The organism is Streptomyces sp. NBC_01267 (genome assembly GCF_036241575.1).
In the GTDB taxonomy this organism is placed as follows: domain Bacteria; phylum Actinomycetota; class Actinomycetes; order Streptomycetales; family Streptomycetaceae; genus Streptomyces.
Genome location: NZ_CP108455.1, coordinates 3,366,942 through 3,821,284, shown reverse-complemented (window position 1 = coordinate 3,821,284; position 454,343 = coordinate 3,366,942). Strand labels below are relative to the sequence as shown.

427 protein-coding genes, 2 tRNA genes, 6 pseudogenes, 1 CRISPR repeat array and 1 riboswitch (2 of these 437 cut by a window edge) are annotated in these 454,343 nt (G+C 70.5%); of the genes and pseudogenes, 230 read left to right on the top strand and 205 right to left on the bottom strand.

Translation table 11 applies throughout. The features are described from left to right. Positions 1-174, top strand: the 3' end of a protein-coding gene (locus OG709_RS17555; RefSeq protein ID WP_250302476.1) for a GNAT family N-acetyltransferase. The gene continues 387 nt to the left of window position 1, outside the view; only the last 174 of its 561 coding nucleotides appear in the window; the start codon falls outside the window, past its left edge; it ends in the stop codon at positions 172-174. 78 nt (positions 175-252) lie between these two features. Here OG709_RS17555 and OG709_RS17550 read toward each other — a convergent pair whose 3' ends face one another. Together OG709_RS17550 and OG709_RS17545 are read right to left on the bottom strand one after the other, a co-directional pair. Beyond that, positions 253-1,344 carry a magnesium and cobalt transport protein CorA gene (locus OG709_RS17550; RefSeq protein ID WP_266642015.1) on the bottom strand — a complete coding sequence of 364 codons (1,092 nt, stop codon included), beginning with the start codon at positions 1,342-1,344 and terminating at the stop codon, positions 253-255. Positions 1,345-1,493: 149 nt separating this feature from the next. Further along, entirely contained in the window at positions 1,494-2,270 is a 777-nt protein-coding gene (locus tag OG709_RS17545) for a uracil-DNA glycosylase (RefSeq protein ID WP_329166855.1), read from the bottom strand. 321 nt (positions 2,271-2,591) lie between these two features. On the opposite strand from OG709_RS17545, the gene OG709_RS17540 reads away from it, so the two are divergent. The 5 genes from OG709_RS17540 (at position 2,592) to OG709_RS17520 (ending at position 7,580) form a co-directional block, all read left to right on the top strand. Then, positions 2,592-4,592: an elongation factor G gene (locus tag OG709_RS17540; RefSeq protein WP_266644982.1), complete on the top strand. Its 2,001-nt coding sequence runs from the start codon at positions 2,592-2,594 to the stop codon at positions 4,590-4,592. 230 nt (positions 4,593-4,822) lie between these two features. Beyond that, on the top strand, positions 4,823-5,608 hold the full coding sequence (locus tag OG709_RS17535; protein ID WP_250302479.1) for a ferritin-like domain-containing protein: 786 nt from the start codon (positions 4,823-4,825) through the stop codon (positions 5,606-5,608). Beyond that, complete coding sequence (locus OG709_RS17530) at positions 5,605-6,501, top strand: ferritin-like domain-containing protein (RefSeq protein ID WP_329166854.1); 897 nt, start codon at positions 5,605-5,607, stop codon at positions 6,499-6,501. The genes OG709_RS17535 and OG709_RS17530 overlap by 4 nt, the downstream gene beginning before the upstream one ends. A gap of 73 nt (positions 6,502-6,574) precedes the next feature. Then, complete coding sequence (locus OG709_RS17525; protein WP_250302481.1) at positions 6,575-7,000, top strand: cupredoxin domain-containing protein; 426 nt, start codon at positions 6,575-6,577, stop codon at positions 6,998-7,000. Between the two features lie 85 nt (positions 7,001-7,085). After that, complete coding sequence (locus OG709_RS17520) at positions 7,086-7,580, top strand: hypothetical protein (RefSeq protein WP_250302482.1); 495 nt, start codon at positions 7,086-7,088, stop codon at positions 7,578-7,580. On the opposite strand, the gene OG709_RS17515 is transcribed toward OG709_RS17520, so the two are convergent. After that, the gene (locus OG709_RS17515; protein ID WP_329166853.1) at positions 7,543-8,889 is read right to left on the bottom strand and encodes an MFS transporter; all 1,347 of its coding nucleotides are present in this window, start codon (positions 8,887-8,889) and stop codon (positions 7,543-7,545) included. The genes OG709_RS17520 and OG709_RS17515 overlap by 38 nt on opposite strands. A 276-nt stretch (positions 8,890-9,165) precedes the next feature. Here OG709_RS17515 and OG709_RS17510 point away from each other — a divergent pair, with 276 nt between their 5' ends. Further along, complete coding sequence (locus OG709_RS17510) at positions 9,166-10,122, top strand: LysR family transcriptional regulator (RefSeq protein ID WP_250302484.1); 957 nt, start codon at positions 9,166-9,168, stop codon at positions 10,120-10,122. Between the two features lie 137 nt (positions 10,123-10,259). Then, positions 10,260-11,795 carry an alpha/beta hydrolase gene (locus OG709_RS17505; protein WP_329166852.1) on the top strand — a complete coding sequence of 512 codons (1,536 nt, stop codon included), beginning with the start codon at positions 10,260-10,262 and terminating at the stop codon, positions 11,793-11,795. Between the two features lie 354 nt (positions 11,796-12,149). Continuing rightward, positions 12,150-12,541: a CRISPR direct-repeat array (repeat unit 26 nt; unit sequence AACAACCCCGCACGCGCGGGGACCAG). A gap of 281 nt (positions 12,542-12,822) precedes the next feature. Here the strand turns inward: OG709_RS17505 and OG709_RS17500 are convergent. Further along, positions 12,823-14,175: a transcriptional regulator gene (locus tag OG709_RS17500; RefSeq protein WP_326694455.1), complete on the bottom strand. Its 1,353-nt coding sequence runs from the start codon at positions 14,173-14,175 to the stop codon at positions 12,823-12,825. Between the two features lie 366 nt (positions 14,176-14,541). On the opposite strand from OG709_RS17500, the gene OG709_RS17495 reads away from it, so the two are divergent. The 4 genes from OG709_RS17495 (at position 14,542) to OG709_RS17480 (ending at position 17,101) form a co-directional block, all read left to right on the top strand. After that, positions 14,542-15,591 (top strand): radical SAM protein, encoded by a 1,050-nt coding sequence (locus OG709_RS17495; protein ID WP_326694456.1) that lies wholly within the window; start codon positions 14,542-14,544, stop codon positions 15,589-15,591. Between the two features lie 8 nt (positions 15,592-15,599). Next, positions 15,600-15,731, top strand: coding sequence for a hypothetical protein (locus tag OG709_RS17490; protein WP_326694457.1), 132 nt, complete (start codon positions 15,600-15,602; stop codon positions 15,729-15,731). 96 nt (positions 15,732-15,827) lie between these two features. Next, a complete protein-coding gene (locus OG709_RS17485; protein WP_329166851.1) occupies positions 15,828-16,643 on the top strand; it encodes an aminoglycoside phosphotransferase in 816 nt (271 codons plus the stop codon). Further along, positions 16,643-17,101: a hypothetical protein gene (locus tag OG709_RS17480; protein ID WP_326694458.1), complete on the top strand. Its 459-nt coding sequence runs from the start codon at positions 16,643-16,645 to the stop codon at positions 17,099-17,101. Before OG709_RS17485 ends, OG709_RS17480 begins: the two co-directional genes overlap by 1 nt. A gap of 583 nt (positions 17,102-17,684) precedes the next feature. Here the strand turns inward: OG709_RS17480 and OG709_RS17475 are convergent. After that, positions 17,685-19,418 (bottom strand): peptide chain release factor 3, encoded by a 1,734-nt coding sequence (locus OG709_RS17475; protein WP_266644983.1) that lies wholly within the window; start codon positions 19,416-19,418, stop codon positions 17,685-17,687. A gap of 102 nt (positions 19,419-19,520) precedes the next feature. Next, positions 19,521-20,012, bottom strand: coding sequence for a MarR family winged helix-turn-helix transcriptional regulator (locus tag OG709_RS17470; RefSeq protein ID WP_250302487.1), 492 nt, complete (start codon positions 20,010-20,012; stop codon positions 19,521-19,523). Positions 20,013-20,193: 181 nt separating this feature from the next. On the opposite strand from OG709_RS17470, the gene lgt reads away from it, so the two are divergent. The 5 genes from lgt (at position 20,194) to OG709_RS17445 (ending at position 24,212) form a co-directional block, all read left to right on the top strand. Next, positions 20,194-21,255, top strand: coding sequence for a prolipoprotein diacylglyceryl transferase (lgt, locus tag OG709_RS17465; protein ID WP_329166850.1), 1,062 nt, complete (start codon positions 20,194-20,196; stop codon positions 21,253-21,255). Between the two features lie 2 nt (positions 21,256-21,257). Continuing rightward, positions 21,258-22,103, top strand: coding sequence for a phosphatase PAP2 family protein (locus OG709_RS17460; protein WP_406116437.1), 846 nt, complete (start codon positions 21,258-21,260; stop codon positions 22,101-22,103). Between the two features lie 342 nt (positions 22,104-22,445). After that, entirely contained in the window at positions 22,446-23,144 is a 699-nt protein-coding gene (locus OG709_RS17455; protein ID WP_266642025.1) for a hypothetical protein, read from the top strand. Beyond that, entirely contained in the window at positions 23,131-23,739 is a 609-nt protein-coding gene (locus OG709_RS17450) for a Fic family protein (RefSeq protein ID WP_266623762.1), read from the top strand. Before OG709_RS17455 ends, OG709_RS17450 begins: the two co-directional genes overlap by 14 nt. A gap of 173 nt (positions 23,740-23,912) precedes the next feature. Then, positions 23,913-24,212 (top strand): hypothetical protein, encoded by a 300-nt coding sequence (locus tag OG709_RS17445; RefSeq protein WP_329166849.1) that lies wholly within the window; start codon positions 23,913-23,915, stop codon positions 24,210-24,212. Positions 24,213-24,480: 268 nt separating this feature from the next. On the opposite strand, the gene OG709_RS17440 is transcribed toward OG709_RS17445, so the two are convergent. The 12 genes and pseudogenes from OG709_RS17440 to OG709_RS17385 all read right to left on the bottom strand — a co-directional run bounded on the left by OG709_RS17440 (position 24,481) and on the right by OG709_RS17385 (position 39,469). After that, positions 24,481-26,013, bottom strand: coding sequence for an MFS transporter (locus OG709_RS17440; RefSeq protein ID WP_329166848.1), 1,533 nt, complete (start codon positions 26,011-26,013; stop codon positions 24,481-24,483). A gap of 263 nt (positions 26,014-26,276) precedes the next feature. After that, positions 26,277-26,945, bottom strand: a complete 669-nt coding sequence (locus tag OG709_RS17435) for a response regulator (RefSeq protein ID WP_250302494.1) — start codon at positions 26,943-26,945, stop codon at positions 26,277-26,279. Continuing rightward, a complete protein-coding gene (locus tag OG709_RS17430) occupies positions 26,942-28,144 on the bottom strand; it encodes a sensor histidine kinase (protein WP_250302495.1) in 1,203 nt (400 codons plus the stop codon). Before OG709_RS17430 ends, OG709_RS17435 begins: the two co-directional genes overlap by 4 nt. A gap of 274 nt (positions 28,145-28,418) precedes the next feature. Continuing rightward, positions 28,419-29,495, bottom strand: coding sequence for a D-alanine--D-alanine ligase family protein (locus OG709_RS17425; RefSeq protein ID WP_329166847.1), 1,077 nt, complete (start codon positions 29,493-29,495; stop codon positions 28,419-28,421). A gap of 133 nt (positions 29,496-29,628) precedes the next feature. Beyond that, positions 29,629-30,780 carry an alanine racemase gene (gene alr / locus OG709_RS17420; RefSeq protein ID WP_329166846.1) on the bottom strand — a complete coding sequence of 384 codons (1,152 nt, stop codon included), beginning with the start codon at positions 30,778-30,780 and terminating at the stop codon, positions 29,629-29,631. After that, a complete protein-coding gene (locus OG709_RS17415; RefSeq protein ID WP_250302498.1) occupies positions 30,777-31,415 on the bottom strand; it encodes a M15 family metallopeptidase in 639 nt (212 codons plus the stop codon). The genes alr and OG709_RS17415 overlap by 4 nt, the downstream gene beginning before the upstream one ends. 137 nt (positions 31,416-31,552) lie before the next feature. Continuing rightward, a complete protein-coding gene (locus OG709_RS17410; RefSeq protein ID WP_250302499.1) occupies positions 31,553-32,176 on the bottom strand; it encodes a pyridoxamine 5'-phosphate oxidase family protein in 624 nt (207 codons plus the stop codon). Then, positions 32,173-33,411, bottom strand: a complete 1,239-nt coding sequence (locus OG709_RS17405) for a globin domain-containing protein (RefSeq protein WP_250302500.1) — start codon at positions 33,409-33,411, stop codon at positions 32,173-32,175. The genes OG709_RS17410 and OG709_RS17405 overlap by 4 nt, the downstream gene beginning before the upstream one ends. Positions 33,412-34,051: 640 nt before the next feature. After that, positions 34,052-35,422, bottom strand: a complete 1,371-nt coding sequence (locus OG709_RS17400; RefSeq protein WP_329166845.1) for a S53 family peptidase — start codon at positions 35,420-35,422, stop codon at positions 34,052-34,054. Between the two features lie 203 nt (positions 35,423-35,625). Further along, a complete protein-coding gene (locus OG709_RS17395; protein WP_250302502.1) occupies positions 35,626-37,572 on the bottom strand; it encodes a transglycosylase domain-containing protein in 1,947 nt (648 codons plus the stop codon). A gap of 172 nt (positions 37,573-37,744) precedes the next feature. Continuing rightward, positions 37,745-37,870: pseudogene (locus tag OG709_RS17390) on the bottom strand (PadR family transcriptional regulator); the annotation flags it as partial. Positions 37,871-38,026: 156 nt separating this feature from the next. Then, positions 38,027-39,469, bottom strand: coding sequence for a UbiD family decarboxylase (locus OG709_RS17385; RefSeq protein WP_266642039.1), 1,443 nt, complete (start codon positions 39,467-39,469; stop codon positions 38,027-38,029). Positions 39,470-39,687: 218 nt separating this feature from the next. On the opposite strand from OG709_RS17385, the gene OG709_RS17380 reads away from it, so the two are divergent. The 5 genes from OG709_RS17380 (at position 39,688) to OG709_RS17360 (ending at position 45,323) form a co-directional block, all read left to right on the top strand. Further along, positions 39,688-41,070 (top strand): dihydroorotase, encoded by a 1,383-nt coding sequence (locus tag OG709_RS17380; RefSeq protein ID WP_329166844.1) that lies wholly within the window; start codon positions 39,688-39,690, stop codon positions 41,068-41,070. A gap of 2 nt (positions 41,071-41,072) precedes the next feature. Then, positions 41,073-41,867 carry an IclR family transcriptional regulator gene (locus tag OG709_RS17375; RefSeq protein ID WP_250302505.1) on the top strand — a complete coding sequence of 265 codons (795 nt, stop codon included), beginning with the start codon at positions 41,073-41,075 and terminating at the stop codon, positions 41,865-41,867. A 137-nt stretch (positions 41,868-42,004) separates the two neighbouring features. Next, positions 42,005-43,276 (top strand): M20 family metallo-hydrolase, encoded by a 1,272-nt coding sequence (locus OG709_RS17370; protein WP_250302506.1) that lies wholly within the window; start codon positions 42,005-42,007, stop codon positions 43,274-43,276. Next, a complete protein-coding gene (locus OG709_RS17365; protein ID WP_266642042.1) occupies positions 43,269-44,633 on the top strand; it encodes an MFS transporter in 1,365 nt (454 codons plus the stop codon). Before OG709_RS17370 ends, OG709_RS17365 begins: the two co-directional genes overlap by 8 nt. Positions 44,634-44,792: 159 nt before the next feature. After that, entirely contained in the window at positions 44,793-45,323 is a 531-nt protein-coding gene (locus tag OG709_RS17360) for a MarR family winged helix-turn-helix transcriptional regulator (RefSeq protein WP_250302508.1), read from the top strand. A 40-nt stretch (positions 45,324-45,363) separates the two neighbouring features. On the opposite strand, the gene OG709_RS17355 is transcribed toward OG709_RS17360, so the two are convergent. After that, a complete protein-coding gene (locus OG709_RS17355; protein WP_329166843.1) occupies positions 45,364-46,830 on the bottom strand; it encodes a glycosyltransferase 87 family protein in 1,467 nt (488 codons plus the stop codon). 105 nt (positions 46,831-46,935) lie between these two features. Between OG709_RS17355 and OG709_RS17350 the strand changes: the two genes are divergently transcribed. Together OG709_RS17350 and OG709_RS17345 are read left to right on the top strand one after the other, a co-directional pair. Continuing rightward, positions 46,936-48,129 (top strand): molybdopterin-dependent oxidoreductase, encoded by a 1,194-nt coding sequence (locus tag OG709_RS17350; RefSeq protein WP_374211305.1) that lies wholly within the window; start codon positions 46,936-46,938, stop codon positions 48,127-48,129. Then, entirely contained in the window at positions 48,129-48,593 is a 465-nt protein-coding gene (locus OG709_RS17345) for a hypothetical protein (protein ID WP_329166842.1), read from the top strand. Before OG709_RS17350 ends, OG709_RS17345 begins: the two co-directional genes overlap by 1 nt. Here OG709_RS17345 and OG709_RS17340 read toward each other — a convergent pair. From OG709_RS17340 to OG709_RS17330, 3 genes are read right to left on the bottom strand one after another with little or no spacing between them, the layout of a single operon-like run. Continuing rightward, positions 48,575-49,216, bottom strand: a complete 642-nt coding sequence (locus OG709_RS17340) for a class I SAM-dependent methyltransferase (RefSeq protein WP_329166841.1) — start codon at positions 49,214-49,216, stop codon at positions 48,575-48,577. The genes OG709_RS17345 and OG709_RS17340 overlap by 19 nt on opposite strands. Continuing rightward, on the bottom strand, positions 49,213-49,851 hold the full coding sequence (locus OG709_RS17335) for a TIGR04282 family arsenosugar biosynthesis glycosyltransferase (protein WP_266642047.1): 639 nt from the start codon (positions 49,849-49,851) through the stop codon (positions 49,213-49,215). The genes OG709_RS17340 and OG709_RS17335 overlap by 4 nt, the downstream gene beginning before the upstream one ends. Then, on the bottom strand, positions 49,848-50,663 hold the full coding sequence (locus OG709_RS17330) for a glycosyltransferase family 2 protein (RefSeq protein WP_443068542.1): 816 nt from the start codon (positions 50,661-50,663) through the stop codon (positions 49,848-49,850). Before OG709_RS17330 ends, OG709_RS17335 begins: the two co-directional genes overlap by 4 nt. A 124-nt stretch (positions 50,664-50,787) precedes the next feature. Here OG709_RS17330 and OG709_RS17325 point away from each other — a divergent pair, with 124 nt between their 5' ends. Both OG709_RS17325 and OG709_RS17320 read left to right on the top strand, forming a co-directional pair. Continuing rightward, the gene (locus tag OG709_RS17325; RefSeq protein ID WP_250302514.1) at positions 50,788-51,516 is read left to right on the top strand and encodes a response regulator transcription factor; all 729 of its coding nucleotides are present in this window, start codon (positions 50,788-50,790) and stop codon (positions 51,514-51,516) included. Next, a complete protein-coding gene (locus OG709_RS17320; protein ID WP_329166840.1) occupies positions 51,509-52,621 on the top strand; it encodes a sensor histidine kinase in 1,113 nt (370 codons plus the stop codon). The genes OG709_RS17325 and OG709_RS17320 overlap by 8 nt, the downstream gene beginning before the upstream one ends. 143 nt (positions 52,622-52,764) lie before the next feature. On the opposite strand, the gene OG709_RS17315 is transcribed toward OG709_RS17320, so the two are convergent. Beyond that, a complete protein-coding gene (locus OG709_RS17315) occupies positions 52,765-53,817 on the bottom strand; it encodes an NAD-dependent epimerase/dehydratase family protein (RefSeq protein ID WP_329166838.1) in 1,053 nt (350 codons plus the stop codon). 584 nt (positions 53,818-54,401) lie between these two features. Then, positions 54,402-55,061, bottom strand: a complete 660-nt coding sequence (locus tag OG709_RS17310; protein WP_326694474.1) for an SMI1/KNR4 family protein — start codon at positions 55,059-55,061, stop codon at positions 54,402-54,404. Between the two features lie 524 nt (positions 55,062-55,585). Here OG709_RS17310 and OG709_RS17305 point away from each other — a divergent pair. After that, the gene (locus OG709_RS17305; protein ID WP_250302519.1) at positions 55,586-56,185 is read left to right on the top strand and encodes a hypothetical protein; all 600 of its coding nucleotides are present in this window, start codon (positions 55,586-55,588) and stop codon (positions 56,183-56,185) included. 352 nt (positions 56,186-56,537) lie between these two features. On the opposite strand, the gene OG709_RS17300 is transcribed toward OG709_RS17305, so the two are convergent. The 4 genes from OG709_RS17300 to OG709_RS17285 form a co-directional block, all read right to left on the bottom strand. Continuing rightward, positions 56,538-57,209: a nucleotidyl transferase AbiEii/AbiGii toxin family protein gene (locus OG709_RS17300; RefSeq protein WP_250302520.1), complete on the bottom strand. Its 672-nt coding sequence runs from the start codon at positions 57,207-57,209 to the stop codon at positions 56,538-56,540. Then, the gene (locus OG709_RS17295; RefSeq protein WP_250302521.1) at positions 57,206-57,553 is read right to left on the bottom strand and encodes a transcriptional regulator; all 348 of its coding nucleotides are present in this window, start codon (positions 57,551-57,553) and stop codon (positions 57,206-57,208) included. The genes OG709_RS17300 and OG709_RS17295 overlap by 4 nt, the downstream gene beginning before the upstream one ends. A 521-nt stretch (positions 57,554-58,074) precedes the next feature. After that, the gene (locus tag OG709_RS17290; RefSeq protein ID WP_329166836.1) at positions 58,075-58,578 is read right to left on the bottom strand and encodes a hypothetical protein; all 504 of its coding nucleotides are present in this window, start codon (positions 58,576-58,578) and stop codon (positions 58,075-58,077) included. Further along, a complete protein-coding gene (locus tag OG709_RS17285; RefSeq protein ID WP_443068578.1) occupies positions 58,575-59,144 on the bottom strand; it encodes a SigE family RNA polymerase sigma factor in 570 nt (189 codons plus the stop codon). The genes OG709_RS17290 and OG709_RS17285 overlap by 4 nt, the downstream gene beginning before the upstream one ends. A 150-nt stretch (positions 59,145-59,294) precedes the next feature. On the opposite strand from OG709_RS17285, the gene OG709_RS17280 reads away from it, so the two are divergent. Continuing rightward, positions 59,295-59,597, top strand: a complete 303-nt coding sequence (locus OG709_RS17280; protein ID WP_266642056.1) for a hypothetical protein — start codon at positions 59,295-59,297, stop codon at positions 59,595-59,597. 100 nt (positions 59,598-59,697) lie between these two features. On the opposite strand, the pseudogene OG709_RS17275 reads toward OG709_RS17280, so the two are convergent. Further along, positions 59,698-59,978: pseudogene (locus tag OG709_RS17275) on the bottom strand (Tn3 family transposase); the annotation flags it as partial. A gap of 269 nt (positions 59,979-60,247) precedes the next feature. Here OG709_RS17275 and OG709_RS17270 point away from each other — a divergent pair. Beyond that, a complete protein-coding gene (locus OG709_RS17270; protein WP_250302524.1) occupies positions 60,248-60,676 on the top strand; it encodes a hypothetical protein in 429 nt (142 codons plus the stop codon). 176 nt (positions 60,677-60,852) lie between these two features. On the opposite strand, the gene OG709_RS17265 is transcribed toward OG709_RS17270, so the two are convergent. Further along, entirely contained in the window at positions 60,853-61,062 is a 210-nt protein-coding gene (locus tag OG709_RS17265; RefSeq protein ID WP_250302525.1) for a hypothetical protein, read from the bottom strand. Positions 61,063-61,132: 70 nt separating this feature from the next. On the opposite strand from OG709_RS17265, the gene OG709_RS17260 reads away from it, so the two are divergent. After that, positions 61,133-61,330 carry a hypothetical protein gene (locus OG709_RS17260; protein ID WP_266642060.1) on the top strand — a complete coding sequence of 66 codons (198 nt, stop codon included), beginning with the start codon at positions 61,133-61,135 and terminating at the stop codon, positions 61,328-61,330. A gap of 71 nt (positions 61,331-61,401) precedes the next feature. Here the strand turns inward: OG709_RS17260 and OG709_RS36085 are convergent. Further along, positions 61,402-61,620: pseudogene (locus OG709_RS36085) on the bottom strand (ISAzo13 family transposase); the annotation flags it as partial. Positions 61,621-61,645: 25 nt separating this feature from the next. Between OG709_RS36085 and OG709_RS17250 the strand changes: the two are divergent. Then, positions 61,646-61,891, top strand: coding sequence for a hypothetical protein (locus OG709_RS17250; RefSeq protein WP_329166832.1), 246 nt, complete (start codon positions 61,646-61,648; stop codon positions 61,889-61,891). A 267-nt stretch (positions 61,892-62,158) separates the two neighbouring features. Here OG709_RS17250 and OG709_RS17245 read toward each other — a convergent pair whose 3' ends face one another. The 3 genes from OG709_RS17245 to OG709_RS17235 form a co-directional block, all read right to left on the bottom strand. Next, on the bottom strand, positions 62,159-62,680 hold the full coding sequence (locus OG709_RS17245) for a TerD family protein (protein WP_266642061.1): 522 nt from the start codon (positions 62,678-62,680) through the stop codon (positions 62,159-62,161). Positions 62,681-63,127: 447 nt separating this feature from the next. Further along, positions 63,128-63,283, bottom strand: coding sequence for a hypothetical protein (locus tag OG709_RS17240; protein ID WP_250302529.1), 156 nt, complete (start codon positions 63,281-63,283; stop codon positions 63,128-63,130). Positions 63,284-63,656: 373 nt separating this feature from the next. Further along, a tRNA-Gly gene (locus OG709_RS17235) sits at positions 63,657-63,730 on the bottom strand. Between the two features lie 542 nt (positions 63,731-64,272). Here OG709_RS17235 and dcd point away from each other — a divergent pair. Together dcd and OG709_RS17225 are read left to right on the top strand one after the other, a co-directional pair. Beyond that, positions 64,273-64,848 carry a dCTP deaminase gene (gene dcd, locus OG709_RS17230; protein WP_250302530.1) on the top strand — a complete coding sequence of 192 codons (576 nt, stop codon included), beginning with the start codon at positions 64,273-64,275 and terminating at the stop codon, positions 64,846-64,848. A gap of 7 nt (positions 64,849-64,855) precedes the next feature. Continuing rightward, the gene (locus OG709_RS17225) at positions 64,856-65,353 is read left to right on the top strand and encodes a phosphoribosyltransferase (RefSeq protein ID WP_250302531.1); all 498 of its coding nucleotides are present in this window, start codon (positions 64,856-64,858) and stop codon (positions 65,351-65,353) included. A gap of 80 nt (positions 65,354-65,433) precedes the next feature. Here OG709_RS17225 and OG709_RS17220 read toward each other — a convergent pair whose 3' ends face one another. From OG709_RS17220 to OG709_RS17205, 4 genes are all read right to left on the bottom strand, one after another. After that, positions 65,434-66,399 (bottom strand): Yip1 family protein, encoded by a 966-nt coding sequence (locus tag OG709_RS17220; RefSeq protein ID WP_266642063.1) that lies wholly within the window; start codon positions 66,397-66,399, stop codon positions 65,434-65,436. 124 nt (positions 66,400-66,523) lie between these two features. Further along, a complete protein-coding gene (locus OG709_RS17215) occupies positions 66,524-67,972 on the bottom strand; it encodes an FG-GAP and VCBS repeat-containing protein (protein WP_266642064.1) in 1,449 nt (482 codons plus the stop codon). A gap of 104 nt (positions 67,973-68,076) precedes the next feature. Further along, entirely contained in the window at positions 68,077-69,531 is a 1,455-nt protein-coding gene (locus tag OG709_RS17210) for an FG-GAP-like repeat-containing protein (RefSeq protein ID WP_250302533.1), read from the bottom strand. Positions 69,532-69,895: 364 nt separating this feature from the next. Further along, complete coding sequence (locus OG709_RS17205) at positions 69,896-72,163, bottom strand: (Fe-S)-binding protein (protein WP_266642066.1); 2,268 nt, start codon at positions 72,161-72,163, stop codon at positions 69,896-69,898. A 259-nt stretch (positions 72,164-72,422) separates the two neighbouring features. Between OG709_RS17205 and OG709_RS17200 the strand changes: the two genes are divergently transcribed. Further along, positions 72,423-73,673, top strand: coding sequence for a WecB/TagA/CpsF family glycosyltransferase (locus OG709_RS17200; protein ID WP_329166825.1), 1,251 nt, complete (start codon positions 72,423-72,425; stop codon positions 73,671-73,673). A gap of 110 nt (positions 73,674-73,783) precedes the next feature. Here OG709_RS17200 and OG709_RS17195 read toward each other — a convergent pair whose 3' ends face one another. Continuing rightward, positions 73,784-74,194 carry a rodlin gene (locus OG709_RS17195; RefSeq protein WP_250302536.1) on the bottom strand — a complete coding sequence of 137 codons (411 nt, stop codon included), beginning with the start codon at positions 74,192-74,194 and terminating at the stop codon, positions 73,784-73,786. Positions 74,195-74,464: 270 nt separating this feature from the next. Between OG709_RS17195 and OG709_RS17190 the strand changes: the two genes are divergently transcribed. After that, the gene (locus OG709_RS17190; RefSeq protein WP_326694479.1) at positions 74,465-74,704 is read left to right on the top strand and encodes a chaplin; all 240 of its coding nucleotides are present in this window, start codon (positions 74,465-74,467) and stop codon (positions 74,702-74,704) included. A gap of 167 nt (positions 74,705-74,871) precedes the next feature. On the opposite strand, the gene OG709_RS17185 is transcribed toward OG709_RS17190, so the two are convergent. From OG709_RS17185 to OG709_RS17175, 3 genes are all read right to left on the bottom strand, one after another. Then, on the bottom strand, positions 74,872-75,177 hold the full coding sequence (locus tag OG709_RS17185; RefSeq protein WP_266642070.1) for a hypothetical protein: 306 nt from the start codon (positions 75,175-75,177) through the stop codon (positions 74,872-74,874). A gap of 254 nt (positions 75,178-75,431) precedes the next feature. Beyond that, positions 75,432-75,665, bottom strand: coding sequence for a chaplin (locus OG709_RS17180; RefSeq protein WP_323136617.1), 234 nt, complete (start codon positions 75,663-75,665; stop codon positions 75,432-75,434). 351 nt (positions 75,666-76,016) lie between these two features. After that, complete coding sequence (locus OG709_RS17175; RefSeq protein ID WP_250302540.1) at positions 76,017-76,427, bottom strand: rodlin; 411 nt, start codon at positions 76,425-76,427, stop codon at positions 76,017-76,019. Positions 76,428-76,715: 288 nt separating this feature from the next. Here OG709_RS17175 and OG709_RS17170 point away from each other — a divergent pair, with 288 nt between their 5' ends. The 9 genes from OG709_RS17170 (at position 76,716) to OG709_RS17130 (ending at position 87,526) form a co-directional block, all read left to right on the top strand. After that, a complete protein-coding gene (locus tag OG709_RS17170) occupies positions 76,716-77,822 on the top strand; it encodes a DUF3344 domain-containing protein (protein ID WP_329166821.1) in 1,107 nt (368 codons plus the stop codon). 64 nt (positions 77,823-77,886) lie between these two features. Then, positions 77,887-79,080 carry a glycosyltransferase gene (locus OG709_RS17165; protein WP_250302542.1) on the top strand — a complete coding sequence of 398 codons (1,194 nt, stop codon included), beginning with the start codon at positions 77,887-77,889 and terminating at the stop codon, positions 79,078-79,080. Continuing rightward, entirely contained in the window at positions 79,077-80,552 is a 1,476-nt protein-coding gene (locus OG709_RS17160; RefSeq protein ID WP_329166818.1) for an exopolysaccharide biosynthesis polyprenyl glycosylphosphotransferase, read from the top strand. Before OG709_RS17165 ends, OG709_RS17160 begins: the two co-directional genes overlap by 4 nt. Position 80,553: 1 nt before the next feature. Beyond that, positions 80,554-81,960, top strand: a complete 1,407-nt coding sequence (locus tag OG709_RS17155; RefSeq protein WP_326694481.1) for an O-antigen ligase family protein — start codon at positions 80,554-80,556, stop codon at positions 81,958-81,960. Then, entirely contained in the window at positions 81,957-83,633 is a 1,677-nt protein-coding gene (murJ, locus tag OG709_RS17150; protein ID WP_326694482.1) for a murein biosynthesis integral membrane protein MurJ, read from the top strand. Before OG709_RS17155 ends, murJ begins: the two co-directional genes overlap by 4 nt. Beyond that, positions 83,623-84,387, top strand: a complete 765-nt coding sequence (locus OG709_RS17145; RefSeq protein ID WP_329166815.1) for a polysaccharide deacetylase family protein — start codon at positions 83,623-83,625, stop codon at positions 84,385-84,387. Before murJ ends, OG709_RS17145 begins: the two co-directional genes overlap by 11 nt. Continuing rightward, positions 84,384-85,613, top strand: coding sequence for a glycosyltransferase (locus tag OG709_RS17140; RefSeq protein WP_329166814.1), 1,230 nt, complete (start codon positions 84,384-84,386; stop codon positions 85,611-85,613). Before OG709_RS17145 ends, OG709_RS17140 begins: the two co-directional genes overlap by 4 nt. Before the next feature lie 81 nt (positions 85,614-85,694). Then, a complete protein-coding gene (locus OG709_RS17135) occupies positions 85,695-86,369 on the top strand; it encodes a lipopolysaccharide biosynthesis protein (RefSeq protein WP_266642081.1) in 675 nt (224 codons plus the stop codon). Then, positions 86,369-87,526, top strand: a complete 1,158-nt coding sequence (locus OG709_RS17130) for a GNAT family N-acetyltransferase (protein WP_329166812.1) — start codon at positions 86,369-86,371, stop codon at positions 87,524-87,526. The genes OG709_RS17135 and OG709_RS17130 overlap by 1 nt, the downstream gene beginning before the upstream one ends. 26 nt (positions 87,527-87,552) lie before the next feature. On the opposite strand, the gene OG709_RS17125 is transcribed toward OG709_RS17130, so the two are convergent. Further along, on the bottom strand, positions 87,553-88,839 hold the full coding sequence (locus OG709_RS17125; RefSeq protein WP_266642084.1) for a glycoside hydrolase family 26 protein: 1,287 nt from the start codon (positions 88,837-88,839) through the stop codon (positions 87,553-87,555). A gap of 166 nt (positions 88,840-89,005) precedes the next feature. Between OG709_RS17125 and OG709_RS17120 the strand changes: the two genes are divergently transcribed. From OG709_RS17120 to OG709_RS17105, 4 genes are all read left to right on the top strand, one after another. Then, on the top strand, positions 89,006-90,331 hold the full coding sequence (locus OG709_RS17120; RefSeq protein ID WP_250302622.1) for a carboxylate--amine ligase: 1,326 nt from the start codon (positions 89,006-89,008) through the stop codon (positions 90,329-90,331). 20 nt (positions 90,332-90,351) lie between these two features. After that, positions 90,352-91,608 carry an NAD(P)-binding domain-containing protein gene (locus OG709_RS17115; protein WP_266642086.1) on the top strand — a complete coding sequence of 419 codons (1,257 nt, stop codon included), beginning with the start codon at positions 90,352-90,354 and terminating at the stop codon, positions 91,606-91,608. 235 nt (positions 91,609-91,843) lie between these two features. After that, positions 91,844-92,410, top strand: coding sequence for a hypothetical protein (locus tag OG709_RS17110; RefSeq protein WP_266642087.1), 567 nt, complete (start codon positions 91,844-91,846; stop codon positions 92,408-92,410). 132 nt (positions 92,411-92,542) lie between these two features. Further along, complete coding sequence (locus tag OG709_RS17105) at positions 92,543-93,037, top strand: DUF5949 family protein (protein ID WP_250302553.1); 495 nt, start codon at positions 92,543-92,545, stop codon at positions 93,035-93,037. A gap of 61 nt (positions 93,038-93,098) precedes the next feature. On the opposite strand, the gene OG709_RS17100 is transcribed toward OG709_RS17105, so the two are convergent. After that, the gene (locus OG709_RS17100; RefSeq protein WP_374211307.1) at positions 93,099-94,394 is read right to left on the bottom strand and encodes a cytochrome P450; all 1,296 of its coding nucleotides are present in this window, start codon (positions 94,392-94,394) and stop codon (positions 93,099-93,101) included. 298 nt (positions 94,395-94,692) lie between these two features. On the opposite strand from OG709_RS17100, the gene OG709_RS17095 reads away from it, so the two are divergent. Both OG709_RS17095 and OG709_RS17090 read left to right on the top strand, forming a co-directional pair. Then, the gene (locus tag OG709_RS17095) at positions 94,693-95,118 is read left to right on the top strand and encodes a tyrosinase cofactor (protein ID WP_266642089.1); all 426 of its coding nucleotides are present in this window, start codon (positions 94,693-94,695) and stop codon (positions 95,116-95,118) included. A gap of 19 nt (positions 95,119-95,137) precedes the next feature. Continuing rightward, positions 95,138-95,998 (top strand): tyrosinase family protein, encoded by an 861-nt coding sequence (locus OG709_RS17090; RefSeq protein ID WP_250302555.1) that lies wholly within the window; start codon positions 95,138-95,140, stop codon positions 95,996-95,998. A gap of 206 nt (positions 95,999-96,204) precedes the next feature. Here the strand turns inward: OG709_RS17090 and OG709_RS17085 are convergent, their stop codons facing one another. Further along, positions 96,205-96,543 (bottom strand): chaplin, encoded by a 339-nt coding sequence (locus OG709_RS17085; RefSeq protein WP_250302556.1) that lies wholly within the window; start codon positions 96,541-96,543, stop codon positions 96,205-96,207. Between the two features lie 412 nt (positions 96,544-96,955). On the opposite strand from OG709_RS17085, the gene dnaK reads away from it, so the two are divergent. The 4 genes from dnaK (at position 96,956) to OG709_RS17065 (ending at position 101,219) form a co-directional block, all read left to right on the top strand. After that, the gene (gene dnaK, locus OG709_RS17080) at positions 96,956-98,821 is read left to right on the top strand and encodes a molecular chaperone DnaK (RefSeq protein WP_250302557.1); all 1,866 of its coding nucleotides are present in this window, start codon (positions 96,956-96,958) and stop codon (positions 98,819-98,821) included. Continuing rightward, positions 98,818-99,474: a nucleotide exchange factor GrpE gene (grpE, locus tag OG709_RS17075; RefSeq protein WP_250302558.1), complete on the top strand. Its 657-nt coding sequence runs from the start codon at positions 98,818-98,820 to the stop codon at positions 99,472-99,474. The genes dnaK and grpE overlap by 4 nt, the downstream gene beginning before the upstream one ends. A gap of 91 nt (positions 99,475-99,565) precedes the next feature. Then, positions 99,566-100,759: a molecular chaperone DnaJ gene (dnaJ, locus tag OG709_RS17070; RefSeq protein ID WP_250302559.1), complete on the top strand. Its 1,194-nt coding sequence runs from the start codon at positions 99,566-99,568 to the stop codon at positions 100,757-100,759. A gap of 1 nt (position 100,760) precedes the next feature. After that, on the top strand, positions 100,761-101,219 hold the full coding sequence (locus OG709_RS17065; RefSeq protein WP_250302560.1) for a heat shock protein transcriptional repressor HspR: 459 nt from the start codon (positions 100,761-100,763) through the stop codon (positions 101,217-101,219). Between the two features lie 96 nt (positions 101,220-101,315). On the opposite strand, the gene OG709_RS17060 is transcribed toward OG709_RS17065, so the two are convergent. Beyond that, the gene (locus tag OG709_RS17060) at positions 101,316-102,293 is read right to left on the bottom strand and encodes a helix-turn-helix transcriptional regulator (RefSeq protein ID WP_250302561.1); all 978 of its coding nucleotides are present in this window, start codon (positions 102,291-102,293) and stop codon (positions 101,316-101,318) included. A 189-nt stretch (positions 102,294-102,482) separates the two neighbouring features. Between OG709_RS17060 and OG709_RS17055 the strand changes: the two genes are divergently transcribed. From OG709_RS17055 to OG709_RS17020, 8 genes are all read left to right on the top strand, one after another. Further along, positions 102,483-102,698, top strand: a complete 216-nt coding sequence (locus tag OG709_RS17055; protein WP_250302563.1) for a hypothetical protein — start codon at positions 102,483-102,485, stop codon at positions 102,696-102,698. Then, a complete protein-coding gene (locus OG709_RS17050) occupies positions 102,695-103,015 on the top strand; it encodes a (2Fe-2S)-binding protein (RefSeq protein WP_250302565.1) in 321 nt (106 codons plus the stop codon). Before OG709_RS17055 ends, OG709_RS17050 begins: the two co-directional genes overlap by 4 nt. Positions 103,016-103,476: 461 nt before the next feature. Continuing rightward, entirely contained in the window at positions 103,477-106,062 is a 2,586-nt protein-coding gene (gene clpB / locus OG709_RS17045; protein WP_326694487.1) for an ATP-dependent chaperone ClpB, read from the top strand. A 145-nt stretch (positions 106,063-106,207) separates the two neighbouring features. Next, positions 106,208-107,503, top strand: a complete 1,296-nt coding sequence (locus OG709_RS17040; RefSeq protein WP_329166803.1) for an AAA family ATPase — start codon at positions 106,208-106,210, stop codon at positions 107,501-107,503. Next, complete coding sequence (locus tag OG709_RS17035) at positions 107,481-108,080, top strand: RloB family protein (RefSeq protein ID WP_266642097.1); 600 nt, start codon at positions 107,481-107,483, stop codon at positions 108,078-108,080. Before OG709_RS17040 ends, OG709_RS17035 begins: the two co-directional genes overlap by 23 nt. A gap of 106 nt (positions 108,081-108,186) precedes the next feature. After that, positions 108,187-108,723, top strand: coding sequence for a YbjN domain-containing protein (locus tag OG709_RS17030; RefSeq protein WP_250302569.1), 537 nt, complete (start codon positions 108,187-108,189; stop codon positions 108,721-108,723). Between the two features lie 225 nt (positions 108,724-108,948). Next, positions 108,949-110,961, top strand: a complete 2,013-nt coding sequence (locus OG709_RS17025; protein WP_329166801.1) for an ABC transporter ATP-binding protein — start codon at positions 108,949-108,951, stop codon at positions 110,959-110,961. A gap of 262 nt (positions 110,962-111,223) precedes the next feature. Then, positions 111,224-112,231, top strand: coding sequence for a hypothetical protein (locus OG709_RS17020; RefSeq protein ID WP_329166799.1), 1,008 nt, complete (start codon positions 111,224-111,226; stop codon positions 112,229-112,231). Between the two features lie 182 nt (positions 112,232-112,413). On the opposite strand, the gene OG709_RS17015 is transcribed toward OG709_RS17020, so the two are convergent. The 4 genes from OG709_RS17015 to OG709_RS17000 all read right to left on the bottom strand — a co-directional run bounded on the left by OG709_RS17015 (position 112,414) and on the right by OG709_RS17000 (position 118,182). Further along, positions 112,414-113,619 (bottom strand): vWA domain-containing protein, encoded by a 1,206-nt coding sequence (locus OG709_RS17015; protein WP_329166797.1) that lies wholly within the window; start codon positions 113,617-113,619, stop codon positions 112,414-112,416. A 143-nt stretch (positions 113,620-113,762) separates the two neighbouring features. After that, the gene (locus OG709_RS17010; protein ID WP_329166795.1) at positions 113,763-115,094 is read right to left on the bottom strand and encodes an AAA family ATPase; all 1,332 of its coding nucleotides are present in this window, start codon (positions 115,092-115,094) and stop codon (positions 113,763-113,765) included. Positions 115,095-115,227: 133 nt separating this feature from the next. Further along, positions 115,228-116,709 carry a hypothetical protein gene (locus OG709_RS17005; protein WP_329166793.1) on the bottom strand — a complete coding sequence of 494 codons (1,482 nt, stop codon included), beginning with the start codon at positions 116,707-116,709 and terminating at the stop codon, positions 115,228-115,230. Positions 116,710-116,973: 264 nt separating this feature from the next. After that, the gene (locus OG709_RS17000) at positions 116,974-118,182 is read right to left on the bottom strand and encodes a pyridoxal phosphate-dependent aminotransferase (protein WP_443068541.1); all 1,209 of its coding nucleotides are present in this window, start codon (positions 118,180-118,182) and stop codon (positions 116,974-116,976) included. A gap of 852 nt (positions 118,183-119,034) precedes the next feature. Here OG709_RS17000 and OG709_RS16995 point away from each other — a divergent pair. From OG709_RS16995 to OG709_RS16930, 14 genes are all read left to right on the top strand, one after another. Continuing rightward, positions 119,035-119,571, top strand: a complete 537-nt coding sequence (locus tag OG709_RS16995) for a DUF2617 family protein (RefSeq protein ID WP_250302581.1) — start codon at positions 119,035-119,037, stop codon at positions 119,569-119,571. 36 nt (positions 119,572-119,607) lie between these two features. Beyond that, positions 119,608-121,155: a polyamine aminopropyltransferase gene (locus tag OG709_RS16990; RefSeq protein WP_250302583.1), complete on the top strand. Its 1,548-nt coding sequence runs from the start codon at positions 119,608-119,610 to the stop codon at positions 121,153-121,155. Between the two features lie 91 nt (positions 121,156-121,246). Beyond that, positions 121,247-122,083: an SRPBCC family protein gene (locus OG709_RS16985; RefSeq protein WP_250302584.1), complete on the top strand. Its 837-nt coding sequence runs from the start codon at positions 121,247-121,249 to the stop codon at positions 122,081-122,083. Between the two features lie 74 nt (positions 122,084-122,157). After that, entirely contained in the window at positions 122,158-122,949 is a 792-nt protein-coding gene (locus OG709_RS16980; protein ID WP_250302586.1) for an aldose epimerase family protein, read from the top strand. A gap of 124 nt (positions 122,950-123,073) precedes the next feature. After that, positions 123,074-123,616: an orotate phosphoribosyltransferase gene (gene pyrE / locus OG709_RS16975; protein ID WP_250302588.1), complete on the top strand. Its 543-nt coding sequence runs from the start codon at positions 123,074-123,076 to the stop codon at positions 123,614-123,616. Between the two features lie 215 nt (positions 123,617-123,831). Then, entirely contained in the window at positions 123,832-124,854 is a 1,023-nt protein-coding gene (gene fbaA / locus OG709_RS16970) for a class II fructose-bisphosphate aldolase (RefSeq protein ID WP_250302591.1), read from the top strand. Between the two features lie 193 nt (positions 124,855-125,047). Continuing rightward, positions 125,048-126,238 carry a MalY/PatB family protein gene (locus OG709_RS16965; RefSeq protein WP_250302592.1) on the top strand — a complete coding sequence of 397 codons (1,191 nt, stop codon included), beginning with the start codon at positions 125,048-125,050 and terminating at the stop codon, positions 126,236-126,238. Positions 126,239-126,882: 644 nt separating this feature from the next. Beyond that, complete coding sequence (locus OG709_RS16960; protein ID WP_250302594.1) at positions 126,883-127,296, top strand: DUF3151 domain-containing protein; 414 nt, start codon at positions 126,883-126,885, stop codon at positions 127,294-127,296. Between the two features lie 174 nt (positions 127,297-127,470). Beyond that, positions 127,471-128,340, top strand: a complete 870-nt coding sequence (locus OG709_RS16955) for a tryptophan 2,3-dioxygenase family protein (protein ID WP_266642115.1) — start codon at positions 127,471-127,473, stop codon at positions 128,338-128,340. A gap of 148 nt (positions 128,341-128,488) precedes the next feature. After that, complete coding sequence (locus tag OG709_RS16950; RefSeq protein WP_374211309.1) at positions 128,489-129,664, top strand: kynureninase; 1,176 nt, start codon at positions 128,489-128,491, stop codon at positions 129,662-129,664. Positions 129,665-129,723: 59 nt separating this feature from the next. Then, a complete protein-coding gene (locus OG709_RS16945; protein WP_250302598.1) occupies positions 129,724-130,545 on the top strand; it encodes an alpha/beta hydrolase family protein in 822 nt (273 codons plus the stop codon). Positions 130,546-130,823: 278 nt separating this feature from the next. Continuing rightward, positions 130,824-132,179 carry a sensor histidine kinase gene (locus tag OG709_RS16940; RefSeq protein ID WP_443068540.1) on the top strand — a complete coding sequence of 452 codons (1,356 nt, stop codon included), beginning with the start codon at positions 130,824-130,826 and terminating at the stop codon, positions 132,177-132,179. Then, entirely contained in the window at positions 132,176-132,931 is a 756-nt protein-coding gene (locus OG709_RS16935) for a response regulator transcription factor (RefSeq protein WP_329166785.1), read from the top strand. The genes OG709_RS16940 and OG709_RS16935 overlap by 4 nt, the downstream gene beginning before the upstream one ends. A 91-nt stretch (positions 132,932-133,022) precedes the next feature. Continuing rightward, positions 133,023-133,631, top strand: a complete 609-nt coding sequence (locus OG709_RS16930) for a Uma2 family endonuclease (RefSeq protein WP_266642120.1) — start codon at positions 133,023-133,025, stop codon at positions 133,629-133,631. A gap of 67 nt (positions 133,632-133,698) precedes the next feature. Here the strand turns inward: OG709_RS16930 and OG709_RS16925 are convergent, their stop codons facing one another. Then, entirely contained in the window at positions 133,699-134,439 is a 741-nt protein-coding gene (locus tag OG709_RS16925; protein WP_250302603.1) for a TetR/AcrR family transcriptional regulator, read from the bottom strand. A gap of 105 nt (positions 134,440-134,544) precedes the next feature. Between OG709_RS16925 and OG709_RS16920 the strand changes: the two genes are divergently transcribed. Both OG709_RS16920 and OG709_RS16915 read left to right on the top strand, forming a co-directional pair. Then, on the top strand, positions 134,545-135,171 hold the full coding sequence (locus tag OG709_RS16920) for an NADPH-dependent FMN reductase (RefSeq protein WP_326694501.1): 627 nt from the start codon (positions 134,545-134,547) through the stop codon (positions 135,169-135,171). A gap of 5 nt (positions 135,172-135,176) precedes the next feature. Beyond that, positions 135,177-136,607, top strand: coding sequence for an MDR family MFS transporter (locus OG709_RS16915; RefSeq protein WP_250302606.1), 1,431 nt, complete (start codon positions 135,177-135,179; stop codon positions 136,605-136,607). A 78-nt stretch (positions 136,608-136,685) separates the two neighbouring features. Here OG709_RS16915 and OG709_RS16910 read toward each other — a convergent pair whose 3' ends face one another. Both OG709_RS16910 and OG709_RS16905 read right to left on the bottom strand, forming a co-directional pair. Beyond that, the gene (locus OG709_RS16910) at positions 136,686-138,308 is read right to left on the bottom strand and encodes an ABC transporter permease (protein WP_329166778.1); all 1,623 of its coding nucleotides are present in this window, start codon (positions 138,306-138,308) and stop codon (positions 136,686-136,688) included. After that, positions 138,305-139,390, bottom strand: coding sequence for an ABC transporter ATP-binding protein (locus OG709_RS16905; protein WP_329166776.1), 1,086 nt, complete (start codon positions 139,388-139,390; stop codon positions 138,305-138,307). Before OG709_RS16905 ends, OG709_RS16910 begins: the two co-directional genes overlap by 4 nt. Positions 139,391-139,555: 165 nt before the next feature. On the opposite strand from OG709_RS16905, the gene OG709_RS16900 reads away from it, so the two are divergent. Continuing rightward, positions 139,556-140,104, top strand: coding sequence for a GbsR/MarR family transcriptional regulator (locus OG709_RS16900; RefSeq protein WP_250302611.1), 549 nt, complete (start codon positions 139,556-139,558; stop codon positions 140,102-140,104). 41 nt (positions 140,105-140,145) lie between these two features. Here the strand turns inward: OG709_RS16900 and OG709_RS16895 are convergent, their stop codons facing one another. Further along, positions 140,146-141,912, bottom strand: a complete 1,767-nt coding sequence (locus OG709_RS16895; protein ID WP_250302612.1) for a hypothetical protein — start codon at positions 141,910-141,912, stop codon at positions 140,146-140,148. Between the two features lie 148 nt (positions 141,913-142,060). Then, positions 142,061-142,900: a diacylglycerol kinase gene (locus tag OG709_RS16890; protein WP_250302613.1), complete on the bottom strand. Its 840-nt coding sequence runs from the start codon at positions 142,898-142,900 to the stop codon at positions 142,061-142,063. A 165-nt stretch (positions 142,901-143,065) separates the two neighbouring features. Here OG709_RS16890 and OG709_RS16885 point away from each other — a divergent pair, with 165 nt between their 5' ends. Together OG709_RS16885 and OG709_RS16880 are read left to right on the top strand one after the other, a co-directional pair. Beyond that, complete coding sequence (locus OG709_RS16885) at positions 143,066-144,349, top strand: adenylosuccinate synthase (protein ID WP_250302614.1); 1,284 nt, start codon at positions 143,066-143,068, stop codon at positions 144,347-144,349. Positions 144,350-144,480: 131 nt separating this feature from the next. Next, positions 144,481-144,759 (top strand): hypothetical protein, encoded by a 279-nt coding sequence (locus OG709_RS16880; protein WP_329166769.1) that lies wholly within the window; start codon positions 144,481-144,483, stop codon positions 144,757-144,759. 196 nt (positions 144,760-144,955) lie between these two features. Here the strand turns inward: OG709_RS16880 and OG709_RS16875 are convergent, their stop codons facing one another. Next, the gene (locus tag OG709_RS16875; protein ID WP_329166767.1) at positions 144,956-145,684 is read right to left on the bottom strand and encodes an alpha/beta hydrolase; all 729 of its coding nucleotides are present in this window, start codon (positions 145,682-145,684) and stop codon (positions 144,956-144,958) included. Positions 145,685-145,754: 70 nt separating this feature from the next. Continuing rightward, the gene (locus tag OG709_RS16870) at positions 145,755-146,393 is read right to left on the bottom strand and encodes a TetR/AcrR family transcriptional regulator (protein ID WP_326694515.1); all 639 of its coding nucleotides are present in this window, start codon (positions 146,391-146,393) and stop codon (positions 145,755-145,757) included. Positions 146,394-146,459: 66 nt separating this feature from the next. Here OG709_RS16870 and OG709_RS36080 point away from each other — a divergent pair, with 66 nt between their 5' ends. Beyond that, complete coding sequence (locus OG709_RS36080) at positions 146,460-146,690, top strand: hypothetical protein (protein WP_250300910.1); 231 nt, start codon at positions 146,460-146,462, stop codon at positions 146,688-146,690. Positions 146,691-146,697: 7 nt separating this feature from the next. Here OG709_RS36080 and OG709_RS16860 read toward each other — a convergent pair whose 3' ends face one another. Both OG709_RS16860 and OG709_RS16855 read right to left on the bottom strand, forming a co-directional pair. Next, complete coding sequence (locus OG709_RS16860; protein ID WP_250300882.1) at positions 146,698-147,849, bottom strand: methyltransferase; 1,152 nt, start codon at positions 147,847-147,849, stop codon at positions 146,698-146,700. A 98-nt stretch (positions 147,850-147,947) separates the two neighbouring features. Next, positions 147,948-149,813, bottom strand: a complete 1,866-nt coding sequence (locus OG709_RS16855; protein WP_329166764.1) for a serine/threonine-protein kinase — start codon at positions 149,811-149,813, stop codon at positions 147,948-147,950. Positions 149,814-150,122: 309 nt separating this feature from the next. Between OG709_RS16855 and OG709_RS16850 the strand changes: the two genes are divergently transcribed. Next, positions 150,123-151,493: an aspartate aminotransferase family protein gene (locus OG709_RS16850; RefSeq protein WP_250300884.1), complete on the top strand. Its 1,371-nt coding sequence runs from the start codon at positions 150,123-150,125 to the stop codon at positions 151,491-151,493. A gap of 141 nt (positions 151,494-151,634) precedes the next feature. On the opposite strand, the gene OG709_RS16845 is transcribed toward OG709_RS16850, so the two are convergent. The 4 genes from OG709_RS16845 to OG709_RS16830 form a co-directional block, all read right to left on the bottom strand. Continuing rightward, complete coding sequence (locus OG709_RS16845; protein ID WP_250300885.1) at positions 151,635-152,285, bottom strand: hypothetical protein; 651 nt, start codon at positions 152,283-152,285, stop codon at positions 151,635-151,637. Positions 152,286-152,436: 151 nt separating this feature from the next. Next, positions 152,437-154,902: a dolichyl-phosphate beta-glucosyltransferase gene (locus OG709_RS16840; protein ID WP_329169138.1), complete on the bottom strand. Its 2,466-nt coding sequence runs from the start codon at positions 154,900-154,902 to the stop codon at positions 152,437-152,439. Positions 154,903-155,087: 185 nt separating this feature from the next. Then, positions 155,088-155,831, bottom strand: a complete 744-nt coding sequence (locus tag OG709_RS16835; protein ID WP_326694519.1) for a GntR family transcriptional regulator — start codon at positions 155,829-155,831, stop codon at positions 155,088-155,090. A 59-nt stretch (positions 155,832-155,890) separates the two neighbouring features. Continuing rightward, the gene (locus tag OG709_RS16830; RefSeq protein WP_329166759.1) at positions 155,891-157,480 is read right to left on the bottom strand and encodes a glycosyltransferase family 39 protein; all 1,590 of its coding nucleotides are present in this window, start codon (positions 157,478-157,480) and stop codon (positions 155,891-155,893) included. Between the two features lie 46 nt (positions 157,481-157,526). Here OG709_RS16830 and OG709_RS16825 point away from each other — a divergent pair, with 46 nt between their 5' ends. Beyond that, positions 157,527-161,267: an nSTAND1 domain-containing NTPase gene (locus tag OG709_RS16825; RefSeq protein WP_329166757.1), complete on the top strand. Its 3,741-nt coding sequence runs from the start codon at positions 157,527-157,529 to the stop codon at positions 161,265-161,267. A gap of 53 nt (positions 161,268-161,320) precedes the next feature. On the opposite strand, the gene OG709_RS16820 is transcribed toward OG709_RS16825, so the two are convergent. Next, positions 161,321-162,133 (bottom strand): SLATT domain-containing protein, encoded by an 813-nt coding sequence (locus tag OG709_RS16820; RefSeq protein ID WP_329166756.1) that lies wholly within the window; start codon positions 162,131-162,133, stop codon positions 161,321-161,323. A gap of 435 nt (positions 162,134-162,568) precedes the next feature. Here OG709_RS16820 and OG709_RS16815 point away from each other — a divergent pair, with 435 nt between their 5' ends. The 6 genes from OG709_RS16815 (at position 162,569) to OG709_RS16790 (ending at position 166,822) form a co-directional block, all read left to right on the top strand. Then, on the top strand, positions 162,569-162,904 hold the full coding sequence (locus OG709_RS16815) for a YbaB/EbfC family nucleoid-associated protein (RefSeq protein ID WP_250300890.1): 336 nt from the start codon (positions 162,569-162,571) through the stop codon (positions 162,902-162,904). Positions 162,905-163,025: 121 nt separating this feature from the next. After that, the gene (gene recR / locus OG709_RS16810; RefSeq protein ID WP_250300891.1) at positions 163,026-163,625 is read left to right on the top strand and encodes a recombination mediator RecR; all 600 of its coding nucleotides are present in this window, start codon (positions 163,026-163,028) and stop codon (positions 163,623-163,625) included. Beyond that, positions 163,618-164,274 carry a DUF5063 domain-containing protein gene (locus OG709_RS16805; RefSeq protein ID WP_250300892.1) on the top strand — a complete coding sequence of 219 codons (657 nt, stop codon included), beginning with the start codon at positions 163,618-163,620 and terminating at the stop codon, positions 164,272-164,274. Before recR ends, OG709_RS16805 begins: the two co-directional genes overlap by 8 nt. Before the next feature lie 60 nt (positions 164,275-164,334). Beyond that, positions 164,335-164,784 (top strand): SRPBCC family protein, encoded by a 450-nt coding sequence (locus OG709_RS16800; RefSeq protein ID WP_250300893.1) that lies wholly within the window; start codon positions 164,335-164,337, stop codon positions 164,782-164,784. 374 nt (positions 164,785-165,158) lie between these two features. Continuing rightward, positions 165,159-166,277: a hypothetical protein gene (locus OG709_RS16795; RefSeq protein WP_329166752.1), complete on the top strand. Its 1,119-nt coding sequence runs from the start codon at positions 165,159-165,161 to the stop codon at positions 166,275-166,277. Positions 166,278-166,372: 95 nt separating this feature from the next. After that, positions 166,373-166,822 carry a hypothetical protein gene (locus OG709_RS16790; protein ID WP_266642151.1) on the top strand — a complete coding sequence of 150 codons (450 nt, stop codon included), beginning with the start codon at positions 166,373-166,375 and terminating at the stop codon, positions 166,820-166,822. Positions 166,823-166,892: 70 nt separating this feature from the next. Here OG709_RS16790 and OG709_RS16785 read toward each other — a convergent pair whose 3' ends face one another. After that, a complete protein-coding gene (locus OG709_RS16785; protein ID WP_250300896.1) occupies positions 166,893-167,396 on the bottom strand; it encodes an RICIN domain-containing protein in 504 nt (167 codons plus the stop codon). 52 nt (positions 167,397-167,448) lie between these two features. Between OG709_RS16785 and OG709_RS16780 the strand changes: the two genes are divergently transcribed. Then, positions 167,449-167,904: a DUF3515 family protein gene (locus tag OG709_RS16780; RefSeq protein ID WP_266642153.1), complete on the top strand. Its 456-nt coding sequence runs from the start codon at positions 167,449-167,451 to the stop codon at positions 167,902-167,904. 119 nt (positions 167,905-168,023) lie between these two features. Here OG709_RS16780 and OG709_RS16775 read toward each other — a convergent pair whose 3' ends face one another. After that, complete coding sequence (locus OG709_RS16775) at positions 168,024-168,368, bottom strand: helix-turn-helix domain-containing protein (RefSeq protein WP_250300898.1); 345 nt, start codon at positions 168,366-168,368, stop codon at positions 168,024-168,026. Between the two features lie 585 nt (positions 168,369-168,953). On the opposite strand from OG709_RS16775, the gene OG709_RS16770 reads away from it, so the two are divergent. After that, positions 168,954-170,051, top strand: a complete 1,098-nt coding sequence (locus OG709_RS16770; protein ID WP_250300899.1) for a DUF1996 domain-containing protein — start codon at positions 168,954-168,956, stop codon at positions 170,049-170,051. Positions 170,052-170,225: 174 nt separating this feature from the next. Then, positions 170,226-171,983 carry a discoidin domain-containing protein gene (locus tag OG709_RS16765; protein ID WP_329166747.1) on the top strand — a complete coding sequence of 586 codons (1,758 nt, stop codon included), beginning with the start codon at positions 170,226-170,228 and terminating at the stop codon, positions 171,981-171,983. A 264-nt stretch (positions 171,984-172,247) separates the two neighbouring features. On the opposite strand, the gene OG709_RS16760 is transcribed toward OG709_RS16765, so the two are convergent. Together OG709_RS16760 and OG709_RS16755 are read right to left on the bottom strand one after the other, a co-directional pair. Further along, positions 172,248-173,306, bottom strand: a complete 1,059-nt coding sequence (locus OG709_RS16760; protein WP_250300901.1) for a LacI family DNA-binding transcriptional regulator — start codon at positions 173,304-173,306, stop codon at positions 172,248-172,250. A gap of 243 nt (positions 173,307-173,549) precedes the next feature. Next, positions 173,550-174,620, bottom strand: a complete 1,071-nt coding sequence (locus tag OG709_RS16755) for a hypothetical protein (protein WP_329166744.1) — start codon at positions 174,618-174,620, stop codon at positions 173,550-173,552. Between OG709_RS16755 and OG709_RS16750 the strand changes: the two genes are divergently transcribed. Both OG709_RS16750 and OG709_RS16745 read left to right on the top strand, forming a co-directional pair. Next, positions 174,615-174,920 (top strand): hypothetical protein, encoded by a 306-nt coding sequence (locus OG709_RS16750; protein WP_250300903.1) that lies wholly within the window; start codon positions 174,615-174,617, stop codon positions 174,918-174,920. The two genes, OG709_RS16755 and OG709_RS16750, sit on opposite strands and share 6 nt — an antisense overlap. 204 nt (positions 174,921-175,124) lie before the next feature. Then, complete coding sequence (locus OG709_RS16745) at positions 175,125-175,835, top strand: class F sortase (protein ID WP_266642158.1); 711 nt, start codon at positions 175,125-175,127, stop codon at positions 175,833-175,835. 198 nt (positions 175,836-176,033) lie between these two features. Here OG709_RS16745 and OG709_RS16740 read toward each other — a convergent pair whose 3' ends face one another. The 3 genes from OG709_RS16740 to OG709_RS16730 are packed head-to-tail and all read right to left on the bottom strand — an operon-like array spanning position 176,034 to position 178,050. Continuing rightward, positions 176,034-176,912, bottom strand: a complete 879-nt coding sequence (locus OG709_RS16740; RefSeq protein ID WP_250300905.1) for a transporter substrate-binding domain-containing protein — start codon at positions 176,910-176,912, stop codon at positions 176,034-176,036. Beyond that, on the bottom strand, positions 176,909-177,646 hold the full coding sequence (locus tag OG709_RS16735) for a hypothetical protein (protein WP_250300906.1): 738 nt from the start codon (positions 177,644-177,646) through the stop codon (positions 176,909-176,911). The genes OG709_RS16740 and OG709_RS16735 overlap by 4 nt, the downstream gene beginning before the upstream one ends. Beyond that, on the bottom strand, positions 177,646-178,050 hold the full coding sequence (locus tag OG709_RS16730) for a hypothetical protein (RefSeq protein WP_329166739.1): 405 nt from the start codon (positions 178,048-178,050) through the stop codon (positions 177,646-177,648). Before OG709_RS16730 ends, OG709_RS16735 begins: the two co-directional genes overlap by 1 nt. A 243-nt stretch (positions 178,051-178,293) precedes the next feature. Between OG709_RS16730 and OG709_RS16725 the strand changes: the two genes are divergently transcribed. Together OG709_RS16725 and OG709_RS16720 are read left to right on the top strand one after the other, a co-directional pair. Continuing rightward, positions 178,294-178,869, top strand: coding sequence for a YciI family protein (locus tag OG709_RS16725; protein ID WP_329166737.1), 576 nt, complete (start codon positions 178,294-178,296; stop codon positions 178,867-178,869). 426 nt (positions 178,870-179,295) lie between these two features. Further along, complete coding sequence (locus OG709_RS16720) at positions 179,296-180,291, top strand: MarR family transcriptional regulator (RefSeq protein WP_329166735.1); 996 nt, start codon at positions 179,296-179,298, stop codon at positions 180,289-180,291. Positions 180,292-180,331: 40 nt separating this feature from the next. On the opposite strand, the gene OG709_RS16715 is transcribed toward OG709_RS16720, so the two are convergent. Further along, on the bottom strand, positions 180,332-181,348 hold the full coding sequence (locus OG709_RS16715) for an amidohydrolase family protein (protein ID WP_329166734.1): 1,017 nt from the start codon (positions 181,346-181,348) through the stop codon (positions 180,332-180,334). A gap of 214 nt (positions 181,349-181,562) precedes the next feature. Between OG709_RS16715 and OG709_RS16710 the strand changes: the two genes are divergently transcribed. Next, the gene (locus tag OG709_RS16710) at positions 181,563-182,963 is read left to right on the top strand and encodes an erythromycin esterase family protein (protein ID WP_326694530.1); all 1,401 of its coding nucleotides are present in this window, start codon (positions 181,563-181,565) and stop codon (positions 182,961-182,963) included. Positions 182,964-183,039: 76 nt separating this feature from the next. Here OG709_RS16710 and OG709_RS16705 read toward each other — a convergent pair whose 3' ends face one another. After that, positions 183,040-184,707: a hypothetical protein gene (locus OG709_RS16705; RefSeq protein WP_329166731.1), complete on the bottom strand. Its 1,668-nt coding sequence runs from the start codon at positions 184,705-184,707 to the stop codon at positions 183,040-183,042. Between the two features lie 548 nt (positions 184,708-185,255). On the opposite strand from OG709_RS16705, the gene OG709_RS16700 reads away from it, so the two are divergent. Then, the gene (locus OG709_RS16700) at positions 185,256-185,918 is read left to right on the top strand and encodes a hypothetical protein (RefSeq protein ID WP_329169136.1); all 663 of its coding nucleotides are present in this window, start codon (positions 185,256-185,258) and stop codon (positions 185,916-185,918) included. Between the two features lie 113 nt (positions 185,919-186,031). Here OG709_RS16700 and OG709_RS16695 read toward each other — a convergent pair whose 3' ends face one another. Next, on the bottom strand, positions 186,032-186,586 hold the full coding sequence (locus tag OG709_RS16695) for a cysteine hydrolase family protein (protein ID WP_329166729.1): 555 nt from the start codon (positions 186,584-186,586) through the stop codon (positions 186,032-186,034). Positions 186,587-186,692: 106 nt separating this feature from the next. Here OG709_RS16695 and OG709_RS16690 point away from each other — a divergent pair, with 106 nt between their 5' ends. Next, on the top strand, positions 186,693-187,028 hold the full coding sequence (locus OG709_RS16690) for a cupin domain-containing protein (protein WP_250300917.1): 336 nt from the start codon (positions 186,693-186,695) through the stop codon (positions 187,026-187,028). 123 nt (positions 187,029-187,151) lie between these two features. Here OG709_RS16690 and OG709_RS16685 read toward each other — a convergent pair whose 3' ends face one another. Further along, complete coding sequence (locus OG709_RS16685) at positions 187,152-187,979, bottom strand: M55 family metallopeptidase (protein WP_329166726.1); 828 nt, start codon at positions 187,977-187,979, stop codon at positions 187,152-187,154. A 218-nt stretch (positions 187,980-188,197) separates the two neighbouring features. On the opposite strand from OG709_RS16685, the gene OG709_RS16680 reads away from it, so the two are divergent. Beyond that, positions 188,198-188,737: a class IV adenylate cyclase gene (locus OG709_RS16680; RefSeq protein ID WP_326694532.1), complete on the top strand. Its 540-nt coding sequence runs from the start codon at positions 188,198-188,200 to the stop codon at positions 188,735-188,737. A gap of 88 nt (positions 188,738-188,825) precedes the next feature. Here the strand turns inward: OG709_RS16680 and OG709_RS16675 are convergent, their stop codons facing one another. Continuing rightward, a complete protein-coding gene (locus tag OG709_RS16675; RefSeq protein ID WP_326694533.1) occupies positions 188,826-189,356 on the bottom strand; it encodes a hypothetical protein in 531 nt (176 codons plus the stop codon). A gap of 97 nt (positions 189,357-189,453) precedes the next feature. Here OG709_RS16675 and OG709_RS16670 point away from each other — a divergent pair, with 97 nt between their 5' ends. After that, entirely contained in the window at positions 189,454-189,702 is a 249-nt protein-coding gene (locus OG709_RS16670) for a hypothetical protein (protein ID WP_443068539.1), read from the top strand. Here OG709_RS16670 and OG709_RS16665 read toward each other — a convergent pair. Both OG709_RS16665 and OG709_RS16660 read right to left on the bottom strand, forming a co-directional pair. After that, positions 189,670-190,473 (bottom strand): NUDIX domain-containing protein, encoded by an 804-nt coding sequence (locus OG709_RS16665; protein WP_329166725.1) that lies wholly within the window; start codon positions 190,471-190,473, stop codon positions 189,670-189,672. The two genes, OG709_RS16670 and OG709_RS16665, sit on opposite strands and share 33 nt — an antisense overlap. Further along, positions 190,470-190,841, bottom strand: a complete 372-nt coding sequence (locus OG709_RS16660) for a hypothetical protein (protein WP_329166723.1) — start codon at positions 190,839-190,841, stop codon at positions 190,470-190,472. Before OG709_RS16660 ends, OG709_RS16665 begins: the two co-directional genes overlap by 4 nt. A 104-nt stretch (positions 190,842-190,945) precedes the next feature. Here OG709_RS16660 and OG709_RS16655 point away from each other — a divergent pair, with 104 nt between their 5' ends. Then, the gene (locus OG709_RS16655) at positions 190,946-191,776 is read left to right on the top strand and encodes a helix-turn-helix domain-containing protein (RefSeq protein WP_250301338.1); all 831 of its coding nucleotides are present in this window, start codon (positions 190,946-190,948) and stop codon (positions 191,774-191,776) included. Then, complete coding sequence (locus OG709_RS16650) at positions 191,773-191,982, top strand: DUF397 domain-containing protein (RefSeq protein ID WP_329166721.1); 210 nt, start codon at positions 191,773-191,775, stop codon at positions 191,980-191,982. Before OG709_RS16655 ends, OG709_RS16650 begins: the two co-directional genes overlap by 4 nt. A gap of 63 nt (positions 191,983-192,045) precedes the next feature. Here the strand turns inward: OG709_RS16650 and tgmC are convergent, their stop codons facing one another. Genes tgmC through OG709_RS16620 form a run of 6 tightly spaced genes read right to left on the bottom strand, consistent with a single transcriptional unit; the run spans position 192,046 to position 195,920 of the window. Then, complete coding sequence (gene tgmC, locus OG709_RS16645) at positions 192,046-193,191, bottom strand: ATP-grasp peptide maturase system methyltransferase (RefSeq protein ID WP_326694536.1); 1,146 nt, start codon at positions 193,189-193,191, stop codon at positions 192,046-192,048. 3 nt (positions 193,192-193,194) lie between these two features. Further along, a complete protein-coding gene (tgmB, locus tag OG709_RS16640) occupies positions 193,195-194,154 on the bottom strand; it encodes an ATP-grasp ribosomal peptide maturase (protein ID WP_329166718.1) in 960 nt (319 codons plus the stop codon). Then, entirely contained in the window at positions 194,154-194,333 is a 180-nt protein-coding gene (locus OG709_RS16635; protein ID WP_329166716.1) for a hypothetical protein, read from the bottom strand. Before OG709_RS16635 ends, tgmB begins: the two co-directional genes overlap by 1 nt. A gap of 54 nt (positions 194,334-194,387) precedes the next feature. After that, on the bottom strand, positions 194,388-195,221 hold the full coding sequence (locus OG709_RS16630; protein WP_266642179.1) for a helix-turn-helix domain-containing protein: 834 nt from the start codon (positions 195,219-195,221) through the stop codon (positions 194,388-194,390). Further along, entirely contained in the window at positions 195,218-195,745 is a 528-nt protein-coding gene (locus tag OG709_RS16625; RefSeq protein ID WP_250300929.1) for a DUF6879 family protein, read from the bottom strand. The genes OG709_RS16630 and OG709_RS16625 overlap by 4 nt, the downstream gene beginning before the upstream one ends. Continuing rightward, entirely contained in the window at positions 195,729-195,920 is a 192-nt protein-coding gene (locus OG709_RS16620; protein ID WP_250300930.1) for a hypothetical protein, read from the bottom strand. The genes OG709_RS16625 and OG709_RS16620 overlap by 17 nt, the downstream gene beginning before the upstream one ends. A 271-nt stretch (positions 195,921-196,191) precedes the next feature. On the opposite strand from OG709_RS16620, the gene OG709_RS16615 reads away from it, so the two are divergent. Further along, positions 196,192-197,331, top strand: coding sequence for a TDT family transporter (locus OG709_RS16615; protein WP_250300931.1), 1,140 nt, complete (start codon positions 196,192-196,194; stop codon positions 197,329-197,331). A gap of 75 nt (positions 197,332-197,406) precedes the next feature. Here the strand turns inward: OG709_RS16615 and OG709_RS16610 are convergent, their stop codons facing one another. Further along, positions 197,407-197,814 carry a hypothetical protein gene (locus OG709_RS16610; protein ID WP_250300932.1) on the bottom strand — a complete coding sequence of 136 codons (408 nt, stop codon included), beginning with the start codon at positions 197,812-197,814 and terminating at the stop codon, positions 197,407-197,409. Positions 197,815-198,127: 313 nt separating this feature from the next. Between OG709_RS16610 and OG709_RS16605 the strand changes: the two genes are divergently transcribed. The 5 genes from OG709_RS16605 to OG709_RS16585 all read left to right on the top strand — a co-directional run bounded on the left by OG709_RS16605 (position 198,128) and on the right by OG709_RS16585 (position 203,278). Then, positions 198,128-198,484 (top strand): GatB/YqeY domain-containing protein, encoded by a 357-nt coding sequence (locus OG709_RS16605; protein ID WP_250301340.1) that lies wholly within the window; start codon positions 198,128-198,130, stop codon positions 198,482-198,484. 294 nt (positions 198,485-198,778) lie between these two features. After that, positions 198,779-200,074 (top strand): aspartate kinase, encoded by a 1,296-nt coding sequence (locus tag OG709_RS16600; protein ID WP_250300933.1) that lies wholly within the window; start codon positions 198,779-198,781, stop codon positions 200,072-200,074. Next, positions 200,071-201,138, top strand: a complete 1,068-nt coding sequence (locus tag OG709_RS16595; RefSeq protein ID WP_250300934.1) for an aspartate-semialdehyde dehydrogenase — start codon at positions 200,071-200,073, stop codon at positions 201,136-201,138. The genes OG709_RS16600 and OG709_RS16595 overlap by 4 nt, the downstream gene beginning before the upstream one ends. Before the next feature lie 260 nt (positions 201,139-201,398). Continuing rightward, on the top strand, positions 201,399-202,079 hold the full coding sequence (locus tag OG709_RS16590; protein WP_374211265.1) for a SigE family RNA polymerase sigma factor: 681 nt from the start codon (positions 201,399-201,401) through the stop codon (positions 202,077-202,079). Continuing rightward, positions 202,076-203,278: a hypothetical protein gene (locus tag OG709_RS16585; protein ID WP_250300936.1), complete on the top strand. Its 1,203-nt coding sequence runs from the start codon at positions 202,076-202,078 to the stop codon at positions 203,276-203,278. The genes OG709_RS16590 and OG709_RS16585 overlap by 4 nt, the downstream gene beginning before the upstream one ends. Positions 203,279-203,290: 12 nt before the next feature. Here the strand turns inward: OG709_RS16585 and OG709_RS16580 are convergent, their stop codons facing one another. Next, positions 203,291-204,127, bottom strand: coding sequence for an SURF1 family protein (locus tag OG709_RS16580; protein WP_250300937.1), 837 nt, complete (start codon positions 204,125-204,127; stop codon positions 203,291-203,293). Positions 204,128-204,267: 140 nt separating this feature from the next. Further along, complete coding sequence (locus OG709_RS16575; protein WP_329166714.1) at positions 204,268-206,070, bottom strand: S9 family peptidase; 1,803 nt, start codon at positions 206,068-206,070, stop codon at positions 204,268-204,270. A 229-nt stretch (positions 206,071-206,299) separates the two neighbouring features. Between OG709_RS16575 and OG709_RS16570 the strand changes: the two genes are divergently transcribed. Beyond that, entirely contained in the window at positions 206,300-206,983 is a 684-nt protein-coding gene (locus tag OG709_RS16570) for a hypothetical protein (protein WP_329166712.1), read from the top strand. Between the two features lie 75 nt (positions 206,984-207,058). On the opposite strand, the gene OG709_RS16565 is transcribed toward OG709_RS16570, so the two are convergent. Together OG709_RS16565 and OG709_RS16560 are read right to left on the bottom strand one after the other, a co-directional pair. Next, positions 207,059-208,357: an SLC13 family permease gene (locus tag OG709_RS16565; protein ID WP_250300943.1), complete on the bottom strand. Its 1,299-nt coding sequence runs from the start codon at positions 208,355-208,357 to the stop codon at positions 207,059-207,061. A gap of 284 nt (positions 208,358-208,641) precedes the next feature. After that, positions 208,642-209,721 (bottom strand): PucR family transcriptional regulator, encoded by a 1,080-nt coding sequence (locus OG709_RS16560; RefSeq protein ID WP_250300944.1) that lies wholly within the window; start codon positions 209,719-209,721, stop codon positions 208,642-208,644. A 279-nt stretch (positions 209,722-210,000) separates the two neighbouring features. Here OG709_RS16560 and OG709_RS16555 point away from each other — a divergent pair, with 279 nt between their 5' ends. The 8 genes and pseudogenes from OG709_RS16555 (at position 210,001) to OG709_RS16520 (ending at position 224,555) form a co-directional block, all read left to right on the top strand. Continuing rightward, positions 210,001-210,648, top strand: a complete 648-nt coding sequence (locus OG709_RS16555) for a hypothetical protein (protein WP_329166709.1) — start codon at positions 210,001-210,003, stop codon at positions 210,646-210,648. A 113-nt stretch (positions 210,649-210,761) separates the two neighbouring features. After that, on the top strand, positions 210,762-212,846 hold the full coding sequence (locus OG709_RS16550; protein ID WP_329166707.1) for a flotillin family protein: 2,085 nt from the start codon (positions 210,762-210,764) through the stop codon (positions 212,844-212,846). 170 nt (positions 212,847-213,016) lie between these two features. Continuing rightward, on the top strand, positions 213,017-217,894 hold the full coding sequence (locus tag OG709_RS16545; RefSeq protein ID WP_329166704.1) for a DNA repair ATPase: 4,878 nt from the start codon (positions 213,017-213,019) through the stop codon (positions 217,892-217,894). 554 nt (positions 217,895-218,448) lie between these two features. Then, positions 218,449-219,774: pseudogene (locus OG709_RS16540) on the top strand (alkaline phosphatase family protein); the annotation flags it as partial. 120 nt (positions 219,775-219,894) lie between these two features. Further along, positions 219,895-220,680: pseudogene (locus OG709_RS16535) on the top strand (chitosanase); the annotation flags it as partial. A gap of 179 nt (positions 220,681-220,859) precedes the next feature. Beyond that, positions 220,860-222,176: an MFS transporter gene (locus OG709_RS16530; RefSeq protein ID WP_329166702.1), complete on the top strand. Its 1,317-nt coding sequence runs from the start codon at positions 220,860-220,862 to the stop codon at positions 222,174-222,176. Further along, positions 222,173-223,228: a TolB family protein gene (locus OG709_RS16525; RefSeq protein WP_329166700.1), complete on the top strand. Its 1,056-nt coding sequence runs from the start codon at positions 222,173-222,175 to the stop codon at positions 223,226-223,228. Before OG709_RS16530 ends, OG709_RS16525 begins: the two co-directional genes overlap by 4 nt. A gap of 79 nt (positions 223,229-223,307) precedes the next feature. Further along, on the top strand, positions 223,308-224,555 hold the full coding sequence (locus tag OG709_RS16520; RefSeq protein ID WP_405685799.1) for a benzoate/H(+) symporter BenE family transporter: 1,248 nt from the start codon (positions 223,308-223,310) through the stop codon (positions 224,553-224,555). On the opposite strand, the gene OG709_RS16515 is transcribed toward OG709_RS16520, so the two are convergent. The 7 genes from OG709_RS16515 to OG709_RS16485 form a co-directional block, all read right to left on the bottom strand. Continuing rightward, on the bottom strand, positions 224,531-225,418 hold the full coding sequence (locus OG709_RS16515) for an aminoglycoside N(3)-acetyltransferase (protein WP_329166694.1): 888 nt from the start codon (positions 225,416-225,418) through the stop codon (positions 224,531-224,533). The two genes, OG709_RS16520 and OG709_RS16515, sit on opposite strands and share 25 nt — an antisense overlap. A gap of 90 nt (positions 225,419-225,508) precedes the next feature. Beyond that, complete coding sequence (locus OG709_RS16510; protein WP_250301341.1) at positions 225,509-227,041, bottom strand: HAMP domain-containing sensor histidine kinase; 1,533 nt, start codon at positions 227,039-227,041, stop codon at positions 225,509-225,511. Between the two features lie 2 nt (positions 227,042-227,043). After that, positions 227,044-227,775 carry a response regulator transcription factor gene (locus tag OG709_RS16505; RefSeq protein ID WP_250300952.1) on the bottom strand — a complete coding sequence of 244 codons (732 nt, stop codon included), beginning with the start codon at positions 227,773-227,775 and terminating at the stop codon, positions 227,044-227,046. Positions 227,776-227,818: 43 nt separating this feature from the next. Further along, entirely contained in the window at positions 227,819-228,049 is a 231-nt protein-coding gene (locus OG709_RS16500) for a hypothetical protein (RefSeq protein WP_250300953.1), read from the bottom strand. Between the two features lie 51 nt (positions 228,050-228,100). Further along, a complete protein-coding gene (locus tag OG709_RS16495; protein WP_284347924.1) occupies positions 228,101-229,159 on the bottom strand; it encodes a S1C family serine protease in 1,059 nt (352 codons plus the stop codon). A 145-nt stretch (positions 229,160-229,304) separates the two neighbouring features. After that, on the bottom strand, positions 229,305-230,327 hold the full coding sequence (locus OG709_RS16490) for a LacI family DNA-binding transcriptional regulator (protein ID WP_250300954.1): 1,023 nt from the start codon (positions 230,325-230,327) through the stop codon (positions 229,305-229,307). A gap of 36 nt (positions 230,328-230,363) precedes the next feature. Continuing rightward, a complete protein-coding gene (locus OG709_RS16485) occupies positions 230,364-231,176 on the bottom strand; it encodes a response regulator transcription factor (RefSeq protein WP_329166690.1) in 813 nt (270 codons plus the stop codon). A gap of 199 nt (positions 231,177-231,375) precedes the next feature. Between OG709_RS16485 and OG709_RS16480 the strand changes: the two genes are divergently transcribed. The 8 genes from OG709_RS16480 (at position 231,376) to OG709_RS16450 (ending at position 236,841) form a co-directional block, all read left to right on the top strand. Next, entirely contained in the window at positions 231,376-232,218 is an 843-nt protein-coding gene (locus OG709_RS16480) for an alpha/beta hydrolase (RefSeq protein ID WP_250300956.1), read from the top strand. Between the two features lie 101 nt (positions 232,219-232,319). Then, positions 232,320-232,574, top strand: a complete 255-nt coding sequence (locus tag OG709_RS16475) for a MoaD/ThiS family protein (protein WP_250300957.1) — start codon at positions 232,320-232,322, stop codon at positions 232,572-232,574. A 9-nt stretch (positions 232,575-232,583) separates the two neighbouring features. Further along, the gene (locus OG709_RS16470) at positions 232,584-234,011 is read left to right on the top strand and encodes a hypothetical protein (protein WP_329166687.1); all 1,428 of its coding nucleotides are present in this window, start codon (positions 232,584-232,586) and stop codon (positions 234,009-234,011) included. A 77-nt stretch (positions 234,012-234,088) separates the two neighbouring features. Then, entirely contained in the window at positions 234,089-234,778 is a 690-nt protein-coding gene (locus OG709_RS16465; RefSeq protein WP_250301342.1) for an LmeA family phospholipid-binding protein, read from the top strand. A gap of 164 nt (positions 234,779-234,942) precedes the next feature. Beyond that, positions 234,943-235,023, top strand: a complete 81-nt coding sequence (locus OG709_RS36075; RefSeq protein WP_350797220.1) for a putative leader peptide — start codon at positions 234,943-234,945, stop codon at positions 235,021-235,023. Between the two features lie 186 nt (positions 235,024-235,209). After that, positions 235,210-236,049, top strand: a complete 840-nt coding sequence (locus OG709_RS16460) for a sulfurtransferase (RefSeq protein WP_250300959.1) — start codon at positions 235,210-235,212, stop codon at positions 236,047-236,049. A gap of 38 nt (positions 236,050-236,087) precedes the next feature. After that, positions 236,088-236,375, top strand: coding sequence for a DUF1416 domain-containing protein (locus OG709_RS16455; protein WP_215095097.1), 288 nt, complete (start codon positions 236,088-236,090; stop codon positions 236,373-236,375). Positions 236,376-236,565: 190 nt separating this feature from the next. Further along, positions 236,566-236,841, top strand: coding sequence for a DUF3099 domain-containing protein (locus OG709_RS16450; RefSeq protein WP_250300960.1), 276 nt, complete (start codon positions 236,566-236,568; stop codon positions 236,839-236,841). An 84-nt stretch (positions 236,842-236,925) separates the two neighbouring features. Here OG709_RS16450 and OG709_RS16445 read toward each other — a convergent pair whose 3' ends face one another. Continuing rightward, complete coding sequence (locus OG709_RS16445; protein WP_250300961.1) at positions 236,926-237,291, bottom strand: DsrE family protein; 366 nt, start codon at positions 237,289-237,291, stop codon at positions 236,926-236,928. Between the two features lie 104 nt (positions 237,292-237,395). Between OG709_RS16445 and OG709_RS16440 the strand changes: the two genes are divergently transcribed. The 6 genes from OG709_RS16440 to ygfZ all read left to right on the top strand — a co-directional run bounded on the left by OG709_RS16440 (position 237,396) and on the right by ygfZ (position 242,428). Further along, entirely contained in the window at positions 237,396-238,229 is an 834-nt protein-coding gene (locus OG709_RS16440; RefSeq protein WP_329166682.1) for a hypothetical protein, read from the top strand. After that, positions 238,226-239,083 carry a hypothetical protein gene (locus OG709_RS16435; protein ID WP_266642205.1) on the top strand — a complete coding sequence of 286 codons (858 nt, stop codon included), beginning with the start codon at positions 238,226-238,228 and terminating at the stop codon, positions 239,081-239,083. The genes OG709_RS16440 and OG709_RS16435 overlap by 4 nt, the downstream gene beginning before the upstream one ends. Further along, positions 239,080-240,009: a hypothetical protein gene (locus tag OG709_RS16430; protein WP_329166680.1), complete on the top strand. Its 930-nt coding sequence runs from the start codon at positions 239,080-239,082 to the stop codon at positions 240,007-240,009. The genes OG709_RS16435 and OG709_RS16430 overlap by 4 nt, the downstream gene beginning before the upstream one ends. Positions 240,010-240,338: 329 nt before the next feature. Beyond that, complete coding sequence (locus OG709_RS16425) at positions 240,339-240,926, top strand: FABP family protein (RefSeq protein WP_266642207.1); 588 nt, start codon at positions 240,339-240,341, stop codon at positions 240,924-240,926. Between the two features lie 88 nt (positions 240,927-241,014). After that, entirely contained in the window at positions 241,015-241,452 is a 438-nt protein-coding gene (locus OG709_RS16420; RefSeq protein ID WP_250300966.1) for a Fur family transcriptional regulator, read from the top strand. 10 nt (positions 241,453-241,462) lie between these two features. Continuing rightward, complete coding sequence (gene ygfZ, locus OG709_RS16415; RefSeq protein ID WP_329166678.1) at positions 241,463-242,428, top strand: CAF17-like 4Fe-4S cluster assembly/insertion protein YgfZ; 966 nt, start codon at positions 241,463-241,465, stop codon at positions 242,426-242,428. A gap of 75 nt (positions 242,429-242,503) precedes the next feature. Here the strand turns inward: ygfZ and dtd are convergent, their stop codons facing one another. Further along, positions 242,504-242,929 (bottom strand): D-aminoacyl-tRNA deacylase, encoded by a 426-nt coding sequence (gene dtd / locus OG709_RS16410; protein WP_329166677.1) that lies wholly within the window; start codon positions 242,927-242,929, stop codon positions 242,504-242,506. A gap of 149 nt (positions 242,930-243,078) precedes the next feature. Between dtd and OG709_RS16405 the strand changes: the two genes are divergently transcribed. The 5 genes from OG709_RS16405 to OG709_RS16385 all read left to right on the top strand — a co-directional run bounded on the left by OG709_RS16405 (position 243,079) and on the right by OG709_RS16385 (position 247,973). Beyond that, a complete protein-coding gene (locus tag OG709_RS16405) occupies positions 243,079-243,666 on the top strand; it encodes an RsiG family protein (protein WP_250300969.1) in 588 nt (195 codons plus the stop codon). A 47-nt stretch (positions 243,667-243,713) separates the two neighbouring features. After that, complete coding sequence (locus OG709_RS16400; RefSeq protein ID WP_250300970.1) at positions 243,714-244,676, top strand: asparaginase; 963 nt, start codon at positions 243,714-243,716, stop codon at positions 244,674-244,676. A gap of 25 nt (positions 244,677-244,701) precedes the next feature. Continuing rightward, on the top strand, positions 244,702-245,946 hold the full coding sequence (locus tag OG709_RS16395) for a GNAT family N-acetyltransferase (RefSeq protein WP_250300971.1): 1,245 nt from the start codon (positions 244,702-244,704) through the stop codon (positions 245,944-245,946). 313 nt (positions 245,947-246,259) lie between these two features. Beyond that, a complete protein-coding gene (locus tag OG709_RS16390; protein WP_326694550.1) occupies positions 246,260-246,955 on the top strand; it encodes an HAD family hydrolase in 696 nt (231 codons plus the stop codon). Positions 246,956-247,145: 190 nt separating this feature from the next. Then, positions 247,146-247,973 carry a hypothetical protein gene (locus OG709_RS16385; protein WP_326694551.1) on the top strand — a complete coding sequence of 276 codons (828 nt, stop codon included), beginning with the start codon at positions 247,146-247,148 and terminating at the stop codon, positions 247,971-247,973. A 109-nt stretch (positions 247,974-248,082) separates the two neighbouring features. On the opposite strand, the gene OG709_RS16380 is transcribed toward OG709_RS16385, so the two are convergent. Continuing rightward, positions 248,083-248,637 (bottom strand): sugar O-acetyltransferase, encoded by a 555-nt coding sequence (locus OG709_RS16380; protein ID WP_266642215.1) that lies wholly within the window; start codon positions 248,635-248,637, stop codon positions 248,083-248,085. Positions 248,638-248,977: 340 nt separating this feature from the next. Between OG709_RS16380 and OG709_RS16375 the strand changes: the two genes are divergently transcribed. Further along, positions 248,978-250,282, top strand: a complete 1,305-nt coding sequence (locus OG709_RS16375) for an MFS transporter (protein ID WP_329169135.1) — start codon at positions 248,978-248,980, stop codon at positions 250,280-250,282. A gap of 120 nt (positions 250,283-250,402) precedes the next feature. Here OG709_RS16375 and OG709_RS16370 read toward each other — a convergent pair whose 3' ends face one another. Continuing rightward, the gene (locus OG709_RS16370) at positions 250,403-250,999 is read right to left on the bottom strand and encodes a dihydrofolate reductase family protein (RefSeq protein ID WP_329166672.1); all 597 of its coding nucleotides are present in this window, start codon (positions 250,997-250,999) and stop codon (positions 250,403-250,405) included. Positions 251,000-251,556: 557 nt separating this feature from the next. Here OG709_RS16370 and OG709_RS16365 point away from each other — a divergent pair. From OG709_RS16365 to OG709_RS16355, 3 genes are all read left to right on the top strand, one after another. Further along, complete coding sequence (locus tag OG709_RS16365) at positions 251,557-251,745, top strand: hypothetical protein (RefSeq protein WP_250300975.1); 189 nt, start codon at positions 251,557-251,559, stop codon at positions 251,743-251,745. 93 nt (positions 251,746-251,838) lie between these two features. Further along, on the top strand, positions 251,839-252,417 hold the full coding sequence (locus tag OG709_RS16360; RefSeq protein WP_250300976.1) for a carboxymuconolactone decarboxylase family protein: 579 nt from the start codon (positions 251,839-251,841) through the stop codon (positions 252,415-252,417). Beyond that, entirely contained in the window at positions 252,414-253,280 is an 867-nt protein-coding gene (locus tag OG709_RS16355; RefSeq protein WP_326694554.1) for an RNA polymerase sigma-70 factor, read from the top strand. Before OG709_RS16360 ends, OG709_RS16355 begins: the two co-directional genes overlap by 4 nt. Before the next feature lie 91 nt (positions 253,281-253,371). On the opposite strand, the gene OG709_RS16350 is transcribed toward OG709_RS16355, so the two are convergent. Beyond that, a complete protein-coding gene (locus OG709_RS16350; protein ID WP_329166668.1) occupies positions 253,372-254,169 on the bottom strand; it encodes a hypothetical protein in 798 nt (265 codons plus the stop codon). Positions 254,170-254,343: 174 nt separating this feature from the next. After that, the gene (locus OG709_RS16345) at positions 254,344-255,231 is read right to left on the bottom strand and encodes an alpha/beta fold hydrolase (RefSeq protein ID WP_329166667.1); all 888 of its coding nucleotides are present in this window, start codon (positions 255,229-255,231) and stop codon (positions 254,344-254,346) included. A 1,071-nt stretch (positions 255,232-256,302) separates the two neighbouring features. Between OG709_RS16345 and OG709_RS16340 the strand changes: the two genes are divergently transcribed. Continuing rightward, complete coding sequence (locus OG709_RS16340; RefSeq protein WP_250300980.1) at positions 256,303-256,674, top strand: VOC family protein; 372 nt, start codon at positions 256,303-256,305, stop codon at positions 256,672-256,674. A gap of 572 nt (positions 256,675-257,246) precedes the next feature. Here OG709_RS16340 and OG709_RS16335 read toward each other — a convergent pair. Then, positions 257,247-258,143, bottom strand: coding sequence for an aminoglycoside phosphotransferase family protein (locus OG709_RS16335; RefSeq protein WP_329166665.1), 897 nt, complete (start codon positions 258,141-258,143; stop codon positions 257,247-257,249). A gap of 215 nt (positions 258,144-258,358) precedes the next feature. Continuing rightward, entirely contained in the window at positions 258,359-258,862 is a 504-nt protein-coding gene (locus tag OG709_RS16330; RefSeq protein WP_374211267.1) for an NUDIX hydrolase, read from the bottom strand. Positions 258,863-259,077: 215 nt separating this feature from the next. On the opposite strand from OG709_RS16330, the gene OG709_RS16325 reads away from it, so the two are divergent. The 3 genes from OG709_RS16325 to OG709_RS16315 all read left to right on the top strand — a co-directional run bounded on the left by OG709_RS16325 (position 259,078) and on the right by OG709_RS16315 (position 260,790). Continuing rightward, entirely contained in the window at positions 259,078-259,473 is a 396-nt protein-coding gene (locus OG709_RS16325; RefSeq protein ID WP_250300983.1) for a helix-turn-helix domain-containing protein, read from the top strand. Positions 259,474-259,595: 122 nt separating this feature from the next. Beyond that, a complete protein-coding gene (locus OG709_RS16320; protein ID WP_250300984.1) occupies positions 259,596-260,288 on the top strand; it encodes a hypothetical protein in 693 nt (230 codons plus the stop codon). A 160-nt stretch (positions 260,289-260,448) separates the two neighbouring features. Next, the gene (locus OG709_RS16315) at positions 260,449-260,790 is read left to right on the top strand and encodes a DUF2516 family protein (protein WP_250300985.1); all 342 of its coding nucleotides are present in this window, start codon (positions 260,449-260,451) and stop codon (positions 260,788-260,790) included. Between the two features lie 61 nt (positions 260,791-260,851). Here OG709_RS16315 and OG709_RS16310 read toward each other — a convergent pair whose 3' ends face one another. From OG709_RS16310 to OG709_RS16300, 3 genes are all read right to left on the bottom strand, one after another. Next, a complete protein-coding gene (locus tag OG709_RS16310; RefSeq protein WP_250300986.1) occupies positions 260,852-262,081 on the bottom strand; it encodes a PP2C family protein-serine/threonine phosphatase in 1,230 nt (409 codons plus the stop codon). A gap of 448 nt (positions 262,082-262,529) precedes the next feature. Continuing rightward, positions 262,530-263,633, bottom strand: a complete 1,104-nt coding sequence (locus OG709_RS16305; protein ID WP_250300987.1) for a C40 family peptidase — start codon at positions 263,631-263,633, stop codon at positions 262,530-262,532. Between the two features lie 263 nt (positions 263,634-263,896). After that, positions 263,897-264,709 carry a class I SAM-dependent methyltransferase gene (locus OG709_RS16300; RefSeq protein ID WP_329166659.1) on the bottom strand — a complete coding sequence of 271 codons (813 nt, stop codon included), beginning with the start codon at positions 264,707-264,709 and terminating at the stop codon, positions 263,897-263,899. A gap of 150 nt (positions 264,710-264,859) precedes the next feature. On the opposite strand from OG709_RS16300, the gene mshA reads away from it, so the two are divergent. The 4 genes from mshA to OG709_RS16280 all read left to right on the top strand — a co-directional run bounded on the left by mshA (position 264,860) and on the right by OG709_RS16280 (position 269,486). Continuing rightward, complete coding sequence (gene mshA, locus OG709_RS16295) at positions 264,860-266,209, top strand: D-inositol-3-phosphate glycosyltransferase (protein ID WP_250300989.1); 1,350 nt, start codon at positions 264,860-264,862, stop codon at positions 266,207-266,209. Next, complete coding sequence (locus OG709_RS16290) at positions 266,202-266,708, top strand: YbjN domain-containing protein (RefSeq protein ID WP_266642232.1); 507 nt, start codon at positions 266,202-266,204, stop codon at positions 266,706-266,708. The genes mshA and OG709_RS16290 overlap by 8 nt, the downstream gene beginning before the upstream one ends. A gap of 214 nt (positions 266,709-266,922) precedes the next feature. Further along, a complete protein-coding gene (locus OG709_RS16285; RefSeq protein WP_250301345.1) occupies positions 266,923-268,638 on the top strand; it encodes a glycoside hydrolase family 55 protein in 1,716 nt (571 codons plus the stop codon). A gap of 263 nt (positions 268,639-268,901) precedes the next feature. After that, on the top strand, positions 268,902-269,486 hold the full coding sequence (locus tag OG709_RS16280; RefSeq protein WP_266642233.1) for a GNAT family N-acetyltransferase: 585 nt from the start codon (positions 268,902-268,904) through the stop codon (positions 269,484-269,486). Positions 269,487-269,556: 70 nt separating this feature from the next. On the opposite strand, the gene OG709_RS16275 is transcribed toward OG709_RS16280, so the two are convergent. Beyond that, a complete protein-coding gene (locus OG709_RS16275) occupies positions 269,557-270,105 on the bottom strand; it encodes a GNAT family N-acetyltransferase (protein ID WP_329166654.1) in 549 nt (182 codons plus the stop codon). A gap of 94 nt (positions 270,106-270,199) precedes the next feature. Continuing rightward, entirely contained in the window at positions 270,200-271,564 is a 1,365-nt protein-coding gene (locus OG709_RS16270) for an MDR family MFS transporter (RefSeq protein WP_329166652.1), read from the bottom strand. Between the two features lie 183 nt (positions 271,565-271,747). Here OG709_RS16270 and OG709_RS16265 point away from each other — a divergent pair, with 183 nt between their 5' ends. Beyond that, the gene (locus tag OG709_RS16265) at positions 271,748-272,509 is read left to right on the top strand and encodes a phosphoglyceromutase (RefSeq protein ID WP_250300994.1); all 762 of its coding nucleotides are present in this window, start codon (positions 271,748-271,750) and stop codon (positions 272,507-272,509) included. A 324-nt stretch (positions 272,510-272,833) separates the two neighbouring features. Here the strand turns inward: OG709_RS16265 and OG709_RS16260 are convergent, their stop codons facing one another. Continuing rightward, the gene (locus OG709_RS16260) at positions 272,834-274,000 is read right to left on the bottom strand and encodes a hypothetical protein (protein ID WP_266642237.1); all 1,167 of its coding nucleotides are present in this window, start codon (positions 273,998-274,000) and stop codon (positions 272,834-272,836) included. Between the two features lie 374 nt (positions 274,001-274,374). On the opposite strand from OG709_RS16260, the gene OG709_RS16255 reads away from it, so the two are divergent. Then, the gene (locus OG709_RS16255; RefSeq protein WP_329166648.1) at positions 274,375-275,736 is read left to right on the top strand and encodes an LPXTG cell wall anchor domain-containing protein; all 1,362 of its coding nucleotides are present in this window, start codon (positions 274,375-274,377) and stop codon (positions 275,734-275,736) included. A gap of 104 nt (positions 275,737-275,840) precedes the next feature. Here OG709_RS16255 and OG709_RS16250 read toward each other — a convergent pair whose 3' ends face one another. Next, a complete protein-coding gene (locus OG709_RS16250) occupies positions 275,841-275,990 on the bottom strand; it encodes a hypothetical protein (RefSeq protein ID WP_326694562.1) in 150 nt (49 codons plus the stop codon). 99 nt (positions 275,991-276,089) lie between these two features. After that, complete coding sequence (gene phoU, locus OG709_RS16245; protein ID WP_250300998.1) at positions 276,090-276,770, bottom strand: phosphate signaling complex protein PhoU; 681 nt, start codon at positions 276,768-276,770, stop codon at positions 276,090-276,092. Positions 276,771-277,008: 238 nt separating this feature from the next. On the opposite strand from phoU, the gene OG709_RS16240 reads away from it, so the two are divergent. Continuing rightward, on the top strand, positions 277,009-278,277 hold the full coding sequence (locus OG709_RS16240) for a sensor histidine kinase (protein ID WP_250300999.1): 1,269 nt from the start codon (positions 277,009-277,011) through the stop codon (positions 278,275-278,277). After that, on the top strand, positions 278,274-278,954 hold the full coding sequence (locus OG709_RS16235) for a response regulator transcription factor (RefSeq protein WP_102918029.1): 681 nt from the start codon (positions 278,274-278,276) through the stop codon (positions 278,952-278,954). The genes OG709_RS16240 and OG709_RS16235 overlap by 4 nt, the downstream gene beginning before the upstream one ends. A 97-nt stretch (positions 278,955-279,051) precedes the next feature. Here the strand turns inward: OG709_RS16235 and OG709_RS16230 are convergent, their stop codons facing one another. After that, positions 279,052-279,714, bottom strand: a complete 663-nt coding sequence (locus tag OG709_RS16230) for a DUF461 domain-containing protein (protein ID WP_326694563.1) — start codon at positions 279,712-279,714, stop codon at positions 279,052-279,054. A gap of 606 nt (positions 279,715-280,320) precedes the next feature. Here OG709_RS16230 and OG709_RS16225 point away from each other — a divergent pair. The 9 genes from OG709_RS16225 (at position 280,321) to OG709_RS16185 (ending at position 289,211) form a co-directional block, all read left to right on the top strand. Continuing rightward, the gene (locus OG709_RS16225) at positions 280,321-280,803 is read left to right on the top strand and encodes a CarD family transcriptional regulator (RefSeq protein WP_006380568.1); all 483 of its coding nucleotides are present in this window, start codon (positions 280,321-280,323) and stop codon (positions 280,801-280,803) included. A gap of 327 nt (positions 280,804-281,130) precedes the next feature. After that, a complete protein-coding gene (ispD, locus tag OG709_RS16220) occupies positions 281,131-281,925 on the top strand; it encodes a 2-C-methyl-D-erythritol 4-phosphate cytidylyltransferase (protein ID WP_374211268.1) in 795 nt (264 codons plus the stop codon). Beyond that, positions 281,915-282,433 carry a 2-C-methyl-D-erythritol 2,4-cyclodiphosphate synthase gene (gene ispF, locus OG709_RS16215; protein WP_250301001.1) on the top strand — a complete coding sequence of 173 codons (519 nt, stop codon included), beginning with the start codon at positions 281,915-281,917 and terminating at the stop codon, positions 282,431-282,433. Before ispD ends, ispF begins: the two co-directional genes overlap by 11 nt. Before the next feature lie 116 nt (positions 282,434-282,549). Next, on the top strand, positions 282,550-282,954 hold the full coding sequence (locus tag OG709_RS16210) for a PPOX class F420-dependent oxidoreductase (protein WP_250301002.1): 405 nt from the start codon (positions 282,550-282,552) through the stop codon (positions 282,952-282,954). A gap of 147 nt (positions 282,955-283,101) precedes the next feature. Continuing rightward, complete coding sequence (gene cysS / locus OG709_RS16205; RefSeq protein WP_250301003.1) at positions 283,102-284,499, top strand: cysteine--tRNA ligase; 1,398 nt, start codon at positions 283,102-283,104, stop codon at positions 284,497-284,499. A gap of 69 nt (positions 284,500-284,568) precedes the next feature. After that, positions 284,569-285,525, top strand: a complete 957-nt coding sequence (gene rlmB / locus OG709_RS16200; RefSeq protein ID WP_250301004.1) for a 23S rRNA (guanosine(2251)-2'-O)-methyltransferase RlmB — start codon at positions 284,569-284,571, stop codon at positions 285,523-285,525. A gap of 330 nt (positions 285,526-285,855) precedes the next feature. Beyond that, entirely contained in the window at positions 285,856-286,845 is a 990-nt protein-coding gene (locus OG709_RS16195) for a dTDP-glucose 4,6-dehydratase (RefSeq protein WP_250301005.1), read from the top strand. 135 nt (positions 286,846-286,980) lie between these two features. Beyond that, a complete protein-coding gene (locus OG709_RS16190; protein ID WP_329166641.1) occupies positions 286,981-288,564 on the top strand; it encodes a DoxX family membrane protein in 1,584 nt (527 codons plus the stop codon). A 275-nt stretch (positions 288,565-288,839) separates the two neighbouring features. Then, positions 288,840-289,211: a pyridoxamine 5'-phosphate oxidase family protein gene (locus OG709_RS16185; RefSeq protein WP_329166640.1), complete on the top strand. Its 372-nt coding sequence runs from the start codon at positions 288,840-288,842 to the stop codon at positions 289,209-289,211. Positions 289,212-289,229: 18 nt separating this feature from the next. Here OG709_RS16185 and OG709_RS16180 read toward each other — a convergent pair whose 3' ends face one another. The 3 genes from OG709_RS16180 to OG709_RS16170 all read right to left on the bottom strand — a co-directional run bounded on the left by OG709_RS16180 (position 289,230) and on the right by OG709_RS16170 (position 291,833). Next, a complete protein-coding gene (locus tag OG709_RS16180) occupies positions 289,230-289,976 on the bottom strand; it encodes a nucleotidyltransferase family protein (RefSeq protein WP_266642251.1) in 747 nt (248 codons plus the stop codon). A gap of 114 nt (positions 289,977-290,090) precedes the next feature. Further along, positions 290,091-290,504, bottom strand: a complete 414-nt coding sequence (locus OG709_RS16175) for a hypothetical protein (RefSeq protein ID WP_266642252.1) — start codon at positions 290,502-290,504, stop codon at positions 290,091-290,093. Between the two features lie 195 nt (positions 290,505-290,699). Further along, the gene (locus tag OG709_RS16170; protein ID WP_250301010.1) at positions 290,700-291,833 is read right to left on the bottom strand and encodes an ABC transporter ATP-binding protein; all 1,134 of its coding nucleotides are present in this window, start codon (positions 291,831-291,833) and stop codon (positions 290,700-290,702) included. 181 nt (positions 291,834-292,014) lie between these two features. Here OG709_RS16170 and OG709_RS16165 point away from each other — a divergent pair. Continuing rightward, positions 292,015-292,088 (top strand) — tRNA-Thr (locus OG709_RS16165). Between the two features lie 487 nt (positions 292,089-292,575). Here OG709_RS16165 and OG709_RS16155 read toward each other — a convergent pair. Further along, positions 292,576-292,929 carry a hypothetical protein gene (locus tag OG709_RS16155; protein WP_329166637.1) on the bottom strand — a complete coding sequence of 118 codons (354 nt, stop codon included), beginning with the start codon at positions 292,927-292,929 and terminating at the stop codon, positions 292,576-292,578. A gap of 34 nt (positions 292,930-292,963) precedes the next feature. Beyond that, the gene (locus OG709_RS16150) at positions 292,964-293,611 is read right to left on the bottom strand and encodes an HD domain-containing protein (RefSeq protein ID WP_329166636.1); all 648 of its coding nucleotides are present in this window, start codon (positions 293,609-293,611) and stop codon (positions 292,964-292,966) included. Between the two features lie 965 nt (positions 293,612-294,576). On the opposite strand from OG709_RS16150, the gene OG709_RS16145 reads away from it, so the two are divergent. The 4 genes from OG709_RS16145 (at position 294,577) to OG709_RS16130 (ending at position 298,380) form a co-directional block, all read left to right on the top strand. Next, a complete protein-coding gene (locus OG709_RS16145; RefSeq protein WP_329166634.1) occupies positions 294,577-295,752 on the top strand; it encodes an ice-binding family protein in 1,176 nt (391 codons plus the stop codon). Between the two features lie 261 nt (positions 295,753-296,013). Beyond that, positions 296,014-296,610, top strand: coding sequence for a DUF5819 family protein (locus OG709_RS16140; protein WP_401279710.1), 597 nt, complete (start codon positions 296,014-296,016; stop codon positions 296,608-296,610). After that, positions 296,591-297,727, top strand: a complete 1,137-nt coding sequence (locus OG709_RS16135; protein WP_266642256.1) for an HTTM domain-containing protein — start codon at positions 296,591-296,593, stop codon at positions 297,725-297,727. The genes OG709_RS16140 and OG709_RS16135 overlap by 20 nt, the downstream gene beginning before the upstream one ends. Before the next feature lie 263 nt (positions 297,728-297,990). Next, the gene (locus OG709_RS16130; protein WP_266644996.1) at positions 297,991-298,380 is read left to right on the top strand and encodes a thiol-disulfide oxidoreductase DCC family protein; all 390 of its coding nucleotides are present in this window, start codon (positions 297,991-297,993) and stop codon (positions 298,378-298,380) included. 911 nt (positions 298,381-299,291) lie between these two features. Here the strand turns inward: OG709_RS16130 and OG709_RS16125 are convergent. The 3 genes from OG709_RS16125 to OG709_RS16115 all read right to left on the bottom strand — a co-directional run bounded on the left by OG709_RS16125 (position 299,292) and on the right by OG709_RS16115 (position 306,500). Then, entirely contained in the window at positions 299,292-300,149 is an 858-nt protein-coding gene (locus OG709_RS16125) for a hypothetical protein (protein ID WP_326694566.1), read from the bottom strand. Beyond that, positions 300,146-305,392, bottom strand: a complete 5,247-nt coding sequence (locus OG709_RS16120; protein ID WP_326694567.1) for a caspase family protein — start codon at positions 305,390-305,392, stop codon at positions 300,146-300,148. The genes OG709_RS16125 and OG709_RS16120 overlap by 4 nt, the downstream gene beginning before the upstream one ends. A gap of 472 nt (positions 305,393-305,864) precedes the next feature. After that, the gene (locus OG709_RS16115) at positions 305,865-306,500 is read right to left on the bottom strand and encodes a LysE family translocator (RefSeq protein WP_326694568.1); all 636 of its coding nucleotides are present in this window, start codon (positions 306,498-306,500) and stop codon (positions 305,865-305,867) included. Positions 306,501-306,671: 171 nt separating this feature from the next. Between OG709_RS16115 and OG709_RS16110 the strand changes: the two genes are divergently transcribed. Then, positions 306,672-307,655, top strand: a complete 984-nt coding sequence (locus OG709_RS16110) for an Lrp/AsnC family transcriptional regulator (protein ID WP_326695612.1) — start codon at positions 306,672-306,674, stop codon at positions 307,653-307,655. A 45-nt stretch (positions 307,656-307,700) separates the two neighbouring features. On the opposite strand, the gene OG709_RS16105 is transcribed toward OG709_RS16110, so the two are convergent. From OG709_RS16105 to OG709_RS16085, 5 genes are all read right to left on the bottom strand, one after another. Beyond that, positions 307,701-308,372: an HAD family hydrolase gene (locus OG709_RS16105; protein ID WP_329166632.1), complete on the bottom strand. Its 672-nt coding sequence runs from the start codon at positions 308,370-308,372 to the stop codon at positions 307,701-307,703. A 190-nt stretch (positions 308,373-308,562) separates the two neighbouring features. After that, positions 308,563-310,494, bottom strand: a complete 1,932-nt coding sequence (locus OG709_RS16100) for an alpha-L-fucosidase (RefSeq protein ID WP_266642261.1) — start codon at positions 310,492-310,494, stop codon at positions 308,563-308,565. Positions 310,495-310,833: 339 nt separating this feature from the next. Beyond that, the gene (locus tag OG709_RS16095) at positions 310,834-312,657 is read right to left on the bottom strand and encodes a hypothetical protein (RefSeq protein WP_329166629.1); all 1,824 of its coding nucleotides are present in this window, start codon (positions 312,655-312,657) and stop codon (positions 310,834-310,836) included. 377 nt (positions 312,658-313,034) lie between these two features. After that, a complete protein-coding gene (locus tag OG709_RS16090; RefSeq protein WP_250301027.1) occupies positions 313,035-314,432 on the bottom strand; it encodes an NAD(P)/FAD-dependent oxidoreductase in 1,398 nt (465 codons plus the stop codon). A 45-nt stretch (positions 314,433-314,477) separates the two neighbouring features. Then, positions 314,478-315,167: a rhomboid-like protein gene (locus OG709_RS16085; RefSeq protein WP_250301028.1), complete on the bottom strand. Its 690-nt coding sequence runs from the start codon at positions 315,165-315,167 to the stop codon at positions 314,478-314,480. A gap of 89 nt (positions 315,168-315,256) precedes the next feature. On the opposite strand from OG709_RS16085, the gene OG709_RS16080 reads away from it, so the two are divergent. Next, positions 315,257-316,141, top strand: a complete 885-nt coding sequence (locus tag OG709_RS16080) for an aminoglycoside phosphotransferase family protein (RefSeq protein ID WP_329166627.1) — start codon at positions 315,257-315,259, stop codon at positions 316,139-316,141. A gap of 44 nt (positions 316,142-316,185) precedes the next feature. Next, positions 316,186-316,656 carry a GNAT family N-acetyltransferase gene (locus OG709_RS16075; RefSeq protein ID WP_329166626.1) on the top strand — a complete coding sequence of 157 codons (471 nt, stop codon included), beginning with the start codon at positions 316,186-316,188 and terminating at the stop codon, positions 316,654-316,656. A 59-nt stretch (positions 316,657-316,715) separates the two neighbouring features. Here the strand turns inward: OG709_RS16075 and OG709_RS16070 are convergent, their stop codons facing one another. Both OG709_RS16070 and OG709_RS16065 read right to left on the bottom strand, forming a co-directional pair. Then, on the bottom strand, positions 316,716-318,236 hold the full coding sequence (locus tag OG709_RS16070; RefSeq protein ID WP_326694573.1) for an MFS transporter: 1,521 nt from the start codon (positions 318,234-318,236) through the stop codon (positions 316,716-316,718). A gap of 139 nt (positions 318,237-318,375) precedes the next feature. Next, a complete protein-coding gene (locus tag OG709_RS16065) occupies positions 318,376-319,536 on the bottom strand; it encodes a phytoene desaturase family protein (RefSeq protein WP_326694574.1) in 1,161 nt (386 codons plus the stop codon). Positions 319,537-319,659: 123 nt separating this feature from the next. Here OG709_RS16065 and OG709_RS16060 point away from each other — a divergent pair, with 123 nt between their 5' ends. After that, the gene (locus OG709_RS16060; protein ID WP_329166624.1) at positions 319,660-320,343 is read left to right on the top strand and encodes a pentapeptide repeat-containing protein; all 684 of its coding nucleotides are present in this window, start codon (positions 319,660-319,662) and stop codon (positions 320,341-320,343) included. Positions 320,344-320,471: 128 nt separating this feature from the next. Here the strand turns inward: OG709_RS16060 and OG709_RS16055 are convergent, their stop codons facing one another. Continuing rightward, positions 320,472-320,969, bottom strand: a complete 498-nt coding sequence (locus OG709_RS16055; RefSeq protein WP_250301034.1) for a hypothetical protein — start codon at positions 320,967-320,969, stop codon at positions 320,472-320,474. A 335-nt stretch (positions 320,970-321,304) separates the two neighbouring features. On the opposite strand from OG709_RS16055, the gene OG709_RS16050 reads away from it, so the two are divergent. Beyond that, positions 321,305-322,690 carry a M1 family metallopeptidase gene (locus OG709_RS16050; protein ID WP_250301035.1) on the top strand — a complete coding sequence of 462 codons (1,386 nt, stop codon included), beginning with the start codon at positions 321,305-321,307 and terminating at the stop codon, positions 322,688-322,690. Between the two features lie 696 nt (positions 322,691-323,386). Here the strand turns inward: OG709_RS16050 and OG709_RS16045 are convergent. From OG709_RS16045 to OG709_RS16030, 4 genes are all read right to left on the bottom strand, one after another. Beyond that, on the bottom strand, positions 323,387-324,643 hold the full coding sequence (locus OG709_RS16045) for a DUF7224 domain-containing protein (RefSeq protein ID WP_250301037.1): 1,257 nt from the start codon (positions 324,641-324,643) through the stop codon (positions 323,387-323,389). 3 nt (positions 324,644-324,646) lie between these two features. Further along, positions 324,647-325,390 carry an ATP-binding cassette domain-containing protein gene (locus OG709_RS16040; RefSeq protein ID WP_250301038.1) on the bottom strand — a complete coding sequence of 248 codons (744 nt, stop codon included), beginning with the start codon at positions 325,388-325,390 and terminating at the stop codon, positions 324,647-324,649. 95 nt (positions 325,391-325,485) lie between these two features. Further along, a complete protein-coding gene (locus OG709_RS16035) occupies positions 325,486-325,908 on the bottom strand; it encodes a hypothetical protein (RefSeq protein WP_329166618.1) in 423 nt (140 codons plus the stop codon). A 280-nt stretch (positions 325,909-326,188) separates the two neighbouring features. After that, positions 326,189-326,494, bottom strand: a complete 306-nt coding sequence (locus OG709_RS16030; protein WP_329166616.1) for a hypothetical protein — start codon at positions 326,492-326,494, stop codon at positions 326,189-326,191. A gap of 229 nt (positions 326,495-326,723) precedes the next feature. Here OG709_RS16030 and OG709_RS16025 point away from each other — a divergent pair, with 229 nt between their 5' ends. Together OG709_RS16025 and OG709_RS16020 are read left to right on the top strand one after the other, a co-directional pair. Further along, the gene (locus tag OG709_RS16025; protein ID WP_266642295.1) at positions 326,724-327,524 is read left to right on the top strand and encodes a helix-turn-helix domain-containing protein; all 801 of its coding nucleotides are present in this window, start codon (positions 326,724-326,726) and stop codon (positions 327,522-327,524) included. After that, positions 327,514-327,738 (top strand): DUF397 domain-containing protein, encoded by a 225-nt coding sequence (locus OG709_RS16020; RefSeq protein ID WP_266642297.1) that lies wholly within the window; start codon positions 327,514-327,516, stop codon positions 327,736-327,738. The genes OG709_RS16025 and OG709_RS16020 overlap by 11 nt, the downstream gene beginning before the upstream one ends. A gap of 97 nt (positions 327,739-327,835) precedes the next feature. Here the strand turns inward: OG709_RS16020 and OG709_RS16015 are convergent, their stop codons facing one another. Then, a complete protein-coding gene (locus OG709_RS16015; protein WP_250301043.1) occupies positions 327,836-328,411 on the bottom strand; it encodes a TerD family protein in 576 nt (191 codons plus the stop codon). A 180-nt stretch (positions 328,412-328,591) separates the two neighbouring features. On the opposite strand from OG709_RS16015, the gene arfB reads away from it, so the two are divergent. Next, a complete protein-coding gene (gene arfB / locus OG709_RS16010) occupies positions 328,592-329,020 on the top strand; it encodes an alternative ribosome rescue aminoacyl-tRNA hydrolase ArfB (RefSeq protein ID WP_250301044.1) in 429 nt (142 codons plus the stop codon). A gap of 61 nt (positions 329,021-329,081) precedes the next feature. Here the strand turns inward: arfB and OG709_RS16005 are convergent, their stop codons facing one another. The 3 genes from OG709_RS16005 to OG709_RS15995 all read right to left on the bottom strand — a co-directional run bounded on the left by OG709_RS16005 (position 329,082) and on the right by OG709_RS15995 (position 330,749). Then, complete coding sequence (locus tag OG709_RS16005) at positions 329,082-329,492, bottom strand: VOC family protein (RefSeq protein ID WP_250301045.1); 411 nt, start codon at positions 329,490-329,492, stop codon at positions 329,082-329,084. A 180-nt stretch (positions 329,493-329,672) separates the two neighbouring features. Beyond that, positions 329,673-330,065 (bottom strand): helix-turn-helix domain-containing protein, encoded by a 393-nt coding sequence (locus tag OG709_RS16000; protein ID WP_266642301.1) that lies wholly within the window; start codon positions 330,063-330,065, stop codon positions 329,673-329,675. 108 nt (positions 330,066-330,173) lie between these two features. Next, on the bottom strand, positions 330,174-330,749 hold the full coding sequence (locus OG709_RS15995; RefSeq protein WP_374211270.1) for a flavin reductase family protein: 576 nt from the start codon (positions 330,747-330,749) through the stop codon (positions 330,174-330,176). 321 nt (positions 330,750-331,070) lie between these two features. Here OG709_RS15995 and cdgB point away from each other — a divergent pair, with 321 nt between their 5' ends. Both cdgB and OG709_RS15985 read left to right on the top strand, forming a co-directional pair. Next, positions 331,071-332,777 carry a diguanylate cyclase CdgB gene (gene cdgB / locus OG709_RS15990; protein WP_250301047.1) on the top strand — a complete coding sequence of 569 codons (1,707 nt, stop codon included), beginning with the start codon at positions 331,071-331,073 and terminating at the stop codon, positions 332,775-332,777. A 111-nt stretch (positions 332,778-332,888) separates the two neighbouring features. Next, on the top strand, positions 332,889-333,893 hold the full coding sequence (locus tag OG709_RS15985; RefSeq protein WP_250301048.1) for a CBM35 domain-containing protein: 1,005 nt from the start codon (positions 332,889-332,891) through the stop codon (positions 333,891-333,893). A 130-nt stretch (positions 333,894-334,023) separates the two neighbouring features. On the opposite strand, the gene OG709_RS15980 is transcribed toward OG709_RS15985, so the two are convergent. The 3 genes from OG709_RS15980 to OG709_RS15970 all read right to left on the bottom strand — a co-directional run bounded on the left by OG709_RS15980 (position 334,024) and on the right by OG709_RS15970 (position 337,165). Next, positions 334,024-334,950, bottom strand: coding sequence for a 1-phosphofructokinase family hexose kinase (locus OG709_RS15980; RefSeq protein WP_266642307.1), 927 nt, complete (start codon positions 334,948-334,950; stop codon positions 334,024-334,026). 92 nt (positions 334,951-335,042) lie between these two features. Continuing rightward, positions 335,043-336,191 carry an N-acetylglucosamine-6-phosphate deacetylase gene (gene nagA, locus OG709_RS15975; RefSeq protein ID WP_250301050.1) on the bottom strand — a complete coding sequence of 383 codons (1,149 nt, stop codon included), beginning with the start codon at positions 336,189-336,191 and terminating at the stop codon, positions 335,043-335,045. Continuing rightward, positions 336,191-337,165 (bottom strand): ROK family protein, encoded by a 975-nt coding sequence (locus OG709_RS15970; RefSeq protein ID WP_266642308.1) that lies wholly within the window; start codon positions 337,163-337,165, stop codon positions 336,191-336,193. Before OG709_RS15970 ends, nagA begins: the two co-directional genes overlap by 1 nt. A 582-nt stretch (positions 337,166-337,747) precedes the next feature. Between OG709_RS15970 and OG709_RS15965 the strand changes: the two genes are divergently transcribed. The 5 genes from OG709_RS15965 (at position 337,748) to OG709_RS15945 (ending at position 342,276) form a co-directional block, all read left to right on the top strand. Then, positions 337,748-338,965 carry an ABC transporter substrate-binding protein gene (locus tag OG709_RS15965; protein ID WP_329166611.1) on the top strand — a complete coding sequence of 406 codons (1,218 nt, stop codon included), beginning with the start codon at positions 337,748-337,750 and terminating at the stop codon, positions 338,963-338,965. Between the two features lie 102 nt (positions 338,966-339,067). Further along, positions 339,068-339,316, top strand: coding sequence for a DUF3263 domain-containing protein (locus OG709_RS15960; RefSeq protein ID WP_250301052.1), 249 nt, complete (start codon positions 339,068-339,070; stop codon positions 339,314-339,316). A gap of 33 nt (positions 339,317-339,349) precedes the next feature. Further along, positions 339,350-340,204 (top strand): trehalose-phosphatase, encoded by an 855-nt coding sequence (otsB, locus tag OG709_RS15955; RefSeq protein WP_250301053.1) that lies wholly within the window; start codon positions 339,350-339,352, stop codon positions 340,202-340,204. Positions 340,205-340,276: 72 nt separating this feature from the next. Then, entirely contained in the window at positions 340,277-340,762 is a 486-nt protein-coding gene (locus OG709_RS15950; RefSeq protein WP_250301054.1) for a hypothetical protein, read from the top strand. A 2-nt stretch (positions 340,763-340,764) separates the two neighbouring features. Then, a complete protein-coding gene (locus OG709_RS15945) occupies positions 340,765-342,276 on the top strand; it encodes a WXG100-like domain-containing protein (protein ID WP_329166608.1) in 1,512 nt (503 codons plus the stop codon). A 66-nt stretch (positions 342,277-342,342) separates the two neighbouring features. Here OG709_RS15945 and OG709_RS15940 read toward each other — a convergent pair whose 3' ends face one another. From OG709_RS15940 to OG709_RS15930, 3 genes are all read right to left on the bottom strand, one after another. Continuing rightward, positions 342,343-342,720 carry a YbaB/EbfC family nucleoid-associated protein gene (locus OG709_RS15940; protein WP_250301056.1) on the bottom strand — a complete coding sequence of 126 codons (378 nt, stop codon included), beginning with the start codon at positions 342,718-342,720 and terminating at the stop codon, positions 342,343-342,345. 197 nt (positions 342,721-342,917) lie between these two features. Continuing rightward, the gene (locus OG709_RS15935; protein WP_329166607.1) at positions 342,918-344,357 is read right to left on the bottom strand and encodes an alpha,alpha-trehalose-phosphate synthase (UDP-forming); all 1,440 of its coding nucleotides are present in this window, start codon (positions 344,355-344,357) and stop codon (positions 342,918-342,920) included. 97 nt (positions 344,358-344,454) lie between these two features. Beyond that, the gene (locus OG709_RS15930; RefSeq protein ID WP_250301058.1) at positions 344,455-345,393 is read right to left on the bottom strand and encodes a glucosyl-3-phosphoglycerate synthase; all 939 of its coding nucleotides are present in this window, start codon (positions 345,391-345,393) and stop codon (positions 344,455-344,457) included. A gap of 155 nt (positions 345,394-345,548) precedes the next feature. Further along, positions 345,549-345,676, top strand: a riboswitch (SAM riboswitch). Positions 345,677-345,691: 15 nt separating this feature from the next. Between OG709_RS15930 and thrC the strand changes: the two genes are divergently transcribed. The 4 genes from thrC to groL all read left to right on the top strand — a co-directional run bounded on the left by thrC (position 345,692) and on the right by groL (position 349,880). Beyond that, a complete protein-coding gene (gene thrC / locus OG709_RS15925; RefSeq protein WP_250301059.1) occupies positions 345,692-347,005 on the top strand; it encodes a threonine synthase in 1,314 nt (437 codons plus the stop codon). A 98-nt stretch (positions 347,006-347,103) separates the two neighbouring features. Further along, a complete protein-coding gene (locus tag OG709_RS15920; protein ID WP_164262622.1) occupies positions 347,104-347,379 on the top strand; it encodes a MoaD/ThiS family protein in 276 nt (91 codons plus the stop codon). A 380-nt stretch (positions 347,380-347,759) separates the two neighbouring features. Continuing rightward, entirely contained in the window at positions 347,760-347,963 is a 204-nt protein-coding gene (locus tag OG709_RS15915) for a cold-shock protein (protein ID WP_005315736.1), read from the top strand. 291 nt (positions 347,964-348,254) lie between these two features. Continuing rightward, positions 348,255-349,880 carry a chaperonin GroEL gene (gene groL, locus OG709_RS15910; protein ID WP_250301060.1) on the top strand — a complete coding sequence of 542 codons (1,626 nt, stop codon included), beginning with the start codon at positions 348,255-348,257 and terminating at the stop codon, positions 349,878-349,880. A gap of 132 nt (positions 349,881-350,012) precedes the next feature. On the opposite strand, the gene OG709_RS15905 is transcribed toward groL, so the two are convergent. Beyond that, on the bottom strand, positions 350,013-352,079 hold the full coding sequence (locus tag OG709_RS15905; RefSeq protein WP_326694582.1) for a LamG-like jellyroll fold domain-containing protein: 2,067 nt from the start codon (positions 352,077-352,079) through the stop codon (positions 350,013-350,015). A 367-nt stretch (positions 352,080-352,446) separates the two neighbouring features. Between OG709_RS15905 and OG709_RS15900 the strand changes: the two genes are divergently transcribed. Together OG709_RS15900 and OG709_RS15895 are read left to right on the top strand one after the other, a co-directional pair. Continuing rightward, entirely contained in the window at positions 352,447-352,803 is a 357-nt protein-coding gene (locus OG709_RS15900; protein ID WP_250301062.1) for a VOC family protein, read from the top strand. Positions 352,804-352,987: 184 nt separating this feature from the next. Continuing rightward, on the top strand, positions 352,988-355,372 hold the full coding sequence (locus OG709_RS15895; RefSeq protein ID WP_266642319.1) for an excinuclease ABC subunit UvrA: 2,385 nt from the start codon (positions 352,988-352,990) through the stop codon (positions 355,370-355,372). A gap of 117 nt (positions 355,373-355,489) precedes the next feature. Here the strand turns inward: OG709_RS15895 and OG709_RS15890 are convergent, their stop codons facing one another. After that, positions 355,490-355,720 (bottom strand): DUF7848 domain-containing protein, encoded by a 231-nt coding sequence (locus OG709_RS15890; protein WP_266642320.1) that lies wholly within the window; start codon positions 355,718-355,720, stop codon positions 355,490-355,492. Then, complete coding sequence (locus OG709_RS15885) at positions 355,717-355,914, bottom strand: hypothetical protein (protein ID WP_250301064.1); 198 nt, start codon at positions 355,912-355,914, stop codon at positions 355,717-355,719. The genes OG709_RS15890 and OG709_RS15885 overlap by 4 nt, the downstream gene beginning before the upstream one ends. Before the next feature lie 141 nt (positions 355,915-356,055). Here OG709_RS15885 and OG709_RS15880 point away from each other — a divergent pair, with 141 nt between their 5' ends. Both OG709_RS15880 and OG709_RS15875 read left to right on the top strand, forming a co-directional pair. Beyond that, positions 356,056-356,790, top strand: coding sequence for a DUF6879 family protein (locus OG709_RS15880; protein WP_250301065.1), 735 nt, complete (start codon positions 356,056-356,058; stop codon positions 356,788-356,790). Between the two features lie 30 nt (positions 356,791-356,820). Further along, positions 356,821-357,666 (top strand): helix-turn-helix domain-containing protein, encoded by an 846-nt coding sequence (locus OG709_RS15875; protein WP_329166602.1) that lies wholly within the window; start codon positions 356,821-356,823, stop codon positions 357,664-357,666. A gap of 121 nt (positions 357,667-357,787) precedes the next feature. Here OG709_RS15875 and OG709_RS15870 read toward each other — a convergent pair whose 3' ends face one another. Further along, complete coding sequence (locus tag OG709_RS15870) at positions 357,788-358,561, bottom strand: alpha/beta hydrolase (protein ID WP_329169132.1); 774 nt, start codon at positions 358,559-358,561, stop codon at positions 357,788-357,790. Between the two features lie 360 nt (positions 358,562-358,921). Between OG709_RS15870 and OG709_RS15865 the strand changes: the two genes are divergently transcribed. Beyond that, entirely contained in the window at positions 358,922-359,143 is a 222-nt protein-coding gene (locus tag OG709_RS15865) for a hypothetical protein (RefSeq protein ID WP_250301067.1), read from the top strand. A 102-nt stretch (positions 359,144-359,245) separates the two neighbouring features. Here OG709_RS15865 and OG709_RS15860 read toward each other — a convergent pair whose 3' ends face one another. Together OG709_RS15860 and OG709_RS15855 are read right to left on the bottom strand one after the other, a co-directional pair. Further along, entirely contained in the window at positions 359,246-360,067 is an 822-nt protein-coding gene (locus tag OG709_RS15860) for a hypothetical protein (protein WP_329166600.1), read from the bottom strand. A gap of 360 nt (positions 360,068-360,427) precedes the next feature. Next, the gene (locus OG709_RS15855) at positions 360,428-361,069 is read right to left on the bottom strand and encodes a DUF1326 domain-containing protein (protein WP_329166598.1); all 642 of its coding nucleotides are present in this window, start codon (positions 361,067-361,069) and stop codon (positions 360,428-360,430) included. Positions 361,070-361,325: 256 nt separating this feature from the next. Here OG709_RS15855 and OG709_RS15850 point away from each other — a divergent pair, with 256 nt between their 5' ends. Then, on the top strand, positions 361,326-362,000 hold the full coding sequence (locus tag OG709_RS15850) for a hypothetical protein (protein WP_266642325.1): 675 nt from the start codon (positions 361,326-361,328) through the stop codon (positions 361,998-362,000). A 60-nt stretch (positions 362,001-362,060) separates the two neighbouring features. Here the strand turns inward: OG709_RS15850 and OG709_RS15845 are convergent, their stop codons facing one another. After that, on the bottom strand, positions 362,061-362,786 hold the full coding sequence (locus OG709_RS15845) for an alpha/beta fold hydrolase (RefSeq protein WP_250301071.1): 726 nt from the start codon (positions 362,784-362,786) through the stop codon (positions 362,061-362,063). 134 nt (positions 362,787-362,920) lie between these two features. Between OG709_RS15845 and OG709_RS15840 the strand changes: the two genes are divergently transcribed. After that, on the top strand, positions 362,921-363,781 hold the full coding sequence (locus OG709_RS15840) for a helix-turn-helix domain-containing protein (RefSeq protein WP_250301072.1): 861 nt from the start codon (positions 362,921-362,923) through the stop codon (positions 363,779-363,781). Here the strand turns inward: OG709_RS15840 and OG709_RS15835 are convergent. Next, complete coding sequence (locus OG709_RS15835; RefSeq protein WP_266642327.1) at positions 363,765-364,088, bottom strand: DUF397 domain-containing protein; 324 nt, start codon at positions 364,086-364,088, stop codon at positions 363,765-363,767. The two genes, OG709_RS15840 and OG709_RS15835, sit on opposite strands and share 17 nt — an antisense overlap. Further along, positions 364,072-364,909, bottom strand: a pseudogene (locus OG709_RS15830) (helix-turn-helix domain-containing protein). The gene OG709_RS15835 and the pseudogene OG709_RS15830 overlap by 17 nt, the downstream one beginning before the upstream one ends. 113 nt (positions 364,910-365,022) lie before the next feature. Here OG709_RS15830 and OG709_RS15825 point away from each other — a divergent pair. The 5 genes from OG709_RS15825 to OG709_RS15805 all read left to right on the top strand — a co-directional run bounded on the left by OG709_RS15825 (position 365,023) and on the right by OG709_RS15805 (position 366,723). Next, a complete protein-coding gene (locus OG709_RS15825; RefSeq protein ID WP_250301074.1) occupies positions 365,023-365,238 on the top strand; it encodes a hypothetical protein in 216 nt (71 codons plus the stop codon). Further along, complete coding sequence (locus tag OG709_RS15820; RefSeq protein ID WP_250301075.1) at positions 365,235-365,444, top strand: hypothetical protein; 210 nt, start codon at positions 365,235-365,237, stop codon at positions 365,442-365,444. The genes OG709_RS15825 and OG709_RS15820 overlap by 4 nt, the downstream gene beginning before the upstream one ends. A 216-nt stretch (positions 365,445-365,660) precedes the next feature. Continuing rightward, a complete protein-coding gene (locus tag OG709_RS15815) occupies positions 365,661-365,885 on the top strand; it encodes a type II toxin-antitoxin system VapB family antitoxin (protein ID WP_329166597.1) in 225 nt (74 codons plus the stop codon). Then, complete coding sequence (locus tag OG709_RS15810) at positions 365,882-366,298, top strand: PIN domain-containing protein (protein ID WP_250301077.1); 417 nt, start codon at positions 365,882-365,884, stop codon at positions 366,296-366,298. Before OG709_RS15815 ends, OG709_RS15810 begins: the two co-directional genes overlap by 4 nt. Positions 366,299-366,366: 68 nt before the next feature. Next, on the top strand, positions 366,367-366,723 hold the full coding sequence (locus tag OG709_RS15805; protein WP_250301078.1) for a hypothetical protein: 357 nt from the start codon (positions 366,367-366,369) through the stop codon (positions 366,721-366,723). Positions 366,724-366,837: 114 nt separating this feature from the next. On the opposite strand, the gene OG709_RS15800 is transcribed toward OG709_RS15805, so the two are convergent. The 3 genes from OG709_RS15800 to OG709_RS15790 all read right to left on the bottom strand — a co-directional run bounded on the left by OG709_RS15800 (position 366,838) and on the right by OG709_RS15790 (position 370,532). Beyond that, entirely contained in the window at positions 366,838-368,433 is a 1,596-nt protein-coding gene (locus OG709_RS15800; protein ID WP_250301079.1) for a PTS transporter subunit EIIC, read from the bottom strand. A 49-nt stretch (positions 368,434-368,482) separates the two neighbouring features. After that, on the bottom strand, positions 368,483-369,448 hold the full coding sequence (murQ, locus tag OG709_RS15795) for an N-acetylmuramic acid 6-phosphate etherase (RefSeq protein WP_250301080.1): 966 nt from the start codon (positions 369,446-369,448) through the stop codon (positions 368,483-368,485). A gap of 160 nt (positions 369,449-369,608) precedes the next feature. Then, positions 369,609-370,532, bottom strand: a complete 924-nt coding sequence (locus tag OG709_RS15790) for a MurR/RpiR family transcriptional regulator (protein ID WP_250301081.1) — start codon at positions 370,530-370,532, stop codon at positions 369,609-369,611. Positions 370,533-370,640: 108 nt separating this feature from the next. Here OG709_RS15790 and OG709_RS15785 point away from each other — a divergent pair, with 108 nt between their 5' ends. Together OG709_RS15785 and OG709_RS15780 are read left to right on the top strand one after the other, a co-directional pair. Then, positions 370,641-370,991 carry a hypothetical protein gene (locus tag OG709_RS15785; RefSeq protein WP_250301082.1) on the top strand — a complete coding sequence of 117 codons (351 nt, stop codon included), beginning with the start codon at positions 370,641-370,643 and terminating at the stop codon, positions 370,989-370,991. After that, a complete protein-coding gene (locus tag OG709_RS15780) occupies positions 370,988-371,257 on the top strand; it encodes a DUF4031 domain-containing protein (RefSeq protein WP_250301083.1) in 270 nt (89 codons plus the stop codon). The genes OG709_RS15785 and OG709_RS15780 overlap by 4 nt, the downstream gene beginning before the upstream one ends. A gap of 56 nt (positions 371,258-371,313) precedes the next feature. Here OG709_RS15780 and OG709_RS15775 read toward each other — a convergent pair whose 3' ends face one another. Together OG709_RS15775 and OG709_RS15770 are read right to left on the bottom strand one after the other, a co-directional pair. Next, positions 371,314-371,916: a Uma2 family endonuclease gene (locus tag OG709_RS15775; RefSeq protein ID WP_250301084.1), complete on the bottom strand. Its 603-nt coding sequence runs from the start codon at positions 371,914-371,916 to the stop codon at positions 371,314-371,316. A 123-nt stretch (positions 371,917-372,039) separates the two neighbouring features. After that, complete coding sequence (locus tag OG709_RS15770; protein WP_250301351.1) at positions 372,040-373,251, bottom strand: Cmx/CmrA family chloramphenicol efflux MFS transporter; 1,212 nt, start codon at positions 373,249-373,251, stop codon at positions 372,040-372,042. Between the two features lie 128 nt (positions 373,252-373,379). Between OG709_RS15770 and OG709_RS15765 the strand changes: the two genes are divergently transcribed. Then, positions 373,380-373,631 carry a hypothetical protein gene (locus tag OG709_RS15765; RefSeq protein WP_250301085.1) on the top strand — a complete coding sequence of 84 codons (252 nt, stop codon included), beginning with the start codon at positions 373,380-373,382 and terminating at the stop codon, positions 373,629-373,631. A 31-nt stretch (positions 373,632-373,662) separates the two neighbouring features. On the opposite strand, the gene OG709_RS15760 is transcribed toward OG709_RS15765, so the two are convergent. Next, the gene (locus OG709_RS15760) at positions 373,663-374,301 is read right to left on the bottom strand and encodes an HD domain-containing protein (protein ID WP_250301086.1); all 639 of its coding nucleotides are present in this window, start codon (positions 374,299-374,301) and stop codon (positions 373,663-373,665) included. A 195-nt stretch (positions 374,302-374,496) separates the two neighbouring features. Next, positions 374,497-376,728: a heavy metal translocating P-type ATPase gene (locus OG709_RS15755; protein ID WP_405688445.1), complete on the bottom strand. Its 2,232-nt coding sequence runs from the start codon at positions 376,726-376,728 to the stop codon at positions 374,497-374,499. A 223-nt stretch (positions 376,729-376,951) separates the two neighbouring features. Here OG709_RS15755 and OG709_RS15750 point away from each other — a divergent pair, with 223 nt between their 5' ends. Next, entirely contained in the window at positions 376,952-377,641 is a 690-nt protein-coding gene (locus OG709_RS15750) for a copper homeostasis protein CutC (protein ID WP_329166592.1), read from the top strand. Positions 377,642-377,825: 184 nt separating this feature from the next. Here the strand turns inward: OG709_RS15750 and OG709_RS15745 are convergent, their stop codons facing one another. Next, on the bottom strand, positions 377,826-379,949 hold the full coding sequence (locus tag OG709_RS15745; RefSeq protein ID WP_326694586.1) for a HelD family protein: 2,124 nt from the start codon (positions 379,947-379,949) through the stop codon (positions 377,826-377,828). A 203-nt stretch (positions 379,950-380,152) separates the two neighbouring features. Next, complete coding sequence (locus OG709_RS15740; RefSeq protein ID WP_266642337.1) at positions 380,153-381,064, bottom strand: SDR family oxidoreductase; 912 nt, start codon at positions 381,062-381,064, stop codon at positions 380,153-380,155. 218 nt (positions 381,065-381,282) lie between these two features. Between OG709_RS15740 and OG709_RS15735 the strand changes: the two genes are divergently transcribed. Further along, the gene (locus OG709_RS15735; protein WP_329166590.1) at positions 381,283-381,873 is read left to right on the top strand and encodes a TetR family transcriptional regulator; all 591 of its coding nucleotides are present in this window, start codon (positions 381,283-381,285) and stop codon (positions 381,871-381,873) included. Between the two features lie 50 nt (positions 381,874-381,923). Here the strand turns inward: OG709_RS15735 and OG709_RS15730 are convergent, their stop codons facing one another. Further along, positions 381,924-382,853 carry an NADP-dependent oxidoreductase gene (locus OG709_RS15730; RefSeq protein ID WP_250301091.1) on the bottom strand — a complete coding sequence of 310 codons (930 nt, stop codon included), beginning with the start codon at positions 382,851-382,853 and terminating at the stop codon, positions 381,924-381,926. A 93-nt stretch (positions 382,854-382,946) separates the two neighbouring features. Between OG709_RS15730 and OG709_RS15725 the strand changes: the two genes are divergently transcribed. Further along, on the top strand, positions 382,947-383,516 hold the full coding sequence (locus OG709_RS15725) for a TetR/AcrR family transcriptional regulator (RefSeq protein WP_250301092.1): 570 nt from the start codon (positions 382,947-382,949) through the stop codon (positions 383,514-383,516). Between the two features lie 57 nt (positions 383,517-383,573). On the opposite strand, the gene OG709_RS15720 is transcribed toward OG709_RS15725, so the two are convergent. Beyond that, positions 383,574-383,897: a hypothetical protein gene (locus OG709_RS15720; protein ID WP_250301093.1), complete on the bottom strand. Its 324-nt coding sequence runs from the start codon at positions 383,895-383,897 to the stop codon at positions 383,574-383,576. 287 nt (positions 383,898-384,184) lie between these two features. Between OG709_RS15720 and OG709_RS15715 the strand changes: the two genes are divergently transcribed. Next, the gene (locus tag OG709_RS15715; protein WP_250301094.1) at positions 384,185-384,340 is read left to right on the top strand and encodes a hypothetical protein; all 156 of its coding nucleotides are present in this window, start codon (positions 384,185-384,187) and stop codon (positions 384,338-384,340) included. A gap of 101 nt (positions 384,341-384,441) precedes the next feature. Here the strand turns inward: OG709_RS15715 and OG709_RS15710 are convergent, their stop codons facing one another. After that, the gene (locus OG709_RS15710; protein ID WP_250301095.1) at positions 384,442-386,100 is read right to left on the bottom strand and encodes a DNA repair helicase XPB; all 1,659 of its coding nucleotides are present in this window, start codon (positions 386,098-386,100) and stop codon (positions 384,442-384,444) included. A 140-nt stretch (positions 386,101-386,240) separates the two neighbouring features. On the opposite strand from OG709_RS15710, the gene OG709_RS36070 reads away from it, so the two are divergent. Then, the gene (locus OG709_RS36070) at positions 386,241-387,020 is read left to right on the top strand and encodes a VanZ family protein (protein WP_443068538.1); all 780 of its coding nucleotides are present in this window, start codon (positions 386,241-386,243) and stop codon (positions 387,018-387,020) included. Positions 387,021-387,097: 77 nt separating this feature from the next. Here OG709_RS36070 and OG709_RS15700 read toward each other — a convergent pair whose 3' ends face one another. Continuing rightward, a complete protein-coding gene (locus tag OG709_RS15700) occupies positions 387,098-387,487 on the bottom strand; it encodes a peptidase inhibitor family I36 protein (RefSeq protein ID WP_329166587.1) in 390 nt (129 codons plus the stop codon). A gap of 226 nt (positions 387,488-387,713) precedes the next feature. Beyond that, positions 387,714-390,311, bottom strand: a complete 2,598-nt coding sequence (locus tag OG709_RS15695; protein ID WP_329166585.1) for a helicase C-terminal domain-containing protein — start codon at positions 390,309-390,311, stop codon at positions 387,714-387,716. A 236-nt stretch (positions 390,312-390,547) separates the two neighbouring features. Between OG709_RS15695 and OG709_RS15690 the strand changes: the two genes are divergently transcribed. Next, the gene (locus OG709_RS15690; RefSeq protein ID WP_329166583.1) at positions 390,548-391,597 is read left to right on the top strand and encodes a hypothetical protein; all 1,050 of its coding nucleotides are present in this window, start codon (positions 390,548-390,550) and stop codon (positions 391,595-391,597) included. Positions 391,598-391,607: 10 nt separating this feature from the next. Here the strand turns inward: OG709_RS15690 and OG709_RS15685 are convergent, their stop codons facing one another. From OG709_RS15685 to OG709_RS15670, 4 genes are all read right to left on the bottom strand, one after another. Then, complete coding sequence (locus OG709_RS15685) at positions 391,608-392,600, bottom strand: ABC transporter substrate-binding protein (RefSeq protein ID WP_329166581.1); 993 nt, start codon at positions 392,598-392,600, stop codon at positions 391,608-391,610. A 117-nt stretch (positions 392,601-392,717) separates the two neighbouring features. Further along, positions 392,718-393,551 (bottom strand): ABC transporter ATP-binding protein, encoded by an 834-nt coding sequence (locus OG709_RS15680; protein WP_266642345.1) that lies wholly within the window; start codon positions 393,549-393,551, stop codon positions 392,718-392,720. Continuing rightward, positions 393,548-394,660, bottom strand: coding sequence for a FecCD family ABC transporter permease (locus OG709_RS15675; protein WP_250301103.1), 1,113 nt, complete (start codon positions 394,658-394,660; stop codon positions 393,548-393,550). The genes OG709_RS15680 and OG709_RS15675 overlap by 4 nt, the downstream gene beginning before the upstream one ends. Further along, positions 394,657-395,661 carry a FecCD family ABC transporter permease gene (locus tag OG709_RS15670; RefSeq protein WP_250301104.1) on the bottom strand — a complete coding sequence of 335 codons (1,005 nt, stop codon included), beginning with the start codon at positions 395,659-395,661 and terminating at the stop codon, positions 394,657-394,659. The genes OG709_RS15675 and OG709_RS15670 overlap by 4 nt, the downstream gene beginning before the upstream one ends. Before the next feature lie 92 nt (positions 395,662-395,753). On the opposite strand from OG709_RS15670, the gene OG709_RS15665 reads away from it, so the two are divergent. Beyond that, on the top strand, positions 395,754-396,395 hold the full coding sequence (locus OG709_RS15665) for an HAD family hydrolase (protein ID WP_250301105.1): 642 nt from the start codon (positions 395,754-395,756) through the stop codon (positions 396,393-396,395). A 19-nt stretch (positions 396,396-396,414) separates the two neighbouring features. On the opposite strand, the gene OG709_RS15660 is transcribed toward OG709_RS15665, so the two are convergent. Beyond that, positions 396,415-396,711 (bottom strand): hypothetical protein, encoded by a 297-nt coding sequence (locus OG709_RS15660; RefSeq protein ID WP_250301106.1) that lies wholly within the window; start codon positions 396,709-396,711, stop codon positions 396,415-396,417. Between the two features lie 150 nt (positions 396,712-396,861). Here OG709_RS15660 and OG709_RS15655 point away from each other — a divergent pair, with 150 nt between their 5' ends. Beyond that, entirely contained in the window at positions 396,862-397,245 is a 384-nt protein-coding gene (locus tag OG709_RS15655) for a cold-shock protein (protein WP_284348028.1), read from the top strand. A gap of 171 nt (positions 397,246-397,416) precedes the next feature. Here the strand turns inward: OG709_RS15655 and OG709_RS15650 are convergent, their stop codons facing one another. Next, positions 397,417-397,827 (bottom strand): MarR family winged helix-turn-helix transcriptional regulator, encoded by a 411-nt coding sequence (locus OG709_RS15650; protein ID WP_374211275.1) that lies wholly within the window; start codon positions 397,825-397,827, stop codon positions 397,417-397,419. Positions 397,828-398,039: 212 nt separating this feature from the next. Here OG709_RS15650 and OG709_RS15645 point away from each other — a divergent pair, with 212 nt between their 5' ends. After that, positions 398,040-399,488 (top strand): MFS transporter, encoded by a 1,449-nt coding sequence (locus OG709_RS15645; protein ID WP_250301108.1) that lies wholly within the window; start codon positions 398,040-398,042, stop codon positions 399,486-399,488. A 135-nt stretch (positions 399,489-399,623) separates the two neighbouring features. Here the strand turns inward: OG709_RS15645 and OG709_RS15640 are convergent, their stop codons facing one another. From OG709_RS15640 to OG709_RS15625, 4 genes are read right to left on the bottom strand one after another with little or no spacing between them, the layout of a single operon-like run. Next, complete coding sequence (locus OG709_RS15640; RefSeq protein ID WP_250301109.1) at positions 399,624-400,472, bottom strand: 1,4-dihydroxy-6-naphthoate synthase; 849 nt, start codon at positions 400,470-400,472, stop codon at positions 399,624-399,626. Next, positions 400,469-401,119 (bottom strand): futalosine hydrolase, encoded by a 651-nt coding sequence (locus OG709_RS15635; RefSeq protein WP_250301110.1) that lies wholly within the window; start codon positions 401,117-401,119, stop codon positions 400,469-400,471. The genes OG709_RS15640 and OG709_RS15635 overlap by 4 nt, the downstream gene beginning before the upstream one ends. Before the next feature lie 4 nt (positions 401,120-401,123). Next, positions 401,124-401,606 carry a DUF2771 domain-containing protein gene (locus OG709_RS15630; RefSeq protein WP_250301111.1) on the bottom strand — a complete coding sequence of 161 codons (483 nt, stop codon included), beginning with the start codon at positions 401,604-401,606 and terminating at the stop codon, positions 401,124-401,126. A 27-nt stretch (positions 401,607-401,633) separates the two neighbouring features. Next, positions 401,634-402,980 carry an MFS transporter gene (locus OG709_RS15625; protein WP_250301112.1) on the bottom strand — a complete coding sequence of 449 codons (1,347 nt, stop codon included), beginning with the start codon at positions 402,978-402,980 and terminating at the stop codon, positions 401,634-401,636. Positions 402,981-403,419: 439 nt separating this feature from the next. On the opposite strand from OG709_RS15625, the gene OG709_RS15620 reads away from it, so the two are divergent. The 3 genes from OG709_RS15620 (at position 403,420) to OG709_RS15610 (ending at position 408,941) form a co-directional block, all read left to right on the top strand. Then, a complete protein-coding gene (locus tag OG709_RS15620; RefSeq protein ID WP_250301113.1) occupies positions 403,420-404,328 on the top strand; it encodes a DUF3027 domain-containing protein in 909 nt (302 codons plus the stop codon). Between the two features lie 312 nt (positions 404,329-404,640). Then, complete coding sequence (locus OG709_RS15615) at positions 404,641-407,913, top strand: sacsin N-terminal ATP-binding-like domain-containing protein (RefSeq protein WP_329169127.1); 3,273 nt, start codon at positions 404,641-404,643, stop codon at positions 407,911-407,913. A gap of 176 nt (positions 407,914-408,089) precedes the next feature. Then, positions 408,090-408,941, top strand: a complete 852-nt coding sequence (locus OG709_RS15610) for a DUF5707 domain-containing protein (protein ID WP_250301114.1) — start codon at positions 408,090-408,092, stop codon at positions 408,939-408,941. An 86-nt stretch (positions 408,942-409,027) separates the two neighbouring features. Here OG709_RS15610 and OG709_RS15605 read toward each other — a convergent pair whose 3' ends face one another. After that, complete coding sequence (locus OG709_RS15605) at positions 409,028-411,442, bottom strand: HAD-IC family P-type ATPase (RefSeq protein WP_329166572.1); 2,415 nt, start codon at positions 411,440-411,442, stop codon at positions 409,028-409,030. A gap of 116 nt (positions 411,443-411,558) precedes the next feature. Beyond that, positions 411,559-411,918, bottom strand: coding sequence for a DUF2530 domain-containing protein (locus OG709_RS15600; RefSeq protein ID WP_250301116.1), 360 nt, complete (start codon positions 411,916-411,918; stop codon positions 411,559-411,561). Between the two features lie 199 nt (positions 411,919-412,117). On the opposite strand from OG709_RS15600, the gene OG709_RS15595 reads away from it, so the two are divergent. Beyond that, positions 412,118-413,569: an NCS2 family permease gene (locus OG709_RS15595; RefSeq protein WP_250301354.1), complete on the top strand. Its 1,452-nt coding sequence runs from the start codon at positions 412,118-412,120 to the stop codon at positions 413,567-413,569. A gap of 47 nt (positions 413,570-413,616) precedes the next feature. On the opposite strand, the gene OG709_RS15590 is transcribed toward OG709_RS15595, so the two are convergent. Then, the gene (locus OG709_RS15590) at positions 413,617-413,799 is read right to left on the bottom strand and encodes a BrnA antitoxin family protein (RefSeq protein WP_250301117.1); all 183 of its coding nucleotides are present in this window, start codon (positions 413,797-413,799) and stop codon (positions 413,617-413,619) included. Between the two features lie 134 nt (positions 413,800-413,933). On the opposite strand from OG709_RS15590, the gene OG709_RS15585 reads away from it, so the two are divergent. Both OG709_RS15585 and OG709_RS15580 read left to right on the top strand, forming a co-directional pair. Continuing rightward, positions 413,934-414,371, top strand: coding sequence for a MarR family winged helix-turn-helix transcriptional regulator (locus OG709_RS15585; RefSeq protein ID WP_250301118.1), 438 nt, complete (start codon positions 413,934-413,936; stop codon positions 414,369-414,371). A gap of 171 nt (positions 414,372-414,542) precedes the next feature. Continuing rightward, a complete protein-coding gene (locus tag OG709_RS15580; protein WP_250301119.1) occupies positions 414,543-415,871 on the top strand; it encodes an MFS transporter in 1,329 nt (442 codons plus the stop codon). Positions 415,872-415,917: 46 nt separating this feature from the next. Here the strand turns inward: OG709_RS15580 and OG709_RS15575 are convergent, their stop codons facing one another. From OG709_RS15575 to OG709_RS15560, 4 genes are all read right to left on the bottom strand, one after another. Then, a complete protein-coding gene (locus OG709_RS15575) occupies positions 415,918-416,379 on the bottom strand; it encodes a Uma2 family endonuclease (RefSeq protein WP_329169126.1) in 462 nt (153 codons plus the stop codon). Between the two features lie 28 nt (positions 416,380-416,407). Next, a protein-coding gene (locus OG709_RS15570; protein WP_266624355.1) for an IS3 family transposase occupies positions 416,408-417,618 on the bottom strand; the annotation gives its coding sequence in 2 pieces (ribosomal slippage) (positions 416,408-417,327 and positions 417,327-417,618; 1,212 coding nt in all). A gap of 60 nt (positions 417,619-417,678) precedes the next feature. After that, on the bottom strand, positions 417,679-417,813 hold the full coding sequence (locus OG709_RS15565) for a hypothetical protein (protein WP_443068537.1): 135 nt from the start codon (positions 417,811-417,813) through the stop codon (positions 417,679-417,681). 103 nt (positions 417,814-417,916) lie between these two features. Then, entirely contained in the window at positions 417,917-418,432 is a 516-nt protein-coding gene (locus tag OG709_RS15560; RefSeq protein ID WP_266642354.1) for a GNAT family N-acetyltransferase, read from the bottom strand. Positions 418,433-418,450: 18 nt separating this feature from the next. Between OG709_RS15560 and thpR the strand changes: the two genes are divergently transcribed. Then, positions 418,451-418,996: an RNA 2',3'-cyclic phosphodiesterase gene (thpR, locus tag OG709_RS15555; RefSeq protein WP_326694597.1), complete on the top strand. Its 546-nt coding sequence runs from the start codon at positions 418,451-418,453 to the stop codon at positions 418,994-418,996. A 237-nt stretch (positions 418,997-419,233) separates the two neighbouring features. Here thpR and OG709_RS15550 read toward each other — a convergent pair whose 3' ends face one another. From OG709_RS15550 to OG709_RS15535, 4 genes are all read right to left on the bottom strand, one after another. Then, the gene (locus OG709_RS15550) at positions 419,234-420,229 is read right to left on the bottom strand and encodes an aldo/keto reductase (RefSeq protein WP_250301122.1); all 996 of its coding nucleotides are present in this window, start codon (positions 420,227-420,229) and stop codon (positions 419,234-419,236) included. 142 nt (positions 420,230-420,371) lie between these two features. Further along, on the bottom strand, positions 420,372-420,941 hold the full coding sequence (locus tag OG709_RS15545) for a hypothetical protein (RefSeq protein ID WP_329166567.1): 570 nt from the start codon (positions 420,939-420,941) through the stop codon (positions 420,372-420,374). A gap of 719 nt (positions 420,942-421,660) precedes the next feature. After that, entirely contained in the window at positions 421,661-422,302 is a 642-nt protein-coding gene (locus OG709_RS15540; RefSeq protein ID WP_250301129.1) for a CatB-related O-acetyltransferase, read from the bottom strand. A 224-nt stretch (positions 422,303-422,526) separates the two neighbouring features. After that, on the bottom strand, positions 422,527-423,228 hold the full coding sequence (locus OG709_RS15535) for an SGNH/GDSL hydrolase family protein (RefSeq protein WP_266642364.1): 702 nt from the start codon (positions 423,226-423,228) through the stop codon (positions 422,527-422,529). A 44-nt stretch (positions 423,229-423,272) separates the two neighbouring features. Between OG709_RS15535 and OG709_RS15530 the strand changes: the two genes are divergently transcribed. Continuing rightward, entirely contained in the window at positions 423,273-424,286 is a 1,014-nt protein-coding gene (locus tag OG709_RS15530; protein WP_250301132.1) for a WD40 repeat domain-containing protein, read from the top strand. Positions 424,287-424,331: 45 nt separating this feature from the next. On the opposite strand, the gene OG709_RS15525 is transcribed toward OG709_RS15530, so the two are convergent. From OG709_RS15525 to OG709_RS15515, 3 genes are all read right to left on the bottom strand, one after another. Next, positions 424,332-425,168 carry a pentapeptide repeat-containing protein gene (locus OG709_RS15525; RefSeq protein WP_266642366.1) on the bottom strand — a complete coding sequence of 279 codons (837 nt, stop codon included), beginning with the start codon at positions 425,166-425,168 and terminating at the stop codon, positions 424,332-424,334. Between the two features lie 230 nt (positions 425,169-425,398). Continuing rightward, positions 425,399-425,590, bottom strand: a complete 192-nt coding sequence (locus OG709_RS15520) for a ferredoxin (RefSeq protein ID WP_250301134.1) — start codon at positions 425,588-425,590, stop codon at positions 425,399-425,401. Positions 425,591-425,726: 136 nt separating this feature from the next. Continuing rightward, the gene (locus OG709_RS15515; RefSeq protein WP_326694601.1) at positions 425,727-426,926 is read right to left on the bottom strand and encodes a cytochrome P450; all 1,200 of its coding nucleotides are present in this window, start codon (positions 426,924-426,926) and stop codon (positions 425,727-425,729) included. Positions 426,927-427,221: 295 nt separating this feature from the next. On the opposite strand from OG709_RS15515, the gene OG709_RS15510 reads away from it, so the two are divergent. Continuing rightward, positions 427,222-427,782: a GNAT family N-acetyltransferase gene (locus OG709_RS15510; RefSeq protein WP_266642368.1), complete on the top strand. Its 561-nt coding sequence runs from the start codon at positions 427,222-427,224 to the stop codon at positions 427,780-427,782. Between the two features lie 288 nt (positions 427,783-428,070). Here OG709_RS15510 and OG709_RS15505 read toward each other — a convergent pair whose 3' ends face one another. After that, positions 428,071-429,210 (bottom strand): Fic family protein, encoded by a 1,140-nt coding sequence (locus OG709_RS15505; RefSeq protein WP_329166562.1) that lies wholly within the window; start codon positions 429,208-429,210, stop codon positions 428,071-428,073. A 161-nt stretch (positions 429,211-429,371) separates the two neighbouring features. On the opposite strand from OG709_RS15505, the gene OG709_RS15500 reads away from it, so the two are divergent. Both OG709_RS15500 and OG709_RS15495 read left to right on the top strand, forming a co-directional pair. Beyond that, positions 429,372-430,868, top strand: a complete 1,497-nt coding sequence (locus OG709_RS15500) for an MFS transporter (protein ID WP_329166560.1) — start codon at positions 429,372-429,374, stop codon at positions 430,866-430,868. After that, a complete protein-coding gene (locus OG709_RS15495) occupies positions 430,865-431,518 on the top strand; it encodes a TetR/AcrR family transcriptional regulator (protein WP_326694603.1) in 654 nt (217 codons plus the stop codon). The genes OG709_RS15500 and OG709_RS15495 overlap by 4 nt, the downstream gene beginning before the upstream one ends. A 68-nt stretch (positions 431,519-431,586) precedes the next feature. Here OG709_RS15495 and OG709_RS15490 read toward each other — a convergent pair whose 3' ends face one another. The 4 genes from OG709_RS15490 to OG709_RS15475 all read right to left on the bottom strand — a co-directional run bounded on the left by OG709_RS15490 (position 431,587) and on the right by OG709_RS15475 (position 434,763). Then, positions 431,587-432,459, bottom strand: a complete 873-nt coding sequence (locus OG709_RS15490; protein ID WP_329166557.1) for a 50S ribosomal protein L11 methyltransferase — start codon at positions 432,457-432,459, stop codon at positions 431,587-431,589. Between the two features lie 248 nt (positions 432,460-432,707). Next, positions 432,708-433,598, bottom strand: coding sequence for a radical SAM protein (locus tag OG709_RS15485; RefSeq protein ID WP_326694605.1), 891 nt, complete (start codon positions 433,596-433,598; stop codon positions 432,708-432,710). A gap of 282 nt (positions 433,599-433,880) precedes the next feature. Next, positions 433,881-434,444 (bottom strand): hypothetical protein, encoded by a 564-nt coding sequence (locus tag OG709_RS15480; protein WP_250301147.1) that lies wholly within the window; start codon positions 434,442-434,444, stop codon positions 433,881-433,883. After that, positions 434,437-434,763, bottom strand: a complete 327-nt coding sequence (locus tag OG709_RS15475; RefSeq protein WP_329166553.1) for a DUF6415 family natural product biosynthesis protein — start codon at positions 434,761-434,763, stop codon at positions 434,437-434,439. Before OG709_RS15475 ends, OG709_RS15480 begins: the two co-directional genes overlap by 8 nt. Positions 434,764-435,006: 243 nt before the next feature. On the opposite strand from OG709_RS15475, the gene OG709_RS15470 reads away from it, so the two are divergent. Further along, positions 435,007-436,455: a hypothetical protein gene (locus OG709_RS15470; RefSeq protein WP_329166551.1), complete on the top strand. Its 1,449-nt coding sequence runs from the start codon at positions 435,007-435,009 to the stop codon at positions 436,453-436,455. Between the two features lie 43 nt (positions 436,456-436,498). Further along, positions 436,499-436,960 carry a hypothetical protein gene (locus OG709_RS15465; RefSeq protein ID WP_329166548.1) on the top strand — a complete coding sequence of 154 codons (462 nt, stop codon included), beginning with the start codon at positions 436,499-436,501 and terminating at the stop codon, positions 436,958-436,960. A gap of 89 nt (positions 436,961-437,049) precedes the next feature. Here the strand turns inward: OG709_RS15465 and serC are convergent, their stop codons facing one another. From serC to OG709_RS15430, 7 genes are all read right to left on the bottom strand, one after another. Beyond that, on the bottom strand, positions 437,050-438,168 hold the full coding sequence (gene serC, locus OG709_RS15460; RefSeq protein ID WP_266642377.1) for a phosphoserine transaminase: 1,119 nt from the start codon (positions 438,166-438,168) through the stop codon (positions 437,050-437,052). A 131-nt stretch (positions 438,169-438,299) separates the two neighbouring features. Continuing rightward, positions 438,300-439,541 carry a cytochrome P450 family protein gene (locus OG709_RS15455; protein ID WP_266642379.1) on the bottom strand — a complete coding sequence of 414 codons (1,242 nt, stop codon included), beginning with the start codon at positions 439,539-439,541 and terminating at the stop codon, positions 438,300-438,302. A 49-nt stretch (positions 439,542-439,590) separates the two neighbouring features. Continuing rightward, positions 439,591-440,805 carry a cytochrome P450 gene (locus tag OG709_RS15450; RefSeq protein ID WP_250301156.1) on the bottom strand — a complete coding sequence of 405 codons (1,215 nt, stop codon included), beginning with the start codon at positions 440,803-440,805 and terminating at the stop codon, positions 439,591-439,593. Next, positions 440,802-441,515: a GTP-binding protein gene (locus OG709_RS15445; RefSeq protein ID WP_250301157.1), complete on the bottom strand. Its 714-nt coding sequence runs from the start codon at positions 441,513-441,515 to the stop codon at positions 440,802-440,804. Before OG709_RS15445 ends, OG709_RS15450 begins: the two co-directional genes overlap by 4 nt. Further along, complete coding sequence (locus OG709_RS15440; RefSeq protein ID WP_250301158.1) at positions 441,496-441,870, bottom strand: DUF742 domain-containing protein; 375 nt, start codon at positions 441,868-441,870, stop codon at positions 441,496-441,498. The genes OG709_RS15445 and OG709_RS15440 overlap by 20 nt, the downstream gene beginning before the upstream one ends. Then, the gene (locus OG709_RS15435) at positions 441,867-442,268 is read right to left on the bottom strand and encodes a roadblock/LC7 domain-containing protein (protein ID WP_250301159.1); all 402 of its coding nucleotides are present in this window, start codon (positions 442,266-442,268) and stop codon (positions 441,867-441,869) included. The genes OG709_RS15440 and OG709_RS15435 overlap by 4 nt, the downstream gene beginning before the upstream one ends. Beyond that, entirely contained in the window at positions 442,265-443,842 is a 1,578-nt protein-coding gene (locus OG709_RS15430; RefSeq protein WP_329166544.1) for a sensor histidine kinase, read from the bottom strand. Before OG709_RS15430 ends, OG709_RS15435 begins: the two co-directional genes overlap by 4 nt. 218 nt (positions 443,843-444,060) lie before the next feature. Here OG709_RS15430 and OG709_RS15425 point away from each other — a divergent pair, with 218 nt between their 5' ends. Further along, complete coding sequence (locus OG709_RS15425; protein ID WP_329166542.1) at positions 444,061-446,913, top strand: FAD-binding and (Fe-S)-binding domain-containing protein; 2,853 nt, start codon at positions 444,061-444,063, stop codon at positions 446,911-446,913. Positions 446,914-447,277: 364 nt separating this feature from the next. After that, positions 447,278-448,213 carry an EamA family transporter gene (locus OG709_RS15420; RefSeq protein WP_266642386.1) on the top strand — a complete coding sequence of 312 codons (936 nt, stop codon included), beginning with the start codon at positions 447,278-447,280 and terminating at the stop codon, positions 448,211-448,213. Positions 448,214-448,299: 86 nt separating this feature from the next. Here the strand turns inward: OG709_RS15420 and OG709_RS15415 are convergent, their stop codons facing one another. The 3 genes from OG709_RS15415 to OG709_RS15405 form a co-directional block, all read right to left on the bottom strand. Continuing rightward, complete coding sequence (locus tag OG709_RS15415) at positions 448,300-448,551, bottom strand: hypothetical protein (protein WP_266642388.1); 252 nt, start codon at positions 448,549-448,551, stop codon at positions 448,300-448,302. Further along, positions 448,548-448,901: a DUF6247 family protein gene (locus OG709_RS15410; RefSeq protein WP_250301164.1), complete on the bottom strand. Its 354-nt coding sequence runs from the start codon at positions 448,899-448,901 to the stop codon at positions 448,548-448,550. The genes OG709_RS15415 and OG709_RS15410 overlap by 4 nt, the downstream gene beginning before the upstream one ends. A gap of 90 nt (positions 448,902-448,991) precedes the next feature. Then, positions 448,992-449,711 carry an SDR family NAD(P)-dependent oxidoreductase gene (locus OG709_RS15405; protein ID WP_266642389.1) on the bottom strand — a complete coding sequence of 240 codons (720 nt, stop codon included), beginning with the start codon at positions 449,709-449,711 and terminating at the stop codon, positions 448,992-448,994. A 63-nt stretch (positions 449,712-449,774) separates the two neighbouring features. Between OG709_RS15405 and OG709_RS15400 the strand changes: the two genes are divergently transcribed. The 4 genes from OG709_RS15400 to OG709_RS15385 form a co-directional block, all read left to right on the top strand. Beyond that, a complete protein-coding gene (locus tag OG709_RS15400; RefSeq protein ID WP_266642391.1) occupies positions 449,775-450,317 on the top strand; it encodes a MarR family winged helix-turn-helix transcriptional regulator in 543 nt (180 codons plus the stop codon). A 266-nt stretch (positions 450,318-450,583) separates the two neighbouring features. Then, positions 450,584-451,441, top strand: a complete 858-nt coding sequence (locus OG709_RS15395; RefSeq protein WP_329166538.1) for a TIGR03084 family metal-binding protein — start codon at positions 450,584-450,586, stop codon at positions 451,439-451,441. 53 nt (positions 451,442-451,494) lie between these two features. Further along, positions 451,495-453,297 carry an acyclic terpene utilization AtuA family protein gene (locus OG709_RS15390; RefSeq protein ID WP_442815371.1) on the top strand — a complete coding sequence of 601 codons (1,803 nt, stop codon included), beginning with the start codon at positions 451,495-451,497 and terminating at the stop codon, positions 453,295-453,297. Continuing rightward, on the top strand, positions 453,294-454,343 hold the 5' portion of the coding sequence (locus OG709_RS15385) for an acyl-CoA carboxylase subunit beta (protein ID WP_329166536.1). It continues 552 nt past the right edge of the window; the window shows 1,050 of its 1,602 coding nt (coding positions 1-1,050); the start codon lies at positions 453,294-453,296; the stop codon falls past the right edge of the window. Before OG709_RS15390 ends, OG709_RS15385 begins: the two co-directional genes overlap by 4 nt.

The following is a 454,343-nucleotide window of genomic DNA, read 5'->3' as shown; positions in this document are numbered from 1 at the left end:
CGCTCGCGGTCCGCGCTGATGACGGCCCTGGTGGAATCGGCGAACGATCCGGTCCGCGGGGTGCTGCGGAACTGGGGCTGGACCCGGTTCGGCGAACTGCGTCCGCCGGGGCCGGGGAACCCGCTGTACCAGGCGTGGAGCCACGAGATCCACCACGCGGGCAGCGCCGGGTAGCCGCCGGATCGGGGTACGGCGCTTCGGGCCCGGCACCGGATCGGGGTACGGCGCTTCGGGCCCGGCACCGGACCGGGCCTACAGCCAGCCGTTGCGCCGGAAGCCGCGCCGCATGAGCAGGCAGACGGCCACCATCCCGACGAGGGCCAGCGGATAGCCGTACCGCCAGTGCAGTCCCGGCATGTCCTCGAAGTTCATGCCGTAGAACCCGCACACCATGGTCGGTACGGCGGCTATCGAGGCCCACGCAGAGATCTTCCGCATGTCCTCGTTCTGGGCGACGCCCACCTGCGCCAGGTGTGCCTGGAATATCGAGTCGAGCAGCCCGTCGTAGGCGGTGATCTGCTCGGTGATCCTGGCGAGCCGGCCCGCCACATCGCGGAAGTACGTCCGGATGTCCTGGCTGATCAGCCCCTCGGGGCGGGCGATCAGCTGCTGGAGCGGCCGGTCCAGCGGTGCGACGGCCCGCCGGAACTCCAGGAGCTCCCGCTTGAGCTGGTAGATCCGGCCCGCGTCGCCGCGCGCCGCCTGCTGCGAGAAGACCGTGGACTCGACGGCGTCGATGTCGTCCCGCACGGCGTCGGCGACGTGGGCGTACTCCTCGACGACATGGTCGGCCATCGCGTGCAGGACGGCCGCCGGGCCCTTGGCCAGCTGCTCGGGGGACGCCTCCAGGTGCTCGCGCAGCGGGCCGAGCGAACCGCAGCCGCCGCGCCTGACGGTGAGGACGAAGTCGGTGCCGGTGAAGACGACCAGCTCACCGGTGTCGACGATCTCGCTGGTGGTGGTCAGCTCCTGGTGCTCGACGTAGCAGACGGTCTTGAACACGGCGGTGAGCGTGGAGCCGTACACGTCGAGCTTCGGCCGTGGGTGCGGGCGCAGCGCGTCTTCCACGGTGAGCGGATGCAGCCCGAGGAGATGGCCGAGTTCGGCCAGCTCCGACGGGAGCGGTTCGTGCAGCCCGATCCAGACGAAGCCGCTGCCCGCCTCGCGGACCTGGCGCACCGCTTCACCGGCGGGGCCGTCACCGGGCTGCCGTACGCCGTCCCGGTAGACCACGCAGTTGACGACGGCGCTGCCGAGCGGGGAACGGGCGGGGTGGCTGAGATCGACCGGGCGGGGATGCGGCCGTCGCACCGCGCGGCGCAGGGTGTGCAACGTCGTCGTCATGGGGCTGCTCCTTCGGCGGACCGCGCCAGTGTGCCACCGCCGGTGCGGGCGGCCCCAGCCGCGGTCGGGTCACGGCCGCCGGGGCCCGTCCACCGGGCCTGCGTCCACCGGATCCCCGCCCACCGGGCCCACGTTCACCGGGCCCCCCGTCACAGACCCGCGGCAGCCGCAGCCGTACGGAACACCTCTTCCAGCATCGGCATCGTCAGCCGTCCGGTGTGCACATTGCGCCGGCTGGGGTGGTAGCAGCCGAAGAGGCTCAGCTCCGCGCGGTCCCCCGTACCGGGGAGCACCACCCGGCTGCCGTGGCCGAACTTCGGCCGGGGCACGGGCAGTTGACGGCCCGCGTCGGCGAGTACGGGCAGCAGTGCCTGCCAGCCGAAGCCGCCCAGGACGACCACCGCGCGCAGCCCCGGACCCAGCAGCCCCAGTTCGGCAGCCAGCCACGGGCGGCAGGTGTCGCGTTCCGCCGGGGTGGGCCTGTTCCCCGGCGGCGCGCAGTGCACCGGGGAGGCCAGCCGGACACCGCGCAGGGTGAGCCCGTCGCCGACGGCGGTGGAGGTCGGCTGCGAGGCGAGGCCGACGGTGTGCAGCGCCTTGACGAGGAAGTCACCTGCGGGGTCCCCGGTGAACATCCGTCCGGTCCGGTTGCCGCCGTGCGCGGCGGGCGCCAGTCCGACGACGGCCAGTGCCGCGTCCCGGGGGCCGAAGCCGGGGACCGGCCGCCCCCAGTACGCCTGGTCCGCGTAGGCGGCCCGCTTCTCCACCGCCACCTGCTCCCGCCAGGCCACCAGCCGGGGACACGCCCGGCACCGGATCAACTGCGCGTCCAGTTCGCCGAGATCGGAGCAGCGGGGTGCCCGGTGGGTGGGGAACCCCGTGTCGTCGGCGGACGGCGGGCGATCCGCCGCGTCGGAGGTGGCCATCCCGCCACGCTAGCGCCGCGTTCGAGGCACCTCGGTACCCGGCGCGGGCGGGAAAAGCGGTCGCCGGGCCGGGGCGTGCCCTGTAACGTCGCCGGGCCGGTGGGGCTCAGGTCCCGCAGGAGTACGGATCCTCGGACAACGGGCCCCTCGGACAACGGGTCTTCGGACAACGGGGTCCTCGGACAGCAGGGTCTTCGGACAGCAGAGTCCTCGGACAACAGGTGAACGGGAGACACGGAATGCGCCAGTGCAACGAAGCCACCAGGTCGTGTCTCTCTTCTCCCACCACCGAGGACTTCTGTGCCCGAGGCAACACTGAACATGGGCGTGCTCGCCCACATCGACGCCGGTAAGACCAGCCTCACCGAGCGACTGTTGCTCGACAACGGAGCCATCTCCGAGCTGGGCAGCGTCGACGCGGGCAGTACGCAGACGGACACCGGCGACATCGAACGCGAACGGGGCATCACGATCCGTTCCGCGGTGGCGCCCTTCACCGTCGGAGATCTGCAGATCAACCTCGTCGACACCCCCGGCCACCCGGACTTCATCGCCGAGGTGGAGCGCGCGCTGTCGGTACTCGACGGCGCCGTTCTGGTGCTGTCCGCCGTGGAAGGCGTACAGGCCCAGACCCGGGTCCTGCTGAGGTCGCTGCAGAGGCTGCGGCTGCCGACGCTGATCTTCGTCAACAAGATCGACCGCAACGGCGCGCGCCACGACAGCCTGCTGGACGACATCCGGCGCCGGCTCGCGCCGCACATCGTCCCGATGAGCACGGTGCGCGACCTGGGGACCCCGGACGGGCGCAGCACCGTACGGTCGCTGGAGGAGCCGGAGTTCCGCGCCGCGACGGCCGGGACGCTCGCCGAGAACGACGACGCGCTGCTGGCCCGGCTGGTGGCGGGTGAGCTGCCGTCCGCGTACGAGGTCCACGCCCTGCTGGCCGGACAGTGCGCCGCGGGCCTGGTGCACCCGGTCTTCTTCGGGTCGGCGCTGACCGGCCAGGGCGTCGCCGCCCTCACCGACGGCATCAGGACGCTGCTGCCCGTGCCGCGCCCGGACGAGGGCGCTTCGGACCCGCGCGGCACGGTCTTCGCGGTCGAGCGGACCCCTGCCGGGGAGAAGGTCGCGTATCTGCGGCTGTTCTCCGGCGAGGTACGGGAGCGGCGGCGCGTCAGCTACCGGCAGCGTGAACCGGGCGGCGGGACAACCGAGTTCACCGGCCGGATCACCGGCCTGGAGGTCGTCGGCGTTCCCGGGGACGGGCCGGTGCGCCCCGCGGACCGGCGGCTGACCGCGGGCAGCATCGGCAGGATCCGCGGTCTGTCCGGCATCCGGGTCGGGGACCGGCTGGGCGCATCCGACGGAACGTCGGAGCCGTTCCACTTCGCCCCGCCGAGCCTGGAGACGGTGGTCCGCCCGTGCCACCCCGGGCAGCAGGCGCGGCTGCACGCGGCGCTCCTCGAACTCGCGGACGAGGACCCGCTGATCCGGACCCGCACGACGGCCGGCGGCGCGACCTCGGTGCTGCTCTACGGCGCGGTCCAGCAGGAGGTCATCGCGGCCCGGCTGGAGCGCGACCACGGGGTCCAGGTGGAGTTCGAGCCGATCCGCCCGGTGTACGTCGAGCGTCCCGTCGGTACGGGGGAGGCGCTCCTGGGGTACGACCGGGGCGGTCCCACCGGCTTCTGGGCGACGGTGGGCCTGCGGGTCGAGCCCGCCCCACCCGGTACGGGGATCACCTTCACCCGGGACGTCGAGTGGGGCGCGCTGCCCCGCGCCTACCACCGCGCCATCGAGGAATCCGTCCGGCGCACCCTGCAACAGGGCCTGTACGGCTGGGAGGTGACCGACTGCGTGGTCACCGTGACCCGTACCGGCTACAACTCCCCGCTCACGGTCGCCGCGCACTTCCGCGGCCTCACCCCGCTGGTCCTGATGCGGGCGCTCAAGAGCGCGGGCACCCGGGTCTTCGAGCCGTTCCAGACGCTGGAGGCCGAGGTCCCGGAGGACGCGCTCAACGCCGTGGTCGCGCGGCTCGTCTCGCTCGGGGCGGAGATCACCGGCTTCACGGAGGCGGCGGCTGCCGGGACCGGTGACGGGACGCCGTGGCTGGTCACGGCGGAGATCCCGGCGCGGCTGCGGCAGAAGTTCACCCGGTCGCTGCCCGGACTGACGCAGGGCGAAGGCGTGATGTGGTCCCGTCCGGGCACCGACCGGCCGGTGCGTGGCGTGGCCGAGACGCGTCCGCGCTCCGACGGCAATCCGCTGGACATCGACGAGTACCTGCGTTTCCTCGCCGACCGCAGCCTGTCCGGCTGAGCCGGGGCCTTCCCTTCGGATCGGGCCTTCCGCTCGAACCGCGCCGGACGCGCCGAACGGGCCGGACGTACTGAACGGGCCCGAGGGCACAGGCGCGGAGTAACCGACGCTCATTCGTTCGGGTACGGCTTGTGTCATTCGGGCCCACAGCGCGGGCGTCCGGCGCACCCCCTGCTGAAGGCTCGATCCGACACCCGTGCTGTCCGGCGCGGGGAAGGAGATGGGACGCGATGGGTACCGATCACATCGACACCGGGTTGTTGAAGGAGCTGACCGAGCAGTCGCAGGATTTGAACAGCGACGCGCTCCGGGTGACGAACGCCGCTCTGGCGGACTTCGCCGAATCCTCCGAGTCGACGACCCGCCACTGGTGGCAGCGCCGTGGCACTCTGCTGGGCGCCGTGGGTGCGGCGAGCCTGCTGGGCGCCGGACGGGCAGCCGCCGCCTCCAGCACCGACATCATGGCGCTGCAGACGGCCGCGTCGCTGGAGAACCTGGCGGTGAGCGTCTACCACACGGCCGCCGGGCTGCCGTTCATCAGGACCGGTAACAAGGCGGTGCTGGCCTTCATCACCAAGACCGCGGCGCAGCACACCGCGCACGCCCAGGCGTTCAACGCGGCGGCGACGAAGGCCGGTGGCAAGGAGCAGACGGGCACGGACCCGAAGTACGCCGCGGTCGTCAAGCAGACGCTTCCCACGCTCAAGACGTCGGCGGACGTGGTGAAGCTGGCCATCTCGCTGGAGGACGTGGCCGCGCAGACCTACACGAAGAACGTCGGGCAGGTCAACGAGACGAACCTGCGTCAGCTCTTCGCCTCGGTCGCCCCGGTGGAGGCCCAGCACCGGGCCACGCTGCTGGCCGTGCAGGCCCTGCTGGCCGACGGCGACACCAGCCTCATCGCGATTCCCACCGATGTCGCGAAGCTCCCCGCCTCCATCGGCAGCGTGGGCTTCCCCGACGCCTTCTACCCCACGAAGAACGCCTCGCCGGTCAGTGAAGGGGCCGTCAAATGAGCAGCAGCAAGGGCGGCTGGGAGCTGCCGATCAGCGAGGGCGAGCTGTCCCGTCTCACGCAGGGGATGGACGAGGCCCACCGGCAGACGCTCCCCGCGATGGCCGCTTCCGCCCGTGACCTCGCCGTCGAGATGCGCGATCTCAGGAGCGCGGAGCCGGGCCCCGAGCAGCAGGAGCAGGAGCAGGTGCAGGTGCAGCGCGTGCATGTGGCGCGCCGCCGCTTCCTGACGGGCGCCGGTGCGTCGGCGGCCATGCTGGCGCTGGCCGCGTGCGGGGGCAAGACCAATTCGGTGCCGACGGGTGGCAGCGCGTCCGGTTCGCCGTCGGCGGGGATGTCGCCGTCGATGTCCGCCTCGGCCTCGTCGTCCGCGTCGGGCGGGGCGAGCAAGTACACCGGTGACCTGAAGGTCGTCGCGCTGGCGGTGGCCCTGGAGAACCAGGCCGTGGCCGCGTACAAGGCGGCTCTCTCGGCCGCCAAGGCGGGCAAGCTCGGCACGGTGCCGCCGGCGATCTCGACGTTCATCACGACCGCGATGGCCCAGCACCAGGACCACGCCAACGCGTGGAACGGGGTGCTCTCCTCCGCGGGCAAGCCCAAGATCACCGGGGTGCCCCTGTCCAACCAGCCCGAGATCACCAAGGCGCTGGGCCAGGTCAAGAACGTCACGCAGGTGGCGCAACTGGCCCTCACGCTGGAGGACACGGCCACCGAGACGTACGTGTTCGCCACGTACAACGTCAAGAGCTCGGGCGGGATCAACACAGCCGCGACCATCGCCCCGGTCGAGGCCATGCACGCGGCGATCCTGCACTACGTGCTGGGCCAGTACCCGGTGCCCGACACCTTCATCAGCACCAACAAGGCTGCCAGTACCGCTCTGCTGACCGTCTGACGCGCTCGCCCCGGCCGGGTGTGCCCCACGCGCCCGGCCGGGGCCGGGCTGCCCCGAGACCACCGGAGACCCGATGCTCTTCCGTTCCCGCAGGACGCGCAGACCGCGTAGGCCCCGCGCCGCTGTCGCCGTCGTGACGCTGTGCATGCTGACCGCCGTCACCAGCTGTTCGAGCGGCAGCAGCTCGAATTCCTCCAGCAACTCGTCCACCGGACCGTCCTCGTCGTCCTCGGCGGCGAGCGGCTCGGGGACGACGATCACGATCCAGAACTTCGCGTTCCACCCCGCCGCCCTGACGGTCGCGCCGGGCGCGAAGATCACCGTGACCAACAAGGACTCGACCCCGCACACCGTGACCGCGACCGGCAAGAAGGTCTTCGACACCGGCACCATCGCGGCCGGGAAGACGGTCACCTTCACCGCGCCGTCGAAAGCGGGCAGTTACCCGTACATGTGCACCATCCACCAGTACATGAAGGGTTCCCTCACGGTCCGCTGATCAGCGGGGCCGTGTTCCTTCGTGCCGCGCTCCCTCGTGCCGTGTTCCGTCGTGCCGTGCTCACCCGTGCCGGGAATGGACAGCTATGCCCTCCGATCCCTACGTAACGACCCCCTCCCCAGCGGCGGACCCCGTCCGCCCCGTACACCGCTTCCTGCGGGCTCTGGCCCGGCTGCTGGCTGCCGCCGGGCTCGCCGTGGACGCCTATGTGCATGCCAAGCTCGCCGACCGCTACGACCCCATCTCGGCGAGCATCAGCCAGGGCGACCTCTTCCGCATCGAGGCCGGGCTGGCCGCGCTGGCGGCCCTGCTCGTCCTGGTCTGGCACCGCTGGATCTCCGATGCCTTCGCCTGGCTGGTGGCCGCCGGGGGGCTCGCGCTGCTGCTCGTCTACCGCTATGTGAACGTCGGCAAGCTCGGGCCCATCCCGAACATGTACGAGCCGGTCTGGTTCCACGACAAGTGGCTGGCCGTGATCGCGCAGGCGGTGACCATCGTCGCCGCCTCGTTCCTGCTGCTCACCGGCGGCTACCGGCGGCGCTTCACCGAACGGCGCCGGGCGCGTCGCCGGGTGGAGTGACCGCGGGGGCCGCGCCGCCCGCCGTACCGTCCGTGCCCGTGGCCGTGGCCGCGGTTGTACCCGCATCCGCATCCGCGGGTGCAGTCACGGGCGACGGGCGGGACGCGGCGCGTACCCGGCTCAGCGTCACCGCGCTGATCAGCGCGATCGCCAGCAGGCAGGCGCAGTACAGGGTGAGCCCGCCCCACGCCCCCGAGGAGTAGGCGATCCCGCCGACCGAGCCGCCGACGGCGCTGCCGATGTAGTAGAAGAACAGGTACACGGCGGCCCCCTGCACCCCCAGCACGGTGGACCGGCCGCCCACCCAGCCGCTGGCCACCGCGTGGGCCGCGAAGAAGCCCACCGTGAAGATCACCAGTCCGGGGATGACGGCGCCGAGGCTCGGTACGAGCATCACCGCCAGCCCCGCCAGGGCGACGAGCAGCGCGGGCACCAGCACCCGCGGGCGCCCGTACCGGTCCACCAGGCGGCCGGCCGCGGCGGAGGAGAACGATCCGGCGACGTACGCGACGAAGAGCAGCCCGGCCGTCGTCTGGGACAGGTCGAACGGCTCCGCGATCAGCCGGAAGCCCAGATAGTTGTAGACGGTGACGAAGCCCGCCATCGCCACGAAGCCGATCAGGTAGAGCCTGAGCAGTGCGGTGTCCGGCAGGGCCCGGCCGATGGCGGAGGCCAGGGCGCGCGGCCGGGCCTCCCGGCGGACGAAGCGCACGGAGGCCGGTATCGACAGGTGGAAGACGACGGCGCACACCGCGGCCACCACCCCGACCGCCCCGATCGCCCACCGCCAGCTGCCGGTCAGGTCGAGGACACCGTCGGCGACGAGCCTGCCCGCCATGCCGCCGATGCCGTTGCCCGCCACGTAGAGCCCCATGGCCTGGCCCAGCGACTCGCGGTGGACCTCCTCGGCGAGGTACGACATCGCCGTGGCCTGGAGCCCGGCGAGCGCGAGCCCCTGGAGGACCCGGAACACCAGCAGTACCGGGTAGTTGGGCGCGAACGCCGCCGCGATCCCCAGCAGTGCGGCGGCGCCGAGCGCCAGACTCATCATCCCCGTCCTGCTCCAGGCGTCGGAGAGCGCGGTGAGCGGCACCACGGCGACGGCCATGGCGGCCGTGGAGACCGAGATCGTCAGTGACGAGGCGGCGGGGGACAGATGGAAGCCGGAGGACAGGGCGGGCAGCAGCGCCTGGACGCAGTACAGCGTCATGAAGGTGGTCATGCCGGCGGCGAAGAGCGCTCCGGTGGCCCGGCGGAATCCGGGTGTCCCCCGCATGTGTGCGGCAGGCGATATGGCCGAGTCAGTCACCTGCCGACGGTAGGCCGGGCGTTGATGATGCGTCCAATGCATGGATCGACCGGATACATTCCATATATGGAACGACCGAACCCGGACCACTTGCGTGCGGGCGACTCGCACGTGGACGGCTCACGCGTGGACGGCTCACGCGTGGACGGCTCACGCGTGGACGGCTCACGCGTGGACGGCTCACGCGTGGACGGCTCACGCGTGGACGATTCGCACATGGATGCCTCGCTTGTGGACGGCTCGCGTGTAGCTGACTCACGCGTGGCTGACCCACGCGTGGCTGATTCGCGTGTGGACGACCGGCGTCCCGCGTCCCCGTCCCTGGAGCCGCTGCTGGGGATGAGTCCCGACCTGGTGCGCTTCGCCACGGTGGCCCGGCTGGAGCATCTCTCGGCGGCGGCGGCCGAACTGGGCACCCCGCAGTCGACCGTCAGCCGCAGCGTCGCCCGGCTGGAAGCGGCGGTCGGGACGCCCCTCTTCGACCGGGAGGGCCGTGGGCTGCGGCTGACCCGTCAGGGCCGGGCCTTCCTCACCCGGGTGCAGCGGGGCCTGGAGGAGATCGCCACGGGCTGCGAGGAACTGCGCCTGGCCACCGACATGCCGGGCACGGTCGCCCTCGGTTTCCTCCCCGCGCTGGGCTCCGCGCCGGTGCCCCTGCTGGTCAGCTGGTTCCGTACCCGCCACCCCCAGGTCCGCTTCCAGCTCGTCCAGGACAACGCCCAGGGCCTCCTGGACCGGCTGCGCAGCGGTGAGGTCGACTTCTGCCTGACCTCACCGCTGCCCGACGAACCCGGCATCACCACCCTGCCCGTCGCCCGCGAACCCCTGCGGTTGGTCGTCCCGGCGGACCACCGCCTCGCGGGTCGCGCACGGGTCCGGCTGGCGGAGGCGGAGCACGAGGACTTCGTGATGGCGACATCGGGATACGGTCTGCGCCGCCTGGTCAACGGCCTGTGCGCGGCGGCCGGGTTCCCGCCCCGGGTCGCGTTCGAGGGGGCCGAGATCGCGACGATCCGGGGCTTCGTCGCGGCGGGCCTCGGCGTCGCGGTCCTCCCCCCGTCCCCGGTACCGGTGCCCGGTCTGGTCGACCTCCCGCTCGACGATCCGGGCGCGAGCCGCACGGTGGGCCTGACCCGGGTGACGTCCCGCAGCCGCACGCCGGTCGTCACCGCCTTCATGGACCTGGTGACGAGCCGCGCCCAGGAGTGCTTCGGGGAGGGGGCAGGGGTGTGAGGGGAGCGCAGGTGTCGTGCGGCCCGCGTCGGCTGCCGTACGCGTGAACTCATCGCGTAAGTAAGGGGGTTAACCCGAACGTCGATCGTCCAGTCAGTCGGATGGGTACCGGCTCTCTCTCCAACCACCCTTGTCCCATGCCTACTTACACCCGCAAGGGACTCGTCCTGGCGCTCTCCGCCGTAGCCGTCACCACCACCCTGACCACGACAGCCACCGCGACCACCGGCGCCGCCGACGCCCTCCCGGTGGCCCGCGCAGGCACCGCCGCCCCGGTCCCCGCCCTCGCCTGGCACCCCTGCGCCCAGCCCGGCGGTCCCGCCGACCAGGAGTGCGCGCAATTGCCCGTACCCCTCGACTACCGCCACCCGGACGGCCCGCAGATCGACCTCGCCGTGTCCCGCCTGCGCAGCGACCACCCGGCAGCGCGCCGGGGCACCCTGCTGGTGATCCCCGGCGGCCCAGGCTCGTCCGGGGTGCAGCGGCTGACGCAGAAGGGGGCAGCGCTGCGGGGGCAGTTGGCGGGTGCGTACGACATCGTCAGCCTGGACCCACGCGGGGTGGGCGGCAGTACGAAGGCGAGCTGCGGCCTCGACGCGGGCGACCGGCTGCTGACCACCCTCCGCTCCTGGCCCGCGCCGAACGGCGACATCACGGAGAACGTCGCCCGCTCCCGGCGTACCGCCGAGGCCTGCGACCGCAACGGGGGCGCCGTACTCCGCAGCCTCACCACCGTGAACGAGGCCCGCGACATCGACCGCTTCCGCCAGGCGCTGGGCGAGCAGAAACTGTCGGCGTGGGGTGTGTCGTACGGGACGTACGTGGCGGCGGTGTACGCCCAGAAGTTCCCGGAGCACACGGACCGTTGGGTGCTGGACAGCAGCGGCGACCCCGACCCCTCGCGCGTGGAGCGGGGCTGGCTGGCGAACATGGCGGTCGGCGCGGAGGACCGTATGCCCGATTTCGCGGCCTGGGCGGCCGACCCGGCCAGGGACGAGGATCACCTCCGGCTGGCTCAACACGCCTCCGAGGTAAGGCCGTTGATCCTCTCCCTGGCCCGGACCCTGGACCGTGAACCGAAGCAGTCGAGCACGCCGGACGTCCGCCTGACCGGCAATATGCTGCGCCAGGCGCTCCAGAACGCGCTCTACGACGACAGTTCCTTTACTCGACTGGCCGGCCTCGTCCAGGCGGCCCAGGACCCGGCCCGCACCCCGGACCTGACCCCCGACCTCACCCAGCCGCTGTCGGACGAGGACGCGGCGGTGATGATCGGGGTGATCTGCAACGACGTGAGCTGGCCGGGGTCGGTCGCTTCGTACCAGAAGACGGTGGCCACGGACCGCGCCCAACACCCGCTCACGGCCGGGATGACGGCGAACATCACCCCGTGCGCCTTCTGGAAGGACGCCCCGACGGACGCGCCCACCAGGATCACGGACCACGGCCCCTCGAACGTCCTGATGATCCAGAACCTCCGCGACCCGGCGACCCCGTACACCGGCGCCCTGAAGATGCGCGAGGCCTTCGGCGCCAGGGCCCGCCTGGTCTCGGTCGACCACGGCGGCCACGGCTCGTACCTGGGCAACGGAAACGCCTGCGGGGACCGCGCGGTGACGGACTTCTTCACCACGGGGGTTCGGCCGGCGGGGGACGCGTACTGCGCGGACTGAGGAAGCAGAAGGCTGCGGAGTCCCGGGCAGGTTGGCCGGTGACGCGTGCGTTGGCCTGCGGGTACGGGGTGTTGTCCTCGCGTGAGGATGGCTTGCTGGGACTGCTGACGGTGGTGCTCCACCAGGACCTGGCGACGGGGGCGTCGTCGGTGTTCTGGCGGGGCATCGCTTTGGACTTTCTTGGTCAGCGACGGGGGCCGGAGATGTCCACAACAGGACTCGGCACTCGGTACTGGTGGCCGAGTATCGAGTAGCGGCTGACCTTTGCTTTGCAGGAGCAGCGCTGGATGGAGAGAACCCTGCGCGCGCAGGGACCAAGTCGCCGGTCAGGGCGCGCAGGAGATCGGTCGCAGGAACAACCCCGCACGCGCGGGGACCAGCCGCCGACAAGGTGGCCGCTGGGATCCGGGCCGGAAACAACCCCGCACGCGCGGGGACCAGGGCATGGCCGCGCTCATGGCGATGCTCGACGAGGGAACAACCCCGCACACGCGGGGACCAGGACGAAGCCGGACTCAACCTGCTTGACGAGGGGGGAACAACCCCGCACGCGCGGGGACCAGCGGTGTCCTCTCCGCGCGAGCGGAGGTGAGCCGGGAACAACCCCGCACGCGCGGGGACCAGTCCAGGACGTCCCCGCCCCCGCCCCCGCTCCCGGGAACAACCCCGCACGCGCGGGGACCAGAGCACTGGTAGCGATCGCGTTGTAGTGGTCGAGGGAACAACCCCGCACGCGCGGGGACCAGAGGGCGCGACCTGCATGTTTAGGGTCGGCCGCAGGCGATTTTACTTACTTCTTGAGAATCGACCATAACTGGCATACCTCGCAAATAGTCATTGCGGTGTTGGGTAGAGACAGGAGCGCCGCTGTTTATCCAGTATTCCGGACGTCACTTACGCCCCGCTCCCCCTTTGGTCGGGCCAGGCCAGCACCGACACGTAGTAGTTGTCGTAGCTGTTCATGCAACGCCCCGCGCCTCATCTCGGGTGCGCAGAGGTGAGGCGCCCTGGTCGTTCGGCGGCTTGGCTACGCTGCGGCGACCAGTTCGCGTGCCCGTTCGTTGAAGTCGGCGACCAGCCGATGTGTCCCGAACGGTTCCATACGGCGCTGCAAGTCCTGAATGGACTCCACGCACCGAGAACTCTTCACCCGTCGTGAGAGTGAGAGTGCCCGCAGGCCCGCCGAGTGCGCCGCCTCAAGGTCGCGCCGCTGCAAGTGCGAGACAGCGAGCGCGGCCTGCGACATCGCACCACGGCGGGCTCGACGCTGTTTACGGGCGTGGTCGATGGACTGGCGTGCGTGCTGCTCGGCGGTCTCGGCCTGTCCGAGATCCCGGAACGTGCTCGCATGCTCGCCATGCAGATAGGCGGGATCGATGAATGCCGCCCACTCCTGCTCGTCCTCAAGCCTCACACGGCCGTACGCCGCCTCTGACTGTGCCACGGCACGAGCAGCGTCGGACTTGTCACCGAGCTTCGCCAGCGCACGGGCTTCCAGGGCCCACAGGTCGGCGAGGCACGCGGGGGAGGTGTTCTTGCCCAGCCCGGCCCGACCCGCCTGCGCGAGCCGTCGTCCTTCCGCCGGGTCGCCCAGCAGCGTTGCCTGGTCTGCCATGCCCGCCAGGACGTGCGCGCCGAGCGCCGCGTTCTGCGACTCCTCCGCCAGGCGCAACGATTGGATCAAGTACCTCTGTGCTGTTCCGTGTTCACCCGAGTCGTACGCCATCCATCCGAGAAGGTAAGTCTGCTCGGCCGTTGCTTCGCACAGTGCCCGCCGTACCTCGTCAGAATGCGTTCGGCGCAGGAGCGGGTAGACGTGCTGATTCATGTACGCGGCGAGGATAAGACGGCCCGAGCCGCCGCCCTGGAGTACATCCATCTTCTGGAACTCGCCGAACATGTTCTTCACCGCGGTGACGTCTTCGAGGCGTACGTGCGGTCCAGGGTCCGGATGTTGATCAATGGTGTTGAGTAGCCAGTCGCGCGAGGGCCCGACAGCCGCTACCGCGGTGAAAGGCGCCGCTGCGAGGAATTTTCGACGGTCCACGTCTGCTCTCCCCAAGTCGGCAACGACTTCCACCGTAACGGCGAAAGATGAGTTGTAGGCGAGCGAACGATCCGCCGTGCCGCCCTCGGCGAATCCGAGGTCGTACGCGGTGACCCGAAATCCGACGCTCGCCGAGATCACGTCGGCGATGATCCCGGGCACCGGCTGGCGTGGCTTGAGGCCGTTCAGCCAGCGCCTGACCGCCGTGGCATCCGTCTGAATATGCGGCTGGTCCCACATCTGAGCTGCGACTTTGACCCGACGGGCCAATTCCTTGTTGCTCATGCCGGAGCGCTCCAGCCACCGGGCCAGATCTGTGTTCGGTGACGTCATGGTGAGTTCCTACCCCTTCGTCGTAGCCGGTAGTTCAAGTGCCACCCCTTGCCACCCTTTTCGGCGGTATCCGTGGATGGGAACTGGAGGTTGCCTGAATGACAGAACCAACCGCGCAGACAGGGGAGTTGTACTCATTCGCCAGGCTGCGTTCGCGTGCAGGACCTGGAGCGTCGGTCGGGCCGGGGCGCTCATGTTGGGGCCGCTGTGCCGAATCCCGATCCGCTTCGAGCACCCGGCCCTCGCGCTCGTATCCATGGGCATCGACCACGACGCCCCGAAGGCTAGGAGAATCCCGTGCATGACCTGATCGTTTCCCCGTTTCTGGGCGACCACCTCGTCTTGCGTCCAGGAAGCGCGAAGGGGATGAAGATCCCGGCGCACCGGTACCTCGAACTCCAGCAAGCCGCCATGAGCGATGCCGAGGTCCCGACGTGGTTACACCGTCCCGTACAGGACCGGTGGGGTCTGGACCTGGGCAGATCCGCTGCGGACACCGTGCTGTTGGTGCGTGATCCTTCTCCGTACGGTCACGGCCGGGCCTCCTACGAGCTGAATCTCGGATGCAACTGGGCCTGCAAGCACTGCTATCTGGGCCTGAAGGAGTTCGCTGGTCTTGACTGGCCCGAGCGGGAGAGGCTCCTGTACGCGCTCCGGGACGCGGGTGTCGTCTGGCTCCAGGTCACCGGCGGCGAACCCACCATCGACCCGCACTTCGCAGCGGTCTACTCGCTCGCCTACGACCTCGGCATGATGGTTGAGGTCCTCACCAACGGCTCCCGTCTCCACAACCCGCTGATCCTAGATCTCCTCACCGTCCGCCGTCCCTACCGGCTGACGCTCAGTGTCTATGGCGCCACCGAGCAGAGCTACGACGGTCTCACCCAGCGGCGCGGTGCCTGGAAGCAGTTCACGCGCGGGCTGGACGCGGCGTACGAGGCCGGGCTGCCGCTGGAGCTGACTGTCATCGTTACCGAGGACAGCGTGCACGAGGTCGAGGCGATGCATGCCCTCGGCGAGCGGTACGGCGCAGTAACGCGCGAGTACTCACACATGTCACCCACCATCTACGGCGGAGCGGAGTCCCTGCCCTCCCAGGCGACGGCCTACCTGGGCAAACGGAAGCCCTTCACCGGCTGCGACGCCGGCCATACCTCGCTGCATGTGGACCCCCACGGCATGGCCAGCGTCTGCAAGGTCTCCCGCGACCACTCGATCCCTCTGGTGACCGAAGGGGTCGCGGGGCTGTCCCGGCTCGGTCACGTCGCCGACCGGGCGCTGGGGCGCCAGGGCGGCTGCGCGGGCTGCACGCTCAGTGAGTCGTGCAGCACCTGCATGCCGCTGGCGGCCTTGTACCGCAAGGCCAATGCGCCCTTGAGTCGCTACTGCCAGCACAAGGACAAGGAAGGGAGGTGACACCCGCTATGTCACTCGTCGCAGTGGAGATTTCCCCTCGGCCCCAGGCCGATCAGGAGGAGATCGAGTTCGTCGACGACCTGGACGCCCTCTCCGGCACCGAGGTCATGCTCGGCTGCGGAAACGACAACCCGTACTAAACGACCCGTACCGAACCAAGTTCAGAGTGGGGCCGCTCGACACGTGCGGGCGGCCCCGCCACTCGCTCCCGCTCCTACACTCTCGGCGTGGTGACCATGAGACTGCACTGGAACGACCTCCCCGCAGGCACCCGCGACGCTGTCGCTGCCCGTACCGGCCCTGTCCATGCGGCGACGACCGTGGGCAGGGGCCTCAACAGCGAGATCGCCGCAACCCTGAGTACCGGCGGCGGACGCGTCTTCGTCAAGGGCCTGCGCTGCGACCATCCCCGTGTCTGGACCCAGCAGCGCGAAGCTGTCATCAACCCGTACGTTGCCCCGCTCGCTCCACGGCTCGTCTGGCGGATCGACGACGGTGAATGGAACCTACTCGGCTTCGAGTACCTCGACGGCCGCCCGGCCGACTACAAGCCGGGCTCCGCCGACCTTCCCCTCATCGCCGACGTGATCACTGCGCTTTCCGCCATCCGCGCTCCGGCGGATATCGAACTGAAGCAGATCGAAGATCGCTTCGCCGACTATCTCGACAACTCCGACGACGCCCGGCAGCTGAGCGGCAACACGTTGCTGCACACCGACTGGACGCCGGACAACGTTCTGATCGTCGACGGCGTTGCCCGCGTGGTCGACTGGGCCTGGCCGACTCGGGGAGCCGCCTGGATCGACGCCGCGTGCTGGGCGGTCTGGCTCATCGCCTCCGGCCACACTCCTCACGATGCAGAAGCGTGGGCTGCGAGGACTCCGGGCTGGGCCGGCGCGAACGCGCGCGCCCTCGATGTGTTCACCATCGCTCAACAACGGCTGTGGAGCAGCATCGCGGCGGACGCCCCCGACGTTTCCTGGAAGCGTGGCCTGGCCGACGCGGCTGCCTGCTGGGCCGCCTACCGGCGCGGCGGACGAAAGGAACTGTGATGGCCGACGACCCGCCCATCCACCCGTACGAGAAGCTCACCACTCCCGAGGGGGAACAGGTCGACATCGACAGGGAGTTGGTCTCTGTCGTCCGCGGACTCTGGCGCCTCGGCTTCGCAACCACCACCTGTTGCCAGGACGTCGGCGAGGCCACCGCCGGTGTTCGCGCCCAGCGCGCCACCCCGCTCGGCTACGACGGCGACGGGTTCATTGCGTACCACCTCGGCTACGCCTTGCTGAAGATGCCGGTCTTCGATGCCGGGCGACTGGTTGAAATGCTTGTCCGTAATGAAGTGTTCAGCGAACGGATCCGTTGCCCCTGGAGCCCCGGCTCTTGGCGGATGAATATCCCCCTCACCCCAGAGGGTCCTGCGATCGAGGCGTTTCTCCACTTTCCACGGGCCCAGATTGCGGTCTTGGCTGACGTGCTCCGGGAGGAAGCCTGCGCGTTGACGTGAAGTAGCGCAGATTCTGAATCGGAGTGGTCATGTGGCGCGCGATGCCGGGGTCTTCTTAGCGCGAGGCCGTGGAGTTGAACCTCTCGTTTCCAAGGCGGTTTGTGGGGCTATCTCCAGCGGGAAGTAGTTGACCTGAGTGATCTCGGTCAGGGGGCCAACCCCGCTTGCGCGGGGACCACTCCGTCGCCCATGCTGTCTCCACCTCGTCGCCGGGACCAACCCCGCACGTGCGGGGACCACGCGATCCCTACCGGTGTGAAGTTGTACATCCCGGGACCAACCCCGCACGTGCGGGGACCACGATGGCTTGCCTGTTATCGCGTGGTCACCAGTGGGACCAACCCCGCACGCGCGGGGACCACAGGGCGTGACCTGTGACGTTACTCAGCGGCGTGGGCCTTTTTGCTTACTTCCAAAGATTCGCCCACTTTTCGCATTACCGGCATAAGGTGCTGCCCTCCCGGTTGTCCCGCGCCTGCCGCCCATCCAACCAGTTCCGAAGCGCCGAGCAGAGCCGATCGCTTCAGGTCAGGGTCTCCACGGAGTCGCGGCCCCCGGCCGCGACTCCCAGGTCCCCGCTTCCTCAGTCGTGTGCCGCCAGCAGGTGTTCCAGCCGGGCGTTCGGGAAGGCCCGTACGAAGGAGTTCGCCTGCCAGCGGTCCGGGAACAGGGCCAGGACCTCCTTGTCGCGGACTCGGGTCAGGGCCTCGCCCTGGACCAGGCGGGCGCCGTTCAGGGCTTCGCCGCCGGCGGCGTCCGTGGAGCGGGCCAGGTGGTACGGGAGGAACTCCAGGCGCACCGGGGAGGAGAACTCGTTGGCCATGCGGTGGGTCACCACGTCGAACTGCATGGGGCCCACCGCGGCCAGTACCGGTGACTGCTCGCCGCGCATGTCCGAGGTCAGGACCTGGACCACGCCCTCCTCGTCCAGCTGCGCGATACCGCGCCGGAACTGCTTGGAGCGGCTGATGTCGACCGGGCGTACGACCGCGAAGTGCTCGGGGGCGAAGGTCGGCATCGGAGGGAACTGGGCGGACGGGCCGTCGTACAGGGTGTCGCCCACGCGGAGCGCCGCCGCGTTGCCCAGGCCGACCACGTCGCCGGGGTACGCGGTGTCGACCATGGAGCGGTCCTGGCCGAAGATGCTGTGCGCGTACTTGGTCGCGAACGGTTTGCCGGTGGCGGCGCGGGTGACGGTCTCGCCGCGTTCGAAGGTGCCCGAGCACACGCGCAGGAACGCGATCCGGTCGCGGTGGGAGGGGTCCATGTTCGCCTGGACCTTGAAGACGAGCCCGGAGAAGGGCGCGTCGACCGGGCGGGTGCCGCCGCCCTCCAGCTCGCGGGCGCCCGGGGCCGGGGCGAGGTCGACGAGGGCGTCGAGCAGCAGCCGTACGCCGATGTTGGAGACCGCGGCGCCGAAGAAGACCGGGGTGGACGTGCCGGCCAGGAACGAGTCCCGGTCGAACTCGGCACCTTCCAGCTGGAGGAGCTGCAGTTCCTCGGAGGCCTGCTCCCAGTACTCGCCCTCCTCGGCCGCGGCCCGCTCCGCCGGGATCATCTCCTCGACGGCCTGGTGGGCGCCGCCGGGGGTACGGGTGTAGCGCAGCATCCGGTCCGGCTCGCGGGCGTCGACCAGGCCGCGCATGTCACCGGCGGTGCCGACCGGCCAGATGACCGGCGTCGGACGCAGCCCGAACTCGCGCTGGATCTCGTCCAGCAGCTCCAGGGCCTCCCGGCCGGGGCGGTCCCACTTGTTGACGAAGGTGATCACCGGGATCCTGCGGTGGCGGCAGACGTCGAAGAGCTTGCGGGTCTGCTCCTCCAGGCCCTTGGCGGCGTCGATGAGCATGACCGCGCAGTCCACCGCCGCCAGTACCCGGTAGGTGTCCTCGGAGAAGTCCGCGTGGCCCGGGGTGTCGAGGAGATTGAGCACCCGGCCGCGGTGGTCGAACTGGAGCACCGCCGAGGTCACCGAGATACCTCGGGCCTTCTCCATCTCCATCCAGTCGGACGCGACGGCCCGCCGTCCCGATTTGCCGTGCACCGCGCCCGCCTCGGTGATGGCGTGCGCGTGCAGGGCCAGGGCCTCGGTGAGGGTCGACTTTCCCGCGTCGGGGTGGCTGATCACGGCGAAGGTACGCCGACGGGCGGCCTCCCCCGCAGGCGTACCCGGAGCGGCAGCGGCGGGGGCCCCTGCTGTTCCTGGAGCCGCCGTCGTCTCCGAAGCCGTCGCCTCCGAAGCCGTCGACCCCGGAGCCGCCGACTCCGCCCGAGCCGGGCCGCTCTCGTTGTCCGTAGCAGTCCCGTACGTCTGCACCCTCGCCACCAGTCCCTTGTCCGTCTGAACTATCAGTGTGCGGCAAAGGACCACCGGGCCGGTACCGGCGGTCGGTGCGAGGAGCGCGGGGACGGGCGGCGGTCAGGTGCCGCTGTCGTCCAGCTGCTCGGCGATGCGCAGCAGCGCGGGCAGTGCCGCCCCGACCGCCGCGCGGTCCGGGCCGTCCAGGGTCGCGAGGGCCGTTGCCAGGCGGCGCTCGTGGGCGTCGGTCCAGGCTTTCAGCTGGTCGCGGCCCGCGGTGGTCAGGGTGACGACGGAGGCGCGGCGGTCCTCGGGGTCCACCGCGCGGGCGACCAGCCCACTGGTGATCATCTGTCCGACGAGACCGCTGACCGTGCTGTTGGCCAGCCGCTGCCGGGCCGCGACGTCGCTGATCCGGGTCGGGGAGTGCTCGGCGAGGACCTGGAGAAGCTCGACCTGCGCCATGGGGAGGGTTTCCCAGGGGTAGTCGGTGCGGATCGAGGCCCGGAGCGCGCGTCGTAGCCGGGTGACGGCCTCGGTCAGGAGGCGGGCGTCCGGGACGTCGTCCCCGGGAGTGGGGCCGGAGGCTTGGCTGCGGGGCTGCGGCGGCATGGGGTCAGATTAGACGGGCCGGTGTGCGGGCGGGGGTGGCGTCGTGCCGGATACCGTTCTGCCTCGTAGGGGGGTGGCGTAGTTACCGGACACCGTCCCTAATGCTTCGGTGTCCGATGTAATGTCGGGCAGGTCCTTCCGGGAGCCGTCGCCGGAATCGCACCGTGTGAGTGGTGACCTCATGATGTTGGCGTACATTCCCAGTCCGTCCCAAGGGGTCTGGCACCTCGGGCCGGTGCCGATCCGCGCGTACGCGCTGTGCATCATCGCGGGCATCTTCGCCGCGGTGTGGCTGACCGGCCGGCGCTGGGAGGCGCGCGGCGGCAATCGCGACGACATCGCCGACATCGCGCTGTGGGCCGTGCCCTTCGGCCTGGTCGGCGGGCGGCTCTACCACGTGATCACCGACCCGGAGCTGTACTTCACCGCCGGGAAGCAGCCCATCAGGGCGCTGTACGTGTGGGACGGCGGGCTGGGCATCCCGGGCGCCGTCGCGCTGGGAGCGGTCGGCGCCTGGATCGGCTGCCGCAGACGCGGTGTGAGGCTGGCGGACTTCGCGGACGCCGCTGCCCCCGGTCTCGTACTGGCCCAGGCGATGGGCCGGTGGGGCAACTACTTCAACCAGGAGCTGTTCGGCAGCCCCACCAGCCTGCCGTGGAAGCTGCTCATCGACCCGGCCCACCGCCCGGCGGGCAGCCCCGACGTGGCGTTCTACCACCCGACGTTCCTGTACGAGTCGCTGTGGGACCTGGGCGTGATGGCGCTGCTGCTCTGGCTGGACCGGCGCTACCGGGTGCGCCGGGGGCGGCTGTTCGCCACGTACGTCCTCGCGTACACGGCGGGCCGTGCCTGGATCGAGGCGCTGCGCGTCGACCACGCCAACCACTTCCTGGGGCTGCGGCTCAACGACTGGGTGTCGGCCGGGCTGTTCGTCGGCGCGCTGATCTATCTGTACGCCACCAGGCGCGCGCAGCCGGACGGATCCCCGGACGGATCCCCGGACGGATCCCCGGACGGATCCCCGGACGGATCCCCGGACGGATCCCCGGACGGATCCCCGGACGGTTCGGACAGGCCGTCGGGTGGTTCGGACAGGCCGTCGGACGGCTCGGAGGGGCCTTCGGGGGAATCCCGGGAAGGGACCGACGGGTCTGCGGACGGGTCTGGGGGCGGACCCTCGGACGGATCCCCGGAGGGCAGCGATGCGGCCGGGGCCGGGGCCGAGGGGGCGGAGGAACGGTGACGATCAGCACGACAGCGGCGACCGCGGGCCGTGCGGGACGGCGGCTGGGACCGCTGCTGCCCGCCCGGCTGCGCCCGTCGGGTCGCCCCCTCCTCTGGCTGGAGCTGGCCTTCACCGCGATCGGCTACTGGGCGTACACCCTCTCCCGCAACGCGGTGCCCACGCACCGCGGGGCCGCGCTGCACCGGGCGCACGAGATCTTCGACACCGAGCGCCTGCTGCACATCGACATCGAACGCACGGTCAACCACGCGGCCGATCACGTCACGTGGCTGATCGTGGGGATGAACTACTACTACGCCACGCTGCACTTCATCGTGACCATCGGTGTCCTGGTCTGGCTCTACGTCCGCCACCCCGGCCACTACCGCTCCGCACGCACCGCGCTGTACGCGGCCACGCTGCTCGCCCTCGCCGGGTTCGTGTTCTTCGCGCTGGCACCGCCGCGCTTCCTCGCCGGGCAGGGGTTCATCGACACCGTGGTCAAGCACCACACCTGGGGGTCCTGGGCCTCCGGTGATGTGGCGTCGCTCTCCAACCAGTACGCCGCGATGCCCTCGGTGCACATCATCTGGTCCGCCTGGTCCGGTGTCGCGCTGGCCTTCCTGGCCCGCCGCGCGTGGGTCAGGGTCCTCGGTGTCGTGTATCCGCTGGCGACGTTCACCGTCATCCTCGCCACGGCCAACCACTTCGTCGCGGACGCCGTGGCCGGGGCGCTGACGCTCGCGGCCGGCTTCCTGGTCCAGCGGCTGCTCACCGGGCGGCCCGCCTACGCCCGGCGGGAAGTCGGTCCGGCAGCCGGTCCAGCAGCCGGTCCGGCAGTTCGTCCGGTCGTGCCGCCTGTCTGACGGCGTTGTCCCGTCTCATTCGATCTTGCTCATGAGCAAGGCCGTGACCTGCGCGGATGCAACGGCATGTGAGATGGGTTCAGGTGGAAGTCTCAGATGCCGTTGCCTCTCAGATGTACTTCGCGGCGTGTGTCTCAGTTGACGTTGTCGGTTGCTGCGACTCTCGGCGTGTTGTCGGGTACTGGGCTGGTTCCGGCTCGGAAAATCGTTCGCCAACTCGGGGTCTGTGAGCCGAGACTGATGAGCCCATCACAGCGGACGGAAGAGCGGCCAGCACTGACGTACAACCGAGACACCTTGCCCTTCCCCGAGAACCTCGTGCCCCGAGCCCCTGATCAGGGCATGCACCACTGGGAGGGTCTCGACCCGGACCGTCACCCGTTCACCTGGGACGACGACGAGGAAGCCCGTCTTCGCGCGCTGGTGCGCGAGTGGGTGCCACCCGTGCTCTCCGGCATGAGGGGCCACTGGGAGGGCGAGTACTGGTGTGCAAGCCAGGTGGACGCGATCATCAGGGAGCGGTACGGGAACTGGGCTCAGGGATGGAACTGGTGCTACCGGTACGGCGGGCCCATTGGCAGCTGGGTCACCGAGGCAAGCTCGGTGACGACCCCCGATGAGACCGCGGCAAGCGTCGTGGCCGCGCTGTTGGAGTGGCGGGAGTGGTTGGAGAGGATGGCTCAGCGCTTCGCGGAGCTGGCGCCGCCACCAGAAGCCTCTCCCGAGGATCGCAGCTGGCATCTGGAGCGGGCCTGCGTCCGGCTCGTGACACTCGCGCTGGACTCGGGAGCCGAAGGCGGTTGGCACGGGCAGGCCGCGCGGGTCCTGCGCTGGTTCCTCACCACCACCGGCATGGGGCAGGCCGAGGCTGAGCAGGCGGTGGAGAGTGCGATCGGCGGCCGGTTCAAGAGCTGGGTCGCCCCTGGACGGACGCTGATCGAATCTGTCGGCGAGGACCTCGCCGTCGGCCTGACCGGCCATGCCCCCTATCGGGACCAGCGTGAGCGGGCGGCCCTGGAGGATCTCCATGACCGCTACTGACAGCCTTTCGACCTGGCTGCGCGTGCGCCGCGAGACCGACTGGCAGCAAGCACCCGCCCTGCGGCGGGGGTTGACTGCGCGCGATGGGTTCCGGGCGTGGTGCGAAGGGCCAGTCCGCCAGCGCGACGCCGTCCGCGCCGAGCGCCTGCTCGCCGCCCACACTCTGGCCTGCGCCGATGCCGCACGCCGCGCCCCGCTGGATTTCGCCCTCCTGGCCAGCTGGCAGCGCGAGGTCCTCGGCGGGGTGGAGGCGCCATTTCGTGCGGCGGACGCCTATGCGAAGGCCGGCCGCGAGCGCTACGGCCTGACCTCACGGACCCAGGCTGACTTCGCCGCCTACCTGCGCGAGGCGACCGACCAGGGTCTCCCGCTGGCGGCCCGCGCGGCCCGCGTGTACCTCGACGTGGCGTTCTTCCATCCTTTCACCGACGGCAATGCCCGCTCGGCCCTGCTGACCTTGGTCCACGTCCTGGCCCGCGAGGACATAGTCCTTTCGGAGGTCGGCCCTCTCCAAACAATCCGCTACGCGGACGACCCGGCGGGCGCCGCTGACCTGGCCACTCTCATCGGCGTGCTCAACCGCCGCCGGTGCTGAAGTCTTCAGGGTGAGGATGCTGTAGGTGTCGGACCCCTCAGTAGTCGTCGTGGAGCGCCGTGCGCTGGCGGTAAGCGGCTTGCCGACAGCGGGCTGAGCAGTAGCGAGCGTCTTGACGTCGGTCGTTGCCGCTCGTCCAGGTGACGCCGCATGCCGGGCACTCCACCTTTTGCATGGAGGACGATGGATCGCTGAGTGCGCGCTGGTGCTGTTCGAGCCTCCAGTTGCGTGATCTGCATGCGGTTGAGCAGAACCGCGTCCTCGAATTTCGGGCCTTCAGTTCGTTGCCGCAGTTGGCGCAATGGCTCCGGCCGAACCGGCCGCAGCTTCTCGAAGCCCAATGTCCAGCACGCCGCGAGCGATTCGCGACGACGTACCAGGCCCTCATCGACGTACGCGACGTCGAACTCAGCCGGCTCGGCCACTACGACATCCATCAGCCCACCCACTGCAACGAGACGTATCCGTACTGATCCGAGGAAGCCACAGGCAAGCGGCTGTCAGAGCCCGAAGCGGGCTCAAACCGCTCTTGAGGGGGAACGGAACGTGAGACACCGCAAGATCAACGACAACATCCACAGAGACAAAGCTGCCTTAGCGGCAACGTCATCTGAGACGCCAGACTTCTCGTCGACTGGAGGCGGCAACGGAGCGTGAGACCAGCTGCGAATCCAACAAGGTCACCTGTAGACAACGACAACGCTGCGTGAGACGGGACAGGCGTCGGCCGTACGCGGTCCGTCACCGTGACGCGGAGGCGTCACCGTCCCCGCGGCCGTCCCCGGGGCCGTCCCCGGGGCCGTCCCCGCGGCCGTTCCCGGGGCCGTCCCCGCGGCCGTTCCCGGGGCCGGGGCCGAGCCGGGCGGCGAGCACCGCGGCTGCGGACGCGGCCAGCAGGACGAGTACGGCCCAGCGCGGCCCGCTCAGGTGACCGCCCGACGGGGCGAGATGCAGGGCGAGAGCGACCAGGGCGACACCCAGTGCGGTGCCCAGGCCGCGGGCCATGTTGACCAGACCGCCTCCGGTGCCGGAGGAACTGGCCGGTATCGCGCCCATGATCAGGGTGTTGTTGGCCGGGGTGAAGGTGCCGAGGCCCAGCCCGAGCAGGGCGAGCAGCGGCACCAGCACGCCCACGGTCAGCGGGAGTACGAGCATCGCGGCCAGCGCCGCCGTGCACACCAGGGCCCCCAGGGTGCAGCGGCCCCGGTTGGTGACGGCGCCGGGCAGGACCCGGTCGGCGCCGGTCGCCGCCAGGGCGAACCCGGCGGGCAGCGCCGTCAGTACGGCCCCGGCGGTCACCTCCGACGAGCCGGACGCGGTCAGCACGATCGGGACCAGCGCCAGCGGGCCGAACAGCACCAGGTACCCGCACAACGCGCCCAGCAGGCCGGACGAGACGGCCCGTACCCGGAGCAGCTCCAGATCCAGCAGGGGTGCCGCGGCCCGGCGCTGTCGCCGTACGAAACCCCAGCCCGTCGCCGCGGCCACCACGAACAGCGCCACCACCGCCCAGCCCGGAACCGGCAGGCCCGAAGCCGCGGAGACGCCCAGCAGCAGCGCGGTCGTGGAGGTGCCCAGCAGCGCGAGACCGGGCCAGTCGAACCCGGCGGTCCGTCGGCGGTTGCGGGTGCGCGGCAGCAGGTAGTGGCCCGCGACCAGGGCGATCACCCCGATGGGCACGTTGATGCCGAAGACCCAGCGCCAGCCCAGCGTCGAGACCAGCAGCCCGCCCACCGTCGGACCCAGCGCGAGGCCGAGCGCCTGCGCGGCGGCCTGCACGCCCAGCGCGGTCCGCATCTTCGCCCGCGGTGCGCTGCCCGCCACCAGGGCCACGCTGTTGGCCTGCATCATGGCCGCGCCCGCGGCCTGCACCACCCGGAACGCGACGAGTACACCCAGCGACGGCGCCAGCCCGCAGGCGGCCGACGCGGCGGTGAAGACCACGAAGCCGTAGAGGTAGAACAGCTTGCGGCCGTGGGCGTCGGAGAGCCGCCCGACCGGTACGAGCAGGGCGACGAGCGTCAGCAGATAGGCCAGCGAGACCCACTCGACGGCCGCCAGCGAGGCGTCGAACTGCCTGCTCAGGCTGGTGTAGGTGAGGGTGACGATGCTGGCGTCCAGCTGCCCCATGAACGCGCCGAAACAGACCGTGATCACCGCGAGCCACCAGGCACCCGGGCGGTTGCGGATCCGCTCGGGCCGCGCCCGTTCCCGTACCAGGACGGCGGGCCAGGCGGGGGCGTGCGCCGGGCGGAATCGCGTCCGGGAGCTCATGCCGTCGCCTGCGCGGGACAGTGGTTCATGTCTTCAGGTTACATCGGTAACCGAACTATTCGGTGTGCGACGATAAATCTCCCCGTGAGGCACTGAGGCACTGAGGCACTGAGGCACTGAGGCACTGAGGCAGTGACGCAGTGACGCAGCGAGGCAGTGACGCAGTGAGGCAGCCTGGCCGCAGGGTGGTGCGGGTGCGGGTGCGGGTGCGGGTGCGTCAGCGTCTGCGGGACGGGCGGTCAGCCGCGGCCGGCGCCGGCGGATCAGCTCCTGCGCAGCCCGTGGTCGTGCGCGAAGACCACGACCTGCACGCGGTCGCGCAGGCGCAGCTTGCGCAGGATGCCCCCGACATGGGTCTTCACCGTCGACTCGCTGAGGAAGACCTCCTCGGCGATCTCGGCGTTGCTCAGCCCCCGGGCGACCGCTTCGAGGATCTCGCGTTCCTTCTCGGTCAGCGTGCCGTACTCGGCGGGCAGCGGACGGCGGCGGCCGAGCCCGCCGTCCAGCAGGGTCTGGAGGTCGTCGGGGAGCAGGACCGCGTTCCCGGCGTGCACCGTACGGACGGCGGCCCGCAGGAAGTCGGGGGTGGCGTCCTTCAGCAGGAACCCGCTCGCGCCGTGGCGGATCGCGGTGGCGGCCCGGTCGTCCAGGTTGAAGGTGGTCAGCACGATGACCCGCACCGGCCGGGAGCGGCGGGCCGCGGCCTCGGGCGCGCAGATGAGCCGGGTCGCCTCGACGCCGTCCATCTCGGGCATCCGGATGTCCATGAGGACGACGTCGGGCCGGGTCTCCTCGACCATCCGTACGGCCTGGGCACCGTTCCCGGCCTCTCCGACGACCTCCAGGTCGGGCTGGGTGTCGATGCTGATGGCGACGCCGGACCTGAAGAGTTCCTGGTCGTCGACGAGCAGTACCCGGATGGGCTGCGTCATGTGCTTCCTCCCCGTTGCCCCACGGGCATCCGTGCGGTCACGGTGAACACCATTCCGCCGTTTCCGTCGTCCTTGCGCAGTGTCCGCAGCCGCCCGCCGACGGCTTCGAGGCGGCGCCGCATTCCCGTCAGGCCGATGCCCGCCATGGACCGGGCGGGGCGGCCGGCGACGGCGTTGCCGACCTCGATCCGCAGCTCGTCCGACCCCCAGGCGCGCAGCACGGTGATGGGCGCCGAACTGCTGCCGTGCTTGAGCGCGTTCGTGAGCATCTCCTGGAGCACCCGGCAGGCGACGGTGTCGAGTTCGGGGGGCAGCGGCCGGGACGCCCCCTGGACGTCGCTGCGTATGTCGTGGCCACCGCCCCTGACCCCTTCGATCAGGCTCTCCATGGTGCTGCTCGACTGCGAGGGCGCTCCCGGCTCCGCCGACAGCACGTGCCGTACGTCCCCCAGCGAGCGCCGCGCGGTCGCCGAGATCGTCGCCATGGCTTCCCGGATGCGGGCCACGTCCTCGTCGCCGAGGGACTGCGCGGAGTCGGCCTGCGCCAGGATGACGGTCAGCGAGTGCCCGACCACATCGTGCACGTCGTGGGCCAGGCGGGTCTGCTGGGCCCGCAGTTCCGCGATCTCCTCGGCCCGCAGCGCCTGGGCCTCGGCCTGCTCCCTGCTGGCCAGTGAGGTGCGGTAGCGGGCGTCGACCCGCAGCAGCAGGCCGATCATGTACGGAACGGTCAGCGGCGCCATCACCGACAGGTATCTGTCGATCGAGCCCAGCGAGGGCGCGTACCAGGTGAACGGCGACAGGTTGAACTCGACTCCGACCGGGCCGCTCACGTGGACGTAGACGACGGCGCAGACGGCGCCCACCGGGATGGAGATCCCGCCCGCCCACACCGTGCCGGTCCGTCCGTGCCGGGCGATGCCGTACGCCACCACCACGGCACCGAGCTGCACCAGTGCGACGTCCGAGCGGTTGGCCACCTGCACACCGGCGGTCAGCCAGACGAGCGCGAGCGCCCAGGCCGGTCCGATCCGGTAGAGGGCGACGGCGGCGCCCATGCCGAGCGCGACGACCGCCTTGCTGGGGAAACCGGCCGTGTCTCCGTGGGACGTGACGGTGGCGGCGAGCCCGAGCGCGGCCACGGCGGCTCCCGGCGCGAGATCGAGCCAGACGGGCCGGGCGGGACCGCGGAAATCCATCGCCCTCACGGTCGGACCGCCGCGTCGCCCGGCTCTGCCGGACAGGACCTGGCGGCGGTCGGCCGGGCGGAGACCGGTGCGTGCGTGGGTGTCGACGGCCGGGCGGAGACCGGTGCGTGCGTGGCCATGTCGGGGCCTCCGATGCGGTACGGGGGAGCGTGGCCCCGCCGGGTACGGACGGTGGCGGCGTCCGGGGCGTTTCGCCACGATACCGTCGTGCCTTCCGAGGCGCCCCGGACCCCGGTGAGGCCCCCGCGCACCGGATTTCGGACTCTCATCCCGCCCGGCGCTCGCGCCCGTGACGGTGCAGCGCGCCGTTGACCAGCACGTTCAGCAGCTCGGGGTAGGGCAGCCCGACGGAGGAGAACATCCGGGGCACCTGGGACTCCGCGGTCATGCCGGGCATGGTGTTCACCTCGTTGAGTACGAGTTCGCCGTCGCTGCCGAGGAAGAAGTCGAAGCGGGCGACCCCGGCGCAGCCGAGTGCGTCGAACAGGGCGAGCGACGCCGATTCGAGGCGCGCCCGCTCGGTCTCCGAGATCAGGGCGGGCAGCCGGAAGTCGGCCGTGCCGTCGTACTTGCTGTCGGTGTCGAAGAGCGCCCCGGACCCGACGACGATCTCCAGCGGCGGACCGACCGTCCGGCCGCCGTTCCCCGCGTCGAGCACCGCGATGTCGATCTCGCGGCCCTCGACGAACTCCTCCACCAGCACCCGGCTGTCCAGCCGGAGCGCCCGGGAGACCGCCTCCGCCAGCTGGGCGGGGTCGTCGACCCGGGTGACCCCGTGGCTCGATCCGGCGCTGACCGGTTTGACCACGACCGGCATGGCCGACGTGACCGGGTCGGCCGCAGCGGTGACCAGGACGGCCCGCGCGGTGCGCAGCCCCAGGGCCTCGGCGACGAGCTTGGTGGCCCACTTGTCCATGGCCAGCGCTCCGGCGCCGACCGGGGAGCCCACGTAGGGGACGCACGCCAGCTCGCACAGCGCGGCGAGCGTGCCGTCCTCGCCGAACGGGCCGTGCACGGCGGGGAACACGACGTCGCAGTCCGCGATCGTCGCCAGCGCCTCGCCGAGACCGGCGGGGAAGGCCTTGCCGTCGGGGCCCGACCAGCTGCCGTCCCGGCCGATGGTCAGCTGTACGGCGTCGAAGGTGTCCGGGTCGAGCGACGCGACGACCGAAGCGGCCGTGGCGAGCCCGACCTCGTGCTCGCAGTTGCGCCCGCCGCCGATGACGGCGACGCGGGTCCGCGGGGCGGGGGCGGTGCGCGCCCGTACGCCCGCATCCGCCGCTGCGGGTCCGTTCGCTGCGGACTGGTGGTTGGCCAGGGGGCCGTTCGCCGTCTCGGGCACGGTCGTGTTCCTCTGCTTCCTGCTCTGCGTGTTCTGAACGCTCTGTGTGTTCTGGGCGCTCTGCGTGTTCTGAACGCTCGGTGTGTTCTGCGTGCTCTGTTCGCTCCGGCTGGTCACGCGTCGCTCCGGCTGATCACGCGCAGACCGGCACGGCCTGCGGCCGGGTGCCGAGCGCGACGCGCCGCCCGACCCGGGAGCCGATGCCGGTGACGATCTCGTGCTCGATGGTCCCCGCCCACCGCGCCCAGTCGGCGGCCGTGGGCTCGCCGTCGAGGCCGGGGCCGAACAGGGTGACGACCTCGCCGGGCGCCACCGGATCCGCGCCGACGTCCACGACGGTCTGGTCCATCGACACCCGGCCCACGACCGGGCAGCGCCGGCCGCGCACCTGCACCCACGCGCGCCCGGCGACCGAGCGCGGGACGCCGTCGGCGTAACCGGCCGGGATCAGCGCGAGCCGGGTCCGGTACGCGGTGGTGTGGGTGTGCCCGTAACCCACCGGGGTGCCGGCCGGTACGTCGCGGACGCTCACGACCGGCGCGGTCAGCGTCAGCGCGGGGCGCAGCCTGGCGCTGCCCGACGGGTCGATCCCGATGAGCCCGGCGCCGATCCGGCACAGGTCGAAATGGCTCGACGGGTCGGTCAACGTGGCTGCCGTGGCGGCGAGATGGCGGTGCCGGGGGTGGAGCCCCTGCCGCCGGGCGGCGGACACCGCGTCGAGGAAGCGCAGGCGTCCCGCGCGGTTGTGCGTGTCCTCCGGGGAGTCGGCGCAGCCCAAGTGCCCCATGACGCCGACGACATCGACGACGCCCTGCCGCTCCGCCTCCCGGGCCGCGGCGCACAACGGCTCCCAGGCGGCCGGTTCGGCGCCGTCCCGTGCCATGCCGACATCGGCGTGCAGATGTACCGCGGCGCACCGCCCCGAGGCCCGCGCCGCGGCCGTGATCCGCGCCAGGTGTCCGGCGCCGGGCACGGCGAGTTCGACGTCGGCGCGCAGCGCGGCCTCCCAGTCGGCGTCCACCGGATTCAGCCAGCTCAGCACCGGCGCGGTGAGGCCCGCCGCCCGCAGTTCGAGGGCCTCGTCGATCGAGGTCACCCCGAGCCGGGAGGCGCCACCGGCCAGCGCGCTGTGCGCCACGTCGACAGCGCCGTGACCGAAGCCGTCCGCCTTGACCACGGCCATCAGCTCGGCCCGGGTACGGGCGCGGAACACGCCCGTGTTGGCGGTGACGGCGGTCAGGTCCACGGTGAGCAGGGCCCGCCGCTGCTCCTCGCGCAGCGTCACGACGTTCTCTCGACCGGGCCGTAGAGGGCGTACGGGGCGCCGGTCGTCAAGGCCCAGTAGCGGTCGCCGTAGCTCCAGTGCCACCACTCGGTGGGGTAGTTCACCAGGCCGGCCCCCGACAGCGCCGCTGCCATCACGTCGCGGCGGGCGCGCGCCTCGGCGTCGATGCCCTCCGACGCGAAGGCGCAGGCCCCGTCGCTCTGTTCCGGGGTGGCGTCGACCTCGGTGCCCATCCACAGCGGGCGCCCGACGGCATCGGCCAGGGTGAGGTCCACCGCGGCCCCGGCGACGTGCGGTGCGTACGCGACGGGTGCGACGTACCGGGTGCTGAGCCGCTGTATCTCCTCCTCGGCCTCCCCGGGGAAGTCGATGCGCAGCTGCCGGGTGTAGGCCGCGACGGTCTCCGCCTGGGCCTGCGCCGAACGCGCCCCCTCCACCACGAGCAGGCGCAGCCCGTCGGGCAGCGCGGCCTGTGCGGCCACCAGGCGGGCGGCGACACCGGAACGCACCTGTCGGCTCCGCCGGTCCCGCCCGGCCGTACAGGCGAGGCCGAGCCCGGCCAGGTCCACCAGCGCTTCGCCCTCGTCCACGACGGGCACGGCGACCACGTCGGGGTCGGCAATGAGAATGGTCATGCCACCGAAGTTATGAGCGGGGGCCGTGACGGCACCTCATCCTCCGGTACCGCGCACCGGTACCGGAGGACCGAGGTGATGCGCCACCGGTCGTACGGCCCGGTCGTGCGTGGTAGGTACGTCAGCGGGTCACCGCCTCACCGGCCTGCCGGGCCCACGGCCTGACGGGCGGTCTCCGTGAAGTACTCCGCGTCCTTGGGCCGGTTGCGGGCCGAGTTGCGGTCGCGGGGCGCCGGCACCAGGTGGGGGATGTGCTTGGAGCAGTGGATGTAGGCCTCGTGGACGGTGATGTGGATCCACATCTGCGGAGTGCGACCGGCCGCGGCGGGCGCGGACAGCAGGTCGAGGCCGGGCTGCTGGTCCTCGGCGGCGCGCAGCCGGGCGGCCCCGTTGACGTGGAGTCCGACGTGGTCGTCGCTGAAGTCCATGAACAGCAGGCCGATATGAGGGTTCTCGGAGATGTTGCCGGCGCTGGCCAGGACACCGTTCCCGCGGTATTCCGGGTAGATGAGGGTGCGTTCGTCCAGCGTCTGCACGAAACCGGGCGGTCCGGCGCGGAAACTGGTGTCGCAGTTGCCCCGGGCGTCGGCCGTGGAGAGGAAGACCATGGGCTGTCGGGCGATGAACTCGCGCATCTGCGGGGTGAGTTCGGCGCGTACCTGCCGGTCGTAGAAGTCGTCGGCGCGTGCGGTGGTGCCGAGTTGCTGCTGCAGACGACGCTCGCCGAACGAGTGGGAGCCGTCGTGGTGCGGGGTGTTCACGGTATCGGGCGCCTTTCGTCGGGTGGTACGGGGAGCGGGGTGGATTCCAGGGCCGGAACACCCTCCAGCGGGTCGTAGTGGATACGAGCCGCGGGCACCCCCTGGTCCAGCAGGACCTGGACGGCCGCCGTCACCATGGGGACCGGGCCGGAGAGGAACGCCTCGTGCTGGTACCAGGGGCCGAACTCCCGCAGCACGTCGGGGAGCATGCCCTCGCGTCCGGGGATGCGCTGGTGGGACACGGCCGCACGGACCGACAGCCAGTGGTGGCGCTGGGCCATCCTGAGCATGTCGTCGAGGCCGTACAGTTCCTCGCCGGTGCGGGCACCGACGAACACGGACACGTAGCGTTCGGTGCCGTTGATGGCGGCCTGTTCCACCAGGGCGCGGATGGGGGCCAGACCGGTTCCGCCGGCCACCAGCACCAGGTCGTGAGTGGCCCCAGGGTCCAGGATCATGTCGCCCTGCGGCGGCCCCAGGTGGACGATGTCGCCGGGCCGGGCGTGGTGGACCAGCGCGGGGCTGACGAGTCCGCCGTCCACGGCCCGGACGTGAAAGGTGAGGGAGGAGTCGGGCCGCGGGGCGTGACAGGGCGAGTAGTAGCGCCAGGACCTGGGCTGCCAGGGCGTCTCCATGCTCACGTACTGGCCGGCCGCGTACGGGTAGTGGCCGTGGGTGCGCACGGTGATCTCGGCGATGCCGTACCCCAGGGGCACATGGCGGACGATCTCGGCCGACCAGACGGCCGGGCGCAGTTGTGCGTCGTCCTCGGCGGCCTGGGCCATCACGTCGGCGACGGCGGTGTACGCGCGCGTCCAGGCGGCGGCTGTCGCGTCGCTCCAGGCGGCGCCCGCGTACCGGGCCAGGGAGTCGAGAAGGCAGGCGCCGACCGCGGGGTAGTGGTCGCGCAGGGCGCCGAACTTGCGGTGGTCACGGCCCAGCCGGGTGCAGAAGTGCACCAGGTTCCCGGGATCGTCGACCAGGTCCACGATCCGCAGCAGACCACGCAGCAGCCGGTCCCGCTGTACGTCCATATTGGCCGGGAAAAGGTCTCTGACCTGCGGGTAGCGGGTGAACAGGATGGTGTAGAAGTACACCGTCACGTCCCCCGCCAGCGGTGCGACGGCCGCGACACTGGCGCGGATCAGCTGGATCTCTTCGGGGGTCAGCAGCTCGGAAGGGGGCTCCACTTCGGCGGGTTCGTCGAACGCCGGTGGGGCCGGGGGCTCCTGCACCGGTGCGGTCCAGGCGGCGTGTTCTTCCGCTTCTTCCGCCGGGACCTGGGGGGAGGACGACGCGCGGAATCCAGGCCGGGGGATCTTCATAGGCCTGGCCGGAAGCCGTTGGGTCTTATCAAGAGCAGATCGCAATCGGACGGGTCGGACGCTCCCGGACCGTTCCCGCCCAGGTGAGGGGGGCGAAGTCGCGAGCGTCAGCGGGGGAAGCAGCGGTTCGCAGCCGCCCACCCTAGGCCACGGTGACGGGGCCGGCGCCCCGGGGAGACGCACCTCACCGACGCAGAGCGGACGGGGCTCATGTTTGGTGCGGAACGGTGCAAAGACCTACCGAAGGGCTGATCAGGGACCCGCGAACCGCTGTTCTCCGGCACATTTCTCCGGCATGTGCGTGCGATCCGGCATGTGCGTGCGATCCGGCATGGGCGTGCGATGCGGCCTTGCGCGTGGCCCGGCCATGCGCGTGGCCCGGCCTTGCGCGCGATCCGGCCTTGCGCGCGATCCGGCCTTGCGCGTGATCCGGCCTCTCGTGCGGCGCGGGTGCGAGCCGACGCCGCACAGCCGTACGGGCCCGGCTGTGCGGAGCCCGTACGGCTGTGGGGAGAGGTGCGCCGGGATCCGGCGCGGTGCGGTGCGGTGGTCAGCCGCGGTGGCTCGCGTGGGAGAGGGACCGGACGAAGCGGGCCGCGTCGATCGTGCCGACGCCGGTGGCCATGTCGTAGCCGTTGACGGCGGGGTAACCGGTCACCCCCGCATAGCTGTTGTCCGTGCCGTCGTTGACGTCCACGATGCCGGACGACTTGCGGTGGACCAGGGTGTACAGCGCCTTGTGGATGTCTCCCACCCGGTGGCCCGCGGCCTGGTCGGCGAGGGCGACGATGCCCGAGAACAGGGGGCTGGCCTCGCTCGTTCCGCCGTAGACGTCCCAGCCGACGGCCGTCGGGTCGTAGCTGGAGTACACCCAGGCACCGCCGTCGACCGCGGCGGCCATCGAGATGTCCGGGGTGCCGCGGCGGGCGCCGACGACGTTCTTCACGCCGTTCTGGTACGCGGGGCGGGTGAAGACGTGCGACTGGCCGCCGCCACCCGCGCCGTAGTCGTTGTACACACTGTCCGGCGAGGTGCGGTCGCCCTTGTCGTCCAGGTGCAGCTGGGTGCCGCCGATCGACGTCACCAACGGGTCGGACGAGGGCCAGGAGTTGACGCGCTCGGTGTAGTAGCCGTTGCCGTCCGCCGTGCTGTCGGTGGCGCCGCCGTCACCGGACGAGGCCAGGACGGTCACGCCGTGCGCGGCCGCGTCCTCGAACGCGTAACGCAGCTTGCCGATGCTGGAGAAGTCGCCCTTGTCGAAGCCGGGGAAGGTGTTCTCCGTGGCGCCGAAGCTCTGCGTGATCACATCGCCGACGCCGTGGTCGATGAGGTCCTTCTCGGCGGACATCATCTCCGGCAGACCGGTGACGCCCTCGGTCTCCGCGACCCCGGTCTCGACGAGCACGATCTTGGCGTCGGGGGCGACGGCGTGGGCCATCTCCACGTCGAGCGTCGTCTCGCCGGCCCAGCCGGTCATGTCGGCGTCGGTCGGGTCGAACGCGGGGACATGGCCCCACTTCTTGACCTGCACCTGGGTGCTCTTCATCCCGAACTGCCCGCTGTAGACGTCCAGGTCGTGCTGGATGGTCGGCGAGCCGAACGAGTCGACGATGACGATCGTGCGGCCCTTGCCGGTGACGCCGGACTTGTACAGCGCGTCGAGGTCGTACGCCTGGCGGTACTGGACCGGGCTGTAGCAGGCGATCTTCCACTGCGCCTGGCACTGCTCGATGGGCAGCGGGCTGCTCACCCCGCTGACCAGCCGGTGACCTGCTACCGCCGGGACCGCCCTGGTCTGCGGTGCCGCGTGCGCGGACACGGTGGTGCTGCTCAGGGGGGCGACTGTCATCGCGGCGGCAACGAGGGCGGTGGCCCCGGCCGTTCTGATTCCGGCGCGAGACCGGGGTCTGGCTATGCGCATGACTTCTCCTTGTATGGAGCGGAGCCGGGCGGAGCGGTTGCCGTGATCCCATCCGGGGGGCGTGCGCAGAGCAAGAGCGGGCGTTCATTGATATCGAACGCTTTGCCTGGGGATGAATCCTTGGGATGCTCATGGCAAACACCGGACCGAACCTTGATGCGGGGTACGGGTACGGGTACGGGTACGGGTGCGGCTGCGGGTGCCTATCCGGTGGGTCCGGGACGGCCGGGCCGTTCCCGCTCGCCGTGCCCGGTGCGGTTCAGGGTGAAGTGGGCGGAGCCGCCCATGAACCGGGCCCAGATCCGCGGCGGGAAGACGTTGCCCCGCTCGGAGTCGGCGCCGCCCACGCCCTGGAGGGGCAGGAGTTGAGGCCGGCCGGGCTTGTTGCGGAAGAGCGTGACGGCGGTGGACAGCTCCTTGGTGTAGCCGACGAACCAGGCCGACTTGGTGCGGTCGCTCGTGCCGGTGGCGATGGACGCCACGTCGGGGACGACGCTCTTGGCGCCGGTGGTGCGGGCCACGTCCTGGAGTGTCTGGTTGACGACGGCCACCGTCTTCGGCTGGAGGACGCGGCGGGAGCGGGGACGGTCGAGGCCGTCGAGGGTCTTCCGGCCCTTGAGGACCCGGGTCACCGAGTACGGGTCGCTCTGCGTCCCGTAGTTGGCGAAGGTCGCGTAGGCGTCGGCCATGCGGATGGCGCTGGGCGTCGAGGTGCCGGTGGGGAAGGTCTGTTCCAGCGGAGCCATGCTGCTCCGGAGCAACCCGGTCTGTACGGCCGTGTCCCTGACCTGCTTCCATCCTATGGACTTGCCGAGCTGGACGAACGGCGCGTGGGCCGAGGTCACCAGGGCGTGCTCCAGGGTCTTCGGGTCGGGAATCGCCGGGTAGACGCGGAGGGTGTGCGGCCCGCCGGCCAGCATGCCCTGGTAGTAGGCGGCGAGGGCGAAGGGCTTGAACGCCGAGCCGACCGGGACTCCGGTGGTGTCGGCGTTGTCGGTGAAGTGCTGGGTGGCGTCGGCGCCACCGTAGAGGGCGACGATGGCCCCGTCCTCGGGCCGGACGGAGGCCGCACCCACCTCTACGTAACGGTCGGCGGCACGTTTTTTGGGGGCCAGGCCGTGGCCGGTGACCTCCTCGACGGCCTGCCGCAACCGCTCCACCTTGTCCTTCTCGAACGTGGTGTGGATCTGGTAGCCGCCGAGTGCGAGGGCCTTGTCGTCGAGACCGATGCGTTTCTTGAGGTAGCCGTTGGCCACGCCGACGAGGTAGCCGGTCTGGCCGGACATGCTGGTCGACCGGGACTCCCGCTTGGGCTCCGGGAAGGTCCGGTACGTGGCGCGCTCGGCCGGGCTCATCATGCCCAACGTGACCTGCCGGTCCAGGATCCAGCCCCACCGCGCGACGGCGCGCTTGTGGTTCGCCGCGCTGAGCGTGGGGTCGAACTGTTCCGAGCCCTTCAGCAGCGCCGCCAGCATCGCGGCCTGGCTGGGGTCGAGATCCTTGGCGGGGACGCCGTAGTACGCGCCTGCGGCGGCCTGGATGCCGTACGCCCCGCGCCCGAACCAGCTGGTGTTGAGATACCCCTGCAGGATGTCGTCCTTGGATTTGTGGCGGCTCAGCTTCAGCGCGATGAAGAATTCCTTGAACTTGCGGGTGTAGGTCTGCTGCCGCGACAGGTAGGTGTTCTTCACGTACTGCTGGGTGATCGTCGAGCCGCCCTGGGTGTCCTGCCCCTTGACCATGTTGACGACCGCACGCGCCTGGCCGGTGACCGAGACCCCGGCATCGCTGTAGAAGCTCGCGTTCTCCGCCGCCACCACCGAGTGCTGTACGGACAGGGGTATTTTCGCCAGCGGCACGAGCTGCCGGTCCACCGCACCCGTGGCCACCATCTGGCTGCCGTCCGCCCAGTAGTAGACGTTGGCCTCCTGGCGGGCCGCCGCGTTCTCGTCCGGGATGTCGATGCGCGCGTACACGACGGCGAACAGCACGGCCAGGCTGCCCGCGCACAGCAGGAAGGTCCCCAACTGCAGCCGCCACGACGGCAGCCACCGCCGCAGGCCCGCTCTGCCCCGGCGCGGATAGTCGATGAGGCGCCGGCGGCCGTCGGCCTCGGCCTGGCGCTTCTTCGGCAACAGTGATCTGCGCATGGTGCGGGCTCCTTGTTCAGAATTCGTCCTGTGGGACGACTGTGTCCATGAACTGAGACGTGGAGCGCGCGGCGAGGATCCCGAATAATTGTTTAATTGTTGTCTTTGTTACCGGACCTGGGGCGATTCAGCCGCGGAACGCGCGATTCCGGCCAGATGCGGGTGGAGGGCGTCAGTGGGTGGGAGCCGCCGGGGCCGCGCTGGTCAGGTCCTTCAACGTCCGTTCGAGCCAGCTGAGTTCGGCCTTCGAGGTCGCTCGGGCGATGGTCAGGACTCCCTCGCGGAACGGGTCGTCCATCCTCGTGCGGTGCCGTATCGACCGTGTGGTCGCCCGGACCGGTATCGCCGACTGAGGTCCGGGGCGGCCGACGCCCGACCGGGGCCCGTTCCCGCGGGCCGCGGCGGCGCGCCGGCCCGGTCCTCGACGTTGCTGCCGCCCGCAGGGCGGGCCGGATCACGCGTCCTGACGGCGGCCGAGATCCGCCGGCGGTTCCTCCTCGGTGTCGAGCAGGCTCCACAGCACCGGAGTCGGGGCCATGCGGGCCTCCAGCCCGTCGCTCCTGAGCCAGCGGCGCACCCGGTCCACGGTCTCCCGCGGAGGCACGGCGAGTGTGTGTCCCGGCGTGCGGTCGCCGGGCTTGGCCGTGGCGTCCATGCCGACCTTCGTCACGGTGCCGCCCTGCTGCATCGGCACGTTCCGGTCGGCCGGGACGTCGGGGACGAGGACGAGGTCCCGCTCCCAGCGCATCCGGCTGGTCCGTGCCCAGTGGACGTGTTCGGCGTCCCAGATGTCGATGTCGGAGTCCACGACGGTCACCTGTTTCACCATGCTGACGGAGGCGAAACAGGCGAAGATCGCGCGCTTGGCCTGGCGGCCCTGGTGCGCGGCGAGCGCGACGACCACATCGACCCGGCCGCCCCCGGACAGCGTCACGGCGACATCCGTGTCACCGCAGCCGGCCACGCGCAGCGCATGCCGCAGTCCGGCGGCGATCGGCAGCGCGGCGAGGAAGGCGTGCTCGGCGGCGAGCCCCGGCAGGATCACCTGGACCGAAGGGTCGGCGCGTGTGGTGAGCGCGGTGACCTCCAGCGTCACCCCGTCGCCGTAGTCCTCGTACATGCCGTGGTACTCGCTGACCAGCCCTTCGTGCACCGGGCGGTCCGCGTGCAGCAGGCCCTCGATGACGACTTCGGCGTCGGCGGGCACGAGCACCTCGCTCGTCGTGGCGCGCACCACCTTGACCGGAGCGCCCAGCAGATGTGCCGCGTGCTCCAACTCGTCGTCGCCGAGGCCGAGATAGAAGCAGGCCGCCATCTGGATCGCGGGATGGGTGCCCAGGGTGACGGCCACGGGAAGGCCGTCACCCGCGGTGGAGCGGGCGAGCGCGGTCAGATGGTGGTTCGGGGCGATCCCGACGAACCCGGTCGTCGGGCCCAGCGGTTTGATCCGGGCGTAGGAGGCGTTGCGGTGGCCGGTGCGCGGGTCATGGGCGACGATCATTCCCGCTGTCAGGTACCCGCCGGAGTCCTCGGTGAAATAGGTCGGCGCGAGGACGCGCTCCCATACCTCGTCGGCGGCGAACCGCCGTTCCTGGCACCGGGCGGCATCCACCACCTCGGGCTTGCGCCGGGAGGCGACCGCGGCCGACAGCGTGTCGAGGACGTCCGCGACCCGCACGCCCAGCGCGGCGGCGATACGGGCGCGGCTCGACAGGACGTTGCCGACCACGGGAAGCGCCGAACCCACGACATCGTTCAGCCGCACGGCGGGCCCGCGATCGAACAGCGCGAGCACACTGGCGAGTTCGAAGCGAGGGTCGACGGGGCGGTCGATATCGACGAGTTCACCACGGCGTTCCAACTCGCCGAGGAATTCCCGCATTGACTGATCGCCCATGTTCATCTGTGCTCGCATTCCCGGGAAATGGCAATTCGTAAGGCGTACGGGAGCGATGTCCCACCGCTGGTGGCACGCCATACTGCATGAGTCATCGAGGTCACGCAAGGCAGGTCAGGGGGGTGCCACGGCGTTCGGAAAGGGCCGTCCCGCATACGATTCCCGATCCGCGGGAATGGTGTTCTGCTCCGGCCATCCGGATGTCTACCTTGCACCCCATGGAAAAGGCACAGGGTCACGAACGCGCCGACATCGTCCTTACCGGGGTCGTGCCGGTCGCGGACGGGAAATTCGAGCGTGGGTGGGTCGCCGTCGCGGGCGGAGTCATTGCCGGCGTCGGAACCGGGACGGCCGCGGAACCCCCCGCCGCACGGCGGATCGACGTCGGGGACGCCTTCGTGCTGCCGGGCGCGGTGGACGCCCACGTGCATTCCTACTCGCATGCGGGTGAGGGGCTGCGGGCCTCGACCTCGGCCGCCGCCGCCGGAGGTGTGACCACGATCGTGGAGATGCCCTTCGACGAGGCGGGCCCCGTCAACCGGGTCGACCGGCTCGGGGCCAAGCGGGAGAAGGTCGCCGACGAGGCCGTCGTCGACGTCGCGCTGCTCGGTACCCTCGCGCCCGGCGGAGGGTGGCGGGAGGCCGAGGCGCTGGCCGCCGCGGGAGTGGTGGGGTTCAAGGTGTCGCTCTTCGACACCGACCCGTTCCGGTTCCCGCGCATCGACGACGCCGAGCTGCTGGACGTGATGAAGGCCGTCGGCGCCGTGGGCTCGACCCTGTGCGTACACGCGGAGAACAACGAGATCATCAAGGCGCTGCTGGCCGACGAGCGGCACCGTACGTCGACCGATCCGGCCGTGCACGCCGCGACCCGTCCGCCCGTGTCGGAGACGCTCGGTGTGCTCACCGCGATGGAGGTCGCCGCCCACCAGGGCAACGCGCTGCACCTGTGCCATCTGTCCCTGGGCCGGTCCGCCGAGCTGGTGCGCTGGTACCAGCAGCAGGGGGTGGACATCACCTTCGAGACGTGCCCGCACTACCTGACCTTCACCGAGGACGACATGCGCGGCGCGCGCGGCCGGCTGAAGATCAACCCTCCGTTGCGCGACGGGGCGAACCGCGACGCCATGTGGCAGGCCGTCAGTACGGGTCTGGCCACGGCCGTCACCTCCGATCACGCCCCGTGGCCCACCGTGTTCAAGGACCACGAGCGGATCCTGGACAACCACTCGGGGGTGCCGGGCACCGAGACCCTCGTGGCGACGACCCTGGGCTCCTGCCTGCGCCGCTTCGGCGTCGGGCCGGAGTTCTCGCAGGCGGTGGCCGCGCTGACCAGCAACCCCGCCGACCGGTACGGCATCGGGCACCGCAAGGGCAGGCTGGCCCCGGGCCACGACGCGGACATCATGGTGCTCACCCCGGACGACACCTGGCGGATCGACGGCTCGGCCCTGCACTCCCGCGCAGGCTGGACCCCCTACGACGCGTACGCGCCCGGCGCCCGTGTCACGCTGACGCTCAGCCGTGGCACCGTCGTCTGGGACGCGGGCAAGGGACTGACCGGCGCCCCCGGCCGCGGCGAGCAGGTGCATCGGAGGTGAGCATGACCATCGAACGGCCCACCGTGGGCGAACTGTCCTCCCTGACCCGGGGGCTGCGGATCCTGGAGTTCGTCCAGGACCGGGGCCAGGCCGACGTGTCGGAGGTCATCGCGGCCGTCGGCATCCCGTCGTCGTCGGCCTACCGCTACGTACGGCTGCTCAAGGAGGCCGGGTACCTCGCCGAGGTCGACGGCGCGCTGCTGCCCACCGACCGCCTCGCCGACCGTTCGATCGACCGGACCGGGCACCTGGTGGACCTCGCGCGCCCGGTGCTCACCCGGCTGATGCGGCGCAGCGGTCTCGATGTGGCGCTGACCGTGCGGGCGCACACCGCCGCGCTCTGCCTGGACACCCGCCGCAGCGGATCAGGCACGGTGGCGCTGCGGCCGGGTCAGGTCCTGGCGCTGTACTCGGGGGCCAGCGCCACCCCGCTGCTGGCGACGGCGCCCGAGACGGTACGCCGTCAGGTCCTGCGGGGGCGGCTGCAACGGTTCACCGCGGCTACCCCGGACGCCGCGGCCCTGCGCCGCGAACTCGCCGGAGCGCGCAGGGACGGCCACCACGTGACGCACGGCTGGCTCACCCCGGGCGTCAGCGCCGTCGGCATGCCCGTTCTCGTCGCCGGCTCGTGCCTCTGCGCGGTGTCCCTGGTGGGGCGGCACGCCGAACTCGCCGATGTCACCCGGCCGTTGGGCCTGTTGCGGGACGCGGTCGAGGACATCACGCTCAGCATGCCCCGGGCGGCGTCCCAGGTGTGGCTGTCGCCCGACGAGGAGAGCACCCGAGAGGACCTCTGAGCACCACGGCACCGGACGCGGAGGATTCCGCGGTCCCCGTGCCGTCGCCGCCGGAGGCACCACCGACGTACGAAGTCCCCCTTCACCCTGGCCGGATCACGGCCAGGTCTGTCCGGTATCTGCCGGAAGGATAGGTAATGAGTATCGATCTGGACGCCCTGACGCCCCAAGCCGAACGGCTCTCCGAGCGCCTCGCCTCGCTCGCGGAGTTCCACGACTCCACGCGCCCCGGCTGGAGCCGTGAGGTGTTCTCCGAGCCGTACCGCGCCTCGCGCGAGTGGATACGCCGGCAGATGGCCGACGCGGGGCTCGACCCCGTCGTGGACCCGGCGGGCAACATCGTCGGGCGGCTGCCCGGCCGCCGGGGGCGCGGCCCCGCGCTGGTCACCGGATCGCACACCGACACGGTCGCCCAGGGCGGCAGGTTCGACGGCATCGTCGGCGTCCTGACCGGAATCGAGGTGGCCCAGCGGTTCCGTGAGACAGGCGTGACGCTGGAACACGACCTGCTGGTCGTGGACTTCCTCGGCGAGGAGGCCAACGACTTCGGCATCTCGTGCCTGGGCTCCCGCGCGGTCGCCGGAGTGCTGCGGCCCGAGCACCTGGACCGGGTGGACAGTACGGGGACCCGGCTCGGCGACGCGATCGAGAGGTTCGGACTCGACCCGCAGGCCGCGCTGCGCCAGGCCTGGAGCCCCGGCGACGTGCACGCCTACGTGGAGCTGCACGTCGAGCAGGGCGCACTCCTGGAAACGTCCGGCACGAGCATCGGCGTGGTCACCGCCATCGCCGGGATCGACCGTCTCCTGATGCGCTTCGCGGGCCGGGCCGGTCACGCGGGAACCACCAGGATGGCGGACCGGCACGACGCACTGGTCTCCGCTGCGGCGGCGGTCCTCGCGGTGGAACGCGCCGGATGCGGAGCGCCGGTGCACGGGGTGGCCACGCCCGGCTGCATCGAGTCGGGCCCCGAATCGATGGGCGTCATCACGGACCGGGCGCGGCTCTGGGCGGAGATCCGCAGCGTGGACGGCAGTTGGCTCCAGGGAGCGCGCCGGCAGATCGTCGACGAGGTCGCCGGGGAAGCCGCGAAGCGGGGCGTCGAGTTCGACGTCGAGTACCTCACCGACCAGGACCCGGTGCCCACGGACGCGTTGTTGCAGGACGTCATCGGGCAGTCGGCCGACCGGCTCGGCCTGTCCTGGCAGGCCGTCCCGTCCGGGGCGGGCCACGACGCCGCGCACCTGGCCCGGCTCGGCCCCATGGGCATGATCTTCGTGCCGTCCGAGGGCGGGCTCAGCCACTGCCCCGAGGAGTTCACCGCGCCCGCCGACATCGAGCAGGGCGCGCACGTCCTCGCCGCCACGCTGACCGCCTTGGACCAGCGCCCGGTCGTGCGCAGTGAGTAGCGGCGCGGCGGCACCGGCCACGAACGGGGTCGCCCGGCGCGCGGTCGTCGCGGCATCCTTCGGCAACGCGATGGAGTGGTACGACTTCACGGTCTTCGCGTTCTTCGCCGGCTACATCTCCGACAACTTCTTCCGGGACGACGACCCGGGGGCGGCGCTCATCAGCACGTTCGTCGTCTTCGGCACGGGATTCGTGGCCCGCCCGCTGGGGGCCGTCGTCATGGGACTGTACGGCGACCGCAAGGGCCGCAAGGCCGCGATGATGCTCTCCCTCAGCACCATGGCCGTGGGAACACTCCTGCTCGTCGTAGCACCGCCGGTGACCGTCATCGGTATCGGCGCACCGGTCCTGCTGCTCGCCGGCCGGCTGCTGCAGGGATTCTCGGCGGGCGGCGAGATCGGCGGCGCCACGGCCTTCCTGGTGGAACACGCGCCACCCGACAGAAGGGCCCGGTACGCAGCCTGGCTCCAGGCATCCATGGGGATCTGCAATCTCGCGGCTGCCGCCGTGGGTGTCACCCTCACGACCTTCGTCTCCGAATCAGCGATGAGCGCCTGGGCCTGGCGCATTCCCTTCGCCCTCGGCCTGCTCATCATTCCGGTCGGCGTGTACATCCGCCGGCATCTGCCGGAGACCGAGGAATTCGAGAAGGTCCAGCCCGCGAAGCCCGCGGAGAGCCCCGGGCGCGGTCCCCTCGTCCAGTTGCTCACCGTGTACCGGGGACGGGTCGTCACCGGATTCCTGTTCTCCGTGCTGTGGACCGTGTGCGTGTACACCCTGGTCATCTACGCGCCCACGTACTACGAGAGCGACGCGGCCGGACTCGGCTTCACCACGCAGCAGTCGTTCCTCGCCTCCCTGGTGGGCAATGCGGTCCTCGTCGTGGGGTGCCTGGTCGCGGGACGCGCCGCTGACAGGGCGGGTGCGCAACGAGTGATCGTGGCCGGCGCGCTGGCCCTGCTCGTGCTGCCGTTCCCGCTGCTGGCATGGCTGCACGCACAACCGGCTCTCCCCGTCCTGCTCCTCGTCCACTGCCTGCTGTGTGCGGGTGTCGCCGCGTTCGCCGGTGTCGCACCGTCCACGCTGACCCGGCTCTTCCCCGTCGCGGTGCGCTCCACCGGCGTGGCCCTGAGCTACAACCTCGCCGCGACGCTCTTCGCGGGCTTCACCCCGGCCCTGATGGCCTGGGCGGTCGCCTCACTGACCGTCTACGCCCCCGCCCTGTGGGTGGCCGGCGCCGCCGTGGCATGCCTCGCCGCCGCACCGGCACTGTTCCGGCAGATCCAGCCGGCGGCCGGACCGCGACCGCCGACGGGCGGACAGCGTTCGCCGGCAGCCGTGGTGGACCGGGGGTAGGGCCCGCGAAGGAGCGCGCAGATCGCCCGGCGCTCGGCTCGACGCCGGGCCGGCTGCCGGTGCATGACGGCGCTGCCGTACTGCCGCTCCGCTACCGTGCACAGCACAGCGGGCCCGCCCCGAACGGGGCCCGGACGCCGCGCGGTAGAAGAAGGAACCATGACCGAGGACGCTCAGCCCGCGCCAGGCACGCCCGGCGTCGACGTCGACGCCGTGGCACGCGCGGTACTGACCTCGTCCCGTCTGCTGGTAGCCGTCTCGGCCCGCTCCCTCGCCGCGGTCGAGGACCGCGTCACCCTTGCCCAATTCCGGTTGCTGGTCGCCCTTTCGACGCACGGGACCGCCAAACTCGTCGTCCTCGCCGAGTTGCTCGGGGTCAACCCCTCGACCGCGATGCGCATGCTGGACCGGCTCATCACGGCAGGGCTCGCGGACCGCCGGATCAACCCGGAGAACCGGCGCGAGACGCTCCTCGGCCTCACCGACGCGGGGCGGCAGTTGGTGGAGGACGTCACGGCCCGGCGCCGCGGTGAAATCACCACCATCGTCGAGCGGCTCGCACCGGAACAGCGAGCCGCCCTGATCGAAGCGCTGACCGCGTTCGCCGAGGCCGGGGGCGAACCGGCCGCCACGGACAGCGTTTCCCTGTACCCCCTGGGCTGGTCCGGAACCCAGCCGGACACCCTCTGATCCAGCCGGACACCCTCTGATCCAGGGAGACGCACAGGGGTCAGGCGGTCGCGCCCGCGTCCGGTCCACCGGCTCCGGCGTCGGGCGGGACGGCGGTGGCGAGTCGGGCTGCCCGGGTGGCCGTCCGCCGCCGCCACGCCCAGCCGATGAGCACGGCGCCCGCGGCGATCGCGTACGCGGTGGTCCCGACATCGTCCGGGGTGTCGAAAGCGCGGCCGGTGACGTACCTGGTCGCGCCCGCCACGGCGACGCCCAGCCATTCCCAGCGGCCGTCGAGGGCCACCAGGGCGATCAGGAGCAGTGCGTACCACGAGTAGCCCGGGGTGAGCAGGAGGAACGCGGTCCCGGTGACCAACAGGGCGCCGCTCCAAGGGCGTTCGGGATCGCCGCGCCGGAGCACGTACCCGGTCACGAGGGCCAGGACGACGACCAGGACCGGGACGATCCATGCCTCGGGCAGGAACAGCCGGAGCAGCGCGTAGCGGTTGCGCGCTGCCGCGTCCTCGTAGCCCTCCTCCTCGACGTAGCCGCTCAGATAGCCGAAGACGGAGGAGTGGGAGGCGAGGGCGTACGGGAGGTAGGAGAGCGCGGTGACGGCGGCGGCGGGCACCAGCACCGTGGCGGCGTCGCGCACGCGGCGGACCCCGGAGAGCGCGCCGGGCAGGACCACCGCGGGCATGAGCTTGGTGGCGATCGCCGCGCCCACCAGCGCGCTGCCGGAGAGCCGGCGCCCGGCCGCCAGGAGACCGAGTCCGGCGACGGTGAACAGCACGCCCAGTACGTCGACATGGGCGTTGTTCACCGCCTCGATGGGTACGGCCGGACACCAGGCCCAGTACGCGACCCATCGTGGATCGCCGCGCCGCAGCCGCGTCAGGACCAGCAGGAGAGCTCCGGTCACGGCGACGGAGAGTGCCGCTCCGGCGATCTGGAAGACCTTCAACCGGGCGCCGTCCGGCGACGCCTGCTCGACACCGTAGAAGTACGCCTCGGCGACCGGGGGGTAAATGGTGTGCACGCCGGGGCGGTTGAGGAGGGTGCAGTGCGGGACGGCGCCGGGTGAGGGGACAGGTGCGCGGTCGGGGCCCCCGCAGGCCGTGCCGGTGGGGAAGAGCCAGCTGTCCCGGAGACCCGCCAGCGCGGTGTCCTGCGGTGCGTGGTCGTACGGAGAGATCCCGGCGGCCTGCACCCGGCCGTCCCAGGCGTAGCGGTAGGCGTCGGTGCTGGTGCGCGGTGGGGAGACGAGGCCCGTCGCCGCCACTGCGGCCGAACCCACGAGGACGAGGACGGCGGCCCGGCGCACCGGTACGTTGCGCAGAGCCCCTACGGCGGCTGCGAAGAGCAGCCAGGATGCCGCGTACCACCAGGACAGGCCGGCCGGGTCGTCGTAGTAGCCGTCGTAGCCGATGGTGAGCACCAGGGTGGCGGTGAGGGCCGCCAGGAGGACTCCGGCCAGGACGATGCGGGAACGGGGCGTGCGGGGCCCGGCGGGGGGAGGGTTGATCACGCCACCCAGCGTCGCAGCGGTGAGCGGCCGACAGCCGTCCGGCGGCCCCGGCGTCCGTGTTTCGTAAGGAGTCGCAGGGCCCGCACCGGGTGTTCGCGGAGTGTCATGGAGGACATGAAACGTCCGCCCGAGCCGCCCTCTCCGCCGCCTCCGTCCGCGCTGCCTTCCTCCCCGCTGCCGTCCTTCTCGGGCCGCCTGCACGATCCTCGTACGGCGGTCTCGGCCGGCCGGCTGCTCGGCGCGGCGGTCGGGATCTGTTTCGCCACGGGGGTGATCAGCCACTTTCTGCAGCATCCCCCCGGCTGGGCGGTGGACGTGCTGCCCAGCCGGCCGGTGTGGGGATACCGGTTCAGTCAGGGGGTGCACGTGGCGAGCGGCATCGCGGCGATCCCGCTGCTGCTCGTCAAGTTGTGGACGGTCTATCCGAGGCTGTTCGTGTGGCCGCCGGTGCGGTCGGTGCGGCACGGGCTGGAGCGCCTCTCGGTGGCGGTTCTGGTGGGGGCCACGACGTTCGAGCTGTTCAGCGGGCTGCTCAACACGGTCCAGTGGTACCCCTGGCCGTTCTCCTTCGTACCGGTGCACTTCGCGGTGGCCTGGCTGCTGGTGGGGGCTCTGCTGCTGCACGTAGCGGTGAAGTGGCCCGACATCACCGCCCATTGGCGGCGCACGTCGCAGGCGAGTGCCGCGCTTTCGGCGCAGGGCGACGGAGCGGACCGGCGGTCGCTGCTGCTGGGGCTCACAGCGGCGGTCGGCGCGGTCACGCTGACGACCGTGGGGCAGTCCTTCACGCCGTTGAAACGCTTCGACCTGCTTGCGCCGCGCCACCCCGACCACGGTCCGCAGGGCCTCCCGGTCAACCGGACCGCCGCGGCGGCAGGGGTGCTGCCCGCGCTGAGCCGGGTGCGGGAGTGGCGCCTGGAGGTCACGGGGCCCCGTCCCTTCTCGCTGGACCTGGCGGCGCTCCGGGAGTTGGAGCAGCACGCGGTGGTGCTGCCCATCGCCTGTGTGGAGGGCTGGAGCAGGAGCGCGCACTGGAGCGGTGTGCGCATCAGGGATCTGCGGGAGCGTGCCGGGGCGCCCCCGGGTACGAGGCTGCGGGTCGTGTCGCTGGAACGGCACGGCGCGTACCGGGTCATGGAGATGGGCAGCGACTACGCCGACGATCCGCTGACGCTGCTCGCACTGCGCCTCGACGGACAGGTGCTCTCGCCTGATCACGGCTATCCGGCACGGATCATCGCGCCGAACCGGCCGGGCGTACTCCAGACCAAGTGGGTCTCCCGGCTGGAGGCGCTGTGATGTCCGGATACGCGCGGTGGGCGTCCGGGGTGCTCGGGGTGGCGCTGATGGGGGTCGGCGTGACGCTGGTCGTGGGGACCGGCGACATGGGGTCGGTGGCGGTGTGGCTGGCCGGGGCGATCGTGCTGCACGACGGGCTGATCGCTCCGCTGGTGCTGGGCGCGGGTCTGCTGTGGGGAGGCACCCGGGCGCGCGGGCCGGTGCGCGGGCCGGTACGCGGGCGGGTACGCGGGTCGGTACGGGGGCGGGTACGCGGACCGGTGCGCGGCGCATTCACCGTGGCGGGGTGCCTGACCATGGTCGCGTTGCCGGTCCTGCTGCGGCCGGGCACCCCCGCCAACTCCTCGGTGCTGCCGCTGGATTACGTCCGGGGATGGCTGCTGTCCCTGGGAGCGGTGGTGGTGGTCACGGGTGCGGTGATCGGCGTACGGGTGCTGCGGCGCGGTCAGCGCCTGCGCAGCTGAAGGAAGCTGCGCCCCGCCGTCTTCCACTGGTCCTCGGCCACCCAGCCGGTGGTCTCGGCATACCCGAGCAGGGCGCGGGTGCCGGCCCTCGCCCAGGGGAAGGCCGCGCCCCGGGCACCTCGGCCGTCGTCGACCCGGACGTCGACCCGTTCGTCGATGTCGTGGCCCGCGGCCTCGACGATCAACATCCCGTTGGGGCCGGTGAGTTCGGCGACGCGCACCAGCAGGGCGGCGGGGTCGCCACCGATGCCGACATTGCCGTCCATCAGCAGTGCCGTTCCCCAGCGGCCCTCACCCGGCAGCGGTGCGAAGACGGAGCGGCACAGTGCGGCCCCGCCCTCCTGGACCGTGCGGTCGACCGCTGCCTGGCTCACGTCGATGCCGAGCGTGGTGGTGCCCAGTGCCGCCAGTGCCGCGACGAGGCGCCCCGGTCCGCACCCGATGTCCAGCACCGAGCCCCGGCAGCGCGCCAGGACGGTGACGTCGGCGCTGTCGGGCGCCCCGCACCAGCGCTCCACGTCCAGCGGCAGCAGCCAGCCGTCGTCCCGCCGCAGGAAGAGCGGCCCCTGCCCCGCGCGCAGCGCGTCACGGTAGGGCTCGGCCCGCCAGGCCCGAACGCTCACCGTGCCACCACCCGGTCCGTCGCGAGCGCGGCATGAAGCGTGCCGAACCGGCTGTCCGGGACCTGTTCCGCTACCGCGACGGCATCGGCCGCGGTGTCCACGTCACGCAGCAGGGGCAGGTCACGCACCGTGAGCCCGGCGCCGACCAGCCGCTGCCGCTGGACCGTCCCGGTGTGCGCCGTCGACATCGGCACGCCGAGGAGGAGTTCCGGGTCGGGGGAGGCGAGCCCCAGCGCCCAGAAGCCGCCGTCGTCGGCCGGCCCGAACCAGGCGTCCGCCGTGGAGAAGTCCAGCCCCGTGGCGAGGAGTCGGGGGGTGACCTGAGGGGTGTCCATGCCGATCAGCAGGGCTGGTCCCGTCGTGAGGGAGAAGGCCGCGGCCAGCCGCTCGTCGAGGCCGCCCGCACTCTGCTCGACCACGTCGAAACCGGGTGGTACCCAGGGGCCCGGCGTTCCGGCCAGCACGAGGACCCGGCGGTGTGCCGGAGTGCCGAGCACCGCGTCGAGTGTGTCGGCGAGGGCCGCCCCGGCCAGCCGGGCCGCCTCCTGCGGGGTGAAGGGCGGGCAGAGCCGCGTTTTCACCCGGCCGGGCAGCGGCTCCTTGGCGATGACCAGGAGCGTGGTCCCGGACGTCATCCCGCCACCTCCCGCGGTGCTTCGGCGGGGACCTCGTGCTTGTCCTGCGGTGGTTCGGCGGGGACCTCGTACCTGTCCCGCGGTGCCTCGGCGAGGACGTCGTGCTTGTCCTGCGGTGCCTCGGCGAGGACCCCGCGCATGTCCCGTACCGCCTGCCACGTGCCCCGCCAGGTGCCGGTGACCTTGGACTTCCCGGTACGCGGCAGATACGGCACCTCTCGCTCGGCCACCCGCCAGCCCGCATCGGCGGCCCGGACCACCATCTGCAGCGGGTATCCGCTGCGCCGGTCCGTGAGGCCGAGGCTCAGCAGCGCCGCGCGCCGGGCCGCCCGCATGGGCCCCAGATCATGCAGCCGCAGCCCGGTACGGCGGTGCAGCATCCGGGCGAGCGCCAGATTCCCGGCGCGGGCATGCGCGGGCCAGGCGCCTCTGCCCCGGGGACGCCGTCGGCCCAGTACGAGATCGGCTTCGCCCCCGGCCACCTGGGCGACGAAGGGGACCAGCAGCCCGGGGTCGAGCGAGGCGTCGCAGTCGCAGAAGCAGACGATGTCCGCGTCCGAGGCCAGCAGCCCCGCGTGACAGGCGGCACCGAACCCCCGGCGGCTCTCGGCCACCACCGTCGCGCCCAGCGAGCGCGCCACGTCCGCCGAACCGTCGGCCGAACCGTTGTCGACCACGATCGCCCGCCAGCCGGGCGGGATCCGCTCCAGTACCCAGGGCAGAGCCGCCGCCTCGTCGAGGCAGGGCAGGACCACGTCCACGGACACCGCGGAAGGGGTCCGGTCCGTCGCGGAGATGCTCACATCGGTCACGGGATCACCGTACGAACCCGGCGCGGACAATCGGGGTCCCGAGTCCTTACGAAACGCGGACGTCGACGCCTGCGGTGCCGGTATACGGGCGGGCACGGCGCCGGACGGTGCGAGGCTGGGGGACATGGAGAAGCTGGGGGACATGGAGAAAGCGATGACCGTTCTGGTCGTGGACGACGACCCGACCGTCTCCGAGGTGGTCACCGGCTACCTGGAGCGCGCGGGCTTCACCGTGGACCGCGCCGCCGACGGTCGGGCGGCACTCGACGCCGCCGAGCGGCGCCGGCCCGACCTGGTCGTCCTCGATCTGATGCTGCCGGGGACCGACGGACTCCAGGTGTGCAGGCAACTGCGCGCCAGAGGCCCCGTACCGGTCATCATGCTCACCGCACGCAGTGACGAGGAGGAGCGCATCCTGGGCCTCGAAGTGGGCGCCGACGACTACGTCACCAAGCCCTTCAGCCCCCGGGAACTGGTGCTGCGCGTCGAATCCGTGCTGCGCCGCGCTCCCCGGACACCGCAGCCGGGACCGCTGCTGCACGCCGCGGACCTGGAGGTCGAGACGGCGGCCCGCCGGGCCACCAAGGCCGGCCGGGATCTCGCGCTCACCCTGCGGGAGTTCGACCTGCTCACCTATTTCCTCCAGCACCCCGGGCAGGTCTGCGGCCGGGAGCAGCTGATGCGCGACGTCTGGGGCTGGGACTTCGGAGATCTCTCTACGGTCACCGTCCATGTACGGAGGCTGCGCGGCAAGGTCGAGGACGATCCCGCCCGGCCACGGCTGATCCAGACCGTCTGGGGCGTCGGCTACCGCTTCGACCCCGTCCCCGGAGGCCCTGAGCCCCATGCGTGACATCTTCCTCATCGCCCTCTACGCCTTCCTCGGCGCGGCCGGCGCCGGCCTGCTCGGTGCGCTGGCCCTGCACCTGCTGCGGCGGCGCTCGATCGCCGGCTCCCTTGCCGTCGTCGCCGCGGTGGCGGTTGCCGCGATGCTGGCCGGGACCCTTGCCGTGGCACGGGCGATGTTCCTGTCCTCCCACGACCTCACCGTGGTGACCCTGGTCGTGGCCATGGCGGCGGTCGTCTCCCTGGCCACCGCGCTTCTCCTGGGCCGCCGGGTGGTGATCGGAGCTCGTGAACTCGTCGTCGCGGCAAGGGAGTTCGGGCAGGGCGGCAGGTTCACGGCGCCCGTCGGCCCGGCCCCCGCGGAACTGGCGGCGCTCAGCAGGGAACTGGCCGCCACCAGCGCACGCCTCGCCGCGTCCCGTGAGCGGGAGCGCGCTCTGGAGGCGTCCCGGCGCGAACTCGTCGCCTGGATCTCGCACGACCTGCGCACCCCCCTGGCCGGACTGCGTGCCATGTCCGAGGCGCTGGAGGACGGGGTGGTGGCGGACCCGATCCGCTACCACCGCCGGATGCGTACCGAGGTGGACCGCCTCAACGCCATGGTCGGTGACCTCTTCGAACTCTCCCGCATCCACGCCGGGGCCCTGACCCTGAATCCGGCCCGTGTCTCCGTGTACGACCTCGTCGGCGACGCGCTCGCGGGTGCCGACCCGCTGGCGAGGGAGCACGGGGTGGTACTGGTCGGAGACCGCGTGGACACGGTCCCGGTGGAGGTCGACGGCAAGGAGATGACCCGGGTGCTGGCCAACCTCCTGGTCAACGCGATCCGGCACACCCCGGCCGACGGCACCGTCGCCGTCTCCGCCGAGCACCGGTCCGGCTCCGTGGTCCTCTCCGTCACCGACGGCTGCGGCGGCATCGCCCCCGACGACCTGCCCAGGGTCTTCGACACCGGATGGCGCGGCACCGTGGCCCGTACGCCCCCGGCCGGGGCCGGTCTCGGGCTGGCGATCGTGCGGGGCATCGTCGAGGCGCACGCGGGCCGGGCCGATGTGCGCAATGTGCCGGGCGGCTGCTGCTTCGAGGTCACCCTCCCCGCTGCGACTGCGTAGACCGCCCTCGGGCGAGGCATCACCCTTCCCGCCCCGACGGCGCGGACCGCCCTCCGCGTCACACCGCCCCGCCGCGGCGGCATGGACCGCGCTCGGGCGAGGCATCACGCTCCCCGCCCCGACGGCGCGGACCGCCCTCCGCGTCACACGCCCCGCAACTCGCTCACCGCGAACTCGGCCATGCCTTCCGTGAAGCCCGTCGCCGGACGCCAGCCCAGCTCGGCGCGCAGCCGCGAGGAGTCGGCCGTGACATGCCGTACGTCCCCCAGCCTGAACTCCCCGGTCACGACGGGCGACTTGCCGCTGTGCACGGCCGCGAGCGCGGACGCCATCTCGCCCACCGTGTGCGGATCTCCGCTCCCCACGTTGTACGCGGTGAGCTCGCCGGCCTCACGGTCGCCGAGTGCCTCCAGGGCCACCACGTTGGCCGTGGCCACATCCCGTACGTGCACGAAGTCCCGGCGCTGGCCGCCGTCTTCGAAGACCCGGGGTGCTTCACCCCTGGCCAGCGCCGAGCGGAACAGCGAGGCGACTCCGGCATAGGGGGTGTCGCGCGGCATGCCGGGGCCGTAGACGTTGTGATAGCGCAGCGAGACCGCCCGGCCGCCCGTGGTGCGCGCCCAGGCCGCCGCCAGATGTTCCTGGGCCAGCTTGGTGGTGGCGTACACATTCCGGGGATCGGCCGGCGCTTCCTCCGCCACGAGCCCCGGCGCCAGTTCCACACCGCAGCGCGGGCACAGGGGCTCGAACCGCCCGGCCTCCAGGTCCCCTGCCCTGCGCGGCCCCGGCCGTACCGTGCCGTGGACCGTGCAGTCGTACCGCCCCTCGCCGTACACGACCATCGACCCGGCGAGGACCAGCCGCTCCACCCGCACGTCGGCCATCGCGGCGAGCAGCACGGCCGTACCGAGGTCGTTGCAGCCGACGTACGCGGGCGCGTCCGCGAAATCCTTGCCCAGCCCCACCATGGCCGCCTGATGACAGACCGCGTCCACCCCGCGCAGCGCCTGACGCACCAGCTCCGGATCCCGTACGTCGCCGTGGATCCACTCCACCCCCGCGGGCCGCGGCGGCGGGCTCCGGTGCGCGGCGGGAAGCAAGGCGTCCAGCACGATCGGCGTGTGGTTCCGGAGGGCCAACTGCTCGACGATGCGGGAGCCGATGAAGCCCGCGCCGCCGGTCACAAGTACGCGCATGACGCCCACGTTAGAGGGCACCTGCCGGTCCGGAGCCCGAGGAAAGGGGTGTGTCATACCTCCGTAAGAACTCCTCGGCGCCGTGTCGGCTCCGGCCGTCGACCGCCGTGAGGACGTGCCGCGGGAAGCGGTACGAGCCACAGCGGGAGGCGGAACGGTGCAGGGCACGGTGCCCCGTCCAACCCGGCGCGGCTCATCAACGAGCTCCGTGTCCTCGCTGATAACGGTGACGGCATCCCTATTGCGTCGCGTCGCAATTCGCGCAGCGGCTCACAGCAGCCCGTTCGAGGTTGCCCTGGGTGGCGCGGAGAGGGTGGGAGGGCGCAAGACGACGCCATGCCCCGGGTGAGGGAGTGACCACCCAGCCGTAGACGGGTGGCCGGATGTCGGCAGGCTCGATGTGCGTGCAGCCGGGAAGGTGGGCCTTGCCGCTGGCGTGGACGATGATCGCAGCCGCCGGCCAGCCGTCCCAGTCGCTGGTGGGTGTGCTGCCGCGGGGTGCGCTGCCGCTGGGTTCGCGCGGAGCGCAGTCTGCGCAGTTGTGCATTTCGTGGCGTTCGCAGTACTGCATGGCGTTCACCCTGTCAGGTTTCGAGCTGTCGCTCGGTGCGGTCGAGCCAACTCCGGTACCAGTGCGCGAAGTCGTGCCCGGTCGGCTCGATCCCTCGGTCCATCGGTCGCAGGTCCTCCCAGATGGCACCTCGGTGCGGTCCCGTCATGACTATGAGCGACGTATAGCCGCATCCCTGCTCGCTGAGGAACACCGCGCCCGCCTCCTGCGCGTCGTACAGCTCGTCGTAGCGTGTGTCCCAGGCCGTGTACGCGCGGCGGAACTCCTCGTCGGCCGCAAAGGCGTCCTTCTCGGGTTCCTGGGCCTCCAGCGCGGCAAGTTCACCCTGCAACGCCTCGGCCACGAAGGGCCGTCCGGCGAACGCGGCGGTGGTCGGCTGTGCGGAGAAGGTGAGCCCGATGCCGCGCCATTGCCAGCCGCCCTCGCTCAAGGCCGGTGTCATCAGGCCGTAGTCGGGACCGGCACCCCCTCCTGCGACATGGAGGAGAAAGCTTCGGTACTGCGCGGGCAGCCCCACGCCCAGGTCCGCCTCCAGCGCCCGGAGCTGCTCCTCGCTCATGACCGGACCGAGGCGAAAGCCATGCCCCTGTGCCCCGAAAACTCTTTCTGCTCCGGGGTGTTCGGCGAGCCGGAGCACCCGCTCCCGCACTCCCGTCCACGTGTCCTCACTCATGGGTACACGCTAGGACGACGTGCCCCGTACCGGCACGGAATTTACCGTGCAGCACGAGTGCCCGGAGCGTTCCCGAGGCGTTCCCGGAGCGTGATGGCGTCGACGGCCAGGCGGTTGTCGAGCGCATCCAGCCCGGTGGCGGCGCCGGGCTTCGCGAACACCTGGGTGGTTGCGGTAGCGCAGATGTGGTCCCCATGCCGTTGCCGGGGGCCGTGGCAAGGGTGAGAACTTACCGCCGAATCGCCGCAGTGGCGACGCAAGACCAGCATTTCGGGCAAATGCCAGGGCGATTCGGCCTCTCGAAGCCGGCCCTGGTACCCAGCCGCTTCGTTTCCGAAAGGATGACTGAAGCGAGTGGATAAGCTCTTGAATGCCGCAGTATTTCGCTGCGCTTGCGCGTTTCGCGGCTGACACAGAAGGGTCCTTCTGCCCTTCCTCCGGCGGGAATTGGGCGGGAGCTGATGATCGTTTTCGTGGTAGAGTTTCAGTGAATTCACAGGACGCCGCGAAAAAAGGGGAATGGCGTGAATACCGAGAAGGTTACGGCTCGACGTCTTACGGCCGAAGAGGTTTCGGAGTTGGGCCCCCAGGACGGAATCTTCGTCTCGGCGGAGATGAATGGCCTCCCTCTCGACTGCTACGCCCCGGCTTTCCTCACGGAGCCGGGTAAGAATTTTGAAGGAGGGTCCTTCACTGCAAGGACGATCTTTGGTGAGAAAATTCATGTTCTCCCGGAAAATGCTGAAGAGCGTGGGATCTGGATTTCCGACAAGGCGGGGGAGGAAATCGAGGTTCTCCAGAGTGCCGGTGTCCTCCTGAACCTCGCACTCTTCGTGCCCGACGGGAGCAAGGAATCTCTGGAGTCGCTCTACACCGCTGCCCGGGACGCCTTCGGCGCGGGGATCGTTCAGCGTTGGAGCGAGGAAGTCGTCGCGGTTCCGGATGTCAAGGTCGACCTGTTCGAGGAGCCGGCCCGGGGGCGGAAGAACACGAACGGCCAGAATCGTGACCGCCGCGCCTTGGACATCTACCCGACCCGCGTGCGATTCCTGGAGCCCAGCGACGGCTGGAAGTTCGTCGTCGAACCGCACAAGGAGGTCGTCGATGACACACCGACGATCTGACCTGATGGCAGGTTAGCCCCGATTTTTCGCGAGAGCCCGTCAGCATGCTGACGGGCTCCTGCGTTTGCCGAGGCCCGATCGAATTTTGTCCCGCGAACACGCGGAGGGCGCACCGACCTCGAAGTGATCTAGACACCAAGGAAGCCCCGGGCTACTGGCCTGGGGCTTTTGTATGGAGCAAGTGACGGGAATCGAACCCGCGCTCTGCCCTTGGGAATCACCGGTTCTCGTGCAGCCGAAGTGGCTCCGGCTGCATGTTTGTTGGAGTGAGAGAAGCTGGCATGGTCTCTGGGGCATGGCAACCGGGAGGGGAGAGCCCGCGACGCTTGTCGAGCGGGTGGCGGTCATGTACTCAGTCTTCCTGTGGAATCTCCAACTCCTGGAGCCGTTCCCCGATGTCGTCGGCCCATGTCTGTGCCCACTGTCGAAGCTCGGTGATTGCTTGTTCGTCGAGCCCGTACGCGGCGAATTCGGTGTCGTCGATCCAGTCGGCTCCGCCCAGTCGCGCTTGAAGCTCACTGAGATCGAACGAGTCGCGGGCATGGCGCCGACCGAGTTCTTCGAGTTCGACGGGGTTCCAGTGGTCCATAGCGGCCTTGACGTCGATCAGGTCTCTGGCGAGTCCGCGGTCGGCCAGTGCGCGAACCTTGGTGCCGACGACATCCTCAAGAGACAGCACCAAGCCGTGTTCGGTGTGTACAGGGGGTCGCCAGAGGGCTTCCTTGAGGATGTCGACCTCGCACTCTTCACGGCTGGCGGGATCGGTGACGACAAGACGCGCGGACAGTGGATCCGTCTCCAGCGCTTTGACGTGCCATCCGCGTTGCTCCAGGCCGGTGCGCACCACAGAAGCAATGTCCTCCATGCGATCCGGGTTCTCGGTTGCGACGTCGAGGTCCTGGCTGAGCCGGTTCACCAGCCCGTGCGCTTGGACCGCGTAGCCACCTGTAAGAGCCAAGGGGTAAGCACCGCCTACCGCCAGTACGTCAGCGAGCAGACGCCGGTGCAGATCTGTGAGGTTCACGCAGCGGTCCGGGTACCGGGAGCCAGCTCGTGGAAGGTGTGCTCCCAGACCTCGCGGATATCGCGACTGATCAGTGTGCGAAGAGCGGGCCACATGGTGGTGACAAGGTCGCGGTTGAGGTACTGGATCAGGTCGTCGTGCTGGCCTTCGGCCAGGACGATGCGGTAGTAGCTCATCCGGAGCCGGGGCTGGTCGAGGTCGAATGTGGTCAGTCCCGACCACGCCAGGTGGAGCGGAAGACTCACTGCGCCGTGGTCGGGGCCGGAAAGCTCGGACAGCGCTGCGGGCAGGCGCCGAGCGAATTTGGCCCGGCGGAGATCAGAAAGACTGGGCGGTGATGCCATGTGTCGATTATCCAGGAAGGGACCGCGACCAGGTGCCCGATTCCGGGAGAGTCAGGGCGCGCTGAGGGCACGGAGTCGCGTGAATGGTCTAGACAACAAAGAAGCCCCGGGCCACTGGACTGGGGCTTCTTCGTGGAGCGAGTTCCGGGAATTGAACCCGCGCTCTGCCCTTGGGAATCAAGGTGTGGTAGGAGCCCAAATACCTTCTGACCTGGGCGTATCTCTCGCAGATCAGTGATCGGCCGAGAGTTTCTGGCCCTGTGGCTACCGCTGTTTGCCGCTCCGAAGGGCACGCATGGGGCGCGCGAGAGCGATGTGAGGCGTGCCGACGACCGTAGGCCTGCCTGGCCGCGATCAGGCGTGCTGCGTGGGAGCCGTAGGCGTGTGCCGCCTGTTGTGCGTGCGCGATGCCCTGACGCACTCGATCCCAGGGTGGCCGCGTGGTGGAATGCAGGGGGGCGGTGGCCCCGGTTCCGACGGGGCCACCACTCTCTGTCCTACGTCTGTCGGTTTCGCCAGGATCAGCGGTAGCAGGTGGTCACGAGAACCGTGTCACCCGCGTGGACGGCCGTCGGGGCATGCGGCGAGAGCGAGACCACCGCGTCCTCCGGCTTCACGCAGTCGGCCTTCTGGACCCGGGTGAACGTGGGCGTGAGGCCGAAATGGACGAGCGTCGCCCTGGCCCTCGCCGCACTCACGCCGGCCAGCCGCTCCGTGGCCGTCCCGCCGTCGCTGGTGCGGACGAGCAAGGTGGTGCTGCCGGTGGCTGCGGCTGCGGCGGCCGGCCGCGAAGTGTCCGAATCGCTGCCGACGGCGCCGACCGCCAGGGCGGTGCCCGCGCCGGCCACGACTAGGGCGGTGGCGATGCCCGCGATGGCCGTGGCCCGCTTGCGACGAGCCCCGCGCGCGATGGTGGCCGTATCGAAGTGCGGCGTCCGGGTGGTGTTCACGAAGTCGTTCATGGCATTCACCAGTTCCTGCTCGAAGGATGTGCAGCCGGAAGGCGGCGAATCGTGTGGACTCATCGGATTCCCTCCGTGGGCTGCGGTGTTGAAGGGTTGGAGAGTGCGGGGAACTGGCCTCTGAGCTTGTCCATACCGCGAGCGAGCTGGGACCGCACGGTGCCTGGCGAGATCTTCAGGTCGACCGCTATCTCGTCATCCGACAGGTCATGGAAGTACCGAAGTACCACGACCGTCCGCATGCGCATCGGTAGACCCTGGAGGGCCCGGACCAACTGGTCCCTCGTGTCCACCCGCCCGTACTGGTCCCCGGGGGCGGCACGGTCGCCGCCGTCCTGATGCGGGACCATGCGGCGGAACCTCCGCCACCGGTCGTTGGCCAGGTTCACCATGATCCGCCGCACGTACGCCTCCGGAGAGTCCTTGGCGGCGATGGCGCGCCACTTGCGGCAGGCCCGCTCCAGGGTCTCCTGGACCAGGTCCTCCGCGGCCTCGTGGTTCCCCGTCAAGACGAGGGCACCTCGGAACAGCACGGCCGACCGGGCGACGACAAAGCCGTGGAAGTCGTTCTGCGACTCGGCCGTTCCGGGCGTGCTGATTCCGATACGGACATCGTGCTCGGTTGCCAGGTCCACATCCCCATCCCTTCCTGTCACCCCTCCTCGACGGGAAAGTGCTCCCGTTTGCTGCACGCCCATCGTGAGACCTGCGTCACACCGCGGGCAGTCGGAAGGAACGGCCCCGACGACGTCCCGAGCAAGGAAGACCTCGTCCTGCACATGGCCGACGCTGCGTTCGGCGAGGAGTCCTACCGCGCGGACGCCCCCGAGGACTGGCGTACACGCATCGAGCTGGGTGGCCGGACCCTGTGGAGCCTGTACCGGAAGCACCCGTGGCTGGCCCAGCTCGGCTCCCTCACACGCCCATTGCTCGTGCCCAATCTGATGGTCCACGGCGAGTGGATGCTGGGAGCCTTCGAGGACGGCTACGACCTGCGTCTCGACGCGCTCTTCGAATTCGGCCTCAAGGCACTCCTCGACGGCCTGACTTCCATCGTCGAAGGTCAGGAAGCTGTCGCGTAGACACATGAACGAGTTCATCGAGGACCGGACCCACATGCCCCTTCGCGTTATCGGGGCACCCGCCGGCGACGGGGCGGATACGACCGGAGATCACCCGCGTTCATGGTCCAGGCCAGAACAAGCGCTTCACTCCCCGTCGGCGGAATCCGGATTGCGCAGGGGCCGCAGGCCGCCAGGCAGGTTCGGGGAGCTGGAAGGAGTACCGGCCGAGCATGTTGATGTGATGGTTTGTACAAACGGCGAGAGGCGGGCCACGTCCTCGTCCCGGACCTCGAACCCGTCCGCGCGGAGCTGGGTGACAGCGGCATCCATGTAGCGGGTGTTGAACGGCACGAGGGCATTGAGGACCAGTCCGAGAGCGCCGATCTGGTCCTCCATGCCGCCCTGTTCCGACCCCCAGAACCCTGAAGAACCGAAGGTGAACGGTAAGAGCAGCAGCTCGGCCTCCCCCATCGCCGCAGTCGAGTGGGAGATCGACGACGTCGCCGGAACCTCGCTGGGGCACCACAGGCACCTCGCCCGAATCGGCAAAATCCTCTACTCGGAGATCGATTCGGGGGCTAGGGTCGCCGGATGCCAACTCGCCTCCATGGCAGTCCACTTGGGCGAATCGGCCGCCGGCGAGTGCAATCGACGTAAGGATCACCGCAATGAAGAAGCGCCATGTGCTTGCCAGCGCCGCCGGTGCGGCCGTTCTGGCAGTGCTCCCCCTGGCCAGCACCGCCTCCGCGGCCGACTACACCGTGACTTACACGTCCGGGCCGCACACCGGCGACACGTGCACCTGGAGCAACAGTTGTGCCGGTTCGGCATCGTTCGTCCATGCCGGCGACCACCTGCTGGTCTGGGACAACGCTGCCGACGGGCATTCCGTGGTGGTGGAGTACGAGCGCTCCGATGTGGGCGGCAGCGACTACATACGCGACTGGAACTCCTACGGCAAGTACGCCAAGCTCGACGTCAACATGAACCTCCCCGAGGACGGATGGATCACCTACCGCGTCTGCCTGGGCGAGTACGGCAGTCGCACCGTCCTTAGAGACACTTGCTCCTCCTTCCTCTGGGAATCCGCCAAGTGATCACCGCACCATGACCGCCACGCCCCCGGCGGCAGAGGCTGTACCAGCCTCTGCCGCCGGGGGGCGCCGCCGTTCGCCTGCACACGCCGGTTGGTCGCGCGGCGCCACCAGGTGGCCCGCCGGCCAGGACGTGGCCACGCCCGCCGACCTCTCGGCCGCCGACTTCGGTCAGGCCCCTACCACTGGGGGCGCAACTGGACACATTCCGCGTCGATCTGGGCGAGGAGATCGGTGTCGTTGTCGGCGGCAGGGCGCTGCAAGCGTTCCAGTAGGTCCCGGTGCAGGTGCAGCGCGTCATCGCTGCCGTGGCCACCGGCTCCGGTGCACTGGTGGCCGAGGTCGGCGGCAGCGTCTGGTGCCTGTTTCCGTGGGTCGCTGTCGGCCACGTCCGTGGTGTCGACCTCAGCTACTCCCAGGCCTCGGGTGTCGGCGTTCGTGCACGGCTATCGGTCCGTGGTGCCCATTGAGGCGCTCGCGCTGGTGGACGGTGTACGTCGCCTGTGGTGGAAGCGGATGACGGACTTCTGGCAGCTGGAGTTCCACTACGACCGCGGTGACTTCTCCTGCGACGAGCTGTTCAGCGCGGATGAGGCGCTGCTCCACTGGTGGACTGATCGACTCGGTCAGGTCGAGGACGCCTTCATCGCGGGGTAGATGCCCAGGGCTTGGAGGGCGGGCAGGCGCGGACGGGTGAAACCCGCGGAGTGCTGCCGGGCCTGCTCCCCGCCCAAGAGGTCCATGTTGGCGAGTTTGCGCAGGTGGAGCACGGTAGCGAGGACCCGGTCAGCTGAGGTGAGCTTGGCTTTTGCGCCCGTGTCCGGTGCGACCAGACGCTCGTGACCACGACGTGAGCGGGCCACTTCCTCGCGTTGCACCTCCAGCGCGGGGGGTGCCCCTATGTGTTCGGTCAAGGGGCGACGGTCAGTAAGTTCGTGTGGTCGAAGGTGAGTGCCGAGGGGTTGGGGGCGCATGAGCGAGAGCCAGATCACGATCAAGCTCACGAGCGATCAGGCATTGGTGTTGTCGCACTGGCTGGAGAAGCTCCAGATGACGGACCTCAGTCGTGTCATCGACGATCCGGCCGTGTGGTCGCCGATCCATCGAATCGCCGGGACGTTGGACACGACGCTTCCTGAGTTGTTCGCGGAGGACTATGGCCGGCGGCTTGAGGCTGCTCGTCAGCGGCTTCGGGCGGAGAACGACTGGGCGAGTTGAACTCCTCAGCTGATCACGGGGCCCTGCGACTTTGGTCAAGGGGTTGGGGTGGGTCGAGGTTCGTAGAAGGTGCCGTCGCGGAGCATTGCGAACAGGGCGTCGGTCCGGTGGCGGGCCGCCCTATCCCGCCGCACCCCGTCCGCAGTGCGTACTCGCAGATCCGGGCGGGGTGCGGTGGTGGCAGCGGGAGCTCTGCTCAACCCCACTGCGCCGGGGCGTCATCACCGCTTCGAGAACGCGGCGCATGCCCGTTCACGTCAGGCGCCGTCACTCGCCGACGGTGCCCATCTCCGCCATGAAGTCCACCGGATTGCTGTCGAAGCCGCGGAGTATCTCGCGCAGCTCCCAGCCCGCGGAGCCGTTCCGGGTGAACTCCGCGACAGTCGCGGCAGTGGACCCCGCAAGCTGCGCGAAGTCGTCCGCGAGGAGTTCCCGGTACCGCTCGACGACGACCACACCGGGGTTCGCGATCTCGCCGAAGGTGAGAGGCCCGGCGTTCTGGTGGATCGCCACCCCCACCACCACCCGGCCGTAGTCGGACGGTATCCGGTCGAACTCCAGGACCATCACTTCATCGAAGCCGAGGCCCTGGCCGGACTCGCTGTGCCGGCTCATGGTGATGGTGCCGTCCGGGGCGCGGCTCTCGGTGTGGACGACGTACACCGGCCGCCCACGGGGTTCGTCGGCGGAGTAGACCGCGCCGATGATGTCCAGATGGTGCGGTGCCTCCCCCAGCGGGCTCGGATCCCACCGGAGCCTTACCTCGACCTTGCCCAGTTCGCCGTTCACACCGTCTTCCCCCTTGTCGCGTCGCCGCGGGAGATCCCCGGCGTCATCAAGTATGGCCGCTCACGCTGCTCTTGGTGCAAGGCCGGCGCAGGATGGCCGAGGGCTCCGGCAGCCCCAGCTGTGCTCCCGGGGCTGCCGGAGCGGGCGTTCCGTTCCGCGTGGACGCTCACTTCGGCCACCTTCGTCGGCTTGATGCTCCGCGACGAAGTCCGTGCCCGGGAGCCTGAAGTCGTCCGGAACACGCAGACCGAACCGGCCCAGCATGTACTTCAGGAAGTCCACCACGCTGGGGATGGTCACCTCCCGGATTTCGTCCAAGCCTGGCACCGGGACCGCGGTGGGAGGCACGTCCACGGCCACCGATCGTGCGGACACGAGACTGTCCCGCATCAGAACGGCCTGGAGGACAGCGGCACGGTACTCATCCTCGAACCTGAAGGTGACCGGTCACGCCCTGTCGATCAGGAGCACATGCAGGAGGTCGTGCTTCAGCACCCTGTCCTTCACTCTCCCGCACGGCAGGAAATAGGTGATGCCGAAGGTAGGCGGTGCCTCCATCGACGACTCCAGCACGTCCAGAACGCTCGGATCCGCTTCCACCATGCAGACAGGGAAAGAGGGAACCCCGGAAGCGTCAAGCATCGCCCGACGAATCACGCCGCGCCTGGCTGCCCGCCCGCCCACCGCCTCGCCCTGGCCACCGAACCTCCGAGACATGACCGGCCGGACAAGTCGCCAGTCGGCCGACGCTGCGATTTGCAGATGGAACGGCACGACTACGTCGGCGCCGAGTGACGCAGGCCACAGAAAGTGCGTATCGATATATGAGACGTGACGCCGTCAAGTCGCCCGAGGGGTCCGATGGAACGCCATTGACCAGTGCATTTCCCGCAGTTGGGGCACGCGGAGGGCACAGCACCGCTTGAGTGGTCTAGACAACAAAGAAGCCCCAGGCTGCTGACCTGGGGCTAAATGTTGGAGCGAGTGACGGGAATCGAACCCGCGCTCTGAGCTTGGGAAGCTCATGTTCTACCATTAAACTACACTCGCGCAGCGATCTCCCCGAAGGGATCCGCACCGCAGTCACTCTACCCCATGCTCTCCCGCCTGCCCGGCCCCCCGGCGTCCGCGCCGTGGGGCCTCCGTGTTGTCCGGGCGCGCCGGTCGGACGTGGTCCCGGGCGCGCTTCCCGGGTGGGGGTCCGGAGGGGGATCCGGGTGCCGGGCGCGGAAGTTGGGGCGTAGCGTGGGCGACCGGAGTGCCGGTTGCGGCGGTGTCCTGTACATCCCCTAATGTGGTGTTTTCTCTCGTCCACGCTTGATGGGGAAGGGACTTGATGGGTCCGATGGAACGCACCGTCGTCCGCTGTGCCGAAGGGCATGTCTTCAGTACCGCCACGTTCCCGTTGCAGCAGCTCGGGGCCGACCGGATCGGGCCGGGCCGGCTCATCCGGTGTCCGCGCTGTGCGCGGTTGCGGCATGCCGTACCGGTGGGGGCGGAGCAGCAGTAGCAGGAGAGTGGCGCCGCCCGGGGGCGGGGCGCGCGGGCCGTCCGATTGGGGGTGGACCGCGCGGTCCCCGTATCCTCGGGGCGTGCTTCTCTCAGACAAGGACATCCGGGCCGAGATCGACGCCGGACGCGTGCGCATCGATCCGTACGACGAATACATGGTGCAGCCCTCCAGCATCGATGTGCGGCTCGACCGCTACTTCCGGGTGTTCGAGAACCACCGCTACCCCCACATCGACCCCGCCGTCGAGCAGGCGGATCTGACCCGCACGGTCGAGCCGGAGGGGGACGAGGCGTTCATCCTGCACCCCGGTGAGTTCGTGCTGGCCTCCACGTACGAGGTCGTCACCCTCCCCGACGACATCGCGTCCCGCCTCGAAGGCAAGTCCAGCCTCGGGCGGCTGGGGCTGGTGACGCACTCCACCGCCGGGTTCATCGACCCCGGTTTCTCCGGGCACGTCACACTCGAACTCTCGAACGTGGCGACGCTCCCGATGAAGCTCTGGCCGGGGATGAAGATCGGGCAGCTGTGCATGTTCCGGCTGTCCTCGCCCGCCGAGCACCCGTACGGCAGTGAGCGGTACGGCTCCCGCTACCAGGGGCAGCGCGGGCCGACGGCTTCGCGGTCCTTCCTCAACTTCCATCGGACCCAGGTGTGATTCAGGCATGAGTGACGTACGCGAGAACCTGACGTACGAGGGTTTCGGGCGCGCGGTGCGCGAGCTGGCGCAGACCGTTGCCGACGACGGGTACGAACCGGACATAATCCTCAGCATCGCGCGCGGCGGCGTGTTCGTCGCCGGTGGGCTCGCCTACGCCCTGGACTGCAAGAACATCCACCTGGTCAATGTCGAGTTCTACACCGGCATCGGGACCACGCTGGAGATGCCGGTCATGCTGGCGCCGGTGCCCAACGCCATCGACTTCTCGGAGAAGAAGGTGCTCATCACCGATGACGTCGCCGACACCGGGAAGACCCTGAAGCTGGTGCACGACTTCTGCGTCGGGGCGGTCGCCGAGGTGCGCAGTGCGGTGATCTACGAGAAGTCGCAGTCGCTGGTGAAGTGCGAGTACGTGTGGAAGCGCACCGACGAGTGGATCAACTTCCCGTGGAGCGTCGAGCCGCCCGTCGTGCGGCGTGAGGGACAGGTGCGGGACGCCTGATCCCACAGGCGGCAGAAGTACGGAGAAGGGCCCCTCACGGGGCCCTTCTCCGTTGCGATGCCGGGTCGGGCCGGCTCAGCTCAGAGCGTGCCCAGCTTCAGCAGGGACAGCAGCGCGATCAGCTGGATCGACGAGGCGGCCAGCGCCCGCGGCCACGCCAGGTCGTGCGACTTGCTCACCATCGAGGTGAACAGCGCGCCCGCGGCGACCCAGGTGATCCAGCCGAGGATCTGCACGAAGCTGTTCTCGCCGCCCAGGAAGAACGCGAAGAGCAGCCGCGGCGCGTCCGTGATCGACATGATCAGCATGGAGAGCCCGACGGTCGGCTGCCAGGTGCCGTCGCCGCCGAGCTGGCGGGCCAGGGTGTGCGTCACCGCGCCCAGGATCAGGCTGCCGATGACGAACGCGACGCCGGTCGTCAGGACGTACGGGACGGCGTTGGACAGGGTCGCGTGGAAGGCGTCCTCGCGGGCCTTGTCGAAGCCGAAGAGCACGAGCAGCCCGTAGATGAACGTGACGGTCAGCGCCGGGCCCCACATCTTGTGGTCGCGCATCTGCCAGAACGTCGGCCCCGGGCGCAGCACGATGCCGCGCAGCAGGTCCTTCCAGTGCAGCCGCGGTCCGGCGGGCGGGGCGGTGCCGGTCTGTCCCGCGCGGTAGGTGTTGCCGTCGCCGTACGGGTCCTCGCCGATGCTGAACGCCTGGGTGTGACCCGGGTTGTCCGAGCTGTCCTGGTACGGGTAGCCGTACGGTTCCGGCGGGCGGCTGCCGTACGGGGGCTGCCCCTGCTGTCCCTGTTGCCCCTGCTGTCCCTGCTGGTACGGGTCGCCGAAGTACTCCGGCTCCCCGTACGGCTGCTGGGGCTGCGGAGGCCACTGGTGCTGCGGTGCATGCTGCTGCGGCGCAGGGCCACTGCCGTACGGCGGAGGCGGTGTCTGCCTGCCGTACGGCTGTTGCTGCTGCGCTTGCTGCTGTGCTTGCTGCTGCGGGGGTCGCCGTTGCGACGTGCGGTTGTCCCGGCCGCGTCCGATCCTGAATCCAGCCACGCTTTCGAACGTACCCGTTCCTGGTGGGCGGGGTGCCGGGCCTGGTGGATCAGGCCCGGCTTTGCGGCCGAGCTGTGACATCCCCTAAGGGGTTTCCCGAAGGGAGTGCGACGACGCCTGGCGGTCAGCCCGTGAGGCCCGCACCGAGCATCGGGGTGCCCGCCGTGGAGATCTTGGTGGCGGTCAGGCCGTAGCCCTTGCCGGTCGGGGCGAGCTTTGAGCCGTTGGAGTTGAAGGTCACGACGTAACCGTCGCTGTTGTTCTCCCACGGGGAGCTGACGGTGAGGTCGGCCTTGCCGTCGTTGTCGGAGTCGGAGAGGAAGACGTCGCCGCCGAAGCCGTCGCCCTTCTCGTTGTCGCCGGGGACACCGGGGCTGTCCTGGGCGAAGGACTGGGCGCCGGTGGTGGCGAAGCCGGTCGTGGAGCCGTACAGGACGGTGACCATGCCGGCGTCGGCGATGCCGTTCAGGTCCTCGCCGGGGGCGCCGACGGCCAGGTCGTCCATGCCGTCGCCGTTGATGTCGCCGAGGGTGACCTCGTAACCGAAGATGTCGTCGGCCTCGCCCGAGCCGGGAACGCCGGGCGAGTCCTGGTTGATCGCGTCCTGGCCGCCGTCGGGGCCGTTCGCAGTGCCGTAGACGACCTTGACGACGCCTCCCTTGTGCGAACCGGGAATCTCCGCGTCCCACTGGGCTCCGATGACGATGTCGCCGTAGCCGTCGCCGTTGACATCGCCGATGTCGGAGATGACGCCCGCCGGGAGCTTCTGGATGCCGGTCGTCGTCACACCGGAAGGGCTGCCGGGGAGGTAGTAGTTGGCGTTCCACTCCTCGGCGCTCGTCGTCTCGTAACCGTCCACGAGCAGGTCGGCGCGGCCGTCGTGGTTGACGTCCCCCGCGGTGAGGTTGAAGAGATCCGGGCCGGGGACCTTCGCGACCGGGGCGGTGACGGAGTAGTGGCCGCCGGTGCCGCCCGTCTTGGTGAAGCCGCCGCGGTAGACGTCGACGACGTTCTGGTCGGAGGCGATGGCGAGGTCGGTCTTCCCGTCGCCGTTGTAGTCGCCGGAGGCCAGGAGGTCGCCGAAGTGGTCGTGGGCGGAGACCGACGGGTCCTTGACGGTGGTGCCGCCCGAGAGGCCGCCGCTCGCACCCCAGAGGATGGTGACCGAGCCGCCGTCGACGTCGGAGCCGACGTCCTCGCCGCTGGAGCCGACGGCGAGGTCCGCGTAGCCGTCGCCGTCGAAGTCACCGGCGATGCTCATCCCGCCGAAGTAGTCGTTCTTCTCGGCGGCGCCGGGGACCCCGGCGCTGTCCTGGGTCACCGTCTGGATCTTGGCGGCACCGGCACCGGACTTCGAGCCGTACAGGATCGAGACGGCGCCGGCGCCCGACTTGCCGCTGACGGTGGCGAGCGGGGAGACGACCGCGACGTCGCGGTAGCCGTCGCCGTTGAAGTCGCCCTGCGCGCCGGAGGGCGTGGCGGCGGTGGCGGTGCTCGCGGTGACGATCAGCAGGCCGCCGGTGAGGGCGGCCGCGGTGGCGGTGGCGAGGGCGGTACGGAGCTGTCTGTGCACGGGAGTTCTCCCTGGTTCGGTCGGTACGTGGTGGTGGTGCAGGCGCCGGAGGAAGGGCACTCGGGCGTGACGGGTGGCGGGCCGTGGTCGGTCGGGTGAGCCGGTCAGCCGGTGATTCGCTCGCCGAAGTCGCTGTACGCGGTCGGGCGGCCCAGCGAGCCGGGGCCGAAGCCGATCGATCCGGCTGCGGGGAATCCCGTACCGGCGGCGCCGCGCAGATACGTGACGGCGCCCGCGTCGTCGTTCTCCTGGGACGCGACGACGGACAGGTCCGGGTAACCGTCCCGGTCGTTGTCGGAGGCGAAGAGCCGTGAGCCGAAAGCATCCGCACTCTCCGCCGTGCCGGGCACGCCCGCAGTGTTCTGGCTGAGGACACGGGCGCCCGTGGTGGTGGCCCCCTTGGCCGAGCCGCGCAGCAGCATCACCGTGCCGGTCCGCATGAGGCCGTCGTAGTCGGAGCCGATGGTCTCGCCGGGGAGGCCCGCCGCCAGGTCGCCGTAACCGTCCCTGTCGAAGTCGCCGATGGCAACAGCGGCGCCGAAGCCGTCCCCGTACTCGCTGTCGCCCGGGACGCCCGCGCTGCTCTGGGTGAGAGTGGTCCGGCGGGTGGCGCTGGGGCCCGCGGACGCGCCGTAGACGAGGGCGACCTCGCCGCCCTTGGAACCACTGGGCTCGGTGTCGGGCTCGTCCGGGTTGCCGATGGCGATGTCGCCGTAACCGTCCTTGTCCAGGTCCCCGATGGCCGCGTTCGTGCCCGGCGGGAGGGTCGCGCCCTTGACGAGACCGGTGCTGCCGCCCTTGTAGAAGACGGACGAGCCACGGGTGTCGCCGTTGATCTTCTGGCCCTGTACGACCAGGTCGGCGGCGGCATCCTTGGTGACGAGGCCCGCGGTGAGCTCGGGCTTGTCGACCGGTGAGGCGTAGCTGCTGAGGCTGCCGTGACCGCCGGACGTGGTGAACGGGCCCCGGGCCAGCCGGATCTTCCAGGACGGGTCGGCGGAGCTCTGCGCTCCGACGGCGAGGTCCGGCTTCCCGTCGCCGGTGAAGTCGGCGGCTGCCAGACTCAGTCCGAAGTAACTGCCCGCCAGCGGCTCCGGATTCGCCACGGTCGCGCCGCCGCTGAGGCCCTTGGCGCCGCCCCAGATGATGACGACCGTGCCCGCGTCCTGGCCCGCGGCGGTTGCCTCGTGGGGTGCGGAGACCGCCAGATCGCTGTAGCCGTCCCGGTTGAGGTCGGCGGCGGCGACGGCCGTACCGAATGCGTCCCACCCCTCCGCGGCGCCGGGGACCCCCGGGCTGTCCTGGCTGATGAAGGTACGACGGCTGGGGTCGAGCCCCTTGGCGGTGCCGTACACGACGATGACGCCACCGGCGTCCTCCTTGCCGTTGACCTCGGCCAGGGGGGTGGCGATGGCGAGGTCGCGGTAGCCGTCGCCGTTGAAGTCGCCCTGCAGCCCGGAGGGCGCGGCGGTCGCGACGGCCGCGCCTGCGACGAGCAGACCGCCGGTCAGGGCGGCGGTGGCCGCGGTGGCGAGGGCGGTACGGAGGCGCTGATGCATACGGGTTTCTTCTCCTGCGCCGTGCGGGGTGCCGGTGGCACCCGGTCGGAAGGGGCGCGGAACTCTCTGCCCGGTTTGCGGCAATCACGCCTGGGGGCATGGGCGTTCGGCGAAAAAGAGACCTCTGGCGGGGTCGAATGGTTGTACGGGATGGGTGGGAAAAGTGTTGTTGGCGTGACCTGCTGGTGAACACGCTTGAGGGGGGTGCGCGGGGCGGGCCGCGCGCGCTGCCTGGTGCGTGAGACGCGAGGCACGGGATACGGGACGCGAGGTACGGGGACACGGCATACGACAGCGGCCGGACCCGCCCCCGAGGCGGATCCGGCCGCTGTCGCGTTGCCGTGCAAGTGAAGCCGCTGTACGGCTACTTCGCCGGTTCGGGCTCCGGCGCGTCCTCGGAAACGGCCTCGTCGGTCGGGTCCGCCGGGACCTTCACGGAGTCGAGCAGCAGCTGCGCGACGTCCACGACCTGGAGGGATTCCTTCGCCTTGCCGTCGTTCTTCTTGCCGTTGACGGAGTCGGTGAGCATGACGAGGCAGAAGGGGCAGGCGGTGGAGACGATGTCCGGGTTCAACGACAACGCCTCGTCGACGCGTTCGTTGTTGATCCGCTTGCCGATGCGCTCTTCCATCCACATCCGCGCACCGCCGGCGCCGCAGCAGAAGCCGCGTTCCTTGTGCCGGTGCATCTCCTCGCTGCGCAGGCCCGGCACCTTCGCGATGATCTCGCGCGGCGGCGTGTAGACCTTGTTGTGCCGGCCCAGGTAGCAGGGGTCGTGGTACGTGATGAGGCCCTCGACCGGGGTGACGGGGGTCAGTCTGCCCTCGTCGATGAGGTGCTGCAGCAGCTGCGTGTGGTGGATGACCTCGAACTCGCCGCCCAGCTGCGGGTACTCGTTCGCGATCGTGTTGAAGCAGTGCGGGCAGGTCGCGACGATCTTCTTCGACGCCTTCGGCTTCTTGGTGCTCTCGTCCTCGTCGTCCTCGCCGTATGCCATGTTGAGCATGGCCACGTTCTCCTGGCCGAGCTGCTGGAAGAGCGGCTCGTTGCCCAGGCGGCGGGCGGAGTCACCGGTGCACTTCTCGTCGCCGCCCATGATCGCGAACTTGACGCCCGCGATGTGCAGCAGCTCCGCGAAGGCCTTGGTGGTCTTCTTCGCCCGGTCCTCCAGGGCGCCCGCGCAGCCGACCCAGTAGAGGTACTCCACCTCGGTGAGGTCCTCGATGGTCTTGCCGACGATCGGGACCTCGAAGTCGACCTCCTTGGTCCACTCCACGCGCTGCTTCTTGGCGAGCCCCCAGGGGTTGCCCTTCTTCTCCAGGTTCTTGAGCATCGTGCCCGCCTCGGACGGGAACGCGGACTCGATCATCACCTGGTAGCGGCGCATGTCGACGATGTGGTCGATGTGCTCGATGTCGACCGGGCACTGCTCGACGCATGCCCCGCAGGTGGTGCAGGACCACAGCACGTCCGGGTCGATGACACCGTTCTCCTCGAGTGTCCCGATCAGCGGGCGCTCGGCCTCGGCGAGGGCGGACGCCGGTACGTCGGCCAGCTGCTCGGGGGTCGCCCGCTCGTTGCCCTCCATGTCCTTGCCGCCACCCGCGAGGAGGTACGGGGCCTTGGCGTGCGCGTGGTCGCGCAGCGACATGATCAGCAGCTTCGGGGAGAGCGGCTTGCCGGTGTTCCAGGCCGGGCACTGCGACTGGCAGCGCCCGCACTCCGTACACGTCGAGAAGTCCAGCAGCCCCTTCCACGAGAAGTGCTCGACCTGCGAGACGCCGAAGACGTCGTCGTCGCCCGGGTCCTCGAAGTCGATCTCCTTGCCGGCCGACGTCATCGGCTGGAGGGCGCCGAGCGCGACACCGCCGTCGGACTCGCGCTTGAACCAGATGTTGGGGAACGCGAGGAAGCGGTGCCAGGCGACGCCCATGTCCGTCTTGAGCGCGACCGTGATCATCCAGATGAAGGACGTCCCGATCTTGATCATGGCGGTCAGGTAGACCATGTTCTGCAGCGTGCCGATGTCGGCGCCGCGGAACGCCGCGACCAGCGGGTACGAGAGGAAGTAGGCCGCCTCGTAGCTGTGCACGCCCGTCAGCGCGCCCTCCAGGCCACGCAGCGAGTAGATCGCCAGCCCGATGATGAGGATGACGGCCTCGACGAAGTACGCCTGGCCGAGGTTCGAGCCCGCGAACCGGGACTTGCGGCCCGCCCGCGACGGCAGCGAGAGCTGGCGGATCACGATCAGCGTGAGGATGCCCAGGGTGGTCATCACGCCGATGAACTCGACGAACATCTCGTACGGCACCCAGTGCCCGATGACCGGCAGGACCCAGTCGGCCTTGAAGAGCTGGCCGAGGGCGTTCACCAGGGTCAGTACGAGCGAGCAGAAGCCGATCGCGACGAACCAGTGCGCGAACCCGACGATGCCCCAGCGGTTCATGCGGGTGTGGCCGAGGAACTCCTTGACCACCGTGATCGTGCGCTGGGCGGGTTCGTCGGTGCGCGTGCCCGCGGGTACATCCTGACCGAGCCGCACATAGCGGTAGATCTGGGCGATGGCTCGGGCGAACAGCGCGACACCGACCACGGTGAGTACCAGCGACACAATGATCGCGGCGAGTTGCATGGGGGCTCCTCGGGCCTGCGAGGTGGAGTTCTGAAATTACTAAGCAGTAACTTAATGCAGTCCGTGCTGAGAGTACCCACTTATTCCGCCGCGATATACCCGAGCAGGCGGTGATCTACGTCGCTCAGGGTTCTCGCCGGTCGCAGTCCGTCCCCTCGTGTTACTCACCGCATAGTGGTGCATAACGAACTAGCTTGTGGATCGTTCGAGCTCGATGCCCACGCGGCATCACCCCGATACCGCAACCGATGGGCGGCGCATGAACGAGGCGAACCCCCCACAGGACCGGCCGTACCCCACCGTCCGCTGCGCGGGAATCCCCCTGACCCCGCTCGCCCCGGCAGCGGCTGCGGCGGCCGTCGTCCGGCTCGCGGTGTCCGGGGCGGGGGCCGACGTCCACCTCTGCGGGACGCACACCCTCGCACGTGCCGACCGCGACCCCGAACTCCGCCGGACCCTGCGCTCGGCCGCCCTCAACCTCCCGGCCGGACCGGGGGCGGCCTGGGCGGGGCGGATCGCCGGGCGCGGGCCCTCGCTGCCGCCGGTGCGGGTGTACGGGCCCGACCTGCTGCTCGACACCGTCCGGGCAGGCCGGAGGGAGGGCCTGCGGCACTACGTGCTCGGCGGCGGGACGGACCCGGACGCGCTCCCGGGCACCGGCACCGGCCGGGAGGCGCTGGAGCAGCTGACCGCCGAGCTGCTGGTCCGCTACCCGGAGACCTGCGTCGCGGGCGCCGAGCCGGGGCCCGGCCGCGAACTCACCGCCGACGAACGGGCGGCGCTGGCCGCCCGGATCCGGGACAGCGGAGCCCAACTGGTCTGGATCGGCGGTCCCGACACCGCCGAACAGCACAGGACCGCCACCCGGCTCGCCGCAGCCCACCCCGCCGTGTACCTCGCCGTCGGCACGGCCTTCGACGTCCTCTGCGACCGTGTGCCGCGCCTCCCGGTGCGACAGCGGTGCCAGCGGGGCCTGTCGGCGCTGCGGGGAGGCTCCCGCCTTCTGCGGGCGGCGGCGAAGGAGGCGTACGGGAGCCGAGGGCCGTACCGCGAGCTCGCCCAGCTGCTGACCGACGCCGAGGTCGACCTGGTGCTCGACGCGGGCGCGGGCGACGGTGCGTACGCGGTGGGGCTGCGCCGTGCCGGGTACCGCGGGCGCATCGTCTCGCTCGAGGTGCTGCCCGGCCTGCGCGAGCAGTTGCTGCGGCGTGCGGCGGCGGATCCGGCGTGGGCCGTGCTGCCGTACGCGCTGGGCGACGGCGCGGGCCCGGACGGCGGCCACCGGCTCGACGAGCTGTGGGACACGGTGACCGCACCGGGCGAGCGGCTCTTCGTACGGCTGCGGACCCCCGGGCACGAGGAGCGGCTGCTGTACGGCGCCGGGCGGTACGCGACGGAGTGCGTCGGGCTCCAGACGCGCGGGGAGCGGGCGGAGCCGGTGCCGGGGTATGCGGCGGTTCCGGCGTGGGGCGGGGGCGACGCGGTGCTGTTCCGCCGCGGGGGCGTGTGACGGGCCCGGGACACGTGAAGGGGCCCCGACGAAGCAGCTTCCGCTGCTGTCGGGACCCCTTCAGTGCTCCACCAGGGACGCGAGCGCCCAGGCAGTCGGAGGAGCGGGCGTCAGTGGTTGGCCACGCCGTTGCCCGAGAGGACCGGGATGTTGTCCAGGAGGTGCGACAGCGGCTCGTCGCCCTTGGCCTGGGTGGAGTTCTCGGTGCACTGCTGGTTCTGCGGCGAGGAGAGGATCGGGATGTCCTGGACGGAGATCGGGACCACGCCGATCAGCGAGCCGAGGTTGGCCTTGGCCGGGAGGCCGATGCAGGGCTTGTTCAGCGAGCCCTGGATGAGCGCCATCTGCGGGCTCATGTTGCCGTGGGTCTCGGAGTTGCCGTAGGTCTGCGAGGAACCGTTCCCGCTGAGGGAGTTGGTGCCGCCGTCGTTCCCGATGGCCATGGCCTGCGGAGCCATCATCGCGCCTGCGCCCGCCACGGTAAGGGTGACCGCCGCAGCGGCCATAGCCTTCTTGATCATTTTGCGTCCTTATGTTGTCGCACGAGTGCCCGCTTCCGGAGCGCTCTGACCAACTGCCGGACCGGTGATTGGTTCTCCCCCTTCACTCGTATGGCTTGATGATCACGGGAATGTGTGAGGCGGGTTGACGGAGGCGCCGGTACGGGCGATCCGGCCGTGAGCTGAACAGGTCCGATGGGGCCGCAGGCCGTGTCGTGTGCCTCTGCCGCTCGTTGCGAAGCGAGTGGGTCCTGATTCAGGGCACAACATCGAACAGAAGGTGCAACTCCCATGAACACTGCCAAGAAGGCCGCTCTCGTCCTGGCCACCGCTGGTCTCGCTGCCGGTGCCGCCGCTGGTTCCGCGTTCGCCGACGCCGGGGCCCACGGTGCCGCTGTTGGCTCCCCCGGTGTCATCTCGGGCAACCTGGTGCAGGTTCCGGTCCACGTCCCGATCAACCTCTGCGGCAACACCGTGAACGTGATCGGCCTGCTGAACCCGGCGTTCGGCAACACCTGCGTCAACGCCTGACGCTTGGCGCGGTGAGCCGGTCCCGGGGACCGGACAGCAGAAGTGGCGGTACCCGCTGGTGCGGGTACCGCCACTTTCGCGGCACGGAGCCTGGTGCGACGTACCTGGCCTGCCCGGCGTACTTCCGTGAACCGGAACCGACGTACTTCCGTGGGCCGGAAGGTGAATCAGTTCGAGCCGTTCTGGCCCAGCTTCACGCCGCCCAGCATCGGGGCGACCTGACCGGCGGTCTTCAGGACCTTTCCGGGGGCGTCGCCCTTGCCCGACGTCAGACTGCTCGCGGCATCGGCGGCGGCGGACACCGGGGAGTTCTGCCCCTGGAGCGCCTGCGTGGTCTGTGCGAGGCCGCCGTTGAGGCTCATGGGCGGCAGGGCCGTGCCCTCCGCGGCGAACGCGGGGGCAGCAGCCGCCGCACCCGCGCCGATCGCCATCACGGAACCGGCAACGACCGCAGCAACCTTTGAGTACTTCATTTCGAATACCTTTCTCCAGCGGCGCTGTTCACAGCCACGACTCTCGGGCTGCGGCACCATCCTGGAGATGCTGATGCGCCGCCGTCGCACTGTCTAACGATCCCTTTCCACAGGGGAAACCCCGCGCGGCGAACGTTTCTGCACCACATTCTTCAAGTTCCTTACGGTGCACGGGTGCGGCGTGCGCAGGAAAGGGCCCCGAAGAGCATCGGGATGCTCTTCGGGGCCCTTTCACCCTCGCGGGAGAACGCGCATCAGCGGTTGATGCAGGTGTTCCCGAACGCCGGGTTCAGCAGCCCGATGACGTTGATGCTGTTGCCGCACACGTTGACCGGGACGTGGATCGGAATCTGGATGACATTGCCGGAGAGGACGCCGGGCGAGCCGACGGCCACACCCTCCGCACCCGAGTCGGCCATGGCGGGCGCAGCGGCACCCAGGGCGAACATGACGCCGGCAGCGAGAACCGCAGCCTTCTTGAGCTTCATTTCGTACCTTCCTGCAGCGGCGTCTTCCGCATTCACGACCATCGCGACGCGTGTCCAGTTGCCTGTTCATGAGCACCGCTGCAGGACTTGTAACGATCGGCGCACCTTTAGGAAACTCCGGGGTGAGTTCCTGATCGAATGTCACCCGTATGTCGCCCGTATGTCACTCGAATGCATTCGCCGGTATTCGCTGTCCAATTCACCGGTCGCCCCGCGCTGCCCTGGTGGGTGGAACCGGCGGCCGGGAAGCGCGGGGCGTACGGCGGAGGGGGCCGCGGCGGAAGGGTGCGGTCACACGCGTGGCCGCCGCAACGTCCTGTCTGCGGCGGCCACGTGGAGGAGCGGAGCTGATCAGCGGTTGCCCGCACCGTTGCCCGAGAGGACCGGGATCGAGTCGAGGATGTGCGACAGCGGCTCGTCACCCTTGGCCTGGGTGGAGTTCTCGGTGCACTGCTGGTTCTGCGGCGAGGAGAGGATCGGGATGTCCTGGACAGCGATCGGGATCAGGCCGATCAGCGAGCCGGCGTTGACCTTGGCCGGGAGGCCGATGCAGGGCTTGTTGAGCGAGCCCTGGACGAGGCTGAGCTGCGGGCTCATGTCACCGTGGGTGGCCGAGTTGCCGTAGGTCTGCGAGGAGCCGTTGCCGCTGGCGGAGTTCGTGCCGCCACCGTCGCCGATGGCCATGGCCTGCGGGGCCAGGGCCGCGCCGGCGCCCACGATGGAGGCGGTGACAGCGGCGGTAGCCAGAATCTTCTTGATCACTGTGGTCCCTTTTCTGCATCTTTGCCCGGAAGTGGAGCAGCCTGATCAACTCCGTGGGCGGAGTTTGGTTCCGCCCCTTCACCCGATTGCCGTAGCGCGCGGGTGTGAACGGGTGTGACGGGTTGCCCGCCAGTGAGCCCCGTGCGCGCGGGGCCCGCCGTCGGTTTTTCCGCCTTGTGGTGATTCCTCCGTACGGTGGTATGCGCGCGTCCAGTCAAGATTTCCAACTGGATTTCTGACAAAGTGCACTCCTGCTTGGTCGCTTTGATCGAAACGGGAGAGCCAGTCATGAGGAAAACGACGGGTCTCGCTGTGCCGTATGCCCTGGGCGTATTTTCATGTGTGGCGCTTTCCGCCACGTTTATCTCGGCGCCCGCCGCCTCCGCTGAGCGGGCATCGGTGGGCGAATCCTCTGTGATTCCCTTCGCGCAGCGCTATCACTCCGTGCAGCACGGCGGAATCGTCAGGGTGGCCAACTCCGCCATCACCTGTACGGCCCCGTTCGCTCCCGCGGCCCGCTCGTGCACGAAGGTCCGGGCGGGCGCGCAGGGTGCCAACAGTGATTTCGACATGCTGTACATCGATGTGGACAAGGACCCCGACACCTACAACTCCAGCCGCGCCGACCTGGAACTGCCGAATCGTTCGCGGGTCAGTTACGCCCGGCTCTACTGGGGCGGGAATCTGCGGGTCGGTGAGCAGAAGCCGCCGAAGGACAACGGGCGGGTGCTGATCGCCGAACCGGGCGGTGCGTACAAGGCGGTGCTCGCCGACACCCGGATCGCGCACCGCACCGCCGACGGCAGCGACGCCTTCCAGGCCTCGGCCGATGTCACCCCGCTGGTGCGCCGGAGCGGGTCCGGCACGTACACCGTGGCCCAGATCAACGTGGCCAGGGGCCACTCGGCGGTCGGTGCGTGGGGCGGCTGGACGCTGGTCGTCGCGTACGAGAACGACAGCGAGCCGCAACGGAACCTCTCCGTCCTGGAGGGCTTCGAACCGCTCGGCGCGGCCCGCAAGGACCTGTCCGTGGGCCTGACCGGGCTCGGGATCCCGGCCGGTGCCTCCGGCCGGGCGGGGGTGGTCGCGTACGACGCCGACCGCACCGGGCGGGGCAACGCGCTGCGTGTCGCCGCCGACCGGCGCGCGGCGGTCTCCCTCGGTGACGCGGCCGATCCCGAGGACCAGGTGATGAATTCCACCGTCACCGATTTCGGCCGTCCGGTGACGAAGCGGCAACCCGCTTATATGAACACCCTTGGCTACGATTCCGATGTATTCGATCTGAAGCCTGCCCTGTCCCAGGGCGGAGACCGTTTGGATTTCCATTTCTCCGCCGAAAAGCGCGGGTATTTTCTCGGTGCGCTCTTCGTGCAGGCGGATACGCAGCGCTGAGCTCAGTTCTTCCGCGCTTCCCCCGGTAGCCCGGTGTCCGGGCCAGGCACTAAGAGAGCCGTACGTGCTGCCAGAAAACAGTTCCGCGAATCACCGGCTGACGGTTTTTCACCTCGTCCAGCCGGTGGAGGGTGGTGTCGCCCGGGTGGTCACCGACCTGGTCCGGGCGCAAGTTCTCGAAGGGATCAGGGCCGTGGTGGCCTGCCCGCCGGGCGCCGGTCTGACGGCGGCGCTCACCGGGGCGGGTGCCGAGGTGCACAGCTGGCGGGCCGGGCGGGCGCCCGGGGCCGGGCTGGTGGCCGAGACCGCTTCGGCGGCCCGGCTGATCCGTGCGAGCCGCCCGGACGTGGTGCACGCGCACAGCTCCAAGGCCGGTCTCGCCGCGCGGCTCGCCGTGCGGGGGCGGATTCCGACGGTGTTCCAGCCGCACGCCTGGTCGTTCGAGGCGGTGGGCGGGGGGACCGCGCGGCTCGCGCTGGCCTGGGAGCGGTACGCGGCCCGGTGGGCCGCGCGCGTCCTCTGTGTCAGCGAGGCCGAGCGCCGGGCCGGTGAGGCGGCCGGGATCGCCGCCCGGTGGACCGTGATCCGCAACGGTGTCGATCTGCGGGAGTTCCGCGCCGACGGCACCCACGCCCCGCCCGTCGCCCCGGGGCCGGGCCCCCTCGTGGTCTGTGTCGGCCGGCTCTGCCGGCAGAAGGGCCAGGACGTACTCCTGCGGGCCTGGCCCGAGATCGTCCGGGCCCGGCCCGATGCCCGGCTGGTGTTCGTCGGGGACGGCCCCGACCGGGAGGCGCTCGCCCGGACCGCCCCGCCCGGGGTGCTGTTCGCGGGCGCCGTCGACGGGATGCGCGGCTGGCTGCGGGCCGCCGATGTCGTGGTGCTGCCGTCCCGTTGGGAGGGCATGGCGCTGGCCCCGCTCGAAGCGATGGCCTGCGGGCGGCCCGTCGTGCTCTCCGATGTGAACGGCGCGCGGGAGAGCCTGCCGCCGGGGCACGACCGGTACGGGCTCGTCCCGCCGGACGACCCGCGGGCGCTGGCCGGTGCCGTCACGAAGTTGCTGGCCGACCCGCGGCTGCGGGATGCGCTGGGCCGTCAGGCGGCGGCTCACGCGCGGGCGAACTTCGACGTGCGGGACACGGCCGCCGCCGTCTCGGAGCTGTACGGCCGGCTTCTGGGACCCGACCGGCCGGATGGGCAGGACCAGGGACCTGTCCGCGGGATGCACCGATCCACGACGAGGGAGCGCATCAGCCGATGACGACGGACAGTGCACACGCTCCCCATCCGGGGCAGGGCGGCGGCGGGGTGACCGCCGTGCAGCGGCTCGCCCCCGCGATCCATCCGCCGCGCAGCCCGGACGGGCCGCGGACCGGGCCGGTGGGCCAGGGACGGCTGCGGCGGCGGCGCGGCGCCGTGCCGCTGCTCGCGGGGGACGCCCTCGCGCTCGTCCTCACCAGCGTCGTCGTGCCGGGGCTGCGACTCCCGGCCCCGGTGCTCGTACCGCTGCTGGTCCTGCATCTGGTCCTGCACAGCCGCAGCGGTCTCTATCTGCGGCGGCTCTCGCCCTCGGCCCTCCTCGAACTGCCCGCGCTGCTCGGCCATGCGCTGATCCTGTGGTGCGCCACGGCGGCGTGCCTCGCTGCCGCCGGGCCCTGGCGGGCGCTGGACTGGCGGGTGCTGGCCGCCGCCGTGGTCGCGCAGACCGTCCTCGGTGTCGCGGTCCGGGGCGGCGTCCACCGGCTCCTGCGCCGGTCGGCCGCCCGCCGGACCCGGCCCACGCTGATCGTCGGCGGTGGGGCCACCGGTCAGCAGATCGGTGCGGCGCTGTACGCGCACCCGGCCTACGGGATGCGCCCGGTGGGCCTGGTGGAGACCGGGTCCACCGCCGGGTCCGACGCCGATTCCCCGGTGCTGCCCGTCCTGACCACGCACGAGGACATCGGCCGGGCCGTCGTCCAGACCACCGTCGGCCACGCGCTCTTCGTCGGACCGGCCAGGGGCGGTGCCGACGAGCCCGCGCTCGTCCAGCTGCTCGCCGGGCACGGGGTGCAGCTGTGGCAGGTCGACACCGGCCGTCCGGGCCGCCCGGACGTCGCGGCCGACCACCTCTGGGGGTTCGCCGTCCGGCCGCTGCCGGTCCCCGGCCGCCCCGCGAACCGCTGGGCCAAGCGGGCCCTCGACGCCTCGCTGGCCTGTCTCGCGCTGCTCGCCGCCGCGCCCGTGCTCGGGCTGTGCGCGCTGGCCGTACGGATCTCCGACGGGCCGGGGGTCCTCTTCCGGCAGGAGCGGATCGGGCTGGACGGCCGCGCCTTCACGCTGCTGAAGTTCCGCACGCTGCGCCCGGACGACGAGCACGAGGCCGCCACCCTCTGGAACATCGCCGCCGACGACCGGATGAGCCCGGTCGGCAACCTGCTGCGCCGGACCTCGCTCGACGAACTGCCGCAGCTGTGGAACGTCCTGCGCGGCGACATGAGCCTGGTCGGCCCTCGGCCCGAACGCCCTTACTACGTGGCGAAGTTCACCGGTCAGCACCCCGGCTACCTGGCCAGACACCGGATGCCCGTCGGGATCACCGGGCTGGCCCAGGTCAACGGGCTGCGCGGGGACACCTCCATCGAGGACCGGGCCCGGTTCGACAACCACTACATCGACAGCTGGTCGCTCTGGCAGGACGTCTGCATCATGATCCGCACCGCGGGCTCCCTCTTCCGTCTCGGGGGGAGCTGACATGACCGCCCTCGGTACCGAGACCGCCCTGCCCCGGCCGCGTAGGCACCGGCCCGCCCGGCGGTTGCTCCACCGGTGGCCGGTCGTACCCGTCGTCGCGCCGGTGCTGCTGCTGGCCGTCCCCGTCGAGTTCGGGAACGGCTCCAGCACCTCCACCAACGTCTCCGTCTCCGATGTGGCGTCGGCGTTCCTCGTGCTGTTCTGCGCGGTACGGCTGCTGCGCCACCGGTCGCGCCCGCTGACCCCGGCCGCCGCGCTGGTGCTGGGCGTCCCGGTGATCGGGCTGGCCGTCGCCACCCTGACGGCGGACGATCCGGTCGCCGCACTGCCCGGCTTCGTGCGGTACCTCCAGCTGTTCGTGCTGGTCCCGGCCGCCGTCGTGCTGCTGCTCAGGGACGCCGGTGACTTCCGGGTGGTGGCCGGGTCCTTCGTCGTGCTCGCGGTGGTCCAGGGGGCCGTCGGCGTCGACCAGTACGCCACCGGTACCGGCGCCTCCTACATGGGCTCCGACGTCCGGGCGGTCGGCACCTTCGGCCCCACCGACATCATGGGGATGGCCACCGTCGTGGCGTACGGCCTGGTCGTCGCCCTCGCGCCGGCGCTCCGTCCCGCGCCCGGCGCGCCCCGGTGGCTGCGCCCCGTCGCACTCCTCGTCGCCGTCGCGCTCCTGGTGCCCCTGGTGTTCTCCTTCAGCAGGGGGGCGTGGATCGCCACAGTCCTCGCGGGCCTCGTGGTCGTCCTGCTCGCCGGGCTGCGCACGGCGGTGCGGGTGCTGGCCGCGCTGATCGCGGCGGCGGTCGTCCTGGTCGGGGGGTTCGGGGTCGGTTCGCAGCTCATCGCGGAGCGGCTCAGCAGCATCACCCGGGTCACCGACGCCCCCGACCAGTCGGTCACCGACCGGTACACGATGTGGGCCGCCGCGGTGAGCATGTGGCAGCAGGAGCCCGTGACCGGTGTCGGCCTCAAGGGGTTCCCCGCCCATCGCGACGGGCACGCCTCGCTCGGGCTCTCCTCGGGCAGCGACACCGCGGGCGCGGGCCACGCCTACGAGCGTCAGCCGCTGCTCTCGCCGCACAACATGTATCTGCTGGTGCTCAGCGAGCAGGGCCTCATCGGCGTCACCGCGCTGGCCGGGAGCTGGGCCGCGCTGCTGGTGGGCGGGGTACGCAGAGTGCTCGGCGCCCGGAGAACCCGGGGGTTCGGCGGATCCGGTGGGTCCGCCGCCGACTGCGGACTCGTCGCGGTGGGGCTCGCGGTCTGGCAGGCCGTCGACTTCCTGTACGCCGACATCGGCGGCCCCTCCACCGCCCTCACCGGCATCGTCTTCGGCCTCATCGCCTGGTGGGCGCTGGCCGGGCCGGGTCCCGGTACGCGGTTCGCCGGGGCCCGGATTCCGGAGCAGGTGTGAACGAGACGACCACGGGCGCACAACCGCGCGCCGGAGCCCGGACGGCCGTGCCGCCCCCGGCCGTTCCCGCCGCGCTCGCGCCGCCCGCCGAGCAGGGGCCGCCACGGCTCGGCCGGGTACTGGCCAGGGCGGCGGCCGTCACCGCCGTGCTGACCATCGCCGGTTCGCTGCTCGGACTGGTCCGGGACCAGAGCATCGCGCACCTCTTCGGCGCGGGCCCGGACAGCGACGCGTTCCTGATCTCCTGGACCGTGCCCGAGATGGCGTCCACGCTGCTCATCGAGGACGCGATGGCGCTGGTGCTCGTCCCGGCCTTCAGCCACGCGCTCGCCCGGCGCGCGGCGGGGGACCACCCGGACCCCGTACGCACCCTGGTCTCCGGCACGCTGCCCCGGCTGTTCGTCCTGCTCGGGTGCGCCACCGGGGCGCTGGTGCTGGGTGCGCCGGTGGTCGTGGACGTACTGGCGCCCGGTCTCGCCGATCCCCGACTGGCCGTGGAATGCACCCGGCTGACGGCCGTCACGGTGCTCTCGTTCGGTATCACCGGCTACCTCAGCGCGGCGCTGCGCGCGCACCGCAGCTATCTGCCGCCCGCCTCCATCTACCTGGCGTACAACGTCGGCATCATCGTGACCATGCTGGTGCTGCACTCGCTGTGGGGGGTGCGGGCCGCGGCGGCCGGGGTCGCCGCGGGCAGTGTGCTGATGGTGCTGGCCCAACTGCCGTTCTTCGTACGGAAGATGTCCGCCGGGCCGGGTGCGGAGGGGCTGCTGGTCCGCGGTGGTACGGCGCCGGTCCGGCCCGCGCGGCCCGCGCTGCTCGGCCTCGGGGTGCTGGCGCCGGTCATCGTCTTCACCCTCTGCCGCCAGTCCCAGGTCCTCATCGAGCGGTTCCTCGCCGCGGCGCTGCCCGCCGGGGCCATCTCGCACCTCAACTACGCGCAGAAGGTCGCGCAGGTGCCGATGGTGCTGTCCCTGATGATCTGTACGGTCACCTTCCCGGTGGTCGCCCAGGCCGTGTCGGACGGCGACGAGGACCAGGCGCGCCGCCGGGTGGAGCGGGACCTCGCGCTGGCCGGGGTCGTGGTGCTGATGGGCACCGCGGTGGTCGTCGCCTGCGCGCCGCAGATCGTCGAAGTCCTTTTCCAGCGCGGCCTGTTCACCGCCCGGGACACCGCGACGACGGCCGCCGTGATGCGGGTGTACGCGCTCGGGCTGCTCGGCCAGTGCCTGGTCGGCGCGCTGGGCAGGCCGTTCTTCTCGACGACCCGGCCCACCTGGTTCCCGGCCGCCGCGATGGCCGCCGGGCTGCTCGTCAACACGGTCGCCGGGGCCCTCGCGGTCGGGCCGTGGGGGGTGTACGGCATCGCCGCGGCCAACGCCCTGGGCATCACCGTCACCGCGCTGCTGCTGCTCCGCGGGCTCGGCTCGCGGGTGGTCCCCATCCGGGTGCGCGCGGTCACCGCGACGCTCGGCAGGCTGACCGTCGCCGCCACCGCGGCCGGAGCGGCGGGCTGGCTGGTCACGCCGCTGGTGCCGGGCGCACCGCTGGGTCTCGCGCTCGGCTGCCTGCTGGTGCCCGGTGTCTTCACCGCCGCCGCGCTGGCACTCCGCTCGCCCGAGGTCGCCGGTCTGCTCGACCTCGCCGAACAAAGGATCCGTCATGTCCGCTGACACGGCGTCCCGTGACGCCGCCCCGCTCGCAGCCCGCCCGCGCACCCGGCCGTGGATCCTGATGTACCACTCGGTGGGTGACCCGTCCGACGACCCGTACGGCATCACCGTCGCCCCCGCGCGGCTGGACCTCCAACTGCGCTGGCTGCGCCGGAACGGGCTGACCGGTGTCGGCGTCGGCGCGCTGCTGCGGGCCCGCGCGGCCGGGCGCGACCGGGGGCTCGTCGGGCTGACCTTCGACGACGGGTACCGCGACTTCCTCGACCACGCGCTGCCGCTGCTGCAGCGCCACGGGTGCACCGCGACGGTGTTCGTCCTGCCCGGCAGGCTCGGCGGTGAGAACGCCTGGGACGTGCTCGGCCCGCGTAAACCGCTGCTCACCGCGGCGGGCATCAGGGCCGCGGCCGACGCGGGCATGGAGATCGGGTCGCACGGCCAGTGCCACCAGGACCTCACCGGGACCACGGAGGACGTCCTGCGCAAGGAGATCCTGGGCAGCCGCGAGCTGCTCGGCCGGATCACCGGAAGCGCGCCGGACGGCTTCTGCTATCCGTACGGCGCCATCGACCGGCGGACCGTCGACGCCGTACGGGACGCCGGTTACACCTACGGCTGCGCCATCGACCCCGGTCCGCTCGGCGGCGACCACGCGCTGGCGCGCGCCCACGTCAGCCACGCGGACCGCGGGCTGCGGCTGCGCACGAAGCAGTTGCTGCACCGGGCCGGGGGGCTGCGGCGCGGGGGTGGCCGGTGAAGGTCCTGCACGTCATCACCGGGCTCGGGGTCGGCGGAGCCGAGCAGCAACTGCGGCTGCTGCTGCGGCACCTGCCGGTCGAGTGCGAGGTGGTCACCCTCACCAACCCGGGTCCGGTCGCCGAGGGGCTGCGCGCCGACGGGGTGCCGGTCACGCACCTGGAGATGAAGGGCAACCGCGACCTCGCCGCGCTGCCCCGGCTGGCCAGGCTCGTCCGGCGGGGCGGGTACGACCTGGTCCACACCCATCTCTACCGCGCCTGTGTGTACGGCCGGATCGCCGCCCGGACGGCCGGGGTCCGGGCCGTCGTCGCCACCGAACACTCGCTGGGCGAGCGGTACATCGAGGGGCGCCCGCTCACCCGTTCCACCCGCGAGCTGTACCTGCGCACCGAGCGGCTCGGCTCGGCGACGGTGGCCGTCTCGGCGACCGTCGCGGACCGGTTGCGCGGCTGGGGGATTCCGGCGCGGCGCATCCACGTCGTACCGAACGGCATCGAGGTGGACACCTACCGGTACGACCCGCTGCGCCGGGCCGCGACGCGGGCCCAACTGGGGCTGCCCGAGGGTGCGTTCGTGGTGGGCGGGGTGGGCCGACTGGTGCCGGGCAAGCGGTTCGACCTGCTGGTACGGGCTGTCGCGGGGCTGCCCGGGGTGCGGCTGCTGCTGGCGGGGGACGGGCCCGAGCGGGCGTCGCTGGCCGCGCTGGCCGGGCAGTTGGGGGTGGCCGACCGGGTGCGGTTCCTCGGTGAGTGCGCGGCGGGGGACGGGACGCGGGGCGCGGAGAGTGCCGCGGCGAGGGGCGCGGCCGGGGGCGCGGCACGGGATGCCGGGGCGCCGGCCGATCCCGCCGCCCTCACCGTTCCCGCCGTACTGGCCGCCCTGGACGTCTTCGTCTCCGCCTCCGAGGAGGAGTCGTTCGGGCTGGCCGTGGTCGAGGCGCTGGCCGCCGGGCTGCCCGTCCTCCACGCCGCCTGCCCCGCCGTCGACGACCTGCCCGCGGCGCTGACGCCCGGCGCCGTCCGGGTCGAGAGCCGGGCCGACGCACTGGAGGCGGAGCTGCGACGGCAACTCGACGCCGGGCAGAGGCGGTTGGCGCCACCGCCGCTCGTCGGCCACTACGACATCGTGCGCAGCGCCGCCGGTCTGCTGGGCGTGTACACGCGCGCCGTCGCCCGCGCGCCGGCCCGCGACCGCGCCTTTCCGTCCCTGAACGCGATCCCCTGAACGCCGTCCTCTGATCGCCGCCCCCAGATCGCCATCCCCCTGAACACGGTTCCGTGCACCCGACGAAGAAGTGAGCGACCCATGACCGATGCACCCAAGGAAGAGCTCGACACCCGGCGGATCTTCCGGCGCCGTAGGTTCGCGACGCCGGTCTGGTGGCCGCTGCCGGTGTGCGCCCTCGTCGGCCTGGCGGGCGGGGCGGCGTACGGAGTGCTCGCGCCGCGTGCGTACGACGCCACCAGTTACGTCGTCGCGGTGCCCGAGACCGGCTCCGACGCGGCCACCGCCCTCGGCTTCGCCCAGGCGTACGGACGCATCTCCACCAGCACCGCCACCCTGGCCTACGCCCAGACCGCCGCGGGCGTCCCGGCCCGAACGCTGGGACGGCACGTCCGGACGGAGACCTCGCCGGAGTCCCCGATGATCGGGATCACCGGCACGGCGACCCGGCCGGGCAAGGCCGCCGACATCGCCAACGCGGTCGCCGACGCTCTCACGCTCAGCGGCAACGGCGCGGCGAGGAACACCGGCGTCCGGCTCGTCCTCTTCTCGCAGGCCGTCGCCCCCTCGACGGCCGCCTCGCCGTCGCGGCCCCTGGCGGCGGCCGTCGGCGGCTGCGCGGGCGGCCTCGTCGGCGCCCTCGCCCTGCTGGTGCGCCCGCGCCGTAAGCAGTGGAGCCCCGCCGGTAACGTCCCGGCCCCCGCCGGCAACGTCCCGGCCCCCGCTGAACTCGCCCAGGTGAAGGAACACGTCTGATGCCCGTGGCGACCGGGCCCCGGCCGGGCCTCGTGGTGACGCTGTGCCGGGAGGCCGGGCAGTTCGCCGCGCTGGAGCAGGAGTGGACGGCGCTGCACCGCGGTTGCGCCACCGCCACTCCGTTTCAGAGCCATTCCTGGCTGCACTCCTGGTGGCTGTCGTACGGCACGCCGGGTCGGCTGCGGGTGGTTCTGGTACGGCGCGACGGCCGGCTGGTGGGCGCCGCGCCGCTGATGCTGGTGCACCGGCCGCTGCCGCTGCTCGTGCCGCTCGGCGGTGGGATCTCCGACTTCTCGGACGTCCTGGTCGACGCCACGGACCCGCCCGGCACGCTGTCCGCCCTGGCCGAGGGGCTCCGGCGGGCCGCGCGGCACGCGGTGATCGACCTGCGCGAGGTGCGCCCCGGGGCCGCCGCCGAGCAGCTCTTCGACCGCTGGCCGGGGGTGCGGCGCAGGCTCGACGACTCCGTCTGTCTGGAGCTTCCCGCCGAGCCCATCGACGCGCTCATGAAGCGGCTCGCGGCCTCCAGGGCCCAGCGGGTCCGGGCGAAACTGCGCAAGCTGGACGCGCTCCGGATCGAGGAGCGCACCGTCACGGAGCATGAAGTGCCAGGCTCTGTGAGGGAGTTGCTGCGGCTCCATGAACTCCAGTGGCGCGGGCGCGGGGTCACCCCCGAGCACCTCAGGCCGCGCTTCGCCGAACATCTGACACGCGCCACCCAGCGCATGGTCAGGGACGGCGACGCGGCGCTCACCGAGTACCGGCTGGACGGCGCGGTGGTCGCCGCCAATGTCACGCTCCAGTCCGCGCGGCTCACCGGCGGCTATCTGTACGGGGCCGACCCGCAGCTCCGTACGAGGAAGGTCGACGTCGCGACGATGCTGCTGCGCCGCGACGCCCGGCACGCCGCCGAGACCGGCCGGAGCGTGATCAGCCTGCTGCGCGGCACCGAGCCGTACAAGTGCCACTGGCGCCCGGCCGTCGTCACCAACCAGCGGCTGCTGCTCGCGCCGTCCGCGCTCGCGCCGGTCCTGAGCCTGTACGCGGCCCAGTTGGCCGGCCGGGAGCGGGCGGCCGGGACGGCGCGTGCACTCGTGCCCGTGGTGCGCGAGTGGCGGGCCAGGATCGGCAACTGGCGGGCGGGCGCCGGGAGATGACGCCCTGCCCGCCGTACACGGCGCTGTCAGCGGCCCGGGAGACCGACGCAGATCTGCCGGGGATCCACCCACCGGCCGAGCCACTCGCCCAGACCGGCCGGGAGGCACCACTCCCTGGTGTTGGTCTGCGGTGGGGCCTCCGGTGCGACGGGGGGCATGCCGGTCCCGGGCGTGGGCTGCGTGCTGGGCCGGGCGCTCGGCGGGGTACCGGGCTGCGTACTCGGCTGCGGTCCCGTCTCCGCCGACCCCGTCTCCTCCGACCCCGTCTCCTCAGGCTTGGCCTCCTCGGACACCTTCGTCCGGAAGATCTCCGCCGCCCTCGGGTTCTGCCCGCACTGCCACACCCCGTGCGGGCAGTAGTCCGTGATGGTCTGGTAGAGCGGTCTGTGCACGTCGAACCAGTCGAGCATCCGGCGCATGTAGTCGGTGTTGTCGCCGTTCTTGAACAGTCCCCACTCCGGGTAGGAGATCTGCTTCCGGTGCGCGGCGGCGAAGTCGACCTGTGCCTGGAGCCCGTACGGCCCCTTCACCTGGTCGTCGAAGCTGTTGCCCGGCGGCTGGTCGTAGGAGTCCATCCCGATGACGTCGACCGAGTCGTCACCCGGGTAGCACGCGGTCCAGGGGACGTCGTCCGGGCCGCGGTTGGGCGCGAAGTCGAAGGTGAACTTCTGACCGGGCACGGAGCGCATCGCCGCGACGATCCGGTTCCAGTACGTCTTCCAGCCCTCGGGGTCCGGCCCGCAGCGGGACGTGAACGTCGTCCCGTTCATCTCCCAGCCCAGCACGACCACCGTGTCGGGCACCCCCAGGGACACCAGCCGCCGGGCGAGCTTGCGGTAGTGCTCGTCGAAGTCGCCGCGGGCGCCCTGCTGGATCAGGTCCCGGACCTCGTAGTCGGAGACCCGGTCCTCGTTGTGCTCCTGCATGGGCACGTTGAGCACGAACATCCGGTCGGCCTCGGCGCGCCGCCAGGCCGCCCAGGTCCCCAGGAACGCGGGCCGGCCCTCGATGTTGGACCAGTCGTCGCCGGGCAGGTAGGTGTGCCCGACCCGCAGGTCCGCGCCGCCCAGCCAGCGCGACAGGTCCGCCATGCGGCGCACACCGGCCGCCCCGTAGTCCAGGTACGCGCCCACCGCGGGCTCCGGGGCCGGGGACGCGGCGGGCGCCGGTCCGGGCGGTGCGGATCCGGCGGGCGCGGGTCCGGGGGGCAACGGGAGGGGCGCCCCCTGCGCGAGGCCCGCGCCGGTCATGAGAAGACCGGCGGCAACGGCTCCGATGCACGCGCCCGTCAGTCGGCGGTGGTGGTGAGGCATACGGCTCCTCCTCGTCGATCCCACTGGTTCCGAGTCACTGAATCGGCGGACTCATCGGCTCTGGTCACACCGTGCAACCCACGGGCCGCTCGGGCACCCGGCATTAGGCCATGTGCGGGCCCGGTGACTTCCAGTCAGCTCCATCCAGGTGAAAGACGTGACGTGCATGCCACCGTTCGGCGCCGGGGCTCCGGCCCTGCTCCTCCGGCTCGACCGCAATCCCCTGCACCACGGCACCCTCGGGGCCGTCAGGTCGCTGGGGCGGGCCGGGGTGGAGGTCCATGCCGTGGTCGAGTCGGCCGACAGCCCCGTCACCAGGTCGCGCCATCTGCACCACTCGCACCTCCGGCCGCAGGGCCGCATCACCCCTGACGTCTTCCGGAAGATGCTCCTGAGGATCTCCGACCGGATCGGCAGACCGGCCGTACTGATCGCGATGGACGACATCAGCGCCATCCACGTCGCCGCGCTCGCCCCGCGGCTGACCGGGCGCTACCTGCTGCCCGCGCAGCCGCTCGACCTGCCGGAGCGGCTCGCCGACAAGTCCGAACTCGCCGGGCTCTGTGCCGAGTCGGGGATCGCCCATCCGGCCACGGTGATCCCCGGCAGCGCCGCCGACGCGGCGTCGGCGGCCCGCGAACTGGGCCTGCCGATGGTCGCCAAGTGGAGCCGGCCCTGGCTGCTGCCCACCGGTTCGGGGCTGCGCAGTACGACGCTGGTGCGCTCGGCGGCCGACGCGGCACGGCTGTACGAGCAGCACACCACGGCGGGCAGCAGGCTGCTCCTCCAGCGCTGGCTGCCGTACGAGCCGGGCAACGACTGGTTCTTCCACGGCTACTTCGCCGACCGGGACCGCTGCCTGATGGGCGGCACCGGCCGCAAGGTGCTGTCCTGGCCGGTCCGCGCCGGGCTCACCGCGATGGGCAGCTGGCAGCCCAACCGGGAGGTGGAGCTGGCCGCCGGGCGGCTGGCCGCCCATGTCGGCTACCGCGGCATCCTCGACCTCGACTTCCGCCGCGACCCGTCGACCGGCCGGTTCCACCTGCTGGACTTCAACCCGCGCCCCGGCGCCCAGTTCCGCCTCTTCACCGACCGGTCGGGGCTCGATGTCGTACGGGCGCAGTACCTGGATCTGACCGGCCGCACCGTGCCCCCTCCGGCCGCCCGCCCCGGCCGGGTCTTCGTCGCGGAGAACTACGCGCTGCTCTCGCTGCTCGCCTCGGGGGGCCGCCCCTGGCCCTTCGCGGCGGGCGGTACGCGCGGGGGCGGGCGGGCCGGTACCGAAAAGGCCGGTACCGAGCGGGCCTGGTTCGCGGGCGACGACGTCTCCCCCTTCCTGGCCATGGGCGCGGTGTGGTGCGGCAAGGGGCTGCGCAAGGGCGCGCGGCGGCTGCGTCCGGGGCCGCGCCGAGGCGGCGGAGTGCCCGCCACCCGGGCCTCTCCCGGCGGGAGTTCCACCCACCCTCTCGACCCGGCGTCCGCGCCACGATGAGAAAGAGCGAGGACCGCATCATGTACGACCTGGCAGTCATCGGAGCCGGTCCCTACGGGCTGTCCGTAGCCGCCCATGCCGCGACCGCAGGGCTGCGGACCCGGGTGCTCGGCAGGCCGATGGCGTCCTGGCGCGACCACATGCCGCACGGCATGTTCCTGAAGTCGGAGCCCTGGGCGTCCAACCTGTCCGACCCGGCGGGCCGCCACACCCTCGACGCGTACTGCTCCGCCCGCGGCCTGCGCCCCACCCACGGCAACCCGCTCGCCATCAGCACCTTCACCGAGTACGGCCTGTGGTTCGCCCGGCGGGCCGCGCCGCGGCCCGAGGAACTGACCGTCACCCGGGTGGTGCCGGGCCCCGGCGGGTTCCTGGTCGAGACGGCCGAGGGCGAGTCGTTCCGTACGCGCACGGTGGCCCTCGCGATCGGCGTGCTGCCGTTCGTCAACATCCCCGCCCCGCTGCGGGCGCTGCCCGGCGACCGCTACTCGCACAGCAGCGGCCACCGGGACCTGAGCCGCTTCGCCGGCCAGGACGTGACGGTGGTGGGCGCGGGCCAGGCGGCGCTGGAGACCGCGGCCCTGCTCGCCGAACACGGCGCCCGGCCGAGGCTGCTGGCCCGCGCGGACCGACTGCACTGGAACACCCCGCCGCAGCCGCTGCGCCGGAGCCCGCTGCGCGCGCTCCGCGAACCGCACAGCGGCCTCGGCACGGGCTGGAGCAGCTGGGTCTGGTCGGAGATCCCCGGCTGCGTACGTCATCTGCCGGGCCGCACCCGGGCCCGGATCGCCGCCACCGCGCTGGGCCCTGCCGGTGCCTGGTGGCTGCGCGACCGCTTCGAGCAGCGGGTGCCGGTGGAGCTGGGGCACGAGATGCTGAGCGCCACCGAGGCGGACGGCCGGGTGCGGCTCGTGCTGGCCGCCGCCGGAACCCGTACGAGCACCCGGACCGTCGAGACCGACCATGTCGTCGCGGCCACCGGTTTCACCCCGGACCTCGGCCGTCTGGGCATGCTCGACGACCGGCTGCGGTGCTCGCTGGCGACCGTCGGTCCCAGCCGCTCGCCGGAGCTGAGCGCGGGGTTCGAGTCCTCGTACCCCGGACTGTTCTTCGCGGGGCTGCTGGCCGCGCCGTCGTTCGGCCCGTCGATGCGTTTCGTGCACGGGGCCACCTTCACCGCGGGACGGCTGGTGCGCGGGGTCCGGTACAGGCTGAGCCGGTCCGGGTCCGTACCCGGGCAGCCGGGGGAGGTCCGGTCGCGGGCAGGCGTGCGGTGAGTCCGGTCCCCCGGACGGCGTGCGGTACGGCATGCGGTACGGCATGCGGTACGGCGTCCCGGCAGTAACACATTCAACCGTCAATCGTTGACCACGGCGTCGCATGGGGAACTTCGTTTCCCTGCCGGGCTGTCCAGGCCCGCACGGTCCTGGGCAGCCCGTCCTCCCGCAGTCGCCTCTCCGGTCAACTCCCGCTCTGCCGAAGCAAGTTCGGCAGATGGCATATGGAGAGCACATGAACGTTCCGAGATCCGCACTGCTCGCGGTCCTGCTGCTGGGCCTCACGGCCTGTCAGGGTTCGCCCGGCACCGACGACGCCGGCCCGGCGGGGACCGCCACCGTCCGTCCGGCGGCCGGACCCCCGGGCAGCGCGTCGGCCCCCGCGCGGCTCGGCGACACGGCCGATCTGCGGGGGGCGGGGAGCGGGGCGGGGAAAGGCCGCCACCTCCAGGTCACCACGGGCGCCTTCGTCGACCCGGCGATCACCGTGATGGCCGGGCCCGCCGCGGGGCCGGGGCTGCGCCGGACGGGGATCGAGTTCGAGATCGTCAATGTGGGCGGTACCGCCTACCGTGCGGTCCCCGGTTCCGTCTGGATCGTCGACAGCGCGGGGCAGCGCCACCGGCCGGTCGCCACGGGTGACCTGACGACCGGCGCACCCTTCGTGTACCGGTCGCTCGCCGCGGGGGAACGGGACGAGGGCTGGTTCGTGTTCGAGGTGCCGGAGACCGCGTCCGTGGCCTCGGTGCACTTCGGCGACGGGAGCGGAGCGGACACCACCACGGCGGTCTGGAAGCTCTGAGGGCCTGTCGGGCGACCGGTGCACGGGGTCGCCGCACACACGCCCTGAAGTGATGGCTTTGGGCCGCCCGATTGCTCCATCCGGGTGAACGGCCGCCTTCGGCGGGGTGGCCCGCCACTAGGGTCCCGAGCCATGACCGCATCCCAGACCGCCACCAGCACCGCCCGACGCGCCCAGTTGGGCACGCTCTCCGTGCTCGCCTGGTCCGGCGACCCCGACACGCACAACAAGCCCTATCTGCTCGCGTACTCGCTCGGCGACGGGAAGGACGGGGCCGAGGCCGGTGAGGCCGCGGTCCGTGCGGTCTTCGCCGAGCTGGGCATCCCGATGGGCAGCGAGCTGGCCGACGGCTCGCGGCCCGGCTTCCCGGTACGGCTGCTCGTCGAGGGCGGTCAGGCGGTGCTCGACATGCCGTACCTGAAAGCCCAGTGCACCGTCCCGGCCGAGTGGCTCCGGGCCGTCGCCGACCAGGGCGAGGTGCACTTCATGTTCGCCGCGAAGCCGTGGCCGGAGGCGGCCCCGGGCCGGCAGGTGTCCGAGGAGACGCTCACCGCGTTCGTCGGCGACGAGACCATGCTCAGCACGTCCGCGCACTGCCTGCTGCCGGTCACCCAGCTGCGGAGGTGACCCGGCTCCGCGGCCGGGCGGACGGGGGACCGGGGCCCGTGCTCCGGCCCCGGCGGGGCCGTTACGGGGCCGGCGGGTCGAAGGCGAACCGCAGCGCGCGCACCCGGTTGTCGAAGTTCGACCCGGCCAGCTCGGGGACGCCCACCGCGCGCAGCGCCCGCGGGCGGCTCAGCAGCTCGCGGAAGAGGGCCTTGATCTCCTGGCGGGCCAGATGGGCGCCCAGGCAGAAGTGCGGTCCGCCGCCCCCGTACCCCAGGTGGGGGTTGGGGCTGCGGGTGATGTCGAAGGCGTCCGGGTCGGGGAAGACCGCCTCGTCGCGGTTGGCGGACGCGTAGTAGAGGACCACCTTGTCGCCGGGGCGGAAGGTGCGCCCGCCCAGCGAGTACTCCGCCCGTACCGTCCTGCGGAACTGGATGATCGGCGTCGAGTGCCGCAGGATCTCGTCGACCGCGCCGTCGGCGTACCGGTCGAAGTCCGAGGCGAGCAGGGCCCGTTGCTCCGGGTGGTCGGTCAGCAGGGCCAGCGCGTGAGTGATCGCGTTGCGGGTGGTCTCCACTCCGGCCACCATCAGCAGCGAGAAGAACGCCCCCAGCTGGCGGGCGTCGAGCGCCTGGCCGTCGACGTCCGCGCCGACCAGGGCCGAGATGAGGTCGCCGGTGGGCCGCCGGCGCCGCTCGCGGCCCAGCGTGGCCATCATCAGGTGCATCCGGGCCAGCGCCCGCAGCCCCCGGCCGGGGACGCGGAGGCGGGTGGCGATACCGCGCTCGACCCCCACGTTCTCCGAGGCGTGGTCGACCCGTCCGGCGATCTCGGGACGGTAGTGCTCCGGGATGCCCATGAGGTTGCAGATGACTTCGAACGGCATCCGGGAGGCCACCGATGCCACGAACTCGCCGGGCCGTTCGGCGATCATGTCGTCCACGATGCGCGCGGCGACCCGGCGGATGTCCTCGTCGGCGGCGGCGAGCAGCCGCGGCGTGAAGGCGCGCGAGACGACCCGGCGCAGCTGGGTGTGGTGCGGGGCGTCCAGGTTGACCATGGAATCGCCGAACAGGAACCTGACCCACCCGGCGGGCTCCGGCGTGGTGACCCCGGGAGCACTGGCGAACACCTGGGGCAGCCGGCTCGCCCGCACCACGTCGTCGTGGGTGACCAGCGCGTAGAACCCCTGCTCGGGCCGGAGCCAGGTGGCGGGGCGCTCCACGAAGTACGCGGGTCTGTCGAGCCGCCGGAGCGAGGCGAAGGCGTCGAGCCGTGCGGCGGGCGGCAGTTGCCAGAACGCCGGATCCGCCAGGCCGATCTCCTGCTGCGGCCGGGCCGTGTGCCGTACGGCCGACTGCGCCGGGACCTTCTCCACCTCAGCCTCCCCTCGGGCCGACCGGCCCTGATCCGGCGGTCATCGTGGCGTACGGCGCGGGCCGCCGTCCGTCCGTACGCGCAGGGCGGGCGAGGTTCCCCCGCACGGGGCGGCGGACTCCTCCGGACGGGCGAACCGTGACCGTAAGGGCTGATCAGAGCCCCTCCGACGGGTCTGGTGCGAAGAACTGTTCCGGTGCGCCCTCGTTGTCACCGATGTCATCGACGAGGCGCGGTCCGTCGTGCACCACTCACGGCGGGGCGCGCCGCTCAGCGGGCCGAAATCGGAGGGAGCCGGGATGAGTGTGCGGACGCACGGCAGGACGAGGACGGGGTGGCTGCGGCATCTGTCACGCCGCGGGGTGCTGAGGGCGGCGTTCGGGGCAGGTGTCGTGAGCGGGACCGCCGGGGCGCTGGCCCCGATCGTGAACGCGGAGGGCACCGCGGACGGCGACCGCACCGGGGCGGCGGGTCCGCTGCCGGAGCTGCGGGAGGTGTTCGACGAGATGTACCGGGGGCGCCGCATCCGGGGCGTCGAGTCCGCCGGGGGCGTCGAGATCACCGTCGACGGACGGCCGCTGCACGTCATGCGGCGGGCCGACGGGGGCTACCTCAGCATGGTGAACCACTACGAGTCGTTCCCGACACCGCTCGCCGTGGCGCGCGGCGCGGTCGACGAACTGGGCACCGCCCAGCTGTCGTTGACGTCCATGCAGCAGTTCTGACCGGGGAAGGTGCCGCACCGTGTACGTCCGCAAGAACCAGAAGAACCTCACCGGTGCCGAGAAGAAGCGGTTCGTCTCGGCGGTCCTGGAGGTCAAGCGCTCGGGGCAGTACGACGACTTCGTCAGGACGCACGGCGAGTACTACGTGCCCGACGGCTCCCAGGGTGAGCGGGTCGCCCACATGGCGCCCACGTTCTTCCCCTGGCACCGCCGCTTCGTGCTGGACTTCGAGCGTGCTCTCCAGGCGGTCGCGCCGGGGGTGACCGTTCCGTACTGGGACTGGACCGTCGACAACACCCCGGCCGCCGCGCTGTGGGGCGACGACTTCCTGGGCGGGGACGGGCGCCGGGGTGACCAGCAGGTCATGACCGGGCCGTTCGCGTACCGCAACGGCAACTGGGAGGTCCGGGTCGGGGTGACCGACAACCCGTTCCTCACCCGGAACTTCGGCCGCCCCGCCAACCCGGTCCCGCTGCCCACCAGGGCCGATCTGGCCCGTGCCATGAAGGAGCCGTTCTACGACGCGGCCCCGTGGGACTCCACCGTGCCGCACGGGTTCCGCAACACCTTCGAGGGCTGGGGGCTCCGCGGCGGTCCGCCCTGGCGCAACCACAATCTGGTGCACCGCTGGGTGGGCGGGATGATGAACAGCGCGACCTCGCCCAACGATCCGGTCTTCTGGCTGCACCACTCCTTCTGCGACCTGGTCTGGGACCGCTGGCAGAAGGCGCATCCGCGGGCCGGGTTCCTCCCCGCCGGGAAGCTCCCCGACGGGGATCCGCAGAGCGGCCGGGTCTTCGGCCTGGACGAGCCGATGCCGCCCTGGGGCGTCACCCCGTCGTCGCTGATGAGCCACCAGGGGATCTACCGCTACGCGTAGGACCTGTCCGGCCGAGATCGGCCGGACAGGTCCTGGCGGGCGGAGCCGCTGGTGCACGGGCGGGCATTCGGCGCACGCCTCCACGCACACGCCTCCACGCACTCGCCTCCATGCACACGTCTGCGGCCACCCCCCGGAGGGGATGGCCGCAGGGCGCGGGACGCGGGTCCCGCCGTTCTTGTGTCGTTGGGTGCCGCGTGGGGCACTCAGCCGCCGTAGCCGCCCTCGCCGTGACCGTGACCGTAGCCGCCCTCGTCGTGGCCGTGCTCGTGGCCGTGCTCGTGGCCGCGACCGTGGTCGTGGTTGTCGACGTTGATGCAGGTGTTGCCGAACGCCGGGTTCAGCAGGCCGATCACGTTCACGGTGTTGCCGCAGAGGTTGATCGGGACGTGGACCGGGACCTGGACCTGGTTGCCCGAGATGACACCGGGGGAGCCGACAGCGGCACCCTGGGCCCCGGCGTCGGCAGCGGCCAGACCGGCGGAGCCCGCCAGGACGGCGCCGGCGCTCGCGAGTACGGCGGCGGCCTTCACGATTCGAGACATTGCGTTCTCCTTGGAGCTCTGTAACTGGAACATCGGGGGTCAGCCGCAGGATTCACAGCCTGACGAGTCGTTCAACGCCGCAGCGCACAGGCGGTAACGGATGACGATCAAAGTCAGGGGCGTGCGGCGCGGACGAGCGCCCTCCTGCCTCAGGGGCATTCAAACGGAAATAAGCTAAGCCATCGGACATTTCGGACGGTAGGCTCTCCCGTGTCGCACCCGGCTCGCGCCCTCGTGTCGCGCGCCTCCGGTGCCCATCTCGTCGATCCCGACCCGTCTGACCTGCGGCAATGGCCCATTGCGCATAAGGTTGGGATAAAAGTTGAGTCTGTCCGACTCAGGGCAGTTGACTGCTCCGGATCTGTCGTGCACTCTTGAGCCAGTTCCACTCAAGTCAGCTGGAGGATTCACCATGGCACGTGCGGTCGGCATCGACCTGGGCACGACTAATTCCGTCGTCAGCGTTCTCGAAGGCGGCGAGCCCACCGTCATCACCAACGCCGAAGGCGCCAGGACCACGCCGTCCGTCGTCGCCTTCGCCAAGAACGGCGAGGTGCTCGTCGGCGAGGTCGCCAAGCGCCAGGCAGTCACGAACGTCGACAGGACCATCCGGTCGGTCAAGCGCCACATGGGCACCGACTGGAAGATCGACCTGGACGGCAAGAGCTTCAACCCGCAGCAGATGAGCGCCTTCATCCTGCAGAAGCTGAAGCGTGACGCCGAGTCGTACCTGGGAGAGAAGGTCACCGATGCGGTGATCACCGTCCCGGCGTACTTCAACGACTCCGAGCGCCAGGCGACGAAGGAGGCCGGCGAGATCGCGGGCCTGAACGTCCTGCGTATCGTCAACGAGCCGACCGCCGCCGCCCTGGCGTACGGGCTCGACAAGGACGACCAGACGATCCTCGTCTTCGACCTCGGTGGCGGCACCTTCGACGTGTCGCTCCTGGAGATCGGTGACGGCGTCGTCGAGGTCAAGGCCACCAACGGTGACAACCACCTCGGTGGTGACGACTGGGACCAGCGCGTCGTCGACTACCTGGTGAAGCAGTTCGCCAACGGTCACGGCGTGGACCTGGCCAAGGACAAGATGGCTCTCCAGCGTCTCCGCGAGGCCGCGGAGAAGGCGAAGATCGAGCTGTCGTCCTCCACCGAGACCACGATCAACCTGCCGTACATCACGGCGTCGGCCGAGGGCCCGCTGCACCTGGACGAGAAGCTCACCCGCGCCCAGTTCCAGCAGCTCACCGCCGACCTGCTGGACCGGTGCAAGAGCCCGTTCCACAACGTCATCAAGGACGCGGGCATCCAGCTCTCCGAGATCGACCACGTCGTTCTCGTCGGTGGCTCGACCCGTATGCCGGCCGTCGCCGAGCTCGTCAAGGAGCTCACCGGTGGCCAGGACGCCAACAAGGGTGTGAACCCGGACGAGGTCGTCGCGATCGGCGCCTCGCTCCAGGCCGGTGTCCTCAAGGGCGAGGTCAAGGACGTCCTGCTCCTCGACGTGACGCCGCTGTCCCTCGGCATCGAGACCAAGGGAGGGATCATGACCAAGCTCATCGAGCGCAACACCACGATCCCGACCAAGCGTTCCGAGATCTTCACGACGGCCGAGGACAACCAGCCGTCCGTGCAGATCCAGGTGTACCAGGGCGAGCGCGAGATCGCGGCGTACAACAAGAAGCTCGGGATGTTCGAGCTCACCGGTCTGCCGCCGGCCCCGCGTGGCGTGCCGCAGATCGAGGTCGCCTTCGACATCGACGCCAACGGCATCATGCACGTCGCTGCCAAGGACCTCGGCACCGGCAAGGAGCAGAAGATGACCGTCACCGGTGGCTCCTCGCTGCCGAAGGACGAGGTCAACCGGATGCGCGAAGAGGCCGAGCAGTACGCGGACGAGGACCACAAGCGCCGCGAGGCCGCCGAGTCGCGCAACCAGGGCGAGCAGCTCGTCTACCAGACCGAGAAGTTCCTCAAGGACAACGAGGACAAGGTCCCGGGCGACGTCAAGACGGAGGTCGAGGAGTCCCTCACCGAGCTGAAGGAGAAGCTCAAGGGCGAGGACACCGCCGAGATCCGTACGGCCACCGAGAAGGTCGCCGCCGTCTCGCAGAAGCTCGGCCAGGCGATGTACGCGAACGCCGAGGGTGCGGCCGCCGCGGGCGGTGCCCCCGGTGCCGAGGGCGCGCAGGAGCAGGCCACCGACGCTCCTGACGACGTCGTCGACGCCGAGATCGTGGACGACGAGAAGGACGGCCGTCAGGGAGGCGCCGCATGACGGAGGAGACTCCGGGCTTCGAGGAGAAGCCCGACGTCCCCTCCGGCGCGACCTCCGAAGACGCCGCGCCGAAGGCCGCCGGGTCCGACTCCGAGAAGGAGTCGGGCCCGGCGGCCCCGGCCGGGGACGCACAGCAGAACCAGGAAACCGCGCTTGTCGCCCAGCTGGACCAGGCCCGTACGGCGCTCACCGAGCGCACCGCGGACCTCCAGCGGCTGCAGGCCGAGTACCAGAACTACCGCCGCCGGGTGGAACGGGACAGGGTCCAGGTCAAGGAGGTCGCGATCGCGAACCTGCTGTCCGAGCTCCTCCCGACGCTCGACGACATCGGCCGCGCCCGGGAGCACGGCGAGCTGGTCGGCGGCTTCAAGTCGGTGGCCGACTCGCTGGAGACCGTCGTCGCCAAGATGGGCCTCCAGCAGTTCGGCAAGGAGGGCGAGCCCTTCGACCCGACGATCCACGAAGCGCTGATGCACTCGTACGCCCCGGACATCACCGAGGACACGTGCGTGGCGATCCTGCAGCCCGGGTATCGGTTCGGCGAGCGCACCATCCGTCCCGCGCGCGTCGCGGTGGCCGAGCCCCAGCCGGGTGCCCAGGCCAAGGACGATGCGTCGGACGAGGACAGCGGTGGCCCGGAGGAGAGCGCGTGACCCGGTTCCGCGTGGATCAGAGCCCGCGCGGAACCGGACCCCGCACCCTGCGGGCCGAGGAAGGCAGTAACCGGAAGGAGGGACGTCGGGGATGAGTACCAAGGACTTCGTCGAGAAGGACTACTACAAGGTTCTCGGCGTCCCGAAGGACGCCACCGAGGCCGAGATCAAGAAGGCGTACCGGAAGCTCGCCCGCGAGCTGCACCCGGACGCCAACAAGAGCGACGCCAAGGCCGAGGAGCGCTTCAAGGAGGTCTCCGAGGCGAACGACGTCCTCGGTGACCAGAAGAAGCGCAAGGAGTACGACGAAGCGCGTGCTCTCTTCGGTAACGGCGGCTACCGGCCGGGACCCGGGGCCGGCGGCGGCTCGTTCAACTTCGACCTGGGGGACCTCTTCGGGGGCACCCCGGGCGGCGGACAGCCGGGCGGCGCCGGAGCCGGTGGCTTCGGCGGCGGGCTCGGGGACGTGTTCGGCGGGCTGTTCAACCGGGGCGGCGGTCCCGGTACCACCCGTACCCAGCCCCGCCGCGGTCAGGACATCGAGACCGAGGTGACGCTCAGCTTCACCGAGGCGGTCGACGGGGCCACGGTCCCGTTGCGGATGTCCAGCCAGGCCCCCTGCAAGGCCTGTTCGGGCACCGGCGACAAGAACGGCACACCGCGGGTCTGCCCGACCTGTGTCGGCACCGGCCAGGTGTCGCGCGGCAGCGGCGGCGGTTTCTCGCTGACCGATCCGTGCGTGGACTGCAAGGGCCGCGGGCTCATCGCCGAGAACCCCTGCGACGTCTGCAAGGGCTCCGGCCGCGCCAAGTCGTCCCGGACCATGCAGGTCCGGATCCCGGCGGGCGTCTCCGACAACCAGCGGATCCGGCTGCGCGGCAAGGGCACCCCGGGCGAGCGGGGCGGTCCGGCCGGCGACCTCTACGTGATCGTCCATGTCGACGCCCACCCGGTCTTCGGCCGCAAGGGCGACAACCTCACGGTCACCGTGCCCGTCACCTTCGCGGAGGCGGCGCTCGGCGGCGAGGTCAGGGTCCCGACGCTCAGCGGGCCCCCGGTCACGCTGAAACTGCCCGCGGGCACGCCCAACGGCCGTACGATGCGCGCCCGTGGCAAGGGTGCGCTGCGCAAGGACGGCACCCGCGGTGACCTGCTGGTCACCGTCGAGGTGGCCGTGCCGCAAGACCTCAGCGACAAGGCACGCGAGTCGCTGGAGACCTACCGTGAGGCGACTGCGGGAGAGGATCCGCGGGCGGAGCTGTTCCAGGCTGCGAAGGGAGCTTGAGATGAACGGCCGACGGCGTCGTGACAATTCAATGGGGTACGAACTGACCGACGAGTCACCCGTGTACGTCATCTCGGTCGCCGCTCAGCTCTCGGGCCTGCACCCGCAGACCCTGCGTCAGTACGACCGTCTCGGCCTGGTCTCCCCGGACCGGACGGCCGGGCGGGGCCGGCGCTACTCGGCCCAGGACATCGAACTGCTCCGTACGGTGCAGCAGTTGTCCCAGGACGAGGGCATCAACCTGGCGGGCATCAAGCGCATCATCGAACTGGAACACCAGGTCGCCGCGTTGCAGGCCCGGGTCGCCGAACTGTCCGCCGCGGTGGACGGTGCGGCGACGGCGATGCAGCAGCGCGAGGCCCAGGTCCACGCCTCGTACCGGCGTGACCTGGTCCCGTACCAGGACGTGCAGCAGACCAGCGCGCTGGTGGTGTGGCGGCCCAAGAGGCCGTCGGACTGAGGGCGTTGGTCCGGATTTCCGGAAGGAAGGGGTGGTGGGCCGTGATGGCCCGCCACCCCTTCCCGCTGTCCGGCCGCAGCGGTCAGTGGTCAGTGGTCAGTGGTCCAGGATTCCGGACTGCGCGATGAGATAGCCCAGCTGGGCACGGCTGTTGCTGCCCAGGGACGCGGAGAGTTTGGCGACATGGGCCCGGCAGGTCCGTACGTTCATTCCGAGCCGGCGCGCGATCGCCTCGTCGACATGGCCCTCGACCAGCAGTTTCGCGATGGCCCGCTGCGCGCCGGAGACACCGTCGAGCTGGGGGGCGTACGCGACGGGCTCGGCCCAGGGGACGGCGTGCAGCCAGAACTGCTCGAAGACGCCCACCAGATACTGGACCAGACCTTCGTGGCGCAGCTCCAGGGCGACCTGGCGGTCGCTGCGGGCGGGTATGAAGGCGACCCGGCGGTCCACGATGATCAGCCGGTCGATGATCTCCTCAAGCGTCCGCACCTCCACGGCGTACGGCTCGACCCGCTCCATGTAGGCGAGTGTGGCCGGGTGGTGGCGCGCGGTGTGCTGGTACAGCGTGCGCATCCTGACGCCCAGGTCGAGCAGGGGGGCGACCCGCTGGAGCCCTTCCTGGAGGGTCTGCGGCTTACGGCCGCTGCCGGGCTGGATGGTGAGGATCTCCTCGCGGGCCTCGGCGGTCACCCGGTCCAGCGTGGCGTTGATGTTGTTGAGACCGTTGAGCACCGTGATGGCGTGCGTGGTCGGCGGATCCTGCGGGGTGATGGACATGAATGGCTCAAAGGTGTCGGCCAGCGAGATGGTGAGCCGTCTGCGCTCTTGGATCTCCCGCTCGATGGGGTGTATTAGCTGAGTCAGCGCTGCGGACGGGGCAACCGGCCGGTACCACTCTGCGTCCTCAGGGTCTGGATGCAGAAGTGCCAGCTCGAAGAGGCAGGCGGTGCCCTCCGTCTCGGAACGGGCTATGCGGCCGGTGCGCAGGGCGTTGGCATAAAGGCGTTTCCCCTCTTCGCACAACCCCCCTTGAGGGTGACGGTGTTCCGTATCGCCCGAATTTGACTGCATATACACCCCCCTCATGTTCCTGTATTACAGGAACATGATGCCCGCACTTGCTGGTGGAAGCGTGCGGAGTGAGCCATCGTCTTCAGTACGGGGGAGGGAGGTAGGGATCACATGAGGTGGAGATCGTCCATGTCCAGGATGGTTCGTTCGGTTTGTGCACTTGCCGTAGCAGCGGCGGCTTTTGGTTTCGTGGCCAGCTACGAGGTCACGTGGGAGGGATCCCCGGCTCACAGCACGGTGGCGAACCCCGGTGAGGTGACGTGGGAGAGCACGCCGGCCGATGTCGTGGCCGCGCCCCCCGGTGAGGTCACCTGGGAGAGCATCCCCGCGAACGCCAAGCTTTCGCAGCCCGGCGAGGTCACCTGGGAGATCGCTCCGGCCCACGTCGGATCCGCAGGCGCATGACAGTCCCACCGGACGACAGAGTCTTCCAGCGCGAGATGGCTGTGGCCTACCGCTCCGGGTGGCATTTCATCGACCTCGTCACGGCCATTCCGCACCGTGGTGATTCGTTGATGGTCACCCTGTTCGGCGAGCCGATCGTGGTCGTACGCGAGGAAGACGAAGACGTTCGCGCATACCGGTGCCTGCGCAAGCCCCGGGGTGCACCACAGCCTGTCCGCTGTGTCATTCGTTACGGCATGGTTTTCGTCAATCTCGACCGGCGCGACCACCAGTTGTTCGGTGTCGAGCCCAATGCAGCCATCCCCCGCAGTGCCTGAAGCGATTCCCCCGTCGTAACCAGATCGCTCAGGTACTTCCCCCACACAGCGGCGCCACCGTGACCTGAACACGGTGGCGCCGCTGTGCTGCGTGCGGAGGCCGGGCGTGGTCCGGGTGGAAGACCCGCACGCCCCTCCGGCGCCGCCCGGCGCCCACCCGTCACCCGGCAGGCCGCGACCCGTGTCCGTTCCGGGTCCGCGTGCGGTGAACCGCCCCCACGCGACGCCGTCGAGGTGCAGAGGCGGTACCCGCGCCAGAAGCTGGGGATAGGTCGTACGGGGATTGCGTGGGTCAATGGCCATAGCTGTGAAGCCAGGACCTGTCCGGCGGGACTTCGCCGATCACTGGTTGAGTGGAATAGACTCAACTTTGCGCATGCTGATGGAGTCATTGCTGCTACAGGTGCCGATTGCTGCCGCAGGTACGGATGGACCTGCCCCGCCAGGAGGAGAGCGCACACGTGGATGCCGAGCTGACGAACAAGAGCCGGGACGCGATCAACGCGGCGAGCAGCCGGGCCGTGTCCGACGGGCACCCCGATCTGACCCCCGCCCATCTGCTGCTCGCTCTCCTGGAGGGTCAGGACAACGAGAACGTGGTGGACCTGCTGGCGGCCGTCGAGGCCGATCAGGCGGCCGTACGGGCGGGGGCCGAGCGGCTGCTCGCCGGGCTGCCCAGCGTGACCGGGTCCACCGTCGCGCCCCCGCAGCCCAACCGTGAGGTGCTCGCCGTCATCGCCGACGCCGCGCAGCGGGCGAAGGAACTGGGCGACGAGTACATCTCGACGGAGCATCTGCTCATCGGGATCGCCGCGAAGGGCGGCCAGGCCGGTGAACTGCTGACGGGGCAGGGCGCGAGTGCCGAGAAGTTGCTGGAAGCGTTCGAGACGAGCAGGGGAGGGCGCCGGGTGACCACCCCCGACCCCGAAGGTCAGTACAAGGCGCTGGAGAAGTTCGGTACGGACTTCACGGCCGCCGCCCGCGAGGGCAAGCTCGACCCGGTCATCGGCCGGGACCAGGAGATCCGCCGGGTGGTGCAGGTGCTGTCCCGGCGCACCAAGAACAACCCGGTGCTCATCGGTGAGCCCGGCGTCGGCAAGACCGCCGTGGTCGAAGGGCTGGCCCAGCGCATCGTCAAGGGTGACGTGCCCGAGTCGCTGAAGAACAAGCAGCTGGTCTCGCTGGACCTCAGCGCGATGGTCGCCGGTGCGAAGTACCGCGGCGAGTTCGAGGAGCGGCTGAAGACCGTCCTGGCCGAGATCAAGGAGAGCGACGGCCGGGTCATCACGTTCATCGACGAGCTGCACACCGTCGTCGGCGCGGGCGCCGGCGGGGACTCGGCGATGGACGCGGGCAACATGCTCAAGCCCATGCTGGCCCGCGGTGAGCTGCGCATGGTCGGTGCGACGACCCTCGACGAGTACCGCGAGCGTATCGAGAAGGACCCCGCCCTGGAGCGGCGTTTCCAGCAGGTGCTGGTCGCCGAGCCGACGGTCGAGGACACCATCGCGATCCTGCGCGGTCTCAAGGGGCGGTACGAGGCGCACCACAAGGTGCAGATCGCGGATGCGGCCCTGGTCGCCGCCGCAACCCTCTCCGACCGGTACATCACCTCCCGCTTCCTGCCCGACAAGGCCATCGACCTGGTGGACGAGGCGGCCTCCCGGCTCCGGATGGAGATCGACTCCTCCCCCGTCGAGATCGACGAGCTCCAGCGCTCCGTCGACCGGCTGCGCATGGAGGAACTGGCGCTCAAGAACGAGTCCGACGCCGCGTCCAAGCAGCGCCTGGAGAAGCTGCGCCGCGACCTCGCGGACCGCGAGGAGGAGCTGCGCGGTCTCACCGCCCGCTGGGAGAAGGAGAAGCAGGGCCTGAACCGCGTCGGCGAGCTGAAGGAACGCCTGGACGGACTCCGCGGCCAGGCCGAGCGTGCCCAGCGCGACGGTGACTTCGACACCGCTTCCAAGCTGCTGTACGGGGAGATCCCCGGCCTGGAGCAGGAGCTGGAGGCAGCCGCCGAGGCCGAACAGGAGGCCGCCAAGGACACGATGGTCAAGGAGGAGGTCGGCTCCGACGACATCGCCGACGTGGTCGGCGCCTGGACCGGCATCCCCGCGGGCCGTCTCCTGGAGGGTGAGACGCAGAAGCTGCTGCGCATGGAGGAGGAGCTGGGCAGGCGCCTCATCGGCCAGGGCGAGGCCGTACGGGCCGTCTCCGACGCCGTACGCCGCACCCGCGCCGGGATCGCCGACCCGGACCGGCCCACCGGCTCGTTCCTCTTCCTCGGCCCGACCGGTGTCGGCAAGACCGAGCTGGCGAAGGCGCTGGCCGACTTCCTCTTCGACGACGAGCGGGCCATGGTCCGCATCGACATGAGTGAGTACGGCGAGAAGCACTCGGTGGCCCGGCTGGTCGGCGCGCCGCCCGGATACGTCGGCTACGAGGAGGGCGGCCAGCTCACCGAGGCGGTCCGCAGGCGCCCGTACAGCGTGGTGCTCCTCGACGAGGTCGAGAAGGCCCACCCCGAGGTCTTCGACGTGCTGCTCCAGGTCCTCGACGACGGACGGCTCACCGACGGCCAGGGGCGGACGGTGGACTTCCGCAACACCATCCTGATCCTCACGTCGAACCTCGGCAGTCAGTACCTGGTCGACCCCCTGACCAAGCCGGAGGAGAAGAAGAAGCAGGTCCTGGACGTCGTACGGGCCTCCTTCAAGCCGGAGTTCCTGAACCGGCTGGACGACCTGGTGGTCTTCTCGGCCCTGTCGCAGGACGAGCTGGCCCACATCGCGGGCCTCCAGATCGACCGCCTCGCCCAGCGCCTCGCCGACCGCAGGCTGACCCTGGACGTCACCCCGGACGCCCTGGCCTGGCTGGCCCAGGAGGGCAACGACCCGGCCTACGGCGCCCGGCCGCTGCGCCGCCTGATCCAGACCGCGATCGGCGACCAGCTCGCCAAGGAGATCCTCGCGGGCGAGGTCACGGACGGCGACACGGTGCGGGTGGACCGGGTGGGGGACGAGCTGATCGTGGGGCGGGGGGAGTAGGCGCGCGGAACGGCTGTACGACAGGCCCGTCACTCCTGTGGGTGGCGGGCCTGTTGGTGTGCCAAAAGGGGAACTAGAATTCGCTGAGGCGCGAAAATCGCGAATCACTTGTTCACAAGGGCATGTAACGGGGGTGTGGCAGGTCATGTTGCTCAGCTTTCGTGTTGCCAACCACCGGTCGCTGCGCGAGCCGCAGGAACTGAATCTCGTCCCGGCGTACGAGGGCGACCATGCTGCGGTGACGGTCGCGGCGATCTACGGTGCGAACGCGTCCGGGAAGTCGACAGTGGTGGACGCGTACCGGTTCTTCACCGAGGCGGTGCGTGACTCACAAGCGCGATGGCTGCCCGGTGCCCAGGTGCCCCGGCGTCCCTTCCTGCTCGACCACGGCAGCCGGGACGAGCCCTCGTCGTACGCCGTCGACGTCCTGGTGGACGGGGTGCGGTACGTGTACGGGTTCGGTATCACCGACGCCGAGGTCACCGAGGAGTGGCTGTACGCCTACCCCCGGGGTCGCAGGCGGGTGCTCTTCGAGCGCGAGCACATGACGATGACCTACGGTGCGACGCTGACCGGCGAGCGGGTGGCCGTCGAGCGGACGGTGCGGCCGAACAGCCTCTACCTCTCTGCCGCAGCGCAGGCCTCGCACAAGCGGTTGGGGCCGGTGTGGGCGGCGCTGGTGTCCCCCTGCGTGATCGAGGATTCGACCCGGCAGTCGATCACCCGGGCCGGGGCCCTCGCGGCCTGGATGTTCGAGTCGTTCGAGGAGATGGGGCTGTCGCTCGGGGCGGATCTGCTGGCCGTGGCCGACCTGGGAGTCCATGGCATCCGCCGTGGTCCGGCGGCGGCGGACGAGCTGGTGCGGGAAGTCTTGGCCCGGAACGCAGCCGACCCTGCGGGGCGTGCCCTCCCGGACGCCGTCAAAGCAGCCGCATCGGCATCACTCGAATTCGTCCACCGGGTCGGGGACGAGGAGTTCGTGCTGCCGGTGGACGCGGAATCGGCGGGTACGAAGACCTGGCTGAACATGGTGACCTCGGCTCTCCCCGCCATCGTGGACGGAACGCCCTTGTGGGTCGACGAGATCGACGTCAGCCTGCACCCCCTGCTCACCGCCAAGCTGGTCGCCATGTTCCAGGACCCGGAGCTGAATCCGCTCGGCGCCCAGCTGATCTTCACCACCCACGACGCCTCCCTCCTCGGCACGATGCTCGGCGAGCAGGTGCTCCGCCGCGACCAGGTGTGGTTCGTCGAGAAGGACGCCGCGAGCGGTGCGTCCGAGCTCTATCCGCTCAGCGACTTCAAGCCGCGCAAGGGCGAGAACTTCGAGCGGCGCTACCTCGCGGGCAGCTATGGCGCGGTGCCGCTCCTGCCGGAGACGGCCTTCGAGGACATGGTCAGGAAGTACTGGGGGGCACATGGCAAGGGCGTTTCCGCGTGAGGGGTCGGGCCGCCGCCGGGGGCCGGTCCGCAGGTCGTCGCGCACGCTTCTGATCGTCTGCGGCAGCAAGGAGACCGAGCGCCAGTACCTCCAGGGGCTCCGTGACCACCTGCGGAACCCGGCCGTGTCCGTGGTGGTGCGCGGCAAGGCGTGTTCCCCGACCCAGCTCGTCACGTACGCCCGGGGGCAGCGGGACCTCAACCGGGACGGCTACGACGAGGTGTGGTGCGTCTTCGACGTCGACGAGTTCCCGGATGTGGCCGATGCGGTCGCACTCGGCCGTCGGCACGGCATCCGGACCGCCGTTTCCCGCCCGTGCTTCGAGGTGTGGCTGCTGCTCCACTTCGCGGATCACCGCGCGCATGTCGACACGTACAAGAAGCTGCTGCCCCTGCTGCAGAGGCACGTACCCGGGTACGACAAGACCCGGGTGGACTTCCTTGCGTACCGCGACGGCCTCGCGAGCGCAGGGGAGCGGGCCCGGAAACTGGACCCCTCGGGGGCTGACCACACCCGTAACCCCTCGACCGGTGTCTGGCAGCTCACCGACCGCATGGCGAGGCCCGCCGACCCATGATCGGGCAAACCCTGTCCGCCTGTGGCGGATATGGCCCGGCGGGGCTTGCCATGCCCCGCCCGGCATGGGGGAGGATGGCGGTACTCGTACGAAGGGCAATTCAAAGATGACCATCGACCCGTCCTCCATTCCGAACTTCGGGGGCCAGCCCGATCCGCAGGGTTCAGGACCGGCGGGCCCCGTCGTCCCTGACCAGGATCTGGTCAAGCAGCTCCTTGAGCAGATGGAGCTGAAGTACGTCCTGGACGACGAGGGTGACCTCGCCGCGCCGTGGGAGGAATTCCGCACGTACTTCATGTTCCGTGGCGAGGACGACCAGCAGGTCTTCTCCGTGCGGACGTTCTACGACCGCCCGCACAACATCGAGGAGAAGCTCCAGCTCCTCGAACTGATCGACGACTGGAACCGCCGCACCCTGTGGCCCAAGGTCTACACCCACACCCACGACGACGGCAGCGTCCGGCTCATCGGTGAGGCGCAGATGCTCATCGGCACCGGTGTCGCACTGGAGCACTTCGTGTCCTCCACGGTCAGCTGGGTCCGTGCCTCGATCGAGTTCGACAAGTGGCTCGTCGACCAGCTCGGCCTGGAGCAGGACCTGGAGTCGGGCTCCGACGACGACAAGCCGGGCGACGACGCCTGAGCAGTCGTGACGGCATCTGGGTAGTCGTGACGGCGCGCTGAGCAGCCGTGACGGAGCCCGCAGTCGTGACGGAGCCCGCAGTCGTGACGGCGTGACGGAAAGCCCGGTCGGAAGGTGCTTCGGCACCGTGCCGGCCGGGCTTCCGTTTTCGCGCACTGCGGCTGCAACTGCGCACGAAAGTAACGCAGTTGACCTCAAGGCTGCTTGAGGTCCTACGGTCCTTCCATGAGTATGGAATCCACAGCCTGGACGCAGTTGCGGAACGTCATGGACGCCCGTCCCGAGCGTCGGCCGTTCGCCCGTGCCACCTTCCGAGGAATCGCCGGATTCGCCCGGCCGCACCGCCGCCGCATCATCCAGTTCGTGCTGCTCGGGGTCGTCACCGCGCTGATCGCGGTGGCGACACCCGTCCTCGCGGGCCGCGTCGTCAACGCGATCGTGTCCGGCGGCGACGAGCGGCTGGTGGTCCGGCTCTCGTTGCTCATCGCGCTCATCGCCCTCGCGGAAGCCGGCCTGGGCCTCCTCGGGCGCCGGCTCTCCTCCACCCTCGGCGAGGGGCTGATCCTGGACCTGCGGATCGCGGTCTTCGACCACGTGCAGCGCATGCCTGTCGCCTTCTTCACCCGGACCCGTACCGGCGCCCTGGTCAGCCGGCTCAACAACGACGTGATCGGTGCACAGCGCGCCTTCAGCAACACACTTTCCGGTGTCGTCAGCAATGTGGTGACGCTGCTGCTGACCCTTGCCGTGATGCTCACGATCTCCTGGCGGATCACGATCCTCGCGCTCGTGCTGCTGCCGGTGTTCGTGGTGCCCGCGCGCCGGATGGGCACCCGCATGGCGAGGCTCCAGCGGGAGGCGGCCGACCTCAACGCCGCGATGGGCAACCGGATGACCGAGCGGTTCTCGGCGCCGGGCGCCACCCTGATCAAGCTGTTCGGGCGGCCGGACGACGAGTCCGCCGAGTTCGCGGCGCGGGCCGGCCGGGTGCGGGACATCGGGGTACGTACGGCCGTGGCACAGTCCACGTTCGTCACCGCCCTGACCCTCGTGTCCGCCCTCGCCCTGGCGCTCGTCTACGGGCTCGGCGGCACCTACGCCCTGCGCGGCAGCCTCGACCCCGGCGCCGTGGTCGCGCTCTCCCTGCTCCTCGTCCGCCTGTACGCACCGCTGACCGCGCTGGCCGGTGCGCGTGTCGAGGTGATGAGTGCCCTCGTCAGCTTCGAGCGGGTCTTCGAGGTCCTCGGCCTCCAGCCCCTCGTCACGGAGCGACCCGACGCGCGGCCGGTGCCCGACGGGCCGGTCTCCGTCGAGTTCGACTCCGTACGCTTCGGCTACCCCTCCGCCGACAAGGTCTCCCTCGCCTCACTGGAAGAGGTCGCCTCCCTCGACACCCGGGGCGGCGACGAAGTACTGCACGGCATCACGTTCCGCGCGGAGCCCGGCCAGACGGTCGCCCTCGTGGGCTCGTCCGGCGCGGGCAAGTCGACCATCGCGCACCTCCTCCCGCGCCTCTACGACACCGACGCGGGCGCCGTCCGTATCGGCGGTGTCGACGTACGCGACCTGTCCGCCGAGTCCCTCCGCGCCACGCTCGGGATGGTCACCCAGGACGGACACCTCTTCCACGAGTCCGTCCGCGAGAACCTGCTGCTCGCCCGGCCCGGAGCCACCGACGAGGAGCTGTGGGACGTCCTGCGCCGGGCCCGCCTCGACGGTCTTGTCCGGTCACTGCCCGACGGGCTCGCCACCGTCGTCGGCGAGCGCGGGTACCGGCTCTCGGGCGGCGAGCGCCAGCGCATGACCATCGCGCGGCTGCTGCTCGCCGGTCAGCGTGTGGTGATCCTCGACGAGGCGACCGCCCATCTCGACAACACCTCCGAGGCGGCGGTCCAGGCGGCGCTCGCCGAAGCGCTGGAAGGCCGTACCGCCATCGTGATCGCGCACCGGCTCTCCACCGTGCGGGCCGCTGATCTGATCCTCGTGGTCGAGGAGGGCCGGATCGTGGAACGGGGCACACACGACGAACTCCTCGCTGTGGAGGGGCGGTACGCGGAGCTGTACCGGACGCAGTTCGAGGGCGGGGGAGAGCGGGAGTCCCTTGACCTTCCGGCCGGTGACCTCCCGTCCCGTGACCACTCGCCCCGTGACCTCCCGCCGCGTGCGGACCTCGGCGCGGGGGACGCCGCAGGGGAAGGCGCGGGGGACGCCGCAGACGTCGCGCCTGCGGTCGGATAGGCGGGCGGCGAGCCGGTGTCCGGCCCCGCCGGGACCTTGTCGACGGGAGCCCGGACGGCCACGGGCCTCCCCAAAGAACTGAAGAGAAAGAACTACCCTCCCACCCTGCCCTCCACCGCGTCACCCTCACGGGTGACTGGCTTGCAGGGGCGGGAGGTTGGCGGTTACGTTCACCGAAACAACCCCACAAACATGAGACGGCCTCGGCCGGGACTGCGAATCCCGGACGAGGCCTGACCTCTCAGGAAGACCGACCTTCCCAATGGCTGAACAGCAGTCTAGTGCGCGCCTGCGCGCCCACACCGGAGCATCGACATCCGGCGTGATCCACATCCGTACCCGCCTCACCGCCGACTTCACCGTGCTGGCCAACGCCCTTGTACAGCGCCCCGGAAGTGCCGTCACGATCGGCGTCGCCGCGTACATCCTGTCGCTGCCGGACGGCGCCCCCGTGAGCATCACCGCACTGTGCGCGCACTTCACCGAGGGCGAGATCCTCATCTCCCGGGCGCTTCGGGAGCTGGAGGAGATCGGGTACCTGGAACGGCGGCGCGAGCGGGGGCCCGGCGGCCTGATCCGCACGCGGACGTACTTCCACGATGTACCGGCTCGACTCGACGGCCCGGCCCGGCACACCCCCACACATCGGCCGCCTGTGCCGCCGCGTCCCCGAACACCCTTACACAAGCGGGTACTTGGGCCGCTGTCCCGGCCGGATGCCATCGCCGGAACCGACCCCGACCCCGCCGCCGACACGGTGACCGAGGCCGCGTCGCCCGACACGGTGACCGAGGCCGCGTCGCCCGAAACGCGGACCGAGGCGGTGGCACCCGCCACGTCCGGGCCGCCGCACCCGCTCACCCCTCTCGCCGAGTCCGACCCGCAGGCCGCCCTCGTCCTCGCCTCGCTGCGCCTCCGTGACCCCCGACTGATCCTGTCCCGGCGGGAAGCCGCGCAGCTCGCGCCCGCCGTCGCCCAGTGGCTCGCGCACGGGATCGGTCACGACGACCTCGTCACGCTGCTCACCACCGGACTCCCGAACCCCATCCGAGCCCGCCCGGCCCACCTCCTGGCCTACCGGCTCCGGGACCTGCCGCTCGCCGTACCTGACACGGGCATTGACACCGTCCCACCGGCGGTCCTGCCCTGGCAGACCTGCGACGGCGGCTGCGAACGCGCCTTCCGCGCCGCTGAACCCGGCCGCTGCCGGGACTGCCCGCCCGATGAGGACGGGGAGATTCGCAGGGCATCCTTGCGGGCGGCCTGCTGAATCTTCCTGCTGTCGGTGTACGAGCTGAAGTGCACTGCCGGCCGCCTCAAGGAGCGGGCAGACTCAACTCGGCATCCCGCCAATGGTGTTGGCGAGATCCTCGCCATCGACCACGCGGTGCACGACGCCTCCGTCGGTGCCCCGCAAAGCATCCCGGTGGTGGTTCCGCGCCGTTGTGCTGCTCAGCCGATGGTGACGACTCGGGCCCACGGCGGCGGGGCGTCCGGGGCGTACTCGGGGTTCTGCTCGTCCACTGCGCCTGCTGGACGGGGGAAGAGACCCACGACGGTGCGGCAGGACGGCTGCGCGGAGGGCCAAGGTGTCTGGCCGTCGGTCAAGGCTACGATCGCGTCCGGGCGTGGCCGGGAGCGGAGCGCGCGGGCGAAACCGGAGCGTAGATCCGTTCCCCCGCCGCCGACCAGTTCGATGTTCTCGGCACGGCAGAGCGGGACGGCGACCCCGGCCGCCGCGTCGCAGGAGATCACCGACACCAGATCACGCCGCCCGCCCACTGACCGCGAGATCGCCGACACCTCCAGCAGCGCACTTCCCAGCTCCGCGTCGCTCACCGAGCTCGAGGTGTCGATCACGACGCAGACCCGGGGCGGCATGCGACGCAGGCTCGGCAGCAACACCCCGGGAACAGCGGCCGATCGGCGGGACGGGCGTCGGTAACTGTGGTCCTCACCCGGTCCCGACGCGCTCACCGCGGAGCGGACTGCCGCCCCCAGCAACTGCCGCCACGGCTGGGGCTGATGGAATGCCTCGTCCGCCCACCGGCGCCAACCCTCCGGAGCGTCGCCCGGACGGCCCTTGATCCCCTCGGCGACCCGGAAGCGGACCGCGTCCCGCTGCTGCTTGCTCAGCCCGTGTGCCCCGTCGGGTCCGAGTTCCCACGACCGGTGCTGTCCGTCGGCCCCACTGCCGCAGTCCAGCCAGGCCAAGTCCGAGGCGAGCCCGGACATCGATGCCTGCCGAAGGTATTCCTCCATCAGCAGCCCGTCGGGCAGCCGCAGCAGCGACGGCAGTACCGCCCCGGCGGGCAGGGGCAGACCGTCGCCGTAGATGTCGTCGTTGATCTCGAAGTCGGCCGCGATGTTCCGCCGCAGCCGCTCGCCCGGCCCATGTTCCCCGTGCTCCCGCGCATACCGCTCGCCCCGCCCGTGGTGGTCCCGGAGCAGGTGGGAGACCTCGTGCACCCAGACGCCCGCCAGTTCCTCCACCGGAGTGCGAGCCACGAAACCGGGGGAGACGTAGCAGCGCCAGTGTGCGTCCACCGCCATCGTCGGCACCGACCGGTCCTCCACCACGTGCAGCGCGAAGAGTGCACCGGCCAGGTAGGGACGGACCTTCACCGCGTGCAGCCGGGCGGCCAGCAGCTTCTCCACGTCCAGCGGGAGACCGGGCCGTCCGTGCGGCCGGCCTGAGCCGGCCGGCGGTCTCGGCGCTGCGGTCCGCGCCGGACGAGGCGGCGAGGGCCGGGGCATCGGGTGCGGCACCGGGTGCGGACCCGGGCGCTTCGCGGTCTCCGTCATCGCGGTGCTCCCGTCGTACGTCCGGCGCCGGCCGCAGCCGCGACCCGCCCCACCGACTCATCCGCCAGCCGGACGAGACCGATCACCCCTGCCAGCCGCTCCAGCGCCTCCGGCACCTCCCAGTCGTCGCGCCGCAGCGCGGCCAGCGCAGTCGCCGGTGCGACCAGCAGGTCCGGGACGCCGGTCTCCAGCGCCCTCACCAGCACCGCCCAAGCCGCCTCCCACCGTGCCCGCTGCGGCCGTGCCCCTACGGCGGCCACCACCGCCTCCAGCGCGGCCTGCCGCAGATCACCCCGCTCCGGCAGCTCGGCCGAGGCCGGATCGGCCAGCAACGACTCCGGGTCCGGCAGTTCCATCCGGTCCAGATGGGCAAGGAGTTCGAGCCCTGGCCCGTCCCCCACCGTGCCTCGCACCAGCAGCGCCAGCACCTCCCGGGAAGCGGAGGCCGCCGTACCGAAGGCCAGCAAGATCAACGCGGCCTCCCAGCTCCGCGGCGACGGCCAAGCACCGCCGCGCCGCGTCTCGGTGCTCGGCAGCCGGTGGATGAGCGTCGGCCGGGCTTCCAGGAAACCGCAGACCGCGCGCCGGGCGTAGGCCACCGCCCCTGCCAGCCGCTCCGGCACCAGCCGGGGCAGCTCCGCCCGGGGCCAGATCCCGCCCAGCCCGCGCACCACCACGTCCCGGTCGTGCACCCAGTACAGGTGCACGAACCGGTTCGCCAGCGGAGGGCTCAGCTCCCAGCCGTCCGCCGCCGAGGCGCGCGGATTGGCGGCGGCCACGATCCGTACTCCCGGGGGCAGTTGCAGCGCACCGACCCTCCGCTCCAGGACGACTCGGAGTAGCGCGGCCTGAACGGCCGGGGTGGCGGTGGAGAGTTCGTCCAGGAAGAGCAACCCCCGTCCGGCCCGCACGAGTTCCACGGCCCACTGCGGCGGTGCCATCGGCACCCCCTGCACCGCCGGGTCGTCGCCGACGATGGGCAGTCCGGAGAAATCGGTCGGCTCATGGACGCTGGCGATCACGGTCGTCAGTGGCAGGTCGAGCGTGGCGGCGAGCTGCGTCAGGGCGGCGGTCTTGCCGATACCGGGCTCGCCCCACAGCAGCACGGGCAGATCAGCCGCGACAGCCAGGGTGAGCGCTTCGAGCTGCTCGTCGGGGCGCGGCTCGGTGGTGGTGGTCCGCAGCAGGGCCAAGAGGTCCTCGGCGACCACGAGTTGGGTGTCGGTTCCGGATGCGCCGGTGGAGACAGGGGCGGGTACAGCAGCAGGGGCAGGGGCGGGCGTACCGACGGTCTGGACCGAGGCGGGCAGAAGGGTACGGGAAGTCATGGGCATCACCTGGTGGGGTAGGGGAACGGGACGGGACGGCCCGTCCCGGGGGTGGTGAAGTCGTGCGGCACGGAACGCGCACGCGCGGAACGTGAGGCAGCGCGGTCGGCCGGGCGAGCGCCCGGCAGTCGGGTCAGATCAGGCCGGTACGGGGCCGTGCCCGGCTGATCCGCTTCCGGCGCAGCACGGCGGGTGTACAGCGGTCGAGCCGGGAACGATGGCCCGGCTTCGCGTGCTCCGGGCCGGAGGAGTTCCCGCCCCCGACCGCACCGGCAGCGGGGTGCACGGCGACCAGCCCCGAGCGGAAGAGCCCGTGGTCGATGCGGCCGGCTGCAGCCGACTCCAGTTCCTCGCGGAGTTGGCCTTGGCGCAGGACCGCACCGGGACCGAGCAATGCCTCGACCACGTTCAGTGCTCCAGCGACGTCACCGTGGCCGAGCCGCTCCCGGATCGCGGGCAGTGCCTCCGGGTCACGGTGAACCGCGTCGATCGCTCGCAGGCAGGGCAGCGCGGGCCCGCCGAGCGCCACCAGCAGGTCCTCACGGCGCAGTTGTGCCGGATCGTGATCGACCGCCGTCAGTGCGCCGTCCCGCAGAGCGATGCGGTGGACCTCGCCCCGGCACTCCACCCGGTGCGGATCGCTGGGCCGGGGGGCGGAGCGGGCCGCCGGCCCCGGGTCGGCCACCGCCAGCGCTGTGGCGACAAGCGGATGCAGCCGGTCGGACACGACCAGCCCGGCCCGTAGCAGCTCCAGATCGGGAAGGACCCGGGCCGCCGCTTCCGGCAGCATCGGAAGCGCCGCGACCTCCTGCGGCGGCAGGGCTTCCCGCAGCCGCCGCATTGTCGGGGCGTGGCTGTCGTCGGGGGCGACGAGTTCGAGCACGGTGCGGCTCCGCGCATCGAGCCGCACGGTGAAAGCCCCGTGAGGGCGGCTCTCGGCCCCCAGCAGCAACTCGGCCTCGGCGGCCCACCGTGCCGACGCCCACGAGCAGTCGTGGACAGCGGGCAGGTCTGGCACGTCCGTCGGGGCCGGCGTGCCGGGCCGATGGGGCGGCGCCAGGAACGGCGCCCCGCCCGCACCGCAGCGCACCGTCAGTTCGCCGCACCGTCCGGAGTCCCAGAGATGCCGGTGCAGGTCGAGCCGGAAACGCCGGTCGGGATGTGGGTGCGGATGGTGCCTCGGGGCGCCGATCCCGGACCCTTCCCACAGGGACAGGGACATCCGCTGTCCGGCGTCCGCCCAGGCCGGCGGTGTCCGCACCACCAACTGCAGTGGCGTTGCGCCGGAACTCCGGTAACAGGCCAAGGAGATGGTCAGGCCGGGCCGGAGCCGCCCGTCTGGGGCGATCCGGGGCATGTGCCAACGGAGCAGATCCGGGGCCAGCCGACGCAGATCCGCACGAAGGCGGGTGACGAGATCAGTTCCGTGGCGGTCGCGCACGGCGCGTAGATCGAGATCGAGGTCGACCCGGGCGGCGGCACAGGCCCCCGCCCAATCGCCGACCGCGCGCCGTGCGGTCGCAGTCTCGATCATGGACGGCGGCACGGCGTACTCACGCACGCGCTGCCACATCAACAGGTGGGCGGGAATCGTGTTCGCGAAGTCAAGTGCCATCAGCACTCACCGTTCGCGAATGATTCCCCCGATCCGTACGAGGAGTAGTTTTTCATCGCCGTGATCATAAGCACCACGATGAGGATCTGTCAGTCCCTTTCGACCGCTGCTGGAACCTGCCGCTCTTCCTCGCTTGTCCGAGGGGCCGTGCGCTCCTCCCCTTGTCACCCGTGCTGATCCGATCCACCGCTGTCCGCTTCCGTCGGGACCGAGGAGACGAGACCGTCAGGGCGCGTTGCCTTCCCGTGCCGCTCCCTCGACGGCTCAGTCGGCGAGGTGCGCCAGCCGGTCGGCTGCCTCACGCAGGACGTCCGTCTTCTTGCAGAAGGCGAAGCGGACCTGGGTGCGCCCGGCGGTGGGGTGGTCGTAGAAGACTGAGTTGGGGACGGCGACCACTCCGCAGCGTTCGGGGAGAGTGCGGCAGAAGTCCAACGCATGGGAATGCGGAGCGAGTTCGGCGATATCCGTGGTGATGAAGTAGGTGCCGTGAGGGAGGTAGACCTCGAAGCCCGCGTCCGTCAGCCCGGCCGCCAGGATGTCCCGCTTGGTGCGCAGACCCTCGCGCAGGTCGGTGAAGTAGCTGTCCGGCAGGCGGAGCGCGTCGGCGACCGCGTACTGGAACGGCCCGGCGCTGACGTAGGTCAGGTACTGCTTCGCGGTGCGTACGGCGGCGACCAGGTCGGGGGCCGCCGTCACCCAGCCGACCTTCCAGCCGGTGAAGGAGAAGGTCTTGCCGGCGGAGGAGAGCGAGACGGTGCGGTCGCGCATGCCGGGAAGGGCCGCGACGGGGTGGTGGCCGCCCTCGAAGACCAGGTGCTCGTAGACCTCGTCGGTGACGACCAACAGGTCGCGCTCGCAGGCCAGTTCGGCGATGGCCGTCAGTTCGTCCGGGGTGAGGACCATGCCGGTGGGGTTGTGCGGGGAGTTGAGCAGGAGCAGCCGGGTCCGGGGGGTGACGGCGGCGCGCAGCGCGTCCAGGTCCGGGCGGAAGTCGGGGGCGCGCAGGGTCAGGGGGACGCGGGTCGCTCCGGCCATGGCGATGGAGGCGGCGTACGAGTCGTAGAACGGCTCGAACGCGATGACCTCGTCGCCCGGCTCCAGGAGGGCGAGCATCGTCGCCGCGATGGCCTCCGTCGCCCCCGCGGTGACCAGGACCTCGGTGTCGGGGTCGTACGTGAGCCCGTAGAACCGCTGTTGGTGCTCGGCGATCGCCGTTCGCAGCTCGGGGACGCCGGGGCCCGGCGGGTACTGGTTGCCGCGGCCGTCGCGGATCGCGCGCACCGCCGATTCCGAGATCGCGGCCGGGCCGTCGGTGTCCGGGAAGCCCTGGCCCAGATTGATCGCTCCGGTCGCGGTGGCCAGGGCCGACATCTCCGCGAAGATCGTCGTTCCGAGCCCGTCGAGGCGTCGGTTGAGCAGCGGCCGTCCTGCGACGCGTCCCGTGGGGCTTCCCGTAGAGGTCATGGCGGTCATCCTGCGCCGAACCTCTGGACTTCCTCAACTTCTGCTTGGGCCGGGACGGGCGGGGGATCCCCTTGTCACGCGACAGTCCGGGACCGGGGCGGGGGCCGACGGGGGATCTCGTTCCCGGGGGACGGAGGAGAGGTGAGGGCCATGGGTCTGTTCATCCTGGTGATGGTGGCGACCGTCGTGGTCGTGGTGGTGATCGCCCGAGGGATACGCGGCCGGGACGGCAAGCGGCGTACGTACGCGGGAGGCGGCGCGGCCGGAGGCGCCGCGGGCCACAGCTGGTGGGCCGGGGACGGCGGAGGCGCGCCCAGCAGTGACCCGGGAGGCCACTCCGGCGGTCATTCGGGCGGCCACCACTCCTCCGGCGGGGGTCATTCGGGAGGCCACCATTCCTGCGGAGGTGGTCATTCCTGTGGCGGTGGTCACTCCTGCGGAGGGGGCTCGTCGTGCGGAGGCGGCGGAGGCTGTGGAGGTTCCAGCTGACGCTCGGAAAGGACCGGAGGAGGGGCTCCCCCCTCTCCTCCTGAAGGCGCTCGTCGGGTCGACCACCCGGCGGGCGCTTTCTGTTCGGCAGGGTGTGATTCCGGTGTGCCGGCTGTCCCAAGATCCGCTTAGGGCGCCCTTGTTGAACGTATGAACAGCCAAGCCCCCCAGGGGATGGAAACAACCCGGTATCCACTCCAAGTTGGGTAAAAACGCTGTGAGCGACATGTACTTCGTGATTCCCTCGCAGTGAGAAGAAGCAGCCCTCGGACCTGAGACCTGACCGTGGCCCATGCCGGCGTCTCTGTCCCTGGCACCTGCTCCGGGGATACCCCCGTCCACCTGTCGATTGTGTGTTTGTGGAGCCCACCCATGCTCACGACCCTCAGTACTGCCTACACCGATACCCGCGCGGCCGATCTGGCGTGGACGCTGGGGCGCGAGCCGCTGCCCGCGCTCGCGGTCCTCGATCTCGAACTCGACGGCGCCAAGCTCCAGATGAGGCTTCTCGGCGCCTCCCACCAGGTGATTCTGGAGGAGGACGGCGGGCTCTGTTCGGAGACCGTCGCCTGCCTTCCGGGAAGCAGCACCCCGTTACCCCTCGGCGTGGCCGAGCGCGTCGGCGACTGGGGGTACGAGTTCGCCGCCTGCGTGGAGACCCTCTCCGCGTGCTCGTTCGCGGGGCGCGCGCAGGAGTTGCTCGCGCTGGTGGCCGACCATCCGAACGGCCTCGCGGGGACGTTCCCCGGCTCGCCGCACGCCTTCACCGCGATGCTGGCGCGCCGCCACGAGGGCCAGGTGCACTGGCGTACCTGGCACGCCTACCCGCAGGAAGGACAGCTGGTGGTCACCCGTACCCGGGTCGGGGTCCGGGTCCCCGCCGAAGCCTCATTGAACCTCTGTGGGTGACGAGTTGGGCGCGTCTCATGGCGTGGCGTCCGCTGCATGATCGACCAGTCCGCACCCCCCGGGACCGAGGCCGCGCGACTCTCCGTACGGCCGCGGACCGGCCGGCTCCTCGTGCTCGGCACCGTCTTCGTCTGCGCGGCCTGCGGACTGGTGTACGAGCTCGAACTGGTCGCGCTCGCTTCGTACTTGATCGGCGACTCGGTCACCCAGGCCTCCGTCGTGCTGTCCGTCATGGTGTTCGCGATGGGCATCGGCTCGCTGCTCGCCAAACGGCTGCGGGTCCGCGCCGCCGTGGGCTTCGGGCTGGTCGAGGCGGCGCTGGCGCTGATCGGCGGTGGCTCGGCGCTGGTCCTGTACGCGTCGTTCGCCTGGGGCGGCGGCTCGCGGTACGCGCTCGTCGGCTTCTCGCTCGCGATCGGGGTGCTGATGGGCGCGGAGATCCCGCTGCTGATGACGCTGATCCAGCGGGTCTCGCAACAGGACGCGGGCGGCACGGTCGCCGACCTGTTCGCCGCGGACTACGTGGGCGCGCTGGTCGGCGGTCTGGCCTTCCCGTTCCTGCTGCTGCCGGTGCTGGGGCAGCTCACCGGGGCGCTGCTCACCGGGACGGTCAACGCGGTGGCGGGCGGGGCGCTGGTGCTGTGGCTGTTCCGGCGCGATCTGACCGTGCGGGCGCGGTGGTGCCTGATCGTCGTGAACGTGCTGGTGCTCGCCGTCCTGGCCACCGCGACGGCGCTGGTCGGTGACTTCGAACAGGCCGCACGGCGTGCGGTGTACGGGCCCCATGTGCGGGTCGCGCTGCAGACCGGTGTCCAGGAGATCGTCCTCACCCGCTCCCGGCACGGCACCCTGAACCTCTTCCTGGACGGCAGGCTCCGGGTCAACGGCCTGGACGAGCGCCGGTACCACCGCGCGCTGGTCGACCCGGCGATGCGCGGCCCGCACCGCGACGTACTGATCCTGGGCGGCGGGGACGGCCTCGCGGCCCGCGAGGTGCTGCGGCGGCGGGACGTGGCGTCGGTGACCGTGGTGGAGCTGGACCCCGGCGTCGTACGGCTGGCCCGTACGGACCCGGGGCTGGCGGCGCTGAACGGTCACGCGTACCGCGACCGGCGGCTGCACGTGGTCACCGCCGACGCGTTCACCTGGCTGCGCTCGCCCCGGCCCCGGTACGACGTGATCGTCTCGGATCTGCCGGATCCCGGGATCACCGCGAGTACCAAGCTGTACTCGCAGGAGTTCTACGGGCTGGTGGCGCGCGTGCTGGCACCCGGCGGCAGGCTGGCCGTCCACGCGGGGCCGGTCGACGCCCGGCCGCACAGCTTCTGGACGGTCGGCGCGACGGTGCGGTCGGCGGGGCTGCGGGCCGTCCCGTACCGGGCGTCGGGCCGCAGACCGGCCTTCGCGGCCGGACCGGACCGGTCGAGCGGGACGACCCGGGCGGCCGACGACTGGGGCTTCGTCCTGGCGGCCCGCGGGGACCCGGACACCGTGCCGCTCGGTACGGGGGCCTGGTCCCGGCCGGCGGTCCGGTGGGACGGGCTGCCGCCGTCCACGCTGGTGCACCCGCGGTACACGCGGTGACGGCCGGGTGAGGGGCGGGTGGGAGTGGCGGTGGTACCGGTGGGGACCGAAAGGCAGACGTGTCGGCTGTGTCTGAGTAGGCTCGACTCCTATGGAGCATGAGGTGTTCGTTCCGGTTCCGGCAGAGTCCGTCCGACGGGTCCTGACGGACCCAGCCCGTGTGGCCCGCTGTGTACCAGGGCTCCAGCTGGACGCGGACGATACGAAGGGCCCGCTCGCGGGTCGGCTGAAGGTTCGCGTCGACGGTCACACGATCACGTACCGCGGAGCGCTGCACCTCGCGGAACGGGACGGCGGCTTCACGATCACGGGCGAGGGCGCGGAGGCCCGCGGGCCGGGTTCGGTGACACTGGCCCTGGAACTCCGGCTGACCGGGACGGACGCGGGCACGACGCTGACGTTCACGGGGACAGCCGGTGGCGAGGGCGGACGCCTGACGGAACTGAGCCCGGAGGCGGCGCTGGCGGCGGCCGGGCGCCTGCTGGACCGGTTCGGGGACCGGGTGGGGGCGGAGGTCGGGGCCGACGCCCCTGCGGATTCGGGTGCGGATTCGGGTGCGGGTGCGGATGCGGATTCCGAGCCGGACTCCGAAGCGGATTCCGGGGCTGGTTCCCGGGCAGGTTCCGAGGGCGATGTCACGCCGTCCGTTTTCGACGCGGAGGTTCCGCCGCCGTCGCTGGACCCGGTGTCCGAGGCGGAGTTCATCCCCGCCGGCGAGCCCCCGCAGGAGGCCGCACACGCCCGGCGCACGATGATCGGCCGCAGCGCCGAGGAGGTCGACCACGCCCCGCCGCGCGGCCGGTACGCCCCTGTGCCCGCCCCGTCGTCCGTCAAGGCGGGGGCGACCCTGCGGTGGGCGGCCCCGGCGGCGGCGCTGGCGCTGGCGTCGGCCGTGGTCGTGGGCCGGGCGCTGCGGCGCCGCCGCTGATCCGGAGCGCCGGACGGGGTTCGGGCGAGGGGATCGGCCGGGTGGCCGGTCGGGACAGCCCTTAGGGTCAAGAGGTGAGTAGCGAAGAGGTCCGGCTCGTCGCCGGCGACGTCGAGTTGACCGTGAGCCCCGAGAACGGGTGCCGTATCCGAAGCCTCCGTATCGGCGGCACCGAACTGCTGCGCCAGGGAGCCAAGTTCGGCTGCTTCCCGATGGTGCCCTGGTGCGGGCGCACCAGGAACGGCCTGTTCAGCAACGGCGGTGAACCGCACCAGCTGCCGCTGAACTCCCCGCCGCACGCCATCCACGGCACCGGCCGCAACACGGCCTGGCGGACGGCCCGCACCAGCGAGGCAGCCGCCGTGTTCACCTACGACCTGGCCGACCCCTGGCCGTACACCGGCCGGGTCACCCAGACCTTCGAGCTGGCCGAGGACTCCCTGACCCTCGCCTTCGGTGTGGAGACGTACGACGACTCGTTCCCGGCGCAGGCGGGCTGGCACCCCTGGTTCAACCGGAACCTCGGTACCGGCGAGGACGTACGGATCGACTTCGAGCCCGCCTGGCAGGAGGAGCGTGGCGACGATCACCTCCCCACGGGCAAGCGGATCGACCCGCTCCCCGGCCCCTGGGACGACTGCTTCGGGATGCCGGACGGTGTCGATGTCACCCTCACCTGGCCGGGGCAGCTGGAGCTGAAGGTGCAGAGCCGCGACGAGTGGGTGGTGGTCTACGACGAGCAGCAGGAAGCGGTCTGTGTCGAGCCGCAGTCCGGCCCGCCGAACGGCCTCAACACCTTGCCCCGCCTGGTGACGCCGATCGATCCGCTGGAGATCGCGACGACCTGGAGCTGGCGCCGCCTCTGAGCCCGGACTGCCGCCGGGCCCGGCCGCTCCGGGCCCGGCGGCCTCTGACCCCGACTGCCCCCCAGCCCGGCGGGGGGTCGGTCCCGTCCGCCTCTGCGGCCGGGCCGCCTCTAAGCTCGGGGGTATGACTGACGTACGCGCTGACCTGCTGCAGCACATCAAGGACAAGGCCGTGGTCCACGGCAAAGTGACCCTCTCCTCGGGGATCGAAGCCGACTGGTACATCGACCTGCGCAGGATCACCCTGGACGGCGTGGCCGCGCCGCTGGTCGGACAGGTGATGCTGGACCTCACCGACGGCCTGGACTTCGACGCGGTCGGCGGCCTGACGCTGGGCGCCGACCCGATCGCGGACGCCATGCTGCACGCGTCCGCAGCCCGCGGAAAGACGCTGGACGCGTTCGTCGTGCGCAAGGCCGCCAAGACCCACGGGATGCAGCGCCGCATCGAGGGCCCGGACATCAAGGGACGCCGGGTCCTGGTCGTCGAGGACACCACCACGACCGGCGGCTCTCCGATGACCGCCGTCGAGGCCGTGCGCGAGGCCGGCGGCGAGGTGGTCGCGGTCGCCACGATCGTGGACCGCAACACCGGTGCGGCCGAGGTCATCGCCAAGGCCGGGGTGCCGTACGTCTTCGCGTACGGACAGGGCGATCTGGACCTCTGAGGCCGGCCGGCACATGAGGGCGGCGATGTCGGAGCGGTAGCAGCGCGTCGGCAGGGGCGGCGTGGTTTCACGTGAAACCACGCCCCTCTTGCACACGTCAAGGCACCACGCCAGGTGGAGCCGCGCCAAGAGTCTGGAAAGATGGGGGCGACGATGAAGTCGCCCCCAGGTCAGGGACCAGTTACGCACACCCGCACATCCCAAGGAGCGGACAGATGCCCATCGCAACCCCCGAGGTCTACAACGAGATGCTCGACCGGGCGAAGGCAGGCAAGTTCGCCTACCCGGCCATCAATGTGACCTCGACCCAGACCTTGCACGCGGCGCTGCGCGGCTTCGCGGAGGCCGAGAGCGACGGCATCATCCAGATCTCCACCGGTGGTGCGGAGTTCCTGGGCGGCCAGTACGCCAAGGAAATGGTCACCGGCTCGGTGGCGCTCGCCGAGTTCGCGCACATCGTCGCCGAGAAGTACCCGGTCACGGTCGCGCTGCACACGGACCACTGCCCCAAGGACAAGCTGGACGGTTACGTACGTCCGCTCCTGGAGGTCTCCCGCAAGCGCGTCGAGGCCGGTCGCAACCCGCTCTTCCAGTCGCACATGTGGGACGGCTCCGCCGAGACTCTCGCGGACAACCTCTCCATCGGCCAGGAACTGCTTGCGCTGGCCTCCGCCGCGAAGATCATCCTTGAGGTCGAGATCACCCCGACCGGTGGCGAGGAGGACGGCGTCAGCCACGAGATCAACGACTCGCTCTACACCACGGTCGACGACGCGCTGCGCACCGCTGAGGCCCTCGGCCTGGGCGAGAAGGGCCGCTACCTGCTGGCCGCCTCCTTCGGCAACGTGCACGGCGTCTACAAGCCGGGCAACGTCGTGCTCCGCCCCGAGCTGCTGAAGGACCTCCAGGAGGGCGTTGCCGCCAAGTACGGCAAGAACGCGCCGTTCGACTTCGTCTTCCACGGCGGCTCCGGTTCCTCCGAGGAGGAGATCGCCACCGCGCTGGAGAACGGCGTCGTGAAGATGAATCTGGACACCGACACCCAGTACGCCTTCACCCGCCCGGTCGTGGACCACATGTTCCGCAACTACGACGGTGTCCTGAAGGTCGACGGCGAGGTCGGCTCCAAGAAGACCTACGACCCGCGCACCTGGGGCAAGGCCGCCGAGGCCGGTATGGCGAAGCGCGTGACCGAGGCCTGCGCGAACCTGCGCTCCACGGGCACCCGCCTCAAGTAACGGGCACTCGCCCGATGCGTGGGACAGCCGCCTCACGCGACGGGCACCTGCCCGTGAGCAATTCCGTACGCCGGGCCCGGTATCCGACGAAGGATGCCGGGCCCGCGTCATGCCCGAGGCCCGAGGGCGTCCGTGCGTTTCGGGATTCTCAGGTCGGTTCGTGATTCTCAGATCAGTCAGAGGGGTGCCGCACATGGAGACGGAGAAGGAGACCGGTATGGAGTACGGGGAGCACCGGACGTACGACTTCGATACGCCCGTCGACCGGCGCGGCACCTGGAGCATCCAGTGGGACGGTGTCGCGGACCGGTTCGGGGTGGACGGGCTGCTGCCGTTCACCATCTCCGACATGGACTTCCGCTCCCCGCCCGAGGTGCTCGCCGCCCTCCAGGAGCGGATCGCCCACGGTGTCTTCGGCTACACGGACTGGCGGCTCGGGGACTTCCGGGCCGCGATACGCGACTGGTACGCGACCCGGTACGACACCGGGATCGACACCGACCGGATCGTGTACGGGCCGTCCGTGCTCAGCCAGCTCTCGCAGCTGTTGCAGATGTGGACGGACGAGGGCGACGGGGTCGTGGTCCACACCCCCACGTACGACGGTTTCACCAAGGCGGTGACCGGTCTCGGCCGGGAGCCGCGCGGCTGCCCGGTGGGTGACTTCGCCGAGCTGGAGCGGCAGCTCGCCCGCCCGGACAGCAAGGTCCTGCTGCTCTGCTCGCCGCACAATCCCACGGGCCGGGTGTGGACCCACGACGAGCTGACCCGCTTCGCGGCGCTCGCCGAGCGGTACGGCGTCGCGGTCATCAGCGACGAGATCCACGCCGATTTCGTGCACGAGGGCCACCGTCATCTGCCCTGGACCCGGTACGGCAGCGGGCGCTGGGCGCTCGTCACGTCCGGCAGCAAGGCGTTCAACTTCCCGGCCCTGACCGGTTCGTACGGCATCATCGGCGACCCGGACGACCGGGCGGAGTTCCTCACCCGCATGGAGAAGGGCGAGGGGCTCGCCTCGCCCGCGGTGCTCTCCCTGACGGCCCACATCACGGCGTACCGGCACGGTGCGGGGTGGCTGGACGCCGTGCGGGCCTACACGGCGGGGAATCTGTCGATGCTCGCGGACCGGCTGCGTTCCGCCTTTCCCGAGCTGGGGTGGGTGCCGCCGCAGGCCGGGTACCTCGCGTGGATCGATCTGCGTCCGCTGGGTGTCGACGAGGCGGCGCTCCAGCGGCAGCTGATCGAGGTCGAGAAGGTGGCGATCATGCCGGGGGCGGTGTACCGGGCCGAGGGGTTCGTGCGGTTGAACGTGGGGTGTGCGCGGTCGAAGGCGGAGGCGGGGGTGGACGCGCTCGTGCGGGCCGTTCGGGCGGTGGCGCCGTAGTCGGGGGCCGCTGCCCCCGGGCCCCTGGTCCTCAAGCGCCGGACGGGCCGGGAATGCCCTCAAGCGCCGGGCGGGCTGGGAATGCCCTCAAGCGCCGGGCGGGCTGAAGGATGCCCTCAATCGCCGGGCGGGCTGAGATTGTGCGGGCTGAAGGGTGCCCTCGAGCGCCGGGCTGGCTGAGGGGTGCGCTCAAGCGCCGCGCGGGCTGAAGGGTGCCCTCAATCGCCGGGCGGGCTGAGATTGTGCGGGCTGAAGGGTGCCCTCAATCGCCGGGCGGGCTGAGATTGTGCGGGCTGAAGGGTGCCCTCGAGCGCCGGGCTGGCTGAGGGGTGCGCTCAAGCGCCGCGCGGGCTGAAAGGTGTCCTCAATCGCCGGACGGGCTGGGATTGGCCGGGTCGGGCTGGGATTGGTCGACTGGGATTGGCCGGGTTGGGGTTGGTCGGGGCGGCTGGGATCGCGTGGGCGTGCGCTGAGATTGGGCGGGCGGGGATCGCGTGGGCCGGGATTGGGCGGGCGGGGATCGCGTGGGCCGGGATTGGGCGGGTTGGGATCGCGGGCTGAGATGGGGCGGGGCCGGGTGGCCGGGAGTGGCCTCCGGCGCCCCGTGGCGGGCGGGCCTTGGTGGGGCAGGCAGACTGTCACTCATGGCCATTCACGAGAATCTGCTCGGGGGACCTCCCCCGACCCGTCTCCCCGACGACCCCGAACCCCGCGAGCTCCTCGCGGGCGGTGCCGCGCCCTCCGACGTGGCGGCGAAGTACCCGACGTCCTCGCTCGCCTGGGCGCAGCTCGCTGACGACGCCTTCGAGCACGGCCGGGTCGTCGAGTCGTACGCCTACGCCCGTACCGGCTACCACCGCGGCCTCGACTCGCTGCGCCGGGCCGGATGGAAGGGCCACGGGCCCGTGCCGTGGGACCACGAGCCGAACCGGGGCTTCCTGCGCGCCCTGCACGCGCTGGCCCGTGCCGCGCAGTCGATCGGCGAGGAGGAGGAGTACGAGCGCTGCACGACGTTCCTGCGTGACTCCTCCCCGGCCGCGGCGGACACGCTGGGCTGAGCGGGGCCGCCGGGCACCGGCGGCACGGTGAAGGGCCGGACACGCTCCGTGTCCGGCCCTTTGCTTCTCTTGCCGCCGGGCGGGAACGGCGCTCATGATGAAGGCTGGGGACCGGGGCCCACCTGTCGACGGAAGGGGCGGACCGCTACCTGGAGCACCATCGAGGAGACAGCGATGTCTACGCCTTCGCACGACCCGGCCCCGAACTCGCACGATCTGGCCCCGAATGCGCACGACCCGGCCCCGAACCTCGATTTCGCGGGCACCACCCCGTACGAGGACTACGTCCAGGCGGATGTCCTCACCCACCTCCAGCATCTGCGCTCCGACGATCCGGGCGAGATGGTCTTCCTGGTCACCACCCAGGTGATGGAGCTGTGGTTCACGGTGATCGTCCACGAGTGGGAGACCGCATCGGCCGCGCTGCGCGGTGACGACCTGCCGGTCGCTCTCGCGGCGCTGAAGCGGTCCACGTACGAGCTGCAGTCCCTGAACGACTCGTGGCGCCCGCTCGCCCAGCTCACCCCGGCCCAGTTCAACGCGTACCGCGGCGCGCTCGGTGAGGGGTCCGGATTCCAGTCCGCGATGTACCGCCGCATGGAGTTCCTGCTCGGCGACAAGTCCGCGTCGATGCTGGTCCCGCACCGTGGTGCCCCGCGGGCGCACGCCGAGCTGGAGAAGGCCCTCCAGGAGCCGAGCCTGTACGACGAGGCGCTGCGGTTCCTCGCCCGGCGCGGCCAGGCGGTGCCCGCCGCGGTGCTCGACCGCGATCCCGCCGGGAAGTACGAGCCCTCGCCCGAGGTCGAGGCGGCCTGGACCGCCGTGTACGCGGGGGCGCAGGACTCCGAGCTGGTCCGTCTCGGTGAGGCGCTGACCGATGTCGGCGAGCTGGTGTGGCGATGGCGGAACGACCATCTGGTGGCCACCCGCCGGGCGATGGGCTCCAAGACCGGTACGGGCGGATCGGCCGGGGTCGCCTGGCTGGAGAAGCGCGCCGCGAAGAACGTCTTCCCCGAACTGTGGACCGCGCGCAGCCATGTCTGAGGCGGAGACGGGCGATACCTGGACCGCTGCCGCGTCGTTGCCGGACCAGTACCCCGTAGCCGCTCGACACCCGGTAGCCGCTCGGCACCCCGTAGCCGCTCGGCACCCGGTACCCACCCCCCGTCCCGCCCAGCCGAAGGACCAGCCGATGTCTCCCGAGCCGGACCTGTCCGCCCTGGCCCGCAAGGCCGAGGCGCTCGACGCCGCCGATGAACTCGCCCCGATCCGCGAGCTGTTCACCCTCGACCCCGACACCGTCTATCTGGACGGCAACTCCCTCGGCGCCCTGCCGCGCCACGTACCGGACCGGATGCGCGAGGTCATCACCCACGAGTGGGGCGCGCTGCGGATCCGGTCCTGGGAGGAGTCCGGCTGGTGGACCGCCCCGGAGCGGATCGGCGACCGGATCGCCCCGCTCGTCGGTGCCGCGCCCGGCACGGTCGTGGTCGGCGACTCGACGAGCGTCAATGTCTTCAAGGCGCTGGTCGCGGCGATCCGGCTGGCGGGCCCCGACCGCGACGAGGTCCTCGTCGACGCGACGACCTTCCCGACCGACGGCTACCTCGCGGAGTCCGCGGCCCGGATGACCTCCCGGCGGATCGTCCCGTACGTACCGGGCGATCCGGTCGGTCCCCGTACCGCCGCCGTCCTGGTCAACCACGCCGACTACCGCACGGGCCGGCTGCACGACCTGCCCGCCGTGACCGCCGCCGTGCACGCGGCGGGGGCGGCCGTCGTCTGGGACCTCTGCCACAGCGCGGGCGCGCTGCCGGTCGGACTCGAAGCGCACGGCGTCGACTTCGCCGTCGGCTGTACGTACAAGTACCTGAACGGCGGCCCGGGTTCGCCCGCCTTCCTCTATGTGCGCCCCGACCTCCAGGCGTCCTTCGACTCCCCGCTGCCCGGCTGGAACTCGCACGCCGACCCGTTCGGCATGACTGCCGGATACGCCCCGGCGGACGGTGTCGTGCGCGGCCGGGTCGGTACCCCCGACATCCTGTCGATGCTGGCGCTGGAGTCGGCGCTCGATGTCTGGGAGGGAGTGACGATCGAGGCGGTGCGGGCCAAATCACTCGTCCTGACGGACTTCTTCCTGGAATGTGTGCGCCTCGAATCTCTGACACCGGTGGTCCACGCGGAGCGCGGCAGCCAGGTGTCGTTGCGGTGCGAGAACGCCGGGGCGGTCATGAAGGAGCTGATCGCGCGCGGTGTCGTCGGCGACTTCCGGCCGCCGGACGTGCTGCGCTTCGGATTCACCCCGCTCTACGTCAGTTTCGGCGATGCACTGCGTGCCGCACGGGTTCTGGGGGAGGTGCTGGGCTGATAGCGTCCCCGCTGGTCAGGGCAGCAGTTCAGCCCGTTGCGAGGAGAGGTTGGAGCCGGATGTCGGACGACGCAGAGGCCGATGCGGTCTTCGCGCACCCTGCGGTGGCGCCCGATGCCACTGCGGCATACGGCGAACACCCGGACCAGGTCGTGGACTTCTACTCCCCGCACGGCGGCGAGGGGGCCGTTCCGCTCGTCGTCGTGCTGCACGGCGGTGTCTGGCGGCAGCGCGTCGACCGGCGGCACATCAGCCCGTTCGCCGGTTTCCTGGCGCGCCGGGGCTTCGCCGTCGCCAGTGTCGAGTACCGGCGCGGCGGCGCGGAGCCGGGCAGTGCGGGCCGCTGGCCGGACACCTTGGACGATGTGGCCGCGGCGCTGGACGCGCTGCCCGTACTCGTACCGGATCTGCTGCCCCGCGCCGACCTGCGGCGGACGGTCCTCGCCGGGCACTCGGCGGGCGGGCAGCTCGCACTGTGGGCCGCCGCCCGGCACGTCCTGCCGCCGGAGGCGCCCTGGCACCGGTCCACGCCGCCCTTCCGCGGGGTGGTCGCGCTGGCGCCGATCGCGCACTTCGGTGTCGCGCGGGAGCTGGACGTGTGCGGGGGCGGGGTGGACCAGTTCCTGTCCGGGGGCGGGAACGAGCTGTGGGCGGACCCGGCGGCGCTCCTGCCCACCGGCGTCGCGACGACGGTGGTGCACGGCCGGCTGGACGCCACGGTCCCGACGCGGGTGACCGACGCGTACGCCGACGCGGCGGCCGGGGAGGGCGAGTTGGTCGGGGTGACGCTGCTCGACGGGGTGGGACACTTCGCGCTGCTCGACCCGGCGGCGGACGCGTGCGCGGTGGTGGTCGCGGAGATCGAGCAACTCGCCTGGTAGGCGGAGCGGGTCGCTTGGCGGACCGAGCAGCTCGCCTGGTGGGCCGGGCAGCTCGTCCGGCGGACCGAGCGACCCGCGTGGTGGACCGGGCAGCACGCCTGGGGCGGACGGGGCGACCCGCCTGGTGGGCCGCGCGGCTCGCCACGGCGTAGCCCTGTGGGCCGCGCGGCTCGCCACGGCGTAGCCCTGTGGGCCGGGCGCCGGGCCCGGTAGTACCTGAGGATGACCCGGCAGGATCCGTACCAGTGCGGACGACCGGGAGCGCCCCGCCGCCTACCGTGATCCGTGTGACCGATACCAACGCCGGGAGCAAGACCCGGATCCCCGAGTCCCGGCTGGCAGCGGGTGCCCTGGCGGGCCTGCGCGAGGACCTGTTCCACGACGCCTTCGCCTACCGCCCGCTCGAACCGTCGGAGACGGAGCCCTGGGTCCGCCGGCTGCTGCCCCGGGGACTGCGGACGTACACGCGCCGGACCCGGCACGCCGTGGTGCTGTGCGCGGCGCTGATCACGGCGGTGCTGGGGTACGACGGCGGGAACGGCGGCCCGATACGGGTGCTGACGGCGCTCCTGCCCGCCGGTGTCGTGGCGATGACGCTGGTCAGGCCGGTCGGTGCCTGGTGGCTCTCGCTGCTGATCGCCCCCTTCGTCTCGGCGTTCGGCAATACCGGCGCCTGGCCCTGGACGGCCGGCCCCTTCCTCGCGCACTTCACGGTGGTGACGGTGGTCGCGGCCAGGTCCCGGCCGCGCACCGCGGGCTGGATGTGGGTGGGAACGGCGGTGTACGGGCTGTTCATCGGGTCGGTCGCCGGGATCGGCCGGTACTCCGACGCCCCGCTGATGCTGTTCCTCACCGGTGTCGCCCTGCTGATCACGACCACGGTGCAGATCCGTCGTGAGGCGCGGCGCGAGGTGACCGTCCAGCGGACCGTCACCGCCATCGAACGGGACAAGCGGACCCTCCTCGAAGAGCGCACCACCATCGCCCGCGAGCTGCACGACGTCGTCGCCCACCACATGTCGGTGGTCGCCATCCAGGCGGAGGCGGCCCCCTACCGGGTCACCGACCCGCCGCCGGAACTGACCAGGGCGTTCGAGGTGATCAGGGAGAACGCGGTCGCGGCCCTGACCGAACTGCGCCGGGTGCTCGGTGTCGTACGGGCGGAGGACTACGAGGCGCCCGACGCCCCGCAGCCCACCCTCGCCGAACTGGACGGGCTGCTCGCCAATGTGCGCGCCGCGGGCCTGACGACCGAGAAGACGGTGACCGGCGCGGTACGTGAACTCCCGCAGGGCGTCGAGCTGTCGGCGTACCGCATCCTCCAGGAGGCGCTGAGCAACGTCCTGCGGCACGCGCCGGGGGCGGCGGCCCGGGTGGAGATCAGTTACGTACTCGGCGGGCTGGGCCTGCGGGTGGTCAACGGCCCGCCGAGCGGCCCGGTCGAGCACGCGCCGGACAAGCCGCCCCCGGCGGGCAGGGAGCACCCCATACCGGGTGCGGGGCACGGCATCACCGGGATGCGGGAGCGGGTCAGCATGCTGAACGGCGAGATGACGGCCGAGGCCACGGAGGACGGTGGCTACGAGGTGGCGGCGTTCCTCCCGGTGCAGCGCTCCGTGGAGGAGTCCGCATGACCGCCGGAACGAATGCCGGAGCGACCGCCGGAACGAATGCCGGAACGAATGCCGGAGCGACCGCCGGAGCGACCGCCGGAGCCCAGGCGGCACCGACCATCAAGGTCCTGATCGTCGACGACCAGATCATGGTCCGCGAGGGTTTCTCGGTCCTGCTCAACGCGATGCCGGACATCGAGGTCGTCGGCGAGGCGGTCAACGGCCTCGAAGCGGTGGCGCAGGTCGCCGCGCTGCGCCCGGACGTCGTCCTGATGGACATCCGGATGCCCGAACTGAACGGCATCGAGGCGACCCGCGAGATCGTGGCGGCGGACGCGTCGGCGAAGGTGCTGGTCCTGACGACCTTCGACCTGGACGAGTACGTCTACCAGGCGCTGCGCGCGGGCGCCTCCGGCTTCCTGCTGAAGGACGCCTCAGCCCGTCAACTGGCGGAAGGCGTACGGGTGGTGGCCTCCGGCGAGGCGCTGCTCGCGCCGACGGTCACCAAGCGGCTGATCATCGAGTTCTCCCGGCTCTCCGACTCCCCCCGGCAGCCGACACTCGCCACGGTGGGGGACCTCACCGAGCGCGAGACGGAGGTGCTCGTCCTGATCGCGCAGGGTCTGTCGAACGGGGAGATCGCCTCCCGGCTGATCGTGGCCGAGTCGACGGTGAAGACCCATGTCAGCCGGATCCTGGTGAAACTGGGGCTGCGCGACCGGACCCAGGCGGCGGTGTTCGCGTACGAGGCGGGGCTGGTCAGGCCGGGGTGACGGTCACTCGGACGAGTGGGAAGGGGCTGGTGTCCGTCCGGTGGGGCTGTGGCCCGTTCACACTGGCTGCCCGCACGTAAGGGGGCGCCGCATGGCGGGCAGGACAGAGCACACGTCACAGATGACGGTCGACGAGTTCGAGCGGATCGCCGAACTCGTCGACCGGGAGTCCGACGCGGTCCGCTTGGAGTTCATCGACGGACGGATCGGCGTCAGAGGCATGACGGACGGGAATCACTCCGAGATCGTCAGGTGGCTGCAGAAGCGGTGCATGCAGCTCCGGCCCGAACTGGGGCTGTACGCAGGTGGCCTGGGTCTGAAGGTCGATTCGCACGGCAACGGCCGGGCGCGTCCGGCCGGTTCCCTCGCCCGGATCGGGAACTTCGCCGGACAGGGGGAGTGGGCCGAACCGGACGGCGTGCTGATGACCGTCGAGATCACCTCGTACGACTCCGACTCCGACTCCGACACCGACCGCCGCGACCGCAAGGAGAAGCCCGCCGCCTACGCGGGCGCCGGGATTCCGCTGTATCTGCTGATCGACCGTGACGCGTGCACGGTGACCGTGTTCAGCGACCCGGACCCGGCGAGCGGTCGCTACCGGGACAAGCACGGGGTGGACTTCGGCGCGAAGCTGAAGCTGCCCGACCCGGTGGGTATCGACCTGGACACCGAGGAGCTCAAGAGCTACATCCGCTGAGCGTCCGTCGGCCGGGTCGCGGCCGGGTGGATCGCCGCCGCCGGCCGGCTCCGGACGGGCCCGCCGCTCAGATCCCCGTCCGGGCCGCGATCCCGTCCAGCACGCAGTCGAGTCCGGTCTCGAACTGCCAGAGCGGGTCGTCCTTGCGCGCGCTCCCCTGGAGCACCTTGCGGTACGTCGGGTACTTGCCGGTGTTCATCAGGTACGTCATCTGCGGGGCCAGCGCTCCGCGTACGTCGTCGCCGCTGGCCCAGCCCTCGGCTGCCATCAGCTGTCGCATCGCGACCTCTGCGTACGCCTGGCCGAGGGTGAAGGAGCTGACGGTGACGAAGACCGCGTGCATCGTGTCCGGGTCGAGGCCGAGGCCGTCCAGCGAGGTCAGTGCCCGCTCCAGTACGGCGAACCGGCCGGGGGTCAGCGCGACCGATGCCCGCGGTGAGGCGAGCTGGCCCAGCCAGGGGTGGGCCAGGACGAGTTGCCGGGTGCCGAGCGCGAGGGCGCGCAGGGTCTCCCGCCAGCCGGTGGCGTCGCCGAAGAGGTCGGCGTCCACGTAGACCCGGTCGATCATCAGCTCCAGCAGTTCGTCCTTGCCGGAGACGTAGCGGTACGCGGCCATGGGGGCCACGCCCAGCTCCGTGGCCAGTCGGCGCATCGTCACGGCGGTGAGCCCCTCGGCGTCGGCGATCCGTACCGCGGCGTCGGCGATCTGCCGGGGGGAGAGCGAGGCGCGGGGCGCGGGGGCCGGGCGGTCGAGCCGTTCCCAGAGGGACTTCTGCCGCTGGGGCTGCGCGTGCTCTTCGGCCGTCATGTGTACAACGTATCAGCGGTGGACGGCGTACGCGCTGGTGTGTACGTTGTACGCATCCCGATACGGCGTACACGCTGCCGACGCGGGCCGAACCCTGGGGGACCCATGAGCGAGAACAGCCCGGCCGATACCCGTACCCGCCCCGGCGAGGACCGTCTGAGCGTCGCGATGATCGTGGCCAGCACCCGCGAGGGCCGGTTCGCCCCCGTCGTGGCCGACTGGATGCGCGGCCATCTCGACCGGCACACCGATCTGGCCGCCGAAACCGTCGACCTGGCCGAGATCCCGCTGCCCACGGTGCTCCCGGCGTTCGGGAGCCCCCCGCCCGCAGGGACCACCGAGGCGCTCGCCGCGATCTCGCCCCGGCTGGCGGCGGCCGACGCGTTCGTGATCGTCACGCCCGAGTACAACCACAGCTACCCGGCGCCGCTGAAGGCCGCCATCGACTGGCACCACACCGAATGGCACGCCAAGCCCGTCGCGTTCGTCTCGTACGGAGGGGTGTCCGGCGGGCTCCGCGCGGTGGAGCACCTGCGGGGGGTGCTGGCCGAGCTGCACGCGGTGACCGTGCGCAACACCGTGAGTTTCCACGGCGGTTGGAGCTGCTTCGACGAGGAGGGGCAGGTCAGGGACCCGGCGAGCGACGCGGCGGCCACCTCGATGCTCGACCAACTCACCTGGTGGGCACACGCGTTGCGTGACGCCAAGGCCGTCCGCCCCTACCAGGGCTGACCGCCATGGACGCACGACTGAGACTCGGTGTCCTCGGGCTGCTGCTCGGCATGTTCCTGGCCATGCTCGACGGCCTCGTCGTCGGGACCGCCCTGCCCACGATCGTGCGCGATCTCGGCGGACTCGACCATCTCTCCTGGGTGGTGACGGCGTATCTGCTCTGCACCGCGGTCGCCACCCCGGTCTGGGGCAAGGTCGGCGATCTGTACGGCCGCAAGGGCGCCTTCCTCGCCGCGGTCGCGCTCTTCCTGGCCGGTTCGATGCTCTGCGGACTCGCGCAGTCCATGGCGCAGCTCATCGCCTTCCGCGCGCTCCAGGGGCTGGGCGCGGGCGGCCTGATGGTCGGTGCGATGGCCGTCATCGGTGTGCTGATCGAGCCGCGCGAGAGCGGGCGCGTCCAGTCGATGATCGGCGTGATCATGCCGGTGGCGTTCATCGGCGGCCCGCTGATCGGCGGGTTCCTCACCGACCGGCTGAGCTGGCGCTGGACGTTCTACGTCAATGTGCCCGCGGGGGCGGCGGCCCTGCTGATCGTCGGCCTGTGCGTTCCGCTGCGCAGCGAGCGGATCAGGGCGCGGATCGACGTCGCGGGCGTCCTGCTGCTGACCACCGGCATCCTGGCGCTCACGCTGCTCGGTACCTGGGGCGGCTCCACGTACGCCTGGTCCTCGCCGCAGATCCTGGCGCTGGGGGCGGTCGGGGTGGCCGCACCGGTCTGGTTCGTACGGGTCGAACGCACCGCGGCCGAACCCGTCATCCCGCCACGCCTCTTCCGCGACCGCAACTTCACCCTCGCCCAGATCCTGAGCTTCCTCTCCGGCGCGGTCATGCTCGGCGTCATGACGTACCTGCCGCAGTACCTGCAACTGGTCGGCGGCGCGGAGGCGACGGAGACGGGGCTGCTGCTGCTCCCGCTGATGTTCGCCATGCTCGCCGTGCAGCTGACGGTCGGCCGGCTGATCAGCCGCACCGGCCGCTACCGCGTCTACCCCCTCCTGGGCGGGGCCGTCCTGACGCTGGGCGCGCTGCTCCTGCTGCTGCTCGGCGCGCACACCGGGACGGTGGTCGCCTCGGCGCTCACCGTCGTGGTGGGGTTCGGCATCGGGTTCCTGATGCAGAGCACGATGGTCATCACGATGAACAGCGCCGAACCGCGTGACATGGGGGCGGCCAGCGGCACCGTCATGCTGCTGCGGACGATCGGCGGCTCGCTCGGGGTTTCGCTGCTGGGCGCGGTGTTCACCTCCCGACTCGGTGGCCGTACGGCGGGCGCCGCGGGCTTCCCGGAGGCGGCGGCGAGCGGGCTGCACGGGGTGGCGGCCGGGTGCGCGGTGCTGGCCGCGGTGGGGTGCGCGGTCGCCTGGTACGTACGGGAGGTGCCGCTGCGCTCGGCCGCACCCCCGGAGGACGCGGCGGCCACGCCGGCCCCGGGCTGAGCGGGACCGGGCTGAGCGGGACCCCCGGCCGAGAGGGGCCGGGCTGAGACGGACCCCGGGCTGAGAGGGACCCCGGGCTCAGCAGCTCAGGTCGCGGCGGCGCAGCGCCGTCAGGCCCGCGGCCACCAGCGCCGCCGCGACCCCGGTCAGCACCAGCACCGGTGTCCAGTCCATCGCCGCGCCCGGCAGCTTCGGCAGTTGCCCGAACGGTGACAGGTCCAGGGCCCACTGCGGGAGGTTCAGCACCGGGCCGATCCACCCCAGGGCCAGGGCGAGCCCGGCCACCCCCCAGGCGGCCGGTGCGGCCTTCGGGGCGGCTCCGTACAGCAGGACGGTGAGGCCGCCCAGTGCCCAGACCGCGGGGAGCTGCACCAGGGCGGCGCCGACGACCGGGCCGGGGCGGTGCCCGTACCCCACGGCCATGCCCGCACCGCCCGCGAGCAGTACGGCCGCCGATCCCGCGAAGGCGACGACCAGATGGCCCGCGGCCCAGCGCAGCCGGCCGACCGCGTTGGCGAGCAGCGGTTCGGCGCGCTGGGAGGTCTCCTCGCCGTGCAGCCGCAGCACCGAGGCGACGACGAACAGCGTCGTGACCATGCCCAGCATCCCGGTGATCGCCGAGAGGAACGCATCGGTCAGGCCGGCGTGGCCGCCCATCCGCTGGAAGATCTCTCTGGCACCCGAGTTGCCGCTGACCAGATCCGCGGCGCCGTCTGCCATGCCGCCGAAGACCACCCCGGTCACCAGGAACCCGGCGAGCCACCCGAGGACGCTGCCCCGCTGAAGCCGCCGGGCCAGCGCACCCGCCGTGCCGAGTCCGCCCCGCGCGGGCCCCGGCCGGGCCGGCAGGAAACTCAGTCCGACGTCACGGCGGCCCGCGAGGGCGTACGCGAGGACGGCCTGGACACCGACGGCTGCCGCCAGGAGCCCCAGCACCCACCAGCGTTCGGACGCGTAGGGGCGTACGTTCTCGGCCCAGCCGATCGGCGACAGCCAGGTCGACACGGCCGAACCGTCGTCGGAGGTGGCGTCGCCCGCCGCCTTCAGTACGTACGCCGCGCCGATCACCGCAGCGGTGATCCCCTTCGCGGCCCGCGCGCTCTCGGTGAACTGCGCCGCGATGGCCGCCGTGCAGGCGAAGAGCGCCCCGACACCCGCCACGGAGAGGGCCAGCGCCACCGAACCGCGGCCCGGTACACCGGACGCGACCAGACCCGCGGCCGTCACCGCGGCCAGTGCGGCCTGCGCGGTGAGCGCGGTGAGCAGCGCGGCGGTGAGGGGTGCGCGCCGCCCCACCATGGCCGAGGAGAGCAGTTCCTGACGGCCGGTCTCCTCCTCCTCGCGGGTGTGCCGTACGACGACGACCAGGCTCAGTACGGCGGCGAGCGTGGCCCCGAAGGCGACCATCCGCCAGGCGGTGAGCCCGCCGGGCGAGTCGCTGAACGCGGGCCCGTACAGCGCGCGCAGCGAGCTGTTGGCGTTCATGGACCTGGCGAGATCGGCGCGCTCGGCAGCCGTGCCGTACAGCGAGGAGAGGGAGGAGACGACGGACGCGTAGGAGCCGCCGAGAGCCAGCGCCCAGACCGGCAGCATGATCCGGTCGCGGCGCAGGGCCAGCCTCCACAGGACCCCGGTGCCCGCGAACGGGCGCGAACCCCGGGAGGCCGTGCCGGCCCGCGGCGGCAGGGCGACGGCGGTCACCGGGACACCGTCCCTTCTTCGGCAGGGGTGTTGTCGTGCGGGGTGTCCGGGTGTGAGGGATTCGGCTGCGAGGCGTTCCCGCTCGGGGTGGTCGGCGGCTGGGCGTTCGGGGGCCGGGCGTTCCGGTGTGGTTCCGGCGGGTCGACCGGCCCGGCCGCGTAGTGCCGCAGGAACAGCTCCTCCAGCGTCGGCGGCGCGCTGGTCAGCGACCGCACCCCGGCGGCGCTGAGCGATCTGAGTACCGCGTCCAGCTGGTCCGTCTCGACCTGGAGCCGGACGTGAGTTCCCTGGACGTCGGCGCCCTGGAGGTGGGTGCTGCGGACGTCGAGGTCGTGCACCCCGGCCAGCTGCGCCAGCCCGTCGGGCACGCGCGCCAGTTCGGCGACGATGGCGGTCCGGGTCAGATGCCGCAGCTCGTCGAGCGAACCGGTCTCCACGGTCCGCCCCTTGCGGATGATGCTCACCCGGTCGCAGAGCGATTCGACCTCGCTCAGGATGTGGCTGGACAGCAGCACGGTCCGCCCCCGGTCGCGTTCCTCCCGTACGCACTGCTGGAAGACCTCCTCCATCAGCGGGTCGAGACCGGAGGTCGGCTCGTCGAGGATCAGCAGGTCCACGTCGGACGCGAACGCGGCGACCAGGGCGACCTTCTGCCGGTTGCCCTTGGAGTACGTACGGCCCTTCTTCGTCGGGTCCAGCTCGAACCGCTCGACGAGCGAGGCCCGCCGCACCGGATCGAGCCCGCCGCGCAGCCTGCCGAACAGGTCGATGATCTCGCCGCCGCTGAGGCTCCGCCACAGGGTGACGTCGCCCGGCACGTAGGCGATGCGCCGGTGCAGTTCCACCGCGTCGTGCCACGGGTCGCGCCCGAGCAGCCGGGTGGTGCCCGAGTCCGCGCGCAGCAGTCCGAGCAGGACGCGGACGGTGGTGGACTTCCCGGATCCGTTGGGGCCCAGGAAGCCGTGGACCTCGCCGGTCCGGACGGTGAGGTCGAGGCCGTCCAGGGCGGGGGTCCGCCCGAACGACTTGTGCAGTGCGGTTACTTCGACGGCTACGTCGTCGGCAGGATCGGCCAGGGTCATGCTTCTGAAAGTACCGGGATTTCACAAAGTTGTGAAGTTAAGGAAGCGTATGAAAAGGAGCCGTATAAACTCGGGACCGCGATGCGGGCAGGCTGTCGCGTGACGGACTGCCGCGATACGGCCGTCGCGAGCCGTCGCGATACGAGTTGGGGAGACGATCCAAGGATGACGACGAAGCACGCCGGACCGGACGGAGCCGACACGGCCGACGGTGCGGACGGTTCTCATGGCCCCGGCCGTGCACAGCCTGTGGACGACGCGGTCTCCCGGTTCGTCGAACGCTTCGCCGCCCAGCTCACCGAGGCGGGCATGCAGCGGATGCCGTCCCGCATCTTCGCCGCGGTGCTCGCCTCCGACTCGGGCGCGCTGACCACGGCCGAACTGGGCGAGCAGCTCAAGGTCAGCCCCGCCGCGATCTCCGGCGCCGTCCGCTACCTCGCGCAGGTGAACATGATCACCCGCGAACGGGAACCGGGATCACGCCGGGACCGCTTCCGGGTGCACAGCGACCAGTGGTACGAGTCGCTGACCAACCGCGACCTGGTGCTCAGGCGCTGGGAGAACACCCTGCGCGAGGGCGTCGAGAACCTCGGCCCGGACTCGCCCGCGGGGCGCAGGATGGGCGAGACGCTGGCCTTCTTCGAGTTCCTGGAGGGCGAGCTGGGGACGATGATGCAGCGGTGGCGGGCGTACCGGGAGGAACGCTTCGGCTAGGGCCTCTCGTTTGGATCACGCCGGGTCAGGACGCGGGGTGGTCAGAACCCCGACAGGTCCGGGCTGTTCGGGTTCAGTTCCTGGTACGGCTCCTGGGGCCAGTACGCCCGGCCGTCGATCCACCCCACGACCACCGGCGGGTTCACGTCGACCCAGCCGCGCAGCTCCACCGTGCCGACCGGCTCGCCGGGCAGCCCGCGCCAGGGCTTCTTCGCGTTTCCGGGCACCAGCTGGATCATCGCCTCGGGCTGGTCGTCGTCCCCGCCGTACGGGGGGAAGAGGACCAGGGCGTGCTTGCTGCCGTCGGGAGCGGACAGCAGCACGTACCGCTTCGGCACCGGTACGGGGGCGCGGGCCGCGCGGGCGATCAGGCGGGCGGCCGGGATCCCGTTGTTCCACGCCCGCCAGGAATTGAGCACGGCGAGGGCGGCCCACACCACCGCGAGCACCTTCATGTTGAACGGGATCCCGCCCCGGACGGCGTACACCACCCAGGGGAGGACGGCCACGCCCAGCGCACCTGCGACGGCCGTCAGCCCGCTGGTCCTGCGCAGCCCCCGCACCCGCCACCACGCCACTTCGCGGACATCGGCCTCGGGACGCGCGCGTTCATCCGCGACGTGCTGGAGTCGCGCCCGCTCTGCCAGCGCCGCGTAGGTCGTCCGGGCCGGGGGCCCGGCGCCGGGTTTCATCCGGGCCTGCACCTCCGCCGCCGTCCCCATCGCCTTCGCATGTGCGGCGCCTGCCGCGTGTGCTCCTGGACGCCGTCTGCGTACGGAGGCGACCGTGCCGCCCACGAGCCCCCCGCCGGAGATCAGCAGGCCGATGAGCTCGATCGGGACGACGGCGTCGTTGGCGGGGCTGCCGATCAGGTCGGAGTTGTAGAGGTCGCCCTTCCACGGTCCGTACGACACCAGCCAGCCGGTGTCCCAGTCGGCGAGCAGCGCGCCCCGGTCCGGGTCGCACCGGAACGGACCGGTGCGGGTGCGGTGTTCCCAGGGGTCGGTCCACCGGACCGTGCAGTGTCCGGCCGGGCTCTCGCTCACCACGTGCAGGTCGATCTGCGGATCGTGCTCCGACGCCACCTCGGCGTATATCCCGAACCCCAGAAGGACGGCCCCCAGCAGGGCGACCCACCGGAAGATCCCGAACCGCCGTCGCCGTCCGTGCCCGTCCTGGAACGGGCTACCGGCGGCCGGGGCCGAGGTCGGCGGGCCTGCGGCGACGGGGGGCTGCTGGGGCCATGGTTGTGGCTGGAGGTGGGGCTGGGGCTGTGAAGGCGGGGGCAGGGCCATGAGCCCCCGCGCCTGCGCCGCCCGCGCGAGCCGTTCTCTGATGTGCCGGCGCCGGATCGGGGTGCCGCGCACCAACTGCCAGGTGCCCGGTCGCATGAGCACGCCGCCCGACTTCGGGTCGCCGCACCACCACAGCACCCCGTCCGGTCCGGGCAGCGCCAGATGCAGGCGCTGTCGCTGAGCGGAAATGTTCAGCACCGTAAGCCCGCCGTCCTGCGGGTCGCACAGCACCACCGCGGTCGCGCTGCCCAGCCACTGGTACGGGGCCGCATCCGCGCGGCACGCCACCCAGGGCCGGGCCGCGAGTGTCCGCCGCATCGTCCGGGCCCGCAGCAGGGTGCCGAGCCCGGTCAGTACGAGGGTCAGGGCGGTGATCCCGAGGAGCGGAGTAAGACCTCCGAGAGTTCCCGGCCCGACCAGGACAGCGACGGCCCACAGAATCCAGGTGCCCGCGCCGGTCAGCGAGAGGGTGCGGCCCCGTGACCGGTAGCGGTCGAGGGCCTGCGCGGTCATGGGCAGGTCCAGTGCCGCAGGTACTGACCCGGGTCTGTCGCAGTCCGCCGGTTCGCTCATGAGATCCCCCACCCTGTTCGTGCTCTTTCCGCCCCTCCCGGCGAGGATATCCAGGACCGTTTCGGCAGGTCAGCGCCGCCCACCGGACTCATCCCACCGGCAACGTCAGCCCCCACGCCCCCGCCCGTACCGTCCAGGTCCGGGTCCGTACCGGGCCGCCCACCACCCCGTCCCGCCGGTACCGGAAGTCCGCGCCGGAGACGGTCACGGCCAGGGCCTCCGCCGTCATCAGGTCGCCCGACGGCAGCTCGACGACCACCTCCGCCTTCCCGGCGCCGCCGCGTGACGAGACGGAGACGCCCGTCACCGGCTGGTGCAGGTCGGTGAGCAGCACCCCGTCCGCCTCCACGCGCAGCCGCTGCGCCGGGGGCGCCGCACGGGCCGGGGCGGGGCCCACCAGCGTGCGTACCAGGGAGCGGCACGCATGCCACACCGAACCCGGTGGTGTCCGGCCCCACCCCGGCGGCGCGGGGTCCGCGGTGGGGAGGCGCAGACCGCCCAGGACCACCGCGTCGCTGTCGTCCACCAGCAGATCCAGCCAGCGCACGGCGCCGTCGAGGACCGACCGGGCGGCGGCCACCGCGCCGACCGGGACGCCCAGCGATCTGGCCAGCTCCAGTGCGGGCGGCGGGCCGACCGGGACCAGGGACAGGGCGCCGCGGGCCCTGTCCCGTTCCCGGTGCAACAGGGTCACCGATCTGACCAGGGCCCGGTCGTCTCCGATCACCACCAGCCGCCGGTTGCCCCGTCTGCCGAGCACCCGGGCGAACTCCTCGGGCCCCTCGGGCAGGCAGATCTTGGCGTGCGCCCCGGCGCACAACACGTCTTTCGCGATCCGTACGGACTCGCCGTCCGCACGGCGGGCGACCGGGTCGATGACCACCAGCAGCTGATGCTCGGTGCTCGCTGCGGGATCTGGAGCCGACACCTCGGTCCTTCCTCGGGTAGCATCCTTGTGCAAGAGCCCCTTGCGCTATTGCGCCAGGGGCTTCGTCTATTCCGGGGCAGCCGGTTCGACGGTTCGGGTATCGGCGTACGCCAGACGTGCGCCCCCTGACCTTGGACATGCCCCGCCCGGAAGGGGTGTACGCCTGTGCCCGCACTTGTGCTGCTCGGTGCTCAGTGGGGTGACGAGGGCAAGGGAAAGGCCACCGACCTCCTCGGTGGATCAGTGGATTACGTGGTGCGCTACCAGGGCGGCAACAACGCCGGCCACACGGTTGTCGTAGGCGACCAGAAGTATGCGCTCCACCTCCTCCCTTCCGGAATCCTCTCACCGGAGTGCACTCCGGTGATCGGTAACGGTGTCGTCGTCGACCCAGCGGTCCTGCTCTCCGAGCTGAGCGGACTCAACGAGCGGGGCGTGGACACGTCCAAGCTGCTGATCAGCGGTAACGCGCACCTGATCACGCCGTATCACACGACCGTCGACAAGGTGACGGAACGGTTCCTCGGCAAGCGGAAGATCGGCACCACCGGCCGCGGTATCGGCCCGGCCTACGCCGACAAGATCAACCGCGTCGGCATCCGCGTCCAGGACCTCTACGACGAGTCGATCCTGGAGCAGAAGGTCGAGGCCGCGCTCGACGGCAAGAACCAGATCCTCGCCAAGCTCTACAACCGGCGGGCCATAGAGGCCGGACAGATCGTCGAGGAGCTGCTCGGCTACGGCGAGCAGATCCGGCCGTACGTCGCCGACACCGCGCTGGTCCTCAACAAGGCGCTCGACGAGAACAAGGTCGTCCTCATGGAGGGCGGCCAGGGCACGCTCCTGGACGTCGACCACGGCACATACCCCTTCGTCACCTCGTCGAACCCGACCGCGGGCGGCGCCTGCACCGGTACCGGCGTCGGCCCGACGAAGATCACCCGGGTCATCGGCATCCTCAAGGCCTACACCACGCGGGTGGGCGCGGGACCGTTCCCGACGGAGCTGTTCGACGAGGACGGCGACAAGCTGCGCTCGATCGGCCACGAGTACGGCGTCACCACCGGCCGTGACCGCCGCTGCGGCTGGTTCGACGCGGTCATCGCGCGCTACGCGACCCGGGTCAACGGGCTCACCGACTTCTTCCTCACCAAGCTCGACATCCTGACGGGCTGGGAGCAGATCCCGGTGTGCGTGGCGTACGAGATCGACGGCAAGCGCGTCGACGAACTCCCGTTCAGCCAGACCGACTTCCACCACGCGAAGCCGATCTACGAGTACCTGCCGGGCTGGACCGAGGACATCACCAAGGCGAAGACCTTCTCCGACCTGCCGAAGAACGCGCAGGCGTACGTGAAGGCGCTGGAGGAGATGTCCGGCGCGCCGATCTCCGCGATCGGTGTGGGTCCGGGCCGTACCGAGACGATCGAGATCAACTCGTTCGTCTAGCAGGACCCTTCACCGGATGGCATCGCGCGGCGGCCGACCTGCTGGACAGGTCGGCCGCCGCCGCGTATCCGGCGGCATGGGCCGGTAGGACCGGGCGGGATGGTTGATCTGGGCGTCACGAAGGAGACCGGATGCTGCCGAGGTCCAGGGTGGCGAACGTCCGGCCCCTGCGCGACGAGCAGGAGCTTTCGTTCGTAGCGCCCGGTCAGCTCTGGCTCACCGAGAAGGACGAGCGGGGCGCGACGGAGCTGTCGTCGATCTCCGAGTGGGAACCGACGGATGAAGAGGACCTGATGGCGTCGTACCTCGCCGGTTCCTTCGGGGCCGTACCGAAGGTGTCGGAGGGGCAGATCGGGCGGCGGTTGCTGCGGACGGACGAGCTGGCACGAACGGAGGCGGACGACGTCTGATGGCGAGGCCAAGGGGAGGGGACAGCGTTTCCCGCAAGAAAGGCGCGCGAAGGGACGTGGGAGCCGCCCCCGTCAGGTGTACATCTTCACCGAAGGCGAAGTCACCGAGCCGAGTACATCGACATCATCGTCAAGAACGGCAGGGAGTCTGGGCGAAGCGGTTCGCGACATTCTCGGCTTCGTGTCCGGAACGCCCTCACCCCCGCCCGGCTGACCGCGCCACGTCCGCCACGATCCGTGCCGTCGCCCGCCCGAGGTCCCGTACCGGAGCGTCGGATGCCGGAACGCACCGGGCCGTCGCGCGATCGTAGGTGCAGCCGAGCACCCCGGCGTGGTCGGTGGCCGGTTCGCTGAGCTGTGAGTCCCAGCCGTGGGCGAGCAGTGCTTCGTGCAGTTCCCGTGAGGACTGCCAGGGGATGACGGTGTCCGCGGTGCCGTGCACCAGCCGTACCGGCACCGGCGCCACCGCACGGTCCAGCGCGTGGAGGGGCGGGACGCCCGTGGTGCGCGCCGGGCGCAGGTAGCCGCCCGCGATGCCGACCACCGCGGCGGGCCGCCAGCCGTCGAACAGCTCCGGGTGCAGGGCCACGCCCAGGGCGGCGCCCGCCCCCGCCGACCAGCCCGCGAGGACGATCCGTTCGGAGTCGTCGGTGAAGTCACGTGCCTGGTCACGGACGAACCGCAGGGTGTCGGTGAGATGGGCGCGGCCCTCGTCGGGCTGGTCCGCACGCCAGTCGGGGACCAGGACGGTGGGGCCCAGCCCGGCTATCTCCCGGGCCAGCGGGGCCAGTACGTCCCGCTCGTCGGGTCCCATGCCGTGCCACAGCAGCACGCACGGGCCGCCGGGTCGGGCGGGCGTGTAGACGTCGAGGGGCTTGCTCTCGCTGCCGGTGGGGTACCGCAGGGTGCGGGTCGTGATGCTCATGGCCGCTCCTTCGGGCTGTGTGCACGCTGATGCTGCTGGGGCCGTGGGCCATTCTTGCCTGAGACAGGTCCTAGCGACGGACCGCGTACTCGCCCAACCCGTTCTCCGCCAGTCCGAAGACCTCCTGCGCGAGCGTGACCACGACCGGGCAGATCTCGTCGACACTCTCGCCCCCGATCCGGCGCCGGTGGATCTCCTCCATGAGGGAGGCGCGGGCTGCGGCGATCTGCATGGCCACGCAGTGCGCGACCGCCTCGCCCGCGGCACCGCGCTCCCGGCCCGCCTCGGCGATGAGCTCGTCCGCGAGCAGTTGCGTGGATCGGGCACTCCAGGCGTACGTACGGGTCAGCAGCGCCGGTGTCGCGAGGATCAGTTCGCGTACGCGCAGGTTCATCGGATCGGCGTTCATCCCGACGGACGCGTCGTGGGCTGCCAGTTGGTCGAGGAACTGACGGTGCACGGCCGCCACGGCGGACTCACCTGGGGGGCGCTCGCGGACCGCGCGGGCCATGTCCTCGGTGTGCCCCTCCATGGGTTTCAGGACCATGTCTTCCTTGTTCCCGAAGTAGTTGAAGACCGTCATCTTCGAGACGTCCGCGGCCTCGGCGATCTCCGTCACCGAGACCTTGCCGAAGCCCCGCTCGACAAAGAGCTCGATGGCGATCCGCCAGATCCGCAGCGAGGTGTCCCGCTTCTGTGCACGATCCATGACAGATCGAGCGGCGCGAATCCCAGCGCGGTGCGGATTGCGGGCAGTGCGACATTGACCACCGACATGTCCAGGGCGAAGACGAGCTGGGCGACGGCCGCCGCTGGCCGGGATCGTGGGTACCGGCCATGCGACGACGGTGCCGCGGGCGTGTGGCCGGGCACGGTAGTGCTCCTGGTGTGCGCGGGCGCCATCGCCCTGACCACGGTGCTCAATCTGTGCGTGCGGGACGTCTACCGGATCAAGCGGCAGCCGGTACGCGAGGAGTCGCGTACCGGCCGGGTGCCCGTTCCCTGACGTGACTTCAGCGCTTGACGGCCCGCAGGATCACGAACTTCGGGTCGCTCGTCACGACCGAGCAGTTGCCGAAGATCCGCTTCAGCGTGACGTGGTAGCTCAGGTGCCGGTTGCCGACCACCCACAGTTCGCCGCCCTGGCGCAGCGCCGTGCGTGCGCCGGAGAACATCCGGCGGGACGTCTGGTCGCTGGTGGCCTGGTGGGTGTGGAACGGCGGGTTGTTCAGTACGAGGTCGACCGAGCCCGCGGGCACCCCGGCGAACGTGTCGCCGACCAGGAATTCCGCCTCGGCGTCCGGGCCCAGGTTCTCGCGGAACGTGGCCTCGGCCGAGGCCACCGCCTGGAACGACTCGTCCGTGAAGACCACTTCGGCCTGCGGGTTCGCCAGCGCGACGGCCGTGCCGACGACGCCGTTGCCGCAGCCCAGGTCCACCACCCGCTGCGGTCCCTCGCGCCGCGGCAGGTGCGGCAGGAAGAAGCGGGTGCCGATGTCCAGGCGTTCCGCGCAGAAGATCCCGGCGTGGTTGACGACCGTGCGTCCCGACGCGGCGCCGATGCCGGCGGGGAGCTCGTAGCTGCGCGGCCAGGGGCTGGGTCCGGCGGAGAGCGACGGGTCCGGGGTGGCGAAGATCAGCCGCGCCTTCTTCACCGCGAGGGACGTCTTCGTCCCGCCGATCAGCTGCTCGAAGAGCTTCAGGGTCGAGGTGTGGATCTCCTTGACCATCCCGGTGCCGATGACGACGGTCCCGGCGTGCACGGCGGGCGCGATCCGGTGCAGCTGGTCCTCCAGGAGCGCGAGGCTCTTGGGCACCCGGACGATCAGCAGGTCGACGCGGTCGGGCGGGGTGTCCCGGGTGGACAGCAGCCGTACGGCGTCCTCGGCGATCCCGTTGCGCGCCAGGTTGGCCCGGGTGGCCTCCTGGCCGAGGAAGGAGTCGGTGATCTGGGTGACCGGCCCGGTGGCGCGTCCGGCCAGCGCGGTGGTGAGCGCGCCCCAGCGGTCCCCGATCACGACGGCGCCCGTCGCCGCCACCGCTGTCTCTTCGAGATGCCGCAGCAGATATTCGTCGGCGGCGTCCCAGGCCCGCAGCTGGTCGCGGGGGTCCTCCGGGAAGCGGGTGAGGGCGAGCGCGCCTGATGACGTCGGCAAATGGTTCATTGTCGAGCAAGGCTAGTCGACGGGACGGAGGGGTCGGTCCGCCTCCGTGCCGCCTCCGGGCCGGCCCCGCCCTGACCCCCGGCCGCCCGCGTGCGGGCTCAGTCCGACTTCGTGTACGTGAGTTTGTCGCCGTTCGCGGTGTTGACCCGGCGCAGGGTGCCGTCGGGGAGCAGGGTCAGTTCGGTCGCATCGCCCGCTTTGCAGGAGGACATGGGCTGACCGACGGTGACCGTCGAGGGGCCGATCTCCAGCGGGGCGCCGGGGGATCCGGCCTCGGCCAGCCCGGCCTCGAAGACACAGTGATACCCGTCACCGTCGGCGGTGAGGGAGAGCACCGTGTCGCCCACATCGCCCTGCTGGATGACCAGCCGCCGGGGGTTGGCACCGGAGGCGCCGGTCACCGAGCCGTTCCAGGTGCCGAGAAACCCGTCGGGGATCGTGCCGGACGTCGGGCCGGGGTCCGGTGAGGTGCCGTCCGACGCGGAGCCGGACGGGGCCGGGGACGCCGAGGTGCCCTCCTCGGCCGCCGGCTGCGGGGATCCGGTCCGGGAGCGGCCCGTGGTGTCCGTCGGTCCGTCGTCCCTGTTCATGACCGCGTACACCGAACCGCCCGCGCCGATCGCGACGACCAGGGCCACCGCGACGAGCGCCACCGTCGACCGGCTGATGCGCCGCGGCGGCTCGGGCGCCGGTGGCGGGACGGGGTAGCTGTATCCGGGCTGCGGCGGCAGCCGGGGGTAGCCGTACGCCGGGGAAGCGGGCGGTACGGAAGAGGGCGACACGTGAGGGGGCGGGGCGGGCGCGGGTGCGGGCGCGGGTTGCGGGGAAGGGTGCGGCGGGGCCGCCTGGACGGGCTGCGCGGGCTGGATCGGAGGTCCGGGTTCGGGGGCGCCGGTGCTCCGGTCCGTTCCCGGTGCCGTTTCCGGTGCCGTTCCCGGTGACGATTCTTCGGCGGCTGCTATCGCCGTTGCTGCTTCCGCCGCTTCCGTTGCTTCCGCCGCTGCCGGGTCCGGCCCACCGTCCGGGTCCTCCGAATCCAGCAACTGCACGGCATGGCGCCCCAGTTGGGCGACCAGCGGGCCCGGCAGCCACGGTTCGCCCGCCACCGCCCCCGCCGTACGCTCCAGGAGCTGCGGCACCGTCGGGCGGGCCGCCGGGTCCTTGCGGAGGCAGTCGCCCACCAGGTCCTGAAGGCTCTCCGGCAGCCCTTCGAGGTCCGGCGGCTCCTGCACGATGCGGAACATCAGCGCGTGCACCCCGTTCTCCGCGGTGCCGAACGGGAGCTTCCCGCTCGCCGCGTACGCGAGCACCGAGCCCAGGCAGAACACGTCGCAGGCCGTCGTGACCCGGCCGCCGCGCACCTGCTCGGGGGCCATGAAGCCGGGGGAGCCGATCAGCGCGCCGGTGCGGGTCAGGCTGTCGTACGTGGTGGTCATCGTCTCCAGCGCGCGGGCGATCCCGAAGTCGATGACCCGCGGTCCGTCGATGGTGATCAGTACGTTCGACGGCTTGAGGTCGCGGTGGATCAGCCCGGCCCCGTGGATGTCCGCGAGGGCGTGTGCCAGGCCCGAGCCGAGGATGCGTACCGAGCGCTCGGGCAGCGGTCCGTGCGCGCCGGAGACCACGGACCGGAGGCTGGGGCCCGCGATGTAACCGGTGGCGACCCACGGGACCGGAGCCTCGGTGTCCGCGTCGAGGACGGGCGCGGTCCAGGTCTGTCCCGTGCCCTGACGGCCAGGAGGGGTTCCGTCGCCCGCGACCCGCCGGGCGGCCTGCACCTCCAGGCGGAAGCGGTCGCGGAACTCGTCGACCTCGGCCAGTTCCGGCCGTACGAGCTTGACCGCGACGGTCCGTCCGCGGTCCGAGCGCGCCAGATAGACCTGGCCCATTCCGCCCGCACCGAGCCGCGCCAACAGGCGGTACGTACCGATGCGTTGTGGATCGCCCGGCTGAAGTCTCTCCATGGTGGTGCCGTCTCCCCCGTACCCGCTCGGCCAACCGCGCGACCGTGCACGCGCGACCGCGTATGCCGGACGCAAGCGAGGATAGTGCGCCTGTGCGACCCGCTGGTGCGCCTGTGCGATCCACCGGTGCGCCCCTGCTCACGGTTCCGGTTCCGTGGCGGAAGCCGTTCTGGTGGGCGAGCCGGTCCGACGGCCCGGTGCGGGGTGGACATGCCGGGGAAAAAGGGCGACATCATGCCGACCAATCCCGCCGAGTCCATACACGATGGCCATGGGCGTCCCGACCTGCGTCTCTCTACGCTGGGCCGCATGACCCCTCAGATTCCGCAGCCCGATCCGCAGGCAGGAGCGGCCGTACGGGCCGCCGACCGTGCGCACGTCTTCCACTCCTGGTCAGCCCAGGACCTGATCTCCCCGCTCGCCGTCGCCGGTGCCGAAGGTTCGTACTTCTGGGATTACGAGGGCAACCGGTACCTCGACTTCACCAGCGGCCTCGTCTTCACCAACATCGGCTACCAGCACCCGAAGGTCGTCGCCGCGATCCAGGAGCAGGCGGCGAAGATGACCACCTTCGCGCCCGCGTTCGCCGTCGAGTCGCGCTCCGAGGCCGCACGCCTCATCGCCGAGCGCACCCCCGGCGACCTCGACAAGATCTTCTTCACCAACGGTGGCGCCGAGGCCGTCGAGAACGCCGTCCGGATGGCCCGGCTGCACACCGGCCGTACGAAGGTGCTGAGCGCCTACCGCTCGTACCACGGCGGCACCGCCACCGCGATCAACCTCACCGGTGACCCGCGCCGCTGGCCGTCCGACACGGCGTCGGCGGGTGTCATCCACTTCTGGGCGCCGTTCCTCTACCGCTCGCCGTTCTACTCGACCACCGAGGCCGAGGAGTGCGCCCGCGCGCTCCAGCACCTCGAGGACACCATCGCCTTCGAGGGCCCGCAGTCGGTGGCCGCGATCATCCTCGAAACCATTCCGGGCACCGCGGGCATCATGACGCCGCCGCCCGGCTATCTCGCGGGCGTCCGCGAGATCTGCGACCGGTTCGGCATCGTCTTCATCCTCGACGAGGTCATGGCGGGCTTCGGCCGTACCGGCAGCTGGTTCGCCGCCGAACTCTTCGACGTCACCCCGGACCTGATGACCTTCGCGAAGGGCGTCAACTCGGGTTACGTCCCGCTGGGCGGTGTCGCGATCTCCGCCGAGATCGCCGAGACGTTCGCCAAGCGCCCCTACCCGGGCGGGCTCACCTACTCCGGTCACCCGCTGGCCTGCGCGGCGGCCGTCGCGACGATCAAGGCCATGGACGAGGAGGACATCGTCGGCCAGGCGGCCCGGCTGGGTACCGATGTCCTGGCGCCGGCCCTCGCGGACATCGCCGCGCGGCACCCCTCGGTGGGCGAGGTGCGGGGCGTGGGCGCGTTCTGGGCGCTGGACCTCGTACGGAATCCGGAGACGCGCGAGCCGCTGGTCCCGTACAACGCGACGGGCGAGGCGAACGCGCCGATGGCGGCGTTCGGCGCCGCCGCGAAGAAGAACGGCCTGTGGCCGTTCATCAACATGAACCGGACGCACGTGGTGCCGCCGTGCAACATCACGGAGGCCGAGGCCAAGGAGGGCCTCGCCGCGCTGGACGCCGCGCTGTCGGTGGCGGACGAGCACGTGGTGGCCGGGTAACGAGCACGCGGTCGGGCAGACAGCGAAAGCTGCGGGAAGGGCGGGCGCGGGGTGGTTCCCGCGCCCGCCCTTCTCGTCTGCGCGCCTGCCCTTCCGGCGCCGCTCGGCTGAAGATGATCCGCTCGGCTGAAGGCGGTCCGCTCAGCTGAAGATGATCATCGAGCCCTGCGCCAGGCTCCGGGTGGCCGCCGCGTGCAGCCCCAGCCACACGTGCCGCTCCCGGGCGAACGGGCTGTTGTCGTAGGGGGCAGGTCCCGCCGGTTCCTCCAGGGAGGTCGGGCGGTCCGGCGGCTGCGGGGCCGCCGGAGGGTTCGACGCGTCGATGCCGATCGACTGCGCCACGAACTGCAGTTCACGGAGCAGCCCCTGCGCGGAGCCCAGCGGTCCGCCGCCCGCGAGGAGTTCGTCGTTGGCCAGCGGCAGCGCGAAGTCCACCGGGACGTACGCCCCGGCGTGGTCGTAGTGCCACACCAGGTGCGACTGCTGCGCCGTCGGCTCGAACATCTCCAGGAGCTGTTCGTAGTCGCTGCCCAGGTCGTCGACCGGGGCGACCTCCAGGCCGCAGATCCTCAGCAGGTACGCGCGCCGCAGGAAGTGCAGCGCGTCGTAGTCGAAGCCCGCCACCGGGGCCACGTCACCGGAGAGGCCCGGCATGTAGGCGTAGACGGGTACGGACGGCAGACCGGCTTCGCCGAGTGCCTTGTCGTAGACGGCTATCTCTTCCGCGAAGGGGTTGTCGGGGCTGTGGCACAGCACATCGACGAGGGGGACCAGCCACAGGTCACAGGCCAACGGGGCTCCTAGCGGGGGTTCGGGGGTCGCCCCCCGGCGGACTCGTCGGGCCAGCGTAATGCGCCGTGCGCCGTGCGCGAAGACCCCCGGTCAACTGCCCTTGCCCACGGGCCGGACTCCGGACGTCGTCGGATCCCAGCGGTCGCGCGCGTCAACTGCCCTTGCCCACGGGCCAGACCCACGCGCCGCCGATCCGCTCGCCGGGCCGCCCCAGCAGCTTCTCCACCACGACGTAGAGCGTGGCGTCGTTGTCCTCGGGCGGGATGACGACCACACCCGCCTTCCAGTACGCCAGGTCGTACCGCGCCTGCGCCTGCCAGTTGGGGCCGATGTCCGGGACCTTCCCGCCGTAGCGGACGTCCCGGAAGAGGTTGGAGGTGTAGCGGGGCGGCGCTCCGTAGATACCCGTACGGTCCGGTCCGTAGGGGCCGTTGAAGTAGCCGCCCGGGACCGAGAACCCGAGTCCGGTGGCCGACTGCCAGTGCAGGGCCTCCGCGCTACCCGGGTCGGGCAGCGGGACCGGGACCACGGACTCCCCGGGGCCGACGTACTTCTTCCACATGCCGTCGGCGATGAACGCCGGGATCTCCGGGCGTTGCTGGACCGGAAACGGGGTGGGCACGATCGGTACGAGGGCGGCTGCCACGGCGAGAGCTCCGACGACCTGGTACGGACGGACGGGGCCGCGGACTGGGCTGCTGGCTGGGCTGCTGACGGTGCTCGGGGCGGAAGTACGGGCGCGGGCGCGCGTCAGCCGGTCCACGGCCAGCGCGACCAGCATCCCGAGCGCCGGGGCGCAGACCATCGCGACCCGGCCCTCGATGACCGACTCGAAGAGCGGCAGATGGGCCATCGCCCGCCACGGCCCGGGGAACACCACGTCCGTGTAAGGGATCCGGATCTTCTGGCCGAGCGAGAGGACCGCGGCGGCCACCGCCGTGAACGCCAGTGCCTTCACCACCGGGCGCCGCCACAGCCGTACGGTCACCGCGAAGGCCAGCGCGACCAGCGGCCAGCCGTAGAAGGCGTTCTGCTCGGTGCGGTTCAGCGCCAGCTTGTCCGCCGTCGCGTCGTCGCCGAACAGCGCCCGCCCGGAGAACTCCAGGAGCGCGAGCGGGCTGTTGCCCGCGTTGTCGCCGTGCAGCACGCTGTGATAGCTCTGCGCGCCGAAGAACTGCCAGGCCAGCGGGTACCCGACCAGCGGCAGCGCCGTCCCGGCCGCGATCGCCAGGCCCTTGGCGAGCGGGCGCGCGGCCTGCCGCGCCGCCTCCCTGTGCACCACCGCGTACGCCGCCGCGAAGAGCAGCATGCCGACCGCGGCCAGCAGGAACGGCTCCTCGCCGAGGAAGACCTGATACGTCGCGAAGAGGCCGAGCAGCACCCCGTCGCGCACGGTGCGGTGCCCCTCGCACAGCCGCAGCGCCCGGTCGATGATCACCGGGATCATGAAGAGCACCATGAAGTTGGGGTGCGCGTTGGCGTGCGAGATCATCGGCGGCGCGAAGGCCGCGAGCGCGCCGCCGAGCGCCGCCGCCCACCGGTTGCGGACCAGCCGCCGGGCGATCAGCCAGTACCAGGAAGCCGCCGTCGCGGCCAGGCCGCCGGTCAGTACCAGCGCCCAGGTCACGCTCGGTCCGAACGCCAGCGTCACCGGGGTCAGCGGGACGGACAGCCCCAGCATCGGGGTGTTGCCCATCAGGTTCACGCCGTCCGGGAAGTTCTGGACGGTCGTGAAGAACGGGTTGTGCAGGTGGGCGACGTTGTCCGCGGTGACCGCGAAGAACCACTCCCACTGGTTCTGGTCCTGGCCGGAGTCGCGGAGGTAGGCGTGGTCGAGGTCGGTCCACAGCCCCTTGTAGAGCAGCACGGAGGCAAGGAGGAACAGACCGCAGACCGCCAGGTCCACCCGGCGCACGGCACGCGTCTTCAGCCGGATCAGTTCCGCGAGGACCCGCAGGTAGTCGAACGGGCCGACCTTGGAACCCTCCTGGTGCGACCAGCGCACCGGGACCTCGGCGACCGCCCAGCCCTGCCGCCGGAAGTACTGGAGGATCTCGACGTCGATGCCCCACCCGTCGAGCCGCGCGTCGGCGAACGCCTCGCGGGCCTTCTCGCCGTCCAGGAGCTTGAACCCGCACTGGGTGTCACGGATACCGGGGACGGCCACGGCCCGTATGAGCCGGTTCCCCATCCGCCCCATCCACTCGCGCAGCCGCCCCTGGTGCACCTCGACGCTGGAATCGGGGTGAGCACGGGATCCGACCGCCGCTCCGTACCCGGCCTCCATCTGTTCGGTGAGCCGGGCCAGTTCCTCGATGGGCGTGGCCAGATCGGCGTCGGTGACCAGTACCCGTACGCCCTTCGACGCGGCCACACCGAGCCGCAGCGCGTGTCCCTTGCCGCGGTTCTCCGTACTGCTGACGAGCCGGACGCGGGGGTCGGCGGCTGCGGTGTCCCGGGCGATGCGGGCGGTGCCGTCCGAGGAGCCGTCGTCGACGACGAGCAGTTCCCAGGTGCCGGGCCCCGCTTCGCTGTCCAGGTAGGCGCGGACGGCGTCCAGGGTGGGGCCGAGCCGGCCCTCCTCGTTGTACGCGGGCACGACGACCGAGAGGTCCACGACGGGGAGTCTTCCGGCGGGCGGCTGTACGGCGGGCCACTTTCCGGTGGCGGACCGCTGCTTCCCGACGGATCGCTTCCCGACGGACTGCTTTCCGGTCGACTGCTCCGCGGCCAGCTGTTCACCCGTCCGCGGCTCGCTCGTCGGTCGTTCGCTCGTCGGTTTCTCCCCGACCGGCTGTTCGCTCACCGGCCGGACCGGGCGGTCGCGTCAGGTCCGGTGGGGCCGGTGGGGCCGGCGGAACCGGCGGAACCGCCCGGTCCGGCGATGGTCCGCAGCTTCTCGGCCCAGCTGACGGACTGCGCGTTGTACTCCTCGATCACCGCGTGTGCCGCGAGGCCGTCCCCGCACGTCAGCGCGTCGACCAGCTCCTCGTGCCCCTGCCACAGCCACCCGGAGATGTCCTCGCTGCCCCGCAGGTACGGCACGGCGAACACCCAGCACTGCACCCGCAGCCGGTGCAGGAAGTCCGCGATGTAGCAGTTGCCGGTGAGGGCGGCGAGTTCGCGCCAGAACCGCAGGTCGTAGCCGATGAGGATGTCCAGGCTGCCGGTCCTGGCGGCCTGTGCGGCCTCCTCGGCCCGGCGGCGTACGGACAGCAGCGGCTCGCCGTACACGTGGTGCAGCGCGAGCCGCCGGAAGATCCCGTCGACGACCAGCGCGCGCGCCTCGACCATGGAGCAGTAGTCGTCGACCGAGAACTGATGGACCCGGAAGCCCTTGTGCTGGTCCGAGTCGAGGAGCCCCTGTGCGGACATCTCGACGAGCGCCTCACGGACCGGGGTCGCCGAGACGCCGTACCCGTCGGCGATCTGTTTGACGGTGAACACCTCGCCGGGCTGGAGACGGCCCGAGAGCACTTCGTCACGCAGCGCATCGGCGATCTGCTGCCGCAGAGTACTGCGGGTCACCGCTCCGCTAGCAGGCATCTCTCGTTTCCCCTCGTCCGGCTCCGGACACCCTAGACCGACCGGCACATCGGGGGCGGTCATGGCCTGGCGACGGGACAGCCTCCGGCGCGAGCGTAGACGGTGATCAGCGCCGAGGTGACCCGGCGGCTGCCGCACGCGGTGAAGTACCCGTGCAGCGTGCGGCGTTTGATCTCCTCCTGGGCGGTCGCGTCGAGCGGCTGGCCCGGCAGGTCACTGATGACGACGATGCGGGGATGCGCGAGCATGCGTCGGCGGATCTCGCCGGGTGCCTGCTCGGTGCCGTACAGCGAATGGGAGGCGCGCGGCGAACGCTTCAGGGCGAGGTCGTCGAGCGCGCGGTAGTCGCCGGGGTGCCAGAAGGTCCACGCCCGGCGCCGGGCCGGTGCGAAGAGCAGCCCGTCGCCGGGGCGGGCGGTGGCCGCGACGGCCGCGGACACCGCCGTCACGTCGTTCTGCCTGCTCTGCGGGGTCCGCAGCGGAAGCCCCACCGGGAACAGCGCGACGAGCGCCGCGGCTGCCGCGACGAGCGCCACGGCCCGCGACCAGAGGCGGTCCAGGGCCGAACCGAGCAGCAGGGCGAGGCCGACGGCCTGGAAGAGGACGTAGCGGCCGACGTAGAGGGGATGGAGGTACGACACGGCCATCAGGAGCCCGGCGGGCGCGAGCAGCAGCGGCAGCGCGACGGTACGGAGGTCCGGGGGCGTACGGGCCTCATGCGTACGGGTCTCATGCGTACGGGCTCGGTGCGCACACGTCTCACCCGTACGGGTCTCGCGCGTGCCGATCCGGGCGCAGGCGAGACCCGTCGCCGCGACGGCAGCGAAGGCGATGAGCTGGCCGGGGCGGGGCAGGCCGATCCACTCGACCTGGGAGGACTGGGTCATGGAGAAGACGGCGAGCGGCGCGAGACCCGCCGCCACGCACGCAGCGGCCACCAGCCAGGACCGCCGCAGGCCGGGCGAGGTACCGGGCCCGCCGCCCGGCAACCGGCCCGCCCGGTCCCACCGGAACACCGTGATGCCGTGCGCGAGCACCGCCAGCGCCGCGAACTCGTGCAGCAGACCGGCCGCCAGCATCACGGCCGTGTAGGCGGCCCAGCGCCTGCTGATCAGCAGCCAGGTGCCCCAGGTGACGAGGGCGCACACCAGCGCGTACGAACGCCCCTCCTGTGCGTACCGCTGCACCGCCGGGATCAGCGGCAGCACCAGCCCGGCGAGGAGCCCGGCACGCGGGCCGACGAGCCGGTGGCCCAGGAGTGCGACACCCGCGGCGGTGGCCGAGACGGCGAGGACCGAGGGCAGCCGCAGGGTGGCCGGGCCGCCGTCGTGGAGGGTGAAGACGGCATGCATGAAGAGGTAGTAGAGGCCGTGCACCGCGTCGACGTGACCGAGCGTCCGCCAGATTCCGGACAGGCTGCGGTGAGCGATCTCGTACGTGGCGGCCTCGTCGCCCCACAGGGTGCCCTCGCGGCGGATCCCCCACAGCCCGACGGCCAGGGCCACCGCCCAGGGGACGAGAGCGACGGTACGGCGGGACGGCTGCCGGGGGCGGGGCGCGGCGGGGGCGCTGTCGGCGGTACGCAGTGCGGTGGCGATGACGGGCTCCGTTCGGGAAGGACGTCGTGCCAGCCCAGCCTCCGCCCCCATGATGGGCAGCCCCCTTCCGCCGCACCAATCAATTAGCGTCAAGCGTATGGGGCGACTTGAGAAGCCGCTGGACCCGGCGGCGGGTCCGGTGCAGCAGTTCGCGTACGAGCTGCGCAAGCTGCGCCGGGAGGCGGGAACGCCGACCTACCGGCGGATGGCCGCCGACGCGCGGTACTCCGCCCCGACACTCTCCGCAGCCGCCTCCGGCGAACGGCTGCCCTCCCTGCCGGTCACGCTCGCCTACGTGGCGGCGTGCGGCGGCGAGCCGGCCCCCTGGGAGCGGCGCTGGCGCGAGGCCGCCGCGGCGGAGGAGCCCGCACCGGACGATCCGGACGCGGCCTCCCCGTACCCCGGACTCCGGCGCTTCGAGCCGGGTGACGCGTTCTTCGGGCGGGCCGATCTGGTCGCCGAGCTGGTGGAGTTGGCCGGCAGCCGCCGCTTCACCGCGGTCGTGGGCGCCTCGGGCAGCGGCAAGTCCTCGCTGCTGCGGGCCGGTCTGGTCCCGGGCCTGCGCGCGGCGCCCGGTGCCCGGCCCGCCACGATCCGCATCCTCACACCGGGCGCCCGCCCGGTCCGTACGCACGCGGCGCGCCTCGCGACCGTGGTCGCCGGGGACGGGGACGGCGGCGTCGGGCACGGCTGCGACGGGCTCGGCGGTGACACGGTGATCGTGGTCGACCAGTTCGAGGAGATCTTCACGCTCTGCCACGATCCGGCCGAACGGGCCGAGTTCATCCGCCTGTTGCTGACCGGCGGGGCGCGCGTGGTCGTCGCCGTACGCGCGGACCTCTACGGCCGGTGCGCCGAACACCGGGCGCTGGCCGACGCGCTCCGGAACGCGACCCTGCTGGTCGGACCGATGACGCGGGCCCAGCTGCGCGAGGCGATCGTCGGGCCCGCGGTGGCGGAGCGGCTGATCGTGGAGCGCGCGCTGACCGCCCGGATCGTCGCCGATGTGGCGGACGAGCCGGGCGGCCTGCCGCTGATGGCGCACGCGCTGCGGGAGGTATGGCGGCGACGGCGCGGAAGGGCGCTGACGGTCGCCGCGTACGAGACGGTCGGCGGGGTGCAGGGGGCGATAGCCCACACCGCCGAGGAGGTCTTCACCGGCTTCACCCCGGCCCAGGCCCGGACGGCCCGCGCGCTGCTGCTGCGGCTGATCTCCCCCGGGGACGGCACCCAGGACACCCGCCGTCCGGTCGCGCGCGAGGAGCTGGGGACGTCGGCGGAGACGGCCGACGTACTGGAACGGCTGGTCCGGGCACGGTTGTTGACCGCCGACACCAGCACCGTGGACCTGGCGCACGAGGCGCTCCTCACCGCCTGGCCCCGGCTGCGCGGCTGGATCGACGAGGACCGTGAACGGCTGCGGCTGCACCGTCGGCTGACGGAGGCGGCGTACGCATGGGAGGAGCTGGGGCGCGATCCGGGGGCGTTGTACCGGGGGACGCGGCTGGCGTCGGCGCGCGAGACGTTCGTGAACGAAGCCGAAGCGGTGGAAGCGGTGGAAACGGTGGAAACGGTGGAAACGGCCGGGCCGACCGAGTCGGCCGAACTGACCGCCCTGGAAAGGTCCTTCCTCACCGCGAGCCTCGCCGAACACGACCGGACCCGGCGCACGGCCGCCCGCACCACGCGCCGACTGCGCGGACTCACCGGCACACTCGCGGTCCTGCTCTGTCTGGCGGTCGTCGCGGGCCTCACGGTGCGGCAGCAGAGCCGGACCGCCTCGCGGCACGCGACGGAGGCGGAGGCGCGGCGGGTCGCCGCCGTCGCCGGGACGCTGCGTCGCACGGACCCGCGCACGGCGATGCGGCTGAGCCTCGCGGCCTGGCGGCTCGCCGACCTCCCGGAGACGCGGACGGCGCTGTACGGGGCCAACGCCCAGCAGGACCTGGACACCTTCGCCGCCCCGGCGGCCGAGTTCACTCCGCAGGACGACGACACCCACTGGCAGCGGTTCAGCGAGGACGGCCGCACCCTGACGGTGATCGGCCCGGAGCGTACGGACCGCTGGGACGTGCCGACACACCGGCGGCTGCCCCCGTACCCGGGCCTGGGGCGGTACGCCGGACGGATCGTGGACGTCAGCCCGGACACCCGCACGGCCGCTGTCCGTACCCCGGCGGGCCTGCGGATGTGGGACGTGGCGGCCGGACGGCTGACGGGTCCGGTGTTCGGACCCGAGGGCGCCGACGCCGAGGGCTGGTTCACCCAGGACGGGGGCGTGTTCGCCGCCCACCACCGTGGCGCCCCGCTCCAGCTGTGGGACCCGCACCACGGGCGGTTGCTGCTGTCGACCGGGCAGCGGTACCGGGAGATCCGCAAGATCGCTGTCGGCCCCGGCGGGCGGCTGCTGGCCTTCTGCGGGGACGACCGGCCGCTCCAGGTGTGGGACGTACGCACCCACCGCGAACTGCCGAGCCCCTGGGCCACGAAGGCCGGGGTCTGCGACCTGGACACCTTCCGGTTCACGCCCGACGGCGGGGGCCTGGCCGTCGCAACCGCGCATGCCCTGCGCACCTGGGACCTGCGGACCGGCCGGGAACGCTTCCACATCCCCACCTCGGCGACCCCGGACGCTGTGTTCAGCGCGGACGGGTCGCAGGTCGCCGTGCTCACCCCGGACGAGATCCGGCTCTGGGACCTCTCGGACCTCTCCGCCCCCGTACACAGCGTCCCCACCAACGGTGTGAACCTGCACGACCTACGGCTGGACCCGGCGAGCGGGACCCTTCGCTACCAGGACAGCGTCCCGTACACACCGGCGATACGGACCGTCGCGCCGACCGGTACGGCCCAGGACAGGTCACCGCGCACCTCCCCGCGCTCTCCTCCCGCCGCGGCCCGGTTCAGCCCCGACGGCCGGACGCTGGCCACCCTGACGAGCCGGGGCTTCGAGCTTCGGGACGGCCGCACGGGCCGCCTCCGCAGCACGTCTCCCGGCCGCCCGGACTGCGGGGGCTCCTGCTCCTCATCCATGTCATCCATGGCGTTCAGCCAGGACGGAAGTCTCTTCGCCCACCTCGATGCCGCGTCGTCCGTCGCTGTACGCCCGGTCGCCGGAAGCGCGGGGGAGACGAGGCTCCCGCCCCGCCCGGACGTCGTAGGTCTGGCGTTCACCGGCCGTACGGTCGTCACGTCCGGCACCACGACGGCCGTGAGCAGCCCGGCCCCGGGTGCCCGTCACTGGTCCACCCTCCGGAACGGACAGGACGGCCCCGTCCTCGCCACCGCACCTGACGGTGAACTCCTCACCGAGGAACGGCAGTTGATCAGCCCGAGGACCGGGCGGGCCCGGCGGGTGATGCACGGCGAGGGGGTTGCCGTGACGGCGGCGTTCAGCCCCGACGGGCGCTGTCTCGCGATGAGCGACCACGACGGCCGCACCACACTCTGGGACGGCACGGGCACGCACCGCCTGGCCGTACTCGCCGCAGCCGTACCGGCCGAAGGGGCGCGGAGCCGGGCGCGGGCCCTCGCGTTCTCGGCGGACAGCCGCACGGTCGCCGTGGGGGGCCCGGACGGGGCGCTGCACCTCTGGAACACCTCGTCCCCCGAATCCGCGGGGTCACCGCTCCCTCCGGCCGACGGCGCGGTGCTGGCCCTCTCCTTCGCCGCCGGGGACACCGCACTGCGGGTGACGACCCCGCGCACCGTGGTCCGGACGTACGGGCTGGCACCGGAGAAGACGGCCGGAACCGTCTGCGCGCGGGCCGGGGGCGGGCTGTCGCGGAAGGAGTGGGACGCCTACCTGACGGCGGTGGCGTACCGGCGTACGTGCTGAGGAGTGGTCCGGGGCGGGGGTCCGGGGGAGCCCCGCCACACCCCGCGGCGCTCTCACCGCGAAGGTGACTCCGGCGGGCGTTGCCGGGGCATGTTCGGGCGGGTTCCCACTGCGGGCAGTAACCGTCCGGGCACCGTCGCCGCGCCGTCGCCCCGCAGTCCGCCGACTCCCCGTACCCCGGACCAGGGCACCGCGCCGCCGACCCGGAACTCGACCATCCACTCCGCCGTCTCGCCGCGCACCAGCTCCGTCACGTCGTCCGAGAACCTGCGCAGCACGCCCAGACACCGCTCGGTCGCCTCGCTCGCGGTGCCCTCCGTGGGGCCGAGTACCTCGCGCACGCTCTCCGTCGCCCAGTCGAACTGGAGCACCTGGAGGCGCCGCTGCACCGCCTGGGCCGTCGCGACGTCCCGCATCCAGCCGGAGGTCAGCCCGAACCAGCGGTCGCCCGCCGCGCAGGCCGCCCCGGCGAGCAGTGCCGGGTACCCCCACTCCGCGGCCCCGTGCAGTCCTGCGGCCAGGTCGAGCAGGGGCAGTAACGCTCCCACGACGGCGCCCCCGGCGGTCCCGGCGCGGAGTGCGCGTGCGCTGCGGCGTTTTCCGGTGCGGTCGGCCAGGTACCAGTCGGCGGTCCGCAGCGCGTCCGACTCCACCCACCGGTACAGCTCGTCGAGGCGTTCGGCGGGTTCGCCCCAGTCGCCCGACGGGAACGGCCGCCCGGTCAGATCAGCCGCCGTACCGGTCTCCGCGCCGGTCTCCGCGCGGGTCCCCGGATCCGTCGCGGGACCCGCCTCGGGCCCGGCCGCCGGACCGCCCCCCGGCCGTACGGCGTCCTCCTCGGGCTGCGGCGTCTCCGGCTGGCCCACCAGGCCTCTCCCCTCCGTCACGTACGGTGCGCGGTCGCCCACCGGGCGGCCCCGAACCGTGCTGAACCGTGCTGAATCCTTCAGATGCGAGTGCATGCGAGTGCACGCGAGTGATGTGTGAGTGATGTGCGAGTGGTGCAAGGGCCCCTTCCTACCGCCGAATGGTGGGTGCTCACACCGATATGCAGGCGTTTACCACCGTAAGCGGGCTGTGGTCAGGTATAAGGGCCCGCGCGCTCTCACCCGAAAGAGTTGGTCCGTACGGTGGAGGGCGGTGCGCCCGGGGACCACGTAGGCTCGTTTTACGACCTGGTGCACGGGTCGCGTACCGAAGAAGGGGCCCTTGGCTCGGCCTCGTCGAGGTCGGTGTCAAGGACCACATCAAGGCCGTACCAAGGCCCGTAAGAACGTCGTCGAACAGTCTCGGAGTGACCCGTGATTCCCGGTGGTGGCCAGCCCAACATGCAGCAGCTCCTTCAGCAGGCCCAGAAGATGCAGCAGGATCTCGCGCAGGCTCAGGAAGAGCTGGCGCGGACCGAGGTCGACGGGCAGGCGGGAGGCGGTCTGGTCAAGGCGACCGTGACCGGCTCCGGAGAGTTGCGCAACTTGGTGATCGACCCGAAGGCGGTGGACCCGGAGGACACCGAGACCCTCGCGGACCTGATCGTCGCGGCGGTCCACGCGGCGAACGAGAACGCGTCCACGCTCCAGCAGCAGAAGCTCGGCCCGCTGGCCCAGGGGCTGGGCGGGATGCCGGGCCTCGGGATGTGAGGCGCGGCACCGGGCCGCAGCGCTCCGTATCCCGTACCGGAGCCTTCACCTGTCGGCAGTTTTAACGCAACCTCACACCAACTACCGTACGTTTCCCTAGCAGAACGAAAGAGGCGCTCCGTTGTACGAAGGCGTGGTCCAGGACCTTATCGACGAGTTGGGCAGGCTGCCCGGCGTCGGTCCCAAGAGCGCGCAACGGATCGCCTTCCACATCCTCCAGGCCGAGCCGACCGACGTCCGCCGCCTCGCGCATTCGCTGCTCGAAGTGAAGGACAAGGTCCGGTTCTGCGCGGTGTGCGGCAACGTCGCGCAGGCCGAGCTCTGCGGGATCTGCCGGGACACCCGGCGTGACCTGACGGTCATCTGTGTCGTCGAGGAGCCGAAGGACGTCGTGGCGGTCGAGCGGACGCGTGAGTTCCGCGGTCGCTACCACGTGCTCGGTGGCGCCATCAGCCCCATCGAGGGCGTCGGCCCCGACGACCTGCGGATCCGGGAGCTGCTGGCCAGGCTCGCGGACGGCACGGTCACCGAGCTGATCCTGGCGACCGACCCGAACCTGGAGGGCGAGGCCACGGCGACGTACCTCGCACGCATGATCAAGCCCATGGGTTTGAAGGTCACTCGCCTGGCGAGTGGTCTTCCTGTTGGTGGAGACCTGGAATACGCGGACGAGGTCACGCTCGGTCGTGCCTTTGAGGGGAGACGACTACTCGATGTCTGACGCAACGCTCAACAAGGTCAAAGAGGACCCGAACGACTTCGACGTCCAGATCGCCGACCAGGTCGAGTCCTTCATCGTGGCTGTCACCGAAGTGGCGAAGGGTGACGAGCCGGACAGCGCCGTGCCCTTCCTGCTGCTGGAGGTGTCCCAGCTCCTCCTCGCGGGCGGCCGTCTCGGCGCCCACGAGGACATCCTCCCGGCCGACCGGTACGAGCCCGACCTCGGCCCGGAACCGGACGTCGACGATCTGCGCGAGCGCTTCGCCCGCCTCCTCGAACCGATCGACGTGTACTCCGAGGTCTTCGACCCGTACGAACCGCGCAAGGCCCCCGTCGCCTGCCGCATCAGTGACGACCTCGCGGACATCGTCACCGACCTCCGCCACGGCATGGCCCACTACCGCGCGGGCCGCACCACCGAGGCGATGTGGTGGTGGCAGTTCTCGTACTTCTCCAACTGGGGCTCCACCGCGTCGGCAGCCCTCCGCGCCCTCCAGTCCCTGGTCGCCCACGTCCGCCTCGACCAGCCGCTCGCGGCCCTCGACGGCCTGGACACGGACCAGGACCTGAGCGAGGAAGCGCTGGCGGAGGAGGCGGGCCGGGTGATGGTGGAGGAGATCGCGGCCCCGCTGGGGCTGCGCACGGTCTGACCGGGGCGGTACGGGCTGACGCGGCTCAGCAGTGCAGCCCGGGGTGCCTAGGATGAGCTGGTGCCGAATTTCGAGGTTGTCACAGCCATTGCCGCACCTCCGGACCAGGTGTTCGCAGTGTGTCTGGATGTGGAGGCGCACACCCGCTCGATGGCCGCTTCGTCGGAGCGCGCAGTTGATGGCGGGCCCCGGGGTGAACTGTCGCTCGGTGACACGGTGACCTTCCAGGCTCGCCATTTCGGCCTGACCTGGCGGCTCAAGGCCCGCATCACCTCGTACGACCGGCCCCGACGTTTCGTGGACGAGCAGGAGTCCGGGCCCTTCAAGCGCTGGCGTCATGTCCACTACTTCGAGCCGGATGGTGCCGGTGGCACCGTGATGAGAGACGTCATCGAATTCGCCTCACCACTGGGGCCTGTCGGGTACATCGCCGACAGAATCCTCTTGAGCCGGTACATGCCCCACCTCATCAGAGGCCGCAACGCCTACCTGGCCAGCACTTTCGACTGAGTGGCCGGCCAGAGCCCATCGCGCACGGATACGAACACCGGTCGAGATCCGCAGGGCCGTCACACCTGTCGCGGGCGCGTCGTCCAGCTGTGTCCGATCCACGCGACGCTTTTCTCGCCACAGTGGCCGCCCGGTGCGACCGGGGCGGAAGCAGCGATCAGCGTCATCCCCAGCCTGCTGGTCCCCCTCACTGCGCCAGGCGCTTCCGTGGCATAAGGCTGCGCTGTATAGGGAGAGTTGACTGTTCGCGCAAGTGGTCCATTGGACACTGTTGTACTGGTGTTGCTCCTCGTTATGTTCATGGTCTCAGCCAAAGACCAAACGGGGGAGCAGTATTTTTCATGCGCCATGTACCACGTGCCCTTGCCGCGGCAGTGATCCCACTGGCCGTAATAGCGAGCAGCGCCGCCGACGCAAACGCTACTCCGAGCATCTCCAGTGCTCCCTCAGCTGCGTTCGTCCTGAACACCGAGACCGGGAAGTTCAACGGCGCCACCGAGACTGGACCGCAGGAACGCGACGGGTTGTCCGCCTCGGTGCCTTCCCTGCAGGTCCTTTCCCGGCCGGGGACGGGGGCGGTGCTGGCAGGTATGACGCTCGCTTCCTCTCCGACGAAGCAGGAGCGGGCCGCATGGGCCGCGAACTCGCACTTCGTGGATCTGTCCTGGCCTGACCTGGGCGGTGCTTACGAGGTGTACAAGAACGACAGGCTGGTCGCTGCCACAGCTGGGCACAGCATGAGGGATACGCATGTGAAGCCGGGCTCGGTCATCGATTACCAGATCACTGGGAAGACCGGCACTTGGGGTCTGACGGTCACGGTGCCGAAGGGTTCCGATACGGAGACACTCGAGGCCACCGCTGCCCAGGCCGAGACGCAAGCGAAGAAGTACACGAAGACGGCCGTCGTCTGGCGTTCCTTCATCCGGCAGAAGTGGGCGTACGTCCCTGCCAAGTACAAGAAACTGTCCGGCTGTACGTACGCAGGCGGATACAAGTACGCGGGCGATAACCGCGGTTTCAGCAGCAAGGTCGACGGCCCCTCATACCGCGCCAAATTGAAGGGCGTTGTGTACTGGACGAAGTCTTCGTACGACCTGTTCCCCAGTACGGGCAAGAGCCGCGTCTACTCCACCAAGACAGGCAAGCTCGTGGCGACCAAACATGCCAGCGCCAAGAAGATCGACTTCCGCACCAAAACGAGGTTCGACGGCAAGACCCGTGCGGTGCACGCCGACATCGAAGCCACCGACCCGTTCTGCAAGTACGGCGGCATCGGCGCCTTCTACGACGCCCGGCTTGCCCGCAACGGTGACTTCTACGTCTCGGGCAAGTACAAGCAGGCCCCCGACAACGAGATGTACATCTACGGCTACACCAGCGGCACGAAGCACAGCACCAAGACAGTGCACCGTTCGAAAATGGGCTCCATCAAGTGCCTGTACAAGGGTGCATGCGAGCTGGGTACGCTCAGCAACAATGGCGGCTACTGAGCCCCCACGAATACCGCACTGTGGTGCTGGTGGGACACTGACAGGGAGCGGGCGGTGAACCTGCCGACCCCTCCCGAAGCACAAGGGGGAAGCCCGTGATCACACCGTGGCGCCGAGCCGTGGCCTATGCGGCAACCGTCACTCTGGCCTCGCTGGCCGTTCAGGCGGTCGTGGGCTTTCTCATGCTCATCGCATCCGGGCACACCTTCGGCGACCTGGCTGATTTCTATGGCGCTGATGCGCTTCTCTTTGCGCTCTGTGCTGTCATCGTGCTGAGCGTCGCCCGCCTGTGGCTGCCGGCGCTCTCTCAGTGGCGTACCGCCGTCCTCGATGCCACCGTGTACACCGTGGTGCTGCTGGTGGTGTCCGTCGCCACCTCTCTTGGCGACGGCTTCGGTGAAGCAGTCGACTACGGCTTCATCACGCTGACCCTCGGCCTGTTCACCCTCCAGATCCCCGCTGCGCTCGCCGCCTGTGCACTCTCGTACGGGCGTCTTGTGCCAGTTGCCAAAATTGACAGGGCATCGATGAACGCGGCGAAGTAGGCCGGCCTCAACTGCAAGAGGTTCCACCGGGTAGCACCCGGTGGAACCTCCCGCTGCGGTTCTGCTGGGGCTACTTGGTTCCCCACTCCTGCTTGATGCGCTTGCTGTTGCTGCTACCACGCGTGGTGATGGTCAGCTTCCGGCCACTCTTGCTGGTCTCGGCAGTAAGGGCCTTCCCCGACGGCTTGCTGATGATCGTGCTACCGCTCAGAACCCACTTCTGGTTCTTGGAAGAGCCGTTGCAGCTGTACTGCTTGACGACCGTGCCGGACTTGGTGGAAGCAACCCCGGCACACTTGCCCGACTTCTTGTTCTTCATCGTGTACAGACCCTTGCTGCCCTTCAGAGTCCACCGCTGCTCCGACCCCTTGCCGCACCCCCGCAGCACCAGTACAGAGCCGCTCGTGGAAATGCACTGGTCCTTTCCCTTGGGAGTGCCCCATACCTTGGCGAGGCGGACGTTGGTGTAGCTTCCGGTAGTCCTGGCCTCTCCAGCGATGGCCGGTGCGGCACCGGCCGTCAGTACGGCGGTGGCTGCCCCGGCGAGAACGAGCATGCGGGCTGTCTTGTTCATGAAAGGTTCCCCCTCTGTGGTGCGTGTTTCTCGGACGCGAATGGTCATCTCTGTGACAGCGGTCAGCGCCCTGGTCATTGGTGCGCTGGCGGTGCGTGAGTGGAGCTTGCCCGAGTACGACGTCGCAGCCGCGCCCGGCGGGGGGTCACCCGCCTGTGAGCAGGCTTCTCACCGCTATCCGCACCGGCTTGCCGGGCAGGAGCTGACGTTCACCGGCCGCCCGGGGGTTGCCGTATGGGGAGACAGCGCAGTGGTGCTGCGCTGTGGCCTCAAACCGCCGGCCCCGACGGTTGACGCCTGTGTGAGCGTCAACGGCGTGGACTGGGTTTTCCGGGACGGGCAAAGCGTCGGCGGCAAGAAGGTGATCGTCACCTACGGGCGCAACCCCGCTGTGGAAGCAGTGATCTCCGATCACGTCGCCGCCATCGACGGCGTCCTGATCGACCTGAGCAAGATGGTCAAGCCGATCAAGAAGTATTCGAAGTGCCTCGGACCCGATGACGTCTGACTCCCGCCCCCTATGGTGAACGTCATCCCGGGCGCCCCGGAGCAACGAACATAGAGGTAGTGGCTACCCGTCCGCGACGTCCCAAAGGGCACTGCCCCAAAGGACAGCTCCCCTTCTGGTCAAGCGGTACTGGGCTCCCGTGCACTGGTGCGAAGCTTCTGGTGGCGCGTGCAATACGGGTCGGCGCACAGCAGATCATGGGCAACAACGGAGAGCACAGCGGCCTGCAAGCGCGACTGCTGCCCCAGCTTCTCCACGATCCGCGCGATGTGCGCCTTCACTGTGCGCTCCGCGATACCCAACTCCCTTGCCAGATCTCGGTTGCCCAGTCCTGACCCCAGTAGGAGGAGAACCTCCTTCTCCCTGCCTGTGAGTCTCTCCAGTCTCCAGCCCCCGCGCGCCGGGTCTTCCCCGATACGACGGTAAGGGCAGGTCATGTCCCCCGTAGCGGACCGTTCGGTCATGGCGGTCCTTCCTGACCGCTGCCTTTCCCGGCAGGGCCCCGTGCCCCGGGGTCGGCGACGATCAAGTCCCAACCTAACGTCCGGCACTGACAGTTGCTCTCCAATTGCGGGGTTGACCCCCTGGGTGAGGCGTGTCCAGGCAAGGCGGACAGAACATCCTCTCGGGAGCGGCGTACGAGAGCAGTCAACCGATAGCGCCGGCGGGAGGGTGCCGGGCGTCCTGGCTTGCCCGTCGCCGCACCGCCTGAGGGCGGCCCGGAGCTGCGGATGTGGCACGGCGGCGAAAAAATAGGTCTCACCGTCCGACCGGACCGGCGCCCGGGGTCGCCGCGTTCAGCCGACGGCCCCAATCGGCCCCTGACGTCGGACGCGCCGCCTTCACCCGCTGAACGCCCCAGTGTTGCCAGGGCAGTTCGGGCGGACGGGCCGTCCCTCCTGCCGTTAACGAGCTATTGACACGGTCTTGTCAGGAGCGGAACACTCCGAATCCGGGAGAGCGCTCTCCCGGCTCCAGTTCCGCTCTCTCGCCCCTCTCGTTCCGCGCCCTCACCCCCACATCCCGCTCTGACGCAGGAGGAGGTCTCCATGCCACGGAGATCGAGAACGCTCACCGGACTGCTTCTGTTCACCTCGCTGGCGCTGACCACGGTCGGCATCGGCGGTGTCGCCATGACGGCGAACGCTTCCACCGGGGCGCCCGCCCCGCACGCTGTGCACGCCGCGACCGGCATGGCTGGAATGCCTGGAATGGGGGTGTCCACCAAGGCGTCCGGCGACGACCCGGACGGGGACGGCTACATCATGGCCGACCCGCCGGTGACCGGCGTCGTGCCGTCGACGGACGATCCGCCGCACCGGTACTTCCACGAGTTCCAGGCGAAGTGCTCCCCGAACCACACCGCACCCGACGACCCGATCGTCTTCCCCGGTCAGCCCGGCAAGTCCCACGACCACACCTTCATGGGCAACACCGGCACGGACGCGAACACCACCACGGCCTCACTCGATCAGGGCGACACCACGTGTCTGGCGCCCGGTGACAAGTCGGCGTACTGGATGCCGAGCCTCTACAACGGGACCGAGAAGATCCTCCCCGTCGGCCCGCAGACGATCTACTACAAGTCGGGGGTCACCGACTACACCAGCGTCCGGCCGTTCCCCAAGGGGCTGCGGTTCCTCGTCGGCAACCCCATGCAGACCGAGGACGAGTTCAAGAACCTCAAGGGCACGGTCGAGGGCTGGGAGTGCGGGACGCAGTACCACAACTTCGACTTCCCGGTGAGCTGCCCGGACACCGAGGACACGCAGCTCAACATCCGGCTACAGGCGCCCAGTTGCTGGGACGGGATCCACCTGGACACCCCGGACCACAAGAGCCACATGGCGTACCCGGTGGCCTCGGGCAACAACTACAACGGCTGCCCGGCGGACCACCCGGTCGCGCTGCCGATGATCGAGTTCAAGATGGCCTGGCCCGTCAACGGGGACATGTCGCAGGTGAAGCTGGCCAGCGGAGCCGGTTTCTCGTTCCACTACGACTTCTTCGACGGGTGGGACGCGGCCACGCTCCAGGCCCTGGTCACGCACTGCGTCAACGGCGGTCTGCAGTGCGACGCGCGGGGCTACGACGAGACCAACCCGGACGCGGGCGCCGCACTCGACGAGAACTACGAACTCCCTTAGCCAGAACGGGTATTGGCCGCAGCGGCCAACCCGGCCGCCGCGGCCGACCCACCCCTTTTCCCCGAGCCTCCCCCCACTCCACGCACCGACCACCAGAGGCCATCGGACGGTCGTCCGACGGCCACCAGAGGGGGCCGTCGGACGGCCGTCGGACGGCCGCAGAAGGAGAGCACCATGCCCCATCCCCCCACCCGCACGGCGAGACGCGCCGTCGCACCGTTCGCCGCAGCGGCCCTGCTCACCGGCGCCCTGATCGCCCTCCAGGCACCCTCGGCGCACGCGGCCGGGAGCGTAGTGAAGGTGACCGGCTCGCAGGGCGACTGGTCGCTGACGGTGGACGGTGCGCCGTACACGGTCAAAGGCCTGACCTGGGGCCCGTCCGTCAACGACGCGGCCAAGGACATGCCCGACGTGGCGTCCATGGGCGTCAACACCGTCCGCACCTGGGGTACGGACGCGACGAGCAAGCCGCTGTTCGACGCGGCTGCGGCCAACGGCGTCAAGGTCATCGCCGGTTTCTGGCTCCAGCCGGGCGGCGGTCCGGGCAGCGGCGGCTGCGTCAACTACCTGACCGACACCACGTACAAGAACGACATGCTCGCCGAGTTCCCGAAGTGGGTCGACACCTACAAGGACAACCCGGGCGTACTGATGTGGAACGTCGGCAACGAGTCGACGCTCGGCCTCCAGAACTGTTACAGCGGCGACGAGTTGGAGGCCCAGCGCAACGCCTACACCAGCTTCGTCAACGACATCGCGAAGAGGATCCACCAGGTCGATCCCGACCACCCGGTCACCTCGACCGACGCGTGGACGGGCGCCTGGCCCTACTACAAGCGGAATGCCCCCGACCTCGACCTCTACGCGGTGAACGCGTACAACGCGGTCTGCAACGTCAAGTCGGACTGGGAGCAGGGCGGTTACGACAAGCCGTACATCGTGACCGAGACCGGCCCGGCGGGCGAGTGGGAGGTGCCCGACGACGCGAACGGTGTCCCCGACGAGCCCACCGATGTGCAGAAGGCCGCGGGCTACACCAAGGCGTGGGACTGCGTCACCGGTCACCGGGGGGTCGCGCTCGGCGCCACGATGTTCCACTACGGCACCGAGGACGACTTCGGCGGCGTCTGGTTCAACCTGGTGCCCGACGGCCAGAAGCGGCTGTCGTACTACGCGGTGAAGAAGGCGTACGGGGGCAACACCTCGGGCGACAACACCCCGCCGGTGATCACGGACATGACCGTCGCCGACGCCACCAGCGGTGTCGCCGCCGGCAGTGACGTACGGATCAGCACGAGGACCACCGATCCGGACGGTGACCGGATCACGTACCAGGTGCTCTTCAGCAGCAACTACATCGACCAGGACAAGGGGCTCGTCCCGGTCGGCAGCACGGACAACGGCGACGGCACGCTCACCGCGAAGGCGCCCGACAAGGTGGGGGTCTACAAGGTCTACGTGAAGGCCACGGACGGCCGGGGCAACGTCGGCATCGAGACCAGGTCGCTGCGGGTGGTGGCGCCGAAGCCGAACGGTACGAACGTGGCCCTGGGCAGGAGCGCCACCGCTTCGTCCTTCCAGACCGACCCGACGGGCGGCTGCCCGTGCGGTCCGGCCAACGCCGTGGACGGCAAGTTCGACACCCGGTGGGCCAGTGACTGGAGCGACCCGCAGTGGCTCCAGGTCGACCTGGGGACCCGCACCACCTTCACGCACGTGCAGTTGGCCTGGGAGCCGGCGTACGCCAAGGGGTACGAGATCCAGACCTCGGACGACGGCACGAACTGGACCACGGTCACGTCCGTGACGGACGGCAACGGCAACATCGACGACCTCGACGTGAACGGCACGGGCCGGTACGTCCGGATGCTGGGGACCGCGCGGGGCACCGGCTACGGGTACTCGCTGTACGAATTCGGCATCTACGGCTGAGCTGGACGCTTCCGCCGGACCGGCAGCCCCGCTCCGTATCGCCCGTCGCGGGCGGGGGAGTGGGCGGGCGGGCGGAAGCGTCCGAAGACCGTGCCCGTCAGAGGGGTACGGGCACGACGGCGCCGGCTCCCGGACCTGACTCCGGGGGCCGGCGCCTTGCCGTGCCCGTACGCGACTGGTCGTGCTGTCGTCCCCCTGCTTGCTCTCCTGCTTGCCCTCCGACTTGTTTCCCCGCTTGTTCTCCTGCGGCGGTACTCACGCCAGTCAGGCCGATTCCCGTACCACCAGCCGGGGTTGGAAGACCACCGACGTGACCTCCCGGCCCGGGTGCTCGATGCGTTCCTGGAGCAGCCGGGCCATCTCCGCCGCCATTTCCTCGACCGGCTGCCGCACGGTGGTCAGCGGGGGGCGGCAGGCCGCCGCCACCGAGCTGTCGTCGAAGCCGACCACGGCGACGTCGGCGGGGACCTGCCTGCCGTGCTCCCGCAGTACCTGGCACGCGCCCTGCGCCATCAGGTCGTTGGCCGCGAACACCCCGTCGAGGTCCGGGTGTTCGGCCAGCAGCCGGGCCATCGCCTCGGCCCCGCTGTGCAGCGTGAAGCCGCCCTCGGCGACCGGTACGGACGGGTGGCCCTGCCGGGACATGGACTCCTGGAACCCGGCCAGCCGCTGGCGTCCGGCGGGCACGTCCTGGGGACCCGCGATCGTCACCGGCCGCCGGCAGCCGCGGGCCAGCAGATGGTCGGCGGCCAGTGCGGCCCCGTCCTGGTGGGCGAGGTCCACGTAGCTGATCGGTACGGCCTCGGCGGGCCGTGCGAACAGGACGGCGGGCAGTCCGGCCGCCGCGATCATCCCGGGCAGCGGGTCCTCGGCATGGGTGGACACGATCAGCGCTCCGTCGGCGCTGCCCTGCCGCAGGTAGCTGACGACCTGGGCACGGGCGGCGGAGGTCTCGGCGAACATCAGCACGGGGTGCATGGAGCGCGGCCTCAGGTATCCGACCACCCCGGCGGCCACCCGCCCGAAGAACGGATCGGCGAACACGCCCGAGGCGAAGGCGTTCTGCTCCTCCTCCGAGGCGTCCCCGGCCCCCGACACCACGAGCGCGATGGTCTCGGCGCGCCGGGTCACCAGGGACCGGGCGGCTCTGTTCGGCGTGTACCCGGTCGCGGCCACGGCGTCGCGGACGGCCTGCTGGATCGCGGGGTCGACGTTGCGGATGCCGTTGACGACGCGGGAGACGGTCGCACGGGAGACCCCCGCCGCACGCGCCACGTCTTCCAGGGTCGGCATGGCGGACGGGGCCGCGGACTCTCTGCTCATGGACGCACACTGTAGTTGGGGCGGGGTGGAGAGCGCTCTCCGGTGGGCCCGTCGGTACGCCCCGACGCGGCCGGTTCCGTGCCTCTGCCCCCGGGGCGGCAGCGGGTCGGGTTCGGCGATCGGGTGCGGGTCGCGGGCGGTCCGACGGGCCGTCACTACCGCAAGGTGCCGCCATGAGTGGGGAGCGACGTGCCGTCCAACGAGTGAATATCCAGGGGTTCGACACCCGTTGAGCCCACGTCGTCACTCGGATGCCCAGGTCTCCGATGGTGGGGCGTCAGATTCCGGCTGATGGTGATGACGGCGCCACTGTGAATCGATGAGCCGACGAAGTGTCAGCCTTCGCAGTTGCGTCGGAAGGAACCATTTCTCATGCGCACTGCCCGTATTACCCGCACTTTCCTCGCCTCGGCCGCTGTCACCGCGGCCCTGGCCATCACCACCCCCGCCGCGTACGCCATGTCCTTGTCCGCAGTCCCGGCCATCGGCGCCGGCTCCTCCGTCAGCGGCGACCACCACGACAACAACGGTGACGACCACGGCCGGGGCGACGACCACGGGCGCGGCGACGACCACGGTCGTGGTGACGACGACCACGGCCGTCCGCACGGTGGGATGCACACGGGTGGTGGCGCTCTCGCCATGACCACGGGTGACAACCAGGGGCAGGACGGCGGTACGGACAAGGGTGACGAGGGCCAGGCGGACCGCGGTGACCACGGCCGCGGCGACGACCACGGCCGGGGTGACCACGGGCGTGGCGACCACGACCACGGTCGTCCGCACGGTGGGATGCACACGGGTGGTGGCGCTCTCGCCATGACGATGGGTGATGACGGTCGGGGTGACGACCACGGTCGCGGTGACGACCACGGTCGGGACGATGACCACGGGCGTCGTCCGCACGGTGGGATGCACACGGGTGGTGGCGCCCTCGCCATGACGATGGGTGACGACGGGCGTGGCGACGACCACGGCCGGGGTGACGACCACGGTCGGGACGATGACCACGGGCGTCGTCCGCACGGTGGCATGCACACCGGTGGTGGCGCTCTCGCCATGACCATGGGTGATGACGGTCGGGGTGACGACCACGGGCGTGGCGACGACCACGGTCGGGACGATGACCACGGTCGTGGTGACGACGACCACGGCCGTCCGCACGGTGGGATGCACACGGGTGGTGGCGCCCTCGCCATGACGATGGGTGACGACGGTCGGGGTGACGACCACGGCCGTGGCGACGACCACGGCCGTGGCGACGACCACGGTCGTGGTGACGACGACCACGGCCGTCCGCACGGTGGGATGCACACCGGCGGTGGCGCCCTCGCCATGAACACGGCGCTGACCACGGGCGACGACGGCGGTTCGGCCGCCGGCATGGACCGCGACGGCTCCTGGAAGGGTGACGACCACGGGCGTGACGACGACCACGGCCGGGATGACGACCACGGTCGCCGTCCGCACGGTGGCATGCACACCGGTGGCGGTGGCACCGCAGTGACCAACGGCAGCCTGGCCGCCGGTTCGGTGCTGCTGCTCGGCGGTCTCGGCGCGGGCGTGTACATGGTGCGCCGTCGCCGTAACGTCTCCGGCTTCTCGGCGGCCTGACCAGCGGCACCACCCGCAGCACCCCTAGCACCCCGTAGCACCCCGTAGTACCCCGTAGGACCTGGTGCGCGCGTGTGAGCGCACCAGGTCGGTAGACCCAGTGCCGACGAGGCCACCGCCCACCAGGGCGGTGGCCGCGGCGGTCACCAACACCCCGTATCTGTGCGCACGTTGCTGACCCACCGGTTTCGAAAGGCACCACCCATGGCCGCCGAGAAGACTCCCTCGCCCCACCCGGATCCCTCGCACCACCAGCCTCAGACGTCATCGAAGAAGCGAGCGCCGCTGCACCGCGCGCTGCTGTGGCCCGCCGTGGCCGTGGCGGCGGGTGGGCTGCTGCTCTTCAACTCCCTCGGTACCCCGGCCGACGACGCCAAGTCGCTGCCCCGGCCCGCGGCTGCCGTGTCGGCCGCGCCCCCGACGGCGACCCCCACCGCGGTGGCCCCGCTGCCACCCTCCGACCCGACGCGGCTCTCGATCCCGGCCATCGCCGTCAACGCGCCCTTCACGCCACTGGACATCGGCGAGTCCGGTGCGCTGAACCCGCCGCCCGTCGACAACACCAACATGGTCGGCTGGTACCGGGGCGGCGCCACCCCCGGCGAGCGCGGCGCGGCGATCGTCGCGGGCCACGTCGACACCAAGACCGGCCCGGCCGTGTTCCTGCTGCTCCGCGACCTGAAGCCGGGGAGCTACGTGAACGTCACCCGGCAGGACGGGACCGTCGCCAGCTTCAAGGTCGACTCGGTCGAGACCTTCAGCAAGGCGGACTTCCCGAACGACCGCGTCTACGGCGACACCCCCGACGCCCAGCTGCGGGTGATCACCTGCGGTGGCGCGTACGACAGAGGTGCCCAGGACTACGAGGACAACGTCGTGGTCTTCGCCCACCTCGACTCGGTGAAGCAGAAGTAGCCGCAAGTACCCGTAAGTACCCGTAAGTATCTGCTGTTCAGGGGGCCATGGACAGGCCGGGTGTCCGCTTGTAGTGCGCGTGGGCGGACACCCGGCCGCTGTATCGGGGCGGGCGCGGTGTTCAGCGCCCTGAGAGGCCGACTGCCGCCTGGTTGGTGGAGCGCAGCGGCAGGAAGACTGCCCCCGGCCTGGACCGGCCTACACCCCGTCCCGGCACGAGTACGTGTCGATCTGGGCGTCGGTGGGCTTGAAATCGACCTCCCAGTTCGGTTCGGCGGCGATGGCGGTGGCGTCCGGCAGCTCGGTCTTGAAGTCCTGTGACCAGCCGGTCGAGTTCACGTACTTCTTGAGGGCGTCCTTGATCTTGTTGCACGCTCCGCGATGCCCTCGGGGAATTCCGACGCCGTAGTACTGGGCGTCTCCGACCGTCACCGATTTGACGACCTCCAGGTCGCGGTGGACGTGGGTGAACCCGTAGAGCAGCAGCTGGTCGGTGGAGACGGCGTCGACGCGTCCGCTCTCCAGTTCCTCGATGCACTGCTTGGCCGTGGGTTTCGACATCGCGTTCACACCCGGCACACCCTGCTTCAGCGTCTCGTAGGAGGTGGTGCCCTGCCAGGCGCAGACCGGCCTGCCCTTGAAGTAGTCGGCCCGCTTGATCGGTGGGCCGCCCTTCTTCACGAGGAAGCCCTGGTAGGTAATGGCGTACGGTCCGGCGAAGTCGTGCGCGGGCAGACCGTTGCTGCCCTTCAGACGCTCGTTGTTGATCGAGTACGTGGCAACGACGAGGTCGACCGTGGGGTGCTTCTCGTCCAGATCCGTCTGACGGTCCTCCGACGGCACACTCTTGAAGTCGGGCTTCTTGCCGAGCGCGTCGGCCGCCACCTGGGCAACCTTGATGTCGAATCCGGAGCGGGGCGGATAGTCGCCCATGAAGCCCGTGCCCGGCTGGTCGCTCTTCACCCCGATCTCCACGGAGTCCCCCGTGGGCCATGAATCCGACCCGCATCCGGAGACGGCCGCCAGGGTGACCAGCGCGCTTCCCGTCAGGGCGGCAGCGAACAGTTTCCGTTTCACAGCAGCCACCAATCCTCGTCGTGCAGTACGGCTGACTCGATCTGGAGGTACGTCAGGCAGCCCTTCTTCGAATCGATCACCGCCTTCAACCCGATGTGGTCCCGGGCGCCGTGCAGGTCGATGTCGCCGGTCCCGCCGTTCTTCAGCGTGATCGCCTCCGCATCCAGCTGGGTGCCGTCCACGACGGGTGCCAGCGAGACGGTCGTCTCCGCGTGGCACATGGAGGTGCTGGACCGGTCGGGCAGCATGACGTGTATGCGTACGTGGGAACGCGGCGCGGCCGAGTCGATGTCCACCTCGGTGCGGCCCCCGTCGGCCAGTGGCCGCGTGTTCCGGACCTGCGCGGTCGAGGCGAGCTCGCCGTGGGCGGCCAGCAGCATGTACTGGCCCGCCGCGAGTGCGGCGCTGACGACGGTGATGGCGATCAGCCAGATGAATGAGGCGGGCCTCTTGCCCGCCCCGTTGCAGGCGGACCAGAGGCAGACCCCGCCGGCGATCGCGCACAGCACCAACATCACGATGTACAGGCCGTGTTGACTCGCCGACGCCTTGGGCATCATCACCGTACCGAGCACGACCCCGGCCACCACCGCTACCAGCGCGACGGCCTGTGCCCAGGGCCCGCCGAACCTGATGTACTGGCGGCCGGACCCGGTATGGATGGCGTTGTTCCCGCCTTCCGGATCGACGCTCGTACGGTGCTGAGCGCGGTGGTCCTCCCCGTCGTCCGCCATCAGTTGAACGTCACGTTCTGGTCGCCCGAACCGGTGTGTACGGCGTTCTTCCCGCCGTTCAGCGTGATCTCCGTACGGTGGCCCAGGGCCTCCAGCTCGCGGGTGACGACGGCCAGGTCCTCCGGCGGCAGCACCTGTGTCAGCGCGGCGGCCAGCCGCAACGAGCGCGCGCTCTCGCCGGGCTCTCCTCCGGGCTCTCCGTCTGGCTCGCCTGGCTCTCCGCCCGGCTCTGCGTCCGGTTCGCCGTCCAGGGCCCGTGCCAGGCGCGGATCGACAGCACGGCCGCGCCGGGTCAGTACCCCCACGACCCGCCCACCGATCTCCGACCAGGGCACCCGGCTGATGAGCCCGGCCAGCGCGTTGACTCCCGCCGTGACGGCGACGGCTCCGAGATCCTCACTCAATGTCAACTCCCCTCAAATCGCCGACAAGTGGCGTCATCGTAGATCTGAAGAGTCGCCCCACGTCCGAAGTACTTCTGATCGGTGCGGGGTTGGAACGCGGTCCGGACAGTTCGGTGTCCGAAGCATGCCCGTGTCGACCGCCGCACCTTTCGATATCGGCCCTGCTCACGGGCAGGGACGGGGATTCTCCAACGCTGGGCAGCCGCTCCCGCACCCCGGTGATCGGTGGTGGAAACTGTGGGCATGGAGTTCTTCTGCTACCACCGCGACCGCTCCGCCTCACTCGCGCTGCGTCATGAACTGCTGGAGGAGCACTGGTCGTACATGGACCAGTACGACGCGGAGATGATCGCCCGTGGTCCGACCCTCACCAGCGACCGCGAAGTGCCCACCGGCAGCCTGCACATCGTCGACCTGCCGGATGTCGCCGCCGCCCGTGCGTTCGCCTTCGACGAGCCCGGTTACCAGGCGGGCGTGTACCGCGATGTGATGCTGCGCCGGTGGCGCAATCTGCTCGGCCGAACCATGTGGGACTTCCCCGGCGGACACACCGAGGGCAACCGGTACCTGGTGATGGGACTCGGCGCGAGCGAGCCCGCCGATGTCGTCAGCCTCGCTGACCTCGCTGACCTCGATGTGCTGCCGGATCGGGACGAGTTGATCGCGTACGGGCCGCTGCTGTCCGACGACGGTGCCACCTGGCTCGGTACGGCGGTGCTGGTACGGGCCCCGGACCGGGACCGGGCGCGGGCCGTCCTGCCTGCGGACCGGTACGCCCACATCGAGGTGCACGACTGGCAGTTCGGCGGCCGTTCGTGACGGACTGAGGGGGTACGGGGGCAGGGGGGGACAGGGGCAGGGAGGGGGCCGCCGGGCCGCCGATGCTCGGAGCTTGAGCCTCGGGATCCGGGACCCGGGACGGTCCGGCCACTCCTTCGGGGGAAGTTCTCAGACACGTACGGGGTACGAGCGCCCGAAGCTCGGGTTCCGGGTTCCGGGCGTCGGGACGCGAGCCCCGGGATTCGAGCTTCTTCCCTTACCGGAGAAGGGTGGGTAGGGGTTGGGGGAAGTCCTTCCCACCCCTCCCGACCCCCGTAACGGCGGGTAAGTACGACTAATCCGGACCGGCTTGCGGCGCGCGGGCGCGGCTGCTTACGGTGCAGCGACGAACCAACTGAACGACCCCGACGCGGTGTTACAAGCACCGAGCCGGGGTCTCACCCCAAGATCGAACAGGACGATCCCGTGGCTACCGAGAATTTTAGCGCCGCCCTGCGCGCGCCCGCATCCGCATCATCCGTACCCTCCATCGTTCATCCGATGGCAGCTCCCGGCTACGGCAAGCGGTCCGCTCCGGACCAGGCTCCCCGGCGTACGGACGACTTCCTGCTTCTGCCCGAGCGTGAGCGGTACATCGCCGCGTTCATCGACCGGCTGCCCGAGGGCGCGGCGATGACGGTCAAGACCCTCGCCCGGCAACTCCCGCGCTACGGGCAGCAAGCTGTCAGCACGGCCCTCACGGCGCTGTCCGTCGCCGGATACCTGCGGCGCATCCGCCGCCTGGCCGGAGACGGCGACCAAGTCCGCTGGGTCTTCCGCACGTTCTGGTCGCGGACCGCACGCGACAACGAGTGGTGGACCACCTTCCTTGCCGCCGAGGACGGCCGATCCCCGTCCGAGACGCAGGTATCGGCGAGCCCCGCGCCCCCCGCGCCCGCGCCGCCCGCCGTACCGCAGCAGCCGGAACCAGACCCTGCATCAGACCCGGCACCGGACCCGGCACCACACCCCGGCCGCCCCTCGCCCGCGTACGACGCACTGTCCCAACTCGGCTGCACCGACCCCCGGTTAGCCCTCTCGGCTGCCGACTGCGCAACCCTGGAAGGTCTCGCACAGGAGTGGCTGGAGCGCGGCGCCACGCCCGCCCACCTCGTCCAGGCCCTCACCGCAGGACTCCCCACCGAACCGATCATCTCGCCCCGGGGCTTCGTCCGCCGCAGGCTCACGGACAAGAAGCCACCACACCGGCCCACCACCAACACCACCACAGTCACACCGCCGCGCCTGCTGGTGGAATGCACCAAGTGCGGCAACCCCGGCCGCCCCGAAGCACTCCCCGACGGTCTCTGCCGCACCTGCCGCCCCGGTACGCCGACCCCACCCGAACCGGCCGCATCGGCGGTAGCGCACCACGTACACCAACGGGTCGACGCCCTGCGCGCCCTGACCCGGACCCCGTAAGCGCGGCGGGAGAGAGAAAGCCCCTCCCGGGCCCGCGTCCTCACAGACCGAACAAGCGGGCCGCGTTGTCGTGGCAGACCGCGCGCAGCCAGTCGTCGCCCAGCCCGGTGCGTTCCAGCGCGTGCAGGGCATCGGCGTACGAGTAGGGGATGTTGGGGAAGTCCGTGCCGAGCAGCACGCGGTCCCGCAGGGCGGCCAGCCGGGGGAGCGCCGCCGGGGGGAACGGGTCCGATGCCTCGACGAACGGGGTGAACGCCATGGTGGTGTCCAGCATGACGTCCTCGTGGCGTTCGGCGAGGTCGAGGAAGCCCTCGTACTCGGGCATCCCGAGGTGGGCGACGACCAGCCGCAGCCGTGGGTGCCGCTTGAGCAGCTCGCCGATCGGCCCCGGGCCGGTGAAGGCGCCGGGCACCGGCCCGGAACCGCAGTGCGTCACCACCGGTGTCCCGCTGTCGGCCAGCTGTCCCCAGACGTCGTCGAGCAACGGGTCGTTGGGGTCGTAGCCGCCGACCTGGAGGTGGCACTTGAAGACCCGCGCGCCCTGGTCCAGTGCGTGCCGTACGTCGTCGGAGGCGCCCGGTTCGGCGAAGAACGTGGCCGTGTGCAGACAGTCCGGCACCCGCGCGGCGAAGTCGGCGGCCCAGTCGTTGAGCCACCGGGCCATGCCCGGCTTGTGCGGGTAGAGCATGGACGTGAACGCCCGGACCCCGAAGCCGCGCAGCAGCTCGATGCGGCGCTCCTCCTCTTCCCGGTACGTGATCGGCCAGGCCCGGCCCACGAGCGGCCCGGCCGCGTCGAAATACGCCCACACCTTCGCCAGTACCCGCTCGGGCATGAAGTGGGTGTGGACGTCGATGAGCGACTCCAGCCCCAGCGCGCTCCGGAACGCGGCCACCTGGGCCCGTTCGCTCTCACCGCCCGGCGTCCCGCTGTCCGGCGTCACGTCGCCCGGCGTCCCGCTGTCCGGCGTCACGTCGACCGGCGTTCCGGACGGCTCGCGGTGTGCTGCCGCGTGATCGGCGCTGTCCTTCTGACCCGACCTCGGCTCCTCGGACATGTGGGCCTCCCCTCTTCGTGTTCCGTCGAGTCTGCCTGGCGGGTCGGGTCCAGCAGAGCGGGGGTCCCGGATCAGCCCTGGTCCTGGGGCTGCCCCCGGGGGGAACCGTGGGGTCTGCACCAGTGTGTCCGGGCCGGTGCGCGCGTGAAGATCATTTCGACAGCACTCGCTGTTCCTTGCACTCGCTGTTCCATGCGATGAGGAGTGATCACACATGATCGGCAACAGGACGCGGCTCGTGGCAGCGGCTATCGCCCTGGCCGCGACGCTGGCCCCGGCGACGGCCGCGTACGCGTCGTCACCGGCGGCGCCCGTATCGGGCCCGACGCACACCCAGCCCCAGACCCAGACGCAGACCCCGGTCGGCGCGCTGGACCGGATCGCCCACCCGCTGCGGTCGGCCGAGCCGGGCACCGGCACGGCCGACCTGCGCGCCCTCGGGGTGACGGTCGGCGACGCCAAGGTGGTCGGTGTGGGGGAGGCCACGCACGGCTCGCACGAGTTCTTCGCGCTGAAGGACCGGCTGTTCCGCTACCTCGTCGAGAAGAAGGGATTCACCACCTTCGCCCTGGAGATCAGCTGGTCGGCGGGGCTACAGATCGACGACTACGTCCAGCACGGCAGTGCCGGCGGCGGCGCTGACACCGGAGGCGACGACGCCCGGCAGGTCGTGCACGAGGTGATGGCCGGGTCTCCCTGGGACCGCGAGGAGTTCGTGACCCTCGTGCGGTGGATGCGCGACCACAACCGCCAACACCCCGACCGTCCCGTCCACTTCATGGGTGACGACATCGGCGCCCCCAGGCTCGACGGGCGCGTCTTCGACGCGGTCACCGACTACGTCGGGCGGACCCACCCGGAGTCCCTGCCGCGCCTGAACGAACTCCTCACCGGCCTGCGCCCGCTCGACGACGCCATCGGCTACCTGAACCGTCCGCTCGCGGAACGCCAACAGAACGCGGCCAGGGCACAGCAGATGCTCGACCTGGTGGAACAGCAGGGGCGTCCCGGTGATGACAGCTTCGACTTCGCCCTGCAGAACGCCCGCAACATCGCCCAGACCTACACCTTCCTCGCCGTCGACCCGGGCAACCAGGAGTCGTTGACCGCCATGGAGCGCTACCGCGACCAGGTGATGGCCGAGACCACGGAATGGTGGCAGCGGCGCACCGGCGACAGGATCCTGCTGTCGGCCCACGACGACCACGTCGGCTATGTCAGCTCCGACCCGACGACGTACCCGAAGACCCAGGGCTCGTTCCTCCACGACAGCCTGGGTGCGGACTACCTCGCCCTCGGCACCACCTTCGACCAGGGCTCCTTCCTCTCCAAGGACCAGGCCCTCGGCGGCGACTGGAAGAAGTTCACCGTCGGTCCGGCCGGACCCGGCTCGAACGAGTACACGCTCGACCAGGTCCGGTACCGGGACTACTACGCGGACCTGCGCAAGCTCCCTGCTGCCAGCCGCAGTTGGCTGGACGTCGCGCGCCCGACCTGCCTCGTCGGTACGGAGTTCCCGAACGCGGAGACGCCCGAGCTGGCCATCGGCAAGGCGTACGACGTCCTGGTCCACCTCCACACCGTCCGGGAGGCGACCGAACTGCCGGCCGGGTAACCCGGGGCCGGTACCTCAGGGGCCGGTACCTCGGGCGCCGGAACCCCCCGGGGTCGGTACAGCAGCGGCGGTCCCGCTACTTCGAGACCATCTTGCGGGCGATCTCTTTGATGGCCGCCTGCGGTTCCGCGGGCAGCCTGTTCCAGTCGAGTCCCAGGGCCGCCAGCGTGTGACGCGCCTCGGTGACCCGCTCCGGGGCCGGTCCGTCCGCGGAGAACTCGTACAGGACCCGGGCGTACTCCTCCCGCCGGTTGGGTCCGGCATGACGCCAGAACGCCAGGGTTTCGCCCAGGTGTTCCAGGGTGTTGTCGTCCTGGCCGTCGGGGTGGTTCTCGGCCGTCTGCTCCCAGCGCTTGGCGAAGTAGTGCCAGGCGTCCTTCGAGGCGAGTCCGAGGCCCGTGGCCGCCGCCGTGCCGGCGAGCGCCCAGCCGACCGGGGTGGCGGCCAGGGCGGCGGCGCCCGCGGTGGCACCGGCCCCGACCGCAGCCGCGGACACCAGGGCGGCGACCGAACCGGACGCACCGGCCGCGCCGGACACCGCCTGCACCAGCTTGTTCCGCCGGCCCCGCCGGTTCTTGTACAGGGCGTACAACTGGATCGAGCGCAGCGAGACCGGGCGGGTCCTGCCCTTGTCGGAGAGCCGCACCTCTCCCGCCAACTCCTGAAGGGCGGCGTCCAGCGCGGTCTTGTACGCCTCCCGCTGGGCCTGGTCCGCCAGCGCCTGGTCGAGCCCCTGCTGGGCGCTCCTGATGTGGCCCTCGATCTCCGGCAGCCCGATGTACTGGATGTCGTACAGCTGTCTCGCCAACTCGCGCCGCTGAGGTGACCAGTTGGCGATGTCGTCCGTGTTGCCGAACGACGGGTCCTGCTCCGCCTGCGCGCGGAGCGCCGCGAGCTGGCCCTTCCAGTCGGAGAGGTCCTCGTTGAGCTTGGCGATCAACAGCTTCTGGACCACGACCTGCTCCCGGGCCGCCAGGAGCGCCCGGTGGGGCTCGATCTCCTCGCGGATGATCAGCTCCTTGAGTTCGCGTGCCCGGTGGTGCGCGTGGAGCCCCTTGCGTACGTACCGACCCGCCTGGATCGCACCCGCGGGCAGCGCCGCACCGGCCCCGGCCGCCAGCACGGTGTTGTAGAGGGCCAGGTTCTGACCGGCGAGGTTCATCGCGCCGCCCGCGCCGTTGAGTACCTGCCCGGCGAAGTTCGAGGTGGCCTGCGCGGTGTCCCCGGCCGCGTTCCGGTACTCGCTGTTCGCAGCGCGGTGCTCCCCGCTGCCGGGCTGTGCGGCGTTCCGCTCCCGGCGGGCCGTGAGCGCGGCGGACCCGCTGGTGACGGCGCCGTACCCGGCGACCACGGCGCCTGCGGCGGGCGCCCCCACGCCGAGGTCGTAGGAGGCGTTGGTGCTGACGGCGGGGTCGGTGTACTGCCCGGAGACGGTGGCCCCACCGGCCATGCCGGAAGAGTTGGCGGTCACGTCCAGGCCGGTGACCGGCCCGCTGACGCCACGCCCGCTCCGCTCCGGTCGGCGCTGCTCGCTCTCCTCCCCGGCGGGGGCCCGGCCGCCGGGCCCGGAGCGCGTACCGGCCCGCTGGATGCTGACGCCCGGCGCCGCTGCCGCCTTCCGCTGGACGCTGACCCCGTCCACCGCGGCCCGCTGGACGCTGACGCCCGCTTCCGCCCCCGCTGCCCGCTGCTGTCCGCCGTCGGGGCTGGGCCCGCTCCGCTGCTGCGCGAGCAGCCCGGCCACGACCGCGTTCCCCGCCGAACCCTGCAACTGACCTACGGAGTATTGCGATTGGGGGCTGGGCGGTGTGGCCACCGATGTGGCCACCGGTGCGGCAGGCGTCACCGTGCCGTGGGGCCGCCGGGACGCCCGCCCGGTACCCTGTCCCGCCGCCCCGGCCGACTCTGCAACCTGCTGCAAGTGCATAAGCCCCTCCTGCCTCCCCAACCTACGTTGCCTCTCATCCTCACCCGGTGGCGGCCAGGGTGGGTAGTGGCGAAGGAGCAGCGCAGGGGGCCGATGGGGCAGCCCGGACCATGTACGCGGAACACCGGGAACTGGCGGACATTCATGTCAGGTTCCGATCAGGTTGACGGGGTATCCCTTCCGGTGATTCGGCTCCCGCGGCTCCCGCTGGTGTCGTTTCAGCTCCACAGCCCCGCTCAGCTCCTCAGTCCCGCCCAGCTCCACGGCCCCGCGCCGCGCGGACCTCGTGCGGCGCCCCGTGGACCACTCGATTGGACCGGTGTGACGTGAACTTCAAGTATCGCCAACTGCACGGTCGTTCCTTGGTGGTAGCAGTACGGAGCAGACTCGCCGCAGCGATGGGGGTGGTCGCGCTGCTGGTGGCCGTCCTCACCGGCACGGCCGCCGGTGCGGCCAGCGCGGCACCTCAGACGCCCCAGGCACCTCAGACGTCCAAGGCACCTCAGACGTCCAAGGCACCCCAGGCTTCCCGGACACCCCAGGCATCCCGGGCGGCGCAGGGCACCGCCGTCGCGCAGGACGCCTCCGGGTGGATCTGCCCCGGCACGCCCATCCCGGACGGTTACGTGATCACCAGCCGCGGGGCGAACGGATGCAACGGCGCGGGCTCCTGGTACATACAGCCCGCGCAGAGCGGCCTCTGGATCTGCGCCACTTCGCCGATTCCCCCCGGCTACGTGCTCACCCTCCACACCGCTAACGGCTGCAACGCCAACATCGACACCTGGTTCATGGAGCTGGCCCGCGACGGCCAGTACGTCTGTGCGGGCTCGCCGATTCCCTCCGGTTACGTACTCACCGGCCACATCAGCACCGGCTGCGGCGGCATCGGCATCTGGTACCAGCAACTGGCCCGCGTCGGCGAGTACATCTGCCCCGGCGTACCGATTCCGGCCGGGTTCCGTGCCGACGCCTTCAACGCGAGCATGTGCAGCGGCCTCGGGGGCTGGCTCCTGCTCGCTGCCTGATCCAGGGCCTGATCCGGCTCCCGATCAGTGCCCGGTTCAGCGCCTGATCCGGTCCCGCGCCTGATCCGGTCCCGCGCCGCTCGCCGTCATCGGCGACCGGCGCGGGACCGAGTTCAGCCCTGGTCTCCGTACCAACCGGCGCAGGGCATGACCTCAAATCCCCGGCTGGGGAAGACGGCATCCATGAAGAAGTCGTGCATCGCCGCGTCACCGTCGGCGCACCCGTCACGCAGCACGGTCACCTGGTAGCCACGGTCCGCCGCGTCGTAGCACGTCGCAGCCACCATCGCGCTGGTCGCGACTCCGGCGATCACGAGAGAGGTGACGCCGCTCGCGCGGAGTACGAGGTCGAGATCCGTACCCGCGAACGCGCTGGCCCGGCGCTTCACCACGACGACGTCCTCGTCGGCGACCGGCAGAGCGATCTCGGTCCCGGCCGATCCCTCATGGAAGGTGTCCCCGGCTTCGTGGAACGTCCTGAAGAGTGCGTTGTCCGGCGGCAGGTCGGTGCCGTTGCTCCGCAAGGCGAAGTGCACGAACACCACGAGCGCACCGGCCGCGCGGGCACGCGGCAGCAGTTCGGTGAGCGGCGGCACGACGCGCCTGGCGAACGGGTAGTTGCTCGTGATGCCCTGCTGGATGTCGCCGATGATCAGTGCAGTGGTCACGACAGGCTCCCGTTCGGTCTCTCTGTCCAGTGCCCTGCAAGTCGGCAAGGCGGCTACTCCGTCGGTCATGGTAGTGACGGGCCGGACGCAGCACTACGCTCACCCCGTGGAGATCATCAAGGGTGCCGGGACGTGGGCGCATCCCGGCGCAGTGGGCAACGACTGGGTCGAGCAGTTGCGGACGTCGGATCTGTCCGTGGGCACGTACTGCATCCCGGTCGGAGGACGCGATACCCAGAGCCCTCATACCGAGGACGAGATCTACGTCGTCACCGCCGGGCGCGCCAAGATCACGACGCCCGACCGGACGGCCGAGGTGGGCCCCGGAGCGGTGATCTTTGTACCGGCCGGTGAGGAGCACCGATTCATCGACGTGACCGAAGACCTGGCGTTGCTCGTGGTGTTCGGTCCCGCCTTCGGATCGCGCACGTCCGAGTCGTAGGCAGCGCAGGGCTCCGGGTTACCGCGGGCGTCTGAATGGCATTCCGCCGATGGCCGGACGTCCGGGCCGCCCTCGCAGTCGTCCCGCCGCTGTGCTGGGTGACAAGGCGCACTGCGGCAGTCCTTAGCGGGGCTTGACCGAAGAGAGTTGTACGAGCAGCAGCACCAGCCGGTAGGCCTCGGCGAAGTCGGTCGTGGTGAAGGTGATCGTGCGGCTGCCCTCGACGCGGGAGACACCCGGCACGAGCGTCGCCAGATCGACCATGTGCGGGCTGGAGAGGTCGACCTCGACAGTCAGCGGTCCGGCCATGGTCAGGGGCGACACCATGGCCCGCCGGGCGATGGCCTCGGCCGCCGCCCGGCGTAGCTGCTCCCGGGCCTCCTCGGGATGCAGGACGACCGCGGCGGCCTGCGCGAGGGCTTCCTTGACCGCGACGGTGACCGCGGAGGGCACCAGCTCGCGCAGTTCGGCGCAGGCGGTGTCGTCGCCGCTGAGCATCACGACCGGCACGCCCAACTTCCCCGCCATGGCGGCGTTGAGCCCGATCTCGCCCAACGAACGCCCGGCCACCCGGACATCCAGGGTCGCGTCACTCATGGTGTGCGCGAGTACGCCGGGCCCCCGGCCGGCCCGTGCGTGGTAGCCGACGAAGAGGACGGCGTCGGTGTCCTCGTCGAGCCCACCGAGCATCCCCAGGGGTCGCGGCTTGCCCCGCACCAGACGGGCCCGGCGATCGAGCTCCTCCGGCAGCAGGTTCCGGAACGTCCCGTGCGCGTCGGCGACCCACACCACGGCATGGGGCTCGGCGTCCAGCACCCCGGCGATCACGGCGTTCGCCTCGGCCGTCATCAACGCCCGGCCCCGCTCGTAGTCGTAGCGCTCGGGGTTGGTCTCGGAGGGGTGCACGATCCCCGAGACGCCCTCCATGTCGACTGATATCAGTACCTTCATGGCTGCGGAGTGTACGGACGGGCGGACGCCGCATCGCACGGGTTCGCCGCGCTGGCATGTCGTGTACGCGCCGCCAGCACCCTCCAGCACGGGGGCATGACCTCTCCGGAGTGAACTTCCGCAATCTCGCGCAATCGCGCAACGAACCAACTCTCCTGCGCACTAGCGTCTTTGGATGACGCCCGTCCGACCGTCGCGGGCCGGACGAGGGAGAGTCAGTGCACGCCGTCGAGTACGAAGCCAAGTTCCTGGACGTCGATCCCTCGCTGATGGCGTCGCGCATCCAGCAGGCAGGTGGGGTCTTCCGGGGCGAGTGGTTGATGCGCCGGTACGTCTACGACACGGTTCCGCACGTACAGGGGCGCTGGGTGCGACTGCGTGACTCCGGAGACGCGGTCACGCTGTGCGTCAAGACGATCACATCCGACGCCATCGACGGCACCCAGGAGACGGAAACCACGGTCGGCTCCTTCGAGGAGACGCATGCCCTCCTCGGGCTCATGGGGCTGACGCACCGCTCGTATCAGGAGAACCGTCGTAGCTCGTGGCTGCTGCTCGACGGGGTCCGCTTGGAGATCGACTCCTGGCCCGGCATCCCGCCGTACCTGGAGATCGAGGGCGACGCCGAGAACGACGTGTGGCGCACGGCCGAGCAGCTGTCGATTCCCAGGGATGAGCTGACGAGCGAGAACACGACCAAGGTGTTCAGGCGGTACGGGATCGACCTCGAAGCCATCACTGACCTGCGATTCTCGTAACAGGTCCTGCAACCACGGCCGACGGCCGTACGCGCATCGGTCCCGTCACGGCGGCGATTTCTGCACAGCCAACGCGGCTTGAGGAGCGTCACGACGGGGACCGCGGCATGCCGATGACACAGCGAATCCTTGCCCAGAGAGACCTCTCTGGGACGTTGCCCGGGACATGAGCAGATTCGGTGCCCTCCCGGGCCGTTGAGGACTGCACCGACAGGCCCTCGTGAGCGCCGCCCCGGAAGGCGACGGCCTCCGCGCCGATACCGACCACTTCCAGAAGTACGTCCCATGCCTGGTCGGCATCCCCGTGCGGTTCGGTGAGCCAGACGTACGAGACGTCGGCGGGATTACCGTCGTGCTTGCTGAGGGCGAAGCTGTAGCCCCGCAGCCGGAACAGGACGACATCGAGCGCGTCCAGCCCGTCCCACGACCGTTCCACGTGCAGGCGCAACCGCCGGGCCACGGGGCGTACCGGCAGTCTCAGCACCCCGATCATCTGAAACGTCGGGGAGCAGTGCTCCCACACGCTCCACTGATGGGCTGGGTTCTTGCCCGTGCCGTAGGGCGGGGTGGTGGCTTCCTGCCAGTCGGGCTCGGGCTCGGGCACCTCGACTGCTGTCACAGCAGTTCCTCTCCGTTGGCCAATGTCGATGGGCTTTCGGCTCTCCCGTCCGGCAATGATCGGCGAGCTGGTCAAGGCTCGGGGCAGCCTGCATCGCATGACCGACCAGGTTGCCCGCAGGGACGCGGCTACCCGCTCCACCACCCAACTCGTCGCGTTCCTGGGGGACAACGCCGACCACTCGTGGACACCGCCGGTCGACGGGCTCGCGGCAGCACTCGGCCACGACGTGGTGCACGGACTGGACATCACGGTCGCCCTCGCCCTGGGCGCTTCACCCGGTCGTGAAGGCGGCGCAGTGGCGCAAGTGGCGCTACGTGCCGAGTACCAGCAGTGGCAGTCGTAGGCCCTTGTCGAGGGCGGACATTGCAGCGCGGATGCGTCGCTCCTGTGGGGGCGAGGTGTAGTCGCCGAGCCGGGCCAGGGGTACGCACTTGAGGGCGGCGATCCCGTCGGCCGCGTCCTCGGGGACGGCCAGTGCGGATTCCTCTTCGGGGGTGAGCCGTCCGCCGTCGCAGACGATGGTGAACCCCTCGGCCGAGCTCTTGCCTTCGGCGGATGTGGACGCGGGAACGTGATCGAGGGCGAGGAAGTGGGTGAGGCGGCGGTGGAGGCCGGTCTCCTCGGCGAGTTCACGGGATGCGGCGGTGGCGACGCGCTCCCCCTGGTGGGCTCCGCAGCCGGGTAGCTGCCATTCGTCCCGGTCCGCCGTCTTGACCAGGAGTACGGCGCCCCCGCCGTTACGCACCAGTGCGGTGGCTCCGATACTCCGGCGGGGCGGGTTCATCGCCCCAACACTCATGTGTGGGCGGCGTTTTGGGCCCCGCCCAGGGGCTGTGGGCGGCGCGGCGCCCTCGGTGAGTGCGTCGAGTTCGTCGAGCCGGCGGTTGATGCGAGAGGCGAACTGCTCAGCCTCCACCACGGAGATGGAACCCAGGGACACCTTGTGCAGAGGGTGGTTGCAGGCCACGCACGGCTCTTCGATGCCGATGTCGTCGAAGTCGACCTGGAGGCGCCGGAGAGCATTGACGAACGCGGTGGCGGCGTCCTCGGCGTTCTCCCGGTCGTTGTTCGTCCAGTACCCACGGTCGACAGGGCCGAGATCCTGATCCGTCATGCCCGGGTCTCCCTTCCCTCACGCAGCCGTACGCGAAGCCGGGCCATCGTGGGCGACTCCTCGGGGTTGGCGACGGTGACGGCGTCCGCATCCGCCTTCGGGGCGTCGGGACACACCGGCCGGCCACACCGGCAGGGCGGCCACTTCAGTACGGAGGATTCGAGTTCGGGCTGCTCGTCCATGCGGTCCAACTGCCTTTCCAGTCCGGTGACGACCTCGCGGAGAACGTCCTGGGTGAGCGGCGCGTACCCGGTACGCGGCAGCCACGCCGGGGCCAGCCGCCAGAACCCGCCGGCCCTTACCAGCGCCGCCAACTGGGCTGCGTCGGCGACCAATTGGCCGGTGGACGGAATGCGCTCCGAAGGCAACGTTCGCTCCTCTCTGTAGTCGTTCCACTACCGAGGGGCTTCATCGTGACCTAGGGTGGGAGTGCATTCAACTTGCGGTAATTGGTCGGGTAGTTAGGCGGTAGCTGGTGAATCGAAAAGAGCTGGATCCTGAGAAGTCGCCCGGCGCGGCGTTCGGGCAGCGTCTCCGCACGTTGCGGGATGAACGTGGATGGACGCAGGACGAGCTGGGGGAGCGCATGAGCTGCTCCGGTACGCACATTTCTGCCGTCGAAACTGGTCGGCGCCCTCCAACTACCCGTTTCGCAGCAAGTGCGGACAGGGTCTTCGGGACGGGAGACAGGTTCGAACGCCAGGGTCGGGCCGTACGGCGCACGACCCTGCTTGAGGGGTTCCCGGAGTACGTCGGGCACGAAGGCCGTGCGGCGGAAATCCGGGTGTACGAGGTGGGCGTCGTACCCGGTCTGCTCCAGACTCCGGAGTACGCGGCGGTACTGGCAGACAGCGCCGTCAAGCGTGGTGCGATCGCGGCCGATCAGGCAAGCGAGCGGGTCTCGCACATCGCAGCGCGGCAGTCCACACTTCTCCGGACGCCCTCGCCGCTGGTCCTGGTGGTGCTGGACGAGAGCTGCATCCGTCGGCCCGTCGGTGGTCCTGCGGTCATGGACGCGCAGTTGGCGCGGCTGGCCGAGTTCGCCGAGCTCCCGAACACCGTGCTCCAGATCGCTCCGTTCGACATGGGGGAGCGTCGACCCTTCAATCTGCCCGTGTACATACTGACGTTGTCGGACCGCCAGCTCATGTCGTACGCGGAGTCCGCCCACCGGGGCCATCTCGACCGGGAAAGCACTTCGGTAGTACCCCTGTTGACGGCCTACCATCAACTACAGGCCGAGGCGCTGTCCCAAGCGGCGTCCGTGGCCATGATCAACCGGTTACGAAAGGGCTCTCCGTGACGACCGAATCTCCCCGCTGGTTCAAGTCCTCGTACAGCGACAACGGTGGCGCCTGCATCGAGGTCGCCGTCAACCTCGTCGTCCCGCGCGGCGTGGTCCCCGTCCGTGACTCCAAGAACCCGGGCGGTCCGGTTCTGGCCGTCTCCGCCGGTGCGTTCGTCTCCTTCGTGGCGGGCGTCAAGGGCACGGAGTTCGGCGCCGTCTGACGGCCCGGCCCGGCGCGTACCGAATTCCGGGCTGCCCCATCGTGCGCCGCGCGGTGGGGCAGCTCAGATCGGCAGATCCCAGCCCGGACCGTCCTCGGCGCCGATCCACACGCGCTGCCGGGTGGCAGTGACCGTGATGCCGAAGTTCTCCTGGTGCGGTTCACCGGCTGCCTGCCAGCTCCGCACCGCGGTCTCGACCTGGTCCCACAGGCGGACCGGGCCACGCTGTACGACTGTCCAGCCACCGCCGGGCCCGGACGTGGTCCGTGACTGGGAACCGGTGGAGACGTCCCAGAGGATCTGCTCGGACCCTGCTCCCATCCGCTCGGCCGATGGCGCAGCGAGCTGGGCGACCCAGCTTCCGGTCCACGTGCCGATGATGCCGGGGTCGATCAGGCTCGGGCGTTCCGCACCGGGCAGCAGAGCCAGTGGTGGGCGGTGCGGCCGGTCGTGCGTGCGGGCCAGCAGGAAGCTGGTGCGCCCGGGGAGGAACCGTCCGGTGGCGGTGCCGGGGCCGGTCATGGTGAGCAGCGCCGGCCCGGATGCGTCACTCCATCCGGAGAGGGGCACCAGAATCTTGCCGCCCCTTTTCACCTGGTGCAGCCACGGCACCGGGATGTACCGGACCGAGCAGGTGGAAATCAGGCGGTCGTACGCTCCGCCGTCCGGATCTCCCCGCAGTCCGTCGCCGATGACCAGCCGGGGAGCGTACCCCGCTGCCCTGATGGCGGACTCTGCGGCGCTGCCGATCACCGGGTCGTACTCGATGCTGGTGAGATTGCCGTCCCCCAGTCGGTGCGCGCCGAGGGCGGCCGAGTATCCGGTTCCGGTACCGATCTCCAGGACGCGCTGACCCGGTCGGACGCCGAGTTGCTGCCACATGCGCAGCACCAGTGACGGCAGCGTGGAGGACGACGAGGGGGAGCCCTCGATATCCGTTCCGGCTTCGACGTCGTCGGGCCTGGTACGGCCGTCGAGCTGGGTGATGAGCGTCTGGTCCGTGTAGACGCCTCGCAGCCACCCGTCATCGTCCTGGCGGACGGGCCGGTAGCGGGCCGGGACGCTGCCCGGCACCCGCTCGAAGTAGGAGCCGGCGAACAACTCCCGGGGAACAGCTTCGGCTGCGCTGCGCCACCGGGGATCCGTGAGCGTGCCGTTTTCGGTGAGAGCGCCTGTCAGGGCGGCGCGCAGGGAAGTGGATGCGCTCATGTGTCAGATTCCCTTCTGTAGTTGGTCGGCGATGGCGCGGGCCACGAAGTCGGTGGTCCCGGTCGGCTGCCATGCCCACTGCCCGTTGGGATTGCACTCCAGGAAGTACCAGGTGTCATCGGCGGTCACCGCGAAGTCGAACGCGCCGAACGTCAGCCTGAATTCCGCGAGATAGGCGGCAACGGAGTGCTCGACGGCTTCGGGAATTCTGATCGGGGTGCATTGCGTGAAGTTCGGCCGGTAGCGCCGGTCGCGATCGGAGCTGTCGATCCGGGTCCCGGACAGCCGGTCGCCAACAGCCGTCACACGCACGTCGAACACCTTGTCCACCTTGGCTTGGAACATGTACGGGCATACGGCCACGGCATGGGTGATCTCGTGACTGCGCGCCTCCCGCACCCACACGCTGTGCGGCTGGCCGTCCACGCGGTAGGGCGTGTTCCACACGGGTTTGTAGACCACTCCGCCACGCTCACCCGCCGCGAACTCGCGGGCGTCGTCCTCGTTGTCGGTGATCAGCGTGTGGGGCACCAGGAACCCGCTCCGCTGGGCGGTCGCGAGTTGAGCGGGCTTGTACTCCGCCGCGCGGTTGCTCCACGGATGGTTGACGTAGAGGGCTCCCGGAAGGGACGCGAGGATCCCCCCGGTTCCCCAGTAGGACTGCTCTGCGGAGAACTTGCGGGCCTGCCCGGACAGTCCGGGAGCGCCCCCGTACGGCGAGGGTCTGCGGACCCAGACGGACCGCACCCGCGTGAGATCGAGTTCCCGCCTCGGGGTGCGCAGGGTGCTTCGCTGGTCGCCCGTGCGGTACGTGGCGGTCAGGGAGGAACCGTCGTGCAGGTCCACGCCGGGGTCGAGGCGGACCACGGGAACCCGGCGTTCGGCGAGCAGCCGCAGCACCAGGTCCGCCGTCGCGTCGGAGGGATTGGTCAGTACCAGCACCGATTCGCGTGAGCCGTCCATCAGCCGGAACTCTGATCCTGGTCGTGGCACATCACGGGGGTGACATGGGACGTCACGGGGGTGACATGGGACGTCACCGGGGTGACACGGGACATCACGGGGGTGAACCGAGAATCCGGGGCGGTGACCGCGTACGGCATCATTCTGCCGGTGCCCCAAGGCGTCTGCGTCTGCTTCATAGGTGCTGCACCTCCAATGCGGAGGTCCATCGTGGTGCTGTGGGAAAGCCGTTTCTAGGCTGTTTCCCGTTGCTGCAACAATTCGTTGCGGATGGTCTCCAGAAGGCTGCGCATGTCGTCACCGTGCAGTGCGTTGCGGGCGAATCCGTCGAACTTGGATACGTACAGGGCGACATCCCGGGGATCTGTCACGACGATTTCGGCGTGCACGGTTTCCACTGTCACGGTGCGGTCGTCGCGGATGACAAAGGCATGGTTCGGTATGTCGTGCTGACTGCCCGTCATGGGTACGACTCTTATGTCCAGATGGGGAAGCCGGGACATGCTGACGAGCTGATCGAGCTGGCCGGCCATGACCAGCGGGGGGACGATGAGCCAGCGGAGTACGGGTTCGGTGACCACGAAGCGGAGCGTCCTGCTCGCGTCGTACAGCAGGGCTTGGCGCTCAAGCCGCGCGGTGACGGTCTCACGGACCGCCGCTTCGGTCAGGTCCTCGTGCCGGGAGAGGACGGTCCGCATGTACGCGGGGGTCTGGAGCAGGCCGGGCACCAGGGCCGGCTGGAAGAGCCGCAGCAGGTTCATCCGGGTTTCCACGGACTTGAGTTGACGCTGGGCGCGGTGCAGACCGGCTCGTTGGATCAGCCGCCATGCGGTGGCTTCGGTCGCCACGGCCCGAGCGGCGTCCATGTACTCCGACTTCACATCCTCCGATACGCCAAGGGCGGTGAGGATGCGGTCCACGTCATCGGCGCTCGGGCCGAGTTTGCCCGTCTCGATCTTGCTGAGCTTGCTCGCGGACATGACGGCGCCCCGGGCGACTGTCTTGGCTTCCCTGCCGGAAGCGCTCCGCAGTGCCCGTAACGCTGAGCCCAATTCCGATCGGTTCACTTGCCGTGCTTCGTCCACCAGTCCGCGAACGGCACGGCGTGCGCGAGAGCCGTGTCACGGTAGGCCACGAACTCGGCAGCCCTTGCCCGGGGAAGTATCTCGGCCCCTGCGAACGTCCCACCCTCCGCGTAGCGCATGGGCGCGGGCACCACCGAATCGAAGAGCCAGAAGTCGTGGACGCCTTCGGGCAGCGGATTGGGCCGGTCGGTCACGTCGAGGATGTAGAACTCTTCACCGGCCATGGCGTTCGCGACGTACCCCCATCCCAGCTCGAACCGCAGATACGGAGTCAACGGCCGGGTCAGCAGGTGGACCCGGTAGAGGCGCTTTCCCGCGGCGACATGCGTCCGCACCTCGGCCAGCCACTCGGCGTTGTAGTTCTCCGGCTGAACTTGCCCGTCCATGAAGGCACGATAGGCGTCCGTGTTGCCCGAACCGCTGTAGTCGGACAAGGTCTCCAGCCGGAATGCTTCGCAGGTGAACTCGTCGAACAAGTCCCCGAGGGATCTAGCCAAGCTGATCACCGAACGCCTTCAGGATCAGCTCCAAGGGGACTTCCACCACGGTCTCGTGCGCGGGGATCTCCAGTCCGTGATCGGTCGGCGTCGAGCCCTGCACGAGAATCGTGCCCCGATCCGTCCGGTAGATGGTGGGGCAGTCCTTCTTGTCGCACGCTTTCGCCAACACGGTCGGCTTCACAGGCGTTCCCTCTCCGTGGCCGATGGGTCCGTTGTTGATCCTTGCGGGACCGGGGAGTGCAGGGCAAGGGGCCTGACTTTCCGGTACGGGAAATCGGGGGCCCGACCTGCTACTTCGAGCCCCGGTCCCGGGAATATCCGGACCGGGAGAGTGCTCTGTGATGCCCTGTAGTTGACAGCCCGCCACCAGTTCGCTCATCACTCCAGGCTCTCTGACCTCATAGGGCTGTCGCTCCCGGCAGGAGCCCTGACACCACGCAATGCTGGGTGCCATGGCCCTACCTGCCCACTCCTCCGCCCGCACTCCGTCCGTACGGCTGCCCGCGCTGCGCCACTTCGGCCCCAACTGGTACGCGCTCGTCATGGGCACCTCGATCGTGTCGAGCTCGGGGGCCGCCCTCCCCGTCCACGTGCCGGGCCTGTACACGGTCTGCACGGCTGTCTGGGCCCTCGCCGTGCTGGCGCTCATCGCGGTGGCGGTCGCCCGCGCGGGCCACTGGCTGTACCACAGCGACCAGGCCCGCGCCCATCTCCTCGACCCGGCCGTCGCCCCCTTCTACGGCTGTCTGGCGATGGGGCTGATGGCCGTCGGCAACTCCACCCTGACGGTCGGCCGCTCCGTGATCGGCCCGGGCGCGGCCCTCGCGGCGGACTCGGTGCTGTGGACCGCCGGCACGGTGATCGGTCTCGCCTGCACCGTGGTGGTCCCGTATCTGATGGTCGTGCGTCACCGCATCGGGCCGGACGGCGCCTCCGCGGTCTGGCTGCTGGCCGTGGTCCCGCCGATGGTGTCTGCGGCGCTGGGCGCCCCCCTGATCCCGCACCTGCCGGCCGGGGCCTGGCGCGAGACGCTCCTGCTGGGCTGTTACGGAATGTTCGGGATGAGTCTGCTCGCCACTCTGCTGATCCTCCCGCTGCTCGTCGGCAGGCTGGTCGTGTACGGCCCGCTGCCGCTCGCCCTCACGCCCTCGCTCTTTCTCGTACTGGGGCCGGTGGGACAGGCCACCACCGCCGTCAACCAGCTCGCCGACGCCGCGCAGGGCACGGTCCGCCCCGAGTACGCGGCCGGGTTCGGGGCGTTCGCCCTGGTCTTCGGTGTGCCGATGCTGGGCTTCGCGATGCTGTGGCTGGTGTTGGCCGGGGCGCTCGTGGTGCGCGCCCTCCGCCACGGCATGACGTTCTCGATGGGCTGGTGGGCCTTCACCTTCCCGGTCGGCACCTGTGTTACGGGCGCCGAAGGGCTGGCGCGCCACACCGGGCTCGCCGCGTACACGTGGCTGGCGGTGGCGCTGTACGTCCTGCTGGCGGTGGCCTGGCTGGTGGCCGCGGTGTGTTCGGTCAGGGGCCTGTTCAGCGGAGCGCTGCTCGCAGCACCACTGGCGGCTCAGCCAGAGACGGGCCGTACCACGTGAGGGCGCGGGCGGGACCATCCGGTCCTGTCCGCGCCCTCACCGGTTCGGCCCCCTGTCACGCACAGGGGCGCTGGGTTACTCCGGGTCGGGCATGGGGAACCAGCCGGTCCACACGCCTTCGTGGTTGCGGGCGTTGACCCAGCGTCCGCCGTCCGGGGTCGGGACGCTCAGGGCGAACTTCCAGGGGTCGCCGTTGCTCCAGCGGTCGATGACGACGATCCGGCCGGAGACGACCCCGCCCATGGACTGCCAGCCGGTCCACTTCCCGCTCGTGTTGTTCCAGCGGGTCCACACCGCCGAGTCGGTGCCGACCAGGAACTCCTGCTTCGTACCGTCGGGGAGCTTCTGGACGGTGACCCCGTACTCGCAGATGTAGACGGCGCCACTGTCCTTGCAGTGGCTCACCGCCTGGGCGGGCGCGGCCGTCACGGCGAGACCCGCCAGGACTGCGGCCGTGAGAACGGCGACCCTGATCTTCTTCATTTTCCTGTTGCTCCTTGCTGCGACGCGCAGGCGGACCCGCTGACGGCCGCCAGCCTGTCGTCCGTCGCTTACGTCCCGCTAACGATCTGCTGACGCCGGATGCCTCCCGGGTCCGGTCCAGTAGTCACGCGTTCAATTAGCGTTCCTGCCACAGGTGTTGGGCGTCGTGGTGGATGCCGAGGCGGGCGTCGAGGCCCGGGACTTGGCGGGAAGTCGGTGCTGCACGCCCATCGCTTTGTGGGCTCGGGGACGCCGCCATAGGGTCACCGGTATGTCTCTACGTCTTCGTATGCGTTCTGCACTGCCGGAAGCGATGCGCGCCCGTGACAAGGCCGCGGTGAGCGCCCTGCGCGCCACGCTCGGTGTGCTGGACAACGCCGAGGCGGTGCCGGTCGGCGAAGCCGAGTTGCGCGGCCTGGCGCTTGAGCAGTCGCCGGTCGGTGCCGGTACCACCGAAGCGGCGCGGCGTGAACTGAGCGAGCACGACGTGGTGGAGGTCGTGCGGGCCGAGGTCGCCGAACGGCTGGAGGCCGCAGAGCAGTTGACCGCGCCCGCGCACGCCGACCGGGCCGCGCGGCTCCGCGCCGAGGCCGCCGTACTGCTCCGCTTCCTCGACGGTCCCGGCGCTGAGCAGGACACGGCGCGTCGTGTCGCACCCGAAGCGACGTAGGAGCAGGGCCGGGAACACGTACGGTCCCCGATGTCCCCGCATGCGCCCCTGCAACCACCGACGTCATCGCGCACGCCCCTGCGGCGCCGCGTACGCCCGGCAACCGCGACTGTGAGCCGTCCCACGTTCCGAGTGGCCCGGGTGATCGCGGGAAGGCATTCTCACCGAGCAGCCGCCGCCACCATGGGTGATCATTAAGTGAGCGGGACATCTCATGATGTGGTACGTACCGGGTGACGAGCGGCTGCTCGGTAGACTGAGCCGACCGCAGTAATGACTGATCGAGGAGCGCACGTGGGCCTTGTCGTGCAGAAGTACGGAGGCTCCTCCGTAGCCGATGCCGAGGGCATCAAGCGAGTCGCCAAGCGGATCGTCGACGCCAAGAAGAGTGGCAACCAGGTGGTTGTCGTGGTGTCGGCGATGGGTGACACGACGGACGAGTTGATCGATCTTGCCGGGCAGGTGTCGCCGATTCCTGCCGGGCGGGAGTTCGACATGCTGCTGACCGCCGGAGAGCGGATCTCCATGGCGTTGCTGGCCATGGCGATCAAAAACCTGGGCCATGCGGCCCAGTCGTTCACGGGTAGCCAGGCCGGTGTCATCACCGACTCGGTCCACAACAAAGCGCGGATCATCGATGTCACGCCGGGGCGGATTCGTACCGCTCTCGACGAGGGCAACGTGGCCATCGTCGCCGGTTTCCAGGGTGTGTCCCAGGACAAGAAGGACATCACCACCCTCGGCCGTGGTGGCTCGGACACGACTGCGGTCGCCCTCGCGGCGGCGCTCGACGCCGAGGTCTGTGAGATCTACACCGATGTCGACGGTGTCTTCACCGCCGACCCGCGGGTCGTCAGGAAGGCCCGGAAGATCGACCGGATCTCCTTCGAGGACATGCTGGAGCTGGCCAGCTCCGGTTCCAAGGTGCTGCTGCACCGCTGCGTGGAGTACGCGCGCCGCTACAACATCCCGATCCATGTCCGGTCCTCGTTCTCGGGGCTCCAGGGGACATGGGTCAGCAACGAAGCACGAAACGAAGCACGAAGCGAAGCGCAAGGGGACCCGACAGTGGAGCAGGCCATCATCTCCGGTGTCGCCCATGACACCTCCGAGGCGAAGATCACGGTCGTCGGTGTGCCCGACAAGCCGGGCGAGGCCGCAGCGATCTTCCGTGCCATCGCGGACAGCCAGGTCAACATCGACATGGTGGTGCAGAACGTCTCCGCCGCGTCGACCGGTCTGACCGACATCTCCTTCACGCTCCCCAAGGACGAGGGCCGCAAGGCCGTCGACGCCCTGGAGAAGTCCAAGCCGGTGGTCGGCTTCCAGTCGCTGCGTTACGACGACCAGATCGCCAAGATCTCGCTGGTCGGCGCCGGGATGAAGACCAACCCGGGGGTCACCGCGACCTTCTTCGAGGCGCTCTCCGACGCGGGCGTGAACATCGAGCTGATCTCGACGTCCGAGATCCGCATCTCGGTGGTCACCCGTGCCGACGCGGTCAACGAGGCCGTGTGCGCCGTGCACACCGCGTTCGGGCTCGACAGCGACTCCGACGAGGCAGTCGTCTATGGGGGCACCGGGCGATGACCGGCAAGCCGACGCTCGCGGTCGTCGGAGCGACCGGGGCCGTCGGTGCGGTACTGCTCCAGATGCTGTCGCAGCACGCGGACGTCTGGGGTGACATCAAGCTGATCGCCTCCCCGCGCAGGACCGGCCGCAAGCTGGTCGTGCGCGGGGAGGAGGCCGAAGTCCTCCCGCTCGACGAGGAGGCGTTCGAGGGCGTCCATGTCGCGCTGTTCGTCGTTCCCGACGACGTCGCGGCGCAGTGGGCGCCCATTGCCGCGTCCAAGGGCGTGGTGGTCGTGGACAGTTCGGCCGCGTTCCGGATGGACCCGGACGTGCCGCTGGTGGTGCCCGAGGTCAACCCCCATGCCGTACGGCTCAGACCGCGTGGCATCATCGCCTCCCCGCACTGCACGACGCTCGCGATGATCGTGGCGGTCGCCGCACTGCACGCCGAGTTCGGCCTGCGTGAGCTGGTGGTGTCGACGTACCAGGCGGTGAGCGGCGAGGGAATCCCCGGGATCGAGGCGCTGCGCCGCCAGACCGCGCTGGTCGCCGGTACGGAACTGGGCACGCGGCCCGGCGACGTACGCCGCGCGGTGGGCGACGACACCGGCCCCTTCCCGGCCCCGGTCGCGCTGAACGTGGTCCCGTGGGCCGGTTCGGCCGGGGCGGACGGCTGGTCGTCGGAGGAGCTGATGCTCCGGGCCGAGACGCGGAAGATCCTGGACCGGCCCGCGCTGCCGGTGGTGGCCACCTGCGTCCGGGTGCCCGTCGTCACCACGCACTCCCTTTCCGTGCACGCGCGCTTCGAGAACGAACTGACGATCGCGCGGGCGCACGAGATCCTGGCGACCGCTCCCGGAGTGGTGCTCTTCGACGACCCGGAGGCCGGGGACTTCCCCACGCCGGCCGACGCGGTGGGTACGGATCCGGCCTGGGTGGGGCGCGTACGGCGGTCGTTGGACGATCCGCAGGCGCTGGAACTCTTCATCTGCGCGGACAACCTCCGCAAGGGTGCGGCGCTCAACGCGGCGCAGATCGCGGAGGCCGTGGCGGCGGAATTTCCCGCCGATCAACCTTTGTAGAATTTGTGTGCGAGCTGTGAGCAACTCGGTGGTCTGGGCCACTTGAACTGGGGCTCGTGCCTGTTACACGATTCACTTCCGTGCCTGTCTGCAACCGCAGTCGTGCCGGGAGCGTCTTTGGGGTGGCCCCTTCCTGCACGAGATGCCGTGGAAACAGGGGGCATTGGGGGAGATCAGGTACGCATGGGGACATTCGTCGCATCGTCAAGAGCGATGTCAAACGCGTACAACCCTGGCGGGGGGAAGCGTGTCCAACTGGCGTGGCAGAGGTTCTCGAATTCAGAGCGGTGTCCGGACGGGGCGGAGCGGTTCTCCCGCTCCGGCGACCAGGTGTGGCCGGTGTGCCAGGTGTGCCCGGTGGTATGCCGGTGATCGCCCCCGTGCCTGCCACCCGTCCCAGCAGGGTTCCGTCCCAGAGCGGCGAGGGCGCTGACGACGCCATGGCCGCCGGCACCACCGTCGATCACCTCACCGAGACCTACCGCGCCCACTACCGGTCGCTCCTCGGCCTCGCGGCGCTGCTCCTCGACGACACGGCCTCCTGCGAGGACGTCGTCCAAGAGGCGTTCATCCGCGTCCACTCGGCGCGCAAACGTGTCAGGGATCCCGAGAAGACGCTCGCGTATCTGCGCCAGACCGTGGTGAACCTGTCCCGGTCCGCGCTGCGCAGGCGCATCCTCGGACTGAAGCTCCTCTCCAAGCCGATGCCGGACATGGCGAGCGCGGAGGAGGGGGCGTACGACCTTCTGGAGCGCGACGCGCTGAAGAAGGCCATGCGCAACCTCCAGCGCCGTCAGCGCGAGGTCCTGGTGCTCCGTTACTTCGCGGACATGACCGAGGCGCAGGTTGCCGAGGCACTGGGGATATCGCTGGGTTCGGTGAAGGCATACGGTTCGCGTGGCATCGCCGCGCTGCGGGTGGCCATGGAGGCCCCGGCATGAGTGAGAACAAGCGTTTCGGACGGTACGGACGTGACGGGCGGGCGGGACGTGACGGACGTGGGAGCCGCGATGGGCTGGACTGGCCCGAGGAGTGGGACAAGCAGTACGGCGGACCCGTGGGCCCCGTGAACAACCAGGCTGGGAACGGAATGCCGAACGAAGGGCCGGACAACGCTGTCGACGGCCTCGACGAGGACGAGCTGGCACTGCGCCGCCTGATGCGCGGCGCCGTGCAGGACCTCACCCCGTCCGAGGACGCGCTCGACCACCTGCGCAGGGCCGTTCCGGCCCGCCGGGCCCGGCGGCGGCAGGTGGTCGTCGGTTCTGCGGCGGCGGCGCTGCTCGTCTGCACGGCCATCCCGGCCTTCATCCATGTCGCCGCCTCCGGAGGCGGCGTCGAGAAACACGCGGCGGTGGCAGGGCCCGGCCACCACACCCCCGGCAGCAAGGGCTCCGGTCCCGATGACGACGACGGCAGCCCCCGGAAGAAGGGGACGGCGTCCGGCGGGGACGGCGAGAAGGACAAGGACGGCGCGAAGGGCAGGACGCAGGGCTCGGGAACGGACAGCGACGACGGTACGAAGGGCGGCACCAAGGGCCCGCCGAACCGGGCACTCGCCGACCTGCCGACCTGCACGGCCGGCCAACTGGGCATCAGCCACGCGGCGACCGGTTCGCCCGACGCCGACGGCACGGTCTACGGAACCTTCCGCGTCTCGAACGTCTCCGACAGCCAGTGCGCGGTCAGCGACGCGGGCACCGTCAACTTCCAGGCGCTGGGCGCCGCCGACGCGGCCAGGATCACCGTGGTCGACCACACGGCGGGCGACGCGGCGAACGGCCTCCCCGACCCGTCGCAGGAGACGACCGGGCTGGTACTGGACCCGTCCCAGGCGTACGAGGTGAAGTTCGCCTGGGTCCCGGCGGAGACCTGCCCCACCGGGAACACCTCGCCCACCCCGACCCCTACGGGCGGCGGGGGCGGCACCAGCGGCAGCACGTCGGGCGGAAGCGTGCCGTCGAGCGGCAACACCGCGTCGGGCGTGGGCCCGCAGCTGGCCCGCGAGGACGGCGGTACGTCGGACGGCAGCGTCGCCGTGGTGCACGAGGCGGAGCCGGGCGTACCGGCCGCGGAGGCGACCATCCCCAACGCGTGCGCGGGGACGATCTACCGCACGGGGCTGCTCAGCGCGCCGTAGCTCTTCGGTGCGTCAGCTGCTGACCGGGGCCTCGGCTTCGGCCTTCGCCCCGACCGACTCCGCCGTGGTGGCGGGCGCTCCCGCGTCCACCGTGGGCTGCTCGTCCGGGACCAGGCCCAGTTCCACGTCCCTGAGGGCCTCCGCCTCGCGGCGGGCCAGCCGGAACCACATGAAGACGACGAAGCCCGCGAAGACGAACCACTCACCGGTGTAGCCGAGGTTCTGGAAGGACTTCAGGTCGAGCCCGCTGTTCTGCGGCGCCGCGGCCGGGACCGCGGTGAGTCCGGCGGAGGCGCGCGGCAGGGTGACCCAGGCGTCGTACACGGGGTACGGCACGAGGTTCACCAGCGAGGCCGCGCTGATGATCCCGATCTGCCCGGACGGCAGCCCGCCCCCGGAGTACGCCCCGTCCGTGCCGCTGTTCTCGGACGCCTGGAGCGAGCCGGTGACGGTGACCGGGCCCTTCGGCGCCGCGGGCGCCTTCGCGCCGGGCGGCAGCCAGCCGCGCACCACGGGGAGCGCCTTGCCGCCGTCGGTGCGGAGCAGGGTCAGTACGTACGAGCCCTGCTTGCCGTCCACGACCCGGTCGGGCACCAGGAACTGCTCGGCGTAGTGGCCGGTCGCGTGGGCCTGTCGCCCGGAGGTGTCCAGGTTGACGGGCAGCAGGGAGTCCAGCGGGGCGGAGGCCTGGCGGGCCGGGTCGGGACGGTGCTCGTCGGAGCGGTGGGTGGCCACGCGGTCCTCGAACCTGCTCAGCTGCCAGGACCCCATGAAGATGCAGAAGGGGATGGCGAGCAGGGCGAAGAGGGTGATCCCGCACCAGCGGGGTGTCAGCAGGAACCGGTACACATCTCTTACGGTACGGGGCGCGCATTCCGGACTCCGCCCGGGTCCGGGGACCCGGGCGGGAGTGTGCCCGCCGCGCCGGGGGCGCACGCCCCGGAGGAACGGCCCGGCGCGGGCAGTGACCTGGACCTTGGCTCCGCGCCTCAGGCCCCGGACGGGCCGCCCGGGATGTGCCGGGCCGCGAAGTCCAGCTCCAGCCGCACCTGCTTGATCCGTTCCTCCACGACCAGCGACCCGTGCCCCGCGTCGTACCGGTACACCTCGTGCACCGCGCCGCGACCGGCCAGCCGGTCCACGTAGTTCTCGACCTGCCGGATCGGGCACCGGGGGTCGTTCACCCCGGCCGAGATGTAGACGGGCGCCCGCACCGCGTCCACGTACGTCAGCGGTGACGACGCCGCGAACCTCTCCGGTACGGTCTCCGGCGTGCCGCCGAGCAGCGTCCGGTCCATCGCCTTGAGGCCCTCCATCTCGTCGTGGTACGCCGTGACGTAGTCCGCGACGGGCACCGCGGCCAGGCCCAGCGCCCAGGCGTCCGGCTGGGTGCCGAGGCCGAGCAGCGTCAGGTACCCGCCCCAGGAGCCGCCCGCGAGGACGAGCCGGGCGGGGTCGGCGAGACCGGAGGCGACGGCCCATTCCCGTACGGCCGCGATGTCCTCCAGCTCGATCAGCCCGACCCGGTGCTTGAGCGCGTCGGTCCAGGCCCGGCCGTACCCCGTCGAGCCTCGGTAGTTGACCCGGACGACCGCGTACCCGTGGTCGACCCAGGCCGCGGGCCCGGATCCGAACGCGTCGCTGTCGTGCCAGGTCGGGCCGCCGTGGATCTCGAAGAGCGTGGGGAAGGGGCCGTCCCCGGCGGGCTGCTGGACCAGGGCGTGGATCCGGCCGCCGGGGCCCTCCACCCAGACGTCCCGCACCGGCACCGACTCCGGCGCCTTCATCCCCGGCGGGTCGAGCACGACCGCGCCCGAGGTGGAGCGGACGACCGGCGGCAGCGCGGCCGACGACCACAGGTACTCGACGGTGCCGTCCGGGCGGGCGGTCGCACCGGACACCGAACCGGCGGGGGTCTCCACCCGTACGAGCTGGTGCGTGGCCAGTTCGTACCGCCACATCTCGCTGCGCGCCTCGAAGCTGTGCACGATCAGCAGCGCCGAACCGTCCGGATACCACTCGGCGCTCACATCGCCCGGCAGCTCGATCGCGAGCGCCGTCTCGGTGCCCGACGCGACGTCCCACACCATCGGCTCCCAGCGACCGCGCCGCTGGTGCCCGACGAGCAGGCGGGCGTCCCCGGCGACCGGCGCGAACCCGAGGACTTCGAGCCCCAGCTCCTCCGTGCCGCCCTTGGTGTCGTCGAGCTCGGCGACCGCCGAACCGTCCGGCCGCAGCACCCGCAGCGCGGAGTGCATGGCGTCCCCGTGCTCGGTGTGCTCGATCGCGATGAGCGTCCCGTCGTGCGAGAGGTCGCCGACGCCGGCGGACTCCCGGTGCCGGTAGATCTCCACGGGGGCGGCGCCGGGCCGTACGAGATGAACGGTCGACCCTTCCTCGTCCGTCGACCGCCCCACCACGGCGGTCCCGTCCCGGCCGATGCCCAGCCCGGCCGGGTACGAGGGCTCCAGACCGGGCGTCGCGGGTTCGTCAGGCCCGCCGTGGAAGGGCTGGCGCATCCACACACCGAACTCGTCCCCATCGGTGTCGCTGAACCACCACAGCCACTCGCCGTCGGGCGAGAGGGTCCCGTCGGTCGTTCCGTTCGGCCGGTCGGTGGCCTGTCGCTGCTCGCCGCTCCTGCGGTCCCAGGTGTACAGCTCGTACGTCCCGGTCGCGTTGGACACGAACAGGGAGCGGTCGGGGGCGTCCTCGGCCCAGTCGGGCAGCCCGACGCGCGGGGCCCGGAAGCGCTTCTCCCAGTCGGGCATGGACTTCTCGTCGTCACTCATGTGCCCATGTAACCCGATCGGCACCGGGGGTGTTCGACGGGACGTCCGACGATCCGGCGGCCAGGCACCGTGGCCGTGGCTGCCCTGGCGCTTGGCGGGACGATCCGGAAACCGAGTGGGTTCCGTGACACCGGGAGTCGGTACCTTTGGGTCCGTGCGTGATCAAGCACGGACAACGGTGTGTGCAACGTCGGTATAACGGGGGCGATATGAGCGACTGTACGCGGCGTTGTTCATCGTGCTCGCCTCGGTGATGTCCGCGGGTGTCGCCGGGATGGCCCGGGGCGATCTCACTCTTCAGCAGCGCGGGGACCGGGTCACGGCCACGGTGGTGAAGGAACGGATCGACCCGATCCAGGGGCGTAAGGCCCGTCAGTCCCACTACACGCTGCAGCGCCGGGACGGTACGCCGGTTCCCGGACCCGAGATGACGACGCAGTCCGACCGCTACGACGTCGGCAACGTGCTGACCGTCATCGCGGACCCCCAGGGCAAGCTCGCGCCCAGGACGCCCGACCAGGCGAGCGCCACCGGCGAGTTGGCCGGCTCCGGGGCGTTGGCTCTTCTGGCGCTCGCTGCCGTGGGTTGGATGACGTGGCGGGGGTCGGATGCCGGGAGGCGGCGGGCCGCGGAGAAGGGGAAGAAGCCGTCCGGGACGCAGAAGGCGTACCAGGTGGTCACGGGTGACCACAGCACGGAGGCCGAGCAGGAGGAGAAGCTGCGGGAGGCCTTGCGTACCTATCCCACTGACCGGCGCGGCTACATCAAGGTGTTGCCGGAGGAGTATCCGGGCCTGTCGCAGCAGCGGGCGGCCCGGATCGCGTGGGAGGTCGGGCTGCGCGCGGAGGCGGCGGGCAACCGGGGTTCGTGGCGGTTCGGGGAGAACGTGCTGGAGGAAGTCCCGCACGAGTGAGGTCACGCTGCCCGCGAGGGTGGACGGGCCCCTCGGACGGGCGATGCGGACGGGGAATGCCCACGGCACTCGACGTCACGCCAGCGCGAAGTACCGCAGCCAGATGTACCCCGCCGACAGCACCAGCGTGGCCGCCGTGACGATCAGGCCGTAGCGGGTGAACTGCCAGAAGGAGATCGGGGTGCCGTTGCGCTCCGCGATGCCGAGGACGACGACGTTCGCGCTGGCGCCGATCGCCGTCGCGTTGCCGCCGAGGTCCGCGCCGAGGGTCAGGGCCCACCACATGACGTGGTGGGCGCCGCCGCCCAGGCTGTGGACGAGGTCGCCGGTGATGGGGGCCATGGTCGCGACGTACGGGATGTTGTCGACGATCCCGGACAGTGCGCCGGACGCGCCGAGCAGCAGCATCGAGCCGCCGAGCTCCCGGTCGCCCACCGCGTTCGACAGGGCGTGGGACACCTCGCCGATGACTCCGGTGTCTATCAGGGCGCCGATCATCACGAACAGCCCGGCGAAGAAGGCGAGTGTGGGCCACTCGACCTCGGTCAGTACCTCGCCGGTGCGGACGGTGGAGACGGCGACGAGCAGTCCGGCGCCGAGCAGGGCGACGACGCTCGGTGCCCAGTGCAGTACCGGGTGCAGGACGAACCCCGCGATGACCAGGGCGAGTACGCCCAGGCCCTGGGCGAGGAGGCGTGGGTCGCGGATGGTCTCGTTCTCGTCCAGCGCCATGACCTGGGCGGCGCGCTCCGCGTCGTAGACGAACGCGCCGCGGAACAGGAAGCGGCACAGCGCGATCAGTACGGCCGTCAACAGTACGGCCAGCGGCGCCAGATCGGTCAGGAAGTCGTTGAAGGTGAGCCCGGCCCGCCCGGCGACGATGATGTTCGGCGGGTCGCCGACCAGGGTGGCGATGCCGCCGATGTTGGAGGCGAACACCTCGGCGATCAGGAACGGCGCGACGGACAGTGCGAGCCGCTGGCAGATCAGCAGGGTGACCGGGGCGATCAGCAGGACGGTGGTGACGTTGTCCAGCAGCGCCGAGGCCAGCGCGGTGATGGCGACCAGCATGGCCATCACCCGGAACGGCCGGGCCCTGGCGCGTTTCACCGACCAGACGGCCAGGTACTCGAAGAGGCCGGTCCGTTTCAGGACACCGACGATCACCATCATCCCGAGCAGCAGGAAGATGACGTTCCAGTCGATGCCGGATTCCTGGGAGAAGAACGCCGATTGGTCGTCGGTCGCGCCGAGCGCCAGCATGAGGCCCGCGCCGCCGAGCGCGGCGGCGACCCGGTGGATCTTCTCGCTGATGATCAGGGCATAGGTACCGGCGAAGACAGCGACGGCCGCCCACGCATGCCAGTCGCTCACAGGATGTCCAAACAGAAGGCCCAGGTCAGGGGGGTGGGCGTGGGCCGGTCCGGCCTACGCACCCGCTGACGTTACGGCCGGCCTGGGCACCGCTGACAGGCTGCCGCCGCGCAGCACACAGCGCCCGAACTCTGCCGGAATCGGGCATTGAGCCCCTGGTGTGCAGATGGTGGGGCGCGCAGGTGGCGCCCAGATGGGTGGGGCGCAGGTGGTGGTGGTCAGGGTGGGTGGTGGTCAGGGTGGGTGGGGGCGCAGGTGGTGGCGCACAGGTGGTGCGCGGGCGGTCAGATCTCCTGGTCGGGCCAGTTGAGCAGCCGGGCGCCGATGACGGCCGTCTGGAGCGTGTACCGGTGTGCCGGTTCGGCCGGGTTCGCGCCGGTCAACTGGTGGATGCGCTCCAGCCGGTAGGTGAGCGCCCGCACGCTGAGCGACATCCGGCGCGCCGCCTCGGCCGCCACACAGCCCGCTTCGAAGTAGTGGCTGAGCGTGGAGACGAGCGGCTGCGCGCCCCCGCGGGCGTGCCGGAGCGGGCCGAGCGCGCTGCGGACCAGATCGACCAGGGCCTCCCGGTCGCGGGTGAGGACCGGGTACACCAGCAGGTCGGCGGCGCGCAGCACCGGTCCCTCCAGGCTCATCCGGGCGCCGAGTTCGAGGGCGTTGAGGGCTTCCTCGTAGCTGTGCACGATGCCCCCGGAGCCGGGGTGGGAGCGGCCGATGGCCACCTTGACGTCCCCGTCCCCGTCACCGGCCGCGTACGCGTGCTTGGCGAAGTGGGTGAGCACGGCGTCCTGGTCGCCCGGGGCGACGCATATCAGCCGGCCGTCCTTCGTGGTGAGCAGGATGCTGCGGTCGCCGAAGCGGCTGAAGAGGGCGAGTTCGACGCTGCGGATGGCGGTGGTGCCCTCGTCGTACGCGTGGGCGCTCTCCGCCACCGCGACGGCGTGCGTACGGGACAGCCGCAGCCCGAACCGCTCGGCGCGCTCGGCCAGTCGGCCCAGGTCGCTGCCGCCGTACAGCAGGTCGTCGATGAACTCCCGTCGTACGGCCTCCTCCTGACGGACCGCCAGGCGCTGGGCCCGTTCGTATCCCTCGGCGAAGGCGTCGACGGCCAGCTCCACCGCGGTGAGCACGCTGTGCGCGGGCCCGGCGGAGCCGGAGGTTCCGGCGGGCCAGGCGGCCCTGGTGGCCGCGAGGTGCGCGGCGACCAGGGAACGCAGCGAGTGGCCGTCCTCGGCCGCCTGCTCCCCGAAGGCGCGGCGCACGTCGAGTTCCGGCCGGGTCGGGCGCCGGCCGGTCGCGGCGACCTCGGCCAGCATGCGGGCGTACCCCTCCAGATATTTCTCGGGTATGTGGTGCCCTGTCACGCGCTCTCCCGTTTCTCCTTGCCGCTCGGGCGGCCACTTCCCGCCACCCAGCGGTCAAGGGTGGCAGACCTTCGGGAGCGCCGGATCCGAGGCCCCGGGGCCGGGTCGGGGTCCGGCATCCGGGGACCCCGAACATTGCCGGATCACGGCAATGCGGGAGGGGTCGGGGTGCGGTCAGAATGGGCATTGCGGAAACGGGGAGAGCGGACCGGTGCCGGAGTACGGAAACGTGCGTTCCGGTGACCGGTCCGGTCTGCGAGGGGGAACGGGGGAAGCGCGATGGATGAATTCTTCACCGCCGCGCTGGGTTTTCCGGCGGTTCTGTTCGGCGCCGCGCTGCTGGTGGTCATCGCCTTCTGGCTGTTGGTCCTGGTGGGCGCCGCCGAGCACGACGCGTTCCACGTGCATATGGACGGGGGTCATATGGACGGGGGGCACTCGGGCGCGGACACCGGGGGCGGGGGAGTACCGGTCACCGTGCCGGTCTCCCTCGTGGTGGTCATCGCCTGGTTCGTCAGTCTCGTCGGCTCGGTGCTGGTACGCAGCGCCGAGCCGCCGGGCAGGCTCCGGACCGTGCTCGACTTCGCCGTGCTGGTCGCCGCGGTGCTCTTCGCCTGGATCGTCACCCGCTTCCTCGTCCGCCGGGTACGCCGCCTCCTCCCGGACCAACTGCCGCCGTCCCGGCTGGACTTCGTCGGTCAGGTCTGCACCGTCCGCACCGGTTCGGTGACCACCGACTTCGGCCAGGCGGAAGTCGCCTCACCCGACGGTTCGACCGCGGTCGTCCAGGTCAGGGTCCAGGGCCAGGACAGCGTCCTCGGCCTCCGATCCGGCGACACCGCCCTGCTCTACGCGTACGACGAACCGGGCGAATTCTTCTGGGTCGCGCCCTTCGACGCGGCGCTCGATCCGCGCAGCACGGGCTGAGCCCCAGCTCGCCCTGAGCTCGCACACCCGCGTGCCCTGTTCGTCCCGCGCGCCCTCGTTCGTCCTGCGCGCCCTCAAAGCCACCGTTCAAAGAAACCCTTCGAGGAATCTCCATGGATGCCATCTCCTTGGGCATCGGCGTACTCGTCGCCGTTGTCCTGCTCATAGCCGTCGCACTGCTTCTGGTGTTCAGCAGGCTGTTCCGCAAGGTGGAGCAGGGCCGGGCGCTGATCATCTCCAAGGCCAAGAAGGTCGATGTCACCTTCACCGGCGCCGTGGTGCTGCCCGTGATCCACAAGGCCGAGTACATGGACATCTCGGTGAAGATCATCGAGATCAGGCGGACCGGCCGGGAAGGGCTGATCTGCCAGGACAACATCCGGGCGGACATCCACATCTCGTTCTTCGTGCGGGTCAACAAGACCGTCGAGGACGTCGCCAAGGTGGCCCAGGCGATCGGTACGGCACGGGCCAGCGACAAGGCGGCGATCCAGGAGTTCTTCGCCGCGAAGTTCTCCGAGGCGCTGAAGACCGTCGGCAAGCAGCTGGACTTCGTCGACCTCTACACCAAGCGCGAGGAGTTCCGGGACCGCATCATCCGGGTCATCGGCACCGACCTCAACGGCTACCACCTCGACGACGCGGCCATCGACTTCCTCGAGCAGACGCCGATGACGCAGCTCGACGGCGCCAACATCCTGGACGTCCAGGGCATCCGCAAGATCACCGAGCTGACGGCGGTCGAGCACGTCCGCACCAACGAGTTCCAGCGGACCGAGCAGAAGGAGATCACCCGGCAGAACGTCGACGCCCGGGAGACCATCCTGGAGCTGGAGCGCCGGCAGGCCGAGGCCGAGATCAAGCAGCAGCGCGAGGTCGACACCCTGCGGGCCCGCGAGGAGGCGGCGACCGCCAAGGTCCAGGAGGAAGAGCGGCTCGGGGCCCAGGCCGCGTTCCTGCGGACCGAGGAGCAGCTCGGGGTGCAGCGCGAGAACCAGGCGCGGGAGATCGCCGTGGCGCAGAAGAACCGCGAGCGGGTCATCGCCGTGGAGAACGAGCGCATCGAGAAGGACCGGATGCTCGAAGTCATCGGCCGTGAGCGGGAGACGCAGCTGTCGATGATCTCCAAGGACAAGGAGGTCGAGGCGGAGCGCCGCGAGGTCGCCGATGTCATCCGCGAGCGCATCGCCGTGGACCGTACGGTCGCCGAGCAGGAAGAGTCGATCAAGAAGCTGCGGATGGTCGAGGAGGCCGAGCGCACCCGGCAGGCCGTGATCATCGCGGCCGAGGCGGAGGCCCAGGAACTCCTCGTCAAGGACATCAAGGCGGCCGAGGCGGCCGAGGTCGCGGCCACCCACCACGCGGCGGAGCAGCTGACACTGGCCGAGGCCAGGCTGAAGGCCGCCGACCTCGACGCCCGCGCCAAGCTCCGGCTGGCGGAGGGCATCCAGGCCGAGGCGGCGGCGCCCGGACTGGCCGATGTCCAGGTACGGGACAAGGAGGCCGACGTCATCGAGAAGGCGGGCCGTGCGGAGGCCGAGGCCACCGAGGCGCGGCTGAAGGCGGAGGCGTCCGGTGCGCGGCTCAAGGCACTGGCCGTGGCGGAGGGCACGTCGGCGCAGGCCACCGCGGACGCGGCGATGATCGGCGAGAAGCTGAAGGCGGAGGCCGCGGGTCTCACCGAGAAGGCGGCGGCGATGGCCGCGCTGGACGACGCCTCGCGCGGACACGAGGAGTACCGGCTGCGCCTCGCCGCCGAGAAGGAGATCAGGCTGGCCGGTATCGACGTCCAGCGGCAGGTCGCCGAGGCGCAGGCCACGGTGCTCGCCACCGGTCTGGAGAGCGCCGACATCAGCATCGTCGGCGGCGAGTCGGTCTTCTTCGACCGCCTCATGTCGTCGATCTCGCTCGGTAAGGGCGTCGACGGATTCGTCCAGAACTCGGAGACGGCACAGGCGCTGGTCAAGCCGTGGCTGGACGGTTCGGCGAGCTTCCCGGAGGACCTGACGAAGATGGTCGGGTCGATGTCCACGGGTGATCTGCAGAACCTCACGGTGTCGGGGCTGCTGATGAAGCTGATGCAGTCGGGCGGGGGTGCGGCGCAGCCGGGGCAGATTCAGCAACTGCTCGACCATGCCGAGCGGTTGGGGCTCGGCGACGCGAAGCCGACGGCGCCGAACGGGGTGGTCAAGGGCTGAGCCCTTCGGGGGCTCCGCCCCCCGGACCCCCGCTCCTCAATCGCCCCCATTGCCTCAAGGGTATGGGGGACCCCCTTGAGGGGCTGAAAGGCGGCCTGAATCGCAGGCCGGGCTTGATTCCGAGCCCGGCCGGCGCCTGAGGCCCATCACCCGCAGGGAGCTGTAATCCGATGACCACCACGCCCGCCGAGCCGACCGCCGCCCCCGACATGGACGCCGGTACCTACGAGGTGCTCCGCGACCGCCTGGGCGCGCACGCGGCGGAGCTGGCCCGGCGGGCCACCGGCCTCAACGCCCGCCGGATCGAGACCTTCGGCTCGATGGAGCTGGCCCTCACCGGCACCGCGCACCTGCGGACGCCGCACCCCTGCGTCCCCCGCGACCTCGTCTCCGTGGGGGACAGGCTCCTCGTCGGCCACCAGGTCGAGCCGGGCCCGACCCGTACCGTCGAGGTCGCCGATGTCCTCGCGCTGCACGACACCGCGCTCGCCCCGCTCGCCGCCGACGCGGTCCCCGGGCTGCTCGACGACCCGGCGTTCCTGCGGGAGTTCGCGGAGCTGCACCGCTACTACCGCGATGCCCGGCTGCTCCAGCTGCGGCACCTCGACGGGAAGCTGCTCGCCGTCTTCCGCACCGGGGAGACCGCCGACGACATCCGGGTGCTGCGCTGGGCGCTCGCCGCCGACGGCAGCGCCGCGTACCTGGACGCGCGCGGCGACCGCGACCACGTCTTCCCGCCGTCCCACGACTTCGCGTGGACCCCCACCACCCGCCAGGACCACATCCTGGGCCGCCACCCGCACATCGCGCTGCCGGGGGACATCTACGTCACGACGGTCGGCGGGGCGCTCACCGTCAAGGCCGAGGACGACACCGAGTCGGCCGACGGGATCTGGTCCGAGCCGGTCGACGAGCCGCTGCAGTCCCTCGCCGACGCCGAGGTGGAGTACGCCCGCGTGGGCGCCCTGCTCCTGCTGCGGGTGCGCCCGTACAAGGAGGAGCACCGCCGTCACCTGGTGTTCAACACCGTCACCGGCACCGTGGTCCGCCTCGACGGCATCGGGCAGGCCTGCCGCAGCCTCCCCGAGGACCAGGGCATCGTCTTCCCCGGTGGCTACTGCCTCGCCACCGGCGCGTACAAGACCTTCGACCTGGACACCACGGGCCTGGAGTTCGAGCGGGTGCTGCGGTCCCCGAACGGCGAGGACGTGCTGTACGTCTTCCACGCCCGCGCCGAGGGCCGCACCCTGCTCCTGCCGTACAACCTGATCCGCAAGGAGACCGAATCCCCGCTCTTCTGCCGGGGGTACGCGCTCTTCGACGACGGCACCCTCGTCGTGCTGCGCGCCGGGTCGGAGGAACCGGCCCGGGTGCACCCGCTCCAGCTCTGGCGTTCGCCGTACGTCTCCGACACCTACGCCGACGCCACCCCGGCCGGCGAGGGGGTCCTGTCCCGGATCGGCAACGCGGACCTGGTGCGCGGCATCTCCGACTGCCTGTCGCTGGCCCGCGCCGTCACCGAGACCGCGGCGCCCACCACCGCCGGGTACCGGACGCTGCTGGCGGCCGGGGTGCGGGCCGCCGACGCCTACCACTGGCTGGGCGACCCGGAAGTCGGCGATCTGCGGGCGCCGCTGGACGGGCTGCGTACCACCGCCGAGCAGGTGCTGGCAGAGTTCGAGACCGTACAGACCCTGACCCGGCAGGCCGCCGAGGCGCTCGCCGACTCGGCCTCGGAGATCGCCACACTGGTCCGCCGGATCCGTGGCGAGGCGCCGCGCACGGCCGCCGAGTGGATCACCCGGCTGACCGAACTCCGGCGCGCGCACGGCCACTTGCTGACCTTGAAGGAGCAGCGGTACGCCGACACCGCCCGCATCGACTCGCTCGCGGGCGACGTGGCGGCGGACATCGACTCCTTCGCGCAGCGCGCCGTCGGTCACCTGGGGCGCGACGACGCCTTCACCGGCTACCACGCCGACACCGCGCAGCTCACCGCCGACGCCGAGGCCATCGCGACGGTCGCGGAGGCCGGGCCGGTCGCCGGGCGGCTGGACGAGCTGGCCGAGGGGCTGCGTACCGTCGCCGAGGTGGTCGCCGGGCTGGACATCGGCGACGCCACGGTCCGTACCTCGGTACTGGAGCGGATCGCCGAGGTGGTCGGCTCCGTCAACCGCGCCCGCGCCACGCTCGACGCCCGCCGCCGGGAGCTCCTCGACCACGAGGGACGGGCCGAATTCGCCGCCGAGTGCGCCCTGTTGGGGCAGTCGGTCACCGGTGCGCTGGCCGTGGCCGACACCCCCGAGGCCTGCGATGACCAGTTGGCCGGGCTGCTGCTGCGGGTGGAGGACCTGGAGTCGCGGTTCGCCGAGAACGACGGCTTCCTGACCGAGCTGGGCGCCCGGCGGACGGAGGTGTACGAGGCGTTCTCGGCCCGCAAGCAGACCCTCCAGGACGCGCGCGCCCGCCGCGCCGAGCGGCTGGGGGCCTCGGCGGGCCGGGTGCTCGACACCCTCGCGCGCCGGGTGACGTCCCTCGCCTCGGCCGACGCGATCAGTACCTTCTTCGCCTCCGACCCGCTGGTCGCCAAGGTGACCCGCACCACGGAGGAACTGCGCGAACTGGGCGACCGGGTACGGGCGGAGGAGCTGGCGGGCCGGCTCAAGGCCGCCCGCCAGGAGGCGGTCCGCGCACTGCGCGACCGGACCGATCTGTACGCGGACGGCGGCGGCATCATCCGCCTCGGCCGGCACCGGTTCGCGGTCAACTCCCAGCCGCTGGACCTGACCCTGGTCCCGTACGGCGGCTCCGACGGTTCGGGCGGCGACGGTCTCGCCTTCGCGCTCACCGGCACCGACTACCGCTCCCCGGTCACCGACCCGGAGTTCGCCGCGCACCGCGCGTACTGGGGCCGGACGCTGCCCTCCGAGTCGCCGCAGCTCTACCGCGCCGAGTACCTGGCGGCCCGGCTGCTCGCCGAGCACGGCGCCGAGGCGCTCGCCGACGCCGATGATCTGCCCACGCTGGTACGGAAGGCGGCGGAGGAGGCGTACGACGAGGGGTACGAACGCGGGGTGCACGACCACGACGCCACCCTGATCCTCGGCGCGCTGCTGAGGCTGCACGCCGGAGCCGGTCTGCTCCGCTTCCCGCCGGGGGCCCGCGCCGCCGCCCAGCTGTTCTGGGCGCACTCCACGACGGACGCGGCCCGGCGGACCTGGACCCGCCGGGCGGTGTCCATGGCGCGCGCCCGGGAGACCTTCGGCCTGGCGCCCGCCATCGCGGACTGGTGCGCGGAGCTGGCCGGGGTGATCACCGGACCGGACGCGGACGGCGCCGCCGCGTACCTCTTCGAGGAGCTGACCGGCGGCCCCGACGGCTTCGTCACGCACGGCTCCGCCCGTACCCTGCTCGACAAGTTCCGCCGGGCGGTGGGTACGTCGGCGTACGACGACGACCTGGCCGGACTCGACGAGGACCTGCCCGCACGCCGTCAACTGGTGGAGAACTGGCTGGACGCCTACACCGTCTCGTCGGGAGCCCGGGACACCCGGCCGGGCGAACTCGCGGAGGCCGTCGCCGTGGAGCTCTGCCCCGGACTGCCCCGCTACGAATCGGACGCGCCGCTGTCCGAGACCGTGGACGGGCTGCTCGGCGCGCATCCCCGCGTCGAGCGCCGGAGCCTCACCGTGCGGATCGATGAACTCCTGGCCCGGGTGGACGGGTTCCACCGGGTGGAGGTGCCCGGCTTCCGGGCGTACCAGCGGCAGCGCACCGCCCTGGTGGCCGCCGAGCGCACCCGGCTGCGGCTGGCGGACCACCGCCCGCGCGTCATGTCCTCCTTCGTGCGCAACCGGCTCATCGACGAGGTGTACCTCCCGCTGATCGGCGACAACCTCGCCAAGCAGATCGGCACCGCGGGGGACACCAGGCGCACCGACAGCAACGGCCTGCTGCTGCTGATCTCCCCGCCCGGCTACGGCAAGACGACCCTCATGGAGTACGTGGCCGACCGGCTCGGCCTGGTCCTGGTCAAGGTCGACGGCCCGTCGCTCGGCCACGGCGTCACCTCGCTCGACCCGGCGCAGGCCCCGGACGCCACGGCCCGCCAGGAGGTCGAGAAGATCAACTTCGCGCTGGAGGCGGGCAACAACACCCTGCTGTACCTGGACGACATCCAGCACACCTCGCCGGAACTGCTCCAGAAGTTCATCTCGCTGTGCGACGCCCAGCGCCGGATGGAGGGGGTCAGGGACGGGGTGGCGCGGACGTACGACCTGCGGGGCAAGCGGTTCGCGGTCTGCATGGCGGGCAATCCGTACACCGAGTCCGGGCAGCGCTTCCGGCTCCCGGACATGCTCGCGAACCGCGCCGACGTCTGGAACCTCGGCGAGGTGCTGACCGGCAAGGAGGACGTCTTCGCGCTGAGCTTCGTCGAGAACGCCCTCACCGCCAACCCGGTGCTGGCCCCGCTCGCCGGACGGGACCGGGACGACCTCGGGCTGCTCGTACGGCTGGCTTCGGACGACCCGACCGCGCGTCGCGACCGCTTGCAACACCCGTATGCGGCAGCCGAGTTGGACCGTGTCGTGGCGGTGCTGCGGCACCTGCTGACGGCTCGCGCCACGGTGCTGGCGGTGAACGCCGCGTACATCGCTTCGGCCGCGCAGTCCGACGCCGCACGTACCGAGCCGCCGTTCCAGCTCCAGGGCTCGTACCGCAACATGAACAAGATCGCGGCGCGCATCGACCCCGTGATGAACGCGGCCGAGCTGGCGGCGGTGGTGGACGACCACTACGCGGGTGAGGCCCAGACCCTGACCAGTGGCGCGGAGTCGAATCTGCTGAAACTCGCCGAGCTGCGGGGCACGTTGACGGAAGCGCAGGCCGTCCGCTGGTCGGAGGTCAAGGCGGCGGACGTACGGGCCAGGACGCTGGGCGGCGCCGACGGCGACCCGCTGCCCCGCGCGGTGGCGGCGCTGGGGCTGCTGGCGGACCGGATCGCGGCGGTCGAGACGGCGATCACCCGGGCGGGCCGGCCGGACTGAGGGCAGGTGCCGCCCCGGCCGGATCGGGGGCGCGGCACCCGGTGGATCCGCGGGGGTGTGCCGGGGTGGATCTGCGGGGGCGTGCCCTGGCCGGTCGCTGGGTACGCTCCCCAACTGGCCTGCGAGTACGTGCTGTTGGGGCTGTTCTCCGTCATCGCCGACCCCGATCCGCCCACTGGTTCGCCCACTGTTAGTTAAGTTTCCTTACGGTTCATATCTCTAGCGGTCTGTCGATGCTCAGTCAAGAGCTGGGACCGTCCGACCGCACGTGCGAAACGGTTGACAGGCCGTCGAGGGGACGGGTAGGAATCTCCGTCAGCGGCCTGGCGCGGAGGTTCCGCAACCCGACGCGCTCAGTTGACTCTGACCCGGCTGCCCGCGGCCCGATGCCGCTTGTGCGCACGGTGGCACCGCGCTGCCGCGTGGCACCAAGGCAACGCTGACACCTGCGGTATGCCCGAGAGCATCCGGATGTCCGCAGGCGCTCAGGCCCCCCACTCAGGTACCGCTCACGTCTGCCGAACCGACGGCGACCGCCCGTCAAGGAGATCCGTATGACGCGTCCTTACCCCGCCATGCGCGCACGCCGCACCCACGATCCGTCCGGCACCCCGGCCGGTCCGATCCCGGCCGGAAATCGACCCTCCCGACGCACCCGGCACGCCCTCGTGGCAGCCGGAACCGCTGCCGCACTGAGCCTGCTCGGGCTGGCCGGCTCGGCCGCCTCGGCCTCGGCCGGGGGCGAATCCGCGCCCGTGGCGAAGCCCCTCACGGTGACCGCCTCCGGGATCCCCCAGTACGACCACGTCGTCGTGCTCATGGAGGAGAACAAGTTCTACGACGACATCGTCGGCAGCAAGGACGCGCCGTACATCAACTCCCTTGCCAAGCAAGGGGCCGCGTTCTCCGACTTCCACGGCACGACGCACCCCAGCCAGGGCAACTACGTGGCGCTCTACTCCGGGTCCACGCACGGCGTCGCCGACGACGACTGCCCGCACGACTTCAACGCGGACAACCTCGGCCACCAGCTGATCGGCAGCGGGAAGAGCTTCATCGGCTACTCCGAGGACCTGCCGTCCGCGGGCTCGAAGGACTGCGGGGACGACGGCAGCAGCGGGTACGCCCGCAAGCACAACGGATGGGTGGACTTCGCGAACACCCCGGCCAGCTCCAACCTGGGACTCGACAAGTTCCCTTCCGACTACAGCAAGTTGCCCACGGTGTCCTTCATGACGCCGAACCTGGACAACGACATGCACGACGGAAGCGTCAAGCAGGGCGACACCTGGCTGAAGAGCCACCTGGACGGCTACGTCCAGTGGGCCAAGACGCACAACAGCGCCCTCATGCTGACCTGGGACGAGGACGACGGCGACGACTCCGACAACCAGATCGCCACCATGATCGTCGGTGACCACGTGAAGGCGGGCACCAAGTCGTCGGCCCGCTACGACCACTACTCCATGCTCCGCACGCTGGAGGACATGTACGCCCTGCCGCCGCTGGAGAAGGCCGCGTCGGCGAAGCCCATCACCGACATCTGGGACACCGGGGTCACGCCGCCGACGGACGGCGGCGACCTCGCCCAGAAGCATCCGGCCACGTCCTCGTCCACGGAGAGCAGTTCACTGGGCGCGGACAAGGCGGTGGACGGGGATCCGGCCACCCGCTGGGGCAGCAAGGAGGGCTCCGACGCCCAGTGGATCTCGGTGGATCTGGGCTCCTCCACCGACATCAGCCGGGTCAAGCTGGACTGGGAGTCGGCGTACGGCAAGGCGTACACCGTCCAGACCTCCGACGACGGCAGCACCTGGAAGACCGTCTACTCCACCACCAGCGGCAACGGCGGAACCGACGACCTGACGGTGACCGGCCACGGCCGGTACGTGCGGATGAACGCCACGAAGAGGGGGACCTCCTACGGGTACTCGCTCTACAACTTCGAGGTCTACGGCAAGGCTCCCGCGACCGGCGCCGCGCACCCTGCTGCGGCCGGCCCGAAGGCCGCTGCGCTCTCCGCTTCGGCGGGCGCAGCTTCGGCGGGCGCAGCTTCGGCGGGCGCAGCTTCGACGGGTGACCTGACCGACCCGAAGAAGAAGGAGATCGCGATGGAGCTGGTCTCCAGCGCGGAGAACTCCTCGCTCGACTGGAAGGCGCAGTACACCTACATCGAGGACATCGGGGACGGCCGCGGCTACACGGCCGGGATCGTCGGATTCTGCTCGGGCACCGGTGACCTGCTCGACCTCGTAGAGCTGTACACCCAGCGCGAGCCGGGCAACCCTCTCGCCTCCTACCTGCCCGCGCTGCGCAAGGTCAACGGCAGCGACTCGCACACCGGTCTGGGATCCGGCTTCGTCTCCGCCTGGCACACCGCGGCGGCCGATCCGGTCTTCCAGCAGGCCCAGAACGACGAGCGGGACCGGGTCTACTTCACCCCCTCGGTGGACCAGGCGAAGCAGGACGGACTGGGCGCGCTCGGCCAGTTCGCCTACTACGACGCGATCGTGATGCACGGTCCGGGTTCGGATCCGGTCAGCTTCGGCGGGATCCGCGCCACGGCCATGCAGCACGCCCGCACCCCGGCCCAGGGCGGCGACGAGACGACGTACCTCAACGCCTTCCTGGACGCCCGCAAGGCCGCGATGCTCACCGAGGCCGCGCACGACGACACCAGCCGGGTCGACACGGAGCAGCGGGTCTTCCTCGACAACGGCAACCTCGGCCTGAACCCGCCGCTGTCCTGGAAGACGTACGGGGACCCGTACACGATCCCGGAGTGACGGTGCCATCCACCGGGCCGGGCCGGTCGTTCGCCGACCGGCCCGATCCGGACGGAACACCCTGACCCCTGCCGGTCGGCACACACCGCTCATGGCGTGCCGACCGGCAGGCTCACCCCTGGCCCCACGTCACGCCTGGCCCCACGTCACACCTGCGGTTCCCGACAGGGAGGACAGCCATGTACATCGCGTCGAGCCGGTCCACCCCGACGCCCGGCTCCACCGATTCCACTGATTCCGCCGACGGCACCGAACCGGCCGTGGCGGGGGAGACAGCGACCGAAACCCCGGCAACCCCCGGGAAACGGGCCGCCGTCGCACCCAATGTGCTGGCCCTCGGCTCGGTCAGCCTGATCACCGACATCTCCTCGGAGATGATCACCGCGGTCCTGCCGATGTACGTGATCTTCACGCTCGGCCTGAGCCCCCTCCAGTTCGGCGCCCTCAACGGCATGTACTTCGGGGTCACCGCCCTCGTACGCCTCGCCGGAGGGCACGCGGCGGACCGCTGGCAGCGGCGGAAGCTCGTCGCGGGCAGCGGCTACGCCCTCTCCGCGCTCTGCAAGCTGGGCCTGTTCGCCGCCGGTTCCTCCGTCCCCGTACTGGGCGCGGTGATCGCCGCCGACCGTACGGGCAAGGGCCTGCGCACCGGTCCCCGGGACGCGCTGATCTCCCTGAGCAGCACCCCGGAAACCCTGGGCCGTTCCTTCGGGATACACAGGGCGCTGGACACCACCGGCGCTTTCCTCGGCCCCCTGGTGGCCTTCGGGCTGCTGCTCGCGAACCCGGACCGGTACGACACCGTGTTCGTCGCGAGCTTCTGCATCGCGGCCTTCGCGGTGGTGATCCTGGCCCTGACGGTCCGCGACCGGCGCCGGCCCATGGACACCCCGCACGGCGCGTCCGCCCGCGCCGCGCTGCGGCTCCTGCTGCTGCCCCGGTTCCGCCGGGTCTGCATCGGCGCGGCCCTGCTCGGCACGGTGGCGCTGAGCGACTCGTTCGTCTACCTGCTGCTCCAGCAGCGGCTGGACATCTCCGTGGAGTACTTCCCGCTGCTGCCGCTGGGCACCACCGCGACGTATCTGCTGCTCGCGGTCCCGTTCGGTCAACTTGCCGACCGGCTCGGCAGGTTGCGGGTGTTCATCGGCGGCTATGTCGTGCTGCTCGGCGCCTACCTGCTGCTGTTCGGTCCGTTCGGCGGGGCGGGGCTGCTGATCGTCACGCTGATCCTGCACGGGCTGTTCTACGCGGCCACCGACGGAGTGCTGATGGCGGCCGTCGGGCCGATGCTGCCGGCGCAGCTGCGCGCGAGCGGGATGGCCCTGATCCAGACGGGCCAGTCCGTCGCCATGCTGGGCTCCTCCGTACTGTTCGGCGCGGCCTGGACCCTCTGGGGCCTGCACACGGCGCTCGCCCTGGCACTGGTCGCCCTGGTGACGGCGATCCTGGCGGCGCTGTGGATCCTCCCGCTACGCGAAGAAAGCAGCGAGGCATGAGTGCAGAAGAGCAGCGAGGCACGAGTACCGACACGGGCCGCGGCGGAGACACCGGCCTGAGCACGCGGACCAAGGCGCTGGTCCTGGTGGTGACCGCCCTCGTCCTCGCCACCACCGTCACCGGGTACGTCCTGCACTCGCGGGGCGACGCCGCCGCCGGGCCGACCGGTCACATCGCCCTGGACGCCCCGGGCCGGATCCTGTTCCGCGACACCGCGCACGGCGCCGGTTTCGGCCACGCGGCGACCGTGCCCACCACCCGTCCCGGCGGCCCCCGCACGGACGGTCCGACGCGCTGCGACCGGCTGTACGCCGCGCACGGCACCGGCCTCTGCCTCCAGCGCGGCGGGCCGGTGCCCGCGACGTACGTCGGCGTCCTCGACCGCGGCATGCGGCAGACCCGCCAGGTCAAGGCCGCGGGCTTCCCCAACCGGGCACGGGTCTCCGCGAGTGGCGCGATGCTGTCCTGGACGACCTTCGTCCAGGGCGACTCGTACCTCCGCGACGACTTCTCCACCCGTACCTCGATCCTGGACACCAGGACCGGCAAGCTCGTCAGCAACGTCGAGGGGATCCCGCTGACGCTCGAAGGCAAGCCGTACCACGCGGCGGACGTGAACTACTGGGGCGTCAATTTCGCCGCCGACGACAACACCTTCTACGCGACCGTACGCACCGGGGGCCGCACCTACCTGGTCGAGGGCGACTACCGGAAGTGGACGGCGCGCACCCTGCGGACCAACGCCGAATGCCCGTCCCTGTCGCCCGACGGCACCCGCATCGTGTTCAAGAAGCGCGTCAACGCCAGCGCCAACCGACCCTGGCGGCTGTACGTCCTGGACCTCGCGACGATGGAGGAGACCCCGCTCGCCGAGGTCCACAGCATCGACGACCAGGCGGCCTGGCTCGACGGGCACACGGTGATGTACGGCAGGGCGCGCGGCTCCGGCAGCGGCTGGGACGTATGGGCGGTGCCGTCCGACGGCACCGGAACACCGCATGTCCTCATCCACGATGCGACCTCTCCGGCGGTGCTGACCGCCGGCCGGTAGCGTGGTCGGTCCGCCACGACCACGGGGACAGCGACTGCACATGGCCGTCATCAGAGAACACCTACGATCTTTCGCACCCGTGACCGCCGTATCGGCCGGGTTCCTCGCCACACTCATCGGCGTCACGAGTTCCGTCGCCATCGTCTTCACGGCCGCCAGAACCGCGGGCGCGACCACCGGTGAACTCGGGTCCTGGGTCCTCGCGTTGGGCATCGGGATGGGTGTCACCTGCATCGGACTGTCGCTCCGCTACCGGGCGCCCGTGGTCACGGCCTGGTCCACGCCCGGCGCCGCGCTCCTGGTCACCGGGTTGCACGGGGTGTCCATGGCGGAGGCGGTCGGAGCGTTCCTGCTCTCGGCGGTCCTGATCGTGGTCAGCGGGGTCACCGGCTGGTTCGAGCGGGTCATGAACCGGATCCCGGTGCCGCTCGCGTCCGCGCTGCTGGCCGGGGTCCTCATCCAGTTCGGGACCGGCCTGTTCGGCGAGATGCAGAAGAACGCCACCATCACCGTGCCCCTCTTCCTCGCCTATCTGGCCGGCCGCCGCTGGTTCCCGAGGTACGCGGTCGTCGCCGCCCTCGCCGTCGGTATCGCGGCCACCGCCTGGCAGGGCTCCTGGAAACTGGACCACTTCCAACTCGCCTTGGCCCACCCGGAGTTCGTGCGTCCCGAGTTCTCCTGGCAGGTCCTGGTCGGGGTGGGTCTGCCGCTCTTCGTGGTCACGATGGCCTCGCAGAACCTGCCGGGTGTCGCGGTGCTGCGCAATGCCGGATACGCCACGCCCATCTCGCCGTTGCTCACCTGGACCGGCTGCGTGAACGCCGTACTGGCCCCGTTCGGCTGCTTCGGGCTGAACCTGGCGGCGATCACCGCGGCGATCTGCACCGGGGAGGAGGCCCACCCCGACCGCACCAAGCGCTACCTGGCGAGCGTCTGGGCCGGGGTGTTCTACCTCGCCGTCGGGGTCTTCGGGGGCACGGTCGGCTGGCTCCTCACCGCGATGCCCGGCGCACTGGTGATGGGCATCGCGGGCGTCGGGCTGCTCGGCACCATCGGCGGCGCACTCGGCTCCGCGCTGTCGGACGCCGACCTGCGCGAGCCCGCGGTGGTCACCCTGCTGGCCACCGCCTCCGGGATCACCCTGTTCGGCATCGGATCGACGTTCTGGGGGCTGCTCGCCGGTGTCCTGACCCTGCTCGTCGTACGGAAGACGGGTACGGGGCGGCGGGACCGCGGTACGGAGGCGGGAGGGGGGCAGGCCCGGGAGCGGGACGCCCGACAGGATGCCCCGGTACCCGCCGGTCAGGACCTGAAGCAAGGGGTGTGACGGCGGAGTCCGGGCCCGGCGCTCGTACCGGGCCCGTCGCTCACGCCGCGCCGGGTGCGGACCGCGGCCGGTGTTCGGTGTTCGGCCAGCCAGGTCCCCGCGTACGCGACCGCGTCGGCCAGCGGGAACAACCGGGCCTCGGCGGCGCCCACCGTGCCGCGTTCCACCGGGCGTTCCCGCTCGAAGGCGGCTCCCAGCTCGTCGAAACGGTCGTCGCTGACCGGGACGTCGCGCACGGTGGTCCAGCGACGGCCCGCCGGGGTCATGGCGGCGAAGGAGTTGCCGACCTGCTGACCAGGGATCCGGTACTCGGCCAGGTGGAAGGCCGTACAGGAATCGAAGCCCGCACCCAGCAGCAGGACCCGCGCACCGGCCTCCTCCAGCCGGGCGAGGGGGCTGTGTTCACCGAGCCGGCAGTCCAGGGCGTGGCCGTCCGTGAGCTGCGTGGCGCGCGGGCCCACGGCCGCGAACGAGGTCTGCGGGTGGGCGCTGCGGACGGCCCCCGGCCAGTTCCGCACCACCTCCGGTATCACGCCGACGCCGAGGGTGGCCGTGGTGCGCGGATCGTAGGCCGGCAGCGACGCCCGGATCTGCGGCTGCCAGGCCTCGGGTACGGGCGGGTTGCTCCACTCCGCGGGGTCCGAGTTCCCGCCGGAGTGCGCCGGTACGACCAGGGTCCCGTCCTCGCCGAGCACGTCGAGCAGCGCCAGGACGACGGTCTCGGCACCGCCGCACACCCAGCCCAGGGCACTCAGGGAGGAGTGCACGAGGACGGTCTCCCCGGGCCGCAGGCCCGCGGTGCGCAGGTCGGCGGCGAGCGAGTCGCGGGTACAGAGGGGGCCGGTCGGCCTGGCTTTCGGCATAAACGCCGAGTGTGCCGGGTCGGGAACCGGCGCACCAGCGGATTTCCGCGCCACCGCGGCCGTCAACGAGCGGCCGTCAACGCGCGGCCGTTACCGCGAAGGCGACTGCGGTGGCGACTGCGGTGGGGACTGCGGTGGGGACTGCGGTGGTGACCCCATCGGTGACCCCGGCGGTGCCTGCGGCGGTGCGGGCGGTGGCGGAGTCGCGGCGCCCGGGATGCTGATGCTCGCCTCGGTGCCGCCGCCCTCGGCCGGGTCCAGGGCGATCCGGCCGCCCGACTGCTGGACCGTACGGGCCACGATGGAGAGCCCCAGCCCGGAGCCGGGGAGCGAACGGGCGGAGGGGGAGCGCCAGAAGCGCTCGAAGACGTGCGGGAGGTCGTCGGCCGGGATGCCGGGCCCGTGGTCCCGTACCGTCAACGTCCCCGCGTGCAGGGCCACTTCGATGCTCCCGCCGGGCGGGCTGAACTTCACCGCGTTGTCCAGGACATTGACCACGGCCCGCTCCAGCGCGGCGGGCTCGGCCCTTACGTACCAGGGCTGCAGCTCGGCCGTGATGGTCAGTTCGGGGCCGCGCAACCGGGCCCGGTCCAGTGCGGCCCGGGTGATCTCGTGCAGCGCCACGACATCGAGCGTGTCCGGGGCGTGGGTGGAGTCCGAGCGGGAGAGTTCCTGCAAGTCCCCGATGAGCGAGGCCAGTTCGGTCATTTGCGCCTTGACGGAGGTCATCAGGGCCTTGCGGTCGTCGGGCGGGATCGCCCGGCCGGTCTGCTCGCTGCGGGCGAGGAGCTCGATGTTGGTGCGCAGCGAGGTGAGGGGCGTACGGAGTTCGTGCCCGGCGTCCGCGATGAGCTGCGCCTGGCGGTCGCGGGAATCGCCGAGGGCGGCGGTCATGGAGTTGAAGGAGCGGGAGAGGCGCGCGATCTCGTCCTCGCCCTCGACCGGGATGCGGACGGTGAGGTCCTCGGTCCGCGCGACGTGCTCGACGGCCTCGGTGAGTTCGTCGACCGGCTTGAGCCCGGCCCGCGCGATCCCGAGCCCGGCGGCCCCCGCACCGACGACCCCGATGCCGGAGACCCCGAGCAGCAGCAGGGCCAGCTCGTTGAGGGTGCTCCGGGTGTCCTTCAGGGGGTACGCGACCGTCTGGACGAAGTTCGGGAAGGGGACGCCCGGACGCAGGTACAGCGGGGCCGTCAGGACCCGGACGGGGGTGCCGTCGGAGCTGACGCCGTCGCGGTACACCTCCAGCGACGCGGTGGGGTTCGTGGCCAGCCGCAGATCGCTGCCGCTCACCCGCACCGTTCCGGCGTCGGTGAGCGCGCACGTCGTGCCGTCGGCCTGGACGATCTGCCGGTAGTAAGGGTTCCGCTGCCCGGCCAGATTGTCCGGGGTGTTCTGGGGGGAGCAGTTCCGGAAGGTCGCCACCACGTCGTTGAGCGTGACGTCGCCCTTCACCAGCTGGGTGGTGAGCTGCGAATCGACCTCGTCGTACAGCTTCTGCTCCACCAGGAACCAGCAGATCACCGAGACCACGGCCACCGCGAACGCCACGGCCGCGGCCGTCAGCAGGGCCAGCCGGGAGCGCAGCGGCAGCCGGCGGAACCAGCGCAGCGGGCGGGGCAGCCTCACTCGGCGCTCCCGGTCCGCAGCGCGTATCCGACGCCGCGCACCGTGTGGACCAGCCTCGGCTCGCCGCCCGCTTCCGTCTTGCGGCGCAGGTACATCACGTACACGTCCAGCGAGTTGGAGGACGGCTCGAAGTCGAAGCCCCACACCGCCTTCAGGATCTGCTCCCGGGTCAGCACCTGCCGCGGGTGCGCCAGGAACATCTCCAGGAGGGTGAATTCGGTACGGGTCAGCTCCACCCGGCGGCCCCCGCGCACCACTTCGCGCGTCGACAGGTCCATCCGCAGATCGGCGAAGGCCAGCACCTGGTCGTCGGGCACGTCGCCCGCAGCCGCCGCGTAGGAACTGCGCCGCAGCAGCGCGCGGATGCGGGCGAACAGCTCGTCCAGCTCGAACGGCTTCACCAGGTAGTCGTCGGCGCCCGCGTCGAGTCCGGTCACCCGGTCGCCCACCGTGTCCCGGGCGGTGAGCATCAGGATCGGGGTCGTGGAACCCGAGGCGCGCAGCCTGCGGGCGGCGGTCAGGCCGTCCATGCGGGGCATCTGGATGTCGAGGACGACGAGGTCCGGTGCGTACGGGACGGCCTTGGCCAGTGCGTCGAGCCCGTCGACGGCGACCTCCGTCCCGTACCCCTCGAAGGCGAGGCTGCGCTGCAGAGCCTCGCGTACGGCGGGCTCGTCGTCGACGATCAGGATGCGGTGCTGGTCGCGGCCGTCTTCGGCGGGGCTCATCGGCTGTCTGTCCTCGGTTCGCGGGGGTCGGTGGCGGGCGCCTTCAGCGTCGCACGGCCGACCGGCTGCGGCGTGCGGCACGCCCCTTCGCGGGGACTGCGGTACGCACCTCGGGTGCTCTCGTCGCCGCCCGCTCGGCCTCCGACCGGGCGAACGCGAAGGGCAGACCGAGGTCCGCGGGGTCGGCCCAGGAGACGGAGGTGAGCAGCGCGTGCCTGGCTCGGTTGACGGTGACGGTGAGGGTGACTGCGGTGCTGTGCAGGGCAGAGGTCACGAGAGTTCCTCCTGATAGCTGATGGTGCTGGTGGTGCCGGCCGGACAGGTCCTAGCTGTTGGTGCCGCCCGCGCGCAGGTGGGCGAGGTCGGCCTTGACCGTGTCGATCGGGATGGCGAAGCCGAGGCCGACGCTCCCGGCGGCACTCGAACTGTCGCTGCTCTGTGAACTGGCGGAGTACATCGCGGAGTTGATGCCGATGATCTCGCCGTTCATGTTGATCAGCGCGCCGCCGGAGTTGCCGGGGTTGAGCGAGGCGTCGGTCTGGAGCGCCTTGTACGTGGTGGTGGAGCTGCCGGTGTCGCCGTTGAACTGCTGGCCGCCGAACTGGAACGGCCAGTTCCCGCCGGAGCCGCCGCGCTGGTACTGCTGCTGGCCCTGGTCCTGGCTCTGGCTCTGGCCCTCCTCCTTGGCGACGGTGACGTCGCGGTTCAGCGCGGAGACGATGCCGCTGGTGACCGTGCCGGTGAGGCCCTCGGGGGAGCCGATCGCCACGACCTGGTCGCCCACCGCGACATTGGCGGAATTGCCCAGCGAGGCGGGCTTGAGGCCGCTCGCACCGGACACCTTGAGGAGCGCGAGGTCCTTGCCCGGGTCGGTGCCGACGACCTTCGCGGTGTACGACTTGCCGTTGCTCAGGTTGACCTTGACCGAGTCGGCGCCGGAGATGACGTGGTTGTTGGTGACGATCTCACCGGCAGCGGTGATGATCACGCCCGCTCCGGTGGACTCCCCCGCGGTGGAGGTCGCCTTGACCTCGACGATGCTCGGCGAGACGGCCTGGGCGACACCGGAGACCGTGCCCTTGCTCGACTGCGAGACGGTGGCGCCGCTGACGGTGCCCGCGGGGTTGGCGCTGTTGTTGCTGCCGTTGCCCAGGAGGGACTCGGCGACCGCTGCCGAACCGCCGCCGACGACCGCGGCGATGATGGCGACCGCGGCGAGCAGGGCGACCGGCCGCTTCGCGCGCCTGGACTTGACGTGATCCGCAGGGGCGGCCGGAGGGGGCCAGGCCGCGTACGGCTCGTGGGCGGGCGGCGGCGGGTAGGACCGGGCCGCGTACGCATCTTCGTGCTGCGGGGTGGGGAACTGCTCCGGGTTCTCGGTCATGTCTCAGAGCCTTTACGGCAACCATGAGAGTTTCCTGAGTCCCCGCTGAGAAGCCCGACAGAACCCTGTATGCCCGATATAAAGACGCACGGGGTGCGCTGTCGGGAGGGGGTCCCGGCGGGTCGTCGGGACCGGCCGGGTCGGCTCAGGCGCAGCCGCAGGAACGCCGGACGACCAACGCCGACGGGAACTGCTTCAGCCGCTCCCGCCGCGACCCGGCCACCCGCAGCGAGTCGTCCAGGACGAGGTCCACCGCGGAGCGCGCCATCGCCGGCCGGTCCGAGTACACCGTCGTCAGCGGCGGATCCGTCAGCGCCGCTTCCTTGACGTCGTCGAACCCGGCCACCGCCAGCTCGCCCGGGACATCGATCCGCAGCTCACGCGCGGCCCGCAGTACGCCGATCGCCTGGTCGTCGGTGGAACAGAAGATCGCCGGGGGCCGGTCCGGGCCCGCGAGGAGTTCCAGGGCGACCTTGTACGCGTCGTAGCGGTTGTACGGCGCCTGGAAGAGCCGCCCCTCGGTCGAGCGGCCGGACTCCTGCATGGCGCGGCGCCAGCCCTCTATGTGGTCGGCCACCGGGTCGCCGACCACGGGCGTCGACTCGACACCGCCGAGGCAGGCCACGTACGCGTACCCGTGCTCCAGCAGGTGCCGGGTGGCGAGCTGGGCACCGCCGATGTCGTCCGTGACGACCGCGACGTCGTCGATGGCCTCGGGGCGCTCGTGCAGCAGCACCACCCGGGCGTCCCACGCCTCGATCTCGGCCGCGGCCCGCTCGGACATGCCCTGGCTGACCAGGATCAGACCGGAGACCCGCATCCCGAGGAAGGCCCGCAGGTAGTGGACCTCGCGCTCGTCGCGGTAGTCGGAGTTGCCGACGAGGACCATCTTCCCGCGCTCGGACGCGGCCTGTTCGACGGCGTGCGCCATCTCCGCGAAGAAGGGCTGACGGGCGTCCGGCACGATCATCCCTATGAGATCGGTGCGCCGCGACGCCATGGCCTGGGCCACCCGGTCCGGCCGGTACCCCAGCTCCTGGATCGCGTTGACCACCCGCTCGCGCGTGGCCGGGGCGACCGGCCTCGGTCCGTTGTTGATGACGTAGCTGACGACCGCGGTCGACGTCCCCGCCAGTCGTGCCACATCGTCCCGCGTCACCTTGGCCACGCGCGGCAGTCTACGCGGATGGACCCGCCGTTTGGCCTACCGTTTTACAGGCCGGACGGCGCCTTCCCGGAGGGCTGCTCCGTCACCCGTTCGGCGGACGGGTTCGGCGCCCCCGGCAGCGGCTTCCTCGGCGGCCTTCACGGCCGCTTTCGCCTGGGCCTCCTCGGCCGCGCGCTCGACCTTCTCCGGGGTCACGAAGCGGTAGCCGACGTTGCGGACGGTACCGATCAGCGACTCGTGCTCGGGGCCGAGCTTGGCGCGCAGCCGCCGTACGTGGACGTCGACCGTCCGCGTGCCGCCGAAGTAGTCGTAGCCCCAGACCTCCTGGAGCAGCTGGGCCCGGGTGAAGACCCGGCCGGGGTGCTGCGCCAGGTACTTGATCAGCTCGAACTCCTTGAAGGTCAGGTCGAGGACCCGGCCCTTGAGCTTCGCGCTGTACGTCGCCTCGTCCACGGAGAGGTCACCGATGCGGATCTCCGTCGGGGAGTCGTCGGAAGTCTGCTGCCGCCCGGTGGCCAGCCGCAGCCGCGCCTCGACCTCGGCGGGGCCCGCGGTGTCGAGCAGGACGTCGTCGATGCCCCAGTCGGCGGTGACGGCCGCGAGGCCGCCCTCGGTGACGACGAGGATCAGCGGGCAGCCCGGCCCGGTGGAGTGCAGCAGCTGACAGAGGCTGCGGACCTGTGGCAGGTCGCGGCGCCCGTCGATGAGAATCACATCGGCGCCGGGGGTGTCGATGAGTGCGGGTCCTTCGGCGGGAGCGACCCGCACGCTGTGCAGCAGAAGTCCGAGGGCGGGGAGCACCTCCGTCGACGGTTGCAGAGCGTTGGTCAGGAGCAGCAGCGAACTCATCGCGGTCCACCTGCCGTGGTCGTCGTCCTACGGTCGTGCATATGTCGCTCGCCCATTACGTCGGTTCCTCCTCGGTCCGTGCGGAAGGGCACTGCTTTTGACTGTGCAGGTCAGCGCGGTTTCGTATACAACGCGCCGAAAGCACAAAAGGACCTGGCGGCAACTTTGCCCAGGTCCTCGTTCCACGAGAATAGCCCACATGACTTCCGCGTCAGAAGGCCAATTCCACAGATCGCCTGTTCCTTCGGTCACTCCGGGCGACCGGCGGGTGATGCTTCGTACCCGTGACGGGGTGCCGATCGAGGCCCTGTACGAGCCCTGCGCGGCCGGTCCGACGGACACCGCGATCGTGGTCGCGCACGGCTTCACGGGGGCGGTCGACCGCCCCGCGGTACGGCGCGCCGCCGGGGTGTTCGCCCACCGTGCGGCCGTGATCACCTTCTCGTTCCGCGGGCACGGACGGTCGGGCGGACGCTCGACGGTGGGTGACAGAGAAGTGCTCGATCTGGTTGCCGCAGTCGAGTGGGCGCGTGTTCTCGGTCACACGCGGGTGGTGACGGTCGGCTTCTCGATGGGCGGCTCGGTGGTGCTGCGGCACGCGGCGCTGGACGGTTCCCTGCACGGGGGGCGCACGGAGGCACGTACCGACGCGGTGGCCTCGGTGAGCGCCCCCGCGCGCTGGTACTACCGGGGCACGGCCCCGATGCGGCGCCTGCACTGGATGGTCACCCGGCCGCTGGGACGGCTGGTGGGCCGGGTCGGTCTGCACACCCGTATCCACCCCGAGGACTGGGACCCGGTCCCGTTGTCACCGGTCGACGCGGTGCCGCTGATCGCCCCGACACCGCTGCTGGTCGTGCACGGCGACCGGGACCCGTACTTCCCGCTGGACCATCCGCGGATGCTGGCCGCGGCGGGGTCCGCGGAGCTGTGGGTGGAGGCGGGGATGGGCCACGCGGAGAACGCCGCGGGGGACGAGCTGCTGGAGCGGATCGCGGAGTGGCTGATGACCGCCGGCCGTCCTGGGGCCGGCCGGCCCTGACCGGGCAGGTCCTGAGGCCGGTCGCTCCTGATGCCGGGTCGGCCCCGAGGCGCGCACCCGGCATCATGGATCCGCGCGACGCACACCACTGAGGAGTACTCATGCCCGCGGGAACCATCCGCTACTGGGCCGCCGCCAAGGCCGCCGCAGGCACCGCCGAAGAGCCCTACGCGGCTGCCACCCTCGCCGAGGCGCTCACCGCGGTACGCGAGCGGCACCCCGGTGAACTGGCGCACGTGCTGCGGCGATGCTCGTTCCTCGTCGACGGCGATCCCGTCGGGACCCGTGGCCATGAGACGGTACGGCTTGCCGAGGGCGGCACGGTCGAGGTGCTCCCGCCGTTCGCAGGAGGGTGACCCCCACTCATGAGTGACCAGCAATATCCGTACGGGCAGCAGCCGCACCAGCCGGGCCGGCAGCCGCACCAGCAGGCTCAGCAGGCGTTCCAGGACGCGTACGCGCAGGACCCGTATGCGCAGGATCCTTACGCGCAGGACCCTTACGCGCCGCAGGATCCGTACGCGCAGGGCCCGGCGCAGGGTTCGTACGCGCAGGGTTCGTACGCGCAGGGTTCGTACGCACAGGACCAGAGCGCCCACGACCCGTACACGCAGACCTGGGAGGGGCAGACCTGGGACACCCAGTACCAGCCCGTCCAGCAGCCGTACGCACCGCAGGCCACCCCGCAGCCTCAGCAGGAAGCCCCGCAGCAGGAAGCCCCTCGGGCGACCCCGCAGCAGCCGTACGCCCAGCAGCCGCAGCCGCAGCCGCAGCCGCAGCCGCAGCCGCAGCCGCAGCCGCAGCCGCAGCCGCAGCCGCAGCCGCAGCCGCAGCCGCAGCCGCAGCACCAGGCAGCTCAGCAACACCAGCAGCACCAGTCACCCCCGCCGCCGCAGTCGTACCCGCTGCCCCCCGAGGCCCCGACGCCCGCCCCGTACACCGCGCAGCCCGTGGCAACCGCGCCCGCGCCCGCGGCCGTCGCCGGTGACGGGCCCGCGTACAGCGCCCCCAGCACGCTCGGCAACGCGCGGATCACCGACGCCCAGCGCGCCCGCGCCGAAGGGCGGTCGCCGATCATCGCGCCCGGGATGCAGCCGGCCGCGCTGACCGCCGGGCTCGGCGTGCTGCTCGCGGTTGCCGCGATCGGCGGGCGGTTCGCCGTCGTCGTACCGCTGCTGGTCCTCCAGGCACTCACCGCGGCCGGCTGGTTCCGGCTCAACGGGATGTGGCCCGCCCGTCAGGGCATCGCGCTCGCCTTCCTCGGCGGCGCCGTCGCCGACGTCGCCCTGCTCGTCGCGGGCGCCGACCACGCACCCGCCGCGATCATCGGCACGCTCGGTGTCTGGGTGCTGCTCACGCTCGTGCTCCAGCTGCGCAGCCACGCGTCGGCGGACGAGCGGATGACCGGACTGATGGCCACCATCGCCTCCTCCGCCCTGACCGTCGTCGCGACCGGGATCCTGGCGGCCTCGACGGACGCGGTCACGGTCGGCTGCATCGCCGTCGCCGGCGCCGTACTCGTCCGCGCGCTGTCGCTGCCCGGCCCCGTGCCGGTCGTCGCGGCGCTCGTGGTGGCCGCGGTCGTGGGCATCGTGCTGGCCCCGATGACCGGGCTGTCCGGCGGCGCCCCGGGTGCGCTGCTCGGCTTCGCGGCCGGTGGCTGCGCGCTGATCGGGCTGCGCGTCGCGAGCTACGACTACCCGTCCCGGTTCGTCCACATGACGGCCGGAGTGGCCCTGCCGCTCTCGGCAGCGGCTCCCGCGATCTATCTGATCGGCCGGGTCATCGGCTGATCCGGCGGTTAGGCTCGCCCCCGGTGCCACAGGCACGCATCACGGGACACGGGGACGACCAGGGGGACCGACCGGCCATGCGCGCACTGCGGATACTGCTCATCTTCGTTGTGATTCTGGGCGGCCTCTTCGTCCTGGTGGACCGCGTCGCGGTGAACGTCGCGGAGAACAAGGCCGCGGACCGGATCCGCAGCAGCGAGGGCCTCTCCGGGACGCCGGACGTCGACATCAAGGGCTTCCCGTTCCTGACCCAGGTGCTCGACAAGAAGCTCGGCCGGGTCGACGTCACGCTCAAGGGCGTCGAGGCGAACGCGTCCGGCCGCCAGGTACGCATCACGAACGTGCGGGCCGAACTGCACGACGTGAAGATATCCGGCACCTTCACCAGTGCGGTGGCCGCGCGGGCGAGCGGCACCGCACACATCTCGTACGAGGACCTCACCAAGGCGTCCGAGTCCGGCGCGAAGATCGCGTACGGCGGGAACGGCAAGGTCAAGGTCACCGGCTCGGTCAACATCCTCGGCCGCACGCTCACCCGCAGCGTGACGTCCTCGGTGACCATGGTGGGCACCGACCGGATCAAGGTGCACGCGGACACGGTGCCCGGTGAGGGCATCCCCGGCCTGGAGGGTCTGGTCCGGCAGAAGACGGACTTCGACAGCGCGGTCGGCGGGCTGCCCGCCGGTCTGAAGCTCGACCAGGTGCGGGCGACGGAGGACGGCGTCGACATCGGGGTCACGGGTACGGACGTCGCGCTGGCCGGATAGTGAGACGGCACTGTCCGATCCGTAGATGGTGAACAGAACGGGAGCAGGCGGGAAGCGCGGCCGTAGCCCCTTCCTCCCCCTTGCATCCCACAGTGCGGACGATCCCGTCTTGCCATGCGGAACGACGGTGACATCTCCGCCCGTACTTCCCTACGATCGACGGTATGAAGCGACAGGCTGATCTCACGAAGCGGCGGGCAGTGGACCTGTGCCGCGTCGCTGCCATGCTCTGTCGCGCTCTCTGAGCGGGAGTTCTGCCTTCCCGTGTCCCCCGGGCCCTTCGACCATTGTCAGGGCCACCTCCTCGGTGCCGGACGCGCTCATTCCGCCGGTCTCCGTGGATCCGTACGCCGACACCACCGCACCACCCGCCGCACTTCCCCAGGCTCCGCAGGGAGCAGGGGATACCCCATCCCCGGAGGAGAACCCGCATGAGCCGCAGCGACGTCCTGGTAGACGCTGACTGGGTCGAGGCCCACATCGAGGACCCGCAGGTCGCCATCGTCGAGGTGGACGAGGACACCTCGGCGTACGAGAAGAACCACATCAGGAACGCCATCCGGATCGACTGGACGAAGGACCTCCAGGACCCGGTCCGCCGTGACTTCATCGACCAGGCCGGCTTCGAGAAGCTCCTGTCGGAGAAGGGCATCGGCAACGACACGACCGTCGTGCTCTACGGCGGCAACAACAACTGGTTCGCCTCGTACGCGTTCTGGTACTTCAAGCTCTACGGCCACAGCGACGTCCGGCTGCTCGACGGTGGCCGCAAGAAGTGGGAGCTCGACTCCCGCGACCTGGTCGACGCCGTGCCGTCCCGCCCGGCCACCTCGTACAAGGCCAAGCCGCAGGACGAGTCGATCCGTGCGTACCGCGACGACGTCGTGGCCGCGATCAACAACAAGAACCTGGTCGACGTGCGGTCGCCCGACGAGTTCAGCGGCAAGCTGCTCGCCCCGGCGCACCTCCCGCAGGAGCAGTCGCAGCGCCCCGGCCACGTGCCGAGTGCCCGCAACATCCCGTGGTCGAAGAACGCCAACGACGACGGCACCTTCAAGTCGGACGACGAGCTCAAGGCCCTCTACGAGGACGAGCAGGTCGACCTGGCCAAGGACACCATCGCGTACTGCCGCATCGGTGAGCGCTCCGCGCTGACCTGGTTCGTGCTGCACGAGCTGCTCGGCCAGGAGAACGTCAAGAACTACGACGGCTCGTGGACCGAGTACGGCTCCCTCGTGGGTGTGCCGATCGAGCTCGGCGCCAACAAGTAACCCCTCTCCCGCTTTCCCGACCTGAAGGACAGATCCGTATGTGTGGAGCAAAGGCCGGCGGCCCCGACGCTTCGACGATCAAGCCCGGTGAGACCACCATCCAGGGCAGCGTGACCCGCGACGGCGAGCCCGTCACCGGTTATGTGCGACTCCTGGACTCGACCGGCGAGTTCACCGCCGAGGTCCCGACCTCGGCGACCGGGCAGTTCCGCTTCTACGCGGCCGAGGGCACCTGGACGCTGCGCGCGCTCGTCCCGGGTGGCACGGCGGACCGTACGGTCGTCGCGCAGACCGGCGGACTGGCCGAGGTCGCGATCGCCGTTTGAGTCCGGTGGACCTTGACGGGATCCACGCACGGCTCACGCACGACTCATGAACCGGCCGGAGGGCCGCACCCCAGGGGGTTGGACGCCACTTGGAGCGGGTGCGGCCCTCCGCGCTGTCCCGGAACCACCCGCGGAGTCCCGGGTACGACGCGAGCAGGCCGACCCCGTCGTCCGGTCTTACGCTGGAGGCATGTACTCGCGACGTCGGCGCGGCTATTTCCTGCTGATGGGCGGATGCCTGGTGCTCTTCGTGTCCGCCTGGGCCTTCGTACGTCTCTGGTCGGTCCCGGCAGCGATCGCCATGTGCGGCGTGGCCATGATCATCCCCCCGGTCGCCGCGATCGTCGGCAACCGGCGCGGCCCCGACGACCACTGGTGGGACGAGCCGTCGGGCGACGACACGTCCGACAAGTGGTGGGACGAACTGGACGGCAAGGACGGCAAGAAGAGCAAGAAGCGCCGGTAGCTCTGGTGCGGCCGGTCCATGGACCGGGGCCGCCACAGCACGGCCCGGAACGGTACGGCCCGCCACGGCCCGGCACGGCAGCGGTCAGTAGACCAGCGCCTGGACGCCGTCCGTCATCGCTTCCTGTACGAAGACCTGCGCACCCGCGATCCGTACGCCTTCCAGCACGTCCTTCTCGGTGATGTCGCGACGGGTCGCACACTGCGTGCAGAGCGTGACCCGACCGCCCGCCAGAATCGAGTCGATCAGGTCCGGCAGCGGCGCCGCGTGCGGCAGTTCGAACTCCGCGGCCCTTCCCGGCAGGGCGAACCACGAGGACTCACCGGTCAGCCAGAGCGAGACCTCCACCCCGCTGGCGACCGCGACCGCCGCCACGGTGAAGGCCTGTGAGCAGCGCTCGGGGGCGTCGGACCCTGCGGTCACCTTGATCACTAGCTTCTTCTGCGCCATGACCGAACTGTAATCGGCGGGCGTACAACCCCCGTGTCGCCTGGTGGGTCAGTGGGGTGTGCAGGTATCGGAATCTGTGCCTCAGGTCTCGTGGGGGGACCCCTTTGGAAGCGTCACACAACGTTCCTGAACAGCAGGAACAGCAGCAGGAGCTGCAGCAGGACCAGCAGGAACAGCAGGACCCCGAAAGAAAGCCGCGCCGCCGCGGCCGTACGACGCTGATCGTCGCCGCTGCCGCGCTGCTCGGCCTCGTCGGCGGCAGCGCCGTCGCGTTCAAGATCCAGGCCGACCGGCCGCCGACCCCGCTGCCGCCCCTGGCCCAGCAGCGGCTGTCGTACCCCGCCGAACCGCTCGCCAAGGGCGCGGGCCGTGCGCCGCTGTCCGTCAAGGACGACAGCCGGTTGCGGACCGACGGCGACCTGCGGAAGCTGCTCGTCGCCCGGCCGAAGGGCGCGCACGAGTCGGAACTGCCGATCTACGAAAAGGGACCGATCCCGTACGACCACTGGCTGTCCACGGACGAGTACGCCACTGAATTCCGCGACGACGCCAGCTTGTTCACCGAAATCACCGCGGCGGGCATCCGTCGGATCGCTGCGGCGGGCTGGATGCAGGGGCACCGTATGACCGGTGTGCGGCTGGTGCAGTTCCGGGCCGGTACGGAGATGGGTGCCGCGGGCATGTTCCAGGGGCAGGCCGACTACATGGCGGAGTCCAAGTACGGCGCGGGCAACGGCGGCACCGCGGTCAAGGGCAGCGGCAATGCCAGGTATTACCTCTTTCCGGTCGACAACGAGCCCGGATACATGCCCAGTTACGAGGCCCGTGCACTGGGCTGGCGCGGCGACGTGATGGTCGACATCGTCATTTTCGACACCCGGCCGATCAGCAAGAAGGACATCAGGACGTTGGCCGAGCGGCAGCTGGAGCGCCTGTGAACGACGAACAGACCGCCCTGCCGGAGCCCTCGGACTCCCCGGAGCCGCTGAGTCTCCCGGAGGCGTCGGAACACCCGGAGGCGCCGGAAGTCCCGAAGCCGCCCGTGCAGCGGTCCCGCGCCTTCAGGATCGCGGCTGCCGTACTGCCGGTGGTCCTGGTGCTCGGTGTTGCCGGTGGCGGCATCGCGTACTCCGCGTCCACGGCGGACAAGGCCGACAAGAAGGCACCGACCCGGTCCTGGGGAGACGACCCCCGCGGGCCGGGCAAGGACCCGGTGACCAGGTCGGCCGAGGGGCGGCACGACACCGACCTGAGCAAGATGCTGCTGCCCGCCACGGGTGAGTACCGGCTCGGTCCGGACATCGGCGCGTACGGCAATGACGCCGAACTGACCGCCAAGCAGGCCGAGGCCATGCTGAAGGCGGGCGGCAAGGGCCTCTCCGGCACCCGGCGCCGGGACTGGAACGAGCGGGTGGAGAAGCTCGGCGCGAAGGGACAGGCGATGCGTTCGTACGCCAACGACTCCGGCGATCTCGTCATCGAGGTCCAGATCTCCCGTATGACGGACAAGAAGGCCGTGCGCAACGCCTACACCTTCCGCACGGAGCTCTTCAAGGCGATGGAGGTCTTCGAGGCCGGTCCGAAGGTCGAGGGCCACCGGACCACGGCGAACTGCTTCCTGCCGCCGAAGGAGAAGAAGTCGGGCCTCGACGAGATGATGTGCACCGCCTACGAGGGCGAGTTCCTGATCTCGTTCGATGCCTACGGTGTCCAGCCGTTCCCCCGGAAGATCGTCGCGGCCCTGTTGAAGAAGCAGATCGACTACGTCAAGTCCCCGGGGGAGTCCGTATGACCGAGCCTCTGATGTCGACGGATCCCGCCGAGCCGCCGACGGCGCCGGACAGCGGGACCACCGCACCGTCCGTGCCGCCCATGCCGACTGCGCCGCCCGTGTTCGCCACGAATCCGATGTACCACGTGATTCCCGGTGCTCCCGTGACTCCCGTGAAGAAGGACCGCAGGGCGCTGCGCGCGGTGGCCCGCTGGACCCTCGCGGCCGTCGTCTTCGGCGGCTGCGGCGCCGGGGCCGCAACCGGTCTCACCGCCATGCACCGCACCGATGTGCCGGGCCTGGCGACCGCGTCCGACGGCCGCTGGGACTTCGCCGACCTGAAACTGCCCGCGCTGCCCGCCGGGACGCCGCGGCCGTTCAACGACGGCAACACCGCGCAGATCCATGCCACGGACGCCCGTGACCTGCTGCTGCCCGCCCCGGCCGGGGCCACCCCGGACAAGAAGCTGACCGGGGGCTGGGTGACGGTCGGCCAGTACGCCTCCGAGTACAGCGGCAAGGACGCACGGGCCCTGCTCACCGAGCAGCTGCGCGACTACGCGGTACGGCACATCGCGGCCCGTGGCTGGACCATGCCGGACGGCACGTCCACCCGGATCTACCTGCTGACCTTCCAGTCGACTGCTTTCGCCGCGGCGTTCAAGGACCAAGTGATCGACTCCGGGACGGGGCGCGGCTCCGGGGCTCCCGTGCTGAACGGGGTGACCGACACCGAGATCGACGAGGGCTGGAGCAGCGCGGGCAGCCTGCGGGACATCGACGACTACGTGTACGTCGAGCAGCAGCCGTACGGCGCGCAGCAGGTCCGGCAGGCGTACTCCATCGCCGGGGACACGCTCGCGCTGGTGGTCGAGCGGGGGAAGGGCGCGGCTCCCGCGGTGCCGTTTCACCAGACGGTGATCCTCCAGGACCAGCTGCTCAGCTAGGACCAGCTGCTCAGAGCCAGGACCAGCTGCTCGGCCAGGACCCTGAGCCGAGGTCCGCCGGCGGCTCGCGACCGGCCGCCGCGCACCTCGCAGAGAGGGCCGGGCCCCCACCCATTAGGCTGGGACCCGGCCCTTCCTTCACACCGTTCATGCAAGGAGCACCTCGTGCTTGAGGCAATCTTCTCCACTCTGCTGGTTCTGGTCTGCGTCGGCGTCATCGCGTTCGCCGGTCTGTCCGTGAAGAAGCTCTACCAGGGCCAGCGCTGACCCTCGGCCCGAGAGCTTCCGAGCCCGAGCCCGCACCCTCCTCACAGATCGTCTGAGCCCTCATGATCGAGATTCCGTCGGACCTGCATCCGAGCCTCGTCCCCCTCGTGTTCCTCCTCGGCCACTGGGAGGGAGCGGGCGTCGCGGCTCCCTTCGGTGACGCCGGGGAAGGCAGCCCCGCCGGGGAGCAGTGCAACTTCGGCCAGGAAGTCGACTTCAGCCACGACGGCCGGGACTTCCTGGAGTACGTGTCGCACACCTGGGTGCTCGACGCCGAAGGCAAGAAGGTCAGGCCGCTGGAGTCCGAGTCGGGCTACTGGCGCATCGACGAGCACCGCAAGGTCGAGGTCGTGATGGTCCGCGACCAGGGCGTCGTCGAGATCTGGTACGGCGAGCTGGCCGACCAGAAGCCGCAGATCGACCTGGTCACGGACGCGGTGGCGCGTACCGCGGCGTCCGGTCCGTACTCCGGTGGGAAGCGGCTCTACGGTTATGTGAAGAGCGACCTGATGTGGGTGGGGGAGAAGGCCACCCCCGAGATCGAGCTGCGGCCGTACATGTCCGCGCATCTGAAGAAGGTCGTCGACCCGAAGGAATGGGCGAAGGACGTCGTGGATCTGCCCGACGACGGAATCGCGTTCTTCAAGTAGCCCGCGTTCTTCGAGCAGCCTGCTTTCTCCGAGCGGGCTGCTTCCTCCAAGTAGCCCGCTCCGGGGCTGCCGCTCCTAGACTGGGGGTGTGGTGACCACCGACTGGCAGAGCGACCTCCGCAGCCGCGGGTACCGGCTGACCCCTCAGCGGCAGCTGGTGCTGGAGGCTGTCGACAGGCTGGAGCACGCGACGCCCGACGACATCCTCACCGAGGTGCGCAGAACCGCGGGCGGCGTGAACATCTCCACGGTCTACCGGACCCTGGAGCTGCTGGAGGAGCTGGAGTTGGTGAGCCATGCCCATCTCGGGCACGGCGCTCCCACGTACCACCTCGCCGACCGGCACCACCACCTCCACCTGGTGTGCCGGGACTGTACGAACGTGATCGAGGCGGACATGAGCGTCGCCGCCGACTTCACCGCGAAGCTCCGCGGGATGTTCGGTTTCGAGACGGACATGAAGCACTTCGCGATCTTCGGGCAGTGCGAGAAGTGCGCCGGGAAGGCTTCCGGCGGTCAGCCGTAGGCTTGCGTACATGAAGAGCCCGCTGCTGTCCCTGCCCGGTGCCGTCCCCGCCGAAGGACGAGACGAAGGTGTTGCCGCGCACTACGGCGACCTGTTCCGCGAGCAGCGCGCGCTCGCGGCCGGTACCGGCCTCGTCGATCTCTCGAACCGCGGTGTCGTCACCGTCTCCGGCGCCGACCGGCTGAGCTGGCTGCATCTGCTGATCACCCAGCACGTCAGCGAGCTGCCGCCGGGGGTGGCCACCGAGGCGCTGATCCTCTCCTCCAAGGGCCACATCGAGCACGCGCTCTACCTCGTCGACGACGGCGAGACGCTGTGGGCGCACGTGGAGCCGGGGACGCAGCAGGATCTGGTCGCGTACCTGGAGAGCATGAAGTTCTACTACCGGGTCGAGGTCGCCGACCGGACCGACGCGTTCGCGGTCGTGCACCTGCCGGCCGGTTCGATCGCCGCGGTGCCGGACGGCGTGACCGTACGGGAGACGGCGTACGGCCGTGATCTCTTCCTGCCGCGGGAGCAGCTGGAGGCGTACGCGGCACAGCACGGCCCGGCCGTCGGACTGCTGGCGTACGAGGCGCTGCGCATCGAGGAGCACCGGCCGCGGCTGGGTCTGGAGACCGACCACCGCACCATCCCGCACGAGCTGGGGTGGATCGGCACGGCCGTGCACCTGGAGAAGGGCTGCTACCGGGGCCAGGAGACGGTCGCCCGTGTCCACAACCTGGGGAAGCCGCCGCGGCGGCTGGTCTTTCTGCATCTGGACGGGAGCGAGGTGCTGCTGCCGGGGCACGGTACGCCGATCAGGCTCGCCGCGGACGGTGCCGAGGGCCGCCAGCTGGGCTTCGTCACCTCGTCGGCCCGCCACCACGAGCTGGGTCCGATCGCGCTGGCGCTGGTGAAGCGGAACGTGCCGGTGGACGCGGAGCTGATGGCGGGGGACACGGCGGCGTCCCAGGAAGTCGTCGTCGAGCCCTGAGACGTCAGCCCTGAGACGTCGGGCCTGAGACGCCTCAGACCCGAGACGGCTGAGGCCCTGGATCTCCGAGGCGCCTCAGAGGTCCAGCACGATCGTGAACGGGCCGTCGTTCGTCAGCGAGACCCGCATGCTCGCGCCGAACCGGCCCGTTCCCACGGTCGCCCCCAGGGCCCGCAGCTGCGCCACGACCTCGTCGACGAGCGGCTCCGCCACCTCGCCCGGCGCGGCCCCGTTCCAGGTGGGCCGGCGGCCCTTGCGGGCGTCTCCGTAAAGAGTGAACTGGGAAATCACCAACAAGGGTGCATTTACGTCCGAGCAGGATTTTCCGCCCGACAGGATGCGTACCGACCAGAGCTTGCGGGCGAGCTGCGCTGCTTTTTCCTTTGTGTCCTCATGGGTGACACCCACCAGGACGCACAACCCCTCGCCGGTGATCTCACCGACCGTCTCACCTGCCACGACGACGCTCGCGCCGTCCACCCTCTGCACCACTGCACGCATACGGGCCAATGTACCGGGGGGCCGAACGGGTGCGATCGGTCGGCGCAGGGGCCACCGGGAGTGGCAACATGCACGGGAGGCGGTGCTTCCCCTCGGCTCTGAGGGCCCGGGGAGACCCCATGCACCGGTCGAGGGGACGGAATACGCATATGAGCACATCTGGTATCGGGCGCTCGCCCGGTCCCGTGTCCATGACCCGGATCAGCTCCGTACAGCGAGCACCCGCACCGAGGTCGGGCACCGCGCTCCCGGCGGTCACCGAGCACGACATCGGCGGTCTGCGTCTGCCCGAGCTGCGTACGCTGCGCAGGGACGCCCAGCGGGACGAGGCCGATCTGAGCTACGTACGGCGGATGCTGCACGGGCGGATCGACATCCTCCGCGCCGAGCTCTCCCGGCGTACCGGCCCGGAGTCCCCGGTCGTCGACCGGCTCTCCGAGATCCTCGCGGACGTCCCCTCCTCGCACCGTTCGTCGGCCCGGCACGTCACGCTCTCCCCGCCGCGCAGCGCGGAGAACAGCAAGCTGGCCACCGACATGCTGGCCGAGGTGGAACTCTCCGACCTCGGCGCCCGTACGGACGAGGAACTGCACACCGGCATGGGCCGTCTGGTCCGCTACGAGCAGCAGGTCTCGCGCCGCAGGCAGCACCTCCAGCGGACCGCCGACGATTGCAGCGCGGAGATCGCCCGCAGGTACCGTGAAGGCGAAGCACAAGTAGACGACCTGCTCACCTGAGGCGATCCTTCCGGTCGGGCGGGCCACCCCCGTTCGGAAGGCCGACCATGACCGCCAGTTCCCCTGCCCCGCTGTCCCCGGTTCTCGCGGAGGTCGTCCGGTCCGGCTTCGTCGAGGGGCGGCACCGGGGCTCGCTGGTGGTCCTCGCCGCCGACGGCAGCGTGGAGTACGCACTCGGCGACCCGTCACTGCCGGTCTTCCCGCGCTCCAGCAACAAGCCGATGCAGGCCGCCGCGATCCTGCGGGCCGGTCTGGATCTGGCGGGCGAGCGGCTGGCACTGACCTCGGCGAGCCACTCGGGCGAAGGCTTCCACCTGGCTCTCGTACGGAAGATGCTCGGCGAGTACGGGCTGAGCGAGGCCGATCTCCAGTGCCCGGCGGATCTGCCGCTGGACCCGGTCGAGGCCGAGGCGTACCTCGCGGCGGGTCAGGTCCGTGAGCGCGTCACCATGAACTGCTCGGGCAAGCACACCGCGATGCTGGCCGTCTGCGCGCGGAACGGCTGGCCCACCGACTCCTACCTCGACCCCGCGCACCCGCTCCAGCAGCTGGTGCTCACGGTGGTCGAGGAGGCCGCGGGCGAACGGGTCACCGCGATCGGTACGGACGGCTGCGGGGCGCCGCTGATGGCGCTGAGCCTGGTGGGTCTGGCCCGCGCGTTCCGTACGTTCGTCCTCGCCCCCGAGGGCTCGCCCGAGCGCCGGGTCGCGGACGCGATACGCGCCCACCCCGAGTACGTCGCGGGCACCCGCAGGCCCGACACCTGGCTGATGCGCGCCCTGCCCGGGACGCTGTCCAAGATGGGCGCCGAGGCGGTCCAGGCCCTGGCCCTGCCCGACGGCCGGGCGCTCGCCTTCAAGGTCGACGACGGCGCTACCCGGGTCCTCGGCCCGGTGCTGGCGCGGACCCTGGAGCGGATGGGCGTGGACAGCCCGGTGCTCGGCAGGCTGGCGGACGCACCGCTGTTCGGCGGCGCCGCCAAGGTCGGTGAAATTCGCGCGACAGTCTGAAACGGGGGCCGTTAGCGTGCGGCGTATGACTGTCGACGTCCGCACGATCACCGAATCCGAGTTCCCCGACTGGTTGCGGGCCCTGCGCACCGGCTTTCTGCGCTCGCCCCTGGTCACGGACGCCGAGGTCGAACTGCGCCGCCCGCGCCTCGACCCGCCGCGCACCCGGGGCGCGTTCGACGAAGGGCGCTGTGTGGCGACCTTCCGGTCGTTCCCGCAGGAGATCACCGTCGTCGGCGGGGCCTCGCTCCGGGCGGACGCGGTCTCCAACGTGACGGTCTCGCCCACGCACCGCCGCCGTGGCCTGCTCAGCCGCATGATGGCCGCGGACCTGGCCGCCGCGAAGGAGCGCGGGGACACACTGGCGACGCTGATCGCCGCCGAGTACCCGATCTACGGGCGGTACGGATTCGGGCCCGCCACCTGGGTCAGCGACTGGACGGTCGACGTGGCCCGGACGGGACTCGACCCGCGCTGGTCGGGGCCGGAGGACGGCGGCCGGATCGATCTGGTCGACGCCGACGACGTACGGAAGACGGGCCCCGAACTGCACGACCGCTTCCGGGCCGGGCAGCCCGGTGCGATCAGCCGCGACGAGCGCTGGTGGCAGATCGCCACCGGTCTCCACCCGCTGCCCGACGAGCCCTGGACGGAACCCTTCCACGCGGTCTACCGCTCGGCGTCCGGCCAGGTCGAGGGGATGATGACGTACCGGGCCGACGACGTCTGGGGCGACAACAAGCAGCCGCAGGACACCGCGACCGTGAGCCGGATGCTGGCAGTGACCCCGGCCGCCCAGCGGGCCCTGTGGCACTTCCTCTGCTCGGTCGACTGGATCACCACGGTCAAATCCGGCCACCTGGGCCCCGACGACCTGCTCCCGCTGCTGCTGCCGGACCCGCGGGCGGCCAGGCTCACCACGCACGCGGACTATCTGTGGGTGCGGCTGCTGGATGTCGTACGGGCGCTGGAGGCCCGGACGTACCCGGTCTCCGGCACCCTGGTCCTGGACGTCCGGGACGCGGACGGCCTGTCGGCGGGCCGCTACCGGCTGGACGCGTCACCGGACGGCGCGACCTGCGCGCCGACCACCGGGTCGGCCGATGTCACGCTGGACGTACGGGAGTTGGGGGCCCTGTACCTCGGCGACGAGTCGGCGCTCCGGCTGGCGGCGCTCGGCCGCATCTCCGAGGAGACCCCGGGCGCGGTCGCGGTCACGGAGGCGCTGTTCCGTACGGCGGCCAGGCCCTGGTGCCCGGACGTCTTCTGACCGGGATTCCGGCCCCGCTGCGGTCCACGTCGAACCCCACGTACGGATCCGGCACCGCACGCACGCTCGGGCCGTCTGAGGCGCGAGTCCGAGGCACGGGTCCGAGGCGCGGGTCCGAGGTGGGAGTTTGAGTGCGGGGGAGACGGCCAGGAGAACGGAAGGAAGCCCTCCCGCCGAAGTCAGAAGCTGGTAGAAGAGCCACAGAAGTGGTTCGATGCGGTCGGAACCACCAGCAGTTCGGACCTGGGGCTGTCCGAACGACCTCTGATACGACATGACCTCGGCCACGAGGCGAAGCGAACAGGCGGCATCCGTGATCCGTGAGAACCTCCGAGACCGGATCAGGTCGACCCGCTCCGTGCTGTTGGGTTTCGACGGTCCGATCTGCCGGCTGTTCGCCCGCCACGAGGCGCTGGGGGTGGCCGCCGGGATGCGGCAGTTCCTGGCGGAGCGCGGGGTGGACCTGGCTCCGGGCACGGCCCCGGAGACCGCCGGCCCGCACGACATCCTGCGGGCGGTGGGCGCGCTCCACCCGGGCAGCGCACTGATCGTGGACCTGGAGGAGTGGCTGGCCCGGCAGGAGCAGCTGGCCGTCCCCGGGGCCTGGCCCACGATGTACGCGGACGGGGTGATGCGGACCTGGTCCGCGAGCGGCTGCCGGCTGGCGGTCACCACGGACAACTCGGCCCGCGCGGTGCACGCGTACCTCGCGGCGCGGTCGCTGTCCGAGTGTTTCGGCCCGCACATCCACGGCCGCACGGCGGACATCCAGCTGCTCAAGCCGCACCCGCACACCCTGGAGAAGGCCCTGGCAGGCCTGGACGCCGACCGGTCCTCGACGCTGGTGGTCGGCGACACGGTGACGGACCTCGAGGCGGCCCAGGAGGCCGGTCTGGCGTTCCTCGGCTACGCGACGAACGACCGCAGCGTCGACGAACTGGCCTCGGCTGGTGCGGACTTGGTCCTCAACACCTGGGAGCCGGTCCTGGACATCCTGTGGGGACGCTGACGGGTGCCTGCGGTGCGCGGGGCCGGTGATCCGCGCCGTGCGAGGGGGCGGCGGCCGTCCCGGGAACGTGATGGCGCATATTGAGGACCATGCTGGAGCAGGACGAAGGCGACACGGGCAGCCCGGTGTGTACCGGCGGTCCGTCTTCGTTGATGCTTGCGGGAGCCGGAGACGGTGATCTGTGGGCCGCGTGAGTGGGGACGACATGGAAATCGTGGTGGATTTCGACCGGGACTCCCGGGCGGAGCGCCGACTGACCGAAGAGCTGCGCGCCGGGCTGCCCGGCGAGGGCGCGGACCTCGGTGAAAGCCGTCCGTACCCCGGGCTGCTGGGCACTGCGATCGCTCGGGCGGACGGTGAACTGCTCGGGTGGGCAGCGGTGTTCAGCCCCGGGCCCGACCCGGAGGCGGCGGCCGTCCAGTGGCAGCTGGTGTCCCTGGAGCGGGAGCGCATCGTCTCCGGGTGCGTGGCCGAACCGGACGGGACCGGCGACCAGGAGGCCGTGCTGGCCCGCCTCTTCCGGGTGGCGGCCGACGAGGCCCGCGCCGCCGGATTCCGCGCGCTGGACTGGGACGGCACCGAATCGGAGCTCGACGCCCGGGTGGCGGCCGAGCTGGAGGCGTCCGTACACCAGGAGCTCGGCCGCAAGTGGGGCATCTCCGCGCTCGGCCGCTGGCAGCGGCCGGCCGGACTGCCGACCGTACGGACCCGCCGCGCCCCCGAGGGGACGGGATGGCAGGGGCTGGAGCTGCTGACGGCCGCGGGGCGTACGGCGGCCCGGATCGCGGCGGTGGTGGCAGGACCGGAGGTGTACGTCGAGAAGGTCGGTCACCACGGCGTGGACGCACCCGAACTGGGCTCCCTGGTCGCGGAGTTCGTCGAGCAGGTGCGCCGGGACCATCCCTCGGTCGAGTCCATCCAGGTCCGCGAGGTGGACGACGAACTCCTCGGGCGGGGGCTCAAGGCGGCCAAGCTCCGGATCAGCCACCGGTGGTGGCAGTACCGGCTGCCGCTCTGAACGCCCTTCCTGGGAAGGTGCGTTGGGCTATTGGCGCGGCCGGGCGGGCTGGACGCGGCCGGGCGCGGCAAGCCCGCAGGCCCGCGTGCCGACGGCCGTGCGCGCCCGCTCAGATCTCCCGTACGACCCGGGCCGGGTTGCCGACCGCGACCACATTCGCGGGCAGGTCCTTGGTGACGACCGAGCCGGCACCGACGACGGTGTTCTCGCCGATCGTCACACCGGGGCAGACGATGACGCCGCCGCCGAGCCAGACGTTGTCCCCGATGGTGATCGGCTGCGCCGCCTCCCACTTGGCGCGGCGCGGCTCGGGGTCGACCGGGTGGGTCGGGGTGAGGAGCTGGACGTTCGGGCCGATCTGTACGTCGGCGCCGATCGTGATCGCCGCCACGTCGAGCAGGACGGCACCGAAGTTGATGAAGGTGCGCGGCCCGATGGTGATCCCGCTGCCGTAGTCCACCCGTAGCGGCGGCCGTACCTCGCAGTCCTCGCCCACCTTGCCGAGGAGTTCGGCGAGTGCGGTCCTGCGGCCTTCCGGATCGGCCGCGGACGTGGCGTTGAACTGCTCGCTGAGCACGGCCGCGCGCAGCGCGTCGGCGGCCAGCTCGGGGTCGTCGGCGAGGTAGAGCTCGCCTGCGAGCATGCGCTGCTTCTGACTGGTCATGACGGGTGTCCTCCTGATCGACCGGTGGTGCTCGGACATACGTAGCGACAGTACGGGGACGCCCGCCGGGCCGTCGGCGGGTGCGCCGCCGGAGTGGTCGCGGGCAGCCGGAAAACAAGTGGCAGACAACCGTGGGGCGCGCATAACTTGATCGCTCGTGACTGATGATCCGGAGGCGCTCGCCGAGCAGTTGGCGCACGGCGCCACGCACAGCACTGACGGCACCGACGGCGACGGGGATGATCGCCCGCGAGGAGCGGGAGCCGACGCGGGTGCCGACGCCGGCGGCGGGCTGTGGTCCCGTAAGTACCTCGCTGCCACCGCCAGTTTCGCCGCGGTGATGTTCCTGACCGGGTTCGCCGCGCTCGCGGTGGTGCCCACCCTGCCGGTGGCCGCACGGGACCTGCACGGGGTGTCGCTCTACCCGCTGGTGGCGGGCTGTTTCGTGGCCGCGAGCCTGCTCGGCGGGGTGCTGGGCGGGGACTGGGCGGACCGCGCCGGGGCGCGCCGTCCGCTGGCGGCGGGGGTGGTGCTGGCGGTGGTCACCCTGCTGGTCTCGGCGACCAGTACGACGATCTGGCAGCTGGCGGCCGGGCGCTTCCTGGACGGGGTGGCGGCCGGGATGGTGGCGGTGTCCATCAATGCCGCCATCGCCCAGTCCTACCCCGAGCGCCTGCGCCCGCGCGCCCTGTCGATGATGGCGAGCTGCTGGATCGTCCCGTCGCTGGCCGGTCCGCCGCTGGCCGGGCTGGTGGCGGCCTGGTGGTCCTGGCGGGTGGTGTTCTTCGGCCTGGCCGTCCTGACCGTGATTCCGTCGCTTGCCGTGGTGGCCCTGCTGCGCGGCCGTTCCGGGCAGACCGGGACGGCGCCGTCCGGGGGCAGCGGGCCGCGTCCCGCGCTGCTGGTCGCGGGAGCCGTGAGCGTGGGTGCGGCGCTGGCGCAGTACGCCGTGTCCGGCTGGGACGTGCGCCATCTGCTGTCCGCGGTGGCGGGGCTCGCGCTGCTGGTGGTGTTCACCCCACGGCTGCTGCCCCGGGGCACGGGGCGCGCGGCGCGCGGCCTGCCCGCCGCGGTGCTGCTGCGCGGCCTCAGCTCGGGGGCGTACTTCACGTTGGAGGCCTTCGTACCGCTGCTGCTCGCCACCTCCCGGCGGGTGCCGCCGGTGGCCACCGGGCTGGCCTTCACGGGCGCCGCCGTGGCCTGGGCGGCATCGTCCTGGGTGCAGGGCCACCTGCTGGACCGCCGGCCCCGCCACCACCTGGTCACGGCGGGTGCGGTGGTGATGGCCGCGGCGGTCGCGCTCGCGGCGGCCGGGACACATCCCGCGATGCCCGCGCTCACCGCCGCCTCGGCCATGGTCGTCGCGGCCGTCGGCATGGGCGTGCTCGCCCCCTCCCTCACTCTGCTCTCGCTCTCCCACAGCCCGCCGGGACGGCAGGGCTATGCCAGCAGCTCGATGCAGACCAGCCAGAACCTGGGCCAGATCGCGGTCATGGGCATCGCGTCCGCCCTGTTCAACGCCTGCCTGGGCTTCGGCTCGGCCGATCTGGCGGGCTACGCCGCCGCGTTCGGGCTGCTGATCGTGCCGTGCGCCCTGGCCGCCGTGCTCGCTTCCCGCGCCCGTGTGGACGGACCCGCTGTGTGAGACGGCGGGGCAGGGGCCGTCGCCGGGGCGGGGCCACCCCATGCGTCGTACAGATGCGCCCCCACGCGTCGTACATGTGCAGCCCCCACGCGTCGTACAGATGCGGCCCCGCCGCCTCGGTCACCCCTCGGCGACCGGCCGGTAGGTGCACACATGCACGCCGGTCCCGCTGGTGACGGTCGAGACCAGTTCGAGTGCGTGGAGCGCGCCGTCGCCGGGGAAGATCGACTTACCGCCGCCGACGATCACCGGCATGATCACGAGCCGCAACTCGTCGACCAGACCCTCGTGCAGCAGGGTGCGTACGAGGGTGGGGCTCCCCATGACCAACAGGTCACCGCCCTCGGCCGCGCGCAGCTCCCGGATGCGGGTGACGGACTCGTCGCCGGGGATGCGTGTGCTGTTCGGCCAGGTCCGGCCGGGGTCGCCCGGCTCCCGGGTCACGACGTACTTCGGGATGGCGTTCATCCGGTCGGCGAACGGGTCGCCCGCACGCTCGGGCCACGCCGCGGCCATCGACTGCCACGTACGGCGGCCGAACAGCAGAGCCCCGGCCTGCGTCAACGCGTCGTCGAAGGCGCCACCCACCACCTCCGGATCGAAGAAGCGGTGGGACCAGCCACCGTGCGCGAAGCCGCCGTCGGTGTCCTCGTCGGGACCGCCCGGCGCCTGTACGACGCCGTCCAGGCTCATGAACTCACTGATGACGATGCGCACGGACTCGCTCCTACCTCGTTAGGGGATACCGCAAGAGAGACTGCCGCGCCGCCCAGAACTCATCGCACCGCCGTGAAGCCGGGTGGGAATGGGAACGATACGGGCGGTCGCGCCAGGTGTACGGGACCTGCACTCGGCGCAATCCGGCCGGGGAGCGGGGGAGGGAAGCCCTGGCTTTTGTGCGGGTAAGGGTCACGGAGAGCCGGGACAGTGCCGCTGAACTGGTCTAGCCGCACCAGCGGTTGGGGCGCAAAGGCGCAAAGGCGCGAGGGCGCAAAGGCGCGAGGGCGCAAAGGCGCAAAGGCGCGAGGGCGCGAGGGCGCGTTGCGCGGACGCGTGCGGACCGAGATGCGGCCGAATGAGGAACTTCTGAACCTCGGTCCACGTCTCATCTGACGTGAGACCTGCGGCTGTTGTGCGCGTGGCCCCTCCCCGGTGTGGCCCGGCTCACAGCCCGGCTCACAGCCCGGCTCACTGTGACGCAGTCCTCACCACACATCCGGCAAGGACACCGCAGCGGCCTCCCGTTCGACTGCCTTCATCGTTACCATTCCTCCATGCCTTCCGACCAGGACGTTCATGACTCCGCGCGACGGGACGCCGCCCACGCGAACGAGCAGATCCGGGCGCTGGTCGACGCGGGAAACCTGGCGGGCGACGAGTACGAACAGCTCCTGGCCGAGTGGGTCGCGGCCCATCTGCACGGCGACCGGCCCGAGGCCCAGGGGCCCCAGGGTCCCTCGTAGCCCTCCGCGTTGAAGGTCTGCGCGCGGTGGCTGTCACATCCGCGGACATGGCGGTGTCTCTATGCCGAACAGGCAAACTCCGAGGAGGACACCATGGCGCTACGCATACCGAAGGCCGAGCTCCCCACCGAGCTCAAGGAAGAAATGATCAAGCGGTTCGGCGCTACGGCCGAACCCGTCGAGGCGACCTGGCACAACCCCGAAGTCTCCCTTGCCAGCTCTGAGTTCGGGGGCAAGGTGGGCGCGTGGCAGGCGGCCGACGAGGGCCTCAAGTCGTACGCGCACATGGCCGTCGCGGCCCAGGTCGGCTGCGGCTGGTGCCTCGACATCGGCTACTTCCACGCGCAGAACCAGGACTTGGACCTGGCCAAGGCGAGTCAGGTGCCGCGCTGGCGGGAGTCGGAGGTCTTCACACCGCTGGAGCGCGACGTGCTGGAGTACGCCGAGGCCATGACGAACACGCCGCCGACCGTTACCGACGAGCTGTACGCGGGCCTGCTCGACCGGCTCGGCCCGTCGGCGATGGTCGAACTCACCGCGTACATCGCCTACGTCAACCTCGCGACCAGGAACAACGTGGCGCACGGGGTCGAGTCGCAGGGCTTCTCCACCGCGTGCGAGATTCCGCTGGCCGTTCGTCCTGGGAACACCGGCGGAGCGTCGACGGCGTGACCGAGGATCCGTTCGTCGCCCATCGCAGCCTGCTGTTCACGGTCGCCTACGAGATGCTCGGGTCGGCGGCCGATGCGGAGGACGTGCTGCAGGAGTCCTGGCTGCGGTGGGCCGACATCGACCGGTCGCAGGTGCGCGATCCGCGGGCGTACCTCGTCCGGACCGTCACCCGGCAAGCGCTCAACCGGTTGCGTACGTTGTCGCGCAGCCGCGAGGAGTACGTCGGCGAGTGGCTGCCGGAACCGCTGCTGACCAGCCCTGATGTCGCCGAGGACGTCGAACTCGCGGAGAGTGTCTCGATCGCACTGCTCACCGTGCTGGAAACGCTCGGACCGACGGAGCGGGCGGTGTTCGTGCTCCGGGAGGTCTTCGAGGTCCCGTACAACGAGATCGCCGAGGCCACCGGGAAGTCCGCAGCCGCGGTGCGGCAGATCGCGCGGCGGGCCCGCGAGCACGTGGCGGCCCGGCGGCCACGGGTGCAGGTGAGCCGGTCCGAGCAGCGGGCCGTGGTGGAGCGGTTCCTGCTGGCGTTGCGCACCGGCCAGTTGCACGAGCTGATGGAGGTCATGGCACCGGACGTGGTGCTGATCGCCGACGGTGGCGGGCTGGTACCCGCCGTGCTGGCTCCGATCCACGGAGCCGGACCGGTGGCGCAGTTGCTCGCGCGGGTGAACCGCGTGGTGGCCGCGTTCGCGATGACGACCGTGTCGCTCAACGGCGCGCCTGCGGTCCGTATCGAGATCGACGGCCAACCGTCCGCGGTGAGCCTTCTGGTGGAGGACGGCCGGATCACCCGGATCTACGCGATCAGGAACCCGCGGAAGCTGACGCGACTGGACGAACCGTCTCAACTCGCCAGGTGAGCCGACTGCGTTCGCGGTCGCCCGTGCGGTGGCCACGAACGCAGTCGGTGTCCGGCGTCCGGTGTCCGGTGTCCGTGCCGCCGTCGGCGGATCAGAGCGTGAGTACAGGCCGGGTGGTGAAGTCCTCGCAGAGGTCTTCACCGTCCGGGCCGTACACGAACTCGGCGGTGAAGGGGTTGCGGTTGGCCGTGGCCAGGGGCAGCCACGCCAGCAGGAAGCCGTACCCCCCGCACGCGGACTCGCCGCCGTCGCCGCCGCGGACCGAAGTGATGTCGCTCGTCAGCTCCATGCGGTAGGTGTCATGGGCGATCCGCAGGCCGAATCCGCTCCGCTGCTGATGCGGGCCGGTGCGGTTCTCGTAGGGGATGTCGTCGAGAGGGCAGTCGTTGCCCCACCGGAACAGCGTGTCCGCGCCCGCTCCGCAGGCGTGCTCCCACTCGTCGGAGCTGGGCATCCGGAGGCCGCGCGCCGCGAGGACGGCGGGCATGTCGGCGGGCGGTTCGGTCAGGGGCTCGTCCTCCACCGCCATGAGCACCGTGGCCAGGGTGACACTCCGGCGGGGGCTGAGCACCTGCGCGAGGTGGGCCCGCAGGTCGGGGCCGTAACCGAAGCCTTGATCCAGACTCTCCGCGTAGTCGGCGGCCTGCTCGGGCGTCGGCTGCCAGGCGTCGAGATCGAACCCGAGCGTCACCTCGCCTCCGGGTATCAGGGCGAATTCCTGCCCGCCCCGCTCGATCCGGACCCGGTGCAGCGGAGCACCGAGGTGCTCGACGGCCTCCACGGCGGTCACCTGGCCGTCCACCTGGTGCGCCGCCTCCTGGGCGACGCGACGTGCGGTGGGCAGCTCGAAGGACCGCCACTGGTCGAGACCGAGATCAGCAAGAGACATGGGTCGCAGTGTCGCACCCAGGTCTGACCCCGGCCGCGACCGGCGAACTCCGAAGCCGCGGTGTGCCGTTCGCGCTGCGGCGGACGCTCTCGAGACGGGTACTCCGTTCACCTCCTACTGGCCCACGACCTTTGGAGCACCCTTCCGGCAGGACCTGCGTCGAGTGGGAGAGTGTCAGCGCGCTGCGAAGTCCGTGGAGTCCGGGTCTGCGAGGTCTGCGAGGTCTGCGAGCAACCCGGCTGCGGGCTTCGGGTGAACGAGCCAGCGCAGGTGACTCCCCTCAAGCGTCCGGACGTCGAAGGGGTTGTCAGGTGTGAGCGCGTTCGCCTCGCGAATCAGGCGGTCCTGCACGGCGAGCGGAATGCTGGCATCGGCTTCCAGACGTACATAGGTCTTGGGAACCCGGCCCCAGGTCGTGGCCTGTGCCCGGTCGGCGGACGTACCGGCGTCGAGGTTCTCGTCGGGCTGGAAGGTGTTCAGGAATATCCGGAACTCGTCATCGGTGAGATCGGCGGCGAACCCTCGCTTGAACGCGGCGAGCACCGCCGGGTCGGCGGTGCGGAAGTTGGTCCGGAGCAGGCCGAGTTCGGCCGGGTTCCCGACGAGCGAGGCAGCGAAGGCCCCCGGGTCGACGTCCGCCATCTCCGGCTGTGCGTAGTAGTCGTTCACGTCCAGATCGACCGGGCACCAGGCGGAGACGTACACGATCCGGTCGATCAGCTCGGGCCGGGCGTTGGCGACGGCGGTGGCCGTGATGCCGCCCCTGCTGTGGGCGACGAGGACGGTGGGACCGTTCCGCTTGGCCCGTTCGAGGACTTCGATGACGCGGGCGGCGTTGTCGGCGAGCGTGACTCCCTTGATGGCTCCCGGTTCCGCAGCGAGGGCATCGAGATCCTGCGGAGCTTGGTACGCGGCGGGGAAGGTCGCCTCGAACCCGTGCCCGGGAAGGTCGACCGCGACCGAACGGTGCCCGAGCAGGGCGAGTTCGGCCTGCAGCGGCGCGAACGAGAACGAATTCGCGAAGGCCCCATGGACAAGGACGAATGTCGGCAGAGTCTGCATGCCTCAGCCTCCAACAGAAAGATCTTCAGAACAAGATCAGGGTTCGAGAGAGCCGGGCAGTGGTTCGCCTGCCCACGGAAGAGCGGACTGCCCACGCACCGCTGGGACCGGGCGGCGGGATGAGGGCCGTACCCAGTCCGCCACCCTGGCACACGGCGTCGAGTACCGACGGGGCCGCCGGGGGTGCCGCCGGGGGTGCCGAGGCGCGATGGGTGTCACCCGGAGGACGATCCTGGCTTACTGATGTGCAATCGGGCCAGCACATACCTGCTCTGCTGGACCAGATCGCATCGGATCCGGCCTCCGAGTGCTGGACCGACCTCTGGTCGGCACTGTGCCACCAGGGCAGCGTGTACTCGGCCAGCTTCGACCAGCGGTGATCACGCGCTGTCGGACAATCACGTGGAGACGAAGGCTCTGCGTCCCACCGACCTCACCGGCCTGACCGGCATTGGTCGACCTCTCCACGATGTCGCGCTCGCTCACGACCAGCAAGAGGTCGCCAGGGTGTTGACCTACATCTTCGGCGATGCAACCTGCCCGGACTGCGAGGAGGACTTCTCAGTCTCTGCCCAGATCAGCGCCCAACTGGGCGACCACGCTGGGGTGATTCGGCAGATCAGATCGACAAATGGCCGAGGTTGACTGAGTCACGCGACCGAATGGTTCAGACAGACCGAGACTGGCCCACCTTCAGCGGAACAAGCCACGCGAGCAGCCAGCGAGGTTTCGTCGATGTTGCTTGCGTCATCTGCCCCCGCAGCGACAGGAATCGTCGAGTCTGTGAGCGGAACGGTATGACATCGCAGTAGCGCACGCCGGCTACCACAACGAATTTGCGCCCGCGGGATGGTGGTGTGTCGCCCTACCCCGGTGGGGACAACAACTGCTGGAAGGCGACTGCTGACGCTGGAAGTTGTCCCGTCCCAGATAACTGTGGGCAGGGGGAGGCTCTGAGCTGTGTTGCCTACGGTTGAGTGGGACAGGTCGGCTGTCGGTGTCCCGCTCGGCCATAGGCAGCCGCCACTAGGGTGTTCATCGCGGAAGTCCACCGACCGGCTCGGAGATGCCATGCCCATGCAGATCAAGTTGGTTGCGATAACGCTCGATTGCTCTGATCCGCTGGCTCTGGCGGCGTTCTATCAGCAGGCAACCGACCATGAACTGCACCCGAAGTCAGATGCCGACTTTGCGGGTCTCAACGGCGAACACGGACTCCTCATCGGCTTTCAACGGGTCGACGACTACCGGGCTCCGAGCTGGCCCGACCAAATGGTCCCCCAGCAGCTCCATATCTGCTTCAAGGTCGATGAGGACTTGGACGTGGCCGAGGCCCGGTTGCTGGAGTTGGGTGCGGGCAAGCCGGACCACCAGCCACATGGCGACAGGGCGCGAGTCCTCACTGATCCGGCTGGGCATCCATTCTGCATCGTCAGAAGCTGATTGAGGGGTTCAGGAGGGCCTCTGCCGAGGTACTGACTGCTCTTCCGCGCACCGGTCGATGCGCCGTACTACCGTGGCGCGCTCCTGGCCGAGTCCGACGAGGGAGGGACCGGCCAGGGGAGGGGTGCCAACGGGTAAGCGGCGTTGGAACTCTGCGAGGTCTCGACCGATGTCGTCGGGGTGACCACGTCGGCCAGCATGTCGAGGAGCGCGTACGTGCCTCAATCTGGGAGATCGCCGGCAGCAGCATCCGAAGGGTCTCGTGGATGAGACCCGTCAGGAGTGCCAGCCGTGGCAGAACTACCGGAGTCCAGCGCCATAACGCGTCCCGTCCGTTTTTCGATCAGCACGTTTTTGAATGACGTCAGGGTTTTCGCCAGTTGGCCCGACGTCACGTGATGTGCGGCGGCGAGGCGGTGCAGATACCAGCCGAAGACCTCCGCGTGGGCTGGCGGCAGAGGAAGTGGCAGGAGCTGGACTGGGGCTTCCCAGGGTCCCACTACTCAGGCCGGCTTCGGCCTGCGGGCGCACTTGGCACGGGCGATCGGGCCGGGTCTCCACTGGTGCCCCTATCAGCCGATGAGCGCCTCGGTGATCTGCCGGGTGGTCTGCGCGGCGACCCGAGGGTTGACGGCGGCGTAGGAGGTGTAGGCGTTCAGACCGGTGGCCATGGCCCAGCCGCGGCCTCGCAACCATGTGGCGTCGTCCACACCGAGCGCGTTACGGAAGGAGGCTCGGCTGCTGGCCGTCATCAGGGTGAAGGCGATCAGCAGGTCGCAAGCCGGGTCACCGATACCGAGCCCGCCAAAGTCAATGACGGCGCTGAGGTGGCCGTGGATGGTCAGCAGGTTGCCCGTGTGGAAGTCGCCGTGGAAACACACCGGAGGGCCATCCCATCCGGGGGCGCTCACGGCCGCATCCCACAGCTTGGTCATCGCCGTGGCGTCGAAAATGCCATCGACCTTTGCGATGGCGACCCGCGTCGCGCGGTCTCGTTCGGACAACGACCAACTGGTGAGATATTCGCGGGCAGTCTTGGGTGTGTTCTCGGGTGTAAACCGCTGTAGAGCGGCCAGGAAGTGCGCCAGTTCGACCGCGGTCCTGGTGGAGTCGGCCAGTGCGTCGACGGTCGCCACTTCACCTTCAAGCCATCGGGACACCGCCCACGGCCACGGATAGCCCAAGCTGGGTTCCCCCACCTCTACCGGTACCGGAATGGTCAGGGGGAGGTACGGGGCGAGTCGGGGTAGCCACTGGAACTCCTTCCTGGCCTGACCGATGACCCCGGCATGGCGGGGCATCCGGACGGCCAGCTCCTCGCCCAGCCGGTAGATCACATGGTCGGAGCCGGCCGGGTCAAGCAGCTTAAGAGGCAGTCTTGCCCACCGCGGGAACCGGGTGTCGATCAGGCGCCTGACGAGTGCGGCATCGATCTCGGGTCGGGAGTCCGCCGTTCTCGCGGTTGCCAAGACAGCTCCTGTGGTTGGTTCACTCCGTGCGGCGGACGGTATGGGGTCATCACAGTGTGTCGTGGCTCTGCCTGTCGTCCGATTTATCGCCGTGCGCAGCTACTCATCGGAGCGCGGTTGGCTCCGCAGATTTGATCGGGACCCGTTCAGTTCACATTGCAGGTCCGGGGCGCGTTGGCCACAAGCAGGCGTCCCAGCCCGAAAGGCGAGAAAGGTCAGGACTGCGAGGTCCGGAACTCGAGGTACCGGCTGAAGGCTTCGTGGCTGTCGGGGGTGAAGCGCCACTCCAGCAGGGCCGACCGCAGCTCCGGCTCGGTCAGCCAGCCATGCCAGGCGACCTCGTCAGGATCGGCGGCCACCGTGTCCGGCACCACGGCTTCGTGCACGCCGAGCCAGTGAGGGCTCACACCGCTGCGGTTCAGGAAGGTGAACAGCAAGCGCGGCAGCACACGAAGGCCCAGCTCTTCGGCCAGCTCGCGCGCGGCGGCCTGTTCATAGGACTCACCGACATCCACGGCACCACCGACCTCGACCTCGTAGAGCCCGGGGAAGCGCGACAGCTGCTCCGACCGTCGGTGAACGAGGATCCGTCCACGCTCATCACGACACACCGTCACGGCGACACGGTGCAGCCACCCCTCCCGGATGGCCTGTCGGCGGCTGACCACCACCCCCAGCACGCCATCTTGATCGTCGACACGCTCCACCAGTTCATCCACGACGCACACCCTGGCAGAGCCCACCGACAACGCCGCTTCCCGGCGGCTCGCGGAACCGGACCGAGAGCGCCTGCGCAGGGAGGCCGGACGCGCGATAGCTGTCGTGCACATGCGACACCTGTTGCGCTCAGGCGCAAGCAGCCATTCAGGTGGCATGGAACACTTTTGCAAGCGTCTGCTTGCAAAAGTTAGCAGGGTAGGTGCAGCATCGAAGCATGGCATCACTCAACGTCGGCAATCTCGGTGAGTACCTGCGCGAGCAGCGGCGCACCGCGCAGCTGTCCCTGCGGCAGCTCGCCGACGCTGCCGGGGTGTCGAATCCGTATCTGAGCCAGATCGAGCGCGGCCTGCGCAAGCCCAGCGCGGACATCCTCCAGCAGCTGGCCAAGGCGCTGCGGATCTCCGCGGAGACCTTGTACGTGCAGGCCGGGATCCTCGACGAGCGGGAGCGGGACGAGCTGGAGACGCGCGCCGTCATCCTGGCCGACCCCTCCATATCCGAGCGGCAGAAGCACGTCCTGCTCCAGATCTACGAGTCCTTCCGCAAGGAGAACGGGCTCGCGGTGGACGACGGTGCTGCCGGACAGCCCTCAGAGCACGAACCGAGCTGACAAGTACAGAGCTGACAAGTACAGAGCTGACACGTACAGAGCTGACACGTACGGAACGACCCGCGCAGACGCGCACAGACACGTACAGACACATACCGAACTGATCCGGGAGGACCACAGTCATGGCCATCACCGATGACCTGCGCAAGACCCTCACCGACCCGACCCCCCTCTACTTCGCGGCCGGTACGGCCGACATCGCCGTGCAGCAGGCCAGGAAGGTCCCGGCGCTGATCGAGAAGTTCCAGACCGAGGCACCGGCACGTATCGACGCGGTGCGCAACACCGATCCCAGGACCGTTCAGGACCGGGTGGCCACGCAGGCCAAGGAGGCGCAGGCCTCCGTCTCCGCGAAGTTCACCGAGGTGATCGGCACGTTCGACACCGATCTGAAGAAGCTCGGCGAGACCGCGCAGGACCTGGCGCTGCGGAGCATCGGTATGGCTGCCGAATACGCGGTCCGGGCGCGTGAGACGTACGAGAAGGTCGCCGAGCGCGGTGAGCAGTCCGTACGGCAGTGGCGTGGCGAGGCGGCCGACGATCTCGTCCTGTTCGGCACGGTCACCGAGTCCAAGGCTCCCGCCGGGCCGAAGGCCGGGTCGCGGACCGAGCCCAAGGCGGAGTCGAAGGCCGGGCCCAAGGCCGAGGCCAGGATCGCTCAGCCCAGGACCGCCCCGAAGCCGGGCCCCAAGCCCGCGCCGAAGACCGTGAAGTCCGAGGCCAAGCCGGTGGCCAAGCCCGCGGCGGCCAAGAAGACCAGCACCACCCCGCGTAAGGCGACGGCGAAGAAGACCACGCCGCCCGCCGGGAAGTAGAGCGCCGCACTGGAGCGGAAGAGTACGAGTTCAAGAGTTCAGAAAGAGTCCAGAAGTTCAGGAGTGGCCGGGGGAGCGGGCCGGGCATCTTCTCGGTGCCCGGGTCGTTCTCCCGGTAGCGTGGCCGCGTTGATGGCCGGTCTAACAGGCGGTGGGCACAGTGCTGATGCAGGGTTTCGCGGGATTCATGTCGCTGTTGAGTTTGGCGCTGATCCTCTTCAGTGGCTTCGCGCTGGTGGACGCGGCGATCCGCCGTGAGGACGCGTACCGGGCCGCGAGCAAGCAGACCAAACCGTTCTGGCTGATCGTCCTGGCCATCGCGTTCGTCGTGAACTGGCTGTTCTCGATCCTGTCGTTCCTGCCGGTCATCGGGCTGATCGCGACCATCGTCTACATGGTGGACGTGCGCCCCGCGGTGCGGCAGATCACCGGTGGTGGCGGTCGCCGGGGCGGCGGTTCCAGCAGCGACGGGCCGTACGGTCCGTACAACGGCGGGCGCTGAGCCTCAAGAGCGACGGCGGGCGCCGGGCCCGACTACGGCGGGGGCCGACCCGGCCGGCGGCTCAGGCGTCGCCGCGCCTGCGTTCCAGGAGCAGGACCGCCACGTCGTCCGTCAGCTCGTCGCCGTTCAGGTCGCGGACCTCGGCCACCGCCGCCTCCAGCAGGCTCTCGCCGCGCAGCCCCGCCGTCAGCTGCCGGTCGATCATCTCGACCATGCCGTCCTGGCCCAGGCGCTGGGTGCCCTGACCGATACGGCCCTCGATCAGGCCGTCCGTGTACATCAACAGGTTCCAGGCGCCGCCCAGTTCGACCTGGCGGCGTGGCCAGCGGGCGCGCGGCAGCAGGCCCAGGGCCGGGCCGCCGTCCTCGTACGGGAAGAGCTGCGCCCTTCCGTCGCTGCGGGAGATCAGCGGGGCGGGGTGCCCGGCCAGGCAGAGTCCGGCCCGTTGTCCGTCCGGTGCTATGTCGACCGTGCAGAGCGTCGCGAAGAGCTCCTCGCTCTCCCGCTCGTGTTCCAGGACCTGCTGGAGCGTGCTGAGGAGTTCGTCCCCGGACAGCCCGGCGAAGGTCAACGCCCGCCAGGCGATGCGCAGTTCCACTCCCAGGGCCGCCTCGTCGGGACCGTGGCCGCAGACGTCGCCGATCATCGCGTGGACCGTACCGTCCGGGGTGCGGACCACGTCGTAGAAGTCACCGCCGAGCAGGGCGCGGGAGCGGCCGGGGCGGTACCGCGCGGCGAAGCGCAGGTCCGAACCCTCCAGCAGCGGTGTCGGGAGCAGACCGCGCTCCAGGCGGGCGTTCTCCTGGGCGCGCAGCCGGGACTCGGCCAGTTTGTAGTGCGCGGTGTCGGCGCGCTTGCGCTCCACCGCGTACCGGACGGTCCGGCTCAGCAGACGGCTGTCCAGCTCGTCGCGGAGCAGGTAGTCCTGTGCCCCGACCCGGACCGCGTGGGCCGCGCGCTCGACATGGCCGGACGGGGCCAGTGCCAGTACGGCGTGGCAGGGCGCGAGCTTCAGGACATGGCGCAGTACGGACAGCTCGTCGTCCTCGTCCGCGCCCGGCAGCGCCAGGTCCAGCAGGATGCAGTGGACGTCGTCGGTGAGCAGCCGCTCGGCCTCGGTGAGGTTCCGCGCGGTCCGGATGCGTACCCGGGTTCCGGCAGTGTCGAGCAGCTCCGGGACCGTGAAGGTGCCCGCAGGGTCGTTCTCGATCACCAGCAGCGTGAGGTCGGTGCTGCCGGTGGTGTCCGGTCCCCTGGTCTGGTGGGGCAGAACGGCCTGACCGCTCTCCATCGCTTCGGTTTCCTTCCCTCCCCCCGAGGGCAGTGGGGCGCCAGTCGACGCCTCACCAGACGGGGACCATAGCGGTTAGCGCGGCCCCAGCGGAATGGCGCCTCGAAAATCGCCGGGGTCATATGCCGCCTCCTGGCCCGCATCCGGCGGTTTGTCGGTGGTCGGGTCCATGACGAACGTCACTCCGCGGCCGGGCGGACGCGGGGTGACGGACGACACGGGGGTGATGTCGGACGCACCAGGAGGTGCGGTCGGACACAGGGACACAAGGGACGCGGGGACGCAGGGACACAGCGGACGGCAGGGGAGAGCGGCGGTCGTGCCGGACGGTGCGGTCGTGCCGGACGGTGCGGCTGCGTCGGCGGTGCGGCCGCGTGGCCGGGCGGCGGACGGGTCCTGGCCGCCGCCCCGCCTACGGACGGCGGTTACCCGCCGGGCCGGGCAGCGGCTACTTGTCCGGCCGGACGACGCCCAGGATCGGCATCGAGCCCGCCCCGCCGATCGTGATGTCCCTGCCGGGCCGTGGCGCGTTGATCATCGCGCCGTCGCCTATGTACATCCCGACATGGGTCGCGTCCGAGAAGTAGATGATGAGGTCGCCGGGGCGCATGTCCTTCACGTCCACGTGCTGCAACTGCTTCCACTGTTCCTGCGAGGTACGCGGAATGGGATGGCCGGCCGCCGCCCACGCCTGTGAGGTCAGCCCGGAGCAGTCGAACGATTGCGGGCCCACCGCGCCCCACTTGTACGGCTTGCCGATCTGCGCCGTGGCGAACTGGACGGCCTTCTTGCCCTGGGCGCTCGCCTTGTTGTTGATCTCCTTCAGGATGCCCGAACTCAGCCAGGCCGTCTGGGCCTTGTACTGCTGCTCGTCCTCCAGCTTGCGGAGCCGTTCGCGTTCCTTCTTCGCCAGGCTCGATTCGAGCTTCTTGGCGGCGCTGATCTTCTGGTCGATGTCCTTCTTGGTCTTCGCCTGCTTCTTGCGGTTGGACTCCAGCTTCTGCCACTGGTCGCTGGCGTCCTGGGTGTACGTCTTCAAGTCCTGCTGGGTCCTGTCCATTTCGGCCAGCAGGTTCTTCTGTGCCTGCTGCCCCGCGCGCAGCCGGTCGGCGCCGTCCAGGAAGTTGTCCGGGTTGCCGCTGAGCATCAGCTGCGCGGCGGGCGGCAGTCCGGCGTCCCGGTACTGGGCGCGGGCCTCGGCGCCCGCCTGGGTCTTGAGCTGGTCGATCCTCGCCTGACCCTTGACGATGGACTTGGCGAGTTCGACGATCTGCGACGACTGCTTCTCGGACTGTTCCTTGGCGAGGTTGTACGCGTCGGTGGCGGCCCCGGCCTTGCGGTAGAGGTCGTCGATCTCCTTGCGCACCTCTTCGAGGCTCTTCTTCGACGACGGCGCCTTGTGGGAGCCGGAAGAGCCGGAAGTGTCCGAAGAGCCGGAAGTGCCCGAAGAATGGGGCGGCTTGGGGGCGGCGTACGCGGTCGTCGGTACGGTCAGCGCGGTCAGTCCGCAGACCAGTGTGATCGCGGCGGCGGCACAGCGGCGTCGGTTCACGAGCTCCCCCTCCAGAGCTGATTTACCGTCAGTAACTTAGGTGACGTTGGCGCGATATTGCCATGCCCTGCGCGAATGCGACAGAGGTGTACAACAACTCCCCAGCCCCACCCGTGTTCCTGCGCCGCATCAGCCTTCGTGCGGTGTCTCTGCTTCGTTCGACGAACGGCACCCGCCCCAGGTTCCCGACGGCCCGCCGGATACCTCGTACGTGGTGCCGGATACCCCGTACGTGGTGCCGGTTGCCCCGTACGCGGTCCTGGTTACCCCGTACGGGGTGCCAGCGCCGCCCAGTCCACCGTGACTTCGCCCTGGCGCCACCGGCGGACATCGTCCGTGAGCGGCCAGTCGGTGGTGAGGGAGCGTGCTGCGGTGATCCAGCGCTGCCGGGCGCCCAGCGAGGCGTACGGCGCCGCCGCCGCCCACGCCCGGTCGAAGTCCCGCAGGAAGGCGTGCACCGGCTCGCCGGGAACGTTCCGGTGGATCAGCGCCTTCGGCAGCCGCTCCGCGAGGTCGGACGGCTGGTGCAGCGAGCCGAGCCGGGTCGCGAACGTCACCGTGCGCGGGCCGTCCGGTCCGAGCGCCACCCAGACCTGCCGCCGCCCGATCTCGTCGCAGGTGCCCTCGACCAGCAGCCCGTCCGGCGCCAGCCGGGCGCACAGCCGCTGCCACACGGCGGCGACCTCGCCCTCGTCGTACTGGCGCAGTACGTTCGCCGCCCGGATCAGCGACGGGCTGCGGCCGTCCAGCGGCACCTCGAAGCCGCCGTGCCGGAAGGACAGCCCCGGCTGCTCGTACGGCTTCGCCGCCGCGACCCGGGCCGGTTCGATCTCGATGCCCACGACCTCGGTGGCGGGAGCGGCCCCACGCAGCCGCCGGAGCAGTTCGACGGCGGTCCAGGGGGCGGCTCCGTACCCCAGATCCACCACTACGGGGTCGTCCGAGCGGCGCAGTGCGGGGCCGTGCACGGCGGCGATCCAGCGGTCCATCCGGCGCAGCCGGTTGGGGTTGGTGGTCCCGCGGGTCACAGCGCCGACGGGGCGTGCGCCGGTGGGGCGAGGGGCGGGCGGGGTCATGGGACGAGGGTATGCGAGGCGTGTCATGGTAATGATTCGGCAAAGAGGAAATGCGGGGCGGTGTTCTGCTGTTCCACACCTCTGAAGGGGACGGGGCAGGTACGCGTGCCCTGGCGTAGACCGTGCCCGCGCGAGGAGAGGACCGTCCACGTGAGCCAGTACGTGTCCCGGCTCGGCGGCCGGATCACGGGACCCGCGCGACCCCCCAGGCTGAAGTTCGCCGGGCATCGCAAACCGCGCAGGATCGCCATGCTCAGCGTGCACACGTCCCCCCTGCACCAGCCCGGCACGGGCGACGCGGGCGGGATGAACGTCTACATCGTCGAGCTGGCGAAGCGGCTCGCCGCGATCAACATCGAGGTCGAGATCTTCACCCGCGCCACCACGGGCGGCCTGGCGCCGCTCGTCGAGCTGGCGCCCGGTGTGCTCGTACGGCACGTGGACGCGGGCCCGTACGAGGGCCTGGCCAAGGAGGAGCTACCGGCCCAGCTGTGCGCCTTCACCCACGGCGTGATGCAGGCCTGGGCGGGCAACCGGCCCGGCCACTACGACCTCGTGCACTCGCACTACTGGCTCTCCGGCCATGTCGGCTGGCTCGCGGCCGAGCGGTGGGGCGCGCCGCTCGTCCACGCCATGCACACCATGGCCAAGGTGAAGAACGCCGCGCTCGCCGCGGGCGACAGCCCCGAGCCCGCCGCGCGGGTCATCGGCGAGACCCAGATCGTGCGGGCCGCCGACCGGCTCATCGCCAACACCGCGGAGGAGTCCGACGAGCTGGTCCGCCACTACGAGGCGGAACGGGGCAAGGTCGCCGTCGTCCACCCCGGTGTGAACCTCGACCGCTTCCGCCCCGGCGACGGCCGGTCCGCCGCCCGCGCCCGGCTCGGCCTGCCGCGGGACGCGTTCGTACCGCTCTTCGCCGGGCGCATCCAGCCGCTCAAGGCGCCGGACATCCTGTTGCGCGCGGTGGCGGTCCTGCTCGACCAGGATCCCTCGCTGCGGACGCGGATGGTCGTACCGGTGGTCGGCGGTCCCAGCGGCAGCGGTCTCGCCAAGCCGGAGGGCCTGCAGAAGCTGGCCGCGCGCCTCGGTATCGCGGACATCGTCCGGTTCTGTCCGCCGGTCGGTCAGGATCAGCTCGCCGACTGGTTCCGGGCCGCGTCCGTGCTGGTCATGCCGTCGTACAACGAATCCTTCGGGCTGGTCGCGATCGAGGCCCAGGCGGCCGGTACGCCGGTGGTGGCGGCTGCGGTCGGCGGGCTGCCCGTCGCCGTACGGGAAGGGTCGACCGGTTTCCTGATCCCCGGGCACGACCCGACCGCGTACGCGGCGGCGCTGCGCCGCTTCATCGACAGCCCGGAACTGGTCGACCGGATGGGCGGCGCCGCGGCCCGGCACGCCGGACGCTTCGGCTGGGACACGGCCGCGGCGGCGACGGCCGAGGTCTACACGGCCGCGATGCAGGAACACCGCCGTCGCGTACGCTCGCATCATGGCTGATGTGCGACAGGTCATGGAGCAGGCGTTCGAGGACGCCGAGCTGGAGTGGGAGAGCCCCGAGCCGGGCTCCTACGTGGTGAAACTCCCCGGCACCCGGAAGCTCTCCACCACCTGCTCGCTGATCGTCGGCAAGCACTCGCTGTCGGTCAACGCGTTCGTGATCCGCCACCCCGACGAGAACGACGCGGCGGTGCACCGGTGGCTGCTGGAGCGGAATCTGCGGCTGTACGGGGTGAGTTACGCGGTCGATCAGCTCGGCGACATCTATCTGGTCGGGAAGCTGCCGCTGTCCGTGATCACACCGGACGAGATCGACCGGCTGCTCGGATCGGTCCTCGAAGCGGCCGACGGGCCCTTCAACTCGTTGCTGGAGCTGGGCTTCTCGGCGGCGATCAAGCGGGAGTACGCGTGGCGGGTGTCGCGGGGGGAGTCGACGCGGAACCTGGATGCGTTCACGCATCTGACTCGCGGGGCCGAAGGCGCGGGCGCGGACGGCTGAGGCCAGTGCTTTCGGGGCGCCGCCCCCATCCAAGCCCCTCCGGCGATTGAGGAGCAGGGGTCCGGGGGCAGAGCCCCCGAAAGCTCGCCGCAGGCGCCCGCCCGCTTCGCCCCTGCACGACCCTTCCCCGCCCTGCGCCCCCCATGGCATGCTCACCGCCAACGCATGTATGAACTTCGTTCACATCCATGGAGGTTGGCTCGTGGGGAACAACATGGCGGACAACGTGGCGAACAACGTGGCGAACATCAGCAGACGCACACTGCTCAGCACCGCGACAGCCATCGCGGCTGCCACCGCGGCTGTTACCGCGACGGGAGGAACCGCCATGGCCGTACCCCGTGGAGGGACCCCCTCCGGAGGACGTACTCCGGTCACCCCCCTCTGGCGCGAGTTCGCCCGGACCCCGTACACCCACCCCCAGATCCCGTACATCGGCCGCGCCGGACGCCGTACCGGCGGCGAGGCCCGGTTCCCCCGGCGCCCCGTCGTCGCCGATGTGACGGACCACGGTGCGACGCCCGACGGCTCCACCGACTCGGCGCCCGCGATCAACCGTGCCATCGCCGCTGCCGGCGAACGCGGCGGTGGCACGGTCCTCGTCCCCGCAGGGACCTTCCGCATCGACGACCTCATCCGGATCGGGCACAGCAACGTCGTTCTGCGCGGCGCGGGCAGTGGCCGCACCAAGCTCTACGCGACGAAGAACCTCACCGAACTGATCGGCCCGTACGGGTCCCGGTACGGCGGCGACAAGTCGTCGTGGTCCTGGGCGGGCGGGCTGATCTGGCTCTGCCCCGAGGCGCGCTTCGCGTCACTGACCGCCGCCATCGAGGCCGCGACCTGGCCCTTCGAGGGGTGGACGGGCAACAAGCGCGACGAGTGGCGCACCCTCACCACCGTCGCCCCCGCCCGGCAGGGCGACCGCACCGTCACCGTCCGGGACGCGGCACGGCTGCGCCGCGGCGATCTCGTCCTGCTCCGCCTCGCCGACGACGCGGACCACACGCTCCTGGAGCACATGTCGGGCGGCGGCCCGGGGCCCGAGGCGTACTTCTGGGACGACAAGACCAAGCTGACCTCGTACGTGCCGTACGAATGGCCGGTGCGCATCACCGCCGTCCACGGCCGCAAGGTCACCCTGGAACGCCCCCTCCCGCTGGACGTCCGGCCCGAGTGGGACCCCCGCCTCACCACCCATGTGGCGCCGCTGACCGGGTCCGCCGTGGAGGGGCTCACGCTGGAGGCGGTCCTCACCCCGCAGTCCCAGCACCTGCTCGACAAGGGGTACAACGGCGTCGCCTTCCAGTGCGCCTACGACTGCTGGGCCGACGACGTCGTCGTCCGTAACGTCGACAACGGCTTCGGGCTGGTCGCGGCGTCCGCCACCACGCTGCGCCGCACCCGCGTCGAGGGCCGCGGCTCGCACCACCCGTACTTCTGCCGGGAGGGCTCGCACGACAACCTGGTCGAGGACTTCGCCATCGCGCAGCGCACCGTCCCGGCCCCCGCGGGCACCCAGTTGCACGGCATCAACGTCGAGGGGCTGTCCAGCCACAACGTCTGGTCGCGGGGCGTGATGGAGATGGGCACCTTCGACTCGCACCGGGGGCTGCCGTTCGCCAACGTCCGTACCGACATCACCGTGAACAACGACGGGCGGCACGGCGGCGACGACTCGGCGGGACCGCTCTTCGGCGCCCGCTTCACGCACTGGAACATCCGGGTCACCAACGGCCGCGAGGGCCTGATGAAGATCGACGGTCTGGCCCCGTACAGCGCGAGCGTCGGGATCAGCACGGTCAGCCCGTTCGGCCAGATCGACGTACCGGACTTCACCGGCGATCTGCACTCCCGCCTGGAGGCGTACGGGGCGCCGGAGTCGGTACGTCCGGTCAATCTGTACGAGGCCCAGCGCGGCCTGCGCTGATCCGGGACGTTCGGACGCACAGCCGAGAGCGCTTGCCGCACGACCGGGAGCGGCCCGATCCGGGACGACGGGGTCGGGCCGCTCCTGATGCGGGGTGGGGGGAACGGCGTGCGGGGTGTGGGGGCTCGGCTCGTGCTACGCCTGCGACCGCTCCAACTCGCCTTCACGCGTGCCGCTTTCGAACGCGGCCCGCTTCCCCGGAGTGAGGGCGGCAGCGACCTCGTTACGCCGAACCGTGGCCGGCAAGGCTCTACTGTGTCGCGGTGAACAACAGCCCTCTCGTCGGCCGCACCGTCCGCCTCGTGCCGCTGTCCACCGACCACGCAGAAGCCCTCCTACCCTCCGCATCCGACCCGGAGGTATGGCGATGGATGCCCCGGCCGCGCCCTGAAAGCCTGTTACAGATGCGCGCGCTGCTCAGCCGGATGACAGCGGATCCGTCCAGGCGGTGCTTCGCCGTGCAGCGCTGTGACGACGACGTCGTGATCGGTTCGACCAGTCTGTACGACCTCGACCTGGCCGAGAGCCGCGCTGAGATCGGCGCGACCTGGTTCGACCGTTCCTGCTGGGGAGGTCCCTACAACGCCGAGTCCAAGCTGCTGTTGTTCGGCCATGCCTTCGACGACCTGCGACTCGCCAGGCTCGCCCTGCGCACCGACAATCTCAACCTGCGTTCCCAGCGCGCCTTGACCGGCCTCGGCCTGGTCCACGAAGGAACCCTGCGCAGCCATATGCGGCGTCAGGACGGAACCCGCCGCGATTCGCTCTACTACAGCCTGCTCGCAGACGAGTGGCCCACGGTCCGCGACAAGCTGCGCGCCAGGGTCGCTGCCAAGAGGGCCCGCTGATCCGTCTGGTCCGGCTGGTCCGTCTGCGATCCCTCTGGTCCCTCTGGTCCGTCTGGTCCGTCTGGTCCGTCTAAGCAGGCAGCGTGTCCGGGGACCGGACGCCGAGCCACTGCTCGGCGCCGTACTCCTCGTACCGCTGCACCTCGGTGAACCCCAGCTTCGCCGCGAGGCGCATCGAGCGGGAGTTGGCGGTCTGGGTGATGAGTACCACCGGCTCGCCGGGAAGTGCGCCGGTGAACCAGTCGAGTGCCGCTGTGCACGCCTCGGCGGCGTACCCATGTCCCCAGGCCTCCGGCAGGAACAGGTAGCCGAGTTCGGCCTCTCCGGCATCCGGACGGACCTGGCTCCGGTGCTCCGCGTCGCGCCGGTTGAGCTCGATCATGCCGATCATCGCTCCGTCGAGATCGGTCACGAACAGGCCGGGACGTCGCCGGGGTGCCTCAGGCACCGTGCGTTCGAGCTCATCACGCGATCGGTGGCCACCGATGTAGGTGCCCACCTCCGGCGAGGCGAACAGCTCGATGAGCGCCGCACGGTCCCGGGCCTCGGGCTCACGGAGCACGAGCCGTTCGGTCTTTATCGGGGCGGGTGGCCAGGCGATGTGTCCGAGTCCAGTCATGGCGGGCAAGTTATCGCACGTCCGCAGGGCAGGAGCGTCTGAACCCGTCGGCCTCAGCTGCCAGTAGGATCCCGATGCCGTCGAACCGGAGCAACTACTCGACCGGCGCACTCACCACGGCGGCGCCGTTCTGCTCGGCCGTTGCTGCCGTTGCTGCCGTTGCTGTAGTGGTCGTCGTGGCCGCCGTAGTTGCCGTCGTAGCGGGGGACTTGGGCGAGACCACCAGATGCGGCTCCGGCGGCAGGTTCCGCATCAGCAGCCAGTAGCCGACCGCCGCGGCCGTGCCCAGGACGGCGCAGGTCGCCCAGAGCCACTCCGCCCCGTACCGGTCGATCACGAAACCGGAGAGCAGCGGCGCGACCAGGGCCGCCACGGCCCAGGACGTCGAGTACATGCCCTGGTAGCGACCGCGTCCATGGACGGGGGAGAGGCGGACCACCAACCCTGTCTGGGTCGGTGCGTTGACGATCTCGGCGAGGGTCCAGACGCAGACCGTCAGCGCGTACAGCCCGAGGGAACCGGCGAACGCGGTCAGCCCGAATCCGTAACCCGCCAGCACCGAGGAGATGATCAACAGGCGGCGCGGGTCCCGGTGTTCGATGAAGCGGGTCACCGGGATCTGGAGGACCACGATCAGCACACCGTTGACGGCCACGGCCATCCCGTAATCGGCGCTGCTGAAGCCCGCCTTGCCCATCGCCACCGGGAGGCCCACCGAGGCCTGTTGGAAGATCAGCGCGACCACGAAGGACAGGCCGACGACGCTCATGAAACGGCCGTCGCGCAGGACGGTCCCCAGCCGGACCGCCGACTCGGTGGCCTGTTCCACCGCCGTACGGACCGGCCGCGACTCCGGCAGCTTCAGGAAGACCACGACGGCGCAGACCAGGGTCAGCGCTGCCTCGCCGAGGAAGCCCGCCAGATAGCTGTACTGGGCGACGAAGCCCGCGAGCGCCGAGGAGACCGCGAACCCGAGGTTGATGGCCCAGTAGTTGAGGGAGAACGCGCGCACCCGGTCCTGCGGCTTCACGATGTCGGCCATCATCGCCTGCACGGCCGGGCGCGAGGCGTTCGACGCCATGCCGACGAGGAAGGCGACGCCCGCGATGGCCACCGGGTCGTGCATGAAGCCGAGCAGCGCCACCGAGAGGGCTGTCGAGACCTGCGCGACGAGGAGCGTGGGGCGCCGCCCGAGCCGGTCCGTCATGACCCCGGCGCCGAGCGACGAGGCGACCCCGCCGAGGCCGTGCAGGGAGGCGACCAGGCCCGCGTACGAGGCCGAGTAGCCGCGGTCGAGGGTGAGGTAGAGCGCCATGAAGGTGGCGACGAACGCGCCGAGCCGGTTGATCAGGGTGCTGGTCCACAGCCACCAGAACTCCCGGGGCAGACCGGAGACGCTCTCCCGTGCGGCGCGTCTGAGACCGGTGAGACCGGCGGTACGACCGGCTGTGGACGGCATTGGGCTTCCCCCAGGACAGATACATGTAAGTGGCGCTACGAACTCTGGGAGGTTACGTGCGCGCGCGTCGCGCCCGCCACCCGATTGACGAGGGCCGTCAATCCTTCTGACCGGGGGGCCGCCCATCCCTCGGTTCCCCGGCCGTTCAGCTGTGCGCAAGGGCGGTGGATTAGGCTCGGGACCATGGCCGACGCACCGTACAAGCTGATCCTCCTCCGCCACGGCGAGAGTGAATGGAACGCGAAGAACCAGTTCACCGGTTGGGTGGACGTCAATCTCACCGAGAAGGGCGAGAAGGAGGCGGTCCGCGGCGGTGAGCTGCTCACGGACGCCGGCCTGCTCCCCGATGTCGTGCACACGTCGCTCCAGAAGCGCGCCATCCGCACCGCCCAGCTCTCGCTGGAGTCCGCGGACCGCCACTGGATCCCCGTGCACCGCTCCTGGCGCCTGAACGAGCGGCACTACGGCGCGCTCCAGGGCAAGGACAAGGCGCAGACGCTCGCGGAGTTCGGCGAGGAGCAGTTCATGCTGTGGCGCCGCTCGTACGACACCCCGCCGCCGCCCCTGGAGGACGGCGCGGAGTACTCGCAGAGTGACGACCCCCGTTACGCGACGATCCCGCCGGAGCTGCGCCCGCGCACCGAGTGCCTCAAGGACGTCGTCGAGCGGATGCTGCCGTACTGGTACGACGACATCGTCCCCGACCTGCTCGCCGGCCGCACGGTCCTGGTCGCCGCCCACGGCAACTCGCTGCGCGCCCTGGTGAAGCACCTCGACGGCATCTCGGACGCGGACATCGCGGGACTCAACATCCCGACCGGCATCCCGCTCGTGTACGAGCTGGACGCGGACTTCAAGCCGGTCAAGGCCGGTGGCACGTACCTCGACGCGGACGCCGCTGCGGCGGCCATCGAGGCCGTGAAGAACCAGGGCAAGAAGAAGTAACCAGCCAGCTGTAAGCCCCCCACCTGCGGGTTCTCCGTGTGGTGGGGGGCTTTTCAGCCGGGCAGGCGGGCGACGGCACCGCACAGAGCTGGCGCACCGCCGCCGCAGGGCGGCACCGCACGGGGCAGGGCCCGGACCGCGATGCGCGGTCCGGGCCCTGCTGCCGTATTGCCCTACCGGGCGCGGCCGGGAGGCGGTAGACCGATCCGCCGCCGGGGGTGGCCTCGGCCAGAGGCCCCGGAGTGGAGAGATCCGGGGCGCACACGCCAGAGGCCCCGGAGAGATCCGGGGCCTCTGGTGCTGCTCGTGGATCAGCGCAGGACGTCAGCGCAGGACGTTGAGGAAGTTGGTGGCGTCGTCGACGAAGTACACGGCGTCACAGTCCAAGTCCACCGCAAGGCCGAACAGCGCGCCCGCGCCGGGCGGGGAGCCGCTGTTGTCGAGTTGCCGGAACGCCACTTGGCGACCCCTCGGTGTGGTCTCGACGATGTTGCCGTCACCGCTGTTGACGGTCAGGATGTGGCCGTTGGGTGCGATGGCCAGGCCGAGGGGGCCGTTGAGCCGGCCGCCGCTGCTGACGACCCGGCCGGTGCCGGCGCTGGATCCCCGGGACAGTGCGCGCGGGATGACGGTGATCCGGTTCTTGACCGTGTCAGCAACGTAGAGCGAGCCGTTCTTGGCAAGGCCTACGCCTGTCGGGCCGATCACCAGGGCGGCGGGGTCGGTCTTCTGGGCGAAACCCGAGCCGATCCTGGTGGTCCTCAGCCGCTGCGGCGGCCGGTTGCCATGGCGCTTGAGGGTGATGCGCAGGACGGTGCCCCGGTCCACTTCGTTGCCGCCGCCCGCCACAGTGCCGTTGAGCACGTTGGTGACGAACAGGTCGGTACGGTCGCCGTGGCTCGCGGCGGTCATGTCCCAGGGTCCGTTGATGCCGCCTCCGGCGAGCGTCTCGCGGACCTTGCCGTGGCTGTCGAGTACCAGCAGGCAACCTGCCCGGGCGGTGGCGGATGTGCCGTCGGTGGTCGGCAGGCTGCCGACCACCACCCACCCGCCGGGCAGGATGCTCAGGGCCGTGGTGAGCCCCACGCCGCCGGGGCATCGGCCGGGCAGGCGGCGCGGATCGATCCGGGCGAACAGCTTGGCGGTGCCCCGCGGGCTGATCTGGACCAGTGTGGTGCCCGTGCCTTGCTGGTTCTGGCTGTTGTTGAAGTTGCTGACCAGCACGTTGCCTCGGTGGAGCCTCCCGGCGTCGCGCGCGACCACGGCCGTGCCGTAGGGGTTCACGTCGCCGTTCGTGGGGACCGTGGAGGCAATCTCACGCACGGTGTGCAGACGGCCGAGGAACGTCCCATCGGCCGAGGCGGCGCCTGCGGCAGCCGTGACCGAGAGGGCCACGGCGGCTGTCAACGCCGACAACCCCCGGGTCAATGGTGACAGGAAGTGAGATTTCATAAGCGTTAAGTTAAAAGTGATGGTGTGTTCGGTGCGCACGGACACGCGCTCCCCGCGGGTATATCGCTCGGACGGTGGTCCGAGCGCGCAAAGCGTGCAGCCCGCAAGCGTGCGGGGTGCTGCGCAATCAGCCGTTGCTGTCGGAGCAGAGCTGCTCACCACGGCAAGTGAATGTCGAAGAGGCGGCACTCTCGGCACCCGGAAGGCCACTCCCGTCACGCACGTCCGAGGACCTGCTGCACCGACCAGCGAAGGGCCGGCTCGACCCGGATTGGTCGCAAGACCAGGGCGAGAAGAAGTAATTCCGCCCGGAAGGGCCCCCTGCCCGTGACGCAATCACGGGCAGGGGGCTTTTGGTGCGATATGTGTCATATGTGAATAAAGAACGCAGAAAAGGGCTATTCGTCGGTCCCGTGCCGGTGGTCGCAGCCGGGACCGCGACCGCGGCGGCGCTGACCGGGCTGCTGCTCGTGTACCCGGGGGCCGAACGGGCCGGAGCCGCTGCCGCCCCTGCGGGCGACACCAGCGCCGCCCTGATCCACCTGGACATCTCCCGGGTGGCCGCACTGCATGCGTCCGCGTTCCACGGGACGTACGGCACGGCGGGATCGCCGCCCCTGAACGGCGGCGAGGACACCGGCGACTTCTCCGACCCGGACGGGGTGCTGGCCTACTACCAGGACGGCACGCACGCCGTGACCACCTCGATCACCGACGCCAAGCACTACGCGAAGGTGGACGCGGCGGGAATCGTGATCAGCCTGCACGGGCTGGATCTCATCTCCACGAACCCCAGCGGTGCGATCGGCTCGCTGAACACGTACGCGGAGTGCACCCCGCCGCCGTTCGGCCCGTACGCCCTCGCCTACGCGCACACGGACGGACAGCAGATCGCGGTACTGGGCCACCGCGTGGACGTCGGCACCACGGAGCTCCCGGTCACCGGGGCCGAGCTGAACCAGCCCGACACCCTGGGAGACAGCACGTTGCGGGTGGTCTTCACGCACCACGTCGTACCGGGCGGTGAGATCCAGACGCCGGGGGCGTACGAGGCCGAGGCATGGTTCGACGTGTCGGTGACCGGGGTGCTGCGCGACACGTCGGGGGCCGTGGTCTACGACGGGCCGATCGCGGGTGCCCGTCTGGGAGCGGTGCACGCCCGCTGCAATCCGGAGTCGCCGTCTCCGTCGCCGTCACCTTCGGCCTCGGAGAGTGAGAGTCCGTCCCCTTCGCCGTCGGAGAGTGAGAGTCCGTCTCCGTCCCCTTCGGAGAGCGAGAGTCCGTCTCCGTCCCCGTCCCCGTCCGAGAGCGAGAGTCCGTCTCCGTCCCCTTCGGAGAGTGAGAGTCCGTCTCCGTCGCCGTCCGAGAGCGGGAGTCCGTCGCCGTCTCCCTCGGCGAGCGAGAGCGAGAGCCCTGCGCCTTCGCCGTCGGAGAGTGAGAGCCCGTCCCCCTCGGGCTCGGTGCCCTCGGATGACGGCGGAGCCTACGGCGACAGTGGTGGCTCCAACGGCGGTGGTTCCAACGGCGGTTCCAGCGGCGGTGGCGACAACGGCGGCGCCTACGGCGACAGCGGTGGCGGCAGCGGCGCCAGCGGTGGCGACAACGGCGGCGCATACGGCGACAACGGCGGAACCGGCGGCGGAGACGCTGGCGCCGGCGGTGAACTGGCCGACACCGGTGACTCGTTCACGCTGATGGGTGGCGTCGCCGTCGTACTCAGCGCCCTCGGTGCGGTGCTCTTCACCCGGAGGCGCCGCTACCAGCGACGTCACTGACCGTACTGACCGTTCGCGCACGGAGAGCCCCGTCCATCAGGCCTGAACAGGCGCTGGACGGGGCTCTCCCGGTTGTACGGAACCGCCCTACGGAACGGCGCGCGTCAGCCGTGGCACCCGCCGCACTGGCACGGTGCTCCCGACTGGCAGCCGCAGCCGCAGCCCGAGCCGCAGCCGCAGGCGCCGAGAACGCGCAGGTGGTGCACTTCGACAGCGGCTTCCTGCTGGGGATCGGTGACGGGGGAATCGGCCATGGGTTCCTCCTGATCAGACATACGAGGTCGTACTGCCTCTGCCATCCCATACCCATCCCGGCGGGGCGCATCAACGGCGCATACGCGCAAGCGCGCCGTTCACGCCCCCTCGACCTGCGCCGGGGCGGACTGGAGTTCGTCCGCGTGCTCGCCCGTCACCAGGTACACCACGCGCTTGGCCACCGACACCGCGTGGTCGGCGAACCGCTCGTAGTAGCGGCCGAGGAGCGTGACGTCCACCGCCGTCTCGATGCCGTGCTTCCAGCGGTCGTCCATCAGGTGCTGGAAGAGCGTCCGGTGCAGCAGGTCCATCTCGTCGTCGTCCGTCTCCAGCTGGAGGGCCAGGTCGACGTCCATCGTGATGATGACCTCCGCCGCCTTCGCCATCAGCCGCTGCGCGAGCTGACCCATTTCCAGGATCGTGGCGTGCAGATCGTTCGGAACGGCACGTTCCGGGTAGCGGAGCCGTGTGAGCTTCGCGACATGCTGGGCCAGGTCGCCCGAGCGCTCCAGGTCGGCGCTCATCCGCAGCGAGGTGACCACGATGCGCAGATCCGTGGCGACGGGCTGTTGCCGGGCCAGCAGGGCGATGGCCCGTGCTTCGAGGTCGTGCTGGAGGTCGTCGACCTTCTGATCGGCGGCGATCACGCTCTCGGCGAGCTTGAGATCGGCGTCGAGCATCGCGGTCGTGGCCCGGCCGATCGCCGAACCGACGAGCCGGGCCATCTCGACCAGACCTTCGCCGATCGAGTCCAGTTCCTCGTGGTACGCGTCCCGCATTGGGTTTCCTCTCTTGTACGACCGACTGCAACCGACGGAAGCCGACTGGAGCCGACACTGTCCGGAGGCGTCCTGCAGCTGTCCGGCCCCCACGCTTCCACGGTGCGGGCGGCACGCGTCCGTTTCAGTCACCCCAAGTGAATCGACCCTGTCCCCTCGGTGAACTCTGGGCGACGAACGTTCGAGCGGGCACCCATTTGGCTGGGGATGTGCCGGTGGGGCCGCATAACCTTGTGGCATGGACGTGAACGCGGCGGTCGCCGCAGCAAGCGCGATCGTCGGGCTGTGCACCGGCGTGATCGGCGTGCTGGCGTTCCGCTGGAGCGAGCGCGATCAGGCCCGCCCCACCCGGACCTCCCTGCACACCGGCGACGTGCTGCCGCCCGGCGTCGACACGGTTCTCTCGGTGCTCAGCTCGTCCGCCGTGGTGCTCGACGAGAGCGACTCGGTGGTCAAGGCCAGCTCGGCGGCGTACGCCCTGGGGCTGGTCAGGGGCGGCAAGCTGGCCGTGGAGCCCATGCTCCACATGGCCCGTGACACCCGGCGCGACGGGGAGATACGACAGGTCGAACTGGACCTGCCCCGCCGGGGCACCGGCCGGGGCGAGGCCCTCGCGGTCTCCGCCCGCGTCGCACCGCTTGGCTCCCGGCTGGTACTGCTGCTCGTCGAGGACCTCACCGAGGCCCGTCGTATCGAAGCGGTCCGGCGGGACTTCGTCGCCAACGTGAGCCATGAGCTCAAGACCCCGGTCGGCGCGCTCTCGCTGCTCTCCGAAGCGGTCATGGACGCGTCCGACGACCCCGAGGCGGTCACCCGGTTCGCGGGCCGGATGCAGATCGAAGCGACCCGGCTCACCAATCTGGTTCAGGAACTCATCGACCTCTCCCGGGTGCAGAACGACGACCCGCTGGAGGACGCCGAGCCGGTCCGGGTCGATGTCCTGGTGGCCGAGGCCATCGACCGCTGCCGTCATCAGGCAGGTACCAAACACATCACCATGGCGGCAGGCGGTACCGCCGACCTGCACGTCTGGGGCAACCGGTCGCAGCTCGCCGCCGCCCTCGGCAATCTCGTCGAGAACGCGGTCAACTACTCACCGGCCCGCACCCGGGTCGGCATCGCGGCCCGCCGCGCCTCCGCCCCGGGCGGGGACTTCATCGAGATAGCCGTCACCGACCAGGGGCTCGGCATCTCCGAGAAGGACCGGGAGCGGATCTTCGAGCGCTTCTACCGCGTCGACCCGGCCCGTTCGCGGGCCACCGGCGGCACGGGCCTGGGCCTCGCCATCGTCAAACACGTGGCCGCCTCGCACGGCGGGGAGGTCACGGTGTGGAGCTCGGAGGGCCAGGGCTCCACGTTCACCCTGCGGCTGCCGGAAGCCGGTGCCACGCGCAACGGCCGCAGCCGCAAGGATTCAGGGCCGGACGTCGTCGACGTGGACGACGACCAGCCGTACGCGACCTTCCTTTCCGCTGATCCCATTCCTGCCCCGGAGGTCCTTCCGTGACCCGAGTGCTTGTCGTCGAGGATGAGGAATCCTTCAGCGACGCCCTGTCCTACATGCTCCGCAAGGAAGGTTTCGAGGTCGCCATCGCGGCCACGGGACCCGACGGCCTCGACGAGTTCGAGCGCAACGGCGCCGACCTCGTCCTGCTCGACCTGATGCTGCCGGGGCTGCCCGGTACGGAGGTCTGCCGCCAGCTGCGCGGGCGTTCCAACGTCCCGGTGATCATGGTGACGGCGAAGGACAGTGAGATCGACAAGGTGGTCGGCCTGGAAATAGGAGCCGACGACTACGTCACCAAGCCGTTCTCCTCGCGGGAGCTGGTCGCGCGCATCCGCGCGGTCCTGCGCCGCCGCGGCGAGCCGGAGGAGGTTTCCCCGGCGGCCCTGGAGGCCGGCCCGGTCCGGATGGACGTGGACCGCCATGTCGTCACGGTCTCCGGCGCCAAGGTCGACCTGCCGCTGAAGGAGTTCGACCTGCTGGAGATGCTGCTCAGGAACGCGGGCCGGGTGCTGACCCGGATGCAGCTGATCGACCGGGTCTGGGGCGCGGACTACGTCGGCGACACCAAGACCCTGGACGTCCACGTGAAGCGGCTGCGCGCCAAGATCGAGCCGGACCCGGGTGCGCCCAGGTATCTGGTGACGGTCCGGGGCCTGGGCTACAAGTTCGAGCCGTAGACCGACCCGTACGCCCGTATGCCGTACGGCTGCATACGGAGGTGCCCCCGCCGGACCGTTCCGGCGGGGGCACCTCCGTATGCGTACGTGGACCGGGTCAGCCGATCGTCGCGGTGGCCGAGTCGGAGGGGGTCGCCTTGTTCGGCGGCACCGAGTTCGAGGGGATGGTCCCGTTCGGGGTGCCCTTGCCGGACGGGGTGCCGGTCGGGTTCGACGGCGTGCTGGGCGTGGCGGGCGCCGTGGGCAGGCTGCTCGGACCGAAGCCGGTGAAGTAGCTGGTCGCCGGGACGACGTACGCCGTCAGCGGGACCTTGCCGGTCTCGCTGAACTGGAAGACCAGGTTCTGGGTGCTGCCGTCCGCGGCTGCCTTGCGGCCGTCGGCGAGCACGGCGGCGGCGTGGTTCTTGCCGCCGATGAGAACCGAGCCGTGCGCGGGCACGACGACCTGGCCCGAACCCTTGGCGGGGGTGATCTTCACCAGGGAAGTGGAGCCCGCGATCGAGATGTCGTCGAGGGTCTGGTTCGTGCTGCCGTTGTTGAAGAGCGTCGCGGAGATGACGGCGGGACCCTCGACGTCGGCCTTCGGCTGGGTGATCACCGTCGCGTTCTGGACCTTGATGACGCCGACGGAGGTGGCGGCGTTGTCCGGCTTGACCTCGATCGTCGCGGCGTCGTTGCCCGCGGCGCAGGCGGACAGGGAGGCGATCGAGACCACGATGGCAGAAGCGGCGAGGACGCCGCGTCGAAGGCTGCAGCTCACGGCGGCGGCTTCTCCTAGGACGTTCGGACAGAGGCGGGGGCGGGAGGGTGTAAAGCCTCCCTAAGGGTGTGTCAGCGCGCTCAGGTTACCGAGCCGTTGTCGCGGGCTCGCACCCGACCCGCCCCAGGCGGGGTACCGGTACCCCGCGGTTGCCCGATCGTGCGGCTTCGTACGGTGTTCACATATCGCGGGTGATCAATTCTCCGGGGCGCCACGTATTCCTTACGGAAAACCCTCTTGCGGCGCGCGGTGATCTCCTTCGTGATCTGCTTCGTGATCTCCTCCGTGATCTCGGTAGTGATCAATTCCGGATTGCGTCCGTACGGGTGATCGGCAACCGAACAGACGTAGCGAAGTTCACTGTTTGGAATCTGGCAAATCGGGACGTTAGCCCCCTGTGAGGGAGGTTCGGAACCCTGTAGGTTGTGCGTTTCTGTTCGCCCGCAGAGCGGCTCCGACCTGCGAATACCGTCTTCCGGAAGCCGTCCGCAGCACGTTCCTGTTGCTGTTGTCAAGCCCCGAGATATGCCCTGACCTGCGAAAACGTCATTCAGAAGAAGCCGTTCTCGTGTTACCCTGGATAGCCACGGAAGGGGTACCTGTCACATGACGTTCAAGGTTGGCGACACCGTGGTCTATCCCCATCACGGGGCCGCGCTGATCGAGGCTATCGAAACTCGCCAGATCAAAGGCGTGGACAAGACCTACTTGGTGCTCAAGGTCGCCCAGGGCGACTTGACTGTTCGTGTGCCGGCGGACAATGCGGAGTTCGTAGGCGTACGCGACGTGGTTGGTCAGGAAGGGCTGGACCGGGTCTTCGAGGTGCTTCGCGCACCGTACGCCGAAGAGCCCACGAACTGGTCCCGCCGTTACAAGGCAAATCTTGAGAAACTCGCCTCCGGCGATGTCATCAAGGTCGCCGAAGTCGTGCGCGACCTGTGGCGTCGTGAGCGTGAGCGCGGACTTTCCGCAGGTGAGAAGCGGATGCTCGCCAAGGCCCGCCAGATCCTGGTGAGCGAGCTCGCTCTTGCGGAGAACACGAACGAAGACAAGGCCGAGGCTCTGCTCGACGAGGTCCTCGCGTCCTGACGCATGACGCATCGAAATGCCGTGGTGCCCGTTGACGACATGGAATGACCTTCCGTGTGTCGTCGGGTGCTGCGGCATGTTGTTTTCTGTGGATCAACGCTTCTTGAGCAGTACTCCCTGAGCAGTGCCGCCTGAGCGCTGCCTGGTGTGCCGGGCCCGGGATGCCGACTCGACCAGTCGTCACGGAAGGGGCCGGTCAGGGCGTCGCGCCCGGCACGCTTGTGGCCATACCCATGTCGGCTGAGGACACAAACCCTGAACGCGCAACCGATGTCAGACGAAGCCGGGGACGAATCGCGCGGCGATTTCCCGGGCGATTTTCCGAGCGTGCCGCCGAGCGTCCCGCCCAACCTCTCCCCGAGCGTCCGGTCGGGCGCTCCGAGTACCTCCCCGAGCGGATCCGGCCACCTCACCGCCGCGGTAATTCCCGCCGCCGGCCGCGGTGTACGGCTGGGCCCCGGCGCCCCCAAGGCGCTGCGCGCCCTCCACGGGACTCCCATGCTGGTCCACGCCGTCCGGGCGATGGCCGGATCGCGTGCCGTCACGCTGGTCGTCGTGGTGGCCCCGCCGGACGGCGCCCCCGAGGTCGAGAAGCTGCTCGGCGAACACGGCTGCCCGCCCGGTACGGAGGTCGTCGTCGTACCCGGCGGTGATACCCGCCAGGAGTCGGTCCGGCTGGGGATCTCCGTACTGCCCGCGACCGTCTCCACCGTCCTGGTCCACGACGCGGCCCGGCCGCTCGTCCCGGTGGACACGGTGGACGCGGTGATCGAAGCCGTACGGGACGGGGCGCCCGCGGTCGTTCCCGCCCTGCCGCTCGCCGACACCGTCAAGCAGGTCGACCCGCGGCCCGACGGCGCGCCCGAGCCGGTCGTCGCCACCCCGGAGCGGGCCAGGCTCCGCGCCGTACAGACACCGCAGGGCTTCGACCGTGCGCTGCTCGCCCGCGCGCACGCCACGGTCACGCACGACGTCACCGACGACGCGAGCATGGTCGAACAGCTCGGGGTGCAGGTCGTGGTGGTCCCCGGGCACGAAGAGGCGTTCAAGGTGACCAGGCCGCTGGACCTGGTCCTGGCCGAGGCGGTTCTCGCCCGTAGGAGGGCCAACGATGGCTACTGAGCAGTCCGCCGTTCCGACGCTGCCGCTGGTCGGTATCGGCACCGACATCCACGCCTTCGAGGAGGGCCGTGAGCTGTGGTGTGCCGGTCTCCGCTGGGAGGGGGAGGGCTCCGGCCTCGCCGGGCACTCCGACGCCGATGTCGTCGCGCACGCCGCCTGCAACGCGCTGTTCTCCGCCGCGGGCCTCGGTGACCTCGGGGCCCACTTCGGCACCGGCCGCCCCGAGTGGTCCGGTGCCTCCGGGCTGACGCTGCTCACCGAGGCCGCCAGGATCGTCCGCGCCGAGGGCTTCGCCATCGGCAACGTGGCCGTCCAGGTCATCGGTCTCCGGCCGAAGATCGGCAAGCGCAGGGAAGAGGCGCAGAAGGTCCTCTCCGGGGCCGTCGGCGCGCCCGTCTCGGTCTCCGCCGCCACCAGCGACGGACTCGGGTTCACCGGCCGGGGCGAGGGGCTCGCCGCCGTGGCGACCGCGCTCGTCGTCCGTACGGAACGGCCCCAGGCCGGGTAGGCGGTAGGCGCAACGGTGTCCCGGGCGGGGTAGGCAACCGTCCGGGTCGGGTAGGCAACCGTCCCGCCCGGGGTAGGCATGGGTCACACCCCGCTCACCCCCGGGAGGCCAGCCCCGTGTCTGCCGTACTCAGTGACGAGCTCAAGAAGCTCCTCGACGGTCCCGTATTCGTCAGCATCGCCACCATCCAGCCCGACGGCAGCCCGCAGGTGTCACCGGTCTGGGTGAAACGGGACGGGAACGACGTCCTGATCTCGACGACCGTGGACCGCCGCAAGGAGAAGAACCTGCGCCGCGACCCGCGGGTGACGGTGCTGGTGCAGCCCGCCGACAACCCGTACGCGTACGCCGAGATCCGCGGCACCGCGACGCTCACCACCGAGGGCAGCCAGGAGCTGATCGACGAGCTGTCGCAGAAGTACCAGGGCAAGTCGTACGCGGAGTTCAACCCGGACTCCGCCCACGACGGCCCGCGGGTGGTCGTCCGGATCACCCCGCGCAAGGTCGTGGGCCGGATCTGAGCGCTGCCGCCCGGTCGGCGTTCACCCGGCAGCCACCGGGCCGGACGGCCCGCCCGGGGCTGCTCCGCAGCACTGTTGCGTCACACTTCGGTGCCCCGTGGCCGAAAGGGTCGCGGGGCACTGGTATGGGCCCACTACCCTGGTGGGGTGACTATTCGTCTGTACGACACCAGCGCCCGGCAGATCCGTGACTTCGTCCCGCTCACAGCGGGCTGTGTCTCGATCTACCTCTGCGGCGCCACGGTGCAGGCGGCCCCGCACATCGGGCACATCAGGTCCGGGCTGAATTTCGACATCATGCGCCGCTGGTTCAGCTACCGCGGGTACGACGTCACGTTCATCCGGAACGTCACGGACATCGACGACAAGATCATCAAGAAGTCGGCGGAGCAGAACCGCCCCTGGTGGTCGATCGGCTACGAGAACGAGCGGGCCTTCAACACCGGCTACGACGTCCTCGGCTGCCTCCCGGCCACGTACGAGCCGCGGGCCACCGGGCACATGACCGAGATGATCGAGATGATGCGCGGTCTCATCGAGCGCGGCCACGCCTACGCGGTGGACGGCAACGTCTACTTCGACGTGCGCTCGTACGACGGCTATCTCCAGCTCTCCAACCAGGACCTGGACGAGCTGCGCCAGCCGTCCGGCGAGGGTGAGCTCGGCAAGCGCGACCCGCGGGACTTCGCGCTGTGGAAGGCGGTCAAGCCCGGTGAGCCCTCCTGGGAGACCCCGTGGGGGCGCGGCCGTCCCGGCTGGCACCTGGAGTGCTCGGCGATGGCCCACAAGTACCTGGGCCCGGCCTTCGACATCCACGGCGGCGGGCTCGACCTGATCTTCCCGCACCACGAGAACGAGATCGCGCAGTCCAAGGCGTTCGGCGACGACTTCGCCGCGTACTGGCTGCACAACGCCTGGGTCACCCTGAGCGGCGAGAAGATGTCCAAGTCGCTGGGCAACTCGGTGCTGGTCTCCGAGATGGTCAAGCAGTGGCGCCCGATCGTGCTCCGCTACTACCTGGGCACCCCGCACTACCGGTCGATGATCGAGTACAGCGACGAGGCGCTGCGGGAGGCCGAGTCGGCCTTCGCCCGCATCGAGGGCTTCGTCCAGCGGGTCGTCGAGAAGGCCGGGCCGGTCCCCCCGGCCGCCGAGGTGCCGCCCGCGTTCGCCGAGGCGATGGACGACGACATGGGCGTCCCGCAGGCGCTCGCGATCGTCCACACCACGGTCCGGCAGGGCAACTCCGCACTGGCCGCCGACGACAAGGAAGCGGCCGTCGCCAGGCTGGCGGAGGTCCGGGCGATGCTCGGCGTCCTCGGTCTCGACCCGCTCGACGAGCACTGGGCGGGCGAGAGCGACCGCGGGGAGGACCTGCACGGGGCCGTCGACACCCTCGTACGGCTGGTGCTCGAACAGCGCGAGGGCGCCAGGGCGCGCAAGGACTGGGCCACCGCGGACGCGATCCGCGACCAGCTCCAGCAGTCCGGCCTGGTCATCGAGGACGGCCAGAACGGACCGCGCTGGACCCTCGGCCCGCGGTGAGCGCCCGGCCGCCATTGGCGGCACACTTTCCTATACGTACGTACTGAGCAGCAAAGAAACAGGTAGGTCATGGCCGGGAACAGCCAGCGCAGGAACCGCCGCACGTCCAACAAGAAGGGCGCGCAGGTCGGCAGCGGGGGCCAGCGACGCCGCGGCCTGGAGGGCAAGGGCCCGACGCCGCCCGCCTCCGAACGCAAGGGACACAAGAAGAACCGGATCGCGGGCGCCCAGGCCCGGCAGGCCGCGGCCCGCCGTCCGGCGCCCCGCCGCGGCGGCGTCAAGGGCACGTCCGAGATGGTCGTCGGCCGCAACCCGGTCTACGAGGCGCTGCGCGACGGCGTCCCGGCGGTCACCCTGTACGTGCAGCAGTACATCGACAACGACGAGCGGGTCCGCGAGGCGCTCCAGCTGGCCGGCCAGCGCGGCAACATCAACCTGATGGAGGCCCCGCGCCCCGAGCTGGACCGGATGACGAACGGCCTGAACCACCAGGGTCTCGTCCTCCAGGTCCCGCCGTACGAGTACGCGCACCCGGAGGACCTCACGGGCGCCGCGTACGACGCCAACGAGGACCCGCTGATCGTCGCGCTCGACGGGGTCACCGACCCGCGGAACCTGGGCGCGATCGTCCGTTCCGTCTCCGCGTTCGGCGGTCACGGCGTGGTCGTCCCCGAGCGCCGTGCGGCCGGGATGACGGCGGGTGCCTGGAAGTCGTCGGCGGGCACCGCGGCCCGTACGCCGGTCTCCCGGGTGACCAACCTGACGCGGGCGCTGGAGGGCTACCAGAAGGCGGGCATCACGGTCGTCGGCCTCGCCGCGGACGGTGAGCACGAGGTCCAGGACCTGGAGGCGCTGGGCGGCCCGGTCGTCATCGTCATCGGCAGCGAGGGCAAGGGCCTCGGTCGGCTCGTCGGCGAGACCTGCGACTACCGGGTGCGCATTCCGATGCCGGGTGGCGCGGAGTCGCTGAACGCGGGCGTCGCGGCGGGCATTGTGCTGTACGAGGCCGCGCGTCGCCGGGCCTGACAGTAAAGCTTTCTCTTTTCCTCTGCCGGGCGGTCCCGTATATACGGCCCGTCCGGCAGTGCGTTGTGCGGTCACTGCCGGTGCGGTGTGCCAACTCGGTCTGATACAGGCCAAGTTGGCGCGTCGCATCGGCAGTCTGCTTTACGCGGCATTCATGAGACTTCGGTGAACTGAAAATGAGCCGCGACTGTGGTGCGGCTGAGTTGTTCATTAAAGATCGATTAAACAGAAAGTCATGTTACGGTCGCCTGCTTGCGGGAGAAAATTGCTTCTCCTGACCGTCGTCGCGGGAGATCCCATGAATTCGTTCGCGCTCGCCCCCTTTCCTGCATGAGCACCACAACTCCCGCCAGGATCCTCGTCACCGGCGGCGCCGGGTTCATAGGTTCGGCGTACGTCCGCATGCTGCTCGGCCCGGACGGCCCGCCCGGCGTCACCGTCACGGTCCTCGACAAGCTCACGTACGCGGGCACCCTGACCAACCTGGCGTCCGTACTCGCCGACCCCCGCTTCCGTTTCGTGCGCGGCGACATCTGCGACCCCGCGCTCGTCGGCCGGCTCACCGCCGAGCACGACCAGACCGTGCACTTCGCCGCCGAGTCCCCGGCGGACCGGCCGGCCGAGGACAGCGGGGTGTTCGTGCGGACGAACACCCTCGGCACCCGGACCCTTCTCGATGCCGCCGTGCACCACGGCACCCGCAGGTTCGTCCATGTCTCCACCGGCGAGGTGTACGGACCGATCGCCGAAGGCTCCTGGACCGAGGACCGGCCGCTCGCGCCCGACTCGCCCTGGTCCGTGTCCAAGGCGTCGTCCGACCTGCTCGCGCTGGAGTACCACCGCGAACTCGGCCTCGACGTACGGATCACGCGGAGCGCGGGCACCTACGGGCCGCACCAGTTCCCCGACAAGGTCATCCCGTTCCGGGTCACCCGGCTCATCGACGGACACCGCGTACCGCCGCCCCGGGACGGCGCGGAGGTCCGCGGCTGGGTCCACGTCGAGGACCACTGCCGGGGCATCGAACTCGCCCGCACCGGGGGGCGTCCCGGCCGTACGTACAACATCGGCGGCGGCACCGAACTCTCCGCCAGGGAACTCACCGGTCTGCTCCTCGAAGCGTGCGGCGCGGGCTGGGAGCGCGTGCGGGGCGCGGGGGAGCGCGAGGGGCGTGGCGGGAGCGGGCCGCGGTACGCCGTCGACTGGCGCCGGGCCCGCGACGAACTCGGCTACCGGCCGCGCCACGGCCTCGCCGACGGACTGGCCCGCACCGTCGCCTGGTACCGCGCCCGCCGTGACTGGTGGGAGCCGCTCACCTGACCGCTCCCCGACCGTTCACCCGGCCGCTCACCTGCCCGCTCCGGTGCTCCTTCCCCTACGGATACGGAGTGTTGACGGGTCGCGGACAGATCCGGCGCGTCAAGGCAGTGTCCTAAGCCTGCGTCACTCGGTTAGATGAGCGTGGACACCAGAACACCCGGGTTCGACAACCTGCCCGCGCTGAGCATGGTCAAGGTGCCGTGCGATCCCGCACAGGTCGTCGTCAACCACGCCAGCTTCCGGGTGCAGCTCGCACCGAACTCGATCCGCAGGCCCGCCGGTTCGGGCCTGACGGATACGGCAAGGATGCCCGCGGGCGCACGCGCGCGGCGCAGGGCGCCCGTCGTGTGGAGTGGGAAGTCCGCCCCGGACGACACCGGCGCCATCAGACTCCTGCAGGCCGTACGGAACTCCGGCGTCCAGGAGGTCGGTTACGCCTCCGGCCAGGACGCCGGAGCCACCCAGGTCATCCCGCGCATCTCGGTCGACGACCCGGGCACCGCGGGCACGGCGCTGCTGCCCCGGATGCGGGAGGCCGTCGGCGCGTACGACGAGCCGGAGCGGTACCGGCGCGAGGAGTTCGACGGGCCGCACGAGTACGGCGATCACCACGCGTACGGCGAGTTCGACGAGTTCGACGACGACGGCCAGGACGGCACCCGCCGCCACGGCTCCGACAACGTCCGGCACGCCTACTACCCCGGCCGCCGGATGAACCTCGGCGTGGTGCTGCTGCCGCTCCGGGTGTTCCTCGGGCTCATCTCGATGTACGCCGGAATGGGCAAGCTCTGCGACCCCGTCTACTTCGACGGCGGCGAGCGCGGCTCGATGGTCAAGTGGCTGCACTCGCTGCACCCTTGGGCCCTCGCCGAACCCCTCCGCGACTTCGCGCTCTCGCATCCGGTGGGCGCCGGGCTCACCATCGCGTTCCTCCAGGTCGTCGTCGGAGTGCTCACCGTCCTGGGGCTCTGGCAGCGCGTCGCCGCCGTGTTCGGGGCGCTGCTCTCGATCGCGCTCCTGGTGACGGTCACGTGGCGGACCGTACCGGCGTACGACGCACCGGACATCATCTACCTCGCCGCCTGGTCCCCGCTGATCATCGCCGGAGCGCCGGTCTACTCGGTCGACGGCCGCCTCGCGGGCGAGGCCTGGCGCAAGCTCGGACCGCGCTCCGAACTGACCGAACTGCGGCGGCGGGTGCTGCGGCGCGGCACCGTCGTGGCCACCGTGGTCGTGGGGCTGACGCTGCTCATCGGCTCGCTCCTCGGCGGCGCCGTCCGCTCCGCGCAGGTCGTGACCGTACCGGGCCCGAACACCGATCCCACCAACCGGCTGCCCGGACAGGTGCTGCCGCAGGAGCCCGGCTCGTCCGGCAGCCCGGCGCAGCAGCGCACGTCGAGGCACCCGTCGCCGTCCGCGAGCGGTGCGGCGAGCCCCTCGGGGAAGTCCTCGGAGCCCGGCACGGTACGGGAGAGCGCGACCGCGGGCACCGTCGGCGGGCAGCCCAGCCAGACGCAGGGCACCGCGCAACTGCCGCCGTCGCAGCGGCAGCAACAGCAGCAGCAGGCTCCGCCGCCTCCGGCGACGACCAGCGCGGGCCCGTCGGCCACGGCCGGGACGAGCGGCGGCGGCAGCGGCGGCACGGCGTCCGGCGGCGGGTCCGGGGGCACCTCGGGCGGCGGCAGCAACAAGAACCCGATCGGCGGCCTTCTCGGCTGACGGCCGTACCGGGGGTACCGCGGGACGGATCCGGCCGCCTGGTCCGGTGGGCGTAGGACGCAGGCCCGAGGCGGCCGGGACGCCGGACCGAGGCGCTCCGGCGGGGACGCGGGTGAGATGGGGGAATGAGCGATTCCTCGTCCCTTCCCGAGTCTCATCCCGAGCCCCTTCCCGAGCCCCTTCCCGAGCCCCGTCCCGAGTCCCGTCCCGAGCCCCGTCCCGAGTCCCCACCCAAGTCCCTCACCGATTCCCTTACCGATTCCCTCGATGGAGCGGTGCGTGACCGCCTGTACCGGGAGAAGCACGTCTGGCTGTGCACCGTGCGTCCGGACGGGTCCACCCATGTGACGCCGGTCTGGTTCGTCTTCCTGAAGGACAGCTGGTGGATCGGTGCGGACGGAGCGTCGGTCAAGGTCCGCAACATCGAGGCGTTCCCGCGGGTGTCCCTGGCGCTGGAGGACGGTCGGCTTCCCGTCGTGGCCGAGGGGGAGGCGGTGGTGCACCGCGGCCGGTTCCCGGAGCGGATCCTGGATGCCTTCGCCGCGAAGTACGCCTGGGACGCCTCCACCCCGTACCGGCCGGACGGGGAGCGGGTACTGCTCGAAGTCCCGGTCCGGCGCTGGCTGTTGGCCGGTACGTCTCAGTGACCGCCGGGCCGGGTCCGGTCAGGACCGGCCGAGTTCCCTGGCTGCCTCGGTGAGGTCCTTGGCGGTGTCGATGGCCCGCCAGTACGCCCCGTGCGGCAGCGGATACCCGGCCAGCCTGCGCTCGCGGGCGAGGCGCGGGAAGGTGGTCCGCTCGTGGTCGCCGCGGTCCGGCAGCAGCGCCCTGAAGGCCGCGGAGAAGACGTACACCCCGGCGTTGATGAGATACGGCGAGGGTGGCGCCTCGATGAAGTCGAGGACCTGCCCGAACTCGTTCGTCTCGACGGCGCCCCACGGGATGCGGGGGCGGGCGAGGGCCAGGGTGGCGGTGGCGTCGCGTTCGGCGTGGAAGGCGGCCATCTCGCGCAGCGAGAAGCGCGTCCAGATGTCACCGTTCGTCGCGTACCAGGGGCGGTCGGGGTGCGGGAGATGCCCTGCGGCGTACTTGAGACCGCCGCCGCGGCCCAGCGGTTCGGACTCGACGACCGTCGTGACCCGGAGGGGCAGGGTGCTGGACTCCAGCCATTCCTGGAGCACTTCGGCGAGATGGCCGCAGGAGATGACCGCGTCGGTCACGCCCTCGGCGGCCAGCCAGGCCAGTTGATGGCCGATGATCGGCGTCCCGGTGCCCGGGATCTCGACCATCGGCTTGGGGCGGTCGTCGGTGTACGGGCGCAGCCGGGAACCCTGGCCGCCCGCCAGGATCACGGCCTGGGTGGGCAGTGCGGACGCAGGCGCATGCGCATGCGGTTCAGCGGTCGTCGTCATGAGGCGCACCCTAAGGGACACCCTTGAGGCCGGCCTGCACACCGGGGCGGCCCCGGCGCCGGTGGCGCGCGGCGGCCCCTCCCTCACGTCCCTCACGGGCCGGTGCCGGACGGGTCAGCGCTGGTGGGCCACCCCGGAGGCGAAGGACGTGTCGCAGACCGGGCGCGAGTACGCCTGGGCGCGCGCCGGCCCGTAGTGCTCGACCGCGGCGCGGCCCAGCGAGCGGGCGATCGACATGCAGTGGCTCGCCAGCGAGGGGCGGTTCTCGACCTCGCGCTGGAGGTGGGTGAGCGCGACGCCGGGGTTCTTCTCCTGGAGTTCGGTGAGGAGCTGGTCGCGCAGAATGTCCTGCGGGGTACGGGTCTTGGCGCGTACCGACACTTCCTTGGAGGAAGCGGTCAGCATCTGCGAGTCGTTGGAGGTGCCTGCCCACGGGACGCGGGTGACCGCGAGCGTCCCGGAGAGAACCAGGACGACGGGCAGGACGAGTGCGAGAGTTCGGCCGATTCGGCGGGCTGTGTGGGTCACGCAGCGAGCGTAGCGTTCGGTGATGATGTGGAGACATTCAGTCACTCGTGTGGGGGATGGTTCGAGTCTGCTTTTCGAATCGGGCGTTGACCCGCCTCCGGTGAAATGCCCGTTCCGGTGCGGTATTTGTCGACAACGCACTGCGGCCCCGCACCTCCGGGAAGGGAGGTGCGGGGCCGCAGTGAGGCGGGAGCGTCAGTCGCTGAGGCGCTCGCCGGTGGAGGTCGAGAAGACGTGGATCTCGCCGGTGCGCGGGACGACGTTGAGCTTGCTGCCCTTGTCCGGGACCTTGCGGCCGTTGACACGGACGACGAGCTCCTTGGTCACACCGTTCACCTCGGCGGAGCCGTAGACGTAGGCGTCGGCGCCGAGCTCCTCGACGACGTTGACCGCGACGGCCAGGCCGGCCGGGGCGTCGGCGCTCTCCTTGGTGAGGGTCTTCGAGACCTCGCCGTGCTCGACGACCTCGAAGTGCTCGGGGCGGACACCGACGGTGACCGTGGTGTCACCCTTGTCGGCCGCGGCGGCGAGCGCCTCGCGGGAGACGGGGACGACGCTGTTGCCGAACTTCACGCCACCGTCGGCGATCGGGACCTCGACCAGGTTCATGGCCGGGGAGCCGATGAATCCGGCGACGAAGAGGTTGTTGGGGCGGTCGTACATGTTGCGCGGCGAGTCGATCTGCTGGAGCAGGCCGTCCTTCAGCACGACGACGCGGTCACCCATGGTCATGGCCTCGACCTGGTCGTGGGTGACGTACACGGTGGTGATGCCGAGGCGGCGCTGGAGCGACGCGATCTGCGTACGGGTGGAGACACGGAGCTTGGCGTCGAGGTTCGACAGCGGCTCGTCCATGAGGAAGACCTGCGGCTCACGCACGATGGCGCGGCCCATCGCGACACGCTGACGCTGACCACCGGAGAGCGCCTTCGGCTTGCGGTCCAGGTACTCGGTGAGGTCGAGGATCTTCGCGGCCTCTTCGACCTTGGCGCGGATCTCGGTCTTGTTGATGCCGGCGATCTTGAGCGCGAAGCCCATGTTGTCGGCGACCGTCATGTGCGGGTACAGCGCGTAGTTCTGGAACACCATCGCGATGTCCCGGTCCTTCGGCGGCAGGTGCGTGACGTCGCGGTCACCGATGCGGATCGCGCCGCCGTTGACGTCCTCAAGACCCGCGAGCATGCGCAGGGAGGTCGACTTGCCGCAACCGGAAGGACCGACGAGGACGAGGAACTCGCCGTCCGCGACATCGATCTCCAGCGCGTCCACGGCGGGCTTGGTGGAGCCGGGGTATATCCGGGTCGCCTTGTCGAACGTGACTGTTGCCATGAGCGTGTGCTCCTTCACCGGCAGGAACGTGCCGGACGATCCGAGTAAAGGTGAGTGGTGTAGTCCACATAGGTGAACTGAAACGAGACGCTACCTGGCCGTTTGCGGTCTGTCAGTAGTTCTGGGCCGGGGAAATTTTCGACTTGGTCACGTCCGCGGTGCGGTTAGAATGCTGCGACGCGCCTCCTTAGCTCAGCTGGCCAGAGCAACGCACTTGTAATGCGTAGGTCATCGGTTCGAATCCGATAGGGGGCTCGAGGAAACCCCAGGTCACACAGCCCGTGACCTGGGGTTTTTCATGTTCTGGGCGCGACGATCCGCACGACCGTGATGCCGTGGAAGCCGGAACGGGGGGTTGGCGATGCTCCGGCGCATGACCATGTCGAGCAGGCGCTGCGGTGTGGGCAGCCGTGCCACGACCTCGTGGTCGCTGATGCTTCCCCGGGCGAACCCCTTACCGAGTGTTCCTGGGCCATTCCATCCCAGTGCCTCTTCGACGGCTCGAACCGATCGATGCTCCATGGGCTGTTCCCTTCCTTGCGTCACGCTGGAGGTGAGAGGCGGAGGGTGTCTGATCTCCCACTTCGTGCTCCTTCCTCTACCAATCTCCCGCCGGTGCGGCGGGAAGCCTGTGGTGTGCGGAGGTGCTGGTACTGCGGGTGAGGGCGCCCCGCCCCGTCGCTGGGGGTGCGCGCACAGGGCGGGGCTGAAGGGCGTCTCGTAGTAGAGCGCCGGGAGCGCATCAGCGACGGCGCAGGAACCCGCCTCCCGCCCGGTGCTTGCCTCCCGGGCGGCCGACGTACGGCTCCGTTTCGCGGGGAGCACCGGATGGTGCCGACTGAGTCGGCTCATCGTGGAGAAGGATGGATTGCCAGACCTGCTCCTGCAATTCCCGGATACAGGGGCCGCAGGCGTACATGGCGGCCTGGGCGCCGGCCACGCTCACCGGGCCGATCCACAGGACGCGGGTCCATTTCTGGCCGCAGTAGAGCCAGCAGTATCCGTCGACCCACCGGTTGCCGTCATCGGTGTCTGCCGCAGCCGGCAGGCCGCCGCGGGCGAATTCGGCGATGCCAGGGATCACCAAGGGGGTCACGGCAAGTTCTCTATGCACAGCTCCGCCCCCGAGGTCACTCGCCCTGGGCTGCCACCTCGGCCTGCCCTTTCTCATGGACGTCGGCGAAGAGGAGAGTGGATTCGGCGAGGATGTCGCGGCCGGATTCGCTCTTGTAGATCTCGTCGACGCTGCCGAACCGGGCTTCCGTATAGTCGAGTTCGAGCAGAGCAGCTGCCTGCCGGACAGATGCTTCGTCGGGCCCTTCGATCTCTACGAACGTGGGGAGATCCGGCCAGGTGTCGAATTCGAAGGCGACTTCGCCGTCGGGGGTCGTCGTCATGTCGCAGTAGACAAGGGCGTCCACCAGGCGCTGATCGTCGAGCAGCGGAAACTCCGCCTCCAGCACGTCTCGCAATCCGCGCTCCTCGGCCTCCGGCAAGGCCAGCGAGTGGTTCGCCACCAATCGGACCAGCCGGTCATCCGCAGCATGGGTGTCACGTAGAAACCGGGCGCCATCCAGCGGATGAAACCCGGTCCGGGCCAGCCGCGGAGCGTACCCAACATCATGCAGGACGGCGGCGGAGGTCAGCAGTTCCGCATCGTCTCCCAGAACCCCGGCCACTTCGGCAGCGCGACGGGCAACCCCTTGCGAGTGCGCCCACCGACGAGGAAGCGCGTCGCACAGCTCCGCCTCGGCCGCAGCGCGTGCCCACTTCTCCATTGCTCCTCTGCTCATGGCCTGGTACTTGCCCAGGCATAGCCGGGCACAGTCCCATCCAGGCGAGGGGAAAGCCAGTGCTTTCCCGCACTGGGCGCCTTGCTGATGGCCTCCCTTGCCGCGCCCATGAACCGTTCCCCGCTGAGTTCCCGTGCTTCCTTGTTGCGCATGAGTAAATCCCCCATTGGGAACGCCCAGCTCGCAGCCGCGGAGATGCGCTAAATATTCGCGGTCAGTGCTTCCCGTGCCTCTCCAGAGACCTGTCGAGATCGCTCCATGCTCTCCATCACCGCCCGCAACAGGGGTGGCCATACGGCTCCTACCTGCGCCCGCTGATGGGTCGAGCGCGGGACAATCCGCCGTAGCCGAGTTGCTTGCCGGAACGCCGAGTAGGGGCGCCGCACGTTCGCCGAGCAGATACCCGGCCTGACCGAAGTCACGACCAGCGGACCGAGCGACTGCGCTCGCCCCTGGTCGCGATCGGTCTCGCCCTCGCAGGCCCGGCCGGCACCCCCGGGCATCGTCGGCGCGCCGGTCAGCCGCCGCGCAGTCTTGCGGCTGATCTCCGACAGGGGAACGCGTGACGCATTATTTCATATTCGATTTCCGATATTGGGGTACGCGCTTCCGAAGAAACAATTCTGCATCAAGAAGGGACGATTCTGCATCGTCTAGGGTCGCCTGGAAGGTCTGAAGCTTGGAGTTATCTGATTCCTGTAGCTCCTCGCGATACCTGAAGAGGTCTCGACTCGCCCCAATCTTTAGAATTCCGCGACCCATTCAATGTGTAATATGCGGGCGACATACGACGGCTTCCGGGGAGCCCGGAAAGGCTCGGAAGTCGCCGCCTCTCAAACAGAAATCGGTTTCTGATGAAGCTCAGATCTACTGAGGCTGCACAACGGCGCACTGTTTCGGCCTGACTCACGGGAACATTCACGGCGGTTGTTGCCGCCGGGATGGTGGCTGTGGCGCCGGCCCAGGCGTTCGCCACCGCCACTCCCGTGCCGCTGGGTACGGCGGACAGCTTCGCCGTGCTGGCAGGTCAATCGATCACCAACACCGGCCCTTCCGTGATCACTGGGGATATCGGGGTCAGCCCTGGAACGGCCATCAGCGGATTCCCGCCGGGAATCGTGAACGGGGCCCAGCACTCGGCGGACGCCGTCGCGCTCCAGGCCAAGTCCGACCTGGTCGCGGCGTTCAACAACGCAGCGGGCCAGGCAACGGACGCCGCGCTTCCGCCGGACGCCGGAGGGCTGACGCTGGTACCCGGCGTCTACACCGCCTCCTCGACCCTGGGCCTCACCGGGACGCTCACCCTCGACGCTCAGGGCGACCCCAACGCGGTCTGGGTCTTCCAGGTCGGCTCGGGGCTGACGACGGCGTCCGCCAGCCGCGTCGCACTCATCAACGGCGCGCAACCGTGCAACGTGTTCTGGGAGATCGGCAGTTCGGCCACGCTCGGCACCAACTCGACCTTCGTGGGCAACATCCTGGCCCTGACCTCGATCGGAGCCACCACCGGCGCCAGCATCGACGGCCGGGCGCTGGCACGTAACGGCTCGGTCACCCTGGACACCAACCGCATCACGCGGCCCGCCTGCTCCACCGGAACCACGGGCGGGACGACGACCGGAACCACGGGCGGGACGACGACCGGTACCACGGGCGGGACGACGACCGGTACCACGACGGGCGGCACTACTACTGGCACCACGGGTGGAGTGCTGGGCGGCGTGCTGGGCGGAGTTCTGACCGGCGGTACGACGGGCGGCACTTCCACGGGTGGAGTGCTGGGTGGCGTGCTGGGCGGAGTTCTGACCGGCGGCACCATCGGCGGAACCTCGGGGGCCGGGAGCACCACCGGGAACATCGCAGGCAACACCTCAGGGAACGTCGCCGGCAACACCACGGGTGGCGGAAACGGCGGCAACACCACGGGCGGCGGACACGGCGGCAAGCCCGGCCACGACCACGGCGGCTACGGCGACGACCACGACCACGATCACGGCGGCTACGGCGACGACCACGGCCACGATCACGGCGGCTACGGCGACGACCACGGCGGCTACGGCGACAAGCCTGAGCAGCACGGCGGCTACGGCGACAAGCCCGAGCAGCACGGCTCCTACGAAGGCTAGTTGGCAGCGGCGGCTCGCGTGCTGCCAACTGAACGGCGCGTGGTGGGGCATCATCTCCTCCTGGCCCCGCCACGCGCTTCCACGAGACGCACGACAAGAAGAACAGGGCGAGCAGTGCTGGGCGGAATCGAATCAGAGCATGGGCAAATGCGAGGGCAGACCTCCTGCCCGGGGCTGGTCATAGACCACACGCACGGAGAAGAGGAAGAGCAAGGCGAAATCCACAGGCCGCGCAGAGCTCAACGGGTGGTGCGGGGAACGTTGAACACCGCTGTGGTCCTCTGTCTCGTCACGGCCCTGATGCATGTCGTCATGGTGTTTCTGCACGTGGCGCCCTCGAACGTCGTCTCACAGCGCTTTAGCCGACAGGTGAACGCCTGGATCTACCCCCTCTTCGAACAGAACTGGCGGCTGTTCGCCCCGGACCCGGACTCCGTCAACCGGACGATCTCCGCGCGGACCGCACACACGGCCCGGGACGGGGCGGTCCAGGTCAGTCCCTGGGTCGATCTGTCCGCCATGGACGAGTCTGCCGTCAAGCACAACGTCTTTCCGAGCCACACCTCGCAGAACCTGCTGCGCCGTTCCTGGACGTCCTACGACGAACTGCACGGAGGAGACGACCGCTCGCACTCGCCTCGGGCCGAGATGATGCGGCAGTACCTGCGCAACATCGCCGCCGACCGGATGACCGACCGGGACGGCAAAGCGTTCGAGTTCATCCAGCTCCGGGTGGTCACCCAGCCCATTGCCGCTTCAGGCACTGCGGGCAGTGACCGCCGTGCCACGTCCGCGAATGCCGAAACACGGCGTCTGCCCTGGTGGAAGGTGGCCTCCGATGTCTCCGACGGGAAATGACATGATCCGGCCCTCGGCAGCCCAGGACGGGGCGACCGGCCGACGGCTGCTCGGACGGCTGACCGATCCCGCACACGGGGCGTGGGAGCTCCTGACCGGACGCCCTCTCTCGCTCTACGCGGTGTCGGTGCTTCGAGTCGGATACGGCCTGCTCTACCTCGTCTTCCTGCTGCGCGAGTTCCCGCACCGCGACGAGATCTGGGGCCCCGATTCACCGTGGACGCCCACGCTCGCGCGGCAGCTCTTCGCCCAGACCGGCTGGGCCAGTGTGCTCACCCTGTCGGACAGCCGCGCCTACTTCGAGATCTGTTACGCGGCGGCACTCGTTATCTGCGCCTTGTTCATGCTGGGCTGGCGGACCCGTGCCGTGTCCGTGCTCTTCGCTGCCGTCGTCACATCGTTCCACGCGAGGGCGATCTTCATGACGGACGGAGGCGACAACCTCGTCCTCCTGATGGCGCTCTACCTCGTCTTCACCGCATGCGGACGCCGCTGGTCCCTGGATGCCAGACGGGCCCGGCGCAGGCCCGCCAGGAGGGAGCCCGGCCGATGGCGGTCCGACGTCGCACTACAACTACTCCAGGCACGACATACCTTGGTCACGGCCGTGCACAACTGTGGTCTCCTCGTGATCGGGGTCCAGGTCTGCTTCCTCTACGGCGCGGCCGGTCTTTACAAGGCACAGGGCGGAACCTGGGGTGCCGGAACCGCGCTGCACTATGTGCTGAACCTCGGGCTCTTCCAGCCGTGGCCTGCGCTCTCCCACTGGGTAGACGGTCAGCAGGCCACCATCGCGGTGGCCGGCTACCTGACCGTGCTTCTCCAAGTCGCCTTCCCCTTCGTCCTCTTCGGCAAGCTGAAGTACCCGGTTCTGACCATGCTGCTTGGCATGCACATCGGTATCGCAGTACTCATGGGGCTGCCGCTGTTCTCCGGCGCGATGATCATCGCAGACGCTGTATTCCTGCCGGATCGCTTCTACGTCGCGGTGCCGAACCTGTGCCGACGGGTCTCGCGGCGGCAGAGTGCGCCGCGCACCGTGCCAGGCACGGAGGCAGGCGAAGGAGTGGTGCCCAAGCAGGCCGGCCTTGGATCCCTCGTACGAGGCCGCCCCTGAAGGCCATGCCGTAAGTGACATCCCGGCCGGGCCAGACATCCCGCTGTTCTTAGGCGGTTTGTCTGTCCGGTAAGGGCGAGGCTGTGCAGGCGGGCAATTCCGACCACGGCGTGGTGGACGCCAGCGGCAGGCCGGTGTGGTCGAGGACGCGTTTCGGCGCAGGCTCCGGTGGCGACGACGGCGTGCTTGGAATCACGCGACGCCGAGTTCGAATTGAGTACCTGCGTGGCCGCAGCCATCGGCTAATCCGCGACGAGGAGAAAATGCAGATGCAAGCTGTACTTGTCTATGACGGGGACTGCGGTTTCTGTGCTGACTCGGTGAAGTTCGCCGAGCGGCGTCTCCGCCCCCGTTGCGCCACCACGCCGTGGCAGTTTGCAGATCTGGGGGCGCTTGGTATCACGCAGCAGCGTGCTGAATACGAAGTCTTGTGGGTGACACCGGCAGGGGCGGTGCACGGCGGATGCCAGGCAGTTGCCAAGCTGCTTCTGAATGCACACGGTGGATGGCCGTTGTTGGGAGCGTTGCTGACCCTGCCCCCTGTGCGATGGGCGGCCCGGGGTGTTTACCGGCTAGTGGCGAATAATCGTCAGCGGATGCCAGGCGGAACGTCGGCGTGTGCGCTGCCGACCCGGCATAGGACGTATACGTAGTCAGATTCGCTTTGCCCAACTACCAGTAAGCGATGGTGAGACTCGCTTGCGGAGAAGGGAAACCGGAGCGGCCGAACACTTGACGCTTGGTGTTTCCGGAACGTGGAGGGAGGCTCCAAGCGGCGGGCGCAGCCCACTCCCGCACGGTGCTGTTCTCGCTGGCCAACAGTTCGCTCAGCGCGGGGCCCGCAGCGTTCGTCTCCGACCTCTTCGAAGCCTTGATGGCGGTTAGCCGGCCGAAGCTACCGAGTGACGGCAGGCCGTCGAAGATGACTGGGATGACGGGGCGTCCGATGTGGATCAGCTTGCGCGGGCATCCATGGACTTACCGCTTCCCGTCGTGGCGGGACGCTGAACCGGCGCCCTCACGGCATTCGGCGCGGCCACCGCAGCACTGTGGCGGGAGATTGTCCAGGAGGTTGGGGCGCCGCCGTGGAAGCGGGGCATGGCGGAGCGAGCTTATGCCCTCGCTCACGCCCTCGGCGGAGGCTGACAAGCACTCTCGATTCTGCTGGCCGGCCTATGGGCCCGCTATGGGAGTTCAGCAGCTCTTGATTGCTTACTTGGCGCCGCCGGGGTTCTTGACCCCGACGGGCCGGCACCGCCTTCGACGCCGCTAGCCTTCCTCAGGTGTTCGCCGTGTGGTCGCTCGCTGGCGTCCATGGGGGGCAGCGTCCTCGGACTCGACCCAACCGCTCAAAGGGTCCTGGCCCGAGGCCACCAGCTAGCCGCTCGGGCCCGCAACGCATGGTGACTGCTGACGCACACAGCCAGCATCCCGGTTCGGGTACAGCTGAAGAAGCGTCACGACGCACGCGAGACATCCGTCGTGGTGTCCTGCACGATGAACTGCACCGTCCACCCAGCGAAGCCTTCAAGCATGCGACCGGGTCTCCCTCATCCTCGGGGACCTAACCGCCGTCACGCAGAGCCTCGGCCATGGCCATGCCGGTCTCTCGGGCAGTGAGATATGGGCTTACATCATGCGCTTTGGCGCCGTTGTGGACTAGAAGATCACGGATACGGTCTCCGAAGGATGGCGCCAGTTCCTTGGTCAGGGCTACAACATCTCCTGCGTCGGCGATGTTGGTCCAGCGCTTCACCGGTGCAGGCCATCTCGCGAAACCACCGGCAGGCAAAGGCGCAAGCCGCTCGAAGACGAGGTTACGGACGGCTAACGGGGACCCGAGAGTGATCAAGGTTAGATCAGGCCAGTCCGGGTGGGCACAAAGGGCCTCGTATGCGACCACCGTGCCGAGGGAGTGGGCGACGATTACCTCTGTGTCCCTGGTGACGAGACGGGCTAGCCGTTCCTGTACTGCGGCGCGCACTTGCGGCTCAGTGAAGTAGCGCCGTACTTGGCGAGCACTGCTAATCATGGCGCGTTCACTGAGGCCAGAGAAGAACGAGGAGTGGCTGAGGGCGTCCAAGGCCCGCTGCACCAGAAAGGGGGTACGCACTCGGGTCGCGGCACCGGGGCCAGCAACCCACGCTTCCTGCTCGGCCGCGGATGTCCACCACTGCAGAAGCAGACCGCGCTCAAGGCCCTCCTGCACGTCAAAGGCATCGAGCTCAGGCTGTCCAAGCCCACGGTATCCGGCGGGGCGGAATAGGTCGCCATAAAAAGCCATCGAGACTTCGTTGCGATCCGGTCCCGCCCGGCCTGCCAAGGTGACGCCGTCGCTCAGCGCTGGGTACCAGTCGGCGAGGAGTGTCTCTGGGCCTTTGACCTGTTGGGCGATGCCGTGGACGAGCACGACGCGGGTCATGAGATGCCCCGCCGGGGGACAAGGTTCAGTTGCACCGCGATCACTCCCATGTCGGTTGCAACGCAGATCCGGCCGCGACTATTTAGCGCGATACCGCTGATGCCGCTGCCGATGTCGAGCTCAGAGATCCAGGACGAGGCAGCCATATCCCAGACTCGTATGAGTCCATGGCGGTCTGCTGCGACCAGGATGGGCGAACCATTGACTGCTATGGCGCGGACGGCTCGAACCGTGGAGGGGAACGGTTCAAGATCGACGCCTATGTCCTCTGCGCTTGAGGCGTCCCAGCACCGCAGACGCCCGTCGCCTGATCCGGAGATGACGACATCGCGTGTATCCCAGTGGGCAATCTCCAGGCTATGGGCGCCCATCTTGTGGCCGCTGAGAGGATCGCCGAGTGGAATGCCAGCGCCCGGATCCCACAATCTCACGGTGCCATCACTGGATGCACTGGCTACAACTGTGACACCTCCTATAATGCCCGACCTTAATGCATTCACGCTGTCAGTGTGACCTGACATCGGAGAGCATAGGGGGGTCTGATTGCGTAGATTCCAAGCTTCGATCTTGAAATCCGTTGCAACGGAAGCGATGGCAACCTCGCCGTCCTCCATCGGGAGAAGGCATGCGCGCAAGGAGACCCCTGCGCGTTTCCCGAGACGCCTGCGGGACGACAGGCTCCATACTTCTGATTCTATCCAACTGCTACGTGCAAGAATGTTTTCGCCGTTCAAGCGAATGGCCATCGCGTCATACGTTGTAGGAATTGAGGACGTAAGGTGGGCTGCCACTTGGTGGCCTCCATCTAAATCGTGAGTGCGCACCACGCCATCGATAGCGATTGTAATTACATTAGCGCTTCCGTCGTCGGCATCCAGAATGTCGACGGACACCAATTCGTGGGACCGTTCCGCAGGGCACAACGGCTCCCCGATCGGGCGCATAGTAGTGACGTCCCAGACCCTCACATCGTGAAATGTTGCAATAACCCCCAATTGGGTTCCGTCGACTTTTACGAGTAAAGGCGATGGAACGTACGGACTTTGGGACGAATACGCAACCCGCGTGTGGCCCTCCATCGGGGCCCCCAGGGGTTGGGTCGTTTTCAGGTCCCATATGCGAGTGGTCTCGTCGCGAGAAGTTGTCACCACGACTGATTTTCCTGCAATATGGTCGAGCGTGCCAGTCATTACTACGGACGTGTGCCCGAGAAATGGCCCCCCTGTCAAGTCGCGGTCCAGTACATGGTGAATGTAGACCGTATTTCCTGCTTGGCTCGAAAGAACCACGGGCCGCACGCCGTGAAACGCAACGCCGACGATCCGCGCGGAAGGGCTGAGGTCTTCTACGTTGAAATGCGCACGCGGACCGGCGGGCCAAGTGGCGCCGTATCCTGCGATCTCCCAGAGGTATGTGTGATCCAAGGATGTTGCCAGCAAAACCTCGACCCCGTGCGCGCCGGAACGTACGGTCAGGTGAGAGATTCCACCGATATGCCCTCCGAGGGGATGCCCAATCGGAGATCCAGATGTGACATCCCAGATTCGCGCCGTGCCGTCCTCGCTGCCGGTGACCAGGACGGGTGCGCCATCCAGTTCTCCGAAGGCGACACACCGGACTGCGTTTGTATGCCCAAGGAGGGGGGACACCAAGGATGTTCCCTGGAATGGATCCCATAGCCGTACAGAGGTATCGGAACCACCGGTCGCGACAATGGCACGGCCGCCGAGAATACCTAGAGCGACTGCCGAGACGTCACCGGAATGACCTTCCATGGGGATGCCGACTTGTGTTCGTGTGCGCAGATCCCAGAGTCTCGCAGTCGCGTCTTGCCCTCCCGTGACGACCAGAGGTCGGCCCTGGACCTCACATGAGGCCAGGCAGCCGATAGCACGGGTGTGACCTTCGTCGGGTTGATCCACGGTGAGGTCCCAAATGCGTGCCGTACGGTCCTGGCTGACTGTGACTGCGAGGAAGGCCCCTCCCTGAGTGGAGAGAGCAGCTGCCCTGATGTATTCGACATGCCCGCGCAGCGGATGTGCGAGTTGCTGGAGTGTTCGTAGATCCCATAACCGCGCCTCATGCACCCCGCTGGTCAACGCAACTGGGTGCCCATCGAACTCGCCCGTCACGGCGGAGGCGACCCCGCTCATACTCCAGTAGACGTGCGCCACGACCGGCTCACCAATCTGCCTGCGGTCGGCTAGGTCCCATCGACTGAGCATTCCTGCCGCGTCCCCGACCAGTGCTACAGCGCGGCCGTCGAGCTGCGCCACAGAGACTGCGGTAACCGAGTCGGTAGGGCCAATGAGTGGACTCCCATCGACGTGCGCGTCTCCACCGTCGAATACATCACTCAAGTCCCAGACGTAGACGGCTTTGTCCTCGCCTCCTGTAATGGCCACCGGCCGGCCGTCCAGTTGACCTAGATCGGCATCCCGGACCGTACGTTTGTGAGCAGCGAGCTCTGTACCGAGTTGCTGTCTCTCGATCAGGTCCCAGATGCGTGCTGTGCCGTCTGCGCTGGTTGTCAAGACCACGGGCCGCCCGTGAATGGCGCCCACCGTAATGCTCTCAACCCGGTTGGTGTGTCCGGTGAGAGCGCGCCCGTATTCCTGACCGGCCGAGAGGTCCCAAATCCTTACAGTCCCATCGACTGCTCCGGTGAGGGCTACCGTGTAGTCGCCCAACTCTCCAATCGCAACTGCGCTCACTGATATGCCAACATGTAACGGTTCGCCGATTTGACGCTGTGAGCCGAGGTCCCATACAAGGGCTGTCTCGTCAGCGCTCCCAGTGACGGCGATGGGACGGCCGTCGAGTGATCCAACCGCGATGCATTCGGCAGTCTTGGTGTGGCCATGAAGCAACCGATGCACTCCACTGGTCGACCACCAGGCCCACCGAGCAGACCATGGGAGGGCGACCCCGAGTTCGTCGATGCGGTCGGCGAGGTCGTTGGCCTCGCATCGGCGAGCTGACAATTGCAGATCGGCGGCCCGATCACCGACGGTGTGATCGCTTGTCAGACGGTGCGCGACTTGCTCGTAGGAGCTGCGGACCCGTCGGGCGCTCTCGCCTTCGATAGAGACGAACGCCCTTAAGAGTGCGAGCGGTTCGCTGGCGAGCAGGAAACCCGGATCCTCGATGAGGGGGGCGAGGATCCCTGCCGCAGCCGCATGCGTGGACAGGTGCTGCCGGACGTATGGGACGGCGCCGAACCAATCTTGATTGCCTCCGGCGGCGACGGGGGCGAGGGAGCGGAGCGCTTCGACGACAGACCGTTGGATCTCCTCGGGGGACCGGTCCGCCGTCGCGCGCAAGTGCTCGGCCAGCGCCTTGTGATAGAGCCGGTAGACCGAACGTCGGTCATCGTCGATGACCTCTGCGATATAGGCCTCGGCGACGTCCAAGGCCCACGAGACATCTGCCTCCGAGCAGCGCACGCCGGAGATCACCGTACTCATCGCAGTCCAGGTCCGGCCCCGAGGTAGCCCTTTGCCCTCCGAGAACGCGAGGGCAATCAGCATTCGGCGAACCCGTGGCTCATCGGGCCCGAAACGGGCAAGGTAGTCGTCAAAGGCTTCGCCGACCTCGCTCGGGAGTTGTTCAGCCCAGCCAGATCGGCTGATGTCCACCGGTGTCTCGTCCGACCGCAGGGTGCGCGCCGTCGTCCTGGCGTAGAGGTATACGCCAGCAGCCTTCTCGGCGACGCCGCGGGCGACAGTTCGAGCGAGTTCGCGTAGACCGCGGTACGGAGTACGTACTTCGGCCTCCTCGCTCGCCAGCAGGACGCGAGTGACGTAGCCAGCGACATCGTCGACGCTCGCGCGATATTGGGGCTGATCCAAGTCCATGCAGACAAATGTGGGCCCCAGAGGGCCGACCAACTCCTGTCGCGTTCCGACTAGGAGTCTCACGCCCTGAATCTCCGACATGGGCCGGAGTAGTTCCCGGGTGATTCGGCGAGGCTCGCCGTGACCACCGGCATCTGCGGCGGTGTCCGAGCCAGCTTCGTCCACCGCATCGACAACAATGATCAGGGGCGGTCCCTGGCGTCCCCTCCTGGTGAGTTCCTGCAACAGTGCTGCAGCACCGTCTGCTTCGACCTCAAGGGCGGTGGCGAGCCTTTCCACCACCTCTTCGAGTCGCTTGTGGCGGGCATGCACGGCAGCCGTGACACACCCAGCAGGCACCACGGCCGTGGGATCAACGTCAGCAACGTCGAGGCGGTCTCGGTATCGACTGTCTGAGAGGGCAACAACCCTGCCCAGGACGGCGGACTTGCCGCAGCCAGGACTGCCAGTTACGACTCTGCCTCTGCCATCGCTGTCGTCGGAGGTCAGCCAAGCCACCAGCTCGGACAGCACTCGGACCCGACCGCTGAAGTACAGGCCCTGCTCCGACTCGAACTCCACACCGCGCGAGCGCGGACCAAAGTGCTCTGTGAGGTCCCTTGACGCGACCCGACGCTGTACCTCCAAGTCGGTTCCGATCGGCGGTAGTTCATCGGTGTACCCGCTATTCGGCAGGAACGGTGCCAGGCCGGTCACGAGCCCGCAGGCCAATTCGGCGCGCTGGCCCAACCTGTCCGTCTCGAAACGCTCGTTGACCGCCTTGACTAGTTCCGTGAGGTCGAGATACTGCTGCCGCTGGCCAGTGCGTCCTGTTGTCGTCTCCACGGCTTCGGTCAAAGCGGCTACGAATGCTCCGTCCTCGGCAACGTCCTTCCTGCGTGCGGACGCAAGAAACCACAAGCCAGTCGAGTCAGCATCTGTGTTCCGATAGGCGATGGTCCGCAGCGCGATCGCCGAGGCTTCAGCCCCCCCGGCACTGCCGGCGCAAGTGTCGAGAATCAGCAGGAGGTGGCGGAGGTTGCCCCGGCACAAGATGCGGACCAGATCCTCGGTGGCCAACGCTGTGGTTGCGAGGTCTCCATCACGTGAGTCCCAGCAGAGCAGATAGTGCCGGTCGCGCTCTTGTACTGAGCCGTGGCCAGCGAAGTACAAGACCACTACATCATCACTAGTGAGGGCAGTGTCCTCCGACCAGTGCGACAACTTTTGCCGGACTTGCTCTGCGCCGTCGTAGTCGCCGAGCCCAGATAGCACGGATTCGTACCCAAAACCGGTGAAGAGCTTTCTTGTCGTGCGAACATCGGTAGGCACGCAGCGCAACTGCTCGTCCTCAGGTAGGTGGCGGTACCGTCCGCTTCCCAGCGCTATGAAGAATCGCCTACCCATTCCACCCCCAACCACGAAATTCACACTCTTGGGAAGACTGTAGCGATGAGATCGCAGACTGCACTCGCCAAGTCGAAGACTGACCAAACTCGTCAGGGCGTGGCCGTGTCAATGCCCATGGAGAGGTCCAGGGTGCGTGAGCGATGCGTGAGCGGTCGTGCGGGCACGACGCGCTCAGATCTGGACCGGACGTCAAGGGCGGGTCGCTGACCAGGAATTTCTGGATCCCCGGAGTGCCCAGCGGAAACCCCGGCAGGATCCTGCCGGGACTTGTAATGCGTAGGTCATCGGTTCGAATCCGATAGGGGGCTCTGTGGAAGCCCAGGTCACACCGCCCGTGACCTGGGCTTCTGTCGTCAGAGGACGCGGCAGCGGCGCCGGGAGCGGGCTGCTTCGCGGTCGGTGGTCTCGGTTCTGGGTCGCCACCAGATGCGCCAGCGCTGCGGGGAACTGACCCACGCCTCGTCCGAGGTCACTCCACCAGGAAGAGGATCACTCCCAGGGAGATCAGCACCAGGCCGGTGGCGATGTTCAGCACCTTGCGGGCGACCGGCTTGCGGAAGACCGCCTGGAGGGCGCCGACCGCCAGGGCCACGACGCTGAACCACAGGAGGACGGCCAGGACCGTGATGACACCCAGGACCGTCTTGTCCAGCCAGGTCGACCGGTCTGTCAGGAACTGCGGCAGCAGCGCGACCAGGAAGACGACCGATTTCGGGTTGAGGACGTTGGTGATCAGTCCCTGGCGAAAGGCCGTGGCGGAGGATTCCGTCGCCGCCGGCGCGGTCCCTGTTTCCGTCTCCGGTCCGATGCCGCTCTCTCTTGCGGCCAGCAGGGAGCGTACGCCGAGGTAGAGCAGGTAGATCGCCCCGACCACGGCCACAGCCTTGAAGAGAGCGGGGGACGCGGCCACGACCGCGCCGACCCCGAACACCGCCGCCAGCGTATTGACGGCCATGCCCGCAGCCACGCCTGCGGAGGCCCCGAGCCCCACGCGTCGCCCTCGCAGCGCTGCGAAGCGGCTCACCAGAGCGAAATCCGGTCCCGGCGACATCGCGCCCAGCAGCGCGACCACCGCGTAGGACCCCACTGCGCCTGCGCCGGTCATCGCACCGGCTGGTTCGCCGGGTGTTCGGTGTCTGTCTGCACGGCTCCCCCTCGCTCTGTGTGAACGGGCAGTTACCCTGACATCGCACGAATCAATCCGTCAAGAGGATGGCGCATTTTGCATGGTTGCGACATGATTGACCTACTGATGAATGGAACAGATGACTTGAGTGTGACTGACAGGCGGGTAGCGTCCGCCCTCCAGATGGACGGCAGGGCATCCTGGGACCAGATCGGCCAGGTGCTGGGACTCTCCGACCGCACGGTCGCGCGGCGGGGGCAGCGGCTCCTGGAAAGCGGGACGATCCGGGTCGTCGGCGTCCTGGACACCCAGCTGATCGGGCGCCCGGCACCCGTGCTCCTGCGGCTCCGCGGTGAGACGGGCGGCGTCCTGGAGAGCGTCCGCGCTCTGTCGGCGATCGGCGAGACCAGAACCGTGATAGCCCTGCTGGGCTCGTCCGACTACTTCGTCGAAGTCATCCCGAGCAGTCAGGAGTCGCTGCGGGAGCTGCTGTACAGCGGATTGCCGCCGCAGATGCGCAGTTCCTCCTCGTATCCCGTGCTGAGGTACTACACGGTGGCGCACGCGTGGAACGGCGGTGCCCTGTCCGAGCGGGAGGCGGCGGCGCTCCGCCGCCCCCCGCTCCCGTCGTTCGGCAGCCGTCGGATCGACGTACCGCTCCAGCGCGACGAACTGGAGATCGCCGCCCTGCTCGCACAGGACGGCAGGATCTCGACCACCAGGCTCGCCGCCGAACTCGGGGTCAGCCAGGCCACCGCCTCACGCAAGCTCTCCGCGCTTCTCGAATCCGGTGTTTCGCGGGTGCGGGCGGATGTCGACCCCTCCCTGTTCGGCCTCGGGACGGAAGCCCTGCTGTGGCTCCAGGTCTCCTTCCGCCACCTGGACAAGGTCGGTGTGGCCCTGTCGCGACGACCTGAGGTCATGACTCTGGCCACGGTCAGCGGGGACTACCAGATCTGCGCGCATGTGGCCGTGGAGGACCATCACGCCTTGCAGACGTTCCTCACCGAGGTCGTCGGCGCCCTGGAAGAGGTGACGGAGGCCGACGTGACGATCGTGCTGGAGACCTTCAAACGGGGTGGATTCACCGTGCACCGGCATACACTCGCGGGCGCGCCCCGAGCTGCGAGGTGAAAGTCCCGTCCCGCCCGCGATGCCCGCCCCGCTCGCGGACGTGGTTCAGTGCGCCGACCCGGCCAGCAGCGTGGGCAGTTCGCGCATGTCGTCGAAGACGACGGTGGCCGGTCCTTCCAGGCGGGAGGCCGCGGTGAGGCCGCCGCAGTAGCCGAAGGCCCGCATCCCGGCGGCGCGGGCGGCCTGGACTCCGTACGCGCTGTCCTCGATCACCACGCACCGCTCGGGCCGCACGCCCAGGGTGCGGGCCGCGTGCAGGAAGAGGTCGGGGGCGGGCTTGCCCCGGGGGACGTCGGAGGCGCTGAAGATGCGGTCCTCGAAGTGGCCGGCCAGCTCGGTGATCTCCAGGTTGCGGCGGATACCGGGGTGGTCGCCGTTCGACGCCACGCAGGCAGGTGTGGTGAGCCCGCGCAGCATCTCCGCGACGCCGTCGACAGCGGTCAGTTCGGCGTCGAAGGCGGCCCGGTACAGGTGGCTGTACTTCTTCTGCCAGCCCTTCTCCAGCCGCCGGCCGAGCCGTTCCTCCACGGCGGCGGTGTAGACCTCGTCGGACGAGCCCACGAAGCGCTCGATGATTTCGGCCTCGGTGAAGGGGCACCCCAGGTCCGCCGTGATGTGCGCGTCCACCTTGACGCATATGCGCTCGCTGTCCACCAGCGTGCCGTCACAGTCGAAGATCACGAGTTCAATGGGGTTCGGAGTCCTGTTCGGAGTCATGATCGGCAGCATAGGGGGCGGTGGGGCGGCCGGGCCGGTCGATTCCCGTGGGGCGGGCGTAAGGCGGGCATGGGGCGGGCGGCTCCTGCGGGCCGGTCAACTCCCTTGCCACGGAAGGCCGTCGACGGATCCCGCGGCCCGGGTGCCGGTCGGCTGAGACAGGCGCCCGGGGCCGCGGATCCGCTGCGGGCTACTTCGGCGGTACGGACAGGTGGAGCGCCGCCGACGCCAGGCGCGGAGTGGTCCGGGCCTGGAGGATCCTGATCCGGATGCGGTCGGTGCTCACCGGCGCGGGCAGCGTCAGGATGCGGGCGTAGCCGATGGTGGTGCCGGTCGCGGTCTGCTGCCAGGCGGTGCCGGTCCAGATGTCGACCGCGAACTGTTCCACCTGCTGGCCCCGGGTGATGTCCTCACCGAGCCGGATGCGGTCGAAGGCTCCGGCCGCGGGCAGCTTCAGGGTGACGGCGCCGGTGGTGGCCGCGTGGGACGGCGACCAGGCGGTGGTGAGGCGCCCGTCGGTGAGGGTGCGCAGCACGGGGTCGCGGCGGCCTCGTCCGGCGGCGAGCAGGTCGGGGCCGTACGTCGCGGTGATGGCGTCGCCGAACCTGGTGAGGGAGTCGACGTCCGCCGCGGCGATGCGGCCGTCCTGGGCCGGCGGAACGTTCAGCAGGAGTACGGCGTTGCGGCCCACCGACTGCTCGTAGAGCGTGACCAGTTGCTGGGGTGTCTTGGGCTTCTGGTCCGCGTGGAAGAACCAGCCGGGGCGCAGCGAGACGTCCGCCTCGGCGGGGAACCACTGGAGGTACTCGATCCCGGGCGCGGTGATCTTCTCGCGGGAGCCGATGTCGGCGGCCTCGGGGCCGCCCGGGATCAGTCCTTCGCCGTGTGCGGTGTGAGGGTCGGCGGTGGCGGGGGTGACGCTCCACTCCGTGGTGCGGGCCACCCCGCTCTCGTTGCCGACCCAGCGGGTCCCCTGCGGGCCCGCGAAGGTGACGGTGTCCGGGGAGAGCGCGTGGATGAGCCGGAACCAGGCGGTGAAGTCGTACTTCTCGGTGATCCCCGCGTCGGTCCAGGGGTTGGCGCCGTCGAGCCACAGTTCGTCGATGGGGCCGTACTGGGTGAACAGTTCGTAGATCTGGTTCAGGTAGTACGCGTTGTAGTCGTCGGCCTGCACCGTGAAGGACGGGATCCGGTGTGCGGCCAGCGCGGCGGCCCGGTCGTCGTCGGGGACCAGGGTGGGGATCGTGCGGCTGACGATGCTGCTCCCGCTGCCGTAGCGGCCCTGGCCGCCGGGGGCGCGGTCGCCGTCGTCCACGGTGGCCTGTTCCTCGATGCTGAGCCACTGCCCCGAGGCCTGCTTCGCGCGGATCTTCTCGACGTACTGCGCGTGCCAGGCGTGCGGCTGCTCGGAGCCGTCGGCGGGGGAGAGGTACACGCCCACCTTGAGACCGGCCCGGCGGGCGGCCTTGAGGTAGGTGCCGAGGACGTCTCCCTGCGGGTTGTTGCACCCGGCGTTCCGGGCCCGCCAGTACGCGGCCGGGTCGTCGGTGCGGTGGGCCTCGGCCTCGGCGCGGGCCTTGGCGGTGGCGTCGCGTTCGGCGTCGGAGCAGCCGTCGGTACGGATCCACCAGGGGCTGGCGATCACCGAGTGGTTGGTGTAGCGGGTCGGGAAGAGGACGAAGCCGTCGTGGTGCTTGGCCGTGAACATCACCTGCCGGGCGCCCGCCGCCTTGTAGGCGCGCATCCACTGGTCGGCGTCCATGCCGGAAGGGTCGAAGGTCGCCTCGTCCTCGGCGCCGGAGCCCCACTCGCGGTCGGTGAAGGTGTTCATGCCGAAGTGCGTGAAGGCGGTCACCTCCCGCTGCTGCCAGGCGACTTGAGAGGGGCGTGGCACGACGTGGGCGGCCTTGCGGACGATGATGTCCGGGGTGTCGGACGCGTTGATCGCGATCTGCGATGCGGAAGTAATCCGATCTTTGCCGAGCGGGAGGCCGCTGGGGCTGCCCTTCGCCGAGGAGGCGGTCGCGGGTGCGGCGACTGCGGGTGCGGCGGCGAGGAGCGGCAGCGAAGCCGCGCCTACTCCCAGGGCCAGTACGGTTCGTCGCCCGACAGGCGTTCCCATGAATGCTCCTTCGGTCCGTGGACGCAGAGTGCAACGAATGGTCCGACAAGGGCTGACAAGGGATCTGTCAGGACCTGGCAGGACCTGACGAAGGCCTGGAAAATGGTCTAGACATCCAATGTCTGCCCGGCAGCAGTCTGATGGGCGTCCAGTGGCCCTGACAAGGGTTCGTACCGGAAGTTCCGTACGGCGGGAGTTCTGGACGGCGGAAGTTCCGTACGGCGGGAGCCCCGCACCGCGGGCACGCGTACGGCCGACAGCCCCGCACCGCGAGCACCGCGTACGCCGAGGGCCCCGTACGGAAGGTTCCGTACGGGGCCCGTTGCGCGCGGCGGTCGGTCAGGACGTGTAGCCCGAACCGATGCCGCTGACCACGTACGCGCACTCCGTGTACGAGTAGCCCGGCCGGATCTTGGCCGTGCTGCCGCCGGAGCTGGTGGTCGAGTTGTCCAGGGACTTGTGCAGGAAGTACGTGGTGCCCGGCGGGAGGTAGATCGTCTTCTTCGGGTAACTCTTGTTCGCCTTGCACGCGGAGAGCTGGGCCAGCGAGTCGCTGGAGTACCTCGAACAGCCCTTGCACGCCTTGAGCTTGAAGCTGCCGGTGACCGGCCCGGTGTAGAGGATCTCGACTTCGTCGGGGCTGTCGTTGCTGACGGTGACGGAGAGGCTGCCGCCGGTCGACATCGAGGGCAGGTGCTTGCCGGCCGCGGCGTTGGTCTTGGCGATCTCGGCGGCGATGGCGATCTTCTGCGCGTGGGCCCGGTTCTTGTCGTGCGGGTAGGCGCTGGTGAAGCCGTTCAGTGTGGTGAGCGACCCGTCGAAGTCACCGCTCTTGTACTGGTCCACCCCGCAGGCGTACGTCCCGGACTGCACCTTCTTCTCGGCGGTGGCGGCGTCCTTGCTCAGGGCGTCGGTCAGCGAGGCGTCCACCCCCGCCTCCTTGCCGGGCAGGCCCACGGCCTGGCCCTTGAGGATCTTCAGCCGCTCGTTGGCCGCGCACGGCTTGTCGCCCCCGAGGGCCTTCCCGGCCTTGTCGATCTCGGCGCTGACGGCCGGTTCCACCTGGGCGGCCTGCTTCGACGCGGGGAACGTGGTGAGCAGTTCGCCGAGGTTCCCGGTCGGGGACACCACGTCCTTGCCGGTGCCGAGGCCGGTGATCCCGCACGCGTAGAGCGAGGTGGCGAGCCGGTCGTCCGGCCAGCCCGCCAGGGAGCCCAGCCGCTGCTTGCCGAAGGTGTCGGGCACCGTACGGAGGTACTTCAGCGGGGCTATGGCGTCGCAGTACTTCTTCTCGCCGAACGGGGTGCCGACCGCCTCGTAGTACGTCCTGAGGCTGGCAGGGACGCGCTTGGCCGCCCGGGAGCCCGGGTGGGCGGCGTCCAGGTCGTGGTACGTGGACAGCGCCTTGCGGTAGTCGGACTCCGAGGTGGCGAACGGCTCGCCCTTGGCCGCGGTGACCAGCTGGTCCGCCTTGTCCAGCCGGTCCAGCAGCATCTTCTGGGTGGCCTCGTCCCGCGCCCCGTCGTACAGGACGGCCCCGCCGACGGGTGCGGCGAGCAGGACCAGACCGAGCACGATCGCCACCGGGCTCTGCGGCGGCCAGGACAGCGGGGTGCGCAGACCGCGGTACGCGCCGTGGGCGGCTGCCGCCACCAGGAGGACGAGGTAGCCGACGAGGACACCGCCCGGGACGCCGTCCGGGTCGGCGGGCAGGGCGATCACCAGCAGAGCGACGGTCGCGAGCAGACACCCGGCGAGCGGGATCCAGCGGCGCACGAGGAGGTAACCGAGCCCGAGACCGGTGAGGTTGAGCAGGGCCACGGCTATCGCCCGCAGCGGGTCGGCGGGGCCGAGCGGGACGGGGGGAGGCGGGGGAGCGGCGGGCGGGAAGGACGGCATCGGCGGCGGTGCGCCGAATCCGCCGGACCCGCCGGACCCGCCGGGGGTGTCCGGGCCGCTCGGTGCGCCGAATCCGCCGGGGGCGCCGGTGCTGCCGTATCCACCGGTGCTGCCGTACTCACCGGAGCCGCTGTATCCACCGGAGTCGCCGGATCCGCCCGGGGCGCCCGGTGCGCCGAAGGGCCCGGGGGCCGCCGGTGCACCGAAGCCGACCGGCGGCCCGAACCCGCCCTGCACGCCAGGCGCGTCCGGTGTGCCGTGCACGCCCTGTGCGCCTGCTGCGGCCCCTGTCTCCCTTGTTTCCGCTGCGTTCCCTGCGTTCCCTGCGTTCCCTCTGCCGTCTCCGGTGTCTCTGCCGTCTCCGGCGGCTCTTCCCCCTGCGTCCTGCTGGTCCTGCTGGTCCTCAGACATGGCGACTCCCCCGGCCGTCGGACGCCAACGGCGCCCTTCCCCGTACGGTCTCTCGTGGTGGTTGGTTCCCGTGCTGTGTGTCTACCATGGGCCGGGTACCGACGAACTCCCGATTACGGCCCGTGGCACGGGACTTGGACCGCCGGAAGCCCCAGCGGTCACCGGGATCACCGGGATCACCGGGGCAACCAGCGGCCCCCGGTGGCCCCGGCGCCCCCTCGACGTACCCCTCAGCGCCCCGAGATCCGGTCCGCGAGCGCGGCGATGCGGTGGGTGTCCTTGCCGCGCGCGGTGAGTTCACGCCGGTCCGCCGCCCGGTACGCCCGGTACATCCCGTGCACGCCCAGCCAGCGCAGCGGCTCCGGCTCCCACTTGCGGACCTTGTGGTTCACCCAGGGCAGCGTGGTGAGATCGGTCGGTCCCGCCTGGCCGGAGTCCTGCTGGATGAGGTCGCGCAGGGTGCGGGCGGCGAGGTTGGCGGTGGCGACGCCCGAACCGACGTAGCCGCCCGCCCAGCCGAGGCCCGTCGAGCGGTCCAGCGCGACGGTCGCGCACCAGTCGCGCGGCACGCCCAGCACCCCGGACCAGGCGTGGTCGATCCGTACGCCCGCCGTGGTGGGGAAGAAGCGGACCAGGATCTCGCGGAGCGCCTCGATGGTGGCGGGCTCGGTGTGTCCCGCGTTGTCGGCGGTGGCCGCGCGGGAGCCGAACCGGTACGGGACGCCGCGTCCGCCGAGCGCGATCCGGCCGTCGGCGGTGCGCTGCGCGTACATGTACGCGTGCGCCATGTCGCCGAGCGTCTCGCCGCCGTCCCAGCCGATGGTGTCCCAGACCGACTGCGGCAGCGGTTCGGTGGCGATCATGGAGGAGTTCATCGGCAGCCAGGTGCGCCGGTCGCCCTTGAGCGCGGCCGTGAAGCCCTCGGTGCAGCGCAGCACGTAGGGGGCGCGGACCGTTCCGTACGGGGTGACCGCGTGCTTGGGCCTGATCTCGGTGACCGGTGTCGACTCGTGGATGGTGACGCCGAGCGCCTCCACGGTCTCTGCCAGCCCCTTGACCAGCTTCGCCGGGTGCAGCCGCGCGCCGTGCGGGGACCAGGTGGAGCCGACGGCGCCGGTCACCCGGATGCGTTCGGCGGTCTCCCGGGCGCCGCGCAGCACACGGTCGGTCTCGCCGAACGCGATCTCCACCGAGTGGAAGTCCTTGAGGCGCTGCAACTGGGCCGGGGTGTGCGCGACTTCGAGGACGCCGCCCTGGTGGATGTCCGCGTCGATGGACTCGTCCGCCGCTGTCCTGACGACTTCGGTGACGGTCTCGTTCATGGCCTGCTGGAGGCGGACGGCGGCTTCGTGGCCGTGCAGTTTCGCGTAACGGTCGCGGCCCGCGATGCCGTTGTAGAGCCAGCCGCCGTTGCGGCCGGACGCGCCGTAGCCGCAGAACCGGGCTTCCAGGACGGTGATGTCGAGGAACGGGACGGCCTTCTTGAGGTAGTACGCCGTCCAGAGCCCGGTGTACCCGCCGCCGACGATCACCACGTCCGCGCTGGTGTCGCCGGGCAGCGGCTCCCGTGCGAGGGGGGTGCCCTGGTCCGCGTACCAGAACGATATGCCGCCGTTGACAGTGCTCATGGTCTCTCTGCCTTCTGAACCGGCCTGCTGGACCGGTCTGTTCGTTCAGGGCCGTCCGGTGTCCCGTCGGCGGTTGCCGGGAGCGTAGCGCCGGACCCGGGTGAGCAGACTCATCGGGTTCCACGGCGCCCCGCCCCGGCCCCGGGTGAGCGGGTAGCAGGCCAGGCCGATGAGCACGGCGACGAAGTGACCCAGGTCGGTGAAGGTGCGGCCGGTGATCAGCGGGGTGCCGTAGACGACGAGAACCCCGGCCAGGTAGAGGTACCGCCAGGGCGGCGCGATCCGGTACGTCAGTACGGCGACGACCCCGGCCAGCGCGTAACTCACCCCCACATCGAGGGTGTGGACGGCCGATTCGGGTGCTCGGTCGTGATGGATGCCCCACAGCAGGGCGCCCTCGCTGATGAACGAGGCGAGGACGTGCGCCAGGACGACCACGGCCAGCCACCGCACGGTGCCGAGCCAGCGTTCGGCCTGGGCGTGGAAGACGGTGTAGAGCACGGCGTACGGGAGCCAGCTGCCGCCGTCGATGTACATCGCGCTCTGGAACAGCACCCGGACCGGATGGGTGGACAGCTCATGGATGTTGGTGGAGCGCCTGTAGAGGAAGTGTCTCTCGAACCGGGGTGACATCTGGTGCAGGGCGATGGTGGTGAAGAAGAGGACCAGGAGCCAGAGGTAGGTGCCCGGGGCGCTGCGGATGTACGCGAGGACGGCGTGGAGGGCGCGCTTCATGGGCTGATTGTGCGGGTCTGCCCTCCGTAGGGTGGAGGTCACCGCGCCGGGGGACGCGCGGGGGAAGGGCAGCGAGCGGGAGGGGCGTCATGAGCGGGCCGGTGGACTGTGGGCTGGTGTCGGGCGGGCCGGTGGAGGGCGGCCCGGTGGAGCCGGTGCCGCCCGGGGCGCGTGCGGCGGAGTTCCTGGAGCGGTGGGGGCTGCGCCAGGAGGGGCCGCCGATGCGCGGACAGGTCGCGGTCGTGCTGCCGGTGGTGCGCACGGCCGACGGGGCGCGGGCCGCGCTGAAGCTCCAGGACGTGGACGAGGAGACCGCCGGGGAGCCGGTCGCGCTGCGGGCGTGGGGCGGGGCGGGCGCGGTACGGCTGCTCGACCACGACCCGGCGACCGGCACGCTGCTGCTGGAACGGCTCGACGAGACCCGGCCGCTGTCCCGCGTACCGGACGTGCTGGCGGCGACCGAGGTGATCGCGGGGCTGCTCGCGAGGCTGACGTCGGTGCCCGCGCCCGAGGGGGTGCGGCGGCTGAGTGACATCGCGGCCCGGATGCTCGACGGCGTACCGGAGGCGGTGGCGTCCCTGGCCGACGCGGCGGACCGGCGGCTGCTGGTGAGTTGCGCGGCTGCCGTGCGTGAGGTCGCCGGGGAGCCCGGGGACCGGCTGCTGCACTGGGACCTGCACTTCGACAACGTCCTGGCGGCCGGACGTGAACCCTGGCTGGCCATCGACCCGAAACCTCTTGCGGGCGACCCGGGCTTCGAACTGCTGCCCGCGCTGTGGAACCGGTTCGGGGAAGGGCAGTTGCTGCGCCGCTTCGACCTGATGACCGAGGTGCTGGGCCTGTCCGGTGAGCGGGAGCGCGCACGGGCCTGGACGCTGGGGCGGGTCCTCCAGAACGGCCTGTGGGATGCGCGCGAGGGTGCGTCGCGGCTGCGGCCGGAGCTGGCGGAGATCGCCCGTCTCCTGCTGCGCTGACCGGCCCTGACTCCCCGCCCTCCGGACGGTCTTAGGCTGCCTGCATGATTCGCAACGCCACACCCGCCGATGTCCCCGTCATCCACGCGATGGTCCAGGACCTCGCGGAGTACGAGAAGGCCCTGCACGAGGTCCGTGCCACCGAGGCGCAGTTGCACGAGGCGCTGTTCGGGGAGCGCCCGGCCGCGTTCGCGTTCATCGCGGAGACACCGGACGGGCGGAGCGCGGGGTTCGCCCTGTGGTTCCTCAACTTCTCCACCTGGCGCGGGGTGCACGGCATCTACCTGGAGGACCTGTACGTACGCCCGGAGCTGCGCGGCGGAGGCTACGGCAAGGCCCTGCTGACGGAGCTGGCCCGGACCTGCGTGGAGCGCGGGTACGAGCGTCTGGAGTGGTCCGTACTGAACTGGAACGAGCCGTCCATCACGTTCTACGAGGCGCTGGGCGCCCGGCCGCAGGACGAGTGGACGGTGTACCGGCTGACGGACGGGGCGCTGGCCGCGCTGGGGTCGTAGCACGCCCCGGAGGGGGCCGCGTGGGTGGCCTGGCGGGGTCTTGAGGGCCCTGGTGCGGGTCAGCCGGATGCGGCCTCCGCCTCGGCCTCCCGGGTCTTCGGTGCCCGTCCCGTCACCATGGTGAACGCGACCACCGCCCCCGCCACCATGAAGATCGCGGCCCAGCCGGTCGCCACGGTGAAGCCGTGCACCACACCGGTGTTCGTGATCTGCGCCTGTTGCTGCTTGCTGTGGGCGGACGCCAGGTGGCTCGCGAGATAGGTGGCGGTGGTGGTGGTCGCGATCGTGTTGAGCAGTGAGGTACCGATCGAACCTCCCACCTGCTGGGCGGTGTTGACGGTCGCCGAGGTGACGCCCGAGTCCTGCGGGGCGACGCCCGCGGTGGCCGTCGCCATCACCGGCATGAAGACGAGGCCTATGCCGAAGCCGAGCAGCAGGGTGCCGGGGAGGATGTGCGTCGGGTAGTCCGAGCGCGTCCCGATGAAGGTCAGGGCGTAGAGCCCGCCCGCGCCGATCAGCATGCCGGGTGCCATGAGCAGGCGCGGCGGTATGAAGTGGAGCAGCCGCGCGGCGATCTGGGTGGAGGCGATGATGAGCATCGCGGACATCGGGAGGTAGGCGAAGCCCGTCTTCATCGGGGAGTAGTCGAGGACGGTCTGCATGTAGTACGTCAGGAACAGGAACATCCCGAACATGGCCAGCGTGGCCAGGGCCATCGTGATGATCGAGCCGCTGCGGTTGCGGTCCTCGATGATGTGCAGCGGCAGCATGGGGTGCGCGGCGTGCTTCTGCCACCAGCCGAAGGTGATGAGCAGGACGACGCCCACGATGAGCAGGGTGATGACGAGCGGTGCGGACCAGCCGTCCGTCTCGGCCTGACTCACCCCGTAGACGATGGCGACCAGGCCGCCGCAGCCGAGGAGCGCGCCGAGGATGTCGAGGTGGCTCTCCTGCTGGCCCTGGCGGTCGCTGAGCTGGGTGACGGCGCCGGTGACGGCGAGGACCGCGATGAGCACGTTGACGTACAGGCACCACCGCCAGTCGAGGTACTCGGTGAGGATGCCGCCGAGGAGCAGGCCGATCGCCGCGCCGGCGCCCGCGATGGCGCCGTAGATGCCGAAGGCCTTGGCCCGATCCCTGCCCCCGGAGAAGGTCGTGGTCAGCAGGGAGAGCGCGGACGGCGCGAGGACGGCGGCGAACGCGCCCTGGAGCGCGCGGGCGCCGAAGAGCATCGCACCGTTGACCGAAGCGCCGCCGAGCGCGGAGGCGACCGCGAATCCGACCAGGCCGAAGATGAAGGTGCGTTTACGGCCGACGAGGTCGGCGACGCGGCCACCGAGCAGCAGCAGCCCGCCGAAGGCGAGGGTGTACGCGGTGACGACCCACTGGCGGTTGCCGTTCGTGAGGTGCAGGTCGTGCTGGGCCGAGGGGAGGGCGATGTTCACGATGGTGGCGTCGAGCACCACCATCAGCTGGGCCAGGGCGATGACGGCCAGGGCCCACCAGCGGTGCGGATCGGGCTGGTCGGGTGTGCCCGGGGGCCCGTCGGGCTCCGGGGTGGATATCGCCGCGTGACTCATCTGTCCAGAGGATCACAGGATGTTGCCGATCGCCCCTTTTGTGCACCCTCTGGTCCGGCCCCGCCTGCGCCCCGTCGTCCGGCCCTGCCCGCGCCCCCCGTCCGGCCCTGTTGCGCCCCTCGTCCTCACCAAGGCGTGATCAGGACGTGCTCTCCAGCCTGCTCGACGCCAGAGCCAGGCCGGCGGCCTCGATCGCACTGTTGAAGGAGACCTCGGCCAGCAGGCCGGGCGCGGCCACCTGGTCGCCCGCGAGGAAGACCCCGTCGCCCCTGCGGACGGCGGGCCGGTCGCGCCAGGTGGTACAGGGGAGGTCGACCGCCCCCGTACGCCCCGCCGAGACGGACGACCGCCGCCAGGTGACGCGCTCCCGCCAGCCGGGGAAGCCCACGTCGAGGAGGCGCTCGGCGTGCGCCACACCGGCCTCCTTGGACTCCTCGGGGGCGAGGGGCAGCTGCGCCTGGAGGAGCTGCTCGCCCGCCGGGGCGAGGGTGGGGTCCTGCGCGGTGAACCGTTCGATCCAGCCGGGGGCGTCGAGGTCGGAGATCACCCAGGGGTCGCCGCGCCGGGTCCTGAGCGCCATGTCGACCAGGGCCGTACGGCCACCGGTCCAGTGGAGGCTCTCGTCGCGCAGCAGCCGCCGGGCCGCGTCGAGGGAGGTGGCGACGATCACCGGCCCCTCCCCGGTGGGGAGTTCGGTCACCCGGGCGTCGGTCTCGATCCGTACGCCCAACTCCCGGGCGCGGCCCGCCATCCGGTCGATGAGGGTGCCCCAGCCGCCCCGTACGAAGCGCGCCTCGGGCGGCACCTTGGCGACGCGGCGCAGCCGGGGCTGGACGAACGCGGCGGACAGCGAGCCGGGGTCGTGGTGGTAGAGGGCCACGCCGATGAAGTGCGCGGCGGCGCGGGCGCCGTCCGCGCCGACCTCACCGGTGGCCCAGGTGAGGAAGTCCTGGTCCACGGGGGCCTGTTCGGGCGCGCGGCGCGCCAGCCTGAGCAGGGCGAACGGGGGCGTCCTGCGCAGCGTCCCGCCGAGGTGCATCCGCAGCCGGGCCAGCGCCAGGGGCGGAGCGGCGACGACCGGGTCGAGCAGCTGCCGCTGCTTGAGCCAGGTCCAGTTCGGGCCGCCGCTGTACAGGGCGTGCGGCCCCTCGTTGGTGCGGTACGGGCCTTCGGCCGTACGGGCACGGCCGCCCAGGGTCCGGTGTGCCTCCCACAGGGTCACCTCGGCGCCCGACTCGGCTGCGGTGATGGCGGCGGTGAGTCCGGCGAATCCGCCGCCGATGACAGTGATGCGTCGCATGGGGTCGCTCCTTGTGCTTCAGCTGCTGCCTGAATGCTCCGTGTTCACCGGGACGGATGGCGCGGGGGCAGATGTGACATCCGGATGGGGGCGATGTCAGTGGCGTGGTTCACCATGGAAGGCATGGCAGCACGGAACGGCGCGAAGAGAACCCCACAGGTGCGGCGGCCGGAGGTGCGGCTTCCGCCGCTCAGCCCGTACTCGGGCCGCGGGCTGGAGCCCGACGGCGACTACGACGGACTGGAGTTCACCGGTGAGGACTTCACCGGCCAGTCGGGCGCGGGAGCGCGCTTCATGGACTGCGCCCTCAGGGAGTGCGTACTCGAAGGGACGGAGCTGGTACGGGCCCGCTTCATCGACTCCGTACTTTCCGGGGCGAGAGGCGTGGGCACGGACCTCGCGGGTGCGTCCCTGCGCGATGTGGAGGTGCTGGACGCGCGGCTCGGCGGCGTGCAGATGCACGGGGCGGTGCTGGAACGGGTGGTGGTGCGCGGCGGGAAGATCGACTATCTGAACCTGCGCGAGGCGCGGCTCAAGGACGTGGTCTTCGAGGGGTGTGTCCTGGCGGAGCCGGACTTCGGGTCGGCGCGGCTGGAGCGGGTGGAGTTCGTGGGGTGCACGCTGCGGGGGGTGGACTTCAGCGGGGTGCGGCTGAAGGACGTGGACCTCAGGACGGTTGCCGAGATGGACATCGCGCGGGGGGTCGAGCGGCTGGCGGGAGCGGTGATCAGCCCGGCACAGCTGCTGGAACTGGCACCGGCGTTCGCGGCACAGATCGGGGTGCGGGTGGCGGGGGCGGGCGAGTAGTCCGGCGGGGGCGCGCGTGGCCGGGTGGCGCCTCCCGGCGGCACCTTCCCTGGCGTTGCCTGCACCGCCTGCACCGCCTGCACCCGGGGGACGCCTGCACCCGGGGGACGTCTGCACCCGGGGGACGCCTACACCCGGGGGAACCGCGCCTGGAGCCCCCAGACCGCCGGGTTGTCCACCAGGCCCTCGTGCATGTCGCCCAGATCCGCGATCAGATCGTGCAGGAAGTCCCGCGCCTCCCGACGCAGCACCTTGTGCCCGAACGTGAGCGGCGGCTCCTCGACCGGCATCCAGTCGGCGGCGACATCCACCCACCCGAACCGCCGCTCGAAGAACATCCGGTCCGTCGACTCGGTGAAGTCCAGCTCGGCATGTTGCGGCCGGGCCGCCCGGTTGCCGCGCGGGTCCTGGTCGATCTGCTCGACGATGTCGCACAGCGCCCACGCGAAGTCGAGCACCGGCACCCATCCCCAGGCTGTGGACACCTCGCGGTCCGCCTTGGTGTCGGCGAGGTAGACGTCGCCGCAGAACAGGTCGTGCCGCAGCGCGCGGACGTCCGCGCGCCGGTAGTCCGTCTGCGGGGGGTCCGGGAAGCGGCGGGAGAGGGAGTAGCCGATGTCGAGCACGGTTCGATGGTGTCACGGCTGAGAGGCCGTCCCGTCCGGCGGAGCGTACTCGTCCGGATGCGCCCCACCCGGTTGCGCCCCGTCCGGCGGGGCGCAACCGCCCGGTCGCACTCCGTCCCGTGGCCGACGCGGGCCCGGTCACGTTCCGTCCGTACACGGCCCGCCCGGCGGTGCCCCCCGGCCGTCCCCTCCGGCCCTCCCCTCCGGCCCTCCCCTCCGGCCCTCCCCGTGGGCCGGGCGCCCGGGCCCGTCCGGCGTACGGGAACGGAACACGAGCCGGACGGCTCACGCCCTCGGCGGCACGGGCAGGGAGTCCCGCTCATAGGATCGCGGACGTGGACCAGTACAGACGCCGTACCGCCGCGCCCGCCGCGCTGACCGCTGTCCTGTCCCTGCTCGCGGCGTGCAGCGCGGGTGTGCACGGCAGACCCGGTGGCGACGCGCTGCACGACCCGTACTTCCCCCGGGTCGGCAACGGCGGCTACGACGTCCAGCACTACGGCCTCACCCTCGACTACGACCCGGACACCGACCGGCTCCGGGGCACCGCCGACATCACGGCCCGCGCCAACGAGGACCTCTCGGCGTTCAACCTGGACTTCACGGGGATGAAGGTGGACGGCGCGACCGTCGACGGCGCGTACGCCCCCGCGAACCGGGCGGGCAGCGAGTTGACGCTCCGCCCGCACCACGACCTCGACCGGGGCGCGACCTTCCGTACCGTCGTCCGCTACTCGGGCGAGCCGGAGACCCTCACCGACCCGGACTCCTCGCAGGAGGGCTGGCTGCCCAACGGCGGCGGCGCGCTCGCACTCGGTGAGCCGGTCGGCTCGATGGCCTGGTTCCCGGGCAACGACCACCCGTCGGACAAGGCGACGTACGACATCACGGTCACCGTCCCGGAAGGCCTCCAGGCCGTCTCCAACGGCGAGTTGACCTCGCAGCGGACCACCGCCGGCCGCACCACCTTCCACTGGCACTGCGCCGAACCGATGGCGACCTATCTGGCGACCGTGGCGATCGGCCCGTACAAGACCCACTCCTACAAGGCACCTTCGGGGCTGCCGGTCTTCACGGCGGTCGACCCGGACGAGGAGGAGAAGACCGCCTCGGTCGTGGCCCGGGTGCCGGAGATCGTCGCCTGGGAGAGCAAGAAGTTCGGCCCGTACCCCTTCGATTCGACGGGCGTGATCATCGCCCCCGAGAAGTCCGCCGGTTACTCGCTGGAGACCCAGACCCGCCCGGTGCTCCCCGGCGACCAGGCCAGCCTCTCGACGCTCGTCCACGAACTGTCCCACCAGTGGTTCGGCGACTCGGTCACCCCGGAGTCCTGGCGGGACATGTGGCTGAACGAGGGCTTCGCGACGTACGCGGCGTGGATGTGGGACGAGGACCACGGCGGCAAGAGCGTCGAGGACCACTTCGACGACGCCTACCAGGAAGCCGCCAACTGGGCCTTCCCGCCTGCGGATCCGCCGGGCCCGAAGGACATCTCCGCCTCGCCGGTCTACGGCCGGGGCGCGATGGTCCTCGACCGGATCCGCCGGACGGTCGGCGACGACGCGTTCTTCGCGATGGTGCGGGGCTGGGCGAAGGACCACCGCTACGGCAACGTCTCGACGTCGGACTTCACCGCGTACGCCGAGAAGAAGACCGGCAAGGACCTGAGCGGGATCTGGGCCACGTGGCTGTACGGCAAGGACAAACCGGCGGAGCCGTAGACCGGCCGTTACCTGGGGGCCCCGCCGGGGCAGATTCCAGGTGGCAGTCTCGCTCGGTCAGGTCGAGTAAGAAATTCAGCTGGTGGGGTCAGAGTTCGGAATCACGTCCGCGTGGTCGCGCCTCTCCGGTGGACCTCATGCTCAGGACGGCCGCGACAGCGAAGAGGCACACTGCTGCGATCGCTGAGAGGGCCGATGTGCTCCCGTGCAGTGGCCAGGCCCACGGATAGGGTCTTCCTCCCGGGCCCATGCCGATGAGGGCACAGCCCACGGGAACCATGGCCACTGCCAGCGGACCGTACCGGGGGCCGAAGAAGTACTGCACGATGAGACCCACACCGATGTATCCGACCAGGTTGCGTGCGACTCCCGGTGCCAGGTCGAAGTCGAGCCACCACATCTCGACCAGCCCAAGAACGAGAGCAACCAGAGCAGTTCCGGCGACCGCGCTGGTCCGGTAGGCCGCGACGGGGCGGACAGCCACAGCATCCGAATCCCATGGCGTCCTGCTCAGTGCGTGCAGGAGTACGCACGCCGGTACTACCGGTAGGGCCAGAGGAATGGGGATGCCGGTTCCCAGACCGCCGAGAAGGGAGGGGATGGGCAGTGCGGAACCAGCCAGTAGGGGTGCTACCGCGAAACTGGCCAGCAAGGTAGCCGCGTACGTGTGCACCATATGGGCGCGCAGCCACCAGATCACGAGTTCCCCGCCAACGGGCCTCGGAAGGAAGCAGGGTTGAGGTCAGGATCCACCGCGCAGTCCAGGACGGATCGCATGTTCCGCTCGTACCAGGCGTGTTGCTGTGCAGGGCGCAACTTCCGCACCTCCTCAGCCAGGTCGACAGCGTCGCTCACCCAATGTTGCACCAGGTCGGCCTTGGTCTCGCCGCCCGTCAGCGCGAGCCACGCGTAGATCGCGGTGTGGGCAGCATCTCCCGGATACTCGGCCCGGGGGCGCATCGCACATGCAGGAGGAGCTGTGGGCAGGACACTTGTGGCCACAGTTGCCCGAATGCTGGCCTCACTGGGCTGGGGCTGGCCGAATTCAATTCGTGCCGCAGTGGAAACACCCACGCTGTGCACGCGCTGACCGGCATCCTTCGCCCAACGCGTGATCTCTTTCCGGCGGTCGTACTGCTCGGGCCATACGCACACCACGGGTTGGGTGCCGGCGCACTTCAGGAGATTCTGATTCCGTGCTTGCGTTCCTTGGAACTCAAGTGGCACCGCGAGCCCTACCGCTCCAGCAGTTCCCAGGACCACGGCAGAGATCACATAGATACGATGCCGTCGTTGCTTTGTCCCGAAAGCGGTGGCCAGGAGAGCAGCGGCCAACAGTCCGGCGGAGAAGGTGATCGTGGCAGCCATGCTGCGCACGGAGGCGGTCTGGTCAAGACCGCAACACTCGACGATGCCCTGGCCGTTCAAGTGCCGCAACCACGGCACTTCCCCCAGGGCCGCAGGCCAGAAGCCCCAGAGATACCCGAAGATCAGCATGGACGCCGCACCCAGCATGCGTGGCATCAGCGGACCGATGAGCCAGCCGAGTGCGATGTGGGAAACGACCACGGCGTAGGCGGTGACCAGTACCCCCAGGCTGGGGAATCCAGGTGCCCCTACAGCGGATGTGGAGATCGCCGCGAGGGAAGCGAGCAGTCCCAACAGCCCCAGTGCTGCGACCGGGGCGAGATGCATCCAAGCGACCTGGAGAGGGTTGCGCGCCGGCGCCCAGCCGTCCACGCCTGCTCGGTGGATCCTTGCTGCCTCCCAAGCGGCGCACGCGCCACAGGCCGCACTCACGAAGCCGAGGACGATCAGGGACTGAGTGGTCGCCGACTCCCAGTACGCGATCACGGAGTCGGTGTTCTGTGCGCCGAACCAGAACAGAACGGGAACGAGGACAAGGGCAATCCAGGCAGCCGGGCCCGATCGCAACAGTGTAGTGATCCGCATGGTTCAGACCTCCCCACGGACCATGGCGCGGTACGCGCTCTCAGCGCGCCGCTCGATTGCCATTCCTTCGGGAGCTCTGGCGAAGAACTCGCCAACAGTGCCTTGAAACACGGCCTGTCCCCGGTCCAGGACCACGACCGTGTCGTACACGTCCGCCAGATCCTCGGTTTGGTGAGTGGACACCACGAAGCTGACGGAGCCGGACAGTTCAGCCAGCAGGTCCCGGAAGACTCCCCGCTGTACGGGGTCGAGTCCGGCAGTGGGCTCATCAAGCAGTACGACGTCGGCCTCGTGGATCAGGGCCTGTGCGATTCCCAAGCGTCGCAGTTGCCCGCCGGACAGCTCGTGACTGCGCCGTTTCGCCAGTTCCGTGAGGCGTACCTGCTCCAGAGCTCCGACCGATCGTTCCCACGCTTCGGACTTCGACAGGCCCTTCAGCCAGCCTGCGTACGCGGCCTGTTCTCGCACGGTCAGGGATGGCACGGGCTTGATCTGCTGTGGCAGCCACCCCACCTTCTGACGGAATGCCCTGCGGTGTTTTCTATCGGTGCTGATCAGGTTGCCCAGCTGGACACGGCCGGTGGCCGGGTACTGAACAGATGCTCCCAGGGACAACAGAGTTGATTTTCCGGCTCCGTTGGGGCCGAGTAGCACGCTGCATCCTGAAGGGAACTCCAGCGTCAAATGATCGAGAACGGGGACTCCCGCGCGATACGCGAAGGAGCAATCGGCGAAGCGAAGCGGCACAGCACGTCCAGGTGGTCAGTCGGAACGATGTAGGTACGGGCAGTGTGCCCGGCCTGCTCACATGCAGAGCCGGGCACAATGCTGGTGGGCCAGAGTCAGTACTTGACAACCACGCTGGAGACACTGAGGTGCCAGCTGGTCTGGTCGGTGCCGTTGAGACCCGAGTAGTTGAAGTAGTACGAGCCGGACGCTACGTCACCGAAGCTGGAGGTGCCGCAGTAGTTGTTATTCCGGGCCACGACCGGGTCCGGAAGTTTCGCCCGCTCCTTCTTCAGCTGGAGTGTGGCGTACTTGAAGGTTCCGCTGGTGCCGCCGTTGGTCAGTGAGCAGCCGGAGAACTTGATGCTCGTCGAGACGCCGTCAGCATTGTTGTCCTTCCAGTGGCGTGACTCCTTGCCCGGCAGCCAACCCCCGATCGAACTGTTGAAGCCCCCCTCAGCCAGAGCTGGTCCAATCCCCAACACGGTGATGACTCCAGCTCCCAGGGCTGCTACAGCCATCTTGCGATACTTGTTCATTTTCCCCTCCGTTTTCAACACTCCGGCACTGGGCACGGTGCGTGACCCCCAGTCACGGATTGAATTCAGCGGTGTGATCATAGGCATCCACCCTCAGTTCCTCGCTAGCAAATATGTTTGATTTGAGCTGGATTTGAGGTTGCGGTGTGAAGGTGATCTGGAGAGCACCCCGGGGGTGTTGTTGCCGGTGGGTTCCAGGATGGGCTTCTCCGGGGCGTTGGTGCCCGCGGCGATGGGCTGGCTCAAGGGTCTGGCCGGTCACTCGGTATTCCTCTACGGTTCACGGCTTCTCTTCGTAGGCCGGTGCGGGCAGGCGTGCCCCGCGGCTTTCCGCGATGCGGTGTACGTCGGTGAGTGACTGCGTCATCAGGCCGCGCATGGAGCGGAGTTGGTCCCGGGGCGCCGTACGGTCGGCCAGTGCTTCCGCCGCGTCGTCGAGGAGATCGTCCGCCATGCCGAGCTGGTTACGCTCGATGGTGTCCGCGATGCGGGAGATGCGGCCGGCGCCGCCGCCGAGGAGGTAGGCGGGTTTGCCGGCCGGCCCCGTCCACGGCAGCAGTCGCGGTACGTGTGTGTGGCTGATCATGCGGACACCTCCACGGTGACGGTGTGGGCGATGTCTTGGTCCAAGTCGACCTGTTCCTTCAGGTTGGCCGTGCCCCCGGGTCGCCTTCGAGCGGCTGCGGAGATCTTGCGTGGGTCCGTCGTCATTCGGACGGCGATTTCACTGTCCGGGACCAGGATTCAGTGACGGCGCGTAACCTGACTAGTAGGTCAAAGGTGACAAGTCGGCGGTCTCGAAGGGGAGTTACGTCATGGCCAATGCTTACGGTGACTGGGTCAAGCAGCAACGCGAAGCGGCTGGGCTGACCCAGCAGGCGCTGGCCGATGCGGCCGTCATGACTCGTTCGCACATCTCGCACATCGAGGCGGGGCGACGCATTCCCTGCAAGGAGGATGCGAAGCGGCTGGACCTGGCGCTGAACACGGGGAACGTGTTGTTGAATTTCCTGCCGAGCGGGGACGAGCGGGCGGTTGCCGATCACTTCGAGGCCGCCCGACAGCTGGAGCAACAGGCGACCGTCATCCGGGAGTTCGCCCCGTCGTTTGTTCCTGGGCTGCTGCAGACCGAGGCGTATGCGCAAGCCGTCCTGCGTACCAGCTACCCCCCGCTGAGTGATGCGGAGCGTGACAGGGCTGTCGTCACGCGACTGGAGCGGGCCGATGTCCTCGCCGGCACGGTGACCCCCGTGCTGTGGGCGCTTCTTGACGAGGCAGTCATCCGGCGTCCCTTCGGCGGACCGAGTGTCATGGCTGAACAGCTCACGCATATCGCTGACTTGGTCGAGAGCGACCGCATCCGCGTGCACGTGATGCCGTTCGGTATGGGGGGTTACATGCTCTTGCAGAGCATGCTCGCGCTCATGTGGTTCGAGGACCAGCCGCCGGTGGCCTACGTGGAGGGCCTGTTCACGGGGAAGGTTCATGACTCCCCCTCCCTGGTCCAGCGATATCAGGCCACATACGATCTCGCGCTAGGCGACGCCTTGCCGACGCAGGAGACACTGGCCCTTCTGAGGGCTACAGCGAAGGAATACGGAGACCATGACAATTGAGCGCCACATTCCCCGCGCCTCCGCACTGAGCGGATGGCGGAAGTCCAGCCACAGCGGTGCCGACCAGGGCAGCTGTGTCGAGGTTGTCGACGGTTTTCCCGCCGCCGTCCCCGTCCGTGACTCGAAGGACCCGCACGGCCCCGCTCTGCTCTTCCCGACGAGTGGCTGGTCCTCGTTCGTGGCAGCCGTCAAGGGTGGCGAGTTCGCCGCCTGAGTCGGTAGGCGTCGGTAGGCGGCAGGAGTCACCGGTACGCACCGAGCCCCCGGCGGGAAAAGCCGGGGGCTCGGTCAGGTCGTGGCAGGCGTGGGTGTCAGACGCTGACGCCGAAGTCCTGGGCGATGCCGACGAGGCCCGAGGCGTAGCCCTGGCCGACCGCGCGGAACTTCCACTCCGCGCCGTTGCGGTAGAGCTCGCCGAAGACCATGGCGGTCTCGGTGGCGGCGTCCTCGCTCAGGTCGTAGCGGGCGATCTCGGCGTCGCCCGCCTGGTTGATGATGCGGATGAAGGCGTTCCGCACCTGGCCGAAGTTCTGCGAGCGGTTCTCCGCGTCGTAGATCGAGACCGGGAAGACGATCTTCTCGATGTCGGCGGGCAGACCGGCCAGGTTGACCTTGATCTGCTCGTCGTCGCCCTCGCCCTGGCCCGTGACGTTGTCGCCGGTGTGGACGATGGTCTGGTCCGGGGTCGCCTTGTTGTTGAAGAAGACGAAGTGGCCGTCGGAGTAGACCTTGCCCTCGCCGTTCACCGCGATGGCCGAGGCGTCGAGGTCGAAGTCGGTGCCGGTGGTCGTACGGACGTCCCAGCCGAGGCCCACCGTGACGGCGGTCAGGCCCGGGGCCTCCTTGGTGAGGGAGACGTTGCCGCCCTTGGACAGGCTTACAGCCATGGGGATGTCCCTTTCCGTTTGGTGCACGGGCTCCGTGTGGTTCACGACGCTACCGTCACCCGACATAACGTCGGCAGAGGACCGAGAGGTTCCAACTCTCTTTACTTTCTTTGCCCTCCCCGCGCGGCCCGGCCGGAAATGCGGGTGACGCGGGCCGTCCGGACCAGCGACCATGGACACATGTCCGGTCCTTACGTCGTCCGTGGTTCCGTCTCCCTGCCGGAGGCCGAACTCATGTGGCGCTTCTCGCGCTCCTCGGGACCCGGCGGCCAGCACGTCAACACCAGTGATACGCAGGTCGAGCTCCGCTTCGACCTCGCGAACACGGAGGCGCTGCCACCGGTGTGGAAGGAGCGTGCCCTGGAGCGGCTGGCCTCACGGCTGGTGGGTGGCGTCGTCACCGTACGGGCGTCGGAGCACCGTTCCCAGTGGCGTAACCGGGAGATGGCCGCCGTCCGGCTCGCCTCGCTGCTCGCGGAGGCGACCGCGCCGCCGCCGAAGCCGCGGCGGGCGACGAAGATTCCGCGCGGCATCAATGAGCGGCGGCTGCGGAACAAGAAGCAGCGCAGTGACACGAAGCGGGGGAGGACCGGGCGGGGCTGGGAGTGACGCCCCCTGCCCTGCACAGCCCCTCCCCGGATCCCCCGGGCGCTCGACCGCCCGGCGCGCCTCAGGCCTTCGGCTGGGTGAAGCGGATGCGGTTGCCGAAGGGGTCGCGAAGGCCGCAGTCCGTGCCGTACGGGCGTTCCGTGGGCTCCTCGGTGAACTCGACGCCCTGGCTCAGCAGCGTCTCGTACGTCTTGCGGCAGTCCTCCGTGGTGAAGATCAGCCAGCCGCCCATGGCTCCCTTGGTCACCAATTCGCGGACCTGCTCCGCGGTCTCCTCGGACATCGCCGGGGCGCCCGGCTTCTCCAGCAGGATCTGACGCTCGGGGTGACCGGGCACGCTGACGGCGAGCCAGCGCATGAAGCCCATGTCGACATCGGCGGTGACTTCCAGACCGAGCTTGCCGACGTAGAAGTCGAGGGCCTGGTCCTGGTCGAGGACGTATATCTGCGAGTGCGTGATGGCGTTGAACATGTGCATCACGCTACGGGGGGAGCCGCGCGGAAACTTATCCAAAACTGCTCAGTCGGCTGCGGCGGTCGGCAGTCGGTGCGGGGAGGTCGGTACGGGAGGTCGGTACGGGGTGGTCGGTACGGGGAGGCCGGTACGGGGTGGTCGGCCCGGACCGTACGGGAAGCGCGGCCGGGGCCGCGGTCAGCCGCTCGGCCGCATCCACGCCATCGCGAAGCACGTCGGCACACCCACGGCCGGCGTCTCCTTGCGGTACGTCCTCGGCGACCGGCCCACGATGTCGCGGAACGTGCGGCTGAAGGTCCCCGGGCTGCCGAAGCCGACCTCGAAGCAGATGTCCGTCACGCTGCGGTCGGTCTCCCGCAGCAGGAACATCGCCCGCTCCACCCGGCGCCGCTGGAGGTAGCGGTGCGGCGTCTCGCCGAACGTGGCCCGGAAGGTGCGCGCGAAGTGGGCCTGCGACACATGGGCGATCCGGGCCAGCGCCGGTACGTCCAGGGGCTGCGCGTAGGCGCGGTCCATTGCGTCCCGGGCCCGCAGCATGCGGCGGTTGGTCTCTTCCGAAGCGCGGCTCACGGCGCCATCACACCATGGGGTCATGACAGCAACGGCGTCATCACACCACGGCTCCGTCGCACCACACTCCGCGCGTACGGGACAGATAGGGGAGAGGTGCGGGGCAGATCAGTCCAGGCGCCGGTAGCGTCCCCGGAAGTACGCCAGCGGTGCGCCCTCCGCGCTCGGCAGCCCGACCGTGAGGACCCGGCCGATCACCAGGGTGTGGTCCCCCGCGACCACCCGCTGCTCGGTCACGCACTCCATCGTCGCCAGTGCGCCGCCCACCACCGGCGCCCCCGACGCCTCGCCGCGGGTGAACGGGATGTCCTGGAACAGCAGCCGGTCGCTGATGCGGCCCTTCATCGCGAACCGGCCCGCGATGTGCCGCTGGCTCTCGGCCAGCAGGGAGGCCGCCCAGCGGGGCTGTTCGGCGAGCAGGTCGTCCATCCGGGAGCCGTTGCGCAGGCTCACCATCGCCAGGGGCGGGTCGAGGGACACCGACATGAACGCGGTCGCCGTCATACCGACGTCCTCGCCGTGCGGACCGCCGTCCGCGTCGTGGGCCGTCACCAGCACCACTCCGGCGGTCAGTCGGGACATGGCGGCACGGAAGTCGTCGTTGCTCACGCCCTCAGGATGGGGGCTCGCGCCCTCGGGGTGGGGGACGGGCTCGGTACGCGGGGTGGGGATCGTCTGGAACACATCAAGAACGCTAGCCGTGGAAGCCAAGCTTCCGCATCGGACCGGAGGACCAGCCTGGTCCTAGGACCTCGCGCGCGCACCAACCCCGTGCGGCCACCGCGCGCAAGAATCCTGCGCGCGTTCAAGAAGCGACTGTCGCTTCCCACCTGCTGTCGCGTTCAACCCTTCATCCCCTGATGTGACTTGAGTCACGACGGACACAAATTGTTGACCCTGTGTACCTGCGGCACAGCTCGCTGTGATTCAGTGGCTGAGACCACTGCACCAAGAGCGCCGATAAGAACCCTGGAGTTGCTGTCGAGGTCTCGGGGGGAGCGAGCGATGGAGACCGAGTCGGAGCCGTACGTCCGTCTTGCGGCCCTGCGGCAGCTGCATCAAGCGGTCGCCAACCTCAACCAGGCCCGCAGCCTCGCGGACACCTTGCAGACCGTGGCCGACGGCATCGTGGCCGGGCTCGGTTACGAACTGGCCTGCGTCAATCTCGTACGGCCCGACGGTGACCTCATGGTCGCCGCGTTCGCCGGGGACGACTCCGCCGCCGCCCTGATGACCGGACGGGTCGGCCCGCGCGCGTCCTGGGAGCGCAGGCTCTCGATGGGCGAGGCCTGGGGCGACCTCCGTTTCATCCCGTACACCGAGGGCTGGGTCCTCGACAGCGACGACGTGCCGCAGGTGTACAACGACGGCCCCGAGCCGCGCTTCGAGGACGAGTGGCACCCCTCCGACCGGCTCTTCGCGCCGATGTACGCGACCGACGCGTCCGGCGGCGAGCTGCTAGGCGTCATATCCGTCGACCGTCCGCGCAACGGCCGCCACCCCGGCGCCTGGGGCCAGGAAGCGCTCCAGATGTACGCGTTCCAGGCCGCCATCGCGATCTCCAACGCCCGGCTGCGCGCCAATATGCAGCGCGCCCTGGTCCGGCTGGAGCGCGAGCAGCAGGCCCTGCGCGCCAGTGAGGAATCCTTCCGGCAGGCGTTCGAGTACGCGCCGAGCGGGATGGCCATCGCCGAGATGGGCGGTGACCAGCACGGGCGGCTGCTGCGCGCCAACGACGCGCTCTGCCGGCTGCTCGGGCGGCCCGCCTCCGCGATGCGCCGCTACTCCTTCGCCGATCTGGTCCACCCCGAGGACGTCGGCACCCTGCTCCGTACGTCCGCCGAGGGGGGCAGGGCCGAGCTGCGGCTGCGGCGGCGCGACACCTCGTACATCTGGGTCTCGCTGCGCAACTCCGTCGTCGCGGACACCGCCGACGGCCCCCGCTTCCTGCTCACCCACGTCGAGGACGTCGAGGAGCGCAAGCGCCACGAACTCGCCCTCGCCCACCGCGCCTCCCACGACTCGCTCACCGGGCTGCCCAACAGCGCCGAGCTGCGCGCCCGGCTCAGCGCCCGGCTCTGCGCCCGGCCGGACGCGGTGCGGGAGACGGCGATCGAGGCGCTCGACGCGGCGTACGAACAGGGCGGTGCCGGGTACGAACAGGGCGGCGCGGGCCTGGACCGGCAGTACGGGGTGGGCGCCTTCGAGTTCGGGAGTGCGCAGGCGGGGGCCGGGTTCCACGACCACGTGCACACCGTCGCCCCGACCGGGGCCGACGCGGAGCCCGGCGGCGAGGCGGAGGCCGACGACGGTACGAAGGGCCTCGCGGTGCTCTTCTGCGACCTCGACGGTTTCAAGTCGATCAACGACCGGTTCGGCCACCACACCGGCGACGCGGTGCTCATCGAGGTGGCCCGCCGGCTGACCTCGGGCGTGCGGGACGGGGACACGGTGGCCAGGCTCGGCGGCGACGAGTTCGTCGTGCTGGCGGACGGCCTCGGTGCGGCGGACGCGGCGGACCTGGCCGTCCGGCTGCGGAACGCGATCATTCCGCCGATCCGGGTCGACGGCCGGGCCGTCCGGGTGGGGGCCAGTTTCGGTATCGGCTGGGCCAGCTGCGGGATGACCGTCGAAGAGGTGCTGCGCTCCGCCGACCAGCGGATGTACGTGGAGAAGCGGTCGCGTTCGAAGGTGCACCGGCGGGCGGGGTAGGCGAAACCCCGCCGGGTGCCCGCACCGGGGCCCGGCCCGGCGGCCGACCGAACCGTTCATCCGTACGGGGTAGGCTCGCCCGCGTCAGCGATGTGTGAGGAGTACTTAGGGATGACGGCCGGCAACAACGGCGCGAGCACGCCCGAGGACGACGATCCGTTCGGTTATCTGTACGAGGACGGCCAGGCGGCAGGTGCCGTCCCGCCGCCCGGTGGCGGCGGATACGGCTACCCGGGTCCGACGTCCGGCGGTCAGCCCGGGGTGCCTCGGACGTCGTACAACCAGGTGCGTGCGGTCGGCGAGCGTCAGTACGGACAGCAGCAGGCGCCGCAGCAGGCCTACGGTCAGCCGCAGCAGGGGTACGGCCAGAACCCGCAGTACGGCCAGCCCCCGCAGCAGCAGTACGGTCAGCCGGCCCCGCAGTACGCCGCGCCCGAGACGTACCCCGGCGGCCCTCCGCCCCAACGGCCCCCGCAGAACAACGGCGGCGGACGCGGTGGCGGCCCCAACCACAAGGGGTTGCTGATCGGCGCGGTCGCGGTGGTCGCGGTCGTCGTCATCGGCATCGGTGCGGCCCTGGTGACCAACGGGGACGACAAGAACAAGGACGCCAAGGCGGGCGGCACCGGCAGCGGTCAGACGTCCTCCGAGTCGGTCGCGCCCAGCGATAAAGCTTCGCCCCCGCCCTCGAAGGCGGCGGACCTGCCGAAGCAGGACGCGGCGACCCTGAAGCTCGACGGCGGTGCCATCACCGACAAGACGGTCAAGGGCGCGCAGGGTCCGGACGGTTCGTACATCAACGGCTTCAACAACGTGGGCGCGTCGGTCACCTGGCAGGCCAACGTCGAGAAGGCCGGTGATTACAAGCTGTCCGTGCGCTACGCCATCCCGGCCCAGGACGCCAACGCCACGCTGACGGTGAACGACAAGGTCAACGGCTCGCCGCTGGGGCTGAAGAACTTCATCAACGGCAGCGATCCCGACTGGGCGAAGAACTGGCAGACCACCTGGGCGCCGGTCACGCTCAAGCAGGGCGAGAACACCATCAAGCTCTCCTGCGAGGACGGCAATCAGTGCAACGCCATCCTCGACTGGCTCCAGATCAAGCCGGTGTAGGACCGCAGGACCTGCACCTGCCGATCGCGTATCGCGTGCCCGAGGGGCGTCGCAGCAGCCGGACACCGGCCGCCGCGGCGCCCCTCGGGCGTTGCGGGCTCAAGGGTGCGTCGCCCTCGGGCGCGCGGGCTCAGGCCCCGGCCGGTGACGCGACGACCTCGACCTGCGGGAGCAGGTCCTCGTACGCGTCCCGGTCGAACTCGCCCGCCGCGGGCGCCAGTACCGTCGCCGCCGACAGGGCGACCGCGCGGGCCAGCCGCTCCGGCCACGGGAGGTCTTCCACCAGGCCCGACAGCAGTCCGGCGACCGCGGAGTCGCCCGCGCCCGTCGGGTTGCCCTGGAAGCGGGCGGGCGGCAGGGCCTGCCAGTTGCCGTCCGGGGTGGCGGCCAGCATGCCCTCGGCGCCCAGTGAGGCGACCACCGTGTGCGCGCCGCGGCGGCGGGCGTCGCGGGTGGCGCGCAGGGGTTCGCGGGAACCGGTCAGCTGGGCCAGTTCGTCGGCGTTCGGCTTGACCAGGTCGGGGCGGGCGGCGATGCCCCGGCGCAGCGGTTCGCCGCTGGTGTCGAGGAGCACCGGGACGCCCGCGCCGCGGGCCTGCTTGACCAGCTGGGCGTACGCGCCGACCGGGACGCCCGGCGGCAGGCTGCCGCAGAGGGCCACCGCCTCGGCGTCGGCCAGCAGCTTCCCGTACGAGGAGAGGAAGGTGTCCCACTCGGCGGCCGAGACGGACGGGCCCGGCTCGTTCAGCTGGGTGGTGTCGCCGGACGCGGCGTCGACGACCGCGATGGTGCGCCGGGTGGTCCCGGCGACCGGGACGAGCGCGTCGGTGGGCGGCAGATCGGCGAGCAGCTCACGCAGCACCTCGCCCGTCGTGCCGCCGGCGAAGCCGGTCACGACCGTGTCGTGGCCGAGCGCGGAGAGCACCCGGGCCACGTTCAGGCCCTTGCCGCCCGCACGCTCGGTGACCGATTCGACTCGGTGACTGGCGTGCGGTATCAGCGCGGGGACGTGGTAGGTGATGTCGAGCGCGGTGTTCAGGGTGACGGTCAGAAGCACTTGATCGATCATGCCAAAGCGGAAGCGGCAGGCACAGTGTGTGGACCTACCGCTTCCGCTTCGATCGTGCATCAATGCCGCCGCTTAACGGACTATTTCGGCTCAACCACCCAATTGCCCTTGCGCATCACGCCGGCCAGCGCGAAGTCCGCGTCCAGGACGACCAGGTCGGCGTCCTTGCCGGGCTCCAGCGAACCGACCTTGTCGTACACGCCGAGCAGCTTCGCCGGGTTGGCGGAGATGGACCGTACGACGTCCTCCACGGGGAGCTTGTCGACGGTCACCGCGCGCCGGAAAGCGGTGTCCAGGGTGAGCGTGGAACCGGCGATCGAGCCGCCTCCCGCCAGTCGGGCGACGCCGTCCTTCACCTCGACCTCCAGCGGGCCGAGCAGGTAGACCCCGTCGCCGAAGCCCGCCGCGTCCATCGCGTCGGTGATGAAGGCGACCCGTGCGGAGCCCGCCGAGCGGTACGCCAGTTCCAGCGCGGCCGGGTGCAGGTGCGTGCCGTCGTTGATCAGCTCGACGGTGACCCGCTCGTCCTCCAGGAGGGCGGCGATCGGGCCGGGGGCGCGGTGGCCCAGGCCCGGCATCGCGTTGTAGAGGTGGGTGGCGACGCTCGCACCCGCCTCGATCGCCTCGACGGTCTGGTCGTACGTGGCGTCGGTGTGGCCGATGGCCGCGATGACCCCGTTCTCCTTGAGGAGGCGTACGGAGTCGATGCCGCCGGTCATCTCGGTGGCGAGGGTGAACATCTTGGCCGTACCGCGCGCCGCGTCCATCAGCTTGCGGACGTCGGCCGGGTCCGGGTCGCGCAGCAGCGCCTCGCTGTGGGCGCCCTTGCGGCACGGGGAGATGAACGGGCCCTCGAAGTGGATGCCCGCCAGGTCGCCCTGCTCGACCAGTTCGGAGAGCAGCGCGGCGCGCTCGGCGAGGAAGTCCATCTCGCCGGTGACGGTCGAGGCGACCATCGTCGTGGTGCCGTGCTGCCGGTGGGTGTCGATGCCCTTGAGCACGTCGTCCTGGGTGCCGGACGTGAAGGACGCGCCGCCGCCGCCGTGGACGTGCATGTCGACGAATCCGGGGACCACCCAGTGGCCGGTGAGGTCGAGCACGGTCGCGCTCTCGGGTGAGCTTCCCGCGATGCGTGAACCCTCCACGATGACCCGGCCGCTCTCGACGGTCCCGGTCGGCAGCACCACCCGGGCTCCGGAGAGGACTGTGCTTGCTTCGCTTCCGGCCATCAGGCGGATACCTCCGTGGAGAGAAGATCCCAGGCGAGCAGCCCTGCGCCCAGGCACCCGGCGGTGTCCCCGAGGGCCGCCGGGACGATGTGGGGCGGCTTCTGGAACGTCAGGCGTTCCTCCACCGCTGCCTTCAGTGGGACGAACAGCGTGTCCCCGGCCTCGGCGAGACCGCCGCCGATGATCAGGGTGCGGGGGTCGAGCAGGGTGAGCGCGGTGACCAGGCCGTCGGCGAGGGCGTCCACCGCGTTCTGCCAGACGGCGACGGCCTTCGGGTCGCCGGACTCGACGGCCTTGGCGCAGTCGGCCGCGTCGGCCTCCGGGTCGCCGGACGCCTCGGCCCAGGCCAGCGAGACCGCGGACGCGGAGGCGTACCGCTCCAGACAGCCGCGCTGGCCGCAGCCGCAGGCGACACCGCCGTGCCGGACGATGATGTGGCCGATCTCGCCCGCGTAACCGTGGGCGCCCGCCTCGATGGAGCCCTCGATGCCGATGGCGCCCGCGATACCGGTGCCGAGCGGCATGAAGAGGAACCGGTCGGCGCCCTTGCCCGCCCCGATCCGGCCCTCGGCGAGGCCACCGGTGCGGACGTCGTGGCCGAGGGCGACCGGGATGCCGTGCAGCCGGGTGCTGAGCAGTTCGCGCATCGGGACGTCGCGCCAGCCGAGGTTGGAGGCGTAGACGGCGATGCCGTTCTCGGCGTCCACGATGCCGGGGATGGCGACACCGGCCGCCGACGCGGTCCGGCCGAGGTGTTCCTCGCCGTACGCGCGCAGCTCGGCGGCGAAGTCGAGGATCGACTCGACGACGGCCTCGGGGCCGCGCTCTCTGTTGGTGGCCCGCCGCGCCTCGTGGAGCAGGGAGCCGTCGGCCCCGACCAGTGCGGCTTTCATGCCGGTGCCGCCCACGTCGAGGGCGATGACATGGTTTTCGGCCGGGGAACCGGGGGTGGATCCCCGGGGGAGTGCAGTCACAGGGACAGTGTGTCTCGGATAACCGAAAAAGGTCTAGTCCACCTGTACCGGATTGTTGCGCGCCCATACAAAGTGCGGGCAAAGTCCCGGCAAAACGCGGCTGCCTGCGAGGACGGCGGGTGAGGGCGTGGACGAGGGCGGCGAAGGGGGCGGGGCCGGGGTGCCGGCGGGGCGTGGGCGGGGCGTGGGCGGAGGCGCGCGCCGCTGAACTGGGCCTGGGGCCCGTGGGGTTCGTGTTGCTGAAGCGAGACCCGGCAGCTGTAGACCTCGCAGGTGGCGTACGGGAAGATCCGGCTTAGACCGACCGGCAATTGGGGGGCGGCGTCGCATGGTCTGGCACGCACGCTCGCCGCGTTGTCGTCAATCACCATGGCTCCGCCATGCCTCAATCCTCCGCCTTGCGACCGCACGCACCAGACCACGCTCCTTCCCCACCCCCCAATTGCCGGTCGGTCTTGATGCGACGGGATGACATGGGGGCCCTCGGTGGGCTGTCGCAGGGGATCCAACTGAACACAAGGGTGGTAAAGGGCTGTGCAGCGGCGCTTTTTGGGTCTTACCGCGGCGGCTGCCGCACTCGGTATGACAGCAGTGCTCTCGGGATGCGGATCCGACAGCGGACCGGGCGACGTCATGCTGAAGGTCGTCGCCGCGAACTACGATCCGGCGGACGGGCCGAGCAACCAGCAGTACTGGGACAAACTGGCCGCCGCCTTCGAGGCCAAGAACCCGCACATCAAGGTCGACGTCTCCGTCTACCCCTGGCCGGTCGTCGACGCGAAGGTCGCCGCGATGGTCAAATCCGGCCACGCCCCCGACATCGCCCAGATCGGCTCCTACTCCGACTACGCGGCTGCGGGCAAGCTCTACAGCGCCGACGACCTGCTCTCCATCGCCGTCCAGTCCAACTTCCTCTCCTCGCTCTCCGACGCGGGCGAGCAGGACCGGGTGCAGTACGGCCTGCCGTTCGTCGCCTCGACCCGGCTCCTCTTCTACAACGAGAAGATGTTCGCGAACGCCGGGATCAAGCCGCCGAAGACCTGGGCCGAGCTCAAGGCCGACGCCGAGGTGCTCAAGGCGCAGGGGGTGAAGTACCCGTACGCGCTGCCGCTCGGCCCGGAGGAGGCCCAGGTCGAGACCATGCAGTGGATGCTCAGCGGGAACGGCGGCTACACCGACGGCGTCGGTACGTACACGCTCGACTCGGCCGAGAACGCCAAGACCTTCAACTGGCTGAAGAACGACCTCGTCGGCGCCCATCTCACCGGCCCGGTGGCCCCCGCCGAATTCAGCCGTAAGCAGGCGTACGCGGCCTTCACCAAGGGCGAGGTCGGCATGCTCAACGGCCACCCGCAGCTGGTGCAGCAGGCCGTCGCCAAGGGCGTCAAGGTCGGCATGGTCTCGATGCCCGGTATCAACGGCCCGGCCAAGTCGGCCACGGGCGTCGCCGACTGGATCATGGGCTTCAAGCAGAACGGCCACCGCGAGGAGATAGGCAAGTTCCTCAACGACGTCTTCAGCGACAAGAACGTCCTGGACCTCACCGAGAGGTACAACCTGCTGCCGTCCACCACCTCGGCGTCCGGGATGCTGGCGGACGAACCGAAGTACAAGTTCCTCAAGACCTTCCTCGACCAGCTGCCCACCGCGCAGCTGCCGCCCGTCGGCAAGACGTCCTGGTCGCAGGTGAGCACCGACGTCAAGAAGGAGATCGGCAAGGCCGTGCGGCCGGGTGGCAATCCGGTGAGCGTCCTCAACCAGCTCCAGACCCAGGCGTCGACCGCGCAGAACGCCGAGTAGCCCCGGCCCGCTGCCGGGTACGAACGCCGAGCAGCCCGGTCCCGCTGCCGGGGAGGAGCACCGGGTAGCCCCGGCCCCGGGCTCCCCAGTACGTTGGCTCATATGACTGGCGACGACGTGCACGGCCCCGCGCTCTCCGAGCGCGACCGTGCCGTACTCGCCGTGGAACGCCACCCCTGGCCCGGCACCGGCGCCAAGGAGCGGGCCATCAGGGAGCGGCTGGGGATCTCGCCGGTCCGTTACTACCAGCTCCTCAACGCCCTGCTGGACGACGAGGGCGCGCTGGCCCACGACCCGGTGACGATCAACCGCCTCCGCCGGATACGTACGGCGCGCCGAGAACGCCGCTGACGGGCTCCTCCGAGCCCGGCTAGGGTCACCCCCATGGGCAGCTCACCGCACCCCTTGCCGACCCCCGCCACCGACGCCGGCCGCGAAGGCCTCGCGGCTCTCCTCGCCGGGCCCGAAAAGGCCGTCGTGGCCCTCGACTTCGACGGCACGCTCGCCGACATCGTGCCCGACCCCGAACAGGCCCGCGCCCACCCCGACGTCGTCCCGGCGCTCGCCGCGCTCGCCCCACGGGTCGCCTCGGTGGCCGTGGTCACCGGCCGCCCGGCCGACCTCGCCGTCCGGTACGGCGGCTTCGCGGGCGTACCCGGCCTGGAGCGCCTGGTGGTCCTCGGCCACTACGGCGCCGAGCGCTGGGACGCCGTCACCGCCACGGTCCACGCCCCCGCCCCGCACCCGGGCGTCGCCGCGGCCCGTGCGGAGCTTCCCGCCCTCCTCGACGGGGTGGCCGCCGCGCGCGGCGCTTGGACCGAGGAGAAGGGCGGCCGGGCCGTCGCGGTCCACACCCGCCGCGCCGCCGACCCGGCCGCGGCCTTCGCGGCCCTGCGCACCCCGCTGGCCGGACTCGCCGCCCGGCACGGGCTGATCGTCGAACCGGGCCGGATGGTCCTGGAGCTGCGCCCGCCCGGCGTCGACAAGGGCGTGGCGCTGACGGAGCACGTACGGGGAACGGGCGCCGGGGTTGTCCTCTACGCCGGTGACGACCTCGGGGACCTGCCCGCCTACGCCGCGGTCGAGAGCCTCCGCACGGAGGGTGTCCGGGGCCTGCTGGTGTGCGTGGGGGGCGACGAGGTACCCGAACTGGCCGCGCGGGCCGATCTGTTGCTGCCGGATCCGGAGGCGCTCGCGGGGTTCCTGGGGGGACTGGCCTCGGCCCTGGCGGCGCGCTGACCCCCGCCAGGATCGCATCAAGGATCCGGGCGGCCGATGGCAGCGGCGGCGGCGGGGCCACAGGCTGGGACGATGCCTACCGTCTCCTCCACGAACTCCCCGGAACCCACCGGGGGCTACCGCAACAACCCGCTGTCGCTCACCGCCCCGGACTCCACCGTCGGCGGTGGGTACAGCCACGACAACAGCGTCGACTGGTCGGGGGTCCTCGTCGTCGACCTCGGGGAACTGAAGAACGCCCGCGCCGTTTTCGACGACGCCCGAGCCGTCGCACACGACTGCGCCGCCGCCCTGGACCGTACGGTCACGGCCCCCGCGCTGGGGGACCGGCCGTGGGGGACCGACCCGCTGGGGAAGACCTTCGAGGCGAACTACGCGGGGGACGACGGCAGCGGTCCGGCAGTCGTCGTCCAGGGGGCGATCGACACGCTGGAGGCCATCTTCCGGAAGCTGGTGGACGACATCGGCGCCGTGCACGGGGTGCTGGAGGGCGCGGAGGGCCATGCCTCCGCGTTGGCGGACACCGCGTTCGGCGGGGAACAGGGCGAGGCGGAGTAGAGATGGCGGCCACCACCGTTCCCCCGGGCGTGCAGACCCTGCTGGAGATCCTGGTCGGCAACGACTGGCCGGAGGGCAACCCGGACGACCTGCGGTACCTGGCCACCGGCTGGCGCGACGCGGAGACAGCGGTCAACGACATCGTGGCGCTGGTGGTCTCGGCGTCGGCGGCGGTCGACCGGGGCGTGACCGGGCAGACCGGGGCCGCATTCCACGCGTACGCCGACGACCTCACCCGGGGCGCGGAACCGTACCTCCCGGCCATCGCCGATGCCTGTGAGGCGCTCGCCGGGGCGCTGGAGGCGATGGCGCTGGAGATCGAGACCCTGCGCATCGAGATCATCGGGATGCTGGTGGCCCTGGCGGTGGAGATCGCCATCGCCGTGGCCATGTCGTTCTTCACCTTCGGGGCCAGCGAGGCGGCCATCCCGGCGGAGATGGCACTCACCCGTGCCGTCATCGTCCGCTTCATCCGCAAGGCGATCATCAGGCTCGTCGCGCACGTGGTGGACTCCGAACTCCAGCAGGTGGGCTGGGACCTGGTCGCCCAGCTCGACGAGATGCGCCGCGGCCACCGGCCGGGCGGCATCGACTGGGGCGAGGTCGGCAAGGCGGCGACCGCGGGCGCGGTCGGCGCGCTCGTGGGCTTCGGCACGGGCGGCCTCGGCAAGGGGATCGGCAAGGGGCTGACCAAGGGGGGCGGGAAGCTGCTCGGGGACGCGTTCCCCACGAAGCTCTTCGACGGGTCGACGCCCAAGGGATTCCGGAACAACCTCACCAAGTTCGGCGCCGGCGCACCGTTCGCCGCGCTCTGGGGAGCGGCGTCCGGTACGGCGGAGGCGGCTGCCCAGGACGCGGCGATGGGCAACGCCCCGGGCTCCGACGTGACGTACGGGGCGATGAACGGGGCGTTCGGCGGGATCAAGGGGAAGGGACTGAGCACCCTGAACCCGCACGACTTCGGGTCCCTCTCACCGGGGAAGTACCTCGACGACTACGGGCAGAAGGCGGGCGACAAGCTCTTCGGGGGCGATCCCGCGGGCGGCTCCGGGGGCCGTCCCGCGGGCGGCACGGTCACGACGTACGAGAACGGTGCCCGGATCACCACCACCGCCGACGGTTCGACGATCACCTGGCCGGACGGGGTACGGGGAGAGAGCGCGGCCCCCGGGGAGACGGGGACCGTCCACTGGGGCGACGGCAGCACCACCACCCATCTCGGGGAGGGGATCAGGGTCGACAGCGCGCCCGGCGGTACGGAGACCGTGCACTGGGGCGACGGCACCAGCACGAGCACCCTGGCGGACGGTACGAAGGTGGAGAGCACGGCCGACGGGACCGCGACGGTCCACTGGGGTGACGGTACGACGACGGTCACCCGGCCCGACGGCATCTGGATCGAGACCGCACCCGACGGGACCGAGACGGTCCACTGGGGAGACGGCACGACGACCGTCAACCAGCCGGAGGCCGTGCCCACCGCCGACGACATCACGCGGATCCTCAACCCCTGAGGGGCACCGCGGTCACGAGCCCCTGAGAAGTACTGCGGTCACGACCCTCACGAGCCCCTCAGGGGGTCACTTCTGCTCGGGCATCCCGCGCAGGGACCGCTTCAGCTCCTCCAGCGCGGCCAGGTCCTCCGGCCCCGCGCTCGCCGCCACCACGGGCGCGAACGCCTCCCGCACCTTCGCCGAGGCCTGCTGCCTGACCTCGGCGATCGTCCCCACCAGGAGCGCGCCCAGCTCGGCGGGGGCCATGTCGCGGAAGTCGTCGGTGTCGAACGTGATCTGCCGGATGCCGCCCCGGACATCCCCCACGACCGTCACCGACCGGTCCTTGGAACGGGCGGTGACGGACTGCCCTTCGAGTGACTCCTGCGCGCCGCGGACGAGTGACATGCGCTCGGTGAACTCGCCCATCAGCGCCGCGAGTCGGTTGTCGTACGCGGAACTCATTCTTCGGTCACTCCTGCTGTTCGCCCACGTCTCGGGTGCATTCGGCACCACGCTAAGCGCGCGCGGAGGGCACCGGCCGGGGCGCCGGAGATCTTTGACGCGTGCTTGATCCGCAGGGCATTTCAGGGCGTTCCATGAGCGTTCGCCGAGTCCCGGCCCGAGCGCGCGCGGTCAGTCGCCCGTCCGTTCTCCCGAGGTCAGCCGCCGCCCTGCTCTCCCGAGGTCAGCGCGTTCAACTGGTCCAGGAACCACTGCTGCGGCGGCAGCGCGGTCGCCGCGGCGGCCAGCCGGCCGGTGCGCTCGGCGCGTTCGGCGTCCGGCATGGTGAGCGCCCGGTGCAGGGCGTCGGCGGTGGCGCTCACGTCGTACGGGTTCACGGTGATCGCGTCGTCGCCCAGCTCCTCGTACGCCCCCGCCTCCCGGGAGAGCACCAGGGCGCACCCGTGGTCCGAGACGACCGGGACCTCCTTCGCGACCAGGTTCATCCCGTCGCGGATCGGGTTGACGAGCGCGACGTCCGCCAGCCGGTACGCGGCCAGCGAGCGCGCGAAGTCGTCCTTCAGGTAGAGCGCGACCGGGGTCCAGTCGGGCGTCCCGTAACGGGAGTTGATGTCGTCGGCGACGCGTCGCACCTCGGTCATGTAGTCGCGGTAGACCGCGAGGTCCTGCCGGGACGGGTACGCGAACGCCATGTGCACCACCCGGCCGCGCCACTCGGGCCGGGCGTCGAGCAGTTCCCGGAAGGCGAGCAGCCCGCGCACGATGTTCTTCGACAGCTCGGTGCGGTCCACCCGGACGATCGTCTTCCGGTCCCCCGCACTCTCACCACCACCGCCGCCGATCCGCTCGCGCAGCGCCGTCATCCGTTCGTCCACGTCCGGCCGGTGGGACCGCTCCCGCAGGAAGTCGGCGTCGGCGCCGAGGCCGTGCACCGAGACCGCGGTGTCCCCGGTGCCGCCCACGACCGCCGTGCAGCAGGCGACGAAGGCGTCGGCCCAGCGCCGGGTCAGGAATCCCGCCCGGTCGGCGCCCAGGATGCCGTGCAGCAGCTCCGCACCGATGTCGTCGGGCAGCAGCCGGAAGTACTCGACCGGCGCCCACGGGGTGTGCGAGAAGTGCGAGATCCGCAGGTCGGGCCGGAGCTCGCGCAGCATGCCGGGCACCAGGGCCAGGTGGTAGTCCTGCACCAGCACGGCGGCCCCGTCGGCGGCCTCGGCGGCCAGCGCGTCGGCGAAGGCGCGGTTGTACGTGCGGTACGCGTCCCACTGGCGCCGGAACGCCACGTCGAACACGGGCTCCAGCGGCGTCTGGTAGAGCATGTGGTGGACGAACCACAGCACGGAGTTGGCGATGCCGTTGTACGCGGCGGCGTGCACCTCGGCGTCGATGTCGAGCATCCGCACACCGTCCTCGCCGAACCCGCGCCGGACTGCCGCACGGTCACCGTCACCGAGCGCGGCACACACCCAGAGGGAGTCGGTGTCGCCCTCGATCGCGGAGAGCCCGGAGACGAGCCCGCCGCCACCGCGTGCGGCCTCCAGCTCGCCGTCGTCACGGAGGGTGTACGAGACGGGCCCCCGGTTGGAGGCGACGAGGACGCGGGCGGCATGTACACGGGCGGCATGCGGAGAGGCCATGACGCGAACCTAGCCCGCGCCGGAAGCGGGCAAACCTCGGGCGGGCGAAGCGTGCGTGCCACACCCCGTGAGCCCGGCGTGATCCAGACGAGAGGCCCTACGCCGCCCGCCGGGCCGCGTACTCCTCGATGTCGCGCATCGGCGGCCGTTCCTCCGTGTCCACCGTGTAGGTACGGGGCGTGAAGCCGCCCGGACCCCGCTCGAACTGGGTGAGCCGGGGCCGCACCAGGTGCCCGCGCGACAGCCGCAGTTGCGCGGTCCGGTAGATCGCCGCGGCCATCCGCCCCAGCGCCAGCCCGTCCTGGTGGCGGTGGACGCGCGAGCCGACGTCGACCTGGGCCAGGGCGTCCAGCCCCACCGTGTGCAGCGCGTCGACGAGCAGGCCCAGCTCGACCCCGTAACCGACGGGGAAGGGGAGCTGTTCGAGGAGCGAGCGGCGTACCGCGTACTCACCGCCGAGCGGCTGGACGAAACCGGCCAGCAGGGGCCAGTGCAGGTTGAGCAGCGGCCGGGCCACCAGCTCGGTCACCCGCCCGCCCTGGCCCGGCTCCTCGCCGAGCGGCCGGTCGTACATGGCCTTCACGAACTGCACATCGGGGTCGGTCAGCAGCGGCCCGACGATCCCCGAGACGAAGTCCGCCGAGAAGTCCCTGAGGTCGGCGTCGACGAAGCAGACGATGTCGCCGCCGGTCACCAGCAGTGAGCGCCACAGCACCTCGCCCTTGCCGGGGACGGCCGGAATGCGCGGCAGGATCTCGTCCCGGTGCACCACCCGTGCGCCCGCCGCGGCGGCCTCCTCGGCCGTGCGGTCGGTGGAACCGGAGTCGATGACGACCAGCTCGTCGACCAGCGGCACGGCCTCCATCAGCTCGCGCCGGATGGTCCTGACGATCGCGCCGACCGTCGCCTCCTCGTTGAGCGCGGGGAGCACGACACTCACTCCGACGCCCCGTTTGGCGGCGGTCAGCCGGTCCAGCGGGCGATCGGCCGCCGACCAGGAACGCCTGGTCAGCCAGCGGTCCACCTCATCCAGCACGGCGCGTCTCCTTGACTGTGAGCCATCTCGCGGTTCGGACGACTATCTCAACCGTCCTTGCCTTCGGTTACAGTCTTGAACAACGCGAATGACCGTCGCATGCCGGGGGTCAGCTCGCTGACAAACACCCGGGCCTCGTGGCCCGGAGTCATAAGCGCTCATCCAGAGGGACTGAGGGAACGGCCCGTTGAAGTCCCGGCAACCCTCCTGCCGACCGCGAGGTCATGGTGGGGAAGGTGCCAATTCCGTCTTGCGGCGAAGTACGTCGCGAGGAAGATGAGGAGAGGACCTCGCCAGCATGACTGTGCCGACTGTCGCAAGCACCACCTCCGAGAACGCCGGGACCGCTTCGGACACCGTGGATCTCGGACCCGCCGCCGCTCTTTCCTGCCGCGAGTGCGGAGAGCGTTTCCCGCTGGGCCCCCTGTTCGCCTGCGCGTCCTGTTTCGGGCCGCTCGAAGTGGCGTACGACCTGCCGAGCGGCTCCCCCGACGAGCTGAAGAAGCGCATCGAGGCCGGGCCGAACAACATCTGGCGCTACGCCCCGCTGCTGCCCGTCCCCGCCGACGTGGCCTCGCACCCCAGCCTCAACCCCGGCTTCACCAAGCTCGTCAAGGCCGACAACCTGGCCCGCGAGCTGGGCATCACCGGTGGCCTGCACATCAAGGACGACTCGGGCAATCCGACGCACTCCTTCAAGGACCGCGTCGTCGCCATCGCCGTCGAGGCCGCCCGCGCCTTCGGCTTCACCACGCTCTCCTGCTCGTCGACCGGCAACCTGGCCGGTGCGGTGGGCGCCGCCGCCGCCCGCGCCGGCTTCCGCTCCTGCGTGTTCATCCCGCACGACCTGGAGCAGGGCAAGGTCGTCATGGCCGCGGTGTACGGCGGTGAGCTGGTCGGCATCGAGGGCAACTACGACGACGTCAACCGCTTCTGCTCCGAGCTGATCGGTGACCCGATCGGCGAGGGCTGGGGCTTCGTCAACGTCAACCTCCGCCCGTACTACGGCGAGGGCTCCAAGACCCTGGCGTACGAGATCTGCGAGCAGCTCGGCTGGCAGCTGCCGGACCAGATCGTCATCCCGATCGCCTCGGGATCGCAGCTCACGAAGATCGACAAGGGGCTCCAGGAGCTGATCAAGCTCGGTCTGGTCGAGGACAAGCCGTACCGGATCTTCGGGGCGCAGGCGGAGGGCTGCTCGCCGGTCTCCACCGCGTTCAAGGCCGGACAGGACGTCGTACGGCCGCAGAAGCCGAACACCATCGCCAAGTCCCTGGCCATCGGGAACCCGGCGGACGGGCCGTACGTCCTGGACATCGCCCGGCGTACCGGCGGCGCGGTCGAGGACGTCGACGACGAGCAGATCGTCGACGCGATCAAGCTGCTGGCCCGGACCGAGGGCATCTTCGCGGAGACCGCGGGCGGGGTGACGGTCGGGGTGACGAAGAAGCTGCTCGAAGCCGGGCTGCTCGACCCGGCGCTCAGCACCGTCGTGCTCAACACCGGCGACGGCCTCAAGACGCTGGACGCGGTCGCGCCGACGTCCGGCCCCACCGCGACGATCCGTCCGACCCTGGACGCGTTCCGCGAGGCCGGACTGGCGAAGAGCTGAGGTCTGCGGCCCCCGGCCGCCCCTCCCGCCCCTCCCGCCGGTCCCGCCGGTCCCGTCCGTCCCGCACCCCGCCACCCGACTCCTGGAAGGCAACCCGCATGAGCGTCAAGGTCCGCATCCCCACCATCCTCCGTACGTACACCGGCGGCCAGGCCGAGGTCGCCGCCGACGGCGGCACCCTCTCCGAGGTCATCGCCGACCTGGAGAAGAACCACACGGGCATCGCGGCCCGCGTCCTGGACGACCAGGGCAAGCTGCGCCGCTTCGTGAACGTGTACGTGAACGACGACGACGTCCGCTTCGAGCAGGGCCTGGAGACGGCCACGCCGGACGGCGCGGGCATCTCGATCATCCCGGCCGTCGCCGGCGGCTGAGCAAGCCCCCACCGTCTTCCTGTTGCCCCCTCCGCGAACGAAGCGGAGGGGGCAATTCCGTAGGGTTGAACGGGGTAGAGTTGGGGCAGCCCCCTTGATCGTCCGTGCCGCGCGCATATGAGAACGCGACAAGCTGTGGGCAAAGTGTTGGATCCCTTTGCGTCGTAAGTGCCCTTTGCCTGGCCTGACTTGCCCGAGGATCCCCGGAAATCCGCCCAATGGGGCGTTCGGCCATGCACAGAATTCTCGTCCGATTGACCTGTTGCAGAGGGCAGTTGGGCAGATACATTCAGCCGCGGTCGACGCGCTCCGGCGCAAGGTCTGACCCGGGTCCCGCGGAGTGCGGGCCTCTGCAAGGGCCAGTTATAGGGGAGTTAGGCATGGCTCAGGGCACCGTCAAGTGGTTCAACGCGGAGAAGGGGTACGGCTTCATCGCGGTCGACGGTGGTGCGGATGTTTTCGTCCACTACAGCGCGATTCAGATGGACGGCTACCGCACCCTTGAAGAGGGTCAGCGAGTTGAGTTCGAGATCTCGCAGGGCCAGAAGGGTCCGCAGGCGGACATGGTCAAACTCGCCGTCTGATCCAAGGCGCGATCGGCCACCGACGCACTCACGCCGAGAGGCCCGTACCCCACAGCGGGGTACGGGCCTCTCGTGCGTCCGCGCGCGTCCACGGATCCTTGAAGGCGCTTGCACTCAAGGGGGTCGAGTGCTAATCATTGCGTTAGCACTCTCCCAGTGAGAGTGACAGAAAGACCGGGTTGGCGAGGCCCGCAGGCCAGGTGGGGCAAGGAACCACCAGGCACGCAGGCCGTCCGTCGCGGGCGCCGCCAGGTCTGACGCATCCACCCCTGTCCGGGAGGACCACTTCACATGGCCAAGATCATCGCGTTCGACGAGGAGGCACGGCGCGGTCTCGAGCGCGGGATGAACCAGCTCGCCGACGCCGTCAAGGTCACCCTCGGCCCCAAGGGCCGTAACGTCGTCCTCGAGAAGAAGTGGGGCGCCCCCACGATCACCAACGATGGTGTTTCCATCGCCAAGGAGATCGAGCTCGAGGACCCGTACGAGAAGATCGGCGCCGAGCTGGTCAAGGAAGTCGCCAAGAAGACGGACGACGTCGCCGGTGACGGTACGACCACCGCGACCGTCCTCGCCCAGGCGCTGGTCCGTGAGGGCCTCCGTAACGTCGCCGCCGGTGCCAACCCGATGGCCCTCAAGCGTGGCATCGAGAAGGCCGTCGAGGCCGTCTCCGCCGCTCTGCTGGAGCAGGCCAAGGACGTGGAGACCAAGGAGCAGATCGCTTCGACCGCCTCCATCTCCGCCGCTGACACCCAGATCGGCGAGCTCATCGCCGAGGCGATGGACAAGGTCGGCAAGGAAGGCGTCATCACCGTCGAGGAGTCGCAGACCTTCGGTCTTGAGCTTGAGCTCACCGAGGGCATGCGCTTCGACAAGGGCTACATCTCGGCGTACTTCGCCACCGACATGGAGCGGATGGAGGCGTCGCTCGACGACCCCTACATCCTGATCGTCAACTCCAAGATCGGCAACGTGAAGGACCTGCTCCCCCTTCTCGAGAAGGTCATGCAGTCCGGCAAGCCGCTGCTGATCATCGCGGAGGACGTCGAGGGCGAGGCCCTGTCCACGCTGGTCGTGAACAAGATCCGTGGCACCTTCAAGTCCGTTGCCGTCAAGGCCCCGGGCTTCGGCGACCGCCGCAAGGCCATGCTCGGTGACATCGCCATCCTCACGGGCGGCACGGTCATCTCCGAGGAGGTCGGCCTCAAGCTGGAGAACGCCGGGCTGGACCTGCTCGGCCGCGCCCGCAAGGTCGTCATCACCAAGGACGAGACCACGATCGTCGACGGCTCCGGTGAGAGCGACCAGGTCCAGGGTCGCGTCAACCAGATCCGCGCCGAGATCGAGAACTCCGACTCGGACTACGACCGCGAGAAGCTCCAGGAGCGCCTCGCGAAGCTGGCCGGCGGCGTGGCCGTCATCAAGGCCGGTGCCGCGACCGAGGTCGAGCTCAAGGAGCGCAAGCACCGCATCGAGGACGCCGTTCGCAACGCGAAGGCGGCCGTCGAGGAGGGCATCGTCGCCGGTGGTGGCGTGGCCCTGCTCCAGGCTTCCGCGGTGTTCGAGAAGCTTGAGCTCGAAGGTGACGAGGCGACCGGCGCCAACGCCGTGAAGCTCGCGCTGGAGGCCCCGCTGAAGCAGATCGCCGTCAACGGTGGTCTCGAAGGCGGAGTCATCGTCGAGAAGGTGCGCAACCTCCCGATCGGTCACGGCCTGAACGCCGCGACCGGCGAGTACGTCGACATGATCGCCGAGGGCATCATCGACCCGGCGAAGGTCACGCGCTCCGCGCTGCAGAACGCCGCGTCGATCGCCGCGCTGTTCCTCACCACCGAGGCCGTCATCGCCGACAAGCCGGAGAAGGCCGCCCCCGGCGGCGCTCCGGGCGGCATGCCGGGCGGTGACATGGACTTCTGAGCCCCGGCTCAGTAGCTCCATCGCTGTACGAACCGAGGGCGGTACCCCTGTTTTCACAGGGGTACCGCCCTCGGGCGTTTCCGCCGGACCTCACCCAGGCGTGTGTGCATCTCACCGAGGAGTGCACACGGCCTAGGCGTTCATGAACTCGCCCGGTTCGAGGGCCCGGCCGGTGATGCGGACATCGCCGATGGTGCCGTGGAAGACCTGGTCGAGCGCACCGTCCCACTGGTAACCGCCGAGCAGGAACGGCATGTTGAGGGTGGTCAGGCCGACGGCGGCGCCGGCGGGGTTGCGGCCCTCTTCGCAGCCGTTGACGTAGAGCTTGCTGGTCCGCCCGTCGTTGGCGACGGCGACGTGCCACCACTGCTCCTTCTGCAGCAGGTGGCTCCAGGCGGTCGTCGGCCCGTTCCGGTTGAGCGGGTAGGCGTTCCACTGCAGCTCGATGCCGGTGGACAGGCTGAGGGCGAGGACGGGCTCCTCCGCGGTGGCGGAGGGGCCGTTCTTGCCCGCCCGGCCCGCGCTGCCCACGCGGCTGAGCATCGACGACCAGCCGTTGCGGTCCCCGTCCCAGTCGGCGGGCACCTTGAAGAACACCTCGAAGGTGTAGCCGTGCGCGAACGTCTCACGGTTGACCGGTGCCTTGTCGACCGTCTGCAGGTACACCCCGCTGGCCGGCTTGCCCCCGCCCGCGAAGACCAGACCGGCGTGGCCGGGCTGGTCCGGGTGGTGGTCACCGGTCCAGGTGAGCGCGTGTGCCGGGGTGCCGGGCACGGTGCACAGGACGAGGTCGTTGCCCTTGCCCGTCTGGTCCTTGACGACCGTGCCGGGGGCGACATCGCGTCCGGCGGCGCCGCCCTCGTCGAACCGCCAGTAGGCGAGCGTGCCGGGCAGCAGCATCCGCCGGGCCGGCCGGGCCTTGCGGGGCGGTACGGGCGCGAACCCGGCGAAGCGCTGGTCGAAGTCGATCTCCATCGAGAAGTAGTCGACCTTCGAGGTCAGTTCGATCTCCTTCGCGGCGAGGGCGTTCAGCTCGTTCTTCGCCGCCAGCTCGCGGACCCACGGGGAGAAGGTGGCGACGTCGATCGTGCCGCGGTTGAGGTCGAAGCGGTACGAGCGGATCATGCCGGAGCCGCCGTAGTACCGGTCCTGGTAGTTGGTGATGTGCAGGTGCACGTCGTTGCCCGCGCTGTTCTTCAGGACCGTGCTGCCGGGCGGCCAGTAGTGCCCGTTGAGGGTCAGGAAGATCTGGTCGTTGTCCTTGATCAGCCGGTCCCACAACTGGTGCCCGTAGTCGGACAGTTCGGCCTCGCCGCCGTCGTCGGCGCCGACGATCTCGTGGGTGGTCACGATCACCGGCAGCGTCGGATCGGCCGCGATGACCGCGTTGGCCCACGCGAAGCCCTTGTCCGACAGGCGCCAGTCCAGCGACAGGAGCATCCACTTGCGGCTGCCCGCCCTGAAGATGTGGGCGGTGTTGTACCCGTCGGGGCTGGAGGAGTGGTAGCCGGGTGTCTTCCTGGCCCGCTTCGGGCTGAAGGTGTCCAGGTACGGGGTGGCGCCCCGCTGGTCGTCGTCGTGGACGTCGTGGTTGCCGGCCAGCACGCTGTAGGAGGCGCCCGCCCGGTCCAGCATGTCGAACACCTTCGTCACCGCGGCGTACTCCTCGGGGAGACCGTTCTGGGTCACGTCGCCGAGGTGGGCCAGGAACACGATGTTCTCGTCGTGGCCGTTCGCGCGGCCCTTCGGGTCGAGGACGTACCGGAACGACGCCTCCATCGGCGCCGGGTGGATGCGGTCCTGATCGAACATGTACTGCGTGTCGGGCATCACGACGACGGTGAACCGCGGATCGTCCGGGTCCGGGCTCCACTTGCCGCGCGGTGAGTGAGCCGTCGTGGTCACGTCGTACGGGTCCTCGTGCTTGCCGCTCGGGCCGGACGCGTACGCGGGCGCCGAACCCAGCAGCCCCGCAGTGGTCGCACCGGCGCCGAGCACACCGGCCCGGTGCAGGAAGGTGCGACGGCTGGACGCGGCGACGCCGTTCCCGTCGAGGTCCGCGGTGCGCGGGCACGCGCACCCGGACCGGTGCTCGCCGGGCCCGTTGTGCCCAGTCCCCGCATCCCGGTCCGCCTCCAGGGCCGCCACAGGTATCGGTCCGGCGCCACCGGCGTTGCCGCCTGCGGGAGAACTGTGCATTTCCGCTCCTATGCTGAATATTCGAACGGCTCACCCTAGGGATCACTCCACGACCGCAGAATTGCGCGCCGGGTACCGGATGCCGAACGCTCTCCCAACACCACCTCTGGCCCCGGGCACGGCCCGGCGGACCCGCCACCGGGCTGCACCTCCTGGACATCGGAGCCGAAGAGCCCGCCCGGCCGTTCCTGGCCACAGCTGAACGCCCGGTGTGACCGACGGATGCGCATGGGCCCCGTCCCCGCCCGAGTCGCTCCGGGATCCGCCCGCGCCCTGACCGGTCAGGAATGGAGAAGCGGAACCCGCGCCCCGCCCGTAGCTTGAAATGCAGGGGAAACGACCGCCCAAGACTTCAGGAGTGACGACCATGACCAGCTCTTCCACTCAGGGGATCAAGACCGTCCTGCACCCCGTGTCCGACCTGGCGAAGGCCAAAGCGGTGTACGCCGCCCTGCTCGGCGTGGAGCCGGTGGCCGACGCGGAGTACTACGTCGGCTTCGAGGCCGGGGGCCAGCACATCGGGCTGGTGCCGGGCGGTGCGGCGCAGGGCATGACCGGGCCGGTGGCCTACTGGCACGTGCCGGACATCGAGGCGAAGCTCGCCGAGGTGACCGCCGCGGGGGGCACCGTGAAGGAGGCCGCGCACGATGTCGGCGGGGGCCGCCTGGTGGCCACCTTCACCGACCCCGACGGCAATGTTCTCGGAGTGCTCGAGGACCGGTAGGGTCCGATCCCGCTGCGGTGCCCGGCGTCGTCGTGCGACACCGGGCACCGGCTCACGACCGGAGCCACCGACACAGACGTAGATGCAGACGCAGACGCCGACGCAGACGTAGATGCAGACCGCGAAGCCGACGTAGACGCAGACCGCGAAGCCGCCCGCGTACACAGATGGAGACACCACGAGCATGGCCACCAGGAAGAACGCGCGGGCGTCTGCGCCGCACGATGCCGACAGCCACGACATGATCCGCGTGCACGGCGCGCGCGTGAACAACCTGAAGGACGTCAGCGTCGAGCTCCCGAAGCGCCGGCTGACGGTGTTCACCGGTGTTTCCGGCTCCGGCAAGAGCTCGCTGGTGTTCGGCACCATCGCCGCCGAGTCGCAGCGGCTGATCAACGAGACGTACAGCACCTTCGTCCAGGGCTTCATGCCGACGCTGGCCCGCCCCGAGGTCGACGTGCTCGACGGGCTGACGACGGCGATCATCGTCGATCAGGAGCGGATGGGCAGCGACCCCCGTTCCACGGTCGGCACCGCCACCGATGCCAACGCCATGCTGCGCATCCTCTTCAGCCGCCTCGGGAAGCCGCACATCGGCTCGCCCCAGGCGTTCTCCTTCAACGTCGCCTCGATCTCCGGGGCGGGCGCGGTCACCATGGAGCGCGGCGGCCGTACGACGAAGGAGCGGCGGAGCTTCAGCGTCCTCGGCGGCATGTGCCCGCGCTGCGAGGGCCGGGGCACGGTCAACGACATCGACCTCACCCAGCTGTACGACGAGACCAAGTCGCTCAACGAGGGCGCGCTCACCATCCCCGGCTACAGCATGGACGGCTGGTACGGCCGGATCTTCGGCGGCTGCGGCTTCTTCTCCCCGGACAAGCCGATCAAGAAGTTCACCAAGCGGGAACTCGCCGACCTGCTCTACAAGGAGCCGACCAAGATCAAGGTCGACGGCGTCAACCTGACCTACGAAGGCCTGATCCCGAAGATCCAGAAGTCGATGCTGTCCAAGGACATCGACGCGCTCCAGCCGCACATCCGCGCCTTCGTGGAGCGGGCGATCACCTTCGACACCTGCCCCGAGTGCGACGGCACCCGGCTCAGCGCGGAGGCCAGGTCGTCGAAGCTCAACAAGATCAACATCGCGGACGCCTGCGCGATGCAGATCAGCGACCTGGCCGCATGGGCCCGGGGCCTCGACGAGCCCTCGGTGGCGCCCCTGGTCACCGCGTTGCGGGACACCCTCGACTCGTTCGTGGAGATCGGGCTGGGCTACCTCTCGCTCGACCGCCCGGCGGGCACGCTCTCCGGCGGCGAGGCGCAGCGCACCAAGATGATCCGCCACCTCGGTTCGTCGCTGACCGACGTGACGTACGTCTTCGACGAGCCGACGATCGGACTTCATCCGCACGACATCGAGCGGATGAACGAACTGCTGCTGCAACTGCGGGACAAGGGCAACACGGTGCTCGTCGTGGAGCACAAGCCGGAGGCCATCGCCATCGCCGACCACGTCGTCGACCTCGGCCCGAAGGCCGGGACCGAGGGCGGCCAGGTGATGTACGAGGGGACCGTCGAGGGCCTGCGGGCGAGCGACACCGTCACCGGCCGCCACCTCGACGACCGGGCCGCCCTCAAGGACGAGGTACGCACCTCGTCGGAGGCGCTGGAGGTCCGGGGTGCCGACACCCACAACCTCCGGGACGTCGACGTCGACATCCCGCTCGGTGTCCTCACCGTCGTCACCGGGGTGGCGGGCTCGGGAAAGAGTTCGCTGATCAGCGGCTCGGTGTCCGGGCGGGACGGCGTGGTGACGGTCGACCAGGGCGCGATCCGGGGCTCGCGGCGGAGCAACCCGGCGACGTACACGGGTCTCCTCGACCCGATCCGCAAGGCGTTCGCCAAGGAGAACGGCGTGAAGCCGGCGCTGTTCAGCGCCAACTCCGAGGGCGCCTGCCCCAATTGCAACGGCGCCGGGGTCATCTACACGGACCTGGGGATGATGGCCGGTGTCTCCACCACCTGCGAGGTGTGCGAGGGGAAGCGGTTCCAGGCCTCGGTACTGGAGTACCGGCTCGGCGGCAAGGACATCAGCGAGGTGCTCACGATGTCGGTCGCCGAGGCGGAGGAGTTCTTCGGCGACGGCGAAGCGAAGCTCCCGGCCGCCCACCGGATCCTCGAACGTCTCGCCGACGTCGGGCTCGGTTACCTCAGGCTCGGCCAGCCGCTCACCACGCTGTCCGGCGGCGAGCGGCAGCGCATCAAGCTGGCCACACACCTGGGGGAGAAGGGCGGCGTCTACGTCCTCGACGAGCCGACCACCGGCCTCCACCTCGCGGACGTCGAGCGGCTGCTCGGCCTGCTCGACCGGCTCGTCGACTCCGGCAAGTCGGTGATCGTCGTCGAGCACCACCAGGCGGTCATGGCCCACGCCGACTGGATCATCGACCTCGGCCCCGGCGCGGGTCACGACGGCGGGACGATCGTCTTCGAGGGCACCCCCGCCGACCTGGTCGCGGCCCGCTCGACGCTGACGGGCGAGCACCTGGCGGCGTACGTGGGGGGCTGACCGGGAGGTGCCCCGGGGCGCGAACGGTTCGCGCTGGTACGGGCGCCCGGCTGAATAGGGGTGCCCGGATGGTAGGGGTGCCCGTACCGCAGCAGCGGCGCCCGGCACCTTTGGTGCCTACCCGGCGCGGACGACCAGAGCGAATGACGTCCGTAGCCGCCGGAACGACTTGTGCGCGCTGCGGCCCGTGTGGCTCAGGCACTCGACATCGACCGCCGCCGGGTCGGCCGAGGGCTTCGCCTTCCACTCACACCACAAGCACTCGGCCTCAAAGGTCACGTCGGTGTCCGGATGCTCCGTGATGGTGTGCTGGACGTATCGGTACGCGGCCCGTACAGCCCCGCTCACGCGTGCTGCCCAGCACGGTGGCGGCCGATCTCCACGTGGGCGTCGGAGACCTTCGACCAGTCGCCGACCCTGGCCGAATCGGCCCGCGCCCGCGCCAGTGCGGAGCACACGTCGCACCCGGCAACGGGTTCCGGCGAAGCCGAAGGCTCCGTCAGGTGCACCGGGGGTTCCATCGTCGTCCGTCGCTTGCTCATGAACGGGAGGCTAGACGGGCGCAGTGGGAGGAAGCGGGCGATATTCTCGATTATTCTCACGCCAGTGCTCGCTATGCGTCGACATTCCCGTTCCAGCTCGGAGATCCTTTGAGCGGGAAGGCTTCCACGAGGAGGACTCGAATGGCACGCAGGTTGCAGTTCAACGGCACGGGCAGCGGCGGCACCGGATGCCCGTCGGTCCATGAAGACCTCGACAGCCGGGAAGTGATTGTTCACGGACCGCCGCTCACCGATCCCCAGGACGTAGCACGGCTCCAGCATCTCTCCGAGGGCGAAGTCGCGGTCGTGGTACCGCGTGAACTGCTGGTCGACTACGCCCCGAAGGACGCCACCCGCGCCGCGCGGATCATCGATCTGGACGAGTTCGAAGGCCTGTTCCGGACGTTCAAGTACACAGCCTGGCGGTTGGAGACCCGACGACGCTACGCGAGCGACGAAACCACCGACACCTACCGCCAGTTCATGGAGACCGGCAGCGCACGGTGGGACCTCGAAGACCCGTACTGCACCATGATCCGTGCGCAGACGGGCGCAGGTAAGCGGGTCGAGCGCGTACGTATCGCCGACGACCCGCCGACGCCCGGCCAGCTGTACCTGCTCGACAACGCGAAGCGCAACAGCGCCATCGGTGAAAGCATCAGGAGTCTGCGGCGCGCGGACGCCGAACGGCTTCACCTGCCCCAGGAAGACTTCTGGATCTTCGACTCGCGGATCGTGGCCAAGCTGAACTTCGACTCCGACGACCAGCTCTTGAACGTCGAACTCATCTCGGAGCCCGCAGAGGTGGTGCGCTGCTCCCTCGTACGTGACGAGGCGTGGCACCACGCGGTGCCGTATGAAGCGTTCGAGGCGTAACCAGCCTTACCGAAGGCGTGTGTTGAACCGTTGAGCACGGACTACCAGCAAGCACGGTCAGCCCTGGGTTCCAGGCTCCGGGAACTCCGGGTGTCGTGTCCAGGTGGCCGCCTCACCGGTACTCAGCTGGCCGCGCGTCTCGGCTGGACACAGTCGAAGGTGAGCAAGCTGGAGAACGGGCGGCAGACAGCGACGGCCGAGGACTTGAGACTCTGGACGGTCGCTACACGCCAGCCCGAGACCTTCGACGAACTCCACGCACGGCTACGGGGGTTCGAGTCCCACATTCGTTCGTGGCGGAGGCAGCTCGCCTCCGGGCACCGACCGGTGCAGGACACGTGGAACGAGCTGGTGGCCGAGACGTCCGTCATCCACGAATGGGAACCGACCATGGTGTCGGGGCTGCTCCAGACCGCCGACTACGCCCGCCACGTCTTCCTCAGCTACTCGGAGCTTCAGAACTCGGTGCGCGATACAGAGGCCGCCGTGCGCTCACGCATGAAGCGGCAGGAGTGGCTCTACCAACCGGGCAAGAAGCTCCAGGTCCTGCTGTGGGAGGCCGCCTTGCGCACCTTGATCTGTCCGCCGTCCGTACTGGCCGCGCAGTTGGACCGCCTCGTGGGCGTCATCGGCATGGACACGGTGACGCTCGGCATCGTCCCTCTGGGGGCCACGGTGAAAGTCCCTCCTGCCAATGGGTTCTACATCCTCGACGACCGCCTCGCGATCACCGAGGACTGGCACGCCGAACTGTGGCTGGACGATGCGGACAGCGTCTCGACCTATCAGCGGGTGTGGCAGGCGCTGAGGCGGTCAGCTGTCTCCGGGGCCGACGCCCAACGGGTACTCGCCGAGGCACGGCGTGCCCTGTACTGATTTCGGGCAACCCGCCGGGCTACGTGGATTCATCACCTGGAGATGCAGTCGCGACGCGACGTGACCCGTACCGCAGCAGCGGCGCCCGGTCCGGCAGACCGGGCGCCGCTGCCGCTCACCGTCAGGCCGGTGAGTTGGCCGGTGAGTTGGCCGTCCGGCCGAGGTGCCGGGCGAAGAACCGGACCGCGCTGTCGGCCTCGAACCGGGGGAAGTCGAAGTGCTTGCCCGCGTTGGCGTGCAGCGTCTTCTCCTTCGAGGCGAAGGCGTCGAACAGCGCGAGGCCGGCCTCGCGCGGGATGATCTCGTCGTCCCACTGGATGTCGTACTCGACCGGGACGGTGATCTGCTGCGCCGCCTCGGCCACGGCATCGGGCCACATCAGGCCGAAGACCGCAGCCGTGATCCTGGGCTCGGCCGCCACCAGCGGCACCCCGATCGCGGTGCCCAGGGTGAGGCCGAAGTAGCCCACCGGCCCGTCGGTACCGATCTCCGGAAGTTCCTGGAGGGCGTCCAGGGTCGCCTGCCACTCGGGCACGGCGAGCTCCGCCAGGCGGGCGTTGTAACGGACGACGACCGGGCCTTGCGTGCCCGTCGCCTGTGCCTTGCGCAGCTCGGCGATGTCCTGCTCGTCGTGCGCCGTGCGCGGCCGGTCGCCGTGACCGGGCGCGTCGATGACGGCGACGTGGAAGCCGCAGGCGGTCAGGCGCTGTGCCCGGCCCGACATCGAGGGGTGCTTCTTGTGGCCGCCGCCGTTGTGGCCCATCAGGACCAGGGGCGCGCGGTCGGTGCCGGAAGAGGCCGGCGACCAGAGAACACCGGGGACGTCGCCCACGGTGAAGTCGCGCTCGATCATGCCGTTCGACGACGACTCGGCGGTGAACTGCAGAGAGTGCAGAGAATTCATGGGTATTGCCTTTCGGGAGTGCCTTGTTGTCGAGGCGCTCCCGGCGATACCTACGTCAATCGCCCGACCGTGACGGCAAGGGGGAGCACCCACATCGATACTGCGTTCATGGGTCTCACCTCCTCGGGCGTGTCGCGGTCGAGTGCAAAGTACAAGCCCGAGCGTCGTTCCGTCCAATCCTTTTCCCCGGCACGCAGGGGCGCGTATGCCCGGCGTCAGGGACGTGCGGGCGGCCGTATCGGACGTGTCAACGCCTCTGGAGTGGCCGGGGGGCGGGTGGTCTTCTGTGGGGAGACGGCGGAACGATCATGGCCGCCGCGCTCTCCCCTCCCCCTCGGAAAGAGGTTTCTCATGTCCACCATGTCCAACCGGGCCAAGCTCCTCGCGTGTACGGCCGCCGCTGCCGGACTCCTCGCGCTCTCCCCGGCCGTTGCGTCCGCCGCGACCGTCGACCCGTCGGCGGCTTCGCACCGGTCCGCCGCCGCTGTCTCGAACGTCCCGTCGGCGAAGGCCGAACTGGGCGGTGGCATCCACCCGTTGTTCTGCAGCGAGAACAACCCCTGCATCATGTAGCGGGCGGGAGCGTCGGCGGACGCGCTGAGTGGAGTCAGGGCGCGATCCGCGCCACCGCGTGACGGGCGCGGTGCGCGGGTTGCGCCTTGCCCGTTGCTGCCTTCAGCGGGCGTAGTCCTTGAGCTTCCCGGTCCTCTCGGGTCGCCGGAATGCCGCCGCGCGGGCCTCTGCCGCGCGGGAGCGGACCTGGTCCGGGGTGAGCGGGGCCGGGCGGCGTGCCGGTACGCCCCGGCACTGGGCGCATTCGCCGCCGGGCAGGGTTTCCGGGCGGCCGGGTGCGCCGCACTTGCCGCATTCCAGGATGCGCAGCGGCGGGCGCGGGGCGCGTTCCGGCGGGAGCTTGCCGGTGAGCCGGGTGCGGACGAGGCCGGCGGCGCGGTGTACGGGGGTGGGCAGCCCCTCCGTGAGGGCGTGCAGCAGCTCGGCCTCGCTCGCGCCACGGTCGAACCACAGGGCGGCCAGCGGCTCCAGCGCGGCACAGTCCGCCGCCGACAGGCTCAGTGCGGGCGCGGTACGGCCGAGCGCGGCCAGCAGGATGTACGCGCGGGACCGCGCAGGCCGCTTCGGCGGCGGGGCGTCGTCCGGTACGTCGCCGGAGGCGAACCCCGCCCACCAGGCGTCGTCGCGCGGCGTACGGGAGAACCAGGTGCGCGTCACCCAGCGGGCGCTGCCCGTGCCGGTGACGTGTTCGCTGCCCCGGCGCAGATTCCCGGCCGTCTGGAGGCGGTTGAGCGCGGTCCGCAGTGCGCACTGTCCGTACGGCAGCACCTTGGCCAGCGTCTTCACGGAGATGTCCGCGCCGTCCGGGAGCCGGTCGATGTACGCGGCCACGGCTGCTTCGCGCGGCGGGAGGTGGTCGAAGTCCTGTGCGGTACGGGGGTGTTGGTCCGGTGCGGTGCGTTTTCCGTAACCCGGATTGGCCATCGGGTGAGGGGCTCCGGACGTGCTGCGGGAGGCAGCATTAAGGTGGCTGTCAGCCATGGGATCGAACCTGTCTCTTCAGCGATCTCGTGGTCAGACCCCCGCAGGTGTTTGCTGACACCGGGCGGGGGTCGTTCGTTATCCGGAACGCTAGACCGCCGCGACGCTCCGTTGCAAGCCGAACGCGGAAAGTCAACAGCCGGGGAGGGTGGGCGGGTTGAGGCCCTCCTCCCGTTCCTTGTAAAGAGGGCTCGGAGCGCGGGGCTTGAGCCCCGGGAGCCTTACCCGGAGCCGGATGCCGCGGGACCTCTGGCCGCACGCCGGGCGGCCAGAGGTCCGAGAGTGAGCCGAGGGCGCGGACCGCTACGCGCCCGGCCGCCAGTCGAACGGGAAGTGCTTGCTGGACCCGCCGCGGTATTCGCGGGAGAAGTCGAAGCCTTCGGCGTGGTCCGCGCTCACCACACCCCAGGTCGCCACCTGACCCGGTCCCACCTCCGCCCCGGGGGCGTTGATCAGCTGCACCCGGCGCCCGGGGTCCGAGGTGGGGCCGGTCAGTGCCGTGGCGCCCACGCTCACCTTGTCGGACACGGTCGCGCGCCAGTACGCGAGATCCGGTGCGGCATCGAAGAGGATCGGGGCGTACTGCACGCTGCGCACTTCGCTGATCAGTGAGCCGAACTTCCCCGGCCACCCTCCGACGTTGCCACGGAATATCTCCTCCAGGGCGTCCCGCTGCGCCGGTGTGCCCTGCGCGTCGATGTAGAACATCGCCGTCATCGTGGCGTCGGGGTCGTTCACCCACATGTTCCCGGCGAACTCGCCGAGCGCCACGATGCCCAGGCCGTCCAGCCGTACATCCCCGAAGTGCCCTTCGTGGATCTTCCACACGAGCGTGAACAGGCAGGCGCCGTCCGTCGGAGCCTGCGCAAAGGTGCAGGGGCAGGGCGTCGAGCAGCTGCATACGTCGAACCACTCGCCCTTGAGATGCCAGTTCGTCTCGCTCATTGCTCTCCTCCTCCTGATACCCGCCAGGGGTATCTGTCCGAGGTGAGGCTAGCCCGGCGCTCGCGGCTGCGTCAATTACCCGTGGGGGGTATGTGGGTGCCGGTGATAGCGGCCCCAATTCGTCCGAATTTCAGGCAAGTTGGCATATCGCACTCTGTGCGGCGGGTGCGGGTGCGGGTGCGGCTGCGGCTGCGGATGGGGATGCGGATGCGGATGAGGTCGACGGTCAGCCGCTCCTCGGGGACAATCGGCCGCCATGCGGAAGAACAGAGCCACAGTGATCACCCTGCTGATCTCGATTGTCGTCCTGCTGGTGCTCCTGGCCGTCACGAACTGGCCGTTCGGGGGCGGTGTCGCGATAGGCAAGGCCGCCCCCCGGGATGTGGCTGCCAACATTCCGGAACTCAAGGACGGGGCGATCCTGGCCGCGAATCGGTGGCCGGACGCGTGCTCGTTCGTGGACCAGAAGGAGATCAAGGCGATCTTCCCTGACGCCAAGGACATCGGACAGGAAAGCCGCCCGGTCTACGCCTTGTCGATCAAGGACTTCGCTGCGGACTCCTCGTGGAAGGCGAGGGACGCGTCCGAGTCCGGCCAGTGCCTCTACAGCATGCGCCTCCCGGGCGAGACCTACGCCGCTACCCAGTTCTGGCTCCGCATCGAGGCCGTGGCCGACCCCAAGCTGATTGCCGGCTACGACGACCGTGTCGGGTCAGGAATCAAGACCCCCCAGGGCGCGGGGGGCGCGGACCGCTGTGTCATCACCGGGCTCGCCGAGGGCAGTTGGCACTGCCGTAAAGGTCCGCTGCTGTTCTCCGTGGGCGGGCAGACCACCGTGACCTTCAAGGGCGAGCAGGATGCGGCACCCTTCGCCTGGCGGGACGACGTACTCCCCGAGTTCGTCCGTACCGTCGCCGCGAAGATCAAATAACGCCCTCGGCATCCCCGGCATCCCCGGTATCCCCGGGCGGCAGAACTGCGTGCGTCCGAGTCAGCCCAGCCTGAGCAGGAGTTCGGCCAGCTCGACCGGCATGGTGACCATGCAGTCGTGGCCGGTCGGCAGTTCCCACACCTGTGACGGCGTGCCGTTGGGCTGGATCGCGGGGATGGGGCGCCGGCTGATGCCTGCCGGTTGGCCGACCGTGCAGTGGATGTGCGTCCTCGGGATCGTGCGCACGGCGGGGTTGTCCAACCGGACCGGTTGTTGGAGGCAGCGCACCGGCAGATCCGACAGCATCGTGCGCAGCCAGGCGACGTCCGTCGGATCGGTGACCCCGAACAGGCCCATGGGCGGCGGCATTTCGGGGAGCGGCGGAACCCGCCAGCCACTGTCGGACGTCAGCGCGAGGTTGATCCCGGTCTGACTCGCGGGAAGGGCGTCGACCGCGTTCTCGCCGTCCTCCGGGACCATCGCATCCAGGTAGACCAGAGCCGCGATCCGGTCCGGGACCTGGTTGGCGGCGGACGAGATGACCAGGCCCGCGTAGCTGTGCCCGACGAGTACCACCTCGGTGAGGTCTTCCGTCGTGATCAGCCGGGCTATGTCGTCGGCGTGGGTGTCGAGCCCCACCTCGGGGCCGAGCAGATGTGCCTTGTCGCCGAAGCCGGTCAGCGACGGGGCGATCACCCGATGCCCGGCCGACGTCAGCAGCGGGACCACCCGCTCCCAGCACTCTCCGCTGTGCCAGGCGCCGTGTACCAGCAGATACGTGGACATGATTGCGCTCCTTGAGGTCGGTCCGGTGGGGCGCCGACCACGCTGCCGCCGAGACGCCGACCGAGCCAGGGCCCCCGCGACCCTGGGGGTGACAGGGCCAGGCACGCGCGCGATGGCGTCCCTACAGTGGAGAGATGACCGACGGACCGAACCTGCTGGGCGCGTACGTACGCGCCCGCCGTGAGCTGGTCACCCCCGACCAGGCCGGTATCCCCGTGCACGGGGTACGGCGCGTGCCGGGGCTGCGCCGGGAGGAGGTCGCGATGCTCGCGGGCATCAGCGCCGACTACTACCTGCGCCTGGAACAGGGCCGCGACCGCAACCCCTCCGTACAGGTCCTGGAATCCCTCGCCCGCGTCCTCCGGCTCGACGACGACGCGACGGCGTACCTGCTGCGCCTCGGCGCCGACAGACCCCGGCGGAACCGGCGCCGCCGCCGGAAGGAGACCGTTCCCCCGGGCATCGCGAAGCTCGTCGCCACGCTCCCGCTGCCCGCGCTGGTCGAAGGCCGCTACTTCGACGTGCTCGCCGCCAACGCCCTGGCGACGGCCCTGTCACCGCGCCTCGTGGTGGGGGCCAACCGGCTGCGGGACGTGTTCCTCGACCCCGCCGAACAGGCCCTCGTACCGGACTGGGAGAACGCCACCGGGGGCATGGTCGCGGGCTTCCGCGAGTCCGTGGGCACCGACACCGACGACCCCCGCTTCATCGAGCTGGTCGGCGAACTCTCCCTCGCCAGCCCCCACTTCAGCCGACTCTGGGCGCGCCACGACGTGGAGGCGTGCGCGGGCGAACCCAAGTACCTGGACCACCCGCAGGTCGGCGGTCTGTCGCTGAACCGGGAGCGGCTGGGCATCGGCGGCGCGGTGGGCCAGTCGCTCGTCATCTACCACCCGGACCCCGGCACCGACAGCGCCGACAAACTGGCCCTCCTCGCCTCCGCCGCACAAGGCACCACGGACGTCGGCGCCCGGCGCGTCACCGGTCGCTCTTGACGTCCTCCACGAACGCGGCCCAGGCCGCCGCCCGGAACACGAGCCCCGGGGTGTCCGGGGTCTTGGAGTCGCGGACGGGGACGACACCGGGGTGGTCGTCGGAGACTTCGAGGCAGTTGCCGCCGTCGCCGCCGCTGTGGGTGGACTTGCGCCAGGTGGCTACTTCGAGGCAGTCGCCGCCGCTGCCGCCGCTGTAACTGGACTTGTGCCAGGTGGCGATCTCCAGGCAGTTACCACCCTCGCCGCCGCTGTAGCTGGACTTGTGCCAGGTTGCCGTGGACAGGTCGTACTCAGGGCTGGTCTTCATGTTCGTAATCCTCTGCCACTGATTCGATCAGGGCCAGGGAAGCTTCCGGTGACAATGCGCTGGCCCCGAGCAGATCGTAAGTCAGTTCGTGTCGAGCAACGGTGGCAGGACCGTCCTCCAACTGCCCCACCCTGGGCCGTCCAGATAGGCCAGCGGGGGAGCATCGGAGAAGGCCATCAGTTTGAGTGCGCCGTCCAGGGCTGCGTGCGCACCCGCCGCGAACGGCAACACCTGCACAATCACCCGATGCCGGCGGATCATCTCCGCCACCTTCCGCAGCGCCTCCGCCATCACCTTCGGGCCGCCCGTGGCCCGGCGGAGTACCGCCTCGTCCAGAACGGCCCACAACAACGGCCGTGTTGGATCGTCGAGGAGGTGGCCGCGTTCGAGTCGGGCCTCCACCAGTTCGTCGATCACGTCCTCCGTGGCCGTCGGCTGGTACGCGCGGAACACCGCTCGGGCGTACGCCTCCGTCTGCAACAGGCCCGGGATGAGCTGGGGCGCGTACTCCTTGATGGTCTCCGCGTGTGCCTCGGCCTCCGCCGCCTCCGCGAAGTGGTCCGGGTACTTGGATTTGTTCGCCGCCTTGCAGTTCCGGGCGAAGAAACCCTCCGTGCCGAGGACTTCGTCTATCCGGGAGGCGTACTCCGGCTGCATGCGGCGGGTGCCCGCTTCGAGCTGGCCGATGAACGAGCCGCTCACGAAGAGCGGGGCGCCCAGTTCCTCCTAGGTGAAGCCCGCGCGCTCGCGCGGTGACGCAGCTCGGCGCCGAGCAGAGCGCGCGGAGAAGATGACGGATCGAGTGGTTTCGGGCCGGACATGGTGCCTCCTGGCTGAACGCACGGAGTTGTTGGGCCTTTTGTACTGTTCAGGCTAGCCGGATCTGGACACGCTGTGTGTGGCAGAGCAATACACAGAGTGGAGGACAGTGGTCATGGTGAGGGCGGCGAGCGAGGGGCTCAAGGCGGCGGAGGATGCGGTGGACCAGCTGCGAGCGGGGTTCGCCGGGGTGGGGGTGGTGCTCCCGTCGCTGCGGGTGGACCTGCTGTCGTACGCGAGCAGCGACCCGTTTCCGCTGGTGGAGCTGGGTCGCTGCAATCTCGACACGGCGCTGAGGCTCGCGGACGCGCTGCGGGAGGTGCGGTCATGAACGGTCAGCCGGTGGAGTACGCGATCGACGCGCGGAACGGACGGGTCGGGCAGGTGATGGCACGCGAGGGCGGTTACGTACAGCTGCGGCCGGTGGGCGGTGGCCTGGAATGGGACTGTCCCCCGGAGGCCGTGACCGACGCGCCGCTCGGGGAGGTACTGCGGGCGCGGGTGCGGGAGATCAACCGGGCGGGGAGGCTGCCGTGATACGGGCGGGCCCCGCGGGGGAGAAGCCGCCGCGGGGTCCTGGTCGGTCTGCCTCTTGCCGTCGGACGGCTTTCGGACAGTGTGTGGACGCGTGCCGCTGTCCGGAAGGTGGCAGGAGGTGATCTCGGGATTTCGATCGGCGGGCCGGAGCGGGCCATTTATGTACACTCAAGAGAAAGAGTAGGTCGTTTCATGTACATCGAAGGAGGTTCGGTCATGTCTCTCACGCATATCGACATCGATGACGACGCTCTGGACACGGCCAAGCGCTTGGGTGGCCATCGGACCAAGACGGCAGCGGTTGCGCAGGCACTGGAGGAGTACAACAAGCGGTTGGCGCGGGCAGCTGCCTACGACAAATACTTCGAGCTTGCCCAGGACTGGGACCTGGAAGGGGCCGAGGCCGCGCATCGTGCAGACAAGGGAGCCTTCTCGCATTGAGTGGCTATCTGCTGGATTCCTCTGCGCTCTGGCGCATGCTGCGGGACAAGGATCTCCACGCTGTGTGGCGGGAGTCGGCTACGGATGGCGACGTCCGCTCCTGCTATCCGCAGCGCGCGGAGTTTCTGAGGTCGGCGCGTGGACCAAAGGAGTACGTCGCGTACGAGGCCATGTTCACCGACCTCTACGACGACGTTCCCCTTCCCAAGTCGGCAGCTCGGTGGGTCAGTAGCCTGCATAGGCGTGCTGTCGAGAACGGTGCGCATCAAGCTCTGTCGGCCGTCGATCTCATGGTCTGCGCGACTGCGGCCCATCACGGACTCACGGTTCTTCACGACGACAACGACTTCGTGACCGCAGCTCGCTTCGCGGTTGAGCTTCGTCAGCGCAATGTGCACGACGGTCCTGTCTGAGACAGCCGTTGTGGCCGTGGTCGGTCAGGCGTGGAACCGCGCCGACCCCGGCAACCGTCACCCCGGGCATGACCTCCGTACTCGTACTCGGTATCGACCCGCACTCCGTCCCCGTCCCCGGCATGGACGGGGGCGTCCTGCGTGCCGCGCTCGACGAGGAGTTGGCCCGCTTCGGTGAGTACGGCGTCGATGCGGTGATGACGCTGGTCGCGCTGGACGGGACGGCCGAGGCCGTGATGGTCGCGGCGCTGAGTGCGCGGGCGTGGGACGTCGTCGTCATCGGGGGTGGGATCCGCAAGCCGGAGCCGCTGCTGACCTTCTTCGAGCAGGTCGTGAACCTGGTGCGGCGGCACGCTCCGGGGGCCGCCCTCGCGTTCAACACCAGTGGCGGGGACAGCGTCGAAGCGGCGAAGCGGTGGTGGTGAGCCGGGCTGGTGGGCCGGGGCCGGGACGGTACGACGGCCGAGGGCGGCATCCCTGACCCTTCAGGGGTGCCGCCCTCGTGCGTCGGGTCCGTGCTGTCCGTACGGTCCGTATGGTCAGACCCCGGCCGGTTCCTTCAGTGGGCCGCCGTCCGCCGGGCCCGGGTCCGTGCCGTTGCCGGGGAGCAGCGGCGAAGTGGCATCCGAGGCCGTCTCCTCGGTGTTCACGTTGAACTCCGCGAGCAGGGTGCGGCTGAAGCCGAAGAAGTACGTCGCCACGAAGCCCGCGAGGTACCCGGCCAGCAGCCCGCCCGCGTAGATCGCGATCGAGGTGGGCAGCGTGTGGTCGCCCTTGAGCAGCGGGAACAGGGCCCAGCCGGACGGGCCGATCGCCGTCGAACCGACCGTGGTGCCCAGCTGGTTGAAGAGGCCGATGAAGCCGCCGCCGAACGCGCCGCCGATGCACGCCGTGATGAACGGGCGGCCCAGCGGGAGCGAGACACCGTAGATCAGCGGCTCGCCCACGCCCAGGAAGCCCGCCGGGAGCGCGGACTTGATGGTCCGGCGGATCGATACGTTCTTCGGGAGGCGGAGGTAGACCGCGATGGCCGAACCGACCTGGCCCGCGCCCGCCATGGCGAGGATGGGGAGCAGCACGGTGTAGCCCTGCTGCTCGATCAGGGTGGTGTGGATGGGGATCAGGGCCTGGTGCAGACCCAGCATCACCAGCGGGAGGAAGAGCCCGCCGAGGATGAAGCCCGCGCCCGCGCCGCCGTGTGCCAGCAGCCAGGTGGCGAAGTCGCCGATGGCGGTGGAGATCTCACCGGCCACGAACATCAGGCCGAAGAGGGTGACCAGGCCGGAGACCAGCACCGTGATCGTCGGCGTGAGCAGGACGTCCAGGGACTGCGGTACGACCTTGCGGCACCACTTCTCCACGTACACCGCGAGGACCGCCGCGCCCAGGGCGCCCAGCACGCCGCCCTGGCCGGGGGAGAGCTTCTCGCCGAAGGCGGACACGTTCGTCACGCCCGCGTAGACGATGATCGCCGCGACCGCGCCGCCCAGGATGGGGGTGCCGCCGAACTCCTTCGCCGTGTTGTAGCCGACGAACACCGTGATCAGCGACATGAAGCCGGAGGCGATCGCGGCGAGCGCCGGGGTGATGCCGGGCAGCCAGCCCGCGTTGACCAGCAGGCCGTTGATCCCGGCGATGATGCCGCAGCCGATGAGAGCGGGGATCAGCGGGACGAAGATGTTCGCGATCTTGCGCAGGAAGAGCTTGAACGGCGTCGCGTTCTTCGCCTTGCGGGCGGCCCTGATGGCGGCGCCCTGGGCGGCGAGTTCGTCGGCCGTGTGAGCGGTGGGGGTGGCGGCGCTGGGGGGAGTCGCGGCCGGGGCGGTCGTGGCGGCGGCTTGTGCGGTGGCGGCTTGTGCGGTGGCGGTGCGGCCCTCCGCGACCAGTGCCTCGAACTCCGGCGTGACCCGGGCGACCGTGCCGGGGCCCAGCACGATCTGGTACGTGTCGTCATCGACCACACCCATGACGGCGGGCAGAGCCTTCAGCGCCTCTTCCTGCACGAGCGAACGGTCGGCGAGGCCGAGCCGGAGCCGGGTCATGCAGTGGACGGCGGAGGTGACGTTCTGCGCGCCGCCTACGAGAGGCAGGATCGCGGCAGCGGTGGCGCGGTTCTTGTCTTCGGGTGTGCTCATGGTGCGTGGTGCCTTTGGTTCTGGTTCAGGTGGTGCGGGGGTTCCAGATTCAACTGGTGCGGGGGGTGGAACTGAGTGCGGCGCGCAGGTGACCCTTGTTCTCTTCGAGGAGTCGTGTCGCGGTGGGGGCGTCCACGGAGCCCAGGACGATGAGGATGGCGGTCTTCACTTCCCCCTCGGCGGCGGTCAGCGCGGCCTCGATCTCCGTGTCGTCGGCGCCCGTGGCGAGCGCGACGATGCGGCGGGAGCGGGCCTGGAGCTTCTCGTTGGAGGCCCGGACGTCGACCATGAGGTTCCCGTACGTCTTGCCCAGCCGGATCATGGTGATCGTCGAGAGCATGTTGAGCACGAGCTTCTGCGAGGTGCCCGCCTTGAGGCGGGTCGAGCCGGTGAGCAGCTCGGGGCCGACGACGACCTCGATGGGGTGCTCGGCGGCGGCGCCCAGCGCGCTGTCCGCGTTGCAGGACAGGCCGATGGTGAGGGCGCCGAGGGCGCGGGCGTGCTCGACCGCGCCGATCGCGTACGGGGTGCGGCCGGAGGCGGAGATGCCGACGACGGTGTCGTCCGCGGTGAGCTGCAGGGCGTCCAGGTCCTGGGCGGCGAGTTCCTTGGAGTCCTCGGCGCCCTCGACCGCCCTGACCATGGCGGTCGGGCCGCCCGCGATGAGGCCGACGACCTCGGACGGGTCGGTGTTGAAGGTGGGCGGGCACTCGCTGGCGTCCAGCACGCCCATCCGGCCCGCGGTGCCCGCGCCCGCGTAGACGAGCCGGCCGCCGCGGGCCATGCGGGCGGCCGTGGCGTCGATCGCGGCGGCGATCTCCGGGAGGCGCGCGGCGACGGCGGCCGGGACGCTGGTGTCCTCGCCGTTCATCAGCCGGGCGATCTCCTCGGTGGGCAGCTGGTCGATCTCGGCCAGCTCGGGCCGGAACGCCTCGGTGGTGAGGGTGGCCAGCTGGGCGCGGAGCGCGCCGTAGGTGCCGGAGTCGGAGGCGGAGGCGGGGGTGGTGGAGGTCATGATGTGTGCGGCTCTTTCTGGTTCAGCGGTTCAGCAGGAGCGGTTCGGCAGGGGCAGTGCGGCTTGGGGCGGTTCGGCAGGAGCGACGGTGCTTGCGCGGTGGGTGCGTGCGCGGCGGTGTATGCGCGGTGGTGCGTGCGCGGTGGTCCCTGCGCGGCGGTCAGCGGTTGCTGCGCGGGGTGTGGCGGTGGGCGAGTGCCTCGTACGAGGCGGACAGCGCAGGGGCCGCCCGGTCGTACGTCCGCTGCATGACCCCGATGAACAGGCAGTCCACGACCAGCAGTTGGCTGGTACGGGAGGACATCGCGGCGGGCCGCAGTTCGCTCTCGCGGGCCGTGGACGTGGTGAGTATGTGGTCGGCGTACTGCGAGACGCGGGCGTCCGGGCGGCCGGTGATCGCGATGGTCGTCGCGCCGTGCTCGAAGGCGGTGTGCAGCGGCTCTATGACGTCACCGGTGGAGCCCGAGTGGCTGATCGCGATCGCCACGTCGCCGGAGCGGAGCTGTACGGCGTTGGTGACGGCGAGGTGCGGGTCGGAGTGCGCGTGCGCGATCAGGCCGATGCGCAGCAGCTTCTGGGCGAGGTCCTGGCCGACCAGGGACGAGGCGCCGACGCCGTAGATGTCGATCCGGCGGGCGGCGGACAGCGCGGTGACCGCGGCGCCGAGCTGGACGGTGTCGAGCGCGGCGGCGGTGTCGGCGAGGGTCTGCTGCTCGTCGTAGGCGAGCTTGGCGACGACGTCCGCGATCGGGTCGTCGACGGCGATGTCGGCGGTGACCGCGGGGGCCCGCCCCGACTGCTGCTGGGCGGCGAGCCCGGCGAGCGCGAGGCGCAGGTCGCGGTAGCCGGGGTAGCCGAGGATGCGGGCGGTACGGACGACGGTGGCCTCGCTGGTGCCGGTGAGCTCGGCGAGACCGGTGACTGTGAGGGCCGCGCAGCCCGCCGGGTCGCCCGCCACGGCCTCGGCGACCAGCTGCATCGAGCGGGTCATGGACGGCGCGAGGGTGCGGACCTTGGCCGCCAGGGCAGCGGGGGCGGGTGGGGCGGAAGTGTCGGTGAAAATTTCCTTCACATTGTTGGTCACCTCTGAAAGATATTTTCGGTCCCGGGTGTCGTCAACCCCCCCTCGGTATCGCCGATCCCCTCTCCCGCGCGACCGGGGCCCTTCCGTGCGAGCGGGGACAATGGAGCCATGGATCCCGTGACTCCCCTGGAACAGTCCCTGCACGAAGCGCGCGCCAAGGTGCTCGCCGACCTCGCCCGGCGCGATGTGGCGGAAGCGGACGTCGTGTCGCTGGTGGAGGACGCGGTGGCGCACCGGCGCTGGTGGGTCGAGCAGTGGCCGGACGGCGTGGAGTTCGTCGCCGGACTGGTCGCCCAGGACGTCCAGGACGCGCTCCTGGAGGAGCACGGCCGCTGGCCGCTCTGTCCTGTTTGCGAAGAACCTCACGCCTTGGAGGTCGAGCCCGAACTGGGCCCCGACCCGCACTGGGTGTGCGCGAAGGAAGCCGTGATCGTGGCCCCGGTGGGCTCGCTCTCATGACGCTGTACATCGACCCGCCGACCTGGCCGGGCCACGGCCGGATGTGGTCGCACCTGGTCAGCGACGTCTCGTACGAGGAACTGCACACGTTCGCGGCCGGCCTGGGCTGCCCGCCGCGCGCCTTCGAACGGGACCACTACGACCTGCCGTCGCACCGGTACGCGGACGCGGTGGCGGCGGGAGCGGTCGAGATCGGCTCGAAGGAACTGGTACGGAGGCTGACGGGGGCGGGACTGCGACGGCCGAAGGGGCGGCCGGCGGCGTAGGGCCCGCGCTGTTCGCCCGGTCCGGATCGGCCTGGTCCGCTTCGGATCAGTCCGGATCAGCCCGGGAAGGCGGCGGTGTCCAGCAGGCAGCCGAACGGCTCCGGCAGTTTGATCTGCTCCCCGAACGGGACGCGCTCGCTGTGCTTGTACGCCCCGTTGAGTGGCGTGGTGAACAGCGTGGCCGTCGGGCCGTGCTCGTCGAACCGGTCGATCAGGAGGTACGTGGGGACGGGCGCGTGGGCGTAGGACCAGAGCTTCTTGGTCCGGTCGTCCTTGGCATTGCTCTTCGAGGTGATCTCGACGACCAGGAGCGCTTCGGCCGCGTCGACGGGGTCGCTGGTGTCCGGATCGGCCGCATCGATCAGCGCGGTCGGCATGACGACGAGATCCGGCACGTAGAGCTTGTCCAGCGGGGCGATGTGGATGCCGAGGGTCTGATAGATCTCCAGTTCCTCGGGCAGAGTGCGGTACAGCAGGCGCTGCACCTTTGCAGCGATGCCGTTGTGATGTGCGTGCGGCGGCGGTACCACGACGATCTGCCCTCCGTCGATCTCGGCGCGCCACCCCTCGGGCACGTCCAGCTCCCGCCAGGCCCGCAGTAGGTCGTCCCAGGGACGACGGTGCGGCATCCGGTCGTTCTCGGCCATCGCGGCGGTCATCGCGACTCCCTTCTCCGGTGGGCCTGACGGGGCGAGCGTAGATCGACTGCACTGCAGCACAGTGCCGTTGTTCTCAGCGTCCCACGGACGAGTGAACGACGCACCGACCCCGCCCCCGTCCGGTCAGACGGAGTCCGCCGTGACCGGCTCGGCAGCCAGGTCCGACGACCGGGCCACCACCAGCGACCCCGACTTCTTCTGGAGCCGCAGGGACACCGCCACCGCCACGATCGCCACCGCCGTCATCGCCGCGCCCGCCCAGGCCGTCGCCGCGTAGCCGAGGCCCGCGCTGATCACCACGCCGCCCAGCCAGGGGCCGCCCGTGTTGCCCAGGTTGAAGGCGGCCGTCGTGGTCGCACCGGCCAGGGTGGGGGCCGCGCCCGCCACGTTGAACATCCGGGCGTTCAGCGCCGGGGCCGTGTAGAAGGCCGACGTGCCCAGCAGGAACGAGAGGATCACCACGGCGGCCGAGTAGTGGGCCAGCAGCGTGAGGGCCACCAGGAACGTCGTCGACGCGGCGATCCCGGTCAGCAGCACACCGAAGAGGTGCGCGTCCGCGACCCGGCCGCCGATCGTCGTACCGACCAGGGCGCCGATCCCGAAGAGCGCGAGGACCATCGGCACCCAGCTGTCGGCCAGGCCCGCCACATCCGTCAGCAGCGGTGCCAGATAGCTGAAGGCGCAGAAGACCCCGCCCGCGGCGAGCGCGGTGATCACGATGGAGAGCCAGACCTGACGGTCCCGGTAGATGGCCAGTTCGCTGCGGAGCCGGGGCCGTTCCGCCGGGAGCGGGATCTTCGGGATCAGCGTGGCCACCCCGGCGAGCGCGACCGCGGAGGCCACGCCGACCGCCCAGAACGCCGAGCGCCAGCCGAAGCTCTCGCCGAGGAACGCTCCTGCGGGGACCCCGAGGACGTTGGCGACCGACAGGCCGCCGATCATCACCGCCATCGCGCGGGCGCGGGCGTTCACCGGCACCATCGCGATGGCCACCGCCGCGCCGACGGCCCAGAAGCCCGCGCAGGCGAACGCGCTGACCACCCGGGAGACGAGGAGCATCGCGTAGTTGGGGGACAGCGCACCGGCCACCTGACCGAGGCCGAAGACCGTGATGAGGGCGATCAGGGTGGTGCGCCGGGGCAGCCGCAGCGTCGCCACGGCGAGCAGCGGGGCGCCCACCACCATGCCGATCGCGAAGGCCGAGATCAGCAGCCCGGCCCGGGGGATGGACACGTTCATGTCGTCGGCTATGTCCGGCAGCAGCCCGGACAGCATGAATTCGCTGGTGCCCAGGGCGAAGACCGCCAGGCCCAGGATGCGGACGGCGAGGGGCAGGCGGGCGCGTTCATTCGTATCGGACACGCCAGGTGGCAACAGCCGGGTGGCAGACGACATTCCCGGGCGGCCGGGTGGTGCGTGGTCACGCTGTGCATGCGACGGGGGAGTTGGGGGAGGAGAGAGTCATGACGGTGAGCACAGACGCCCAGGAGGCGGACGGCGGGCCGGTGCACGGCTCGTACGTCATGGACACCCGGCGCGAGAAGGTCGGCGAGGTCATCGGGCGCGACGGCGCTTTCGTACGCCTCCGCCCGCCGGCGGGCGGTCCGGAGTGGATCTGCCCGGCGGCTTTCCTGCGGGTGACTACTGCGCGTGAGCAACTCGTCGCACGGAACGCGCTGGCGAACGCGCGCAGCCGGGGCGAGGTCTGCCGCTGAGGGTGGGCCGGACCGCCCCGCCGCCCGGCTCTCAGAGGGTGAGCAGCTCCAGTTCCGTGGCCAGGTTCTGGCGCGCCCGCGTCTCCCACACCGCCCGCCCGTGGGCCGTACGGAACAGGGCGGGCAGCCCGAGCAGTTCGCGCAGCACCGCAGCGCGCCCTTCGCGGAACGCCTCGTCGGGGACGAACGCGTACTCCTCCCGGACGGCAGCCGCGTAGGCCGCGTACGCCGCGGGGGCCGTGCCCAGGATGGCCAGGTCCGCGTCGCAGAGCACCTCGCCGTTGGTGTCGCCGGGCTGCGGATCGTGGCCCACGGTCAGCCTGACCAGCCGGGCCACCTCCTCCGTACGGTCCACCGGGACCGCCGCCTCGGCGAGCGCCCGCTCGGCCAGCTGCGCGCTGCGCTCCTCGTTCTCCGAACGGTCGGGGCGGTACACGGCGTCGTGGAACCAGGCGGCGAGCCGTACGACGGCCGGGTCGGCGGCGTGGTCGGCGAGGGTGTCGATGTGGTCGAGGACCGCGGTGAGGTGGGCGGTGGTGTGGTACTTGCGGTGCGGTTCGGCCCAGCGGGCGAGGAGGTTCTCGGCGTACGGGGCCGGGTCGGGGGTGGTGGCGCCGTCGCGGGCTGCGGTGAGGGTGTGGTGCCAGTGGGTGCGGAGGTCTTCGGGCATCTGGCCATTGTGAGGGTGCGGGTTGCGGTGCGGGTGCGGGTGCCGGTGCGGGTGTGCTGGTGCGGTGCGGGCCGTTGCCGGGGCTCCGCCCCGGACCCCGCTCCTCAATCGCTGGAGGGGCTTGAGCGGCTCGCCCGGCCGGGCAGAACGAAATCGCCGGAGGGGCTTGATTTCCAAGCCCCTCCGGTAGAGCGGTCAGGCCTGGGCCTTGAACCCCCGCAGCCGCAGGCTGTTGCCCACCACGAAGACCGACGAGAAGGCCATCGCCGCCCCCGCGATCATCGGGTTCAGCAGCCCCGCCGCCGCCAGTGGAAGCGCCGCGACGTTGTACGCGAAGGCCCAGAACAGGTTCGACCGGATCGTGCCCAGGGTCCGCCGCGCCAGCCTGATCGCGTCGGCCGCCGCCCGCAGGTCGCCGCGGACCAGGGTCAGGTCGCCCGCCTCGATCGCGGCGTCCGTGCCGGTTCCCATGGCCAGGCCCAGGTCGGCCTGGGCGAGAGCCGCCGCGTCGTTGACGCCGTCGCCGACCATCGCGACCGCCCGGCCCTCGGCCTGGAGCCGCTTGACCACGTCGACCTTGTCCTGCGGGAGGACTTCCGCGTACACCTCGTCGATGCCGACCTGGGCCGCCACGGACTCGGCCACCGCCTTGTTGTCACCGGTCAGGAGGATCGGGGTGAGCCCCAGGGCGCGCAGCCGCTGTACGGCCTCCGCACTGGTCTCCTTCACCGCGTCGGCGACTTCGAGTACCGCCCGCGCCTCGCCGTCCCAGGCCACCGCGATAGCCGTACGCCCTGCGGCCTCGGCTTCCGCCTTGAGCTGTGCCAGCTCCGCGGGCAGCGTGATCGCCCACTCGCCGAGCAGCTTCTCCCGGCCCACCAGTACCGCGTGGCCGTCCACCACGCCCTGCACGCCGAGCCCGGCGAGGTTGACGAAGTCCTCGGGGGTGGGCAGCGCGCCGACCCGCTCGGTCGCACCGGCTGCCACCGCCTGGGCGATCGGGTGCTCGGACGCGTGCTCCAGGGCGCCTGCCAGCCGCAGGACCTCCGCCTCGTCGGTGGAGGCGGCCGGGTGCACGGCGAGCAGGGTCATCCGGCCCGTCGTCACGGTGCCCGTCTTGTCGAGCACGATGGTGTCCACGCGGTGCGTCGACTCCAGTACCTCAGGGCCCTTGATCAGGATGCCGAGCTGCGCCCCGCGTCCCGTACCGACCATCAGCGCGGTCGGCGTGGCCAGGCCCAGGGCGCACGGGCAGGCGATGATCAGTACGGCCACGGCTGCGGTGAAGGCGGCCGTCGGGTCGCCGGTGACCAGCAGCCAGCCGGCCAGCGTGGCCAGCGCGAGGGCAATGACGACCGGCACGAAGACCGCCGAGATGCGGTCGGCGAGCCGCTGGGCCGCCGCCTTGCCGTTCTGGGCGTCCTCGACGAGCCGGGCCATTCGGGACAGCTGGGTGTCGGCCCCGACGCGGGTCGCCTCGACGACCAGGCGTCCGCCCGCGTTGAGGGTGGCGCCGGTGACCGGGTCGCCCGGGGCGACCTCCACGGGTACGGACTCGCCGGTGAGCATCGAGGCGTCCACGGCGGACGAACCCTCGATCACCCGGCCGTCGGTGGCGATCTTCTCGCCGGGGCGGACCAGGAAGTGGTCACCGGGCTTCAGATCGGCGACGGGGATCCGGACCTCGGCCGGGCCGCGCAGGACCGTGACCTCCTTGGCGCCCAGTTCCAGCAGCGCCCGGAGCGCGGCGCCCGCCTTGCGCTTGGAGCGGGCCTCGAAGTACCGGCCGGCCAGGATGAACGTCGTCACGCCCGCGGCGGCTTCGAGGTAGATGTTGCCCGCGCCGTCGCTGCGCCCGATGGTCAGCTCGAACGGGTGGGTCATGCCGGTCATCCCGGCCGTACCGAAGAACAGGGCCCACAGCGACCAGCCGAAAGCGGCGAGCGTGCCGACCGAGATGAGCGTGTCCATGGTGGCGGCGCCGTGCCGCAGATTGGTCCAGGCGGCGCGGTGGAAGGGCAGCGCGCCCCAGACGACGACCGGCGCGGCGAGGGTGAGGGACAGCCACTGCCAGTTGTCGAACTGCAGCGCGGGGATCATCGCGAGCAGCACGACCGGCAGGCTGAGCAGCGCGGAGACCAGCAGACGCTGCCGGAGCGCGGCCAGCTTGGGATCGGCGGCCCCGGCCCCTTCGGCTCCCTCGGGACCCGACTCCGTACCCCGGTCGGTTACCGGTGCGGGTGCCGGGGGCTCCGGTTCGGCGGCCGTGTAGCCGGTCTTCTCGACCGTGGCGATCAGGTCGGAGACGTCCACGCCCTCCCCGAAGGAGACGCGTGCCTTCTCCGTCGCATAGTTGACGGTGGCCTCGACCCCGTCCATGCGGTTGAGTTTCTTCTCGATACGGGCCGCGCACGAGGCGCAGGTCATCCCCCCGATGGCGAGCTCGACCTGGGTTCCTGTCGGTGCCGACACGGTCTCCTCCTCGGGATCCTGGAGTCATACCCATGGGGGGTATCTCTTCCTTCATGTATACCCCCCAAGGGTATGGGATGCAAGGGACGCCCGTTGACAGTGCAAGCTGCGGAGACAGGAATCAGGACCGTAGGCTGTCTATTGGACTAGACCTATGGCTCACGAAGATGGGGATTTGATGAGCAACCGTGCAGTTCTGGAGGTGATCGCGCTCTCCGCCGAGGACGCGGTCGCCGCCCAGACCGGTGGTGCCGACCGCCTTGAGCTGGTCACCGACATGGCAGCCGATGGGCTGACACCGACCCGCGAGACGTTCGCGGCGATCCGCGCGGCCGTCGACATCCCGCTGCGCGTGATGCTGCGCCTGGCGGACGGGTTCGCCGCCGGGGACATCGACGCGCTCGTGGAGCAGGTGCGGACGCTGCGCGGCGAGGGCGCCGACCAGTTCGTACTCGGCTTCCTGGACGCCGACGGCAACCCCGACCTGGTCGCGGTCGAGCGGCTCGTCGCGGAGTTCGAAGGCTGCCCGTGGACCTTCCACCGGGCCATCGACCGCGCGGCCGACCGCGACGCGCTCCGCAAGGAACTCGCCGCGCTGCCCGGCCTCGACACCTACCTCACGGCGGGCTCCCCGTCCGGGGTGTCCGACGGGATGCCCACGCTGCTCGCGGAGGCGGCGCGCGCGGGAGAGCCCGGGTACGAGGCGCGGATGCTGGTGGGCGGCGGGCTCCGGCTCGGCCACCTGCCGGAGCTGCGGGCGGCCGGGATCGACGCGTTCCACATCGGCGGGGCGGCCCGGCCGTCCGGGTGGTCACTGCCGGTCGACGCGGACGCGGTACGGGAGTGGCGGACGGCGCTGGACGCCTGAGGCCCGCCCGGCAGTACAGCCCCTGAGGCTGCTGGGTGACCTCTGAGGCTGCCGCACCTTCCGGCCCGGCCGGGCCGGAAGGTGGCCGCAGTTCTTCAGACGGTCCGTACGCGGGCGGGGTTCACAGCGCGGGCGGGGTTCACAGCCTTGGGGTTCACAGCGCTGAGGTTCATAGCGCTGGGACTCACAGTGCGCCGAGCTGTTCCGGCAGTTCCGTCGCGTGCGTCACGATCAGGCCGGACACCGCCCGGGTAAGGGCGACGTACAGGCGGCGCAGGCCGGTCCGTTCGTCGGGTTCGCCGTCGACCACGGCGGACGGCTCGTCCAGTACCACGTAGTCGTACTCCAGGCCCTTGGCGAGCGACGCGGGCACCAGGGTCAGCCGGGACTCGGCGCTGGTCTCCTCACCGGGGTCGAGATACGCGAGCCCCGCCGCCGTCAGCGCCTCCGCCAGCGCGGGGATGCGCGCGTCGGCGGCGATCAGGCCGGTCGAGCCCTCGTGGCGCAGCGAGTCCCGGCAGGCGGTGACGGCCGCCGCGTCCAGGTCCGCCGTCGGCCACACCTCCAGCGAGCCGGGGTTCTCCCGTACGGAGGAGACCGGCGCCAGCCCCGGCGACATGTGCGGCAGCAGCCGGGACGCGTACGCGATGACCTCGCGCGGCACGCGGAAACCGGCCGTCAGCTCCTCCACGTGCGCGTCGCCCTTGCCCAGATGCCGCAGCGCCTCGTCCCAACTCGACGTCGCCCAGGGCGTGGTGCCCTGCGCGAGGTCGCCGAGGACCGTCGCCGAACCGGTCGTGCAGCGGCGGCCCACCGCGCGGTACTGCATGGGGGAGAGGTCCTGGGCCTCGTCGAGCACGACATGGCCCAGCGAGTGCGTACGGGTGACCAGGTCGGTCGCCTCGTCGATCAGTACGGCGTCCGCGAGCGACCACTTGGCGGACTTCACCGACCGGGCGGGCTTCACCCAGAGGATCGTCTTCTGTTCCTCGTCGGTCAGGATGCCCTCCGCGTGCGCGGCCAGGAACTCCGCGTCGGAGAGCAGCCGCAGCACCAGCTTGGCCGGATCGACCTGCGGCCAGGCCGACTTGACGACGGCCTTCACGGCGGGGTTGCGGGCCACCGCGTTCTGCACCCGGTCGTCGGGGGCCTCTCCCGCCTCCTCCATCCGTACGAGCACGGCGTGCGCGATGCGCTGCGGGAGGGCGTCGTGGGCGGCGCCGTACCGGATGTCGCGGGCCAGCAACTCGCGCACCATCTCTTCGAGTTCGTACGCCGGTACGCGCCAGCGGCGGGAACCCCGGACGACCACGGCGGGCTCGGTCGGCACGGTCACGTGCGAGCGCAGGGCCCGGCGCAGCACCTCCGCCATCCGGGCGTCGCCCTTGATCACGGCGGCGTCGGCGGCGTCCGCCCCCTTGACCTCGACGGCCGTCACGAGGCTGTCGACCGTCGCCTGCTTGACGTCCAACTCACCCAGCGCGGGCAGCACTTGCTCGATGTAGTGCAGGAATGACTTGTTCGGCCCGATGACCAGGGTGCCGGTGCGGGCGAGCCGCTCGCGGTGCGCGTACAGCAGATACGCGACCCGGTGCAGGCCGACGGCGGTCTTCCCGGTGCCGGGCCCGCCCTGCACGCAGACGGTGCCGCCGAGGTCCGACCGTACGATCTCGTCCTGCTCCGGCTGGATCGTCGCCACGATGTCCCGCATCGGTCCGACGCGGGGCCGCTCGATCTCGGCCTGGAGCAGCTTGCTGGTCTGCTGGTCGCCGACGGCCGGGGAGGTGAGGTGCTCGTCCTCGTACGCCGTGAGGTCACCGGCGGTGTAGCCGAAACGGCGCCGCAGCCCGATGTCCATGGGGTTCTTGGCCGATGCCCGGTAGAAGGGCTGGGAGACCGGCGCGCGCCAGTCGATCACCATCGGGTCGCCGTCGGCGTCGTGCACATGGCGCCGGCCGATGTAGAAGCGCTCCCCCTCGGCTCCTTCGGCGAGGTCGGCGCCGGGGGTGTGCAGGTAGTCGAGCCGCCCGAAGAAGAGCGGGGTGTGGGCGAGATCGGCGAGCGCCTTGATGCGTTCATCCATCTGCGCGGAGAGGACCGCCGCGTTGACCCAGTTCGCCGTGACGTCGCGGATGTCGAGCCCTTCGACGTCCTCGCGCATCGCCCGCAGGGCCGCGCGCGAACCGGTGAGGTGGGCGCGTTCGCGTGCGAGCGGATCGTCGGGGGCGCCGTCGCGGGGGGCCGGTGCGTGCGTGAGTGCGCTGTCGTGCGGATCGTCGGGGGTGTCCTGCGGGACGTGCGTGGGCACGGTGTTGCCTCCGGGCGGGTACGGCTGATCACGGCGTGGCAGCCTCCGGTTCCGGCCGGACGGCGACGCTCCCTGGGGGAGGCGGGGAAGGGGCGATTGTAGTCACCGGGCAGGGGTGGGGGCGAACGGATTTCGCCGGAGCCCCGCCGTCCGGAACGGCGTGCGGAACGCCGTCCGGAACGCCGTCCGGAACGGCGTGCGGGTCAGGAGGCCGGTGCGGCCAGGTAGTCGCCGTACTCCAGGTCTTCGAGCAGGGTCGGGTTGGTGGGCGACCAGCCGAGCAGCTCCTGTGTGTGAGCGCTGGAGACGGGCGCGTCGAAGCCGTAGACCGTGGCCATGAACGGGCTGACGTAGTGCCCGGCGGCCTCGTCGGGGGTCAGCGAGACCGTCGGCAGGTCCAGGCCCCGGGCGATCGTCTGCGCGATGCTCTTCATGGTGACGCCGCTCTCGGCCACTCCGTGCAGCACGCTGCCCGCCGGAGCCTGCTCCACTGCCAGGCGGAACAGGACCGCTGCGTCGAGCCGGTGGACCGCGGGCCACCGGTTGGTGCCGTCGCCGACGTAGGCCGAGACGCCGGTCTTCCGTGCGGTGGCGATCAGCATGGGGATGAAGCCGTGGTCCTGGGGGCCGTGCACGGTGGGAGCGAGGCGGACCACGCTCGCGCGAACTCCCCGGGCGGCGAAGTCCAGGCCGGCTCGCTCGCCCGCGATACGGAAGGCCGCGATCCCGGCCGTGTCGGGCTCGTCGTTCTCGGTGGTCTCCCGGCCGGCGGGCATGACCAGCGTGCCCGAGGTGATGACGAGCGGCTTGCCCGAGTGTTCCAACGGCCGTCCGAGGGCCTCGATCGCGGTCCGGTCGCGCCGCATCATGTCGTCGAGGTCGGAGAAGTCGCCGCCGTACGCCATGTGCAGGACGCCGTCGGCGGCCTCGGCGCCACGGCGCAGGCTGTCGTGGTCGTCCAGGGAGCCGCGGTGCGGTGTGGCGCCCAGCGACTCCAGCCGGGCGGCGGCGGCATCCGAGCGCGCCAGCCCGGTGACGTGGTGGCCTGCCGCGACGAGCTCGGCGACGACGGCGGGGCCGGTCTGGCCGGAACCGCCGGTGACGAAGATCTGCATGAACGCTCTCCCTGTGGATGTGTGCACCGGGGTGGCCGAACGGGTCCGGTGACGGGTGAGGCGGTAACGGCCTGCCTTTCGAGGGCGGCGGCGCAGCGACGCGTCGCATGCGCGCCCTGGCAGCCACCGTCCCGGTAGCGCCAGTCACTGACGTTACGTAGCGCCAGTGACTGGCGTCAAGTAGTGCCAGTCACTGGCGTGTGCGGTATCTTCGAGGGATGCCGAGAAGCGGAGCAGAAGCGCGCAGCCGCCTCAAGCAGGCGGCTCTGGAGCTGTACCAGGAGCGCGGGTTCGACCGGACCACCACGGCCGAGATCGCCGCTCGGGCAGGCGTCAACGAGCGCACCTTCTTCCGGCACTTCCCGGACAAGCGCGAGGTGCTCTTCGACGGCGAGGCCGACCTGCGCGCCGCGCTGACGCAGGAGATCGCCGACGCCCCCGACGGCCTGCAGCCACTCGGTGTTCTGCTGTGCGCCTTCCGGAAAGCCGGACGCGTCCTTGAGGACAACCGCCCGTTCGCCGAGCCGCGGCTGGCGGTCATCGCCAGGACTCCGGTGCTCCGGGAGCGTGATCTGGCCAAGGGCGCGGCCCTCACCGAAGCCGTGGCGGAGGCGCTACGTCTGCGCCACGTCCCCGACCGGCTGGCCGACCTGGCCGCACGCACCGGCTGGGCCACCTTCCACCACGCGGCGCAAGCCTGGATCGCCGACTCCGCGCGGAGCCTGGACGCACATGTCCTCCAGGCCTTCGACGATCTGCACACCCTCTCCGCGCCCGTCCCGCCGGCGCAGGAGCAGCCCGAAAGCTGACACCGCCGCGCCCCGGCGGCCGGGGCGCGGCGGTGCGGGTGGAGGCGTGGTCAGAGCGTGAGCAGGATCCTGCCGTGGGTGTGGCGTGCGGCTTGCAGCGCCACGGCGTCACGGATCTGCTCGACCGGGAAGGTCGCGGCGATGGGCACGGTGATCCGGCCGGCGAGGATCGCCCCGGTGATCCGGTCCAGGTCGGCCGGCCCGGCGTCGCTGCCCCCGGTCGCGCGCACGCCGCCGGGAGGGTTCGGGCCCGCGGCGATCGTGGAGATCCGCTCGGGCGGTACGCCGAGGGCGAGCGCGGCCCCGGCGGTCTCCGTGCCGAACAGGTCCGTCGCGGCGGTCACGCCGTCGGGAACCAGCGCCCGCACCCGGTCCGCGAGCCCCGGGCCGTACGTCACGGGCTCGGCGCCCAACTGCCGCAGGAAATCGAACGTGCCCTCCGAGGCGGTCCCGATCACTCTGGCGCCGGCGAGCTTCGCGAGCTGTACGGCGAACACGCCCACACCCCCGGCGGCGCCGCCGATCAGGACGGTGTCACCGGCCCGCAGGCCGATCGCCTGGAGAGCGGCGGCGGCGGTCAGTCCGGTCACCGGAAGCGTGGCAGCCACCTCGTCGCTGATGCCGTCCGGTGTGCGGTACAGCGCGTCGGGCGCCTGGGCCGGAGCCCCCACGACCAGGAAGTCGGCGGCGGCCTTCGCCATCGCTCCTCCGTAGACGCGATCACCCACGGCGAAGCCGTCGGCGCCGGGCCCGGCCTCGTCGACGACACCGGCGAATTCGTACCCGAAGCCGGCCGGCGCGGTGACGCCGAACATCGCCGCCGCCTCGGGCGACGAGGAGACGATCCAGTCCATCGGGTTCAGACCGGCGACCGACACGCGGACGCGCACTTCGCCCGGTCCGGCGTGCGGTTCCGGAACGTCCCGCAGCTCCAGCACCTCGGGGTCTCCGAACGTCTGATAGATGACGGCTCGACTCATGGGCGTACCTCCAGATGGACACACGGAACCGTGACGGCACTTGGTCCCATCACCGTACATGAGTGACGGGACCAAGTGCCGTAGGCTTTCCTCATGGCCCGCTGGCAACCCAACGCATCAGAGCGACTCGTTGTCGCCGCCGTCGAACTGTTCGAGGAGCGGGGCTACGAGCGCACGACGGTGATCGAGATCGCGGAGCGTGCGGGGCTGACGAAGAGCACCTTCTTCCGGCACTTCCAGGACAAGCGGGAAGTGCTCTTCGGCGGGCAAGCGGTGACCGGGCTGCTCGTCGAGGGGATCGTCGCGGCGCCCGCGAGCGCCACACCGTTCGAAGCCGTGATGCATGCCCTGGACACGGTCGGGAGGGAAGCCTTCACACCCGAGCGGCGTGAATTCACCGCCCGCAGGGGGGCGGTGATCGCCGCCAGTCCGGAACTGCGGGAACGCGAAGCGCTGAAGGGCCTCGGTCTTGTCGCGGCGATGACCGACGCGCTCAAGCGGCGCGGCGTTCCCGACCTGACGGCGTGCGTGGCCGCGGAACTGAGCGCGCTCGCTCTGAAGATCGCCCATGAGCGCTGGAGCGGCACCACGGACGGCGACGGCTTCGGTGAAGTCGCGCGGCAGGCGTTCGGTGATCTGCGGGCGGCCGGCGCCTTGTGCTGACGCGAGCGGAGCCGGTGTGGTGAACCGGGACGGCCCTCGACTCGGCCCGATGGCTGTCTACTTGTCGAAAACAAGCAGAATGTGGTCATCGTCCAGGTACTTGATATCGACCTCGCAGCCTTTCTGTACCTTCGGAAAGCGAACAGCGGAAATGGTGTCCCTGCCTTCCACGTGCCTGGTTGCACCGTCCTCCCGCCATGAAAGCCGGTATCTTATTTCGATGCTCCCGCTGTCATTCGAGCCGACGTGACGGACATCCTCCACCAGGGCCTTGATGTCCCGCCCCTGTGACATGATTTTTTGGGTGCGCTTGAAAAGGTGAACGATATAGGCGATGGGGGACGCGATGATAATGACGGATAGAGCGATAACGAAATTCATGAACGCATTCCTCGCGTGAACAGTTCCGTACTGGGAACCGGTGCCATGACTCGGACGGCCGCGGAACCGGGGCGCGGACGGCTTCCGGGTCCGCGCGGTCGGCTGTCGGGTCCGTGCAGCCGAGTGTCGGAGTCCCATGGGTGGACAGGGCGTGGCTCCTGTCCTCAGGTACCGGTCGGCCCATCCTCCCGTAGGGGATCGCATGGACCTTGAGTCGTAGGCGACGGCCCTTTACGTTCCGACCCCAGCCGGACGTTTCCGGAGGGCCGGAAAATCATCATGGAGCCATGACCACAGCAGCCAGCACTCAGGCCCGTACCGACGCCGCCCACCCCGTCCGCAGCACGATCCGCGCGGTCAAGGCGTTCGCCTCCGCCGTGTTCAGCGTCGTCATCCTCGGCGAGCACGACAGCGACGGGCATGTGGTGACGCGCACGCGTTGACAGGGATACGTGACGCGCACGCGCTGACAGGCACAGGCTGACGCGCACGCGCACGTGCTCACACACGCGCACGGTGACGTGCACGCTCCGGCCGGTACGCCTCACGCAGCCCCGTCCCCCGACCCGCTCAGCAGATCGTCCGCGTCCACGATCCGGTACGCGTACCCCTGCTCGGCCAGGAACCGCTGGCGGTGCGCCGCGAAGTCCTGGTCGATCGTGTCCCTCGCCACCACCGAGTAGAAACGGGCCTCGTGCCCGTCCGCCTTCGGGCGCAGCACGCGTCCCAGCCGCTGTGCCTCCTCCTGGCGTGAGCCGAAGGTTCCCGAGACCTGGATCGCGACCGTCGCCTCGGGCAGGTCGATGGAGAAGTTCGCGACCTTCGAGACGACGAGCACGCTGATCTCGCCCTCGCGGAACGCGCCGAAGAGCTTCTCGCGCTGCGCGTTCGACGTCTCGCCCTTGATGACCGGCGCGTTCAGATGCTCGCCCAGTTCGTCGAGCTGGTCGATGTACTGGCCGATGACCAGGGTCTGCTCCCCCTGGTGCTTACGGACCAGCGCCTCCGTGACCTTCCGCTTGGTCGCGGTCGTCGCGCAGAAACGGTACTTCTCCTCCGCCTCGGCGGTGGCGTACGCGAGCCGCTCGGTGTCCGTCAGATTGACCCGGACCTCGACACAGTCGGCGGGCGCGATGTATCCCTGCGCCTCGATCTCCTTCCACGGCGCGTCGAACCGCTTGGGCCCGATCAGCGAGAAGACGTCCGACTCGCGGCCGTCCTCCCGTACGAGCGTCGCGGTGAGCCCGAGCCGGCGGCGGGCCTGGAGGTCGGCGGTGAACTTGAAGACGGGGGCGGGCAGCAGATGCACCTCGTCGTAGATGACCAGACCCCAGTCGCGCGAGTCGAAGAGCTCCAGGTGCGGGTAGACGCCCTTCCTGCGGGTCGTCAGCACCTGGTACGTCGCGATCGTGACCGGGCGGATCTCCTTCTTCGTACCGCTGTACTCACCGATCTCGTCCTCCGTGAGGGAGGTCCGCTTCACCAGCTCGTGCTTCCACTGGCGGGCCGAGACGGTGTTGGTGACCAGGATCAGCGTGGTCGCCTTGGCCTCGGCCATCGCACCGGCGCCGACCAGCGTCTTCCCCGCGCCACAGGGCAGGACGACGACGCCGGAGCCGCCGTGCCAGAAGTTCTCGACGGCCTGCTTCTGGTACGGGCGCAGGGTCCAGCCGTCCTCGGCCAGATCGATCTGGTGCGCCTCGCCGTCGACGTACCCGGCCAGGTCCTCGGCGGGCCAGCCCAGCTTCAGCAGCGTCTGCTTGATCTGCCCCCGCTCGGAGGGATGCACGGCGACCGTGTCCGGGTCGAGCCGCGCACCGACCAGCGGCGCGACCTTCTTCGAGCGCAGGATCTCCTCCAGGACCGGCCGGTCGGTCGAGGTGAGGACCAGCCCGTGCACCGGGTGCTTGGAGAGGGTGAGGCGGCCGTAGCGGGCCATGGTCTCGGCGACGTCCACGAGCAGCGCGTGCGGCACGGGATAGCGGGAGAACTCGACGAGCGCGTCCACGACCTGCTCGGCGTCGTGCCCGGCGGCACGGGCGTTCCACAGACCGAGCGGGGTCAGCCGGTAGGTATGGATGTGCTCCGGCGCACGCTCCAGCTCCGCGAACGGCGCGATGGCCCGGCGGCAGGCGTCGGCCTGCTCGTGGTCCACCTCCAAGAGCAAGGTTTTGTCGCTTTGGACGATGAGCGGTCCATTCACGCGGTGAGTCCCTTCGCGCAGTGAGGCCTTTCCGTACGGGCCAAACCACCAGTGTCGCGCATCCGGGCGCGGGTACACGCTGACTCATGGACTCCGAACCGCGACTGCAACGACGGACATGGGGCTCGACCGTGATGCGCGTGCTCGTGCTGCTGGCCGGCTTCTTCTGCATGGTGGGGTTCGCGGTGGCGCTGGCGAAGGTGACGCTTGAGCCTTCTGCCGCCTCGGTGGACCTCACGCACACCAATCTGAAGCCCGGCGATTCGATCCGGACGTACGTCGACCAACCGGCGTTCCGCGACACGGTCAAGCAGATCGGCGGCAATCTGTTGCTCGGCGTGCCGTTCGGTGTGCTGCTGCCGGTGCTGATTCCCAAGGCGCGCGGGCTGCTGCGGGTGGTGCTGGTGACTGCCTTCGTGATGTTCCTCGTCGAGACGGCGCAGGGGCTCTTCATCACCGGGCGGGCCTTCGACATCGACGACGTGATCCTGAACACGACGGGTGCGCTGATCGGTTACCTGCTGCTGGGGCGGCGGCTGGGACGTGCGCTGCACCCGCGGCGTACGCACTGGTGGCAGCGGTCGGGCGGGGTGGCTGCGGCTGGGCCGCCGGTGGCTGAGTCGAAGCCGAAGCCGAAGCCGTCGCCGACGCCGAGCCCGAAGCCGAGGTCGAGGCCGAAACGGGGTCCGAGTCCGAAGTCGAAACTGAAGGCGGTGCTGGCGGGGAGGCTGAAGTCCCAGTCGAAGAAATCCCAGTCGAAGAAATCCCAGTCAAAGTCTGTGGCCAGGAAGACTGCGGCCAAGAAAGCCTCGGCTGCGAAGGGTGCGGCCAAGAAGAGCCCGGCCAAGAAGACCCCGGCCAAGAAGACCCCGGCCAAGAAGACCGCAGCCAAGCCTGCTGCCGGGACCTCCTCGCGTTGACGGGGTGCGGGCCGGGTGGAGGTCCCCCGCCGGTCCGCACTCCGTGTTCGTGGGGTCTGCCGTGACGGCTACCGCGGTTACTGCGGCTTGAAGGAGCGGATCTGGTAGCTCCCCTGGAGGTTGCCGCCGTGGCCGGCCGGGGTGGATCCGACCCGGTGGTTGTAGTTGGTGTTCGTGTAGTACTGAATGCGGTGGCCTGTCCCGTTCCACAGGGAGCGGACCTTCTCGCCCTTCTGGATGAACGAGCAGTCGTCGGCGGTGTTCGCCTTCTGCCGGGTCGTCCAATGGCAGTAGTGCCCGCTGCCGTTCCAACCGCTGTAGATGCAGAAGTTCCCCGGGCGGCAGTTGTAGGAAGCGCTCGGGCTGTGGACGGTGGGGGACCGGACCTCCGCGGTCGCGGTGGGTCCGGTGCAGAGGCTGACGGCCGCGGCGATCGAGACGAGGCCGAGCGTGGCGATGCGGTTCATGGAGAAACCCCTTTTCCGTGATCCTGATCACCAGCAGCGTGGCATGCCGACAACTTGCCCGGAAAGGGGCGAATCGGGAGCGAATCAGGGGCGCCCGAAGCGCGCGCCCGGGGCCCGAAGCGCGTGTCCCGGACCCGGAACGCATCGCCGTACCCCGGCGTGATCTCGGCGGGCCGGGCCCTCGCCTCTGCCCCACCCTCACCTCCAACCCCAGCCCCGCCTCCGCTCAGGCCGGGTCGTCCGTCAGCTCCGCGACCCCCGTGATGCGGTGCAGCGGATACGTGCGGACGTCGTCCGCCGTGTGGTCGTACGCCGTCACGAAGCCGCCCTCCACCCGGACCGGTGCGATGACCCGCCTGCTCGCCGCGCCGTCGGCGTTGACGTAGCCGATCCAGAGCGCCGCGCCCGTCATGGCCGCGGCCTGCACCGTGGCGAGGGTCTCGGCGGACGGGGTGCGCGGCAGGTTGCCGTACTCCGGCACCGGTTCGTGGACCACCGTGGCGGCCGTGTCACCGGCCCTGATCGCTCGCAGCGCCGCGCCGAGCAGCGTGTCGTCGGGGACCGGCGGACCCTCGGGGACCGGCGCGGGGGCGGTCCGGGGCGGGGTGCGGTAGGCGTCCTGGCGGGTGATCAGGACGTCGCCCTCGGCGGACTCCGCGGCCGGGGCGAAGCCCATCGAGCGCAGCCCGTCGAGGAGCGTGACCGGGTCGGCCGCGGAGGCCAGCACCGTGGGGGCGAGCCGGCGTAGTCGCAGCGACTGGGAGCGGGTGTCCGCCAGGATCTCGCTCAGGACGGCGTCGTCGTCGCAGCGCACGTACGAGGACGCTGCCCCGACCCGCAGATGGCCGTGTTTACGGGCCACGTCGTCGATGAGGTACGTGAGCGGCTGCGGCACCGGCGTACGGCTGTGCGCCGCGAGGAAGGCGTGCAGGTCGGAGGCCGTCTGCCCGGCGTCGAGCGCGCGGCGTACGGAGCCCTGGGTGAAGCGGTAGACGGTGGCGCCGCCCTTGGACTCGACGTCCGCCGCGACGTCGAGCAGTTCGGCGAGCGGGCGCTCCAGCGGGCCGGGTGCGACGGCGGTGAGGTCGGCCTGGAGGAGTACGTGGTCGAGGGGCTCGGGGATGAGCGTGGCGATCGCGGCGGCGGCGCGCTCGCGGGAAGCGGCCACCTCCGCGGCGGTGGGGGCGGGCCGGGCGCCGATGCCCGGCCCGGACGCTGCGGACTCGCCCAGCAGGGCCCTGCCGTGCGTGGACAGGGCGCCGCGGCCGGTGACGCCCAGCAGTTCCGCCTCGTTCAGCGTCCACCGGGCGATGCGGGAGCGCAGGTCGCCGACGGCGGTCGCGCCGTACGTGTGGCGGGCCGACGGGATGTCCGCCGCCGTGCCCGCGCCCCGGCCCGCCGCCGCACCGCCGGATTGCGCGCCGGAGGCCGTACCGCGCACCGGGCGCTCCCAGCGGAGCCGGGCCAGCAGGGACTCCGGGTCGGGCGCGGTGCCTTCGGGGAGCGTGGCCATCAGGGCCAGGGTTCTGCGGCGCACCTCGGGAGCTGCCGAGCGGTCCAGGTCGGTGCCCAGGGTCGACAGGGCGCGGCCCTTGGCGTCCAGGCCGCCGATGAGCCCGGGGGTGCGGGTGGCGGTGAGCCAGCTGGTGGCCAGGACCGACCACCGTTCCTGGGCGGGGGATTCGAGCCAGGCGTCGTACGCGGGGGTGGCCGCGAAGCGTTCGTCGTCCCCCGCGGACTTCGAGGAGCGGGACGGGCTGCTGCCGCCGTCCGCCGCCAACAGGCCTGCGGCGTAAGCGAGTTCGACCCAGAAGGCGGCCAGTTGTTCGGTCGTGTCCAGTGCGGTGGCGGTCCGCTTCAGATCGCGGACGCTGAGGCCGCCGGAGCGCATGACGGTGGGGCCGCCCTCGTTCCAGTCCTTGAACAGGTCCTCGATGGTGGAGAGCGCCATGAACGCCTGGCCCGCCGCCGCTGCGTCCACAGCCTGTGGACCGTACTCCCGCGTCGGCGCGACGGCGGGCGGTACCGGCTCGGCGTGGCGGTGCGCGCGCCCGGCGCGCAGATGCAGCGCGGCCTCCCGGGGGAGTACCACCGTGCGCGCGCTGGCGGGCAGCAGCAGCCCGTGGTCGCGCAGCCAGCGCACCGGCGGGGTGGGATCGGCGGCCACCTCTCCGTACGGCGGCCCCCAGACCAGCCTGCTCAGTACGTTCAGCGACTCCACGGGCGCCTCGTCGAGCAGCGCCGACATCCGCGTCCGGTCGGTGAACAACGAGGTCAGCGCGGCGACCGCGGACACCGAGTCATGGGTCCCGGCAAGCCCGGCCGCGGTGACGATCTCCTGCACGCGGCCCGGCGACATGCCGACCGTCGCCTCCGCCACGGTCGGCCCGAGACCGGTCGGGGAGGGGTGCGCCGGGGACGGCGCGAGGAGCTCGCGGGCGGTGCGCACCAGCCGGAGCCGGTCGTCCGCGCCCCAGATCAGGGCCTGTTCGCGCAGTACGTCCACCGCGCCGGGCAGCGCGGACGCCACCGCGGGGTCGCACTCGTCACCGCCCATGAGGGCGAGGAGCGTGGTGTACGGCGCGGGGTCCGGCGCGACGGCCAGCGCCTCCGCCGTCTGGAGCGTGAACCGGTCGAGATGTTCGAGCGCCCGGACCACCGAGGCGCGGGTGCCCGCCCGGGTGGCGAGCTGGCCCAGATCGCCCGGCACCGGCGCCAACAGGTCGGGCCGTGCCCGCAGCAGACCCGCCAGGGACGCGTCGTCGCGGATGCGCAGGGCCTCGGCGAGGGTGCGCGGTGGCGTGCTGCGTGTTCGTTCCGGCACGTGCGCCTCCCGTAGTACTGACTAGTGCTGACCGGTCCCCATCCGGCCCACGTTACTGAGATTTGCGTGGAGATGACGCACCGCCCCACTCGGGGCCCGCCGACTTCGGCCCGCTCCGGGGTGTGCGGGAGCGTCGGAGCGGCGCGGAACAGCCGTGCGGGGAGGGCGTGATGAGCGACGCCGCGCGGTGGGGGCGCTACCGTCGGGGCAGAGCGGCTTGAAGGGGAGCGAACTCCGTGGGGATCGAGAGCGATCAGCTCGTCTACGACTATCTGAGCCGGGTCGGCGACCTGGCCCAGCGGCAACTGCCCTCCGCGGAGCGGATGCGGCTGGTGTCCTCGCTGCGCAGCGAGATCGACCGGCAGCGGGCCTCGGCCGACGCGGGGACTCCGGCCGGCGTGCGCCGCATCCTGGGCAGACTCGGCACGCCCGCCGAACAGGTGGCCGCGGCGGCGGGAGGCACGCCACTGGATACCGGGCGCGCCGAGCCGGAGCAGGCCGTACGGGAACGGACCTGCCGGATCCCGCGCCCCCGCAGGACGGAGAAGGCCGAGCCGCCGCCCGCCCGCTCGACCGCCGCGTCCCCGCCGCACCTCGCGGGCGAGGACGAACTCGGTACGGGTGGCGGCGAGCCCGACTGGTGGCGCATCCAGCCGGGCCCCTTCGGCGCCGGTGACGCCGTGCACGGTTTCACGGGCGGGGTGGAGATCCCGGAGATACTGAAGCCGCCGCCCGAGGACGAGGACGCGAACGGGGCTGCTGACGAAGACGGCGCCGACGGACCGGACGGGGAGGGCGCGGAGCCCGTCGAGGCGGCGCCCCGCGGCCGGGCGCTGCTGGGCCGCCGCCGGGCAGCCGGGGGCGGCGACGCGACCGGCGACGAGGGCGACGCGGGCGGCGGGGACGGAGCGGCCGGTGGGCGCGCCGCGTATCTGCGTACCTTCACGGGGGTCTTCTCCAGCCCGGTCCTGCTGCTCGCCGCGGTCCTGCTCGTCGTCGGCGCGGTGCTCGGCTCGCTGCTGGTGCTCGGCGCGGGCTGGATCATCGCGTACATGTCGCGCAGGCTCACCCGCGCCGAGGCGAAATGGGCGGTGCTCGGGCTCCCGGGCACGGTCGCGCTGGGCGGCATCGTCTGGCTGTGGGGGCGGTCCAGCGGGCACTGGGGTTCGGCGATCCCGGAGCACGGGATGGGCGGCGCGATCTCCGGGGTGTGGCCGGTCGCCCTGCGGGCCGCCGCCGGTGCCTCCGCGCTCTACCTGGTCTGGCGGTCGCGGAGGCGGGCGTAGGGAGGCGTCGCTACCTGGCGAGGTCGGCCCGGAGTTCGTCGAGGATCTTGCCGGCGGCGGTGTATCCGATGCCCTGGAACCACAACTGGTCGTCCACGGCGAAGGACTTGCCGTTCTTCACCGCGGTCAGGTTCTTCCACAGACCGCTGCTCGTGGTCTGCGTCTCCTTGGCCTTCGCCGGGTCGCCGTACGTGGCGTGGAAGAGGACGTCGGCGTTCGCCAGGTCGATCCTCTCCGGGCTGACGTCGTACGAGAAGCCGTCCTTGGCCTTGTCGACGACGGCCGGGCGGCCGACGCCGAGGTCGGTGAGGATCGTGCCGATGTAGTTCTTCCTGCCGTAGATGCGGATGTCGGCGCCCTCGACGAACCGCACCGTGTCGACGTCGGTGGCGGCGGCCTTCGCGGGTCCGCCCAGCGCCGCGACGACCTGCTTCGTGTGCGCGGTGTACGCGGCGACGACCTTCCTCGCCTCGGCCTGCCTGCCGAGCGCGTCGGCGTGCACCTGGAAGTTGGCCTTCCAGGGGTAGCCGGTGCTCTCCGTCATCACGGTCGGCGCGATGGCGCTGAGCTGCTGGTACTTGTCGCCGTGCCGGATCTTGCTGGTGAGGATCAGATCGGGCTTGAGCGCGGCGATGGCCTCCAGGTCCGGCGACAGCATCGCGCCGACGTCCTTGATGCCCGCGACCTTGTCCCTGGGCAGGTAGTCGAGGAACCCGGACTTCACGTCGGCGTGCGTGGAGCCGACCGGCCGCACGCCGAGGGTGATGGCGGAGTCCAGCTCGGCGGTGTCCAGGACGACGACCCGGCGGGGGTGGTCGGGGACCTTCACCCGGCCCATGGCGGTGTCCATGGTGTGGGTGCTGGTGCCCGCCGTACCTGCTGAGCCGCCGGAGCCCCCGGTACCGCCGGACCCGCACGCGGCGAGGACCAGGCCACCGGCCAGGACGAGGGCGACCGCGGTGGCGCTGCGGGGGCGGAACGTGCGGGTGCGCGTGCGCGTCATGAGGCAGACCTTTCGACGACGGTGCGAGGACAGTGCGACGACGGTTCAGCGACGGTGCGGGAGCAGCTCAGCGGTGGTGCAGCAGCGGTTCGGCGGCGGTGCGGGGGCAGGGAGTTGTTACCCGGCCGGGACCGCGGGGACCCCCGGGTCCCCGGCCGTCGTACCCGCGTACGGTGCGCCCGGCACGACCAGCGGGGACCCCGTGACCGGGTCCGGGATCACCACCGAGTCCAGTCCGAACACCTCCCGTACGAGCTCCGCGGTGACGATCTCCTTCGGGTGCCCCTCGGCGACGATCCGGCCGCTCTTCATCGCCACCAGGTGGTCCGCGTACCGGGCCGCCTGGTTGAGGTCGTGCAGCACCGCCACGACCGTCCTGCCGCGCTCGTGGTTGAGCTGGCGGACCAGGTCGAGCACCTCCACCTGGTGGGCGATGTCGAGGTACGTGGTGGGCTCGTCGAGCAGCAGCAGGTCCGTCTCCTGGGCGAGCGCCATCGCGATCCAGACCCGCTGGCGCTGCCCGCCGGACAGCTCGTCGACGGACCGTTCGGCCAGTGCGGCGGTGTCCGTGCGCTCCATGGCGTCGGTGACCGCCCGCTCGTCCTCCTCGGACCACTGCTGCCACCAGTGCTGGTGCGGCTGCCGGCCGCGTGCCACCAGGTCGGCGACGGTGATCGCCTCGGGCGCGGACGGGGACTGCGGGAGCAGCCCTATCGCCTGGGCGATCTTCCTGGTGGGGATGCGGGCCAGCTCGGCGCCGTCCAGCAGTACGGCGCCGCTGCGCGGCTTCAGCAGCCGTCCCAGCGCCCGCAGAGTGGTGGACTTGCCGCAGGCGTTGGGGCCGACGATGACGGTCACCCGCCCGTCGGGCACGGCCAGGTCGAGTTCCTGGACGACGGTGCGGTCGTCGTAGGCGAGCGTCAGCTCACGGGCCGTCAGCCTGGTGGTCATGCGGTGCCTCCACTACGGCCGCGGGAACCGTGGTTCTTCGCGATCAGCCAGATCAGGTACGGGGCGCCGACCGCCGCCGTGAGGACGCCCACCGGCAGTTCGGTGGGCGCCAGGAGCTTGCGGGCGAGCAGGTCGGCGAGGACGACGACGAACGCGCCCGTCAGCGCCGAGGAGAGCAGCGGGATCTGCGCGGTCCTGGTCATCCGGCGGGCGATCTGCGGGGCGAGCAGCGCGACGAAGTCGACGGGCCCGGCAGCCCCGGTCGCCACCGACGCCAGCACCACGCCGATCAGGACGAGACCGAGCCGTACCCGGCCGAGCCGGACGCCGAGCGCGGTCGCCGTGTCGTCGTCCATGGAGACCGTGCGCTGGGCGTACGCGGCCCACAGGACGGCCGGTACGAGCGCGAGCAGCACCCAGCCGAGCAGAGTGGCCTGGTCCCAGCCGCGGCCGTTCAGGGAGCCCGTCAGCCAGATCTGGGCCTGCTGGGCGACCAGGTAGTCGCCCTTGGTCAGGAAGAGCTGGGTGACCGAGCCGAGGGCGATGGCGAAGCCGATGCCGATGAGTACGAACCGGGTGGCGTGCAGCCCGCCGCGCCAGGCGAAGGCGTACACCAGGGCCGCCGCGACGATCCCGCCGATGACGGAGAGGTAGGGCAGTACGGCCGTCGACGTCACCCCGAGGGACATCGCGCCCACGGTGAGCGCGCCCGCGCCCTTGCTGATGCCGATGATGTCGGGGCTGGCCAGCGGGTTGCGCGCGACGGTCTGGATGAGCGCCCCGGCCACCCCGAACGCGGCGCCGACGAGCAGCCCGACGACCATGCGCGGCAGCCGCAGCGTGCCGACGACGAGTTCGTCCGGCGAGGGGCTCCCGACGATCACCTTGACCACCTCGGCGGGCGACACGAAGCTCTCGCCGACGCAGAGGTACGCGACACAGGTGGCGGCCAGTACGAGGGCGAGTGCCACGGCGACGGCTGCGGCGCGCCGGTGCAGCAGGAACGTTCCCCGGCCGATCCGTACGACGGAGTAACCGGCGGGCCGGATGCGCCCGGTCCGGCCGGCCGCGGGCGCTGCCGCCGTCGTGGCTGTGGGTGCGGTTGTCACGCCGGGACCGCCTTCCGGCGTACGAGGGCGACCAGGAACGGCACCCCGATGAGGGCCGTCATCACCCCGGCCGGGACCTCGCCCGGCGGGAAGATCACCCGGCCGATGACGTCGGAGACCAGCAGCATCACCGGTCCGATGAGTGCCGCCATCGGCAGCACCCAGCGGTGGTCGCTGCCCACGAGCGCGCGGGCGATGTGCGGCACGGCGAGGCCGATGAAGGCGATCGGCCCGGCGGCGGCGACCCCGACGCCGGTCAGTACGGTCGCGCCGATGCCCCCGACGATCCGTACCGTGGCGACCTTCTGGCCGAGCCCCTTCGCCATGTCGTCGCCGAGCGCCAGTGCGTCCAGACCGCGGGCGACCGAGGCCACCAGCACCACGCCCACCAGCAGGAACGGCCAGATCTGACCGACGATGTCGGTCTCCCGGCCGCTGATCGAACCGACCTGCCAGAAGCGGAACTCGTCGAGCGCGGAGGCCTTCGTGGTGAGGACCCCCTGCACCACGGAGACCAGCAGCGCGTTGATCGCGGCGCCGCCGAGCGCGAGTTTCACCGGGGTCGCGCCGCCGCGCCCGCGGGAGGCGATGGCGTACACCGCGACGGACGCGAGCGCCGCGCCCGCGAAGGCGAACCAGACGTACCCGGTGAGCGTGTGGATCCCGGCGAAGGCGATGGCCAGCACCACGCCCACCGAGGCGCCCTGGCTGATGCCGAGGATGCCCGGGTCGGCGATGGGGTTGCGGGTGATGCCCTGGAGCACCGTGCCGGCGAGGGCGAGCGCGACGCCGACCATGAGGCCGATCAGCGTGCGCGGGACCCGCAGCTGGCGGACGACCTCGGCCGTGTTGCTGTGCCCGCCGTGCAGCAGTGCGTCGATCACGGCGGAGGGTGCGATGGCCCGTGCCCCGACCGCGAGGCTGAGCAGGACCGCGAGCAGCAGGGCCACGACGGCGGCGGCCGTCCAGGCGATGCGGCGGCGGGCCACGGGAGTTGACATCTGACCCATTCCGAAGGTTGGTAAGGCTTGGCTAAGCCTAATCGGAGCCGCTTCGGACGGACCGGCCAGGTGGCGGACGCGGGAGAGGGAGGATGGAGGGCATGGCTTCCCCAGCGCTGACGGTCGGCTTCGACCTCGACATGACCCTGATCGACTCCCGGCCCGGCATCAAGGCCGCCTACCAGGCGCTTTCCGCCGAGACCGGTACGTACATCGACGCCGACCTGGCGGTGACCCGGCTCGGCCCGCCGCTGGAGCTGGAGCTGGCGGAGTGGTTCCCCGAGGACCGGATCGAGGCCGTGCGCGACCACTACCGTGAGATCTACCCCACACACGCGATAGAGCCGTCCACGGCGATGGCGGGCGCCGCCGAGGCGGTGGCCGCGGTGCGCCGGCTCGGCGGCCGGGCGATCGTCGTCACGGCCAAGAACCAGCCGGACGCCGTACGCCACCTCGTGCACCTCGGCATCGAGCCGGACGCCGTGGTCGGCTGGCTCTGGGCGGAGGCCAAGGCGGAGGCGCTGAAGGAGCACGGCGCGTCGGTGTACGTCGGCGACCACGTCGGCGACGTACGCGGGGCGCTCACCGCGGGCGCGCTCTCCGTCGCCGTACCCACGGGCCCGATCGGCGCGGACGAACTGCGGGCGGCCGGGGCCGACGTGGTCCTGACCGACCTGACCGAGTTCCCGGCCTGGCTGGAGAGCTACGCGGCGGGGCTCGCCGCGCAGGCCTGAGCCGTAGCCGTGAGAACCGCTACGTAGCCGGAGTGGCCGCGGGCGCCTGGGCGGCAGCCGCCCGGCGGGAGAGCGCGGCGCGGGCCCGGCGGCGCTGGTCTGCGATGGACCGCAGCACTCCGGCCGCCGCCACCAGGAACCCGACGCCCATCAGCATGCACACCGCGTAGGCGATGGACGGGAACGGACGGGTCCCCAGGAAGAGTGGGGCCACCGTGACCAGGGTGGCCACGGCGCCGACGAAGAAGATGATCGCGCCGACCTGGACCAGCCGGTCACCGGCACGGGCGTCGGTCGATTGGGTTTCATTGCTCACCCCGCCAGGGTAGTTCCCTGCGCGGAGGAACTAGCCAGTGACGTCTTGTCACCGGTCCCAGGACCATTAGCCTGAGTCCTGGCGGGTCGAGTGACCCGCTGTAGTGCTATCCAGAGCCGTTTTCTACGACTACGGGGACGAGGACAGACGGTGCCCACCGGCAAGGTCAAATGGTTCAATTCGGAAAAAGGCTTCGGCTTTCTTTCCCGCGACGACGGCGGCGATGTCTTCGTCCATTCGTCGGTGCTCCCGGCCGGAGTGGATGCACTCAAGCCGGGCCAGCGTGTGGAGTTCGGTGTCGTCGCGGGCCAGCGCGGTGACCAGGCCCTGACTGTGACCGTCATCGACCCGACGCCGTCGGTGGCCGCGGCGCAGCGGCGCAAGCCGGACGAACTGGCGTCCATCGTCCAGGACTTGACGACGCTGCTGGAGAACATCACGCCCAGCCTGGAGCGGGGCCGGTACCCCGACAAGGCGGCGGGGGCGAAGATCGCGGGTCTGCTGCGGGCGGTCGCCGACCAGCTGGACGTCTGACCGGACGAGCCTGCGGTCACCCGGTGGGCCGGGTCGGGAGAGGTCTCCCGACCCGGCCCACCGCTCCGTTCACGCCATTTCCCGCAGGCCCGCAGGCCCGCAGGCCCGCCGTACGCGCGTCCGCCGCGCCCCGCCGCGTCCGCCCGGTGCGCACCGCTCAGCGCCCGCCGCTCACGGCCGGGGCCAGGGCTGGCCGATGATCGTCTCGATGCTGGAGTTGAAGCGTTCCAGCGCCGCCGCGAAGTCGGCGGCCTCCTCCGGCGTCCAGTCGGCGAGTACCCGTTGCAGGTTGTTCACCGCGTCCTCGCGGTCGGCGGCCAGCTTCCGGGCGCCCTCGTCCGTCATGCGGAACTTCCGGGCGAGCCCGCCCTCCGGGTCCGGGATGCGCTCGACCAGGCCGGCCCGGGTCATGGCGGCGGTCTGCCGGTTGAGGGTCGAGGTGTCCAGGTCCAGGGCGTCGACGAGCTGTCCGATGGACAGCGGTCCGTCGAGCTCGATCCTGCAGAGCAGGATGTAGGCGCTCCGGTCGAGCTGCGTCGTCTGGGCCATGGCCATGTACCGGTACCTGGCCAGCAGGGTCATTTCCCGCTCGATGTTCTCGGTCGCCTGACGCACGCGGCTTGTCCTCTCCGACGTTCTGATCTGCCCCTCGGCATGTATAGCACGCGCAATGTGCATCATGCATGAGGTGTGTAGAATGCATATCGTTGTCATCGACCCCCTGGGCCGAGCCTGAATCCAGATCCGTCTGAACCCAGGGCCGGAGCCCGAGTCCGAGTCCACGAGGAGAACCCGTGACCACCCCCGTTCCGGTGCCGCAGCAGCACACGAGACCCGGTGCCGTCGTCGCCGTACTGGCGGGCGCCGGCATCGTCGCCGCGCTGATGCAGACCCTGGTCGTCCCGCTCATCGCGAAGTTTCCCGAGCTGCTCGGCACCACGCCGGGCAACGCCTCCTGGGTCGTCACCGCGACGCTGCTCGCCGGTGCCGTCGCCACCCCGGTCACCGGGCGGCTGGGAGACCTGTACGGCAAGCGACGGCTGATGCTGGTCTGCATCGGGCTGCTCGTGGCGGGCTCGGTGATCTGCGCGCTGGCGGGCTCGCTGGCCCCGATGGTCATCGGCCGGGCGCTCCAGGGCACCAGCATGGGCATCATCCCGCTCGGCATCAGCATGATGCGTGACCTGCTGCCGCCGGAGAAGGTCGGCTCGTCGGTCGCGCTGATGAGTTCCTCGCTCGGCATCGGCGGCGCACTCGGCCTGCCGATCGCCGCGGCCATCGCGCAGAACACCGACTGGCACACGCTGTTCTGGGGCTCGGCGGTGCTGAGCATCCTCCTGGGCATCCTGATCGTCCTGTTCGTCCCCGCGGCGCCGGTCCGTACCGAGGGCCGGTTCGACTACATCGGAGCCGTCGGGCTCTGCGCGGGCCTGGTCGCCCTGCTGATCGGCGTCTCCAAGGGCAGTGACTGGGGCTGGACCAGCGGCAGCACGCTGGGGCTGTTCGCCGCCGCGGTGGTCGTCCTGCTCGTCTGGGGCCTCTTCGAGCTGCGCACCGGGCACCCGCTCGTCGACCTCCGTACCACCGCGAAGCGCCAGGTCCTGCTGACCAACGTGGCGTCCGTCGTGGTCGGCTTCGCGATGTACGCGCAGTCGCTCGTCTCGCCGCAGCTGCTCCAGCTCCCCGAGGCCACCGGGTACGGCCTCGGCCAGTCGATGGTCGCCGCAGGGCTCTGGATGGCCCCGGCCGGGCTGGTGATGATGGCCGTGTCCCCGCTCGGCGCCAAGCTCTCGGCGGCCCGCGGCCCCAAGATCTCGCTCCTCGTCGGCTCCGTGATCATCGCCGTCGGCTACGCCCTCGCGCTCGCCCTGATGGGCTCCGCCTGGGGCCTGGTGGTCTTCTCGTGCGTGATCAGCGTCGGGGTGGCCTTCGCCTACGGAGCCATGCCCGCCCTGATCATGGGCGCGGTACCGCTCTCCCAGACGGCCGCGGCCAACGGCTTCAACTCGCTGTCGCGGGCGGTCGGTACGGCGGTGTCCGCAGCGGTGATGGGCGTCGTGCTGGCCCAGATGACCGTCTCGATGGGCAGCTTCTCGGTGCCGTCCGAGAAGGGCTTCCGTACGACGTTCGTCATCGGCGCCGCGGTGGCGCTGGTGGCCGCGCTGGTGGTGCTGGCGATCCCCGGCCGCAGCAGGAAGAACGTGGCGGCAGCCACGGAACCGGTGCTGGCCGAGAGCGTGTAGCTTTCCCGCGGCGGTATGTCCGACAGGACCTCGCCGTGACCGCCGACGGCCCCCGCTCCGTACACCTGCCGGCCGGCAGGCGGGGAGCGGGGGCCGTCGGCCGATTCCTGATCCGGCCCGGTCCGGGCCCGCCTCTCAGGCGAAGGTCAGCGCGTCCGGTCCCAGCGCGGGGACCAGGCCCTCCGCCGCCGCGCGGGTCAGCAGACCGCGCACCGCCGCGTACCCGTCCTCGCCGAGGTCCGCCGTGAACTCGTTGACGTACAGCCCGATGTGCTGGTCGGCCACCGCCGGGTCCATCTCCTGGGCGTGCCCGAGCACGTAGGGACGCGAGACCTCCGGGTCGTCCCAGGCCTGCCGTACCGACGCCCGTACCGACTCCGCCAGTTCGCGCAGCCGGGTCGCGCCCAGCGAACGCTTCGCGATGATCGCGCCGAGCGGGATCGGCAGGCCGGTCGTCGACTCCCAGTGCTGCCCCATGTCGGCCAGCGAGTGCAGCCCGTACTCCTGGTACGTGAACCGCGCCTCGTGGATGACCAGACCCGCGTCCACCTTGCCGTCGCGCACGGCCGGCATGATCTCGTTGAACGGCATGACGACGATCTCGCCGACCCCGCCGGGCACCACGTCGGCCGCCCACAGCCGGAAGAGCAGATACGCCGTCGAGCGCTCGCTCGGCACGGCGACGGTCCTGCCGGTGAGGTCGACACCGGCTTCCCTGGTGAGGACCAGCGGCCCGCAGCCCCGGCCGAGTGCCCCGCCGCACGGCAGCAGCGCGTACTCGTCGAGCACCCACGGCAGCACCGCGTACGACACCTTCAGGACGTCGAACTCACCGCGCTCCGCCATCCCGTTGGTGATGTCGATGTCCGCGAAGGTCACATCGAGCGCGGGCGCGCCGGGCACCCGGCCGTGCGCCCAGGCGTCGAAGACGAAGGTGTCGTTGGGGCAGGGCGAGAACGCGATCTGCAGCGGCTGCTCGGTCATATGGTGTCGGTCCAACCTTCCAGTACGGGCGGGAGCTTCGCGAAAGCCCCGGTGAGCGCGGCCAGCGCGTCCCCGATGCGCCAGGCGTCCCGGTCGCGGGGGCCGACGGCGTTGGAGACCGCGCGGATCTCCAGCACCGGGAGCCCGGCCTGGACGGCGGCCTCGGCGACCCCGAAGCCCTCCATCGCCTCGGCGACGGCGCCGGGGTGCGCGGCCAGCAGAGCGGCTGCCCGTCCGGCGGTGCCGGTGACGGTGGAGACGGTCAGTACGGTGCCGGTCGTCGCGGCCGTGGCGTCGGCCACGGCCCGCACCAGCGAGGCCGGCGGGCGGTGTTCCACCGTGCCGAAGCCCAGACCGGTGACCGGGACGAAACCCTCGGGCGTCTCGGCGCCCAGGTCGGCGGCCACGATCGCGTCCGCGACCAGCAGTGCGCCGGGCGGTGCGTGGAATCCGCCGCCGATGCCCGCCGAGACCACCAGGTCGTACGGGGCACGGGCGAGCGCCGTCGCCGCTCCGGCCGCCGCGGCGGCCGGGCCGACCCCGGCCGCGATCACCTCGTACTCCCCGGAGCTTCCGGGAGTGTCCCCGAACGCGCGCGTGACCGCGTCCCGCTCGGCGGGAACCGCGGTCACGACCAGTACACGCAAGGCGTCAGTCGTTCTTCTTGAAGGTGAACGACCACAGGCCGTAGACCTTGGTGGTGCCGTCGCCCTCGGCGATGGCGACGGTCGAGGTGTTGCCCTTGGCGCCGTACTGGGCGTTGAAGAACACGTTGCCCGGGATGGTGGTGTAGGTCTTCTTGCTCACGCCGGTCAGCTGCTGACCGTTCAGCAGGAGCGTCCAGCCCTTGTCGGCGATCTTCGGGTCGACGCCGATGCGCACGGTCGCCTCCGGGTCCACCTTGATGGTCGGAGTGTGCTTCTTCTTTTCGGCGCAGGACTTCGACGCGGCCATGTCCAGCGCCTTGCCGTCGTTGTAGCAAGCGGCGGCGGTGTTCACCGACTTGGTGCCGACCGTCACGGTCGCGAGGGGCGTCGGCTTGTCGCAGGCGGACAGGACGAGGAGTCCGGCGGACACGGCAGCGACGGCGGCTGCGGTGCGGCGGCCCTTACCGGTAAGAAGCGCAACGGTCATGGGGCGAAGGCTATCGTCCGGCGCAGGTCACGCCACGCGGGGGTGCGGCGAGCCGCGTCGCGCGGCCGTGAGGAGCCCTCGAACGGTCGTGATCGCCCCCACCGCGACCAGCGTGGCGCCCACCGAAACCCCCAGTACGCCGTTGAGCGGCACCACCATCGCGATGGCGCCGCCCACCACCCAGGCCATCTGGAGCAGCGTCTCCGACCGGGCGAACGCCGAGGTCCGTACGGACTCCGGCACATCCCGCTGGATCATCGCGTCCAGCGACAGCTTGGCCAGCGCCTGCGCGAACCCGGCGACCGCCGCCACCACCGCGACCAGTACGGAGCTGAAGAAGACCGCCGTCAGCACCGCCGTGGCCAGCACCACCCCGAGCAGGCTCGCGATCATGATCTCCGGACCACGCGAACGGAGCAGCGCGCCGACCGCGGTTCCCAGCGCGTTGCCCGTACCGGCCGAGACCCCGACGATCGTCATGGACACGGCCACACTGAGGCCGGGCATCGGCTGGTCCCGCAGCAGAAAGGCCAGGAAGAAGATCAGGAAGCCGGAGAGCGAGCGCAGCGCGGCGTTCGCCACGAGTCCGTTCAGTACGGAGGGGCCGACGGTGCGCAGCGACGGCTTGCGCTCGTCACGCTCCACCAGCCGCGCCTTGCCCTCGCCCTTCGCGGAGTCCACCTTGCGCGGCAGGGTGAACGCCAGGAACGCGCCGAACAGGAAGACGACGGACGCCCCGTAGAGCGGCCAGGGGGGCCCGATGCGGTGCAGCCCCGCACCGATGGGCGCCCCGATGCCGGTCGCCAGCAGCCCCCCGAGCGTCACCCGGGAATTGGCCCGGACCAGTGAGAACCGGGGTGGCAGCAGCCGGGGGACCACCGCGCTGCGCACCACTCCGTACGCCTTCGACGCCACCAGTACGCCCAGCGCGGCCGGATAGAGCTCCAGCCCGCCGGAGGCCACCGCACCCGACATCACCAGCGCCAGCACCGTCCTGGCCGCCATCGCCGCAGCCATCGCCGCCCTGCGGCCGTGCGGCAGCCGGTCGAGCAGCGGGCCGATCACCGGGGCGAGCACCGCGAAGGGCGCCATGGTGACCGCGAGATAGAGCGCGACCCGGCCGCGGGCCTCGTCCGTGGGCACCGAGAAGAAAACCGTCGAGGCGAGCGCAACCGTGATCATCACGTCACCCGCGCTGTTCACGGCGTGCAGTTCGATCAGCTTGCCGAGCCCCGACTCACCCGCTCCATGGGCGTGCGTCGCCCGTCTGATCCCTTTTGCGGTACCGGTAAACGGACGTTGGAGGGCATGCCCGACAGCCCGGCCCGCCCTGCGCACCGGGCTGAATCCGTCGGACGGCCTTGCGGTGGTCACCCCGTCATAGTGCCCCAAGCCCGTACGACCCGAACCGGGATTCGGACGCGCAGGTGGGACGAGAGCCGGAGAGGGGGTAGCGTGCACGGAGGCTGCCGACCACTCCCGGGCGGGCCCGCGACGCCTGTCACCGCACCTCGCTGCGTTGTCGGAGCCGCCCAGTGACTTCGGTCGTGGGCGATCCTCCGCCTTGCGACGGACGGTGCCGGACGCCGCGGGCTCCTCCGCCCGGGAGCGGTCGGCAGCCACCAGCGCGCCACCGGCGGTTGTCCTTGGCTGTGCGCCTCTCCGTTATCCCGCAGAATGGGTAGGAGAAGGTGCGCCCCCGGGCATGTCGGGCGCGGACGTTGACGCGGTCCCCTGGTCCGCTCCGCCCGTAGCTCGTACGCGATGTTCGTCCGGCGCACCCGTGAGACGGCGTAGGAGAGAAGCGAGACCTGTGAGTGCTGCGACGACGCGAAGCCGTACCCCCGACCGCCTGTGCGCCGAGGCGGTAGACCTCGCCCGCGAGGCCGCCGAGGAAGCCGCCTTCCCCGGGGTGGTCGGTGAGCATGTCTCCGTGGTGGCGGAGGGCGACCGGGTCGTCACCCACTACTTCGAGTGCAAGGAACCCGGCTACCGGGGCTGGCGCTGGGCGGTGACGGTCGCCCGTGCGTCCCGGGCGAAGCTCGTCACGCTCGACGAGACGGTCCTGCTGCCCGGCCCCGACTCGCTGCTGGCCCCCGAGTGGGTGCCGTGGAGCGAGCGGCTGCGCCCCGGCGACATGGGCCCCGGCGATCTGCTGCCCACCGAGGCCGAGGACCTGCGCCTGGAGCCGGGCTACTCCGGCGAGGACGCGCCCCCGCCGAACTCCGTGGTCTCCGAGGAACTGGCCGAGCGGGTCGACGCGGAGGACGCCGAGGTCACCGACCGCACGGCGGTCCCGGCCCGTGGCACGCTCACCGCGGTCGCCGAGGAACTGGGCATGCGTCGTGCGCGGGTCCTGTCCCGCTACGGGCTGCACCTGGCGGCCGACCGCTGGGACGAGGAGTACGGCGCGAAGACCCCGATGGCGCAGGCAGCGCCCGCGTCCTGCGTGACGTGCGCCTTCCTGGTGCCGCTCGCCGGTTCGCTGAAGCAGGCCTTCGGGGTGTGCACGAACGAATTCGGTCCCGCGGACGGGCATGTCGTGTCGCTGGCGTACGGGTGCGGTGGGCACTCGGAGGCGGCGGTCATGCCGAAGCCGCTGCGGCCCGCGCCGCTGGTGCTGGACTCGACGGCCGCGGATCCCTTCACGCTGCGGCCGGACCCCGAGGGCGGGTCGGTGCCGGTGGAGGCGTCCGGGGTGGAGGACCTGGGGCACTCCTGAGGGAGCGGCGGGGCGGGGGTGTTCCACGGGGGTGAGCCCCCGGGCCTCCCTGTCCTCAAGCGCCGGACGGGCTGGATTTTCCCCGGCATGTCCTGCCCGGCCGGCTCGTCTCAGCCCCTCCGGCATCCCTGGCCCCCCGCTCATCTCAGCCCCTCCGGCGTTTTGAGGAGCGGGCCCGGGGCGGAGCCCCGGTTACCGGAAGGGGCGGGCTGGGGAACGCCCGCCGCAGGCGACCCGCACCCCCGTCACGCGGTACGTTCACCCCCGGCCCCCGCCCCACCCCGCCCCACACGAGGAGCACGAGCCGTGATCGTGAAAGCGACGGACGCAGCCGACCCCTTCGGGACGGCCCGGCTACGGCGCGGTGTGCTCGACGCCTGGTCCGCCACTCCCGCCCGGTTCCGTGAGGACGCCAACGCCGAGGAAGACCTCGCCCTGGGCGGCTACCGCGACCGCCTCGTCGTCGAGCTCGCCCAGAACGCCGCCGACGCGGCGGCCCGCGCGAGCGTACCGGGACGGTTCCGGCTCACGCTGCGGCCGGGCGCGGGCGACGAGCCAGCCGTTCTCGTCGCCGCCAACACCGGCGCCCCGCTGGACGCACCCGGCGTCGAGTCGCTGAGCACGCTCCGCGCCTCCGCCAAGCGCACCGACGCCGACACGGAGGGCGCGGTGGGCCGCTTCGGTGTCGGCTTCGCGGCCGTCCTCGCGGTGAGCGACGAGCCCGCCGTCGTCGGCAGGCACGGCGGCGTGCGGTGGTCCCTCGCGGAGGCCCGCGAGCTGGCCGCCGAGGCCGCACGGTCCGCAGCCGCCCCGGGTACGGACACCGAGGCGGCCCGCGCCGCCGAGGGCCTCGCCGACGAACTGCGCCGCCGCGACGGACACGTACCGCTGCTCCGCCTCCCGCTGCCCGCCGAGGGCACCGCCCCCGACGGCTACGACACCGTCGTCATCCTGCCGCTGCGGGACGGCGGCGCGGAGGACCTGGCCCAGCGGCTGATCGCCGCGATCGACGACGCGCTGCTGCTGACGCTCCCCGGGCTGGCCGAGATCGTGGTCGAGACCCCGGACGGCACCCGCACGCTGACCCGTTCGGCGCACGGCCCGTACGTCCACATCACGGATACGGCCGATGTCACCGAGACGGCCGACGAAGGCGTGGCCGACCGGGCGGCGGACGCGGGCACCGACGCGGGTCCCGCCCCCCACCGCTGGCGCACCGTCGCCCATCACGGCCCGCTGGAGCGGTCGCTCCTCGAAGGGCGTCCCGTCGAGGAACGGCTGCGCCCGCACTGGTCGGTGACCTGGGCCGTCCCGGTGGACGCCGAGGGCGCGCCGGTACGGCCCCGTACCGCCCCCGTCGTGCACGCGCCCACCCCGACCGATGAGCCGCTGGGCGTGCCCGCGCTGCTGATCGCCTCGCTGCCGCTGGACACCGCCCGGCGCCATCCCGCCCCGGGACCGCTGACCGACTTCCTGGTGCAGCGCGCGGCCGACGCGTACGCGGAACTGCTCGGCGACTGGGAGCCGGTGTCCGTCGCCACCATCGACCTGGTGCCGGGACCGCTGGGCAAGGGCGAGCTGGACGGTGCGCTGCGGGCCGCGATCCTGGAGCGGCTGGCGCGCGTGGCGTTCCTCGCACCGGCAGCGCCCGTCGCACCGGCAGCCGGATCCGCCGAGTTCGCCGAGCCCCGGGACGGGGACGCGGCGGGCGAGGGCCCGGGCCGCGGGCCCAGGGCCCTGCGGCCCTTCGAGGCCGAGGTCGTCGAGGGCGCGGGCGCCGACACCGTACGGGTACTGGCCGAGGTGCTGCCCACCCTGCTGCCCGCCGGTCTGGAACGCCGCGCCGAGCTGCGCACGCTGGGCGTCGGCCGGCTGCCGCTCGGCGACGCGATCGACCGCATCGGCGGCGCCGAACGCGAACCGTCCTGGTGGCGGCGGCTGTACGAGACCCTCGCGGGCGTCGACCCGGACCGGCTGTCCGGGCTGCCCGTGCCGCTCGCCTCGGGGCGTACGGCCGTCGGCCCCCGGCAGGTCCTGCTGCCGCTGGCCGACACCCCGGCCGACCTCGCCCGGCTCGGCCTCAAAGTCGCGCACCCGGACGCCGCGCATCCGCTCCTGGAGAAGCTGGGGGCCCTGCCCGCCACGCCGCGCGCGGTACTGACGACCCCCCAGGTGCGGGCCGCCGTCGCGGCCTCCCTGGACGACGGCGAGGCCTGGGACAGCGACGCGCTCGACCCGGACGAGCTGGCCGAGGTCGTCCTGGCCCTCGTCCGGGAGGCGGACCTGGAGCCCGGGGACGAACCGTGGCTGGCCGCGCTCGCCCTGCCCGACGAGGACGGCGAGTCCGCCCCGGCCGGTGAACTGGTCCTGCCCGGCAGCCCGTTCGCGCAGCTCATGCGCGAGGGCGAACTGGCCCTCTGCGACAGCGAACTGGCCGACCGCTGGGGCGAACAGCCGCTGACCGCCTGCGGGGTGCTGGCCACCTTCGCCCTCGTACGCACCACGGATGTCGTCCTCGATCCCGACGAACTCGACCCGCGCGAGGGCGACTTCGCGGAACCGGACGACGCCGGGCTGCTGGACGCCGTGGACGTCTGGTGCGAGGACGTGCTCGACCAGCTGCCGGAGACCCCGGTGCCGCCGGTCGCGACGGAGCTGGTCGCGGTACGGGACCTGGACCTGGTCGACGACGACAAGTGGCCGCAGGCCCTCGCCCTGCTCGCCCGGCCGCCGCTGCGGGACGCGCTGACCCAGCCGGTGCGGGTGCTGCTGCCGGACGGGACGACGGCCTCCGTACGTCCGTACACCGCCTGGTGGCTGCGCGATCACCCGGTGCTCGACGGCCGTCGTCCGGCGGGGCTGCGGTCGGCGGGCGGCGATCCGCTGCTGGCCGGGCTGTACGACGAGGTGGACGCGACCGGCTTCGACGACGAGCAGGTGCTGCGCGCCCTCGGCGTGCGGACCTCGGTGGCCGCCCTGCTCGACGAGCCCGGCGGCGCGGCCGAGCTGCTGAACCGGCTCGCCGACCCGGACCGTGAGGTGTCGTCCCGTCAGCTGCACGCGCTGTACGGGGAGTTGGCCCTGCTCGATCCCGAACAGGTCACCCTCCCGGACGAGTTGCGGGCCGTGGTGGACGGAGAAGTACGGGTGGTGGACGCGGCCGATGCGCTGGTCGCCGACGCGCCCGACCTGCTCCCGCTGACGTCCGGGGCCCCGCTGCTCCCGGTCGCCCCGGCGCGCGCCGCGGAGCTGGCCGAGCTGCTCCAGATCAGGCGGCTGAGCGAGACGGTGGACGCCGAGGTGACCACGGCGGGCGAGGAGCACCCGGTGCCGGAAGCGGTCCGTACGCTGCTCGGCCCCGGCACCCCGGCGACGTACCTGGAACACGAGGAACTCCTCGCGGGCGGCGTCGAACTGGACTGGCACCGGACCCGCGACGGGGTGCTCCACGCAGCCACCCTGGAGGGCGTGGCCGCGGGCCTCGCCTGGGCGGCCGGACAGTGGCCGCGCCGGTTCGAGGTCGCGGCGCTGCTGGAGGACCCGTCACGTACGGAGGAGCTGGCACGCGACCGCTGGTTCGATTGAGAACGACCGGCGTACGGCGTGGTTCACCACACGGTTTCGAAATCTTCACACCTGGTACAACCATTCACGCGCGTCGCAGGTCTGGTCTGTGAAGCCACCAGGCTTCGCAGACCACATGGGCCACGCGGATGGACGAAACCTCCGCGGGTCCCCTTCTCCACATGGGGAACAAAAACATGCGTATACGTGCCACTGTCGTTGCCGTCTCCGGCGCCCTGGCCCTCTCCGCTCTCGCCTTCCCGGCCTCCGCGCAGGCGGACGAAACCCCCGTCGCCCGGCTCGCGGCCTCGCCGTTCGGAGCGAAGGCGAAGATCAGCCGCGCCGTAGCCGACACGAAGATCACCAGCGTCGTCGTGAACGGCGGCAAGGACATCACCCTCGGCACCACGGTCCCGAAGACCATCACGGCGACCGTCACCGCCACCGACGACTCGGGCATCCAGGACGCCATCGTCTACCTCTGGCACGGCGCCGACATCGACCACGTCGACGGGTACCTCGGCCCGGACGTGTCCGACGACACGGCCCAGATCGCCAAGTGCACCAAGGTCAACGCCACCACCTCGACCTGCAAGATCACCTTCAAGGTCGACCCGCACTACGACCTGTACAAGAACGACCTCGCCGGAACGTGGAAGGTCGCCGCGGCGGCGCTCGCCAAGGACTACGACTCGGTCGACAACGACAAGTTCAGGACGATGCACGTCCAGCGCGTCTCGACGCTGAACGTCAACGCCGCACCGGAGCCGGTGAAGAAGGGCAAGACGATCACGGTGACGGGCAAGCTCGCCCGCGCCAACTGGGAGACGTACAAGTACCAGGGCTACACCGGCCAGCCGGTCAAGCTGCAGTTCCGCAAGAAGAACAGCAACACGTACACCACGGTCAAGACGATCAAGACGAACAGCACCGGCAACCTGAAGACGACCGTCAAGGCGGTCGAGGACGGCTACTGGCGCTACAACTTCGCGGGTACGACCACCACTCCGGCGGTCGTCGCCACCGGTGACTTCGTCGACGTGAAGTAACAAGCACTGCCGCGAGCGGCCCGTGTCCCGGGGTGGATCCACCACTCCGGGACACGGGCCCCGTTGCGCCCGGACCCTGCCGGGTGTCAGCCCGGGTACCGCCGGTCGACCCACCGCCAGGCCACCTCGACGCAGAGCGAGGCGACGGCCGCGACACCCACCGCCGTCCACGGCATGGTCGTGCCCTCCAGCTTCAGCGCGAAGAAACGCTGGAGCGCGGGGACCACCAGGACCAGGACGAAGGCCCCGCCCATGGCCAGCACCAGGCAGACCCGCCACCAGGTGTAGGGGCGGGCGATGATCGCCAGGACCCACATCGAGACCAGGAAGAGCGTCAGCGTCGCCACGCTCGTCTCCGCGGTCAGGGCGTCGGCCCCGGTGTAGTAGCTCCGCGCGATCATGTAGACCACGAAGGTGGCGACGGCCGCGATGATGCCGCAGGGGATCGAGTACCGCAGCACCCGCCGTACGAAGTGCGGTTTCGCCCGTTCCCTGTTGGGGGCCAGGGCCAGGAAGAAGGCCGGGACGCCGATGGTCAGGGTCGACAGCATCGTCAAGTGCCGTGGCAGGAACGGGTACTCGATCTGGAAGCAGGCCACCAGGATCGCCAGCAGCACCGAATAGACGGTCTTCACCAGGAAGAGCGTGGCCACCCGGGTGATGTTCCCGATGACCCGTCGGCCCTCCGCGACCACCGAGGGCAGCGTCGCGAAGCTGTTGTTGAGCAGCACGATCTGGGCGACGGCCCGGGTCGCCTCCGAACCCGAGCCCATGCTCACGCCGATGTCGGCGTCCTTCAGGGCCAGTACGTCGTTGACGCCGTCACCCGTCATCGCCACCGTGTGCCCGCGCGACTGGAGAGCGGCGACCATGTCCCGCTTCTGCTGCGGGGTGACCCGGCCGAAGACCGAGTTGTTCTCCAGCGACTGCGCCATCGCCTCCTGGTCGGTGGGCAGGCGGCGGGCATCGATCGTGTTCTGCGCACCGGGCATGCCCAGCTTCGCGGCGACCGCGCCGACCGAGACCGCGTTGTCGCCGGAGATCACCTTGGCGGCGACGTTCTGCTCCGCGAAGTACGCCAGGGTGTCAGCGGCTTCGGGCCGCAGCCGCTGCTCCAGCACCACCAGCGCCGCCGGACGGGCGCCCGCGGCCACCTCTTCGTCGTCCAGACCGCCCGCGGCCCGCGCGAGCAACAGCACCCGCAGGCCCTCCTGGTTGAGCTGCTCGATCTCCTGGAGCGCCGGGTCGTGCTCGGGCAGCAGCACATCGGGCGCGCCGAGCAGCCAGGTGGAGGTCTCCCCGTCGCTCTCGCCGAACGCGGCACCGCTGTACTTGCGCGCCGACGAGAAGGGCAGCGCCTGGGTGCAGCGCCAGCCGGCGGTGTCCGGGTAGGAGTCGATGATCGCCTGGAGACTGGCGTTGGGCCGCGGGTCGGACGCCCCCAGCGCGCCGAGCACCCGCCCGATGTACGCCTCGTCCGCGCCGCCCAGCATCCGCAGCCCGGTGACGTTCATCCCGCCCTCGGTGAGCGTGCCCGTCTTGTCCAGGCAGACCACGTCGACCCGGGCGAGGCCCTCGATCGCGGGGAGTTCCTGGACGAGGCACTGCTGGCGGGCCAGCCGGATCACGCCGATCGCGAAGGCGACCGAGGTGAGCAGCACGAGCCCTTCGGGGATCATCGGGATGATGCCGCCGATGGTGCGGGCGATGGAGTCCTTGATGTCGTGCCGTTCGTGCACGAGCGCGCTGACGACGAGACCCGCCGCTGTCGGGACCATCATCCACGTCACGTACTTGAGGATCGTGGAGATGCCGCTGCGCAGCTCGGAGTGGACGAGGGTGAAGCGGGACGCCTCCTCGGCGAGCTGCGCCGCGTACGCCTCACGGCCGACCCGGGTGGCGGTGAACGCCCCGCCGCCCGCGACCACGAAGCTGCCGGACATCATCGGGTCGCCCGGCTTCTTGTGCACCGGGTCGGCCTCCCCGGTGAGCAGCGACTCGTCGATTTCGAGACCGTCGGCCTCGACGGTCTCGCCGTCGACCACGACCTTGTCGCCCGGACCCAGTTCGATGAGGTCGCCGAGGACGAGTTCGGAGGTGGAGATCTCGCCGGGCACCCCGTCCCGCCGTACGGTCGGTTTGGCCTCGCCGATGACGGCGAGCCCGTCCAGGGTCTTCTTGGCGCGGTACTCCTGGAAGATGCCGATGCCGGTGTTGGCGATGATCACGAAGCCGAAGAGGCTGTCCTGGATCGGCGCGACGAACATCATGATCACCCAGAGCACGCCGATGATCGCGTTGAACCGGGTGAAGACGTTCGCCCGGACGATCTCGGCGGTGGACCGGCTGGAGCGCACGGGTACGTCGTTGACCTCGCCCCGGGCCACACGTTCGGCCACTTCGGCGGTGGTCAGCCCGGTGGCGCGGGCGGGCTCCGGCAGCTCGACGGGGTGGACGGGGTCGAGTTCGGACCCTGCGTCGATATACGGCCCATGCGTCATGGATCCGACGTTAAGGCCCGAAGTGCCCCTTCACCCGGCGAGCGGACGGAAGATCAGACCTCGGGAGGAGACGGATCGTCCTGCCGTTGTACAGACCCGCAGCCGGGTCCAGCCCCTTACGCGGACGCGGCCCCTCCGGCGGCTGTGGATCCGCCGCCGGACGCCGGACCACTGCCGGATGCCGGTCCGCTGCCGGTCGTGGGCCCGCCACCGTCCGTGGAACCGCCGCCACCGGCCGCGGCCCGCTTGAGTGCGGCGTCCCGGCCCCGTACGTACCAGATACCGATCAGCCCGAGACCGGCCCCGGCCGCGCAGGTCCAGAGCCACCACAGGTGCCCGTGGTCGTCGAACCAGCCGTAGAAGGGGAGCTGTACCAGGAAGAGGACGAACCAGAGGATCGTGCCGCCGGTGATCGTGGCGACGACGGGCCCCTCAAGGGGCTCGGGTGCCTCGTGTGTTGGTGTCCACTTCGCCATGGCCGACAGTCTATGCGGGGGTGCGGAGGGGGGACGGATAAAGGCCGTCGGGCCAGGTGGCCCAAGGCTCTACGCGCGGAGATAGCGATCTTCGACTTATGTATTCATACTGAAACGGCTTTCGAATGTCTTGTTCCATTCGTGCAAACGTCCAAATCTGGCCGTTTTTCATCGCCCCATGACAACTGAGGTCACGCGCATGTCCCCCTCGGCCACCGCTCCGGTCGACGCCGTCCCGCCGCCTCCCGGTGGTCAGCCGCAGAGTGCCTTCGACCGTTTCTTCAAGATCTCCGAGCGTGGCTCCAGCGTCGCCCGTGAGGTCCGCGGTGGTTTCGCCACCTTCTTCGCGATGGCCTACATCATCGTGCTGAACCCGATCATCCTGGGCAGCGCGAAGGACCTGTACGGGCACCACCTCGACAGTGGCCAGCTGGTCACCGCCACCGTGCTGACCGCGGCCTTCTCCACTCTCCTGATGGGTGTCATCGGCAATGTGCCGATCGCGCTGGCGGCCGGGCTCGGTGTCAACACCGTCGTCGCGCTCCAGCTCGCGCCCCGGATGAGCTGGCCCGACGCGATGGGCCTGGTCGTGCTGGCCGGCATCGTCGTGATGCTGCTCGTCGCCACCGGGCTGCGGGAGCGCGTGATGAACGCCGTTCCGCTCAGTCTGCGCAAGGGCATCGCCATCGGCATCGGCTTCTTCATCATGCTGATCGGCCTCGTCGACTCGGGCTTCGTCTCCCGCATTCCGGACAAGGCGAACACCACGGTGCCCCTCCAGCTCGGCTCCGACGGCCATCTCCACGGCTGGCCGATCCTGATCTTCGTGATCGGCGCGCTGCTCACGCTCGCGCTGATCATCCGCAAGGTGTCGGGCGCGATCCTGATCTCCATCGTCACCATGACGATCGTGGCGCTGATCGTCAACGCGGTCACCACGGTGCCCAGCTGGGGCCTGACGACGCCGAAGTGGCCGGGCAACCCGGTCGCCTCCCCGGACTTCGGGCTGCTCGGCAAGGTCAGCCTGTTCGGCGGCTTCGACAAGGTCGGGATACTGACCGGCATCCTCTTCGTCTTCACCGTGCTGCTGTCCTGCTTCTTCGACGCGATGGGCACCATCCTCGGTGTCGGCGACGAGGCGAAGCTGATGGACAAGGACGGCAAGTTCCCCGGTATCAACAGGGTGCTGTTCGTCGACGGCGTCGCGGTCGCGGCGGGCGGTGCCACCTCGGCCTCGGCCGGTACCTGCTTCGTGGAGTCCACGGCCGGTGTCGGTGAAGGCGCCCGCACGGGACTGGCGAGCATCGTCACCGGGCTGCTCTTCACGGTGGCGCTGTTCCTCACCCCGGTGGCGACCATGGTGCCCTCGCAGGCGGCGACCCCGGCACTGCTGGCGGTCGGCTTCCTGATCCTGGCGGGCTCCATCAGGGACATCGACTGGACGGACTTCACGCTCGCCGTCCCGGCGTTCCTGGCCATGGTGATGATGCCGTTCACCTACTCGATCACCAACGGCATCGGCATCGGCTTCATCGCCTTCACCGTGCTGCGGATCGCGGCCGGACGCTGGCGCGAGGTGCCGGTCGCGATGTACATCGTGTCGGCGGTCTTCGTCTTCTACTACGCGATGCCCGCGCTGGGGCTCACGTAGAGAGCGGGGCCTCATACAGCCCCCGCTCTCCACCCCGCGGGTCGCCGTCACGTGCGCCCGTAGAACTTCTCTGTCTCGTCGACGGCCGCCTGGAAGCGCTCGTCGAAGTCGTCGCGAATGAGCGTCCGGACCACATAGTCCTGGACGCTCATTCCGCGTTTGGCCGCATGATTCCGGAGCCGGTCGAGCAGCTCACCGTCTATGCGCAGGCTGAGCACGGTCGATCCCATGCCGAACAGGGTCGCGGCACACCGCGGCGCCGCGCGTCACTTTCCTGCCTCGTCTCACTCATATGGGTGACATCGCTCACCGGGAGGCATACCCGGTTGGTCTTTAGCATAGGTAATGAGTTACGCTAACAAACATGCCTGCCCTTCTGCCCGACGACAAGGCTGCGGCCGTCGACTCACTGCGCTCCACGGTGATGCGCCTGAGCCGCCGCCTCAAGCACCAGCGCGTCGACGAGTCACTGAGCCCCACCGAGATGTCGGTGCTCGCGACCCTCGCACGCTGCGGCTCCGCCACCCCGGGGGAGCTGGCCCGCAAGGAGCATGTGCAGCCGCCGTCCATGACCCGCATCGTGGCGCTCCTGGAGGCCAAGGGGCTGGTCAGGCTGGAGCCGCATCCCGACGACCGCCGGCAGAAGGTGGTCAGTCAGACCGAAGAGGCCCAGGCGATGCTCGTGGAGAGCAGGCGCAGGCGCAACGTCTGGCTGGCCGAGCTGGCCGAGGGCCTGGACGAGGAGGAGTGGGCGAAGGTGCTCGCTGCCGCCCCCGTCCTGGAGAAGCTCGCCCAGCTGTAACACCGCAGCACCTGCTGCAACACCGCACCACCAGCTGTAACTCCGCAGCACCTGCTGCAACACCGCACCACCTGCGTGCAACTCCGCACCACCCGCTCGCTGTAGCACCGCACCACCCGTAAGCCCTTTTTGACCCTGTTGATCTTGTCTACGCCCAGGAGGCGACCACTGTTGAGTTCGGGACCCGGAGCAGACTCCGCCCCCGCACCGCAAGAAACCTCTACCCGGACCTCGATGTTCAGCTCGCTGAAGATCCGTAACTACCGGCTCTTCGCCACCGGTGCGGTCGTCTCCAACACCGGTACCTGGATGGCGCGCATCACCCAGGACTGGCTGGTCCTGAGCATCACCGGTTCCTCCGCAGCCGTCGGTATCACCACGGCCATGCAGTTTCTGCCGATGCTGCTGTTCGGCCTGTACGGCGGCGTCATAGCCGACCGCTTCCCGAAGCGGACCCTGCTCTTCTTCACCCAGGGCGCGATGAGCCTGGGCGGTCTCTTCCTCGCCGTACTGACCCTCACCGGTCACGTCGAGGTGTGGCACGTCTACGTCACCGCCTTCTTCACCGGACTCGTCACGGTCGTGGACAACCCGACCCGTCAGTCCTTCGTCTCCGAGATGGTCGGCCCGGACCAGGTCCGTAACGCCGTCAGTCTCAACTCGGCGAACTTCCAGTCCGCCCGCCTCATCGGCCCCGCCGTCGCGAGTGGTCTCACCGCGGCCGTCGGCCCCGGCTGGGCGTTCCTCGCCAACGGCCTCTCATTCCTCGCCCCGCTCACCGGCCTGATGCTGATGCGCACGAGCGAGCTGCACCACACCAAACTCAAGGCCCGGGGCAAGGGGCAGCTGCGCGACGGCCTGAACTACGTCTCCAAGCACCCCGACCTGATCTGGCCGATCGTCCTGGTCGGCTTCGTCGGCACCTTCGGCTTCAACTTCCCGATCTGGCTCAGCGCCTTCGCCAACGACACCTTCCACGGTGGCGTCGGCATGTACGGCCTGTTCAACACCCTGATGGCGGTCGGCTCCCTGGTCGGCGCCCTGCTCGCGGCCCGGCGCGGAACGTCGCGGCTACGGGTGCTCGTCGGCGCCGCGATCGGCTTCGGCCTGCTCCAGGTGGTGGCCGCGTGGATGCCGTCCGTCTGGATCTTCACCCCGCTGATCGTGGTGATCGGCATCCTCGGCCTCACCACGAACGTCACCGCCAACTCGACGGTCCAGATGGGCACCGAACCGGAGATGCGGGGCCGGGTGATGAGCCTCTTCATGATGGTCTTCACCGGCGGTACGCCCCTGGGCGGCCCGCTCTTCGGCTGGCTCACCGATACCTACGGGGTCCGGATCAGCTTCACCCTCGGCGGTGGGATCTGTGCGCTGGCGGCGATGGGCGTCGGCCTGATGCTGGCCCGCGCGGCCAACCTCCGCCTGGAAGTGGACCTCAGGCGCGGACGCCGCCACGTCGCGTTCGTACCGCGCGAGCAGCTGGCCACGGCGGCGTAGGACGTCAGTACGGTGCCGGGCGTCCGATCCGGTCGCAGGCGTCCGGTCAGTCGCGGGGGAAGTCGTCGGTCTCCAGGGTGAGACCGACGACGGTCGCCGTCAGGTCGACGGGATAACCGAAGTCGAACGTCACCAGGCCGTGGTAGCCGTCGTCCTTCGGGAGGGTGTGCAGGTGCCACTTGCCGGTGCAGGGGTCGGCGATGAGATACACGGGGACACCGGCGGTGGCGTACGTCGCCGGCTTCGGGCCGTAGTCGTTGGCCGCGGTGTTCTTGGAGACCACTTCGGCGACGAACTCGATGTCCTGGTAGCGCCAGCGGCCTTTCTCGTCCTTCTCGGCGCTGTCGCAGAGTTTGGCCACATCCGGAGCGAACCCATTCAGATGCCCGGGGAAGTCGATACGGACATCCGAGGTCACCTGGACGCCCATGCCGAATTCGTCCTCCAGCGCTCGCACGATCCTGCGGATGATCTGCCAGTGTGCGTCCGGCTGCGGCGACGTGAAGATGGGCCTTGACCCCGGATGTTGAACACGTCTATGCGGCTTGGGTCAGGGTAGTTGCTGCTGCTTGGACGGCGTTCTCGTAGGCAATCGGAGACCGCTGACCGAGGCGGGAATGCCGGCGCCGGGTGTTGTAGCGGGTCAGCCAGCGGAAGGCGTCGAGCCTGGCCTCACGCTCGCTCGACCAGGCTTTGCGGCCTTTGAGCGTCTCCCTCTTGAAGGCGGCGTTGAAGCTTTCCGCGGCAGCGTTGTCGGCGCTGGACCCGATCGCGCCCATGCTCTGCCGGACCCCAGCTGACCTGCAGAGTTCCGCGAAGGCCCTGCTCGAATATTGAGATCCGTGGTCGGTGTGCATGATCACTCCGGTCAAGTTTCCGCGGGTCCGCTCGGCGGCCGTGAGGGCGTCGATGACGAGTTCTGTCCGCATGTGGTCAGCGATCGCCCACCCGGCGAGCCGACGTGAGGCGAGGTCGATGACGGTCGCGAGGTAGAGCGGCTTCGCGCCGCTGACCGGCAGGTATGTGATGTCGCCGACGTACTTTCTGTTGACTGCGGCCGCGGTGAAGTCACGGCCGATCAGGTCTGGCGCCTTCGCTGCGGTCTGGTCCGCGACGGTGGTGCGGTGCCGGCGGCGCAGACGGACTCCCTCGAGCCCGATGGACCGCATGATCCTCGCGACGCGCTTGTGGTTGACCACCGGGCCGCCCTCGTCGCGGAGTTCTGCGGTGATCCTGGGGGCTCCGTAGGTGCCGTCGGAGTCTTGGTGGACCTTGCGTATCCGGGCCGCGATCCCGGCTTCGACGGTCTGGCGGGCCGCTCTCGCGGATGCGGTGCGGCGCCAATAGTAGAAGCTCGAGCGGGCCAGGCCGAGGATGTCGCAGAGCCGCTTCACGCCGTGTCGGCGCTGGTGATCGTCAACGAACTGGTAGCGGTTCACCAGCGCGTCTCCGTCGCGAAATACCGGGCCGCCTTGCGGAGAATGTCCCGTTCTTCCTCGAGCTCACGGATCCTCTTGCGAGCGGCGGCCAGCTCCGCCTGAACAGCGTCGCCGCCGGTCTGCGAAGCGGCCGGCGGTGCGGAGTGGGCGCCGGGCCGGCGCCCGTCGGCGGCCCGGATCCAGTTCCGCAGCGTCTCGGTGTTCACCCCGAGATCACCGGCGACGGACTTGATCGTCGCTCCCGGCCTCGATCGGTACAACGCGACCGCATCCGCTTTGAACTCGGCGGGGTAATGCTTCATCCCCACGGGGACTCCGTTCTCCTGGACCATCAAGATCCAAGTGTCTCCGGTGTCCAAAACCCAGGGTCAAGGCCCGATGTTCCCCTCGACGATCTCGACCCTGATTCCCTCGGGGGTCGGCTCAAGCCACTCGAACATCATGTCCAGAGTGCGCTCGTCGCTCGTCCCGGCCATCTCGATCCTGTCGTCGACGACGGTCATCGTGGCGCTCTCCCCGCTGCCGCAAGGCTGCGGGCAGTCGCGCGGTACAACGATATGCGCGGAGGCATAGTCACGCCGGGCCGTAGCGGCAGTGGGTCAGAGGTCAGACCCGCCGGGCCAGGATCTGGCCCGGCCAGTCGCCCTCGCTGAAGGCTTCGGTCCGGGTGAAGCCGTTGCGCTCGTAGTACGCGACGAGCGCGCCCCCGCTGCCCGCGTAGCAGTCGACCCGCAGCAGGGAGACGCCCTGCCGGACCGTCTCCGCCGCGGCGTGTTCGAGGAGGGCGCTGCCCACACCCCGGCCCGCGAAGCGGCGGTCGTTGACCAGGAAGTGCACATACACCTCGGGCTCGTCGGCCGGCGCGATCGACGGGCCCGGTGCCGAGGTGAGGATCACGGCCCCGGCCACGGCGCCGTCGATGTCGGCGATCCACAGCGTGCCCCGGTCGAGGTACCCCTGGACCTGCTGCACCGCCTTGGGCCGGGCGGATATCGGCCCGGTGCCCCACTGGCCGTCGCGGCCGTGGGCGACCAGCCAGGCGACCGCCCCGTCCAGCATCGCGAACACCGCGGGGACGTCGTCCGCCCCGCCCTCCCTGATTCTCACCTGGCTGCTCTCCATCCGGACGACACTAGCGTGATGAGACTGTTCGCCGCAGTGCTGCCGCCGGAGCAGGCCGTCAGCCAACTCGCCCTCGTCGTAGAGCCGTTGCACGCCCTTCCGGGGGCCGCCGGGCTCCGCTGGACGGACCGTCCCGGCTGGCACTTCACGCTCGCGTTCCTGGGGGAGGTCGACGACGCCCTGGTCCCCGCCGTCGAGGACCGTCTCGCGCAGGCCGCCCGGGACCACCGTCCCTTCGGGCTCGGCCTGGCCGGTGGCGGGTGCTTCGGGCGGCGGTCGCTGTGGGCGGGGGCCACCGGGGAGGTGGCCGCGATGGCCCGGCTCGCCGCCGCCGCGGAGAGGGCGGCGCGGGACGCGGGGGTCCGTACGGAAGATCCGCACCCCTACGTGCCGCATCTCACCCTCGCCCGCAACGATGCCCGCACCGACCTGCGGCCGTACGCGGAAGCGCTGGACGGGTTCACGAGTACCCCCTGGACCGTGCGGGAGCTGGCTCTCGTACGCAGCGGGGGCAGCCCCCGGTACCAGGTGGTCGCTGCCTGGCCGCTCGGGCCGGGCAAGTAACCTCGCAGCGTGGACCCGAAAACCAGGAACCGGATCATGGCCGGTGCACTCGTGCTGCTGTTCGTCGTCGTCGCCGTGGCGGCTGCCGTCGGTCAGTGACGGCAGCCGCACCGGGGAACCGCCGGGCGGTGATGCACCGGACGGGATCCATCAGGTGGTGATCCACCGCGTGGCGAGCCGGCGCATGGGAAACCAGCGCCTGGGAATCCACCGCATGGGAATCCGCCGCATGGCGAACTACCAGGCGAACGCCTCGGGCGACGGCCCCGGCCCCGGGAAGATCTCGTCGAGCCCGGACAGTACGGCCTCGGGCAGCTCCAGCTCGACCGCGCGCAGCGCCGACTCCAGCTGCTCCTGCGTACGCGGGCCGACGATCGGTCCCGTCACACCCGGACGCGTCAGCAGCCACGCCAGCCCGGCCTCGCCCGGCTGAAGGCCGTGCTTGTCGAGCAGGTCCTCGTACGCCTGGATCTGCGCCCGCACCGTCGGGTTCGCCAGCGCCTCCGCCGATCGCCCCGTCGTGCTGCGCGCGGAGCCGCCCTCGCGCTCCTTGCGGAGCGCGCCGCCGAGCAGCCCGCCGTGCAGCGGGGACCAGGGGATGACCCCGAGGCCGTACTCCTGCGCGGCCGGGATGACCTCCATCTCGGCGCGGCGCTCCATCAGGTTGTAGATGCACTGCTCGCTGACCAGCCCGACCGAACCGCGCCGGGCGGCCAGCTCATTGGCCTGCGCGATCTTGTATCCGGCGAAGTTCGACGAGCCCGCGTAGAGGATCTTGCCCTGCTGGATCAGGACGTCGATCGCCTGCCAGATCTCCTCGAACGGGGTGTTCCGGTCGACGTGGTGGAACTGGTACAGGTCGATGTGGTCCGTCTGGAGCCGCTTCAGCGAGGCCTCGACGGACCGGCGGATGTTGACCGCCGAGAGCTTGTCGTGGTTGGGCCAGGCGTCGCCCTCGGCGGCCATGTTCCCGTACATCTTGGTGGCGAGCACGACCTTGTCGCGCCGCTCACCGCCCTTCGCGAACCAGGTGCCGATGATCTCCTCGGTGCGGCCCTTGTTCTCGCCCCAGCCGTAGACATTGGCGGTGTCGAAGAAGTTGACGCCCGCGGCGAGCGCGGAGTCCATGATCGTGTGACTGTCGGCCTCGGTGGTCTGCGGGCCGAAGTTCATCGTCCCGAGGACCAGTCGGCTGACCTTGAGTCCGGTGCGTCCAAGCTGCGTGTACTCCATGAGGTCCTAGCCAACCCCTTGGAGTGCGCTCGAATCAAGGATGCGCGGGCCATCCGGGGCGCGGTGCGGGAGACGGCCGCCAGCGGAGGGGAAATCCTGAGTCCTCGTCGCCGGCGCTTCTCATGTCGAACAGCCCCCTGGATCAGGGCAGACGGGGTATCAGCGACAGCCATACAGCCATTTCCTCCCGCAGCGGATCAGCCTGGTCGAGATACGCGTCCAGGCCCTTGAGCCCGGTCAGCAGGTTCTTGATCCGGCGCAGACCCAACATGTCGGCCGGGGACGCCGGCCGCCAGCCGACGGCCGCGGAGGCCACCTCGGCAGGAGACCGGCCGATGGTGTGGAGCACGGTCCGTACGAGGTCGGCGGGGTCCCGGTCCCCGCCGGTCGGGCCCGTCCCGAATGTACGGATCATCGCGGCCCGCAGGTACACGGCATCTGTCAGCGCGGCCTGTGCATCGCCTGTGGCAGCTTCCGCCTTCCGGGTCGCTGCCAGCAGGGCGAGGCGGGCCCAGCGGAGCCGGGTCGCGGCGGCTAGGTCGTTCTGACGCATTCTCCCGCTGCCCAGTTCTCTCAATGTCTCCCAGACCTGAGCGCCGACAGCCTGGGGTTCCGACCTTGAGGCCATGGCTTCCATCTCGCCCAGGGGCCGCGCGGAGAGGTCGCCGTCGGGCCAGGAGGCGTTGTCGCCCCAGCCCATCATCTCGGTCACTGGCCCTCGAATCATCCGGCCGCAATACTCGATGCCTGTCGCAGTACTAAGTCGCTGCCGCCCACTCGGCACTATGCACGAGGGTGGGGCCCTCTACCGTATCGGCGCCAGCGGTAAGGATGGCCCAGCGAAGCTCATCACAGGCGAAGAAGGATTCTCCCCAAGTGTCGACCTCGATCCGTACTTTGAGGTCTCCGGAGTGCGTCAGATCCCACCAGGACCACCCCCTGGTCTCAGATTCAGGATCGAACTGGAACAGCCACTCCTGGAGTCTCCAGGGCCCTCCGCCAATGGTCGCGGAATAACGGTCCGCCCCCTGGGTTGCGAATGAGTATTCGTCAGCATGGGCGACCTCCCCGCTGACGGCTGCAAACCATTCAGTGATTGTATCTACAGGTAGTTCATCTTCGTCGAATGACTCAGATTCCGCTACTCCCAGTGCGGCGCCCAATATGGACCGCAGTCGCGGTTCATATTCTTCGGAAGGGGCGCCCAAGGAAACGTCGAACACGCAGAGTGTGGAAGGTGCTGTGTCCGTGGGTGGCCTTCTGGCGAGACGCAGTTTCTCCAGTCCGATGTCTTCAATTTCATGCATCAATTGAGAAGGCGCCTATCTGGTTGTCCCCTTGAGGCGTGCCAACGCTATCTGGAGGATGGCGAGTTCACCATCGCTGGCACAAGGCAAGTGCGCGACCCGCACCGCATCCCGTTCGCCGGCGTCAGCCCGCGGCAGGAGCCGCGGCCTCCAGTTCGTCGATGTTGCCGGACATCAGCGCGCGTACGTGGTCGGTGATGTGTTCGGCGGGCCAGTCCCACCAGGCCAGGGCGAGGAGTCGGGCGATGTCCGGGTCGCTGAAGCGGTGGCGGATGAGGCGGGCCGGGTTGCCTCCGACGATGCCGTAGTCGGGGACGTCGTCGACGACGACCGCGCCGGAGGCGATGATCGCGCCGTGGCCGATCCGGACTCCGGGCATGACCGTGGTGCGGTACCCGAACCAGACGTCGTTGCCGACGACGGTGTCTCCCCGGCCCGGCAGGCCGGTGAGCAGGTCGAAGTGGTCGCCCCAGGAGCCGCCCATGATGGGGAAGGGGAAGGTCGACGGGCCGTCCATCCGGTGGTTCGCGCCGTTCATGATGAACCGCACTCCTTCGCCCAGTGCGCAGTACTTGCCGATGACCAGGCGCTCCGGGCCGTAGTGGTACAGCACGTTGCGGGTCTCGAACGCGGTCGGGTCGTCGGGGTCGTCGTAGTACGAGAAGTCCCCCACCTCGACCAGCGGGGACGTCACCAGGGGCTTGAGGAGCACCACTCGTGGCTGGCCGGGCATCGGGTGGATGGTGTTCGGGTCGGGAGCGGGCATGGGTCCTTCTCTCGGTGCGTGCGGCGCGTATGGCGTGTATGGCGTGTGCGGTGCGTGCGGTGCATGCGGTGCGTGCGGTGCATGCGGTGCGTGCGGTGCGTGCGGTGCATGCGGTGCGTGTTGCGGTACTTCGGCTCTTGGGGTGGGGGCACGGGGTGCCGTGAGGCTCGTAACCGGTGTGTGCTGTAAGGGAGGTCGCCCGCGCGTCGGGGCAGTGCCCACGCTCACACGAGGTGCACGCCAGGCCGCCCGTCCGGGCGTGCCCGGTACCGCCCGCCCACGCCCCACGCCTGGTGCAGCGCGTCGGCGAAGGCGCCCGCCAGCTTGTGCTCGCCGCTCGCGTTCGGGTGTGTGCCGTCGTACGTGTCCTGGTGGATGTCGTACGACTCCGGGCGCGAGGCCAGCAGCAGCGGTGATGCCGGGGTGTCGAGGTCCGCGACCGTTTTCGCCAGCAGCACGTTGAACCGGGCCACCTCCGCCGCGAAGGGTGCGTCCGTCTCGGCCCGGACGTTCGGGATCACCGGGAGGATCACGGCCTGCACCCGGGGGTTGGCCGCGCGGGCCTCCGCCAGGAAGGTGCGGACGTTGCGGGCGGTCTGGTCGGCGTCCGTGTAGAAGCCGAGGTCTATCAGGCCCAGCGAGATCAGCAGCAGGTCGGCGCGGTGGGTCCGTACCGTCTCGCGGATCACCGGGGCCATGTGCTGCCAGCCCTCGCCCCAGCCCGCCAGATGGCGACGTGCCTCGGCCGGGAAGGCGGGGTCGGCGTAGGCGGTGCTCGACTCGTAGAGCTCGGTGCGGGGGCCGACCGTCTCGTATCCGACGCCGGGGGACGCGCCCAGGTGCTGCCACATGCGGTAGCGCCAGGTGTAGTCGCCGGCGCGGCCTATGGTCATCGAATCACCGACGAACATCATCCTCGGACGCATCCCGTCATCATCGCCGATGCCCTGCGGATGGCAGTCTTGGGGGCATGCGTTCGCTTCCGTACGTCGCCGGGGCCGCGGCCACCGTCCTGTTCGCCGTTCTGCCTGCCACGCCCGCTGCCGCCGACGGCGGGGGCGGGGCTGGGGGCGGGGGCGGGTTCACGATCAAGGACCCCCGGATCGCCGAGTCCAGCGGGCTGGCCGCCAGCCGTCTGCACCCCGGTATCTACTGGACGCACAACGACAGCGGCGACGGGCCGTACGTCTACGCGGTCGACTCGAGGACCGGGCAGACGGTCGCCACCGTGACCATGAGCGGGGTCGGCGCGCCCCGCGACGTGGAGGCGATCTCCATCGGGCCGGACGGTGACATCTACGTCGGGGACATCGGCGACAACCTCGACGGGTCCTGGGACCACGTCTGGATCTACCGATTCCCCGAGCCGAAGCAGTTGCGGAACGAGACGGTCCGGGCGACCCAGTTCACCGTGAAGTACGCCGACGGGCCGCGCAACGCCGAGGCGCTGATGGTGCACCCGAAGACCGGCCGGGTCTACATCGCGTCGAAGAACCAGACCAAGGGCGGGCTGTACGTGGGGCCCGAGAAGCTCTCCACGACCAGCACCAACGTCTTCCGGCGGATCGACAAGGTGCCGTGGGTGACCGACGGCGCGTTCTCCCCGGACGGGAAGCAGTTGACGCTGCGCGGGTACCTCGGGGCGGAGACGTACGACTGGAAGGCCTCCGGCGGGCTCGGTAAGGAGCACGTACTGAACGTGCCGTTCCAGGGACAGGCCGAGTCGGTGACGTACACGCTGGACGGCAAGGCGCTGATGATGGGTTCGGAGGGGGCGCAGAGCAAGGTGCTGCGGTTCCCGGTGGACACCCCGGGCACGACCGAGGACGGGGCCAGGGCGCCCGGCCGGAAGGGGAGTTCGCAGCGGGTCGCGGGGGACAGCGACGACTCGGGGCACTCCGGCATCACCTGGGGCGGCGCGGCGGTGCTGATCGCGCTGTTCGTGGTGTTCCTGGGGGTACGGAGGCGGTCGGGGAAGAGGTGAAGGACGCGGGTTCGTTTCCGCGGCCCCCGGTCAGGTAAGTACGTCCTACGGCGTCCAGTGCGCCGGCCTGACCAGCGACGGAGGCAGTTTCGTCGTCGCGTCGCCCCGTGCCGCGTTCAGCTGGGGCTGGGTGAGGAAGAAGCAGCCGGTGAGGTCCGCGCCGGTGAGGTCCGTGTCGCGGAGGTCCGCTCCGATGAAGTCGGCGGTGCGCAGGTCCGCGCCGGTGAGGTCCGCGGCTATCAGACAGGCCCCGCGGAGGTCGGCGCCCCTGAGGTCCGCGCCCCGGAGCCGGGCGCCCATCAGGTCGGCGCCCCTGCGATTCTTCTTCTTGCGGCCGGTGGGTCCGGCTCCGGCGCGTACGAGTTCGCTGGTGCGCAGGAGGAGCACGTTGACCTCCGCGCGGTGCGCCGCCACGTCCAGGTCCGCGAGTGCCTCGGGTGTGCCGTGGGTGAGGGCTTCGGTGGCGTCGAGGAGGCGGCGGAGCTCCGGGTGGAGGGGGCGGGCCGGGTCCAGGGTCAGCGCCTCGGTCAAGTACCAGAGCAGTTCGTGGAGTTGGCGGACGACGGGGAACGTGTCGAACATCTGCTGGGCGGTCTCCGGGGCCTGCCGCCAGTCCTGGCCGCCGAAGGTGACCTGCGAGACCTGCTGGCCCGCGCCGAAGCAGTCGTACACCGTGCAGCCCGGGAAGCCCTGGTCGCGCAGCCGGGTGTGGATCCCGCAGCGGAAGTCGGTCCGGAGATGGGTACAGGGCCGGCCGGCGCGCTTGTCGGCCGCGAAGTCGGCGGACGCGGCGAAGGGGAGCGCTACGCAGCACAGCCCGAAGCAGTTCGCGCAGTCGCCCTGCAGGGTGAGTTGTCGGGGCGGGGACGGGGGCTGGGGCACGGGGACGGGGCCTCCGGGGTGTGGGCGCGCGGGACCGGTTGCTCCGGGCTGCCCATGGTAAAGGCCCCAGGCCCTTCGGTTTCGGTGACCCGGACGGAGCTCTCGTCGGTGGCCTGGCCGATGGTCCCATCGGTGGTCCCGTCGGCGGCCCTGCCGCCGGTGGTCCTGTCCCCAGCGACAGGACCACCGCACCCTTCCTGCGCCGCCTGCGCCCCGGCCCGCGTCATGTCCTACGTCACGGTGATGGCCTGCACCGGACAGGCGCGGGCGGCCTCCTTGACCATCGGGTCGGCGGTGCCGTCCTCGTTGCCCGGCAGGAGTTCGCTGAAGCCGTCGTCGTCCTGGGTGAAGACCTTCGGCGCTGTCAGCGCGCACTGACCGGCGCCGATGCACACATCTGTGTCGATATTGATTTCTGTCACAACAGGCGCCTCTCGACGGGGAGTTGGATCATTCGAGTTGAATGGGGAAGTCGGGGAAGTGGGGGAAGTGGGGACTGGCGGGGCAGCAGGGGCAGCAGGGGCGACCGGGGAAGTAGGGATGGCCGGGTCGGCGGAGTCACCACGTCACGGGCAGTTCGAGCATGCCCTGGAGCGTGTCGCCCGGCTTGAACGGGATCTCGTCGGCCGGGGCCGCCAGCCGCAGCTCCGGCAGCCGGTGGAAGAGGGTGCGCAGCGCGATCTCGATCTCGGCCCGCGCGAGGTTCTGGCCGAGGCACTGGTGGACGCCGAATCCGAAGGCGACGTGGTGCCGGGCCTCCCGGGACAGGTCCAGTTCGTCCGGTGACGGGTAGGTGGAACCGTCGCGGTTGATCACCGAGGTGGAGAGGACCACCCCGTCACCGGCCCGGATCGTTTCCCCGCCCACCTCGATGTCCTCCGTCGCCAGCCGCGCCATGCCGTCGGCGATGGACAGGAAGCGCAGCAGCTCCTCCACGGCGGTCGGCATCAGGGTGTCGGAGGAACGCAACAGGGCGAGCTGGTCCGGGTGTTGGAGGAGGGTGAAGGTACCCAGCGAGATCATGTTCGCGGTCGTCTCGTGCCCGGCGACGAGCAGGATCACGGCCATCTGGACGAGTTCCTCGCGGTCGACGGCACCGGTTTCGAGCCGCTGGGCTATCAGTTCGTCGAGCAGCCCTTCGCCCCGGTCGGTGCGTTTGCGCTCGATCAGCGACCGGAAGTAGTCGTTGAGCGCGTCCCGGGCGGCCTCCACCTCGGTGACCCCGGGGCCGCGCAGCAGTTTGCGGGACTGGGCCTCGAAGAACTCGTGGTCGGCGTACGGGACGCCGAGCAGCGCGCAGATCACCATCGAGGGAACCGGCAGGGCGAAGGCGCTGACCAGATCGGCGGACGGCCCCCGCTCGATCATCGCGTCCAGCAGCCGGTCGACGGTCTCCTGGATCTGGGGCCGCAGTGCGGCGGTCCGCTTGACGCTGAAGCTCGGGATGAGCATCCGGCGCTGGGTGTGGTGCTCGGGGTCGTCCATGCCGATCAGCGCGACCCGTTGATCGGAGCTCCTGGCCACCCGCTCGGTGATCCGGGGGAACGCCGGGTTCTCCCGGTCGGACGACAGCCGCCGGTCGACCAGCAGCGCACGCGCCTCGGCGTGCCCGGTGACCAGCCACACCCGGCGGCCGTCGAAGAGGGTGGCGGCCGTCAGCGGCTGTTGCCCGTCGTCCGGGAGCCGGTATCCGGTCGGCGGGTGGTAGGGACAGGTACGGTCCTGCGGGAACGAGACGGCGGTCTCGGTGTCTGCCATGGCGGGCCTCACAAACAGATGTGGAGGGTGTCCTACCGGTCCCCTCCACTAGATGCCTCCGGCACCTAATGCTGCTACGCCATGTTCGGCCAACTAGGTTGATTCGTACTCAGGTCGGGCGGCTGGATCTGTACCTGGGCCGGGCCCGCACCCGTGTCAGGCCGGGGCCCGCACCCGTACTCGCATCAGGCCGAACTTGTACCTGTGCCCGTATCAGGCCCGATATCCGTACCCGTACCCGTATCAGGGCCGGGTGGCTGTCCGGGGTCGCCCACCCGTTGCGTAATCTCGCGGCATGACTGTCCTGGCGGCCGAGCCCGCGGCCTTTTCCACCGAACGCCTCGATCTGCTGCCGCTGCGCGTGGCGTACGCCGGGGAGATGGCCGAGGTGCTCGCCGACCCCGCCCTCCACGCGTTCATCGGCGGCGACCCGGCGACCGTGGACGAGCTGCGCGCCCGGTACGTACGGCAGGTCGCCGGTTCCCCCGACCCTGCGGTGACCTGGTGGAACTGGGTGATCCGGCTGCGTACGGAAGGGTGCCTGGCCGGGACCGTGCAGGCGACGGTCGAGCCGCCGGTCGCGGAGATCGCCTGGGTGGTGGGGACACCGTGGCAGGGCCGTGGCATCGCCAAGGAGGCCGCGGCGGGGCTGGTCGCGCACCTCGGGTCGGTACCCGGTGTGCGGGACGTGATCGCGCACATCCACCCGGACCACGCGGCGTCCGCCGCTGTGGCCGGGGCGGTCGGTCTCCGGCCGACGGGGGAGTGGCAGGACGGGGAGGTGCGGTGGCAGTCGTCGTTGCCCGTGTCACTGCCTGCATCGCCGACCGGGTCGTCGTCCCCGTACCCGCTGTAACCGCCACCGGCCCGTGCGGTCGGTCGCCTGCCAGCCGTGTTCGAGGAGGTCGAAGGCGGCCCGCACGGCCTGTTGGGCATCGGACCGGCCCCGGGCCAGGCTCGGTGCTTCGAGGGCGAAGCAGGCCAGGGCCGCGCAGGCCGGGGCTGACGGGAGCGGTGCTGGGCGCTGCTGCTTTTGCCGCGGCGCTGCGCGTCAGGGAGGTCCCGCTGTGCGCCGGGCCGGTACGGCCGAAGCAGGCGGGGGAGCCGGTCGGGGCTCCGGCCGACTCGAAGCCCGGTTCGCCGGTCAGTCGTCGTACGGGTCATCGAGCCACATCGGCTGTCGCAACTCCTCCAGCACGGGCGCCGGGAAGCGTGGGCCCGGGACGTAGTACCGGGCCTTCGTGTTCCCCACCGGCAGGAGCAATTCGGCCTCCACGAGCGCGCGGATGTCCCGGACGGACTGCTGATTGCTGAGATTCTCCGCGCGCTGATAGCGGGCCCGGCGGACGCGTCCAGCCAGAGCGGCGTCGTGCAGCGCCGTGACCTGGCGTTCGTCGACGCCGTTGTGTTCCCCGAATTCGGCGAGCTGGATCCAGCAGCGGGTGGACCGGTCGATGCGGTGCTGCACCGTCTGGGTCTGCTGGTGGTACGCGAGCAGGTTGAACCGGATCCAGAGGGCGGTGTCGCGCCCAGGGGACCACTCGCGGCCTCCCACCTGCTTGAGAACTTTGTAGTACTCCCAGGTGTTGCCCGGCGCGCCCAGCCAGGACTCGATCGAGGAGAACTCCGGGGCCAGGACCCCGCCGCGTGCGATGACCAGGGTCTGCAGGGAGCGTGACATCCGGCCGTTGCCGTCGGACCACGGGTGGATCTTGGCCAGGTTCAGATGGGCCATCGCGGCCCGGACCAGGGTGTGGGCTTCCAGGTCGCCCTCGTTGAGCCACGTGATCAACTCATGTGTCAGCGACGGGAGTTCGTCGGCGTCCGGGGCGACGTACGCCGCCTGTGCCGGCTGGCCGGGTTCGTTGATCCAGACTCCGCCCTTGCGCCACCGGCCCGCGGTCATGCCCGGATGGTGATGGCCCTGGAGCATCCAGTGCAAGCTGTTGAGCAGCGACTTCTCGTAGCGGAAGTCGGGGGTGTCGTGCAATGACTGCACGTAGGTCATGGCGTGCTGGTAGGCGAGCGTCTCCGCCCGGTTCTCCGCGGAGACGGCGACTTCCTGTTCGCCGTCCAGCAGGTCTTCGACATCGACGGAGTCGACCGTGTAGCCCTCGATGCTGTTCGATCCGGCAATGGCCTGCGCGGTGAGGGTCTTGCGCAGGTCGGCCGTCCACTTGGTCGGCGTGCGCTGTACCTGGTGCCGGAGGCTCTCCCGCATCGCGTCGACATGCGCGAGGACGTCGCGGTCCTGAGGCGTGAGTGCAGGAGTCTCGTAGAGCATGATTCGACAATACCCAATGGGTGTCATGGTGCCGCTTCCCCGCTTCCCCGCGTATCCCTGTGCGCTCCTGGGGTGCACAAGCGTTTACCCTGGGGTGAACGTCTGTGCACCCCAGTCGCGGTGCGCAGCTCCCACGCCAGCCGCAAGCCCGACGGAGAGCCATGTCCCCAGCGATACCCGGACCCGCAGAGCCGACAGCGCTCGCGGGATCCGACGAACCCGGCAGAGCCGCCCACCCCCGCATGTTCGTCGGCGTTCTCGCCTTCTGCGGTGTGGTCGTCGCCGTCATGCAGACGCTCGTCGTGCCGCTGCTGCCGCACGTGCCCGCGCTCACCGGGTCCACCCCCGCCGCCGCCAGCTGGCTGGTCACCGTCACGCTGCTCACCGGCGCCGTCTGTACGCCGGTGCTCGGGCGGGTCGGGGACATGTACGGGAAGCGGCGGGTGCTCGTCGCCGCGCTCGGGGTGCTCGTCGTCGGGTCCGTGCTCTGCGCGGTCAGCTCCCAGATCGGGGTGCTCATCGCCGGGCGCGCGCTCCAGGGGGCCGCGCTCGCCGTCGTACCGCTGGGCATCAGCATCATGCGGGACGAGCTGCCGCCCGCCCGGGTGCTGTCGTCCGTCGCGCTGATGAGTTCGACGCTGGGGATCGGTGCGGCCGTCGGGCTGCCCATCGCCGCGTTCGTCATCGAGCACTACAACTGGCACACCATGTTCTGGGCCTCGGCCGGGCTGGGCGTGCTGGACATCGTGCTGGTACTGATCTTCGTGCCGGAGTCCCCGCTGCGCACGCGTGGCCGGTTCGACGCGCTGGGAGCGCTCGGGCTGAGCGGGGCGCTGGTCTGTCTGCTGCTGGCCACCACCCAGGGCGGCGAGTGGGGCTGGGGTTCCGCCCGGGTCATCGGGCTGTTCGTCGCCGCCGTCGTGATCGGGCTCGTCTGGGGCCGTTACGAGCTGGGCGTCTCCTCGCCCATGGTCGACCTGCGGGTCTCGGCGCGGCCCGCGGTGCTGTTCGCCAACCTGGCCGCGCTGTTCATCGGCTTCGCCTTCTACGCCAACTCCCTGTCCACCGCCCAGATGGTGCAGGAACCCAAGGACACCGGGTACGGCCTCGGCGCCTCGATCGTGGTCGGCGGGCTGTGCCTGCTGCCCGGCGGGCTCTCCATGGTGGCGCTGTCGCCGGTCTCCGCGCGGCTCTCCGCCAGGTACGGCCCGAAGTTCACCCTCGCGCTCGCCTCGGGCGTCCTGGCCGTGGGGTATCTGGTGCGCTTCTTCACCAGCCACAGCCTGTGGCTGATCATCGTGGGCGCCACCGTGGTGGCCTCCGGCACCGCCCTCGCGTACTCCGCGCTGCCCTCGCTGGTGATGCGCGCGGTCCCGGTCAGCGAGACCGGGGCGGCCAACGGGCTCAACACCCTGATGCGCTCGGTCGGACAGGCCTTCTGCTCCGCCGTGGTCGCCGCCGTCCTGGCCAACGTCACCTTACAGGTCGGAGGCCGCACCGCGCCCACCCTGCACGCGTACCTGCTGGTCTTCCTGATCGCGGGGGCCGTCGCACTCGCCGCGCTGGCCGTCACACTGTGCATTCCGGGCAAGACGTCCGCCGCGGCCGGTAGCGTCGGGGAGCGGGGTACGAAGGTGCTTGTTCGGGAGGACGCATGACCGTCGGCGGTACGGATACGGATACGGGCGCGGACACGGGTACGGATGCTGGGGCCGGTACGGATACGGCGACCGCTGCGGGTACAGGTACAGGTACAGGTACAGGTACGGGTACGGGCCCGAGCGGCCGGGACGCCATCCTGTTCGCCGCCCGGCGGGCGTTCACCCAGCGCCCGTACGCCGAGGTGACCATGCGCGGGATCGCCGCCGACGCCGGGGTCAGTGCCTCGCTGATCGTCAAGCGGTTCGGGACGAAGGAGCAACTGTTCAACAAGGTCGCCGACTTCGGGGCGGCGGCCGACACACTCTTCGACGCGCCCCTGGACGAACTGGGCCGCCACCTGGTGCTCACTCTCGTACGGAGCCGGCGCGCCCAGCAGGCCGACCCGCTGCTGCGCGTCGTGTTCTCCCTCGGCAACCGTGACGAGCGCTCCCTGCTCAAGGAGCGCTTCCGCGAGCAGGTCACCTCCCGGCTGGCCGCCCGCCTCACCGGCGAGGACCACGAACTGCGCGCGGAACTGATCGCCGGCCAACTGCTGGGCATCGGTGCGGCGCTCAGCCTGCACCGGCCCGGCGCCGGTGAACTGGCCACGCCCGAACGGCTGGCCGAGCTCTGCGGGCCTTCGCTCCAGCGGTTGATCGACGGGTGAGCGGACGGCCTTCCCGTACGGGAGAGGCCGTACGGGAGACGCGCTGACCGCAGGGTGCCGCGTTCTGATCAGAGGGTGGCGCGCCAGGCCCCTCGGGCGAGCCGTGTCCGCCCGTCGGGGGTGATCAGGACGTGGGCACCGCGTGCAGGAAGCTCGCCGTGCTGAAGCCAGTAGGAGCGGATCTTGTCGAGGACGTCCCAGAGGTGGCGGGAACCGCTCTGGTGAATGACCGGGGTACCGCCGTCACGGCTGGTGGCACGAGCCCACGAACCGTCCGGGTGAGCGAGCCAGGCCGTACACCGCTCCCCGTCTTCCTCGTATCCGTGGACGACACCGGGCACCTCGATCCCCAGCATCGACGACAGGTCCCACGCCTGTTCCACATCCACCACCGGATACCGGCCCGCGGTGACGAACTCTCCTTCCTGCGTGCGGGCTGCGTCGCCGAGGCCAACCGGCAGGGCGTGGTAGTCGGCACTGTGCCGGGCGTCCATGAAACCCGCCCGGTCCCATTCGACCCGCCCCCTGGCGGTGCCATCGGCCTGTTTCTCCGCAGTGACGATGAGCGTCGTACCGGCGATGGTCGTCACCAGTCGTCCGCCCGGCTTGAGCGCTGTCAGCCAGCTCGTGGGTACGGGCCGGACGCCCACGGTGGCCACGATCCGGTCGTAGGCGTCCGGCAGTTCGCTGCTCGCGTCCAGGGCGTGCAGCCGGGGGTGCAGTCCAACCTCGGCGAGACGCTGCCCAGCTGCCTCGGTGAGGTAGGCGTCCACGTCGATGCTGCTGACCCGGCGTTCTCCCAGGCGCATACAGGCGAGGGCAGTGCCGTATCCCGAGCCGGTGCCGACATCCAGGAGAGTGTCGTCGTCGCCGAACCGGGCGTGCTGGAACATGCGCACCAGTAGCGACGGGAGCGTTGCTGAGGAAGTCGGTCGGCCCACGGGCCGGTCGCCGGGCTGCGCGTGGTCCGCGTGAGCGGTTCCGACGCGGGTGACGAGTGACGTGTCCGTGTACGCGGCGGCCCGCCACCCCTCCTCGGTGTCAGCCCCTGCGCGTAACGACCAACCATCCTCTCCCGCCCACCAGTTCGGAACGAAAAGATGCCGTGGGAGCGCCGCGACAGGTGTCCGCCAGCGTGACCCGGCGTGGGTGACGCTGTCCGCCAGGACTGCGGCAAGGGGTTTCCAGTTCACCGGTGCTTCTCCTGGAACTTCGGGTTGCAAGCAGGGGTGTTGGCGGGACTGCAATCGCCGCCGTCGTTGGGCGGGCACGCGTGGGTAGCCGCTTTGGGCACGGCGGACCGCGCTTCGGCCCACCGGGGGCCGGCCAGGACCTCACGCAGACGTGTCGTGCGTACGTTCCCTGTGGGCAGGTGCCGGGACAGGATGCAGCCGTACACATCACCGTCCGGGGACACTGCGACGCGCTCGTGGAAGCACCGCCCGCACAGCTCACTCACGTGGGGAATGGTGGCGGAATCCGATGCCGCGCGTCCAACTGCGCGTACCCGGTCCACTCGGATGTTCTGCACGCCGAGCGCCCGTAGTTGGGCTTCGGCTTCGGCGACGCGCTGCCCGTCACCGAGGTCGACCAGGCCGACACGCAGCGGGATGCCCCGGCGCAGTACCTCGGTGATGTTGGCCAGGGTGCGGGCATGGCTGCCCCTGCCTCCGGTGATCGTGTCGTGCTGCTCCGGGTCGTCGCTGTAGTAGCTGGTCGCGACACGAACACCGGCCTGGTCCAAGGCAGTCCACAGAGAGGGCCGGACATGCGCGAGGTTCGAGTAGACCTCGACGACCAGACCATGCCCGAGCGCGCGGTCGACGAGGGAGAACAAGGACGGGGAGAGAGTCGGCTCACCGCCGATGAACTGGACGGCGGGGATACCGGCAGCGGCGATGTCGTCCACGACGTCAAGCCAGTCGGCGCGAGTCATCGTGCCGTGGCCGGCCTTCGGTCCGGACAAGGTGCAGCAGTGCGAGCATTCCAACTGGCAGCGGCCTGTCAGCTCGCACTCGACGGAAAGAATTCCGTCAGCGGGAGAAGTGTTCAATCCGGGACTGTCGATGGTGATGGTCATGCCGAGCCTTTCGATGTGAGACCGGTGGGGTGCGAAGAAGCTCTTCGCTTTTCCTCCTTGGCGGTGTCTCTTCCTGATGCGTTGCGGTGGGAGAGCCGCCCCGGCCGGGTCTTACGGGACTCCGGCCGGGGCGGGTGTTGTCGGGTGCGACCCTTGAACCCGATTCGGTCGCCATGGGGTGTGGTGCTGGGTTATACGGCCAGGTCGTGTACGCGGCACGTGAGGAGCGGGACAGCCAGGAGGCAGGAGAGCACTGTCAGGGCGGCGAGGCGGTTCTTCGGCTCACGCATCGCTACTCCGGATGAGCTGGTGATCGCAGGGGCAGGGCCGGGGCGCACTCGGGCGCATCCGTCTGCCCTGCAACTCCGTACTGCTGACGCCTGTGCACCCGTCATGGCTCGTCTCGAAGAGCCGGGCGTGCATGCACGGTTCGCATGCCAGCAGGGTTCGCGGGCCGAGCACCGCGTCCAACTCCTCCTCAAGTACGGCCTTCAGCAGGTCCGCGTCGGTGAGGTAGCGCAGCGGCTCAAGCGGGACCTTCCACCACAGGCCCGGCCCCTCGGTACGTTCCACCGAAGGTACGAACACGTACGAGGCGGTACCCAGGACCGTCACGGACGACCCTGCCTGGTGCTGCCATGTATCGGCCGTGCGGGGCTTGATGAGCCAGTACAGCTTCTGTGCGTAGCCGTCCTGGATCACCGCGCCGCAGTTCTCGCCGAGTTGGTCGACGACGGTGGCTCCGATGCTGCACGGGGCGCGGACGGCGTCCCAGGAGCGTCCGGCGGCCACCAGCTCGCCCACGGTCCCCTGTGGAGGCTTCCACGGTGCGACGCAGTCACTCACCGCACGCCTCCAGGTTCTCCAGGTACGTGCACAGGGCCAGCACCGACCGGGACAGGCGCTGGGCCTCCGCGAGCAGCACGGGTGCGCGATGCCCGGTGGTGTGGTTCAGGCGGCGACGGGCCTCACCGATTCCGGCCTGCGCGGCGGCCCGCCATACGTCGTCCACGGGACGTCCGGCGGCCAGTGCGCGGACCTCGGGGATGAGCAGGGCGAGGAATCCGCGCAGCATCATGACCAGGGTGAGGAGATCATCCGTCGAGGGCGCCTCTTCCAGGGCGAGAAGCCGATCCGCTACGGCCCGCATCGTTTCGAGATCCACGGGCCTGGGATCCTCTGCCTCTGACCACTGTGAGCCGGTGGCGACTGGCCCCTCGATGGTTTGTTGCGTGTCGGTAGTCGTTTGCACGGTGCCTCCGGTCGTCGGCGTCTTCCCTTCGGGTATCCAGATTCGGTCTGGGGGATCAATATGCCTATGACCAGCGGGTGTTACCGACTCGGCAATGCACTCGTTTCTCTATCGATACGCTATCCATCCCCCATAAGATCGCCTCGGAGCCGACCTATGGACGTCATCTCGCCTGGCCCGCTTGCTCTGGAAGTCCTTGAACGTGAGGAAGTCGGGCGAGCTCTCGCAGAGCACGACTTCGCCACGGCGTTCGCCCTGTTCAAAAAGTGGGGCGGACTGTCGCAGAACAAGATCGCGTCGGCGTGTCAGCTCACGCCCGGCAAGGTCTCGAACATCATTAGCGGGCAGCAACAGGTCACTGCATTCACGGTGATTTGTCGTATCTCCGACGGGCTTTGTATCCCCGGCCCCATGCTCGGTCTCGCTCGTCGGCCGTGGGAGGCGAAACCCGACGAGCAACAGCAGGCCGTAGAGCCGGAGAGACGTACGCCGACAGGAGAGACCCCGTGGAACCCCGACCGCACGGTTGAGCTTGCGGCAGACGTGACCAGGAGTGATCTCGTGATGGATCGGCGCGCGGCAACTCGCGCACTTGCAGGGGCAGCCGTGACCGGATCCGGGCTGCTCAACTCGCTCGAAGGCTGGATGCAGCCAGCTGCAGCTGTCGTACCACGATTGCGCCGAGGTCGACTTGGCGAGAATGACATAGAGCAACTGGAACGCACCACGCGTCATTTCCGGTCATGGGACCACCAGTACGGCGGAGGATTGCGAAGCAAAGCAGTGGTTGGACAGCTGAATGAAGTTGCGTCGAATCTCGAAGAGCAGCAGCGGCCGGATGTCGAACGCCGCCTCTATCGGGTGATGGCGCAGCTTTCGGGAACTGCCGCGACGATGGCTTGGGACTTGGGGCAGCAGCGGCAGGCACAGCAGTACTACGTGCTTGCCTTGCGGTCTGCGCACGCTGGCGGCGACACCGTATTCGGGGCGAATGTGCTTGCCGGCATGGCACGGCAGATGTTGTATCGCGATCGGCCGCAGGATGCCCTCGATCTTGTGCGACTTGCGCAGGACGGGGCACGACATGAGCTTGGTCCGCGGGTACGTGCCATGCTCCATACCCGCGAGGCATGGTGCTACGCGGCGCAGGGGCGCCCTGGAGCATTCCATCGGGCAACGGGACAGGCTGTCGATGCACTCGCTGACGCTGACGACGGTGAAGAGCCCTACTGGATCCACTACTTCGATCGTGCAGAGCTCGCGGGTGTGACGGGCGGAAGGCTGCTCGACATGGCACGCACGGACCCCCGGGCACATGCGGAGACAGCTGCCGCAGAGATCAGGCAGGCGCTCGCTGCACGTGGTGTCGAGGCCAGCCGGTCACACGCGCTCGACTGGATCGGGCTTGCTGAGTGCTCGTTTCTCGCAGGGGATGTGTCAGATGCGGCTGACTACACGTACCGCGCTGTCGAGGCAGCCTCGCTCACCCGTTCCGGTCGGGTGCGTAGAAAACTCGGCTCGCTCTATCCCTATACCGTGGGCCGTAGTTCGTCGCCGTCGGTGCGAGGGGCGCGCGATAGTATCCGCGATCTGCTGGCGAGCTGATCGGAGAGTGCACGTGACAACCACCCTTGCCGTCACTGGGCATATGGACATCACAGCCGAAAGTGTCCCGCTCGTGCGTAACGCGCTTCGTGAGGTGCTGGAGTCGCATGCGGCTGACCGGCTGGTCGGGGTGTCGTGCATCGCTGCCGGAGCCGACAGCTTGTTCGCCGAGATGGTGATCGAGGTCGGCGGTCGGCTCGTGGCGGTGATTCCGTCGAGGAACTACCGGGCGACCAAGGTGCACGGCGAGCACGCCCAGGTATTCGATCGTCTGGTCGAGGCTGCCGCCGAAGTCGTTGTGCTGCCCTACGACACTGCGGACCGGAAGGCGTACGAGGCTGCGAACTCCGTCCTTCTGGAGCGCGCCGATCGGCTCGTCGCCGTGTGGGACGGAATGCCCCCGTCGGGCAAGGGCGGAGGCACCGCCGACACGGTGCTCGAAGCGCGCAAGGCCGGACTCGCCGTCGATGTGGTCTGGCCCACGGGTGCCGCACGGCGAGGCTGAGGTTCCCCACCGCACGCGAAGTAGCCCCCTACCGCGCGAGGTAGGGGGCTACTTGGGAGGACAGGGTGTCGGCGAGAGGCCCCGAGGCCTCAGAGCTGCCCGATCACGTAGTCGACGCAGGCCGTCAGCGCCTGGACGTCCGTCGGGTCGATCGCCGGGAACATCGCTACCCGGAGCTGGTTGCGGCCCAGCTTGCGGTACGGCTCGGTGTCCACGATGCCGTTGGCGCGCAGCGCCTTGGCGACCGCCGTGGCGTCGATCTCGTCCGCGAAGTCGATCGTGCCGATGACCTGCGAGCGCTTCGCCGGGTCCGTCACGAAGGGGGTCGCGTACTTCGAGTCCTCGGCCCAGCCGTACAGGTGGCCGGACGAGGCGGCCGTGCGGCCGGTGGTGAAGTCCAGGCCGCCCTGGGTGTTCATCCAGGTCAGCTGCTCGTTCAGCAGGAACAGCGTGGCGAGGGCCGGGGTGTTGTACGTCTGGTTCTTGAGGGAGTTGTCGATCGCCGTCGGCAGGCTGAAGAACTCCGGGATGTGCCGTCCCGAGGCGTGGACGCGCGCCGCGCGCTCCAGGGCCGCCGGGGAGAACACGCCGATCCACAGGCCGCCGTCGGAGGCGAAGGACTTCTGCGGGGCGAAGTAGTAGACGTCCGTCTCGGTGATGTCGACCGGCAGGCCGCCCGCGCCCGAGGTGGCGTCCACCAGGACGAGAGCGCCTTCGTCGGCGCCCGCGACCCGCTTGACGGGGGCCGCGACGCCCGTCGACGTCTCGTTGTGCGTGAGCGCGTAGACGTCCACGCCCGCCTCGGCCTTCGGGTCCGGGTGGGTGCCCGGGTCGGAGGCGATCACGGTCGGGTCGGCCAGCCACGGGGCGAGCTTCGACGCCTTCGCGAACTTGGACGAGAACTCACCGAAGTTGAGGTGCTGCGACTTGGACTCGATGAGTCCGTGCGTCGCGACGTCCCAGAAGGCGGTGGAGCCGCCGTTGCCCAGGATCACCTCGTAGCCCTCGGGGAGCTGGAAGAGGTCGCGTACGCCTTGCCGTACCGCGCCGACCAGGTTCTTCACCGGGGCCTGGCGGTGGGACGTACCCATGAGGGAAGTGCCGGTCGCGGCGAGGGCGTCCAGCGCCTCCGTGCGCACCTTGGAGGGGCCCGCGCCGAAACGGCCGTCGGCGGGCTTGATGTCAGCGGGAATCCGGATCTCAGCCACGAGCCGGAGCGTAGCCGGTTCCGGGCGGTAACGGACAGCAGGTCCGCCCGGTGAGACGGACGGACCTGCTGGGCGAACGGGTGTACGGGTGTACGGGCAGAGGCCCCCGGGGGGACCTGCCCGGCAGCCGCTCAGCCGCCGAGCTTCACCGGAAGTTCGTACAGGTCGTTCTGGGTGACGACCGGCTTGTTGCGCAGTTCCGTCGCGGGAACCGCCAGCCGCAGTTCGGGGAAGCGGTCGAACAGGGCGGGCAGCGCGACACCGGCCTCCAGGCGGGACAGCGCGGCGCCGGGGCAGACGTGCGGGCCGTGGCCGAAGGAGATGTGCCGGTTGGGGGTGCGGGTGACGTCGAAGTCACCGGCCGTCGGTCCGTGCGCCTCTTCGTCGCGGCCGATCGCGCCGAACGAGACGATCAGGCCCTCGCCCTTGGGCAGGACCGCGTCGCCGACCTCGATGTCCTCGGCGGCGAAACGGATCAGGACGTGCGAGGTCGGGGTGGACCAGCGCAGCGTCTCCTCGATGACGTTCTCCCACGGCACCTCGCCGCCGAGCACCAGCTTGCGCTGCTCGGGGTGGGCCTGCAGGGCGACCACCGCGTTCACGATCAGGCTGATCGTCGTCTCGTGGCCGGCCGCGATCATCAGCTGGAGGGTGTTGGTGATCTCCTCCGTGGTGAGCTGGTCACCGTCCTCCGAGGCCGCGATCAGCGCACTGGTCAGGTCGTCGCCCGGGTTCTCCCGCTTCGACTCGACGATCTTCGCGAAGAGCGTGCCGAGGTCCGCCATCATCTGCGGGACCTCCTCCGGCGGCGTCTGCGTCGAGAAGAACTTCTCGAAGAGGGTCTTCAGCCGCGGGTGGTCCGCCGCGTCCACGCCCATCAGCTCGCTGACCACGTTCATCGGCAGCGGGTACGCGAACTCCGCCTTCAGGTCGACGGTCTCGCCGGCGGGGATCTCGGCCAGCCGGTCCAGCATGCCGGTGGTGAGCTTCTCGATGCCCGCGCGCAGCCGCTCCACCCGGCGTACGGTCAGCGCCTGCGCGACCAGCGTACGGAGCCTGCGGTGCTCGCTGCCGTCGACCGTCAGCATCGAACGGCCCGGGTTGGCCAGCCCGATCAGCGGCCAGTCCAGCGGGATCTCGCCGCGCTGCCAGGCACCCCACACGTTGATGTCCTTCACCAGCCGGGCATCGGTGAGGAGTTGCCTGGCCTCCGCGTGACGCGTCACCGCGTAACAGGCCACCCCGCCGGGCAGCACGACCCTGGCGAGCGGGCCCGCCGCGCGCAGGGCGGCGCTCTCCCCGTCCAGGTCCTGGACGAACGGGTCCAGGGCGATGCTCTCGGTGGGTGTTCCGTGGTCGACCGGGCAGGTCATCTGTGGCTCCTGGGTCTTTCGTTGGGGCCGGGCCGGGACGGTCTTCGCGTCACAGCGCCGGTACCGGGGTGAAGGTGACGGGCAGGGTGGACAGACCGCGCAGCCACGGCGAGGGGCGCCGCGTGAGGCTCTCCTCGGGTGCCGCGAGGTCGACGTCGGGGAGGCGGTCGAGGATGACCTCGATGCCCGTACGCGCGATGACCTCCGCGATCTCCTGGGCCGGGAACGGGCAGCGGTGCTCGCCGTGGCCGAAGGAGAAGAAGGCGTTGTTGCCCCCGGTGAGGGCCGAACCGTCGGTGCGTACCTGCGGATCGGCGTTGGCGGCGGCGATGCCGAGCAGCAGCATGTCGCCGGACTGGATGTGCCGGCCGCCGAGCGTGGTGTCGCGGGAGGCCCAGCGGCCCGCGACGTTCTGGGTGGGGGTGTCCTCCCAGAGGACCTCGTTCATGGCCTCGGCGACGCTGTGCCGGCCGCCGGACAGCGACGCGGCGAACCGGTCGTCGGTCAGCATCAGCCGCAGCGAGTTGCCGATCCAGTCGGCGGTGGGCTGGTGGCCCGCGGCCATCATGACCATCAGGTCCTGGGCGATCTCCTCGGCGGTGAAGCCCGCGTTGTTGCCCAGCATGTGCGAGGCGACGTCCTCGGCGGGCTGCTCCTGCCGCGAGATGAGCAGGTTCACCATCGACTGCGCGAGGTGCTGCTGCCCGGCGAGGGCGTGCTCCCGGCCGTCGATCATGTCGTTCAACGCCTTGACCAGGGCCGGGCCCTCGTCGTCCGTGAAGCCGTAGATCCGGGCGAGCACCCGGACCGGCAGCATCATCGCGTACCGGCCGATGATCTCCGTCTCTCCGGCGCCGCAGAAGGAGTTGACCAGTTCGTCGGCGAACTGCTCGGAGATCCGGCGCAGTTCGAACGGGTCGACCGACTCCAGCGCGTCGCCGATCATCGCGGCGCGCTCGCGGTGCCGCTCGCCCACGGTGTAGAGGATCGACGGCTGCTTACGGCCGATCATCGGCAGCAGCGGCCAGTCGTCGGGGATGCGGTCCCACTGGCTCCACAGGTCGGAGTCCCGGCTGAAGAGCACCGGGTCGGCGGTGACCTGGTGCAGCTCGCGGTAGTCGAGCACCAGCCAGGCCGGTACGTCGCCGTCGAGGATCACCGGCGCGACCGGGCCGTGGTCGCGGCGCATCTCCCGGTAGAGCTGGGTGGGATCCGTCTGGAAACGCGGGCCGCTCAGCGGGGTGGGCGGGGTTTCGGTGGTCATGTGGTGCTCGGCTCCCGGGCGGAGGACGCGGCAGATGCGGAGGATGACGTGGCAGATGCGGAGGACGCGGCAGAGGAGGCGGACGCGTCGGACGTGGTGGCTGTGTCGGACGTGGCGGAAGCGGCGGACGCGGTGGACAGGGCGTGGAGGTGCTGGAGGAGCGTGATCAGTACGTACTTGCTCGACGTACGGTCCCGCGCGTCGCAGTCGATCAGCGGGATCTCCGGGGAGAGGTCCAGCGCCTCCCTGAGCTGCTCCAGGGAGTGCACCGGGCCGCCGAAGTCGTTGCAGGCGACGATGAACGGGGTGCCGTGGTGCTCCAGGCGGTCGATCGCGTACCAGGAGTCGGCGAGCCTGCGGGTGTCGACGAGGACGACCGCGCCGAGCGTGCCGGAGAACAGCCGGTCCCAGAGGAACCAGAAGCGCTCCTGGCCCGGTGCGCCGAAGAGGTACAGGATCGTGCGCTCGTCGATGGTGATGCGGCCGAAGTCGAAGGCGACGGTGGTGGAGGTCTTGGCCTGCACACCGCTGAGATCGTCGACGGCCGCCCCCGCCTGCGTCATCGTCTCCTCGGTGTTCAGCGGACGGATCTCGCTGACGGACCTGACCATGGTGGTCTTCCCTGCGCCGAACCCGCCGACGATGACGATCTTGAGACCGTTGTCGGCGGTGCCGGCCAGGGCGTTCGGGTTAGAGGTTGCGGAGTCCAACGAGCACCTGCTCCAGGATGTGAGGGTCGGGAAGGCTGTCGGCGCCGCGTGCCGTGCGCGGATGGCGGGCGCTGATCCGGCCGGTGTCGAGCAGGTCGCAGAGCAGGATCCGGGTGATGGACACGGGCAGCTTCAGCTCCGCCGCGATCTCGACGACGGCCGTGGGACGGCCGCACATCCGCAGGATCGAGACGTGCTCGGACTGCATGCCCGGCGTCGGGTCGCACTCGCTGACCACCAGGGTCACCAGGTCGAACACGGTGGCGTCCGACCTGGTGCGCCCGCCGGTGACGGTGTAGAGGCGGTCCGGGTCGTCGTCGCGTCCCGGCCTGGCCCTGCTCAACGGGGGGTTCATGCGCGGGGCTCCGCGCTGAGGTGTTCGCCCAGCTGCTCGACCAGCTCGCTCATGTTGTGCCCGATGAGGCCGACGTCGGCCGACTCGTCGGCGATCACCGAGAGATGCGCGCCGTCGCCCGCCTCCACGATGAACAGCACGCCGCCGTAGAACTCGGCCATCGCGGTGCGTACGCCGCCGCTGCCGTCGCCGAACTCCATGGAGGCGCCGTGCGACAGGCTCTGGATACCGGCCGAGATGGCGGCGAGCTGGTCGGCCTGGTCGACGGAGAGACCGGGCGTACGGCAGAGCTTGAGGCCGTCACGGGAGAGGACCAGGGCGTGCCGGGTGCCGGGAGTGCGCTCAAGGAGGCTCTCCAGCAGCCAGTTGAGCCGCTCGTCGGTGGTGGTCGTGCTCATGAGGTGCTGCCTTCCGGGTTCGGGGATTCGCCACGTACGGCCTGGCGGAAGGTGCTGAACCTGGCGGCGGATGTCGTGGGTGTGGTGGTGGTACGCGGCTGGGTGGAGCCGGGGATCTGGGTTCCTGCCGGGTGCGCCGCGGCCATGGTCCGGCCGCGCTGCCGCTTGGGGAGACCGCTCTCGCCCAACTCGGCGGTGGCGTGATCGGGTTCGGGCTCCGGGGTTCCGGCGGGCTTGGTGACCTCGGTGACGTCTACGGCGTCTGAGGCTTCTGCGGTGTCTGCGGCGTCCGCGGCTTCTGCGGCTTCTGCAGAGGTGGCGGACGCCGTGGTTCCGGCGGCCGTGTCCGTGCCCCGTACCGGCAGGGGCTCCGCCTCCGTACGGGACCGGGTCTCCGGAGCTGCCGTGGCGGCAGGCGCGGGAGCTGGTGCCGCCGCGCCCGGTGCCGTACCCCGGGACTGGCGGGAGATCAGTTCCTGCGGGAGCAGCACCAGGACGCCGGTGCCGCCGCGCGCGGACGGGCGGAAGGACACGGTCAGCCCGTGCTTGCGGGCCAGCCGCCCCACCACGGCGAGGCCGAGGCGGGTGCCGGAGAGCCCGGCGAGGTCGGTCTGCTGGGTGGTCTCCGCGGTCACGGCCCGCTCGGCGCGGCGCAGCTGGACGTCGCTCATGACCAGGCCGCTGTCCTCGATGGTGAGGATCACCCCGGCCGGTACCTCCTCGACGTACACGTGCACTTCGGCCGTGGGCGGCGAGAAGTTCGCCGCGTTGTCGAGGAGTTCGGCGAGCGCGTGCATGACGCCCTCGGCCGCGTGGCCGGCGATGGAGACCTCACTGGTCGAGTGCAGCCGTACGCGCTGGTACCCGGCGATCCGGCCCATCGCGCCGCGCAGGATCGACTCCATGACGATGGGCTTGGCCCAGCGGCGCCCGGAACGGGCCCCGGTCAGTACGGCGATGGAGTCGGCGAGCCGTCCCGCCTGGGCGGTGCGGTGGTCGAGGTGCAGCAGGTCGCCCAGTACGTCCTCGTCGGTGTGCCGGTGCTCCATCTCGCGCAGGTCGGCGAGCATGCCGGTGGCGAGGGCCTGCATGCGGCCCGCGGCGTTGGCGGCTGCCGACATGGCGGCGGCGCGGACCGATTCGGCGCGGGCGGTGCGGGCGGCCAGCTCGACGGTCTTCGCGTCGAACTGCGCGGTGAGCCCGGCGGCAGTGGCCTCGCGCTGGGCCGTGAGTTCGGCGACCTTCGCCCGGTGCTCGGCGGTGAGCTGCGCGGTCCGCTGCTCGAAGTCGGTGGCGAGCTGGGCGGCGCGCAGTCCGGACTGGGCGGACTCCTCGGTCAGTTGGCCGATGCGCGCACCGAGCCTGCGCGAGGTGAGGGTGGCGAGCCGTACGGCGTGCACGGCGGTGGTGACGGCGGTGCTGAACAGCAGGGCGGCCACCGCCGAGCACCAGCCGAGAGGGGTACGTATCTGGTCCGGGGCGGCGGACACCGCCCAGACGCACAGCAGGCCCGAAATGATCACGGAGATCAGCAGAGCCAGCGCGGTCGGGCGGAGCGGGGGGCGCTCTGTCATCTGGCGGAGTCCTCATGGACGGATGGGGCAGAAGGGGGGAAGGTGAAAGCGGCAAGTAGTGGCAAGTGGTGCGGGCGTGACGGAATGGGATGAACGGGATGCATAGGTTGCCGGGCAACGCTTGTCAACTATAGGAGGGTTGGTGATTGGTTTGGGAAGTTCCTGGTGTGGAATTTGTTGACTCGGGTACGCATTTTGCGCAGGGGTGCGGAGAGACCATGAGCGGGCAGCCGGACAGAGGCGAGCTGGCGCACGCGTTGCGTCGCGCGGCACGCGGTGACGTCGAATTCGGGACCGCCGCACGGGCCCTGACGACCATGGACGCCTCCAACTACCGCCGGGTCCCGCTGGGCGTCGTCGCGCCCCGGGACGCCGAGGACGTGGCCGCGGTGCTCACCGTCTGCCGGCTGCACGGCGTACCCGTCGTCCCGCGCGGCGGCGGCACCTCGATCGCCGGACAGGCCACCGGCACCGGTGTCGTACTCGACTTCACCCGGCACATGCGGTCGATCCTCTCGGTGGACCCGGAGGCCAGGACCGCGGTCGTGCAGCCGGGCGTGGTCCTCGACGACCTCCGGGCGGCGGCGGGCGCGCACGGTCTGACCTTCGGCCCCGACCCGTCCACGCACAGCCGCTGCACGCTCGGCGGGATGATCGGCAACAACTCCTGCGGCGCGCACTCCGTGGCCTGGGGCACCACCGCCGACAACGTCCACCGGCTGACCACCACCGGGTTCTGGGGCGACACCCACCACCTCGCCCGGGGCTGGGCCGGAGCACCGGCCGGGCTGCGCGAACTGGTCGACGGCCACCTCGCGCTGCTGCGCACCGGCTACCCCACCGGGCTGCCGCGCCGTATCTCCGGATACGCCGTCGACGCCCTGCTCCCCGAGAACGGCACCGATCTGGCCCGCGCCTTCTGCGGCAGCGAGGGCACCCTCGGCGTGCTGACCGAGGCGACCGTACGGCTGGTCGAGGCGCCCCGCGCCCGCGCGCTCGCCGTACTCGGCTACGCCGACGAGGGCGACGCCGCCGACGCGGCTGCCGGACTCCTCCCGTACCGCCCGCTGACCGTCGAGGGCATGGCCGCCGACCTGGTGCGCGAGCCCGCCGGACTGCCGCGCGGCGGCGCCTGGCTCTTCGTGGAGACCGGCGGCGACAGCCCGGCCGAGGCCCGCGCGCGGGCGGCCGAACTGGTACGGGCGGCGGGCGCCCTGGACGGGCTGGTCGTCGACGACCCGGCCGGGCAGCGCGCCCTGTGGCGCATCCGCGAGGACGCCAGCGGCACCGCGACCCGGATGCGGGACGGCAGCGAGGCCTGGCCCGGCTGGGAGGACTGCGCCGTACCGCCCGCCCGGCTCGGCGCGTACCTGCGCGACTTCCGCGCCCTGCTCGGCGCCCACGGCCTGCACGGCACCCCGTACGGGCACTTCGGTGACGGCTGCATCCATGTCCGCATCGACTTCGACCTGTTGACCGCGGGCGGCGTCGCCCGCTTCCGTACCTTCTCCGGGGAACTGGCGGACCTGGTCGTCGCCCACGGCGGCTCCCTCTCCGGCGAACACGGCGACGGACAGGCCCGCGCCGAACTGCTCCCGAAGATGTACGGCGACGAACTGGTCGCCCTCTTCGGCCGGTTCAAGGACATCTGGGACCCGGACGGCCTGCTGAACCCGGGCATGCTCGCCCGCCCGCACCGCCTCGACGAGAACCTCCGCTTCGCGGTGCTGCCGCGCGAACCGGTGGACGTGGAGTTCGGCTACCCGCACGACAACGGCGACTTCTCCGCCGCCGTACGCCGCTGCGTGGGCGTCGCCAAGTGCCGTACGGAGGGGACGTCCGGCGCCGATGTCATGTGCCCGTCGTTCCGCGCGACCGGCGACGAACAGCACTCCACGCGCGGGCGCGCCCGGCTGCTGCACGAAATGCTCGCGGGCGAGATCGTCACCGACGGCTGGCGCTCGACGGAGGTGCGCGACGCCCTCGACCTCTGCCTCTCCTGCAAGGGCTGCCGCAGCGACTGCCCGGTCGGCGTCGACATGGCCACGTACAAGGCGGAATTCCTGCACCACCACTACGCGGGCCGGATCCGCCCCGCCGCCCACTACTCGATGGGCCGGCTGCCACGCTGGCTGCGCGCCGCCGCCCCGTACGCCCGCGCCCTCAACGCCCTGGCGCGGGTCCGGCCGCTGGCGGCGCTCGCCAAACGGCTCGGCGGGATCGCCCCCGAACGGGACATTCCGGAGCTCGCCCCGCAGACCTTCCGCCGCTGGTTCGGCACCCGGGCACAGCCGCCCGCGCAGGTCGTCCTGTGGCCCGACACGTTCACCGACCACCTCTCGCCCTCGGTGGGCCGGGCGGCGGTCCGGGTCCTGGAATCGGCCGGGCTCGGCATCGCGCTGCCGCCGGAGGGCGTGTGCTGCGGCCTGACCTACGTCTCGACGGGCCAGCTCGACCGCGCCCGTACGGTCCTGCGCCGCACCCTCGACCGGGTGGAGCCGCTGCTCGACGCGGGCCTGCCGGTCGTCGTACTGGAACCGAGCTGCGCCGCCGCGCTCCGGACCGACCTCCCGGAACTGCTGGCCGACGACCCGCGCGCGGCGCGGCTGGCGGACGCGGTACGGACCTTCGCGCAGGCGCTGGAGGAGTACGCACCACACTGGCAGCCACCGCGTCTCGACCGCCCGGTGGCGGGCCAGACCCACTGCCACCAGCACGCGGTCCTCGGCGACGCGGCGGAACGGCGCCTGCGCGCGAAGGCGGGCCTGACGGGCGAGCTGAGCGGGGGGTGCTGCGGGCTGGCGGGGAACTTCGGGTTCGAGCGGGGGCGGGACCGGCGGCGAGGGGACGGGGCGGATTCGGGCTCGGGTCCGGGGATGGGGCACTACGAGGTGTCGGTGGCCTGCGCGGAGGAACAGCTGCTGCCGTCGGTACGGGCGGCAGCGGAGGGGACGGAACTCCTGGCGGACGGCTTCTCGTGCCGTACCCAGCTGGCCCAGCTGGAGGGACGGACGGCACGGCACCTGGCGGAGGTACTGGCGGAGGGGCTGCCCGGTGGTCCCCTCCGCTGATGTCGTGCGTCAGGCGCGGCCGAGATTACCTAAGGGCTGTCCCGTAATTCCTGGCGGGCGCACGACGACAGCTACGGCACCTCGCGGCGTTGTCGGAACGCCCGAATACATCCAGTATTCGGGCGCCCCTCCGCCTTGCGATGCACCGCATCTGACGCCGTGCGCTGATCCACCAGGAATTACGGGACAGCCCTTAGTGCGGTGTAGTGCGCAGTAGTGCGCACTCATGTGATGTGGGGGCGTGCGTGCGTCGACGCCCCGGCACGGACGGTTCGACGGGTCTGCTGGGCCGGGAGCCCGCCCCCTGTCCCGGCCAGTGGTCGGTAAGTGAGGGATCCGGCAAACGCCCCTTACTGTAGACAGCATGGATCCGATAGCCCCCGCCGACGCCAAGGCGCTCGATACCGCTCTGACCACCTCAGCTGACACGGTCGCCGAGCAGCCTGCCGCCGAAGGGCTGCGCGGGAGGTTCGGGCCGCTGGGTCTGGTGCTGGCCGGGGGAATATCGGTGCAGTTCGGGGCGGCCATCGCCGTCTGGCTGATGCCGCGGGCCGGAGCGGTCGGCGTCGTCTCCCTGCGGCTGACCGTCTCCGCGATCGTGCTGCTCATCGCCTGCCGCCCCAAGGTGCGCGGGCTCTCGCGCTCCGACTGGGGCACGGTCCTCGTCTTCGGCATCGCGATGGCCGGCATGAACGGCCTCTTCTACCAGGCGGCGGACCGTATCCCGCTCGGCACGGCGGTGACCCTGGAGGTCCTGGGCCCGCTCGCCCTGTCGGTCGTGGCCTCGCGCCGGCTGGTGAACTTCCTCTGGGCCGGGCTGGCGCTCTGCGGGGTGGCGCTGCTCAGCGGCGGCGGCTTCGGCGGGCTGGACCCGGTGGGAGCGGCCTTCGCGCTCGGCGCGGGCGGGATGTGGGCCGCGTACATCATCTTCAGCGCCCGCACCGGCGCCCGCTTCCCGCGCGCGGACGGTCTGGCCCTGGCGATGACGGTCGGCGCGCTGCTGATCCTGCCGCTGGGCATCATCGACGCGGGCTCGAAACTGCTGGTGCCGAGCACGCTGGGGCTGGGGGCGGCGGTCGCGCTGCTGTCGTCCGTACTCCCGTACACGCTGGAACTGCTCGCACTGCGACGGCTGCCCGCGTCGACCTTCGCCGTACTGATGAGCCTGGAACCCGCGATCGCGGCCACCGCGGGCTTCTTCGTCCTGCACCAGGAGCTGTCCGCCGTCGACGCGCTGGCGATCGCGCTGGTGATCGTGGCGAGCATGGGCGCGGTACGGACGCAGATCTCCGGCAAGTAGACGCGCCCTTCGTCACCGGCGCACCGGCTGGTACGCGGCGCGGAGCCGACCGCCGCATACCGGTCAGCGCCGCCGGTGGACGGGTCCTAGAAGATCGTGATCTGCCGGACGTAGAGCCGGTTGTGCCGCACGACCACCAGGTACTCGAACATGCCGCCCGTGATGTACGCCGTAGCACCCTTGGGGTTGTCTCCCTGGTACGTCGTGCCGTCGAGATAGAGGGCCTCGGCGGCACGGACCAGTTCGTCCGCCCGCTCCCCGATGCGGGCCACGACGGCGGGGTCCACACCGCCGACGAGGTACTCCTCGCTGGGGTCGTACTCCCAAGCCCAGGTCAAGAGTCCAGCTCCCCGTACACGGCGCGGAGGATGTCACCGGACTCCCGGACATGGCGGCGGGAGGTCTCGGGGTCGGCGGAGACCTGGGCGAGGTACTCGGCCCGGTGGAAACGCTGTGCGGTCGCGGGGTGCCGCTCGATCTCGATCACGACGGCCCAGCGCAACAGAAAGCCGCGCAGCGGGTCGATGCTGCTCTGTCGCACGGCCTCGGCGAGCGCCTTGTCCTTCTCCCGCTCCATCTCCGGCATCCGCGCGGGCGCAACGACGGCCAGTGCCTCCCGGAGTGCGTCGGGGGTGCGGTCCGGGCGGGGAATCAGTTCTCCGCCGGAATGTTCTGGCTGTGCGCTCACGGTGTCCTCCTCGGATGCCCAGCCAGCGTAGCTGTGACCGGAGTGCCTTGTGTGGGTTCCGGGCTTCGGCCGTTCTCGCGAGCGGTCCGGCTACCGCGTCGTGAAGGCGCCGCCGTTGACGTGGATGGTCTGGCCGGTGATGTGCCGGGCGCCGGGGGAGGCGAGGAAGTAGGCGGTCTCGGTGATGTCGTCCAGCGTGCCCGGCCGCTTGTCGTGGGTTTCCTGGACGAGCGCCTGGTGGCGTTCGTCGGTCATCTGCCCGCGGAAGAAGTTGGTGCCCACGATGTAGCCCGCCGAGATGACGTTGCTGGTGATGCCGCGCGGGCCGAGCTCGGAGGAGAGCGAGGCGTTCCAGGCGGCGAGGGCGGCCTTGGACGCCCCGTAGGAGCCGCCTCGCCGTTCGGCTCCGATCGAGCCGATGCTGAGGATCGAGCTGCCAGGGGTGAGCTTGTCCTGGACCGAGGCGGTGGTCAGGACCGCGCCGAGGAGGTTCTGGGCCAGGTTGGCGTGCCACTGGGCGAGCAGCGATTCCAGCGGCGGGGCGTCGGTGGGTGCGTCCTCGGGCAGGCCACCCGCCGCGTTGACGACCACGTCGACCGTGTCGCCGAGCCGCGCGCTCAGGGCCGCGACCTGTGCGGGGTGGGTGGCGTCGCAGACGACGCCGTGCACACCGAGTTCTTCGGCGGTCTGCTCGACGGTGTCGGCATGGCGACCGGTGACGAAGACCTCGGCCCGGTCGGCGGCGAACCTCGCCGCGAGGGCGCGGCCGATGCCGCTGGTGCCTCCGGTGACGAGCACGATGCGGGTCATGGTTCCTCCTGGATGCACTACGTTTAGGTCTAAACGTAGTGTAGAGGGAAGGGAGTTGGCGCCGTGGTCGATATCGCACCAGTGACGGGGGACGCCGCCGTCGCCTACCCCGCTGCCGATATCGCGGCGGCCTGGCGACGGGAACGGCCCGGCACGCCGACCGATTCGATCGAGGTCGTGACGCCCATCTGGCGCCTGGCGAAGCTCTTCGCGGATGACCGCAACCGGGTCCTGCGCGCCGCCGGGATCGACGGGGCCACCCTCGACCTGTTGTCCGTCATCCGCCGTTCCGGGCCGCCGTACACCCTCAGCACCCGCCAGATCGCACAGCGGACGCTGGTGACCGCCGGCGCCATCTCGCAGCGCGTCGCCCGAGCCGAGCGGAGCGGATTCGTACGGCGAGGACCGGGGGCTACCGGGCGCCGAACCGTCCTGGTGTCGTTGACGGCCGAAGGCCAAGCGCTCATCGAGTCGTCCGTGGACGCGGTGCTCGGCCGCGAATCCACCCTCGTCGCAGGTCTGTCGAAGTCCGAACGTGCTCTGCTCATCGGGCTGTTGGAGAGGCTTACGACTGGCGTCAGGAGCCGCACGGACGCCGAGGTCTGAGCAGGACACCCGGTGTCCGGGCTTCTTGCCCCGGCTCATACTCGGACTTCGGATGTTGGACGACTACCGGGACATGAACCGCTGAGTGCAGTCGAGTCGGCTGCACCGGCCGGCGGAGGGCCCTGTCAGCAGGCTGGCCGGCATCGCCGTACCGCTCTTCGGCGGGCGCGGCGCCGTACGGCAAAAACAATGCAAGCACGCTTGATTGTTTTTCGGCGCACTGCCATGCTCCGGGGCACGAAGCCGTGTCCCGGAGGGAGCGTTCCGTGTCCGATGCAGGTGTCGTGCTCGATGATCTGGGCAGTGAGTCCGCCGAACTGGACGCCATTGTCGGTGAGTTGGGCGACGAGACGTGGGCGCGGCCGACCCCCGCGACCGGCTGGACCATTGCTCATCAGATCGCTCATCTCGCCTGGACGGACCGGGCCGCGTTGCTCGCCGTGACCGATGCGGGGGCGTTCGCCGGGGAGGTCGAGAAGGCGCTCGCCGCGCCGGACGCGTTCGTGGACGAGGGGGCGGCGGAGGGAGCGGTGCTCGAACCCACTGTGCTGCTCGACCGTTGGCGTGCCGGGCGCGAAGGGCTTCGGCGGGCGTTGCGGGCCGCGCCGGGCGGGGTGCGGTTTCCCTGGTACGGGCCGCCGATGAGTGCCGCGTCGATGGCCACCGGTCGGCTGATGGAGACCTGGGCGCACGGTCAGGACGTGGCGGACGCGCTCGGTGTGCGGCGGCAGCCGACCGCGCGGCTGCGGCATGTGGCGCGGATCGGCGTGCGGGCGCGGGACCTCGCCTTCGCGGTACGGGAACTTCCGGTACCCGACGAGGAGTTCCGCATCGAATTGACCGCACCTGGTGGTGAGTTGTGGTCGTACGGTTCCGTCGACGCCGTCCAGCGGGTGACCGGGCCTGCGCTCGACTTCTGCCTTCTCGTCACCCAGCGTGCGCACCGTGACGATCTGTCCCTGCGGGTGGAGGGCGCCGACGCCGATCTGTGGCTGGGTATCGCGCAGGCCTTCGCCGGGCCGCCGGGCCCCGGGCGCGCGCCGCAACAGGGACGTGGAGGTGTCGGGAGTGCGCCGCAGCAGGAGGCCGCCGACCGCACGCCGCGACAAGGGACCGCCGGGTGAGGCCGCTCCGGATAGGCAACGCCTCCGGTTTCTACGGAGACCGTTTCGACGCGATGCGGGAGATGCTCACCGGCGGGCAGCTCGACGTCCTGACCGGCGACTACCTCGCCGAGCTGACCATGCTCATCCTCGGCCGCGACCGCCTGAAGAACCCCGCCCTCGGCTACGCCAAGACCTTCCTGCGTCAGCTGGAGGAGAACCTGGGCGAGGCGCACGACCGGGGCGTGCGGATCGTGGTCAACGCGGGAGGTCTCAACCCGGCCGGTCTCGCCGACGCCGTAAGGGAGTTGAGTACGCGGGTGGGGGTGCCCACGCGCGTCGCGCACGTGGAGGGTGATGCGCTGCCGTTGCCCGAAGGCGCGCTCACCGCCAACGCCTACCTCGGCGGTGCCGGGATCGCGGAGTGCCTGCGGGCCGGTGCGGAGGTGGTGGTGACGGGGCGCGTCACGGACGCGGCGCTGGTCACCGGCCCCGCCGCCTGGCACTTCGGCTGGGGCCCCGACGACCTGGACCGGCTGGCCGGGGCGGTGGTCGCCGGGCATGTGCTGGAGTGCGGCACCCAGGCGACCGGCGGCAACTACTCCTTCTTCACCGGGCACGACGTACGGCATCCGGGCTTCCCGCTGGCCGAGCTGTACGAGGACGGCTCGTCGGTCGTGACCAAGCACCCCGGCACGGGCGGCGTCGTCGACGTAGGAACGGTCACCGCGCAGCTGCTGTACGAGACGGGCGGCGCCCGGTACGCGGGACCCGACGTCACGGCGCGGCTCGACACCGTACGGCTGACCCAGGACGGACCCGACCGGGTGCGGATCGACGGCACAGGGGGCGGGGGTGAAGGGGCCGGTGGTGCAGGGGGCGACGGTGCGCTGAGCGAAGGTGCAGCGGGCAGCGGCATACGCGGTGAAGCGCCCCCGCCGACGCTCAAGGCCGGCGTGACCCGGATCGGGGGCTGGCGGAACGAAGTGGTGTTCGTCCTGACCGGCCTCGACATCGACGCCAAGGCCGCGCTGGTGCGCGAGCAGGTGACGGATGCGTTCGGCAAGTCCCGTCCGGAAGAGGTGTGTTGGGAGCTGTCCCGGACGGACCGGCCCGATGCGGCGACCGAGGAGTGCGCGAGTGCGCTGCTGCGGCTCGTGGTGCGGGACGGGTCGGCGGAGGCCGTGGGGCGGGGGGTGACCGGGGCCGCGATCGAGCTGGCGCTCGGGAGCTACCCCGGGTTCCATGTGACGGCCCCGCCGGGGAAGGGCGCGCCGTACGGGGTCTTCGACGCGGTGTACGTGGACCGGGCGGAGGTGCGGCAGGTGGCCGTACTGCCGGACGGGCGGCGGGTGACGGTACCCGACCCGCCGGTGACCCGCCCGTTGGAACCGGTGCCGGATCCCCTGGTGCCCAGGCCGCCCGCCCCACCGGTGACCCGCCCGCTGGAGCCGGTGGCCGATCCTGCCCTGCCCGACCCACCGCCCGCGAACACCCCCGTACGCCGCGCCCCGCTCGGCCGCGTCGCCGGAGCACGCAGCGGCGACAAGGGCGGGGACGCGAACGTCGGCGTTTGGGTGCGTACCGACGACGCCTGGCGCTGGCTGGCGCACACCCTGACCGTGGAGCGGTTCAAGGAACTGCTCCCGGAGACGGGCCGGTTGACCGTCACCCGCCACCCCCTGCCGAATCTGCGCGCCCTGAACTTCGTGGTCGAGGGGCTGCTGGGCGAGGGCGTCGCCGCGCAGGCCCGCTTCGACCCGCAGGCCAAGGCCCTGGGCGAGTGGCTGCGCTCCCGTGAACTGGACATCCCGGAAGCCCTGCTTCTGGACATACCGGAAGCCCTGTTGGCGGGGCAGGAAGAGGCGGCCCGATGACGACGCTGCGTACCGCGATCGACCCCACCTCCACCGAGTACACCGCCCACCGCGAAGCCATGCTCGCCAAGATCGCCGCGCTGGAGGCCGAACACACCAAGTCCCTGGCCGGGGGCGGCGAGAAGTACGTCGCCCGGCACCGCAAGCGCGGCAAACTCCTCGCCCGCGAACGCATCGAGCTGCTCATCGACGAGGACACCCCCTTCCTGGAGCTGTCCCCGCTGGCCGCCTGGGGCACCGACTACCCGCTCGGTGCGTCCATGGTCACCGGCATCGGCACCGTCGAGGGCGTCGAGTGCCTGATCACCGCCAACGACCCCACCGTGCGGGGCGGCGCGAGCAACGCCTGGACGCTCAAGAAGGCCTTCCGGGCCAACGAGATCGCGTACGCCAACCGCCTCCCGTGCATCAGCCTGGTCGAGTCCGGCGGCGCCGATCTGCCGTCCCAGAAGGAGATCTTCATCCCCGGCGGCGCGCTCTTCCGGGACCTCACCCGGCTCTCCGCCGCCGGAATCCCCACCATCGCCGTCGTCTTCGGCAATTCCACGGCGGGCGGCGCGTACGTCCCCGGCATGTCCGACCACGTCATCATGATCAAGGAACGGTCCAAGGTCTTCCTCGGCGGTCCGCCGCTGGTCAAGATGGCGACCGGCGAGGAGTCCGACGACGAGTCGCTCGGCGGCGCCGAGATGCACGCCCGGGTCTCCGGCCTCGCCGACTACCTCGCGCACGACGAACCGGACGCCCTGCGTCAGGCCCGCCGGGTCGTCGCCCGCCTCAACTGGCGCAAGGCGCAAGCCGATCCGCCGGGACCGGCTGTCCCGCCGAAGCACGACGAGGACGAACTCCTCGGCATCGTCCCCGGCGACCTGAAGACCCCCTTCGACCCGCTGGAGGTCATCGCCCGCATCACCGACGGCTCGGACTTCGACGCGTTCAAGCCGCTCTACGGCCCGAGCCTCGTCACCGGCTGGGCCGAGCTGCACGGCTACCCCGTCGGCATCCTCGCCAACGCGCAGGGCGTGCTGTTCTCCGAGGAGTCGCAG

What these genes read in the sequence shown, in the direction of transcription:
- OG709_RS17550 (WP_266642015.1), bottom strand. Translation starts at nt 1,344, where the DNA reads ATGACGACGACGTTGCACACCCTGCGCCGCGCGGTGCGACGGCCGCAT.
- OG709_RS17545 (WP_329166855.1), bottom strand. Translation starts at nt 2,270, where the DNA reads ATGGCCACCTCCGACGCGGCGGATCGCCCGCCGTCCGCCGACGACACG.
- OG709_RS17540 (WP_266644982.1), top strand. Translation starts at nt 2,592, where the DNA reads ATGGGCGTGCTCGCCCACATCGACGCCGGTAAGACCAGCCTCACCGAG.
- OG709_RS17535 (WP_250302479.1), top strand. Translation starts at nt 4,823, where the DNA reads ATGGGTACCGATCACATCGACACCGGGTTGTTGAAGGAGCTGACCGAG.
- OG709_RS17530 (WP_329166854.1), top strand. Translation starts at nt 5,605, where the DNA reads ATGAGCAGCAGCAAGGGCGGCTGGGAGCTGCCGATCAGCGAGGGCGAG.
- OG709_RS17525 (WP_250302481.1), top strand. Translation starts at nt 6,575, where the DNA reads ATGCTCTTCCGTTCCCGCAGGACGCGCAGACCGCGTAGGCCCCGCGCC.
- OG709_RS17520 (WP_250302482.1), top strand. Translation starts at nt 7,086, where the DNA reads ATGCCCTCCGATCCCTACGTAACGACCCCCTCCCCAGCGGCGGACCCC.
- OG709_RS17505 (WP_329166852.1), top strand. Translation starts at nt 10,260, where the DNA reads ATGCCTACTTACACCCGCAAGGGACTCGTCCTGGCGCTCTCCGCCGTA.
- OG709_RS17500 (WP_326694455.1), bottom strand. Translation starts at nt 14,175, where the DNA reads ATGACGTCACCGAACACAGATCTGGCCCGGTGGCTGGAGCGCTCCGGC.
- OG709_RS17495 (WP_326694456.1), top strand. Translation starts at nt 14,542, where the DNA reads ATGAAGATCCCGGCGCACCGGTACCTCGAACTCCAGCAAGCCGCCATG.
- OG709_RS17490 (WP_326694457.1), top strand. Translation starts at nt 15,600, where the DNA reads ATGTCACTCGTCGCAGTGGAGATTTCCCCTCGGCCCCAGGCCGATCAG.
- OG709_RS17485 (WP_329166851.1), top strand. Translation starts at nt 15,828, where the DNA reads ATGAGACTGCACTGGAACGACCTCCCCGCAGGCACCCGCGACGCTGTC.
- OG709_RS17480 (WP_326694458.1), top strand. Translation starts at nt 16,643, where the DNA reads ATGGCCGACGACCCGCCCATCCACCCGTACGAGAAGCTCACCACTCCC.
- OG709_RS17470 (WP_250302487.1), bottom strand. Translation starts at nt 20,012, where the DNA reads ATGCCGCCGCAGCCCCGCAGCCAAGCCTCCGGCCCCACTCCCGGGGAC.
- lgt (WP_329166850.1), top strand. Translation starts at nt 20,194, where the DNA reads ATGATGTTGGCGTACATTCCCAGTCCGTCCCAAGGGGTCTGGCACCTC.
- OG709_RS17455 (WP_266642025.1), top strand. Translation starts at nt 22,446, where the DNA reads ATGCACCACTGGGAGGGTCTCGACCCGGACCGTCACCCGTTCACCTGG.
- OG709_RS17450 (WP_266623762.1), top strand. Translation starts at nt 23,131, where the DNA reads ATGACCGCTACTGACAGCCTTTCGACCTGGCTGCGCGTGCGCCGCGAG.
- OG709_RS17445 (WP_329166849.1), top strand. Translation starts at nt 23,913, where the DNA reads ATGGAGGACGATGGATCGCTGAGTGCGCGCTGGTGCTGTTCGAGCCTC.
- OG709_RS17440 (WP_329166848.1), bottom strand. Translation starts at nt 26,013, where the DNA reads ATGAGCTCCCGGACGCGATTCCGCCCGGCGCACGCCCCCGCCTGGCCC.
- OG709_RS17435 (WP_250302494.1), bottom strand. Translation starts at nt 26,945, where the DNA reads ATGACGCAGCCCATCCGGGTACTGCTCGTCGACGACCAGGAACTCTTC.
- OG709_RS17430 (WP_250302495.1), bottom strand. Translation starts at nt 28,144, where the DNA reads ATGGATTTCCGCGGTCCCGCCCGGCCCGTCTGGCTCGATCTCGCGCCG.
- OG709_RS17415 (WP_250302498.1), bottom strand. Translation starts at nt 31,415, where the DNA reads ATGACCATTCTCATTGCCGACCCCGACGTGGTCGCCGTGCCCGTCGTG.
- OG709_RS17400 (WP_329166845.1), bottom strand. Translation starts at nt 35,422, where the DNA reads ATGCGCATAGCCAGACCCCGGTCTCGCGCCGGAATCAGAACGGCCGGG.
- OG709_RS17395 (WP_250302502.1), bottom strand. Translation starts at nt 37,572, where the DNA reads ATGCGCAGATCACTGTTGCCGAAGAAGCGCCAGGCCGAGGCCGACGGC.
- OG709_RS17385 (WP_266642039.1), bottom strand. Translation starts at nt 39,469, where the DNA reads ATGGGCGATCAGTCAATGCGGGAATTCCTCGGCGAGTTGGAACGCCGT.
- OG709_RS17380 (WP_329166844.1), top strand. Translation starts at nt 39,688, where the DNA reads ATGGAAAAGGCACAGGGTCACGAACGCGCCGACATCGTCCTTACCGGG.
- OG709_RS17375 (WP_250302505.1), top strand. Translation starts at nt 41,073, where the DNA reads ATGACCATCGAACGGCCCACCGTGGGCGAACTGTCCTCCCTGACCCGG.
- OG709_RS17370 (WP_250302506.1), top strand. Translation starts at nt 42,005, where the DNA reads ATGAGTATCGATCTGGACGCCCTGACGCCCCAAGCCGAACGGCTCTCC.
- OG709_RS17360 (WP_250302508.1), top strand. Translation starts at nt 44,793, where the DNA reads ATGACCGAGGACGCTCAGCCCGCGCCAGGCACGCCCGGCGTCGACGTC.
- OG709_RS17350 (WP_374211305.1), top strand. Translation starts at nt 46,936, where the DNA reads ATGGAGGACATGAAACGTCCGCCCGAGCCGCCCTCTCCGCCGCCTCCG.
- OG709_RS17345 (WP_329166842.1), top strand. Translation starts at nt 48,129, where the DNA reads ATGTCCGGATACGCGCGGTGGGCGTCCGGGGTGCTCGGGGTGGCGCTG.
- OG709_RS17335 (WP_266642047.1), bottom strand. Translation starts at nt 49,851, where the DNA reads ATGACGTCCGGGACCACGCTCCTGGTCATCGCCAAGGAGCCGCTGCCC.
- OG709_RS17325 (WP_250302514.1), top strand. Translation starts at nt 50,788, where the DNA reads ATGGAGAAGCTGGGGGACATGGAGAAAGCGATGACCGTTCTGGTCGTG.
- OG709_RS17320 (WP_329166840.1), top strand. Translation starts at nt 51,509, where the DNA reads ATGCGTGACATCTTCCTCATCGCCCTCTACGCCTTCCTCGGCGCGGCC.
- OG709_RS17315 (WP_329166838.1), bottom strand. Translation starts at nt 53,817, where the DNA reads ATGCGCGTACTTGTGACCGGCGGCGCGGGCTTCATCGGCTCCCGCATC.
- OG709_RS17310 (WP_326694474.1), bottom strand. Translation starts at nt 55,061, where the DNA reads ATGAGTGAGGACACGTGGACGGGAGTGCGGGAGCGGGTGCTCCGGCTC.
- OG709_RS17295 (WP_250302521.1), bottom strand. Translation starts at nt 57,553, where the DNA reads ATGGCATCACCGCCCAGTCTTTCTGATCTCCGCCGGGCCAAATTCGCT.
- OG709_RS17290 (WP_329166836.1), bottom strand. Translation starts at nt 58,578, where the DNA reads ATGAGTCCACACGATTCGCCGCCTTCCGGCTGCACATCCTTCGAGCAG.
- OG709_RS17280 (WP_266642056.1), top strand. Translation starts at nt 59,295, where the DNA reads ATGGCCGACGCTGCGTTCGGCGAGGAGTCCTACCGCGCGGACGCCCCC.
- OG709_RS17270 (WP_250302524.1), top strand. Translation starts at nt 60,248, where the DNA reads ATGAAGAAGCGCCATGTGCTTGCCAGCGCCGCCGGTGCGGCCGTTCTG.
- OG709_RS17250 (WP_329166832.1), top strand. Translation starts at nt 61,646, where the DNA reads ATGAGCGAGAGCCAGATCACGATCAAGCTCACGAGCGATCAGGCATTG.
- OG709_RS17240 (WP_250302529.1), bottom strand. Translation starts at nt 63,283, where the DNA reads ATGGTGGAAGCGGATCCGAGCGTTCTGGACGTGCTGGAGTCGTCGATG.
- OG709_RS17225 (WP_250302531.1), top strand. Translation starts at nt 64,856, where the DNA reads ATGAGTGACGTACGCGAGAACCTGACGTACGAGGGTTTCGGGCGCGCG.
- OG709_RS17210 (WP_250302533.1), bottom strand. Translation starts at nt 69,531, where the DNA reads ATGCATCAGCGCCTCCGTACCGCCCTCGCCACCGCGGCCACCGCCGCC.
- OG709_RS17205 (WP_266642066.1), bottom strand. Translation starts at nt 72,163, where the DNA reads ATGCAACTCGCCGCGATCATTGTGTCGCTGGTACTCACCGTGGTCGGT.
- OG709_RS17200 (WP_329166825.1), top strand. Translation starts at nt 72,423, where the DNA reads ATGAACGAGGCGAACCCCCCACAGGACCGGCCGTACCCCACCGTCCGC.
- OG709_RS17195 (WP_250302536.1), bottom strand. Translation starts at nt 74,194, where the DNA reads ATGATCAAGAAGGCTATGGCCGCTGCGGCGGTCACCCTTACCGTGGCG.
- OG709_RS17190 (WP_326694479.1), top strand. Translation starts at nt 74,465, where the DNA reads ATGAACACTGCCAAGAAGGCCGCTCTCGTCCTGGCCACCGCTGGTCTC.
- OG709_RS17185 (WP_266642070.1), bottom strand. Translation starts at nt 75,177, where the DNA reads ATGAAGTACTCAAAGGTTGCTGCGGTCGTTGCCGGTTCCGTGATGGCG.
- OG709_RS17180 (WP_323136617.1), bottom strand. Translation starts at nt 75,665, where the DNA reads ATGAAGCTCAAGAAGGCTGCGGTTCTCGCTGCCGGCGTCATGTTCGCC.
- OG709_RS17170 (WP_329166821.1), top strand. Translation starts at nt 76,716, where the DNA reads ATGAGGAAAACGACGGGTCTCGCTGTGCCGTATGCCCTGGGCGTATTT.
- OG709_RS17160 (WP_329166818.1), top strand. Translation starts at nt 79,077, where the DNA reads ATGACGACGGACAGTGCACACGCTCCCCATCCGGGGCAGGGCGGCGGC.
- OG709_RS17155 (WP_326694481.1), top strand. Translation starts at nt 80,554, where the DNA reads ATGACCGCCCTCGGTACCGAGACCGCCCTGCCCCGGCCGCGTAGGCAC.
- OG709_RS17145 (WP_329166815.1), top strand. Translation starts at nt 83,623, where the DNA reads ATGTCCGCTGACACGGCGTCCCGTGACGCCGCCCCGCTCGCAGCCCGC.
- OG709_RS17135 (WP_266642081.1), top strand. Translation starts at nt 85,695, where the DNA reads ATGACCGATGCACCCAAGGAAGAGCTCGACACCCGGCGGATCTTCCGG.
- OG709_RS17130 (WP_329166812.1), top strand. Translation starts at nt 86,369, where the DNA reads ATGCCCGTGGCGACCGGGCCCCGGCCGGGCCTCGTGGTGACGCTGTGC.
- OG709_RS17125 (WP_266642084.1), bottom strand. Translation starts at nt 88,839, where the DNA reads ATGCCTCACCACCACCGCCGACTGACGGGCGCGTGCATCGGAGCCGTT.
- OG709_RS17120 (WP_250302622.1), top strand. Translation starts at nt 89,006, where the DNA reads ATGCCACCGTTCGGCGCCGGGGCTCCGGCCCTGCTCCTCCGGCTCGAC.
- OG709_RS17115 (WP_266642086.1), top strand. Translation starts at nt 90,352, where the DNA reads ATGTACGACCTGGCAGTCATCGGAGCCGGTCCCTACGGGCTGTCCGTA.
- OG709_RS17110 (WP_266642087.1), top strand. Translation starts at nt 91,844, where the DNA reads ATGAACGTTCCGAGATCCGCACTGCTCGCGGTCCTGCTGCTGGGCCTC.
- OG709_RS17105 (WP_250302553.1), top strand. Translation starts at nt 92,543, where the DNA reads ATGACCGCATCCCAGACCGCCACCAGCACCGCCCGACGCGCCCAGTTG.
- OG709_RS17095 (WP_266642089.1), top strand. Translation starts at nt 94,693, where the DNA reads ATGAGTGTGCGGACGCACGGCAGGACGAGGACGGGGTGGCTGCGGCAT.
- OG709_RS17085 (WP_250302556.1), bottom strand. Translation starts at nt 96,543, where the DNA reads ATGTCTCGAATCGTGAAGGCCGCCGCCGTACTCGCGAGCGCCGGCGCC.
- dnaK (WP_250302557.1), top strand. Translation starts at nt 96,956, where the DNA reads ATGGCACGTGCGGTCGGCATCGACCTGGGCACGACTAATTCCGTCGTC.
- grpE (WP_250302558.1), top strand. Translation starts at nt 98,818, where the DNA reads ATGACGGAGGAGACTCCGGGCTTCGAGGAGAAGCCCGACGTCCCCTCC.
- dnaJ (WP_250302559.1), top strand. Translation starts at nt 99,566, where the DNA reads ATGAGTACCAAGGACTTCGTCGAGAAGGACTACTACAAGGTTCTCGGC.
- OG709_RS17065 (WP_250302560.1), top strand. Translation starts at nt 100,761, where the DNA reads ATGAACGGCCGACGGCGTCGTGACAATTCAATGGGGTACGAACTGACC.
- OG709_RS17060 (WP_250302561.1), bottom strand. Translation starts at nt 102,293, where the DNA reads ATGCAGTCAAATTCGGGCGATACGGAACACCGTCACCCTCAAGGGGGG.
- OG709_RS17050 (WP_250302565.1), top strand. Translation starts at nt 102,695, where the DNA reads ATGACAGTCCCACCGGACGACAGAGTCTTCCAGCGCGAGATGGCTGTG.
- OG709_RS17040 (WP_329166803.1), top strand. Translation starts at nt 106,208, where the DNA reads ATGTTGCTCAGCTTTCGTGTTGCCAACCACCGGTCGCTGCGCGAGCCG.
- OG709_RS17035 (WP_266642097.1), top strand. Translation starts at nt 107,481, where the DNA reads ATGGCAAGGGCGTTTCCGCGTGAGGGGTCGGGCCGCCGCCGGGGGCCG.
- OG709_RS17030 (WP_250302569.1), top strand. Translation starts at nt 108,187, where the DNA reads ATGACCATCGACCCGTCCTCCATTCCGAACTTCGGGGGCCAGCCCGAT.
- OG709_RS17025 (WP_329166801.1), top strand. Translation starts at nt 108,949, where the DNA reads ATGAGTATGGAATCCACAGCCTGGACGCAGTTGCGGAACGTCATGGAC.
- OG709_RS17020 (WP_329166799.1), top strand. Translation starts at nt 111,224, where the DNA reads ATGGCTGAACAGCAGTCTAGTGCGCGCCTGCGCGCCCACACCGGAGCA.
- OG709_RS17010 (WP_329166795.1), bottom strand. Translation starts at nt 115,094, where the DNA reads ATGACTTCCCGTACCCTTCTGCCCGCCTCGGTCCAGACCGTCGGTACG.
- OG709_RS17005 (WP_329166793.1), bottom strand. Translation starts at nt 116,709, where the DNA reads ATGGCACTTGACTTCGCGAACACGATTCCCGCCCACCTGTTGATGTGG.
- OG709_RS17000 (WP_443068541.1), bottom strand. Translation starts at nt 118,182, where the DNA reads ATGACCGCCATGACCTCTACGGGAAGCCCCACGGGACGCGTCGCAGGA.
- OG709_RS16995 (WP_250302581.1), top strand. Translation starts at nt 119,035, where the DNA reads ATGCTCACGACCCTCAGTACTGCCTACACCGATACCCGCGCGGCCGAT.
- OG709_RS16990 (WP_250302583.1), top strand. Translation starts at nt 119,608, where the DNA reads ATGATCGACCAGTCCGCACCCCCCGGGACCGAGGCCGCGCGACTCTCC.
- OG709_RS16985 (WP_250302584.1), top strand. Translation starts at nt 121,247, where the DNA reads ATGGAGCATGAGGTGTTCGTTCCGGTTCCGGCAGAGTCCGTCCGACGG.
- pyrE (WP_250302588.1), top strand. Translation starts at nt 123,074, where the DNA reads ATGACTGACGTACGCGCTGACCTGCTGCAGCACATCAAGGACAAGGCC.
- fbaA (WP_250302591.1), top strand. Translation starts at nt 123,832, where the DNA reads ATGCCCATCGCAACCCCCGAGGTCTACAACGAGATGCTCGACCGGGCG.
- OG709_RS16965 (WP_250302592.1), top strand. Translation starts at nt 125,048, where the DNA reads ATGGAGACGGAGAAGGAGACCGGTATGGAGTACGGGGAGCACCGGACG.
- OG709_RS16960 (WP_250302594.1), top strand. Translation starts at nt 126,883, where the DNA reads ATGGCCATTCACGAGAATCTGCTCGGGGGACCTCCCCCGACCCGTCTC.
- OG709_RS16955 (WP_266642115.1), top strand. Translation starts at nt 127,471, where the DNA reads ATGTCTACGCCTTCGCACGACCCGGCCCCGAACTCGCACGATCTGGCC.
- OG709_RS16950 (WP_374211309.1), top strand. Translation starts at nt 128,489, where the DNA reads ATGTCTCCCGAGCCGGACCTGTCCGCCCTGGCCCGCAAGGCCGAGGCG.
- OG709_RS16945 (WP_250302598.1), top strand. Translation starts at nt 129,724, where the DNA reads ATGTCGGACGACGCAGAGGCCGATGCGGTCTTCGCGCACCCTGCGGTG.
- OG709_RS16935 (WP_329166785.1), top strand. Translation starts at nt 132,176, where the DNA reads ATGACCGCCGGAACGAATGCCGGAGCGACCGCCGGAACGAATGCCGGA.
- OG709_RS16930 (WP_266642120.1), top strand. Translation starts at nt 133,023, where the DNA reads ATGGCGGGCAGGACAGAGCACACGTCACAGATGACGGTCGACGAGTTC.
- OG709_RS16925 (WP_250302603.1), bottom strand. Translation starts at nt 134,439, where the DNA reads ATGACGGCCGAAGAGCACGCGCAGCCCCAGCGGCAGAAGTCCCTCTGG.
- OG709_RS16920 (WP_326694501.1), top strand. Translation starts at nt 134,545, where the DNA reads ATGAGCGAGAACAGCCCGGCCGATACCCGTACCCGCCCCGGCGAGGAC.
- OG709_RS16915 (WP_250302606.1), top strand. Translation starts at nt 135,177, where the DNA reads ATGGACGCACGACTGAGACTCGGTGTCCTCGGGCTGCTGCTCGGCATG.
- OG709_RS16905 (WP_329166776.1), bottom strand. Translation starts at nt 139,390, where the DNA reads ATGACCCTGGCCGATCCTGCCGACGACGTAGCCGTCGAAGTAACCGCA.
- OG709_RS16900 (WP_250302611.1), top strand. Translation starts at nt 139,556, where the DNA reads ATGACGACGAAGCACGCCGGACCGGACGGAGCCGACACGGCCGACGGT.
- OG709_RS16895 (WP_250302612.1), bottom strand. Translation starts at nt 141,912, where the DNA reads ATGACCGCGCAGGCCCTCGACCGCTACCGGTCACGGGGCCGCACCCTC.
- OG709_RS16880 (WP_329166769.1), top strand. Translation starts at nt 144,481, where the DNA reads ATGCTGCCGAGGTCCAGGGTGGCGAACGTCCGGCCCCTGCGCGACGAG.
- OG709_RS16875 (WP_329166767.1), bottom strand. Translation starts at nt 145,684, where the DNA reads ATGAGCATCACGACCCGCACCCTGCGGTACCCCACCGGCAGCGAGAGC.
- OG709_RS16870 (WP_326694515.1), bottom strand. Translation starts at nt 146,393, where the DNA reads ATGGATCGTGCACAGAAGCGGGACACCTCGCTGCGGATCTGGCGGATC.
- OG709_RS36080 (WP_250300910.1), top strand. Translation starts at nt 146,460, where the DNA reads ATGTCCAGGGCGAAGACGAGCTGGGCGACGGCCGCCGCTGGCCGGGAT.
- OG709_RS16860 (WP_250300882.1), bottom strand. Translation starts at nt 147,849, where the DNA reads ATGAACCATTTGCCGACGTCATCAGGCGCGCTCGCCCTCACCCGCTTC.
- OG709_RS16855 (WP_329166764.1), bottom strand. Translation starts at nt 149,813, where the DNA reads ATGGAGAGACTTCAGCCGGGCGATCCACAACGCATCGGTACGTACCGC.
- OG709_RS16850 (WP_250300884.1), top strand. Translation starts at nt 150,123, where the DNA reads ATGACCCCTCAGATTCCGCAGCCCGATCCGCAGGCAGGAGCGGCCGTA.
- OG709_RS16835 (WP_326694519.1), bottom strand. Translation starts at nt 155,831, where the DNA reads ATGCCTGCTAGCGGAGCGGTGACCCGCAGTACTCTGCGGCAGCAGATC.
- OG709_RS16830 (WP_329166759.1), bottom strand. Translation starts at nt 157,480, where the DNA reads ATGGGGGCGGAGGCTGGGCTGGCACGACGTCCTTCCCGAACGGAGCCC.
- OG709_RS16825 (WP_329166757.1), top strand. Translation starts at nt 157,527, where the DNA reads ATGGGGCGACTTGAGAAGCCGCTGGACCCGGCGGCGGGTCCGGTGCAG.
- OG709_RS16805 (WP_250300892.1), top strand. Translation starts at nt 163,618, where the DNA reads ATGTCTGACGCAACGCTCAACAAGGTCAAAGAGGACCCGAACGACTTC.
- OG709_RS16785 (WP_250300896.1), bottom strand. Translation starts at nt 167,396, where the DNA reads ATGAACAAGACAGCCCGCATGCTCGTTCTCGCCGGGGCAGCCACCGCC.
- OG709_RS16775 (WP_250300898.1), bottom strand. Translation starts at nt 168,368, where the DNA reads ATGACCGAACGGTCCGCTACGGGGGACATGACCTGCCCTTACCGTCGT.
- OG709_RS16770 (WP_250300899.1), top strand. Translation starts at nt 168,954, where the DNA reads ATGCCACGGAGATCGAGAACGCTCACCGGACTGCTTCTGTTCACCTCG.
- OG709_RS16765 (WP_329166747.1), top strand. Translation starts at nt 170,226, where the DNA reads ATGCCCCATCCCCCCACCCGCACGGCGAGACGCGCCGTCGCACCGTTC.
- OG709_RS16760 (WP_250300901.1), bottom strand. Translation starts at nt 173,306, where the DNA reads ATGAGCAGAGAGTCCGCGGCCCCGTCCGCCATGCCGACCCTGGAAGAC.
- OG709_RS16750 (WP_250300903.1), top strand. Translation starts at nt 174,615, where the DNA reads ATGCACACCGGCGGTGGCGCCCTCGCCATGAACACGGCGCTGACCACG.
- OG709_RS16745 (WP_266642158.1), top strand. Translation starts at nt 175,125, where the DNA reads ATGGCCGCCGAGAAGACTCCCTCGCCCCACCCGGATCCCTCGCACCAC.
- OG709_RS16735 (WP_250300906.1), bottom strand. Translation starts at nt 177,646, where the DNA reads ATGGCGGACGACGGGGAGGACCACCGCGCTCAGCACCGTACGAGCGTC.
- OG709_RS16725 (WP_329166737.1), top strand. Translation starts at nt 178,294, where the DNA reads ATGGAGTTCTTCTGCTACCACCGCGACCGCTCCGCCTCACTCGCGCTG.
- OG709_RS16715 (WP_329166734.1), bottom strand. Translation starts at nt 181,348, where the DNA reads ATGTCCGAGGAGCCGAGGTCGGGTCAGAAGGACAGCGCCGATCACGCG.
- OG709_RS16710 (WP_326694530.1), top strand. Translation starts at nt 181,563, where the DNA reads ATGATCGGCAACAGGACGCGGCTCGTGGCAGCGGCTATCGCCCTGGCC.
- OG709_RS16685 (WP_329166726.1), bottom strand. Translation starts at nt 187,979, where the DNA reads ATGAAGGTACTGATATCAGTCGACATGGAGGGCGTCTCGGGGATCGTG.
- OG709_RS16670 (WP_443068539.1), top strand. Translation starts at nt 189,454, where the DNA reads ATGACCGACCAGGTTGCCCGCAGGGACGCGGCTACCCGCTCCACCACC.
- OG709_RS16665 (WP_329166725.1), bottom strand. Translation starts at nt 190,473, where the DNA reads ATGACGGATCAGGATCTCGGCCCTGTCGACCGTGGGTACTGGACGAAC.
- tgmC (WP_326694536.1), bottom strand. Translation starts at nt 193,191, where the DNA reads ATGAGCGCATCCACTTCCCTGCGCGCCGCCCTGACAGGCGCTCTCACC.
- tgmB (WP_329166718.1), bottom strand. Translation starts at nt 194,154, where the DNA reads ATGGACGGCTCACGCGAATCGGTGCTGGTACTGACCAATCCCTCCGAC.
- OG709_RS16635 (WP_329166716.1), bottom strand. Translation starts at nt 194,333, where the DNA reads ATGAAGCAGACGCAGACGCCTTGGGGCACCGGCAGAATGATGCCGTAC.
- OG709_RS16615 (WP_250300931.1), top strand. Translation starts at nt 196,192, where the DNA reads ATGGCCCTACCTGCCCACTCCTCCGCCCGCACTCCGTCCGTACGGCTG.
- OG709_RS16610 (WP_250300932.1), bottom strand. Translation starts at nt 197,814, where the DNA reads ATGAAGAAGATCAGGGTCGCCGTTCTCACGGCCGCAGTCCTGGCGGGT.
- OG709_RS16605 (WP_250301340.1), top strand. Translation starts at nt 198,128, where the DNA reads ATGCGCGCCCGTGACAAGGCCGCGGTGAGCGCCCTGCGCGCCACGCTC.
- OG709_RS16595 (WP_250300934.1), top strand. Translation starts at nt 200,071, where the DNA reads ATGACCGGCAAGCCGACGCTCGCGGTCGTCGGAGCGACCGGGGCCGTC.
- OG709_RS16585 (WP_250300936.1), top strand. Translation starts at nt 202,076, where the DNA reads ATGAGTGAGAACAAGCGTTTCGGACGGTACGGACGTGACGGGCGGGCG.
- OG709_RS16575 (WP_329166714.1), bottom strand. Translation starts at nt 206,070, where the DNA reads ATGAGTGACGACGAGAAGTCCATGCCCGACTGGGAGAAGCGCTTCCGG.
- OG709_RS16555 (WP_329166709.1), top strand. Translation starts at nt 210,001, where the DNA reads ATGGATGAATTCTTCACCGCCGCGCTGGGTTTTCCGGCGGTTCTGTTC.
- OG709_RS16550 (WP_329166707.1), top strand. Translation starts at nt 210,762, where the DNA reads ATGGATGCCATCTCCTTGGGCATCGGCGTACTCGTCGCCGTTGTCCTG.
- OG709_RS16545 (WP_329166704.1), top strand. Translation starts at nt 213,017, where the DNA reads ATGACCACCACGCCCGCCGAGCCGACCGCCGCCCCCGACATGGACGCC.
- OG709_RS16530 (WP_329166702.1), top strand. Translation starts at nt 220,860, where the DNA reads ATGTACATCGCGTCGAGCCGGTCCACCCCGACGCCCGGCTCCACCGAT.
- OG709_RS16525 (WP_329166700.1), top strand. Translation starts at nt 222,173, where the DNA reads ATGAGTGCAGAAGAGCAGCGAGGCACGAGTACCGACACGGGCCGCGGC.
- OG709_RS16515 (WP_329166694.1), bottom strand. Translation starts at nt 225,418, where the DNA reads ATGCCGAAAGCCAGGCCGACCGGCCCCCTCTGTACCCGCGACTCGCTC.
- OG709_RS16505 (WP_250300952.1), bottom strand. Translation starts at nt 227,775, where the DNA reads ATGAGCCCCGCCGAAGACGGCCGCGACCAGCACCGCATCCTGATCGTC.
- OG709_RS16495 (WP_284347924.1), bottom strand. Translation starts at nt 229,159, where the DNA reads ATGACCGAGAACCCGGAGCAGTTCCCCACCCCGCAGCACGAAGATGCG.
- OG709_RS16485 (WP_329166690.1), bottom strand. Translation starts at nt 231,176, where the DNA reads ATGAGTTCGCTGCTGCTCCTGACCAACGCTCTGCAACCGTCGACGGAG.
- OG709_RS16480 (WP_250300956.1), top strand. Translation starts at nt 231,376, where the DNA reads ATGACTTCCGCGTCAGAAGGCCAATTCCACAGATCGCCTGTTCCTTCG.
- OG709_RS16475 (WP_250300957.1), top strand. Translation starts at nt 232,320, where the DNA reads ATGCCCGCGGGAACCATCCGCTACTGGGCCGCCGCCAAGGCCGCCGCA.
- OG709_RS16470 (WP_329166687.1), top strand. Translation starts at nt 232,584, where the DNA reads ATGAGTGACCAGCAATATCCGTACGGGCAGCAGCCGCACCAGCCGGGC.
- OG709_RS16465 (WP_250301342.1), top strand. Translation starts at nt 234,089, where the DNA reads ATGCGCGCACTGCGGATACTGCTCATCTTCGTTGTGATTCTGGGCGGC.
- OG709_RS36075 (WP_350797220.1), top strand. Translation starts at nt 234,943, where the DNA reads ATGAAGCGACAGGCTGATCTCACGAAGCGGCGGGCAGTGGACCTGTGC.
- OG709_RS16460 (WP_250300959.1), top strand. Translation starts at nt 235,210, where the DNA reads ATGAGCCGCAGCGACGTCCTGGTAGACGCTGACTGGGTCGAGGCCCAC.
- OG709_RS16455 (WP_215095097.1), top strand. Translation starts at nt 236,088, where the DNA reads ATGTGTGGAGCAAAGGCCGGCGGCCCCGACGCTTCGACGATCAAGCCC.
- OG709_RS16450 (WP_250300960.1), top strand. Translation starts at nt 236,566, where the DNA reads ATGTACTCGCGACGTCGGCGCGGCTATTTCCTGCTGATGGGCGGATGC.
- OG709_RS16445 (WP_250300961.1), bottom strand. Translation starts at nt 237,291, where the DNA reads ATGGCGCAGAAGAAGCTAGTGATCAAGGTGACCGCAGGGTCCGACGCC.
- OG709_RS16430 (WP_329166680.1), top strand. Translation starts at nt 239,080, where the DNA reads ATGACCGAGCCTCTGATGTCGACGGATCCCGCCGAGCCGCCGACGGCG.
- OG709_RS16425 (WP_266642207.1), top strand. Translation starts at nt 240,339, where the DNA reads ATGATCGAGATTCCGTCGGACCTGCATCCGAGCCTCGTCCCCCTCGTG.
- ygfZ (WP_329166678.1), top strand. Translation starts at nt 241,463, where the DNA reads ATGAAGAGCCCGCTGCTGTCCCTGCCCGGTGCCGTCCCCGCCGAAGGA.
- dtd (WP_329166677.1), bottom strand. Translation starts at nt 242,929, where the DNA reads ATGCGTGCAGTGGTGCAGAGGGTGGACGGCGCGAGCGTCGTCGTGGCA.
- OG709_RS16405 (WP_250300969.1), top strand. Translation starts at nt 243,079, where the DNA reads ATGAGCACATCTGGTATCGGGCGCTCGCCCGGTCCCGTGTCCATGACC.
- OG709_RS16400 (WP_250300970.1), top strand. Translation starts at nt 243,714, where the DNA reads ATGACCGCCAGTTCCCCTGCCCCGCTGTCCCCGGTTCTCGCGGAGGTC.
- OG709_RS16395 (WP_250300971.1), top strand. Translation starts at nt 244,702, where the DNA reads ATGACTGTCGACGTCCGCACGATCACCGAATCCGAGTTCCCCGACTGG.
- OG709_RS16380 (WP_266642215.1), bottom strand. Translation starts at nt 248,637, where the DNA reads ATGACCAGTCAGAAGCAGCGCATGCTCGCAGGCGAGCTCTACCTCGCC.
- OG709_RS16375 (WP_329169135.1), top strand. Translation starts at nt 248,978, where the DNA reads ATGTTCCTGACCGGGTTCGCCGCGCTCGCGGTGGTGCCCACCCTGCCG.
- OG709_RS16365 (WP_250300975.1), top strand. Translation starts at nt 251,557, where the DNA reads ATGCCTTCCGACCAGGACGTTCATGACTCCGCGCGACGGGACGCCGCC.
- OG709_RS16360 (WP_250300976.1), top strand. Translation starts at nt 251,839, where the DNA reads ATGGCGCTACGCATACCGAAGGCCGAGCTCCCCACCGAGCTCAAGGAA.
- OG709_RS16350 (WP_329166668.1), bottom strand. Translation starts at nt 254,169, where the DNA reads ATGTCTCTTGCTGATCTCGGTCTCGACCAGTGGCGGTCCTTCGAGCTG.
- OG709_RS16345 (WP_329166667.1), bottom strand. Translation starts at nt 255,231, where the DNA reads ATGCAGACTCTGCCGACATTCGTCCTTGTCCATGGGGCCTTCGCGAAT.
- OG709_RS16340 (WP_250300980.1), top strand. Translation starts at nt 256,303, where the DNA reads ATGCCCATGCAGATCAAGTTGGTTGCGATAACGCTCGATTGCTCTGAT.
- OG709_RS16325 (WP_250300983.1), top strand. Translation starts at nt 259,078, where the DNA reads ATGGCATCACTCAACGTCGGCAATCTCGGTGAGTACCTGCGCGAGCAG.
- OG709_RS16320 (WP_250300984.1), top strand. Translation starts at nt 259,596, where the DNA reads ATGGCCATCACCGATGACCTGCGCAAGACCCTCACCGACCCGACCCCC.
- OG709_RS16310 (WP_250300986.1), bottom strand. Translation starts at nt 262,081, where the DNA reads ATGGAGAGCGGTCAGGCCGTTCTGCCCCACCAGACCAGGGGACCGGAC.
- OG709_RS16300 (WP_329166659.1), bottom strand. Translation starts at nt 264,709, where the DNA reads ATGACCCCGCCCGCCCCTCGCCCCACCGGCGCACGCCCCGTCGGCGCT.
- OG709_RS16290 (WP_266642232.1), top strand. Translation starts at nt 266,202, where the DNA reads ATGGCTGATGTGCGACAGGTCATGGAGCAGGCGTTCGAGGACGCCGAG.
- OG709_RS16285 (WP_250301345.1), top strand. Translation starts at nt 266,923, where the DNA reads ATGGCGGACAACGTGGCGAACAACGTGGCGAACATCAGCAGACGCACA.
- OG709_RS16275 (WP_329166654.1), bottom strand. Translation starts at nt 270,105, where the DNA reads ATGACTGGACTCGGACACATCGCCTGGCCACCCGCCCCGATAAAGACC.
- OG709_RS16270 (WP_329166652.1), bottom strand. Translation starts at nt 271,564, where the DNA reads ATGCCGTCCACAGCCGGTCGTACCGCCGGTCTCACCGGTCTCAGACGC.
- OG709_RS16265 (WP_250300994.1), top strand. Translation starts at nt 271,748, where the DNA reads ATGGCCGACGCACCGTACAAGCTGATCCTCCTCCGCCACGGCGAGAGT.
- OG709_RS16250 (WP_326694562.1), bottom strand. Translation starts at nt 275,990, where the DNA reads ATGGCCGATTCCCCCGTCACCGATCCCCAGCAGGAAGCCGCTGTCGAA.
- phoU (WP_250300998.1), bottom strand. Translation starts at nt 276,770, where the DNA reads ATGCGGGACGCGTACCACGAGGAACTGGACTCGATCGGCGAAGGTCTG.
- OG709_RS16240 (WP_250300999.1), top strand. Translation starts at nt 277,009, where the DNA reads ATGGACGTGAACGCGGCGGTCGCCGCAGCAAGCGCGATCGTCGGGCTG.
- OG709_RS16225 (WP_006380568.1), top strand. Translation starts at nt 280,321, where the DNA reads ATGACGTTCAAGGTTGGCGACACCGTGGTCTATCCCCATCACGGGGCC.
- ispF (WP_250301001.1), top strand. Translation starts at nt 281,915, where the DNA reads ATGGCTACTGAGCAGTCCGCCGTTCCGACGCTGCCGCTGGTCGGTATC.
- rlmB (WP_250301004.1), top strand. Translation starts at nt 284,569, where the DNA reads ATGGCCGGGAACAGCCAGCGCAGGAACCGCCGCACGTCCAACAAGAAG.
- OG709_RS16195 (WP_250301005.1), top strand. Translation starts at nt 285,856, where the DNA reads ATGAGCACCACAACTCCCGCCAGGATCCTCGTCACCGGCGGCGCCGGG.
- OG709_RS16190 (WP_329166641.1), top strand. Translation starts at nt 286,981, where the DNA reads ATGAGCGTGGACACCAGAACACCCGGGTTCGACAACCTGCCCGCGCTG.
- OG709_RS16180 (WP_266642251.1), bottom strand. Translation starts at nt 289,976, where the DNA reads ATGACGACGACCGCTGAACCGCATGCGCATGCGCCTGCGTCCGCACTG.
- OG709_RS16170 (WP_250301010.1), bottom strand. Translation starts at nt 291,833, where the DNA reads ATGGCAACAGTCACGTTCGACAAGGCGACCCGGATATACCCCGGCTCC.
- OG709_RS16150 (WP_329166636.1), bottom strand. Translation starts at nt 293,611, where the DNA reads ATGGAGAAGTGGGCACGCGCTGCGGCCGAGGCGGAGCTGTGCGACGCG.
- OG709_RS16135 (WP_266642256.1), top strand. Translation starts at nt 296,591, where the DNA reads ATGTCTCCGACGGGAAATGACATGATCCGGCCCTCGGCAGCCCAGGAC.
- OG709_RS16130 (WP_266644996.1), top strand. Translation starts at nt 297,991, where the DNA reads ATGCAGATGCAAGCTGTACTTGTCTATGACGGGGACTGCGGTTTCTGT.
- OG709_RS16125 (WP_326694566.1), bottom strand. Translation starts at nt 300,149, where the DNA reads ATGACCCGCGTCGTGCTCGTCCACGGCATCGCCCAACAGGTCAAAGGC.
- OG709_RS16120 (WP_326694567.1), bottom strand. Translation starts at nt 305,392, where the DNA reads ATGGGTAGGCGATTCTTCATAGCGCTGGGAAGCGGACGGTACCGCCAC.
- OG709_RS16115 (WP_326694568.1), bottom strand. Translation starts at nt 306,500, where the DNA reads ATGACCGGCGCAGGCGCAGTGGGGTCCTACGCGGTGGTCGCGCTGCTG.
- OG709_RS16105 (WP_329166632.1), bottom strand. Translation starts at nt 308,372, where the DNA reads ATGACTCCGAACAGGACTCCGAACCCCATTGAACTCGTGATCTTCGAC.
- OG709_RS16100 (WP_266642261.1), bottom strand. Translation starts at nt 310,494, where the DNA reads ATGGGAACGCCTGTCGGGCGACGAACCGTACTGGCCCTGGGAGTAGGC.
- OG709_RS16090 (WP_250301027.1), bottom strand. Translation starts at nt 314,432, where the DNA reads ATGAGCACTGTCAACGGCGGCATATCGTTCTGGTACGCGGACCAGGGC.
- OG709_RS16085 (WP_250301028.1), bottom strand. Translation starts at nt 315,167, where the DNA reads ATGAAGCGCGCCCTCCACGCCGTCCTCGCGTACATCCGCAGCGCCCCG.
- OG709_RS16080 (WP_329166627.1), top strand. Translation starts at nt 315,257, where the DNA reads ATGAGCGGGCCGGTGGACTGTGGGCTGGTGTCGGGCGGGCCGGTGGAG.
- OG709_RS16075 (WP_329166626.1), top strand. Translation starts at nt 316,186, where the DNA reads ATGATTCGCAACGCCACACCCGCCGATGTCCCCGTCATCCACGCGATG.
- OG709_RS16070 (WP_326694573.1), bottom strand. Translation starts at nt 318,236, where the DNA reads ATGAGTCACGCGGCGATATCCACCCCGGAGCCCGACGGGCCCCCGGGC.
- OG709_RS16065 (WP_326694574.1), bottom strand. Translation starts at nt 319,536, where the DNA reads ATGCGACGCATCACTGTCATCGGCGGCGGATTCGCCGGACTCACCGCC.
- OG709_RS16060 (WP_329166624.1), top strand. Translation starts at nt 319,660, where the DNA reads ATGGCAGCACGGAACGGCGCGAAGAGAACCCCACAGGTGCGGCGGCCG.
- OG709_RS16045 (WP_250301037.1), bottom strand. Translation starts at nt 324,643, where the DNA reads ATGCGGATCACTACACTGTTGCGATCGGGCCCGGCTGCCTGGATTGCC.
- OG709_RS16035 (WP_329166618.1), bottom strand. Translation starts at nt 325,908, where the DNA reads ATGAACAAGTATCGCAAGATGGCTGTAGCAGCCCTGGGAGCTGGAGTC.
- OG709_RS16030 (WP_329166616.1), bottom strand. Translation starts at nt 326,494, where the DNA reads ATGATCAGCCACACACACGTACCGCGACTGCTGCCGTGGACGGGGCCG.
- OG709_RS16025 (WP_266642295.1), top strand. Translation starts at nt 326,724, where the DNA reads ATGGCCAATGCTTACGGTGACTGGGTCAAGCAGCAACGCGAAGCGGCT.
- OG709_RS16020 (WP_266642297.1), top strand. Translation starts at nt 327,514, where the DNA reads ATGACAATTGAGCGCCACATTCCCCGCGCCTCCGCACTGAGCGGATGG.
- OG709_RS16015 (WP_250301043.1), bottom strand. Translation starts at nt 328,411, where the DNA reads ATGGCTGTAAGCCTGTCCAAGGGCGGCAACGTCTCCCTCACCAAGGAG.
- arfB (WP_250301044.1), top strand. Translation starts at nt 328,592, where the DNA reads ATGTCCGGTCCTTACGTCGTCCGTGGTTCCGTCTCCCTGCCGGAGGCC.
- OG709_RS16005 (WP_250301045.1), bottom strand. Translation starts at nt 329,492, where the DNA reads ATGTTCAACGCCATCACGCACTCGCAGATATACGTCCTCGACCAGGAC.
- cdgB (WP_250301047.1), top strand. Translation starts at nt 331,071, where the DNA reads ATGGAGACCGAGTCGGAGCCGTACGTCCGTCTTGCGGCCCTGCGGCAG.
- OG709_RS15985 (WP_250301048.1), top strand. Translation starts at nt 332,889, where the DNA reads ATGACGGCCGGCAACAACGGCGCGAGCACGCCCGAGGACGACGATCCG.
- nagA (WP_250301050.1), bottom strand. Translation starts at nt 336,191, where the DNA reads ATGGCCGGAAGCGAAGCAAGCACAGTCCTCTCCGGAGCCCGGGTGGTG.
- OG709_RS15965 (WP_329166611.1), top strand. Translation starts at nt 337,748, where the DNA reads ATGACAGCAGTGCTCTCGGGATGCGGATCCGACAGCGGACCGGGCGAC.
- OG709_RS15960 (WP_250301052.1), top strand. Translation starts at nt 339,068, where the DNA reads ATGACTGGCGACGACGTGCACGGCCCCGCGCTCTCCGAGCGCGACCGT.
- otsB (WP_250301053.1), top strand. Translation starts at nt 339,350, where the DNA reads ATGGGCAGCTCACCGCACCCCTTGCCGACCCCCGCCACCGACGCCGGC.
- OG709_RS15950 (WP_250301054.1), top strand. Translation starts at nt 340,277, where the DNA reads ATGCCTACCGTCTCCTCCACGAACTCCCCGGAACCCACCGGGGGCTAC.
- OG709_RS15945 (WP_329166608.1), top strand. Translation starts at nt 340,765, where the DNA reads ATGGCGGCCACCACCGTTCCCCCGGGCGTGCAGACCCTGCTGGAGATC.
- OG709_RS15940 (WP_250301056.1), bottom strand. Translation starts at nt 342,720, where the DNA reads ATGAGTTCCGCGTACGACAACCGACTCGCGGCGCTGATGGGCGAGTTC.
- OG709_RS15935 (WP_329166607.1), bottom strand. Translation starts at nt 344,357, where the DNA reads ATGGCCTCTCCGCATGCCGCCCGTGTACATGCCGCCCGCGTCCTCGTC.
- thrC (WP_250301059.1), top strand. Translation starts at nt 345,692, where the DNA reads ATGACTGTGCCGACTGTCGCAAGCACCACCTCCGAGAACGCCGGGACC.
- OG709_RS15920 (WP_164262622.1), top strand. Translation starts at nt 347,104, where the DNA reads ATGAGCGTCAAGGTCCGCATCCCCACCATCCTCCGTACGTACACCGGC.
- OG709_RS15915 (WP_005315736.1), top strand. Translation starts at nt 347,760, where the DNA reads ATGGCTCAGGGCACCGTCAAGTGGTTCAACGCGGAGAAGGGGTACGGC.
- groL (WP_250301060.1), top strand. Translation starts at nt 348,255, where the DNA reads ATGGCCAAGATCATCGCGTTCGACGAGGAGGCACGGCGCGGTCTCGAG.
- OG709_RS15905 (WP_326694582.1), bottom strand. Translation starts at nt 352,079, where the DNA reads ATGCACAGTTCTCCCGCAGGCGGCAACGCCGGTGGCGCCGGACCGATA.
- OG709_RS15900 (WP_250301062.1), top strand. Translation starts at nt 352,447, where the DNA reads ATGACCAGCTCTTCCACTCAGGGGATCAAGACCGTCCTGCACCCCGTG.
- OG709_RS15895 (WP_266642319.1), top strand. Translation starts at nt 352,988, where the DNA reads ATGGCCACCAGGAAGAACGCGCGGGCGTCTGCGCCGCACGATGCCGAC.
- OG709_RS15885 (WP_250301064.1), bottom strand. Translation starts at nt 355,914, where the DNA reads ATGAGCAAGCGACGGACGACGATGGAACCCCCGGTGCACCTGACGGAG.
- OG709_RS15880 (WP_250301065.1), top strand. Translation starts at nt 356,056, where the DNA reads ATGGCACGCAGGTTGCAGTTCAACGGCACGGGCAGCGGCGGCACCGGA.
- OG709_RS15865 (WP_250301067.1), top strand. Translation starts at nt 358,922, where the DNA reads ATGTCCACCATGTCCAACCGGGCCAAGCTCCTCGCGTGTACGGCCGCC.
- OG709_RS15860 (WP_329166600.1), bottom strand. Translation starts at nt 360,067, where the DNA reads ATGGCCAATCCGGGTTACGGAAAACGCACCGCACCGGACCAACACCCC.
- OG709_RS15855 (WP_329166598.1), bottom strand. Translation starts at nt 361,069, where the DNA reads ATGAGCGAGACGAACTGGCATCTCAAGGGCGAGTGGTTCGACGTATGC.
- OG709_RS15850 (WP_266642325.1), top strand. Translation starts at nt 361,326, where the DNA reads ATGCGGAAGAACAGAGCCACAGTGATCACCCTGCTGATCTCGATTGTC.
- OG709_RS15845 (WP_250301071.1), bottom strand. Translation starts at nt 362,786, where the DNA reads ATGTCCACGTATCTGCTGGTACACGGCGCCTGGCACAGCGGAGAGTGC.
- OG709_RS15840 (WP_250301072.1), top strand. Translation starts at nt 362,921, where the DNA reads ATGACCGACGGACCGAACCTGCTGGGCGCGTACGTACGCGCCCGCCGT.
- OG709_RS15835 (WP_266642327.1), bottom strand. Translation starts at nt 364,088, where the DNA reads ATGAAGACCAGCCCTGAGTACGACCTGTCCACGGCAACCTGGCACAAG.
- OG709_RS15825 (WP_250301074.1), top strand. Translation starts at nt 365,023, where the DNA reads ATGGTGAGGGCGGCGAGCGAGGGGCTCAAGGCGGCGGAGGATGCGGTG.
- OG709_RS15820 (WP_250301075.1), top strand. Translation starts at nt 365,235, where the DNA reads ATGAACGGTCAGCCGGTGGAGTACGCGATCGACGCGCGGAACGGACGG.
- OG709_RS15815 (WP_329166597.1), top strand. Translation starts at nt 365,661, where the DNA reads ATGTCTCTCACGCATATCGACATCGATGACGACGCTCTGGACACGGCC.
- OG709_RS15805 (WP_250301078.1), top strand. Translation starts at nt 366,367, where the DNA reads ATGACCTCCGTACTCGTACTCGGTATCGACCCGCACTCCGTCCCCGTC.
- OG709_RS15800 (WP_250301079.1), bottom strand. Translation starts at nt 368,433, where the DNA reads ATGAGCACACCCGAAGACAAGAACCGCGCCACCGCTGCCGCGATCCTG.
- murQ (WP_250301080.1), bottom strand. Translation starts at nt 369,448, where the DNA reads ATGACCTCCACCACCCCCGCCTCCGCCTCCGACTCCGGCACCTACGGC.
- OG709_RS15785 (WP_250301082.1), top strand. Translation starts at nt 370,641, where the DNA reads ATGGATCCCGTGACTCCCCTGGAACAGTCCCTGCACGAAGCGCGCGCC.
- OG709_RS15780 (WP_250301083.1), top strand. Translation starts at nt 370,988, where the DNA reads ATGACGCTGTACATCGACCCGCCGACCTGGCCGGGCCACGGCCGGATG.
- OG709_RS15775 (WP_250301084.1), bottom strand. Translation starts at nt 371,916, where the DNA reads ATGACCGCCGCGATGGCCGAGAACGACCGGATGCCGCACCGTCGTCCC.
- OG709_RS15765 (WP_250301085.1), top strand. Translation starts at nt 373,380, where the DNA reads ATGACGGTGAGCACAGACGCCCAGGAGGCGGACGGCGGGCCGGTGCAC.
- OG709_RS15760 (WP_250301086.1), bottom strand. Translation starts at nt 374,301, where the DNA reads ATGCCCGAAGACCTCCGCACCCACTGGCACCACACCCTCACCGCAGCC.
- OG709_RS15755 (WP_405688445.1), bottom strand. Translation starts at nt 376,728, where the DNA reads ATGACCTGCGCCTCGTGCGCGGCCCGTATCGAGAAGAAACTCAACCGC.
- OG709_RS15750 (WP_329166592.1), top strand. Translation starts at nt 376,952, where the DNA reads ATGAGCAACCGTGCAGTTCTGGAGGTGATCGCGCTCTCCGCCGAGGAC.
- OG709_RS15740 (WP_266642337.1), bottom strand. Translation starts at nt 381,064, where the DNA reads ATGCAGATCTTCGTCACCGGCGGTTCCGGCCAGACCGGCCCCGCCGTC.
- OG709_RS15735 (WP_329166590.1), top strand. Translation starts at nt 381,283, where the DNA reads ATGCCGAGAAGCGGAGCAGAAGCGCGCAGCCGCCTCAAGCAGGCGGCT.
- OG709_RS15730 (WP_250301091.1), bottom strand. Translation starts at nt 382,853, where the DNA reads ATGAGTCGAGCCGTCATCTATCAGACGTTCGGAGACCCCGAGGTGCTG.
- OG709_RS15725 (WP_250301092.1), top strand. Translation starts at nt 382,947, where the DNA reads ATGGCCCGCTGGCAACCCAACGCATCAGAGCGACTCGTTGTCGCCGCC.
- OG709_RS15720 (WP_250301093.1), bottom strand. Translation starts at nt 383,897, where the DNA reads ATGAATTTCGTTATCGCTCTATCCGTCATTATCATCGCGTCCCCCATC.
- OG709_RS15715 (WP_250301094.1), top strand. Translation starts at nt 384,185, where the DNA reads ATGACCACAGCAGCCAGCACTCAGGCCCGTACCGACGCCGCCCACCCC.
- OG709_RS15700 (WP_329166587.1), bottom strand. Translation starts at nt 387,487, where the DNA reads ATGAACCGCATCGCCACGCTCGGCCTCGTCTCGATCGCCGCGGCCGTC.
- OG709_RS15685 (WP_329166581.1), bottom strand. Translation starts at nt 392,600, where the DNA reads ATGACGCGCACGCGCACCCGCACGTTCCGCCCCCGCAGCGCCACCGCG.
- OG709_RS15680 (WP_266642345.1), bottom strand. Translation starts at nt 393,551, where the DNA reads ATGACCACCAGGCTGACGGCCCGTGAGCTGACGCTCGCCTACGACGAC.
- OG709_RS15670 (WP_250301104.1), bottom strand. Translation starts at nt 395,661, where the DNA reads ATGTCAACTCCCGTGGCCCGCCGCCGCATCGCCTGGACGGCCGCCGCC.
- OG709_RS15665 (WP_250301105.1), top strand. Translation starts at nt 395,754, where the DNA reads ATGGAGGGCATGGCTTCCCCAGCGCTGACGGTCGGCTTCGACCTCGAC.
- OG709_RS15650 (WP_374211275.1), bottom strand. Translation starts at nt 397,827, where the DNA reads ATGACCCTGCTGGCCAGGTACCGGTACATGGCCATGGCCCAGACGACG.
- OG709_RS15640 (WP_250301109.1), bottom strand. Translation starts at nt 400,472, where the DNA reads ATGACCGAGCAGCCGCTGCAGATCGCGTTCTCGCCCTGCCCCAACGAC.
- OG709_RS15630 (WP_250301111.1), bottom strand. Translation starts at nt 401,606, where the DNA reads ATGACCGTTGCGCTTCTTACCGGTAAGGGCCGCCGCACCGCAGCCGCC.
- OG709_RS15610 (WP_250301114.1), top strand. Translation starts at nt 408,090, where the DNA reads ATGCGTATACGTGCCACTGTCGTTGCCGTCTCCGGCGCCCTGGCCCTC.
- OG709_RS15605 (WP_329166572.1), bottom strand. Translation starts at nt 411,442, where the DNA reads ATGACGCATGGGCCGTATATCGACGCAGGGTCCGAACTCGACCCCGTC.
- OG709_RS15600 (WP_250301116.1), bottom strand. Translation starts at nt 411,918, where the DNA reads ATGGCGAAGTGGACACCAACACACGAGGCACCCGAGCCCCTTGAGGGG.
- OG709_RS15595 (WP_250301354.1), top strand. Translation starts at nt 412,118, where the DNA reads ATGTCCCCCTCGGCCACCGCTCCGGTCGACGCCGTCCCGCCGCCTCCC.
- OG709_RS15590 (WP_250301117.1), bottom strand. Translation starts at nt 413,799, where the DNA reads ATGGGATCGACCGTGCTCAGCCTGCGCATAGACGGTGAGCTGCTCGAC.
- OG709_RS15585 (WP_250301118.1), top strand. Translation starts at nt 413,934, where the DNA reads ATGCCTGCCCTTCTGCCCGACGACAAGGCTGCGGCCGTCGACTCACTG.
- OG709_RS15565 (WP_443068537.1), bottom strand. Translation starts at nt 417,813, where the DNA reads ATGACCGTCGTCGACGACAGGATCGAGATGGCCGGGACGAGCGACGAG.
- OG709_RS15560 (WP_266642354.1), bottom strand. Translation starts at nt 418,432, where the DNA reads ATGGAGAGCAGCCAGGTGAGAATCAGGGAGGGCGGGGCGGACGACGTC.
- thpR (WP_326694597.1), top strand. Translation starts at nt 418,451, where the DNA reads ATGAGACTGTTCGCCGCAGTGCTGCCGCCGGAGCAGGCCGTCAGCCAA.
- OG709_RS15550 (WP_250301122.1), bottom strand. Translation starts at nt 420,229, where the DNA reads ATGGAGTACACGCAGCTTGGACGCACCGGACTCAAGGTCAGCCGACTG.
- OG709_RS15540 (WP_250301129.1), bottom strand. Translation starts at nt 422,302, where the DNA reads ATGCCCGCTCCCGACCCGAACACCATCCACCCGATGCCCGGCCAGCCA.
- OG709_RS15535 (WP_266642364.1), bottom strand. Translation starts at nt 423,228, where the DNA reads ATGCGTCCGAGGATGATGTTCGTCGGTGATTCGATGACCATAGGCCGC.
- OG709_RS15530 (WP_250301132.1), top strand. Translation starts at nt 423,273, where the DNA reads ATGCGTTCGCTTCCGTACGTCGCCGGGGCCGCGGCCACCGTCCTGTTC.
- OG709_RS15515 (WP_326694601.1), bottom strand. Translation starts at nt 426,926, where the DNA reads ATGGCAGACACCGAGACCGCCGTCTCGTTCCCGCAGGACCGTACCTGT.
- OG709_RS15510 (WP_266642368.1), top strand. Translation starts at nt 427,222, where the DNA reads ATGACTGTCCTGGCGGCCGAGCCCGCGGCCTTTTCCACCGAACGCCTC.
- OG709_RS15505 (WP_329166562.1), bottom strand. Translation starts at nt 429,210, where the DNA reads ATGCTCTACGAGACTCCTGCACTCACGCCTCAGGACCGCGACGTCCTC.
- OG709_RS15500 (WP_329166560.1), top strand. Translation starts at nt 429,372, where the DNA reads ATGTCCCCAGCGATACCCGGACCCGCAGAGCCGACAGCGCTCGCGGGA.
- OG709_RS15495 (WP_326694603.1), top strand. Translation starts at nt 430,865, where the DNA reads ATGACCGTCGGCGGTACGGATACGGATACGGGCGCGGACACGGGTACG.
- OG709_RS15485 (WP_326694605.1), bottom strand. Translation starts at nt 433,598, where the DNA reads ATGACCATCACCATCGACAGTCCCGGATTGAACACTTCTCCCGCTGAC.
- OG709_RS15470 (WP_329166551.1), top strand. Translation starts at nt 435,007, where the DNA reads ATGGACGTCATCTCGCCTGGCCCGCTTGCTCTGGAAGTCCTTGAACGT.
- OG709_RS15465 (WP_329166548.1), top strand. Translation starts at nt 436,499, where the DNA reads ATGGACATCACAGCCGAAAGTGTCCCGCTCGTGCGTAACGCGCTTCGT.
- OG709_RS15455 (WP_266642379.1), bottom strand. Translation starts at nt 439,541, where the DNA reads ATGACCTGCCCGGTCGACCACGGAACACCCACCGAGAGCATCGCCCTG.
- OG709_RS15450 (WP_250301156.1), bottom strand. Translation starts at nt 440,805, where the DNA reads ATGACCACCGAAACCCCGCCCACCCCGCTGAGCGGCCCGCGTTTCCAG.
- OG709_RS15440 (WP_250301158.1), bottom strand. Translation starts at nt 441,870, where the DNA reads ATGAACCCCCCGTTGAGCAGGGCCAGGCCGGGACGCGACGACGACCCG.
- OG709_RS15435 (WP_250301159.1), bottom strand. Translation starts at nt 442,268, where the DNA reads ATGAGCACGACCACCACCGACGAGCGGCTCAACTGGCTGCTGGAGAGC.
- OG709_RS15430 (WP_329166544.1), bottom strand. Translation starts at nt 443,842, where the DNA reads ATGACAGAGCGCCCCCCGCTCCGCCCGACCGCGCTGGCTCTGCTGATC.
- OG709_RS15425 (WP_329166542.1), top strand. Translation starts at nt 444,061, where the DNA reads ATGAGCGGGCAGCCGGACAGAGGCGAGCTGGCGCACGCGTTGCGTCGC.
- OG709_RS15420 (WP_266642386.1), top strand. Translation starts at nt 447,278, where the DNA reads ATGGATCCGATAGCCCCCGCCGACGCCAAGGCGCTCGATACCGCTCTG.
- OG709_RS15405 (WP_266642389.1), bottom strand. Translation starts at nt 449,711, where the DNA reads ATGACCCGCATCGTGCTCGTCACCGGAGGCACCAGCGGCATCGGCCGC.
- OG709_RS15390 (WP_442815371.1), top strand. Translation starts at nt 451,495, where the DNA reads ATGCGGGAGATGCTCACCGGCGGGCAGCTCGACGTCCTGACCGGCGAC.